The 378964-nt window shown below is 72.1% G+C and carries 367 protein-coding genes, 7 tRNA genes, 1 other RNA gene and 2 pseudogenes (1 of these 377 cut by a window edge); 183 read left to right on the forward strand and 194 right to left on the reverse strand.

Annotated features, from left to right (window positions below):
* The 41 genes from alaS to pyk form a co-directional block, all read left to right on the forward strand.
* Positions 1-1476, forward strand: the 3' portion of a protein-coding gene (gene alaS, locus QMG39_RS15240) for an alanine--tRNA ligase (protein ID WP_281886461.1). Its footprint begins 1179 nt before the window's first position; the window shows 1476 of its 2655 coding nt (coding positions 1180-2655); its start codon lies off the left edge, out of view; it ends in the stop codon at positions 1474-1476.
* Positions 1473-1949, forward strand: coding sequence for a Holliday junction resolvase RuvX (gene ruvX / locus QMG39_RS15245; protein ID WP_281886463.1), 477 nt, complete (start codon positions 1473-1475; stop codon positions 1947-1949). Before alaS ends, ruvX begins: the two co-directional genes overlap by 4 nt.
* A 4-nt stretch (positions 1950-1953) precedes the next feature.
* The gene (gene mltG, locus QMG39_RS15250) at positions 1954-3354 is read left to right on the forward strand and encodes an endolytic transglycosylase MltG (RefSeq protein WP_281886465.1); all 1401 of its coding nucleotides are present in this window, start codon (positions 1954-1956) and stop codon (positions 3352-3354) included.
* Entirely contained in the window at positions 3347-4201 is an 855-nt protein-coding gene (locus tag QMG39_RS15255; protein WP_281886467.1) for a shikimate dehydrogenase, read from the forward strand. Before mltG ends, QMG39_RS15255 begins: the two co-directional genes overlap by 8 nt.
* A gap of 5 nt (positions 4202-4206) precedes the next feature.
* On the forward strand, positions 4207-5427 hold the full coding sequence (gene aroC / locus QMG39_RS15260; protein ID WP_281886469.1) for a chorismate synthase: 1221 nt from the start codon (positions 4207-4209) through the stop codon (positions 5425-5427).
* Entirely contained in the window at positions 5420-5935 is a 516-nt protein-coding gene (locus QMG39_RS15265; RefSeq protein ID WP_281886471.1) for a shikimate kinase, read from the forward strand. The genes aroC and QMG39_RS15265 overlap by 8 nt, the downstream gene beginning before the upstream one ends.
* On the forward strand, positions 5932-7017 hold the full coding sequence (aroB, locus tag QMG39_RS15270) for a 3-dehydroquinate synthase (protein ID WP_281886473.1): 1086 nt from the start codon (positions 5932-5934) through the stop codon (positions 7015-7017). Before QMG39_RS15265 ends, aroB begins: the two co-directional genes overlap by 4 nt.
* Positions 7014-8387 carry a DUF5684 domain-containing protein gene (locus tag QMG39_RS15275; protein WP_281886475.1) on the forward strand — a complete coding sequence of 458 codons (1374 nt, stop codon included), beginning with the start codon at positions 7014-7016 and terminating at the stop codon, positions 8385-8387. The genes aroB and QMG39_RS15275 overlap by 4 nt, the downstream gene beginning before the upstream one ends.
* 5 nt (positions 8388-8392) lie before the next feature.
* Positions 8393-8833, forward strand: a complete 441-nt coding sequence (locus QMG39_RS15280; RefSeq protein WP_281886476.1) for a type II 3-dehydroquinate dehydratase — start codon at positions 8393-8395, stop codon at positions 8831-8833.
* A 99-nt stretch (positions 8834-8932) separates the two neighbouring features.
* Entirely contained in the window at positions 8933-9496 is a 564-nt protein-coding gene (gene efp / locus QMG39_RS15285) for an elongation factor P (RefSeq protein ID WP_281886478.1), read from the forward strand.
* Complete coding sequence (nusB, locus tag QMG39_RS15290; protein ID WP_281886480.1) at positions 9496-9909, forward strand: transcription antitermination factor NusB; 414 nt, start codon at positions 9496-9498, stop codon at positions 9907-9909. The genes efp and nusB overlap by 1 nt, the downstream gene beginning before the upstream one ends.
* Entirely contained in the window at positions 9906-10577 is a 672-nt protein-coding gene (locus tag QMG39_RS15295) for a DsbA family protein (protein WP_281886482.1), read from the forward strand. The genes nusB and QMG39_RS15295 overlap by 4 nt, the downstream gene beginning before the upstream one ends.
* A 123-nt stretch (positions 10578-10700) precedes the next feature.
* Positions 10701-11243, forward strand: a complete 543-nt coding sequence (gene pyrR, locus QMG39_RS15300; protein ID WP_281886484.1) for a bifunctional pyr operon transcriptional regulator/uracil phosphoribosyltransferase PyrR — start codon at positions 10701-10703, stop codon at positions 11241-11243.
* Positions 11240-12193 (forward strand): aspartate carbamoyltransferase catalytic subunit, encoded by a 954-nt coding sequence (locus QMG39_RS15305; RefSeq protein ID WP_281886486.1) that lies wholly within the window; start codon positions 11240-11242, stop codon positions 12191-12193. The genes pyrR and QMG39_RS15305 overlap by 4 nt, the downstream gene beginning before the upstream one ends.
* On the forward strand, positions 12190-13509 hold the full coding sequence (locus QMG39_RS15310) for a dihydroorotase (RefSeq protein ID WP_281886488.1): 1320 nt from the start codon (positions 12190-12192) through the stop codon (positions 13507-13509). Before QMG39_RS15305 ends, QMG39_RS15310 begins: the two co-directional genes overlap by 4 nt.
* A complete protein-coding gene (locus QMG39_RS15315) occupies positions 13502-14059 on the forward strand; it encodes a PH-like domain-containing protein (protein WP_281886490.1) in 558 nt (185 codons plus the stop codon). Before QMG39_RS15310 ends, QMG39_RS15315 begins: the two co-directional genes overlap by 8 nt.
* A gap of 1 nt (position 14060) precedes the next feature.
* Positions 14061-15215 carry a glutamine-hydrolyzing carbamoyl-phosphate synthase small subunit gene (carA, locus tag QMG39_RS15320; protein ID WP_281886491.1) on the forward strand — a complete coding sequence of 385 codons (1155 nt, stop codon included), beginning with the start codon at positions 14061-14063 and terminating at the stop codon, positions 15213-15215.
* Complete coding sequence (gene carB, locus QMG39_RS15325) at positions 15215-18499, forward strand: carbamoyl-phosphate synthase large subunit (RefSeq protein ID WP_281886493.1); 3285 nt, start codon at positions 15215-15217, stop codon at positions 18497-18499. Before carA ends, carB begins: the two co-directional genes overlap by 1 nt.
* Before the next feature lies 1 nt (position 18500).
* On the forward strand, positions 18501-19367 hold the full coding sequence (gene pyrF, locus QMG39_RS15330; RefSeq protein WP_281886495.1) for an orotidine-5'-phosphate decarboxylase: 867 nt from the start codon (positions 18501-18503) through the stop codon (positions 19365-19367).
* Entirely contained in the window at positions 19360-20283 is a 924-nt protein-coding gene (gene gmk, locus QMG39_RS15335) for a guanylate kinase (protein WP_281886496.1), read from the forward strand. Before pyrF ends, gmk begins: the two co-directional genes overlap by 8 nt.
* Positions 20284-20349: 66 nt before the next feature.
* On the forward strand, positions 20350-20607 hold the full coding sequence (gene rpoZ / locus QMG39_RS15340) for a DNA-directed RNA polymerase subunit omega (protein ID WP_281886498.1): 258 nt from the start codon (positions 20350-20352) through the stop codon (positions 20605-20607).
* A gap of 25 nt (positions 20608-20632) precedes the next feature.
* Positions 20633-21817, forward strand: coding sequence for a bifunctional phosphopantothenoylcysteine decarboxylase/phosphopantothenate--cysteine ligase CoaBC (gene coaBC, locus QMG39_RS15345; protein WP_281886500.1), 1185 nt, complete (start codon positions 20633-20635; stop codon positions 21815-21817).
* A gap of 59 nt (positions 21818-21876) precedes the next feature.
* Positions 21877-23070 (forward strand): methionine adenosyltransferase, encoded by a 1194-nt coding sequence (metK, locus tag QMG39_RS15350; RefSeq protein ID WP_281886502.1) that lies wholly within the window; start codon positions 21877-21879, stop codon positions 23068-23070.
* The gene (locus QMG39_RS15355; protein ID WP_281886503.1) at positions 23070-25028 is read left to right on the forward strand and encodes a primosomal protein N' family DNA-binding protein; all 1959 of its coding nucleotides are present in this window, start codon (positions 23070-23072) and stop codon (positions 25026-25028) included. Before metK ends, QMG39_RS15355 begins: the two co-directional genes overlap by 1 nt.
* Complete coding sequence (fmt, locus tag QMG39_RS15360) at positions 25029-25946, forward strand: methionyl-tRNA formyltransferase (protein WP_281886505.1); 918 nt, start codon at positions 25029-25031, stop codon at positions 25944-25946.
* Entirely contained in the window at positions 25943-27376 is a 1434-nt protein-coding gene (locus QMG39_RS15365; protein ID WP_281886507.1) for an RsmB/NOP family class I SAM-dependent RNA methyltransferase, read from the forward strand. Before fmt ends, QMG39_RS15365 begins: the two co-directional genes overlap by 4 nt.
* Complete coding sequence (rpe, locus tag QMG39_RS15370; protein ID WP_281886509.1) at positions 27373-28041, forward strand: ribulose-phosphate 3-epimerase; 669 nt, start codon at positions 27373-27375, stop codon at positions 28039-28041. Before QMG39_RS15365 ends, rpe begins: the two co-directional genes overlap by 4 nt.
* Before the next feature lie 10 nt (positions 28042-28051).
* Positions 28052-28315, forward strand: a complete 264-nt coding sequence (locus tag QMG39_RS15375; protein WP_281886511.1) for a phosphoribosyl-ATP diphosphatase — start codon at positions 28052-28054, stop codon at positions 28313-28315.
* Positions 28316-28364: 49 nt separating this feature from the next.
* Positions 28365-29204: an ATP phosphoribosyltransferase gene (hisG, locus tag QMG39_RS15380; protein ID WP_281886512.1), complete on the forward strand. Its 840-nt coding sequence runs from the start codon at positions 28365-28367 to the stop codon at positions 29202-29204.
* Positions 29204-29968 (forward strand): imidazole glycerol phosphate synthase subunit HisF, encoded by a 765-nt coding sequence (gene hisF, locus QMG39_RS15385; protein ID WP_281886514.1) that lies wholly within the window; start codon positions 29204-29206, stop codon positions 29966-29968. Before hisG ends, hisF begins: the two co-directional genes overlap by 1 nt.
* A gap of 62 nt (positions 29969-30030) precedes the next feature.
* Positions 30031-30369 carry a phosphoribosyl-AMP cyclohydrolase gene (gene hisI / locus QMG39_RS15390; protein WP_281887313.1) on the forward strand — a complete coding sequence of 113 codons (339 nt, stop codon included), beginning with the start codon at positions 30031-30033 and terminating at the stop codon, positions 30367-30369.
* A 35-nt stretch (positions 30370-30404) separates the two neighbouring features.
* Positions 30405-31943 (forward strand): anthranilate synthase component I, encoded by a 1539-nt coding sequence (locus QMG39_RS15395; RefSeq protein WP_281886516.1) that lies wholly within the window; start codon positions 30405-30407, stop codon positions 31941-31943.
* 1 nt (position 31944) lies between these two features.
* Complete coding sequence (locus QMG39_RS15400; RefSeq protein WP_281886518.1) at positions 31945-32529, forward strand: Trp biosynthesis-associated membrane protein; 585 nt, start codon at positions 31945-31947, stop codon at positions 32527-32529.
* A 49-nt stretch (positions 32530-32578) separates the two neighbouring features.
* Complete coding sequence (locus QMG39_RS15405; protein WP_281886519.1) at positions 32579-32809, forward strand: DUF6704 family protein; 231 nt, start codon at positions 32579-32581, stop codon at positions 32807-32809.
* 5 nt (positions 32810-32814) lie between these two features.
* The gene (gene trpC, locus QMG39_RS15410; RefSeq protein ID WP_281886521.1) at positions 32815-33585 is read left to right on the forward strand and encodes an indole-3-glycerol phosphate synthase TrpC; all 771 of its coding nucleotides are present in this window, start codon (positions 32815-32817) and stop codon (positions 33583-33585) included.
* Entirely contained in the window at positions 33586-34794 is a 1209-nt protein-coding gene (gene trpB / locus QMG39_RS15415; RefSeq protein WP_281886523.1) for a tryptophan synthase subunit beta, read from the forward strand.
* Positions 34791-35576, forward strand: coding sequence for a tryptophan synthase subunit alpha (gene trpA, locus QMG39_RS15420; protein ID WP_281886525.1), 786 nt, complete (start codon positions 34791-34793; stop codon positions 35574-35576). The genes trpB and trpA overlap by 4 nt, the downstream gene beginning before the upstream one ends.
* A 63-nt stretch (positions 35577-35639) precedes the next feature.
* Complete coding sequence (gene lgt, locus QMG39_RS15425) at positions 35640-36623, forward strand: prolipoprotein diacylglyceryl transferase (protein WP_281886527.1); 984 nt, start codon at positions 35640-35642, stop codon at positions 36621-36623.
* Between the two features lie 124 nt (positions 36624-36747).
* Positions 36748-41316, forward strand: coding sequence for a glutamate synthase large subunit (gene gltB / locus QMG39_RS15430; RefSeq protein WP_507762689.1), 4569 nt, complete (start codon positions 36748-36750; stop codon positions 41314-41316).
* The gene (locus QMG39_RS15435) at positions 41309-42766 is read left to right on the forward strand and encodes a glutamate synthase subunit beta (protein WP_281886531.1); all 1458 of its coding nucleotides are present in this window, start codon (positions 41309-41311) and stop codon (positions 42764-42766) included. Before gltB ends, QMG39_RS15435 begins: the two co-directional genes overlap by 8 nt.
* Positions 42767-42836: 70 nt before the next feature.
* Positions 42837-44252: a pyruvate kinase gene (gene pyk / locus QMG39_RS15440; protein ID WP_281886533.1), complete on the forward strand. Its 1416-nt coding sequence runs from the start codon at positions 42837-42839 to the stop codon at positions 44250-44252.
* A gap of 63 nt (positions 44253-44315) precedes the next feature.
* On the opposite strand, the gene QMG39_RS15445 is transcribed toward pyk, so the two are convergent.
* A tRNA-Leu gene (locus QMG39_RS15445) sits at positions 44316-44398 on the reverse strand.
* 38 nt (positions 44399-44436) lie between these two features.
* Between QMG39_RS15445 and QMG39_RS15450 the strand changes: the two genes are divergently transcribed.
* Entirely contained in the window at positions 44437-45045 is a 609-nt protein-coding gene (locus QMG39_RS15450) for an ANTAR domain-containing response regulator (RefSeq protein WP_281886535.1), read from the forward strand.
* Between the two features lie 22 nt (positions 45046-45067).
* On the opposite strand, the gene QMG39_RS15455 is transcribed toward QMG39_RS15450, so the two are convergent.
* A complete protein-coding gene (locus QMG39_RS15455) occupies positions 45068-45493 on the reverse strand; it encodes a hotdog fold thioesterase (RefSeq protein ID WP_281886536.1) in 426 nt (141 codons plus the stop codon).
* Between the two features lie 57 nt (positions 45494-45550).
* On the opposite strand from QMG39_RS15455, the gene polA reads away from it, so the two are divergent.
* The 15 genes from polA to QMG39_RS15530 all read left to right on the forward strand — a co-directional run bounded on the left by polA (position 45551) and on the right by QMG39_RS15530 (position 65867).
* Positions 45551-48229 (forward strand): DNA polymerase I, encoded by a 2679-nt coding sequence (polA, locus tag QMG39_RS15460; protein ID WP_281886538.1) that lies wholly within the window; start codon positions 45551-45553, stop codon positions 48227-48229.
* A gap of 90 nt (positions 48230-48319) precedes the next feature.
* Positions 48320-49999 carry a DUF885 domain-containing protein gene (locus QMG39_RS15465; RefSeq protein ID WP_281886540.1) on the forward strand — a complete coding sequence of 560 codons (1680 nt, stop codon included), beginning with the start codon at positions 48320-48322 and terminating at the stop codon, positions 49997-49999.
* Between the two features lie 156 nt (positions 50000-50155).
* Positions 50156-51601, forward strand: coding sequence for a 30S ribosomal protein S1 (gene rpsA, locus QMG39_RS15470; RefSeq protein WP_281886542.1), 1446 nt, complete (start codon positions 50156-50158; stop codon positions 51599-51601).
* Between the two features lie 97 nt (positions 51602-51698).
* The gene (gene coaE / locus QMG39_RS15475) at positions 51699-52310 is read left to right on the forward strand and encodes a dephospho-CoA kinase (RefSeq protein ID WP_281886544.1); all 612 of its coding nucleotides are present in this window, start codon (positions 51699-51701) and stop codon (positions 52308-52310) included.
* Positions 52311-52355: 45 nt separating this feature from the next.
* Positions 52356-54422: an excinuclease ABC subunit UvrB gene (gene uvrB / locus QMG39_RS15480; protein WP_281886545.1), complete on the forward strand. Its 2067-nt coding sequence runs from the start codon at positions 52356-52358 to the stop codon at positions 54420-54422.
* Positions 54423-54547: 125 nt separating this feature from the next.
* On the forward strand, positions 54548-57442 hold the full coding sequence (uvrA, locus tag QMG39_RS15485; RefSeq protein WP_281886547.1) for an excinuclease ABC subunit UvrA: 2895 nt from the start codon (positions 54548-54550) through the stop codon (positions 57440-57442).
* 5 nt (positions 57443-57447) lie between these two features.
* Positions 57448-59388: an excinuclease ABC subunit UvrC gene (uvrC, locus tag QMG39_RS15490; RefSeq protein WP_281886549.1), complete on the forward strand. Its 1941-nt coding sequence runs from the start codon at positions 57448-57450 to the stop codon at positions 59386-59388.
* Between the two features lie 38 nt (positions 59389-59426).
* Positions 59427-60302, forward strand: coding sequence for an RNase adapter RapZ (gene rapZ, locus QMG39_RS15495; protein ID WP_281886551.1), 876 nt, complete (start codon positions 59427-59429; stop codon positions 60300-60302).
* A 42-nt stretch (positions 60303-60344) separates the two neighbouring features.
* Positions 60345-61322 (forward strand): DNA-binding protein WhiA, encoded by a 978-nt coding sequence (gene whiA, locus QMG39_RS15500; RefSeq protein ID WP_281887315.1) that lies wholly within the window; start codon positions 60345-60347, stop codon positions 61320-61322.
* 103 nt (positions 61323-61425) lie between these two features.
* Positions 61426-62052 carry a superoxide dismutase gene (locus QMG39_RS15505; protein ID WP_281886553.1) on the forward strand — a complete coding sequence of 209 codons (627 nt, stop codon included), beginning with the start codon at positions 61426-61428 and terminating at the stop codon, positions 62050-62052.
* A gap of 99 nt (positions 62053-62151) precedes the next feature.
* A complete protein-coding gene (gap, locus tag QMG39_RS15510; protein WP_281886555.1) occupies positions 62152-63156 on the forward strand; it encodes a type I glyceraldehyde-3-phosphate dehydrogenase in 1005 nt (334 codons plus the stop codon).
* Positions 63157-63166: 10 nt separating this feature from the next.
* The gene (locus QMG39_RS15515; RefSeq protein ID WP_281886557.1) at positions 63167-64381 is read left to right on the forward strand and encodes a phosphoglycerate kinase; all 1215 of its coding nucleotides are present in this window, start codon (positions 63167-63169) and stop codon (positions 64379-64381) included.
* Positions 64372-65160: a triose-phosphate isomerase gene (gene tpiA, locus QMG39_RS15520; protein WP_281886558.1), complete on the forward strand. Its 789-nt coding sequence runs from the start codon at positions 64372-64374 to the stop codon at positions 65158-65160. Before QMG39_RS15515 ends, tpiA begins: the two co-directional genes overlap by 10 nt.
* Before the next feature lie 84 nt (positions 65161-65244).
* A complete protein-coding gene (secG, locus tag QMG39_RS15525; RefSeq protein WP_281886560.1) occupies positions 65245-65496 on the forward strand; it encodes a preprotein translocase subunit SecG in 252 nt (83 codons plus the stop codon).
* 11 nt (positions 65497-65507) lie between these two features.
* Positions 65508-65867: an RNA polymerase-binding protein RbpA gene (locus QMG39_RS15530; RefSeq protein ID WP_281886562.1), complete on the forward strand. Its 360-nt coding sequence runs from the start codon at positions 65508-65510 to the stop codon at positions 65865-65867.
* Positions 65868-65952: 85 nt separating this feature from the next.
* Here QMG39_RS15530 and pgl read toward each other — a convergent pair whose 3' ends face one another.
* Genes pgl through tkt form a run of 6 tightly spaced genes read right to left on the reverse strand, consistent with a single transcriptional unit; the run spans position 65953 to position 74029 of the window.
* Positions 65953-66723, reverse strand: a complete 771-nt coding sequence (gene pgl / locus QMG39_RS15535; protein WP_281886564.1) for a 6-phosphogluconolactonase — start codon at positions 66721-66723, stop codon at positions 65953-65955.
* Complete coding sequence (locus QMG39_RS15540) at positions 66720-67661, reverse strand: glucose-6-phosphate dehydrogenase assembly protein OpcA (protein WP_281886566.1); 942 nt, start codon at positions 67659-67661, stop codon at positions 66720-66722. The genes pgl and QMG39_RS15540 overlap by 4 nt, the downstream gene beginning before the upstream one ends.
* The gene (gene zwf / locus QMG39_RS15545) at positions 67658-69199 is read right to left on the reverse strand and encodes a glucose-6-phosphate dehydrogenase (protein WP_281886567.1); all 1542 of its coding nucleotides are present in this window, start codon (positions 69197-69199) and stop codon (positions 67658-67660) included. Before zwf ends, QMG39_RS15540 begins: the two co-directional genes overlap by 4 nt.
* Positions 69200-69212: 13 nt before the next feature.
* Positions 69213-70808, reverse strand: coding sequence for a glucose-6-phosphate isomerase (locus tag QMG39_RS15550; RefSeq protein WP_281886569.1), 1596 nt, complete (start codon positions 70806-70808; stop codon positions 69213-69215).
* Positions 70805-71914: a transaldolase gene (gene tal / locus QMG39_RS15555; protein ID WP_281886571.1), complete on the reverse strand. Its 1110-nt coding sequence runs from the start codon at positions 71912-71914 to the stop codon at positions 70805-70807. Before tal ends, QMG39_RS15550 begins: the two co-directional genes overlap by 4 nt.
* Positions 71915-71938: 24 nt before the next feature.
* Positions 71939-74029: a transketolase gene (gene tkt, locus QMG39_RS15560; protein WP_281886573.1), complete on the reverse strand. Its 2091-nt coding sequence runs from the start codon at positions 74027-74029 to the stop codon at positions 71939-71941.
* 321 nt (positions 74030-74350) lie between these two features.
* Here tkt and QMG39_RS15565 point away from each other — a divergent pair, with 321 nt between their 5' ends.
* On the forward strand, positions 74351-75271 hold the full coding sequence (locus tag QMG39_RS15565) for a heme o synthase (RefSeq protein ID WP_281886575.1): 921 nt from the start codon (positions 74351-74353) through the stop codon (positions 75269-75271).
* A gap of 379 nt (positions 75272-75650) precedes the next feature.
* On the opposite strand, the gene QMG39_RS15570 is transcribed toward QMG39_RS15565, so the two are convergent.
* Positions 75651-76586 carry a COX15/CtaA family protein gene (locus tag QMG39_RS15570; RefSeq protein WP_281886577.1) on the reverse strand — a complete coding sequence of 312 codons (936 nt, stop codon included), beginning with the start codon at positions 76584-76586 and terminating at the stop codon, positions 75651-75653.
* 251 nt (positions 76587-76837) lie between these two features.
* Between QMG39_RS15570 and sufB the strand changes: the two genes are divergently transcribed.
* The 5 genes from sufB to QMG39_RS15595 are packed head-to-tail and all read left to right on the forward strand — an operon-like array spanning position 76838 to position 80941.
* The gene (sufB, locus tag QMG39_RS15575; protein ID WP_281886579.1) at positions 76838-78256 is read left to right on the forward strand and encodes a Fe-S cluster assembly protein SufB; all 1419 of its coding nucleotides are present in this window, start codon (positions 76838-76840) and stop codon (positions 78254-78256) included.
* Positions 78257-79468, forward strand: a complete 1212-nt coding sequence (sufD, locus tag QMG39_RS15580; protein WP_281886581.1) for a Fe-S cluster assembly protein SufD — start codon at positions 78257-78259, stop codon at positions 79466-79468.
* Positions 79465-79791, forward strand: coding sequence for a non-heme iron oxygenase ferredoxin subunit (locus QMG39_RS15585; protein ID WP_281886583.1), 327 nt, complete (start codon positions 79465-79467; stop codon positions 79789-79791). Before sufD ends, QMG39_RS15585 begins: the two co-directional genes overlap by 4 nt.
* A gap of 50 nt (positions 79792-79841) precedes the next feature.
* Positions 79842-80606 (forward strand): Fe-S cluster assembly ATPase SufC, encoded by a 765-nt coding sequence (gene sufC, locus QMG39_RS15590; protein ID WP_281886585.1) that lies wholly within the window; start codon positions 79842-79844, stop codon positions 80604-80606.
* Between the two features lie 5 nt (positions 80607-80611).
* Positions 80612-80941, forward strand: coding sequence for a metal-sulfur cluster assembly factor (locus QMG39_RS15595; RefSeq protein WP_281886587.1), 330 nt, complete (start codon positions 80612-80614; stop codon positions 80939-80941).
* Positions 80942-81019: 78 nt separating this feature from the next.
* Here the strand turns inward: QMG39_RS15595 and QMG39_RS15600 are convergent, their stop codons facing one another.
* On the reverse strand, positions 81020-83065 hold the full coding sequence (locus tag QMG39_RS15600; protein ID WP_281886589.1) for a M3 family metallopeptidase: 2046 nt from the start codon (positions 83063-83065) through the stop codon (positions 81020-81022).
* Positions 83066-83116: 51 nt separating this feature from the next.
* Between QMG39_RS15600 and QMG39_RS15605 the strand changes: the two genes are divergently transcribed.
* From QMG39_RS15605 to QMG39_RS15615, 3 genes are all read left to right on the forward strand, one after another.
* Positions 83117-83950 carry a methyltransferase domain-containing protein gene (locus tag QMG39_RS15605; RefSeq protein WP_281886591.1) on the forward strand — a complete coding sequence of 278 codons (834 nt, stop codon included), beginning with the start codon at positions 83117-83119 and terminating at the stop codon, positions 83948-83950.
* A 72-nt stretch (positions 83951-84022) separates the two neighbouring features.
* Positions 84023-84643, forward strand: a complete 621-nt coding sequence (locus QMG39_RS15610; protein WP_281886593.1) for a winged helix-turn-helix domain-containing protein — start codon at positions 84023-84025, stop codon at positions 84641-84643.
* Positions 84640-84846: a hypothetical protein gene (locus tag QMG39_RS15615; protein WP_281886595.1), complete on the forward strand. Its 207-nt coding sequence runs from the start codon at positions 84640-84642 to the stop codon at positions 84844-84846. Before QMG39_RS15610 ends, QMG39_RS15615 begins: the two co-directional genes overlap by 4 nt.
* 34 nt (positions 84847-84880) lie before the next feature.
* Here QMG39_RS15615 and QMG39_RS15620 read toward each other — a convergent pair whose 3' ends face one another.
* The 4 genes from QMG39_RS15620 to QMG39_RS15635 form a co-directional block, all read right to left on the reverse strand.
* Positions 84881-85132, reverse strand: coding sequence for a hypothetical protein (locus QMG39_RS15620; RefSeq protein WP_281886597.1), 252 nt, complete (start codon positions 85130-85132; stop codon positions 84881-84883).
* Complete coding sequence (gene valS / locus QMG39_RS15625) at positions 85132-87711, reverse strand: valine--tRNA ligase (RefSeq protein ID WP_281886599.1); 2580 nt, start codon at positions 87709-87711, stop codon at positions 85132-85134. The genes QMG39_RS15620 and valS overlap by 1 nt, the downstream gene beginning before the upstream one ends.
* A 113-nt stretch (positions 87712-87824) precedes the next feature.
* Positions 87825-89150, reverse strand: a complete 1326-nt coding sequence (locus QMG39_RS15630; protein ID WP_281886601.1) for an MFS transporter — start codon at positions 89148-89150, stop codon at positions 87825-87827.
* A 36-nt stretch (positions 89151-89186) separates the two neighbouring features.
* Positions 89187-89855, reverse strand: coding sequence for a hypothetical protein (locus QMG39_RS15635; RefSeq protein ID WP_281886602.1), 669 nt, complete (start codon positions 89853-89855; stop codon positions 89187-89189).
* A gap of 356 nt (positions 89856-90211) precedes the next feature.
* Here QMG39_RS15635 and ileS point away from each other — a divergent pair, with 356 nt between their 5' ends.
* The 4 genes from ileS to ndk are packed head-to-tail and all read left to right on the forward strand — an operon-like array spanning position 90212 to position 95668.
* Positions 90212-93502 carry an isoleucine--tRNA ligase gene (ileS, locus tag QMG39_RS15640; RefSeq protein WP_281886604.1) on the forward strand — a complete coding sequence of 1097 codons (3291 nt, stop codon included), beginning with the start codon at positions 90212-90214 and terminating at the stop codon, positions 93500-93502.
* Positions 93499-94851 (forward strand): bifunctional folylpolyglutamate synthase/dihydrofolate synthase, encoded by a 1353-nt coding sequence (locus QMG39_RS15645; RefSeq protein ID WP_281886606.1) that lies wholly within the window; start codon positions 93499-93501, stop codon positions 94849-94851. The genes ileS and QMG39_RS15645 overlap by 4 nt, the downstream gene beginning before the upstream one ends.
* Positions 94848-95249 carry a DUF4233 domain-containing protein gene (locus tag QMG39_RS15650; RefSeq protein WP_281886608.1) on the forward strand — a complete coding sequence of 134 codons (402 nt, stop codon included), beginning with the start codon at positions 94848-94850 and terminating at the stop codon, positions 95247-95249. Before QMG39_RS15645 ends, QMG39_RS15650 begins: the two co-directional genes overlap by 4 nt.
* The gene (gene ndk, locus QMG39_RS15655) at positions 95246-95668 is read left to right on the forward strand and encodes a nucleoside-diphosphate kinase (protein WP_281886610.1); all 423 of its coding nucleotides are present in this window, start codon (positions 95246-95248) and stop codon (positions 95666-95668) included. Before QMG39_RS15650 ends, ndk begins: the two co-directional genes overlap by 4 nt.
* Before the next feature lie 67 nt (positions 95669-95735).
* Here ndk and QMG39_RS15660 read toward each other — a convergent pair whose 3' ends face one another.
* Complete coding sequence (locus QMG39_RS15660; protein ID WP_281886612.1) at positions 95736-96377, reverse strand: vitamin K epoxide reductase family protein; 642 nt, start codon at positions 96375-96377, stop codon at positions 95736-95738.
* A 270-nt stretch (positions 96378-96647) separates the two neighbouring features.
* Here QMG39_RS15660 and QMG39_RS15665 point away from each other — a divergent pair, with 270 nt between their 5' ends.
* Complete coding sequence (locus tag QMG39_RS15665; protein ID WP_281886614.1) at positions 96648-99167, forward strand: Rne/Rng family ribonuclease; 2520 nt, start codon at positions 96648-96650, stop codon at positions 99165-99167.
* Positions 99168-99176: 9 nt separating this feature from the next.
* Here the strand turns inward: QMG39_RS15665 and QMG39_RS15670 are convergent, their stop codons facing one another.
* Entirely contained in the window at positions 99177-99452 is a 276-nt protein-coding gene (locus QMG39_RS15670; RefSeq protein ID WP_281886616.1) for a DUF4031 domain-containing protein, read from the reverse strand.
* A gap of 213 nt (positions 99453-99665) precedes the next feature.
* On the opposite strand from QMG39_RS15670, the gene rplU reads away from it, so the two are divergent.
* The 11 genes from rplU (at position 99666) to QMG39_RS15725 (ending at position 107122) form a co-directional block, all read left to right on the forward strand.
* Positions 99666-99974 (forward strand): 50S ribosomal protein L21, encoded by a 309-nt coding sequence (gene rplU, locus QMG39_RS15675; protein WP_281886618.1) that lies wholly within the window; start codon positions 99666-99668, stop codon positions 99972-99974.
* Between the two features lie 18 nt (positions 99975-99992).
* Positions 99993-100250 carry a 50S ribosomal protein L27 gene (gene rpmA, locus QMG39_RS15680; RefSeq protein ID WP_281886619.1) on the forward strand — a complete coding sequence of 86 codons (258 nt, stop codon included), beginning with the start codon at positions 99993-99995 and terminating at the stop codon, positions 100248-100250.
* A 70-nt stretch (positions 100251-100320) separates the two neighbouring features.
* Positions 100321-101829 carry a GTPase ObgE gene (gene obgE, locus QMG39_RS15685; protein ID WP_281886621.1) on the forward strand — a complete coding sequence of 503 codons (1509 nt, stop codon included), beginning with the start codon at positions 100321-100323 and terminating at the stop codon, positions 101827-101829.
* Complete coding sequence (gene proB / locus QMG39_RS15690) at positions 101826-102632, forward strand: glutamate 5-kinase (protein ID WP_281886623.1); 807 nt, start codon at positions 101826-101828, stop codon at positions 102630-102632. Before obgE ends, proB begins: the two co-directional genes overlap by 4 nt.
* A gap of 9 nt (positions 102633-102641) precedes the next feature.
* Positions 102642-103910, forward strand: coding sequence for a glutamate-5-semialdehyde dehydrogenase (locus tag QMG39_RS15695; RefSeq protein ID WP_281886625.1), 1269 nt, complete (start codon positions 102642-102644; stop codon positions 103908-103910).
* A gap of 63 nt (positions 103911-103973) precedes the next feature.
* Complete coding sequence (locus QMG39_RS15700) at positions 103974-104186, forward strand: hypothetical protein (RefSeq protein ID WP_281886627.1); 213 nt, start codon at positions 103974-103976, stop codon at positions 104184-104186.
* A 13-nt stretch (positions 104187-104199) separates the two neighbouring features.
* Entirely contained in the window at positions 104200-104799 is a 600-nt protein-coding gene (gene nadD / locus QMG39_RS15705) for a nicotinate-nucleotide adenylyltransferase (protein WP_281886629.1), read from the forward strand.
* Positions 104796-105908, forward strand: coding sequence for a hypothetical protein (locus QMG39_RS15710; RefSeq protein WP_281886631.1), 1113 nt, complete (start codon positions 104796-104798; stop codon positions 105906-105908). Before nadD ends, QMG39_RS15710 begins: the two co-directional genes overlap by 4 nt.
* A 17-nt stretch (positions 105909-105925) precedes the next feature.
* On the forward strand, positions 105926-106300 hold the full coding sequence (gene rsfS / locus QMG39_RS15715) for a ribosome silencing factor (protein WP_281886633.1): 375 nt from the start codon (positions 105926-105928) through the stop codon (positions 106298-106300).
* Between the two features lie 69 nt (positions 106301-106369).
* Positions 106370-106442 (forward strand) — tRNA-Ala (locus tag QMG39_RS15720).
* A gap of 158 nt (positions 106443-106600) precedes the next feature.
* Positions 106601-107122 (forward strand): hypothetical protein, encoded by a 522-nt coding sequence (locus tag QMG39_RS15725; RefSeq protein WP_281886634.1) that lies wholly within the window; start codon positions 106601-106603, stop codon positions 107120-107122.
* Positions 107123-107152: 30 nt separating this feature from the next.
* Here the strand turns inward: QMG39_RS15725 and QMG39_RS15730 are convergent, their stop codons facing one another.
* Positions 107153-107668 (reverse strand): Lrp/AsnC family transcriptional regulator, encoded by a 516-nt coding sequence (locus QMG39_RS15730; protein ID WP_281886636.1) that lies wholly within the window; start codon positions 107666-107668, stop codon positions 107153-107155.
* An 83-nt stretch (positions 107669-107751) separates the two neighbouring features.
* Here QMG39_RS15730 and QMG39_RS15735 point away from each other — a divergent pair, with 83 nt between their 5' ends.
* The gene (locus tag QMG39_RS15735; RefSeq protein ID WP_281886638.1) at positions 107752-108933 is read left to right on the forward strand and encodes a glycoside hydrolase family 3 N-terminal domain-containing protein; all 1182 of its coding nucleotides are present in this window, start codon (positions 107752-107754) and stop codon (positions 108931-108933) included.
* Here the strand turns inward: QMG39_RS15735 and QMG39_RS15740 are convergent.
* Positions 108916-110016 (reverse strand): winged helix DNA-binding domain-containing protein, encoded by a 1101-nt coding sequence (locus QMG39_RS15740; protein ID WP_281886640.1) that lies wholly within the window; start codon positions 110014-110016, stop codon positions 108916-108918. The two genes, QMG39_RS15735 and QMG39_RS15740, sit on opposite strands and share 18 nt — an antisense overlap.
* Before the next feature lie 119 nt (positions 110017-110135).
* Here QMG39_RS15740 and QMG39_RS15745 point away from each other — a divergent pair, with 119 nt between their 5' ends.
* On the forward strand, positions 110136-111734 hold the full coding sequence (locus tag QMG39_RS15745) for an ABC-F family ATP-binding cassette domain-containing protein (protein ID WP_281886642.1): 1599 nt from the start codon (positions 110136-110138) through the stop codon (positions 111732-111734).
* Between the two features lie 67 nt (positions 111735-111801).
* Here QMG39_RS15745 and QMG39_RS15750 read toward each other — a convergent pair whose 3' ends face one another.
* Genes QMG39_RS15750 through QMG39_RS15760 form a run of 3 tightly spaced genes read right to left on the reverse strand, consistent with a single transcriptional unit; the run spans position 111802 to position 113179 of the window.
* Positions 111802-112638 (reverse strand): SURF1 family cytochrome oxidase biogenesis protein, encoded by an 837-nt coding sequence (locus QMG39_RS15750; protein ID WP_281886644.1) that lies wholly within the window; start codon positions 112636-112638, stop codon positions 111802-111804.
* Positions 112635-112868, reverse strand: a complete 234-nt coding sequence (locus QMG39_RS15755) for a hypothetical protein (protein ID WP_281886646.1) — start codon at positions 112866-112868, stop codon at positions 112635-112637. Before QMG39_RS15755 ends, QMG39_RS15750 begins: the two co-directional genes overlap by 4 nt.
* Positions 112865-113179, reverse strand: a complete 315-nt coding sequence (locus QMG39_RS15760; protein WP_281886647.1) for a DUF3099 domain-containing protein — start codon at positions 113177-113179, stop codon at positions 112865-112867. Before QMG39_RS15760 ends, QMG39_RS15755 begins: the two co-directional genes overlap by 4 nt.
* 72 nt (positions 113180-113251) lie before the next feature.
* Here QMG39_RS15760 and QMG39_RS15765 point away from each other — a divergent pair, with 72 nt between their 5' ends.
* Positions 113252-113962, forward strand: a complete 711-nt coding sequence (locus QMG39_RS15765; RefSeq protein ID WP_281886649.1) for a beta-ketoacyl-ACP reductase — start codon at positions 113252-113254, stop codon at positions 113960-113962.
* Between the two features lie 71 nt (positions 113963-114033).
* Here QMG39_RS15765 and serB read toward each other — a convergent pair whose 3' ends face one another.
* Both serB and glgC read right to left on the reverse strand, forming a co-directional pair.
* Positions 114034-114699, reverse strand: a complete 666-nt coding sequence (serB, locus tag QMG39_RS15770) for a phosphoserine phosphatase SerB (protein ID WP_281886651.1) — start codon at positions 114697-114699, stop codon at positions 114034-114036.
* 1 nt (position 114700) lies between these two features.
* Complete coding sequence (gene glgC, locus QMG39_RS15775) at positions 114701-115948, reverse strand: glucose-1-phosphate adenylyltransferase (protein ID WP_281886653.1); 1248 nt, start codon at positions 115946-115948, stop codon at positions 114701-114703.
* Between the two features lie 81 nt (positions 115949-116029).
* On the opposite strand from glgC, the gene glgA reads away from it, so the two are divergent.
* From glgA to QMG39_RS15790, 3 genes are all read left to right on the forward strand, one after another.
* A complete protein-coding gene (gene glgA, locus QMG39_RS15780; RefSeq protein ID WP_281886654.1) occupies positions 116030-117223 on the forward strand; it encodes a glycogen synthase in 1194 nt (397 codons plus the stop codon).
* Positions 117224-117288: 65 nt separating this feature from the next.
* Positions 117289-118074 (forward strand): ABC transporter ATP-binding protein, encoded by a 786-nt coding sequence (locus QMG39_RS15785; protein WP_281886656.1) that lies wholly within the window; start codon positions 117289-117291, stop codon positions 118072-118074.
* 110 nt (positions 118075-118184) lie between these two features.
* Positions 118185-118436: a type B 50S ribosomal protein L31 gene (locus QMG39_RS15790; protein WP_281886658.1), complete on the forward strand. Its 252-nt coding sequence runs from the start codon at positions 118185-118187 to the stop codon at positions 118434-118436.
* Positions 118437-118520: 84 nt separating this feature from the next.
* Here the strand turns inward: QMG39_RS15790 and QMG39_RS15795 are convergent, their stop codons facing one another.
* Positions 118521-119219 (reverse strand): 3'-5' exonuclease, encoded by a 699-nt coding sequence (locus QMG39_RS15795; protein WP_373878334.1) that lies wholly within the window; start codon positions 119217-119219, stop codon positions 118521-118523.
* 97 nt (positions 119220-119316) lie between these two features.
* On the opposite strand from QMG39_RS15795, the gene QMG39_RS15800 reads away from it, so the two are divergent.
* A complete protein-coding gene (locus QMG39_RS15800; RefSeq protein WP_281886660.1) occupies positions 119317-120234 on the forward strand; it encodes an alpha/beta fold hydrolase in 918 nt (305 codons plus the stop codon).
* Positions 120231-121304: pseudogene (locus QMG39_RS15805) on the forward strand (glycosyltransferase family 4 protein); the annotation flags it as partial. The gene QMG39_RS15800 and the pseudogene QMG39_RS15805, both read left to right, overlap by 4 nt.
* 202 nt (positions 121305-121506) lie before the next feature.
* Here QMG39_RS15805 and QMG39_RS15810 read toward each other — a convergent pair.
* Positions 121507-122355, reverse strand: coding sequence for a Sir2 family NAD-dependent protein deacetylase (locus tag QMG39_RS15810; protein ID WP_281886662.1), 849 nt, complete (start codon positions 122353-122355; stop codon positions 121507-121509).
* Positions 122356-122449: 94 nt separating this feature from the next.
* Between QMG39_RS15810 and QMG39_RS15815 the strand changes: the two genes are divergently transcribed.
* Complete coding sequence (locus QMG39_RS15815) at positions 122450-123283, forward strand: TrmH family RNA methyltransferase (RefSeq protein ID WP_281886664.1); 834 nt, start codon at positions 122450-122452, stop codon at positions 123281-123283.
* 5 nt (positions 123284-123288) lie between these two features.
* Positions 123289-124566, forward strand: a complete 1278-nt coding sequence (locus QMG39_RS15820) for a D-alanyl-D-alanine carboxypeptidase family protein (protein WP_281886666.1) — start codon at positions 123289-123291, stop codon at positions 124564-124566.
* Here QMG39_RS15820 and QMG39_RS15825 read toward each other — a convergent pair.
* A complete protein-coding gene (locus tag QMG39_RS15825; protein ID WP_281886668.1) occupies positions 124536-125333 on the reverse strand; it encodes an SGNH/GDSL hydrolase family protein in 798 nt (265 codons plus the stop codon). The two genes, QMG39_RS15820 and QMG39_RS15825, sit on opposite strands and share 31 nt — an antisense overlap.
* Before the next feature lie 80 nt (positions 125334-125413).
* On the opposite strand from QMG39_RS15825, the gene QMG39_RS15830 reads away from it, so the two are divergent.
* The 4 genes from QMG39_RS15830 (at position 125414) to QMG39_RS15845 (ending at position 130432) form a co-directional block, all read left to right on the forward strand.
* Positions 125414-127249 carry a DEAD/DEAH box helicase gene (locus tag QMG39_RS15830; RefSeq protein ID WP_373878335.1) on the forward strand — a complete coding sequence of 612 codons (1836 nt, stop codon included), beginning with the start codon at positions 125414-125416 and terminating at the stop codon, positions 127247-127249.
* 23 nt (positions 127250-127272) lie between these two features.
* Positions 127273-128733, forward strand: coding sequence for an MFS transporter (locus QMG39_RS15835; protein ID WP_281886672.1), 1461 nt, complete (start codon positions 127273-127275; stop codon positions 128731-128733).
* Entirely contained in the window at positions 128730-129209 is a 480-nt protein-coding gene (locus tag QMG39_RS15840; RefSeq protein WP_281886674.1) for an Lrp/AsnC family transcriptional regulator, read from the forward strand. The genes QMG39_RS15835 and QMG39_RS15840 overlap by 4 nt, the downstream gene beginning before the upstream one ends.
* Positions 129210-129346: 137 nt before the next feature.
* On the forward strand, positions 129347-130432 hold the full coding sequence (locus tag QMG39_RS15845) for a VIT1/CCC1 transporter family protein (protein ID WP_281886676.1): 1086 nt from the start codon (positions 129347-129349) through the stop codon (positions 130430-130432).
* Between the two features lie 24 nt (positions 130433-130456).
* Here the strand turns inward: QMG39_RS15845 and QMG39_RS15850 are convergent, their stop codons facing one another.
* Entirely contained in the window at positions 130457-131320 is an 864-nt protein-coding gene (locus tag QMG39_RS15850) for a DUF3097 domain-containing protein (protein ID WP_281886678.1), read from the reverse strand.
* A 53-nt stretch (positions 131321-131373) separates the two neighbouring features.
* On the reverse strand, positions 131374-132540 hold the full coding sequence (locus QMG39_RS15855; RefSeq protein WP_281886680.1) for an MFS transporter: 1167 nt from the start codon (positions 132538-132540) through the stop codon (positions 131374-131376).
* A gap of 194 nt (positions 132541-132734) precedes the next feature.
* Between QMG39_RS15855 and QMG39_RS15860 the strand changes: the two genes are divergently transcribed.
* Positions 132735-134285, forward strand: a complete 1551-nt coding sequence (locus QMG39_RS15860; protein ID WP_281886682.1) for an SPFH domain-containing protein — start codon at positions 132735-132737, stop codon at positions 134283-134285.
* A 179-nt stretch (positions 134286-134464) separates the two neighbouring features.
* Here QMG39_RS15860 and QMG39_RS15865 read toward each other — a convergent pair whose 3' ends face one another.
* The 4 genes from QMG39_RS15865 to QMG39_RS15880 form a co-directional block, all read right to left on the reverse strand.
* Positions 134465-137893, reverse strand: a complete 3429-nt coding sequence (locus tag QMG39_RS15865) for an error-prone DNA polymerase (protein ID WP_281886684.1) — start codon at positions 137891-137893, stop codon at positions 134465-134467.
* Positions 137893-139461 carry a DNA polymerase Y family protein gene (locus QMG39_RS15870; RefSeq protein ID WP_281886686.1) on the reverse strand — a complete coding sequence of 523 codons (1569 nt, stop codon included), beginning with the start codon at positions 139459-139461 and terminating at the stop codon, positions 137893-137895. The genes QMG39_RS15865 and QMG39_RS15870 overlap by 1 nt, the downstream gene beginning before the upstream one ends.
* Complete coding sequence (gene imuA' / locus QMG39_RS15875) at positions 139458-140204, reverse strand: DnaE2-dependent mutagenesis accessory factor ImuA' (RefSeq protein WP_281886687.1); 747 nt, start codon at positions 140202-140204, stop codon at positions 139458-139460. Before imuA' ends, QMG39_RS15870 begins: the two co-directional genes overlap by 4 nt.
* A gap of 115 nt (positions 140205-140319) precedes the next feature.
* A tRNA-Leu gene (locus QMG39_RS15880) sits at positions 140320-140405 on the reverse strand.
* A gap of 130 nt (positions 140406-140535) precedes the next feature.
* On the opposite strand from QMG39_RS15880, the gene QMG39_RS15885 reads away from it, so the two are divergent.
* Together QMG39_RS15885 and QMG39_RS15890 are read left to right on the forward strand one after the other, a co-directional pair.
* On the forward strand, positions 140536-141864 hold the full coding sequence (locus tag QMG39_RS15885) for a M20/M25/M40 family metallo-hydrolase (protein ID WP_281886689.1): 1329 nt from the start codon (positions 140536-140538) through the stop codon (positions 141862-141864).
* Between the two features lie 58 nt (positions 141865-141922).
* Positions 141923-142741 carry an undecaprenyl-diphosphate phosphatase gene (locus QMG39_RS15890; RefSeq protein WP_281886690.1) on the forward strand — a complete coding sequence of 273 codons (819 nt, stop codon included), beginning with the start codon at positions 141923-141925 and terminating at the stop codon, positions 142739-142741.
* A 78-nt stretch (positions 142742-142819) separates the two neighbouring features.
* Here QMG39_RS15890 and QMG39_RS15895 read toward each other — a convergent pair whose 3' ends face one another.
* The gene (locus tag QMG39_RS15895) at positions 142820-143731 is read right to left on the reverse strand and encodes a PAC2 family protein (protein ID WP_281886692.1); all 912 of its coding nucleotides are present in this window, start codon (positions 143729-143731) and stop codon (positions 142820-142822) included.
* Positions 143732-143809: 78 nt separating this feature from the next.
* On the opposite strand from QMG39_RS15895, the gene QMG39_RS15900 reads away from it, so the two are divergent.
* The 9 genes from QMG39_RS15900 (at position 143810) to lnt (ending at position 153669) form a co-directional block, all read left to right on the forward strand.
* On the forward strand, positions 143810-144490 hold the full coding sequence (locus QMG39_RS15900) for an HAD family hydrolase (RefSeq protein ID WP_281886694.1): 681 nt from the start codon (positions 143810-143812) through the stop codon (positions 144488-144490).
* Complete coding sequence (locus QMG39_RS15905) at positions 144487-145488, forward strand: tRNA (adenine-N1)-methyltransferase (RefSeq protein WP_281886696.1); 1002 nt, start codon at positions 144487-144489, stop codon at positions 145486-145488. The genes QMG39_RS15900 and QMG39_RS15905 overlap by 4 nt, the downstream gene beginning before the upstream one ends.
* A 58-nt stretch (positions 145489-145546) precedes the next feature.
* On the forward strand, positions 145547-146488 hold the full coding sequence (locus tag QMG39_RS15910) for an FKBP-type peptidyl-prolyl cis-trans isomerase (RefSeq protein WP_281886698.1): 942 nt from the start codon (positions 145547-145549) through the stop codon (positions 146486-146488).
* Between the two features lie 31 nt (positions 146489-146519).
* The gene (locus QMG39_RS15915) at positions 146520-147533 is read left to right on the forward strand and encodes a helix-turn-helix transcriptional regulator (RefSeq protein WP_281886699.1); all 1014 of its coding nucleotides are present in this window, start codon (positions 146520-146522) and stop codon (positions 147531-147533) included.
* A complete protein-coding gene (locus QMG39_RS15920; RefSeq protein WP_281886702.1) occupies positions 147533-148528 on the forward strand; it encodes a helix-turn-helix transcriptional regulator in 996 nt (331 codons plus the stop codon). Before QMG39_RS15915 ends, QMG39_RS15920 begins: the two co-directional genes overlap by 1 nt.
* A gap of 83 nt (positions 148529-148611) precedes the next feature.
* Positions 148612-148866 (forward strand): Sec-independent protein translocase subunit TatA, encoded by a 255-nt coding sequence (gene tatA, locus QMG39_RS15925; protein WP_281886703.1) that lies wholly within the window; start codon positions 148612-148614, stop codon positions 148864-148866.
* A 46-nt stretch (positions 148867-148912) separates the two neighbouring features.
* Positions 148913-149665 (forward strand): twin-arginine translocase subunit TatC, encoded by a 753-nt coding sequence (tatC, locus tag QMG39_RS15930; protein ID WP_281886705.1) that lies wholly within the window; start codon positions 148913-148915, stop codon positions 149663-149665.
* A gap of 12 nt (positions 149666-149677) precedes the next feature.
* The gene (locus QMG39_RS15935) at positions 149678-152107 is read left to right on the forward strand and encodes a DEAD/DEAH box helicase (protein ID WP_281887318.1); all 2430 of its coding nucleotides are present in this window, start codon (positions 149678-149680) and stop codon (positions 152105-152107) included.
* Complete coding sequence (gene lnt / locus QMG39_RS15940; RefSeq protein WP_281886707.1) at positions 152104-153669, forward strand: apolipoprotein N-acyltransferase; 1566 nt, start codon at positions 152104-152106, stop codon at positions 153667-153669. Before QMG39_RS15935 ends, lnt begins: the two co-directional genes overlap by 4 nt.
* A 33-nt stretch (positions 153670-153702) precedes the next feature.
* On the opposite strand, the gene QMG39_RS15945 is transcribed toward lnt, so the two are convergent.
* The 4 genes from QMG39_RS15945 to QMG39_RS15960 form a co-directional block, all read right to left on the reverse strand.
* Entirely contained in the window at positions 153703-154080 is a 378-nt protein-coding gene (locus tag QMG39_RS15945) for an RNA polymerase-binding protein RbpA (protein ID WP_281886709.1), read from the reverse strand.
* A 92-nt stretch (positions 154081-154172) separates the two neighbouring features.
* Positions 154173-154925: a glycerophosphodiester phosphodiesterase family protein gene (locus QMG39_RS15950; RefSeq protein ID WP_281886711.1), complete on the reverse strand. Its 753-nt coding sequence runs from the start codon at positions 154923-154925 to the stop codon at positions 154173-154175.
* Positions 154926-154933: 8 nt separating this feature from the next.
* A complete protein-coding gene (locus QMG39_RS15955) occupies positions 154934-155875 on the reverse strand; it encodes an SPFH domain-containing protein (protein ID WP_281886713.1) in 942 nt (313 codons plus the stop codon).
* A gap of 30 nt (positions 155876-155905) precedes the next feature.
* Positions 155906-156376 carry an NfeD family protein gene (locus QMG39_RS15960; RefSeq protein ID WP_281886714.1) on the reverse strand — a complete coding sequence of 157 codons (471 nt, stop codon included), beginning with the start codon at positions 156374-156376 and terminating at the stop codon, positions 155906-155908.
* Between the two features lie 78 nt (positions 156377-156454).
* Between QMG39_RS15960 and QMG39_RS15965 the strand changes: the two genes are divergently transcribed.
* Together QMG39_RS15965 and QMG39_RS15970 are read left to right on the forward strand one after the other, a co-directional pair.
* Positions 156455-157222, forward strand: a complete 768-nt coding sequence (locus QMG39_RS15965) for an SDR family oxidoreductase (protein ID WP_281886716.1) — start codon at positions 156455-156457, stop codon at positions 157220-157222.
* Positions 157223-157262: 40 nt separating this feature from the next.
* The gene (locus tag QMG39_RS15970) at positions 157263-157934 is read left to right on the forward strand and encodes a GAP family protein (protein ID WP_281886718.1); all 672 of its coding nucleotides are present in this window, start codon (positions 157263-157265) and stop codon (positions 157932-157934) included.
* 42 nt (positions 157935-157976) lie between these two features.
* On the opposite strand, the gene QMG39_RS15975 is transcribed toward QMG39_RS15970, so the two are convergent.
* Positions 157977-158576 (reverse strand): HdeD family acid-resistance protein, encoded by a 600-nt coding sequence (locus QMG39_RS15975; protein ID WP_281886720.1) that lies wholly within the window; start codon positions 158574-158576, stop codon positions 157977-157979.
* 140 nt (positions 158577-158716) lie between these two features.
* Here QMG39_RS15975 and QMG39_RS15980 point away from each other — a divergent pair, with 140 nt between their 5' ends.
* Positions 158717-158944 (forward strand): 2TM domain-containing protein, encoded by a 228-nt coding sequence (locus QMG39_RS15980; protein ID WP_281886722.1) that lies wholly within the window; start codon positions 158717-158719, stop codon positions 158942-158944.
* 47 nt (positions 158945-158991) lie between these two features.
* Complete coding sequence (locus QMG39_RS15985; RefSeq protein WP_281886724.1) at positions 158992-159495, forward strand: nitroreductase/quinone reductase family protein; 504 nt, start codon at positions 158992-158994, stop codon at positions 159493-159495.
* A gap of 13 nt (positions 159496-159508) precedes the next feature.
* Here QMG39_RS15985 and QMG39_RS15990 read toward each other — a convergent pair whose 3' ends face one another.
* Positions 159509-160537 carry a 1-acyl-sn-glycerol-3-phosphate acyltransferase gene (locus tag QMG39_RS15990; RefSeq protein ID WP_281886725.1) on the reverse strand — a complete coding sequence of 343 codons (1029 nt, stop codon included), beginning with the start codon at positions 160535-160537 and terminating at the stop codon, positions 159509-159511.
* Positions 160534-161373: a patatin-like phospholipase family protein gene (locus QMG39_RS15995; RefSeq protein ID WP_281886727.1), complete on the reverse strand. Its 840-nt coding sequence runs from the start codon at positions 161371-161373 to the stop codon at positions 160534-160536. The genes QMG39_RS15990 and QMG39_RS15995 overlap by 4 nt, the downstream gene beginning before the upstream one ends.
* A gap of 74 nt (positions 161374-161447) precedes the next feature.
* Here QMG39_RS15995 and QMG39_RS16000 point away from each other — a divergent pair, with 74 nt between their 5' ends.
* The 3 genes from QMG39_RS16000 to QMG39_RS16010 all read left to right on the forward strand — a co-directional run bounded on the left by QMG39_RS16000 (position 161448) and on the right by QMG39_RS16010 (position 162516).
* Positions 161448-161594 carry a hypothetical protein gene (locus tag QMG39_RS16000; RefSeq protein WP_281886729.1) on the forward strand — a complete coding sequence of 49 codons (147 nt, stop codon included), beginning with the start codon at positions 161448-161450 and terminating at the stop codon, positions 161592-161594.
* A 268-nt stretch (positions 161595-161862) separates the two neighbouring features.
* Entirely contained in the window at positions 161863-162009 is a 147-nt protein-coding gene (locus QMG39_RS16005) for a hypothetical protein (protein WP_281886730.1), read from the forward strand.
* A gap of 90 nt (positions 162010-162099) precedes the next feature.
* Entirely contained in the window at positions 162100-162516 is a 417-nt protein-coding gene (locus QMG39_RS16010; protein ID WP_281886732.1) for a nuclear transport factor 2 family protein, read from the forward strand.
* 30 nt (positions 162517-162546) lie between these two features.
* Here the strand turns inward: QMG39_RS16010 and QMG39_RS16015 are convergent, their stop codons facing one another.
* The 6 genes from QMG39_RS16015 to QMG39_RS16040 form a co-directional block, all read right to left on the reverse strand.
* The gene (locus QMG39_RS16015) at positions 162547-162993 is read right to left on the reverse strand and encodes a DUF2871 domain-containing protein (RefSeq protein ID WP_281886734.1); all 447 of its coding nucleotides are present in this window, start codon (positions 162991-162993) and stop codon (positions 162547-162549) included.
* Between the two features lie 73 nt (positions 162994-163066).
* Positions 163067-163462 (reverse strand): hypothetical protein, encoded by a 396-nt coding sequence (locus QMG39_RS16020; RefSeq protein WP_281886736.1) that lies wholly within the window; start codon positions 163460-163462, stop codon positions 163067-163069.
* Between the two features lie 49 nt (positions 163463-163511).
* Positions 163512-164135 (reverse strand): response regulator, encoded by a 624-nt coding sequence (locus QMG39_RS16025; protein ID WP_281886738.1) that lies wholly within the window; start codon positions 164133-164135, stop codon positions 163512-163514.
* Positions 164132-165394 (reverse strand): sensor histidine kinase, encoded by a 1263-nt coding sequence (locus QMG39_RS16030; protein ID WP_281886740.1) that lies wholly within the window; start codon positions 165392-165394, stop codon positions 164132-164134. The genes QMG39_RS16025 and QMG39_RS16030 overlap by 4 nt, the downstream gene beginning before the upstream one ends.
* Before the next feature lie 51 nt (positions 165395-165445).
* A complete protein-coding gene (locus QMG39_RS16035; protein WP_281886742.1) occupies positions 165446-166177 on the reverse strand; it encodes a YidC/Oxa1 family membrane protein insertase in 732 nt (243 codons plus the stop codon).
* A 98-nt stretch (positions 166178-166275) separates the two neighbouring features.
* Positions 166276-166578, reverse strand: a complete 303-nt coding sequence (locus tag QMG39_RS16040; RefSeq protein ID WP_281886744.1) for a DUF6412 domain-containing protein — start codon at positions 166576-166578, stop codon at positions 166276-166278.
* Between the two features lie 59 nt (positions 166579-166637).
* Here QMG39_RS16040 and QMG39_RS16045 point away from each other — a divergent pair, with 59 nt between their 5' ends.
* Both QMG39_RS16045 and QMG39_RS16050 read left to right on the forward strand, forming a co-directional pair.
* Positions 166638-167576, forward strand: a complete 939-nt coding sequence (locus tag QMG39_RS16045) for a DMT family transporter (protein ID WP_281886746.1) — start codon at positions 166638-166640, stop codon at positions 167574-167576.
* A gap of 48 nt (positions 167577-167624) precedes the next feature.
* On the forward strand, positions 167625-168395 hold the full coding sequence (locus QMG39_RS16050) for an SDR family NAD(P)-dependent oxidoreductase (protein ID WP_281886748.1): 771 nt from the start codon (positions 167625-167627) through the stop codon (positions 168393-168395).
* A 6-nt stretch (positions 168396-168401) separates the two neighbouring features.
* Here the strand turns inward: QMG39_RS16050 and dhaM are convergent, their stop codons facing one another.
* From dhaM to dhaK, 3 genes are read right to left on the reverse strand one after another with little or no spacing between them, the layout of a single operon-like run.
* Positions 168402-169112, reverse strand: coding sequence for a dihydroxyacetone kinase phosphoryl donor subunit DhaM (gene dhaM / locus QMG39_RS16055; protein ID WP_281886750.1), 711 nt, complete (start codon positions 169110-169112; stop codon positions 168402-168404).
* Positions 169102-169758 carry a dihydroxyacetone kinase subunit DhaL gene (gene dhaL, locus QMG39_RS16060; RefSeq protein ID WP_281886751.1) on the reverse strand — a complete coding sequence of 219 codons (657 nt, stop codon included), beginning with the start codon at positions 169756-169758 and terminating at the stop codon, positions 169102-169104. Before dhaL ends, dhaM begins: the two co-directional genes overlap by 11 nt.
* 27 nt (positions 169759-169785) lie before the next feature.
* Positions 169786-170787: a dihydroxyacetone kinase subunit DhaK gene (dhaK, locus tag QMG39_RS16065; RefSeq protein WP_281886753.1), complete on the reverse strand. Its 1002-nt coding sequence runs from the start codon at positions 170785-170787 to the stop codon at positions 169786-169788.
* Between the two features lie 166 nt (positions 170788-170953).
* Between dhaK and glpK the strand changes: the two genes are divergently transcribed.
* The gene (glpK, locus tag QMG39_RS16070; RefSeq protein ID WP_281887320.1) at positions 170954-172468 is read left to right on the forward strand and encodes a glycerol kinase GlpK; all 1515 of its coding nucleotides are present in this window, start codon (positions 170954-170956) and stop codon (positions 172466-172468) included.
* Here glpK and trpD read toward each other — a convergent pair.
* The gene (gene trpD, locus QMG39_RS16075) at positions 172461-173513 is read right to left on the reverse strand and encodes an anthranilate phosphoribosyltransferase (RefSeq protein ID WP_281886755.1); all 1053 of its coding nucleotides are present in this window, start codon (positions 173511-173513) and stop codon (positions 172461-172463) included. The two genes, glpK and trpD, sit on opposite strands and share 8 nt — an antisense overlap.
* A gap of 132 nt (positions 173514-173645) precedes the next feature.
* Between trpD and ctaE the strand changes: the two genes are divergently transcribed.
* Genes ctaE through QMG39_RS16105 form a run of 6 tightly spaced genes read left to right on the forward strand, consistent with a single transcriptional unit; the run spans position 173646 to position 179423 of the window.
* Positions 173646-174290 (forward strand): aa3-type cytochrome oxidase subunit III, encoded by a 645-nt coding sequence (gene ctaE, locus QMG39_RS16080; RefSeq protein WP_281886757.1) that lies wholly within the window; start codon positions 173646-173648, stop codon positions 174288-174290.
* Between the two features lie 50 nt (positions 174291-174340).
* On the forward strand, positions 174341-175132 hold the full coding sequence (gene qcrC, locus QMG39_RS16085) for a cytochrome bc1 complex diheme cytochrome c subunit (protein ID WP_281886759.1): 792 nt from the start codon (positions 174341-174343) through the stop codon (positions 175130-175132).
* A 36-nt stretch (positions 175133-175168) separates the two neighbouring features.
* The gene (qcrA, locus tag QMG39_RS16090) at positions 175169-176245 is read left to right on the forward strand and encodes a cytochrome bc1 complex Rieske iron-sulfur subunit (RefSeq protein WP_281886761.1); all 1077 of its coding nucleotides are present in this window, start codon (positions 175169-175171) and stop codon (positions 176243-176245) included.
* Positions 176242-177858 (forward strand): cytochrome bc1 complex cytochrome b subunit, encoded by a 1617-nt coding sequence (qcrB, locus tag QMG39_RS16095; protein ID WP_281886763.1) that lies wholly within the window; start codon positions 176242-176244, stop codon positions 177856-177858. The genes qcrA and qcrB overlap by 4 nt, the downstream gene beginning before the upstream one ends.
* 26 nt (positions 177859-177884) lie before the next feature.
* Positions 177885-178739 carry a methyltransferase domain-containing protein gene (locus QMG39_RS16100; protein ID WP_281886764.1) on the forward strand — a complete coding sequence of 285 codons (855 nt, stop codon included), beginning with the start codon at positions 177885-177887 and terminating at the stop codon, positions 178737-178739.
* A gap of 24 nt (positions 178740-178763) precedes the next feature.
* On the forward strand, positions 178764-179423 hold the full coding sequence (locus QMG39_RS16105) for a class I SAM-dependent methyltransferase (RefSeq protein ID WP_281886766.1): 660 nt from the start codon (positions 178764-178766) through the stop codon (positions 179421-179423).
* Between the two features lie 18 nt (positions 179424-179441).
* Here QMG39_RS16105 and ctaF read toward each other — a convergent pair whose 3' ends face one another.
* The 5 genes from ctaF to QMG39_RS16130 all read right to left on the reverse strand — a co-directional run bounded on the left by ctaF (position 179442) and on the right by QMG39_RS16130 (position 184533).
* A complete protein-coding gene (gene ctaF / locus QMG39_RS16110; RefSeq protein ID WP_281886768.1) occupies positions 179442-179858 on the reverse strand; it encodes an aa3-type cytochrome oxidase subunit IV in 417 nt (138 codons plus the stop codon).
* Positions 179859-181595: an aa3-type cytochrome oxidase subunit I gene (gene ctaD, locus QMG39_RS16115; RefSeq protein ID WP_281886770.1), complete on the reverse strand. Its 1737-nt coding sequence runs from the start codon at positions 181593-181595 to the stop codon at positions 179859-179861.
* A 5-nt stretch (positions 181596-181600) separates the two neighbouring features.
* Positions 181601-182494: an aa3-type cytochrome oxidase subunit II gene (gene ctaC / locus QMG39_RS16120; RefSeq protein WP_281886772.1), complete on the reverse strand. Its 894-nt coding sequence runs from the start codon at positions 182492-182494 to the stop codon at positions 181601-181603.
* 182 nt (positions 182495-182676) lie between these two features.
* A complete protein-coding gene (gene erpA, locus QMG39_RS16125) occupies positions 182677-183030 on the reverse strand; it encodes an iron-sulfur cluster insertion protein ErpA (protein ID WP_281886773.1) in 354 nt (117 codons plus the stop codon).
* An 81-nt stretch (positions 183031-183111) separates the two neighbouring features.
* Positions 183112-184533, reverse strand: a complete 1422-nt coding sequence (locus QMG39_RS16130; protein WP_281886775.1) for a dipeptidase — start codon at positions 184531-184533, stop codon at positions 183112-183114.
* On the opposite strand from QMG39_RS16130, the gene QMG39_RS16135 reads away from it, so the two are divergent.
* Positions 184532-185161, forward strand: a complete 630-nt coding sequence (locus QMG39_RS16135) for a DUF3043 domain-containing protein (protein WP_373878336.1) — start codon at positions 184532-184534, stop codon at positions 185159-185161. The two genes, QMG39_RS16130 and QMG39_RS16135, sit on opposite strands and share 2 nt — an antisense overlap.
* A gap of 9 nt (positions 185162-185170) precedes the next feature.
* Here QMG39_RS16135 and QMG39_RS16140 read toward each other — a convergent pair whose 3' ends face one another.
* Complete coding sequence (locus QMG39_RS16140) at positions 185171-186310, reverse strand: alkaline phosphatase family protein (RefSeq protein WP_281887322.1); 1140 nt, start codon at positions 186308-186310, stop codon at positions 185171-185173.
* A gap of 86 nt (positions 186311-186396) precedes the next feature.
* On the opposite strand from QMG39_RS16140, the gene QMG39_RS16145 reads away from it, so the two are divergent.
* A complete protein-coding gene (locus tag QMG39_RS16145; RefSeq protein WP_281886779.1) occupies positions 186397-188874 on the forward strand; it encodes a DNA gyrase/topoisomerase IV subunit A in 2478 nt (825 codons plus the stop codon).
* A gap of 84 nt (positions 188875-188958) precedes the next feature.
* Here QMG39_RS16145 and QMG39_RS16150 read toward each other — a convergent pair whose 3' ends face one another.
* Positions 188959-191067, reverse strand: a complete 2109-nt coding sequence (locus QMG39_RS16150; protein ID WP_281886780.1) for a DNA gyrase/topoisomerase IV subunit B — start codon at positions 191065-191067, stop codon at positions 188959-188961.
* Positions 191068-191215: 148 nt separating this feature from the next.
* On the opposite strand from QMG39_RS16150, the gene QMG39_RS16155 reads away from it, so the two are divergent.
* Positions 191216-191452, forward strand: coding sequence for a DUF7455 domain-containing protein (locus QMG39_RS16155; protein WP_281886783.1), 237 nt, complete (start codon positions 191216-191218; stop codon positions 191450-191452).
* 84 nt (positions 191453-191536) lie between these two features.
* Here QMG39_RS16155 and QMG39_RS16160 read toward each other — a convergent pair whose 3' ends face one another.
* The 4 genes from QMG39_RS16160 to QMG39_RS16175 all read right to left on the reverse strand — a co-directional run bounded on the left by QMG39_RS16160 (position 191537) and on the right by QMG39_RS16175 (position 196040).
* Positions 191537-192268, reverse strand: a complete 732-nt coding sequence (locus QMG39_RS16160) for a type 1 glutamine amidotransferase (protein ID WP_281886785.1) — start codon at positions 192266-192268, stop codon at positions 191537-191539.
* Positions 192265-193530: a Mur ligase family protein gene (locus QMG39_RS16165; protein WP_281886786.1), complete on the reverse strand. Its 1266-nt coding sequence runs from the start codon at positions 193528-193530 to the stop codon at positions 192265-192267. The genes QMG39_RS16160 and QMG39_RS16165 overlap by 4 nt, the downstream gene beginning before the upstream one ends.
* Positions 193531-193537: 7 nt before the next feature.
* A complete protein-coding gene (locus tag QMG39_RS16170) occupies positions 193538-194917 on the reverse strand; it encodes an RNA polymerase sigma factor (protein ID WP_281886788.1) in 1380 nt (459 codons plus the stop codon).
* Between the two features lie 199 nt (positions 194918-195116).
* A complete protein-coding gene (locus QMG39_RS16175) occupies positions 195117-196040 on the reverse strand; it encodes a proteasome assembly chaperone family protein (RefSeq protein WP_281886790.1) in 924 nt (307 codons plus the stop codon).
* A 225-nt stretch (positions 196041-196265) separates the two neighbouring features.
* Here QMG39_RS16175 and lpdA point away from each other — a divergent pair, with 225 nt between their 5' ends.
* Complete coding sequence (gene lpdA / locus QMG39_RS16180; RefSeq protein WP_281887324.1) at positions 196266-197639, forward strand: dihydrolipoyl dehydrogenase; 1374 nt, start codon at positions 196266-196268, stop codon at positions 197637-197639.
* Between the two features lie 64 nt (positions 197640-197703).
* Positions 197704-199110: a 2-oxoglutarate dehydrogenase, E2 component, dihydrolipoamide succinyltransferase gene (gene sucB / locus QMG39_RS16185; RefSeq protein WP_281886791.1), complete on the forward strand. Its 1407-nt coding sequence runs from the start codon at positions 197704-197706 to the stop codon at positions 199108-199110.
* Here the strand turns inward: sucB and QMG39_RS16190 are convergent.
* Entirely contained in the window at positions 199107-200513 is a 1407-nt protein-coding gene (locus tag QMG39_RS16190; protein WP_281886793.1) for a serine/threonine-protein kinase, read from the reverse strand. The two genes, sucB and QMG39_RS16190, sit on opposite strands and share 4 nt — an antisense overlap.
* 108 nt (positions 200514-200621) lie before the next feature.
* Here QMG39_RS16190 and lipB point away from each other — a divergent pair, with 108 nt between their 5' ends.
* The 3 genes from lipB to QMG39_RS16205 all read left to right on the forward strand — a co-directional run bounded on the left by lipB (position 200622) and on the right by QMG39_RS16205 (position 203045).
* Positions 200622-201272, forward strand: coding sequence for a lipoyl(octanoyl) transferase LipB (gene lipB / locus QMG39_RS16195; RefSeq protein ID WP_281886795.1), 651 nt, complete (start codon positions 200622-200624; stop codon positions 201270-201272).
* Positions 201269-202258: a lipoyl synthase gene (gene lipA, locus QMG39_RS16200; protein WP_281886797.1), complete on the forward strand. Its 990-nt coding sequence runs from the start codon at positions 201269-201271 to the stop codon at positions 202256-202258. Before lipB ends, lipA begins: the two co-directional genes overlap by 4 nt.
* Positions 202259-202334: 76 nt before the next feature.
* Positions 202335-203045, forward strand: coding sequence for a DUF4191 domain-containing protein (locus QMG39_RS16205; protein ID WP_281886799.1), 711 nt, complete (start codon positions 202335-202337; stop codon positions 203043-203045).
* 70 nt (positions 203046-203115) lie between these two features.
* Here the strand turns inward: QMG39_RS16205 and QMG39_RS16210 are convergent, their stop codons facing one another.
* Positions 203116-203547 carry an RDD family protein gene (locus tag QMG39_RS16210; RefSeq protein ID WP_281886800.1) on the reverse strand — a complete coding sequence of 144 codons (432 nt, stop codon included), beginning with the start codon at positions 203545-203547 and terminating at the stop codon, positions 203116-203118.
* 141 nt (positions 203548-203688) lie between these two features.
* Here QMG39_RS16210 and glnA point away from each other — a divergent pair, with 141 nt between their 5' ends.
* On the forward strand, positions 203689-205113 hold the full coding sequence (gene glnA, locus QMG39_RS16215; RefSeq protein WP_281886802.1) for a type I glutamate--ammonia ligase: 1425 nt from the start codon (positions 203689-203691) through the stop codon (positions 205111-205113).
* 111 nt (positions 205114-205224) lie between these two features.
* Here the strand turns inward: glnA and QMG39_RS16220 are convergent, their stop codons facing one another.
* Positions 205225-208251: a bifunctional [glutamine synthetase] adenylyltransferase/[glutamine synthetase]-adenylyl-L-tyrosine phosphorylase gene (locus QMG39_RS16220; protein ID WP_281887326.1), complete on the reverse strand. Its 3027-nt coding sequence runs from the start codon at positions 208249-208251 to the stop codon at positions 205225-205227.
* Positions 208252-208271: 20 nt separating this feature from the next.
* Entirely contained in the window at positions 208272-209609 is a 1338-nt protein-coding gene (locus tag QMG39_RS16225) for a glutamine synthetase family protein (RefSeq protein ID WP_281886804.1), read from the reverse strand.
* 134 nt (positions 209610-209743) lie between these two features.
* Here QMG39_RS16225 and panB point away from each other — a divergent pair, with 134 nt between their 5' ends.
* Complete coding sequence (panB, locus tag QMG39_RS16230) at positions 209744-210631, forward strand: 3-methyl-2-oxobutanoate hydroxymethyltransferase (protein ID WP_281886805.1); 888 nt, start codon at positions 209744-209746, stop codon at positions 210629-210631.
* Between the two features lie 23 nt (positions 210632-210654).
* Here panB and QMG39_RS16235 read toward each other — a convergent pair whose 3' ends face one another.
* Positions 210655-210843, reverse strand: coding sequence for an SPOR domain-containing protein (locus QMG39_RS16235; RefSeq protein ID WP_281886807.1), 189 nt, complete (start codon positions 210841-210843; stop codon positions 210655-210657).
* A 66-nt stretch (positions 210844-210909) separates the two neighbouring features.
* Between QMG39_RS16235 and ppgK the strand changes: the two genes are divergently transcribed.
* The gene (ppgK, locus tag QMG39_RS16240) at positions 210910-211698 is read left to right on the forward strand and encodes a polyphosphate--glucose phosphotransferase (protein ID WP_281886808.1); all 789 of its coding nucleotides are present in this window, start codon (positions 210910-210912) and stop codon (positions 211696-211698) included.
* 7 nt (positions 211699-211705) lie between these two features.
* On the opposite strand, the gene rnpB is transcribed toward ppgK, so the two are convergent.
* The 6 genes from rnpB to QMG39_RS16270 form a co-directional block, all read right to left on the reverse strand.
* Positions 211706-212081, reverse strand: an RNA gene (rnpB, locus tag QMG39_RS16245) — RNase P RNA component class A.
* 40 nt (positions 212082-212121) lie between these two features.
* The gene (locus QMG39_RS16250) at positions 212122-212859 is read right to left on the reverse strand and encodes a zinc ribbon domain-containing protein (protein WP_281886810.1); all 738 of its coding nucleotides are present in this window, start codon (positions 212857-212859) and stop codon (positions 212122-212124) included.
* Between the two features lie 42 nt (positions 212860-212901).
* Positions 212902-213723, reverse strand: a complete 822-nt coding sequence (locus QMG39_RS16255) for a Nif3-like dinuclear metal center hexameric protein (protein ID WP_281886812.1) — start codon at positions 213721-213723, stop codon at positions 212902-212904.
* A 44-nt stretch (positions 213724-213767) separates the two neighbouring features.
* Positions 213768-214322 carry a gamma carbonic anhydrase family protein gene (locus QMG39_RS16260; protein WP_281886814.1) on the reverse strand — a complete coding sequence of 185 codons (555 nt, stop codon included), beginning with the start codon at positions 214320-214322 and terminating at the stop codon, positions 213768-213770.
* 34 nt (positions 214323-214356) lie between these two features.
* Positions 214357-214725 carry a VOC family protein gene (locus QMG39_RS16265; protein ID WP_281886816.1) on the reverse strand — a complete coding sequence of 123 codons (369 nt, stop codon included), beginning with the start codon at positions 214723-214725 and terminating at the stop codon, positions 214357-214359.
* A gap of 40 nt (positions 214726-214765) precedes the next feature.
* A tRNA-Val gene (locus QMG39_RS16270) sits at positions 214766-214838 on the reverse strand.
* 211 nt (positions 214839-215049) lie between these two features.
* Here QMG39_RS16270 and aceE point away from each other — a divergent pair.
* The 8 genes from aceE (at position 215050) to QMG39_RS16310 (ending at position 224083) form a co-directional block, all read left to right on the forward strand.
* Positions 215050-217776: a pyruvate dehydrogenase (acetyl-transferring), homodimeric type gene (aceE, locus tag QMG39_RS16275; RefSeq protein ID WP_281886817.1), complete on the forward strand. Its 2727-nt coding sequence runs from the start codon at positions 215050-215052 to the stop codon at positions 217774-217776.
* A 4-nt stretch (positions 217777-217780) separates the two neighbouring features.
* Positions 217781-218983: a PucR family transcriptional regulator gene (locus tag QMG39_RS16280; RefSeq protein WP_281886820.1), complete on the forward strand. Its 1203-nt coding sequence runs from the start codon at positions 217781-217783 to the stop codon at positions 218981-218983.
* A 99-nt stretch (positions 218984-219082) separates the two neighbouring features.
* Positions 219083-220003 carry an ACP S-malonyltransferase gene (locus tag QMG39_RS16285; protein ID WP_281886821.1) on the forward strand — a complete coding sequence of 307 codons (921 nt, stop codon included), beginning with the start codon at positions 219083-219085 and terminating at the stop codon, positions 220001-220003.
* A gap of 30 nt (positions 220004-220033) precedes the next feature.
* Entirely contained in the window at positions 220034-221038 is a 1005-nt protein-coding gene (locus QMG39_RS16290) for a beta-ketoacyl-ACP synthase III (RefSeq protein WP_281886823.1), read from the forward strand.
* Between the two features lie 68 nt (positions 221039-221106).
* Entirely contained in the window at positions 221107-221355 is a 249-nt protein-coding gene (locus tag QMG39_RS16295) for an acyl carrier protein (protein WP_281886825.1), read from the forward strand.
* An 81-nt stretch (positions 221356-221436) separates the two neighbouring features.
* A complete protein-coding gene (locus tag QMG39_RS16300; RefSeq protein ID WP_281886827.1) occupies positions 221437-222672 on the forward strand; it encodes a beta-ketoacyl-[acyl-carrier-protein] synthase family protein in 1236 nt (411 codons plus the stop codon).
* Positions 222673-222778: 106 nt separating this feature from the next.
* Positions 222779-223324, forward strand: a complete 546-nt coding sequence (locus tag QMG39_RS16305; protein WP_281886828.1) for a thioredoxin family protein — start codon at positions 222779-222781, stop codon at positions 223322-223324.
* Between the two features lie 9 nt (positions 223325-223333).
* Positions 223334-224083: a cytochrome c biogenesis CcdA family protein gene (locus QMG39_RS16310; RefSeq protein WP_281886830.1), complete on the forward strand. Its 750-nt coding sequence runs from the start codon at positions 223334-223336 to the stop codon at positions 224081-224083.
* 154 nt (positions 224084-224237) lie between these two features.
* On the opposite strand, the gene QMG39_RS16315 is transcribed toward QMG39_RS16310, so the two are convergent.
* Entirely contained in the window at positions 224238-224756 is a 519-nt protein-coding gene (locus QMG39_RS16315) for a DUF3145 domain-containing protein (protein WP_281886832.1), read from the reverse strand.
* A 223-nt stretch (positions 224757-224979) separates the two neighbouring features.
* On the opposite strand from QMG39_RS16315, the gene QMG39_RS16320 reads away from it, so the two are divergent.
* The gene (locus QMG39_RS16320; protein WP_281886833.1) at positions 224980-225588 is read left to right on the forward strand and encodes a PadR family transcriptional regulator; all 609 of its coding nucleotides are present in this window, start codon (positions 224980-224982) and stop codon (positions 225586-225588) included.
* On the opposite strand, the gene QMG39_RS16325 is transcribed toward QMG39_RS16320, so the two are convergent.
* Positions 225573-227297 (reverse strand): bifunctional 3'-5' exonuclease/DNA polymerase, encoded by a 1725-nt coding sequence (locus tag QMG39_RS16325; protein ID WP_281886836.1) that lies wholly within the window; start codon positions 227295-227297, stop codon positions 225573-225575. The two genes, QMG39_RS16320 and QMG39_RS16325, sit on opposite strands and share 16 nt — an antisense overlap.
* Positions 227298-227431: 134 nt before the next feature.
* Between QMG39_RS16325 and QMG39_RS16330 the strand changes: the two genes are divergently transcribed.
* On the forward strand, positions 227432-228193 hold the full coding sequence (locus tag QMG39_RS16330; protein ID WP_281886837.1) for a putative endonuclease domain-containing protein: 762 nt from the start codon (positions 227432-227434) through the stop codon (positions 228191-228193).
* On the opposite strand, the gene QMG39_RS16335 is transcribed toward QMG39_RS16330, so the two are convergent.
* The 5 genes from QMG39_RS16335 to QMG39_RS16355 all read right to left on the reverse strand — a co-directional run bounded on the left by QMG39_RS16335 (position 228194) and on the right by QMG39_RS16355 (position 230677).
* The gene (locus tag QMG39_RS16335; protein ID WP_281886839.1) at positions 228194-228325 is read right to left on the reverse strand and encodes a hypothetical protein; all 132 of its coding nucleotides are present in this window, start codon (positions 228323-228325) and stop codon (positions 228194-228196) included.
* A gap of 21 nt (positions 228326-228346) precedes the next feature.
* Complete coding sequence (locus QMG39_RS16340; protein ID WP_281886841.1) at positions 228347-228538, reverse strand: hypothetical protein; 192 nt, start codon at positions 228536-228538, stop codon at positions 228347-228349.
* 88 nt (positions 228539-228626) lie between these two features.
* On the reverse strand, positions 228627-229037 hold the full coding sequence (locus QMG39_RS16345) for a GNAT family N-acetyltransferase (RefSeq protein WP_281886842.1): 411 nt from the start codon (positions 229035-229037) through the stop codon (positions 228627-228629).
* 5 nt (positions 229038-229042) lie between these two features.
* Complete coding sequence (locus QMG39_RS16350) at positions 229043-229525, reverse strand: NUDIX domain-containing protein (RefSeq protein WP_281886844.1); 483 nt, start codon at positions 229523-229525, stop codon at positions 229043-229045.
* 9 nt (positions 229526-229534) lie between these two features.
* Entirely contained in the window at positions 229535-230677 is a 1143-nt protein-coding gene (locus tag QMG39_RS16355) for an enoyl-CoA hydratase/isomerase family protein (protein ID WP_281886846.1), read from the reverse strand.
* Positions 230678-230890: 213 nt separating this feature from the next.
* Between QMG39_RS16355 and QMG39_RS16360 the strand changes: the two genes are divergently transcribed.
* On the forward strand, positions 230891-231760 hold the full coding sequence (locus QMG39_RS16360) for a carbohydrate kinase family protein (RefSeq protein WP_281886848.1): 870 nt from the start codon (positions 230891-230893) through the stop codon (positions 231758-231760).
* A 23-nt stretch (positions 231761-231783) separates the two neighbouring features.
* Here the strand turns inward: QMG39_RS16360 and QMG39_RS16365 are convergent.
* From QMG39_RS16365 to QMG39_RS16375, 3 genes are all read right to left on the reverse strand, one after another.
* Positions 231784-231857: transfer RNA gene (locus QMG39_RS16365), tRNA-Ile, on the reverse strand.
* Between the two features lie 9 nt (positions 231858-231866).
* Positions 231867-233120 carry a glycosyltransferase gene (locus QMG39_RS16370; protein WP_281886850.1) on the reverse strand — a complete coding sequence of 418 codons (1254 nt, stop codon included), beginning with the start codon at positions 233118-233120 and terminating at the stop codon, positions 231867-231869.
* A gap of 147 nt (positions 233121-233267) precedes the next feature.
* Entirely contained in the window at positions 233268-234185 is a 918-nt protein-coding gene (locus QMG39_RS16375; protein ID WP_281886852.1) for a DMT family transporter, read from the reverse strand.
* Positions 234186-234226: 41 nt separating this feature from the next.
* On the opposite strand from QMG39_RS16375, the gene def (QMG39_RS16380) reads away from it, so the two are divergent.
* Positions 234227-234793: a peptide deformylase gene (gene def / locus QMG39_RS16380; RefSeq protein WP_281886854.1), complete on the forward strand. Its 567-nt coding sequence runs from the start codon at positions 234227-234229 to the stop codon at positions 234791-234793.
* A 15-nt stretch (positions 234794-234808) separates the two neighbouring features.
* Here def (QMG39_RS16380) and QMG39_RS16385 read toward each other — a convergent pair whose 3' ends face one another.
* The 8 genes from QMG39_RS16385 to dusB all read right to left on the reverse strand — a co-directional run bounded on the left by QMG39_RS16385 (position 234809) and on the right by dusB (position 243160).
* On the reverse strand, positions 234809-235114 hold the full coding sequence (locus QMG39_RS16385) for an AzlD domain-containing protein (protein WP_281886855.1): 306 nt from the start codon (positions 235112-235114) through the stop codon (positions 234809-234811).
* Positions 235111-235866: an AzlC family ABC transporter permease gene (locus tag QMG39_RS16390; RefSeq protein ID WP_281886856.1), complete on the reverse strand. Its 756-nt coding sequence runs from the start codon at positions 235864-235866 to the stop codon at positions 235111-235113. The genes QMG39_RS16385 and QMG39_RS16390 overlap by 4 nt, the downstream gene beginning before the upstream one ends.
* 56 nt (positions 235867-235922) lie before the next feature.
* A tRNA-Asn gene (locus tag QMG39_RS16395) sits at positions 235923-235998 on the reverse strand.
* Positions 235999-236067: 69 nt separating this feature from the next.
* Complete coding sequence (locus tag QMG39_RS16400) at positions 236068-236919, reverse strand: ATP-binding cassette domain-containing protein (RefSeq protein ID WP_281886858.1); 852 nt, start codon at positions 236917-236919, stop codon at positions 236068-236070.
* A gap of 79 nt (positions 236920-236998) precedes the next feature.
* Positions 236999-238627, reverse strand: a complete 1629-nt coding sequence (locus QMG39_RS16405; RefSeq protein WP_281886859.1) for an ABC transporter substrate-binding protein — start codon at positions 238625-238627, stop codon at positions 236999-237001.
* 163 nt (positions 238628-238790) lie between these two features.
* Positions 238791-240665, reverse strand: a complete 1875-nt coding sequence (gene dnaG, locus QMG39_RS16410; protein ID WP_281886861.1) for a DNA primase — start codon at positions 240663-240665, stop codon at positions 238791-238793.
* Between the two features lie 60 nt (positions 240666-240725).
* Positions 240726-242003, reverse strand: a complete 1278-nt coding sequence (locus QMG39_RS16415; RefSeq protein ID WP_281886862.1) for a deoxyguanosinetriphosphate triphosphohydrolase — start codon at positions 242001-242003, stop codon at positions 240726-240728.
* 2 nt (positions 242004-242005) lie between these two features.
* Positions 242006-243160 (reverse strand): tRNA dihydrouridine synthase DusB, encoded by a 1155-nt coding sequence (gene dusB, locus QMG39_RS16420; RefSeq protein ID WP_281886864.1) that lies wholly within the window; start codon positions 243158-243160, stop codon positions 242006-242008.
* Between the two features lie 95 nt (positions 243161-243255).
* Here dusB and QMG39_RS16425 point away from each other — a divergent pair, with 95 nt between their 5' ends.
* Entirely contained in the window at positions 243256-243741 is a 486-nt protein-coding gene (locus QMG39_RS16425; RefSeq protein ID WP_281886865.1) for an aminoacyl-tRNA deacylase, read from the forward strand.
* Here QMG39_RS16425 and QMG39_RS16430 read toward each other — a convergent pair.
* The 15 genes from QMG39_RS16430 to hrcA form a co-directional block, all read right to left on the reverse strand.
* Complete coding sequence (locus QMG39_RS16430; RefSeq protein WP_281886867.1) at positions 243725-244558, reverse strand: SDR family NAD(P)-dependent oxidoreductase; 834 nt, start codon at positions 244556-244558, stop codon at positions 243725-243727. The two genes, QMG39_RS16425 and QMG39_RS16430, sit on opposite strands and share 17 nt — an antisense overlap.
* A gap of 165 nt (positions 244559-244723) precedes the next feature.
* Positions 244724-244888 carry a hypothetical protein gene (locus QMG39_RS16435; protein ID WP_281886868.1) on the reverse strand — a complete coding sequence of 55 codons (165 nt, stop codon included), beginning with the start codon at positions 244886-244888 and terminating at the stop codon, positions 244724-244726.
* A complete protein-coding gene (locus QMG39_RS16440; RefSeq protein ID WP_281886869.1) occupies positions 244885-245547 on the reverse strand; it encodes a DsbA family oxidoreductase in 663 nt (220 codons plus the stop codon). Before QMG39_RS16440 ends, QMG39_RS16435 begins: the two co-directional genes overlap by 4 nt.
* 88 nt (positions 245548-245635) lie before the next feature.
* Positions 245636-246268, reverse strand: a complete 633-nt coding sequence (locus QMG39_RS16445; protein ID WP_281886871.1) for a DUF4304 domain-containing protein — start codon at positions 246266-246268, stop codon at positions 245636-245638.
* Between the two features lie 36 nt (positions 246269-246304).
* A complete protein-coding gene (locus QMG39_RS16450) occupies positions 246305-247114 on the reverse strand; it encodes an isoprenyl transferase (RefSeq protein WP_281886872.1) in 810 nt (269 codons plus the stop codon).
* On the reverse strand, positions 247111-247848 hold the full coding sequence (gene recO, locus QMG39_RS16455) for a DNA repair protein RecO (protein WP_281886874.1): 738 nt from the start codon (positions 247846-247848) through the stop codon (positions 247111-247113). Before recO ends, QMG39_RS16450 begins: the two co-directional genes overlap by 4 nt.
* A gap of 121 nt (positions 247849-247969) precedes the next feature.
* Positions 247970-249745, reverse strand: coding sequence for a 2-isopropylmalate synthase (gene leuA, locus QMG39_RS16460; RefSeq protein WP_281886875.1), 1776 nt, complete (start codon positions 249743-249745; stop codon positions 247970-247972).
* A 214-nt stretch (positions 249746-249959) separates the two neighbouring features.
* Positions 249960-250868 carry a GTPase Era gene (gene era / locus QMG39_RS16465; RefSeq protein ID WP_281886876.1) on the reverse strand — a complete coding sequence of 303 codons (909 nt, stop codon included), beginning with the start codon at positions 250866-250868 and terminating at the stop codon, positions 249960-249962.
* Positions 250861-252177 carry a hemolysin family protein gene (locus QMG39_RS16470; protein WP_281886878.1) on the reverse strand — a complete coding sequence of 439 codons (1317 nt, stop codon included), beginning with the start codon at positions 252175-252177 and terminating at the stop codon, positions 250861-250863. The genes era and QMG39_RS16470 overlap by 8 nt, the downstream gene beginning before the upstream one ends.
* Positions 252178-252179: 2 nt before the next feature.
* Positions 252180-252641, reverse strand: coding sequence for an rRNA maturation RNase YbeY (gene ybeY, locus QMG39_RS16475; protein ID WP_281886879.1), 462 nt, complete (start codon positions 252639-252641; stop codon positions 252180-252182).
* Positions 252638-253663, reverse strand: coding sequence for a PhoH family protein (locus tag QMG39_RS16480; protein WP_281887327.1), 1026 nt, complete (start codon positions 253661-253663; stop codon positions 252638-252640). The genes ybeY and QMG39_RS16480 overlap by 4 nt, the downstream gene beginning before the upstream one ends.
* A gap of 73 nt (positions 253664-253736) precedes the next feature.
* Positions 253737-254093: an HIT domain-containing protein gene (locus tag QMG39_RS16485; RefSeq protein WP_281886881.1), complete on the reverse strand. Its 357-nt coding sequence runs from the start codon at positions 254091-254093 to the stop codon at positions 253737-253739.
* Positions 254094-254117: 24 nt separating this feature from the next.
* Positions 254118-254852: a 16S rRNA (uracil(1498)-N(3))-methyltransferase gene (locus tag QMG39_RS16490; protein ID WP_281886883.1), complete on the reverse strand. Its 735-nt coding sequence runs from the start codon at positions 254850-254852 to the stop codon at positions 254118-254120.
* Between the two features lies 1 nt (position 254853).
* The gene (gene dnaJ, locus QMG39_RS16495; RefSeq protein WP_281886885.1) at positions 254854-255954 is read right to left on the reverse strand and encodes a molecular chaperone DnaJ; all 1101 of its coding nucleotides are present in this window, start codon (positions 255952-255954) and stop codon (positions 254854-254856) included.
* 50 nt (positions 255955-256004) lie between these two features.
* Positions 256005-257027 carry a heat-inducible transcriptional repressor HrcA gene (gene hrcA, locus QMG39_RS16500; RefSeq protein ID WP_281886887.1) on the reverse strand — a complete coding sequence of 341 codons (1023 nt, stop codon included), beginning with the start codon at positions 257025-257027 and terminating at the stop codon, positions 256005-256007.
* A gap of 197 nt (positions 257028-257224) precedes the next feature.
* On the opposite strand from hrcA, the gene QMG39_RS16505 reads away from it, so the two are divergent.
* Together QMG39_RS16505 and QMG39_RS16510 are read left to right on the forward strand one after the other, a co-directional pair.
* Positions 257225-257629 (forward strand): DUF4870 domain-containing protein, encoded by a 405-nt coding sequence (locus QMG39_RS16505; RefSeq protein ID WP_281886889.1) that lies wholly within the window; start codon positions 257225-257227, stop codon positions 257627-257629.
* Between the two features lie 99 nt (positions 257630-257728).
* The gene (locus QMG39_RS16510) at positions 257729-258112 is read left to right on the forward strand and encodes a DUF4870 domain-containing protein (RefSeq protein ID WP_281886891.1); all 384 of its coding nucleotides are present in this window, start codon (positions 257729-257731) and stop codon (positions 258110-258112) included.
* 15 nt (positions 258113-258127) lie between these two features.
* Here QMG39_RS16510 and hemW read toward each other — a convergent pair whose 3' ends face one another.
* The 3 genes from hemW to lepA are packed head-to-tail and all read right to left on the reverse strand — an operon-like array spanning position 258128 to position 261859.
* A complete protein-coding gene (hemW, locus tag QMG39_RS16515; protein WP_281886892.1) occupies positions 258128-259354 on the reverse strand; it encodes a radical SAM family heme chaperone HemW in 1227 nt (408 codons plus the stop codon).
* Positions 259355-259359: 5 nt separating this feature from the next.
* Complete coding sequence (locus QMG39_RS16520; RefSeq protein ID WP_281886894.1) at positions 259360-260007, reverse strand: DUF1990 domain-containing protein; 648 nt, start codon at positions 260005-260007, stop codon at positions 259360-259362.
* 4 nt (positions 260008-260011) lie between these two features.
* Positions 260012-261859, reverse strand: a complete 1848-nt coding sequence (gene lepA, locus QMG39_RS16525) for a translation elongation factor 4 (RefSeq protein WP_281886896.1) — start codon at positions 261857-261859, stop codon at positions 260012-260014.
* Between the two features lie 181 nt (positions 261860-262040).
* Here lepA and rpsT point away from each other — a divergent pair, with 181 nt between their 5' ends.
* Positions 262041-262301: a 30S ribosomal protein S20 gene (rpsT, locus tag QMG39_RS16530; RefSeq protein WP_281886898.1), complete on the forward strand. Its 261-nt coding sequence runs from the start codon at positions 262041-262043 to the stop codon at positions 262299-262301.
* A 145-nt stretch (positions 262302-262446) separates the two neighbouring features.
* Here the strand turns inward: rpsT and holA are convergent, their stop codons facing one another.
* The 3 genes from holA to QMG39_RS16545 all read right to left on the reverse strand — a co-directional run bounded on the left by holA (position 262447) and on the right by QMG39_RS16545 (position 266851).
* Positions 262447-263472, reverse strand: coding sequence for a DNA polymerase III subunit delta (gene holA / locus QMG39_RS16535; protein ID WP_373878337.1), 1026 nt, complete (start codon positions 263470-263472; stop codon positions 262447-262449).
* A 215-nt stretch (positions 263473-263687) separates the two neighbouring features.
* Complete coding sequence (locus QMG39_RS16540) at positions 263688-266222, reverse strand: ComEC/Rec2 family competence protein (RefSeq protein ID WP_281886900.1); 2535 nt, start codon at positions 266220-266222, stop codon at positions 263688-263690.
* Positions 266219-266851, reverse strand: coding sequence for a helix-hairpin-helix domain-containing protein (locus QMG39_RS16545; protein ID WP_281886902.1), 633 nt, complete (start codon positions 266849-266851; stop codon positions 266219-266221). The genes QMG39_RS16540 and QMG39_RS16545 overlap by 4 nt, the downstream gene beginning before the upstream one ends.
* Positions 266852-266970: 119 nt before the next feature.
* Here QMG39_RS16545 and QMG39_RS16550 point away from each other — a divergent pair, with 119 nt between their 5' ends.
* Positions 266971-267648, forward strand: coding sequence for a hypothetical protein (locus tag QMG39_RS16550; protein WP_281886904.1), 678 nt, complete (start codon positions 266971-266973; stop codon positions 267646-267648).
* Between the two features lie 24 nt (positions 267649-267672).
* On the opposite strand, the gene leuS is transcribed toward QMG39_RS16550, so the two are convergent.
* The 6 genes from leuS to QMG39_RS16580 all read right to left on the reverse strand — a co-directional run bounded on the left by leuS (position 267673) and on the right by QMG39_RS16580 (position 277563).
* Complete coding sequence (gene leuS, locus QMG39_RS16555) at positions 267673-270255, reverse strand: leucine--tRNA ligase (RefSeq protein WP_373878338.1); 2583 nt, start codon at positions 270253-270255, stop codon at positions 267673-267675.
* 103 nt (positions 270256-270358) lie between these two features.
* The gene (gene pabB, locus QMG39_RS16560; RefSeq protein ID WP_281886907.1) at positions 270359-271783 is read right to left on the reverse strand and encodes an aminodeoxychorismate synthase component I; all 1425 of its coding nucleotides are present in this window, start codon (positions 271781-271783) and stop codon (positions 270359-270361) included.
* A 41-nt stretch (positions 271784-271824) separates the two neighbouring features.
* A complete protein-coding gene (cydC, locus tag QMG39_RS16565; RefSeq protein WP_281886909.1) occupies positions 271825-273516 on the reverse strand; it encodes a thiol reductant ABC exporter subunit CydC in 1692 nt (563 codons plus the stop codon).
* Positions 273506-275134 carry a thiol reductant ABC exporter subunit CydD gene (gene cydD, locus QMG39_RS16570; protein ID WP_281886911.1) on the reverse strand — a complete coding sequence of 543 codons (1629 nt, stop codon included), beginning with the start codon at positions 275132-275134 and terminating at the stop codon, positions 273506-273508. Before cydD ends, cydC begins: the two co-directional genes overlap by 11 nt.
* 2 nt (positions 275135-275136) lie before the next feature.
* On the reverse strand, positions 275137-276141 hold the full coding sequence (gene cydB / locus QMG39_RS16575; RefSeq protein ID WP_281886913.1) for a cytochrome d ubiquinol oxidase subunit II: 1005 nt from the start codon (positions 276139-276141) through the stop codon (positions 275137-275139).
* A gap of 9 nt (positions 276142-276150) precedes the next feature.
* Positions 276151-277563 carry a cytochrome ubiquinol oxidase subunit I gene (locus QMG39_RS16580; protein ID WP_281886915.1) on the reverse strand — a complete coding sequence of 471 codons (1413 nt, stop codon included), beginning with the start codon at positions 277561-277563 and terminating at the stop codon, positions 276151-276153.
* Between the two features lie 87 nt (positions 277564-277650).
* Between QMG39_RS16580 and QMG39_RS16585 the strand changes: the two genes are divergently transcribed.
* The 3 genes and pseudogenes from QMG39_RS16585 to QMG39_RS16595 form a co-directional block, all read left to right on the forward strand.
* On the forward strand, positions 277651-278034 hold the full coding sequence (locus QMG39_RS16585; protein WP_281886917.1) for a BlaI/MecI/CopY family transcriptional regulator: 384 nt from the start codon (positions 277651-277653) through the stop codon (positions 278032-278034).
* Between the two features lie 7 nt (positions 278035-278041).
* Positions 278042-278980: a M56 family metallopeptidase gene (locus QMG39_RS16590; RefSeq protein ID WP_281886919.1), complete on the forward strand. Its 939-nt coding sequence runs from the start codon at positions 278042-278044 to the stop codon at positions 278978-278980.
* 10 nt (positions 278981-278990) lie between these two features.
* Positions 278991-279638 (forward strand): annotated as a pseudogene (locus QMG39_RS16595) (DedA family protein); the annotation flags it as partial.
* Positions 279639-279787: 149 nt separating this feature from the next.
* Here the strand turns inward: QMG39_RS16595 and QMG39_RS16600 are convergent.
* From QMG39_RS16600 to QMG39_RS16620, 5 genes are all read right to left on the reverse strand, one after another.
* Positions 279788-280708, reverse strand: a complete 921-nt coding sequence (locus QMG39_RS16600; RefSeq protein WP_281886921.1) for an ABC transporter substrate-binding protein — start codon at positions 280706-280708, stop codon at positions 279788-279790.
* Entirely contained in the window at positions 280708-281448 is a 741-nt protein-coding gene (locus QMG39_RS16605; protein ID WP_281886922.1) for an ABC transporter permease, read from the reverse strand. The genes QMG39_RS16600 and QMG39_RS16605 overlap by 1 nt, the downstream gene beginning before the upstream one ends.
* Complete coding sequence (locus QMG39_RS16610; RefSeq protein ID WP_281886924.1) at positions 281445-282140, reverse strand: ABC transporter permease; 696 nt, start codon at positions 282138-282140, stop codon at positions 281445-281447. The genes QMG39_RS16605 and QMG39_RS16610 overlap by 4 nt, the downstream gene beginning before the upstream one ends.
* A complete protein-coding gene (locus QMG39_RS16615; protein ID WP_281886926.1) occupies positions 282137-282949 on the reverse strand; it encodes an ABC transporter ATP-binding protein in 813 nt (270 codons plus the stop codon). Before QMG39_RS16615 ends, QMG39_RS16610 begins: the two co-directional genes overlap by 4 nt.
* A 171-nt stretch (positions 282950-283120) precedes the next feature.
* On the reverse strand, positions 283121-283741 hold the full coding sequence (locus tag QMG39_RS16620; RefSeq protein ID WP_281886928.1) for a TetR/AcrR family transcriptional regulator: 621 nt from the start codon (positions 283739-283741) through the stop codon (positions 283121-283123).
* Positions 283742-283901: 160 nt separating this feature from the next.
* Between QMG39_RS16620 and QMG39_RS16625 the strand changes: the two genes are divergently transcribed.
* Positions 283902-284948 carry an App1 family protein phosphatidate phosphatase gene (locus tag QMG39_RS16625; RefSeq protein ID WP_281886930.1) on the forward strand — a complete coding sequence of 349 codons (1047 nt, stop codon included), beginning with the start codon at positions 283902-283904 and terminating at the stop codon, positions 284946-284948.
* Between the two features lie 94 nt (positions 284949-285042).
* Here the strand turns inward: QMG39_RS16625 and QMG39_RS16630 are convergent, their stop codons facing one another.
* Genes QMG39_RS16630 through hisD form a run of 3 tightly spaced genes read right to left on the reverse strand, consistent with a single transcriptional unit; the run spans position 285043 to position 287914 of the window.
* Positions 285043-286080, reverse strand: coding sequence for a quinone-dependent dihydroorotate dehydrogenase (locus tag QMG39_RS16630; RefSeq protein WP_281886932.1), 1038 nt, complete (start codon positions 286078-286080; stop codon positions 285043-285045).
* A 29-nt stretch (positions 286081-286109) separates the two neighbouring features.
* The gene (gene nrdR, locus QMG39_RS16635; RefSeq protein WP_281886934.1) at positions 286110-286583 is read right to left on the reverse strand and encodes a transcriptional regulator NrdR; all 474 of its coding nucleotides are present in this window, start codon (positions 286581-286583) and stop codon (positions 286110-286112) included.
* A 23-nt stretch (positions 286584-286606) separates the two neighbouring features.
* On the reverse strand, positions 286607-287914 hold the full coding sequence (gene hisD, locus QMG39_RS16640; protein ID WP_281886935.1) for a histidinol dehydrogenase: 1308 nt from the start codon (positions 287912-287914) through the stop codon (positions 286607-286609).
* Positions 287915-287957: 43 nt separating this feature from the next.
* Between hisD and QMG39_RS16645 the strand changes: the two genes are divergently transcribed.
* Positions 287958-288452, forward strand: a complete 495-nt coding sequence (locus QMG39_RS16645; protein ID WP_281886937.1) for a flavin reductase family protein — start codon at positions 287958-287960, stop codon at positions 288450-288452.
* Positions 288453-288482: 30 nt separating this feature from the next.
* Here QMG39_RS16645 and dnaE read toward each other — a convergent pair whose 3' ends face one another.
* From dnaE to QMG39_RS16745, 20 genes are all read right to left on the reverse strand, one after another.
* Positions 288483-291950 (reverse strand): DNA polymerase III subunit alpha, encoded by a 3468-nt coding sequence (dnaE, locus tag QMG39_RS16650; protein WP_373878357.1) that lies wholly within the window; start codon positions 291948-291950, stop codon positions 288483-288485.
* A gap of 91 nt (positions 291951-292041) precedes the next feature.
* Positions 292042-292962, reverse strand: coding sequence for an RluA family pseudouridine synthase (locus QMG39_RS16655; protein ID WP_281886940.1), 921 nt, complete (start codon positions 292960-292962; stop codon positions 292042-292044).
* Position 292963: 1 nt separating this feature from the next.
* Positions 292964-293689: a signal peptidase II gene (lspA, locus tag QMG39_RS16660; protein ID WP_309298784.1), complete on the reverse strand. Its 726-nt coding sequence runs from the start codon at positions 293687-293689 to the stop codon at positions 292964-292966.
* Positions 293679-294377 (reverse strand): DivIVA domain-containing protein, encoded by a 699-nt coding sequence (locus QMG39_RS16665; RefSeq protein WP_281886941.1) that lies wholly within the window; start codon positions 294375-294377, stop codon positions 293679-293681. The genes lspA and QMG39_RS16665 overlap by 11 nt, the downstream gene beginning before the upstream one ends.
* A gap of 116 nt (positions 294378-294493) precedes the next feature.
* Positions 294494-294799: a YggT family protein gene (locus QMG39_RS16670; protein WP_281886943.1), complete on the reverse strand. Its 306-nt coding sequence runs from the start codon at positions 294797-294799 to the stop codon at positions 294494-294496.
* A gap of 6 nt (positions 294800-294805) precedes the next feature.
* Complete coding sequence (locus QMG39_RS16675) at positions 294806-295285, reverse strand: cell division protein SepF (protein ID WP_281886945.1); 480 nt, start codon at positions 295283-295285, stop codon at positions 294806-294808.
* 32 nt (positions 295286-295317) lie between these two features.
* Positions 295318-295998, reverse strand: a complete 681-nt coding sequence (locus QMG39_RS16680; RefSeq protein WP_281886947.1) for a YggS family pyridoxal phosphate-dependent enzyme — start codon at positions 295996-295998, stop codon at positions 295318-295320.
* Positions 295999-296017: 19 nt separating this feature from the next.
* Positions 296018-297187 carry a cell division protein FtsZ gene (gene ftsZ / locus QMG39_RS16685; protein WP_281886949.1) on the reverse strand — a complete coding sequence of 390 codons (1170 nt, stop codon included), beginning with the start codon at positions 297185-297187 and terminating at the stop codon, positions 296018-296020.
* Between the two features lie 142 nt (positions 297188-297329).
* The gene (locus tag QMG39_RS16690) at positions 297330-298289 is read right to left on the reverse strand and encodes a cell division protein FtsQ/DivIB (RefSeq protein WP_281886951.1); all 960 of its coding nucleotides are present in this window, start codon (positions 298287-298289) and stop codon (positions 297330-297332) included.
* Between the two features lie 199 nt (positions 298290-298488).
* The gene (gene murC / locus QMG39_RS16695) at positions 298489-299859 is read right to left on the reverse strand and encodes a UDP-N-acetylmuramate--L-alanine ligase (protein ID WP_281887333.1); all 1371 of its coding nucleotides are present in this window, start codon (positions 299857-299859) and stop codon (positions 298489-298491) included.
* Positions 299860-299962: 103 nt separating this feature from the next.
* Positions 299963-301045 (reverse strand): UDP-N-acetylglucosamine--N-acetylmuramyl-(pentapeptide) pyrophosphoryl-undecaprenol N-acetylglucosamine transferase, encoded by a 1083-nt coding sequence (locus QMG39_RS16700; protein WP_281886952.1) that lies wholly within the window; start codon positions 301043-301045, stop codon positions 299963-299965.
* Positions 301042-302268: a putative lipid II flippase FtsW gene (gene ftsW / locus QMG39_RS16705; protein ID WP_281886954.1), complete on the reverse strand. Its 1227-nt coding sequence runs from the start codon at positions 302266-302268 to the stop codon at positions 301042-301044. The genes QMG39_RS16700 and ftsW overlap by 4 nt, the downstream gene beginning before the upstream one ends.
* Positions 302228-303772, reverse strand: a complete 1545-nt coding sequence (murD, locus tag QMG39_RS16710) for a UDP-N-acetylmuramoyl-L-alanine--D-glutamate ligase (RefSeq protein ID WP_281886956.1) — start codon at positions 303770-303772, stop codon at positions 302228-302230. Before murD ends, ftsW begins: the two co-directional genes overlap by 41 nt.
* Positions 303757-304851, reverse strand: a complete 1095-nt coding sequence (gene mraY / locus QMG39_RS16715; protein WP_281886958.1) for a phospho-N-acetylmuramoyl-pentapeptide-transferase — start codon at positions 304849-304851, stop codon at positions 303757-303759. The genes murD and mraY overlap by 16 nt, the downstream gene beginning before the upstream one ends.
* A complete protein-coding gene (locus QMG39_RS16720) occupies positions 304848-306251 on the reverse strand; it encodes a UDP-N-acetylmuramoyl-tripeptide--D-alanyl-D-alanine ligase (RefSeq protein WP_281886960.1) in 1404 nt (467 codons plus the stop codon). Before QMG39_RS16720 ends, mraY begins: the two co-directional genes overlap by 4 nt.
* 12 nt (positions 306252-306263) lie before the next feature.
* Complete coding sequence (locus QMG39_RS16725) at positions 306264-308039, reverse strand: peptidoglycan D,D-transpeptidase FtsI family protein (protein WP_281886962.1); 1776 nt, start codon at positions 308037-308039, stop codon at positions 306264-306266.
* 27 nt (positions 308040-308066) lie between these two features.
* Positions 308067-308681, reverse strand: a complete 615-nt coding sequence (ftsL, locus tag QMG39_RS16730) for a cell division protein FtsL (protein WP_281886964.1) — start codon at positions 308679-308681, stop codon at positions 308067-308069.
* The gene (rsmH, locus tag QMG39_RS16735; RefSeq protein ID WP_281886966.1) at positions 308678-309646 is read right to left on the reverse strand and encodes a 16S rRNA (cytosine(1402)-N(4))-methyltransferase RsmH; all 969 of its coding nucleotides are present in this window, start codon (positions 309644-309646) and stop codon (positions 308678-308680) included. The genes ftsL and rsmH overlap by 4 nt, the downstream gene beginning before the upstream one ends.
* 98 nt (positions 309647-309744) lie before the next feature.
* On the reverse strand, positions 309745-310176 hold the full coding sequence (mraZ, locus tag QMG39_RS16740; protein ID WP_281886968.1) for a division/cell wall cluster transcriptional repressor MraZ: 432 nt from the start codon (positions 310174-310176) through the stop codon (positions 309745-309747).
* A gap of 289 nt (positions 310177-310465) precedes the next feature.
* Positions 310466-310849: an SCO2097 family morphological protein gene (locus QMG39_RS16745; RefSeq protein WP_281886970.1), complete on the reverse strand. Its 384-nt coding sequence runs from the start codon at positions 310847-310849 to the stop codon at positions 310466-310468.
* A 75-nt stretch (positions 310850-310924) separates the two neighbouring features.
* Between QMG39_RS16745 and QMG39_RS16750 the strand changes: the two genes are divergently transcribed.
* Positions 310925-312049: a polyprenyl synthetase family protein gene (locus tag QMG39_RS16750; protein ID WP_281886972.1), complete on the forward strand. Its 1125-nt coding sequence runs from the start codon at positions 310925-310927 to the stop codon at positions 312047-312049.
* A 6-nt stretch (positions 312050-312055) separates the two neighbouring features.
* Here the strand turns inward: QMG39_RS16750 and QMG39_RS16755 are convergent, their stop codons facing one another.
* Positions 312056-312400 carry an Rv2175c family DNA-binding protein gene (locus QMG39_RS16755; RefSeq protein WP_373878339.1) on the reverse strand — a complete coding sequence of 115 codons (345 nt, stop codon included), beginning with the start codon at positions 312398-312400 and terminating at the stop codon, positions 312056-312058.
* Positions 312401-312530: 130 nt separating this feature from the next.
* On the opposite strand from QMG39_RS16755, the gene QMG39_RS16760 reads away from it, so the two are divergent.
* Together QMG39_RS16760 and pknB are read left to right on the forward strand one after the other, a co-directional pair.
* Positions 312531-313160, forward strand: a complete 630-nt coding sequence (locus QMG39_RS16760) for a LysM peptidoglycan-binding domain-containing protein (RefSeq protein ID WP_281886974.1) — start codon at positions 312531-312533, stop codon at positions 313158-313160.
* A 90-nt stretch (positions 313161-313250) separates the two neighbouring features.
* Entirely contained in the window at positions 313251-315158 is a 1908-nt protein-coding gene (gene pknB / locus QMG39_RS16765) for a Stk1 family PASTA domain-containing Ser/Thr kinase (RefSeq protein WP_281887337.1), read from the forward strand.
* Positions 315159-315252: 94 nt separating this feature from the next.
* Here the strand turns inward: pknB and QMG39_RS16770 are convergent, their stop codons facing one another.
* From QMG39_RS16770 to QMG39_RS16780, 3 genes are all read right to left on the reverse strand, one after another.
* Positions 315253-316620: a class II 3-deoxy-7-phosphoheptulonate synthase gene (locus QMG39_RS16770; RefSeq protein ID WP_281886976.1), complete on the reverse strand. Its 1368-nt coding sequence runs from the start codon at positions 316618-316620 to the stop codon at positions 315253-315255.
* A gap of 77 nt (positions 316621-316697) precedes the next feature.
* The gene (locus QMG39_RS16775) at positions 316698-317387 is read right to left on the reverse strand and encodes a lysophospholipid acyltransferase family protein (protein ID WP_281886978.1); all 690 of its coding nucleotides are present in this window, start codon (positions 317385-317387) and stop codon (positions 316698-316700) included.
* A gap of 37 nt (positions 317388-317424) precedes the next feature.
* The gene (locus QMG39_RS16780; RefSeq protein WP_281886980.1) at positions 317425-318375 is read right to left on the reverse strand and encodes an ROK family glucokinase; all 951 of its coding nucleotides are present in this window, start codon (positions 318373-318375) and stop codon (positions 317425-317427) included.
* Between the two features lie 147 nt (positions 318376-318522).
* Here QMG39_RS16780 and QMG39_RS16785 point away from each other — a divergent pair, with 147 nt between their 5' ends.
* The gene (locus QMG39_RS16785; RefSeq protein WP_281886982.1) at positions 318523-320355 is read left to right on the forward strand and encodes an AMP-dependent synthetase/ligase; all 1833 of its coding nucleotides are present in this window, start codon (positions 318523-318525) and stop codon (positions 320353-320355) included.
* 94 nt (positions 320356-320449) lie between these two features.
* Here the strand turns inward: QMG39_RS16785 and def (QMG39_RS16790) are convergent, their stop codons facing one another.
* From def (QMG39_RS16790) to QMG39_RS16800, 3 genes are read right to left on the reverse strand one after another with little or no spacing between them, the layout of a single operon-like run.
* Entirely contained in the window at positions 320450-320941 is a 492-nt protein-coding gene (def, locus tag QMG39_RS16790) for a peptide deformylase (RefSeq protein ID WP_281886984.1), read from the reverse strand.
* A 4-nt stretch (positions 320942-320945) separates the two neighbouring features.
* Entirely contained in the window at positions 320946-322307 is a 1362-nt protein-coding gene (locus QMG39_RS16795; RefSeq protein WP_281886985.1) for a MinD/ParA family ATP-binding protein, read from the reverse strand.
* Between the two features lie 36 nt (positions 322308-322343).
* On the reverse strand, positions 322344-325748 hold the full coding sequence (locus QMG39_RS16800) for a pyruvate carboxylase (protein ID WP_281886987.1): 3405 nt from the start codon (positions 325746-325748) through the stop codon (positions 322344-322346).
* 76 nt (positions 325749-325824) lie between these two features.
* Here QMG39_RS16800 and QMG39_RS16805 point away from each other — a divergent pair, with 76 nt between their 5' ends.
* Complete coding sequence (locus QMG39_RS16805) at positions 325825-326640, forward strand: ParA family protein (RefSeq protein ID WP_281886989.1); 816 nt, start codon at positions 325825-325827, stop codon at positions 326638-326640.
* 70 nt (positions 326641-326710) lie between these two features.
* Here the strand turns inward: QMG39_RS16805 and QMG39_RS16810 are convergent, their stop codons facing one another.
* From QMG39_RS16810 to QMG39_RS16835, 6 genes are all read right to left on the reverse strand, one after another.
* Complete coding sequence (locus tag QMG39_RS16810) at positions 326711-327265, reverse strand: MerR family transcriptional regulator (RefSeq protein ID WP_281886991.1); 555 nt, start codon at positions 327263-327265, stop codon at positions 326711-326713.
* Between the two features lie 113 nt (positions 327266-327378).
* Positions 327379-328071, reverse strand: coding sequence for a transcriptional regulator FtsR (gene ftsR, locus QMG39_RS16815; RefSeq protein WP_281886993.1), 693 nt, complete (start codon positions 328069-328071; stop codon positions 327379-327381).
* Positions 328071-328532, reverse strand: a complete 462-nt coding sequence (locus tag QMG39_RS16820) for an FHA domain-containing protein (RefSeq protein WP_281887338.1) — start codon at positions 328530-328532, stop codon at positions 328071-328073. The genes ftsR and QMG39_RS16820 overlap by 1 nt, the downstream gene beginning before the upstream one ends.
* Before the next feature lie 38 nt (positions 328533-328570).
* Positions 328571-329197 carry a CDP-alcohol phosphatidyltransferase family protein gene (locus QMG39_RS16825; RefSeq protein WP_281886995.1) on the reverse strand — a complete coding sequence of 209 codons (627 nt, stop codon included), beginning with the start codon at positions 329195-329197 and terminating at the stop codon, positions 328571-328573.
* 81 nt (positions 329198-329278) lie between these two features.
* Positions 329279-329749 carry an NUDIX hydrolase gene (locus QMG39_RS16830; protein WP_281886997.1) on the reverse strand — a complete coding sequence of 157 codons (471 nt, stop codon included), beginning with the start codon at positions 329747-329749 and terminating at the stop codon, positions 329279-329281.
* An 18-nt stretch (positions 329750-329767) separates the two neighbouring features.
* Entirely contained in the window at positions 329768-330316 is a 549-nt protein-coding gene (locus QMG39_RS16835; protein WP_281886999.1) for a MarR family winged helix-turn-helix transcriptional regulator, read from the reverse strand.
* 73 nt (positions 330317-330389) lie between these two features.
* On the opposite strand from QMG39_RS16835, the gene idi reads away from it, so the two are divergent.
* The 10 genes from idi (at position 330390) to QMG39_RS16885 (ending at position 337735) form a co-directional block, all read left to right on the forward strand.
* Complete coding sequence (idi, locus tag QMG39_RS16840) at positions 330390-330923, forward strand: isopentenyl-diphosphate Delta-isomerase (RefSeq protein ID WP_281887340.1); 534 nt, start codon at positions 330390-330392, stop codon at positions 330921-330923.
* Complete coding sequence (locus QMG39_RS16845) at positions 330916-331965, forward strand: polyprenyl synthetase family protein (protein ID WP_281887001.1); 1050 nt, start codon at positions 330916-330918, stop codon at positions 331963-331965. The genes idi and QMG39_RS16845 overlap by 8 nt, the downstream gene beginning before the upstream one ends.
* The gene (locus QMG39_RS16850) at positions 331962-332849 is read left to right on the forward strand and encodes a phytoene/squalene synthase family protein (RefSeq protein WP_281887003.1); all 888 of its coding nucleotides are present in this window, start codon (positions 331962-331964) and stop codon (positions 332847-332849) included. The genes QMG39_RS16845 and QMG39_RS16850 overlap by 4 nt, the downstream gene beginning before the upstream one ends.
* Positions 332846-334414 carry a phytoene desaturase family protein gene (crtI, locus tag QMG39_RS16855; protein ID WP_281887005.1) on the forward strand — a complete coding sequence of 523 codons (1569 nt, stop codon included), beginning with the start codon at positions 332846-332848 and terminating at the stop codon, positions 334412-334414. Before QMG39_RS16850 ends, crtI begins: the two co-directional genes overlap by 4 nt.
* The gene (locus QMG39_RS16860) at positions 334414-334740 is read left to right on the forward strand and encodes a lycopene cyclase domain-containing protein (protein WP_281887342.1); all 327 of its coding nucleotides are present in this window, start codon (positions 334414-334416) and stop codon (positions 334738-334740) included. Before crtI ends, QMG39_RS16860 begins: the two co-directional genes overlap by 1 nt.
* Complete coding sequence (locus QMG39_RS16865; protein WP_281887007.1) at positions 334737-335078, forward strand: lycopene cyclase domain-containing protein; 342 nt, start codon at positions 334737-334739, stop codon at positions 335076-335078. Before QMG39_RS16860 ends, QMG39_RS16865 begins: the two co-directional genes overlap by 4 nt.
* The gene (locus QMG39_RS16870; protein WP_281887009.1) at positions 335075-335971 is read left to right on the forward strand and encodes a prenyltransferase; all 897 of its coding nucleotides are present in this window, start codon (positions 335075-335077) and stop codon (positions 335969-335971) included. Before QMG39_RS16865 ends, QMG39_RS16870 begins: the two co-directional genes overlap by 4 nt.
* A 5-nt stretch (positions 335972-335976) precedes the next feature.
* Entirely contained in the window at positions 335977-336348 is a 372-nt protein-coding gene (locus QMG39_RS16875) for an RNA-binding S4 domain-containing protein (protein WP_281887011.1), read from the forward strand.
* A 62-nt stretch (positions 336349-336410) separates the two neighbouring features.
* Positions 336411-337412 carry an SDR family oxidoreductase gene (locus tag QMG39_RS16880; protein ID WP_281887013.1) on the forward strand — a complete coding sequence of 334 codons (1002 nt, stop codon included), beginning with the start codon at positions 336411-336413 and terminating at the stop codon, positions 337410-337412.
* 29 nt (positions 337413-337441) lie between these two features.
* Positions 337442-337735 carry a GNAT family N-acetyltransferase gene (locus QMG39_RS16885; RefSeq protein WP_281887015.1) on the forward strand — a complete coding sequence of 98 codons (294 nt, stop codon included), beginning with the start codon at positions 337442-337444 and terminating at the stop codon, positions 337733-337735.
* On the opposite strand, the gene QMG39_RS16890 is transcribed toward QMG39_RS16885, so the two are convergent.
* Complete coding sequence (locus QMG39_RS16890) at positions 337712-338800, reverse strand: zinc-binding metallopeptidase family protein (protein ID WP_281887017.1); 1089 nt, start codon at positions 338798-338800, stop codon at positions 337712-337714. The two genes, QMG39_RS16885 and QMG39_RS16890, sit on opposite strands and share 24 nt — an antisense overlap.
* A 73-nt stretch (positions 338801-338873) precedes the next feature.
* On the opposite strand from QMG39_RS16890, the gene QMG39_RS16895 reads away from it, so the two are divergent.
* Positions 338874-339563: an NAD(P)H-hydrate epimerase gene (locus QMG39_RS16895; protein ID WP_281887019.1), complete on the forward strand. Its 690-nt coding sequence runs from the start codon at positions 338874-338876 to the stop codon at positions 339561-339563.
* Positions 339564-339582: 19 nt separating this feature from the next.
* Here QMG39_RS16895 and QMG39_RS16900 read toward each other — a convergent pair whose 3' ends face one another.
* Together QMG39_RS16900 and ligD are read right to left on the reverse strand one after the other, a co-directional pair.
* Positions 339583-340401: an aggregation-promoting factor C-terminal-like domain-containing protein gene (locus tag QMG39_RS16900; protein WP_281887021.1), complete on the reverse strand. Its 819-nt coding sequence runs from the start codon at positions 340399-340401 to the stop codon at positions 339583-339585.
* A 125-nt stretch (positions 340402-340526) separates the two neighbouring features.
* A complete protein-coding gene (ligD, locus tag QMG39_RS16905) occupies positions 340527-341531 on the reverse strand; it encodes a non-homologous end-joining DNA ligase (protein ID WP_281887023.1) in 1005 nt (334 codons plus the stop codon).
* 125 nt (positions 341532-341656) lie between these two features.
* Here ligD and QMG39_RS16910 point away from each other — a divergent pair, with 125 nt between their 5' ends.
* Entirely contained in the window at positions 341657-342346 is a 690-nt protein-coding gene (locus tag QMG39_RS16910) for an endonuclease/exonuclease/phosphatase family protein (RefSeq protein WP_309298785.1), read from the forward strand.
* Positions 342347-342364: 18 nt separating this feature from the next.
* On the opposite strand, the gene QMG39_RS16915 is transcribed toward QMG39_RS16910, so the two are convergent.
* Complete coding sequence (locus QMG39_RS16915; RefSeq protein WP_281887024.1) at positions 342365-343069, reverse strand: SOS response-associated peptidase; 705 nt, start codon at positions 343067-343069, stop codon at positions 342365-342367.
* Positions 343070-343196: 127 nt separating this feature from the next.
* Here QMG39_RS16915 and QMG39_RS16920 point away from each other — a divergent pair, with 127 nt between their 5' ends.
* A complete protein-coding gene (locus QMG39_RS16920; protein WP_281887026.1) occupies positions 343197-344720 on the forward strand; it encodes a glycosyltransferase family protein in 1524 nt (507 codons plus the stop codon).
* Positions 344721-344802: 82 nt separating this feature from the next.
* Here the strand turns inward: QMG39_RS16920 and QMG39_RS16925 are convergent, their stop codons facing one another.
* Positions 344803-345735, reverse strand: a complete 933-nt coding sequence (locus QMG39_RS16925; RefSeq protein ID WP_281887028.1) for an aggregation-promoting factor C-terminal-like domain-containing protein — start codon at positions 345733-345735, stop codon at positions 344803-344805.
* 236 nt (positions 345736-345971) lie between these two features.
* Here QMG39_RS16925 and QMG39_RS16930 point away from each other — a divergent pair, with 236 nt between their 5' ends.
* Positions 345972-347024 (forward strand): ATP-dependent DNA ligase, encoded by a 1053-nt coding sequence (locus QMG39_RS16930; protein WP_281887030.1) that lies wholly within the window; start codon positions 345972-345974, stop codon positions 347022-347024.
* 26 nt (positions 347025-347050) lie between these two features.
* Here QMG39_RS16930 and QMG39_RS16935 read toward each other — a convergent pair whose 3' ends face one another.
* From QMG39_RS16935 to trxA, 3 genes are read right to left on the reverse strand one after another with little or no spacing between them, the layout of a single operon-like run.
* On the reverse strand, positions 347051-347329 hold the full coding sequence (locus QMG39_RS16935) for a DUF2277 domain-containing protein (RefSeq protein WP_281887031.1): 279 nt from the start codon (positions 347327-347329) through the stop codon (positions 347051-347053).
* 45 nt (positions 347330-347374) lie between these two features.
* Positions 347375-347839, reverse strand: coding sequence for a nitroreductase/quinone reductase family protein (locus tag QMG39_RS16940; RefSeq protein WP_281887033.1), 465 nt, complete (start codon positions 347837-347839; stop codon positions 347375-347377).
* A 7-nt stretch (positions 347840-347846) separates the two neighbouring features.
* On the reverse strand, positions 347847-348281 hold the full coding sequence (gene trxA, locus QMG39_RS16945; RefSeq protein WP_281887035.1) for a thioredoxin: 435 nt from the start codon (positions 348279-348281) through the stop codon (positions 347847-347849).
* 104 nt (positions 348282-348385) lie between these two features.
* On the opposite strand from trxA, the gene QMG39_RS16950 reads away from it, so the two are divergent.
* Entirely contained in the window at positions 348386-348784 is a 399-nt protein-coding gene (locus QMG39_RS16950; RefSeq protein ID WP_281887037.1) for a type II toxin-antitoxin system VapC family toxin, read from the forward strand.
* A gap of 33 nt (positions 348785-348817) precedes the next feature.
* On the opposite strand, the gene QMG39_RS16955 is transcribed toward QMG39_RS16950, so the two are convergent.
* The 4 genes from QMG39_RS16955 to QMG39_RS16970 all read right to left on the reverse strand — a co-directional run bounded on the left by QMG39_RS16955 (position 348818) and on the right by QMG39_RS16970 (position 351412).
* Positions 348818-349321, reverse strand: a complete 504-nt coding sequence (locus QMG39_RS16955) for a cupin domain-containing protein (protein WP_281887039.1) — start codon at positions 349319-349321, stop codon at positions 348818-348820.
* 68 nt (positions 349322-349389) lie between these two features.
* The gene (locus tag QMG39_RS16960; RefSeq protein WP_281887041.1) at positions 349390-350583 is read right to left on the reverse strand and encodes a Fic family protein; all 1194 of its coding nucleotides are present in this window, start codon (positions 350581-350583) and stop codon (positions 349390-349392) included.
* A 9-nt stretch (positions 350584-350592) separates the two neighbouring features.
* Positions 350593-350991, reverse strand: coding sequence for an ArsR/SmtB family transcription factor (locus QMG39_RS16965; RefSeq protein WP_281887043.1), 399 nt, complete (start codon positions 350989-350991; stop codon positions 350593-350595).
* On the reverse strand, positions 350984-351412 hold the full coding sequence (locus QMG39_RS16970; RefSeq protein WP_281887045.1) for an SRPBCC family protein: 429 nt from the start codon (positions 351410-351412) through the stop codon (positions 350984-350986). Before QMG39_RS16970 ends, QMG39_RS16965 begins: the two co-directional genes overlap by 8 nt.
* A gap of 124 nt (positions 351413-351536) precedes the next feature.
* On the opposite strand from QMG39_RS16970, the gene QMG39_RS16975 reads away from it, so the two are divergent.
* Genes QMG39_RS16975 through QMG39_RS16985 form a run of 3 tightly spaced genes read left to right on the forward strand, consistent with a single transcriptional unit; the run spans position 351537 to position 354565 of the window.
* Entirely contained in the window at positions 351537-352865 is a 1329-nt protein-coding gene (locus QMG39_RS16975; protein ID WP_281887047.1) for a flavin monoamine oxidase family protein, read from the forward strand.
* A 56-nt stretch (positions 352866-352921) separates the two neighbouring features.
* Positions 352922-353884, forward strand: coding sequence for a macro domain-containing protein (locus QMG39_RS16980; protein WP_281887049.1), 963 nt, complete (start codon positions 352922-352924; stop codon positions 353882-353884).
* Between the two features lie 33 nt (positions 353885-353917).
* Entirely contained in the window at positions 353918-354565 is a 648-nt protein-coding gene (locus QMG39_RS16985) for a DUF998 domain-containing protein (protein ID WP_281887051.1), read from the forward strand.
* Here QMG39_RS16985 and QMG39_RS16990 read toward each other — a convergent pair.
* Both QMG39_RS16990 and QMG39_RS16995 read right to left on the reverse strand, forming a co-directional pair.
* Complete coding sequence (locus QMG39_RS16990; protein ID WP_281887052.1) at positions 354520-355029, reverse strand: GNAT family N-acetyltransferase; 510 nt, start codon at positions 355027-355029, stop codon at positions 354520-354522. The two genes, QMG39_RS16985 and QMG39_RS16990, sit on opposite strands and share 46 nt — an antisense overlap.
* A 30-nt stretch (positions 355030-355059) precedes the next feature.
* Complete coding sequence (locus QMG39_RS16995) at positions 355060-355632, reverse strand: MarR family winged helix-turn-helix transcriptional regulator (protein ID WP_281887054.1); 573 nt, start codon at positions 355630-355632, stop codon at positions 355060-355062.
* Here QMG39_RS16995 and QMG39_RS17000 point away from each other — a divergent pair.
* Entirely contained in the window at positions 355595-356065 is a 471-nt protein-coding gene (locus tag QMG39_RS17000) for a redoxin family protein (protein WP_281887056.1), read from the forward strand. The two genes, QMG39_RS16995 and QMG39_RS17000, sit on opposite strands and share 38 nt — an antisense overlap.
* A 66-nt stretch (positions 356066-356131) precedes the next feature.
* Here QMG39_RS17000 and QMG39_RS17005 read toward each other — a convergent pair whose 3' ends face one another.
* Both QMG39_RS17005 and QMG39_RS17010 read right to left on the reverse strand, forming a co-directional pair.
* The gene (locus QMG39_RS17005) at positions 356132-356449 is read right to left on the reverse strand and encodes a hypothetical protein (protein ID WP_281887058.1); all 318 of its coding nucleotides are present in this window, start codon (positions 356447-356449) and stop codon (positions 356132-356134) included.
* Between the two features lie 189 nt (positions 356450-356638).
* Positions 356639-356821: a hypothetical protein gene (locus QMG39_RS17010; RefSeq protein WP_281887059.1), complete on the reverse strand. Its 183-nt coding sequence runs from the start codon at positions 356819-356821 to the stop codon at positions 356639-356641.
* A gap of 348 nt (positions 356822-357169) precedes the next feature.
* Here QMG39_RS17010 and QMG39_RS17015 point away from each other — a divergent pair, with 348 nt between their 5' ends.
* Together QMG39_RS17015 and QMG39_RS17020 are read left to right on the forward strand one after the other, a co-directional pair.
* On the forward strand, positions 357170-357352 hold the full coding sequence (locus QMG39_RS17015; protein WP_281887061.1) for a hypothetical protein: 183 nt from the start codon (positions 357170-357172) through the stop codon (positions 357350-357352).
* 280 nt (positions 357353-357632) lie between these two features.
* Entirely contained in the window at positions 357633-358790 is a 1158-nt protein-coding gene (locus QMG39_RS17020) for an IS481 family transposase (RefSeq protein ID WP_373878340.1), read from the forward strand.
* Between the two features lie 141 nt (positions 358791-358931).
* On the opposite strand, the gene QMG39_RS17025 is transcribed toward QMG39_RS17020, so the two are convergent.
* The 20 genes from QMG39_RS17025 to QMG39_RS17120 all read right to left on the reverse strand — a co-directional run bounded on the left by QMG39_RS17025 (position 358932) and on the right by QMG39_RS17120 (position 378202).
* A tRNA-Pro gene (locus QMG39_RS17025) sits at positions 358932-359005 on the reverse strand.
* Between the two features lie 63 nt (positions 359006-359068).
* A complete protein-coding gene (locus QMG39_RS17030; protein WP_281887063.1) occupies positions 359069-361177 on the reverse strand; it encodes an alpha/beta fold hydrolase in 2109 nt (702 codons plus the stop codon).
* Positions 361174-361788 (reverse strand): TetR/AcrR family transcriptional regulator, encoded by a 615-nt coding sequence (locus QMG39_RS17035; protein ID WP_281887065.1) that lies wholly within the window; start codon positions 361786-361788, stop codon positions 361174-361176. The genes QMG39_RS17030 and QMG39_RS17035 overlap by 4 nt, the downstream gene beginning before the upstream one ends.
* Before the next feature lie 133 nt (positions 361789-361921).
* Complete coding sequence (locus QMG39_RS17040; protein ID WP_281887067.1) at positions 361922-362815, reverse strand: CHAD domain-containing protein; 894 nt, start codon at positions 362813-362815, stop codon at positions 361922-361924.
* 73 nt (positions 362816-362888) lie between these two features.
* Positions 362889-364400: a ribosome biogenesis GTPase Der gene (gene der / locus QMG39_RS17045; protein WP_281887068.1), complete on the reverse strand. Its 1512-nt coding sequence runs from the start codon at positions 364398-364400 to the stop codon at positions 362889-362891.
* Positions 364397-365140, reverse strand: coding sequence for a (d)CMP kinase (gene cmk / locus QMG39_RS17050; RefSeq protein ID WP_373878358.1), 744 nt, complete (start codon positions 365138-365140; stop codon positions 364397-364399). The genes der and cmk overlap by 4 nt, the downstream gene beginning before the upstream one ends.
* A complete protein-coding gene (locus QMG39_RS17055) occupies positions 365140-366222 on the reverse strand; it encodes a prephenate dehydrogenase (RefSeq protein ID WP_281887072.1) in 1083 nt (360 codons plus the stop codon). Before QMG39_RS17055 ends, cmk begins: the two co-directional genes overlap by 1 nt.
* 14 nt (positions 366223-366236) lie before the next feature.
* On the reverse strand, positions 366237-367019 hold the full coding sequence (locus QMG39_RS17060) for a pseudouridine synthase (RefSeq protein WP_281887074.1): 783 nt from the start codon (positions 367017-367019) through the stop codon (positions 366237-366239).
* Positions 367006-367674, reverse strand: coding sequence for an SMC-Scp complex subunit ScpB (gene scpB / locus QMG39_RS17065; protein WP_281887076.1), 669 nt, complete (start codon positions 367672-367674; stop codon positions 367006-367008). The genes QMG39_RS17060 and scpB overlap by 14 nt, the downstream gene beginning before the upstream one ends.
* On the reverse strand, positions 367664-368509 hold the full coding sequence (locus QMG39_RS17070; RefSeq protein WP_373878341.1) for a segregation and condensation protein A: 846 nt from the start codon (positions 368507-368509) through the stop codon (positions 367664-367666). Before QMG39_RS17070 ends, scpB begins: the two co-directional genes overlap by 11 nt.
* Positions 368493-369386 carry a ParA family protein gene (locus QMG39_RS17075; RefSeq protein WP_281887349.1) on the reverse strand — a complete coding sequence of 298 codons (894 nt, stop codon included), beginning with the start codon at positions 369384-369386 and terminating at the stop codon, positions 368493-368495. The genes QMG39_RS17070 and QMG39_RS17075 overlap by 17 nt, the downstream gene beginning before the upstream one ends.
* 37 nt (positions 369387-369423) lie before the next feature.
* Positions 369424-370326 (reverse strand): site-specific tyrosine recombinase XerD, encoded by a 903-nt coding sequence (xerD, locus tag QMG39_RS17080; RefSeq protein ID WP_281887077.1) that lies wholly within the window; start codon positions 370324-370326, stop codon positions 369424-369426.
* A complete protein-coding gene (locus QMG39_RS17085) occupies positions 370323-370994 on the reverse strand; it encodes an NUDIX domain-containing protein (protein WP_281887079.1) in 672 nt (223 codons plus the stop codon). The genes xerD and QMG39_RS17085 overlap by 4 nt, the downstream gene beginning before the upstream one ends.
* On the reverse strand, positions 370987-372675 hold the full coding sequence (gene pyrG / locus QMG39_RS17090) for a CTP synthase (protein WP_281887081.1): 1689 nt from the start codon (positions 372673-372675) through the stop codon (positions 370987-370989). Before pyrG ends, QMG39_RS17085 begins: the two co-directional genes overlap by 8 nt.
* A complete protein-coding gene (gene recN, locus QMG39_RS17095; protein WP_281887083.1) occupies positions 372662-374380 on the reverse strand; it encodes a DNA repair protein RecN in 1719 nt (572 codons plus the stop codon). Before recN ends, pyrG begins: the two co-directional genes overlap by 14 nt.
* Positions 374373-375332, reverse strand: a complete 960-nt coding sequence (locus QMG39_RS17100; protein ID WP_373878342.1) for an NAD kinase — start codon at positions 375330-375332, stop codon at positions 374373-374375. Before QMG39_RS17100 ends, recN begins: the two co-directional genes overlap by 8 nt.
* A complete protein-coding gene (locus tag QMG39_RS17105; protein WP_281887351.1) occupies positions 375287-376102 on the reverse strand; it encodes a TlyA family RNA methyltransferase in 816 nt (271 codons plus the stop codon). Before QMG39_RS17105 ends, QMG39_RS17100 begins: the two co-directional genes overlap by 46 nt.
* Entirely contained in the window at positions 376099-376320 is a 222-nt protein-coding gene (locus tag QMG39_RS17110) for a hypothetical protein (RefSeq protein WP_281887087.1), read from the reverse strand. The genes QMG39_RS17105 and QMG39_RS17110 overlap by 4 nt, the downstream gene beginning before the upstream one ends.
* A 36-nt stretch (positions 376321-376356) precedes the next feature.
* Positions 376357-377382 (reverse strand): HAD-IIA family hydrolase, encoded by a 1026-nt coding sequence (locus tag QMG39_RS17115; RefSeq protein ID WP_281887089.1) that lies wholly within the window; start codon positions 377380-377382, stop codon positions 376357-376359.
* Positions 377354-378202 carry a tetratricopeptide repeat protein gene (locus QMG39_RS17120; RefSeq protein WP_281887091.1) on the reverse strand — a complete coding sequence of 283 codons (849 nt, stop codon included), beginning with the start codon at positions 378200-378202 and terminating at the stop codon, positions 377354-377356. Before QMG39_RS17120 ends, QMG39_RS17115 begins: the two co-directional genes overlap by 29 nt.
* Between the last annotated feature and the right edge of the window lie 762 nt (positions 378203-378964).

Here is a 378964-nt window from a genome sequence, read left to right on the forward strand (position 1 = left end):
ACGGCGTTCCTGCTGCACGACACGTACGGCTTCCCGATCGAGCTCACGCTCGAGATGGCCGACGAGGCGGGCCTGTCCGTCGACCGGGCCGCCTTCGACACCCTGATGGCCGAGCAGCGCTCGCGCGCCAAGGCCGACGCGAAGTCGAAGAAGAAGGCGCTGGCCGACCTCTCCGTGTACGCCGACCTGCGCGCCAAGGGTGAGACCGTCTTCACGGGCTACACCGACCTCACGACCGAGTCGACCGTGCTCGGGCTGCTCGTCGGCGGCCGGCCGGTCGCGGTCGCGAGCGCGGGGCAGACCGCCGAGGTCGTGCTCGCCGAGACGTCGCTCTACGCCGAGGCGGGCGGCCAGGCGGCCGACCAGGGCCTGATCGTCGGCGACGGTTACGAGCTGAAGGTGCTCGACGTGCAGAAGCCCGTGAAGGGCCTGATCAGCCACACGGTCGAGGTCGTGAGCGGCGAGGTCGCCGCGGGCGATCGCGCCACCACGCTGGTCGACGAGTCGTACCGCCGCGGCGCCACGCAGGCGCACTCGGGCACGCACGTCATCCACGCCGCCCTGCGCCAGGTGCTGGGCCCGAACGCGCACCAGTCGGGTTCGTTCAACAAGGCCGGGTACCTGCGCCTCGACTTCGGCTGGAACAGCGCGCTGTCGGCCGAGACCCGCAGCGAGATCGAGGAGATCTCGAACAACGCCGTGCGCGACAACCTCGAGGTCGTCACCCGAGAGATGCCGCTCGCCGAGGCCAAGGAGCTCGGCGCGATGGCGCTGTTCGGCGAGAAGTACGGCGACACCGTGCGCGTCGTCGACATCGGCGGCCCGTGGTCGCGCGAGCTCTGCGCGGGCACGCACGTGCGCACGAGCGCCGAGATCGGCATGATCAACCTGATCGGCGAGTCGTCGGTGGGCTCGACCAACCGGCGCGTCGAGTCGCTGGTCGGCCTCGACGCGTTCCGCCGGTTCGCCGCGGAGCGCGCGCTCGTGTCCGAGCTCACGACCAACCTCAAGACCCCGCAGGACCAGCTGGTCGACCGGGTCAACGAGCTCGTGCAGTCGCTGAAGACGGCCGAGAAGCGCATCGCACAGTACGAGGCGCGGGCGCTCGGCGACCGCATCCCGTCGATCGCCGAGAAGGCCGCCCGGGTGGGGCAGACACGCCTGGTCGCGGAGGACCTCGGCGAACTCGGCTCGGGCGACGACCTGCGCATGCTCGCCACGGGCGTGCGCGAGAAGCTCGGCACGGATGCCGCCGTGGTCGCGCTCACCGCGGTCGTGAAGTCCCGCCCGGTGGCGATCGTCGCGACCAACCCCGCCGCGCGCGAGCAGGGTCTGAAGGCGGGCGCGCTCGCCAAGCAGATGGCCGGCGTGCTCGGCGGCGGCGGTGGCGGCAAGGACGACCTCGCCCAGGGCGGCGGCCAGGACGTCCAGGCGATCCCCGCCGCGCTCGAGGCCGTGCGCCGGGCGGTCGCGTGACCCTCCGCCCGGGGGTCAGGCTCGGCGTGGACGTCGGCCGGGCGCGCGTGGGCGTGGCCCGCTGCGACCCGCACGCGATGCTCGCGACCCCGGTGGAGACCGTGCCGCGCGACGACGAGTCGGGCGCCGACCTGCGCCGCATCGTCGAGCTCGCGAACGAGCTCGAGGCGATCGAGATCGTCGTCGGCCACCCGCTGTCGATGTCGGGTCAGGCGACGGCCTCGACCGAGGACGCGGTGGCGTTCGCCGGCCGGCTGGCCGCCGCATCCGCCGCCCCGGTCCGGCTCGTCGACGAGCGGCTCTCGACCGTCTCGGCGCACTCGGCCCTGCGCAGCGCGGGCAAGCGCACCAAGCAGCACCGGCCGGTGGTCGATCAGGTCGCGGCCGTTATCATTCTCCAGCACGCCCTCGACGCGGAGCGGGCCGCCCCGAACCCGCCCGGAACCGTCGTCGCCCCGAACGAAGGACGCTGAGCCCGTGTCATATCCCCCGCCGAGCGACGGTCGTCGCGGCCGGTCGCACCACGACGACGGGCTCGACTGGGACCAGATGCTCTCCGGCCAGCCGGGTGGCGGTGCGGGTCGCGCCGAGCGCCCCGAGCAGCCCGCGGCGCAGGCGCCGCAGGGCCGGCCCATGACGCGCCGGGAGATGCGCGAGGCGGAGGCGGCCGCCGCGGCGCGCGGGCGCAAGGCGCCGGCCTCGAGGCGCGAGGCGCGCCAGGCCGAGGCGCCCGAGCCGCAGCAGGCGCCGGCGCGGCGCACGACCGCCGCCGAGCCGGGGCCGCTCGAGTTCGGCGACGACCACGAGCCGACCGAGCGCCGGCGCGGCGGCTGGGGCTGCCTCGTGGTGCTGCTGGTGATCGTCGGCGTGCTGGTCGGCGGCTACTTCGCCGTGCAGGCACCGCTCGCCGCGTTCATGGAACGTTTCGAACCGGCCCCCGACTACACCGGTACCGGCACCGGCGAGCTCGTCTTCATGATCGAGGACGGCGACACCGGCGAGGACATCGCGCGCAACCTGCACGACCAGGGCGTCACCGCGTCGTTCGACGCCTTCTACGAGCTGATCCTCGAGCAGAACCCCACCTTCTTCCCGGGCGCGTACCAGATCGCGACCGAGATGAGCGCCCAGTCCGCGCTCGACGCGCTGCTCGACGACGCGAACCGACTCGAGAACACGTTCGTGATCACCGAGGGGATGTGGGCGGAGAACGCACTGTCGGCTGCGTCGCAGGGCACCGGCATCCCGGTCGACGAGCTGCAGGCGGCCGCGGCCGACCCGGCCGCGCTCGGCCTGCCCGCCGAGGCAGAGACCGTCGAGGGCTTCCTGTTCCCCGCGACCTACACGTTCGGCCCCGATGCGACGGCCGACGAGGTGATCCAGACGCTCGTCGACCGCCAGTTCCAGGCCCTCGACGAGGCCGGGGTCGCGCCCGAGGACCGCTGGGAGACGATCATCATCGCCTCCATGCTCGAGCGCGAAGCCGGCCTGCGCGAGGACTACTACAAGGTCTCGCGGGTCATCCAGAACCGCCTCTCCGACGCGTCGCCCACGAACGGGCTGCTCCAGTTCGACTCGACGGTGCACTACGGCATCGGTGAGGACGGCGTGATCACCACCACCGACGCCGAGCGCGCCGACGCCTCGAACCCGTACAACTCGTACGTGCACCCGGGCCTGCCGCCCGGGCCGATCGGCAACCCCGGCGACCTCGGCATCGACGCGGCGCTGAACCCGGCCGACGGCACCTGGGTGTACTTCGTGACGGTGAACCTCGACACGGGCGAGACGGTGTTCAGCACCACGCTCGGCGAGCACGAGGCGGCCGTGCAGCAGTACCTCGCGTGGCTCGCCGACCACCCCGAGTACGGTGGCTGAGCTTCCCCGCGGCAGGCGACTCGCGGTGCTCGGCTCGCCGATCGTGCACTCGCGGAGCCCGGTGCTGCACCGTGCCGCGTACGGCGAGCTCGGCCTCGACTGGACTTACGAGGTCATCGAGATGACCGGCGAGGGCATCGCCCCGTTCGTGCGCGCGCTGCGCGAACCGTGGCGCGGGCTCTCGCTCACGATGCCGCTGAAGCGGGACGTGATCCCGGCGCTCGACGGCATCGACCGGGTCGCCCGGCTCACGAACGCCGTGAACACGGTGCTCTGCGCGGACGACGGCCGCCGGCTCGGGTTCAACACGGATGTCGCGGGCATCGTGCGCGCCCTGCGCGAGCGGGGCGTCGGCGACGTCGGCCGGGCCGTGCTGGTGGGCGCCGGGGCGACGGCGACGTCGGCCCTCGTCGCGCTCGCGGAGCTCGGTGCCGAGTGGGTCGAGGTCTACGCGCGCACGCCGGAGAAGGCGGCCGGCCTGGTCGCGCTGGGCGGGGAACTGGGCGTGGCGGTGCATCCGCTGCACCTCTCGGGCCTGGCCGCGGCCGACGGCGCGTCCCTCGCGGTGAGCTGCCTCCCCGGAGGAACCGCGCCGGGCGTGCCGGTGTCCGACGCGCTCGTGGCGGGTTCGACCCTCTTCGACGTGGCGTACGCGCCATGGCCGACGGCGACCGCGACGGTCTGGGCGGATGCCGGCAGGCCCGTGATCTCCGGTCTGCCGATGCTGCTCCACCAGGCGCTCGTGCAGGTGCGCATCTTCGCGCTCGGCGACCCGGAGGCCGAGCTGCCCGACGAGACGTCCGTGTTGCGCGCGATGCGTCATGCGCTCGGCGACATGGGAGGATAGTCCCCATGCTCCGATGGCTCACCGCGGGGGAATCGCACGGCCCCGAACTCGTCGCGATCCTCGAAGGACTCCCGGCAGGGGTGCCCGTGCTCCTCGACGACATCCGCTCCGACCTCGCCCGCCGCAAGCTCGGGTACGGCCGCGGCGCGCGCATGAAGTTCGAGCAGGACGAGCTCGCGATCTCGGGCGGCGTGCGCCACGGGCTGAGCCTCGGCAGCCCGGTCGCCGTGCGCATCGGCAACACCGAGTGGCCGAAGTGGACCGAGGTCATGAGCCCCGAACCGGTCGACCCCGAGAAGCTCTCGCGCGGACGCGGCGCACCGCTCACCCGACCGCGCCCGGGCCACGCCGACCTCGTCGGCATGCAGAAGTACGGCTTCGACGAGGCCCGCCCGGTGCTCGAGCGCGCGAGCGCCCGCGAGACCGCCGCCCGCGTCGCGCTCGGCGCGGTGGCCCGCTCGTTCCTGTCGGAGCTCGGCATCGAGCTGGTCGCGCACACCATCGCGATCGGCCCGGTGCGCGTGCCCGAGGGTCGCCCGCTGCCCGCACCCGACGACGTCGACGCGCTCGACGCCGACCCGCTGCGCTGCTTCGACGCCGAGACCTCCGAGCGCATGGTCGCCGAGGTCGACCTCGCGCACAAGGAGGGCGACACGCTCGGCGGCGTCGTCGAGGTGCTCGCCTACGGCGTGCCCCCGGGGCTCGGCTCGCACGTGCACTGGGACCGCAGGCTGGACTCGCAGCTCGCGGCCGCGCTCATGGGCATCCAGGCCATCAAGGGCGTCGAGGTCGGCGACGGCTTCCTGACCACGACCCGCCGCGGGTCGGAGGCGCACGACGAGCTCGACCTCGACGACGGCCTCATCTCGCGCGTGAGCGATCGTGCCGGCGGCACCGAGGGAGGCATGTCGACGGGCACCGTGCTGCGCGTGCGCGCCGGCATGAAGCCGATCGCGACGGTGCCGCGCGCGCTGCGCACGGTCGACGTCGCCTCGGGGGAGGCCGCCACCGCGCACCACCAGCGCTCCGACGTGTGCGCCGTGCCCGCCGCGGGCGTCGTCGCCGAGGCGATGGTCGCGCTGACGCTCGCGAACGCGGTGCTGGAGAAGTTCGGCGGCGACTCGGTCGCCGAGACGGCCCGCAACCTGCGCGGCTACCTCGAGGCCATCCCCGAGCGGCTCGCCACCCGCGTGGCATCCGCCGCGACCGTCGACGCGGATGCCTGAGCGGCCGCTCCCGCTCGTGCTCATCGGCCCGATGGGATCGGGCAAGACCAAGCTGGGGCGGCGCGTCTCGGCGCGCCTCGAGCTGCCGTTCATCGACACCGACGCCGACGTCGTGGCGAAGCACGGGCCGATCCACGAGCTGTTCGCGCGCGAGGGCGAGGCGTCGTTCCGGGCCAAGGAGCGCGAGGCGGTGGCCGCGGCGCTGCGCGAGCGCGCGGTGGTCTCGCTCGGCGGCGGCGCGGTGCTCGATCGCGACACGCAGCACGACCTCGCCGGGGCATCCGTCGTGCGGCTGCTGGTCGACGAGGCCACGGTCGCGGCGCGGCTCGGTGCCGGCGGCGCGCGCAGGCCGCTGCTCGACGGCGGCGGCATCGACGCGTGGGCCCGCATCGCCGCCGAGCGCCGGCCCGTCTACGACGCCCTGGCCGACCTGGTCGTCGACACGAACCGGGGCACGGCCGCACAGCTGACCGACCTGATCTGCGACTGGTGGAGGAACGACGCGTGACCGACGAGACGACGACGATCCGGGTCGGCGGGCCCGACGACGGCTACGACGTGCGGGTGGGCCGCGGCATCACGGCCGACGGCGTGGCCGAGGCGCTCGGCGGCGGGGTGTCGAAGGTGCTCATGGTGCATCCGCCCACCCTCGGCGCGAAGGCCGCGGCGCTCCGCGAGGCGCTGCTCGGGCGGTACGACGTGCTGCTCGCCGAGGTGCCCGATGCCGAGGCGGGCAAGCGCGTGGAGGTCGCCGCGTTCTGCTGGCAGGTGATGGGGCAGGCCGACTTCACCCGCAGCGACGCGGTGATCGGGTTCGGCGGGGGAGCGGTGACCGACCTCGCCGGGTTCGTCGCCGCGACCTGGCTGCGCGGCGTGAAGCTCGTGCAGGTGCCGACCACGGTGCTCGGCATGGTGGACGCGGCCGTCGGCGGCAAGACGGGCATCAACACCGCAGAGGGCAAGAACCTCGTCGGCGCCTTCTACGCGCCGTCCGCGGTGCTCTGCGACCTCGACCACCTCGACACGCTCTCGACGAACGAGATCCTGGCCGGCTTCGCCGAGATCGTGAAGGCGGGGTTCATCCGGTACCCGGAGATCCTCGACATCATCGAGGCGGATGCCGCCGCAGCGACCGATCCCGCGACGCCGGAGTTCCGCCGCGTCGTCGAGCTCGCGATCACCATGAAGGCCGAGGTCGTCAGCGAGGACTTCACCGAGCAGGGCCTGCGCGAGATCCTCAACTACGGCCACACCCTCGGGCACGCCATCGAGCACGCCGAGCGCTACCAGTGGCGCCACGGCGCCGCGGTCGCGGTGGGCATGATGTTCGCCGCCGAGCTGTCTCGCCTCGCCGGGCGGCTCTCCGACGAGGTCGTCGACCGGCACCGCCGGGTGCTCGACCTGCTGAGCCTCCCGACCACCTACCCCGTCGGCCGCTGGAACACGCTGCTCGCCACGATGCAGCGCGACAAGAAGGCGCGCGGTGCGATGCTGCGCTTCATCGTGCTCGACGATCTCGCCAAGCCCACGGTGCTGCAGGCGCCCGAGGCATCGCTGCTGTTCGCGGCGTACCAGGAGATCGGTTCGTGAGGGCCGGCAGGGTCGCGGCGATCGCGGCCCTGGCGGTGGGCATGCTGCTGCCGGTCGCACCGGTGGCCGCTGCGGAGTCCGAGCCGCAGCTCGCCGCGCCGGGCGAGCTGGAGTTCGGCACGTGCGTCGACCTGGTCGAGTACGACGGCTCCGGCGTGGTCACCGACGTGACGCTCGCGTCCTGCGACGTGCCCCACGACGCCGAGGTCTACACGCGGTCTGCGGTGCACGGCGAGTACCCGGGCGCGGATGCGCTCGTCGAGCGCGCCGCGACCGTGTGCGACCGGGCGATGCACGGGACCGACGTGTACCTCGAGGAGACCGGCCTGGAGGCCGTGTACCGCATCCCCGACGCGGAGGACTTCGCTGCGAACGGGTTCATCGAGTGCCTCGCGGTCGACCGCCTCGGGGCTCCGCTGGCCACGACCCTCGCCGCCGCCGACGAGGCCGGCACGCTCATCGACCCGAGCCTCGTCGAGGTCACGGAGGTCGCCGTCGGGGAGTGCTTCACCCTCGCCATCGCCGGATCGGGCGAGCAGGTCGCCGTCGCGCGGGTCGTCGACTGCGCGCAGCCGCACGACGCGCAGCTCTACCACCGCGAGGTGATCCCCGAGCCCTATCCGGGTCAGGACGAGACGCTGGCGATCACGAACGACGTCTGCGATTCGTGGTTCGACCCGGAGTGGGGCGTCGGCGGCGGCGTGGCGCTGTCGTGGACGGCGTGGTACGCGACGCGCGCGTCGTTCCGGGACTCGCCGACGATCGAGTGCGCGGCGGTGCACTTCGGCGGCGCGCCGCTCGTGGGCGACGTCGCCGGGGACGTGGCCCTCGCGGACCCGGACGACGCCGAGGTGCTGGACTACGCCTACAGCGAGGACGCCTACGGGTGGGCGGCGCTCTGGCTGACCACCGTCGTCGGCATCACGCTGGTGATCGTCGTCGTCTCGCTCATGCTCGGCTGGCTGCTCGTGGGCGCGGGCCTCACCGTGCTGTTCGGTCGCGTCGGGATCCCGCCGTGGCGGGCCTGGGTGCCGTTCCTCCGCACGTTCTCCTGGTTGCGCCTCGGTGGGCAGCCGGGCCACCTGACCTGGCTGCAGCTCGTACCGGGTGGATCCTGGGTCACGTCGATCTTCCTCTGGATGGGCATGCACCGGACCGGCATCGCATTCGGGCGCGACGGCGGCTACGTCGCGCTCGGCGTGCTGGTGCCGTTCGCCTGGGCGCTCGCGGTCGGCAACGACCGGCCGTATCGACCGGAGCTGATCGTGGCGCAGGGGTACCCGCCGCCGACCGAGGGCACGCAGCCGCAGGAGCCCGAGCCGTGGTCGCCCGGGCCCGCACCGAGGCCGCCCGCCTCGCCGGTAGGCTGACGACCATGACGACGGTGCTGGTGCTGAACGGACCCAACCTCGGCCGGCTCGGCACGCGCGAGCCCGAGGTCTACGGGTCGGCGACGCTCGACGACATCCGCGCGGACCTCGAGGCATCCGCCCCCGCCGGCATCGAACTCGAGCTGCGCCAGACCGACCACGAGGGCGAGCTGATCGGCTGGCTGCATGAGGCGGTCGACCGCGGTTGCCCCGTGGTGCTGAACCCCGCCGCGTTCACGCACTACAGCTACGGCATGCGCGACGCGGCCGCGATGGTCTCGAAGTCCGGCCTGCCGCTCATCGAGGTGCACCTGTCGAACCCGCACTCTCGGGAGGCGTTCCGCGGCTACAGCGTCGTGTCCGAGATCGCGACCGGCGTCATCGCCGGGTTCGGGCCCGACTCCTACCGCCTCGCGATCGACCAGATCGGCCGTCTGATCGGGTGATGCATTGGGCCGTAGGCCCGCCCGGCGTCTAGACTGCTCTGCGGGCCGCAGCCGATTCGGCGCGCCCGCGGACTTTCTCTATCGAAACGGAAACACAACATGGCGAGCACTGCGGACATCAAGAACGGCGTCGTCCTGAGCATCGACGGACAGCTCTGGACGGTGATCGAGTTCCAGCACGTCAAGCCCGGCAAGGGCGGCGCGTTCGTGCGCACCAAGCTGAAGAACGTCGTCTCGGGCAAGGTCGTCGACCGCACCTACAACGCCGGCGCCAAGGTCGACATCCAGAACGTCGACCGTCGCGACTACACCTACCTGTACAACGACGGCGAGAGCTTCGTGTTCATGGACGCCACCGACTACGACCAGGTCAGCGTGACCGACACGGTCGTCGGCGACGCCAAGAACTACATGCTCGAGAACCAGCCGGTGACCATCGCCATGCACGACGGCAACCCGCTGTACCTCGACCTGCCGGCATCCGTCGTGCTCGAGATCACCTACACCGAGCCGGGCCTCCAGGGCGACCGCTCGACCGGCGGCACCAAGCCCGCGACCCTCGAGACCGGCTACGAGATCCAGGTGCCGCTGTTCCTCGAGACCGGCACCAAGGTGAAGGTCGACACCCGCAGCGGCGACTACCTCGGACGCGTGAACGACTAGTGAGCGCCCGCACGAAGGCGCGCAAGCGCGCGCTGGACATGCTCTACGCGGCGGACCTCCGCGAGGTCCCGGTCGAGCGCGTGCTCGCCGACGAGGCGGAGCGCGCAGCCGGCGAGCCCGAGCGGCAGGCGTCGTGGCTCTACGCCCGCGAGATTGTCGACGGCGTGATCGACCACCGCGCCGAGATCGACGAGCTCATCACGTCGCATTCACGCGGCTGGACGCTCGAGCGCATGCCCGCGATCGACCGCGCCGTGCTGCGCATCGCCGTGTGGGAGATCGTCCACAACGACGAGGTGCCCGACGGCGTCGCGATCTCGGAGGCGGTCGAGGCCGTGACCGTGCTCTCGACCGACGACTCGGCCGGCTTCGTGAACGGCCTGCTCTCGGCGGTGGCGGGGGACCGCTCGTGATCCGCCGCGCCGGAGTGCTCCTCGGCGCTGCGGCGCTCGCGCTCGTGCTCGCCGGCTGCGCCGCCGACGAGGGTACAGATGCCACACCCACGGACCTCCCCGCGGGCACGGTCGGCGCGGCGCACCTCGACGACCTCGCGTTGGTTGTCGGCACGGGCGACATCGCCGTATCCGCGTACGTCGACCCGTTCTGCCCGCACTGCGCGCTGTTCGAGGACGCCGCGGGCGACGTGCTCGCCGAGCTCGTCGCGGACGGCACGATCACCTACTCGATCCACCCGATGAACTTCCTCGACCGGTCCTCCGACACGGCGTACTCGTCGCGCGCCGGTTCGGCGATGACCTGCGTCGCCGCCGAGCAGCCGGACGCGCTGCTGCCGATGGTCGCCGCGGTGTTCGAGAACCAGCCGACGGATGCCGCGGGGCTCGACGACGACGCGCTCGCATCGCTCGCCTCGGGAGTCGGCGCGCCGGGCGCTGCGGACTGCATCGCCGCGAACACGTACGTCGACTGGGTGCAGGCGTCGAACGACGCCGCGCTGACCGGGCCCATCGAGGGCGCCGAGATCGAGCGCATCGAGGGCACGCCGACCCTGCTGGTCGACGGCGCCGCCTACACCGGCGAGTTCGACGGCGAGGCCGTGCGCGCCTTCATCACCGGCGAGTGAACCCGCCGCGCCCGCCGTCGGGCGCACCCCCCGGCCTGCGCGGAACGCACAGGAACCGCTGGTAGGATCGACGAAACCGACATCCTTTGAAGTCCGTCCCGTGAGGCGGAGAAGGGAGTCCGCATGGCTGTGCGCCCCGTGCTGCAGCAGGCCGACATCGAACGCGCGCTCACGCGCATCGCCCACGAGATCCTCGAGTCGAATCGCGGCGCCGACGACCTCGTCATCCTCGGCATCCCGACGCGCGGCGTGATCCTCGCCGCCCGCATCGCCGAGATCATCCGACGCATCGAGCCGAACGCCCCCGCCGCGCTCGCGGGCTCGCTCGACGTGACCATGTACCGCGACGACCTGTCGCACACCCGCACGCGCACGCCCGCGCCGACCGACGTGCCGGTCGGCATCGACGACCGCACGGTCGTGCTCGTCGACGACGTGCTCTACTCGGGGCGCACCATCCGCGCGGCACTCGACGCGCTGGCCGACATCGGACGGCCCCGCGCGGTGCGACTGGCGGTGCTGGTCGACCGCGGGCACCGCGAGTTCCCGATCCGCGCCGACTTCGTGGGCAAGAACCTGCCGAGCGCCGCGAGCGAGCGCATCAACGTGCACCTGCGCGAGGTCGACGGCGAGGACGGCGTCTCGATCGAGGGGGGCGTGCGATGAGGCACCTGCTCTCGACCCGCGACCTCGGCCGCGAGCAGGCGATCGAACTGCTCGACATCGCCGAGGACATGGCCGCCGTGCAGCAGCGCGAGGTGCGCAAGCTCCCGACGCTGCGCGGCCGCACGGTCGTGAACCTCTTCTTCGAGGACTCCACGCGCACCAGGGTCTCGTTCGAAGCGGCGGCGAAGCGGCTCTCGGCCGACGTGATCACCTTCAGCGCGAAGGGCTCGAGCGTCTCGAAGGGCGAGAGCCTCAAGGACACCGCGCAGACGCTGCAGGCGATCGGTGCCGACGCGGTGGTCGTGCGCCACCAGGCATCCGGCGCCCCCCAGACCCTCGCGACGAGCGGCTGGATCGACGCGGGCGTCGTGAACGCCGGCGACGGCACCCACGAGCATCCGACCCAGGCCCTGCTCGACGCGTTCACGATGCGCCGGCGCCTGCACGGCGACGCGTCGCGCGGGCGCGGCCTCGACGGCGCGCGCGTGGTGATCGTCGGCGACGTGCTGCACTCGCGCGTGGCCCGCTCGAACGTCTGGCTGCTCGACGCGCTGGGCGCCGAGGTCACGCTCGTCGCCCCGCCCACGCTGCTGCCGGTCGACGTCTCGGCGTGGCCCGCGCAGGTCGGCTACGACCTCGACGCGGCGATCGACGCCGGCCCCGACGCGGTGATGATGCTGCGCGTGCAGGCCGAGCGCATGCACGCCGCCTTCTTCCCCAACAGTCGCGAGTACTCCCGCACCTGGGGGCTCGACGACGCCAGGTTCGCGCGACTGCCGCGGACTACCATGGTCATGCATCCGGGGCCGATGAACCGGGGTTTCGAGATCGCGGCGTCGGCCGCCGACTCGGCCCAGTCCACGGTGCTCGAACAGGTTGCGAACGGAGTTTCGGTGAGAATGGCTGCCCTGTACCTGCTGCTGTCCGGTGAGCGGGAGGAGGCGGCGTGAGCCGCACGCTCATCCGCGGCGCGACCCTGGTCGACGGCACGCGGGGCGACGTCCTGCTCGATGGCGGCCTGATCGCCGAGATCGGCTCGGTGGCGGATGCCGCGGGCGCGACGATCATCGACGCCGACGGCCTCCTGGCCCTGCCGGGTCTCGTGGACCTGCACACGCACCTGCGCGAGCCGGGGTTCGAGCAGAGCGAGACCGTGCTCACCGGCAGCCGCGCGGCCGCGGCGGGCGGCTACACGGCCGTCTTCCCGATGGCGAACACCTCGCCCGTCGCCGACACGGCCGGCGTGGTCGAGCAGGAGCTGCGCCTCGGCGAGGACGCGGGCTACGTCACCGTCCAGCCGATCGGCGCGGTCACGGTCGGCCTCGCGGGGGAGCGGCTCGCCGAGCTCGGCGCGATGGCCGCCTCGCGGGCGAAGGTGCGCGTGTTCTCCGACGACGGCCTCTGCGTCGCCGACCCGCTGCTCATGCGCCGGGCGCTGGAGTACGTGAAGGCCTTCGACGGCGTGATCGCGCAGCACGCGCAGGAGCCGCGCCTCACCGGGGGCGCGCAGATGAACGAGGGCGCCCTGTCGGGCGAGCTCGGCCTGCGCGGCTGGCCCGCGGTCGCCGAGGAGGCGATCATCGCGCGCGACGCGCTGCTCGCCGAGCACGTCGGCAGCCGGCTGCACGTCTGCCACCTCTCCACGGCGGGCTCGGTCGAGGTGGTCCGGTGGGCGAAGGCCCGCGGCATCCGCATCACCGCCGAGGTCACCCCGCACCACCTGCTGCTCACCGACGACCTGGTCGCGAGCTACGACGCCCGGTACAAGGTCAACCCGCCGCTGCGCACGGCCGCCGACGTCGAGGCGCTGCGCGACGCGCTGGCCGACGGCACGATCGACATCGTCGCGACCGACCACGCGCCGCACCCCGCCGAGTCGAAGGAGTGCGAGTGGGATGCCGCGGCCAACGGCATGGTCGGGCTCGAGTCCGCCCTGTCGGTCGTGCACGAGGCCATGGTCGAGACCGGCCGCTTCGGCTGGGAGGACGTGGCCCGGGTCATGTCGTCCGCGCCCGCGCGGATCGGCAGCCTGGCCGGCCACGGGCACGCGCTCGAGGCGGGCGCGCCCGCCGAGCTCACGCTCTACGACCCGACCGTGCGCGCCGAGTTCGGCGTCGGCTCGCTCGCGGGCCGCAGCCGCAACTCGCCGTACCTCGGCCGAACGCTGCCGGGACGCGTGGTCGCGACGTTCCACCGCGGAGTGCCGACCGTGCTCGACGGCGAGGTGCGTCCGGCGGACGAGGTCGCGGGAGGCGCCCGTGGATAACTACGCGATCGGCGGCATCGTCGTCGCCGTCATCGTCGCGATCGTGGTCGCGCTCATGCTCGTCTCCTGGCGCGCGCGCCGCCGGCGCGACGCCGGCATCGTCGACCACCCGCAGCCGGGCGAGCCCGGGGCGGTCGTGCTCGAGGCGCCCGTCATGCACGTGGCGACCACGCCGCACCGGCGCCCGGTCGAGCGGCTCGCGCCGCGCGGGCTCGGCTTCCGCGCGGCGGGCCGCATCGACGTGCGCGAGGACGGCGTGCTGCTCGACCTGGTCGGTGAGGCGCCGGTCTACCTGCCGGCCGACGCGCTCGTCGAGGTGACGACCGCGAGCTGGGCGATCGACCGCGGCGTGGAGCCCGAGGGGCTCATCGCCGTCGCGTGGCGCGCCGGGACGGCCGCCGACCACGACGCCGACACTCCCGACGACCTGGTCGTCGACACATATCTCAGGGCCCAGCGGGTCGGCGACGCCACCCGCATCGTGGAGGCCCTCAGCACACTCGCCGGGGCCGATGCGGCCGCCGGCGGCGACAACGGAAGCGAGGCCTGACATGGCGATCCCCGGGAAGGACGCGGGACCTGCGGTCCTCGTGCTCGAGGACGGCACCCGATACGCCGGACGCGCCTACGGCGCGACCGGCCGCACGCTGGGCGAGGCGGTGTTCGCCACCGGCATGACCGGCTACCAGGAGACGCTGACCGACCCGTCGTACGCGGGTCAGATCGTGCTCATGACCGCGCCGCACATCGGCAACACCGGTGCGAACGACGAGGACATGGAGTCCTCGCGCATCTGGGTGTCCGGGTACGTCGTGCGCGACCCCTCCCGGGTCGTGTCGAACTTCCGCGCCCAGCGCAGCCTCGACGACGACCTCGTCGCGGGCGGCGTCGTCGGCATCAGCGGCATCGACACGCGCGCGGTCACTCGCCACATCCGCGCCGACGGCGCGATGCGCGCGGGCATCTTCTCGGGTGCCGACGCGGCGCTCTCCGACGACGAGCAGCTCGCGCTCGTGCGCGGCGGCGAGGAGATGACCGGGCGCAACCTGTCCGGCGCCGTCTCCACGACCGAGGGCTACTCGCTCGACGCCGAGGGCGAGCGGGTCGGCTCGGTCGCCGTGCTCGACCTGGGCGTCAAGACCTCCACGCTCCGCTACCTCGCCGAGCGCGGCTTCGACGTGCACGTGCTGCCGCAGACCGTCACGGTCGAGGAGCTCCTGGCGCTCGCCCCCGATGCGCTGTTCTTCTCGAACGGGCCCGGCGACCCCGGGGCATCCGACCACCATGTCGAGCTGCTGCGCGCCGCCCTGCGCACCGGGCTGCCGTACTTCGGCATCTGCTTCGGCAACCAGCTGCTCGGCCGCGCGCTCGGCTTCGGCACGTACAAGCTGCCGTTCGGCCACCGCGGCATCAACCAGCCGGTGCTCGACCGCGCCACGGGCCGGGTCGAGATCACCGCGCACAACCACGGGTTCGCGGTCGACGCGCCCCGTGAGGGCGTGACCGAGTCGAGCCAGGGCTTCGGCCGCGTCGAGGTCAGCCACATCGACCTGAACGACGACGTGGTCGAGGGCCTCAACTGCCTCGACATCCCCGCGTTCTCGGTGCAGTACCACCCCGAGTCGGCGGCCGGCCCGCACGACGCGAACTACCTCTTCGACCGGTTCCGCGACATGGTCATCGCGAGCAAGGAGAACGGCAACTGATGCCCAAGCGCGACGACATCAACTCGGTCCTCGTCATCGGGTCCGGCCCGATCGTCATCGGCCAGGCGGCCGAGTTCGACTACTCCGGCACCCAGGCCTGCCGCGTGCTCCGCTCGGAGGGCGTGCGGGTGATCCTGGTCAACCCGAACCCGGCGACGATCATGACCGACCCGGGCTTCGCCGACGCCACCTACGTCGAGCCGATCAACCCCGAGATCCTCGAGTCGATCATCATCAAGGAGAAGCCCGACGCGGTGCTCCCGACGCTGGGCGGCCAGACCGCGCTGAACGCGGCGATCGCGCTCGAGGAGGCGGGCATCCTCGCCAAGCACGGCGTGGAGCTCATCGGCGCGAAGGTCGACGCGATCCGCAAGGGCGAGGACCGCCAGCTCTTCAAGGAGCTCGTGGTCGAGTGCGGCGCCGACGTCGCGCGCTCGCACATCGCCCACACGATGGACGAGGTGCTCGCCGCCGCGGACGACCTCGGCTACCCGCTCGTCGTGCGCCCGTCGTTCACGATGGGCGGCCTCGGCTCGGGCTTCGCCTACGACGAGGCCGACCTCCGCCGCATCGCCGGCGCGGGCCTGCACGACTCGCCCACGACCGAGGTGCTCCTCGAGGAGTCCATCCTCGGCTGGAAGGAGTACGAGCTCGAGCTCATGCGCGACACGGCCGACAACACGGTCGTGGTCTGCTCGATCGAGAACGTCGACCCGGTCGGCGTGCACACGGGCGACTCGATCACGGTCGCCCCGGCGCTCACGCTCACCGACCGCGAGTACCAGCGGCTGCGCGACATCGGCATCGACATCATCCGCGCCGTGGGCGTCGACACCGGCGGCTGCAACATCCAGTTCGCCGTCGACCCGTCGAACGGCCGCATCATCGTCATCGAGATGAACCCGCGCGTCTCGCGGTCCTCGGCGCTCGCGTCGAAGGCCACCGGCTTCCCGATCGCGAAGATCGCCGCGAAGCTCGCGATCGGCTACCGGCTCGACGAGATCCCGAACGACATCACCCGGGTGACCCCGGCGAGCTTCGAGCCGACCCTCGACTACATCGTCGTGAAGGTGCCGCGGTTCGCGTTCGAGAAGTTCCCGGCCGCCGACCCGACGCTCACGACCACCATGAAGTCGGTCGGCGAGGCCATGGCGATCGGCCGCAACTACGCGTCGGCACTGCAGAAGGCGCTGCGCTCGCTCGAGAAGCGCGGGTCGAGCTTCCACTGGGGCGACGAGCCCCGCAGCGTCGAGGAGCTGCTGGAGGTCGTGCAGACGCCGACCGACGGCCGCATCGTCGCCGTGCAGCAGGCCCTCCGCAAGGGCGCCACGGCCGAGCAGCTCTTCGACGCCACGAAGATCGACCCCTGGTTCCTCGACCAGATCGTGCTGATCAACGAGGTCGCCGACACCGTGGCATCCGCTTCGGAGCTCGACGAGTCGCTGATCCGGTTCGCGAAGGAGCACGGCTTCTCCGACGCGCAGATCGGCCAGCTGCGGGGCATCGACGAGGCGGATGCCCGTGCGGCGCGCCACGACCTCGGCATCCGCCCGGTCTTCAAGACCGTCGACACGTGCGCCGGCGAGTTCCCCGCCCTCACGCCGTACCACTACTCGAGCTACGACCTCGAGACCGAGGTCGCGCCGAGCGACCGCCGCAAGGTCGTCATCCTCGGCTCGGGCCCGAACCGCATCGGGCAGGGCGTCGAGTTCGACTACTCGTGCGTGCACGCGTCGTTCGCGCTGTCGGACGCCGGGTTCGAGACGATCATGATCAACTGCAACCCCGAGACGGTCTCGACCGACTACGACACGAGCGACCGGCTGTACTTCGAGCCGCTCACGCTCGAGGACGTGCTCGAGGTCATCCACGCCGAGTCGCAGTCGGGCGAGCTCGTCGGCGTCGTGGTGCAACTCGGCGGCCAGACCGCGCTGGGCCTCGCCGCCGGCCTCGAGGCCGCGGGCGTGCCGATCCTCGGCACCAGCCCGTCGGCGATCGACCTCGCCGAGGAGCGCGGCCAGTTCTCGCGCATCCTCGACGACGCAGGGCTCCTCGCGCCGCGCAACGGCACGGCCACCGAGCTCGACGGGGCCATCGCGGTCGCGGAGGGCATCGGCTACCCGGTGCTCGTGCGCCCGAGCTTCGTGCTCGGCGGCCGCGGCATGGAGATCGTCTACGACACGCCCTCGCTGGTGGACTACTTCGAGCGCATCGCCGACCAGGGCATCGTCGGCCCGACGCATCCGCTGCTCGTCGACCGCTTCCTCGACGACGCGATCGAGATCGACGTCGACGCGCTCTACGACGGCGAGCAGCTCTACGTCGGCGGCATCATGGAGCACATCGAGGAGGCCGGCATCCACTCCGGCGACTCGAGCTGCACCCTGCCGCCGGTCACGCTCGGCAAGGCGCAGATCGACCGCGTGCGCGAGGCGACCCTCGCGATCGCGCAGGGCGTCGGCGTGCGCGGGCTGCTCAACGTGCAGTTCGCGATCGGCGCCGGCGTGCTCTACGTGCTCGAGGCCAACCCGCGCGCGAGCCGCACCGTGCCGTTCGTCTCGAAGGCGCTGGGCATCCCGCTCGCGAAGGCCGCGTCGCGCGTGATGGTCGGCGCGACCGTCGCCGAGCTCGTCGCGGAGGGGCTGCTGCCTGAGACCGACGGCTCGACCGTGCCGTTCGACGCGCCCGTCGCCGTCAAGGAGGCCGTGCTGCCGTTCCACCGGTTCCGCACCCGCGAGGGCGACATCGTCGACTCGGTGCTCGGCCCGGAGATGCGCTCGACCGGCGAGGTCATGGGCATCGACCGCGACTTCCCGCGCGCGTTCGCGAAGTCGCAGCTCGCCGCGTACGGCGGCATGCCGCTGCAGGGCACGGTGTTCGTCTCGGTGTCCGACCGCGACAAGCGCGCCGTGATCCTGCCCGTGCTGCGCCTGCGCGAGCTCGGCTACTCGGTCGTCGCGACCGAGGGCACGGCCGAGATTCTGCGCCGCAACGGCATCGAGGCGGGCGTCGTGCTGAAGTTCAACGAGAAGACCGACGCGGCGCCGACCTCGGTCGTCGAGCTCATCCACCAGGGCATGGTCGACGTCGTCATCAACACGCCGAGCGGGCGCTCGTCGCGCGCCGACGGGTACGAGATCCGCGCGGCGGCGGTCGCGGCCGACATCCCGCTGTTCACGACCATCGCCGAGCTGTCGGCGGCGGTCGCGTCGGTCGACTCGGTGCGCCGCGGGTTCGAGGTCACGAGCCTGCAGGACTACGAGCTGGCACGGAAGGCGGTCTGACGTGGCATCGTTCGGCACGCGGCTGGGGGAGTCGTTCGACCGGTTCGGCCGGCTGTGCGTGGGCATCGACCCGCACGCGGGCCTGCTCGACGCCTGGGGACTCCCCGCATCGGGCGCGGGCGTGCGCGAGTTCGGCCTGCGCGTCGTCGACGCGATGGCCGGGCGGGTCGGCATCTGCAAGCCCCAGGTGGCGTTCTTCGAGCGGTTCGGCTCGGCGGGCATCGCCGCGCTCGAGCGCGTGCTCGCCGAGGCGCGGGGTGCGGGCATCCTCGTCATCGCCGACGCCAAGCGCGGTGACATCGACTCGACCATGGACGCCTACGCGCGCGCCTGGCTCGAGCCCGGGTCCCCGCTCGAGGCCGACGCGCTCACGGTGAACCCGTACCAGGGCCTCGGCAACCTCGCCCCGACGCACCGGCTCGCCGAGCAGCACGAGAAGGGGCTGTTCGTGCTCGCCGCGACCTCGAACCCCGAGGCGGCCGCGATCCAGCGGTCGGTGCTCCAGCAGGGCAGCCGCGAGGGCTCGACCGTGGCCGCGGCGATCTGCTCGGGCGTCGCCGCGTGGAACGCCGAGGAGGCGGATGCGGGCGAGCAGCCGTTCGGCTCGACCGGCGTGGTGATCGGGGCGACCGTCGACCTGCGGGCCGCGGGCATCGATCCCGACGCGGCATCGACCCCGCGCACCCCGGTGCTCGCGCCCGGGTTCGGGCACCAGGGCGCCGAGCTGGCCGACCTGCAGGACACCTTCGGTGCGTGGACGGCGGGCGTGATCGCGAACGAGTCGCGCTCGATCCTGGCGGCGGGCCCCGACGGCATCCGCGACGCGATCGCGCGCCGCGTCGAGGCGACGGCGGTGTCCCGTGGCTGAGCCCGTGCGCAGCGGTCCGCCCGCGCCGCCCGAGGTCGACCGCGTCGCCGCGTCGCGTGCGGCCGTCGCCGCCCGCCGGGCGCGTGCGGCGGTGAAGGCGTCGATCGCCGACGGCGGCCGCAGCCCGCTCGACGTGATCCGCGTCGCCTTCGAGGACGCGTCGACGCCCGAGGCCACGCTGCGCGTCACGGAGTTCCTCACCTCGGTGCCCGCGATCGGCGAGACCAAGCGGGTCCGCATCATGCGCGACCTCGGCATCGCCGACGCGAAGCGCCTCGGTGGCCTCGGCCGCCGCCAGCGACTCGCGCTGCGGGCATTCCTCGCCGAGTGGATCGCCGCGCACGGCGGCATCGGCAACCGGCTCGTCGTGCTCGCCGGGCCGACGGCGGTCGGCAAGGGCACGGTGGCGTCCTACATCCGCCGCAACCACCCCGACGTCATGCTGTCGGTGTCCGCCACCACGCGTGCGCCACGGCCCGGCGAGGTCGAGGGGCAGAGCTACTACTTCGTCGACGACGCCGAGTTCGACCGGCTGGTGGCCGAGGACGAACTGCTCGAGTGGGCCGTGGTGCACAACGCGCACCGGTACGGCACGCCGAAGGCGCCGGTGGAGCGCGCGATCGCCGATGGCAACAGCGTGCTGCTCGAGATCGACATCCAGGGAGCGCGGTCGGTGCGCAGGGCCATGCCCGAGGCGACGCTCATCTTCCTGCTGCCGCCGACGTGGGACGAACTCGTGCGGCGGCTGGTCGGGCGCGGCACGGAGTCGCCCGCCGAACAGCAGCGCCGACTGGAGACCGCGCGGGTGGAACTGGCCGCGGTCGACGAGTTCGACCACACGGTCGTGAACCACGACGTCGCCGAGGCCGCGCAGAACGTCGTAGACTTGATGCGGCCTCGGGCCCGCGGGCGGTAGCCTGCCCGCTTCCACGATCTTCCGCGCAACCGTCCGCGCGACCCACGCACCCAGAAGGAGCACGCCATGGCAGACAAGCTGACCGGCATCATCGACCCGCCCATCGACGACCTGCTGTCGAAGGTCGAGTCGAAGTACGCACTCGTCATCTTCGCCTCCAAGCGCGCGCGCCAGATCAACGACTACTACGCCGACCTGCACGAGGGCAGCCTGTTCGACAACGTCGGGCCGCTGGTGGACTCGACGATCGACGACAAGCCGCTCTCGGTGGCGCTGCACGAGATCAACGAGGACAAGCTCAAGATCACCCCGGCCGGCGAGTAGCCGTCCCGACGTCGAGGTGGCGCCGTTGAACGTCGTCGTCGGCATCACCGGCGGCATCGCCGCGTACAAGGCGGTCGGCGTCGTGCGCGAGCTGGTGCTCGCCGGGCACGACGTGCACGTGGTGCCGACCGAGTCGGCGCTGCGGTTCGTCGGCCGCCCGACCCTCGAGGCGATCAGCCGCAACCCGGTCCACGACGAGCTCTACGAGGGCGTCGCCGAGGTGCGGCACGTGGCCATCGGCCAGGCCGCCGACCTCATCGTGATCGCCCCGGCGACCGCGAACACCATCGCGCGCCTCGCGGCCGGCCTCGCCGACGACCTGCTCGGCAACACCGTGCTCGCCTCGGAGGCGCCGCTGGTCATCGCGCCCGCGATGCACACCGAGATGTGGGGCAACCCCGCCACGCAGGCCAACGTCGCCACGCTGCGCGCCCGCGGCGTCACCGTCGTCGGGCCCGCCGTCGGCCAGCTCACCGGCGCCGACAGCGGCCCGGGCCGCATGGAGGAGCCGGCGACCATCGTCGCCGCAGCCCTCGCCCGCGCGACGGCACCCGCTGGCGACCTGGCCGGACGCCGCATCGTCGTGACCGCGGGCGGTACCCGCGAGCCGCTCGACCCCGTGCGCTTCCTCGGCAACCGCTCGAGCGGTCGCCAGGGCGTCGCGATCGCCGACGCCGCTCGTGCGCGCGGCGCCGAGGTGACGCTCATCGCCGCCAACCTCGAGGTCGACGAGCCGGCCGGATGCGACGTGCGGCACGTCTCGAGCGCCGAGGAGCTGCGGGCGGCCGTGCGCGCCGCCGCACCGGGCGCCGACGTCGTCGTGATGGCCGCCGCGGTCGCCGACTACCGGCCGGCCGCCGTCAGCGAGCAGAAGCTCAAGAAGGACGACTCGGGCGACGGGCTCACGCTCGAGCTCGTGCGCAACCCCGACATCCTCGCCGAGCTCGGCCACGAGCCGCACGAGGGCACCGTGCTGGTGGGCTTCGCCGCCGAGACCGAGCCCGACGACGAGCGCCTGCTCGAGGTCGCGCGCGCCAAGCGCGAGGCGAAGGGCTGCGACCTCCTGGTCGTCAACCGCGTCGGCTGGAGCGAGGGCTTCGGCACGCCCGACAACGCCGTCATGATGATCGGGGCGAGCGGCGAGGTCGTCACACGCGTAAACGGGGACAAGCTGTCGGTGGCGCACGGCATCCTCGACATGGTTGTCTGAGACCGACGGATGCCGCGCCAGCGCGTCCGTGCGCCACGAAGGGACATCGAACCAGCCGCATGAGCGAACTCCGCCTGTTCACCTCCGAATCGGTCACCGAGGGGCATCCCGACAAGATCTGCGACCAGGTCTCGGACAGCATCCTCGATGCGCTCCTCACCGTCGACCCGCACAGCCGGGTCGCCGTGGAGACGCTCGTGACCACGGGCCTCGTGCACGTCGCGGGTGAGGTGCGCACGACCGGGTACGTCGAGATCCCGGCGATCGTGCGCGAGCGCATCACCTCGATCGGGTACGACTCCTCCGACGTCTGGTTCGACGGCCGCTCCTGCGGCGTCTCGATCTCGATCGGCGGCCAGTCGCCCGACATCGCCGTGGGCGTCGACCAGGCGTTCGAGTCGCGCGAGGGCTCCAGCATCGACGAGCTCGACCGCCAGGGCGCGGGCGACCAGGGCATCATGTTCGGCTACGCGGTCAACGAGACGCCCGAGCTCATGCCCATCCCGATCTGGACCGCCCACCGCCTCGCCGAGCAGCTCGCCGCGGTGCGCCGCTCGGGCGAGCTCGACTACCTGCGCCCCGACGGCAAGACGCAGGTCACGGTCGGCTACGAGGGCGACGTCGCGCGCACGATCGACACGGTCGTGCTGTCGACGCAGCACTCGCCGCGGGTCGACACCGCCACCCTGCGCGCCGAGGTCGAGGAGACGGTCATCCGTCCCGTGCTCGAGCGCACCGGCCTCGACGCGACCGGCGTGCAGGTGCTCATCAACCCGACCGGCCGCTTCGAGATCGGCGGGCCGCAGGGCGACGCGGGGCTCACCGGGCGCAAGGTCATCATCGACACCTACGGCGGCGCGAGCCGTCACGGCGGCGGGGCGTTCAGCGGCAAGGACCCGTCGAAGGTCGATCGCTCGGCCGCCTACGCCATGCGCTGGGTCGCGAAGAACGCGGTCGCCGCGGGCCTTGCCGACCGGCTCGAGCTGCAGGTCGCGTACGCGATCGGCAAGGCCGCCCCCGTCGGCCTCTACGTCGAGACGTTCGGCACCGCGCACGTGCCCGAGGAGCGCATCATCGGCGCGATCCGCGAGGTGTTCGACCTGCGTCCGGCGGCGATCATCCGCGACCTCGACCTGCTGCGGCCGATCTACGCGAAGACCTCGACCTACGGGCACTTCGGTCGCGAGCTGCCCGAGTTCACCTGGGAGCGCACGGACCGCGTCGACGACCTGCGCAGCGCCGCACGGCTCTGATGCCGGGCGGGCGCGTCGCCAGGGTCGCGATCGACTCGCCCCTGCCGCAGCTCGACCAGCTGTTCGACTACGCCGTCCCCGAGGCACTCGCCGACCAGGCGGTGGCGGGCGCCGCCGTGCGCGTGCCGCTCCGCAGCGGCGGGCGGCTCGCCCGCGGCTGGATCGTCGAGCTCGCCGACCAGAGCGCGTACGAGGGCCGGCTCAGCGAGGTCGAGGAGGTCACCACGCTCGTGCCGGTGCTCGCGCCGGAGGTGTGGGCGCTCGCGCGCCGCGTCGCCGACCGGGCCGCCGGGTCGGCGAGCGACGTGCTGCGCCTCGCGATCCCGCCGCGGTACGTGCGCGTGGAGAAGTCGTGGGCGAAGGAGCATCCGGCGGGTGCGGAGCGCCCGGCTGCGCCGGAGGCGACGGATGCCCCGGGCGAGCCCGACGCGCTCGACCGGGCCGTGGCCGACCGCGCGCGCATCGCACTGCAGGCGCTGCCCGGCGTCACCACCCTCGACGGCGGCGCGACCGTCGGCCGCTGGGCGACCACGCTCGCGTCGGCCGCCGCCCGCGTGCTCGCGCGCGGCGAGTCGACCATCATCGCGGTGCCCGACCACCGCGACCTCGCGCAACTCGAGCAGGCGCTGCACGCGGTCGCGCCCGCGGATCGCATCACCCGCGTCGACGCGGGCCAGACCGGCGGCGCCCGGTACCGCGGGTTCCTCGACTGCCTCGACGGCACGCCCCGCGTCGTCATCGGCAACCGCTCCGCGGTCTACGCGCCCGCCGCGCGCCTCGGCCTGATCGCGCTCTGGGACGACGGCGACCCGCTGCACGCCGAGCCGCTCAGCCCCGGCGTGCACGCGCGCGACGCCGCGCTCGTGCGCCAGGAGCAGTCGGGGGCCGCGCTCGTGTTCTCCGCGCACGCGCGCAGCACCGAGGTGCAGCGGCTCGTCGGAATCGGGTGGTGCCGGCAGGTCGAGCCCGAGCGGATCGCCCGCCCGAGGATCGTGGTCGACGAGGCGGGCTCCGATCCGGGCACGGCGCGCATCCCGTCCGCCGCATGGCGCGCCGCGCGCGACGCCGCCCGTGAGGGCCCCGTGCTGCTGCAGGTCGCCCGCCCCGGCTACGCGGCCGCGCTCGCGTGCGCGCGCTGCGGCGCGCCCGCGACGTGCGCGGCCTGCGGCGGCGGCCTCGAGCAGCGCGGGCCGCGCACGCCCCCGGCCTGCCGGGTCTGCGGCACGCACGCGAACCCGTTCCGCTGTGCCGAGTGCGAGGGGGAGCGGCTGCGCATGGTCACCGTGGGCACGGAGCGCACCGCCGAGGAGCTCGGGCGCGCCTTCCCGGGCACCCGCGTGATCGTCTCCGACGGTGCGAGGCCCCTCACCGAGGTCGGCCCGGAGCCCGCGCTCGTGATCGCGACGCGCGGCGCGGAGCCGGTCGCCGCGGGCGGCTATCGCGCGGTGCTGCTGCTCGACGGCGAGCGGATGCTGCTGCGCGAGGCGCTCCGCGTGTCGGAGGACTGCGTGCGCTGGTGGGCCGACGCCGCCGCGCTCGCGGCCGACGACGCGCCCGTGCACCTGGTCGGGGTGCGGGGCCGTATCGCGACCGCGCTCGCGACCTGGACGCTCGCCGCGTGGGCGGAGGAGGAGCTCACGGCCCGGAGGGAGCTGCGCTTCCCGCCAGCGGTGCGCGTGGCGACGGTCACGGCGCGCGGGCCGGTGCTCGAGCGCCCGATCGCCGAGCTGCGCGCGCTCGGCGAGGGCGTCGACGTGCTCGGCCCGGTGCCCGTCGACGACGGGCTCGAGCGCGTGGTCGTGCGCATGGACTACGGCCGGGCCCAGGCCGTCGCGGCGTCGCTGCGGGCATCCATGATCCGCGTGGCCACCGAGCGCCGACGCCCGGTGCAGGGCCAGCCCGTGCGCCGCCCGCCTACACTCAGGGTGAGGTTCGACGATCTGGAGGCATTCGGCTAGATGCGCATCGTGTACGCGGGCACCCCGGAGGTCGCCGTCCCGTCGCTGGAGGCCCTCGCGGCATCCGACCACGAGGTGGTGGGGGTCGTCACACGGCACGACGCGCCGCTCGGCCGGAAGCGCGTGCTCACCCCGTCTCCCGTCGCATCCGCGGCCGATCGGCTCGGCATCCCGGTCGTGAAGGCGAACCGGCTCGACGCCGACGCGACGGAGCGGATCACGGCGTTCGACGCCGACCTCGGCGTCATCGTCGCCTACGGCGGCCTCGTGCGCGAGCCGCTGCTGTCGGCGCCCCGCCACGGCTGGGTCAACCTGCACTTCTCGCTGCTCCCGCGCTGGCGCGGTGCCGCGCCCGTCCAGCGCGCGCTCATGGCGGGCGATCGCGAGGTCGGTGCGTGCGTGTTCCGGCTCGTGCCCGAGCTCGACGCCGGCGACGTGCTGGTCGAGCGCCGCACGACCGTGGCCGACGGCGAGACCGCCGGCGAACTGCTCGAGCGGCTCGCGCGCGACGACGCGGGCCTCGTGGTCGCGGCGGCCGACGCCATCGCCGACGGCACCGCGGTGGCACGCGTCCAGGAGGGCGAGCCGACCCTCGCGCCGAAGCTCGTGCTCGCCGACGGCCGGCTCGACTGGACGGAGCCGGCGGACCGGGTGCTCGACCGCTATCGAGGCGTCACTCCCGAGCCCGGCGCGCACACCGAGATCGACGGCGCCCGCCTGAAGGTGCTCGAGCTCGCGCCGGCGCCGGGAGCCGCCGCCCTGGAGCCGGGCCGCATGGCGCTCGTCGGCAGGCGGGCGCTGGTGGGCACGGCGTCCGAACCGCTGCAGCTCGTGCGGGCACAGCCCGCGGGCGGGAAGGCGATGTCGGCCGCGGACTGGCTGCGTGGCCGCGGCGGCGCCGAGGTCGTGGCGCGATGAGCGGCGGCCGGAGGCGCAGCGGCGGCGGCGGCCGCGCGCCGCGCGTCTCACCGGCGCGCCTGGTCGCGGCGGAGGTGCTGCTCGCGGTCCGCGAGTCCGACGCCTACGCGAACCTCCTGCTGCCCACCCGCATCGCCCGCGCGGGCCTCTCCGAGGCCGACGCGGGTCTCGCGACCGAGCTCACCTACGGCACCCTGCGCATGTCGGGCTACTACGACCGCATCATCGCCATCGCCGCGGACCGGCCGGTCGACCGCATCGACCCTGCCGTGCTCGACGTGCTGCGCCTCGGCACGCACCAACTGCTCGCGACCCGCGTGCCCACGCACGCCGCGGTCAACGAGTCGGTCGACCTCGTGCGCGCCATGGGTGCGCCGGCGGCGAGCGGCTTCGTCAACGGCGTCCTGCGCGGCATCTCGCGGGTCTCGGCCGACGCGTGGGCGGCGCGGGTGCGCGAGGCGGCGGACGGCCCCGACGACGCCCTCGCCGCGCTGTCGTCGCACCCGGCGTGGGTCGTGCGCGCGCTCCGGAAGGCGCTCGCGCACGAGCACCGCGCCGACGAGCTCGACGACCTGCTCGCCGCCGACAATGCCGCCCCCGCGGTGAACTACGCGGTGCTGGGCGGTGCGGATGCCCCCGGGCCCGCGACACTCGGCGAGCGCGACCGCTTCTCGCCCATCGGGTTCACCGCGACCGGCGGCGACCCGACCCGCGCGCTCGAGGGCCACGACGGTCGCGTGCGCGTGCAGGACGAGGGCTCGCAGCTCGCTGCGCTCGCGCTCACGCGGGCACGGCCCGTGCGGGCGGGCGAGCGCTGGCTCGACCTCTGCGCCGGCCCCGGCGGCAAGACCGCGGTGCTCGCGGCCGAGGCCCGCGGCGGCGGCGCGACGCTCGAGGCGAACGAGGTGGTCCCGGCCAGGGCGCAGCTCGTCCGCCGCGCGCTCGAGGGCGTCGACGAGGGCGTCGAGGTGCACGAGCGGGACGGCCGTGCGTTCGGCGAGGACCGTGCCGGCGCGTTCGACCGCATCCTGCTCGACGCCCCGTGCACCGGCCTCGGCGCGCTGCGTCGCCGGCCCGAGGCGCGGTGGCGCAAGTCGCCCGAGGACGTGTCGGCGCTCACGACGCTCCAGACCGAGCTGCTCGATTCCGCGATCGGCGCGCTCGCGCCGGGCGGGCTGCTCGCATACGTGACGTGCTCGCCGCACACGGCCGAGACCCGGTCGATCGTGCGGCAGGCGCTGCGCCGGCACGACGACGTCGAGCGCGCCGACGTGCACGCGGTGCTCGGCGACGTGGCGCTGCATCCGCTCGATCTCACCGGCGAGCCGGGGGAGGCGCAGCTCTGGCCGCACCGGCACGGCTGCGACGCGATGTTCATCGCGCTGCTGGCCAAGCGCGAGCCCGCGGCGTCGGTAGGCTCGCAGGCATGACCACGCGGATCAATCCGAGCATCCTCGCGGCCGACTTCGCGAACCTCGAGCGCGAGCTCGGGCGAATCGCCACGGCGGACCTCGTGCACGTCGACATCATGGACAACCACTTCGTGCCGAACCTCACCTTCGGGCTGCCGATGGTCGAGCGCCTGGCGCAGGTGACGCCGATCCCGCTCGACGTCCACCTCATGATCGACGACCCCGACCGCTGGGCGCCCGGCTACGCGGAGGCGGGCGCGGCCTCCGTGACCTTCCACGCGGAGGCGGCCGCCGACCCGGTCGGCCTCGCACGCCGCCTCCGGCAGATCGGTGCGCGCGCGGGCATCGCCCTGAAGCCCGGCACCGGGCCGGAGGACGTGCTCGAGGTGCTGCACGAGTTCGACCAGGTGCTCGTCATGACGGTCGAGCCCGGGTTCGGCGGGCAGTCGTTCATGCCCGAGACCATGCCGAAGCTGCGGCGCGTCGCCGACGCCGTCGCGGCGGCGGGCCTCGACGTGTGGCTGCAGGTCGACGGCGGCATCGCGGCCGACACCATCGGCATCGCCGCCGAGGCGGGTGCGGACACGTTCGTCGCCGGCTCCGCGGTCTACGGCGGCGACCCGACCGCCCGCATCGCGGAGTTGCGCGCCGAGGCGGCGAAGCACAGCCATGCGCACCGGTAGCCTGTAGGACGTGAAGACGTTCGATGCGCTGTTCGCCGAGCTGAGCGAGAAGGCGCGCACCCGACCCGAGGGCTCGGGCACGGTCGCCGCCCTGGACGCCGGCGTGCACCAGATCGGCAAGAAGGTCGTCGAGGAGGCGGCCGAGGTCTGGATGGCCGCGGAGTACCAGAGCGACGAGGAGACCGCCGAGGAGATCTCGCAGCTGCTGTACCACCTGCAGGTGCTCATGCTCGCGCGCGGCCTCCAGCCGGAGGACGTGTACCGACATCTGTGAGCGATCGCTCCCGACTCCCTCCGATCGTCCCCACACGAAAGCCGCTCCCATGCTGAGAATCGCAGTGCCCAACAAGGGCTCCCTCTCCGAGACCGCCGCGCAGATGCTGCACGAGGCCGGGTACACCGGTCGTCGCGACTCGCGCGAGCTCGTCGTCGCCGACCCGCGCAACGACGTCGAGTTCTTCTACCTCCGCCCGCGCGACATCGCCACCTACGTCGGCTCCGGCGCGCTCGACGTCGGCATCACCGGCCGCGACCTGCTGCTGGACTCGGGGTCGGATGCCACGGAGATCGCCGAGCTCGGCTTCGGCGGCTCGACCTTCCGCTTCGCCGGCACGCCCGGCGCCTTCTCGGAGCTCGCCGACCTCGACGGCGTGCGCGTGGCGACGAGCTACCCGGGCCTGGTCGGCGCGTTCCTGGAGCGCCACGGCGTGTCCTCCGACCTCGTGCGCCTCGACGGCGCCGTCGAGTCGGCCGTGCGCCTGGGCGTGGCCGACGCCGTCGCCGACGTGGTCTCGACCGGCGGCACCCTGCGCAAGGCGGGCCTGGAGATCTTCGGCCCGGTCATCCTCGACTCGACCGCCGTGCTGATCGGCTCGGGCACCGAGGCGCCCGGCACGAAGACGCTCGTGCGCCGGCTGAACGGCGTGATCGTCGCGCGCGAGTACGTGATGCTCGACTACGACGTGCCGATGAGCCTGCTCGACCAGGCGACCGCCGTCGCCCCCGGGTTCGAGTCGCCGACGGTCTCGCCGCTGCACGACCGCGAGTGGGCGGCCGTGCGGGTCATGATCAAGCGAACCGAGACCAACCACGTCATGGACGCGCTGTACGAGCTCGGCGCGCGCGCCATCCTGGTGAGCGCCATCCACGCGGCGAGGCTCTGATGTCCGTCGCGGTCCGCGTCATCCCGTGCCTCGACGTGGCCGCGGGCCGCGTGGTCAAGGGCGTGAACTTCCGCGACCTGCGCGACGCCGGCGACCCGGTCGAGCTCGCCCGGCTGTACGGCGAGCAGGGCGCCGACGAGCTGTGCTTCCTCGACGTCACGGCGACCGTCGACGACCGGTCGACCACGTACGAGGTCGTGCAGGCCACCGCGGAGCAGGTGTTCATCCCGCTCACGGTCGGCGGCGGCATCCGCTCGGTCGACGACGTCGCGCGCCTGCAGGGCCACGGTGCCGACAAGGTCGGCGTCAACAGCGCGGCGATCGCGCGTCCGGCGCTCATCGGCGAGATCGCCGACCGGTTCGGCTCGCAGGTGCTGGTGCTGTCGCTCGACGTGAAGCGGTCGGATGCCACCGAGTCCGGGTTCGTCGTCACGACCCACGGCGGCCGCACGGAGACGACGCTCGACGCGCTCGCCTGGGCGCGGCAGGCCATCGAGCTCGGCGTGGGGGAGCTGCTCGTCAACTCGATCGACGCCGACGGCACCAAGCAGGGCTTCGACACCGAGCTCGTCGCCCTCATGCACGAGCTGTCGTCGGTGCCCGTGATCGCCTCCGGCGGGGCGGGCGCGGTGGACGACTTCGCCCCCGCGGTCGCCGCCGGGGCCGACGCGGTGCTCGCGGCATCCGTGTTCCACAACCGCGAGCTCACGATCGGCGAGGTCAAGGACGCCCTCGCCGCGGACGGGAGGACGGTACGACGATGACCGACCACGACGACGAGGAACTCGAGCGCGACGCGGAGCCCTGGGCCCCCGGCGCATCGCCCATGGACCGTGCGGCGTTCAACGCCGACGGGCTGCTGCCCGCGGTGATCCAGCAGTGGGACACCGGCGAGGTGCTCATGCTCGGCTGGATGGACCGCGAGGCGATGCGGCGCACGCTCACCGAGGGGCGCGTGACCTTCTGGTCGCGCTCGCGGCAGGAGTACTGGCGCAAGGGCGACACCTCCGGCCATGCCCAGCACGTGATGGCGGCCGCGCTGGACTGCGACGGCGATACCCTGTTGGTGCGCGTGGAACAGGTCGGGGTGGCCTGTCACACGGGCACCCGCACCTGCTTCGACGGCGACCCGCTCGAGGTCGTCGTCGGCCGCGCACCCGCCTGACCATCAACCGACCGACCCGCGCCACGAGGAGCACGATGCCGACCACCGCCGAGCAGACCGGCACGACCGGTCGCGCCGACTTCGACGCGCTGCTGCCCGGCCGCAGGGTCGTGCCCGTCACGCGCGAGCTGTTCGCCGACGGCGAGACGCCGGTGGGCATCTACCGCAAGCTCGCCGACGGCCGCCCGGGCACGTTCCTGCTCGAGTCGGCCGAGCAGGGCGGCATCTGGTCGCGGTACTCGTTCGTCGGCTCGGCGTCGTACGGCGTGCTCACGCAGCGCGGCGACGTGGCCGAGTGGCTCGACTACGGCCTCGATGCCGGGCGGGCGCTGGGGGCGGATGCCCCGGAGGGACCGCTCGCGGCCGTCTCGGCGCTCTACGCCCGCTGGCAGACCGAGCCGGTGCCCGGCATGCCGCCGCTCACGGGCGGGCTCGTCGGCTTCATCGGCTGGGAGGCGATCCGCCAGATCGAGCGGCTGCCGAACCGGCCGCCGGCCGAGGGCGCGGTCGTCGGCCAGGCGCTGAGCTTCGTCTCGGAGCTCGTCGTGCTCGACCACCGCCGCGGCACCGTGCAGCTCATCGTGAGCGCGCTGAACGACGGCGTCGACGACGCCGACGCGCTCTGGGCCGACGCGCAGGCGCGGCTCGACCGCATGCAGGCCGCGATGGCCGTGCCCGCCGAGGCGCACCTCGCGGTGGTCGACCTCGCGACCCCGGCGTCGCCGACCTCGCGCACCGAGCGGCAGGACTTCCTCGACGCGGTCGTCACGAGCAAGGAGTACATCCGCGAGGGCGACATCTTCCAGGTCGTCATCTCGCAGCGCTTCGAGCAGGAGTGCACGGCCGCGCCGATCGACGTCTACCGGGTGCTCCGGAGCCTCAACCCGAGCCCGTACATGTACCTGCTGAGCCTCGAGGACCCGGACGGCGAGCCGTACTGGATCGTCGGCTCGTCGCCCGAGGCGCTCGTGAAGGTGCAGGACGGCCGCGTCTACACGCATCCGATCGCGGGCTCGAAGCCGCGCGGCGACACCCCCGAGGCCGACGCCGACCTCGAGGCCGAGCTGTCGGGCGACCCGAAGGAGCGCGCCGAGCACCTGATGCTCGTCGACCTCGCGCGCAACGACCTCGCGAAGGTGTGCGCGGCGGGCTCGGTCGAGGTGACCGAGTTCATGCGCGTCGAGCGGTTCAGCCACATCATGCACCTCGTCTCCTCGGTCGAGGGTGACCTGCTGCCGACCGCCGACGCGATCGACGTGTTCCGCGCCACCTTCCCGGCCGGCACGCTGTCGGGCGCGCCGAAGCCGCGCGCGCTCGAGATCATCGACGAGCTCGAGCCCGTGCAGCGCGGCGTGTACGGCGGCGTCGTGGGCTACTTCGGCTTCGGCGGCGACGCCGACCTGGCCATCGCGATCCGCACGGCCACGATCCGCGGGGGCATCGCGCGCGTGCAGGCCGGCGGCGGGCTCGTCGCCGACTCGAACCCGCAGTCGGAGTTCGAGGAGTCGCAGAACAAGGCCGCGGCGCCGCTGCGCGCGGTCGCGGTCGCGAACGCGATGCGGACCCTGGGCTGACGTGACCGGTCGACGCCTGAAGCTGGTCCTCGTGCTCGGCGCCCTCGGGGCGGCCGGGCTCGGGCTGCTCGCGTGGACCCAGACGTGGTTCACCGTGACGCTCGACGCGGGCGCTGCGCACGAGGTGCCGGGGCAGGTGGCGGATGCCGCCCTGGCGGCGCTCGCCCTCGCCGGCCTCGCCCTCGGTGCGGCGCTCGCGATCGCCGGCCGCGTGGCGCGGCTCGTGCTGGGCCTGCTCGCCGTCGTGCTCGGCGCGTGCATCGTGCTGTCCGCGTGGCTCGCGATCGGCGACCCGGCCGGGGCCGCGGCGCCCGTGGTGACGGAGTCCACGGGGATCGCGGGCGAGTCGGCGGTCGCCCTCGTGGCATCCGTCGCCTGGACCGCCTGGCCCTGGGTCGGAGCGGCATCGGGAGTGCTCCTGGCCGCGGCCGGAATCGCGGTGCTCGCGACCTCCTCCCGGTGGCCGGAGTCGTCCCGCCGGTACCGGGCGGTGCGGGTCGAGCGCGCCGACGGGGCCGCCGGCACGGTCGACGAGTGGGACGAGCTCTCGCGCGGCGAGGACCCCACCGAGCCCGGTCGGGACTGACCGCGGCCAGCCGATAGACTTCCACCGTCCCCGAACCAGAAGGAGCATCATGAGCACTGACATCAGCGACCCGGGCCACGGACACTCGCCCGCAGCCTGGATTGCCGTGGTGATCATGCTCGTCGCGTTCTCGATCGGCACCGTCGCGTTCTTCTTCGCGGTCGAGTGGCTCGTCTGGGCCTCCGCGGTGCTCCTCGTGCTCGGCGCGATCGCCGGCTGGGCGCTCGCGAAGGCGGGCTACGGCGTGGGCGGCTCCCGCGTCACCGCATCGGAGCACTGACCGACGTGCTGTCCGAGCTCACGGCGAACGCGGTCGCGGACGCCGAGGCCCGGCGCGCCGACCGTCCCCTCGCGGAGGTCGAGCGCGCGGCGCAGGAGCGGCCGGCGGCGATCGACGCACTGGCCGCGCTCGCGCCGGCCGACCGCGTGAAGATCATCGCCGAGGTCAAGCGCGCGAGCCCGTCCCGCGGGCCGCTCGCCGACATCCCCGACCCCGCCGCGCTCGCGCGCGAGTACGAGGCGGGCGGGGCGAGCGCGATCAGCGTGCTCACCGAGGGGCGCCGGTTCCTCGGCTCGCTGGCCGACCTCGAGGCCGTGCGCGCGGCCGTGTCGTTGCCGGTGCTGCGCAAGGACTTCATCGCCACCCCGTACCAGGTGCTCGAGGCGCGTGCCTCCGGCGCCGACCTCGTGCTGCTCATCGTCGGCGCGCTCGAACAGCGCGACCTCGCCGAGCTGCACGCGCTCATCGAGCAGCTCGGCATGACCGCGCTCGTCGAGACGCACGACGCCGATGAGCTCGCCCGCGCCGCCGACATCGGCGCGCGCCTGATCGGCGTGAACGCACGCAACCTGTCCACCTTCGAGCTCGACCGCGACCTGTTCGGCCGGCTCGCACCGAGCTTCCCCGACGGCGCCGTCAAGGTGGCCGAGTCGGCCGTGTCGACGGCCGACGACGTCGCCGCCTACCGCGCGGCGGGCGCCGACGTGGTGCTCGTGGGGGAGGCGCTCGTGACGAGCGAGCCCCGCGAGACGCTCGCGAGATTCCTGGGGGAGTAGATGTCCCTGCGCACCGAGACCGGTCCGTACTTCGGCGACTTCGGCGGGCGGTTCGTGCCCGAGTCGCTCATCGCCGCGCTCGACGAGCTCGACGAGGCCTGGCAGCTCGCCAAGCTCGACCCGGCGTTCCACGACGAGCTCGACGGGCTCCTGCGCGACTACGTGGGGCGTCCGTCGCCGCTCACCGAGGTGCGCCGCTTCGCCGAGCACGCCGGCGGCGCCAGGGTGTTCCTCAAGCGCGAGGACCTGAACCACACGGGCTCGCACAAGATCAACAACGTGCTCGGCCAGGCGCTGCTCACCAAGCGGGTCGGCAAGACGCGCGTGATCGCCGAGACGGGCGCGGGCCAGCACGGCGTCGCGACCGCCACGGCCGCAGCCCTGTTCGGCCTCGAGTGCGTGATCTACATGGGCGAGGTCGACACCGAGCGCCAGGCGCTGAACGTGGCTCGCATGCGGCTGCTCGGCGCGGAGGTGATCCCGGTCACGCACGGCTCGCGCACCCTGAAGGACGCGATCAACGAGGCGATGCGCGACTGGGTGACCAACGTCGGCCACACCAACTACATCTTCGGCACCGTCGCGGGCCCGCACCCGTTCCCGGCGATGGTGCGCGACCTGCAGAAGATCATCGGCGAGGAGGCCCGCGCGCAGATGCTCGAGCGCACCGGCGCGCTGCCGACGGCCGTCGCGGCATGCGTCGGCGGCGGGTCGAACGCGATCGGCATCTTCCACGCGTTCCTCGATGACCCCGGGGTGGCGCTCTACGGCTTCGAGGCCGGCGGCGAGGGCGTCGACACCGAGCGCCATGCCGCGACGATCGGCAAGGGCCGACCCGGCGTGCTGCACGGCGCCCGCAGCTACCTGTTGCAGGACGAGGACGGCCAGACCATCGAGTCGCACTCGATCTCCGCGGGACTCGACTACCCCGGCGTCGGTCCCGAGCACTCCTGGCTCTCCGACATCGGCCGGGCCGAGTACCGGGCGTCGACGGATGCGGGCGCCATGGACGCGCTCCGCCTGCTCTCGCGCACCGAGGGCATCATCCCCGCGATCGAGTCGGCGCACGCGCTCGCGGGCGCCCTCGAGCTCGGCCGCGAGCTGGGACCGGAGGCGAGCATCCTCGTGAACCTGTCCGGGCGCGGCGACAAGGACATGGAGACCGCGGCGAAGTGGTTCGAGCTCATCGACGGCGAGGAGGGCGCATGAGCGTCGGCGAGACCATCGACGCACGGGTGGCGGCCGGCACCGGCGCGCTCGTCGGCTACCTGCCGGTCGGCTTCCCCTCGCTCGGCGCGAGCGTCGACGCGGCGGTCGCGCTGGTCGAGAACGGCGTCGACGCGCTCGAGCTCGGCATCCCGTACTCCGACCCGGTGATGGACGGCCCCGTGATCCAGGACGCGACCCAGGCGGCGCTCGCGAACGGGTTCAAGCTCGCCCACGGCTTCCAGGCCGTCCGGGCGATCCGCGAGCAGGTCGACGCGCCGATCCTGATGATGACCTACTGGAACCCCGTCGTGCAGTACGGCGTCGATCGCTTCGCGGACGACCTCGCCGCGGCGGGCGGGGCGGGCCTCATCACGCCCGACCTCATCCCCGACGAGGCCGACGCCTGGCTCGCGGCATCCGACCGCACCGGACTCGACCGCGTGTTCCTGGCGGCGCCGAGCTCATCGGATGCCCGGCTGGCGCGCACCGTCGAGGCGAGCCGCGGGTTCGTCTACGCGGTGTCGACCATGGGCATCACGGGCGCGCGCGCCGACGTGGACCGCGCGGCGCGCACCCTCGTCGAGCGGCTGCGCGCGGCGGGCAGCACGCGTTCGTGCGTGGGCGTCGGCATCTCCACCGCCGAGCAGGTGCGCGAGGTCGTCTCCTACGCCGACGGCGCGATCGTGGGCTCCGCGCTCGTGAAGGCCCTCGCGGACGGCGGCGTGGAGGCCGTCGGCGCGCTGGCCGCCGAGCTCGCGCGCGGCACCCGCCCGGCGGGGTAGTACGCTGGCCGAGGCCGCCTGCGGGCCCGAACCCGCAACCTGGACGAAAGGCACCGAACGAACGTGATCGCACCGCTCAGCATCCCCAGCCCGGAGTGGAGCTCCTTCCAGATCCCGCTCCCGTGGGGCGGCGCACTCACCATCCACGCGTACGCGCTGTGCATCCTCGCCGGCATCGTGCTCGCGGTGATCATCACGTCCCGCCGGCTCACCAAGCGCGGCGCCGAGCCGGGCGTGGTGCTCGACATCGCGCTCTGGGCCGTGCCGCTGGGCATCGTCTTCGCCCGCTTCTACCACGTGTTCACGCACCCGGCCGACTACTTCTACGAGGGCGCCGACCTCCTGCGCGTGCTCTACATCTGGGAGGGCGGCAACGCCATCTACGGCGCGCTGATCGGCGGCGCGCTGGGCGTCTGGATCGGCTGCCGCATGACGGGCATCCGCTTCTGGTCGTTCGCCGACGCGCTCGCGCCCGGCATGCTCATCGCGCAGGCCGCCGGCCGGCTCGGCAACTGGTTCAACCACGAGCTCTTCGGCCTGCCGACCGACCTGCCGTGGGGGCTCGAGATCGAGTCGACCAACCCCGCGTTCCCGACCGGCCTCGAGCCGGGCACCCTGTTCCACCCGACGTTCCTCTACGAGATCATCTGGAACCTGCTCGGCGTGGCGGTGCTGCTCTGGCTCGAGCGGAAGTTCCGCCTGCGCTGGGGCAAGGCGTTCGCCGTCTACCTCATCTGGTACGGCGTCGGCCGCAGCTTCCTCGAGACGATCCGGGTCGACCCGAGCGAGATCTTCCTCGGCATCCGGTCGAACGTCTGGGCGTCCTTCGCGGCCATCGTGATCGGCGTGATCATCATCCTCGTGCAGAACCGCCGTCACACCGGCATCGAGTCCAGCCCGTACGTGCCCGGCAGGGAGTGGCGCGCACCCGACGCTGTAGACTCGGACGACACCGAGTCCGACCGAGACACGATCGGCGACGAAGCCGAGGACGAGGGCGACCAGGAGGCGACCGCAGCCACAAGCACACGCGAGACGACCTCCTAGTCCGGGCGATCCGGCCCGTGCCCCGAATGCGCTCCCGCACCATCGGGGCGCACATCCGACATTCCGATGGGCCGAAGGCGTCCCGCGCTGGTTCACTGATTTCACGAGGACGGTCACTGTGGCGATGACTCCGACCCACGCACGATTCGGTGCGGTCCCCCCGGCACAGGGGATGTACGACCCCGCCCACGAGAAGGACGCCTGCGGCCTCGCCATGGTCGCCACGCTCCGCGGCACCGCCGGGCACGACATCATCCAGGCCGCGCTCGACGCGCTGCGCAACCTCGAGCACCGCGGCGCGGTCGGCTCCGACGCGGGCACCGGCGACGGTGCGGGCATCATCACGCAGGTGCCCGACGCGTTCCTGCGCGAGGTCGTCTCCTTCGAGCTGCCCGCACCGGGCCGCTACGCCGTCGGCAACGCCTTCCTTCCCACCGACCCGACCCAGCGCAGCGCGGTGAAGCGCCGCTTCCGCGAGATCGCCGCGGAGGAGGGACTCGAGATCCTCGGCTGGCGCGAGGTGCCGGTGCGGCCCGACGAGCTGGGCACGCTCGCGCGCGCGGCCATGCCCGACGTGCAGCAGGTCTACGTGCGCAGCGTCGCCGAGACCGAGGCCGGCGCACCGCTGTCGGACATCGCGCTCGACCGGCTCACCTTCCGGCTGCGCAAGCGCGCCGAGCGCGAGATCGAGCTCTACTTCGCATCGCTGTCGTGCCGCACCCTCGTCTACAAGGGCATGGTCACGACCCTGCAGCTCGAGCCGTTCTACCCCGACCTCTCCGACGAGCGGTTCACCTCGAAGCTCGCGCTCGTGCACTCGCGCTACTCGACCAACACGTTCCCGTCGTGGCCGCTCGCGCAGCCGTTCCGCATGATCGCGCACAACGGCGAGATCAACACGGTGCAGGGCAACCGCAACTGGATGCGCGCGCGCCAGTCGCAGCTCGAGTCCGAGCTGCTCGGCGACCTCGCCCCGGTCATGCCGATCGTCACCCCCGGCTCGAGCGACTCCGCCTCGTTCGACGAGGTCGTCGAGCTGCTGAGCCTGTCGGGCCGCAGCCTCCCGCACGCGGTCATGATGATGGTGCCCGAGGCCTGGGAGAACGCGACCGAGATCGACCCCGCCCGTCGCGCCTTCTACGAGTACCACTCGATGCTCATGGAGCCGTGGGACGGCCCGGCCGCGATCGTCTTCACCGACGGATCCCTCGTCGGCGCGACGCTCGACCGCAACGGCCTGCGACCGGGCCGGTACGTCGTCACCGACGACGGCCTGGTCGTGCTCGCGAGCGAGATCGGCGTGCTCGACATCGACCAGTCGAAGGTGGTCCGCAAGGGACGCCTGCAGCCCGGACGCATGTTCCTGGTCGACACGGTCGCCGGCCGCCTGATCGAGGACGACGAGATCAAGTCCGAGCTCGCCGCGTCCGAGCCGTGGGGGGAGTGGCTGGAGTCCGGCCGCATCCGCCTCGCCGACCTTCCCGAGCGAGAGCACATCGTGCACCCGCCGGCATCCGTCCGCCGCCGCCAGCGCACCTTCGGCTACACCGAGGAGGAGGTGCGCGTCCTGCTCACGCCGATGGCCCGCACCGGCATGGAGCCCCTCGGCGCCATGGGTTCCGACACCCCGATCGCGGTGCTGAGCGAGCGCCCGCGCCTGCTCTTCGACTACTTCACGCAGCAGTTCGCCCAGGTCACCAACCCGCCGCTCGACTCGATCCGCGAGGAGGTCGTGACCTCGCTCGGCACCGCGCTCGGGCCGGAGTTCAACCTGCTCACCTCGGGTCCCGAGCACGCGCGCCAGGTCACGCTGTCGTTCCCGGTGATCGACAACGACGAGCTCGCGAAGATCCAGCACATCGACCCGCGGCCCGACAGCGCCACCACCACGACGCTGCGCGGCCTGTACCGGGTCGAGGAGGGCACCGACGGCCTGCGCGCGCGCCTCACCGCGCTGTGCGAGGAGGCCGACCGCGCGATCGCGGCCGGCGCCCGGTTCCTCGTGCTGAGCGACCGCGACACCACGTCGGAGCTCGCGCCGATCCCATCGCTGCTCATGCTGGCCGCCGTGCACCACCACCTGATCCGGTCCGAGACGCGGATGCGGGTGGGCATCGTGGTCGAGACCGGCGACGTGCGCGAGGTGCACCACGTCGCGCTCCTCATCGGCTACGGCGCGTCGGCCGTCAACCCGTACCTCGCGATGGAGACCTGCGAGGAGCTCGTGCGGTCGGGCGTCATCACCGGCGTCTCGCCCGAGCAGGCCGTGAAGAACGTGATCAAGGCGCTCGGCAAGGGCGTGCTGAAGATCATGTCGAAGATGGGCATCTCGACGATGTCCTCGTACGCGGGCGCCCAGGCGTTCGAGGCCGTGGGCCTCAGCCAGGAGTTCGTGGACGAGTTCTTCACCGGCACGACCTCGAAGCTCGGCGGCGTGGGCCTCGACGTCATCGCGACCGAGAACGCCCGGCGCTACAAGGGCGCCTACCCCGACGACGTCGCCGTGACCGTGCACGAGCGGCTCGCGACCGGCGGGGAGTACCAGTGGCGCCGCGACGGCGCCCCGCACCTCTTCAACCCGGAGACGGTGTTCCGGCTGCAGCACGCGACGCGCAGCGGCCGGTACGACGTCTTCCGCGAGTACACGTCGATGGTCGACGGCCAGGCCGAGAACCTCATGACGCTCCGCGGCATGTTCGCGCTGCGCACGGGAGCCCGTCCGCCAGTGCCGATCGACGAGGTCGAGCCGGTCTCCGAGATCGTCAAGCGCTTCTCCACGGGTGCCATGAGCTACGGCTCGATCTCCAAGGAGGCGCACGAGACCCTCGCGATCGCGATGAACCGCCTCGGCGCGCGCTCGAACACGGGCGAGGGCGGCGAGGACCTCGATCGCCTGCTCGACCCCGAGCGCCGCAGCGCGATCAAGCAGGTGGCATCCGGTCGCTTCGGCGTCACGAGCATGTACCTGACGCACGCCGACGACATCCAGATCAAGCTCGCCCAGGGCGCGAAGCCCGGCGAGGGCGGCCAGCTGCCGCCGACGAAGGTGTACCCGTGGGTCGCGCGCACCCGGCACGCGACGGCCGGTGTCGGCCTCATCTCGCCGCCGCCGCACCACGACATCTACTCGATCGAGGACCTGAAGCAGCTCATCTTCGACCTGAAGCGGGCCAACCCGGGCGCGCGCGTGCACGTCAAGCTCGTGAGCCAGTCGGGCATCGGCGCGGTCGCCGCCGGCACGGCCAAGGCGCTGGCCGACGTCATCCTCGTCTCGGGCCACGACGGCGGCACCGGTGCGAGCCCGATGAACTCGCTCAAGCACGCGGGCACCCCGTGGGAGCTCGGGCTCGCCGAGACGCAGCAGACGCTCATGCTCAACGGCATGCGCGACCGCGTCGTCGTGCAGGTCGACGGCCAGATGAAGACCGGCCGCGACGTCGTGGTCGGCGCGCTGCTCGGTGCCGAGGAGTTCGGCTTCGCGACCGCGCCACTGGTCGTCGAGGGCTGCGTGCTGATGCGCGTCTGCCACCTCGACACCTGCCCGGTCGGCGTCGCGACCCAGAACCCCGAGCTGCGCAAGCGCTTCAGCGGCAAGCCCGAGTTCGTCGTGAACTTCTTCGAGTTCATCGCCCAGGAGGTGCGCGAGTACCTCGCCGAGCTCGGCTTCCGCAGCCTCGACGAGGCGATCGGCCGGCGCGAGATGCTCGACGTCGACCGCGCCGTGGACCACTGGAAGGCGAGCGGCCTCGACCTCACCCCGGTGCTGGTCGGCCCCGACTTCTCCGACTCGGAGCCGCGCCGCAACGGCCGCCCGCAGGACCACGAGCTCGGCGAGCACTTCGACAACCAGCTCATCGAGGCCTCGGCGGACGTGATGGAGCACGGCGGGCGGGTCGAGATCGCGCTGCCGATCCGGAACACCGAGCGCGCCGTCGGCACCATGCTCGGCCACGAGGTGACCGCGCGCCACGGCGTGAACGGCCTGCCCGCCGGGTCGATCGACGTCACGCTGACCGGATCGGCCGGCCAGTCGTTCGGCGCGTTCCTGCCCGCGGGCATCACGCTGCGCCTCGAGGGCGACTCGAACGACTACGTCGGCAAGGGCCTCTCCGGCGGTCAGGTGATCGTGCGGCCCGACCGGTCGAGCACCTTCCCCGCCGAGCGTAACGTCATCGCCGGCAACGTGATCGGCTACGGCGCCACCCAGGGCAGCATGTTCATCAGCGGCATCGTCGGCGAGCGCTTCCTGGTGCGCAACTCCGGCGCGACCGCGGTGGTCGAGGGCGTGGGCGACCACGCGCTCGAGTACATGACCGGCGGGCTCGCGCTCATCCTCGGCCCGACGGGCCGCAACCTCGGCGCCGGCATGTCCGGCGGCACGGCGTACGTGTTCGACCTGCCCAAGGAGCGCATCAACCGCGACGCGCTCGCGTCGGGTGAGCTGCAGCTCCACGAGCTCGGCAGCGCCGACCACGAGATCGTGCTCGACCTCCTCCGCCAGCACCTGGAGCACACGGGTTCCGCGCTCGCCGCGCGCCTGCTCGAGGCGCCCGACACCATGGAGCGATTCGTGAAGGTTCTCCCGCGCGACTACGCGGCCGTCCTGAAGACCCGGCAGAACGCCGTGGACGAGGGGCTGGACCCCGACGGCGACGTCGTCTGGGGCCGCATCCTGGAGGTGACCAATGGCTGACCCGAAGGGCTTCCTCAAGACGACCGAGCGCGAGCTGCCGAAGCGGCGGCCGGTGCCCGTGCGCATCATGGACTTCAAGGAGGTCTACGAGCAGGGCGACCCCGCGCAGCTGCGCCGGCAGGCCGGGCGCTGCATGGACTGCGGCATCCCGTTCTGCCACCAGGGGTGCCCGCTGGGCAACCTGATCCCGGAGTGGAACGACCTGATGTGGCGCGGCGAGGGCCGCGCGGCGATCGAGCGCCTGCACGCGACCAACAACTTCCCCGAGTTCACCGGCCGCCTCTGCCCGGCGCCGTGCGAGTCCTCGTGCGTGCTCGGCATCAACCAGCCCGCGGTCACGATCAAGCAGGTCGAGGTGTCGATCGTCGACCAGGCGTTCTCGAACGGCTGGGTGCAGCCGCATCCGCCCGGGCGCCTCACCGGCAAGACCGTCGCGGTCGTCGGCTCGGGCCCGGCCGGACTCGCCGCGGCGCAGCAGCTCACCCGCGCGGGCCACACGGTCGCCGTGTACGAGCGCGACGACCGCATCGGCGGCCTGCTGCGCTACGGCATCCCCGACTTCAAGATGGAGAAGCGCCACCTCGACCAGCGCATCGCGCAGATGACGGCCGAGGGCACGCGATTCCGCGCGGGCGTCGACATCGGCACCGACATCTCGTGGGACGCGCTGCGCGAGCGCTACGACGCCGTGATCATCGCGACCGGCGCGATGGTGCCCCGCGACCTGCCGATCCCGGGCCGTGACCTGCCCGGCGTGCACTTCGCGATGGAATACCTCGTGCAGTCGAACCACGCGGTCGCGGGGGACACGGTTCCCGAGCAGATCGACGCCTCGGGCAAGCACGTGGTGGTGCTCGGCGGCGGCGACACCGGCGCGGACTGCATCGGCACGGCGCACCGCCAGGGCGCCCTGTCGGTCACGAACCTCGCGATCGGCAAGAAGCCCGGCATCGCGCGTCCCGACAGCCAGCCCTGGCCGATGCACCCGAACCTGTTCGAGGTGCAGACGGCGCACGAGGAGGGCGGCACCCGCCAGTACCTCGCCTCGACCGTCGAGTTCGTGTCGAACGACGTCGGCGAGGTCCGCGCGATCCGCGTCGCGGAGACCGAGTACCTCGACGGCCGCCGCGTGCCGAAGGCGGGCACCGAGCGTGAGATCCCCGCCGACCTGGTGCTGCTCGCGCTGGGGTTCACCGGTCCCGAGTCGCAGGACCTCTCCGGCCAGCTCGGCACGTCGTTCACGCAGCGCGGCAACGTCGAGCGCGACGACGCGTACGCCACCAACGTCCCCGGCGTCTTCGTCGCCGGCGACGCCGGTCGCGGGCAGTCGCTCATCGTGTGGGCCATCGCCGAGGGACGTGCTGCGGCGTCGTCCGTGGACCGCTACCTTGAAGGTGAGACCCACCTCCCGAGCCCCATCCCGGCGTCCGCCCAGGCGATCTCGATCTGACCACCGGCCCTTTCATCCCCACCACCACGATCACCGCGCCCCGGCGCGAGGAACACGGAGCACAGAGAACATGAGACGCGCGAAGATCGTCGCCACGCTCGGACCCGCGACCGGGAGCTACGAGGGGGTCCGCGCGCTCATCGACGCCGGCCTCGACGTGGCCCGCATGAACCTCAGCCACGGCACGTACGACGTGCACGAGGGCGTCTACCAGAACATCCGGAAGGCCGCGAACGACTCGGGTCGCGCCGTCGCCGTGCTGGTCGACCTGCAGGGCCCGAAGATCCGGCTCGGCAAGTTCGCGGACGGCCCGCACGAGCTGGCCGAGGGCGATGTCTTCACCATCACCACCGAGGACATCCTCGGCACCAAGGAGCTCTGCTCCACCACGTTCAAGGGCCTGCCGCAGGACGTCGCCCCCGGCGACTTCCTGCTGATCGACGACGGCAAGGTGCGGGTCCGCGTGCTCGACACCGACGGCACGCGCGTGCGCACCGAGGTGGTCGTGGCCGGCCCGGTCTCCGACAACAAGGGCATCAACCTCCCCGGCGTGGCGGTCAACGTGCCGGCGCTCTCCGAGAAGGACGAGGCCGACCTGCGCTGGGGCCTCGAGCTCGGCGCCGACCTCATCGCGCTGTCCTTCGTGCGCAACGCCGAGGACGTCTCGCGCGTGCGCGAGATCATGGACGAGGTCGGCCGTCGCGTGCCCGTCGTCGCCAAGATCGAGAAGCCCCAGGCCGTCGAGGCCCTCGAGGAGATCATCGACGCGTTCGACGCGCTCATGGTCGCCCGCGGCGACCTCGGCGTGGAGCTGCCGCTCGAGGCCGTGCCGATCGTGCAGAAGCGCGCGATCGAGGCGGCCCGCCGCATGGCCAAGCCGGTCATCGTGGCCACGCAGATGCTCGAGTCGATGATCCACAGCCCGGTGCCGACGCGCGCCGAGACGTCCGACGTGGCGAACGCGGTGCTCGACGGCGCCGACGCCGTCATGCTCTCCGGCGAGACGAGCGTGGGCGAGTACCCGACCGTCACGCTCGAGACCATGGCGCGCATCGTCGCGTCGACCGAGCTGCACGGCCTCGACCGGGTCGCGCCGCTCGGCACCCGCCCCCGCACGCAGTCGGGCGCGATCACCGTGGCCGCGGTCGACGTCGCGAACTTCGTCGAGGCGAAGTTCCTCTGCGTGTTCACCGAGTCGGGCGAGTCGGTGCGCCGCATGTCGCGCATCCGCAGCGGCATCCCGATCCTGGCGTTCACGCCCGACCCCGCGATCCGCCGTCGCATGGCCCTCTACTGGGGCGTGCAGTCGTTCGTGGTCGAGCGCGTCACGCACACCGACCAGATGGTCGCGCAGGTCGACGAGGTGCTGAGCCGCGAGGGCCTGGCCGTCGAGGGCGAGAAGGTCGTCATCATCTCCGGATCCCCTCCCGGCATCCCCGGCACCACCAACGACATCCGCGTGCACAACGTGGGCGAGGTCCTCTAGGGGGCTCCGCAACGACGAACGGCCGGCTCCCGAGGGGGCCGGCCGTTCGTCGTCTCCGGGTCGTGCCGGTGGTGGGGGTCGAACCCACACGCCCTCTCGGGCAAAGCATTTTGAGTGCTCCGCGTCTGCCATTCCGCCACACCGGCGCACGAGACCGCGATCAGAATACCGTAGGCTTTCAGGCGTGACAGACACCGAGAACACCCAGGCCGCGCCGCGTCGCGTCGTGGTCGCCGAGGACGAATCGCTCATCAGGCTCGACGTGGTGGAGACGCTCCGCGACAACGGGTTCGAGGTGGTCGGCGAGGCCGGTGACGGCGAGACCGCCGTCGCGCTCGCGACCGAGCTGCGTCCCGACCTGGTCGTCATGGACGTGCGGATGCCCCAGCTCGACGGCATCGAGGCCGCGAAGCGGCTGAGCGAGGGTCACATCGCACCGGTCGTCCTCCTCACGGCGTTCAGCCAGAAGGAACTGGTCGAGCGGGCGACCGAGGCCGGTGCGCTGGCCTACGTGGTGAAGCCCTTCACTCCGAACGACCTGCTGCCGGCGATCGAGATCGCGCTGGCCCGCCACGCCCAGATCCTCACCCTCGAGGCCGAGGTCGGCGACCTGGTCGAGCGGTTCGAGACCCGCAAGCTCGTCGACCGCGCCAAGGGTCTGCTGAACGAGAAGATGGGGCTGTCCGAGCCCGAGGCGTTCCGCTGGATCCAGAAGGCGTCGATGGACCGTCGCCTCACCATGAAGGACGTCGCGCAGGCGATCATCGAGCAGCTGGCTCCCAAGAAGGGCTGAGCGCTCCGGGCCGCCGGCGCCGTCAGGGCGTCGGCAGGTCCTTGATGAAGTTCGTGATCCGCACGGTGGAGCAGCGCCTGCCCTGCTCGTCGGTCACGACGATCTCGTGCACCGTCATCGTGCGGCCGAGGTGCAGCGGCGTGCACGTGCCGGTGACCGTGCCCGACGTCGCCGAGCGCGTGTGCGTGGCGTTGATGTCGACCCCCACGGCGAGCCGTCCGGGGCCCGCCCAGAGGTTCGCCGACATCGAGCCGAGCGACTCGCCCAGCACCACGTACGCGCCGCCATGCAGGAGGTTGGCCGGCTGCGTGTTGCCCTCGACCGGCATGGTCGCGATCGCGCGCTCCACGGAGAACTCCACGAACTCGATGCCCATGCGCTCGGCGAGCGTGCCGATGCCGCGACGCCGGATGTAGTCGAGCGCGTCGACGGCCTGCTCCTGGGTCATTCGGGCTCCGCTTCGGGTCGTGACGGCCGTGTCGTGGGCCGCTTATAGGCTTGGGGGGTGCCGGATCCAGCAAAGCCTACCCTCATGGTCATCGATGGCCATTCCCTCGCATTCCGGGCGTTCTTCGCGCTCCCGGTCGACAGTTTCCGCACCCGTGACGGGCAGCACACGAACGCCATCCACGGCTTCCTGTCGATGCTCCTGCTGCTGCTGAAGAACGAGAAGCCGACGCACCTCGCGGTCGCCTTCGACATCTCACGGCACTCGTTCCGCACGCGCGACTACGAGGAGTACAAGGGCAACCGCGCCGAGACCCCGCAGGAGTTCAAGGGGCAGGTGCCGCTGCTCCAGGAGGCGCTCGCGGCCATGGGCGTGCGCACCCTCGAGAAGGAGGACTACGAGGCCGACGACATCCTCGCGACGCTCGCCGCGCAGGGTCGCCGCGACGGCTACGAGGTACTGCTGGTGTCAGGCGACCGCGACACCATCCAGCTCGTGAACGACGACGTCACGCTGCTGTACCCGTCGAGCCAGGGCGTGTCGCAGCTGAAGCGCTACGACCCGGCCGCGGTCGAGGAGAAGTACGGCCTGCCGCCCGCGCAGTACCCCGAGATCGCCGCCCTGGTGGGCGAGACGAGCGACAACCTGCCCGGCATCACCAAGGTCGGCGAGAAGACGGCCGTGAAGTGGCTGAAGCAGTTCGGCGACCTCGACGGCGTCTTCGCGCACGCCGACGAGATCAAGGGCGTCGCGGGCAACAACCTGCGCGCCGAGATGGACAACGCCGTGCGCAACCGCCGGCTGAACCGCCTGGTCGACGACCTCGAGCTCGACGTCGCGGTCGACGACCTCGCCGCGAAGCCGATCGACACCGACGCGGTGACGGCGGTGTTCTCCCGCCTCGAGTTCCGCACGCTGCTCGAGCGCGTCATGAAGCTCGCGGGGGAGGAGCAGGTGGCGGATGCCGGAGGCGGCACGTCCGCCCCCGAGGCATCCGCCAGCCCCACGGCGCCCGCGCCGCGAACGCTCCTCGACGAGGAGCTCGGCGCCTGGCTCGACCGCCAGGCGGCGGCGCACCCCGACGGCCTCGGCCTCACGATCGAGATGCTCGACGGCAAGGTCATCGGCGCGGGCGTCTCGGGCGCCGACGAGTCGGTCTTCCTGCCGTGGCAGCCCGGCCGCCGGGACTACGCCCCGTTCGAGGAGTGGCTCGCGAGCGACGCGCCGAAGCTCATGACCGACGCCAAGCCGCAGGTGAAGGCCATGCGCCGGTCGGGGCTCGAATTCGGCGGGCTCGCGCTCGACACCCTCGTCGCGACCTGGCTGGTGAACCCGCTCGCGCAGGAGAAGGGGCTGGCCGACGTCGTCTTCCGCTACCTCGGCGAGACGCTGCCCACGGCCGACCCCGCGCAGCTCGTGCCCGACGAGACCCGGGCCGCCGGCCCGGCCGAGCTCGCCTGGTACACCCTCCGCGCGGCACCCGTGGTGCTCGCCGAGCTGCCCGCCCCCACGCTGCCCGTCTGCACCGACATCGAGATGCCGATCCTCGGCGTCCTCGCCGACATGGAGCTCCGCGGCGTCACGGTCGACCACGAGGAGCTCTCGGCGCTGTCGACCCAGCTCGGCGACCGCGCGGCCGACATCGCCACGCGCGCGTTCGCCGAGATCGGCCGCGAGGTGAACCTCGGCTCGCCCAAGCAGCTGCAGGAGGTGCTCTTCGACCAGCTCGGCATGCCGAAGACCCGGGCGACGAAGACGGGCTACTCGACGGATGCCGGTGCGCTGGCGGACCTCCAGGAGAAGAGCCCGCACCCGTTCCTCGGCCTGCTGCTCGAGCATCGCGACGCGACCAAGCTCCGCCAGATCGTCGAGTCGCTCGACAAGTCGATCGGCGCGGACGGCCGCATCCACACGACCTACGTGCAGGTCGGCACGAGCACGGGTCGCATCGCCTCGACCGATCCGAACCTGCAGAACATCCCGGTGCGCACGGGGGAGGGCCGGCGCATCCGCGAGGCCTTCCGGCACGGCCCGGAGTTCGAGACGCTGCTCACGGCCGACTACTCGCAGATCGAGATGCGCATCATGGCGCATCTCTCGGGCGACCCGGGCCTGATCGAGGCGTTCCACGCGGGCGAGGACCTGCACCGGTTCGTCGGCGCGCGCATCTTCGGCGTCGAGCCGGCCGACGTCACGCCGCTCATGCGCACCAAGGTGAAGGCGATGTCCTACGGCCTGGCCTACGGGCTCAGCGCGTTCGGGCTGTCGAAGCAGCTGCGCATCGAGCAGTCCGAGGCCAAGCAGCTCATGGTCGACTACTTCGCGCGGTTCGGCGCGGTGCGCGACTACCTGCGCGACGTCGTCGCGAAGGCCAAGGTCGACGGCTACACCGAGACGATCTTCGGCCGGCGCCGCCCGTTCCCCGACCTCTCCAGCCCGAATCGCGTGCTGCGCGAGAACGCCGAGCGGGCCGCGCTCAACGCACCGATCCAGGGCTCGGCGGCCGACATCATGAAGATCGCGATGCTCGGCATCGAGCGCGACGTCGCCGAGGCGGGTCTCTCGTCGCGCATGCTCCTGCAGGTGCACGACGAGCTCATCTTCGAGGTCGCGGCGGGCGAGGGACCCGAGCTCGAGGAGATCGTGCAGCGCCGCATGGCGACCGCCGCGGACCTCCGAGTACCGCTCGACGTGCAGCTCGGGCACGGCGCGAACTGGGACGCCGCGGCGCACTGATCCTGAGCGATTTTCGGCTCCGGCGCACTGTGCACAGACGGCGCCGCCGGGTGCACGGACCGCGCCCCCGCAGCGGATAGGCTCGCTCTCATGACTTCGGAGCCCGCACGCACCCCCACCGAGATCGATCGCGTCGCCGAGGGCTGGGTCGACGTCCTGGTCGAGCTGCGACCGGTGCTCGGCACCTACATCGGCCGCGCGTCCACCGACGGGGGCTACGGGGACTACTCGCCCGACGGCGATGCGCAGATGGTCGAGGCGGCGAGGGCGACGCTCGCGAACCTCGAGGCCGCCGAGGAGGTCGACGACGTCGACCGGATCACCCGCGCCGACCTCCGCAGCCAGCTCGAGCTCGCGATCCAGAGCTACGACGCCGGCCTCCACCTGCGCGACCTGAACGTCATCGCGAGCCCCTCGCAGGAGCTGCGCGAGGTGTTCGACCTCATGTCCACCGACTCCGTCGAGGGCTGGGAGGCCGTCTCGACGCGCCTCGCGGCGCTGCCGGAGGCGATGAGCGGGTACATTGCGACGCTGCGCGAGGGCATCTCGCGCGGCATCACGCCCGCGCGCCGCCAGGTGCGCGAGGTCGCGGCGCAGGCGCGCAAGAACGCGCGTCCGGAGGGCTTCTTCGGCGAGTTCGTCGCGTCGGCGGGCGTGGACGGCGACGAGTTCCCCGAGGCGCTCCGTGCCGAGCTCGAGCAGGGCGCCGTGGCATCCGCCATCGCCTACCAGGAGTTCGCGGAGTTCCTCGAGTCCGAGCTCGACGCGGTGGCGGCCGAGAAGGACGCGGTCGGCCGCGAGATCTACGAGCTGCGCTCGCGCGAGTTCCTCGGCGCCACGATCGACCTCGACGAGACCTACGAGTGGGGCCTCGACGAGCTGGCCCGCATGGTGGCCGAGCAGCAGTCGATCGCGAAGGAGATCAAGCGCGGGGCGTCCGTCATCGAGGCGATCTCGTTCCTCGACAACGACCCGAGCCGCAAGCTGCACGGCACCGACGCGCTGCAGGCCTGGATGCAGGAGACGAGCGACCGCGCGGTCGAGGAGCTCGGCGCCACGCACTTCGACATCCCGGAGGAGATCCGCACGCTCGAGTGCATGATCGCGCCCACGCAGGAGGGCGGCATCTACTACACCGGCCCGACCGAGGACTTCTCGCGCCCCGGGCGCATGTGGTGGTCGGTGCCGGAGGGCGTCACCGAGTTCGACACCTGGCGCGAGCTCACGACCGTGTACCACGAGGGCGTGCCCGGTCACCACCTGCAGATCGGCCAGGCCGTGGTGCAGTCCGACACGCTGAACTCGTGGCGCCGGCTGCTCGCGGGCACGTCCGGTCACGCGGAGGGCTGGGCGCTGTACGCCGAGCGGCTGATGCAGGAGCTGGGCTACCTCGACGACCCGGCCGACCGGCTCGGCATGCTCGACGGGCAGCGGATGCGGGCGGCCCGCGTGGTGCTCGACATCGGCGTGCACCTCGAGAAGACCCTGCCCGACGGCTCGGGCCCGTGGACGGCCGAGTACGCGTACGAGTTCATGTCGCGCAACGTGAACATGAACGAGGGCTTCGTGCGCTTCGAGGTGAACCGCTACCTCGGCTGGCCGGGCCAGGCGCCGTCGTACAAGGTCGGCCAGCGCATCTGGGAGAACCTGCGCGACGAGGTGCAGCGGCGCGAGGGCGACGACTTCTCGATCAAGGACTTCCACGGGAAGGCGCTCGCGATGGGCGGGGTCGGGCTCGACACCCTCAAGACGGCGATCCTGGGCGGCTGAGCGGCGGTGCTCCGGGCCGTTTGACCGACGGGCGCGCGCGCCGCTAGGATGGAATGTCACGTTTGTGACGTCCTGTCCGCACGCCCTTCGCGGAACACAATAAACGAAAGCATCGCGCGAGGGGCCCGACCCTGTCCATTACGGAGCACCTACTACATGACAACCGCAACGACCAAGGCAACCAAGCAGGTCGCAATCAACGACATCGGTTCTGCTGAAGACTTCCTTGCCGCGGTCGAGAAGACGCTCAAGTTCTTCAACGACGGCGACCTCATCGAGGGCCAGGTCGTGAAGATCGACCGCGACGAGGTCCTCCTCGACGTCGGCTACAAGACCGAGGGTGTCATCCCCTCCCGCGAACTCTCCATCAAGCACGACGTCGACCCGAGCGAGGTCGTCGGCGTCGGCGACACCGTCGAGGCCCTCGTCCTCCAGAAGGAGGACAAGGAAGGCCGCCTCATCCTGTCGAAGAAGCGCGCCCAGTACGAGCGCGCCTGGGGCGACGTCGAGAAGATCAAGGAGACCGACGGTGTCGTCACCGGTACGGTCATCGAGGTCGTCAAGGGCGGCCTCATCGTCGACATCGGCCTCCGCGGCTTCCTCCCCGCCTCGCTCATCGAGCTGCGCCGCGTGCGCGACCTGACGCCGTACCTCGGCCAGGAGCTCGAGGCGAAGATCCTGGAGCTCGACAAGAACCGCAACAACGTGGTGCTCTCGCGCCGTGCGCTGCTCGAGCAGACCCAGTCGGAGACCCGTTCGACGTTCCTCGCGAACCTCCACCCGGGCCAGGTCCGCAAGGGCGTCATCTCCTCGATCGTCAACTTCGGCGCGTTCGTCGACCTCGGCGGCGTGGACGGCCTCGTGCACGTCTCCGAGCTGTCGTGGAAGCACATCGAGCACGCCAGCGAGGTCGTCGAGGTCGGCCAGGAGGTCACCGTCGAGGTGCTCTCCGTCGAGCTCGACCGCGAGCGCGTCTCGCTCTCGCTCAAGGCGACGCAGGAGGACCCCTGGCAGGTCTTCGCCCGCACCCACGCCATCGGCCAGGTCGCACCGGGCAAGGTCACCAAGCTCGTCCCGTTCGGCGCGTTCGTTCGCGTCGCGGACGGCATCGAGGGCCTCGTGCACATCTCGGAGCTGTCGAGCAAGCACGTCGAGCTGGCCGAGCAGGTCGTCTCGGTGGGCGAGGAGGTGTTCGTCAAGGTCATCGACATCGACCTCGAGCGTCGCCGCATCTCGCTGTCGCTCAAGCAGGCCAACGAGGGCGTCGACCCCGAGGGCACCGAGTTCGACCCGGCGCTCTACGGCATGCTCACCGAGTACGACGAGCAGGGCAACTACAAGTACCCCGAGGGCTTCGACCCGGAGACCAACGAGTGGCGCGAGGGCTTCGACGCCCAGCGCGAGAAGTGGGAGCAGGAGTACGCTGCGGCCCAGGCTCGCTGGGAGGCGCACAAGAAGCAGGTCGCGGCTGCCAACGCGAAGGACCAGGCCGAGGCCGACTTCGGCGGCAGCTCGTTCACGAGCGAGGCGGCCGGCGCCGGCACGCTCGCCGACGACGCGTCGCTCGCGGCGCTGCGCGAGAAGCTCTCGAGCAACTCCTAGTCCCTCTCGGACCGTCAGACGGCCGGGCACCCGATCGGGTGCCCGGCCGTCGCCGTTTCCGCACGGAGCCGGCGAGGCGGATCGCTAGGCTGGAGCCGTGTACCTCATCGGGCTGACGGGCGGCATCGCCTCGGGCAAGTCCACGGTCGCCCGGCGGCTCGTGGAGCACGGAGCGATCCACATCGACGCCGACGCGCTCGCGCGCGAGGCCGTCGAGCCGGGCAGCAGCGCGCTGGGGGAGATCGCCGAGGCGTTCGGACCGGAGATGCTGCGCGCCGACGGCACGCTCGACCGGGTCAGGCTCGGCGATCGCGTGTTCGGCGACGACGACGCGCTCGCGCGGCTCAACGCGATCGTGCACCCGCACGTGCGCGAGCTGTTCGCGAAGCACGCGGCGGAGGCAGAGCGCATCGACCCCGACGCGGTCGTGGTCTACGACGTGCCGCTGCTCGTCGAGGCATCCGTCGACCACCCGTTCGACCTGGTCGTGGTGACCGAGGCGCCCGCATCGACGCGCGTCGGGCGCCTGGTCGACGAGCGCGGGCTCGAGCGCGGGCACGCGCAGGCACGAGTGGACGCGCAGGCGAGCGACGCCGAGCGCAGGGAGGTCGCCGACGTCGTCATCGACACGGGCGGCACGCTCGCGCACACGATGGGGCAGGTCGACGCGCTCTGGGCCGGGCTCCGCGAGCGCCGCTCGAGCGCCTGACGGCGCGCGGACCCGGTGTCGGCGGCCGAACCTAGACTTGAGGGCATGCAGTCGACCCGTTCCGTGCGCCCGTTCGAGGTGGTCAGCGAGTACCGCCCGAGCGGCGACCAGCCGACCGCGATCGCCGAGCTCGCGGGGCGGGTGAACGCCGGCGAGACCGACGTCGTGCTGCTCGGCGCCACCGGCACCGGCAAGTCCGCGACCACCGCGTGGCTCATCGAGGCGGTGCAGCGGCCGACGCTCGTGCTCGCCCACAACAAGACCCTCGCCGCGCAGCTCGCGAACGAGTTCCGCGAGCTGCTGCCGAACAACGCGGTCGAGTACTTCGTCTCGTACTACGACTACTACCAGCCCGAGGCCTACGTGCCGCAGACGGACACCTTCATCGAGAAGGACTCGTCGATCAACGCCGAGGTCGAGCGGTTGCGGCACTCGACGACGAACTCGCTGCTGAGCCGGCGCGACGTGGTCGTCGTCTCGACGGTCTCCTGCATCTACGGCCTGGGCACGCCCGAGGAGTACCTCGCGGCCATGATGCCCCTGCAGGTCGGCCAGCGGCTCGACCGCGACTGGCTGATCCGCAAGTTCGTCTCGATGCAGTACCAGCGCAACGACGTCGAGTTCTCGCGCGGCACGTTCCGCGTGCGCGGCGACACCATCGAGATCATCCCGGTGTACGAGGAGCTCGCGATCCGCATCGAGATGTTCGGCGACGAGATCGAGGCGCTCTACCACCTGCATCCGCTCACCGGCGAGGTGGTGGCCCAGCTCGACGCCGTGCCCGTGTTCCCGGGCTCGCACTACGTGGCGAGCACCGAGGTCATGGACCGCGCGGTGGGCACGATCCGCACCGAGCTCGAGGAGCGGCTCGCCGAACTCGAGCGCCAGGGCAAGCTGCTCGAGGCGCAGCGGCTGCGCATGCGCACCACCTTCGACCTCGAGATGATGGAGCAGATCGGCTTCTGCTCGGGCATCGAGAACTACTCGCGCCACATCGACGGCCGCGACGCGGGGGAGCCGCCGCACTGCCTGCTCGACTACTTCCCCGACGACTTCCTCGTCGTCATCGATGAGTCGCACGTGACCGTGCCGCAGATCGGCGCGATGTACGAGGGCGACTCGTCGCGCAAGCGCACGCTCGTCGAGCACGGGTTCCGCCTGCCGAGCGCGCTCGACAACCGGCCGCTGACCTGGGACGAGTTCTCCGAGCGCGTCGGCCAGACGGTCTACCTGTCGGCGACGCCGGGCCGGTACGAGATGGGCGTGGCCGACGGCGTGGTCGAGCAGATCATCCGCCCGACGGGCCTCATCGACCCCGAGATCGTGGTGAAGCCGAGCAAGGGCCAGATCGACGACCTGCTCGAGGAGATCCGCGCGCGGGCGGAGCGCGACGAGCGCGTGCTCGTGACCACGCTCACCAAGCGCATGGCGGAGGACCTGACCGACTTCCTCACCGAGGCGGGCGTGCGGGTGCGCTACCTGCACTCCGACGTCGACACGCTGCGCCGCGTGGAACTGCTGACGGAGCTGCGCGCGGGCGTGTACGACGTGCTCGTGGGCATCAACCTGCTGCGCGAGGGCCTCGACCTGCCCGAGGTGTCGCTCGTGTCGATCCTCGACGCCGACAAGGAGGGGTTCCTGCGCTCCTCCACCTCGCTCATCCAGACCATCGGCCGCGCCGCCCGCAACGTGTCGGGCCAGGTGCACATGTACGCCGACGTGCTGACCGACTCGATGCGGCTGGCGATCGACGAGACGAACCGCCGGCGCGAGAAGCAGGTCGAGTACAACCGCGCGAACGGCGTCGACCCGCAGCCGCTGCGCAAGCGCATCGCCGACATCACGGCCGTGCTCGCGCGGGAGGAGGCCGACACGGCAGCGCTGCTGGCGGGCCGCGAGGGCGGCAAGAAGTCGCCCGTGCCGAACCTGAAGCGCGAGGGCATCGCGGCAGCGGGCGGCAACGACCTCGAGGAGCTCATCGCCGACCTGAACGGTCAGATGCTCGAGGCTGCGGCGGAACTGAAGTTCGAGCTGGCGGCGCGCCTGCGCGACGAGGTCGCCGAGCTCAAGCGCGAGCTGCGGCAGATGGAGAAGGCGGGGCACCTGACCTGAGCGGATGCCGCGGGGCGTCGTCGTGCGCGCGCGACCCGCGTACCGGGTGGTCGCGTGCGCCCGCGTTCGCTGGAGGCATCCGTCTCGCGTGCCTCGGTGTCGGCGGGCGTGCCTAGACTCGAGTGGTGGCAATCTCCCATCTCGATACCCGCGCGCGCCTGAGCGTGCGCGGCGCCCGCGTGCACAACCTCCGGAACGTCGACGTCGAGCTCCCGCGCGATTCGCTGGTCGTGTTCACGGGGCTCTCGGGGTCCGGCAAGTCCTCGCTCGCGTTCGACACGATCTTCGCCGAGGGGCAGCGCCGCTACGTCGAGTCGCTCTCGGCGTACGCGCGCCAGTTCCTCGGCCAGGTCGACCGTCCCGACGTCGACTTCATCGAGGGGCTGAGCCCCGCGGTGTCGATCGACCAGAAGTCGACGAACCGCAACCCGCGCTCGACGGTCGGCACGATCACCGAGATCTACGACTACATGCGCCTGCTCTGGGCGCGCATCGGCGTGCCGCACTGCCCGGTGTGCGGCGAGCGCATCCAGCGGCAGACCGTGCAGCAGATCGCCGACCGGCTCATGGAGCTCGAGGAGCGCACGCGCTACCAGGTGCTCAGCCCGGTGGTGAGCCAGAAGAAGGGCGAGTTCGTCGACCTGTTCGCCGACCTCGCCGCGCAGGGGTACTCGCGCGCGCTGGTCGACGGCGAGATGGTGCAGCTCACCGACCCGCCGAAGCTGAAGAAGCAGGTCAAGCACGACATCTCGGTGGTCGTCGACCGCCTCGTCGCCGGCCCCGACATCCTCGGGCGGCTCACCGACTCGCTCGAGACCGCGCTGCGCCTCACCGACGGCCTCGTGCGCATCAACTTCGTCGACCGCGAGGGCGACGACGCATGGCAGACCTTCTCCGAGAAGCTGTCGTGCCCCAACCAGCATCCGATCCAGCTGACCGAGATCGAGCCGCGCACGTTCTCGTTCAATGCCCCGTTCGGCGCCTGCCCCGAGTGCACGGGCCTCGGCACGCGGATGTCGGTCGACGACCAGCTGCTGCTCGGCGACCCCGAGCTGAGCATCGCGGGCGGCGTCATCCTGCCGTGGACCAGCCAGGGCAAGAGCCTCTACAACTACTACGAGAAGCTGCTCGACGGCCTCGCCCGCGACCTCGACTTCTCGCTCGACACGCCCTGGAACGAGCTGCCCGACGAAGTGCAGGACGCGGTGCTGCACGGCGACAACTTCGAGGTGAAGGTGCGCTGGCGCAACCGCTACGGGCGCGAGCTGTCCTACACCTCGGGCTTCGAGGGCGTGGTGCCCTATATCGAGCGGCAGTACCTGCAGGCCGAGACCGACGTGCAGCGCGCCCGCTGGGCCGAGTACCTGCGCGAGGTGCCGTGCCCGGTCTGCGACGGCAAGCGGCTGAAGCCCGAGGTGCTCTCGGTGCTCATCCACGACCACTCCATCGCCGACGTGGGCCTGCTGAGCCTCGACGACGCGCGCGAGTTCATGGACCGGCTCGAGCTGACCGAGCGCGAGCAGGCCATCGCGGCGCAGGTGCTCCGCGAGATCAAGCTGCGGCTCGACTTCCTCATCCGGGTCGGGCTCAGCTACCTCGACCTCGCCCGGGCCGCGGGCACCCTGTCGGGCGGCGAGGCGCAGCGCATCCGCCTGGCCACCCAGATCGGCTCGGGCCTCACGGGCGTGCTCTACGTGCTCGACGAGCCCAGCATCGGCCTGCACCAGCGCGACAACCGGCGCCTGATCGAGACGCTCGTCGCACTGCGCGACCTCGGCAACACCCTCATCGTGGTGGAGCACGACGAGGACACGATCCGCACCGCCGACTGGATCGTCGACATCGGGCCCGGTGCCGGCGTCGGCGGTGGGCAGGTCGTGCACTCGGGCAGCTACCGCGACCTCGTCCAGAACCGGCGCTCGGTGACGGGCGACTACCTCGCGGGCCGCCGCAGCATCGCGCTGCCCGAGGCGCGCCGACCGGTCGACCACGACCGCGAGATCACGGTGCGCGGCGCGGCCGCGAACAACCTGCGCGGCGTCGACGTCACGTTCCCGCTCGGCGTGTTCACGGCGGTCACGGGCGTGAGCGGCTCGGGCAAGTCGTCGCTCGTGAACGACATCCTCTACCGCGTGCTCGCGAACCGGCTGAACGGGGCCCGCAAGGTGCCCGGCCGGCACCTGCGCGTCGAGGGGCTCGACAACCTCGACAAGGTCGTGCACGTCGACCAGGCGCCCATCGGGCGCACGCCCCGGTCGAACCCCGCGACCTACACGGGCGTCTTCGACCGCATCCGCACCCTCTTCGCCGAGACCACGGAGGCCAAGGCGCGCGGCTACCTGCCGGGACGGTTCAGCTTCAACGTCAAGGGCGGGCGCTGCGAGGCGTGCTCGGGCGACGGCACGATCAAGATCGAGATGAACTTCCTGCCCGACGTGTACGTCGCGTGCGAGGTCTGCGGGGGAGCGCGGTACAACCGCGAGACACTGCAGGTGCACTACAAGGGCAAGCACATCGCCGAGGTGCTCGAGATGCCCATCAGCGAGGCGGCCGAGTTCTTCGAGCCGATCTCGGCGATCCACCGCTACCTCAAGACGCTCGTCGACGTCGGCCTCGGCTACGTGCAGCTCGGCCAGAGCGCGACGACCCTCTCGGGCGGCGAGGCGCAGCGCGTCAAGCTCGCGACCGAGCTCCAGCGCCGCTCGAACGGCCGCACCGTGTACGTGCTCGACGAGCCCACGACCGGGCTGCACTTCGAGGACGTGCAGAAGCTGCTGCGCGTGCTCGGCAAGCTCGTCGACAAGGGCAACACGGTCATCGTCATCGAGCACAACCTCGACGTCATCAAGTCGGCCGACTGGGTGATCGACCTGGGCCCCGAGGGCGGCTCCGGCGGCGGCACGATCGTCGCCACGGGCACGCCCGAGGAGGTCGCGGCGGTGAAGGAGAGCCACACCGGGCGGTTCCTCGCCGAGATCCTCGAGGTCGGCCCGTCCGCGCGCGTCGAGGCGGCAAGCTGAGCGGGATGCGCGACACCGTCCCGTACCGGCCGAAGGCGGGGGAGATCCCGACCCGGCCGGGCGTGTACCGGTTCCGCGACGAGAGCGGGCGGGTGCTCTACGTCGGCAAGGCGAAGAACCTCCGGTCGCGGCTGTCGAACTACTTCGTGCCGCTGCGCAGCCTGCACGAGCGCACGCGGCGCATGGTGCTCACCGCGGCGTCCGTCGAGTGGACCGTCGTCGGCGGCGACGTCGACGCGCTCCAGCTCGAGTACACCTGGATCAAGGAGTTCGACCCGCCGTTCAACGTCAAGTACCGCGACGACAAGTCCTACCCGTACATCGCGGTCACCCTCGCCGACGAGGCGCCGCGGGCCATCGTCACGCGCCGGGCGAACATCCCGGGCGCGAAGTACTTCGGCCCGTACCCGAAGGTCTGGGCGGCGCAGGAGACCCTCGACCTGCTGCGCACGATCTTCCCGACGCGCGCCTGCAAGGACTCCGACTACAAGCGCGCCATGGCCACGGGCAAGCCGTGCTTCCTCGGCCAGATCGGGCGCTGCTTCGGCCCGTGCTCGGGCACCGTGGGCATCGCCGAGCACCGGCACCACGTCGACGAGTTCGTCGCGTTCATGCAGAACCAGGACAGCCGCATCATCGACGAGCTCGAGCGGCAGATGCGCGAGGCGGCGGCCGCGCAGGACTACGAGCAGGCGGCTCGCCGGCGCGACCAGCTGGCGGCCGCGCGGTCGTTCTTCGAGAAGACCGCGGTGGTGCTGCGCGACTCCGTCGACGTCGACCTGTTCGGCATCGAGCACGACGAGCTGTCGGCGGCGGTGCAGCTGTTCCGCGTGCGCAAGGGTCGCATCCGGGCGGTGCGCGCATGGACGGTCGACAAGGAGCTCGACGTCGGGCTCGGCGATCTCGTCGACTCCGTGCTCCAGAATGTCTACGGCGGGGTCGAGTCGCCGCCGGCCGAGGTCGTCGTGCCCGAGCTGCCCGACGACGCCGAGGCGCTGCAGTCCTGGCTGGAGTCGATCGCCGGGCGCCGCGTGCGGCTGAAGGTGGCGCAGCGCGGCGACAAGGCGGCCCTGCTCGAGACCGCCCGCCAGAACGCCGCGCACGCGCTCATGCTGGCGAAGACCCGCCGCAGCGCCGACTTCACCGCCCGGTCGCAGGCCCTGGAGGACATCCAGGAGGCACTCGACATGGCGGATGCCCCGCTGCGCATGGAGTGCTTCGACGTCTCGCACCTGTCGGGCACGAACATCGTCGCCTCGATGGTCGTGTTCGAGGACGGCCTGCCGCGCAAGGACGAGTACCGGCGCTTCACGATCCCCGAGTACGCCGACGACACCGAGGCGCTGCACCAGGTGCTGACCCGGCGCCTCGCGTACCTGCGCGGCGACGGGCCGGGGGAGGACGGGGCGAACGGCACGGATGCCCCCGAGGGCGAGGTGCCCGCAGGCGACGGCGTCCCTGCCGACGACCCCGCCACGACCGGCCGGAGGAAGAAGTTCGCCTACCGGCCGAACCTGCTCATCGTCGACGGGGGCGAGCCGCAGGTCGCGGCAGCCGCCCGCGCGCTCGAGGAGAGCGGTGTTCGTGGCATCCGGGTCTGCGGCATCGCCAAGCGTCTCGAGGAGATCTGGACGCCCGAGTCGCCGTTCCCGGTGGTGCTCCCGCGCAACAGCGAGGCGCTGTTCATGTTGCAGCGCATCCGCGACGAGGCGCACCGGTTCGCGATCACCCACCAGCGCCAGCGCCGGAAGCGCGACATCGGCTCCGTGCTCGCCGAGGTGCCCGGCCTCGGCCCCGCGCGCGTGAAGGAGCTGCTCCGGCACTTCGGGTCGGTGACCCGCCTGCGTTCGGCGAGCGTGGACGAGATCGCCGAGGTGAAGGGCGTCGGCCCGGCGACCGCGGAGGCCGTCCATCGTCACCTGCACCCCGAGCCCGCCGGTCGGTAGGCTGGGACGCGGGTGGACGAGAGGGGGACCGGGACCGCATGAGCGACGAACGGGTGCGCCAGGAGATGCTCATCGTCACCGGCATGTCCGGAGCCGGCCGTTCCACCGTCGCGAACTCGCTGGAGGACCTCGGCTGGTACGTCGTCGACAACCTGCCCCCGCAGATGCTCCGCCCGCTCGTCGAGCTCGTCGAGCGCGCGGGCGCGACGCTGCCGCGCATCGCCGCGGTCGTCGACATCCGCGGCGGCGACTTCTTCTCGGAGCTGCAGGAGATCGTCATGGCCCTGCGCACGGGCCTCAACCTGCGCGTGATCTTCCTCGACGCGACGGATGCCGCGCTGGTGCGGCGATTCGAGTCGGTGCGCCGCCCGCATCCGCTGCAGGGCGACGGCACGATCCTCGACGGCATCACGGCCGAGCGGTCGCGCGTGGCCGAGCTCAAGGCGTCGAGCGACGTCATCATCGACACCAGCGAGCTGAACGTGCACCAGCTCGCGTCGACGATCCGCGACGCGTTCGCGGCCGCCGACGCGGCCGAGCTGAGCGTGACGGTCATGAGCTTCGGGTTCAAGTACGGCCTGCCGCCCGACGCCGACCTGGTGGCCGACGCGCGGTTCCTGCCGAACCCGTTCTGGAACCCCGACCTGCGCGCGCTGACGGGCGAGTCCGACGCCGTGGCACGCTACGTGCTCGAGCAGGAGGGTGCCGGCGAGTTCCTCGACGGGTACGCTCGTGTCCTCGGCACCGTGTTCGACGGGTACCAGCGCGAGAACAAGCGTCACGCGACCGTGGCGATCGGATGCACCGGCGGGAAGCACCGCTCGGTGGCGATCGCCGAGGCGATGGCGACGCGGCTGCGGGGGGTGCCCGGGCTCGCGGTGAGCATCAGGCACCGCGACCTCGGCCGCGAATAGGAACACGCCCGAAGCGAGGCGAACGACAGGATGGACACACGATTGGCGCTGACAGCCGACGTCAAGGACGAGCTTGCCCGGTTCGAGGTGAGTCGCACGAGCGTGCGGGCCGCCGAGCTGGCCTCGCTGCTGCGATTCGCGGGCGGACTGCACGTGATCTCGAACCGCATCGCGGTGGAGGCCGAGGTCGACTCGGTCGCGATCGCCCGGCGGGCGGCGCGTGACCTCGCGGAGCTCTACGGCGTGCGGGCCGACGTCTCGGTGACCTCATCGGGTGCGACCCGGCGCGGCGACCAGTACCTCGTGCGGGTGCTCGAGGGCGGCGAGACGCTGGCGCGCCAGACGGGACTGCTCGACGCGCGGCGCCGGCCGGTGCGAGGCCTGCCGAACCGGCTGACGACGGGCTCGCGCGAGGAGGTCGCCGGCGTCTGGCGCGGCGCGTTCCTCGCGCGGGGCAGCCTGACCGACCCCGGGCGATCGGCGGCACTCGAGATCACGTGCCCGGGCAACGAGTCGGCCATGGCGCTGGTCGGTGCCGCGGGCCGGCTCTCGATCCCGGCGAAGGCGCGCGAGGTGCGCGGCGTGCACCGGGTGGTCATCCGCGACGGGGAGGCCATCGGCGCGATGCTCTCCGAGATGGGCGCGGCCGGCACGGTGCGCAACTGGGAGGAGCTGCGGCAGCGCCGCGAGGTGCGCGCGACGGCGAACCGCCTGGTGAACTTCGACGACGCGAACCTCCGTCGGTCGGCGCAGGCGGCGGTGGCCGCGTGCGCGCGCGTCGAGCGGGCGCTCGAACTGCTCGGCGACGACGTGCCAGAGCACCTCGGCTACGCCGGCAGGCTGCGCCTGGCCCACCGCGACGCCAGCCTCGACGAGCTCGGGCACCACGCGGACCCGCCGATGACCAAGGACGCGGTCGCCGGCCGCATCCGCCGCCTGCTGGCCATGGCCGACAAGAAGGCTGCGGATCTCGGGGTGCCCGACACCGAGGCGAGCCTCCCGCCCGACCTCGACGTGTGAGATCGCGTCACGGTCCGCGGTGCACCGCGGAACGTGAATAGACTCGAAAGGGTCGCTCGACGCCGGCCGCGGAGCGTGCGCCGGCAGCTGACAAGGAGAAGCAATGGCTGAATACACACTGCCCGATCTCGCCTACGACTACTCGGCGCTCGCGCCCAGTATCAGCGGCACCATCATGGAGCTGCACCACTCCAAGCACCACCAGGCGTACGTGACGGGCGCCAACACGGCGCTGGCGCAGCTCGCCGAGGCGCGCGAGACCGGCAACCTGGCCAACGTGAACAAGCTCGAGAAGGACCTCGCGTTCAACCTCGGGGGTCACGTGAACCACTCGATCTTCTGGACGAACATGTCGCCCGACGGCGGCGACAAGCCGACCGGCGAGCTGGCCGCGGCGATCGACGACCACTTCGGCTCGTTCGACGCGTTCCAGGCGCACTTCGCGGCGACCGCCATGGGCGTGCAGGGCTCGGGCTGGGCCGTGCTCGCGTGGGACTCGATCGGCGAGCGCATCGTCGTGCTGCAGTTCTTCGACCAGCAGGCGAACCTCCCGGCGGGCATCGTTCCGCTGCTCATGCTCGACGTCTGGGAGCACGCCTACTACCTCGACTACAGGAACGTGCGCGCGGACTACGTGACCGCGTTCTGGAACATCGTCGACTGGGCGAACGTCCAGCAGCGCTTCGAGACGGCCCGCGAGAAGACCTCGGGGCTGCTGCTACTGTCATAGCGAACGCAGGGTCCCCGGGCCCTGCCCGGGGACCGTGACGTTTCCGTACTCCTCACCCACCACGCGCCGCACAGGCCAGAAGCAACAGGAGAAACCTTCGTGTCCGTCAAGATCGGGATCAACGGCTTCGGCCGCATCGGCCGCAACTACTTCCGCGCAGCCCTCGCCCAGGGCGCCGACCTCGAGATCGTCGCGGTGAACGACCTCACCGACAACAAGACCCTCGCCCACCTGCTGAAGTACGACTCGATCACCGGCCGCCTCGACGCGACCGTGGAGTTCGACGACGAGAACCTCATCGTCAACGGCAACGCGATCAAGGTCTTCTCCGAGCGCGACCCCGCGAACCTCCCCTGGGGCGACCTGGGCGTCGACATCGTCATCGAGTCCACCGGCTTCTTCACCAAGGCCGCCGACGCCAAGAAGCACATCGACGCGGGCGCCAGGAAGGTGCTCATCTCCGCCCCCGCCACGGGCGAGGACGCGACCTTCGTGCTCGGCGTGAACGAGGACGAGTACGACCCGGCCGCCCACAACATCATCTCGAACGCCTCGTGCACCACGAACTGCCTCGCGCCGCTGGCGAAGGTCTTCAACGACGCGTTCGGCATCGAGCACGGCCTGATGACGACGGTCCACGCCTACACGGCCGACCAGAACCTGCAGGACGGCCCGCACAAGGACCTGCGCCGTGCGCGCGCCGCCGCCGTGAACATCGTCCCGACGTCGACCGGCGCGGCCAAGGCCATCGGCCTCGTGCTGCCCGAGCTCGTCGGCAAGCTCGACGGCTTCGCGCTGCGCGTTCCGGTGCCCACCGGCTCGATCACCGACCTCACCGTCACCGCCTCGCGCGAGGTGACCGTCGACGAGGTCAAGGCCGCGTACAAGGCCGCCGCCGAGGGTCCGCTCAAGGGCATCCTGAAGTACACCGAGGACCCGATCGTCTCGAGCGACATCGTGACCGACCCGCACTCCTCGATCTTCGACGCGGGCCTCCTGCGCGTGATCGGCAACCAGGTCAAGCTGTCGAGCTGGTACGACAACGAGTGGGGCTACTCGAACCGCCTCGTCGACCTCACCGAGTTCGTCGCCGAGCGCCTCTAGCGAGGTTCGCATGACGCTGCGCACCATCGATTCGCTGGGTCCGCTCGGCGGCACGCGTGTCGTCGTCCGGTGCGACCTGAACGTCCCGCTCGCGGACGGCAGGATCACGGACGACGGCCGCGTGCGCGCCTCGGTGCCCACCATCACCGCGCTGCTCGAGCAGGGCGCGCGGGTGATCGTGATCTCGCACCTGGGCCGCCCGGGCGGCGCGCCCGACCCGAAGTACTCGCTGGCCCCCGCGGCCGCGCGGCTGGGGGAGCTCCTCGGCCGTCCGGTCGCGTTCGCCACCGACACGGTCGGCGAGTCCGCGACCGCCGCGGTCGACGCCCTGGGCGACGGCGAGGTGCTCGTGCTGGAGAACCTCAGGTTCAACCCGGAGGAGACCAGCAAGGACGCCGCCGAGCGCGCCGTCTTCGCCGGGAAGCTGGCGGAGTTCGCCGACGCGGTGGTCTCCGACGGCTTCGGCGTCGTGCACCGCAAGCAGGCGAGCGTCTACGAGCTCGTCGAGGCGCGTCCGAGCGCCGCGGGCCTGCTCATCGCCGCCGAGCTCGACGTGCTGGACCGCCTCACCGAGAACCCCGAGCGGCCCTACGCGGTCGTGCTGGGCGGCTCGAAGGTGTCCGACAAGCTCGGCGTGATCGAGCACCTCCTGCCGCGGGTCGACAGCCTGCTCATCGGCGGGGGCATGCTCTTCACGTTCCTCGCGGCGCAGGGCCACAAGGTCGGCTCGAGCCTGCTCGAGAGCGACCAGATCGAGACGGTGCAGGGCTACCTCGCCGAGGCCGAGCGCCTGGGCGTGCAGATCGTGCTGCCGACCGACGTGGTCGTCGCCGCGTCGTTCAGCGCCGACGCCGACCACGTCGTGCGGCCCGCCGACGCGATCGAGGACACCCCGTTCGGGGCGTCGGGCCTCGGGCTCGACATCGGTCCCGACACCGCCGCGGCGTTCGCCGACGTCATCCGCTCGTCGAAGACGGTGTTCTGGAACGGCCCGATGGGCGTGTTCGAGCTCGCGCCGTTCGCGGCCGGCACCAAGGCGATCGCCGGAGCCCTGACCGAGGTCGACGGCCTCAGCGTGGTCGGCGGCGGCGATTCCGCGGCAGCGGTGCGCGTACTCGGGTTCGACGACGACGCCTTCGGGCACATCTCGACGGGCGGGGGCGCGAGCCTCGAGTTCCTCGAGGGCAAGAAGCTCCCCGGACTGGAGGTCCTCGGATGGCAGTGAGCCGCGTCCCGCTCATCGCGGGCAACTGGAAGATGAACCTCGATCACCTGCAGGCGATCGCGTTCGTGCAGAAGCTGGCGTGGAGCCTCGCCGACGCGAAGCACGACTTCGCTGCGGTCGAGGTGGCGGTCTTCCCGCCGTTCACCGATCTCCGCTCGGTGCAGACGCTGGTCGCGGCCGACAAGCTGCCGCTCGCGTACGGCGGGCAGGACCTCTCCGCGCAGGACTCCGGTGCGTACACCGGCGAGATCCCGGGCGGCTTCCTGAAGCAGCTCGACTGCGGCTACGTGATCATCGGGCACTCCGAGCGACGCACGATGCACGCGGAGACCGACGAGGTCGTCGCGGCCAAGGTGCAGGCGGCGCTCCGCCACGACCTCGTGCCGATCATCTGCGTCGGCGAGACGGCGGAGGACCTCGAGGAGCACGGCCCGAGCGCCGTGCCCGTGGCGCAGCTGAAGGCCGCGCTCGCGGGCGTGTCCTCGGCGGCCGACATCGTGGTCGCGTACGAGCCGGTCTGGGCGATCGGCTCCGGCCAGGCGGCGACGCCCGAGCAGGCGGAGCAGGTCGCGGCCGCGCTGCGCGCGACGCTCGCGGAGACGCTCGGCGAGGACGTGGCGGCGAAGACGCGCATCCTCTACGGCGGTTCGGTGAAGGCCGCGAACATCGCGGGCTTCATGCGCGAGCCGAACGTGGACGGCGCGCTGGTCGGCGGTGCGAGCCTCGACATCGACGAGTTCTCGAGCATCGCGCGGTTCCAGAAGCACGTCGGCGTCTGAGGGTGTCGGCGGGCGCACAGCCGGCGCCTTGCTATGATCGACTGATGTCTGCGCGGCACCGCCGCGCCTCGGAAAGGGTTCTACGTGGATATTCTCCAGGTCGTGCTGCAGGTCCTGCTGGGCCTGACCAGCCTCCTGCTGACGCTGCTCATCCTGCTGCACAAGGGTCGCGGTGGCGGCCTGTCCGACATGTTCGGCGGCGGAATGACGTCCAGCCTCGGCGCCTCCGGCGTCGCGGAGCGGAACCTCAATCGCATCACCGTGGTGCTCGGACTCGTCTGGGTCTCGTGCATCGTGGTCCTGGGACTCATCACCAAGTTCGACACCGGCATCTGACGGAGGCCTCAGTGGTATCGGGTAACAGCGCAATCCGCGGCTCGCGCGTCGGCGCGGGCCCCATGGGCGAGCAGGATCACGGGTACCACGCCGAGCGCGTGGCGGTCAGCTACTGGGACTCGCTCGGCAACGAGACCGTGCGGTACTTCTCGGCGACCCTGCCCGAGGAGGAGATCCCGGACGTCATCGACAGCCCCTCGACGGGTCTGCCCGCCGGTCGCGACAAGGACAACCCGCCGTCCGAGCAGAAGGCAGAGCCCTACAAGACGCACCTCGCCTACGTGAAGGAGCGTCGGTCGGAGGACGAGGCCGAGCAGCTGCTCGACGAGGCGCTGCAGCAGCTGCGCGCGCGTCGCGGGCAGAGCTCCTGACGCTCCGCCGAACGTACCGATCACGCGAAACGGCCCGACCGGGATTCCGGTCGGGCCGTTCGTGCGTTCGGGCGCTGCCCGTGCGTCAGTAGTCGGGCGCGATGAGCTGCGGGGGCACCTCGGCCGCCGCCTCGCCGTCGACGAAGAACACCGTGCGCCGGCGGCCCTTGATGCCCGCGACGGGAACCTCGTCGCGGCTCGCGCCGGCGAGGGCCAGGCCGAGGGCCGAGGCCTTGTCGCCGCCCGCGAGCACCATCCAGACGCGCTCGGAGGCGTTCAGCACCGGGCGCGTCAGGCTCAGCCGCTCGGGCGGGGGCTTCGGCGACTGCCGCACGGCGATCACCGTGCGGTCGGTCACGCCGATGCCGGACCGGTGCGGGAACAACGAGGCGATGTGGCCGTCGGGTCCGACGCCGAGGAACGTGATGTCGAACACCGGGTGGTCGTCGTCGCCGGCTGCGAACTCGCGGAGCGTCGCGGCGTAGGCGTCCGCGGCCTCGTCCAGGTCGAGCCCGGAGTCGGAGGCCGGCATCGCGTGCACCTTGCCGGAGTCCACCGGTACGTGGTCGAGCAGCGCCTCCCACGCCTGGGCGTCGTTGCGCTCGCGGTCGCCGCCGGGCACCCAGCGGTCGTCGCCCCACCAGAAGTGCAGGCGGTCCCAGGCGATGGTGTCGGATGCGGGCGAGTGGCGGATCGCGTCGAGCACCGCGATGCCCATGGAACCGCCCGTCAGCGCGATGTGCAGCTCCGGCTTCTCGTCCAGCAGGTCGAGCACCTTCGTGATGAACCGGGCGGCGACCGCGCTGGCGAGCGCCGGCTTGCCCGAGTGCACGAGGACGCGTCGGTCGTTGGTCATGCAGCGGTTCCTTCCGGGTGGCAGAGCGGCAGTCCGTCGACGAGCACCTCGCCGTAGAGCTCGTCGGGGTCGAGCCGGCGCAGCTCGTCGGCGAGGCAGTCGCGCAGGTTGCGGCGGGGGAGCGCGACGTCGTGCTCGGGCTGGCCGGGCTGGCGCAGCCGGGCGACCGACGGCACGTCCCGCAGCAGCTCGATCGGGCCGGTCGAGCGGTGCAGCACGACGCCGCGGATGCCGTGCGAGCCCTCCTCGACGGGTGTCAGGACGAGTTCGACCTCTGCCCCGAGCCGCATGCCGAGCCAGGCGGCGAGCAGCGTGGTGGACGGCGAGTCGATCGCACCGACCACCTCCACCCTGGTGACGGGCTCGTACGGCGGCTGGTCGAGCACCGCGGCGAGCTGGGCGCGCCACAGGGTCAGGCGGGTCCAGGCGAAGTCGGTGTCGCCGGGCGTGTAGCGGCCCTCGAGCGCGTGCACCGCGACCTGCGGGTCCGGCTGCGTCGAGGCATCCGTGATCCTGCGCTGCGCGATGCGGCCGAGCGGCGATCGGCCCGGCACCTCGGGGGCTGCGCCCGGCCACCACACGGCGACCGGCGCGTCCGGGAGCAGCAGGCCCATGACGAGCCCCTGCGGATCGGTCGCGGTGCCGCCCTTGGCGTGCAGCACGATGACCTCGCTCGCACCGGCGTCGCCGCCGACGCGGATCTGCGCGTCCAGGCGCGCCTCGGGCGCGTCGGCGTCGAGCGAGATCACGATGACGCGCATCGGATGCTCGCGCGACGCGTCGTTCGCGGCCTCGATCGCGTCCTCCTCGAAGCCGTCCTGGGTCGCGATGATGAGCGTCAGCACGCGGCCGAGGGCCACCGCGCCGCCCTCCTCGCGGATCTTGACGAGTGCCTTCTGGACCTTCGCGGTCGTCGTCTCGGGCAGGTCGACGATCATGGGCGCCTCCAGGTTCGTCCGTCGCGGGCGAGCAGCTCGTCGGCGGAGTCGGGGCCCCAGGAACCGGGGCGGTACTGCTCCGGCTGGCCCTGCGTCGCCCAGAACTCCTCGATCGGGTCGAGGATCTTCCAGGAGAGCTCGACCTCCTCCTGCCGGGGGAAGAGCGGCGGGTCGCCGAGCAGCACGTCCAGGATGAGGCGCTCGTACGCCTCCGGGCTGGCCTCGGTGAAGGCGTGGCCGTAGCCGAAGTCCATCGTCACGTCGCGCACCTGCATCCCGGCGCCGGGCACCTTCGAGCCGAAGCGGATCGTGACGCCCTCGTCGGGCTGGACCCGGATCACCAGCGCGTTCTGGCCGAGCTGCGCGGTCTGGCTGTCCTCGAACAGCTGCTGGGGCGCGCGCTTGAAGACCACCGCGATCTCGGTCACGCGGCGGCCGAGGCGCTTGCCGGCGCGCAGGTAGAACGGCACGCCCGCCCACCGGCGGGTGCCGATCTCGAGCTTCATCGCCGCGTAGGTCTCGGTCAGGGACTCGGGGTCCATGCCGTCCTCCTCGAGGAAGCCCCGGACCTTCTCGCCGCCCTGCCATCCGCCCGCGTACTGCCCGCGGGCGGTGCCGGTCGCGAGGTCGGCGGGCAGCCGCACCGCCGAGAGCACCTTCTCCTTCTCGGTGCGGAGGTCGGCGGCGTCGAAGGTCACCGGCTCCTCCATCGCCGTCAGCGCGAGCAGCTGCAGGAGGTGGTTCTGGATGACGTCGCGCGCCGCGCCGATGCCGTCGTAGTAGCCCGCGCGACCGCCGACGCCGATGTCCTCGGCCATCGTGATCTGCACGTGGTCGACGTGGTTCGCGTTCCAGATCGGCTCGTAGAGCTGGTTGGCGAAGCGCAGGGCCAGGATGTTCTGGACCGTCTCCTTGCCGAGGTAGTGGTCGATGCGGAACACCGCGTCGGGCGGGAACACCGACGCCACGACGTCGTTCAGCTCGCGCGCCGACTGCAGGTCGCTGCCGAACGGCTTCTCGATGACGACCCTGCGCCACTGGCCGTCGTGCTGCTCGGTCAGGCCCGAGCGGCGCAGCTGCTCCGTGACGACGGGGAACGACTTCGGCGGGATCGACAGGTAGAACGCGTGGTTTCCCATGGTGCCGCGCTCGCGGTCGAGCGACTCCACGGTCTTCCGCAGGCGCTCGAAGGCCTCGTCGTCCTGGAACGTGCCGGGGACGAAGCGGATGCCCTGCGAGAGCTGCTGCCAGACCTCCTCGCGGAACTCCGTGCGCGCGTACTGCTTGACGGCGTCGTGGACGACCTTGCCGAAGTCCTGGTCCTCCCAGTCGCGGCGGGCGAATCCGACCAGGGCGAAGCCCGGGGGCAGCAGCCCCCGGTTCGCCAGGTCGTAGACCGCAGGCATGAGCTTCTTGCGCGACAGGTCGCCCGTCACGCCGAAGATGATCAGTCCGCTCGGCCCGGCGATGCGATTGAGTCGGTAGTCCTTCGGCGATCGGAGCGGGTTCTGTCCCTTGGCGATGGGGGCCGGCTGCATCCGCTGTCCCCGGTCAGCCCGCGGCGCCGAGCAGCGTGCCCGGCTGCGCGTCGGCCGTGAGCGTGAGCGTCAGCACGGGCCGGCCGTGGTCGGCGAGTACGCTCGCGTCGCCCGAGGCCTGCGCGGCGATGAGCTCGCCGAACGTGAACGGCCGGTCGGGGATCGCGAGGTCCTCGGCCGGCTCGGCCGTGACCTGCAGGAACACGCCGACGGCGGGTCCGCCCTTGTGGAACTGGCCGGTCGAGTGCAGGAAGCGCGGGCCCCAGCCGAAGGTGACGGGGCGGCCGGCACGCGCTGCGAGCACGTCGCGGAGTTCCGCCAGCTCGGGCAGGGCGAGCCGGTCGACGTATGCCTGCACGGAGATGTAGCCGTCCTCCGGCACCTCCTCGAGGAGCACCTCGATCGCGGAGGCGAGGTCGCTGGCCGCACCGATGACGTCGGGCGTGCCGCGCACCTCGATGCCCTCCGAGACGAACGCCGCGGGGGCGGGCTCGGGGCGGGCGTCGAGGAGGCCGCGTGCGGCGATCTTCGCCGACTCCACGTCGGGCTGGTCGAACGGGTTGATGCCGAGCAGGCGACCGGCGACCGCCGTCGCGACCTCCCAGGTGACCAGCTGCGCGCCGAGCGAGCCCGAGACCAGGATCTCGTCGCCGTCGTGGAACGGCTGCTCACCCGCATCCGCCACCAGGCGCACGAGCTGCACGTCGGGCAGGCCGGCGGTCACCTCGGGCGAGTCGGTGTCGAGCACGACGGGCAGGATGCCGGTGCCCTCCTTGCCGGTGGACTCGGCGATGAGCTGCTCGGCCCAGTCGGCGAACCCGATGATGTGCGTGCCGTCGGCGATGATGCCGAGCTTGTCGCGCAGGGGAGCGGTCGCCGAGATCGCCGCGCCCAGCACGAGGCCGGGGTTGTCGTCCGAGTCCACGCCCAGGGCCGCCTCGACCGCCTCCGCCTCGTCGAGGAGGCCGGCGATGTCGACGCCCGCGAGCCCCGAGGGCACGAGCCCGAACGCGGTGAGCGCCGAGTAGCGGCCGCCCACGGTCGGGTCGGCGTTGAAGACGCGGTATCCGGCCTCGCGCGCCGAGGCGTCGAGCGGGGAGCCCGGGTCGGTGACGATCACGATGCGCCCGGTCGGGTCGATGCCCGCCTCGCGGAACGCCTGCTCGTAGATGCGGCGCTGCGAGTCGGTCTCGACGGTGGAGCCCGACTTCGACGACACGACGATGGCGGATGCCGCCAGGCGGTCCGCGAGCGCGGCGCGCACCTGTCCCGGGTCGGTCGAGTCGAGCACCGTGAGCTCGACGCCCGCGGTGCGCGTGATGACCTCCGGGGCGAGCGACGAGCCGCCCATGCCGCCAAGGACGACGTGCTCGACGCCGGCCGCGCGGAGCTCGTCGCGCAGTGCGAGGATCTCCGGAACCAGCGGACGCGAGACCTCGACGGCGTGGGTCCAGCCGAGGCGCTTGCTCGCCTCGTCGACCGCGGCCTCGCCCCACAGGGTGGCGTCGTGCGCGGCGATCTTCGAGGCGACGCCGTCGGCGACCAGCGTCGGGACGGCGGCGCGGACGGCGTCGGCGGCCGCGCCGCCGACGGAGATGCGGACGCTCATCGTGCCCCCTCCAGTGCGCCCGAGACGGTCTCGAGCAGCTCGTTCCACGAGACGATGAACTTCTCGACGCCCTCCGACTCGAGGGTCGCGGTGACATCGTCGTAGTCGACGCCGACGGCGGCGAGCGCATCGAGCACGCCCTGCGCCTCGGCGTACGCGCCGGTCACGGTGTCGCCGGTGACGACGCCGTGGTCGAACGTCGCCTCGAGCGTCTTCTCGGGCATGGTGTTGACGACGCCCTGCGCGACCAGCTCGGTCACGTAGAGGGTGTCGGGCAGGTTCGGGTCCTTGACGCCCGTCGACGCCCACAGCGGACGCTGCGGGTTCGCCCCCGCTGCGACGAGCGCCTGCGCGCGGTCGCTCGCGAACGCCTGCTCGTACACCTGGTACGCGAGCCGGGCGTTCGCGACGCCGGCCTTGCTGCGCAGCGCGGTCGCCTCGTCGCCGCCGATCGCGTCCAGCCGCTTGTCGATCTCGGTGTCCACGCGGGAGACGAAGAACGACGCCACCGAGTGGATGGTCGACAGGTCGATGCCTGCCGCCTTCGCCTGCTCGAGGCCGGCGAGGTAGGCGTCGATGACCTCGGCGTGCCGCTGGAGCGAGAAGATCAGCGTCACGTTGACGCTGATGCCCGACCCGATCGCCTCGGTGATCGCCGGGAGCCCGGCCTTCGTGCCCGGGATCTTGATCATCGTGTTCGGCCGGTCGACCTTCGCCCAGAGGCGCTTGGCCTCGGCGATGGTGCCGTCGGTGTCGTTCGCCAGGTTCGGGGCGACCTCGATCGAGACGCGGCCGTCGAAGCCCGCGGTGGCGTCGTACACGGGGCGGAAGACGTCGGACGCGGCGCGCACGTCGTCGGTCGTGATCTCGAAGACCGCGCGGTCGACGTCGGCGCCGTCCGCGGCGAGGGCCGCGACCTGCTCCGCATACGCGTCGCCCTTCGCGAGCGCGCCCGCGAAGATGGTCGGGTTGGTGGTCACGCCGACGACGTTCCGGTCGGCGATGAGCGACTCGAGGCCGCCCGAGGTGATCCGCTCGCGCGAGAGGTCGTCGAGCCAGATGCTGACGCCGGCCTCCGAGAGCGCTGCGGTGGGAGTGCTTGCCATGGTGGTTCTCTCCTTCTGCCCGCGTCAGGACGCGAGCGAATCCTTCGCTGCTGCGACCACGGCCTCGGCGGTGATGCCGAACTCGCGGAACAGGGTCTGGTAGTCGGCAGACGCGCCGAAGTGCTCGATCGAGACGCTGCGGCCGCGGTCGCCGACGTAGCGGCCCCAGGTGAGCGCGAGGCCGGCCTCGACGGACACCCGGGCGGTGACCGATGCGGGCAGCACGTGCTCGCGGTACGCGGCGTCCTGCTCCTCGAACCACTCGAGGCTCGGCGCCGACACGACGCGCGCCTGCACGCCCTCGGCGGCGAGGGTCTCGCGCGCCGCGAGGGCGAGCTGCAGCTCGGAACCGGTCGCGATGAGGATCACGTCGGGGCTGCCGTTCGGCGCCTCGGCGATGACGTACGCGCCCTTGGCCACGCCGGCCGCCGACGCGAGGGTGTCGCCGGACGCCTCGCCGTCGCCGCGCTCGAACACCGGGATGTTCTGGCGGGTGAGCGCGATGCCCGCGGGCCCGCCGCGGCGCTTCAGCATCTCGAGCCACGCGTACGCGGTCTCGTTCGCGTCGCCGGGGCGCACCACCGTCATGTTCGGGATGGCCCGGAGCGACGCGAGCTGCTCGATCGGCTGGTGGGTCGGGCCGTCCTCGCCGAGCGCGACCGAGTCGTGCGTCCAGACGTAGATCGACGGGATGTCCATCAGGGCGGCCAGGCGCACCGACGGGCGCATGTAGTCGCTGAAGATGAGGAAGGTGCCGCCGAACGCGCGGGTCGGGCCGTGCAGCACGATGCCGTTGACGATCGCCGCCATGGCGTGCTCGCGGATGCCGAAGTGCAGAACCCGCCCGTAGGGCGTGCCGTGGAACTCGTGCGTCGAGTGCTCGGTCGGGATGAACGACTCGGCGCCGTTGATCGTGGTCAGGTTCGACTCGGCGAGGTCCGCGGAGCCGCCCCACAGCTCGGGGAGCTGTGCGGCGAGCGCGTTGATGACCTTGCCCGACGCGGCTCGCGTCGAGACGTCCTTGCCGGCCTCGAACACGGGCAGCGCGTCGGCGATGTCCTCGGGCAGCTCGCCCGCGAGCACGCGGTCGAGCAGCGCCTTGCGCTCGGGGTTCGCGGTCGCCCAGGTGTTGAACGAGAGCTCCCACTCCGAGCGCTCGACGGCGCCGCGGTCGACGGCGAGCCGCGTGTGCGCGAGCACCTCCGGGTCGACCGCGAAGTGCTGCTCGGGGTCGAAGCCGAGCACCTCCTTGGTCGCGGCCAGCTCCTCGGCGCCCAGCTTGGAGCCGTGGATCTTGCCGGTGTTCTGCTTGTTCGGGGCGGGCCAGCCGATGATCGTCTTCAGCACGATGATCGACGGCTTGCCGGTCTCGGCCTTGGCGGCCTCGATGGCGGCGTGCAGCTCCTGCACGTCCTCCACGTACTCGCCGGTCTTCTTCCAGTCGACGGTCTGCACGTGCCAGCCGTAGGCCTCGTAGCGCGCCGCGACGTCCTCGGTGAAGGCGATGTCGGTGTCGTCCTCGATCGAGATCTGGTTCGAGTCGTAGATGACGACGAGGTTGCCGAGCTCCTGGTGGCCGGCGAGCGAGGACGCCTCGCTGGTCACGCCCTCCTGCAGGTCGCCGTCCGACGCGATCACGTACACGTGGTGGTCGAACGGGCTCTCGCCGGGCAGGGCGTCGGGGTCGAAGAGGCCGCGCTCGTAGCGGGCGGCGTAGGCGAAGCCCACGGCCGAGGCCAGGCCCTGGCCGAGCGGGCCGGTCGTGATCTCGACGCCGTCGGTGTGCCCGAACTCGGGGTGCCCGGGGGTCTTGGATCCCCAGGTGCGGAGGGACTCGAGGTCCTCCAGCTCGAGTCCGTAGCCGCCGAGGTACAGCTGCACGTACTGCGTGAGCGAACTGTGTCCGGCGGAGAGGATGAAGCGGTCACGTCCGAGCCAGTGCTGGTCGGACGGATCCCGACGCATCACCTTCTGGAAGAGGAGGTACGCCGCCGGCGCGAGGCTCATGGCGGTGCCGGGGTGGCCGTTGCCGACCTTCTCCACCGCATCCGCTGCGAGGACACGGGCGGTGTCCACGGCCTTGTCGTCGATCGGCTGCCATTGCAGTGCTGCCACCTTGTTCTGATCCCTTCGATCATTCGCGTGAGGCCGGGGCACTCCGCCTGCACCCCTCGTGAAGTGCCACGACGGCGGGCAGCACGCGATCCGTCGTGACGGAAGGGGGTGGATGCCGCGCCGAGGCGAGCACCCTCAGCATAGCGAGCAGCGTGTTCCGCTGAGATTGCGTGACGCTCACGGCGTAACCGAGCCGTTGAGAGGCGTCGACCCGCGCGCCACGGACGCGGCGGTCGGCGGCGCGTCCACCCGATCGGATCGCCTAGACTTGACCGGAGACGATCGCGCGGCCGAGTCTCGGCGCGCCAACGAGAAGGAACGATGGACGCAGCCCTCCGCACCCGTGAGCCGGGCACTGCCATCGGCTTCCGTCGCAAGGCTCGCGCCTACCTGGCGCTCACCAAGCCCCGGGTCATCGAGCTCCTGCTCGTCGTGACCGCGCCGACCATGATCCTCGCGCAGGGCGGGCTGCCCGACCTGTGGCTGCTGCTCGCCACGCTCATCGGCGGCGCGATGAGCGCGGGCTCCGCGGGCGCGTTCAACTGCTACATCGACCGCGACATCGATCGCCTGATGCGGCGCACGCGCAACCGGCCGCTGGTCACGGGCGAGCTCACCGACCGCGAGGCGCTCGTGTTCGCCTACGCGCTCGGCGCGGCATCCATCGTCTGGCTCGGCGTCTTCACCAACTGGCTGGCCGCCGGGCTCTCGCTCGCGGCGATCCTGCTCTACGTCGTCTTCTACAGCCTGATCCTCAAGCGCCGCACCTCGCAGAACATCGTCTGGGGCGGCGTCGCGGGCTGCATGCCCGTGCTGATCGGCTGGGCGGCCGTGACCGGCGACCTCAGCTGGGCGCCGTTCATCCTGTTCCTGATCATCTTCCTCTGGACGCCGCCGCACTACTGGCCGCTGTCGATGAAGTACCGCGACGATTACGCGGCCGCCGGAGTGCCGATGCTCGCCGTCGTCCGCGGCCGCGCGCAGGTCGGCCTGCAGGTCATCCTCTACGCGTGGGCGACGCTCGCGTGCTCGCTGCTGCTCATCCCGGTCGCCGACATGGGCCTGCTCTACACCGCCGTCGCGCTCGTCACAGGCGGCTGGTTCGTCGCCGAGACGCACCGCCTCTACGGCCTGGCGATCCGCAACCAGCAGGTCTCGGGCATGCGCGTCTTCCACTCGTCGATCGCGTACCTGTCGCTGCTCTTCCTCGCGGTCGGCATCGACCCGCTGCTGCCCTTCTAGGCATCGGGCGGGCGGCCCGGCGCCGGCTCGGCGAATCCGGCCGTCGGACCCGGTCACTCGGACCTGGCGTCGCCTGTCGCTGCGGGCTTCCAGACGAGCCACTTCCGCGCGACCTCTGCCTCGAGGTCGACGTCGAACCGCTCGGCGATCAGCAGGACGTGCGCCAGGACGTCGGCGAGTTCGGCCCGGAAGCCGGCATCCAGTTCCGCGTCGCTGCGGCCGAATCCTCTCGGACCGGCCGGGCGTCTTCAACCGGCCCGTGACGAAATGTCGGATGCCTCGGGCGACACGCCGCGTGCGGCGGGCGACACGCCGCGCTCTGCGGCGCCGATCCGAGCTTCCTTCACGCGAGGTGCGCGCCGGGTGGTGTCGGGCCGGGTCAGCGGGTGAGGGCCTCGGCGGGATCGGGGGAGTCGGCGGCGACCGGGGCAGGCGCCTTCAGGTTGAGCACCACCGTGGTCATCGCTGCGGCCGAGAGGGCCGCGAGCACCATGTGCACGCCGACCGCGAGCGGGGGCAGGCCGTTGCGGGCCTGGAAGACGCCCACGGCGATCTGGACGAGCACGACGCCGGTCAGCACGAGGAGCCACTTCAACGGCCGCAGGCGCGCCACCGCGGCCCACACGACGAGCACCAGGAGGAGCGCGCCGAGCACGTAGCCCGGCCAGGAGTGCACGTGCGCGAGGAGGCTCGCGTCGACGCCCGTGCGCACGACGTCGTCGTCGCCCGAGTGCGGGCCGGAGGCCGTCGTCATCACGCCGACGACGACGGTGACGGCCAGCGCGAGGGTGGTGACGTGGGTGAGGATCGCGAACGGCCTGGGAACCGCGAGCTCGCGGCGGCCGGCCGGAGCGTGCATGCGCACGAGGAACGCTGCGGCGATGCACACGATGACGACCGACACCGTGTAGTGGAAGCCGACGAGCGCCGCGGCCAGTTCCTGCCAGACGACGAACGCGCCCACGAGCGCCTGCACGACGACGAGCACGAGCACGAGCAGCGCGAGCCGGAAGAGGTCCTTCCGCTCCCGGCGCAGGCGCCACACGAACAGCACCACGAGGAGTGCGGCGAGCAGGAGCGGCCCGCTGATCGTGCGGTTGCCGAACTCGATCACGCCGTGGATGCCCATCTCGGGCGTCGGCGTGAGCGACCCCGGCACGCAGACCGGCCAGTCGCTGCATCCGAGCCCGGAGGCGGTCAGGCGGACCGCGCCGCCGGTGGCGATGATGAGCACGTTGAGCACGAACGACACCCATGCGGTGATGCGGATGCGGCGATCGACGTGGTCGGGGAGCCAGGCGACGAAGCGGTTCACGGTACTCGATCCGGACGCGACGGTCTGGGACGGCGCTGGGAGTCTGCCCCGGACGGTTCGCGACCCTATAGACTTGGGTGGTTGACGAGCATGCGCAGGCGCGCAGGACGCAGGAATGCGGCCGATGCTCGGATTCCATCTTAGGTACGCAATGCAGCCACCCGCACATCACTCCCGAACCGCGCTGCGCCTCGAACGCGGAGAGGGGAGCGAGCCGGACTGATATCCGGGGGGTGGAGAAGAGGAGAACGATGACCGACGTCCTCATCGACCGTCCGGAGCTCGAGGGCCTGGGCCAATACGAGTTCGGCTGGGCCGACTCCGACGTGGCCGGAGCATCGGCGCGCCGTGGGCTCTCGCCCGAGGTCGTGGCCGACATCTCGCAACTGAAGGACGAGCCGGAGTGGATGCGCAAGCGTCGCCTCCGCGCCCTGCAGCTGTTCGACCGCAAGCCCATGCCGAGCTGGGGCGCGGACCTGTCGGACATCGACTTCGACAACATCAAGTACTTCGTCCGCTCGACGGAGAAGCAGGCCCAGACCTGGGAGGACCTGCCCGAGGACATCAAGAACACGTACGAGCGGCTGGGCATCCCCGAGGCGGAGCGCAAGCGCCTCGTCGCGGGCGTCGCCGCGCAGTACGAGTCCGAGGTCGTCTACCACCAGATCAACGAGCAGCTCGAGGCGCAGGGTGTCATCTTCATGGACACCGACACGGCGCTGCGCGAGCACCCCGAGTTCTTCGAGGAGTACTTCGGAACGGTGATCCCGGCGGGCGACAACAAGTTCGCCGCGCTGAACACCGCCGTCTGGTCGGGCGGGTCGTTCGTCTACGTGCCGCCGGGCGTGCACGTCGAGATCCCGCTGCAGGCCTACTTCCGCATCAACACCGAGAACATGGGCCAGTTCGAGCGCACGCTCATCATCGCCGACGAGGGCTCGTACGTGCACTACATCGAGGGCTGCACGGCGCCGATCTACAAGAGCGACTCGCTGCACTCGGCCGTCGTCGAGATCATCGTCAAGAAGAACGCCCGCGTGCGCTACACGACGATCCAGAACTGGTCGAACAACGTCTACAACCTCGTGACCAAGCGGGCCACCGCGGCCGAGGGCGCCACCATGGAGTGGATCGACGGCAACATCGGCTCGAAGGTCACGATGAAGTACCCGTCGATCTTCCTCATGGGCGAGCACGCCAAGGGCGAGACCCTGTCCGTCGCGTTCGCGGGCCCCGGCCAGCACCAGGACGCCGGCGCGAAGATGATCCACATGGCGCCGCACACGCAGTCGTCGATCGTCTCGAAGTCGATCGCGCGCGGCGGCGGCCGCGCCGGATACCGCGGCGAGGTCCGGGTGGACGCGAACGCGCACCACTCGGCGAACACCGTGCGCTGCGACGCGCTGCTCGTCGACACGGTCTCGCGCTCCGACACGTACCCCGCGATCGACATCCGCGTCGACGACGTGCACCTCGGCCACGAGGCGACCGTGTCGCGCGTGAGCGAGGAGCAGCTGTTCTACCTCATGTCGCGCGGCCTGCCGGAAGACGAGGCGATGGCCATGATCGTGCGCGGCTTCATCGAGCCGATCGCCCGCGAGCTCCCCATGGAGTACGCGATGGAACTCAACAAACTGATCGAGATGAGCATGGAAGGATCCGTCGGCTGAATGACGTCCGCAATCCAGACGCCACCCGTCGCCCCCGGTAGCAGGGCGCACAGCGACGGAGCCGGTGCATTCGTGCCGGTGCAGACCCGAACCGAGCGCACCCGCTCGTACGACCCCGCCGACTTCGGCGTGCCCGCGGGCACCGAGGTCGACTGGAAGCACACCCCGATCGCCCGCATCGCGGGCGTCCTCGCGGATGTCGCGACCGACGACCGCCCCGGCGATCCCGCCGTCGACTGGCAGCTGTCGGGCGACGACGCGGTGCGCGTGGGCACGCTGGCCGTCGGCCAGTCGCCCCGTGGCGAGGCCTTCACCCCCGAGGACCTGCCGAGCGCGCTCGCGTGGAAGCACACCGACGAGGCGCTCCACGTGGTCGTGCCGAAGGACGCCGAGCTCGCCGAGCCCGTCGTGATCCGCCTGACCGGCAACGGCGCCGAGCGCCGTGCCAACGGCCACGTCGTGATCGAGGCCGAGCCGAACGCGCGCGGCACGATCGTGCTCCGCCACGCCGGCAGCACCCAGTTCGCGCAGAACGTCGAGGTGCTCGTCCGCGAGGGTGCGAACCTCACCGTCGTGAGCGTGCAGGAGTGGGCCGACGACGCGGTGCACGCCGCCGCGCACCAGGCCCGCGTCGAGCGCGACGCCTACCTCCGCCACGTCGTCGTCTCGTTCGGCGGCGGGGTCGTGCGCCTCAACCCGAGCGTGGAGCTGGCGGGCGAGGGCTCGGAGGCCGAGCTGTACGGCCTGAGCTTCTCCGACGCCGGCCAGCACTTCGAGAGCCAGGTCTTCCTGCACCACAAGGGCCCGCACACGCGCGGCGACGTGCTCTACAAGGGCGCACTGCAGGGCGAGACGGCCCGCAGCGTGTGGATCGGCGACGTGCTGATCGGCCGCGACGCCGTCGGCACCGACTCGTACGAGGCGAACCGCAACCTGGTGCTCACGCCCGGCGCGCGCGCCGACTCGATCCCGAACCTCGAGATCGAGACCGGCGACATCCAGGGCGCCGGCCACGCGAGCGCGACCGGCCGCTTCGACGACGAGCAGCTCTTCTACCTGCAGGCGCGCGGCATCCGCGAGGACGAGGCGCGTCGCCTCGTCGTCATCGGCTTCCTCGCCGAGATCGTGCAGAAGGTCGGCGTGCCGGAGCTCGAGGAGCACCTGGCCGAGGCGATCGAGGCCGAGCTCGCCGGAGGGGTGCTCCCCTCGTGAGCGCGGTCCGCGTGTGCGACGTCGATGCGCTCGAGGCCGACGAGGCCCAGCGTTTCGTCGTCGAGGGCACGCCGATCGCGGTCGTGAAGGACGCCGCCGGAGACGTGCACGCCATCGGCGACACCTGCACCCACGGAGACATCTCGCTCGCCGAGGGCTTCGTGGAGGACGACACGCTCGAGTGCTGGGCGCACGGGTCGAAGTTCTCCCTGAAGACCGGCAAGCCGCTCACCCTCCCCGCCTACGAGCCCGTTCCCGTGTACCGGGTCGAGCTCGCGGACGGCGGCGTCTACATCGACCCGACCGTCACCCTCAACGTCTGAACCCCCGACCACGGCGCGTTGCGCGCCGGGAAGTGAAAGCAACCAGAACCATGTCTGTCCTCGAGATCAAGGACCTCCACGTCAACGTCGAGACCGAGCAGGGCACCCGCGAGATCCTGCGCGGCGTCGACCTGACCATCCGCAAGGGCGAGATCCACGCGATCATGGGCCCGAACGGCTCGGGCAAGTCCACCCTGGCGTACACGATCGCCGGCCACCCCAAGTACACGGTCGTCTCCGGCTCCATCACCCTCGACGGTGAGGACGTCCTCGAGATGAGCGTCGACGAGCGCGCTCGCGCGGGCCTCTTCCTCGCCATGCAGTACCCGGTCGAGATCCCCGGCGTCACCGTCACCAACTTCCTCCGCACCGCCAAGACCGCGATCGACGGCCAGGCCCCCGCCGTGCGCGGCTGGGTCAAGGACGTGCGCGAGTCGATGGCGAACCTGCGCATGGACCCCGCGTTCGCCGAGCGCAACGTCAACGAGGGCTTCTCGGGCGGCGAGAAGAAGCGCAACGAGATCCTCCAGCTCGAGCTGCTGAAGCCCGACTTCGCGGTGCTCGACGAGACCGACTCCGGCCTCGACGTCGACGCGCTGAAGATCGTCTCCGAGGGCGTCAACCGTGCGAAGGAGCAGACCGGCCTCGGCGTGCTGCTGATCACGCACTACACGCGCATCCTCCGCTACATCACGCCCGACTACGTGCACGTGTTCGTCGCCGGACGCGTGGCCGAGGAGGGCGGCCCCGAGCTGGCCGAGCGTCTCGAGGAGGAGGGTTACGATCGCTATCTGGACGGCGCGGTCGTAAGCTGAGTCCCATGGTTTCGACGCTGGCACCGGAGAAGTTCGATCAGGTCGAAGAGGCGCTCAAGGACGTCATGGACCCCGAGCTCGGGGTCAACGTCGTCGACCTGGGCCTGATCTACGACCTCGGCTGGGACGACGAGCACGACGCGCTGATCATCCACATGACGCTCACGAGCGCCGGATGCCCGCTGACGGACGTGCTCGAGGAGCAGACCGCGCAGGCGCTCGACGGCGTCGTCGACGCGTTCCGCATCAACTGGGTGTGGATGCCGCCGTGGGGTCCCGAGCGGATCACCGACGACGGGCGCGACCAGATGCGGGCCCTCGGCTTCGCCATCTGAGGCCGCGCCACCCGGCACCACGCGACAGACGAACGCGCCGGCGCCCTCGGGCGACGGCGCGTTCGCGCATCCCGGCGACTACGAGTCGAGCCCGCGGCGCCGCAGCAGCGGCTCGAGCTCGGCGTCGCGGCCGCGGAAGTCGCGGTACGCCTCGAGCGGGTCGCCGCCGCCGCCCACGCCGAGCAGCCGCCTGCGGAACCGCTCGCCGTTCTCGCGCGTGAGCCCGCCGTGCTCGCGGAACCACTCCACGGTGTCGGCGTCGAGCACCTCGCTCCAGATGTACGAGTAGTACCCCGCGCTGTAGCCGCCGGCGAACGTGTGGGCGAAGTAGGTGCTCGAGTAGCGCGGCGGCACGAGCGGGTCGTCGAGACCGGCATCGGCCAGCGCACGGGCCTCGAACGCGGCGACGTCGTCGACCACGTCGTCGGCGGCCAGACGGTGCCACGCCTGGTCGAGCATCGCCGCGGCGAGGTACTCGACGGTGCCGTGGCCCTCGCCCCACTGCTCGGCGGCCAGCAGGCGGTCGACGAGCTCCTGCGGCATCCGCTCGCCCGTCTCGTGGTGCACCGCGTAGTTCGCGAGCACCTCGGGCCAGAGCATCCACATCTCGTTGACCTGGCTCGGGAACTCGACGAAGTCGCGGTACACGCTGGTGCCCGAGAGCTTCGGGTACGCGGTCTGGCCGAACAGGCCGTGCAGCGCGTGCCCGAACTCGTGGAAGAGCGTGCGGGTCTCGTCGTAGGTGAGCAGCGTCGGCTCGCCGGCGGGCGGCTTCGGCACGTTGAGGTTGTTCACCACGACGGGCAGCGTGCCGAGCAGCGTCGACTGCGTGACGATCGGGTTCATCCACGCCCCGCCGCGCTTGGAGTCGCGGGTGTACACGTCGGCGACGAACAGGCCGACGGGGGAGCCGTCCTCCTCGTGCACCTCGAAGACCCGCGCGTCGGGGTGGTAGGCGACGAGGTCGTCGCGCTCGGTGAAGCGGATGCCGAACAGCTCCGTCGCGGCGAAGAACACGCCGTCGTGCAGCACGCGCTCGAGCTCGAAGTACGGGCGCATCGCCGCGGTGTCGACCGCGTAGTCGCGGGCGCGCACCTGCTCGGAGTAGAAGGCCCAGTCGGATGCCTCGATCGGCCGCGCTCCGGGGATCGCGGCCGCGACCGCGGCGAGGCGCTCGCGTTCCGCGCGGGCGTTGCGCGCGGCCGCCGGCGCGAGCGAGCCGAGCATCTCCGCGACCGCCTCGGGCGTGCCGGCGGTCTGGTCGGCCGTGATGTATGCGGCGTGGTCGGCGAACCCGAGGAGCCGGGCGCGCTCGGCGCGCAGCCGCACCAGCTCGAGCAGCACCTCGCGGGTGTCGTGCTCGTTGCCGCGGGAGCCGCGCGAGCGCGAGGCCTCCATGACGCGGTCGCGCATCGACTCGTTCGTGAGCGAGGAGAGCCAGGGCTGACCGGTCGGCAGCACGAGCGTGACCAGGTAGCCGTCCAGCCCGCGCTCGGCGGCCGCGGCCGCGGCGGCGGACCGCTCGCCGTCACTCAGCCCGGCGAGGTCGGCGGGGTCCTCGGTGTGCACGGCGAGCTCGTTCGTGTCGGCGTGCAGTCGCTTCTCGAACCGGGTCGACAGCGTCGAGAGGCGCTGGTTGAGCTCCTTCAGCCGCTCGGTCTCGGCGGGGCCGAGGCCGGCGCCGGCGAGCGTGAACTCGCGGTGCGTGCGCTCGAGCAGGTACCGCGACTCGGGGTCCAGGTCGAGGTCGTCGATCGCGGCGTGCAGCGCGTCTATGCGGCGGTGGAGCGCCGGGTCGAGGCGGATCGCGTCCTCGTGGGCCGCGATGCGGGGGGCGAACTCCTCCTCGAGCGCGTCGAGCGTCGGCGTCGAGTCCGCCGAGCTCTGGTTCGAGAACACCTCGAGTACGCGTCGGAGGGTCTGGCCGCTCAGCTCGAGCGGCAGCATGGTGTTGGCGAAGGTCGGCGCCTCGACCTGCTCGGTGATCGCGCGCACCTCGGCGAGCTGCTCGGCCATGCCCTGCTCGAGGGCAGGCTCGTAGTGCTCCTCGCGGATCTCGGCGAACGGCGGGAGCTGGTACGGGAGCGTGCTCGGCGTGAGCAGCGGGTTGAGCGACTGGGCCATCCGTCCAGCCTAGGCGGGCCGGACCGGCGGCGACGCCCCTAGGCTCGTGTCATGGGCACGGACATCGACCGGTCTGAGGTCGCGCCGCGGGACGAGTACACGCACGGCCACCACGAGAGCGTCGTGCGCACGCACGCGTGGCGCACGGTGGCGAATTCGGCCGAGTACCTCATTCCCCACCTGCAGCCGGGTGCCAAGGTGCTCGACGTGGGCAGCGGGCCGGGCAGCATCACCATCGACATCGCCCGGCGCGTCGACCCGGCCGTGGTGCGCGGGGTCGATGCGTCGGCGGAGATCGTGGCTCAGGCGGCCGGCCTCGCCGCCGACAACGCCGTGCACAACGTCGAGTTCGCCGTCGACGACGCGTACGGACTCGACGCGGAGGACGACTCGTACGACGTGGTGCACGCCCACCAGGTGCTGCAGCACCTCGGTCGCCCGGTGGACGCGCTGCGCGAGTTCCGGCGCGTGCTGAGGCCCGGCGGGGTCGCCGGCGTGCGCGACGTCGACTACGGCGGGGTGATCTGGTACCCGCTCATCCCCGCGCTCGATCGCTGGCTGGACGTGTACCGGCGCGTGCACGTCTGGAACGGCGGTGAGCCGCTGGCCGGCCGCACGCTCAAGCACTGGGCCGTGGCCGCCGGGTTCGCACGGGTCGACGTCAGCGCGTCGGTCTGGCTGTTCTCGAGCCCGGCGGAGCGCGAGTGGTGGGGCACCTCGTGGGCGGAGCGCGCGGTCGAATCGACCTTCGCCGCACACGCCATCGAGTCCGGCCACGCCGACTGGAGCGACCTGAAGGAGATCGCAGCGGGCTGGCGCGAGTGGGCGGCGCACGAGGACGGCTGGCTGCTCATGCCGCACGGGGAGGTCATCGCGCACGCCTGACCTCGGAAGATGCAAAGAAGCATTTGCAAAGAAATGCTTGCAAAGAATTCTTTGCAGGCGTAGCCTGTGGGCATGGACACTCCCGAGCAGGACCGCCCCGACGCCGCGACGTCGCACCCGCGCGTCGCCGACCTCGGCACCCTGAAGGCGCTCGGGCACCCGCTGCGCATCGAGATCTTCGACGCGCTGTCGCTCTACGGACCCGCGACCGCGAGCATGCTCGCGGAACGGCTGGGGGAGTCGAGCGGCGCGATGAGCTACCACCTCCGCCAGCTGGCGGACCACGACCTCGTGCGCGAGGTCGTCGGCAAGGGCACGGCACGCGAGCGCTGGTGGGAACGGACGCCCGGGGGACTGTCGGTCGCGCCGCCCGACCACGTGGACGATCCCGCCTCGAAGGCGGCGGCCCAGGTGGTGGTTGACCACGTGCAGCATCAGCGGGAGCGTCTGCTGCGCGAGTTCATCGACCGCGGCATGCACGAGCTCCCCGAGCGCTGGCTGCACGCGAGCGTGATGTCCACCGCCAACCTGCACCTCACGCCCGAGCAGCTCGACGAGGCCTCGAACGAGATCATGTCCGCGATCGAGGCGGTCGTCGCCCGGTACCGCGGACTCGACCTGCCGGGCTCGCGCCCGGTTCAGGTGCAGCTCAACGCATTCCCGCTGGTCGATGGAGAGGAAGTCCCCGAATGACCGCCACCGCACTCCCGATCCACGCCCACCGCGTCCCCGCAGACCGTATCGAGCGGCTCGCCACGCGCGCCGGGGTCGAGCTCACCCGTTGGGCCAGCCGTCGCCGCGCGCGACGCGCGGCGATGGTCCCGAGCACCGCGCGTCGCGTGAGCGAGGCGGAGGTCGCCGAGTTCCGCCTCCGCATCGGCGTCGGCATGCGCTGACCCCGGCAGCCCGCCGATCGGCGGGCGCCGCCGCTCACCAGTCGTCGTCGGCGTCGTCCTCGGGCTCGGCGGGCTCGACGACGGGCGCGAGCGCACCCGGTCGCTGCCGGACCCGCGTGCCGTCGTCGAGGGTCGCGATCGCCAGGCCCTCGAGCCAGGTGAGCGTCCAGTACTGGCCCTCGAGCGCGGCGGCCCGCGACTCGGCATCCGCGATCGCGGCACGCACCGGCTCGGGCACCGCCGCGGGTGCGGTGGTGCCGGCGGGCCAGCGCGTGCCGAGTCGCATCAGACCTCCGCGGGCGCGAGCACGACCTCGCTGACGCCGAGCTCGTCCGCCTCGTCGAAGTCGAGGGCCTCGATGCGGCCGACCGCGCGCAGGTCGCCGGCGGCCTGGGCGAGCAGGGCGATGTCGGCCGCGGGTCCGCCGATGCGGGCCTGCGAGACCGGGGTCCGCTGCGAGGCCTTGGCGTCGGTCTTCGCGCGGCGGATGCCCGTGAGTGCCGCGCTCGCGAGGCGGAGCAGCTCGGGGTCGCCGGCCTCGTCGAGCGCCAGCTCGTCGGTGGTCGGCCAGGCCGCGCGGTGCACCGAGCCCTCGTGCGACCACGACCACGCCTCCTCGGTGGCGAACGGGATCACCGGGGCGAACAGGCGCAGCAGCGTCGACAGGGCTCGGTTGAGCGCCGCCACCGCCGAGGCCTGCTCCGGGCCGGCCTCGCCGTACGCGCGCTCCTTCACGAGCTCGAGGTAGTCGTCGCAGAACGTCCAGAAGAACGTCTCGGTCAGCTCGAGCGCACGCGCGTGGTCGTACGCGTCGAGGGCAGCGGTCGCCTGCTCCACGACGGCGCGCAGCGTGGCCAGCATGCTGCGGTCGAGCGGCTCGGTCACGGGGGCATCCGCCGTGCCCTCGAACCCGAGGATGAACTTCGACGCGTTGAGCACCTTGATGGCGAGTCGGCGCCCGATCTTCACCTGGGTCGGGTTCTGCGGGTCGAAGGCGGCGTCGGTGCCGAGACGCGACGACGACGCCCAGTACCGCACCGCGTCGGAGCCGTGCTGCTCGAGCAGGCCCGCCGGGGTCACCACGTTGCCCTTCGACTTCGACATCTTCTTGCGGTCGGGGTCGACGATGAAGCCCGAGATCGCGGCGTTGCCCCACGGGGCCACCCCGTGCTCGAGCTCGGCGCGCAGCGTCGACGAGAACAGCCAGGTGCGGATGATGTCCTGGCCCTGCGGGCGCAGGTCGTACGGGAACACCAGGTCGAACAGGTCGGGATCGCGCTCCCAGCCGCCCGCGAGCTGCGGGGTCAGCGACGAGGTCGCCCAGGTGTCCATGATGTCGTGCTCGCCGACGAAGCCGCCGGCCTCGCCCCGCTGCGACTCCTCGAAGCCCGGTGCGGGCTGCGACGACGGGTCGACGGGCAGCATGTCCTCGGTCGCCACGATGGGCTCGTCGAAGCGCGGCTCGCCGTCGGCGCCGAGCGGGTACCAGACCGGGATCGGCACGCCGAAGAAGCGCTGGCGCGAGATCAGCCAGTCGCCCGAGAGGCCGCCGACCCAGTTCTCGTAGCGCACGCGCATGAAGTCGGGGTGCCAGTCGATGTCGCGGCCGCGCTCGACCAGGCGGTCGCGCAGCGCCTCGTCGCGCGCGCCGTTGGCGATGTACCACTGGCGCGTCGAGACGATCTCGAGGGGGCGGTCGCCCTTCTCGTAGAACTTCACCGGGTGCGTGATCGCCTTCGGCTCGCCGAGCAGGTCGCCCGACTCGCGCAGCAGGTCGACCATGGCCTTCTTCGCGCTGAACACGGTCTTGCCGGCCAGCTCGCCGAACGCGGCGAGGCCCGCCTCGGAGTCGATCGCCTCGGGGGCATCCGCCACGATGCGGCCGTCGAAGCCGATGATCGCGCGGTTCGGCAGGTTCAGCTCGCGCCACCAGGTCACGTCGGTCACGTCGCCGAAGGTGCAGATCATGGCGATGCCGGTGCCCTTGTCCTTCTGCGCGAGGTGGTGCGCCACGACGGGCACCTCCACGCCGAACACCGGGGTGGTCACGGTCTGGCCGAACAGCGGCTGGTACCGCTCGTCGTCGGGGTGCGCCACGAGCGCCACGCAGGCGGGGATGAGCTCGGGCCGGCTGGTCTCGATCTCGATCGTGCCGCCGTCGGGGCGGTGGAACGTCACCCGGTGGTAGTGGCCGGGCTGCTCGCGGTCCTCGAGCTCGGCCTGCGCCACGGCGCTGCGGAACGTCACGTCCCACATGGTGGGCGCGAGCGCCTGGTAGGCCTCGCCCCGGGCCACGTTGCGCACGAACGCGCGCTGCGAGGTCGTGATGGCCTCGTCGGCGATGGTGCGGTAGGTCTGGGTCCAGTCGACCGACAGGCCGAGCGTGCGCCAGAGCGCCTCGAACTGCAGTTCGTCCTCGGCGGTCAGCCGCTCGCAGAGCTCGATGAAGTTGCGGCGCGAGATCGGCACCTGGTCGGCGGGCTTGATCGTCTTGCCCTCGGTGCCCTCGTGCGGCGGCGTGAAGCCGGCCTCGTAGGGCAGCGACGGGTCGCAGCGCACGCCGTAGTAGTTCTGCACGCGGCGCTCGGTCGGCAGGCCGTTGTCGTCCCACCCCATCGGGTAGAACACGGAGCGACCGCGCATGCGCTGGAAGCGTGCGACGACGTCGGTGTGCGTGTACGAGAACACGTGGCCGATGTGCAGCGAGCCCGACGCGGTCGGCGGGGGCGTGTCGATGGAGTAGATGTTCTCCTTCGTCGCCTGATCGCGATCGAACCGGTAGGTGCCCTGGTCCTCCCAGACGGTGCCCCAGTTCTGCTCGAGTCCTTCGAGTGCGGGCTTGTCGGGAATGCGCGACGACGTCATGTGGGAACTCCGGTTCGATATGTGCGGCACCGAGTCAATGTGGAGGTGCCTGAGTGTGCGATTGAGGGCATTCTAGCCGGATGCGCCCGTGAGCAGGCCGTGCGCCGCGGGCGTCAGGCGGACGCGGGCTCCTGGGCGCGGCGGCGTGCGATCGCGGCCGCAGCAAGTGCGGAGCCGAGCGTCAGCGCCGACATGACGGCGAGCACGACGCCGGGGTGCCACCACGCGAACGCCGAGGCCTCGCCGAGCGTCAGCGTGAGTGCCGGCACGAACCCCGAGACGACGGCGGCGATGCTGTACGCGAACGACAGCGCGGAATAGCGGAAGTGGTCGTCGAAGAGGTCGCCCATGAGCCCGCCGAGGCTGGCCCAGGCCATGGTCGGCAGGATGCCGCCGATGATCATCGTGCCGACGAGGATCGGGAACGTGGCGAACTGGAGCAGCCAGTACATCGGGAACGCGATGAGCAGGGTGCCGAGGGCGCCCCACGCGACCACCCGGGCCGATCCGATGCGCGTCGCGAGCCAGCCGAAGGTCGGGATGGTGACGAGCTGCAGCAGCCCGCCGATGGTCGTCGCGACGAGCAGGTCCTGGAAGCTGAAGCCGAGCGTGGTGACGCCGTAGTTCACGGTGTAGGTGTTCATCAGCGAGTAGGAGCCGATGCCCAGGAGCGCCGCGCCGACGGCGACGGCGATCGCCACGGGCTGGCGCGCGAACATCGCGAGGAACGGCACGCGATCGCGGCGGTGCTCGGCCACGAGCTCGCGGAACACGGGGGTCTCGTCGATCGACCAGCGCAGGTAGAGCGAGACCAGCAGCAGCGGGATCGCCGTGAGGAACGGGATGCGCCAGCCCCACTCGACCATGGCCTCGGTCGAGAGCAGGGTGGTCATGACGATGAACAGGGTCGCGCTGAGGATCGAGCCGACGGGGGAGCCGAGCTGCGGGATCGCGGCGAAGAACGGCCGGCGACGGGCATCCGCGTGCTCCGTCGCGAGCAGCACCGCTCCGCCCCACTCGCCGCCGAGGGAGAGGCCCTGCAGCACGCGCAGCACGACGATGCCGATCGCGCCGAGCCATCCCGCCGTCGCGTAGTCGGGCAGCACGCCGATGAGCCCGGTGGCGACGCCCATGAGGGTGATCGTCACGATGAGCGTGCGGCGCCGGCCGATGCGGTCGCCGAGGTGGCCGAAGACGATGGCGCCGATCGGGCGCACCACGAACGCCAGCGCGATCGCGAGGAACGCCGACAGCGTGCCGCCGAACGCGCCGAGCGGTTCGAAGAACAGCGGGCCGACGAAGAACGCGGCGAAGTACGCGAAGACGTAGAAGTCGTACGACTCGAGTGCGGTGCCGACGAACGAGGCGGTCGCGATGCGCCGGATCGGTCGCGAGGGTCGGTCGGGCGTGGATGCGGGCGCGGTCGCTGCGTTCGTCACGCCCGGCATCCTACGCGGCTCCCGCGCACCGTGACGTCAGCCGCGGACGACCTCGAAGGTGTGGCTCGTGATGCCGCCCGGGCCCTCGAGCGTGACCGTGTAGATCTCGCTCTCCTCGGAGCACTGGAAGCTCACGCCCTCGTAGACCTCCTCGTTCGGGAAGACCTCCTCGTACGGCGCGGCCTTCGCGTCGGTCGTGCCGATTCCGAACCACGCCTGCTCGGCCCCGTCCGACATCCACTGGAACCGCAGCGGCACCGACGAGACGCCGTCGCAGTTCGCGATCTCCGGCTCGTAGGCGGTGGTCGTGAAGACGGGCGCCGGGGTCGTGTCCCCGCCGCCGCCGTCGGTCGAGCCGCCCCCGCCCGAGGCGTCGTCGCCGCCCTCGTCGGTGTCGTCCTCGGGCTCCTCGGATTCGGTCGGCTCGGGCTCCGTGGTCTCGGTCGCCGTCGGCGACGGCGCCGCCACCGGCTCCGCCTCGTCGGACCCGCCCGTGAGCAGCAGCACCACGAGCACGATCACCGCGATCAGCAGCACCCCGGCGAGGATCGAGATGAGGATCAGCGCGGTGCGGCGCCCATCGGTCTCGGGCGACTCCTCCGGTGCGGGATCCGCCTGCACCGGGGTCATCGGCACCGTCTCCGCGTGGTCGATCGGCCGCGTGGCGTCCGCGTCCTCGGGCCGGTTCGTTCCGTCGTCGCTCATCGCGTCCTCCGTGTCGTGCCGCGTGATCCGCTCGTCGGAGACGAGGGTAGGGGACCGGCGGGCCGAGTGGGGGGCCTGTGCACAGGCATCCGACCCCCAGTGCGGGTGACGGATGCCCCACCGCGGGCGATACACTGAAGCCAACGACGTCGATCCGGCCATCACCGGGGAGTCTCCGGAAGAACGCGGGCGGGTGCGCAGCATCCGCTCGTCACTAGAACCGGACGGGGCTGGCCCGTCACAGCCAATGAACGAGCGGTTCCGGGTCTCCCCGGGGCAATCGAGGTGGTACCGCGACGGCGTCCGAGGGGCGACCGACGTCCTCGTGACGAACGCACGTCCTCCCAGGAGACCCGTTGTATCCCCGCACTCCGAACGACCGCGGCGAGGTCGCAGCCTCCCCGAACTTCCCGGAACTCGAGCAGCAGGTGCTCGCGTTCTGGCAGGACGACGACACCTTCCAGGCCTCGATCGACCAGCGCGAGGGCGCCGAGGAGTGGGTCTTCTACGACGGCCCGCCCTTCGCGAACGGCCTGCCGCACTACGGCCACCTCCTGACCGGGTACGCGAAGGACGTCTTCCCGCGCTTCCAGACGATGCGCGGCCGTCAGGTGCACCGCCGGTTCGGCTGGGACACGCACGGCCTGCCCGCCGAGCTCGAGGCGGAGCGGCAGCTCGGCATCACCGACAAGAGCCAGATCGAGGAGATGGGCATCGCGGCGTTCAACGCCGCCGCCCGCGAGTCGGTGCTGCGCTACACGCGCGAGTGGCAGGAGTACGTCACGCGCCAGGCGCGCTGGGTCGACTTCGAGCACGACTACAAGACGCTCGACGTGACCTTCATGGAGTCGGTCATCTGGGCGTTCGCGCAGCTGCACGAGAAGGGCCTCGCGTACGAGGGCTACCGCGTGCTGCCGTACTGCTGGCGCGACGAGACGCCGCTGTCGAACCACGAGCTGCGCATGGACGACGACGTCTACAAGATGCGCCAGGACCAGACCGTCACCGTCACCTTCCCGCTCACGGGCGCGAAGGCCGAGGCGCTCGGGCTCACCGCGGTGCGCGCACTCGCGTGGACGACCACGCCGTGGACGCTGCCGACGAACCTCGCGCTGGCCGTCGGCCCCGAGATCGAGTACGCCGTCGTGCCCGCGGGCCCCGCCGGCACGCCCGACGCGACCGTGCTGCGCGAGCGCGCGGGGGAGAGCGACACCGAGGTGCTGGGCGGCGAGTACCTGCTCGCGCGCGACCTCGTCGGCAACTACGCGAAGGACCTCGGCTACGAGTCCGCCGACGACGCGGTCGCGGCGATCTCGCGCACCGTGCGCGGCGCCGACCTCGACGGCGTCACCTACGACCGCCTGTTCGACTACTACGCCGACGTCGAGGCGTACGGCCTCCAGAACGCCTGGCGCATCCTCGTCGCCGACTACGTCACGACCTCCGACGGCACGGGCATCGTGCACCAGGCGCCCGCCTACGGCGAGGACGACCAGCAGGTGTGCGAGGCGGCCGGCATCCCCGTGGTCATCTCGCTCGACGAGGGCGGCCGGTTCCTGCCCGCGGTGACGGATGTCGCCGGGCAGCTGTGGTCCGACGCCAACAAGCCGCTCACCCAGCTGCTGAAGGCCGAGGGGCGCCTGCTCCGCCAGGCGAGCTACGAGCACTCGTACCCGCACTGCTGGCGCTGCCGCAATCCGCTCATCTACCGCGCCGTGTCGAGCTGGTTCGTGCGCGTGCCCGAGTTCCGCGACCGCATGGTCGAGCTGAACCAGGGGATCGGCTGGGTTCCCGAGAACGTCAAGGACGGCCAGTTCGGCAAGTGGCTGCAGGGCTCGCGCGACTGGTCGATCAGCCGCAACCGGTACTGGGGCTCGCCGATCCCGGTGTGGAAGAGCGACGACCCCGCGTACCCGCGCGTCGACGTGTACGGCTCGCTCGAGGAGCTCGAGCGCGACTTCGGCCGGCTGCCGGTGAACGCCGACGGCGAGCCCGACCTGCACCGGCCCTACATCGACGAGCTGACCCGCCCGAACCCCGACGACCCGACCGGGACGTCGACCATGCGCCGCATCCCCGACGTGTTCGACGTGTGGTTCGACTCGGGGTCCATGCCGTTCGCGCAGGTGCACTACCCCTTCGAGAACCGCGAGTGGTTCGACACGCACCACCCGGCCGACTTCATCGTCGAGTACATCGGGCAGACCCGCGGCTGGTTCTACGTCATGCACGTGCTGTCGACCGCCCTGTTCGATCGCTCCGCGTACCGCAACGTGGTCAGCCACGGCATCGTGCTCGGCAGCGACGGCCAGAAGATGTCGAAGTCGCTGCGCAACTACCCGGACGTCAACGAGGTGTTCCACCGCGACGGCTCCGACGCGATGCGCTGGTTCCTCATGGCGAGCCCGGTGCTGCGCGGCGGCAACCTCATCGTGACCGAGGAGGGCATCCGCGAGGGCGTGCGCCAGTTCATGCTGCCGCTGTGGAGCACCTGGTACTTCTTCTCGCTCTACGCCAACGCGACCGGGTACGAGGCCCGGCGTTCGACCTCCTCCGAGGACGTGCTCGACCGGTACCTGCTCGCCAAGCTGCACGACCTCTTCGCGGGCGTGACCGACGACCTGGAGCGCTTCGACGCGACGATGGCCGCGGCCAAGCTCCGCGACTTCGCCGACGTGCTGACCAACTGGTACGTTCGGCGCTCGCGCGACCGGTTCTGGGACGGCGTCGGCGACGACGGCACGGGCCGCGAGGCGTTCGACACGCTCTGGACCGTGCTCGAGGCGCTCTGCCGCCTGGCCGCCCCGCTCGTGCCGCTCGTCGGCGAGACCGTCTGGCGCGGGCTCACCGGCGGGCGCAGCGTGCACCTGGCCGACTGGCCCACGGCCGACGAGTTCCCCGCCGACCCGGACCTGGTCGCGACGATGGACGCCGTGCGCCAGGTCAGCTCGACCGCGCTCGCACTGCGCAAGCAGGCGGGACGACGGGTGCGACTGCCGCTCGCGGCGCTCACGGTCGTGGCAGCGGATGCCGCAGGGCTCGAGCCGTACGCCGCGATCCTGCGCGACGAGCTCAACGTCAAGTCCGTCGAGTTCGTGACCCTCGACGAGGGCAGTGCCGACGCCTACGGCATCTCGCGCCGCCTGTCGGTCAACGCGCGTGCCGCGGGCCCGCGCCTCGGCAAGCAGGTGCAGGCCGCGATCCGCGCGGCGCGCGAGGGCGACTGGGCGGAGCAGGACGGCGTGGTCGTCGCGGGCGGCATCGAGCTCGCAGAGGGCGAGTACGAGCTCGCGCTGGTCTCCGGCGACGCCGACGCCGACTCCCGCGCGATCGGCCTGCTGCCCGGCGACGGGTTCGTGCTGCTCGAGACCGCGACGACGCCGGAGCTCGAGGCCGAGGGCCTCGCGCGCGACGCCGTGCGCGCTGTTCAGGACGCGCGCAAGGCTGCCGGCCTCGAGGTCTCGGACCGCATCCGGCTGCGCCTCGTCACCGAGTCGCACGCCGCGCCGGCGTTCGAGGCGCACCGTGCGCTCATCGCCGACGAGACGCTCGCCGTCGCGCTCGACGTGGCCGTCGACGGCCTCGGCGACGACGCGACGAAGCTCGCCGGCGGCGCGAAGCTCGCCGTGGAGGTGACGCGGGCATGACCGACGAGTTCCGCGACGCGGCCGACGCCGTGTTCTCCGCGCTGCTCGCGCGCATCGGCGAGCAGGCGCCGCAACCCAGGCTCGGCCCCTCGCGCCGCCTGATGGACCTGCTCGGCGACCCGCAGCGCGCCTACCCGGTCATCCACGTCACCGGCACGAACGGCAAGACCAGCACCAGCCGCCTGATCGAGGGCCTCCTGCGCGCCCACGGGCTGCGCACCGGGCTGCTCACGAGCCCGCACATCGAGCGGTTCACCGAGCGCATCCTGGTCGACGGCGAGCCCATCACCGACGAGGCGGTCGCCCGCAACTGGGACGACATCACGCCCTACGTCGAGATGGTCGACGCCGAGCTCGAGCAGGCGGGCGACGTGCCGCTGACGTACTTCGAGGCGCTCTCGGGCCTCGCGTTCGCGGCCTTCGCCGACGCACCGGTCGACGTCGCCGTGATCGAGGTCGGCATGGGCGGCGAGTGGGACTCGACCAACGTCGCCGACGGGCAGGTCGCGGTGTTCACGCCGATCGACCTCGACCACACCTCGCGGCTCGGCTCGACGGTCACCCAGATCGCACGCACGAAGTCGGGCATCATCAAGCCCGCGGCATCCGTCGTCTCGGCCCGGCAGTCGCCCGAGGCGGCCGACGTGCTCGCCACGGCGAGCCGGCTCAGCGAGGCGACGCTCTCGGTCGAGGGCGACGCCTTCGAGACCACGGCGGCCGCGGTGGCCGTCGGCGGGCAGCTGCTCTCCATCCGCGGCATCGCCGGGGAGTACGCCGAGGTCTTCCTGCCGCTGCTGGGCGCGCACCAGGCCCAGAACGCCGCGGTCGCGATCGCGGCGGTCGAGTCGTTCCTCGGCTCGGGCGAGCACGCGCTGTCGCGCGACGTCGTCGAGGAGGCGTTCGCGGTCACCACCTCGCCCGGGCGGATGCAGCTGGTCGGCGTCGAGCCGACCGTGCTCGTCGACGCGGCGCACAACCCGCACGGCGCGCACGCCCTCGTCGAGGCGGTGCGCCAGGTGTTCGACTTCGACGAGATCGCCGTGGTCGTGGGCGTGCTGGGCGACAAGGACGCCGCGGGCATCCTGCGGGAGCTCGACGCCATCGCCGACCTGATGCTCGTGACGCAGTCCGAGTCCGATCGCGCGATCCCCGCCGAGGCGCTCGCGCAGCAGGCGGTCGCCGTCGTCGGGCCCGAGCGCATCGCCTCGTACGACCGCGCCGAGGACGCGTTCGAGGCCGCGCACGACTGGGCGTCCGAGGCGCCCCGCCGCGCCGTCGTCGTGACCGGCTCGATCACCCTGGTCGCCGAGGCCATGGCCTTCGCCGACGACCGGGAGTGGAAGCCGTGACCGCCGCCGACCCGCAGCAGCCCGATCCCCGGCCCGTGCCCGCGCGCTCCGTGCGCCGCAGCCTCGCGAGCATCGTGCTCGGGTTCGAGCTGTTCATCGTGCTCCTGGCCGCGCTCACGATCTTCGGGCTGTCGCCCGCGCCCTTCGGCGACGACGGCATCCCGCGCTGGTGGGCGCTCGTCGGCGGCGGCGTGCTGCTCGTGGCCCTGCTCGCGATCATGGCGCTGCTGCGCTTCGAGGGCGCCTACGTCGCCGGATGGGTCCTGCAGGGGATCCTCCTCGCGACCGGCTTCCTCAACCCCGCGATGTTCTTCGTGGGCGCACTCTTCGGCGGCATGTGGTGGTACGCCATGGTCGCCGGTGCACGTATCGACCGCACACGGAAGGAAACCGCATGACCACCCCGATCGAAGAGACCCTCGTCCTCGTCAAGCCCGACGGCGTCGCCCGCAACCTCACCGGCGAGATCCTCCGCCGCATCGAGGCGAAGGGCTACGCGCTGGTCGACGTGCGACTGCTGCAGGCCGACCGCGAGCTGCTCGCCACCCACTACGCGGAGCACGAGGGCAAGCCCTTCTACGAGCCGCTCATGGACTTCATGCAGTCCGGCCCGATCGTCGCGATGCGCGTCGCGGGCAACCGCGTGATCGAGGGCTTCCGGGTGCTCGCCGGGCAGACCGACCCCACCACCGCCGCCCCCGGCACGATCCGCGGCGACCTGGCCCGCGACTGGGGCCTCCCGGTGCAGCAGAACCTCGTGCACGGCTCGGACTCGCCCGAGTCGGCCGAGCGCGAGCTCGCACTCTGGTTCGACTGATCCCGTTCGGCCGGGCCCGGGTACTGCCGGGTCCGGCCGCCGCGATCAGGTCCGCCGGCCGCCGGCGTCAGCCGAACAGGTCGAACCAGATGCGCGGGATCGCGTCCATGCGCAACTGCGCCTGCACGACGACGATCAGGTAGCAGACGACGGTGATCAGCGGGATCCAGCCCGAGAGCACCGCGCCGATGCGGCGAACGGATGCCCCGCCGCCGAACACGCCCTCGGCGACGTTCCGCAGGGTCACCGCCCAGAACGTGGGGATCGTCACGGCCCAAGTGAGCATGCACCACGGGCAGAGCACGTCGAGCACGTAGATGCTCTGGAAGATCAGCCAGCACACGAACCCGAGCGCGGCGGTGACGCCGACGTTGAAGCCGATCCAGAACCAGCGGGAGAACCGGGCGCCCGAGAGCAGCGCCATGCCGATCGTGATGACGACGGGCCAGCAGACCAGGCCGATGATCGGGTTCGGGAAGCCGAGCACCGCGCCCTGCTCCGACGCGAGGTTCGTCGAGCAGCCCACCAGCACGCTGAAGTCGCACGACACCGAGTGGCTCGGGTCCTCGAGCACGGCGATCTTCTCGACCATCAGCTCGAACGCCGCGATGAGGCCGGTGACGCCGGCGATCACGAGGAACACGGCGAGGGCGATCGGGCGCGGCGGCGCCTCGGAATCCGTCCGGGAGAGGTCTTCGGTCGCGGTCACCGGGCGATTATGTCACGCGCGGGTCAGCGCGGGTGCCCGCGTCCATGCGATAATCGAGCCAGCCGTCCGGACCGCGTCCGGCAGGCGCTGACGAAGGTTTGCGGATGCAGGGGCATCCGGATGACGGTCGGACGACCGGAAGATGTGGCAGCCAGGACACCGGTCCGGCTGCGAAGCGAAGGATTCGCGGAGACCCACGAGGGGTCGCCGCTCGAGAGAGTACCGGAGTGGTGACGCGGTCACCCCGTCCGGTGTAGGAGTGCACCAGCGATGGTGGAAGGTACGAACGAGCAGACCAACGAGACGAACCAGCCGCAGGAGCGACGGGCCCGACTGTTCGGCGGTCGCCGGCGCGCGGACGAGCAGTCGGTCGAGCAGGCGCCCGAGACGGTGACGGATGCCGCTGCCGAGGCGGACGACGCCACGACGACGTCGCAGGACGCGGACGTCGAGGCGGACCCGCAGGCGGCCGAGCCCGCCGAGGCCGGCGTGACGGAGTCGGCCGACGCCGACGACGCGCCCGCGGGTGCGGACACCGATGCGGAGGGCGGTGCGGACGCGGAGGCGCCCGCCGACGAGACGCCCGCGGCCGTCGAGGACGCCGGCTCCGAGGCATCCGCCGACGACTCGGACGCGCCCGCCGAGGAGGAGGCCGCGCCCGAGCCGAGCCCGATCCCCGACGCGCTCACGACGACGTCGCTCATCTTCCACGCGCCCGACGTGACGCCGCTTCCCGCCCGCCCCGGCAGCCGGGCCGAGCAGGAGGACGACGAGCCGCGACAGGGCTCGTCGAAGCGCCGCCGTGCCCGCCGCCGCAGCGGCGAGGACCGCGCGCCCGGATCGGACGACCCCGAGAACACCGTCGTCAAGGTGCGCAAGCCCCGCGAGCAGGAGCCGATCACCGAGCCGCAGAAGGTCAAGGGCTCGACCCGCCTCGAGGCCAAGAAGCAGCGCCGCCGCGACGGCCGCGACGCCGGCCGCCGGCGCGCGGTCGTGACCGAGGCGGAGTTCCTCGCCCGGCGCGAGGCCGTCGACCGCTCGATGGTCGTGCGCGCGAAGTCGGGTCGCATCCAGATCGGCGTGCTGGAGGACGGCGTGCTCGTGGAGCACTACGTCGCCCGCAACCAGGACGCCTCGCTCATCGGCAACGTCTACCTCGGTCGCGTGCAGAACGTGCTGCCCAGCATGGAGGCCGCCTTCGTCGACATCGGCCGCGGTCGCAACGCCGTGCTCTACTCGGGCGAGGTCGACTGGGACGCCGCCGCCGAGAACGGCGAGAAGAACCAGCCGCGCCGCATCGAGCTCGCGCTGAAGCCGGGCGACCGCGTGCTCGTGCAGGTCACCAAGGACCCGGTCGGCCACAAGGGCGCGCGCCTGACCAGCCAGGTCTCGCTGCCCGGCCGCTACCTCGTCTACGTGCCGAACGGCTCGATGAACGGCATCAGCCGGAAGCTCCCCGACACCGAGCGTGCGCGCCTGAAGAAGATCCTCAAGGAGGTGCTGCCCGAGAACGTGGGCGTGATCGTGCGCACCGCCGCCGAGGGCGCGACCGAGGAGCAGCTCACGCGCGACGTGAACCGGCTCACCGCCCAGTGGGCCGACATCAGCTCGCAGCTCGAGAAGGTGCAGGCTCCCGCGCTGCTGCACTCCGAGCCCGACCTGCTGATCAAGATCGTCCGCGACGTCTTCAACGAGGACTTCCAGAAGATGATCATCTCGGGCGAGGACGCGCGCCAGACCATCGAGCGCTACCTGCGCCAGGTCGCGCCCGACCTGCTCGAGCGCGTCGAGAAGTACGAGGGCGAGCGCGACGCGTTCGACGAGTACCGCATCACCGAGCAGATCGAGAAGGCGCTCGACCGCAAGGTCTGGCTGCCCTCGGGCGGGTCGCTCATCGTCGACCGCACCGAGGCCATGACCGTGATCGACGTCAACACCGGCAAGTTCGTCGGCTCGGGCGGCAACCTCGAGGAGACCGTCACCAAGAACAACCTCGAGGCGGCCGAGGAGATCGTCCGCCAGCTCCGCCTGCGCGACATCGGCGGCATCATCGTCGTCGACTTCATCGACATGGTGCTCGAGTCGAACCGCGACCTCGTGCTGCGCCGGCTCGTCGAGTGCCTCTCGCGCGACCGCACGAAGCACCAGGTGGCCGAGGTCACCTCGCTCGGCCTCGTGCAGATGACCCGAAAGAAGCTCGGCCTGGGCCTCCTCGAGTCGTTCAGCGAGGCCTGCGAGACCTGCGCCGGCCGCGGCATCATCGTGCACCACGAGCCCATCGCGAAGCACCGCTCGGCGCAGCAGCCCGAGCGTCGCCGCGGTCGTGGCGGCGGCGGTGGCGGTGGCAACGGCGGCAACGGTGGCGGCCAGTCGCAGCAGGGCGGCGGCAAGTCCGAGCAGAAGTCGAACGGCCACGCCGGCACGCACGGCATCACCGAGGACGCGAAGCACGCCCTCGCGCAGATCGCCGCCTCCACCCTCGCGCACGAGCGGCAGGAGGAGGAGGCCGCGGCTGCGGCAGCCGCCGCCGAGACGAGCACGCCGGACGCCCCCGCCGAGTCGGCTCAGGAGCCCGTGCAGATCCTCGACATCCCGCTCGAGGGCCAGTCGCGTCCGAAGCGCCGGATGCCCGACGCGGACGCCGAGTCGCTGCTCGGCTCGGTGCTCGACTCGCTGCCCGCGCCCAAGCAGCCCGGCGAGGGCCGCACGAAGTCGCGCCGGGTCACGACCGCGGCGCTCCAGGGCAACGCTGCGCAGCCGATCGTCACCCGCCGCGACGCGGGGGAGTGACGAGCGACCTCAGCCGCCGTGGCGGCGGGTGCGGGCGGTGATCCGCAACCCGCTGTCGCGGAGGCGGACGACGAGGTCGCGGTTGCTGACCGGTTCGGCACCCGCGGCGACGAGCTGGTCGTAGCGCTCCGCCGGAACGTCGTAGTGGTCCAGGTCGAAGGCGCGTTCGGGGATTCCCGCGGCGCGGGCGAAGGCGTGGAGCTCGTCGAGCGAGCGGTCGCTGACGAGGTGCGACCAGAGCGTTCCGTGGGCCGGCCACATCGGGCGATCGATCAGCACGGCCATGCGATCGAGTCTACGTGCGACGCGCCGACGGAGGCCGTTTGACCGCCCGCCTCGCGTCACGTAGAATCGTCTGTTGGTGCGTCTCCGCTTATCCCGGGTCCGCCCAAGGTTTTCTGGCAGCTACGACCCTCCTTCCCGCTGGGGTCTTCCGCGCAGTGACATCCTCAACAACACGATGGAGCCGATGAGGCTCCCTGGAGATTGGTACGAGTAGTGGTTTACGCAGTAGTGCGCGCCGGCGGCCGGCAGGAGAAGGTCGAGGTCGGCACCATCGTGACGATGGACCGCGTGACGGCAGACGAGAACGGCAACGTCGAGTTGCCCGCAGTCCTGCTGGTCGACGGCAAGACGATCACCTCCGACGCCGAGAAGCTCGCGAAGGTGAAGGTCACGGCAGAGGTCCTCGGCGACCTCCGCGGCCCCAAGATCGTCATTCAGAAGTTCAAGAACAAGACCGGCTACAAGAAGCGCCAGGGCCACCGTCAGGAGCTCACGCGCGTCAAGGTCACCGGCATCAAGTAGAGCCAAGAGGAGACAGCGATGGCACACAAGAAGGGTGCGAGTTCCACTCGCAACGGTCGTGACTCGAACGCGCAGCGCCTCGGCGTGAAGCGCTTCGGCGGCGAGGTCGTGGGCGCGGGCGAGATCATCGTCCGCCAGCGCGGCACGCACTTCCACCCCGGCGCCGGCGTCGGCCGCGGCGGGGACGACACGCTGTTCGCCCTCCAGGCGGGCGCGGTGGAGTTCGGCACGAAGGGCGGCCGCAAGGTCGTCAACATCGTGGCGGCAGCCGAGTAGTCGGACAGATCACACGTGAGGGCGGGCTTCGGCTCGCCCTCACGCATTTCCACACGGGGGAGGATCCGGCATGGTCAGCTTCGTCGATGAGGTGACGCTGCACCTGCGCGCAGGTCACGGCGGTAACGGCTGCGTCTCGGTGCGCCGCGAGAAGTTCAAGCCGCTCGCCGGCCCCGACGGTGGCAACGGCGGCAACGGCGGCGACATCGTGCTCGTCGCAGACACCCAGGTCACGACGCTGCTCGGCTACCACCACCGCCCGCACCGTTCGTCGGAGAACGGCTCCCCGGGCATGGGCGACAACCGAGCCGGAGCGACCGGCGAGCCGCTCGAGCTCCCCGTGCCGGTCGGCACCGTCGTGAAGGACGAGCAGGGCGTCGAGCTCGCCGACCTCGATACGCCGGGCATGCGGTTCGTCGCTGCGTCCGGCGGTCTCGGCGGCCTCGGCAACGCCGCGCTGGCCTCGGTCAAGCGCAAGGCCCCGGGCTTCGCGCTGCTCGGCACGCCGGGGTGGGAGGGCGAGGTCGTCCTCGAGCTCAAGACGATCGCCGACGTCGCGTTCGTCGGCTACCCGTCGGCGGGCAAGTCGAGCCTGATCGCAGCGATGTCGGCCGCCCGGCCGAAGATCGCCGACTACCCGTTCACGACGCTGCACCCGAACCTCGGCGTCGTGCAGGCCGGCGACACGCGCTTCACGGTCGCGGACGTGCCCGGCCTCATCGAAGGCGCGAGCGAGGGCAAGGGACTCGGCCTCGAGTTCCTGCGCCACGTCGAGCGCTGCTCGGCCCTGCTGCACGTGCTCGACTGCGCCACGCTCGAGCCGGGGCGTGATCCGATCAGCGACCTCGACGTGATCCTCGGCGAACTGGGCGCCTACCCGGTGCCCGAGGGCCAGACCCCGCTGCTCGAGCGTCCGCAGCTCGTCGCGCTGAACAAGGTCGACGTGCCCGAGGCGAAGGAGCTCGCCGAGTTCGTGCGTCCCGAGCTCGAGGCGCGCGGGTTCCGGGTGTTCGAGATCTCCACCGTGAGCCACGAGGGCCTGCGCGTGCTCGGCTACGCACTCGCCGAACTCGTCGCCGCGGCCCGGGAGGCTGCCGCCGCGGAGCCCGAGCCGGAGCGCATCGTGCTGCGGCCCAAGGCGGTCGACCGCATCGAGTTCGTCGTGAAGCCCGAGGGCGGCACCTACGGCACGATGTACCGCGTGCTCGGGGCGAAGCCCGAGCGCTGGGTCGCCCAGACCGACTTCGCCAACGACGAGGCCGTCGGGTACCTGGCCGACCGCCTCGCCAAGCTCGGCGTCGAGGACGAGCTCGTACGTGCGGGAGCGGTCGCCGGATCCACGGTCGTCATCGGCCCGGGCGCCGGCGTCGTCTTCGACTGGGAGCCGACGCTGACCTCGGCCGCCGAGGTGATGGTCGCACCGCGCGGCGCCGACCCGCGGCTCGACGAGAGCCGACGCGCGACCCGAGCCGAGCGCAAGAGCGACTACCACGAGCGCATGGACGCGAAGGCCGAGGCCCGCGCCGAGCTCGAGCGCGAGCGCGAGTCCGGCATGTGGGACGAGGACGAGGCCGAATGACGCCCCTGCAACGGAGCGACATCGGCGTCGCGCGCCGTGTCGTGGTCAAGGTCGGCTCGTCGTCGATCAGCGGCGACCAGGCGGGCCAGATCGCACCGCTCGTCGACGCCCTCGCGGCAGCACACGAGCGCGGCGTCGAGATCGTGCTGGTCTCCTCGGGCGCGATCGCCACGGGCATGCCGTACCTGCGCCTCGACGAGCGGCCGACCGATCTCGCGACACAGCAGGCGGCGGCATCCGTCGGCCAGAACCTGCTCGTCGTGCGCTACCAGGATGCGCTCGACCGCTTCGGCATCATCGCCGGCCAGGTGCTGCTCACCGCCGGCGACCTCGAGCACCCGACGCCGCGCAGCAACGCACAGCGCGCCATGGAGCGCCTGCTCGGCCTGCGCATCCTGCCGATCGTCAACGAGAACGACACCGTCGCGACCCACGAGATCCGATTCGGCGACAACGACCGCCTCGCCGCGCTCGTCGCCGAGCTGATCGGCGCCGACCTGCTCGTGCTGCTCTCCGACGTCGACGCGCTCTACACGATGCCGCCGCACCTGCCCGGTGCACGTCGTATCGACGAGGTGCCGTTCGGCGACGCGCTCGACGGGGTGCAGATCGGCTCGTCCGGCCGGTCGGGTGTCGGCACCGGGGGAGCGGAGACGAAGGTCAGCGCCGCGCGCATCGCCGCCGAGGCGGGCACCGCGGTGCTGATCACCGCGACGGCGCTCGTGGGCGAAGCGCTGACCGACGCCTCGGTCGGCACATGGTTCGCGCCCGGCCCCGCCCCGGAGGGCTCGCGGCTCGCATAGGCTGGCGGCATGCAGTCCACGGCCACCATCGATCCCGTTCTCGCGTCGCGATTCGACGAGGCGCGCGCCGCGTCCCGGGTGCTGGGCACCCGCCCGACGGCGGTGAAGGATGCTGCGCTCGGCGCGATCGCCGACGCCCTGCTGGCGCACGAGCCCGCCATCCTCGCCGCGAACGAGCAGGACATCGCCGCGGGCCGCGCGAACGGCCTCGGGGACGGCCTGCTCGACCGCCTCACGCTGACCTCGCAGCGCGTCGCCGCACTGGCCGACGCCGTCCGCGACGTCGTCCGGCTGGAGGACCCGGTCGGCGAGTCCGTCCGCGGGCGGCGCCTGCCCAACGGCATCCGCATCGAGCAGGTGCGGGTGCCGCTCGGCGTCGTCGGGGCGATCTACGAGGCGCGACCGAACGTCACCGTCGACATCGCGGCGCTCGCGATCAAGAGCGGCAACGCCGTGGTGCTGCGCGGCGGTTCGGCCGCCGAGCACACGAACCACGTGCTCGTCGGCGTGCTGCGCGAGGGGCTCGGCGCGGCGGGCCTGCCGGAGGGCGCGGTGCAGATCGTCGACGACTTCGGCCGCGACGGCGCGCGCGCCATGATGCACGCGCGCGGCCGCATCGACGTGCTGATCCCGCGCGGCAGCGCCGGACTCATCGAGACCGTCGTCTCCGAGTCCACCGTACCGGTGATCGAGACCGGTGCGGGCGTGGTGCACATGTTCCTCGACGAGAGCGCGCCGCTCGAGCGCGCGGTCGAGCTCGTGCACAACGCGAAGGTGCAGCGCCCGAGCGTGTGCAACGCCCTCGAGACCGTGCTCGTGCACCGGAGCGCCGCCGATCGGCTGCTGCCCGCGGTGCTCGACCGCCTGCTCGCCGCCGGCGTCACCGTGCGCGGCGACGAGGCCGTGCAGGCGGTGCGCCCGGAGGTGCTCCCCGCGACCGACGACGACTACGCGACCGAGCACATGGCACTCGAGATCTCGGCGCGCGTCGTCGACGACCTCGACCAGGCGCTCGAGCACATCGACCGATTCTCGACCCGGCACACCGAGGCGATCGTGACCGAGGACCTCGCTTCGGCGGAGCGGTTCCTCGCCGAGGTCGACGCCGCCGCGGTCATGGTGAACACCTCGACCCGGTTCACCGACGGCGGCGAGTTCGGCTTCGGCGCGGAGGTCGGCATCTCGACGCAGAAGCTGCACGCCCGCGGCCCGATGGGCCTGCCCGAGCTGACGAGCACCAAGTGGCTCGTGCGCGGTGACGGGCAGGTGCGCGGCTGACGCCGGCGGCCTCGCTAGACTGGTGGGACGCGCGATCCCGACGCGCAAGATGGAGGAACGCTGATGCAGGTCTTGACCACGGTGCTCGCTGAGACGGAGTTCGCCCGCGAGCTCCCGATGGACCCGATCTGGTACGGCGTGATCGCCCTGGTGGTCTTCGCCGCGCTGGGCTTCGTCACCTGGTCGTACCGCGACGTCGCGAACCGTCACCGCGAGAAGGCCGAGGCGTACGCCGCACGCGTCGCGGCCGGCGAGGAACCGGACCACCAGCACTAGCATCGGCGCCAGCGTGGCCGACGAGGCGAGGCGCCCGCGCATCGGGGTGATGGGCGGGACGTTCGACCCGGTCCACCACGGCCACCTCGTCGCCGCGAGCGAGGTGGCGCACTCGTATGACCTCGACGAGGTCGTCTTCGTGCCGACCGGCCGCCCGTCGCACAAGGGCGCGGTGACCGAGGCCGAGCACCGCTACCTCATGACGGTCATCGCGACCGCCTCGAATCCGCGCTTCACCGTGAGCCGCGTCGACGTCGACCGCGCGGGCCCCACGTACACGACCGACACGCTGCGCGACATCCGCGACCAGCGGCCCGACGCGGAGCTCTTCTTCATCACCGGCGCGGACGCCGTCGCGCAGATCCTCTCCTGGAAGGACGTGGGCGCCCTCTGGGAGCAGGCGCACTTCGTTGCTGTGAGTCGTCCGGGACATGTGCTCTCCGTTTCGGGTTTGCCCGAGGCGGACGTAAGCTTGCTGGAGGTTCCGGCACTTGCGATCTCGTCCACCGACTGCCGGAACAGGGTGCGCCGGGGTGACCCGGTGTGGTACTTGGTGCCCGACGGGGTCGTCCAGTACATCTCCAAGCACCGTCTGTATCGGAGTCTCGAATGACGTCGTGGCAGGATCCGCCACTGACGCGCCGCGAAGCTCGTGAGCGCGAGCGCCTGCTGGCACAGCAGGCCGCGTCGTCGACCCCGGATGCCCCTGCCGCAGCGCCCGCCCCGGCGCCGCAGCCGCCCGCTCCCGCGCCGCAGCCGCCCGCGCCTGCACCCCAGCCGACGCAGTCGCCGGCTGCCTGGCAGTCGCCGCCCGCGCAGGCCCCCCAGCCGCAGCCCGCCCCTCAGGCGGCGCCCCCGTCGATGCAGCCTCCGCAGTCGTGGCAGTCGCCACCCGCGGCACCGCCGCAGTACTCACCGCCGCCGGCCGCCGCTCCTGCAGCGCCCCCGGCCCCGCCGGTCCGCCCGACGCCCGAGCCCGCGCCACAGCCTCCCCGCGAGTCCGCTCCCGAGCGCACGCTGACCCGTCGTGAGCTGCGCGCGCTGCTCGAGAGCCAGGGCCAGAGTACGCAGGACGAGCTCGACGCGCCCTCGCTGCCGCCGGCCCCGCCCGCGCGGCAGGCACCGGCACCAGAGCGCTCGGCATCGCCGGTCGCGATGACCTCGCACCGCGGCGTCGACCCGGCGCCCGCTCCGTCGTTCGAGTCCGCTGCCCCGGAGACTCCGGCGCCGGCACCGGCGTCGTCCACGCCGACGGGCCACTGGAGCCTGCAGATGGCCGAGGACGAGCCGGAGTCGCCCACACCCTTCGACCAGCTGCTCGCGCGCGGCGGTGCCGGCAGCGGCGGCAGCACGACCACGAACGCGCTGATCCTGCCGAGCCTGCCGAACCCGGGCGCCATGATGCACCCGGCGACCGGCGAGGTCATGGTGACCGGCTCGATCGACCTCCCGCGCAGCTACGGGTCGACCGGCGCCCACCCGAGCCACATCGACTCGCCCGACCTCGACAGCATGTTCGACCAGATGGAGGACACCGGCGGCGGTGTCGCTCCGATCTCGGCCGCCCGCGCGATCAGCACGCAGACCTCGCAGCGCGGCGTCATCTCCCCTCCGAAGAAGGAGGGCATGAACGTGCCGCTCGTGCTCGCCGTGACCGCCGGCGTGCTCGCACTCGGCGTCGTCGGCACGCTCGTGGCCGGCTACGCACTGAACCTGTTCTGAGAGGGGCATCCCGCACGATGACCGCAACCGACGACGCCCGCAACCTGCTGGGCATCGCCGCGGCCGCCGCAGACGAGAAGGGCGGCAGCGACCTGGTCGCCCTCGACGTCACGGAGCCGCTGCCGCTGACCGATGTCTTCCTGCTCGTCTCCGGGCGCTCCGAGCGCAATGTCGTCGCGATCGCCGACGGCGTCGAGGACGCCCTGCGCGACCACGGCGTGCACGCGGTGCGCCGCGAGGGCCGCGCCGAGGGCCGCTGGGTGCTGCTCGACTTCGGCGACCTCGTGGTGCACGTCTTCCACGAGGAGGAGCGCATGTACTACGGCCTCGAGCGCCTCTGGCGCGACTGCCCGGTGATCGACGTCGCCTCGCTGCTGCCGAACGGCGCCTGAGCGGGCTCGATTTCTCAGCACTCGGGGTGATGTTGTAAGCTTGTCGAGTTGCCTCCGATGAGGCAGAACGGGTCTGTGGCGCAGCTGGTAGCGCACCTGCATGGCATGCAGGGGGTCAGGGGTTCGAGTCCCCTCAGATCCACCCACATCGCAGAGAACGCCCCGCCGGAACGGCGGGGCGTTTCGCATTCCCCGCGCGGAACGCGTCCTGACGCATTCGCGCGCGGCGCCTTGACCCCCGGACGGGGGAGCCCCAGACTTGTCGAGTACGTCCGCCGCGACGAACGAGGGGATCAGGACATGTCAGCAGAGTTTTCCCGTCCGACCATTGCCGGCCGCACCGCGCCGGCCTCCGAGGTGCGGGAGGACGATGCGGCGCCCTCCGTCGACGAGTACGACGAGCAGGACGAGGTCACGACGACCCCGAAGCGCAGCATGCCCGAGTGGCCGACGAACCTGCGGTTCATGGTCATCGTGCTCGCCGGCGTGGTGGCGCTGTTCCTCGCGTTCGCGCTGCTCATCGCGTTCAATGTCAGCGGCGAGGCGATCAGCGCGCTCGCGGTGATCTCGGTGCCGATCGCGACGATGGTGGCGGCGTACTACGCCGTGTCGCTGTCGATGCAGCAGGTGGATGCCGCGCGCGAGGCCGCGGCCGTCGCGGAGGAGCGCGCACGCGCCGCCGAGGCGACCGCGCGCGAGTCCGACGCGTGGTCGGCGCAGATGGAGTCCGGCCTGCGGGTGGCGGTTGCGAAGCTGCGCGGCGCGGGCGCCAGCACCAAGGACGTCGAGCGGGCCGCCGGCACGCCGGACGAGTTCTTCTAGGCCGGGCGCCGGCCCAGGGGCATCCGCCCCCTACTGCCAGATGTCGAGCGACTGCGCGGGCGGCCGCCCGTCGGTCTCGTAGAGCACGAGGTGCGACCGGGTCGACACGACCCCGGGCATGTCGTGGATGTCGCGCAGGATCGCCTGGCTGAGCTGCTCGTGGTCGGGCGCGCTCACGGTCAGCATGATGTCGATGTCGCCCGAGACGGCCTGCACCTTCTCGACGAAGGGCAGTTTCGCGAGCTCCTCGGCGATGCGCTCCCACGGGGCGTCCTGGATGCGCACGACGACCAGCGCGGTGACGTTCAGCCCGATCGCCTTGCGGTCGACCTGCGCGCCGAACCCGGTGATGACGCCGCGCCGCACGAGCGACTGCACGCGGTTGTGGGCCGAGGTGCGGGAGATGTGCACGCGCTCCGCGAGGGTGCGCACCGACAGGCGGCCGTCCCGGCTCAACTCCGCGACGATGCGCCGGTCGATTGCATCGATCGGTGTGCGGTCCGAGCCGTTCGACTGCTGCGCCATCGCCCCCTCCCGAGACGGCATGCTCACAGCGTAGCGTCGCGCGGCCGGGAGCGATCGGTTGGCGAGCGCCTCGCGTTCGGAATCGGCGGCTAGACTCGGCGGCCATGAGCCCGCTCCGCACCGTCGCGCCGGCGATCCTCGCGATCGCCCTGCTGAGCGGATGCTCCGCGGCCCAGTCCACGCCCGAGGCGTCGTCCACGCCGACGCCCGAGCCGCGTCCGGTGCCCGCGACGGCGGGCACGCCCGAGCCGTTCGACCCGGTCGCCGTGTACGTGCAGGCCGCGATGGCGGGAATGTCCGTCGAGGAGAAGGCGGCGTCGCTGCTGATGCTGCATCGGCCGGGCCTGGACCCGGCGCCGATCCGCGCCGACATCGAGGGCTACGGTCTGGCCGGCGTGATCCTCATGGGCGACAACGTGCCCGGCGACCCCGCCTCGCTCCGCGCCCTGACCGACGCGCTGGTGGTCGACCCCGACCTGCCGCCGCTCGTCGCGATCGACCAGGAGGGCGGCATCGTGCGGCGACTGCCGTGGGACGCCGCCGCGGGCCCCGACACGCTGAAGTCGCAGCCGGTCGAGGCCACGACCCAGGCGTTCGATGCGCGCGCCGCGCTGCTCTCCGACGTGGGCGCGAGCGTGAACTTCGGCATCGTCGCCGACGTGACCGCCGATCCCGGCTCGTTCATCTACTCGCGCGTGCTCGGCATCGACCCCGCGTCGGCCGCCGACCGCGTCGCCGCCGCCGTGGGCTCCGAGCAGGGCGAGGTCTTCAGCACGCTGAAGCACTTCCCGGGGCACGGGGCTGCCCCGGGCGACTCCCACACCTCCATCCCGCAGACCGACCTCGCGTACGCCGACTGGGAGGCGCGCGACGCCGTGCCGTTCCAGGCCGGCATCGACGCGGGCGCGGAGCTCGTGATGTTCGGCCATCTGCGTTTCACGGCCGTGGACGACGCGCCCGCGACCGTGTCGGCGGCGTGGATGGACGTGCTGCGCGACGACCTCGGCTTCGACGGCGTCGCGATCACCGACGACATGCTCATGCTCCAGCGCTCCGGCGTCCCCGAGTTCGCCGACCCGGTCGAGAACGCGGTGCGCGCCCTCGTCGCCGGGCAGGACCTGCTGCTCTACGTGCTGCCGGCCGACCCGTCCTCCGTCGGAGTCGACGTCGACGCGCTGATCGGCGGCATCGCGTCGGCCGTCGAGTCGGGACGCATCGACCAGGACTCGCTGGACGAGTCGGTGGCGCGGGTGCTGACCCTCAGGCGATCACTCGCCGTCGGCTGACCCGTCGGGCGCGAGCTCGGCGTCGATGCCGGTGAAGCGCCCCCAGAGGCGAGCGGATGCCTCGAGCCCGGCGCGCTCCCGCCCCGAGAGCGCCCGGAAGGCGTCGAGTTCCACGACCGCGCGGCCGCGCGTGCGTCGCGCCCGCCACGTGCCCGCGACCCGCCCCGACGCGACGATCACCGGGCGGAACACCCCGTTGCCGCCGGGCACGATGCGCGTGAAGGTGTCGGGCGCGGCGATCGCGTCGCGCTCGGCGTAGCCGAGGTAGTACTCGTCGAACGCGGGCAGCAGCAGTGTCGGCAGGCCTGCGGGCGCGGTCGGTGGCGTCTCCGCGAGGTCGAGGCGATCCTCGGCCAGGTGCTCGACCGTGTCGCCCGCGGCGGCGATGCCACGGCGCACCATGCCGACGGGCAGCCCCGCCCACCAGGCCAGGTCGCGCTCGGTCGCCGGCGCATGACCGCGCAGGTACCTGCGCACGAGCTCCGCGAGCGCCTCGTCGCCGTCGAGCTCGCGCTGTGCCGGCGCCCACTCGTCGAGCAGCACGAAGCCCTGCGCGCGCCCGTCGACCGGCCCCTGCACCAGCAGCCCGTCGATCGCGAGGAGCGAGATGAGGTGGTAGCCGCGCTGGCCCGTCGTGTCGATGCCGGCGCGGTTCCATGCGGCGAGGAGGCCGGCCCGATCGAGCGAGCGGCCGCCGGAGAGCGCCGCTACGCTCGCGTCCGCAGCGAGCGCGGTGTCCCGCGCAGTGAGGCCGAGCTGCTCGCGCCGTCGCGCGGAGGCACGCCGCATCCGCTCGGCGGTGAGCCCCAGCAGCCAGCGCACGTCCTCGGCGCAGACCAGGTGCAGCGTGCCGCGCATGGTCCAGGTGCGCACCACCGAGCCGTCGTCGAGCGCGCGGTCGACGTCGGCCTCGAGGCATCCGCCCGCCCTCGCCCCGAGTGCCCACTTCGCCGCGGGCAGGTCCTGCGACTGCAAGCAGCACAGCCGTTCGACGACCTCGCGCGGCGAGCCGAGCGGTTCGGCGAGCGCCTGCGCGCTCGCGCGCGCAGCCACGAGGGCGCGGTCGCCATGGGCTGCAGCCATGCCCCGATTCTCGCGCGAACCACCGACGCGGGCGGCGAGCGCCCCGCGACCGCGTAGACTGGGCCGCTGCGCCGTCGCTGCTCGCAATCCACCTCCCACCTGCACCGAAGGGTTCCACCGTGCTCGCCGTCCACGACCTCGAGATTCGCGTCGGAGCGCGCGTGCTCATGGAGCACGTGAACTTCCGCGTGGCCGACGGCGACAAGATCGGCCTCGTCGGGCGCAACGGCGCCGGCAAGACGACGCTGACCAAGGTGCTCGCGGGGGAGACCCTTCCGACCGACGGACGCGTCGACCGCTCCGGCGAGATCGGCTACCTGCCCCAGGACCCGCGCTCGGGCGACCCCGAGCAGCTCGCGCGCACCCGCATCCTCGACGCGCGCGGGCTCGGCTCGCTCGTGATCGACCTCCACCGGGCGTCCGAGGCCATGGGCAGCGACGACCAGGCCGTCGCCGAGAAGGCCATGCGCCGGTACGCCAACCTCACCGACCGGTTCACCGCGCTCGGCGGCTACGCGGCTGAGGCCGAGGCGGCGTCCATCGCGTCGAACCTCAACCTGCCCGACCGCATCCTCGACCAGCCGCTGAAGACGCTCTCGGGCGGCCAGCGCCGCCGCATCGAGCTCGCGCGCATCCTGTTCTCCGATGCCGAGACGATGATCCTCGACGAGCCGACCAACCACCTCGACGCCGACTCGGTGATCTGGCTGCGCGAGTTCCTGAAGTCGTACCGCGGCGGCGTGATCGTGATCAGCCACGACGTCGAGCTCGTCGGGGAGACGGTCAACCGCGTCTTCTACCTCGACGCCAACCGCTCGGTCATCGACATCTACAACATGGGCTGGAAGCACTACCAGCGCCAGCGCGTGGCCGACGAGGAGCGCCGCAAGAAGGAGCGCGTCAACGCCGAGAAGAAGGCAGACGCCCTGCGACAGCAGGCCGCGAAGTTCGGCGCGAAGGCCACGAAGGCCGCCGCCGCCCACCAGATGGTCGCGCGCGCCGAGAAGCTGCTCTCGGGGCTGGAGGAGGTGCGCCAGGCCGATCGCGTCGCCAAGCTGCGCTTTCCGACCCCGGCCGCGTGCGGGCGCACGCCGCTGGCCGCGAGCGACCTGTCGAAGAGCTACGGCTCGCTCGAGATCTTCACGGCCGTCGACCTCGCGATCGACCGCGGCTCGAAGGTCGTCGTGATCGGCCTGAACGGCGCGGGCAAGACGACGCTGCTGCGCATCCTCGGTGGCGTGGATCAGCCCGACACGGGCGGCATCGACCCCGGCCACGGCCTGCGCATCGGCTACTACGCGCAGGAGCACGAGACGATCGACGTCGCGCGAACCGTGCTGCAGAACATGGTGTCGTCATCGCCGAACCTCACCGAGACCGAGGCGCGCAAGGTGCTCGGCTCGTTCCTGTTCACCGGAGACGACGTGCACAAGCCCGCCGGCGTGCTCTCGGGCGGGGAGAAGACCCGCCTCGCGCTGGCGATGATCGTCGTGTCGGGGGCGAACGTGCTGCTGCTCGACGAGCCGACGAACAACCTCGACCCGGCCAGCCGCGCCGAGATCCTCGACGCGCTCGCGCACTACGAGGGGGCGGTGGTGCTCGTGAGCCACGACCCGGGCGCGGTGGAGGCGCTGAACCCCGAGCGCGTGCTGGTCATGCCCGACGGCGTCGAGGACCACTGGAGCGCCGAGTACCAGGAGCTCATCGAGCTGGCGTAGACGGCTCGAGCGGATGCTCCGGGGCCGGGTTCCGGGACGGCGGCTCCGATGCCTTCGGGCGCGCCCGTCAGTGCGTGCCGTCGAGGATGCCGTCCTCCACCTCGGCGTCGCTCGGCCCACGGCGGCGGGGGCGCGGCTGCGGCTCGGGCGCCTCGGCCGCGTCGTCGTCATCGAAGGCGAGCGACTTCCGCTCCTGCCGAGCCGCCCAGCCGAGCCCGACGAACGCCATGAGCGCGAACACGAACCACTGGAACGCGTACGAGAGGTGCGGCCCCTCGTCGCGCACCGGGCGGGTCGCGGGCAACGGCGGCTCGTTCGCCTCGGCGCCCGACTGCACGAGCAGGCCGTAGGCGCCGGTGTAGGAGGGCGCGTCGACCCGGTCGGCGAGCTCGTCGAGGTCGATGGTCGCGAGCAGGTCGCCGCTCGAGCTGCGGCCGGCGATCACGTCCTCGCCGGCCTTGAGGCGGGCCGCGACCTCGACCCGGCCGTCGGGCACGCCGGGAACGTCGACCTCGCCGCCGCCGACCGGTGCCGAGATCCAGCCGCGGTCGATCATGAACACCGTGCCGTCGTCGAGCCGGAACGGGGTGATCACCTCGTACCCGGTCGCCCCGGAGTACGGCCGGTTGCGCACGAGCACCTCGGCCTCCGGCATCCACTCGCCGCTCACGGCGACCGGCAGCCACTTGAGGTCCTCGTCGAACCCGTCGATCGCCGGCAGCGCCTCCGTGATCGGCACGGGGTCGGCGTCGTAGTTCGCGTCGATGCGCGAGACCTCCGTCAGTGCCTCCGCCCGTCGGTTGAGCTGCCAGGTGCCGAGCAGCGCGCACACGATCGCGAAGACCACCGTGAGCGCGAGGTAGCCGGCCCAGCGCCGGCTGAGCAGGAAGCGCCAGTCGCTCACGTGGCGTCCGCCGTCGGGTCGTCGGCGATCGGGCCCACCTCGAGCGGGAAGTCGCGCGCGGCGAGGAAGTCGCGCAGGTACCCCACGTGCTCGTCGCAGGCGAGCCAGGTCTTGCGGCGGTCGGCGGCGTGGATGCGCGGGTTGCGCCAGTCGATGCGGTGGGTCGCGCGCTCCGTGCACCCCGCGCGCGAGCAGGTCAGCGCCTCGGGCGGCGCGTCGAGTCCGATCACCGCTGCTCGTCCGTCCGCTCGGGGTGCGCCGTCGGCAGGATCGCGCCGGGCCGCTCCACGGCGCCCGGGCGCGACATGTTCACGTTGGCGAGCACGACCGCGACGTAGGGAAGGAAGATCGCCCCCGCGGCGCAGACGGCGAGCCACCACCCCTCCGCGAAGATCATGCACAGCACGCACACCACGCGGATCGACATCGCGATCGTGTACTTGCGCATGCGCGATCGCCGCTCGTCGTCCGGCGACTGGGGGAGCGAGGTGACCGATTGCGCGTGCTTCATCATGATGTGCGGGGCGAACCCCTCCCTCAAGGGTACGTCCGTCGGGGCGCATGCGTGACGCCCTATGCTGAGACGCGGCCCGCACCCGATGAACGGAGAACCATGACCGACAGCCGCACCGTGCTCGTGACCGGAGGCAACCGGGGCATCGGCTACGCGATCGCCCAGCGCTTCGTCGAGCTGGGGCACCGCGTCGCCGTGACCGCGCGATCGGGCGAGGGCCCCGAGGGCACCCTGACCGTGCGTGCCGACGTCACCGACCAGGCATCCGTCGACGCCGCCTTCACCGAGGTCGAGCAGCAGCTCGGTCCGGTCGAGGTGCTCGTCGCCAACGCCGGCGTCACCCGCGACATGCTCCTCATGCGCATGAGCGAGGAGGACTTCACGAGTGTCGTCGACACCAACCTCACGGGCACCTTCCGCGTCGTGAAGCGCGCCTCGAAGGGCATGCTCAAGGGCCGCTACGGCCGCATCGTGCTCATCTCGAGCGTCGTCGGCCTCTATGGCTCGGCCGGCCAGGTCAACTACTCGTCGTCGAAGTCGGCGCTCGTCGGCTTCGCCCGTTCGGTCACCCGCGAGCTCGGCGGCCGCGGCATCACGGCGAACGTCGTCGCGCCGGGCTTCATCGAGACCGACATGACCGCCGCGCTCCCCGAGGAGCAGCAGGCGCAGTACAAGGCGAACATCCCCGCCGGCCGGTTCGCGACGCCCGACGAGGTCGCGCGCGTGGTCTCCTGGGTCGCGAGCGACGACGCCGCCTACGTGTCGGGTGCGGTCATCCCGGTCGACGGCGGCCTCGGCATGGGGCACTGACCGCGGGTGCGATGAGCGGATGCCGCTGAGGCGGCGCCCGCGCGCACCGCGAGGGGCGCACCGTGCCGGCGTCAGCCGCGCAGCCCGATGAGGGCGAGCACCGTCGACAGGTCGGGCGCGTCGATCGCGAGGTCCGCCTCGCGGCGCACCACGGGCTTCGCCCGGAACGCGACGCCCAGCGCCGCCGCGCGCATCATCTCGAGGTCGTTGGCGCCGTCGCCGACGGCGATCGCACGGTCGGCGCCGAGCCCGGCGGCATCCGCCCACTCGTGCAGGGCACGCGCCTTCGCGTGCGCGTCGACGATGTCGCCGAGCACCCGGCCGGTCAGCGCGCCGTCGACCACCTCGAGGCGGTTCGCCCGGCAGTGATCGAGTCCGAGGCCCGTCGCGATCGGGTCGAGCAGCTCGTGGAAGCCGCCGGAGACGACGCCGACCCGGCCGCCGGCCTCGTGCACGCCGTCGACCAGCTCGCGGGCGCCCGGCGTCACGCGCACCTGCTCCCGCACGGCGTCGAGGGCCGAGACCGGAAGCCCGGCGAGGGTCGCGACGCGCTCGCGGAGACTCGCCGCGAAGTCGAGCTCGCCGCGCATCGCCCGCTCGGTCACGTCGGCGACGTGCGCACGCGTGCCCGCGGCATCCGCGATCAGCTCGATCGCCTCGTCCTCGAGCAGCGTCGAGTCGGCGTCGAGCACGACGACGAACGCGGCGCCGGCGCGCCGCCCGGAACCGACGGTCACGTCAGCTCGCCCGCCTGACCCGCGAGCCCTTGCCGACCACGGTGATGCCGCTCGGCGTCACGATGAAGCCGCGCGAGCGGTCGAGTTCGGGCTCGACGCCGACCTGGGCGCCCGCCTCGACGACCACGTCCTTGTCGAGGATGGCGCGGCGCACGGTCGCGCCCGACTCGATGCTGGCGCGGTCGAACACGATCGAGTCGGCCACGTGCGCGCCCGACCCCACGGTGGCCCACGGGCCGAGCACGCTGCGTTCGACGTGCGCGCCCGAGATGACGGAGCCCAGCGAGACGATCGAGTCGATCATCGTGCCGAGGGTTCCGCGCGCGTCGCGCGTGAACTTCGCCGGCGGCGAGTTGAGCTGCTGGCTGAAGATCGGCCACTCGCGGTTGTACAGGTTGAACACCGGAAGCACCGAGATGAGGTCCTGGTGGGCCTCGAAGAACGAGTCGATCGTCCCGACGTCGCGCCAGTAGTAGCGGTCGCGGTCGGTGGAGCCGGGCACCGAGTTGCGGCGCAGGTCGTAGACGCCCGCGCGGCCCTGGGAGACGAAGGCGGGCACGATGTCGCCGCCCATGTCGTGGTTGGAGTCGGTGAGCTCGCCGTCGCGCAGCACCGCGTCGATCAGCGCGTCGGCGTTGAAGACGTAGTTGCCCATGGAGGCGAGCACCTCGTGCGGCGCATCGGGCAGGCCCTGCGGGTCCTTCGGCTTCTCGAGGAACCGGTTGATGCGCGCCGGGTTGGCGTCGTCGACCTCGATCACGCCGAACTGGTCGGCGAGCGAGATGGGCTGGCGGATCGCGGCGACCGTGGCGTCGAGGCCCGACTCGATGTGCGCGTCGATCATCTGCCGGAAGTCCATCCGGTACACGTGGTCGGCGCCGACCACGACGATGATGTCGGGGTTCTCGTCGTGGATGAGGTTGAGGCTCTGCAGGATCGCGTCGGCCGACCCCGAGAACCATCGCTTGCCGAGCCGCTGCTGCGCGGGCACGGAGGCCACGTACGAGTTCAGCAGCCCGCTGAGACGCCAGGTCTGCGAGACGTGGCGGTCGAGGCTGTGCGACTTGTACTGGGTGAGGACGACGATCTGGGTGAGGCCCGAGTTGATGAGGTTCGACAGCGCGAAGTCGATCAGCCGGTACTGGCCGCCGAACGGCACGGCCGGCTTGGCCCGGTCCTCGGTGAGCGGCATGAGCCGCTTCCCCTCGCCGCCCGCGAGAACGATGCCGAAGATCTTCCGAGGGGTCATGGCCCCAGCGTAGTCAGGTCGCCGCCGGATCCGTAGGGGTTGACCGGGGATGTCGCCGGTCGTCTGCGCTAGCGTTGCGGCATGCGCGTGGACCTGATGACTCGTGAATATCCGCCCGAGGTCTACGGGGGTGCGGGTGTGCACGTCGCGGAGCTCGTGAGGGCGCTGCGACGCGACATCGACGTGACGGTGCGATGCTTCGGCGCGCCCCGTGACGAGCCCGACACCGTGGCCTACGCCGTGCCCGGTGGGCTCGAGGGCGCGAACCCCGCGATCAGCACGCTCGGCGTCGACCTCGCCATGGCGCAGGACGCCGGCGACGCGGACGTCGTGCACTCGCACACCTGGTACGCCAACTCCGCGGGCCACCTCGCGAAGCTGCTCCACGGCGCCCCGCACGTGGTCACCGCGCACAGCCTCGAGCCGTTGCGGCCGTGGAAGGCCGAGCAGCTGGGCGGCGGCTATCGCGTGTCGAGCTGGGCCGAGCGCACCGCGTTCGAGTCCGCCGACGCGGTCATCGCCGTGAGCGAGGGAATGCGGCGCGACATCCTGCGCAGCTACCCGGCGCTCGACCCGGACGAGGTGCGGGTCGTCTACAACGGCATCGACCTCCAGCGCTGGACCCCGCGCGACGACCCGGACGCCGTGCGCGCGCTGGGCATCGACCCCGACCGGCGCTCGGTCGTCTTCGTCGGCCGCATCACGCGCCAGAAGGGCCTGCCGTACCTGCTGCGGGCCGCCCGCTCCCTGCCCGCGGACGTGCAGCTCGTGCTCTGCGCGGGCGCGCCCGACACGCCCGAGATCATGGCCGAGGTGACCGGACTCGTCGAGGAGCTCCGCGCCGAGCGCGACGGCGTCGTCTGGATCGAGCGGCTGCTGCCGCAGCCCGAGCTCTCCGCGGTGCTGAGCGCCGGCACGACGTTCGTGTGCCCGTCGGTGTACGAGCCGCTCGGCATCGTGAACCTCGAGGCCATGGCCTGCGGCATCGCGGTGGTCGGCACGGCAACCGGCGGCATCCCCGAGGTCGTCGACGACGGGGTCACGGGCAGGCTCGTGCCGATCGAGCAGGTCGAGGACGGCACCGGCACCCCGGTGGACCCGGATCGCTTCGTCGCCGACCTCGCGGCGACGCTCACCGAGGTCGTCGACGACCCTGTGCGGGCGGGCGACTACGGCCGCGCCGGGCGCGAGCGCGCCGAGCGCCACTTCGACTGGACGGCGATCGCGGATCGCACGCGGGAGATCTACGCCGAGGTGCTCGCCGGATCGCGCTGACACCGGCATCCACCGACCCCGCGGAGCGGCACGGAGCACCCGCGGGGGATGGATAGCATTGAGGCATGGCGACCACCGTGCTCCAGTTCTCCGACGTCTCGGTCGTCCGAGACGGCAACACCATCCTCGACGGCGTGGACTGGACGGTGGACTCGGACCAGCGGTGGGTCGTGCTCGGCCCGAACGGCGCGGGCAAGACGACGCTCCTGCAGATCGCGGCCGCCGCGATGCATCCGTCGTCCGGCACCGCGGAGATCCTCCAGGAGACCATGGGCAAGGTCGACGTCTTCGAGCTGCGGCCCATGATCGGGTTCGCCTCGACGGCGATGGCCCGCAAGGTGCCGAAGAACGAGACCGTGCTCGACGTCGTGCTCACGGCCGCGTACTCGGTCACCGGCCGCTGGAACGAGGAGTACGAGGACATCGACACGCGCCGCGCGCAGCGCGTCCTCTCGGAGTGGAAGCTCGACGACCTCGCGGACCGCCGGTTCGGCAGCCTCAGCGACGGCGAGCAGAAGCGCGTGCAGATCGCCCGCGCGGTGATGACCGACCCCGAGTTGCTGCTGCTCGACGAGCCGGCCGCGAGCCTCGACCTGGGCGCCCGCGAGGAGTTGGTGCAGCTGCTCGGCGGCTACGCCAGCTCGCCCGCCGCGCCGGCGATCGTCATGGTGACGCACCACGTCGAGGAGATCCCGGGCGGGTTCACCCACGCGATGCTGCTCGCCGACGGCAAGGTCGTGCAGGCGGGCCCGCTCGACGAGACGCTCACCGGTGAGCACCTCTCGCGCGCGTTCGGCATGGGCATCACGCTCGAGGAGCGCGACGGGCGCTTCTTCGCGCGCGCCGAGTGACGCCGTTTCCAGCCCCGATCTGCTAAGATCGATAGCTGGCCCGATGGGCCTCCATGCTTCTGCGCCGGTTCCGGCGGCAGATCCACGCAATCCACCAGCAAGGAACACTGATGAAGACTGACATCCACCCCGACTACGCTCCGGTGGTCTTCCGCGACCTCGCCTCGGGTGCGACGTTCCTCACCCGTTCGACCGTCTCGAGCGACAAGACGATCGAGTGGGAGGACGGCAACAGCTACCCGGTGATCGACGTCGAGATCTCCTCGGCCTCGCACCCGTTCTACACGGGCAAGCAGCGCATCCTCGACTCGGCCGGCCGCGTCGAGAAGTTCAACCAGCGCTTCAAGAACTTCGGCAAGTAGTCACGCCGCGAAGGGCCGGGCGGTCTCGACCGCCCGGCCCTTCGGCATGCCCGCACACGGCCCGAATGGGCCGCCGGAGCGGGTTCAGCGCAGCGGCCAGGCGCCGGAGGTCGTGAACTCGGGGCTGCCGTTCGCGCGACGCCAGGCCTGGTAGTTCTCCGCCTGGTCGCGCGCCCAGCCCACCTGGCGCGCGTGGAGCTCCGCAGGCTCGGCGTCGAGCAGTTCGGGGAACGCGCCGGCCAGCGCGAGGGCGACCCGGCCCGCGGCGATGGCGTCGGCGGATGCCTCGTGGGCGGCGTCGAGGCCGACGCCGTAGTGCGCCGCCGTGACCGACAGCGTGCGCTTGCCGCGCCGGTAGCGGTCGAGCGCCTTGTCGATGACGTAGGGGTCGATGACGGGCGCGGGGGAGTGCAGCGGTGGCACCGCGTAGCGCCTGGCCTCGCGGTCGAGCACGGTGAGGTCGTAGGCGGCGTTGTACGCCACCAGCGGCACGCCGGTCGAGAGCAGGTGGGCGACGGCGTCGACGAGCTGCGCCACGCCCTCGTGCGCGCGCATGCCCTCGGCTCGTGCGCGCGCGGTCGTGATGCCGTGGATCGCGGCGGCCTCGGCGGGGATCTCCACGCCCGGGTCGAGCAGCCAGTCGTGCGCGCCGATCACCGTGCCGTCGCCGTCGAGCACCCCCAGGTGCGCGGTGACGATGCGACAGGTCTCCGGATCGACCCCGGTCGTCTCGAGGTCGAAGACGGCGAGTCGGTCGGTCCAGGTGCGTCGCAGCGTGTCCACGTTCGTCACCCTACGAGCGGGCACCCACATCGATCGGTACCCACAGCGGAGTGGCGTCCGTCCGGACGCCCGCTCGAGCGCCCCTACACTGGGTGCGATGATCGTCGACTCCCCGTATGCCGCCGGGCTCCGGCGTACCCCGGTCCGGCGCCGCACCGCAACCATCGGGGGAGCGAAGACCCGCTGGTGGGACTACGGCGACCCCGACGCGCTGCGCACCATGGTGCTCGTCCACGGCTTCCGCGGCGACCACCACGGGCTGGAGCCGGTCGTGGCGCAACTCGACGGCGTGCGGATCCTCGCGCCCGACCTGCCCGGCTTCGGCGCCTCGGGCCCGCTGCCGGGCACGCACGACATCGACGGCTACGCGGCCTGGCTGCGGGAGTTCGTCGCGCATCAGCAGCTCACGGAGCCTCCCGTCGTGCTCGGCCACTCGTTCGGCTCGATCGTGGTCGCGGCCGCCGTGGCCGGCGGGCTCGAGGCATCCGCCGTCGTGCTCGTCAACCCGATCGCCGCGCCGGCGCTCGAGGGCCCGCGCGCGGTGCTGACCAAGGCGGCCATCGCCTACTACCGCCTCGCGGCCCTGCTGCCGGAGCGGATGGGCTTCGCCCTGCTGCGCAACCGCGCGATCGTGCGCGTGATGAGCATGAGCATGGCGAAGACGGGCGACCGCGGGCTCCGCCGGTTCATCCACGGCCAGCACGACCGGTACTTCTCGGTGTTCCACGACCGCAGGATGCTCCTCGAGGCGTTCCGGGCGAGCGTGGGCAGCAACGTCTCCGACTACGCCGCCGAGGTGCGCGTCCCCGTGCTGCTCGTCGCCGCCGAGCGCGACGACATCACGCCCCTCGAGGCCCAGCACCGGCTCGCGGAACTGCTGCCGGACTCGCGGCTGCGCGTCATCGACGGCGTCGGCCACCTGATCCACTACGAGACGCCCGGCGCGGCGGCCGGGTACATCCGGGCGTTCCTCTCCGGGCTCGAGGCGCGCGTCGCCCGGGGGGATGCCGCGTGAGGGTCGTGGTCGACTGCCGGTACACCCGGATCGGTCGGCACGACGGCATCAGCCGCTTCACCGCCGGGATCGTCGCCGAGCTCGCGAAGCTCCACCCGGTGACGATGCTGATCAGCGATCGTCGCCAGCTCGAGCTGCTGCCCGACCTGCCCTGGGTGGTCGTCGGGTCGCCGACCGGCGTCATGGAGCCGTTCATCGCGCGCACGATCAACCGGATGCAGCCCGACATCGTGTTCTCGCCCATGCAGACGATGGGCTCGTGGGGACGCCGCTACCGGCTGCTGCTCACGCTGCACGACCTGATCTACTACGAGCACCCCACGCCGCCGCGTGACCTGCCCGCCTTCGTGCGCGTGCTCTGGCGGCTCTACCACCTCGCCTGGTGGCCGCAGCGGATGCTGCTGAACCGCGCCGATGCGGTCGTCACCGTCTCCGACACCACCGCCTCGCTGATCGCCGAGCACGGCCTCACCGAGCGGCCCGTCTCCGTGGTGCCGAACGCCGCGGACGCGCTCGTCGAGGTGCGGCGGCCGCGGCGGGTCCCGACGCGCGGACGTCTGCTCTACATGGGCTCGTTCATGCCGTACAAGGGCGTGGAGACCCTCGTGCTCGCCGCCGCGCGCCTGCCCGGCCACGAGCTGCACCTGCTGAGCCGCATCTCCGAGTCCGACCGCCGTCGCCTCACTGCCCTCGCGCCGCAGGCCCGGCTCGTGTTCCACGACGGCGTGACCGACGCCGAGTACGGCGAGCTGCTCGCGGGCGCGACCGCCCTCGTGCACGCCTCCTCGGCCGAGGGATTCGGCATCCCGCTCGTCGAGGCGATGCGGGCCGGCACGCCGGTCGTCGTCAGCGACATCCCGATCTTCCGCGAGATCGGCGGGGACGCCGCGCGGTACTTCGCCACCGGCGACCCGGACGGCCTCGCCGCGCAGGTGCGCGCGCTCGAGGAACCGGGGGAGTGGGAGCGGCGCTCGGCCGCGTCGTTCGAGCGGGCGGGGGCCTTCGCCTGGGACCGCTCGGCGGCACGGCTGCTGGAGCTCATGCGCGAGGTCGTGGGCGAGGGCCGGCGTGCCCGGCCGAGGCCGGCCGCACGCGGCCGGCGCTCCGCGAGCACGGGAGGGAGCGCTCGCGTGCTCGACGGCCTGACGGGCGCGCTCTCGGGCCTCGGCGGGACGCTCGCCGGGGTGACGGCGGCACTCGGCCGGTCGAGCCGATCGGGCGGGCGCTCGAGCGGGCGGCGCGTCGCTGGTCGCTGATCCCGCGCGGGACGGCTCAGCGGCCGAGCAGGTGGTCGGCGATGCCCGTGAGGGTCTCCGAGGTTCCGGAGTCGAGCTTCACGGTCGCACGGCTGTCGCCCTTGGTGATGCCGCGGTTGATGACGACGATCGGCATGCGCGCGCGGCGCGCCTGCTCGAGCAGGCGCATGCCGGAGTTCACCACGAGCGACGAACCCGCCACCAGGAGCACGTCCGAGCTGCGCACGATGGAGGACGCCGCCTGGAACACGTCGCTCGGCACGAACTCGCCGAAGAAGACGACGTCGGGCTTCAGCGTGCCCTCGCAGACCTCGCACGCGGGCACCACGATCGCGTCGACGTCCTCGACCTCCACATCGCCGTCGGGCGCGAGGCGCACCGCTCCGGGGCGCGCGAAGGCCGGGTTGAGCTCATCGAGCCGGTCGGCGATCGCGAACCGCGAGTACTGCTGCCCGCAGTCGAGGCAGACCACGCGGTCCATGCTGCCGTGCAGGTCCACGACGTGCCGGCTGCCGGCGCGGTGGTGGAGCCCGTCGACGTTCTGCGTGACCACGCCGGTCACGTGGCCCGCGAGCTCGAGCTCGACGAGCGCGGCGTGTCCGGCGTTCGGCGTCGCCGTGCCGAAGCTGCGCCAGCCGAGGTGGCTGCCGGCCCAGTAGCGCTTGCGCGCGGTCTCCGACGACTGGAACGCGCTGAAGGTCATCGGGTTCCGCACCGGCGCGCCCTCGCCGCGGTAGTCGGGGATGCCCGAGTCGGTGCTGACTCCCGCACCCGTGAGCACCCCGATGCGGGCGCCGCTCATCAGCGCGAGGGCCTCGTCGAGGCCCGCGTCGCGCACGCCCTGCGCCCCCACCGCGGCGGTCATGCTCGCTCGCACTCCATGTCGGAAGTCTAGACAGACGAAGTTTTCGGGAATGTTTCCATCACTGGCAGGCTGGTGCCGACGAAGGAGGTGCGGCATGCGCGTGCAGGAGGTCGCCGACCCGGGGCATCCGCTCCTCGGCGACTACACCGACCTCACCGACGTCGCGCTGCGGTCGGCGCGTGAGCCCGCCGAGGGCCTGTACATCGCCGAGTCCGCCAAGGTGATCCGGCGGGCCCTCGCCGCGGGCCACCGGCCGCGGTCCGTGCTCCTCGAGCCGAAGTGGCTGCCCGACCTGCAGCCGGAGCTCGAGCCGCTCGACGTCGACGTGCTGGTCGCGGCACCGGCGCTCGTCGAGCAGGTCACGGGCTACCGGGTGCACCGCGGCGCGCTGGCGGCGATGCACCGCCCCGTGCTCGCCGACCCCGCTGTGCTGCTGGCGGATGCCCGGACCGTCGTCGTGCTCGAGGACATCGTCGACCACACCAACGTGGGCGCCGTGTTCCGCAGCGTCGCCGGGCTCGGCGCCGACGCGGTGCTCGTGACGCCCCGCTGCGCCGACCCGCTGTACCGCCGCAGCGTGCGGGTGAGCATGGGCACCGTCTTCCAGGTGCCCTGGACGCGCGTCGGCGACTGGGACGAGACGCGCGAGGTGCTCCACGGCGCCGGGTTCGAACTCGCCGCCCTCGCCCTCGCCGACGACGCGGTGGGCCTGCGCGAGTACGCGCGCGCCCGCCCCGAGCGGGTCGCGATCCTCCTCGGCGCGGAGGGCGACGGACTCAGCCGACGAGCGGTGCGCGCGGCCGACGCCGTCGTCACGATCCCCATGGCGCACGGCGTCGACTCGCTCAACGTCGCCGCCGCCGGCGCGGTGGCGCTCTACGCGCTCTCCACGGATGGGAACGAGCCGCCCCCGGCACGGTTAGCATGACGGGCGTGCCGCCTTCGCATCGCGCCTCGCCGCGCGTCTACCGTCGTCGGCGCATCGTCGTCTTCGGTGCGCTCGCGCTGTTCGTCGCGGCCGTCACCACCGGCGGCGTGTACACGGCGAACGCGCTGAACGCGGAGGTGCCCGAGGTCGCCGCGACCGTCGAGGTGCCCGACGTCGCCGCGGCACCCGCCGCCGAGCTCGACGCGCCCGACGTCGGCGCCTACGCGATCGGCGAACTGGACGACGACGGGCTGCTCGCGGCATCCGATGCCGACGAGTCGGTGCCGATCGCCAGCATCACCAAGGTCGTGACCGCGCTCGTGGTGCTCGACGCGAAGCCGCTCGGCGCCGACGAGCAGGGCCCCGACATCGCGTACACGGCCGCCGACGTGCAGATCTACTGGCAGACCATCGCCGAGAACGGGTCGAACGCGCCCGTGTTCCAGGGCTCGACGCTGAGCGAACGCCAGAGCCTCGAGGCCGTCATGCTGCCGTCGGCCAACAACTACGCCAAGTCGCTCGCCATCTGGGCGTACGGGTCGGAGCAGGCGTACCTCGATGCCGCCCGCGCCTGGCTCGACGCCAACGGGCTCCACGACACCGTCGTGGTCGACACGAGCGGGCTCTCGCCCGAGAGCCGCAGCACGCCGAGCGACCTCGTGCAGCTCGGCAGGCTCGCGCTCCGGCACCCGGCGCTCGCGTCGATCGTGGCCCAGGAGTCGGCCGTGCTCCCGTCCGTGGGGGTCGTCGAGAACACGAACGAGCTGCTCGGCACCCACGGCGTCGACGGCATCAAGACCGGTACGACCGTCGAGGCGGGCGCCTGCCTGCTGTTCTCGGGCGACTACGAGGTCGGCTCGCGCACTGTCACGCTCGTGGGCGTGGCCCTCGGCGCCGACACGCACCCCGAGTTGAACGCCGAGATCGCCGGTCTGCTCGACACGACCGCGGCGGGCTTCCACGAGATCGACGTGATCGACGCGGGCGACGAGTTCGCGGGCTACGCCACCGCCTGGGGCGACACCGCCGTGGCGCGGGCCGCCGGCGAGGCATCCGTGCTGGTCTGGAGCGACACCCCGATCACGATCGAGGTCGACGCCCGGCCGCTCGCGCTCGCGGTGGACGGCACCGACGCAGGCAGCATCACCGTGCGGGCCGGCGACGAGGTCGTCGAGGTGCCGCTCGCGCTCGACGGCACCCTCGAGGACCCGGGCACCTGGTGGCGGCTGTCGAACCCGGGCGGGCTCGACCCTCAGTCGTCGGCGAGCGGACCGGCCGAGTAGGGCCCCGCCTCCGGGCGCTTCGCCGTCACGAGGTCGCCCGACGACTGGTGGCGGATGCGGCGGATGACCCACGGCACGAGGTACTCGCGCGCCCACTGGAGGTCCTCGACGCGCGCGTGCCGCCAGCGCCGCAGCTCGAGGGGCTCGGGCTGCATCGGCTCGAGGTCGTTGTCGACGTTCAGCGCCTGGAGCACCATGCGCGCGACCGTGTGGTGGCCGAGCTCGTTCAGGTGCAGCCGGTCGGGAGCCCACATGCGCTGGTCCTGGATCTCGTGCAGCGCCCACTGGTCGGCGACGATGCAGTCGTGCGCCGCGGCGATCGAGCGCAGGTTCTCGTTGTAGATCGCGACCTTGCCCCGGATGCCGCGGAAGACCGGCGAGAAGCCCACGTCGACGCCGGTGAAGATGACGATCGTCGCGCGGTCGCGGCTGAGCCGCTGGATGGCGTACTCGAAGCGGCTCGAGATCTCGTCGGGGTCGGTGCCGGGGCGGATCACGTCGTTGCCGCCCGCCGAGATCGTGATCAGGTCGGGCCGGAGCGCGAGGGCCGGCTCGACCTGGTCGTCGATGATCTGCTGGATCAGGCGGCCGCGGATGGCGAGGTTCGCGTAGGCGAAGTCGTCGCTGCCGCGCGCGAGCACCTCGGCCACGCGATCGGCCCATCCCCGGTGCCCGCCGGGCACGCCCGGCTCGGGATCGCCGATGCCCTCGGTGAAGGAGTCGCCGATCGCCACGTACCGCGACCAGGGGTGCTGCTGGGTGACCATGGGTCCCATTCTGCCGTCCACAGGAGCATCCGGGCCCCGCGTGCTCGGATGCGCGGACGCGATTCGGAGGGTGTCGGTCGATGCCGGTAGATTCTCGTCGAGTGAGCACAGCGACCCCTCCCGGACACCTGCCCGGCACCTCGGCCGCCGAGCACCTCTCACCGTCGTTCCCCGAGCGCGCCGCGTGGGGCACCGCGAGCAAGCTGCGCGCCTGGCAGGCGGAGGCCCTGGATCGCTACCTCGAGGCGATGCCGCGCGACTTCCTCGCCGCCGCGACGCCCGGCGCCGGCAAGACGACGTTCGCGCTGCGCCTGGCGGCGGAGCTGCGCGCGCGGCACGAGATCGACCGCATCACCGTCGTGGCGCCGACGGACCACCTCAAGCGCCAGTGGGCGGACGCGGCCGCTCGCGCGGGCATCCGCCTCGACCCCGGCTTCCGCAACGCCCACGGCAGCCAGGCGCGGCACTTCCACGGGGTCGCGGTCACGTACGCGCAGGTCGCCATGCGCCCCGCGCTGCACCGCGAGCTCACGCTGTCGGGCCGCACGCTCGTGATCCTCGACGAGGTGCACCACGGCGGCGACACGCTCAGCTGGGGCGACGCGATCCGCGAGGCCTTCCAGCCCGCCACGAAGCGCCTCTCACTCACCGGCACGCCGTTCCGCTCCGACACCGCGCCCATCCCGTTCGTCGACTACGCGCCCGACGAGCAGGGCGTGCGCGTCTCGCGCACGGACTACGACTACGGGTACGGGCGGGCCCTGGCCGACGGCGTCGTGCGCCCGGTGATCTTCATGGTCTACGCCGGCCACATGCGCTGGCGCACCAGCGCGGGCGACGAGATGGAGGCCAGGCTCGGCGAGGACAACACGAAGGACATCACGTCGGCCGCGTGGCGGACCGCGCTCGAGCCGAAGGGCGACTGGATCCCCGCGGTGCTGCAGGCCGCCGACCGGCGCCTCATCGAGGTGCGGCACGCGATCCCGGATGCCGGCGGGCTGGTGATCGCCACGGACCAGTCGACCGCCCGTGCCTACGCGGAGATCCTCGAGCGGATCACGGGGGAGCGGGCGACCGTCGTGCTCTCCGACGAGAGCGAGGCGAGCGCGCGCATCGAGCAGTTCTCGGCCGGCACCCAGCGATGGATGGTCGCGGTGCGCATGGTGTCGGAGGGCGTCGACGTGCCGCGCCTCGCGGTCGGCGTGTACGCGACGTCGGCCTCGACGCCGCTGTTCTTCGCGCAGGCGATCGGCCGCTTCGTGCGCGCCCGGCGCCGCGGTGAGACCGCGTCGGTGTTCCTGCCCAACGTGCCCGGGCTGATGGGACTCGCGAGCGAGCTCGAGCGCCAGCGCGACCACGCGCTGGACCGCCGGTCGGGCGATGACGAGGACCCGGGGCTCGACGACGGCCTGCTCGCCGAGGCGAACCGCGAGGAGCAGGCCTCCGAGGAGCTCGCATCGGAGTGGACCTACGAGGCCCTCGGCTCGAGCGCCACGTTCGACCGTGCGCTCTACGACGGCACCGAGTTCGGCACGCTCGCCGAGCCGGGCAGCGACGAGGAGCACGACTTCATCGGCATCCCCGGCCTGCTCGAACCGGAGCAGGTGTCCGAGCTGCTGCGCCACCGGCAGGCCCGGCAGGAGAAGCGGCAGCGGCAGCGACGGCGCTCGGGCGAGGCATCCGCCCCCGCCGCCGACGAGCCCGAGCAGCCGGTCGCGCTCTACCGCACGCTGAAGGAGCAGCGCACGCTGCTCAACAGCCTCGTCGGCATGTGGTCGCGCCTGTCGGGGGAACCGCACGGCCTCGTCCACGCCGAGTTGCGCCGCCGCTGCGGCGGGCCCGAGGTCTCGAAGGCCAGCGTGACGCAGCTCCAGTCCCGGATCGACCTGCTGCGCTCCCGGCTCTCGTCCCACTGAGGGCGCGCCGCTAGGGTGAGCACGTGAGCCGATCCTCGCGTGTGCTCGTCGTCGCGGTGATCGTGTCGTTCTGCGCGTTCCTCGACGGTGCGATCACCAATGTGGCGCTCCCCGCGATCTCGGAGCAGATGGGCGGGGGGCTCGTGCTGCAGCAATGGGTCGTCGACGCGTACCTGCTGACCCTCGGCTCGCTCATCCTGATCGCGGGTTCGCTGTCGGACTCGTTCGGCCGGCTCCGCATCATCCGCATCGGGCTGTACGGCTTCGGCGTGACCTCGCTGCTCTGCGCGCTCGCACCGACCGGTGAGGTGCTGGTGGTCGCTCGCGCGCTGCAGGGCGCCGCGGGCGCGCTCCTGGTGCCGAGTTCGCTCGCGCTCATCGTCTCGACGTTCTCGGGCCCCGAGCAGGGGCGCGCCATCGGCCGCTGGACCGCCTGGACCACCTCGGCGTTCCTGGTCGGCCCGCTGCTCGGGGGCATCCTCGTGGATGCCGTGTCCTGGCGGCTGATCTTCGCCGTCAACATCGTGCCGATCGTCGCCGTGCTGGTGCTCATGCGCCCGCTCGGACGCGACGAGCCGTTGCTCGACCGACCGCGGGTCGACTGGCTCGGCGCGGTGCTCGGCGTCGTCGGGCTGGGCGGCACGGTGTTCGCCCTGATCGAGCAGGGCCGGTTCGGCTGGGGGTCGCCCGTGATCCTCGTGCCGTTCGTCGTCGGCGTCGCGGCCCTGGCGCTCTTCGTCTGGTGGGAGGCACGGGTCGCCGCGCCCATGCTGCCCCTCGCGTTGTTCCGGGCGCGCAACTTCGCGATCGGCAACCTGTCGACGTGGTTCGTGTACGCGGGCTTCGCCTTCGGCCCGTTCGCGATCACGATCTTCGTGCAGGAGGTCGGCGGTTACACGGCGTTCCAGGCCGGCCTCGCGACCCTGCCGCCCACGGTCATGCTCGTGCTGCTCGGCTCGTGGTTCGGCGGGCTCGCCGGCCGGTACGGCCCGCGCCTGTTCATGGCGGTCGGCCCGCTGGTCGCCGCCGTCGGCTTCCTGCTCACGCTCGCCGTCGACGCGGACGCGTTCTACTGGACCCAGTTCCTCCCCGGCGTCCTGCTGCTCGGGCTCGGCATGGCGATCACCGTGGCGCCGCTGACGTCCGCGATCCTCGGCGCGGTCGACCCGACCCACGCGGGCATCGGGTCGGCGGTCAACAACGCGGTCGCCCGCATCGCGGGACTCGTCGCGGTCGCGTTCTCGGGCGTGATCGTGGGCGCCTCCCTCGACGTCGTCGGGTACCACCGGGCCGCGATCGCCACGGCGGTCATGCTCGCGATCGGCGGCGTGATCTCCGCGCTCGGCATCACGAACCGGGCCGAGCCGATCCGGGTCGCGGCGCTGGTCGACGAGGTTGCATCGCCGCAGGCATCCGCCCCCGCACCGAACACCGCGACGACCCGCGCGGCAGAACCCGCCCCCGACGATCCGGAGCGCGCATGACCACCACGCCGAACGAACTCGACCGCATCGACCGCGCGCTCCTCCGCGCGCTCTCACGCAACGCCCGGGCCTCCGGGTCGGTGCTCGCCGCCGAGGTGGGCGTCGCGGAGTCGACGGTGTCGTTGCGCATCCGCAAGCTGCAGGCAGGCGGGTTCATCCGCGGCTACCACGTCGACATCGACCTCGAGGCCCTCGGCGCGTCGCTGCAGGCGCTCATCGCCGTGCGCCTGGTCAAGCACGCGCGCAGTGAGATCGACGAGTTCCGGGCCGCGGCCACGCACTTCCCGGGCGTGCTCGGGCTGTTCCACATGGCCGGCGCGGAGGACTACCTGCTGCACGTCGCGGCGCGCGACGCGAGCGAGCTGCGGGAGTTCGTGCTGAGCTACCTCACCGGCCATCCGGCGGTCGCCCACACCGAGACGAACCTCATCTTCGAGTACGCCGACGGCGACGGGTGGCAGGAGCTCGTGCAGTGACGCGCGCCAGACGGCGCCGGCGGCGGGGCGCGGTTCGGTGCTCCGAAATGCTGCCAATCGGGCGGGCCGGCATGGGGTCGACGGCGGCGCGCGACTAGCGTGGTCGCCGGCCGCACGGGCCGTCAGGAGGAGGCTCCATGCCGCAGGACGCACGATCGGACGCCGCCGCGCGAGCGAGGTGGCGCCGGTACCTGGCCGACGAGCGCGCCGAGGCCGCCGTGTACCGCGAGCTCGCCGGGCGCCGCACGGGAGAGGAACGCGAGATCCTGCTCGCCCTCGCCGAGGCCGAGCGGCGCCACGAGGCGCACTGGATGCGCCTGCTCGGCGACGACGACGGGCGGATGCCCCGGGCCGACCTGCGCACCCGCATGCTCGCCGGGCTCGCCCGGCGGTTCGGCTCGATCTTCGTGCTCGCGCTCGCGCAGCAGGCCGAGGCGCGCTCGCCCTACGCCGACGACCCGGACGCCACCAGGGCGATGGCCGCCGACGAGAAGATCCACGGCGAGGTCGTGCGCGGGCTCGCCGCCCGGGGGCGCCGGCGGCTCTCGGGCACGTTCCGCGCGGCGGTGTTCGGCGCGAACGACGGGCTCGTGTCGAACCTCGCGCTCGTGCTCGGCATGGCGGCGACCGGGGTCGACCGCAGCGTGGTGCTCTTCACCGGCATCGCCGGGCTTCTGGCCGGTGCGCTCTCGATGGGCGCGGGGGAGTACGTGTCGGTGCGTTCGCAGCGCGAGCTGCTCGAGGCATCCGCCCCCGACCCCGCGGCGCGGGCCGCACTGCCCGACCTCGACGTCGACGCGAACGAGCTCGCACTCGTCTACCGGGCCCGCGGGATGGACCCGCAGGAGGCGACCGCGCACGCCGGGCGCGTGATCGCGGGCGTGCGCGCGCAGGGCGACGTGGCCTCCGGGTCGATGCCGGCGGCCCACGACGACGCCGAGGCCGTGGGCACGGGCATGTCGGCCGCGATCTCGAGCTTCTGCTTCTTCGCCTCGGGGGCGCTCATCCCCGTGCTGCCGTACCTGTTCGGCGCCGATGGGACGGTGGCGCTGGTGGTCGCGCTCGTGCTCGTGAGCGTGGCGCTGCTCGCCACCGGGGCGGTGGTCGGCATCCTGTCGGGGGCGTCGCCCGCGAAGCGCGCGCTGCGCCAGCTCGCGATCGGGCTCGGCGCGGCAGCGGTCACCTACGTGCTGGGGCTCGCGTTCGGCACCACGCTGGCCTGAGCGGATGCTCCGGGGCGGCCGCCCTCAGCGGTCGTCGCCCGCGGTGACGAAGTCGATGAGCTCCTCGACGCGACCGAGGAGGGCCGGCTCGAGGTCGTTCCAGTCGCGCACCGCGCCGAGGATCCGCTGCCAGGCGCGCGCGATGTCGGCCTGGTCGTCGTGCGGCCAGCCGAACGCGGCGCACACCCCGTGCTTCCACGAGGTGCCCTTCGGGATCACGGGCCAGGCGTCGACACCGAGGCGTGCGGGCTTCACCGCCTGCCAGACGTCGACGTAGGGGTGCCCCACCACGAGCACGTGCGCGCCGTGCGGGCCGCGCGCGACCCGGTCGGCGATCGCCTGCTCCTTGGAACCGGGCACGAGGTGGTCGACCAGCACGCCGATGCGCTTGCCCGCCGACGGCGCGGTCTCGCGCACGATCGCGTCGAGGTCGTCGACGCCCTCGAGGTACTCGACCACCACGCCCTCGGCCCGGAGATCGGTGCCCCAGACCTTCTCGACGAGCTCGGCGTCGTGCCGTCCCTCGACGAAGATGCGACTCGCCCGGGCGGTGCGGGCGCGGCGCTGCTCGGGTGCGAACGAGCCCGACGCGGTGCGGGCGCGGGTGGCCGGTGCCTGCATCGTGGGCGCGGTCAGCTTCACCGGCTGGCCCTCGACCAGGAACCCGGTGCCGAGCGGGAAGAGCCGTCGTGCGCCGTGCCGGTCCTCGAGCACGACGTTCCGGCTCTCGAACCCGACGACCGCGCCGCACCAGCCGGTGTCGGCGCGCTCGACCACGAGGTCGCGCTCGGCGGGCACCTCGGGGATCGTGCGGCGCCCGCGTGCGCGCCAGTCGCCCGCGAGCACATCGCTGCCGTACCGGTCGTGGGTATCGCTGTCGAATGGCACCGCACGAGGCTAGCCGAGCGCCGTTTCCGCGCCGCCCCGACACCCCGCGTCGATCACGCAGGAGGCGTCGACTGCGCGCGGCGGGCCAGGCCGAGCGTCCAGGCGGCGCCTGCGAGCGCGACGAGCGCGCCGACCGCGAACGCCCAGGGGATACCCGACGACGCGGCGACGAAGCCCAGCAGGATCGGGCCGATGCCGAGCCCCAGGTCGATCGCCGCGCTCGCGGTGCCCGACGCGAGCCCGCGCTCGGCGGGTGACGCCGTCGCGAACACGGCCGAGAAGAACGCGGGCGTGCTGAACGCGACGCCGACGCCGAGCACGATGGCGCCGACGACGAGTCCGCCCACGTCGCGCCACAGCGCGGCGATGACCAGGCCGGTCGCGATCGCGCCGAGCGCCGCCGCGCCCAGCGGCAGCGACGGCAGCCGGTCGGGCACGCGCGCGAACGCGATCCGGCACACGACGACCACGACCCCGAAGGTGAGGAGCGCGACGCTGGCGTTGCCGATGCCGACGTCCAGGGCGTGCAGCGAGGCGAACGCGAGGTAGCCGCCCATGGCGATGAGCGCGGTGAGGAAGCCGAGCGAGATCGGCAGTGCGGGCCGGTGGAGGATGCGCAGCGGGGCGCCCGGGGGCGTGCGCTCGCTGCTCGTCTCGCCGACGACCAGTCCGAGCGCGGCGGCGACCAGCGCGAGCCCGGTCGCCCCGATCCAGACGGCGGCGTAGCCGCCTGCGCCGATGAGCGCCTCTGCGAGCGGCGGGCCGAACGCGAGCCCGAGGTAGAGTCTGAGCGAGTTGATGGACAGCGCCTCGCCCATGCGCTCGGGCGGGGCGATGTCCGCCAGGGCGGCGAAGATCGACACGAAGAACGCCGCCTCGGCCACGCCCGCGAGGAGCCGGAGCAGCACGACGACGACCAGGTCGTCGGCGACCAGGAGCAGTCCCAGCGAGGCCGCGGCGATGAGCGCACCGCCCAGGATGAGCGGTCGGCGCCCGATCCGGTCGCTCAGCCGGCCCGCGAACGGCCGCAGCACGAGCGCCGAGACCGCGAAGGCCCCGACCGCGATGCCCGCCCCGGCCTCGTCGCCCGCGACGGGCCCGGTCACGAACAGGGGCAGCGCGAAGAGCGCCATGCCGACTGCCGTGAAGTACAGCAGCTCGGTTGCGGTGAGCGCGATGAACGCCCGAGTGTAGAGCGGTGCCGGTGGTACCGAGGCCATTGCCACACCTCCCGGGCCGACGCGCCCTCGGGTCGGGCACGACCAGTGCCCACGCTACTCCCGACTTCCTCGGCGACGGCGCGGGCGTGATATCCACAGAATCGGAGCCCGTCGGCCTCGGTCGTCGCGGGTCTGAGAGGGTCGATTCCGGCGTCCGCGCACCCGCCGGATGCCGCACCACGAAGGAGTCGTTCATGGAGATCGCCGGATTCTTCGGCATCCTGGTCATCGTCGGCATCGCGGTCGTCGCCGCGGTGGTCATCGGCCTGATCGTCCTGCTGTTCGCGCGCAGCTGGATCAAGGTCGCGAGGGCCGACGAGGCCCTCGTCATCTCGGGCCGCAAGCAGAAGGTGCAGCGCAGCGTCATCGGCGCGGACGGATCGACCCGTTCGGAGCTGTCGGAGTCGCCGGTCACCGTCATCGTCAACGGCAAGTCGCTGGTGAACCCGATCACGCAGCGACACGAGATCATCTCGCTCCGCTCCCGCCAGGTCTCGCTGAACGCCGAGGCGCAGTCGCTCGACAACGTCACGCTGAACGTCGACGGCGTTGCGATCGTGAAGATCGGCTCCGACCCGCTGTTCGTCCGCCGCGCGGCGGAGCGCTTCGCGTCGCAGGACAAGGCGATCGAGCAGTTCACGACCGAGCAGCTCGAGGGTGCGCTCCGCGGCATCGTCGCGACGCTGTCCGTGGTCGAGCTGATGCGCGAGCGCAAGAAGTTCTCCGACCAGATCGCCGCCGACGTGTCGCACGAACTCGCCGAGCAGGGGCTCATCCTCGACTCGTTCCAGATCAAGGGCATCACCGACGAGGTCGGCTACATCCAGTCGCTCGGCGCCCCCGAGATCCAGGCGAAGCGCCAGGCCGCCGAGATCGCGCAGACGAACGCCGACCGCGCGATCAACCAGAAGATCATCGCCAACCAGGAGGCGAACCTCATCGAGCAGACGGCGCTCGACACGAACACCGCCAACGCGGACGCCGGCGTCGGCCGTGCCCGCGCCGAGGCGGAGCAGGCCGAGCACCTGGCTCGTGCCCGCGCGGAGCAGGCCGTGCTGCAGCAGCAGGCTGAGAACACGCAGGCCCGGCTCGACGCCGAGGTGAAGCGCGTCGCGGACGCCTCCCGGTACGAGGCGGAGACCCGCGCGCAGGCCGACCTCTACACGCGCGAGCGCTCGGCCGAGGCCGCCGCGATCGAGCAGGTCAAGCAGGCGGAGGCCCGCACGCGCATCGCCGAGCAGCAGGCGGAGGCCGACAAGGCCCGCGCCACCGGTGAGGCCGCAGCGGCCGAGGCGAAGTCGGCCGGTGAGGCGAGCGCACTGCGCGAGCTCGCGGACGCCGAGGCGTCGGCCCGCCGTCTGAAGGCCCAGGCCGAGGCGGACGCGATCCGCGCCGAGGGCGAGGCCCGTGCCGCGGCCGTCGAGGCCGAGGCGCAGGCGATCGCGTCGAACCAGGAGGCGTTCCTGTCGCAGCGGGTGCTCGAGGTGCTGCCGTCGATCATGGCGGAGTTCGCGAAGGGCTACTCGGCGATCGGCAGCGTCTCGATCGTCGGCGGCAGCGAGGACGGCGCGAGCGGCGTCGTGGGCGGCGACAGCGCGAAGGCGATGCGCTCGGTGTTCGACAGCGTCGAGGCGGCCACCGGCCTCGACATCGCCGCGATCATCCAGGGCCAGGCGGTCGGTCGAGGCATCGGCGCTGGCGTCTCGGAGGCCGCGCTCTCGAAGAACGGCTCGCACGACTCCTAGCCCCTCTCGAGACCCGTCGAAAGACTGCGCTCTGGCACGCCAGAGCGCAGCTTTCTGACGGGTCTCGGAAGTGATCTGGGTCGAGACCCGTCAAGAACCTGCACTCTGGCCCGCCAGAGCGCAGCTTTCTGACGGGTCTCGGTCGCGTGGGGGCGGATGCCGCGGGGTGACGCCCCGCGTCAGCGGAAGTCGCGCGAGCGGTTCGCCGCCGACACGGCGAGCGACTCGAACCGGTCGGCGACGAGGTTCGTCACGCCCTCGGGGGAGCGCTCGAGCACTCCGCGCACGACCATGGCGGGCGCCTCGCGGGCGACCCGTCGGAACCGGGTCCAGACCCCGACCCCGGCGATGACGTTCAGCGTGCCCGACTCGTCCTCGAGGTTCAGGAACGTGATGCCGCTCGCGGTCGCCGGCCGCTGCCGGTGCGTGACGACCCCGCCCACCTCGATGCGCCGACCGTTCTCGGCCGCCCCGAGCCGGTCGATGCGGAGCGCCCCGCGCGCGTCGAGGTACTCGCGCACGTGCCGAATGGGGTGGTCGTCGGTCGACACGCCCGTCGCCCAGAGGTCGTAGACGACCTGCTCGGCGTCGGTGAGCATCGGCAGCAGCGGCGGCTGCACCACGACCACGGAGCCGGCGAGCGTGTCGGGGCGGTCCTGCGCGGCCTCACCCGCGAGCCAGAGCGCCTGCCGCCGGTCGAGGTCGAAGCCCGCGAACGCCCCGGCGGCCGCGAGCGCCTCGAGCTGCTCGGTGTCGAGCCCGACCCGGCGGGCCACGTCGGCCATGTCGCGGTACGGACCGCGCGCCTCGCGCTCGGCCACGATCCGCTCCGCCACCGCATTCCCGATCGAGTGGATCTCGGCGAGCCCCAGCCGCACGGCGAACGCCCCGTCGCGCCGGTGCGCCGCGCCCTCGTCGGGCGCCGACCGGTCGAACGGCCCGACCGGCGGCTGCACGTCGTCGAGGCATCCGTCGCGCCCGGTCGCGGGTCGCCTCGCGGCATCCGACCCGCCCAGCCCCTCACCCGCGAGCGGCTCGAGCACCGCCTCGGCGCCCGACCGCTGCACGTCGGGCCGCAGCACCTCGACGCCGTGCCGGCGCGCGTCGGCCGTGAGCGTCTGCGGCGAGTAGAACCCCATCGGCTGGGCGCGCAGCAGCGCGGCGAGGAACGCGGCGGGGTAGTGCAGCTTGAACCACGAGCTGGCGTAGACGAGCAGGCCGAAGCTGATCGCGTGGCTCTCGGCGAAGCCGAAGTTCGCGAACGCCTGGATCTTGCCGTAGATCGCGTCGGCCGTCTCCTGGTCGATGCCGTTGCGCGCCATGCCCGCGTAGAGCTTCTCGCGCAGCGAGTCGATGCGCTCGATGCCGCGCTTGGAGCCCATCGCGCGGCGCAGCAGGTCGGCGTCTTCCGCGGTGCAGTCGCCGACCGCGACGGCCATCTGCATGAGCTGCTCCTGGAACAGCGGCACGCCCTTGGTGCGCGAGAGCACGGGTTCGAGCTTCGGATGCAGGTAGGTGACCTCCTCCTGCCCGGTCGCGCGGCGGATGTACGGGTGCACCGCGCCGCCCTGCACGGGCCCCGGGCGGATGAGCGCGATCTCGACGACGAGGTCGTAGAACCGGCGGGGCTTCAGCCGGGGGAGCGTGCCCATCTGCGCGCGGGACTCGACCTGGAACACGCCGATCGAGTCGGCGCGGCAGAGCATGTCGTAGACCGCCTGCTCCTCCTTCGGCAGGGTCGCCAGCGACCACTCCTCGCCCGTCGCGGCGTGCACGAGGTCGATCGCGTACTGCAGCGCGGCGAGCATGCCGAGCCCGAGCAGGTCGAACTTCACGAGGCCCATCCAGGCGCAGTCGTCCTTGTCCCACTGCAGCACGGTGCGCTTCTCCATGCGGGCGTGCTCGATGGGGCAGACCTCGCCCACTGGCCGGTCGGTGAGCACCATGCCGCCGGAGTGGATGCCGAGGTGCCGCGGGAACCCCAGCACCTGCTCGGCGAGCTCGACGACCGGCTGCGGGATGTCGTGGTCGTCCGTCGAGACCACCGACCCCCAGCGCTCGACCTGACGCGACCAGGCGTCCTGCTGGCCGGTGGAGTAGCCGAGCGCCTTGGCCATGTCGCGCACCGCGACCTTCGGCCGGTAGCTGATCACGTTCGCGACCTGCGCGGCGTTCTGCCGGCCGTACTTCTCGTAGACGTACTGGATCACCTCCTCGCGCCGGTCGGAGTCGAAGTCGACGTCGATGTCGGGCTCCTCGTCGCGCATGCTCGAGAGGAACCGCTCGAACGGCAGCTCGTAGAAGATCGAGTCGACCGCGGTGATGCCGAGCACGTAGCAGACGGCCGAGTTCGCGGCAGAGCCCCGGCCCTGGCAGAGGATGCCCCGGGAGCGCGCCTCCCGCACGATGTCGTGCACGATCAGGAAGTAGCCGGGGAAGTCCTTCTGCTCGATGACGTCGAGCTCCTGCGCGATGCGGTCCCGCACATGCGCCGGGTCGCCCGGGTAACGCTCGGCGGCGCCCCGCCAGGCGAGCTCGCGCAGCCAGCTCATGGGCGTGTGCCCCGCGGGCACCTCCTGCCGGGGCAGCCGCGGCCGGGCGCTCCGCAGCCGGAACGACAGCTCACCCGCCAGGTCGACCGTGCGCGACACGGCGCCGGGGTAGCGCGCGAACCGCTCGGCCATCTCCGTGCCGGAGCGCAGGTGCGCGGTGCCGGTCGCGGGCAGCCAGCCGTCGAGTTCGTCGAGGCTGCGTCGGGCCCGCACGGCGGCGACGGCGGAGGCGAGCCGGTGCTCGGGCGGCGTGGCGAAGTGCACCGCGTTGGTCGCGAGCACGGGCATGCCGTGGCGGCCCGCGAGCCCGGCGAGCAGGTCGTTGGCGTCCTGGTCGCCCGGATGCCCGTGGTCGAACAGCTCCACGAAGACGTTCTCACGGCCGAAGCGCTCGGCCAGTCGCTCGAGCTCGCGGCCCGCGGCATCCGCCCCGCCCGTCTCGAGCGCGCGGCGCACGGTGCCCTTGCGGCATCCGCTCAGCACCGCCCAGTCACCGCCCGCCCGCTCGCCGAGCTCGTCGAGGTCGTAGGTCGGCCGGCCCTTCTCGCCGCCCGCGAGCTGTCCGGCCGTGATGGCCGACGCGAGCCGGTGGTAACCGGCCTCGCCGCGCGCGAGCACGAGCAGGTGGTCGCCCTCGGGATCGGCCATGCCCATCTGCGGGGTGGTGAGGCCGAGCGAGAGTTCCGCGCCGTACGCGGTCGCGAGCTCGGGGAACGCCTCGGCGGCCTCGGCGAAGCGCACGATGCCGTAGAACCCGTCGTGGTCGGTCAGGGCGAGGCCGGCGAGCCCGAGCCGGTGCGCCTCCTCGACGAGCCGCTCGGGCTGGCTGGCACCGTCGAGGAAGCTGAACGCGGAGTGCACGTGCAGTTCGGCGTACGGCACGGTCGCCTCGGGTGCCGCCTCCTCGTCGGCGGGCGGGCGGTACGGATGCCGCTTGCGGGAGAACGCCGGACCGTCGCCGCCGTCCGCGATCGGCCGGGGCGGCCCGGGGCGGCTCGCGTCCGACAGGGTGCGCTCGAGCTCCGACCACGGGATCGGCGGGTTGTTCCAGCCCATCAGTCGTACCTCGCCTCGGCGCGCCACTCGTCGGCGTCGCGCACGAGCAGCCAGGCCGCGCCGTCGTCGTCGACCACCTGGAACCGGTGCGCGCGCCGGGCGGTCGCCTCGTCCCACCACCGTTCGACGACGGGCCACGGACCGGCCCACGCGCGCACCCGTCGCTGCCCGCCCGGCGCGAGCCCCGCGACCGTGAAGGCAGCGGGCGGCGCGCTGATCGACCCGCGTTCGTCGACGGTGACCACGGCCCCGTCGGCGTCGACGAGCCCGGCCGGCACCCGCTCGCGGAACACGGTGGCGGGCAGCGGCGACGGCAGCGACCCGGGCCAGGGGCGGTCGGATGCTCCCTCCGGCGGCCGGTCGCCCCACGGCACGTGCACCTCGCGGTCGGCCAGCATGCGCCCGCCCCCGATGGTCGCGGTGACGACGCCCTCGTGCCCGAGCATGCCCTGCACGCGGGTGAGACCGTGGTGCACGCGCTCGTCGGGGCCCGTGCCCCAGAGCCCCTCCTCGTGGTTGCCCGTGGAGTCGAGCCGCTCCGGGTGCACGCGCACGCGTGCGATCGGCGAGCGCAGCCCCGCGCCGGCGCTGCCCGAGCCCTGCAGCTGCCAGCGGATGCGGTCGACCACGTCGCCCGGCGTGAACCAGCGCGGGTGCAGCCAGTCGCGCGCCGAGACGCCGCCCTCGTCGTCGACGATCTCCACGTGCACGGCCGTGCAGACCAGCTTCGCGGCGGTGAGGCGCTCGATGAACGACTCCGCACGCGTGCGGAACGCGAACGCGAGCTGGTCGATGCGGTCGAGCGGCGGCTCGAACTCCACCTGCTCGTCCCACTCGGGCGGTGGCGTTCGCGCGAGCACGCGGGCGCCGTCGCGACCCGCCGCCCGGTCGTGCGCGAGCGAGCCCGTCGGCCCGAACCGGCGCAGCACGTCGTCGGCGGGCAGCGCGGCGAACTCGCCGAGCCGGCGCACGCCGAGCCGGTGCAGCAGGGTCGCGGTGCGCGGGTCGACGAGCACGCCCACGGGCAGCGGTGCGATGAACGCGGCCGATCCGCCGGGCTCGACCCGCCGCACCGGTGCCGAATCCGAGGTCGCGCGCGCCGCCTGCTCGGCCGCGAACGGCCCGTCGGCGACGCCGACCCGCACCGGCAGGCCGAACCCGCCCACCGCGGCCCGCAGCGCCTCGGCCGCCTCGGCCTCGCCGCCGTAGTACCGCACCGGCCCGCGCGCCCGCACCGCGAGCGCGCCCGGGCGCAGCAGCTGCACGCCGGGCGTGGTCTCCTCGACCCGCCGCACGACCGGCTCGAACGCGCGCGCGTCGAGCGCGGCGTCGTAGTCGAGCAGCTCGAGTGCGGGGGAGCGATACTGCGCCTCGCGCAGCTTCAGCCCCCGTGCGACCCCGTCGCGCCGGGCCGCCGCCGAGCACGCGAAGACGAGCCCCTTCTCGACCAGCGCGAGCGGCGACTCGAGCGACAGGCCGGCCTCGCGCGCGGCCGCGATGACCGGCCAGTCGGGGCACCACACCACGATGGTGCGCCGCGGGTCGGATGCCTCGGGCACGACGCTCATCCGGCGACCCGCCGCAGCGGCGCGGCCGGCGCCTCCGCCCCGGGCAGCGCATCTGTCGCACCGCCCTCGTCGACCCGCTCAGCCGCCGCGGCCACCCCCGGCAGCAGCAGCCGCGCGGTGCTCGCACGGCCGAACCCGCCCCGGCCCGACGCGGTGACGACCGCCTCGCGCGCGGCGAGCCGCCCGTGCCCGTCGCCGAGTCCGGTCCAGCGGCTCTCCGCGACCCGCAGCTGCACCTCGCTCTGCGGCCAGGTGCCGTCGACCACGAGCGCCGCACGGCGCTGGCGAAGCCGGGCTCCGAGCCGCGAGGCATCCGTCGCCCCCACCGCCTCGGGCGGGCGCACCGCCACGACCGGGATCACGTCGACGAGCGCGGCGACCACCGCGAGCCAGTGCCGCCCCGGCGCGGGCACGAGCACGAGCCGATCGAGGTCGAGCCCCGCGAGCCTGGCGGCCTCGGCGCCGAACCCCGGCACGCCGACCACCGCGACCCACGAGCCGGCGCCCGACGCGCCGGCGAGCATCGCCATGACGAGGCTGGTCGAGCCCTCGACGCCGTACGCGCCACCCTCGCGCAGCACCCCGCCCGGCAGCAGGTCGTGCAGCGCCGGCAGCGTCGGGATCGCCCGCCCCTCGAGCCGCGTGGACTGCATGTCGGCGATGCGCGCGCGCAGGGCGTCGGCGCGTTCGCGGGCCTCGCCCGCGGAGACGCGGGACGGCCGGAGGGGAGCGGTGAGTGCCACACCCCATGTTCGAACGTATGTTCGAATGAGTCAAGCGGCGGATGCCACTCGTCCCGCCGGAATTCCCCGGAAACGACGAACGGCCGGATCATCCGATCCGGCCGTTCTCACACCGTGCGCGAGGGGGGACTTGAACCCCCACGCCCTAATACGGGCACTAGCACCTCAAGCTAGCGCGTCTGCCAATTCCGCCACCCGCGCGTGTGTTGCGAACCCGCGATCTCCCGCAGGCCCGAGAGAAGACACTACCACGAATCGGATGCTCCGCCGAACCGGGCAGCCGTCCACCGGCGCCCGGGCGCGCCGACGCATCCGGGGTAGCGTGAGTGGCATGTCCGACGCATCCGCCCACCCGAGCCCGACCGGCATCGACGAGCTCGAGCCGACGGCCCGGATCGCCCGCGACCTGATCCGGTTCGACACCACGAACCACGGGGAGGGGCGCTCCGAGGGCGAGACCGAGGCGGCCGAGTACGTCGAGGCGCACCTGGCCGGCATGGGCCTCGCTCCGCAGCTGTTCGACGCGGCGCCCGGGCGCACGAGCGTCGTGGCCCGCGTGCCGGGGGCGAACCCCGACAAGCCCGCGCTGGTCGTGCACGGGCACCTCGACGTCGTGCCCGCCGACCCGCGCAACTGGAGCGTCGACCCGTTCGCGGGCGAGGTGCGCGACGGCCTGCTCTGGGGCAGGGGAGCGGTCGACATGAAGGACATGGACGCCATGATCCTGACCGCCGTCGGCGACATCCTCGCCTCGGGCCGGCAGCCCGAGCGCGAACTCGTGCTGGCGTTCTTCGCCGACGAGGAGGCGGGCGGCATCTACGGCTCGCACTGGATGACCGACAACCACCCGGAGGTGTTCGCGGGCGCGACCGAGGCGATCAGCGAGGTCGGCGGCTACTCGGTGCACCTGGGCGGGCAGCGCGCCTACCTGCTGCAGACGGGGGAGAAGGCGCTGGTCTGGATCCGCCTCGTCGCACGCGGCCCCGCCGCGCACGGCTCGCGGCTCGTCCGCGAGAACGCGGTCGTGCGGCTCGCCGAGGCGGTCGCCGCGCTCGGGCGCGAGGAGTGGCCGCTGCACCTGGTCGACACCACGCGCGCGCTGGTCGCCGAGATCGCCCGCGTCACCGGCGCGGACCCGCAGCAGGTCTCGCCCGACGAGCTCGTGCTCCGCACCTCGGCAGCGGGCTTCCTCAGCGCGACCCTGCGCACCACGACCAACCCGACGCTGCTGAGCGCCGGCTACAAGCACAACGTCATCCCCGACCGCGCCGAGGCGCTGATCGACATCCGCACGCTCCCGGGCGAGGAGGACGCGGTGCTCGCGCGCGTGCGCGAGATCGTCGGCGACGACATCGAGATCGAGACGGTCGTGCGCGACGTCGGCCTCGAGACGCCGTTCAGCGGCCCGCTCGTCGACACGGTCAAGGCGACCCTCGAACGCCACGACCCGGGCGTGCCGGTCTTCCCGTACCTGCTCTCGGGCGGCACCGACAACAAGGCGCTCAGCCGCCTCGGCATCGCCGGCTACGGCTTCGCCCCGCTCCGGCTGCCCGCCGACCTCGACTTCCCGGCCATGTTCCACGGGGTGGACGAGCGGGTGCCGCTGGACGCACTAGTCTTCGGGAGCAGGGTCCTCCACGACCTGCTGCTCGAGTACTGAGCGACCTCCACCGCAACGAACGCGGCCCCGCCGCGCGGGGCGGAAGGCGAGCCCCGGCATGATCGAAGCGCTGATCCTCGGACTCGTGCAGGGACTCACCGAGTTCCTGCCGATCTCCTCCAGCGCGCACCTGCGCATCCTCGGCGAGTTCCTCCCGAACGCCGCCGACCCGGGCGCGGCGTTCACGGCGATCGTGCAGATCGGCACCGAGGCGGCCGTGGTCGTCTTCTTCTGGCGCGACATCGTGCGCATCGTCTCGCGCTGGTGGCTCGCGCTCTGGGGCCGCGTGCCCCGCAACGACCCCGACGCGCGCATGGGCTGGCTGATCATCCTCGGCTCGATCCCGATCGTCGTGCTCGGCCTCATCTTCCAGGAGCAGATCGAGACGACGCTCCGCTCGCTCTGGATCGTCGCCACGACGCTCATCGTCTTCGGCATCCTGCTCGGCATCGCCGACTGGATCGGCGCGAAGCGCCGGAAGCTCGAGGACCTCACCTACGGCCACGGCATCATCTACGGGTTCGCGCAGGCGCTCGCACTCATCCCGGGCGTCTCGCGCTCGGGCGGCACGATCACCGCGGGCCTCCTCATGGGCTACGAGCGTGCCGCGGCCGCCCGCTACGCGTTCCTGCTGGCGATCCCGGCGGTCTTCGGCTCCGGCTTCTACCAGCTGTTCAAGAGCTGGGGCGAGCCCGGCGTCTACGGCCCGGTCGAGACGGCCGCCGCCACGCTCGTCGCGTTCGTGGTCGCGCTGCTCGTGATCGCGTTCTTCATGAGCTACATCTCGAAGCGGAGCTTCCTGCCGTTCGTGATCTACCGGGTGCTGCTCGGCGGCACCATCATGGTGCTGCTCGCGACGGGCACGATCGACGCCTGACGGCGGTCCTTGCGAGGGGCGAGCGGATGCCCCTGGGCCGACGCCGCGAGTCGACGAGCGGATGCCGCCTGACGGCGCTCAGTCGCGGGGCCGCCAGGGCTCCTCGCCGCGGGGGTCGCCGCGACCGTCGCCGCGACGCCTGAGGTACTTCTCGAACTCCTGCGCGATCGCCTCGCCGCTCGCCTCGGGGGAGTCGACCGTGTCGCGCGCCTGCTCGAGCTGCTCGATGTAGGCCGCCATGTCCTCGTCGTCCGCGGCGAGCGCGTCGACCCCGGCCTCCCAGGCCGCGGCGTCCGACTCCAGCGAGCCGCGCGGCACGCTGAGCCCGGTGATGTCCTCGAGCTTCGACAGCAGCGCGAGCACCGCCTTCGGCGAGGGCGAGTTGTGCACGTAGTGCGGCACCGAGGCCCACAGCGACAGGGTCGGGATGCCCGCGCGCTCGGAGGCGTCCGACAGCACGCTCAGGATGCCGACCGGGCCCTCGTAGCTCGACCGGTCGATGCCGAGCTCGTCGCGCACCTCGGCGTTGTCGCTCGAGACGAACACCGACAGCGGGCGCGTGTGCGGGGCATCCGCCAGCATCGCGCCGAGGAAGATCACGACCTCGATGCCGGCCGACAGCGCGCCGTCGACGATCTCCGACGCGAAGCCCTTCCAGGTGCGTGCGGGCTCTGCGCCGATCAGCACGTGCACCTGCTCGGCGCCCGGCCCGGTGACACGGTCGTCGCCCGCGAACTGCTGCGGCGCGGGACCGAGCAGTCGCGCGCCCGGCCAGGTGAGCCGGCGCACGCCGTCGTCGCCCATCGCGACCGTCGGCCGGGTGAACTGGTAGTCGTAGTAGAGCTCGGGGTCCACCGCGCCGATCTCGACCAGGTCGAGGTGGTCGATCAGGGCCTGCGCCGCCCCCGACGCGGCCTCGCCGGCGTCGTTCCAGCCCTCGAAGGCCACGACGAGGATCCTGCCGCCGTTGATCCCGTGTTCGTCTGCCACTACGTCCGCGTATTCCCCTCCGAGCGGCTCGCGCCGTCCTCAGGTCCACAATAGGCGCTGCACGTAGACTTGACGGCCGTGAACCAAGCCCTTCCCGCCGCGGTCCTCTGGGACATGGACGGCACCCTCGTCGACACGGAGCCGTACTGGATCCGTGCCGAGACCGCGCTCGTCGAGTCGTACGGCGGCACCTGGACCCACGAGGACGGGCTCCAGCTCGTCGGCAGCGGGCTGTGGGACTCCGCACGCATCCTGCAGCGCTACGGGGTGGACCTGCCCGCCGACCGGATCGTGCACGGGCTGACCGACGAGGTCCGCGCCCTGCTCGCGACCGAGGGCGTGCCCTGGCAGCCGGGTGCGCGCGAGCTGCTCCAGGCCGTGCGCGAGCGGGGCATCCGCACCGCCCTCGTCACGATGTCGATCCGCTCCATGGCCGACGACGTCGTCGCGGCCATGGGATTCGAGGCGTTCGACGCGGTGGTCTCCGGTGACGAGGTCGAGCACCCGAAGCCGCATCCCGATCCGTACCTCCGCGGCGCAGAGCTGCTCGAGGTGCCGATCGGCCGATGCCTCGCGATCGAGGACTCGCCGACCGGGCTCGCCTCGGCCATGGGCGCGGGCGCGGTGACGCTCGGCGTGCCGCACATCCTGCCGCTCGACGACGCGCCCGCCGACGCGCGCTGGGCGAGCCTCGACGGCCGCACGGTCGACGACCTCGCCGCGGTGTTCGCCGCGGCGCGCACGGGGGAGCACGCATGACCGTCGCATCCGCCCCGCAGCCCAGCGGGCCCTTCACCGTGGGCGACCGGGTGCAACTGACCGGCCCCAAGGGCCGCCTGCACACGATCACGCTCGAGCCCGGCAAGGTGTTCCACTCGCACAAGGGCGGCATCGCCCACGACGACCTGATCGGGCTGCCCGACGGCTCGGTCGTCGTCAACCAGGCCGGCATCGAGTACCTGGCGCTGCGCCCGCTGCTCGCCGACTTCGTCATGTCGATGCCGCGCGGCGCCGCGATCGTCTACCCGAAGGACGCCGCGCAGATCCTCGCGCAGGCCGACATCTTCCCCGGGGCGAGCGTGGTCGAGGCCGGCGTCGGCTCGGGCGCGCTGTCGCTCTGGCTGCTGCGCGCCATCGGCGCGGGCGGGCGACTCATGTCGTTCGAGCGCCGCGAGGAGTTCGCCGACGTCGCGCGCGGCAACGTGCAGACCTACTTCGGGCACGTGCCCGAGAACTGGAGCATCACCGCGGGAGACCTCGCGCACACGCTGCCCGAGGTCGCGCCCGAGGCATCCGTCGACCGCGTCGTGCTCGACATGCTCGCGCCGTGGGAGACCCTCGACGCCGTCTCGACCGCGCTGAAGCCCGGCGGCGTGCTGCTCTGCTACGTCGCGACCGCAACCCAGCTCTCGCGCGTCGCCGAGGCGATCCGCGCGACCGGCGGCTACACGAACCCCGCCTCGAGCGAGACCATGGTGCGCGGCTGGCACGTCGAGGGGCTCGCGGTGCGGCCGGACCACCGGATGGTCGCGCACACGGGCTTCCTGATCACCGCCCGCCGGCTCGCGCCGGGTGTGCTGCTGCCCGACCTGAAGCGCCGCGCCTCGAAGTCCGACTTCAGCGACGAGGACGTCGAGGCGTGGACCCCCGGCGCGCTCGGCGAGCGGGTCGTCAGCGACAAGGCGCTGCGCAAGCGCGTGCGCGAGGCGGGCACGGCGGCCGAACTGGCGCAGAGGCGCGGCTCCGACGACGGGTAGGATGCTTCCGGCCGCACCCGGCGACCGCCACCCGAACGAGAACACGAATCGAGGACCCGTGCGAAGGACTCTCGCCCTCATCGCGACCGGAGGCGCCCTGACGCTCGCCCTGACCGGATGCGCCGGGCTGATCCCCGACGAGGACGCCACGGGCCCCGGCCCGGCGACCGACCTGGTCGAGGTCACGGGATCGTTCGGCACGACGCCGCGCGTGAGCTTCCCGACCCCGGTGATCGCGACCGAGACCGAGTGCGACGTGCTCATCGAGGGCTCCGGCGACACGCTCGAGCCCGGCCAGAAGGCGCTCGTGAAGCTGTCGGTGTACAACGCGGCGACCGGCGTGACCATCCAGCAGGCGGACCGCAGCGCGGACCCGATCCCCGCGGTGCTCGACGAGGGCACGCTCCTGCCCGGCCTCTTCGCCGGACTGCAGTGCGCCACCGAGGGGTCGCGCGTGCTGATCGCGGTGCCCCCGGCCGACGGGTTCGGCGAGCAGGGCAGCGTGCAGCTCGGCATCGCCCCCGACGACACGCTGTTCTTCGTGGTCGACGTCGAACGCACCTACCTGCCGCGTGCGAACGGCGTCGAGCGCGCCGGCGTCGCCGGCTTCCCGGCCGTCGTGCTCGCACCCGACGGGCGTCCCGGCATCACCGTGCCGAGCGATGACGCCCCGGACGAGACGCAGGTCGCGGTGCTCAAGCAGGGCCACGGCGAGACCGTCGAGTCGGGCGACTCGGTGACGGTGCACTACACGGGCGTGCTCTGGGACACGAACGAGGTCTTCGACTCCAGCTGGCAGTCGGGCAGCCCGGCGTCGTTCACCGTCGGCGACGGCGGCGACGTGATCCCCGGCTTCTCCGAGGCCATCGTCGGCCAGCAGGTCGGCAGCCAGGTGATCGCGACGATCACCCCCGAGGACGGATACGGCGAGCAGGGCAGCGGCGCGGTGCCGCCGAACGCCACGCTGGTCTTCGTGGTCGACATCCTGGGGATCGACTGACCCGAGCCCGCGCGTCGGTATGATCGCTGCTGTGCCGTCGTCAGCCCCGTCGAACAAGGACCGCGTGTCCGTCGAGGAACGGCTGTTCAGCCTCGTGCTGGCGCTGCTCGCGACCGAGTCCGGACTGACGAAGTCGGAGATCCTGTCGACGGTGCAGGGCTACCGCCAGCGCTACGACCGGGTCGGTGCGAACCAGGCCCTCGAGCGGCAGTTCGAGCGCGACAAGGACGACGTCCGCGACCTCGGCATCCCGATCGAGACCCTCGAGTCGCCCGATCGCCCGGGCGACAACCAGGCGCTGCGGTACCGCATCCCGAAGGGCCTCTACGACCTGCCCGACGACGTCACGTTCACGCCCGAGGAGTCGGCGCTGCTCGCGCTCGCGGCGACCGTCTGGCGCGAGGGCAGCCTGTCGGGCGAGTCCCGCCGGGCGCTCACGAAGCTCCGCTCGCTCGGCGTCGAGCCGCGCGAGCCGGTCATCGGGTACGCCCCGCGCCTGCGCGTGCGCGACTCGGCCTTCGAACCGCTCAGCCAGGCGCTCGACCGACGTCAGGTCGTGCGGTTCGACTACCTCCGGCCCGGCGGCTCGGCCCCGCGTCGCCGCACGGTCGCCCCGTGGGCCGTCGTGCTGCACGAGGGTCGCTGGCACCTGTACGCCTGGGACCGCGAGCTCGGCGCGCGTCGCACCTTCCTGCTCTCGCGCATCGTGGGCGACGTCTCGGTGGTGCCCGGCAGCACGTTCGACGCGCCCGAGCCCGGCATGGCCGAGCAGGCCCTCGCGGAGCTCGACGCGCTGTGGCGCGACCAGGTCGCCTCCGTCGAGGTCGAGCCGGGCAGCGACGCGGCCGTGCGGCTCGCCCGCCGGCGCGGCGCGACCGCCGACGGCACGGGCTACCGCCTGCACTACACCGACGCCGAGATCGTCGCGGACGAGATCGCCGCGTTCGGGCCCGAGGTTCGGGTCACGGCGCCCGACACGCTCGCCGACGGGGTGCGGGCGCGCCTCGCACGGGTGGCAGCCGCCCACGCCGAGGAGGACGCCTGATGGCCAAGCCACCGCCGCTCAAGGCGCAGGACAAGCTGGCGTTCCTGCTCTCGCTCGTGCCCTACCTGCTCGACCACGGCCGCGTGAGCGTCGCCGAGGCGGCCGAGCACTTCGCCGTCGACGAGGAGGCGATCCGCCAGGCGGTGCGCCTCATCGCGGTGTCCGGCGTGCCCGGCGACACCCACGCCTACCAGCACGGCGACCTCTTCGACATCTCCTGGGACGAGTTCCTCGACCACGACCGCATCGTGATCGTGCAGCAGGTCGCGATCGACGACTCGCCGCGCTTCTCGGCCCGCGAGGCGGCGGCGCTCATCGCGGGCCTGCAGTACCTCTCGGCTGTGCCGGAGAACCTCGATCGGGAGCGCATCGGCTCGCTCATGGCGAAGCTCGCGCGCGGCGCCTCGGCGACGCCGAGCTCGGTCCAGGTGGCGGGGGGCGATGCGGATGCCGCGCTCACGCTGGTGCGCGACGCCGTCGGGTCGGAACGGCAGATCGAGTTCGACTACCTGAACGCGCAGGGCGGCCGCGAACGGCGGCGCGTCGATCCGCTGCGCATCGAGTCGTCGGACGTCGACTGGTACGTGCGCGGCTGGTGCCACCTGCGCGAGGCCGTCCGCACCTTCCGCATCGACCGCATGAGCGAACTCGTCGTCACCGACGAGCCCATCGCCTTCCGGGCCAGCGACGTGGCGCTGCCGGACCAGCTCTTCCAGGGCAGCGACGACGACCTCGTGATCACGGTCGACGTGGCCGTCAGCGCACTGCCGCTGCTCGGCGACTACCTGGTCGACGTCGGCCGGGTCGAGGCGGGCGCCGATCGCGTGCGCGCGTCGATCCGCGTCGCGCACTTCCACGGGCTCAAGCGGCTCGTCGCGGGCCTGCCCGGACTGATCACCGTGCTGGCGCCCGAGGATGCGAGGCGCGCGGTGCGCGACTGGGCTGCCGCCGGCCTCGCCCGGTACGACGACGGGAACGATTCGGATACGGTCTGAGTCCGGTGACCACACCGGGCTCCTCGCCCGTGCACCGCACGGTAGACTTGCCGCACACTCCCCGCCGAAAGACGAGAGCCCCTATGTTTGCGAACCTCACCGGATGGCACTTCCTGATCATCCTGGTCGTCATCCTCCTCCTGTTCGGCGCGCCGCGCCTGCCTGCGCTGGCTCGCAGCCTCGGGCAGTCGATGAAGATCCTCAAGAGCGAGGTCCGCCAGGACGGCGACGACGCCGACGGCACCGAGGCGAAGGCGAAGAGCGACCAGTCCGGCACCGCCGAGCAGGCCGCCGACGAGTCCGCCACCAAGCGCACCGACTCCGGCACGAGTTCCTGACCCGGTGGCCGCGAGAGCACCTCGCGGAGCCAACCGCGAGAAGCGCATGTCGCTCGGTGAGCACCTCATCGAGCTTCGCAACCGGCTGTTCAAGTCGGCGATCGCCATCGTGGTCGGCGCCGTCCTCGGCTGGATCCTGTCCGAATGGGTCTGGGACGCGCTGCGCGAGCCGGTCAACCAGATCGTCGAGTCGCAGTCCCGCGACGCCGAGATCACCTATCCCACGATCACCGGCGCGTTCGACCTGCGCCTGCAGATCGCGTTCACGCTCGGCATCGTGATCGCGAGCCCGGTGTGGCTGTACCAGGTGTTCGCGTTCCTGGTGCCCGGGCTGAACAAGAAGGAGCGGCGCTACACGTTCGCCTTCTTCTTCACGGCGATCCCGCTCTTCTTCGCCGGGTGCGCGGCCGGCTGGTACGTGCTCCCGAACGTGGTCGCCCTCATGACGAGCTTCGTGCCGAGCGACGACGTGAGCTACCTCGATGCGAAGATCTACTTCGACTTCGTGCTGAAGCTCGTGCTGGCGATCGGCATCGGCTTCGTCGTGCCCGTGTTCCTCGTGCTGCTGAACTTCGTCGGCATCCTGAGCGCGGCGACCCTCATCAAGTCGTGGCGCATCGCGATCCTCGTGATCGTGCTGTTCACCGCACTGGCGACGCCGGCCGCCGACGTCATCTCGATGTTCATGCTCGCGATCCCGATGATCCTGCTCTACTTCGTCGCGTGGTTCATCGCATACCTGCATGACAAACGCGCCGCGAAGCGCCTGCGTGAGCTCGAGGAGGGCCTGGCTGCCTAGGCTGGAGGCGTGATGACCCTGAGCCCCGCCGAGCGGTACGAGCGGTCCCGGCAGCAACGGGCGGGCTCGCGCGTCGCCGAGTTCGCCGGTCGGCTCGGTTTCGACCTCGACCCGTTCCAGCGCGCCGCGTGCGCCACCCTCGACGAGGGGCGCAGCGTGCTCGTCGCCGCCCCGACCGGCGCCGGCAAGACGATCGTCGCCGAGTTCGCCGTGCACCTGGCCATGCTGGACACCCGCGCCAAGGTCTTCTACACGGCGCCGATGAAGGCGCTCAGCAACCAGAAGTTCCAGGAGCTGCAGGCCGTCTACGGGGCGTCCGAGGTGGGCCTGCTCACGGGCGACACCAACGTCAACTCGAGCGCCCGCATCGTCGTGATGACGACCGAGGTGCTGCGCAACATGCTCTACGCCGGCTCCCCGCTGCTCGAGGACCTCGCGTTCGTGGTCATGGACGAGGTGCACTACCTGGCCGACCGGTTCCGCGGGGCGGTCTGGGAGGAGGTCATCATCCACCTCCCCGAGGAGGTGCGGCTCGTCTCGCTCAGCGCCACGGTCTCGAACGCGGAGGAGTTCGGCGACTGGCTGCAGGCCGTGCGCGGCGACACCGACGTGATCGTCTCCGAGGAGCGACCCGTGCCGCTCGAACAGCACGTGCTGGTGCGCAGCAAGATGCTCGACCTGTTCGACTCGTCGGGCCGCGCGGCGACGCACCGCGTGAATCCCGAGCTCGTGCGGCTGGCGCAGGCGGGCGGACGGTCGCTGCAGGGGCGCTCCTCGCGCGGCCGCCGCGGCAGCGACCGGGGCAGGTGGCACGCGCAGCGCGGCGCGACCGGGCGCCTCGACCGGTCCGAGGTCATCCAGCAGCTGCACGACACCCACCTGCTACCGGCGATCGTCTTCATCTTCTCGCGCGCGGGATGCGACCAGGCGGTCCGGCAGGTGCTGCGCTCGGGTCTCCGCCTCACGAACGCGTCGGAGCGCGAGGAGATCCGCGAGGTCGTGGAGGAGCGCTGCCGCACGCTCCGCGACGAGGACCTCGCCGTGCTCGGCTACTACGAGTGGCTCGAGGGGCTGCAGCGGGGCGTCGCCTCGCACCACGCGGGCATGCTGCCCGCGTTCAAGGAGGTCGTCGAGGACCTCTTCCAGCAGAAGCTGCTGAAGGTCGTCTTCGCGACCGAGACCCTGGCGCTCGGCATCAACATGCCCGCCCGCACGGTCGTGCTCGAGAAGCTGGAGAAGTTCAACGGCGAGGCGCGCGTGCCGATCACCCCGGGGGAGTACACGCAGCTGACCGGGCGCGCCGGCCGCCGCGGCATCGACGTCGAGGGGCACAGCGTCATCCAGTGGGCCGACGGGCTCGACCCGCAGGCGGTCGCCTCCCTGGCGTCCCGCCGCAGCTACCCGCTGAACTCGAGCTTCCGGCCCACCTACAACATGGCCGTGAACCTCATCGACCGGTTCGGCCGTGAGCGCACGCGCGAGATCCTCGAGTCGTCGTTCGCCCAGTTCCAGGCCGATCGCGCGGTCGTCGACCTCGCGCGCACGGTGCGCAAGCAGGAGGAATCGCTCGCCGGCTACGCCGAGGCGATGGAGTGCCACCTGGGCGACTTCGCCGAGTACGCGCGCATCCGGCGCGACATCAGCGACCTCGAGCGGAAGAACTCGCGCGGCGGCTCCTCGCACGCGCAGCGCGAGCAGATCCAGCGCGAGCTCGGCGACCTGCGCAAGCAGATGCGCCGGCATCCGTGCCACGGCTGCGCCGACCGCGAGGCGCACTCGCGCTGGGCCGAGCGCTGGTGGCGCCTGCACCGCGAGAACCAGAAGCTCACGGGCCAGATCCGCACCCGAACCGGCGCGATCGGCAAGGTGTTCGACCGTGTCACCGACGTGCTGCTCGAGCTCGACTACGTGCGGGAGACCGCCGCCGGCGTCGCCCTGACCGCCGCGGGCCGCTCCCTCCGCCGCATCTACGGCGAGCGCGACCTGCTGGTCGCCGAGTCCCTGCGCCGGGGGCTCTGGCGGCAGCTGGACGCCCCGTCCCTGGCCGCCATCGCCGCGGCGATCGTCTACGAGCCGCGTCGCGACCTCATCGACGCAGACGAGCGGATGCTCCCGCGCGGCGCCTTCCGCCTCGCGCTCGACCGCACGCGCGACGCGTGGAGCGAGCTCGACGACATCGAGCGCGAGCACCGGCTCTCCGGCAGCGAGCCGCTCGCGACCGCGCTCTGCACGGCGATGCACGCGTGGACGCGGGGCGACTCGCTCGGCCAGGTGCTCGAGATCGCGGACATGGCCGCGGGCGACTTCGTGCGCTGGGCCAAGCAGGTGATCGACCTGCTCGACCAGCTCGGCACGGCCGCCGACCCGGAGATCGGCGGCACCGCCCGGCGTGCGATCGACGCCATCCGCCGGGGCGTCGTCGCCGACGGGACCTTCGCATGACCGCCGCGCTGCACGAGCGCGAGACGCCGGGCACCGTCCGGGCCACCCGGCCGATCCTGCCGCTCTGGGCCGCCTTCGCGGTCGCGGTCGCCGGCGGCGTCGTGTACGACCTCGGCTTCCCCGACCTCGGCATCTGGCCGCTCGCGTTCCTCGGCATCGGCATGGTCCTCGTCGCCCTCATCGGGCGCGGCGCGTGGAGCGCGCTCGGCGTCGGCTACGCGTTCGGGGCCGCGTTCTGGCTGACCCACGTCGGCTGGACCTCGCTCTACCTCGGGCCGGTGCCCTGGCTCGCCCTGTCGCTGTTCGAGTCGGTCTTCGTCGCCGTCGGCGCCGTCGCGATCACGCTCGCATACCGATGGGTCCCCGCGATCGGCACCTCGCGCTGGGTGCGCCTCGTGCTGCTCCCGCTCGTGGTGGCGGCGCTCTGGATCGCGCGCGAGTTCGCGTCCGGCACCGTGCCGTACGGCGGATTCCCGTGGGCGCGCGCCGCGGCGAGCCAGTCGGAGAGCCCGTTCGCCCCGCTCGTCTCGTGGATCGGCTTCACCGGGCTGTCGTTCGTCATGGTCTGGGTGGTCGCCGCGGTGATCGAGCTGCTCCGGCTCCGCGGCTGGCGACGCCCGCGCCGCGCGCTGCCCGTCGCCGTCGTGGTCCTGGTCGCCGCGCTCCTGCCCGCCTGGCCGACGTCGGCCGCCGGGTCGTTCCGGGTCGCGAGCGTGCAGGGAAACGGGCCGTCGGGCTACTTCGACCAGCGCGAGCGAGGCGACGTGCTGCGCGCGCAGCTCGACGCGACGGAGCCGATCCTCGACGAGTCGGGCCTCGACCTGGTGCTCTGGCCCGAGGGAGGTTCCGACCTCGATCCCACCAGGGATGCCTCGGCCGCGGCGATCTTCGACGACCTCGCCACCCGTGCCGACGCCCCGGTGCTCCTCAACACCGTCACCACCACGGGCGACGAGTTCTTCAACTCGTCGCTCCTCTGGGTCGCGGGGGAGGGGTCCGTCGCGCAGTTCGACAAGCGCAACCCGGTGCCGTTCGGCGAGTACATCCCCGATCGCGACTTCTACTACGCGCTCGCCCCCGACCTCGTGGGCCTCGTGCAGCGCGGGTACAGCCCCGGCACCAACTCGCCGGTGTTCGACATCGACGGCGTGCTCGCGGGCCTCGCCATCTGCTTCGACGTGATCTACGACGGGCTCATCTGGGAGGGCGCGCGCGACGGCGCACAGGTCTACCTGCTGCAGACGAACAACGCCGACTTCCGCGGCACCGACGAGAACCTCCAGCAGCTCGCGTTCGCGAGGCTCCGCGCCATCGAGACCGGTCGTCCGGTCGTCAACCTCTCGACGACGGGCACCAGCCAGGTCATCGCCGCCGACGGCCGCACCGTCGACGCGCTCCCGGCGTACGAGGCGGGCGCGATGGTGACCGACGTGCAGCTGCGCGACGGGCTCACCCCCGCCGTGGTGCTCGGCGCCTGGGTGCCGTGGACGCTCACGCTGCTCGGCCTCGGCGGCCTGGCGCTCGGATGGGTCCGGACGCGACGAACCGGCCGCAACCCGTAGGGGTTCGGCCGGTTCGATGTGCGGATCAGCGGCTCAGGCGCCGATCTTGTGCTCGTCGCGGGCCTCGCCGCGACGTGCACGCAGGTAGGCGAGGCGCTCCTCGAGGAGCTCCTCGAGCTCGGCGCGCGTGCGGCGCTCGAGCAGCATGTCCCAGTGGGTGCGGCCGGTCTTCTCGGCCGAGCGGTCCACCTCGACGGGCTTCGAGTCGACGAGCAGCGTGGCCTCGCGCGCGCAGTTGCGGCACTCCCACGTCTCGGGGATCTCGGCCTCGGTCGAGAAGACCATCACGGTCTCGCGGCTGCAGTGCTCGCAGCGGTAGGTGTACTCCGCTCGGTCGGCGAACACGACGCCCTCTTCACTCTGCAGGCTCTGTGCTCCGAGGCGCATTCCTCGCAGACTCCGGTCGGCCATGACGCCCTCCTTCCCTCGATCGTCTCCGAACCGTTATAGACGACCAAGCTGGGCGTTCCCTTCCCGCCGGCTGCATGATTGCCAGTGGATTCTCAGCCGGGCGAGCGCTCCCGCAGCACGGCGACGGCGAGGTCGGCGCGATCGGTGACGATGCCGTCGACCCCGAGGTCGAGCAGCCGGTGCATGTCGGCGGGCTCGTTGACGGTCCAGACGTGCACCTCGGCACCCGCCTCGTGCACGCGACGCACGAACCGGGGCGTGACGATGCGCAGGCCGCGCACCGACTCGGGCACCTGCAGGGCCACGGCGCCCCGCAGCATCCGTCGCACCGACCGCCCGCTCCGCACCCATGTGGCGACCAGGACGCGCAGCACCCCCAGCGAGCCGGGAGAGGTGGCGACGCACGGCAGCGCCTGGGCGGCGCGCACCCGGCGCCCCTCGTCGAACGACGTCAGCAGCACGCGATCGGATGCCCCGGCGGTGCGGATCGCGGCCACGGCCGGCGCCAGCACGTCCTCGGCCTTCAGGTCGATGTTGAAGCGCGCGTCGGGGAACTCGGCGAGGGCCTCCGCCAGCATGGGCATGCCGTGGCCGCCACCGAGGTCGAGCCCGGCGAGCTCGGCGGCGGTGAGGTCCGACACCTTCCGGTCGAGGCCGGCCACGCGACGCAGGTCGGGGTCGTGCGCGACCATCGCGATGCCGTCGGCCGAGAGGTGCACGTCGGTCTCGACGATGCGGATGCCCGTCGCGAGCGCCGCCCGGAACGCCGCGAGCGTGTTCTCGGGCGCATCGAGCGCCAGCCCCCGGTGCGCGAGCACCCTCGGGGGCGGTCCCTCCAGCAGCATCCGCCCGGTCAGTCGCGCGGAGCGGCGGGTCCGCCCGACGGGGGAGCGGTCCGGCCGGCCCCGAACGCCGAGCTGACGCCCTTCAACGCCTCGGTGAGCTCGCTCGGCACGATCCAGAGCTTGTTCGCGTCGCCCTGGGCGATCTCCGGCAGGGTCTGGAGGTACTGGTACGCGAGCAGCTTGGGGTCGGGGTCGCCGCGGTGGATCGCGTCGAAGACCGTCGTGATCGCCTGGGCCTCGCCCTCGGCGCGGAGCACGGCCGCCTTCGCATCACCCTCCGCCTTGAGGATGGATGCCTGCCGTCGGCCCTCGGCCTCGAGGATGGCGGACTGCTTGGTGCCCTCGGCGGTGAGGATCGCGGCGCGGCGGTCGCGTTCGGCGCGCATCTGCTTCTCCATCGAGTCCTGGATGGAGAGGGGCGGGTCGATCGCCTTGAGCTCGACGCGGGAGACGCGGATGCCCCACTTGCCGGTGGCCTCGTCGAGCACGATGCGCAGCTTCGAGTTGACCTCCTCGCGGCTGGTCAGCGCCTCCTCGAGGTTCATGCCGCCGACCACGTTGCGGAGGGTGGTCGTGGTGAGCTGCTCGACCGCGCCGAGGTAGCTCGCGATCTCGTACGTCGCCGCGCGCGCATCCGTCACCTGGAAGTAGACGACCGTGTCGATCGAGACGACGAGGTTGTCCTCGGTGATGACCGGCTGCGGCGGGAACGAGACGACCTGCTCGCGCATGTCGACGAGCGGGCGCACCCGGTCGATGAACGGCACGAGGATGTTGAGGCCCGGCGTGAGCGTCTTGTGGTAGCGGCCGAGCCGTTCGACGACGCCGGCGTACGCCTGCGGGATGATCCGGATGGCGCGGATCAGCACGACGATCACGAAGACGCCGACCGCGACCAGCAGGACGATGAGGAAGAGCTGACCGACCACGTCGGTCACTGCACTGGGCATTGTGGGGCTCCTGTCGGGTGCGCCGGCCGGTCAGGGCGTGGCGCGTTCGGTGGGGATGATGACGACGGTGGCGCCGTCGACGAGGGTCACGAGCACGGTCTCGCCCGGGGTGACCGTGCGCTGCTCGGTCGTGGGGGAGAGGCGGGCCGTCCAGGTCTCGCCGTTGGCGAGCTTCACGAGCCCGGAGTTCGCCTCGACGGGGCTCAGCACGCGCCCGGTCATGCCGAGCAGCGCGGCGATGTTGCTCGGCGTGGGGTCCTCGCCCTTGCGCATGTATCGCAGCAGCACCGGGCGGATGGTGAGGATGAGCAGCACCGACACCCCGGCGGCGATGAGGAACTGCAGCCACCACGGCAATCCGAGCAGGTCTGCACCGAGCCCGGCGATCGACCCGAAGGCGATCATGAGGAACGTGAACTCGAGCGTGAGGAGCTCGATGATGATGCAGACGACGATGAAGATCAACCAGACGAGCCACACGTACTGGGTGAGATCGATCATGTACACACGCCCCTTCGACGCCTGTCTCGAAGCTATCACCGGCGGGGTCCGGAATGGGCGCGTTGGTAGGGTCTTCCTGTGAACAATCCTCTGGCTCCCGGCTCCCTCACCGGCACGACCGCACTCGTCACCGGATCCTCCCGCGGCATCGGCGCCGACACCGTCCGCTACCTCTCCGGGGCGGGCGCGAACGTCGTCGTGAACTACCGCAACAAGGAGGCGCGTGCGCGCAAGCTGGTCGACGAGCTGACGGCCGCCGGCGGGCGCGCGATCGCGGTCGGCGCGGACCTCACCGACCCCGACTCGGTCGCCCGCATGATGCAGGAGGCCAAGGATGCGTTCGGCGGCATCGACATCCTGGTGCTCAATGCCTCCGGCGGCATGGAGTCGGGCATGGCGGAGGACTACGCCATGGTCCTGAACCGCGACGCGCAGGTCAACGTGGTCGAGCGCGCGCTGCCGGTGCTGAACCCGGGTGCGCGCATCGTCTTCGTCACGAGCCACCAGGCGCACTTCATCCACACCACGCCGACCATGCCCGAGTACGAGCCCGTCGCGCGCTCGAAGCGGGCCGGCGAGGATGCGCTCCGCGAGCGGATCCCGGCGCTCACCGAGGCCGGGTTCGGCTTCGTCGTCGTCTCCGGCGACATGATCGAGGGCACGATCACGGCGACGCTGCTCGAGCGGGCGAACCCCGGCGCGATCGACGCGCGCAAGGAGCAGGCCGGGCGCCTCTACAACGTCTCGGAGTTCGCCGCGGAGGTGGCATCCGCCGCCGTCGACCCGGTGCCGGACTCGCACACCCGGTACGTCGGTGACGTCTCGGGCTTCAGCACCACCGAATAGTCGGTTCGCCGGCGGGAGCCGGTAGCAGGGGAGGGGCACCGTGCTGGAGGCGATCGCGCACGTCCTGCCCGTGTCGCTGGCCATGGCGATCAGCACGGTGCCGATCATGGCGACGATCCTGATCCTGCTGTCGCCGAACCGGAAGCGGTCGGCGGTGCCGTTCCTCATCGGCACGGTCGTCGGGCTCGCCCTCGTGGTGACGCTCACGACGCTCGGTGCGCGGGCGATCCCGACGCCGCGATTCGACCGGCAGCCCGACGTCGCCCTCGGCATCGCCGAGATCCTGGTCGGGCTCGCCCTGATCGCGTTCGGCGTCTTCCGCTTCCGTCGCTCGCTGCGCAACCCGGAGTACACGATGCCCCGGTGGCTGTCGGCGGTCTCGTCGTTCGGTCCCTGGTCGTCGCTCGGCGTCGCACTGGCCCTCAACGTGCGCCCGAAGGCGATTCTGCTGGCCACCGCGGCGGGGCTCAACATCCGCGGAGCGGAACTCTCAGCGGGGGAGTCCGCCGCGGTCATCGCGGTCTACACGATCATCTCGGCGTCGAGCGTCGCGGTGCCGATCGTGCTCACGCTGATCGCCCCCGACCGCATGACGCCCCGCATCGTGCGCATGCGCGAGTGGATGGTGCGCAACAACGGGGCGGTCACGGCCGTGATCGTGCTGTTGATCGGCGTGGTCGTGTTCGGCTACGGCCTCGAGTCGGTCAGCTGACCCCGAAGGTCGGGCCGAGCCGGCTCGAGGCACGTCTTCCGGTCAGGCCGTGACGTCCCGCCCGAAGGTGAACGCGCGCACGACCTGGACGATGCCGAGGATGATCAGCCCGATGCCCAGGACGATGAAGATCACCTCGATCAGCATCGGCGAGAACAGCAGCACGATGCCGGCGACGATGCTCAGGATGCCGAAGAAGATCGTCCATCCCTTCGAGGTCGAGTCACCCGCCTGCGCCAGCGCGACGACGCCCTCGATGATCCACACGATCCCGATGAGCACGCCCATGAAGATCGCGAGGAACTCGGCGGTGGCGGCGAGGTTGGCGAATGCGAGCACCGCGGCGACGACGAAGAGGAGCCCGAGGATGATGTCGAGGGCCCTCGCCCCGCCCTTCAGCCCGCGGGAGAAGACCCCCACGCCCAGGTAGACGAGGCCGGCGATGAGCAGGTAGACCGCGAGCATCACGGTGATGGCGACGACTGCGCCCTTCGGCCAGAAGGTGATGAGGACGCCGAGGATCAGGGCGATGACGCCGCTGATGCCCAGTGCGGCTCGGACGCCGTTCACGGCCGTCTTCGTCAGGGTGTCGGCGTCGAGCGTGAACGACGCGAACATCGGCGTCGGCTGGGGACTGGACATGCGGATGACCTCCTGTGTGGGCGGATTCGTCGCGTTCAGGCTATTCCCAGAGAATCGGGACCCGCGGGACCTTCGGCCTCGTGTCGAGCCATCCTCTCCGGCACGCTGGCAGCGTCCGCTGCAGTGAGGAGCACACCCACATGGACGCCATGACCGAACGGTCGGCACGGGCCGACCAGCGACGGAAGAACACCGACGCGATCCTCTGGCACGTCGGCGTCTTCGTGATCATCAACGGGTTCTTCTGGTTCCTCGACTGGTTCACCGGCGGTGGCTTCACCTGGGCCTACTGGATCACGCTGTTCTGGGGGCTCGGCCTCGCATTCCACACGCTCGCCTGGGCGATCGGGCTGCGCACGCCGCGCTGAGTCCGGGAGCGTTGCGCGGATACGCGCCCGTGCTGCATCCTGTCGCCATGACCGATCGGGGCGGCGACACCTTCCGAAGCGTGTACTGGGTCAAGCGCGCTGTGTATCGCGGCGACCGGCCCGGTCCGATCGCGCGTTGGCTGAACGCGTTCTGGGCGAAGCAGTACGCCTCCGGCGGAAGCCTCTCGCGCGATCGCGACGTCACCCTCGAGGTGCGCGGCCGCACGAGCGGCAAGACGATCGCGTCGCCCGTCGTCATGGCGGATCTCGACGACTCCTGGTACCTGGTCTCGATGCTGGGGGAGCACGCGAACTGGGTCCGCAACGTGCGCGCCGCCGAGGGGCGGGCCACGATCCGGCGCGGCGAGCCGACCTCGGTCACGCTCGACGAGGTGCCGGTCGCCGAACGGGCGCCGATCCTCAAGCGCTACCTCGATGTCGCCCCGGGCGCTCGCCCGCACGTGCCGGTCGAGCGCCGCGCGCCCGAGGAGGAGTTCGCCGCGATCGCCGCGGACTTCCCGGTGTTCCGCATCGACGGGCTCGGCGCCTGAGCGCGGCGACGGCTCACTCGGCCGGCGCGTGCCGGTCGATCCAGCCGTCGATCGCCTCCCACTCGTCCATCAGCCACTCCGCGCGTTCGTCGTGGTCGACCGGGATGCTCGGGCGGTGCACGGTCCAGAACCGCATCAGGATCGTCTTGTCGGTCGGCAGCTCGCGCCAGACGTCGCCGGCCGAGCGGATGCGTTCCAGGCCGGTGTGCGCGACGAAGTAGACATCCGCGTCGGGGGAGCCGTCGAGCGCGGCGAACAGGCCGCCCGGCCGGGGCGCCATCACGTGCATCATGCCCGCGGCCCGTTCCGCCGCACGGTGCAGCCCCGCAGCGTGCAACCGCGCGATCGCGCGTTCGCGCCGCTCGGGCGTGAAGTTGCCGCCCTCGGGGAAGATCACGAACGCGTCGCCCGCGCCCATGTCGCTGGCCAGCTCGCGGATGCGGTCGTGCACGCTCGTGTCCCGTTCCCGCCGCTGGCCCGTGAACGGCGGCGGCGCGATGAACCGGTTCGGCAGTCGATTGAGCACGACGTCGACGGCCGGGTCCCACTGCATGGTGTCCTTCAGCACGATCCGCGGCGACCGGTCGAACCAGTTGAGCACCGCGTGGATCAGCACGAACGAGTCGGCGGGGCCCGCGTGCCGGCTCGCGATCACGCACGGGTTCGCGTCGTCGTGGAACCCCGGGGGGACGCGCACGTCGATGTCGAGCCGCAGCACCCAGTGCGCGTTCCAGAACAGCGCCCGCAGCATCCACGCGACGAAGCGGTAGTGCAGGTGCTGCATGCGCGGCCGATGCAGCCGCCAGCCGAAGCCCGACGCGATCCACAGCCCCAGCATGCCGAACAGCGCCGCAGCCTCCCAGAGCAGGTAGACGTTGATCATCCACGCGAGCCGGGGGATGCGGAACTTCCAGCCCATGATCAGCGACGCGATCGCGCCGACGGCGAACCACACCGGTACGGCGAGGGTCACGACGAGCGCGAGCAGCACCACCAGCGGGGCGATCACGACCCGCCGTACCCACACCGGTGGGAGCCTCATCGCCGGCGGCCGCCCGGGAGCGTGCCGAGCGATGCCTGCTCGGCGAGATAGGCGACGGATGCCTCGTAGCCGATGTCGATCCGCCGCTGCAGCGCCGCGATGGAGAGGTGCTTCACGACGCGGTTGTCGCGCGACGAGGTCGTACCCGTCGGCAGCACGTGCATGCGGACGCCCTTCGGGAGCGCGGCCGAGTCGCGTGCGAACCGGTGCCGGCGCGAGATCTCGAACGCGATGCGCGCCGTGCCGAGGTGCGACTGCGGGGCGCTGAGCGGGTGCTCGATGCGCCCGACCTGCAGCACCATGATGTCGGTCGCGCCCGCGGTCACGGCCTCGCCCACCGGGATCGAGTTCACGAGCCCGCCGTCGACGAAGTGCTCGTCGCCGATGCGTACCGGACGAAACACTCCGGGCAGCGACGCCGACGCGAGCACCGCGGGCACCAGGGGACCGCTGGTGAACCAGTGCTCGGCGGCGCGCTCGATGCTCGCGGCGCAGCACCGGAACTCCACCTGGAGGTCGCGGAAGCTGCGTGCGCCGCCCAGACCGCCCTCGAGCAGCCGTCGCACGGGCGCCATCGTCATCACGTGCGACCTGCCGAGACGGATGCCCGTGCCGCTCGTCAGCCCACGGGCATCCTTCGACGACCAGGCGTGCTCGAGCCGCTCGAGGCTGTCATCGACATCAGCCGCGATGATCGCGCCGTTGACCGCGCCGATCGAGGTGCCGACGATGAGGCTCGGCCGGATGTCGCGCTCCAGCAGCGCCCGGAGCATCCCGACCTGGCCGGCACCGAGCACGCCGCCACCGCCGAGGACGTACGCGACCTTGGTGCGCATGCCGCCATTCTGCCGCAGGCCGCGGCGCGAGCGCGCGCTTTCCGTCGGCACGTACGGAGGGGGAGAATCGCCCCATGGCCGAAGCGGACGAGATCGCGGAACGAAAGCGCCTCGCAAAGGTGATGGACGAGATCATCGAGCGTGGCAGGACTCGTGCAGCGACCGTCGACCACGCGGATACCGACGAGATCGACTATGACGAGCATGGTCTGCCGAGGTAGCTAGTGGACGCCTTCGACACCGACATTCCCTCAGAACTTCTGAGCACTCGGAATCTGCGCGGAATCACTCGTGGGAGGACGCGTGGATCCGCTCGAACCAAGTTGTCCCGTATAGTCCGATAATGCACATTATGTCAGTTTGTGCTGGGCGGATGCTTCCCTCTGCAGACTTCTGCACAGCATCCACCACCCCACTGACCTGAAGGGCGCGTCCACAGGTTGCGCTGTGCCGACCAAACGCTCCACGCGCCTGCGAGAGGATTCGGGCGTGCGCCCTGGCCGCGAACCTCCCCGCCCCCTCCGGGCTCTCGCGCGCGTGCTGGGCTGGCTCTCCCGGGTCGAGGTCATCGTGGGCCTGGCTCTCGCGCTGCTCATCACCTTCGCCGTCGCCTTCTCGCTCGGCACCGATCGGTGATCCCCTCAGTCGTGCAGCACAGCGCCCCTTCCCGCCAGCCGAACGCGGTGCCAAACTGAGGATTATTCACCCTGTGACGAGGAGGTCACGATGAGCAGTACAGCTGTGAACGAGATCGAGGGGGTACTCCAGGAGTGGTCCACGTCGTACAAGGCCAAGGACATCGACGCGCTGATGGACATGGCGGTCGGCGAGGACGCCCAGCTCGTCGGTACCGGCGCCGACGAGGTGCGGTTCGGCCTCGCCGAGTACCGCACCCAGGCGGAGCGCGACTTCGCGCAGGCCGACGCGGACATGCGGTTCAGCAACGTGCACGCGACGATCATCGGCGATGCCGCGTTCGCCTACTGCGACGTCACCGTCGCGGGCTCCATCGGCGATCAGACGTTCGAGATGCCCGGCCTGCGCCTGACCGTCGGCCTGGTGCGCACCGACGACGGTTGGCGCTTCGTGCAGACCCACCTGTCGGCGCCCGCCGGCGGGCAGGCCGAGGGGCAGTCGTTCTAGCCGCACTGACCTGGCACGACCGCGGAGGCGTCAGGCGGCGAGCTCGGCCGGCTCGGGGGCATCCGCTCGCTCTCGACCGATGGCGCGCCCGAGCGCCGTCATGAGCAGCACCAGCCCGGCGGTCAGCAGCATGTGCCCGAGCCCGGCGATGCCCGCGATCATCGGCCCGGCCTGCTCCCCCAGCACGGTCAGCGACCCGTGCCAGACGAGCATTGCCGCGGTCAGCACGACGCCGGCGTTGTAGGTCCAGAGGAACCAGCCGAACAGACGGCTGCGCGAGAGCCCGAACATCCGCTCGAGCACGAGCACGACCAGCAGCACGAGGAACCCGAGCGTCAGCAGGTGCGTGTGCGCGAGCCCGAGCTGCGTCGACTCCCCCGCCGGGAAGCCGTTGAGCTTGGTGAACTCCCGGTAGAAGAGGCCCGAGAGCAGGCCGGCGACGAGGTAGACGAACGAGGCGGTGAAGAGACGGCGCACGGTGGATCCTTTCGAGGTTGCCGTGACAGCCTCCCCCTCGGCGCGGGCGTGCGGATCAACCGAACGGTTGAGATCAGGCCGCGAGAGCGAGCTCGCCGTAGCCCAGCGCGATGAGCAGCGAGAGCCCGGTGAGCACGATCGACACCGGCACCATGACCGCGCGCTCCGGCACGCTTCGCGACACGGCGTTCATGAGGATGCCCAGCGCGAAGTAGCCGACGACCACCCACATCGCGACCTCCGAGAACGCACCGCCGAAGATGTCGATGAGGCCCACACGATCCCACGCGATCGCGGCGATGAACGCGTAGACCACGATCGAGACTGCGCTGCCGACCCGGAGACGCGGGGGCAGCAGCCGGTGCTGGCCGCCCCAGGCGAATCGGCCGAGGGGTGCGCCGAGCACGAGCGCGAGCTGGAAGACGGCGAGCAGGACGAGCACCGCGGTGAGCGCGAGGGCGAAGGGCACGACACTCACGGTAGCGGTGGTGAGGCGACGGGCGGCACCCTCCACCGGCTCAGAGCAGCCCGACCTCCCGGGCCACCGCGCTCGCGCGCGTGCGCGAGTCGACGCCGAGCTTGTCGTAGACGTGCACGAGGTGCGTCTTCACGGTCGCCTCGCTCACGAACAGGCGCTTCGCGATCTCGCGGTTCGACGCACCGGTATCGAGCGCGCGCAGCACGTCGAGCTCGCGTTCGGTGAGGTTCACGCGCGGCGCGCGCTTCGCCGCGTTCACCCGCGCGCTGAGCGCGGGCGACAGCACGGTGCCGCCCGCGGCAGCGCGCCGCACTCCGGCGACGATCTGCTCGGGTGACGCGTCCTTCAGCAGGTAGCCGGAAGCCCCCGCCTCGATCGCCGCCAGCACCTCGGCGTCGCGGTCGAACGTCGTCAGGATCACCACGACGAGCGACGGATCCGCCTTGCGCAGCGCCGCGGTCGTGCGGATGCCGTCCATCCCCTCCCCCAGCCGGAGGTCGCAGAGCACCACCTGCGGGTGCCGGAGCCGGGCGAGCGTGACCGCCTCCTCCCCCGTCGCCGCGACGCCCACGACGTCGACGCTGCCGCTGGTCCCCAGCACCGCGCGCAGGCCCGTGCGCACGACCGGGTGGTCGTCGACCAGCAGCACGCGGATCCCGCTCACCGCGACCCCTCGCTCGCCAGGCGCGGCACCGACGCCGACAGGGCCGTCCCGTCCCCCGGCGCGCTCTCGATCTCGAGGTCGCCGCCGAGCTCGCGCATGCGCGCGCGCATCGACACGAGCCCGTATCCCCCTTCGTCGCCGACGGTCCCCCGCGTCTTCCACGCGGTCGCGTCGAAGCCCGCCCCGTCGTCGACGACGTCGAGTCGCACGCTGTCACCGGCATCCGACAGGCTCACCACGACCCGCGTGGCGCGCGAGTGAGTCCGCACGTTGGCGAGTGCGGACTGCGTGGTCCGCAACAGGGCGATCTCCGCGGCGGTCGAGAGTGCGGCGCCGTGCACGTCGATACGCAGGTCGGTGCGGATGCCGGCCTCGGTCTCCACCCTCCCGAGCATCCGTCGCAGCGCGTCTCCCAATCCCGAGCCCTGCAGCTCGCTCGGTGCGAGCGCGTGAACGATGCGGCGCGTGTCGGCGAGTCCCTCGCGCGCGAGGAGCTCGATCTGCGCGAGCTGCGCGTCGTGCTGCGAGCCCGAGCCCTGGGCGGCGCGGGCGAGCATGGCGATCGAGGTCAGGCTCTGCGCGACGGTGTCGTGGATGTCACGCGAGAGACGCGTGCGCTCCATCCCCGCGCCCGTCTCGCGCTGGGTGCGTGCGAGCTCGTCCTGCAGCTCGGAGGTCTCCCGCTGCGCCGCCCGGAGCGACTCGATCAGGCGACGGCGATCGCGCGCGTCGCGCAGCAGCTCGAGGTAGCCGCGCGCGATGCCGACCGCGAACGCCCCGCCGACGAGCGGGCCGATCACCTCGGCGTACGTGGTCTCGCCGCCGTGGAGCACGGGTGCGATGACGACGGTCGCGAGGATCAGGGTGCTCAGCACGAGTGCACCGGGGAACCAGAGGATGAACCCCGCGAGCAGCCAGAGCGGGAACGCGAGCCAGACGTACTCGGGCGACACCACGACGCAGACGACCCAGGCGATCACGAGCACGCCCAGCCATCGCGCCGCGACGCTCGAGTCCTTCAGTCCGTCGCCGAGCAGCGGGCCCGCGCCGGCGCAGCCGAGGAACAGCAACGTGGCCGTGATGACGCCGAAGGCGGGCGTGCCGTCCGCGAGCGCGCGCACCGCGGCGACCGCGAGCAGCACGAGCGTGATGACCGCCAGCCCCACGCGGATCGCCCGGCTCGTGGCCGCTCCGGCCACCCGTCCGACGAATGCGCGCTCTCCAGGGGGACGGGGCGGCTTCGCCGCGGCGTTCGACATACCCGCTATCCTGCCGCGCCGGGCGCGGTCCGGACGCATCCGTCCCCAGCTTCACGCGCGCAGGGCGAACGCGCGCTGCAGCACCAGCCGCTGCCCCAGCGTCCACGTGACCGTCGTGGCGAGGTAGACGCCCGCGGCCAGCGGCACGAACGGCACGATCGCGGCGGTGAGGAACTGCAGCGCGCCCGTCGAGCGCCGCGCCCAGGCGGGCACGCCGGCCGTGTCGCCGGGCGCGAACGCGCGGCGCGACAGCTCGCCGGCGACGATCGCGATGGCGACCAGCACGAGCGTGACCACGACGAGCGTCGGCGACAGGGCGGATGCCACGGCTGACGCCGCGAACGACTCGCCGAGCGGCACGCCGAACGCCGTCGCGGCGAGGATCACGTTCTGGTGCCCCGCGATCGTCGGCAGCACCAGCGTCGCGTAGGCGAACGACAGCACGGGCGCCTGCGCGAGCATCGGCAGGCACCCGGCGGCCGGAGACACGCGCTCCGCGGCGTAGAGGTCGCGGAGCTCCTCCTGCAGCCGTTCGGGGCGGTCGCGGTACTGCTCGCGCAGGCGTGAGACGCGCGGAGCGAGTCGGCGGCGGTCGCGTTCCGCGCGGGCCTGCGCGACGGCGAGCGGCAGCAGGCAGGCGCGCACGAGCGCGGTCGCGAGCACGATGGCGAGGGCGGCGCTCGCCGGGCCGGCGAACGGGTCGATCGCGTCGGCGAGGTGCAGCAGCGCGGTGGCGACGTGGTCGACGAGGGCGGCGAGCAGGGGCAGGTCGAACGGGTTCATGGGATGGTCCTCGGGGTCGATGACGGGTGTCGGTCCGTATCGGCCGCGGGAGCGCGGTCAGCGGGCGGGCGTTCCGTGCCCGGTCGAGCAGCCTTCGCTCAGGCGGCCGTCGAGCCGCCGCCGGGTGCCCGGGGGCGCACGCTGCCCGCCGCATCCGGATCGCACTGCGCGAGGAGGAACGAGACGTCGACGGTCTGGCCCCGGTACACCACGGCACTCGCGTCGGCGACGGCGCGGATGGGGGCACGCAGCACCGCCACCAGCGCCGCGACTGCGACGAGCGAGACCACGACCAGCAGCAGGCCCTGCGAGCCGGCGACGGCGAGGCCGTCCGCCGCGGCCGCCACGACATCGGCCGCGAGCGCGACGAACCGCGCCAGGATCGCCACCGCTACCGCCATGTGCGACACCATACCCTTGGCATGTCGGGCGCGCCGCGCTCGCCGCCGGAGGGAGCCGGATGCCCCGTCAGGTCCTGGTCGCGACCGCGCAGGCGTTCCTCGTGACCCTCCTCTGGTCGTCGTCGTGGGTGCTCATCCGCATCGGGCTCGACGACGCGCTGCCCCCGCTGGTCTTCGCCGGGCTGCGGTACGGGCTCGCAGCCCTCCTCCTGCTCGCGATCGCCGTCGCCCGTCCGCGCACGCGAGCCGACCTCCGCTCACTGACGCGGCGCCAGTGGGGCGAGCTCGTCGCGCTCGGACTCATGATGTACGCGATCACGCAGGGCGCCCAGTTCGTGGGGCTCGCCCTGCTCCCGGCCGCCACCCTCAGCCTCTTCTACTCGCTCACCCCGGTCGCGGTGGCGATCGGGGCGCTGCTCGCGCTCGGGGAGCGCGTCGGGCGGGGCGGCGTGCTCGGCCTCGCGCTCACGGTCGTTGGCGGAGTGACCTACTTCCTCGCGGGCGGCGGCGCGGGTGCGACGCTGGCAGGGGTCGCCGTCGCGCTCGTCGGGCTGCTCGCGAACGCGGCCGCGTCCGTGCTCGGCCGCGGTGTCAACGCCCGTGCGCACGTGTCCGCGCTCGCCGTCACGGCCCCGTCGATGGCGATCGGCGCCGCGGCGCTGCTCGGCACCGGGCTCGCCGTCGAGGGGCTCCCGCAGGTCTCCGCCCGGGGCTGGGGCATCATCGTCGTGCTCGCGGTCGTGAACACGGCACTCGCGTGGACCCTCTGGAACCACACCCTGCGCACGCTCCGCGCCGCGCCGTCGGCCGCGATCAACAACACGATGCTCATCCAGATCGCGGTGCTGGCCGCGATCTTCCTCGGCGAGCCGCTCGCGGCGCTGCAGTGGATCGCGCTCGCCGTCGTGGCGCTCGGCACGTTCCTGGTGCAGTTCTCCGGGTCGGGCACGCGGCCCGTCGGCCGCAGGTCCGCGCGCCCGTCGCCGGACGACCGCTGACGGGCCGCGCCGGCTGCCCCTGGCACGCGACTGGCATATCGTGGGCGCATGACCGACCCCGCAGCATCCGACCGACGCCCGGTCACGCTGATCACCGGAGGCGGCCGCGGCATCGGCGCCGCGATCGCCCGCAGGCTCGCCGCCGACGGCCACGACCTCGCGCTCACCTACCGGGTGCGCGCCGACGAGGTGCGGCAGGTGGCCGAGGAGTGCTGCGCGGCCGGCAGCGAGGTCGCGGTCATGCGGGCCGACCTCGCCGACCTCGCCCAGGTGCGCGCGCTCGTGCCGTCGGTGCTCGACCACTTCGGACGCATCACCGGGCTCGTGAACAACGCCGGCATCACCGGCACCATCGGCGAGTTCCTCGACGTCGACGACGACGAGGCCGAGCTCGTGCTCGACGTGAACGTGCTCGCGCCGATGCTGCTCGCGAAGGACGCCATCGCGCACATGGCGACGGACCGGGGCGGCGAGGGCGGCTGCATCGTCAACATCTCCTCCGGTGCCGCGGTGAGCGGCGCCCCGCACACGTACGTGCCGTACGCGATGAGCAAGGCGGCGCTCAACGCCATGACGACCGGGCTCGCCAAGGAGTTCGCCGCCGTGGGAGTGCGGGTCAACACCGTCTCCCCCGGCACGACGCACACCGAGATCCATGCGGATGCCGGTCGGCCGAACGCTCCCGAGGAGCGCGCGCCGAACATCCCGATGCGCCGGGCCGGCGAGCCGCATGAGATCGCCGGCGCCGTCGCCTACCTCTTCAGTGCGGATGCCTCGTACACGACGGGTGCCGACATCCGCGTCGCGGGCGGCAACTGAGCCTGTTCAGGCCTCGCCGAAGCCCGACTCGACGAGCTCCGCGAGCGCGTCCACCGCGGGCCGTGCCCGGTCGTCGTCGGAGGAGATGGTCACCGCGTCGCCGCGCACCGCGCCGAGCGACATGATCGCGAGCAGGCTCTTCGCGTCCTTCCCGTCGACCCGGACGTGCGCGTCGAACGTGCTCGCGAGGCGCACGAACTCCGCCGCCGGGCGCGCGTGCAGGCCCGCCTCGTTGCGCAGCGTGACCGTGCGCTCGTAGCGCACCGGGTCGGTCGCCCGTCCCGGGTCCCACTCCGCGTCGCCCGAGGTGGCCTCCTGCCCCCCGGCGGCCGTCGCCGCCGCGACCACCTCGTCGAGCGAACCACCGGTCTGTGCGACCACCGCGGCCGCCACGCCGCCCTCGACGAGCGGGGCGTCGACCACCCGCACCCTGGCGCGCTGCTCGTCGTCGACGAAGTCGAGCGCGGTCTCGGCGGTCAGTACCGCGCTGCCGAGGTCGAAGAGCACGGCGGCTCCCCTGCCGGCGTCCGCGGCGGCGATCCCCTCCGAGACCTTCGCGAAGCTCGTGCCGATCCCGCCGTCGTCGGTGCCGCCCGCCGGCACCATCACGACGTCCTCGGCCATCTGGCGCGCGAGCTGCACGAGACCGTCGGCGATGGCCGCCGAGTGCGAGACGAAGACGAGCCCGACCCTGGACTCGTGCGGGTCAGGTGTCACGGCGCTCCGCCGCATCCGCCGCCGCCTCGGCCGCCGCGCGCAGCACAAGCGCGCTCGACTCCGCGCCCGGGTCGCGGTGGCCCGCCGAGCGCTCGCCGAGGTAGCTCGCCCGGCCTTTGCGCGCCACGAGCGGCTCGGTGTCGGCCGCGCCCTGCTCGGCCGCACTCGCGGCGGCCTCGAGCACGTCGCGCACATCGGACCCGGACTCCGCGGCGGCCGCCGCCGCGTCCACCGCGGGCGTCCACGCGTCGACCATGGTCTTCTCCCCGTGCTGCGCCTTGCCGCGCAGCACGATGCCGTCGCGCGCCGCGGTCAGGATCGCGACGACGTCGGCCGGCCCGAGCTCGTCGAGGCCCTGCGCCGCGCCGGAGGCCTTCAGGAACGCGGTGCCGTACAGCGGGCCGGCCGCGCCGCCGACGTTGGAGATGAGCGTGGTGGCGACGAGCATGAGCGCGTCGGCCGGGGTCGAGTCGTCGGGCAGGCCGTCGAGCGCCGCGAGCGCCGCCTGGTACCCGCGGTGCAGGTTCTCGCCGTGGTCGCCGTCGCCGATCGCGCGGTCGAGCGCCGTGAGGTCGGCCCGGTGCGCGGCGACGGCGTCGGCGCTCCTTCGGACCCAGTCCGTCGCCCAGTTGCTGTCAACGTCCATGCCGCTCCTCGCTCTCGGTGCCCCGCATCAGCGCCCCCACCGCAACGATGCGGTCTGCACGGGAGCATCCCACAACTCGATGCGCTCGTCGTCGAGGCGCAGCAGCGTCAGTGCACAACCCTGCATCTCGAGTGCCGTGATCTGATCGCCCACGAGCGATCGAGCGACCTCGATGCCCTCCTCGGCGAGGCGCTCCGCCGCGCGCCGGTAGACGATGTACAGCTCCGACAGGGGCGTGCCGCCCATGCCGTTGGCCATGAGCAGCACGCGATCGCCCCGCTCGTACGGCAGGTCGGGCAGGATCGCGTCGAGGAGCCGGTCGACGACGCGGTCGGCGGGCTCGAGCGGAAGGGTCTCGCGGCCCGGCTCGCCGTGGATGCCGATGCCGAACTCCATCTCGTCCTCGGCCAGCGTGAAGCTCGGCTCGCCCGAGTGGGGCACGATGCACGGCGTGAGCGCGACCCCCATCGACCGCGCGTCGGCGTTGACGCCCTCGGCGATCGCCGCCACCTGCGCCAGGTCGTCGCCGCGCTCGGCCGCGGCGCCGGCGATGCGCTCGACGAGCACCGTTCCGCCCGTGCCGCGACGTCCTGCGGTGTACAGCGAGTCCTTCACCGCGACGTCGTCGTCGGTGACGACGCTGCGGACCTCGATCCCGTTCGCCGCCGCGAGGTCGGCCGCCGTCTCGAAGTTCAGCACGTCGCCCGTGTAGTTCTTCACGATGTGCAGCACCCCCGCCCCGCCGTCGACCGCCTGCGTCGCGGCGAGGATGCGGTCGGGTGTCGGCGAGGTGAACACGGCGCCGGGCACCGCGGCGTCGAGCATGCCGAACCCGACGTACCCCGCGTGCAGCGGCTCGTGCCCGCTGCCGCCGCCGCTGACGAGGCCGACCTTGCCGGCCACCGGGGCGTCCCGTCGCACGACGTACAGCGGCTCGGGCACGACGCGCACGAGGTCGGCGTGGGCGGCGGCGAACCCCGCCATCGACTCCGCGACCACGTCCTCCGGCGCGTTGATGAGCTTCTTCATGCCCCTCCCCTCGCACGCGGGCGCCCCGTCGGCCACGATGCGGCGCCCGTGCCCAACCTACGCCGCGTGCGGGCCAAGCGGCAGCCCCGGACGGGCGCTGTCGGGCTGGTGCCCGCGTCGGTATCGTGGATGCCGCGCGTCGATGCGCGACCCGGGAGGCACGCTGATGGGCGAGTACGTGATCGCGATCGACCAGGGCACCACGAGCACGCGCGCGATGGTGTTCGATCACGGCGGCGGCATCGTCTCGACCGGGCAGCTCGAGCACCGGCAGATCCTCCCGCGCGCCGGCTGGGTCGAGCACGACCCGATCGAGATCTGGCGCAACACGGGCGAGGTGATCGGCCAGGCGCTCGGGAAGGCGAGCATCACGCGCCACGACATCGCGGCGATCGGCATCACCAACCAGCGCGAGACCGCTGTCGTCTGGGATCGCTCCACGGGCCTGCCCGTCTACAACGCCATCGTCTGGCAGGACACCCGCACGCAGCCCATCGTCGACCGCCTGTCGGCCGACGGAGGCCCCGGCAGGTTCGCCGAGACGACCGGCCTGCCGCTCAACACCTACTTCTCGGGGACGAAGCTCGCGTGGATCCTCGAGCACGTCGAGGGCGCCCGTGCCCGCGCCGAGGCCGGCGAGTTGCTCTTCGGCACCATCGACACCTGGCTCCTCTGGAACCTGACCGGCGGAGTGTCGGGCGGGGTGCATGCGACGGATGTCACGAACGCCAGCCGCACCCTGTTCATGGACCTCGAGACCCTGCAGTGGGACGACGAGATCCTCGCCGCGTTCGACGTGCCGCGCGCGATGCTGCCCGACATCCGCTCCTCCTCCGAGGTCTACGGCACCGCGGCACCCTCCAGCCTGCTGCGCGAGACGCCGATCGCCGGCATCCTCGGCGACCAGCAGGCGGCCACCTTCGGGCAGGCCGCATTCGACGCCGGCGAGTCGAAGAACACCTACGGCACGGGCAACTTCCTGATCGTGAACACCGGCGAGGAGATCGTCCGCTCCGACAACGGGCTCCTCACCACCGTGGGCTACCGCCTGGGCGACGGACCGGCCCACTACGCCCTGGAGGGGTCCATCGCGGTCACCGGCTCTCTCGTGCAGTGGGTGCGCGACAACCTCGGGCTCATCTCGACCGCCGCGGAGATCGAGGAGATCGCCAAGACGGCCGACGACAACGGCGGCGCCTACTTCGTGCCGGCCTTCTCCGGGCTCTACGCGCCCTACTGGCGGCCGGACGCCCGCGGCGCGCTCGTCGGCCTCACCCGCTTCGTGCACAAGGGGCACCTCGCCCGCGCGGTGCTCGAGTCCACCGCGTTCCAGACCCGCGAGGTGCTCGACGCCGTGATCGCCGACACCGGCACCCCGCCGACCGAGCTGAAGGTCGACGGCGGCATGACGGCCAACGACACGCTGCTGCAGTTCCAGGCGGACATCCTGGGCATCCCCGTGGTGCGCCCGGTCGTCGCGGAGACGACCGCGCTCGGCGCCGCCTACGCGGCCGGCCTCGCGACCGGCGTGTGGAGCGACCTCGACGAGCTCCGCGCCAACTGGAAGGAGGACCGGCGCTGGGAGCCCGACATCGACCAGGCCGAACGGGACCGCCTCATGCGCCAGTGGCGCAAGGCCGTCACGAAGACCTTCGACTGGGTCGACGAGGACGTCAGCTGACGGTCGCCGCGACCCACGCCTCGAGCTTCGCCGCCGCGGCGCCCGAGTCGATCGCCTCGGCCGCGACGGCGAGCTGCTCGCGGAACCGGTCGAGGATGGGGCGCTGCAGCTGGGAGGGATCGCGCGCGAGCTCGTACGAGACGAGCCCTGCCGCCGCGTTGAGCAGCACGATGTCACGCACCGGGCCCGCCGCGCCGGCGAAGACCTCGCGCACGACCTGCGCGTTGTGCGCCGCGTCCCCGCCGAGCAGGTCGGCGATCTGCGCGCGTGCGATGCCCAGGTCGCGCGGGTCGAGGTCGTGCTCGCGCACCGTACCGCCCGACACCTCCCAGATGTGGCTGTGACCGGTGGTCGTGAGCTCGTCGAGCCCGTCGTCGCCGCGGAACACGAGCGCCGTCGCCCCGCGCGTCTGGAAGACGCCGACGATCAACGGCACGCGGTCGAGCTGCGCGACGCCCACGGCGGAGGCCTCGGCGCGCGCCGGGTTGCAGAGCGGGCCGAGGATGTTGAACACGGTCGGGATGCCGAGGTCGGCACGGGTCGGACCCGCGTGACGGAACCCCGGGTGGAAGGCCGCCGCGTAGACGAAGGTGATGCCGACCTCGTCGAGCACGGCCGAGACGCGCGCGGGCTCGATGCCGAGGTCGACGCCGAGCGCGGCCAGCACGTCGGAGGAGCCCGAGGCCGAGCTCGCGGCGCGGTTGCCGTGCTTGACGACGGGTACGCCGGATGCCGCCGCGACGATCGAGGCCATGGTCGACACGTTCACCGTGCCGACGCGGTCGCCGCCCGTGCCCACGATGTCGAGCGCCATCGGGTCGACGTCGAGCGCGACGGCGTGCTCGAGGATCGCGTCGCGGAACCCGACCACCTCGTCGACCGTCTCGCCCTTGGCGCGCAGCGCGACCAGGAAGGCCGCCAGCTGCGCGGGGCTCGCGGAGCCGGTCATCACCTGCTCCATGCACCATGCCGCCTCGGCGACGCTCAGGTCCTCGCGGTCGAGGAGGGCGGTCAGGACCGACGGCCAGGTGGGGGTCTCGGGCATGCCACGATCCTAGCCAGACCCGATTCCCTGCGGATTCACGGGCCGTTCACGGGTGATAACGAGGGTCGCTCCCATCCGTTTCCGAGACACGTACGGCACCCTGCTCAAAACCGGCCTGAGAAATCGGCCATAATGGGGAGCGTGACGAGCTCCTCAATCGCCCCTGCGGCCACATCGCCCGTGATCAACAGGCCCAACACCGTCGCGGTGGGCACGATCGTCTGGCTGGGCAGCGAGGTGATGTTCTTCGCCGGCCTGTTCGCGATCTACTTCACCCTGCGCTCGACCTCGCCGGAACTGTGGAACTTCGAGGCCGGACGCCTGAACGTCCCGTACGCGGCCATCAACACCGCGATCCTGGTCGCCTCGTCCTTCACCGCGCAGTTCGGCGTGTTCGCTGCGGAGAAGTTCCAGCCGCGACGCACCGGCGGGCCCTTCAACCTCATGAAGTGGGGTCTCGTCGAGTGGTTCCTGCTGAGCTACGTGCTCGGCGCGATCTTCGTCGCCGGCCAGGTGCTCGAGTACGCCACGCTCGTGTCCGAGGGCATCGCGCTCGACTCGAACGCCTACGGCTCGGCCTTCTACCTGACCACCGGCTTCCACGCGCTCCACGTGACCGGCGGCCTCATCGCCATGCTCCTCGTGGTCGGCCGTGCCTACGCGGTCTCGCACTTCGGCCACAAGGAGGCGACCAGCGCGATCGTCGTGTCGTACTACTGGCACTTCGTCGACGTCGTCTGGATCGGCCTGTTCTTCGTCATCTACGTCCTCAAATGACGCACCGGGAGCCCACGAACATCCGCATGCACCGCAACAGGAAGAGAACGATGACCAGCTCGAAGCGTCGGACGGGACGACGTTCCCCGCTCGCCACCGTGGCGCTCCTCGCCCTCGGGCTCGTGTTCACCGGCGGCGCGTACGCCGCCTTCAGCACGGGCACCGCGCAGGCCGAGGTCGACGCGACCTCGCAGCAGACGATCGAGGAGGGCAAGAAGCTCTTCCAGGCCAACTGCGCCACCTGCCACGGCCTGGATGGCGAGGGCGCCGAGGCCGGTCCGAGCCTCATCGGCGTCGGCGCGGCAGCGGTCGACTTCCAGGTCGGCACGGGCCGAATGCCCATGCAGATGCAGGGCCCGCAGGCCGAGCAGAAGCCGGTGCAGTTCACCGATGAGCAGACCAAGCAGCTCGCCTACTACGTGGCGTCACTCGGACCGGGCCCGGACATCCCGGCGGACCACCTCGTCAACGGCGGCGGCGACGCGGCGAACGGTGCCGAGCTCTTCCGCATCAACTGCGCGATGTGCCACAACGTGGCCGGTGCCGGCGGCGCGCTCACCGAGGGCAAGTACGCTCCCGCGCTGAACGACGTCTCGGGCGTCCACATCTACGAGGCGATGGTCACGGGCCCGCAGAACATGCCGGTGTTCAACGACCTGAACATCACCCCCGAGGACAAGCGCGACATCATCACCTACCTGCAGTACATCCAGGACAACCGCTCCCCCGGCGGATTCGAGCTCGGCTCGCTCGGCCCGGTGTCCGAGGGCCTCTTCATCTGGATCTTCGGTCTCGGCGCGATCGTCGCGATCACGGTGTGGATCACGGCGAAGTCGAACTAGGCGCACGGGCTACGAGGAAGCGTAAGAAGGAGAACCATGGCACAGGACGACAACGACGGTACTGAAATCGTCGCTGCCGGCTCGTCATCGCACGGGCAGGAGGTCGCCGCCTCCCCCGGGACCGCAGTGATCCCTGCGGACGGATTCGAGAACCCCGGATTCCCCGAGCACCGCAAGCGCGTCACCGACCTCGACCCGAAGAAGGCGAAGTCGGCGGAGCGCGGCGTCTACACGCTGTTCTACCTCTCGATCGTCGGCAGCGTCTGGGCGATCGCGGCGTACATGCTGTTCCCGATGGAGTCGGGAGACGTGTTCGACGTCCGGCTCAACAACCTGTTCTTCGGGCTCGGCGTGGCGCTCGCACTGCTCGCCATCGGCTTCGGCGCGGTGCACTGGGCCAAGGCGCTCATGCACGACGTCGAGCTGGCCGACGAGCGTCACCCCGTCCGCGGCAGCGAGGAGACCCGTGCCGCCGCGGTCAAGGTGTTCCAGGACGCCGACCAGGAGTCCGGCTTCACGCGCCGTTCGGCGATCCGCAACAGCCTCATCGGTGCGCTGGTCGTGTTCCCGCTTCCCGCCGTCGTGCTGTTCCGCGGGTTCGCCCCGCAGGACCAGAACCCGGTCGAGCTGCTCAGCCACACCATGTGGGCCGAGGGCACGCGCCTCACGCTCGACCCCTCCGGCGTGCCCATCAAGGCGTCGGACGTCACGATCGGCAGCGCCTTCCACGTGATCCCCGAGGGCCTCAACGAGCTCGAGCACCACAAGCTCGAGGAGAAGGCCAAGGCCGCCGTGCTCCTCATGCGCCTGAACCCGGAGGAGCTCAACGAGACGGCCGACCGTGCCGACTGGTCGTACCAGGGCATCGTCGCGTACTCCAAGATCTGCACGCACGTCGGATGCCCCGTGGCTCTGTACGAGCAGCACACGCACCACCTGCTCTGCCCCTGCCACCAGTCGCAGTTCGACGTCGCGAACCACTGCGAGGTCATCTTCGGCCCGGCGAAGCGGCCGCTCCCCCAGCTGCCGATCGCAGTCGATGACGAGGGCTACCTCGTCGCGCAGAGCGACTTCACCGAACCCGTCGGCCCGAGCTTCTGGGAGCGTCATTGAGCACCGCAGTCCCGACCACCAGCGCCCCCGCCAAGCGGAAGGGCGGCTTCACGGCCGCCGCTTCGAACTACATCGATGAGCGCACGAGCATCTCGACCGTCGTCAAGGAGCTCGGCCGCAAGGCCTTCCCCGACCACTGGTCGTTCCTGCTCGGCGAGATCGCGCTGTTCAGCTTCGTCGTCGTGCTCATCACGGGCACGTTCCTGACGTTCTTCTTCCAGGCCTCGATGGCCGAGGTGCACTACGAGGGCTCGTACGTGCCCCTCAAGGGCATCGAGATGTCGGTCGCGATGGCGTCGACCCTCGACATCTCATTCGACCTGCGCGGCGGCCTGTTCGTGCGCCAGATGCACCACTGGGCGGCCCTGCTGTTCGTGGCGGCCATCGGCCTGCACATGCTGCGCATCTTCTTCACCGGTGCGTTCCGCAAGCCGCGCGAGCTCAACTGGGTCATCGGCTTCGTGCTCTTCGTGCTCGCGATGGGCGAGGGCTTCACCGGCTACTCACTCCCCGACGACCTCCTCTCGGGCAACGGCCTCCGCATCATCGACGGCATGATCAAGGGCATGCCGGTGATCGGCACCTGGACCTCGTTCCTGCTGTTCGGCGGCGAGTTCCCGGGTACCGCGATCGTCGGGCGCCTCTACACGCTCCACATCCTGCTGCTGCCCGCAATCATCGTCGCGCTGATCGCGGTGCACCTGCTGTTCGTGGTCGTGCACAAGCACACGCAGTACGCCGCGCCGGGCAAGACGCCGCTCAACGCGGTCGGTCCGCCCGTCATGCCCGTGTACGCGGCCAAGGCCGGTGGCTTCTTCTTCATCGTCTTCGGCGTGCTCGCACTCATCTCGTCGCTGTTCACGATCAACCCGATCTGGAACTACGGCCCGTACGACCCGTCGCCGGTGTCGGCCGGTACGCAGCCCGACTGGTACATCGGCTTCGCCGACGGCGCGCTGCGCCTCATCCCGCCGGGGTGGGAGTTCGTCTGGCTCGAGCGCACGTGGTCGTTCAACATCCTCGTGCCGCTCGTGGGGCTGCTGGTCTTCCTGGGCCTCGTGTTCATCTACCCGTTCATCGAGGCGTGGGTCACGGGCGACAAGCGCGAGCACCACATCGCCGACCGTCCGCGCAACGCGCCGACGCGCACCGCGATCGGTGCCGCGGGTGTCACGTTCTACGCCGGCCTCTGGGCCGCGGCGAGCTCGGACCTCATCGCGACGCACTTCAAGCTCACGATGGAGGGGGTCATCCATTCGCTCCAGGCGGTGGTCATCCTCGGGCCGTTCCTCGCGTACTTCATCACGAAGCGCGTCTGCATCGCCCTGCAGAAGAAGGACCGCGAGGTCGTGCTGCACGGCTACGAGTCGGGCCGCATCGTGAAGCTGCCCGGCGGCGAGTTCATCGAGGTGCACCAGCCCCTCGACGAGTACGACCGCTGGCGCCTCGTGAGCTACGAGAGCTATGCACCGCTCATGATCCGTCCCGACGCGCAGGGCAAGATCTCGGTGTGGCAGAAGATGCGCGCAGGCGTCTCGCGGTGGTTCTTCGAGGACCGCATCGCGCCCGTCACCCGCGGCGAGCTCGAGGCATCGCACTCGGACCACCACTGACGCAACCGCCTCGGATCGGGCACCGCATGACCGATCGACGACCCGTCGATCTGCTGCGGTGCCCGTTCTGCGTCTCCGCCCTCGACGGCGATGCCGCGGCGACCGTGCGCTGCGAGCGCGGGCACGCGTTCGACGCGAACCGTCGCGGATACCTCACGCTCTTCCCCCGCAAGCGCCCGAACGTCCGGGGCGACACGACGGCGATGCTCGCCGCACGCGAGCGGGTGCTCGACAGCGCAGCGTACCTCGCACTGCGCGAGGCCGTGGCCGAAGCGGTCGCGACGGATGCCCCCGAGCACGTCGTCGTCGCCGATCTGGGATGCGGCACCGGGCAGTACGCCGTCTCCGCACTCGCGCGCCTCGACGACCCGGCCGGCGCCGTCGTGGCGGACCTCTCCTCCGACGCCGTCAGGCTGGCCGTACGGCGTCTGCGCGGGGCATCCGTGCCGGTCGCCGTCGGCGTCGTGCTCGACCTCTGGTCGCCGCTGCCGCTCGCGTCAGGCGCGTTCGACCGGGTGCTCAACGTGTTCGCGCCGCGCAACCTGCCCGAGTTCGCGCGCATCCTCGCTCCCGGCGGACGGCTGGTCACGGTCATTCCGGCCGATGACCACCTCGCCGAGCTCCGCGCGGGCGGCGCCATGATCGACGTGCGGGCCGGCAAGCGGGAGCAGGTGCTGTCGGATGCCGCGGCGGCAGGCCTCCGCCTCGTCGACTCCGTGCACGTCGCCGGCGAGCTCGCGCCGACGGCGCAGCTGGTCGACGACCTCGTGGCGATGGGCCCGTCCGCCCACCACCCACGGGGCGACCGACCGACGACCGGCGAGCTGCCGCCGCGCATCAGCACCGCCGTCGACGTGCTGGTCCTCGCCCGCGCGGTCTGACGGCCACGGGAGCATACTGGGTCCGTGGACCCATGCTGCGAGCCGGGCGACTCGAGCCGATACGAGGCGATCTTCGACACGGAGTTCGCAGAGTCCGTCGCGCGGGACTATCGGCGACGCGGACTCCCCCGGCTCGAGCGGCGCATCCTGGCGTTCGCCGACCACGTCGGCGTGCAGGACGCCTCCGTGCTGGAGATCGGCGGCGGCGTCGGTGAGCTCCAACTCGAGCTGCTCGAGCGCGGCGCCGCGCATTCGGTGAACCTGGAGCTGTCGGGCGAGTACGAGCGCATCGCGCAACGGCTGCTGTCCGAGCACGGGCTCGAGCGCCGAGCGACACGACATGTCGGCCTCGATCTCGCGGAGCATCCCGACGTGGTCGCTCCCGCCGACCTGGTGGTGCTGAACCGCGTGGTGTGCTGCTATCCGCACGCCGTGCGGCTGCTCACCGCCGCCGCCGATCGTGCCACGCGCGCGCTCGTGTTCACGCACCCGCCGCGCACGCCGTTCACGCGAGTGAGGACGGGCGTCAAGAACGCGCTGCGCCGCCGCAGCGGCCAGTCCTTCCGCGGATACGTGCACCGCCCCGACCTGATGGTCGAGGCGGTGCGCGCGTGCGGATTCGAGGTGCCGCTCCGGAGCCGGGGGTTCCGCTGGTGGCTCGTCGGTGCGATCAGGCCCGCATGAGCCCGACGCGCCCCGCCACTATCGTGCGAAGTTGCCGCGGTAGTACTCGTAGGTCCAGCCGACGAGGCTGATCACGACGACGGGCAGCGAGATGAACGTGATCCAGAAGCCGACCGCGAGTCCGAGGAAGCCGAGCGCGGCGGCGGCGGCGAGCATGATCGGCCACCAGCTCCACGGGCTGAAGAAGCCGAGCTCCGCGTCGCCGTCGTCGATGTTCGCGTCGAGACGGTCCTCCGGGAGCTCACCGCCCTGTGCGTGATGCACCCTGCCGAGGTAGAAGGCGATGAACGCCGCGAGCACGGCGCTGAGGCCGATCGCGACCAGGCCGACCCACTCCGGCTCGCCGTACTCGAGGATCGCCCAGACGATGTACGCGACGTCGGCGAGTGCGAAGAACGCGCCGATGATCCAGAAAATGGCGACATTCGCGCGCATCTACTTGACCTTCCCTTCCGTGACCTCGTAGGTCGGAGCATCCGGGGCGTCCTTGGCCGGCCCGATGCCGATCGGAAGTGCGGCCTCGGGGTGGTTGAGGTCGAACGCCGGCGACTCCGACCGGATGCGCGGGATCGACGTGAAGTTGTGGCGCGGCGGCGGGCAGCTGGTCGCCCACTCGAGCGAGCGGCCGTAGCCCCACGGGTCGTTCACCGTCACCTTGGGCGCACGGCGGGCCGTGATGAAGACGTTCAGGAAGAACGGGATCAGCGAGACCGCGAGGATCATCGCGCCGATCGTCGAGAGCTGGTTCATCCAGGTGATGTTGTCCTCGGGCAGGTACGAGTAGTACCGGCGCGGCATGCCGACCACGCCCAGCCAGTGCTGGATGAGGAAGGTGGTGTGGAAGCCGATGAACAGCAGCCAGAAGTGCCACTGGCCGAGGCGCTCGCTCAGCATCTTGCCGGTCCACTTCGGCCACCAGAAGTAGAAGCCGGCGAACATCGCGAACACGACGGTGCCGAAGACGACGTAGTGGAAGTGCGCCACGACGAAGTAGCTGTCGGAGACGTGGAAGTCGAGCGGCGGCGACGCCAGGATGACGCCGGTCAGCCCGCCGAACACGAACGTGATGAGGAAGCCGAGCGACCACACGAGCGGCATCTCGAACGTGATCGAGCCTCGCCACATCGTGCCGATCCAGTTGAAGATCTTCACGCCCGTCGGTACCGCGATGAGCATGGTCAGCAGCGCGAAGAACGGCAGCAGCACCGAGCCGGTGACGTACATGTGGTGCGCCCACACGGTCACCGACAGCGCGGCGATCGCGATCGTGGCGTACACGAGGGTCTTGTACCCGAAGATCGGCTTCCGGCTGAAGACGGGGAAGATCTCGGAGACGATGCCGAAGAACGGCAGCGCGATGATGTAGACCTCCGGATGGCCGAAGAACCAGAACAGGTGCTGCCAGAGGATGACGCCGCCGTTCGCGGGATCGTAGATATGGGCCCCGAAGATGCGGTCGGCCGATGCGGCGAGGATGGCCGCGGCGAGCACCGGGAAGGCCAGCAGCACGAGGATCGACGTCACGAGGGTGTTCCACGTGAAGATCGGCATGCGGAACATGGTCATGCCGGGAGCGCGCATCGTGATGATCGTGGTGATGAAGTTCACCGCGCCCATGATCGTGCCGAAGCCCGACATGCCGAGGCCGAGCATCCAGAGGTTGCCGCCGATACCCGGTGAGAACGTCGTGGACGCGAGTGGCTGGTAGGCGAACCAGCCGAACGACGCGGCGCCCTGCGGGGTGAGGAAGCCGGCGACGGCCATCAGCGAGCCGAAGTTGAACAGCCAGTAGGCCAGCGCGTTCAGTCGCGGGAACGCGACGTCGGGCGCGCCGATCTGCAGCGGCATGAGCACGTTCGCGAAGCCCGCGAACAGCGGGGTCGCGAACATGAGCAGCATGATCGTGCCGTGCATCGTGAACAGCTGGTTGTACTGCTCGCGCGTCTGGAGGATCTCCAGGCCCGGCTCGAACAGCTGCGCACGGATGATCAGCGCCATGACGCCGCCGATGCAGAAGTAGATGAACGAGGTGATCAGGTAGAGGTACCCGATGACCTTGTGGTCGGTGGAGGTGAGCCACTTGACCAGGATGTTGCCCTTGCGCTCCACGGAGGGAGGGCCGAAGGGCGACGGGCTGGCGCTCGGCCGAGCCGGTGCGGCGGTGGTGCTCATGTCGCTCAGTTCTCCTCTTCGTGCTCGACGACCTCGGGCGCGCCCGTGCCCGGCAGGTTCTGGTTGCGGTCGTACTCGCTCGACAGCTGGCCCGTCTGGCCGGCCGCGCGGAGCGAGTCGATGTAGGCGTCGTACTCGGCCTGCGAGACGACCTCGACGTTGAAGAGCATGAGCGAGTGGTACTCGCCGCACAGCTCGGCGCACTTGCCGGCGTAGGTGCCCTCGCGCATGGGCTCGATCGACATGTAGTTGGTCTTGCCCGGGTACATGTCCTTCTTGTAGAGGAAGTCGACGACCCAGAAGGAGTGGATCACGTCGCGCGACTCGAGCTCGATCTCGATCTTCTGGTTGACCGGGAGCACCAGCGTCGGCACCTCCGACTCGACCAGCGAGCCGTTCGAACCCTCCTCGACCTGGCCCTGGATGCCGGGCGAGTAGACGTTCTCGTCGACGTAGTTGAAGTCCCAGGCCCACTGCTTGGCGATGACCTCGATGGTGACGTCGGGGTTCTCGAACCGCGCCTCGATCTCGTTCTGGTCGCGCACGGTGAAGGCGAAGAAGCCGAGCACCAGGATCAGCGGGACGACCGTGTAGAAGACCTCGATCGGCATGTTGTAGCGCAGCTGCACCGGCAGGCCGGTCTGGCCGCGACGGCGGCGGTAGACGACGACGGCCCAGATCGTCAGGCCCCACGTGACGACGCCGACGACGAGCAGCACGATCCACGAGGTGACCCACAGGCCCGAGATCCGCTCGGTCTGGTTCGTCGTGGGCGCCTCACCCTCGACGAACCCCGGGAGGAAACCGTTCAACTGCGCCTGCGTGCATCCGGCGAGGACGATTGTGAGTGTCGCTGCGATCGGAAGAGCAGCCCATCGGAGACGGCGGTTCTGGCGCACCGGTGACCTTTCGGGAGATTCGTAGGCACTTCTCAGTGAAGTGGTGATCGTCCCCTAGCCTACTCTGACCCGCCGCCCACCGTGTGCACGATAGGGTGTCGCGTCGCATGCGGCGGGAACGCATCCGGGTACGACGAAGCGGGGGCGCCCCTGAGGGCGGCCCCCGCTTCCGTGGGTTCGTCTCAGTGGAACGAGTCGCCGCAGGCGCAGCTGCCCTGCGCGTTCGGGTTGTCGATCGTGAAGCCCTGCTTCTGGATGGTGTCCTCGAAGTCGATCGCGGCGCCGTCGAGGTACGGCACCGACATGCGGTCGACGATGACCTCGACGCCCTCGAAGTCGACGGTCGCGTCGCCGTCGAGGAGGCGCTCGTCGAAGTAGAGCTGGTAGATCAGCCCCGAGCATCCGCCCGGCTGCACGGCGACCCGCAGGCGGAGGTCGTCGCGGCCCTCCTGCTCGAGCAGGCTCTTCACCTTGGCGGCGGCCGTGTCGCTCAGCGTGACGCCGTGTGCGGCCGTCTCGGTGGTGGTCTGCGTCATGGTGCTCCTCGATCGATCGCGTCTGACGGGGTGTCCGGTGCGATTCTACCCCGGGCGGATGCCCCTGGGCCCGGTTCGCACTCAGGCGCCGCGCAGGTCCAGGCGCGCCAGGAACAGTGCCTCGGTGAGCACCGAGCGCTTGAACGCACCGAGGTGGAGCGACTCGTTCGGGCTGTGCGCGCGCGAGTCGGGGTCCTCCACCCCGGTCACGAGGATCTGCGCCTCGGGGAAGACCCGGGTGAGGTCGGCGATGAACGGGATCGAGCCGCCGATGCCGGTCTGGATCGGGGCGTTCGGCCAGGCGTCGCGCATCGCGTCCAGCACGGCGTCGACCGCCCAGCCGTCGGTGTCGACGAGGAACGGGTCGCCCGTCACCACGTCGTCGATGTCGACGTGCGCGCCGAACGGGGCATTGGCCCGGAGGTGCCGCTCGATCGCGGCGGCGGCGTCCGCGGCTGTCTGGCCGGGTGCGACGCGCACGCTGAGCTTCATCGTCACCGACGGCGAGAGCGTGTTCGAGGCATCGACGAGGCGGGGGGCCGACGTGCCCGTGACGGTGATGGCCGGCTGCGCCCACAGGCGCTGCAGGATCGTGCCGCGGCCCACCGGCGCCACCCCGTCGAGCAGCCCGGCCTCGGCGCGCAGCTGCGCCTCGTCGTACGGCGGCGTCTCCATGTCGATCGAGCGGAGTCCATCGACCGCGACGGCGCCCTCGTCGTCGTGGAGGCTCGCGAGCAGGCGCACCATCGCCATCATCGCGTCGGGCACCGCACCGCCGTACATGCCCGAGTGGGAGGCGTGCGCGAGCGTCGAGACCGTCACCCGGCAGGTGACGTTGCCGCGGAGCGCGACCGTGAGGGCCGGCGTCTCCGCGTCCCAGTTGGTCGAGTCGGCGACCACGATGGCGTCCGCCGCCAGGGCCTCGCGGTGCAGCTCGAGGAAGTTCGCGAACGAGCGCGAGCCGTCCTCCTCCTCGCCCTCGATGAAGAGCGCGACGCCGAGGTCGAATTCCGGGTTCGCCGCCACGAGCGCCCGGATCGCGGCGACGTGGGCCATGACGCCCGCTTTGTCGTCGGCCGCACCGCGGCCGTACAGGCGGTCGCCGCGCGCGGTGGGCTCGAACGGCGGCGAATCCCACTCCGAGTCCTCCCCCGGCGGCTGCACGTCGTGGTGGGCGTACAGCAGCACCGTCGGGCGTCCGTTGCGCGCGGCGCGGCGCGCGAGCACCGCGGGCTGGCCGAGCTCGGACGAGCCCTCGACCGGCGCACGCGCGATCTCGACGGTGTCGAACACGTCGAGGCCGCGCAGCAGCTCGGCGACGGCGTCGGCGCTCGCGGCGACGTGCGCGTGGTCGAATCCGGCCCACGCGACCGACGGGATGCGCACGAGTCGCGAGAGCTCGGCGACGGTCGTCGGGAACCCTGCGTCCACCGCCTCGCGGATGCGCTCCTCGCGTGCGTCGGCGGACGGCTGGTCGCTCCCGGTCGGGGCAGGCTGGTTCATGCGGGTAATCTTAAAGGCACCAGCAATCCGAGGATCAGACGTGGCGAAGACCCCCAGCAACGAGACCGAGCAGGCATCCGGCGGCGACGACGCCGCCCAGGCGCCGACGACCAAGGGCAAGGGCGTCCCGACGCCCTCCCGACGCGAGCAGGAGGCGGCGCGCAAGCGGCCCCTCGTGCCGAACGATCGCAAGGAGGCCGCCCGCATCCAGAAGGCGAAGTCCGCCGAGGCGCGCGAGCGCGCCCGCGTGGGCATGGCCGCGGGTGACGAGCGCTACCTCCCCCAACGCGACCGCGGACCGCAGAAGAAGTACATCCGCGATTACGTCGATGCGCGCTTCAGCCTCGGCGAGATCCTCATCCCGGTGATGTTCCTCGTGATCATCCTCACGTTCATCCCGAGCTACGAGACCCAGGTCATCGGCACCATGGGGCTCTGGGTGTTCTTCATCGCTGCGGTGATCGACGTGCTCTGGCTCGGCCGCACCCTGCGCAAGAAGCTCGCCGCGAAGTTCGGCGAGACCCGTGTCGAGGGCGGCATCCGCTGGTACGCGGCCATGCGCGCGCTCCAGCTGCGCCCGATGCGCCTGCCCAAGCCGCAGGTGAAGCGCGGCGACTACCCGAGCTGACGGTCGCGGTCAGCGGGCGTACGCGCCCGCCCGGATGAGCGGCACGCGAGCCTCCTCGTCGGTCGCCGAGCCGTGCTGGCCGACCATCGCGCGCGGCGCCGGATTCGGGTCGCGCCCGTCGTAGTACGCCACGAGCGACCGCGCGGCGACGACGAGGTCGCCGATCCGGGACTCCACGTCGGATGCCACGGGGCCGAACGCGCCCGCCGCGACGGCCTCCTCGCGGGTGAGCACCCATGCGCGGTGCTCCTCGGCGGCACGCCAGCGTGCGACGAGCGCCTCCCGCTGATCGGTGCCGAGGCCCGCATCGAACGTCAGGTACAGGCAGCGCGGGTCGCCCGCGACGTGCCGGATGCCCTCGACGAGCGCCGGATCCCGGTCGATCAGGACGTGCTTGTGCGCCGGCACGTCGACCACGCCGTGGTCCGCGGTCACGAGCAGCCCCGTGCCATGGGGCATCCGCCGCTCGAGCTCGCCGAACGCGGCGTCGACCCGCTCGAGCCCGGCCAGCCAGCGGTCCGACTCCCAGCCCACGGCGTGCGCCGCCATGTCGAGCTCGGGCACGTACAGGTAGACGACCGCGGGCCCGCCCTCCTCGGCGACCTCCCGCGCGGCCGCGAACCGGTCCTCGATCGACTCCGCCGCCCGGTACTCGGCGCCGCGGAGCGCCGCGCGCGTGAACCCCGACGCGCGGTACCGGCCCGGCCCGACCGCGACGGCGCGCACGCCCTGCGCGGCCGCCGCGTCGAAGAGCGTGGGGTGCGGCTGCCAGGCCAGCGGGTCGGTGCGTTCGGACTCCCACCCGCTCAGCAGGTTCACCGTGCGATCGCCGGCCGCGTCGAACACGCGGTAGCCGAGGATGCCGTGCTCCCCCGGCTCGAGCCCGGTCGTGAAGGTCGTGATGCCCGCGGCCGTGGTGGACGGGAACACCGTGCGCACGACGTCGCGCCTGCCGAATCGCGCCGAGAGGCGCCGCGCGTGGCCGGCACGTGCCCGCAGGTTCGACGCGCCGAGGCCGTCGACGAGCGCCACGATCGCCACGTCGGCCCGGCCCAGCCCGAGCCGGTTCGGCTCGCCGCGCACACTCGCGATCGCACTCGCCAGCACGTCGGTGAGCCGCGGGGCGTCGGGGGCGGCGACGGGTAGCATGGCTGGCACCGCGCCAGTCTCGCACAGCCCCGGCGCGGCCCCCGAGAACGACCGTGCCGCACCGGCACGCCCGACCGAGAGCACGGATGTCCCGAACGCCTGAGCTGCCCGCAGACGACCAGATCGCCGAACGCATCGAGGACGTCGATGTCGCCTCCGAGATGCAGGGCTCGTTCCTCGAGTACGCCTACTCCGTCATCTACTCCCGGGCCCTGCCCGACGCGCGCGACGGCCTGAAGCCCGTGCAGCGCCGCATCCTGTTCCAGATGAGCGAGATGGGCCTGCGGCCCGACCGCGGCCACGTGAAGTCGGCGCGCGTCGTCGGCGAGGTCATGGGGCGCCTGCACCCGCACGGTGACGCCGCCATCTACGACGCGCTCGTGCGCATGGCGCAGTCGTTCAGCCTGCGCGTGCCGTTCGTCGACGGGCACGGCAACTTCGGCTCGCTCGACGACGGCCCCGCCGCGCCCCGCTACACCGAGGCGCGGCTGGCCCCGCCGGCGCTGGCCATGGTCGAGAGCCTCGACGAGGACGTCGTCGACTTCGTGCCGAACTACGACAACTCGTTCATGCAGCCCGAGGTGCTCCCCGCCGCCATCCCGGGGCTCCTCGTCAACGGCGCGAGCGGCATCGCCGTCGGCATGGCGACGAACATGGCCCCGCACAACCTCAACGAGGTCGCGGCTGCCGCCCAGCACCTCATCGCGAACCCGGAGGCCACGCTCGACGAGCTCATGGAGTTCGTGCCCGGCCCCGACTTCCCCTCCGGGGGCACGATCGTCGGCCTCGGGGGCATCCGCGACGCCTATTCGACCGGCCGCGGCTCGTTCAAGACGCGCGCGAAGGTCAGCATCGAGCAGCTCACGGCCCGCAAGTCGGGCCTCGTCGTCACGGAGCTCCCCTACCTCGTCGGCCCCGAGCGCGTGATCGAGAAGATCAAGGACGGCGTCAACGCCAAGAAGATCACGGGCATCTCGGATGTCACCGACCTCACCGATCGCAAGCGCGGCATGCGCCTCGTGATCGGCGTGAAGACCGGGTTCAACCCGCAGGCCGTGCTCGAGCAGCTGTACCGGCTCACCCCCCTCGAGGACTCGTTCAACATCAACAACGTGACCCTGGTCGAGGGCCAGCCGCAGACGCTCGGACTGCGCGAGCTGCTCCAGGTGTACATCGGGCACCGCGTCAGCGTCGTCACGCGCCGCTCGCAGTTCCGCCTCACCAAGCGCAGGGACCGCCTGCACCTGGTCGAGGGCCTGCTCATCGCGATCCTCGACATCGACGAGGTCATCCAGGTGATCCGCACGTCGGATGACACGGAGCAGGCGCGCACCCGACTCATCGACGTGTTCGACCTGAGCACCCTCCAGGCCGAGTACATCCTCGAGCTGCGCCTGCGCCGGCTCACGAAGTTCTCGCGCATCGAGCTCGAGACCGAGCGCGACACGCTGCTCGCCGAGATCGCCGAGCTCGAGGAGCTGCTCGCGAGCGACCTGGCGATCCGCACCCTCGTGGCAGACGAGCTCGGCGACGTCGCCGAGAAGTATGGGTCGCCGCGGCGTACGCTGCTCACCGAGGCGAAGCAGCAGCCGGCGGGGGCGAAGCGGCGCAAGCAGGCCCCCGAGGATCTCGAGCACGCCGACGTGCCGTGCCGGGTGTTCCTCGGCGTGACCGGGCGCATTGCGCGCGTGGACCTGCCCATTCGCGAGGAGGGCCCCACCACGATCACGGTGCCCAAGCGCCGCAGCAAGCACGATGCCGTGCGGTCGGCGCTCGACACCACCAGTCGCACCGAGATCGGCGCGATCACCTCGCGCGGTCGACTCGTGCGCTTCTCCCCGCTCGAACTTCCCACCCCTGCGGCGAACTCGGTGCAGCTCGGCGCCGGCGTGCGGGTGCACGACTACCTGGCGCTCCCCGACCGCTCGGAACGCGTACTGGCCGTGGTGCCGCTCACGGGCGACGTTCCGATCGCGCTGGGCACCGCACAGGGCGTCGTCAAGCGCGTGGTTCCCTCGGCGTTCCCGAACAAGCCCGACTTCGAGGTGATCGCCCTGAAGCCCGGCGACGAGCTGATCGCCGCCGCGCCCGCACCCGACGACGCGGAACTGGTCTTCGTGGCCTCCGACGCGCAACTGCTGCACTTCCCCGCATCGGCCGTGCGGCCGCAGGGCGCCGCCGCGGGCGGCATGGCGGGCATCAAGCTGGGCGCCGACGCGCGCGTGGTGCACTTCACGGCGCTCTCCGCCGACGAGGTCGAGCAGGCGGTCGTGGCCACGGTCGCCGCCGGCGGCGAGACGCTCATGGGCACCGACCCCGGTTCGGCGAAGGTCAGCGCGTTCGCCGAGTTCCCCGGCAAGGGCCGTGCGACCGGCGGCGTGCGCGCGCAGCGCTTCCTCAAGGGCGAGGGCGAGCTCTCCGTCGCATGGGTCGGGCCCGAGCCGGCGCTCGCGGTCGGCTCCGACGGCTCGACCCGCACGCTGCCCGAGCCGGGCGCGAAGCGCGACGCATCGGGCACGCCGCTCGAGAAGGTCGTGGGCGCGATCGGCCGCCGCGTCGGCTGAGCCCACGGCGTCGCGCACGAGCGATCCGAAGGGCGACGGCGGATGCCTCGAGGCATCCGCCGCCCTTCCTCGACCGGAGCCGGGTCAGGCGTCGATGCGCTCCTTGTCGAGCGCGGCGGCGCTGTCGACGATGAACTCCTTGCGCGGCGCGACCTCGTTGCCCATGAGCAGCTCGAACACGCGCCCGGCCTGCTCCGCGTCGCTGATGCCGACGCGTCGGAGGGTGCGGTGGCGCGGGTCCATGGTGGTGACCGCGAGCTGGTCGGCGTCCATCTCGCCGAGGCCCTTGTAGCGCTGGATCGGGTCCTGGTACCTGCGGTTCTTGCGCTTGAGGGCCTTCAGCACGCCGTCCAGTTCCGGCTCGGAGTACGTGTAGATGGTCTCGTTGGGCTTGGATCCCGGGTGCATGACGACGACCCGGTGCAGCGGCGGCACGGCCGCGAACACGCGCCCCTCCTCGATCATCGGGCGCATGTAGCGGAAGAAGAGCGTCAGCAGCAGCGTGCGGATGTGCGCGCCGTCGACGTCGGCGTCGCTCATGATGATGACCTTGCCGTAGCGGGCCATCGAGATGTCGAAGGTGCGGCCGGAACCGGCGCCGATCACCTGGATGATCGAGGCGCACTCGGCGTTGCCGAGCATGTCGGCGATCGACGCCTTCTGCACGTTGAGGATCTTGCCGCGGATCGGCAGCAGCGCCTGGTGCTCGCTGTCGCGCGCGAGCTTCGCGGTGCCGAGCGCCGAGTCGCCCTCGACGATGAACAGCTCGCTGTGCGCCACGTCGTTCGAGCGGCAGTCGACGAGCTTCGCCGGCAGCGTCGAGTTCTCGAGCGCGTTCTTGCGTCGCTGAGTCTCCTTGTGCGTGCGCGCGGAGATGCGCGCCTTCATCTCGGCGACGACCTTCTCGAGCAGGGCCGACGACTGCGCCTTGTCGGCGCGCGCCGTCGACGCGAACCGCTCGCGCAGCGCGGTCGCGACCACGTTCGTCACGATGGCGCGCACGGCCGGGGTGCCGAGCACCTCCTTCGTCTGGCCCTCGAACTGCGGCTCGGCCAGGCGCACGGTCACCACGGCGGTGAGGCCGGCGAGCACGTCGTCCTTGTCGAGCTTGTCGTTGCCGACCTTGAGGCGCCGCGCGTTCTGCTCGACCTGGGCGCGGATGACCCGCATGAGCCCCTGGTCGAAGCCCGCGAGGTGCGTGCCGCCCTTCGGCGTGGCGATGATGTTCACGAAGCTGCGAACGGTCGTGTCGTACCCGTTGCCCCAGCGCAGCGCCACGTCGACCACGCACTCGCGCTCGACCTCGGTCGAGACCATCGTCCCCGCGTCGGTGAGCACCGGCACGGTCTCGGTGAAGGTGCCCGAGCCCTCGAGCCGCCACACGTCGGTCACGCCCGGGTCGGTCGCGAGGTACTCGGCGAACTCGGAGATGCCGCCGTCGAACTTGAAGTGCGTGGTCTCGGGCTCCTCGCCGCGCTCGTCGATGATCGAGATGCCGAGGCCCGGCACGAGGAACGCCGTCTGGCGCGCGCGACCGATGAGCTCGTCGGCGAGGAACGCGGCGTCGCGCGTGAAGATCTGCCGGTCGGCCCAGTACCGCACCCGCGTGCCGGTCGTCTTCTTCGCGACCTTGCCGACCACTCGCAGCTCGCTCGAGAGCTCGAACGGCGTGAACGGTGCGTCCGGCGTCTTCGTCCCGTTGTCGTCGAACACCCCCGGCTCGCCGCGATGGAACGACATGGCCCAGGTGCGGCCGTCACGGTCGACCTCGACGTCGAGGCGCTCCGAGAGGGCATTGACGACGGATGCACCGACGCCGTGCAGTCCGCCCGAGGCCGCGTACGAGCCCGAGCCGAACTTGCCGCCGGCGTGCAGCTTGGTGAACACGACCTCGACGCCCGAGAGGCCGGTGCGCGGCTCCGCGTCCACGGGGATGCCGCGCGCCTGGTCGCGCACCTCGACGCTGCCGTCGCGGTGCAGCACGATCTCGATCTCGGAGCCGTGGCCGGCAAGGGCCTCGTCGACGGAGTTGTCGATGATCTCCCACAGGCAGTGCATGAGCCCGCGCGAGTCGGTCGAGCCGATGTACATGCCCGGGCGCTTGCGCACCGCCTCGAGACCCTCGAGTACGGAGAGGTGCCTGGCGGAATAGTCTGCGCTCACGACCGTCCAGACTACCCGCGCGGCGCACATCGACCCGACGCCGACACCCCGCCCGGTGGCATCCGCCGCGCTGCTGTACGCGTTCAGCGAAATACCGTCCCCACGGGACGAACGCACAGGCGGGCCGTGCTTTCATGGATGCACCCTAGGAATTGGTGCACGTACGGAGGAGGAAGCCATGACCCGTTACCCGGAGACCGATGGTGCGGTCGACGAGCTCGAGCCCCCGCACGAGCTGACCGCACTGGACCGCTGCGACAGCTGCGGCGCGCAGGCCTACATCCGCGTCGTCGTGAGCAGCGGCGAGCTGCTGTTCTGCGCGCACCACGGCCGCAAGCACCAGGAGAAGCTGTCGGAGATCGCGCACTCATGGCACGACGAGTCGTCGCGGCTCGTCGCCGAGTCGCGCCCGTAGCGCTCGACGAACTCACCGGCCCGTCCGTGATCCCCGTGATCCGGGCGGGCCGTCGTCATGCTCGGAGGCGTTCGGCCCGCGGCCTCAGCGGTCGGCGATGCCGAGGCGCTCGAGGATGACGGCGCGCGCCCGGTCGGCGTAGCCGTCCGCCGCGGCCGCCTGCGCGCCCGTGGCGTAGGCGACGCCCCGCCGCTCGGCGGCCGCCGCGAGCATCGCGTCGGCCAGAGCCGGGTGCTTCGCCAGCACCGGGCCGTGCAGGTGCGTGCCGATCACCGAACCCATGACCACGCCCTCCTGGCCCGAGTCGCGACCGTTGCCGCTGCCGCGCACGACGCGACCGAGCGGCGAGCCCTCGGCGCCGACGTAGTCGCGCGCGTGGTTCTCGTAGCCGACGAGCAGGCCGTGCTTCGAGCGCACGACGAGGTCGTCGCTCACCCGCGCCGCGCGCGGCACCGCGCGACCCGGCACGATGCCGAGCCCCTCGAGCGTGCGTCCGCCGCCGAACTCGATGCCCCAGCCGAGCAGTTCCATGCCGGTGCCGACGCCGAGGACGGGCACGCCCTCGGTGGCCCAGCGGCGCAGCTCGTCCTGCAGCGGGGCGATGCGCTCGCGCGCGACCTCCGCCGAGGCGTCCGTGCCCGAGCCGATCACGATCACGTCGGGTTCCACGGGGAGGCCGCCGACCTCCTCGATGCGCAGGTGCATCGCGTCGATGCCGGCCCACCGCGCACGCGCGGCGAGCACGTCGCCGTTCTCGGCGTCGCCGTTGACGTTCAGCAGGCTCGGGAACAGGCTCACGATCGACAGCGTCGTCATGCGTCCTCCTTCGCCTCGGCGAGGCCGAGGTGGGCGCGGGTGCGGCGCATCGAGTCGGCCGTGAAGACGATCGTCTTCACGCCCGTCGACGGCTCGGGCAGGGCGAGGAAGTCGTCGAGCGCGGTCGGCAGGTCGGGCTCGACCCGGTCGATCCCGACGCCGTCGTAGGCAAGCTGGAGCGCGGCCTCGTGCGCCTTCGAGCCGGAGACGATGCGCACCGACCCGAGGCCGGACGCGTCGACCGGCCAGAAGTAGGAGGGGTCGCGCACGTCGGAACCCATCGCGAAGAGGATCTGCTCGGTGCCCGGGGCGATGCCGTCGACGTTGAGCTGGAAGCTCGACGGGTTCTGCACGAGCACGAACTCGACGTCGGTGCCGCGCACGTTCACCCGCTCGCCGCGGCCGAACACCGCGGGCATCTCGCTGATCGAGCGCGCGGCGGCGTCGAGGTCGAAGTCGCGCCCGAGGATCGCCCGCGCGCCGGCGATCGCGGCGGCGGCGTCCACGGCGTAGTGGATGCCGCGGGAAGGCAGCCGCACGTCGACCGTGCGCCCGTCCGCCTCGAGCGTGGTCACGTCGCCGTCGAGCGCGACGATGCGCACGCCCTCCCCCGCCTCGAGCCGCTCGCCCGAGGTGCGCGCGTTGCCGAGCCCGCGCGGCGCGGCCTCCAGCACCTCGCCGGTCACGCCGAACCGCTCGACCGCCACGCCGCGCCCGGCGGCGCTCGCCACCTGCACGAGGTAGGCGTCGTCCGCGTTCAGCACGATCGACTTCGTCGCGCGCGACGCGATGCGCCCGAGCATCCCCGCGACCGCCTCGGAGTCGTGGAACCGGTCGATCTGGTCGACCATCACGTTCGTCAGCACGACCACGTCGGGGTGCAGGCCCGCGGTGACGCGGGCGCCGTGGCCCTCGTCCATCTCGAGCACCGCGAGGTCGCCGGGCACGCGCCCGCGCACGTCGGCGCGCTCGAGCAGTGCCGAGGTCAGCCCCTGGGCGATGTTCGCCGTGGACGGGTTCGTGAAGACCGAGCGGTCGTGCGCGCGCAGCACGCCGACCAGCATCTTCGTCGTCGTGGACTTGCCGCTCGAGCCCGAGACGACCACGAGGCCGTCGGGGAAGGAGCCGAGCGCGTGCGGGAGGTAGCCGGGGGCGAGGCGGTTGACGACGAGTCCGGGCACGGCCGATCCCCCGCCGGGCTTGCGCAGCCGGGCGAGGAAGCGGACGAACCGGCCGACGAGGATCGCCGGCGCGTAGCGCACCCGCGGCCTACTCGAGGTAGTCGCGGAGCGACTGGGAACGCGACGGGTGGCGGAGCTTCGCCATCGTCTTCGACTCGATCTGGCGGATCCGCTCACGGGTCACGCCGAAGGTGTCGCCGATCTGGTCGAGGGTCTTGGGCTGGCCGTCGCCGAGGCCGAAGCGCATGCGGATCACGCCGGCCTCGCGCTCCGAGAGCGAGTCGAGCAGGCTCTCGAGCTGCTTCTGCAGCATCGTGAAGCCCACCGCATCGGCCGGCACGACCGCCTCGGTGTCCTCGATGAGGTCGCCGAACTCGCTGTCGCCGTCCTCGCCGAGCGGGGTGTGCAGCGAGATCGGCTCGCGACCGTACTTCTGCACCTCGACGACCTTCTCGGGCGTCATGTCGAGTTCCTTCGACAGTTCCTCGGGCGTGGGCTCGCGGCCCAGGTCCTGCAGCATCTGGCGCTGCACGCGGGCGAGCTTGTTGATGACCTCGACCATGTGCACGGGGATGCGGATCGTGCGGGCCTGGTCGGCCATGGCGCGCGTGATCGCCTGGCGGATCCACCACGTCGCGTAGGTCGAGAACTTGAAGCCCTTCGTGTAGTCGAACTTCTCGACCGCACGGATCAGGCCCAGGTTGCCCTCCTGGATGAGGTCGAGGAACTGCATGCCGCGACCGGTGTAGCGCTTGGCGAGCGAGACGACGAGGCGGAGGTTCGCGCCGAGCAGGTGGGACTTCGCGCGCTGGCCGTCCTTCGCGACCCAGGCGAGCTCGCGGCCGAGCTGGCTGCGGTGCTCCTCCTTGGACATCTGCGACAGCTTCTCCTCGGCGAAGAGGCCCGCCTCGATGCGCATCGCGAGCTCGACCTCCTCGGCCGCGTTCAGGAGCGCGACCTTGCCGATCTGCTTCAGGTAGTCCTTGACCGGGTCGGCCGTCGCACCCGTGATCTGCGTCGAGTAGACGGGCACGTCGTCGTCCTCGTCGACCGCGCGCAGCACGATCGCGCCGGTCGGGTGCGCCTCGACCTTGGGGGCCTTCGCATCCGACTCGTCGGTGTCGTTGTCGCCCTCGTGCGCGTCGTCGACGTCGGCGGCGTCGACCTCGTCCTCGTCGACGTCCTTCGGCGCGGCCTTCTTGCGGGTGCCGGTCGCCGCGCGCTTCGCGGGTGCCTTCTTCTCTGTCGCCGGGGTCTCCGCGGCGGCCTTGGCAGTCGAGCGCTTCGTCGTGGTCGACTTCGCAGCGGTCGTCTTCGTCGCGGTCGTCTTGGTCGTGGTGCGCTTCGCGGGCGCCTTCTTCGCGGTCGTGCCCGCGGTCGCCTTGGTGGTGCGCGACTTGGTCGCGGTGGTGGACTTCGCGGTCGTGGTGGCAGGCGCGTCCTGCTTGGGTTCGGTCTGCTGTGCCATACGGAAACCTCTCGGGTCCGATCGATGCGACGGGCGCGCCGCGGGGCCCGACTCTCGGGCCGCACGATCGTTTCGGACATTACAAAGGCCCATGTCAAGTCGTGGGCGAGGCCGGGGGCAACGCGAAAGAGCCGACTTGAACGGGTCCTTGCCTACAATTATAACCCGCTGTCGGGGTCTGCGATTCCCCTGTTCCGCGTTATCCGCGCGGCGTGTCGTCGTCGCGGGTGCGCCGGAAGGCGAGGAACTTCTCCAGCTCGGCCGCGATGTCGTCGGCGCTGGGCACCTCGCCGGCCTCGTCGGTCAGCGGGGATCGCAGCGTCGTCCCCTCCATGTACGCGTCATGCCGCTCCTCGAGCGAGCCGACGAGCTTCGCGAGCTCGCCGTTCTCGCCGACCTGCTCGTCGATGCGCCCGACGAACTCCCGGCCCTGCTCGCGCAGCGCGTCGGTCGGGAAGATGAGCCCGGTCGCGGCGCTGATGCACTCGAGCGCGGAGACCGCGGCGAGCGGGTACTCGGTGTCGGCGAGGTAGTGCGGTACGAGCAGCACGAAGCCGGCGATCGGCATGCCCCGCTCGCGCAGCCGGTACTCGAGCAGGTGCAGCGCGTTGCCGGGGGCCTGCGTGTGCGGACGCCAGACCGACATCGACTCGACCAGGTCCTCCCGGTTGCCGCTCACGGTGACGCCCATCGGGCGGGTGTGCGGCACCGGCATCGGGATCGCGTGCACCCACGTGGCCGTCTCCACCCCGAAGCGGTCGACCAGGTCGAGCACCGCGCGCACGAACCGCTCCCACTGGAAGTCCGGCTCGAAGCCGGTGAGCAGCAGGAACCGCCGACCCAGCTCGTCGCTCGCGAGGTGCAGCCGCAGCCTGGGCGGCTCGTAGTCGGAGATGTGGTCCTGGTCGAAGGTGATGACCGGCCGCCTGGCCCGGTAGTCGAGCAGTACGTCCGCGTCGAACTCGGCGACCAGCTCGGTGTCGAGCGTGTCGACGAGGTAGCTCGTGAACTGCGAGACCGCCGCTCCGGAGTCGGCGAACCCGGTGAGGCCGGCGACCAGCGGAAGCCCCCGGGGGACCTCGACTCCGGCCACCAGCTCGTACAGTTCGCGGGGGTCTCGCATGGCTTCAATGCTAGTGAGGCGGATGCCGCGGGCGGCCGCCCGCGCGCACCGGCCGACCATGCCGAGAGCGAACACTTCGCGTGCATCGTGCACCGCGCGCTGCCCGCTCCGACGGGTAGTAAGGTCGTGTGGGGCGAGAACGACTCGTCCGTGCAGCCTGTCGGCGGGCCATCGATCCGCAGGGCAGACCGTGTCGCAGATCTGGTGCGCAAGGGAGATATCCGGGTGTCCGAGCAGAATTTTGACATCGTCGTTCTCGGCGGAGGCAGCGGAGGGTACGCGGCCGCGTTGCGCGCCGTGCAACTCGGATTCAGCGTCGCGCTCATCGAGAAGGACAAGCTCGGCGGGACGTGCCTGCACCGGGGCTGCATCCCCACCAAGGCACTGCTGCACGCCGCCGAGATCGCCGACGGGGCCAAGGAGTCCGACAAGTTCGGCGTCCGCGCGACCTTCGAGGGAATCGACATGCCCGCGGTCAACGCGTACCGCGACGGCGTGGTCTCGAGCAAGTGGAAGGGCCTCCAGGGCCTCGTGAAGGCGCGCGGCATCACCGTCGTCGACGGCGAGGGCCGCCTCACCTCCCCGACCACCGTGCAGGTCGGCGACCAGACCATAACGGGCAAGCACGTGATCCTCGCGACCGGCTCGTACTCGCGCACCCTGCCCGGCCTCGACATCGGCGGTCGCGTCATCACCAGCGAGACCGCGCTGCAGCTCGAGTGGGTGCCGCGTCGCGTGGCCGTGCTCGGCGGCGGCGTCATCGGCGTCGAGTTCGCGAGCGTGTGGCGCTCCTTCGGCGCCGACGTGACCATCATCGAGGCGCTCCCCCACCTCGTCCCCAACGAGGAGGAGTCGGTCTCGAAGCAGCTCGAGCGCGCCTTCCGCAAGCGCGGCATCGAGTACAAGCTCGGCACCCGCTTCCAGGGTGTCACCCAGGACGACTCCGGCGTGGTCGTCACCCTCGAGGACGGCTCGACCGTCGAGGCCGACCTGCTGCTCGTCGCGGTCGGCCGCGGCCCGGCGACCCACAACCTCGGCTACGAGGAGGTCGGCGTCGAGATGGACCGCGGGTTCGTGCTCACGAACGACCGCCTCCAGACCAGCGTCCCCGGCGTCTACGCGGTCGGCGACATCGTCCCCGGCCTCCAGCTCGCGCACCGCGGCTTCCAGCAGGGCATCTTCGTCGCCGAGGAGATCGCCGGTCTGAACCCCATCGTGGTCGACGACGTCAACATCCCCAAGGTCACCTACTGCGACCCCGAGGTCGCGTCGGTCGGCTACACCGAGGCGAAGGCCAAGGAGCAGTTCGGCGACGACAAGGTCTCGAGCTACGAGTACAACCTCGGCGGCAACGGCAAGAGCCACATCCTCGGCACGAGCGGCTCGATCAAGGTCGTGCGGGTCGAGGACGGCCCCGTGGTCGGCGTCCACATGATCGGCGCCCGCGTGGGCGAACTGATCGGCGAGGCCCAGCTGGCCGTGAACTGGGAGGCGTACCCCGAGGACGTCGCCCCGCTCCTGCACGCGCACCCGACGCAGAACGAGGCGCTCGGCGAGGCCTTCCTGAAGCTCGCCGGCAAGCCGCTGCACGCGATGTGACGCCACGCGGTCCGAGACACACCAATAAGCTAAGAAGCGCACACGCTGTGAAGGAGTCAATCGCATGAGCGAATCCGTCAGCCTCCCGGCACTCGGTGAGAGTGTCACCGAGGGCACGGTCACCCGATGGCTGAAGAACGTCGGAGACCAGGTGGAGGTCGATGAGCCGCTGCTCGAGGTCTCGACCGACAAGGTCGACACCGAGATCCCCTCCCCCGTCGCCGGGGTCGTCGAGGAGATCCTCGTCCAGGAGGACGAGACCGTCGAGGTCGGCACGCCGCTCGTGACGATCGGCGACGGCTCCGGCGCCGCCGCACCGGCCGCCGAGCCCGAGCCTGCCGCCGAGGAGCCCGCTCCCGAGCCGGAGCCGGAGCCCGCCCCGGAGCCCGAGCCCGCCCCGGAGCCCGAGCCCGAGCCCACCCCTGAGCCCGAGCCCGAGCCCGAGCCGCAGGCTGCACCCGCCGCCCCGGCCGCGCCCGCCGCACCGGCCGCTCCGCCCGCACCCCCCGCGCCGCCGGCCGCACCGGCCGCCCCCGCGGCCGCGGAGTCGTCCGCCCCGTCGCACGGCGGTGGCGGCTACGTCACCCCGATCGTCCGCAAGCTCGCGAACGAGCAGGGCGTCGACCTGTCGGCCGTCACCGGCACGGGCGTCGGCGGCCGCATCCGCAAGCAGGACGTGCTCGACGCCCGCTCGACCGCCGCAGCCGCCGCGCCGGCGGCCGCAGCCGAGCCCAAGCCGCGTCCCGAGCCGTCGCCGCTGCGCGGCACGACGCAGTCGATGACCCGCCTGCGCAAGGTGGTCGCCGAGCGCGCCGTCGTCTCGATGCAGTCGACCGCGCAGCTCACGAGCGTGGTCGAGGTCGACGTCACCAAGGTCGCGCGCCTGCGCGACAAGGCGAAGGCGGCCTTCCTCGAGGAGACCGGCAACAAGCTGTCGTTCATGCCGTTCTTCGCCCTCGCGGCGATCGAGGCGCTCCGTGCGTTCCCGATCATCAACTCGACCGTCGACGGCGACTCGATCGTCTACCCCGACACCGAGAACCTGAGCATCGCGGTCGACACCGAGCGCGGCCTGCTCACCCCGGTGATCAAGAACGCGGGCGAGCACGACATCGCGGGCCTCTCGGCGCAGATCGCCGACCTCGCCGAGCGCACGCGCAACAACCAGCTGAAGCCCGACGAGCTCGCCGGCGGCACCTTCACGCTGACGAACACCGGCTCGCGCGGCGCGCTGTTCGACACGCCGGTCGTCTTCCTCCCGCAGACGGCCATCCTCGGCACCGGCGTCGTGGTCAAGCGCCCCGTCGTCGTCAGCCAGGACGGCACCGACGCGATCGCGGTCCGTTCGATGGTGTACCTCGCCCTCTCGTACGACCACCGGATCATCGACGGCGCCGACGCGGCCCGCTTCCTCACCACGGTCAAGAACCGCCTGGAGGAGGGCGACTTCGAGGGCGACCTCGGAATCTAGCCCCAGACCGAGCGCAACGACCACCCGGCCTCGCCCCTCACCACGAGGGCCGAGGCCGGTGGCGTCTCCGGGTCGGTCGACGCCACCCGCACCAGCACGGCATCGCCGAGCCGGTCCAGGACCGTCACCTCGCCGAGCGGGCCGAGCGGCGAGACGGTCGCCCCACGACCGGAGCGCAGCAGCGCGAGGTCGTCGCTCAGCTGTGCCGACCCCGGTTGCAGCACCCGCTCGAGGCACGACTCGGACGCCGACGCGAGGCATCGTGCGCGCTGCTCGAGCAGCAGCCGTGCCGCCTCCGCGGCGTCGGCCTCGGGACCGGGTCGTGCCCAGTCGGCGTCGGCGGGTCCGTCGCCGCCGGCGGCGGCACCGGTCGCCGAGGGTGCCGTTCCATCCTCGGCCGCCCCATCGGCGTGCACCGACGGCGGCAGCAACGTCAGGGCGAGCACGAGGCCCGACGCCGCGACGGCGGCGCCGACGGCGATCGGTCTCCGTCGCACCCGGATCGCCGCGCGGATGCGGCCCGCGATCCCGCCGTCCAGCGCACGCTCCCACGCCTCGGCGGACTCCTCGGGCACCTGCAGGATCCCGGCCCAGGCCGCCGTGCGCCCGCTGCCCGCAGCCGCGCCGGATTCCTCCGCACGCACGTCGATGGCGGCGTCGAGCGGCGCCGTCTCGGTCGCATCCGTCGATCCCTCCGCCGCGGGCGCGAGCACCACCGGGCGAGGCACGGCGACGGCGAACACGGCGCGCTCCCACGCGGCATCGTCGCGGGCGAACGGCCTCGATCGCGCGGATCGCTCGCACCAGTCGGCGAGCCCCGCGAACGCCCGGGAGTCGGGCACGCGGGCGCCCACGGCGCGCACGAGCGCCGCGTACGCCTGAAGGGCCGCTCGACGGGCTTCGACCGCGGCGGCGCCGCCCGCACCGTCGATGCGGGAGAGCGCGCCCAGTCCGATGAGCCGGGGCCGCCCGGTGCGATCGAGCATCACGTCGCCGGGCGCGAGCCCGGCCGGGGCGAAGCCGGAACGCTCGAGCGCCAGCACCGCCTCGCGCACGCCCGCCAGCAGGGTGACGGCCTCACCGGGCGCCCATGCGCGCCGCTCGAGCAGTTCGGGCAGGCCGACCGCGAGCGGCTCGACGACCAGCCGGGGCGCGGTGCCGTCGCTCACCGCGTCGTGCAGCGCCGGGAGCACACCCGCTCCGACCCGCGACATCGCCTCGGTCTCCATCGCCAGCCGGTCGACATCGCACCCGTGCGGGTACGCCCGCACCACGACCGGCTCCGCCGGCTCCCCGCCCACGCCGTCGCGGCTTCCGAGCCACACGACGCACCGGTCACCGGTCGCGAGCCGGCGCACCAGCCGGTAGCCGCCGAGGCGTGCCGGGTCCGTCCGCATCTCCACGGGACGAGCCTCTCCGCACCTCCGCACGACCGGGACGACGACCCGTGTCCCCCGCGCACATCGCCCGGCACCGGACCGTGTGGAGGACGCCGCCCCTAGACTGGGGACATGCTCGACGTCATCGTCGCGGGGCTAAGCGCCAACTCCGTGCCGTACATCGAGGGTCTCGACCTTCAGCGCGCCGTCCATCGAGCGGTGGTCGCGGGCGAACGCCCCGACACCGCGCTCCTGCTGGAGCACCCGTCCGTCTACACCGCGGGGAAGCGCACCTCCCCCGACGAGCGACCGGTCGACGGCACTCCCGTCGTCGACGTGGATCGCGGCGGCAAGATCACCTGGCACGGTCCGGGCCAGCTCGTCGGCTACCCCATCATCCGGCTGGCCGAGCCGATCGACGTGGTCGGCTACGTCCGCAGACTGGAGCAGGTCCTCATCGACGTGCTCGGCACCCTGGGCGTCGACGGCCGTCGTGTCGAGGGCAGGTCCGGCGTCTGGGTCGGCCCGCCCGGCGCGGAGGACAAGATCGCCGCGATCGGCGTGCGCGTGGCCGAGGGGGTCACGATGCACGGCTTCGCGCTCAACTGCAGCAACTCGCTCGAGCCGTACGGCCGCATCGTCGCGTGCGGCATCCGCGACGCCGGCGTGACGACGATCTCGCGCGTGGTCGGCCACCCGACGCATCCGTCCGACCTCGTCGACGCGGTGCGCGACCGGCTCGTCGCCGAGTTCGCGCACGAGCACGAGGAGGTGGTCGCGTGAGCACCGCTCCCGAGGGCAGGCGGATGCTCCGCCTGGAGGTCCGCAACGCGCAGACGCCGATCGAGCGCAAGCCCGAGTGGATCAAGACGCGCGCGAAGATGGGACCGGAGTTCCGGTCGCTGCAGTCGCTCGTGAAGACGGAGGACCTGCACACCGTGTGCCAGGAGGCGGGCTGCCCGAACATCTACGAGTGCTGGGAGGACCGGGAGGCCACGTTCCTCATCGGCGGCTCGCAGTGCACGCGTCGATGCGACTTCTGCCAGATCGACACCGGCAAGCCCGCGGACTACGACACCGACGAGCCGCGGCGCGTCGCCGAGTCTGTCGCGACGATGGGCCTGCGGTACGCCACCGTGACCGGCGTCGCACGCGACGACCTGCCGGACGAGGGCGCCTGGCTCTACGCCGAGACGATCCGCGAGATCCACCGCCAGAGCACCGGCACCGGCGTCGAGATCCTCGTCCCCGACTTCTCGGGCCGCCCCGAGCACCTCGGCGAGGTGTTCTCCGCGCGGCCGGAGGTGTTCGCGCACAACGTCGAGACGGTGCCCCGGATCTTCAAGCGCATCCGCCCCGCGTTCCGCTACGAGCGGTCGCTCGACGTGCTCACCCAGGGCCGCGACGCGGGCCTCATCACGAAGTCGAACCTCATCCTCGGCATGGGCGAGACGCGCGACGAGGTCTCCGAGGCGCTGCGCGACCTGCACGCCGCGGGCACCGACATCATCACCATCACGCAGTACCTCCGCCCGAGCCCGCGGCACCTGCCGGTCGATCGCTGGGTTCGGCCGGAGGAGTTCGTCGAGATCCGCGACGAGGCCGAGGAGATCGGATTCCTCGGGGTGCTCGCGGGCCCGCTGGTGCGCTCCTCGTACCGGGCGGGCCGCCTCTGGGCGCAGTCGATGCGCCGCAGCGGGCGCGAGATCCCGCCCGAGCTCGAGCACCTCGCCGACGCCGCGCTCGGCTTCGAGCAGGCGGTCGTCTGACGACGCACGGGGGCGACGAGCACCGTCGTCCCCGTGCCGGTCGGCGGCACCCTCCGCCGCCGGTATCCTAGAGACCATGGCACGCACCAAGAAGACCCCGTCGACGAAGGAGCCGGGCCGGCTCAAGCAGATGTGGCAGGTCTTCCAGATGACCCGCCGTCACGACTCGACGGCCACGTGGCTGATCCTGCTGGGGTTCCTGCTGCCCATCCTGGTCGCGGTCGTCCTGTCGCTCTTCCTCGGCAACGGCAACTGGTTCACGATCTCGATGTTCATCCTGGCCGGCGTGCTGGGCGGCATCCTCCTCGCGCTGGTCATCCTCGGCCGCCGGGCGGAACGCGCCGCCTACTCGCAGATCGAGGGGCAGCCGGGCGCGGTCGGCGCCGTGCTCAAGTCGGGCCTGCGCCGCGGCTGGATGGGCAACGAGATGCCCGTCGCCGTGAACGGCAAGACCCAGGACGCGATCTACCGCGCCGTCGGCAAGGGCGGCGTCGCGCTCATCTCGGAGGGCTCGCCCTCCCGCACGAAGCGCATGCTCGACGACGAGCAGCGCAAGGTCGCCCGCATCCTGCCGAACGTGCCGATCACGCAGCTCAGCGTCGGCGCCGAGGACGGCGCGATCCCGCTGCACCGCCTCCCGCGCAGCCTCAAGTCCATCAAGAAGTCGCTCACCAAGGCGGAGGTGCACGCGGTGAACAACCGCCTCACCTCGCTGCAGACGCAGCTGCCGATCCCGAAGGGCATCGACCCGATGAAGGCGCGGCCGCAGCGCGGCAAGGTGCGCTGACCCCGCGACGCGGGTCGCGGCGGCACACGTCGCCGGAGGGGCATCCGCCCCTGCTCCATCGCGCCCGCCGTCAGGAGCGGACCAGCACCGTCCCCGCGACCTTGTCGTGGAACCCGCGCTGGTCGGAGTCCCAGACGAGCGCGGGGATGACGATCACCAGGAGCAGCGTGCGCACGAGCGGACGGCGCAGGCCGACCCAGCCGCCCTCGAGCGCGATCACGCGCATGCCCGTGACCCGGTGACCGATGCTCCCGCCGATGGTCGGGATGAACACGACCTGCATGATCGCGAACAGCGCCAGCGTCGTCCACGAGTGCAGGTTCGACGCGTACGGCGCCCAGAGCAGCGGGATCAGGTTCGCGATCGCCCAGTCGATGCACAGGGCGAGGATGCGGCGGCCGACGCGGCCGACGGAGCCCGTTCCGGACTCCGGGAGCCCGAGTCGCTCACCGGGCCACTCGCTGGGCGGGATCTGGCCGGACGCGGGGGTATTCTCGGGCACCGGAAGAGTCTAGACGCTTGCCCTCCACGTAACACGCCGGAAACATTAGTGTCATGGCCGGGAAACCGCCGGTCGATAGCGTCGGATCGGCTGCACCGAGGTAGTCGTCCGGTCCCCTCCCCCAACTTGGAGAAACGCCACATGTTCAGTGATTCATCCGAAGTGCTCTCGTTCATCAAGGAGACGGACGTCAAGTTCCTTGACATCCGCTTCACCGACCTCCCGGGTGTGCAGCAGCACTTCAACATCCCGGCGTCGACCGTCGACGAGGACTTCTTCACCGTCGGCCAGCTCTTCGACGGCTCGTCGATCCGCGGCTTCGCGAACATCCACGAGTCCGACATGCAGCTCATCCCCGACGTGACCACCGCGTACGTCGACCCCTTCCGGGCCGAGCGCACGCTCGTCATGGTCTTCGACATCTACAACCCGCGCAACGGCGAGATCTACGCGAAGGACCCGCGTCAGGTCGCCAAGAAGGCGGAGAAGTACCTCGCGTCGACCGGCATCGCCGACACCGCGTACTTCGCCCCCGAGGCCGAGTTCTACATCTTCGACGACGTCCGCTACGAGGTGAAGCAGAACTCCAGCTTCTACTCGGTGGACTCCGAAGAGGGCGCGTGGAACACCGGCCGCGAGGAGCCGGGCGGCAACCTGGCCAACAAGACCCCCTACAAGGGCGGCTACTTCCCGGTCTCGCCGGTCGACAAGCAGGCCGACCTGCGCGACGACATCTCGCTGAAGCTGATCGAGTCGGGCCTCGAGCTCGAGCGCGCCCACCACGAGGTGGGCACCGGTGGCCAGGCCGAGATCAACTACAAGTTCGACACGATGGTCCACGCCGCGGACGACATCCTGAAGTTCAAGTACATCGTCAAGAACACGGCGAACCAGTGGGGCAAGGTCGCGACCTTCATGCCGAAGCCGCTCTTCGGCGACAACGGCTCGGGCATGCACACCCACCAGTCGCTCTGGAACGAGGGCAGCCCGCTGTTCTACGACGAGGCCGGCTACGGCGGGCTCTCCGACACCGCTCGCTGGTACATCGGCGGCATCCTCGCCCACGCCCCCTCGGTGCTCGCGTTCACGAACCCCACGCTGAACAGCTACCACCGTCTGGTCAAGGGCTTCGAGGCGCCGGTGAACCTGGTCTACTCGGCCGGTAACCGCTCCGCCGCGGTCCGCATCCCGATCACGGGCACCAACCCCAAGGCCAAGCGCATCGAGTTCCGCGCGCCGGACGCCTCGGGCAACCCGTACCTCGCGTTCGCGGCCCAGCTGATGGCCGGCATCGACGGCATCAAGAACCGCATCGAGCCGCACGAGCCGGTCGACAAGGACCTCTACGAGCTCCCGCCGGAGGAGGCCAAGAACATCCCCCAGGTCCCGAACTCGCTGCAGGACTCGCTCGATGCCCTCGCGGCCGACCACGAGTTCCTCCTCGCGGGCGGCGTCTTCACGCCGGAGCTCATCGAGACCTGGATCGACTACAAGATGGAGAACGAGATCAAGCCGCTCGCGCAGCGGCCGCACCCGTTCGAGTACGAGCTGTACTTCGGCGTCTGATCCGGACCCTACGCACGACGGGCCGTACCACCTCGGTGGTGCGGCCCGTCGCCGTTTCCGGCAGCTGACGGCCGCGCACGGCCGCTCCGGCGATTCCGGGCCGCGCCCGGGTCAGCCGGTGCTCGCGTGGCCGCGCTCGGGCTCGCCGTAGAACCCCCGCTCGAACACGCGTCGCGCGCGCCGGGTCGCGGAGAGGTAGTCCTCCTCGAGCCGGGTCGCCGAGCCGGGCGGGTACTCCAGCAGGCGTGCCACGCCCTCGAGCTGCGCGCGAGCGACCGGCAGCACGTCGGTCGTCTTGTTGAGCCACAGCGTGAGCGCCGAGCGCGCGCGCGAGGCGATGATCCACGCGTCCCGCAGCACCTCGGCGTCGCGCCGTCCCACCAGCTCCGCATCGGCGGCGGCAGCGAGCGCCTGCAGCGTCGAGGTCGTCCGCAGAGCGGGCACGTCGGTCGCCTTGCGCAGCTGCAGCAGCTGCACGAACCACTCGACGTCGCTGAGCGACCCCCGTCCGAGCTTCAGGTGCCGCGTCGGATCGGCGCCCTGGGGCAGGCGCTCGTTCTCGACCCTGGCCTTGAGGCGCTTGACCTCCCGCACCTCCTGCTGGCCGATGACGGCCGGATAGCGGATGGCGTCCGCGAGCTCCTCGAACTCGGCGAGCAGCGCCGCGTCACCTGCCGCCGGCCGCGCCCGCAGCAGCGCCTGCGCCTCCCAGGTCAGCGACCACCGCGCGTAGTACGCCCGGTAGGCGTCGAGCGACCTGGCGATCACGCCGTTGCGCCCCTCGGGTCGCAGGTCCGCGTCGAGGTCCAGCGGAAGCCGGGCATCCGCCGTCAGCCGCTGGAGCTCGGACACGAGGTGCAGCGCACGACGCTGGGCGTCCTGCGGCTCGGCCCCGGCCGGGCGGAACACGTACATGACGTCGGCATCCGACCCGAAGCCCAGCTCCCGGCCGCCGAAGCGGCCCATCGCGATGACGCCGAACTCGATGCCGTCACCCTCCTCGCCCGCCGGGCGACGGATCGCCTCGAGCACCGACTCGATGTGCTGCCGGGTGACGTCGCTGAGTCCGTGGCCGAGCTCCTCGACCGTGCACGTGCCGACGATCGCGGAGAACGCGAGCCGCAGCACCTCGCGGCGGCGCATGGTGCGCAGCACCCGCGCCGCCGCGTCGGGCTCGGCATGGCGGGCGAGCACGGCGCGCGCCTCCTCGCGCAGCTCGTCGATCGAGCGCGGGCGCAGCTCGGCGTCGTCGTCCAGCCAGACGACCGACTCCGGGGCGAGGTCGAGCAGCTCGCCGACGAACCGCGATCCCGAGAGCACGCGGGTCAGGCGCAGCGCCGCGGCGGTCGAGTCGCGCAGGAAGCGCAGGTACCAATGGGCGGTTCCGAGGCGGTCGCTGAGCCGCCGGAACGCGAGCAGGCCGTAGTCGGGGTCGGCGCCGTCGGCGAACCACTCCAGCAGCACGGGCAGCAGGTGGCGCTGGATCGCCGCGCGCCTGGACACCCCGCTCGTGAGCGCCGCGATGTGCGCGAGCGCGCCGGCGGGGTCGCGGAACCCGATCGCCTGCAGGCGGGCCGCCGCCTGCTCGCTCGTGAGTTCGAGGCCCTCCTCCGGGAGCGCGGCCACCGCCGACAGCAGCGGACGGTAGAAGAGCCGCTCGTGCAGGCCGCGCACGCGCGAGCGCGTCGACTGCCAGAGCCGGCGCAGCTCCTCGGCGGTCGATGCGAGCCCGGTCGCGCGCGCGAGCAGGCGCATGTCCTCGTCCGAGCGCGGCATGAGGTGCGTGCGGCGCAGGCGCGCGAGCTGGAGGCGATGCTCCATCACGCGCAGCACCCGGTAGTCGCGGGTGAACTCGGCGGCCTCGACACGGCCCACGTAGCCGGCGAGGGCGAGCGCGTCGAGCGCCGCGACCGTGCCGCGCTGGTGCACCGTGTCGTCGGCCTGGCCGTGCACGAGCTGCAGCAGCTGCACCGTGAACTCGATGTCGCGCAGGCCGCCGGGGCCGAGCTTCAGCTGCACGTCGACTTCCTCGTCGGGGATGTGCTCGGTCACCCGCTCGCGCATCTTCTGCACCGACTCGACGAAGTTCTCGCGCGACGCGATCGCCCACACCTTCGGGGCGACGCCGGCGACGTACCGGGCCCCGAGCTCGGCGTCCCCGGCGATCGGCCGGGCCTTGAGCAGCGCCTGGAACTCCCACGTCTTCGCCCAGCGGTCGTAGTAGGTCAGGTGCGACTCGAGCGAACGCACGAGCGCGCCGTCCTTGCCCTCGGGGCGGAGGTTCGGGTCGACCTCCCAGAGCGGGGGCTCCACGGACAACCCGTTGAGCACCCGCATCATGGTCATCGCGAGGCGCGTGGCGATGTCGATCGCCACGGGGCCCGTGACGTGCTCCTCGTCGGCGGACTCGGCCACGAAGATCACGTCCACGTCGCTGACGTAGTTCAGCTCGCGAGCGCCGGCCTTGCCCATGCCGATCACCGCGAGCCGGGTCGCCGCGACGGATGCCGCGGGGAACCGGGCCGGCGCCGCAGGGTCGCCGTCGCGACGCGAGTGCGCACGCCGGGCGAGCTCGAGCGCCGCGTCCATCGTGGCGCCCGCGAGGTCGGCGAGCCCTGCTGCCACACGGTCGAGCACGTCGACCGCGTCGGCCGCGCTCAGGTCGTAGAGCGCGATCCGGGCGAGCAGCCGGCGGTATCGCACGCGCAGCGCCGGCCACGCCGACTCTGCGTCGTCGAGGCCGCCGTGGCCGCGGCCCTCGATGGCCTCCAGCATCCGCTCGCGATACTCGGCCGCGGTGGCCGGTGGCGCCGGGGCGGCGCGAAGCAGCTCGAGCTCCTCCGGATGACGCTCGAAGAACTGCCCGAGCCCGCGGGACGCGCCGAGCAGCCGACCCAGCCCCGCCGCGATCGCCGGGTCGCCGACCAGCTCCGCCACCCGGTCGCGGTCGCGTGCCGCGATGTCGTGCAGCAGCGCGAGCGCCTGGTCGGGGTCGGCCGCGTGCCGCGCGACCTCGATGCAGGGCTCCTCGCCGACACCGAGCAGCTCGCCGACCGCCGCGAGCCGTTCCGCGCCCGCGCTCAGGTCATCGAAGCCCAGGCGGGCGAGTGCGGTGAGACTCTGGCTCCGGCCGCGCATCGACGTCACCCGGCCCGGCGCTAGAGGATCTCCAGGTTGCGCTGCAGCTCGTAGGGGGTCACCTGGCTGCGGTAGTCGCGCCACTCCTGGCGCTTGTTCGCGAGCACGTAGTTGAAGACCTGCTCGCCGAGCGTCTCCGCCACCAGCTCCGACCCCTCCATGTACTCGATCGCGTGGTCGAGGCTCGCCGGCAGCGACCGGTAGCCGAGGGCGCGGCGCTCCGCGTCGGTCAGCGACCAGACGTTGTCCTCGGCCTCCTCGGGCAGCTCGTACCCCTCCTCGATGCCCTTGAGGCCCGCGGCCAGCAGGAGCGAGAACGCGAGGTACGGGTTCGCCGCGGAGTCGATCGCGCGGTACTCGACGCGGGCGCTCTGGCCCTTGTTGGGCTTGTAGAGCGGCACGCGCACGAGCGCGGAGCGGTTGTTGTGGCCCCAGGTGATGAAGCTCGGTGCCTCGTCGGCGCCCCAGAGCCGCTTGTACGAGTTGACGAACTGGTTCGTGACGGCGCTGATCTCGCTCGCGTGGCGCAGCAGGCCGGCGACGAACTGGCGTCCGATCGTCGAGAGCTGGTACTCCGCACCCTGCTGGTAGAAGGCGTTGGTGTCGCCCTCGAACAGTGACATGTGCGTGTGCATGCCCGAGCCCGGCTGGTCGGAGAACGGCTTCGGCATGAACGTGGCGTAGACGCCCTGCTCGATCGCGACCTCCTTGATGACCGTGCGGAACGTCATGATGTTGTCGGCCATGGCGAGCGCGTCCGCGTAGCGGAGGTCGATCTCGTTCTGGCCGGGGCCCGCCTCGTGGTGGCTGAACTCCACCGAGATGCCGAGGTCCTCGAGCATGCGCACCGAGCGGCGGCGGAAGTCGTGCGCGGTGCCGCCCGGCACGTTGTCGAAGTACCCGGCCGAGTCGACCGGCTGCGGACCCTCGGTGCCGAACTTCGACGACTTGAGCAGGTAGAACTCGATCTCGGGGTGCGTGTAGAAGGTGAACCCGGCGTCGGCGGCCTTCTCGAGCGTGCGCTTGAGCACGTTGCGCGGGTCGGCGACCGCCGGCTCGCCGTCGGGCGTCGTGATGTCGCAGAACATGCGCGCCGTGGGGTCGATGTCGCCGCGCCACGGGAGCGTCTGGAACGTCGTGGGGTCGGGGTGCGCGAGCAGGTCGGACTCGTAGCTGCGCGTGAGCCCCTCGATCGCGGAGCCGTCGAAGCCGAGCCCCTCGGTGAACGCCCCCTCCACCTCGGCCGGCGCGATCGCGACCGACTTCAGCGTGCCCACCACGTCGGTGAACCAGAGCCGGACGAACTTGACGCCCCGCTCCTCGATGGTCCGGAGCACGAAGTCCCGCTGCTTGTCCATCAACACCCTCTCTCGCTCCACCTAGGCTAGTGGCTCCGCGGCCCGGCCACGACCCGGGCCGGGCGCGCGTCGGGCGCACCGGAGGGGCGTCGGATGCGGCCGGGCGACCGACGCCGGATGGCTAGACTTGCCCCATGCCAGAGCTGCCTGATCCCTCCGCCGACGCGTCCTCCGCCGGCGGCGAGCAGAACCCCTACGGCGGCGGGGCGGCACGCGCCGCAGGTCCGCGCCGCGTGCGCACCCGGCACTTCCAGAATGCCAAGGAGCAGGGCATCCCGATCACGGGCCTCACGAGCTACGACCAGCTCACGGCGAAGATCTTCGACGAGGCCGGCATCGACTTCCTCCTCGTCGGCGACTCCGCGGGCAACAACGTGCTCGGCTACGACACGACGCTCCCGGTCACCGTCGACGAGCTCATGCCGCTCACGCGCGCCGTGGCCAAGGCCGTGACGCGTGCCTTCGTGGTCGCGGACATGCCGTTCGGCTCGTACGAGTCGGGGCCGCAGGAAGCGCTGCACACGGCCGTGCGCTTCATGAAGGAGTCCGGCGCGCACGCCGTGAAGCTCGAGGGCGGCGAGCGCAGCGCACCGCAGATCGAGCGCATCGTGCAGTCGGGCATCCCGGTCATGGGCCACGTGGGGTACACGCCGCAGTCCGAGCACGGCCTCGGCGGGCACATCATCCAGGGCCGGGGCGACGCGGTCGACCAGCTCGTCGCCGACGCGCTCGCCGTTCAGGAGGCGGGAGCCTTCGCGGTGGTGCTCGAGATGGTGCCGGCGGATGCGGCGAAGCGCGTCACCGAGTCGTTGGCGATCCCCACGATCAGCGTCGGCGCCGGACCGCACACCGACGGACAGCTGCTGGTCTGGACCGACTGGGCCGGCCTCACGACCGGGCGCATCCCCAGGTTCGTGCGCCAGTACGCGAACCTCGCCCAGACGCTCGGCGACGCGGCACGCGCCTGGCGCGCCGACGTCGAGGCGGGCGAGTACCCGGGACCCGAGCACAGCTACGAGTAGTCGCGCGGCCCCGGGCATCCGTCTCAGGCGTCGTCGACCGCGTCCTCCTCGGCCCACTTCGCGCTGTTCGCGCGCAGGATCTCGAGGGCCATCGCGGCCTCACCCGCGGTCGGGAACGGCCCCACCCGATCGACCGACGGCGACACGAACCCGTGCTCGACCTCGCCGGTCTTCATGTTGTACCAGTACTGATCTTCCCCCTGGGACGTCATGCAACGATCCTACGCCCGCCCGCCGCGGCCCTCCCCGGGGCGACGGGCGCGCGCTATGGTGACCACATGGGCGACGTACGGGCCATCGGCATCGACATCGGCGGAACCGGCATCAAGGGGGCGATCGTCGACGTCGACGCCGGCGAACTCGTCTCCGACCGCGTCAAGGTGCCGACGCCGCCGGGCGGCGAACCGGCCGACATCCTCGAGGCGACCAAGGAGCTGCTCGGAACGCTCGGGCACGACGGGACCCTGCCGATCGGCGTCTGCTTCCCCGCCATCGTGCACCACGGGCGCACCATGTCGGCCGCCAACATCTCCGACGAGTGGATCGGGCTGCCCGCCGAGGCGATGTTCGAGAAGGAGCTCGGGGTGCCGATCCACTTCATCAACGACGCGGATGCCGCCGGCTACGCCGAGACGCGCTTCGGCGCGGGAATGGGCGAGCGCGGCCTCGTCATCATGACCACCCTCGGCACGGGCATCGGGTCCGCGCTCATCCACGACGGCGTGCTCATCCCGAACTCGGAGCTCGGCCACCTCGAGATCGACGGCAAGGACGCCGAGCACCGCGCTGCGTACTCCGCGATGGAGCGCAAGGAGCTGTCGTGGGAGCAGTGGGCGAAGCGCCTGCAGCGCTACTACGAGACCGTCGAGTTCCTCTTCTCCCCCGACCTGTTCATCGTCGGCGGCGGCGTGTCGAAGAAGCACGAGCACTTCCTGCCCCTGCTGAAGCTCAACACGCCGATCGTTCCGGCGGTGCACCGCAACAACGCCGGGATCCTGGGCGCGGCGGCGATGGCCGTGACGTACGGCACCGAGTGGGCCGCCGGGGCGGCGCCCTCCGGCGGCTGAGCGGGAGCGAGCGGGCCGGCTGATACGCCGGGTTCTGTTGACCGGGCGCTTGCGCGACACCGGCTGGACGGCCATCTCTCTCGGGGACGCGTTGCCGCGGCCCTCCAGCGGCCCACCCGGGAACGGGACGGGCAGCCCCATGGTTCCCTGTCTGGCCTTGCTCCGGACGAGGTTTGCCGAGCCGACCGCGTCACCGCGGCCGCTGGTGGGCTCTTACCCCACCGTTTCACCCTTACCGCGGGCCGGAGCCCGTGGCGGTCTGCTTTCTGTGGCACTGTCTCGCGGGTTGCCCCGGGTGGGTGTTACCCACCGTCCTGCCCTGCGGAGCCCGGACGTTCCTCGGCGCCCGATCGCTCGGGCGACGCGACCGTCTTGCCGACCCGCTCGCACCCTCCAGCGTACCGCCCGCGGATGCGTGACGCCTCAGAGGCCGGACTCGTCGGTGCGCACGAGGATCCGGTCGCAGTCCGGGCACTGCAGCACCTCGTCGTCCGCCGCGCGCCGCACGTCCTCGAGGTCGGAGCCCGTGAGCGTGATCGTGCACCCCCCGCAGGTGCGCTGGCGCAGCAGCGCGGCGCCGATGCCGCCGCCCGCGACCCGTCGCCGCTCGTAGAACGCCTCGAGGTCGTCGGGAAGTCCCTCGGCGATGGCCGCGCGGTCGCGCGCGGCCTGGTCGCGCTCGGTCGTCAGCGCCCCGGCGGCCTCGTCGCGCTCGTCCGAGACCCGGGAGACCTCGCTCGCGATGTCCTCGCGCTCGTCGTCGATGCCCTGCACGTCGCGCTCGAGCTCCTCGACCCGCTCCATCACGGCGAGCTCGATGTCCTCGAGGTCGCTGAGGCGCTTCCGCAGCGAGGTGAGCTCCGACTCGAGGCCGGCGACGTCCTTCACGGAGGTGCTCGCCGCGAGACGCGCGTCGTCGCGCACGATCCGCGCCTCGACCACGTCGACGTCGGACTCGACCCGCTTGAGCTCGGCGCGCGCGTCGTCGAGCACGCCCGACGACTCCGTGCGCCTGCGCCGAGCCGCGTCGTCGCGTCGCCCGAGCTCGGCGAGCTGCTCCGCCTGCGGCAGGCTGCCGAGCCGGTGGGCGATCTGGGCGAGTCGGGTGTCGAGCGCCTGGAGGCGCAGGAGCTCCTGCTGCGCTGCGGGAGTGGCCTTCACGTGATCTCCTCGGTCGGGGGTCGGGCGGATGCCCCGGAGTCGTCAGTGTACGACGGCGAAGTCCCACGGGTCGGTGCGCGACTCGCTCACGTCGACGACGACACCCGGCAGGGACGCGCGGAGCTGGGCCGCGGCGGCGTCGAGCCAGAGCCACTCGCTCGCCCAGTGCGACACGTCGAGGAGGGCGGGGCCGGAGCCCGCGGCGAGCGTCTCCTCACGGGACTCCGAGGCGGGGTGGTGGCGCAGGTCGGCGGTGACGTAGGCGTCGGCGGAGCGCACCTCCGGGTGCGCGAGCAGCGAGTCGCCCGCTCCCCCGCAGACCGCGACGCACCGCACCGGCTGGTCGTACTCGCCGGCCACGCGCACGCCGCCCGCGGTCGGGGGCAGCAGGTCGAGCACGTGCCGGGCGAACCGTCCGAGCGCGACGGGCTCGGCGAGTTCTCCGACCCTGCCGAGTCCGCGGGCGGGGTCCGCCCCGGGCACGATCGGACGTGCGTCGACGATGCCGAGCCCGGCGGCGAGCACCGCGGAGGTGCCCTCCTCGACCACGTCGGCATTCGTGTGGGCGCCGAGCAGCGCGCATCCGCCCCGGATCAGTCGCGCGAGCAGCGCCCCCTTGTAGCGGTCCTCGGCGACCGAGGTGACCCCGCGCAGCAGCAGCGGGTGGTGCGTGAGCAGCAGGTCGTACCCGCCGTCCACGGCCTCGGCGACGGTCGCGTCGACCGCGTCGACCGCGAGCAGCACGCGTGACACCTCGGCGCGCGGGTCCCCGCTGACGAGGCCCGGCGCGTCCCACGCCTCGGCGCCGTCGAGCGGCCAGAGTTCGTGCGCGGCGGAGACGACATCGGCGAGCGAGACAGGCACGTGCGCCAGCCTAGCGCGGGCACGATCGGCGGCGGCGGGACCGCCTAGGAGGGGTCGGGCCCGTACCGGGCCGACTGGAGACGCATCATCTCGCGCATCGAGGTGCCCCGGTCGACGCCGTAGACGGTTCCGGGGAAGTCGAGTTCCCGCTGGACCGCCCAGAGCTCCTCGTGCTGGCCGGGGGCGAACAGCGCCGCCGGGTCGCCCGCCGCGATCCATCCGATCGGCACCACCGTGCCCGGCGCGAGGCGGGAGTTCACCTGCAGGACGCTGTGGATGCGCAGCTCGGAGCCTGCGCCCGCACGCGAGCCCGGGAACAACGCGGCACCGGTCGCGATGAACACCTCGTCCTCGACGCGCGCCCCGTTCACGTGCGTGTGGGGCCCGACCAGCACCGCATCGCCGATCACGACGGGGTGATCATCGCGCGCGCGCACGAGGGCGTGCTCCATCACCACGACGTCGCTGCCGATGCGCACCGGTCCCCGGCTGCCGTCGAGCACCGCGAAGTCGAGGACTCGTGCCCCGGCGCCGAGAGTGATGTCGCCGCGCAGCACGGCGTGCGGTGAGACCCAGGCGTTCGGATGCACGTCGACCATGACCCGAGTCTAGGTACGGGTCCGCGCGGCCGCCCTACCGGTGCTGGTCGAGCAGCACCGGGTTGCCGTCGGGGTCGATCAGCATGAGGTGCGCCGGGCCATCGGTACCCGGCTCGGTGCGCTGGACGATCTCGACCCCGGCGTCGTCGAGCCGGCGCTCGATCTCGCGGATGTCGGTGTAGGTCTCGGTCGGCTCGCCCCGGGCGTCCCACCCGGGGTTGAACGTGAGTGTGTTGCGGTCGAACATGCCCTGGAACAGGCCGAGGGTCGTCGTGCCGTTCCGCAGGATCTGCCACTGCTCGCCGTCGCCGCCGACGGCCTCGAACCCGAGGCGCTCGTAGAACGCCCGGCTCGCGCCGAGGTCCTCGACGGTCAGGCTCACCGAGAACGCTCCGAGATCCATGAGTCGAGTCCTTCCCCCAGGCGTGGCGACCATGTTCGAGTGGGCCCTACCGGGCTCGAACCGATGACATCCACGGTGTAAACGTGGCGCTCTACCAACTGAGCTAAAGGCCCTCGTCGCGCATGCGACGGAGGCGATTCTACCGTCGCGGCGCGCGTGCGGGCGCAGTGCGGACCCGGCCGACCGGCGGCGCCCGGCTCGCGCCCGCCTCGATTCGCGCCGGGAGCGCCGCAAGACTCTAGGATGACTAGGTGTGCCGCACGCCGTGACCCGGCCGATCGCGCGCGCATTCCGGCAGCATCTGCCACGAGAGAGAGGTCGAGTGTGACTGTCAACGACCAGGATCCGTACTCCGCCACCGAGATGGACTCCGACCCGGAGGAGACGGCCGAGTGGTCCGAGTCCCTGGATGCGCTCGTCGCGTCGCAGGGCCACCAGCGCGGGCGCGAGATCATGCTCAGCCTGCTCAAGCGCTCCAAGGAGCTGCACCTCGGCGTGCCGATGGTGCCCACCACCGACTACCTGAACACCATCGCGCCCGAGAACGAGCCCGAGTTCCCCGGCGACGAGAGCCTCGAGCGCCGCTACCGCGCCTGGATCCGCTGGAACGCGGCGATGCTCGTGCACCGCGCGCAGCGGCCCGGCATCGCCGTCGGCGGCCACATCTCGACGTACGCGTCGTCCGCCGCGCTCTACGAGGTCGGCTTCAACCACTTCTTCCGCGGCCAGGACCACCCCGGCGGCGGCGACCAGATCTACATCCAGGGCCACGCCTCCCCCGGCACCTACGCACGTGCGTTCCTCGAGGGTCGCCTCACCACCGACCAGCTCGACGGCTTCCGCCAGGAGAAGTCGCACGCGCCGAACGGGCTGCCCTCCTACCCGCATCCGCGCCTGCTGCCCGAGTTCTGGCAGTTCCCGACCGTGTCGATGGGCCTCGGGCCGATCAACGCGATCTACCAGGCGCAGCTCAACAAGTACCTCACCAACCGCGGCATCAAGGACGCCAGCGACCAGCAGGTCTGGGCGTTCCTCGGCGACGGCGAGATGGACGAGGTCGAGAGCCGCGGCCAGCTGCAGGTCGCGGCGAACGAGGGCCTCGACAACCTCAACTTCGTGATCAACTGCAACCTGCAGCGCCTCGACGGCCCGGTGCGCGGCAACGGCAAGATCATCCAGGAGCTCGAGAGCTTCTTCCGCGGTGCGGGCTGGAACGTGATCAAGGTCGTCTGGGGACGCGAGTGGGACGACCTGCTCGCCCACGACGACGAGGGCGCCCTGCGCAACCTCATGAACGTCACGCCCGACGGCGACTTCCAGACCTACAAGGCCGAGTCGGGCGCCTACGTGCGCGAGAACTTCTTCGGTCGCGACCCGCGCGCGCTCGACCTCGTCAAGGACCTCTCCGACGACGACATCTGGAACCTCAAGCGCGGCGGGCACGACTACCGCAAGGTCTACGCGGCGTTCAAGGCCGCCACCGAGCACAAGGGCCAGCCCACCGTCATCCTCGCCAAGACCATCAAGGGCTACGGTCTCGGACCGTCGTTCGAGGGCCGCAACGCGACCCACCAGATGAAGAAGATGACGCTGGACAACCTCAAGACGTTCCGCGACACCATGCGCATCCCGATCTCGGACGCGCAGCTCGAGGAGAACCCGTACCTGCCGCCGTACTACCACCCGGGCGAGGACGACGAGGCGATCCAGTACCTGCACGAACGCCGGCGCGAGCTCGGCGGCTACCTGCCCGAGCGGCGCACGAAGCACACCGCGATCTCGCTGCCCGACGACTCGGCGTACGCGATCGCGAAGAAGGGTTCCGGGCACCAGGAGATCGCCACGACGATGGCCTTCGTCCGCCTGCTCAAGGACCTCATGCGGGCGAAGGACTTCGGCAACCGCATCGTGCCGATCATCCCCGACGAGGCGCGCACGTTCGGCATCGACGCGTTCTTCCCGAGCGCGAAGATCTACAACCCGAACGGCCAGCACTACACGTCGGTCGACCGCGAGCTGCTGTTGGCGTACAAGGAGAGCCCGCAGGGCCAGATCGTGCACGTCGGCATCAACGAGGCCGGCGCGATGGCGGCGTTCACCGCCATCGGCACGTCGTACTCGGTCGAGGGCGAGCCGCTCATCCCGATCTACGTCTTCTACTCGATGTTCGGCTTCCAGCGCACGGGCGACGCCATGTGGGCCGCGGGCGACCAGATGGCGCGCGGCTTCATCATCGGCGCGACCGCCGGCCGCACCACGCTGACCGGCGAGGGCCTGCAGCACGCCGACGGGCACTCGCCGCTGCTCGCGTCGACCAACCCGGCCGTGGTCACGTACGACCCCGCGTACGGCTACGAGATCGGCCACATCATGCGCGCCGGCCTGGAGCGCATGTACGGCGGTTCGCACCCCGACCCGAACGTCATGTACTACCTGACGGTCTACAACGAGCCGATCGTGCAGCCCGCCGAGCCCGAGGGCGTCGACGTCGAGGGCATCCAGCGCGGCATCCACCGCATCTCCGGCTCGCCGGTGCAGGGCCCGAAGGCGCAGCTCATGGCCTCGGGCGTGGCGGTGCCGTGGGCGCTCGAGGCGCAGCAGCTGCTGGCCGACGACTGGGGCGTGTCGGCCGACGTCTGGTCGGTGACCTCCTGGTCGGAGCTCCGCCGCGACGGCCTCGCCGCCGACGAGCACAACTTCCTGAACCCGGATGCCACGCCGCAGGTGCCGTACCTCACGCGCAAGCTCGCGAGCACCGAGGGCCCGTTCGTCGCGGTGACCGACTACATGCACGCGGTGCCCGACCAGATCCGCGCCTACGTGCCCGGCCACTACGCCACGCTCGGCGCAGACGGCTTCGGCTTCAGCGACACGCGTCCCGCCGCCCGCCGGTTCTTCACCATCGACGGCCCGTCGGTCGTGGTGCGCACGCTCGAGATGCTCGCCCAGCGCGGCGAGATCGACCGCGGCATCCCCGCCCAGGCGATCGAGAAGTACCGGCTGCACGACGTGAACGCCGGCACGACCGGCACCGCGGGGGGCGAGAGCTAACCGAGTGGCCCCCAACCGGACGAAGGCGGAGACGCTCGCGTGGCTGCGGACGATCTCCGGTGAGTTGTCGACCGCGACGCTCAAGCGCCTCGAGGACACGCTGCCGTGGTACGGCGACATGCCCCCGAGCCGTCGTTCGGCCGTGGGACTCGTCGCGCAGGCCGGCATCACCTCGTTCATCGCCTGGTTCGACGACCCACGGTCGACGCCGTGGATCGCCGCCGACGTGTTCGGCGCCGCCCCGCGGGAGCTGCTGCGTTCGGTGAGCCTGCAGCAGACGCTGCAGCTCATCCGCGTGACCGTCGAGGTCGTCGAGGAGCGCGTGAAGGACGGCGGCGAGACGCTGCGCGAGGCGATCCTGCTGTACTCGCGGGAGATCGCCTTCGCGGCGGCCGACGTCTACGCGCGGGCGGCCGAGGCGCGCGGGCTGTGGGACGCGCGCCTGGAGGCGCTCGTCGTCGACTCGATCCTGTCGGGCGAGTACGACGAGGAACTGCCGAGCCGCATCGCGGCCCTCGGCTGGCACGGCCACGGCGAGGTCGCGGTGCTCGTGGGCACCACGCCCAAGACGCTCGACGTCGACCAGGTGCGCCGCGCCGCACGCCACATGGCCGCCGACGTGCTGATCGGCGTGCAGGGCAGCCGGCTCGTGCTCGTGGTCGGCCGCGCCGACCCGCGCAGCCGCGACGCCGACGAGCAGATCGGCACCTCCGCGGCGCTCAGCTTCATGGAGATCGCGGTCGCGCTCGAACCGCACTTCGGCCCCGGCCACCTCGTGCTCGGCCACGAGGTGCCCAACCTCGTCGACGCCTCGAAGAGCGCCCGCGCCGCGCTTGCGGGCTTCGCAGTGGCGCGGTCGTGGCGGCACGCGCCCCGTCCGGTGCACGCCGACGACCTGCTGCCGGAGCGCGCGCTCGCCGGCGACCCGCTCGCGCGCGCGACGCTCGTGCACCGCATCTACCGGCCGCTCCAGGCGCACTCGACCGAGCTGCTCACGACGCTGTGGTGCTACCTCGACAACGGCCGTTCGCTCGAGGCGACGGCCCGCGAGCTGTTCGTGCACCCGAACACGGTGCGCTACCGGCTGAAGCGCGTCTCCGAGGTCATCGGGTGGGATGCGACCGGCGCGCGCGAGGCCCTCATCCTCCAGGCCGCCCTCATCATCGGCTCCATGAGCGACCACGAGACGCCCGTCCGACGTTCCTGAGCACTCCTCGGGCACCATGTGGCATCCGGACAATGGTCTGAGCCGAGCCTTGTGGAGAGTGCACACTCGCGCCGCGCGCCGCGTTGGCAGACTGGAACCGTGATCGTCGTCGTGTGCCCGGGTCAGGGTTCCCAGACCCCCGGCTTCCTCTCGCCCTGGCTCGAAGAGCCGTCGTACGCCGCGCATCTGGCCGAGCTGTCGGATGCCTCCGGCGTCGACCTCGTGCGCCACGGCACCGAGAGCGACGCCGACACGATCCGCGACACCGCGGTCGCGCAGCCGCTCATCGTCGCGGCCGGTCTCATGACCCTTCGCGCGCTCACCGCCGACGGCGGTCGCGACCGGATCGGCGGCATCGCCGGCCACTCGGTCGGCGAGCTCACCGCGGCAGCCGGTGCGGGCGTGCTCTCCGAGCACGACGCGATGCGCCTCGTCGCCGTGCGCGGCAGCGCGATGGCCGAGGCTGCAGCGCTCGAGGAGACCGGCATGAGCGCGGTGCTCGGCGGCACCGCCGACGCCCTCGACGCGAAGCTCGCAGAGCTCGGCCTCTCCCCCGCGAACGTCAACGGCGGCGGCCAGGTCGTCGTGGCGGGAGCGCTCGATGCGCTCGCGAAGCTCGCCGAGGACGCCCCGCGCGGCGCGCGCGTCGTGCCGCTGCAGGTCGCCGGTGCATTCCACACCGCGTACATGTCCCCCGCGGTCGACCGCCTGGCCGAGGCGGCGGGCGCCCTCGAGACCCACGACCCGGTGCTCCCGCTCTGGACCAACAACGACGGGTCGATCGTCGAGTCCGGCGCCCGCTACCTCGAGCTCATCGTGGGGCAGGTCTCCTCGCCCGTGCGCTGGGACCTCTGCATGGACTCGTTCGCCGAGCGCGGCGTCACCGGCATCATCGAGCTGGCCCCTGCCGGCGCCCTGGTCGGCCTCGCCAAGCGCGGCCTGCGCGGCGTGCCGAGCGTGGCCGTCAAGACCCCCGACGACCTGGCCGCCGCGCGCGACCTCCTCGACGCCGTCGCGTAAGCGGCATCCGCCCCCGACAGAGAGCACCGCATGACGACCCCCACCCTCAAGCAGGCGACCGGCCCCGCGTACACGCGCATCCTCGCGATGGGCGCGGCCCGAGGCGACCGCATCGTGCCGAACGACGACCTGATCGGCCCGATCGACTCCTCCGACGAGTGGATCCGCCAGCGCACGGGAATCGTCACCCGCACGCGCGCGAGCGCCGAGATCGGCGCCGTCGACCTCGCCACGGAGGCCGCGCGCGAGGCCATCGAGCGCTCGGGTGTGGACCCCGCCGAGATCGACCTCGTCATCGTCGCCACGATCAGCAACACGCTCCAGACGCCGTCGATCTCCGCGATCGTCGCCGACCGCGTCGGCGCGAACCCCGCCGCCGCCTACGACTCGAACGCGGCCTGCGCCGGCTACGCCTACGCGGTCGCCCAGGCCGATGCACTGATCCGCACCGGCGCCGCGCACTACGCGCTCGTCATCGGCGCGGAGAAGCTCTCCGACGTCGTCGACCCGACCGACCGCTCGATCTCGTTCCTGCTCGGCGACGGTGCCGGCGCCGCCGTGATCGGCCCGAGCGAGACGCCCGGCATCTCGCGCACGGTCTGGGGCTCCGACGGCTCGAAGGCCGACGTGGTCTCCATGAACGCGAAGCTGGTCGACTTCCGCGACGGCACCGCCGAGTGGCCGACGCTGCGCCAGGAGGGCCCCGCGGTGTTCCGCTGGGCGGTCTGGGAGATGGCCAAGGTCGCCAAGCAGGCCCTGGAGGCCGCCGGCGTCGAGGCATCCGACCTCGCCGCCTTCATCCCGCACCAGGCGAACATGCGCATCATCGACGAGTTCGCCAAGCAGCTCGGCCTGCCCGACACGGTCGTCGTCGGCCGTGACATCGAGACCACCGGCAACACCTCCGCCGCATCCATCCCGCTCGCGACGCACCGCCTGCTGACCGAGCACCCCGAGCTGTCGGGCGGCCTCGCCCTGCAGATCGGATTCGGCGCCGGCCTCGTGTTCGGCGCACAAGTCGTGGTTCTTCCCTGAGCCGCATCCCACCCCGCCTCTAGACTGAACCCCGGTCATACGAGCGACATCACAAGGAGAAACGCACCATGGCACTGTCCACCGAAGAAGTCCTGGCCGGCCTGGCCGAGCTCATCAACGACGAGACCGGCATCGCGACCGACACGGTCGAGCTGGACAAGTCGTTCACCGACGACCTCGACATCGACTCCATCTCGATGATGACCATCGTGGTCAACGCCGAGGAGAAGTTCGACGTCAAGATCCCCGACGAGGAGGTCAAGAACCTCAAGACCGTCGGCGACGCCGTCGGCTACATCGTCAAGGCCCAGGCCTAGTCGCATCGAGTGGGGCCGGCCGCTCGACGGCCGGCCCCACGACATGCCCCCGCCACCCCCTCCCCGAGAGAGTCCATCGTCATGACCAAGAAGATCGTCGTCACGGGAATCGGCGCCACCACCCCCCTCGGAGGCACCGCCGCCGAGAGCTGGAAGGCGCTGCTCGCCGGCACCTCCGGCGCGCGCGCCATCGAGGCCGACTGGGTCTCCGAGCACGAGCTCCCCGTCACCTTCGCCGCACAGGCCACCGTGCCGCCCGCCGAGGTGCTGGCGCGCCACGAGACCAAGCGGCTCGACCCCTCGAGCCAGTTCGCCCTCATCGCGGGCCGCGAGGCCTGGGCCGACGCGGGCGCACCCGAGATCGCGCCCGAGCGCCTGGCCGTCGACTGGTCGACCGGCATCGGCGGCGTCTGGACGCTGCTCGACGCGTGGGACACGCTGCGCGAGCGCGGCCCGCGCCGCGTGCTGCCGATGACGGTGCCGATGCTCATGCCGAACGGCCCGGGCGCGGCGATCGGCATGGACCTGCATGCCCGCGCCGGCATCCGCACGGTCGTCTCCGCGTGTGCGTCGAGCACCGAGGCCATCGTCAACGCGTACGACCACCTGCAGGACGGCCTGGCCGACATGGTGATCGCCGGCGGCTCGGAGGCGGCGATCCACCCGCTGCCGATCGCGGCGTTCGCGTCGATGCAGGCGCTCTCGCGCCGCAATGACGAGCCGGCGGTCGCGTCGCGCCCGTACGACGTCTCCCGCGACGGCTTCGTGCTCGGCGAGGGTGCTGCGGCACTCGTGCTCGAGACCGAGGAGCACGCGAAGGCCCGCGGTGCCCGCATCTACGCCGAGGTGCTCGGCGGCGCCATCACGAGCGACGCGTACCACATCACCGCACCCGACCCCGAGGGCTCCGCCGCCGCGCGCGCGATGATCGCGGCGGTGCGGAACGCCGGCGCCGACCTGTCGGACGTGCGCCACATCAATGCGCACGCCACGAGCACGCCGGTCGGCGACATCGCCGAGTACAACGCACTGCGCCGCGTCTTCGGCGACGGGCTCGACGACATCGCCGTGACCGCCACCAAGTCGTCCACCGGGCACCTGCTCGGCGGCGCCGGCGCGATCGAGTCGATGTTCACCGTGCTGGCCCTGCACGAGCGCCTCATGCCGCCGACGATCAACCTCGTCGAGCAGGACCCGGAGATCCCGCTCGACGTGGTCACCGAGCCGCGTCCGCTGGGCGACGGCGACGCGCTGGCGATCAGCAACTCGTTCGGCTTCGGCGGCCACAACGCCGTCGCCGCGTTCCGCACCGCGTAGCGCGCCGCAGCAACGCGCCCGAGGGGCCGTCGCCAATCCTTACGGGGTGGTGACGGCCCCTCGGCCGTTGCGTGGGCGAGCGGCGACGGATGCCAGAATGGGCGGCGTGAACCCCCGGAACATCGCCCTCATCGTCGTCGGCGTGCTCGTCGCCGGCGGGGTCGCGATCGCCGTCGTCTTCGCCTCCACCGGCGGCGACGCGACCGACACCGCATCCACCCCGACCGCCAGTGCGAGCGCCGAGGCGGCCGAGCCGTCCGCCACGGAAGCGACCGAATCCGCGCAGCCGTCGGAGGAGCCCGCCGAGGCCGCTGAGCAGGAGGCCGCGGTGTCCCCCGGCGCCTACGTCGAGTACTCCCCCGCGGCGCTCGAGGCGGCCGAGGGCGAGAAGGTGCTGTTCTTCCACGCCACCTGGTGCCCGCAGTGCCGTGCGCTCGAGGCCGACATCCAGGGCTCGGGCGTGCCCGACGGCGTGACGGTGCTCAAGGTCGACTACGACTCGAACCAGGACCTCCGCGCGAAGTACGGGGTCACGCTGCAGACCACGCTCGTGCACGTCGACGAGTCCGGTGAGCTGATCGATCGCTACGTCGCGTACGAGCAGCCGGTGCTGGCGCCGTCGCTCGCCGCGCTCGGCATCGCCGGGAGCTGAACCCTCACCGTGCTCGCACTCACCCTCGCCTCGTTCGCCGCGGGCGTGCTGACCGTGCTGGCCCCGTGCGTGCTGCCGCTACTGCCCGTGATCGTGGGCGGATCGGTCGTGCGCACGTCCTCGGACGCGGCCGTCGCCGAACGCGCCTGGTACCGGCCGTTCGTCATCGCGGCGAGCCTCGCGGTCTCGGTGGTCGCCTTCACCATGCTGCTCAAGGCGACCACCGCACTGCTGGGCGTGCCCGTGCTGGTCTGGCAGCTCATCTCCGGTGTCATCGTCGCCGTGTTCGGGCTCACGCTCGCGATGCCGCGCACGTGGGAGCGCATCCAGCTCGCGACCGGGCTGCAGGCGGGCGGCGGTCGCCTGCTCGACGCCGGCTACCGGCGCGGCGGTCTCGGCGGTGACGTGATGCTCGGCGCGGCCCTCGGCCCCGCGTTCTCGAGCTGCAGCCCGACCTACGCGCTCATCGTCGCGACCGTGCTGCCGGCATCGCTCGCGGAGGGCACGCTCTACGTCTCGATGTACGCGGTGGGCCTCGCCCTGGCGCTGCTCCTGATCGGCCTCGCAGGCCAGGGGCTCGCCCGCAGGCTCGGCTGGCTGGCCGACCCGAACGGCTGGCTGCGGCGCACCGTCGGCGTGCTGCTCGTGATCGTCGGCGTCGGCGTGGTGCTGGGCCTGGACAAGCAGCTGCAGACCTTCGTGCTCGACCAGGGCTGGTACGCCCCGATCGAGGAGCTCGAGCGTTCGCTCCTGCCCTGAGCCGCCCTCGCCCACATGGGGGCGGGCGACGGATGCACCGTGTGCATCGCGCCGCCCGCGGGGCGAACCGGGTGGTTTCGCTCGGACGCGCCGCCGGGGAATCCCTCATCCGACGACGCGGAGCGCCACGCTGCCCGGCTCGCGGGCCCGACCGCTACCCCACCTTGTGCAGCCAGACCACGGGTGCGAAGTCGCTCGCGTGCCGGAACGGCTCGAGTTCGTCGTCCCACTCCTGCCCGAGCGCGAGCCGCAGCTCGCGGTGCAGCTCGACGGCGTCCGTCCCCGCGAGTTCCATCGCGTAGCGGATGCGGTCCTCGGGCACGACCATGTTGCCGGCCGTGTCGAGCTGCGCGTGGAAGACGCCGAGGTCGGGCGTGTGCATCCAGCGTGCGCCATCGACGCCGGGCGACGGATCCTCGGTCACCTCGAAGCGCAGGTGCTCCCATCCGCGCAGTGCCGACGCGATGGCCGCGCCCGTGCCCTGCACGGCCTCCCAGTAGAGCTCGCCGCGCTGCGCGCCGCGCAGCACGGGCTGCTCGCTCCAGTCGAGACTGACGGCGGTGCCGAGTGCGCGACCGATCGCCCACTCCACGTGCGGGCAGAGGGCGCGAGGCGCTGAGTGCACGTAGATCACGCCCCGCGCAGGTCGTGCCTGCCGAGTTGCATCCATCATCTCCTGCTCCGTTTCTCGAGGTGCGTCTTCCCCTACGACCTCAGGCAACGGATGGAGCTTCGTGTTCAGCTGTCGACGCGATCGCTCGCGTCGACCCCATCTTCCCCCAGGCCGGATCGAATGACAAGGGTGTGATCCGCGGGTCGTGAACGCGCGAACCGCATCGTGATGCGGCAGGAATCGGTATGCTCGGTGAGCAGATTCGATCCGACCCGGAGGAGACATGGCCGTCCGCGATGCGCTCCTCGCCCTGCTCACCGCGGGCCCGGCGTACGGGTTCCAGCTGCACAACGAGCTCTCCCGGCGCACCGGGGGCCGGCGCCGCATCAACGTCGGACAGACCTACGCGACGCTCGAGCGACTGACGAAGCAGTCGCTCGTCGAGTCGGCCGGTGCGACGCACGACGGGCTGCCGCTGCATCGACTCACCGCCTCGGGTCGCGAGGCCGCGCGGGCCTGGCTCGACGCCGAGGGCGAGCGCGACGCCGACGCCTGGGCCGAGACCGTGGACCGGGTGCTCATCGCGCTCTCGCTGCCCGACGTCGACGCGTCCCGCACGATCGCGCGCGAGGCGGTCTGGTGGGGCGCCCCGCCGGGTGATGACGGCGAGACGGATGCCTCGAGCCGGCCGGATGCCGCGGGGGCCGCCCTCCGCGCCCTGGCGGACGACGCAGACGCCGACCGCGCGCGGGCGATGGTGGCGTGGCTCGACCGCGCCGCCGGCGCCGCCTCCTCCGCCGACGTGGCGTTCCCCTTCTCCGCCGAGCGACCACGCCGCGGCAGGCGCCCGGTGGCCGCCGGCGAGGCACCCGCCGCTCAGGCGTCGGCGTAGCGCTCGACGACCGCGAGGTCGAGCGGGAAGTCGACCGGGGCGTCGCCGAACAGCAGTTCGGCCGCGCGCTCGGCCGCGGCGCGCACGACGTCGGCCGCCGCTTCCGCCTGCTCCGCCGGGGCGTGCACGATCACCTCGTCGTGGAGGAAGTAGACCAGGTGCGCGCGGCCCGCGAAGACCGGCCCCGATGCGGTGCCGCTCGAGGCGGAGTCGGTCGGCCCGAGTGCGTGCAGGCCGATGCGGATCTCGGCGAGCCAGCACAGCGCCCACTCGGCCGCGGTGCCCTGCACGACGAAGTTGCGCGTGAACCGGCCCCACTCCCGCGCCGCCGTGCGCGCGCGACGCTCGTCGGCCGGGGTCGCGTCGGGCTGCGACGCCGCCGACTGCAGCGCACGCCAGTCGGCGGACGGCAGCGGCGAGCTGCGCCCGAGCAGCGTCGACACCACGCCGCCGCGCTCGCCCACCTGCGCGGCCTCGTCGACGAGCCCCATCGCGCGCGGGTACGCCCGCCCGAGTCGCGGGGCCAGCCGGCCGCCGTCGCCGCTCGACGCGCCGTACATCGCGCCGAGCATCGCGACCTTCGCCTCGTCGCGGGTCGCGACCACGCCGCGCTGCACGATGCCGTCGTAGAGGTCCCTGCCCCGCGCCGCCTCGGCCATCGCGTCATCGCCGGCCATGGCCGCGAGCACGCGCGGCTCGAGCTGTGCGACGTCCGCGACGACCAGCCTCCAGCCCGGGTCGGCGACGACCGCGCCGCGCACGGCCTTCGGCAACTGCAGCGCGCCGCCGCCACGGGTCGCCCAGCGGCCGGTGACCACGCCGCCCGGCAGGTAGTCGGGGCGGAACCGGCCATCGCGCACCCACTCGTCGAGCCAGTGCCATCCGTTCGCCGAGAGCAGGCGGGCGAGCTTCTTGTACTCCAGCAGCGGCGCGATCGCCGGGTGGTCGAGCTCCTGCAGCTCCCACGCGCGGGTGCTGCGCACGGTCAGGCCGGCGCGCCGCAGGGCGCGCAGCAGGTCGGCCTGCGAGTCGGGCTGTACGGGACCGTCGAGCGCCGCGCCGATCTCGGCCTGCAGCTCCTCGAGCCGACGCGGCTTGCGGCCTACCGGAGGGCGGTCGCCCAGCGCAGCGACGAGCACGGACTCGTGGGCGTCACGTCGCCAGGGAATGCCGCCGGCGTGGATCTCGGCGGCGACGAGTGCCCCGGCCGACTCCGCGGCGAGCAGGAGGCGCAGCCTGGAGGCATCCGCCCCCGCAGCCTCGAGCGCCGCCTCCTGCCGCTCGTGCTCGGCCATGGACTCGGCGGCGGAATGCAGGTCGGCCGGCGGCTTCAGGCCAGCGGATGCCTCGAACTCGCCGAGCTCGAAGAGCGGCGTCGCGGCGTGCCGGGCGGTCGGCACGTGCTCCTCGGGCGGCGCCTCCCATCCGGCGTCCGCGCCCGCCTCGGGGTCGTAGGCGTCGACGGCGGCCGACGCGCGCAGGATCGCCCGGGCGAGCCGAAGGTCGTGGCAGCGCTCGACGCGCACACCCGCGGCGAGCAGGGGGCGGTACCAGTGCCGGGTGTCGCTCCACACCCAGCGCGGCTCGTCGGCCTCGAGCTCGGCCACACGAGCGGCGAGGCGGTCCTCGGCGACCCGTTCGACCACGCCCGCGTCGAGGTGCACGATCGACGGCGCGCCGGACGCGGCGCGGGCGAGGAGGAGCTGCACCGTTCCATTCTGGCGTGCGCGCGGGCGTGGGTCCGTCGGGTGTCAGCGGATGGTGGCAGCATCCGGGGCATGACGAGGATGCAGCCCCACCTGCCCGAGCCCGACCGTGCCGTGACCGACCTCGGGACGGCCCGATGACCGCCGTGCGCTTCGGCTGCGGCCACGGCTCCCCGCGTGGCGACGGCGTCGTGTCGCTCTCACGCCAGTGCCCGCTGTGCATGCTGCTCGATGAGACGCACCGCTCGCGCCGGGAACTCATCGCGAAGGCCGCTCCCCCGGACCGGCGCGCGGTCGCCATCGAGACGCGCGTGGGCGCCGAGTACGAGTGGCGCTGCGCCCGTGGGCACGATCGGTACCGGGCGACCGTGCGCGCGGTGCTCACGGGCCCGAGCTGCGCCAAGTGCATCCGCAACGCCGCCTCCCCCGGCGCCGGCCGAGAGGCGGGCCTGGCGTTCATGAAGCCCGGCCTGCGCACGCGTACCTCCGCGACCGAGCAGCGACTGCGGATCATGCTCGCCCGCCGCATCCGCCTGCACCACAAAGTGAACGCGGTGCGAACGGCGCGCATGTTCTACGGCAAGCAGGAGGTGTGGCCCGACATCCTCGTGCCGCAGCTGCGCATCGCCGTCGAGTACGACGATCCGGGCCGCGGCGGGCGCGCGCACCGCGGGCTGAAGGAGGGCTCCGACCAGGAGAAGGATGAGGCGCTGAACGAGGTGGGCTGGGAGGTCATCCGCATCCGCGCTCGCGGACTCGAGCCCCTCGGCCCCTACTCGGTCGTGTGCGCGGGCCTCACCGAGGACGCCGTCGACGAGGTCGTGCGGCTCATGCGCGAGATCCGCGGCGATGCGGCGGTCGATGCACTGCGCGTGCCGGAGGACGCGGTCTCGACCTGATCACTCGTCGTCGTCATCGTCCTCGTGCCGCATCCGCACGAGGCGCACGACCGCGAGCACGAGGGTCGTGACGAGCGACGCGACCACGAGCAGCGCGAACGCGATCCCGGTCGGGGTGGAGATGTCGAGCATGCAGCGAGACTACCCCGCCGGCTACACGTCGCCGGCGATACGGCCGTGGCGCCCGACGTCGGTCTGCGCCTCCGCGAGGTTCATGTTCTGGTCGGTCTCGCGCGACCCGTACGTGTGCACCTTCGGGTCGTCCCTGCGGATGAAGAAGTACCACGACGCGCCGCCCACCACCACGACGAACACCACGATCCCGATGAGCAGCTGGAGGTCCATGACGCCACGGTACCGGGTTGCGGTCCGCAGGCTCCGGAACTCCACAGCGCCGGATGGTCGGCCCGATGGGCGGATGCGCCGGGCCCGGTCAGAACCGCCGGGCCATGCCCACCGAGGCGGGCGCGGTCTCCGCGAAGCCGAACTGGGCGTACAGGTGCTTCGCGTCGCCGTCGGCGATCAGCGAGACGTAGCCGCCCTCGGGCACCCGTGCCTCGAGGTCGGCGACGAGCGCGGCCATGATGCGCTTGCCGAGCCCCCGGCCCTGGTGCTCGGGCCGCACGCAGATGTCGACGACCTGGAAGTGGCAGCCGCCGTCGCCGATCACGCGCCCCATGCCCACCGACTCACCATCGTGCCGCACCACGACCGACGACCACGAGTTCGGCAGCGCGATGCGCGCGGCCGCCTCGGACTTCGGGCTGAGGCCCGCGACGACGCGCAGTTCGCGGTACGTCTCCACGCTCGGCGTCTCGGCGACGACCTCGTAGGCGGCATCCATGGCGTTCATCGTAGGGGCGGCCGGGCGAAGCGCGTCGCGCGATCGGGGGCGAGGGCCGCGTCGATGCGCTCGCGGTGGTCGGCGCCGAGGTCGGGCGGCAGCCCGTCGAGCGGGAACCAGCGGGCGGTGGCCGGCTCAGGGGCATCCGTCGCCTGCTCCACCCGCAGGCGGAACACGAGGTTGAGGTACTGCGCGCGATCGCCGTTCGCGTACCGGAGCGGGCGGGTGACGTGCACCCACGCGAGTTGCTCGACGGTGGCATGAGTTCCCGCTTCGGCGTGGACCGCACGCTCGATCGCCGGCGCCGGCTCCTCCCCCGGGCCGAGCACCGCGGCGACGGGCGCCCAGAGTCCGGTCTCGGGGCGTCGGACGAGCAGCGTGCGCGAGGCATCCGCGTCGATCACCACGCCGGTGACACTCAGCAGCCAGAGCGGGGCGTGCCCGACCGCGGCCCGCAACCGGGCCACGTGGTCATCGGCGGCGCCCACGCGCGCCCGCTACGACTCGGTCTCGGGAATCGCGAGGCCGCGGTCGAAGACGCTGTGGCGCAGCGCGGTGTCCATCGCGGCGACGATGTCGGTGAGGTCGACGTGCGAGAGGTCGGCGGGCTGCCAGTCGGGCACGACGTCCTGGTGGAGCGACTCGGTGTTCTGGGCGACGAGGGCCTGCACGCCGGTGAAGAGGTCGGGCTGGGTCGTGAACCAGCGGGCCAGGCGGAGCTCGCGCTCGAGGGCCTCGCGCAGCGTCTCGCCGTCGCGGGCGGCGCGCACCGAGCGCAGGGTCGCGACGAGCGCGGTCGGCGACAGCTTCAGCAGCGTCTCGGCGGCCTCGCCCGCGGCCTTCGCCGCGTCGGGATCGTTCGACGTCTCCGCGCTCACGCCCTCGACCGTGCGGCCGTTCGAGAACGCCCAGAGGCGCTCGAGGATCTGCTCGACGGTGTCGGCCGAATAGCAGGCGTCGACCCAGTCCTGCCGGCCCAGCACCGGAGACGGGCCGGCGTCGACCGCGAATCCGGCGACGACGGACTCGGGCGCTCCGCCCGAGGCATCCGACAACGCCTCGACCAGCTCACCCACGCGCTCGGCCGGCACGACATGGTCGGCGAAGCCCAGCGCGACGGCGTCGGCAGCGGTCAGGTCGACCGAGTTCAGTGCCAGGTAGGTGCCGATCTCGCCCGGGGTGCGCGCGAGCCGCCAGGTCGCCCCGCCGTCGGGCACGAAGCCGTAGCCGGTCTCGGGCTGCCCCAGGTTCACCCGATCGGTGACCACGCGCGTCGAGACGTGGCCGCCCAGCGAGATGCCGCCGCCCATCGTCATGCCGTGCATGATCGACACGACGGGCTTGGGGTACTCGGCGAGCTTCGCGATCACCCGGTACTCGTTGCGGAAGAACACCGTGCCGATGGTCATGCCCTCGGCGGCCCGCGCCAGGATCTCGCGGAAGTCGCCGCCCGCGCAGAAGCCGAAGTCGCCGGCGCCGTCGAGCAGCACGGCCGAGACGGCGTCGTCCGTCTCCCAGGCCTCGAGCGTCTCCATGAGCGCGGCCATCATCTCGAGGTCGATCGCGTTGATCACCTCCGGCCGGCTGAGGCTCAGGTGACCGAGGGAACCGTGGACGGAGGCGGCGACAGGCGTGGGCACCTGCCCTACGCTACTGGGCTTCGGGGCGTCGAATGAACCGGCGCGACGCAGAGGCACATGATCCGTTCGCGGGCACGCCGGTACCTGAGCGGTCCTCGCCCGACGGAACCGCGCACCCCCCGATGAGCAGACGAATCCTCAGCGTTGCGAGGGTGACGGCCCGCCCTGCGAGGATTGAGCGGATGCCGCGTCCAGCGGCCGAACGGAGCGCACGTGAGCAGCAGGGTCGTGGTGTCGGGGCCGACGTCGTGGAACCGGATCGTGCAGGTCGACCACCTGCCCGAACCGGTGCCGCACATGCAGTTCGCCCTCGGCGACCACGAGACCGTCGGCGGCACGTCGGCCGGCAAGGCCCTGGGTCTCGCAGCGCTCGGGCGCCCGGTCGAGCTGTTCACCGTGATCGGTTCCGACCCCGATGGCGACCGCCTCCGCGCCATCCTCGCCGGAGTCGCCGGCCTCGAACTCGACCTCGTCGACGGCGTGCGCACCGAACGCCACCTCAACCTGATGACCGAGGCGGGCGAGCGGGTCTCGATCTACCTCTCGACGCCCGACGACCGCCCCTCGCCCGCCGACCGCCGTCTCGAGGCGGCGATGACGGATGCCGCGGTCATCGTGCTCGACCTTTCCGAGCGCTCGCGGCGGCTCATCCCCACTGCCCGGGCGGCCGGTCGCCCGATCTGGACCGACCTGCACGACTACGACGGCACGAGCGAGTACCACCAGCCCTTCCTGGACGCCGCCGACGTGGTGTTCATGAACGCCGATCGTATCGGCGAGCCGATGCCGTTCCTTCGGCGTGTGGTCGGCAACGGTGCCCGCCTCGCGGTCTGCACGCTCGGCGCGGACGGCGCGATCGCGGTCTCGTCGGACGGCGCGACGGTCGTCGAGCATCGAGTCGACGCGGTGCCGGTCGACGTGATCGACGCGAACGGTGCGGGCGATGCATTCATGTCGGGCGTGCTGCACGCGATGCTCGACGGTGCCGACGTCGACGCGGCGCTCGAGGCCGGCGCACGCCACGCGGCATCCGTGCTCGTCACCCGGCACCTGCACCCGTCGCTCGACGCGATCCTCGGCTGAGCCGGCGGCGCGCCGACAGGCGGTAGGGCGGACGGGACTTGAACCCGTGACCGATGGATTATGAGTCCACTGCTCTAACCAGCTGAGCTACCGCCCCGCGCGACGGTCACTCGGAACGAAGGGCCGACGCACCATCGGTGATCGGGTCGACCACCGGCTCACCACGATACAGGCTCTCGAACGTCGTCAGCGTGCGCTGGATGTCGTGCGCCGCGATCAGTCGGAGCGACTCGTTCTTGAACTCGGCGTAGCGCTGCGGGTCGGCCTCGAGCACCATGCGCAGCTTCGCCGCGAGGTCCTCCGGGCTGCCCGGCTCGAAGAGGTAGCCGTTCTCGCCGTCGTGCACGAGGTGCGGCAGCGCCATGGCGTTCGCGGCCACGACCGGCAGCGCAGAGGCCATCGCCTCCATGGTCACGATCGACTGCAGCTCCGCGATCGACGGCATGGCGAGCACGGATGCCCGGTGGTAGATCTCGCGGAGCTGCTCATCGGTCACGTAGCCGGTGAAGGTCACGCGGTCCGCGATGCCGAGCTCCGCCGCGAGGTGCTCGAGGTTGCGCTTCTGGTCGCCGCCGCCGACGATCTCGATCTTCGCGTCGAGCTCGGCCGGCAGCAGGGTCGCGGCGCGCAGCAGCACGTCGATCTGCTTCTCGCCGGTGACGCGGCCCACGAACACGATGCGGTTCTCGGTGCGCGGCTCCCAGTTCGGCGAGTAGCGTGCGGCATCGACGCCGCACGAGATGGCGTGCACGCCCGTGAGGCCGGTGTACTTCTCGAGGAACTCCGCAGCACGGCGGGTGGGGGTCGTCACGGCCTCGGCGCGGCCGAACGTGCGGCGCGCGGCCTTCCAGGCGAGCCCGACCGCCCACTCCTGCCAGCCCTTGGGGATCATGGTGAACTCGAGCATGTTCTCGGGCATGAAGTGATTGGTGCCGATGATGCGGATGCCGCGGGCCTGCGCCTCGATCGACAGGCCGCGGCCCACGACGATGTGCGACTGGAAGTGCACGACGTCGGGCTTGACCTCGTCGAGGATGCGCGCGCTGTTCGCGCGGATGCGCCACGGCAGCGCGAACCGCAGCCAGTCGTGCGGGTACCAGCGCCAGCTGTGCAGGCGGTGCGCGATGATCTCCCGGCCCTCGTGCACCTCGGTCCACGTGCCGCTCCGGCGACTCGGCGACGGCGCGACGACGTGCACCTCGTGACCGCGCTCGACGAGGCCTGCGGCGAGCCGCTCGGCGAACCGCGCGGCGCCGTTCACGTCGGGTGCGAAGGTGTCGGCCCCGATCAGGACGCGCAGCGGCCGCTCGGATTCCGCCGCTTCGGGCAGGTCGGCATGCGCATCGGGGGTGGCAGACACGTGGTGGTGGTCCTGTTCGGTCAACGGTGAGGGGGAAAGCGAAACGCCCGGTTCACCGCCGATTCGGGTGGTCAGCGGCGTGAACAGCACCCTAGCCTAACCCGGCCGGCGCCCTTCGGAGTTGCGCGCATTTCGCCCGGTACACGCTCAGGGGCGCGTCTGCGGGTGATGGCGCGCGAGCTCGAACACGCCCCAGACCGCGATGATCCCGGTCACGACGAAGATGACGCTGGCCCACGGCGGCGCCTGCGAGGCCTCTCCGAGCACGACGATGCCGATGCCGACCGCGACCATCGGGTCGACCACGGTGAGGCCCGCGATCACGAGGTCGGGCGGGCCGGTCGCGTACGCGTTCTGCACGAAGTACGCGCCGAGCGCGGTGGCGGCGAGCAGGGCGATCACGCAGAGCAGGGTGAGCCAGTCGAACTCGCCCTGCTCGATGCGCCCGAGGATCACCTTCGCGAGGGTGGCGACGAACCCGTAGAGGAACCCGGCGCCGAGCACGTAGAAGATCGCCCGCATGCGGTGCCTGAGGAAGGCGAACGCGGTGCCGAGCAGCGCCAGCGTGACCGCGAGGATGCCCAGGATCGTGTAGAGGTCGGCGTTGGTCACCGGCGTGTCGACGGCGGTGAACGCGGCGACGCCGACGAACAGGAAGACGCCGCCGACGCACATCGAGATCGCGATGATCGACCGGCGGTTGAGCTTCACCTTCGCGACCCTGGAGTTCAGGATCGCCGTGATCACGAGCGCGATCGCACCGAGCGGCTGCACCACGATCAGCGGCGCGAAGTACAGGCTCGAGAGCTGGAACGCGATCGCCAGGCCGAGCATGACCGTACCGAGCACCCACGACGGCCGCGCCAGCAGCAGCGCGAGCTGCCGGCCGTTCAGGCCCTTGCCGACCGACGTGACGGTGTTCGATTCGACCTTGGTCACGCCGCGGTGCTGGAACTGCGCGCCGAGCGACAGGAAGACGGCGCCGATGAGCGCGAGCGGGATGCCGATGAACTGCGTCGGATCGAGCGCGATCTGCTCGGTCAAGTCGGCCAGGTCCGGATCCACGCTCCGACACTACCCTTCGGCGGCACGGATATCCTTGTGCCATGGCCGTCCTCCCGATCCGCATCACGGGCGACCCCGTGCTCCACGCCCCTGCCGATCCGGTCGAGCAGATCGACGACGAGCTGCGCACGCTCGTGCGCGACATGTTCGAGACGATGGATGCCGCGCCCGGCGTGGGTCTTGCCGGCCCGCAGGTCGGCGTGCCGCTGCGCCTGTTCACGTTCGGCTGGGTCGACGACGACGACCTCGAATGGCGCGGCGTCGCGATCAACCCCGAGCTCTGGCTGAGCCCCACGATCCCGGGCGACCCCGACGAGGCGACCGAGTCCGAGGGCTGCCTCTCGTTCCCGGGTGAGCGGTTCCCGCTCCGCCGCGCCGAGCGCGCGCTGCTGCGTGCGACCGACCTCGACGGCGAGCAGTTCGAGATCGAGGCCGAGGGCTGGCTCGCACGCATCTTCCAGCACGAGTACGACCACCTCGACGGCGTGCTCTACGTCGACCGCCTCGGCGAGGGCGACCGCAAGACCGTCGCGAAGGTCACGCGAAAGGCCGGCTGGGGCGTGCCGGGCGTGAGCTGGATGCCCGGGGTCGACGACCTCGAGGGGTGAGCGCCACCGCTGCGGTCAGGTGACGGCACGGATGCCCGCTGCCACCGCCGCAGCGGCCGCGACGACGAGCACGAACGGCACGCGTACCGCGTAGAGCGCGGCGGCGACGATGAGCGCCGGGATGCGGGCGTCGACCACGAGGGCCTGTCCTGCGCCGAGCGCCTGCACCGCGATGAGCGCCGCGAGGAGCGCGATCGTGAGCAGGTCGGCGATGCGCGCGGGCCGCTCGCGCTCGAGGAACCCGGCGGGCACGAGGTAGCCGAGGAACTTGAGCGCGGCAGTCGCGACCGAGGCGACCAGCACGATGTGCCAGAGCGTCATGCACCCACCCCCTGCTCCGCGCGGCGGCCGAACAGGTTCCACCAGCCGACGATGACCGCGACCACCGCGGCGACGAGCACGGGCAGCCCGGGCGCCAGCACCGGGGTCGTCAGCGCGGCGACGACCGCGGCCGCCGCGGCGACGGCTCCCGCCTGCACCGACTTCAGGCGCGGCCAGAGCAGCCCGAGGAACGCGGCCGCGGCGGCGGCGTCCAGCCCCCAGGCCGAGGTGTCCCCCAGCGCATCGCCGATCAGGGCGCCGGCCAAGGTGGTGAGGTTCCAGCCGACGTAGATGGCCGCGCCGGTCGCCCAGAACCCGACCCGCTGCAGCGACGGCACCCGCTGCGCGAGCGCCACGGCGACCGACTCGTCGATGGTCCACCACGGGGCGACGATGCGCTTCCACCCGGTCGGCCGGACGATGGGCGCCATGCCCATGCCGTACACGACGTTGCGGAGCCCGAGCATGACCGAGCTCGCGATCGCCGCCGGCCCGGCCGCCGCGCCGCCCGCGGCGATCACGCCGACGAGCGCGAACTGCGACCCGCCCGTGAACATGACGAGGCTGAGCACGCACGCCTGCCAGACGTCGAGGCCGGCGGCCACCGCGAGCGCGCCGAACGAGATGCCGTACGCGGCCGTCGCGAGCCCCACGGCGAGGCCGTCGCGCACCACGCTCGCGCGAGCACGAGGGTCGAGCCCAGGGGCATCCGTCGCCGGGTCTTCCGGGGCCCGATCGCGGTCGTCGGCCATCGCTCCCCGTCCCCTGAATGCCGAAGCCCCGCATCCGTGAGGAGTGCGGGGCTGGATGGCTCCTCCACTTGGACTCGAACCAAGAACCTATCGGTTAACAGCCGATTGCTCTGCCAATTGAGCTATGGAGGATCGCGCGAGGGCCTCAGCTACTTTAGCAAACGCGAGCCCGCGTTCCCAATCGAGGCCACCTCTGCCGAGTCAGGCGGTCGCGTCGTCGAGCAACTCCTCCGGAAGGTCGCGGAAGTACGCCTCCGAGAGACGCTTGACGTAGGGGTGGATCGGGTCGTCGAGCACCTCCTCGAGCGTGCCGAGCGCGACCATCTCGCCGTGGTCGAGCACGGCGATGCGGTCGGCGATGCGGTCGAGCACGGCGAGGTCGTGGCTCACGATCAGCGCCGAGAACGCGCGCTCGCGCTGGATCTCGCCGATGAGGTCGACCACCGCGTCGCGCACGGTCACGTCGATGCCGGCGGTCGGGTCGTCGGCGATCAGCAGCGTCGGCTCGAGGATGAGCGCGCGCGCCAGCGCCACGCGCTGGCGCTGCCCGCCCGACAGCTCGTAGGGGAACTTCGGCATCATGTGCAGCGGCAGGCGCACGGCGTCGACCATCGCCGCCACCTTCGCGGTCAGCGAGCGCCGGGAGTACCGGTGGTCGCGCAGCAGCACGGGCTCGCCCACGATCTCGGCGACCGTGCGGTCGGGCGAGAGCGTCATCGCGCCGTCCTGCGCCAGGTGGCCGACGTCGAACGCGAGCTCGACCGCCTTGCGACGGCTGAGCCCGCGCATGCGGTAGCCGAGCACGGTCGCCTCTCCCCCGGTGATCACGGGCGCCGCGCGGTGCGTGTCGTGGAGGTGGTCGCCCGCGAGCACGTTGGCCACGGTGCTCTTGCCCGATCCGGCCGCGCCGAGCAGGCCCACGACCTCGCCCGGCGCCACGTCGAGCGTGAACCCGCGCACCGCGACGTACGCCGGGCTCGCGCCGTGCGGCGGGTACTCGATCGTGAGGTCGCTGGCGCTGATGGGGTATCCGTGTGCTGCTCCGTGGGTCACGTCACCCACCTTCTCCCACTTCGCGGGGATTCGCCATGTCGCAACACGCACGAAGCGGACGATTCGGTCACGTTTCTCCTCACTGCGTCGCCAGAGCCCCGTACCGGAAGAGGAGCGAGGCGTCGAGGGTCTCCTCGAGGCCGGTGACGTCGGTGCCGGCGACCACCGTCTGCGCGCCCTGCAGCACCGGCAGCGACGGCAGGTCGTCGGCGACGAGCTCCTGGATCTCCTCGATCAGCGCCACCCGGTCGTCGGCGTCCGGCTCGGTCGCCTGGTCGATGATGAGGTCGGTCACCTCGTCGTTCTCGTAGTGGTTCGCGAGGTACCCGTCGGGCAGGAAGAACGGGGTCAGGTAGTTGTCGGCGTCCGCGTAGTCGGGGAACCAGCCGAGCTGGTACGCCGGGTAGGCGTCGGCGACGCGCTGCTCGCTGAACTCCTCCCACCCGGTGCCCTCGAGCGCGACGGTGAACAGGCCGTCGGCCTCCAGCTGCTCGGCGATCGCCGCGAACTCGGCCTCCGAGTCGGGTCCGTACCGATCGGTCACGTACTGGAGTTCGAGGGCGACCGGGGTCTCGACGCCGGCGTCGTCGAGGCGTGCCGCAGCCGCATCCGCATCGGGCCCGCCATCGCCGTCGCCGTAGCGCTCGAGCAGCGACTCCGTCGCGCCGGGCAGCCCCGTCGGCACGTACCCCTGCAGGGGCGTGAACGTACCCAGGTAGACCTCGTCGGAGAGCGCCGTGCGGTCGATGAGGTCGGCGACCGCACCACGCACCGCCAGCGCCTGCTCCTCGTCGGCCTCGGCGGTCTCGGCGCCGTAGGGCATGGTGGCGAGGTTGAGCACGATGAATCGGATCTCACCGCCCGGCCCCTCGACGACCTGCACCGCGTCGCTCTCGCGCAACTCGGCGATGTCCGCCGGCGCGAGCGTGCGATGGGCGACGTCGATGTCGCCCTCCTCCACGTGCAGCCGCAGCTCCGAGGCGTCGTCGTAGTAGGTCACCTCGACCGTCTCGGTCGCGGCGGGGCCGAGCAGGCCCGCGTAGCCGGCGTTCGCGCGGTACGTGATCTGCTCCTCCGGCAGGAACTCCTCGATCACGTACTGGCCCGCGAACGGCTGCCCGTCGACGATGTCCTCGTCGGGCGTCACTGCGTCGGCGGCGAACACCTCCTCGTCGACGATCGGCCCGACCGGGCTCGACAGGATGAACGGGAAGATCTGGTCGTCCTCGGTGAGCAGCGAGAAGACGACAGTGAGGTCGTCGGTCGCCTCGACCCCGGCGAGGTTGTACAGCAGCGAGGACGGGCCGTCGGCATCGGCGATCGCCAGCTGCCGGTCGAACGTGAACTTCACGTCGGACGCCGTCAGGTCGTTGCCGTTCGCGAAGGTCAACCCCTCCTTCAGGGTCACCGTGTACTCGGTGGGCGAAGTGAACTCGGCCGACTCCGCGATGTCGGGCTCGACCACCGAGCTGCCGTACGGCGCGCTCATCAGGAACGGGTAGACCTGGCTCATCACCTGGAACGAGCCGCTGTCGTACGACCCCGCCGGGTCGATGCTCGTGACCCGCTCGGTCGTGCCGATCGTGATCGGCGCCTCGCCCTCGGCGTCGTCGACCTCGCCCGCGGTGCAGCCCGCGAGCACGAGCACGGCGACGGATCCCGCCGCGACGACGACGCCACGGCGTGTGTGTGCGGCTGCACCGGACATGTGCGCTCGCCTCCCCCTGCGTGCGGAGGGCTCGGCCCTTCGGCCTGCACGTCGAAATCCCCCCCAGCGCTACCCTAACCACACGCCGGGGGCGAGCCGCCCAGCAGGTTCTCAGGGGCGGGTGGGCGGATGCCCCGGGCCGCCGTGCGACCCCGGGGCGCGATCAGTCCTCGCGGAGCGCCCGACGGTCGGCCTCGACGGCCACGAGCGCGCGCTGCACCGCCGTGTACGCGTCGCGGTCCGCGGCATCCGTGCGCTGCAGGCGGCCCAGCAGCTCGGCCTTCTGGCGGAGCAGCTCGCGGTCGACGAGCGAGGTGACGACCCCGCGCACGTACGCGGCGAGCTCGCGCTCGCTGCGCTCGGGGATGGGGGCGACGGCGAGCTGGTGCACGAGTCCGGCGAAGCTGGGCGGCACCTCGGCGACGACCCGGGTGACGAGCTCGCGGGCGCCGCCCGCCGCGAACGCCGAGGAGACGCCGTCGCGCACGACCGCGAGGGCCTGGTTGCCGAAGCGGCAGTCGACCGCCTGGCGCAGCAGCTGCTCGCCCACCTCGTCGGGGTGCTGCAGCACGGCCTGCAGCGCATCGCGCTCGAGCCGGGTGGCGGGGTCGGGCGGCAGGTCCGCGATCGAGAACGGTCGCTCGACGGGGGCGGCGGATTCCAAGGGCTCGCCGGGTCGCTCGCCTCGCGCCTCCCGGGCGGGCGCCTGGCGCGTGCCTCCGCCGCGGCCCCCCGCCTGCACGGCGCGCTGCACCTCGCCGAGCTCCGTGCCGAGCATCCGCGCGAGCTCGCGCGCGTAGCCGGGGCGGAGCGACGGGTCGCGGATCTCGGCGACAACGGGCGCCGCGGCCCGGAGCGCGGCGACGCGCCCCTCGACCGTCTCGAGATCGTACTGCTCGAGCGTGTGGCGGATCACGAACTCGAACATCGGCGTCTTGCGGTCGATGAGCCCGCGCACGGCGGCGTCGCCGCGCTCGAGGCGCAGGTCGCACGGGTCGAGGCCCTCCGGGGCGACCGCGACGAAGGTCTGCGCGGCGAAGCGCTTCTCCTCGCCGAAGGCGCGCATCGCGGCCTTCTGCCCCGCGGCATCCGGATCGAAGGTGAAGATCACCTCGCCGAGCCCGCTGTCGTCGCCGAGCACGCGCCGCAGCACGGTGATGTGCTCGGGCCCGAACGCCGTGCCGCAGGTCGCGACCGCGGTCGTGACGCCCGCGAGGTGGCACGCCATGACGTCGGTGTAGCCCTCGACGACGACCACGCGCCGGCCGCGCGAGATGTCGCGCTTGGCGAGGTCGAGCCCGTAGAGCACCTGGGCCTTGTGGTACACCGGCGTCTCGGGGGTGTTGAGGTACTTGGGGCCCTTGTCGTCGTCGAGCAGGCGCCGGGCGCCGAACCCGACCGTCTGGCCCGTGATGTCGCGGATCGGCCAGACCAGCCGCCCGCGGAAGCGGTCGTAGTGGCCGCGGTCGCCGCTCGAGACGAGGCCGGCAGCCGCGATCTCGTCGTCGCGGAAGCCCTTGCCGCGCAGGTGCTTCAACAGCGCGTCCCAGCTCTTCGGCGCGTACCCGACGCCGAAGCGGCGCGCCGCCTCGGCGTCGAACCCGCGCTGGCCGAGGAACTTCCGCCCCGGCTCCGCGTCGGGGGCGCCCAGCCGCTCGACGAAGAACTCGGCCGCCGCCTGGTTCGCGGCGAGCAGGCGTGCGCGGTTGCCGTGCTCCTCGGCCCGCCCGCCGTCCTCGTAGTGCAGCTCGAACGCGATGCGGCCCGCGAGGCGCTCGACCGCCTCGGTGAAGGTGACGTGGTCCATCTTCTGGAGGAAGGTGTACACGTCACCCGACTCGCCGCAGCCGAAGCAGTGGTAATAGCCGAGCTGGGGCCTGACGTGGAAGCTCGGGCTGCGCTCGTCGTGGAACGGGCAGAGTCCCTTCATCGAGCCCACGCCCGCGGACTTCAGGCTCACGTGCTCGCCCACGATGTCGGCGATGTTCGTGCGGGCCTTCACTTCCTCGACATCACCCTGTCGAATACGGCCCGCCATGGAGTCGATCCTAGCCAGCGCAGCGAGCGCGGAGGCCCGCCCCGCGGCATCCGCCCGCCGTCATGCCTGTGGAGGGGTCGAACCGCGCTGCACGAGCCGCTCGTACCAGGCGAGCGCCGATTGGTCGGTGAGGCTCGCGACCTGGTCGACGACGACCCGCTTGCGCGCCGCGTCGTCGGCCGCTGCGCGCCAGTCGGCTGCGAACCCGACGTCGAGGTGCTGCTCCCCCGTGGCCAGCAGGTGATCGGCGAGGTCGGCGAGGATGCGGCGCTGCTGCGCGTAGACCGGCTGCCGGGCGTTGGTCGCCATGACGAAGGTCGCGACGATGCCCTTCATGACCGCGATCTCGGCGCGGATCTCGCTCGGCACGACGACGTCGGCGTCGAACCGGATGAGGCTCGCCATCGGGAACGCGGCACGGGTCTCGTGGGTCGCGGTGACGGCGAACCGGCCGATCAGCTGGCTCGTGAAGTTCTTCAGACGCCCCTGCTCGATGCGCTGGCCGCTCCACTCGTGCGGCCACAGCTCCATCGCGGCGAGCCGGTCGAAGGCCTCCGCCAGCTCGTCGGCCGGCACCGAGCCCCCGACCCAGTCGCCCATCGACTCGAGCAGCGCGTCGTGGTCGGCTCGCGCATTCAGGGCCGCGACGTCGATGTAGCCGTTCACGATGGCGTCCTCGAAGTCGTGCACCGAGTACGCGATGTCGTCGGAGAGGTCCATCACCTGGGCCTCGATGCAGAGCCTGCGCTCGGGCGCGCCGCGCCGCATCCACTCGAAGACGTCGGCGTCGTCGGCGTAGTAGCCGAACTTCTGCCGGCCGCTCGGGTCGGCGACCGAGCTCGACGCGGCCCACGGGTACTTGCAGCTCGCGTCGAGGCTCGCCCGGGTCAGGTTCAGCCCGAACGGCTGGCCGTCGTCGCCGAACACCTTCGGCTCGAGCCGGGTCAGGATGCGCAGGGTCTGCGCGTTGCCCTCGAACCCGCCGACGTCGGCCGCCCACTCGTTCAGCCCGTGCTCGCCGTTGTGACCGAACGGCGGGTGCCCCAGGTCGTGCGCGAGGCACGCGGTGTCGACGACGTCGGGCGAGAGGCCGAGGCTCGCGCCGATCTCCCGGCCGACCTGCGCCACCTCGAGCGAGTGGGTGAGGCGGTTGCGGGCGAAGTCGAGGCCGAGCGTGGGGCTCAGGACCTGCGTCTTCGCCGCCAGGCGCCGCAGCGAGCTCGAGTGCAGCAGGCGGGCGCGATCGCGCTCGAAGTCGCCGCGCCGGCTGTACTGCTGCTCCGGATGGCGCCGCTCGGTGTCGGCGTCGTCGTATCCGCCGAAGAGTCGATCGCGCACGCCTACCCGCCGCTCGTGTCGAGTTCGGCGTCGACGAGGCGCGCCCGGTCGTCGCCCACGAGCTCACGCGAGTCGAGCCATCCGTCGGGCAGTGCCGGGCGCTTGGGCGTGCCGGCGCGGCCCCGCGGGCCCTCGGCGCCCTCGCCCGGGTAGGGCGTGTCGGCGTCCAGCGTGCCGAGCAGCTCGTCGAGCTGGGCGAGCGACTCGACCGTCGCGAGCTTGGCCCGCAGCTCGCCGCCCACGGGGTACCCCTTGAAGTACCAGGCCACGTGCTTGCGGATGTCGCGGCAACCGCGCTCCTCCGACTCGAAGAACTCCGCGAGCAGTTCGGCGTGCCGGCGGAACGCCGTCGCGACCTCGCCCAGCGTGGGCTCGGCCTTGCGGTGCCCGCCGCGGAACGCCGAGGCCAGGTCGCCGAAGAGCCACGGCCGCCCGAGGCATCCGCGCCCCACCACGACCCCGTCGCAGCCGGTCTCGTCGACCATGCGCAGCGCGTCGTCGGCCGACCAGATGTCGCCGTTGCCGAGCACGGGCACGCTCGTGACGGTCTCCTTGAGCTTCGTGATCGCCGACCAGTCGGCCTGCCCCGAGTAGAACTCGCTCGCCGTGCGGGCGTGCAGGGCGACGGATGCCACACCGGCACCCTCCGCGATGCGCCCGGCCTCCAGGTAGGTGAGGTGGTCGCCGTCGATGCCCTTGCGCATCTTGATCGTGAGCGGCACGTCGCCCGCGGCGCGCGTCGCACCCTCGACGATCGCGCGGAACAGGTCGGTCTTCCACGGCAGGGCCGCGCCGCCGCCCTTGCGGGTGACCTTGGGCACGGGGCATCCGAAGTTCAGGTCGATGTGGTCGGCACGGTCCTCGGCGACCAGCATCGTGACGGCCTCGGCGACCGTCTTCGGGTCGACGCCGTAGAGCTGGATCGAGCGCGGGGTCTCCGACTCGTGGTGGCGGATGAGGCGCATCGACTCGGGGGTGCGCTCGACGAGCGCGCGGCTCGTGATCATCTCGCTGACGTACAGGCCCGCGCCGTACTCGCGGCACAGCCGCCGGAACGCGGTGTTCGTGATGCCCGCCATCGGCGCGAGCACGACGGGCACCTCGAGCTCGATCGGGCCGATCGAGAGCGGGCGTACGGGGGTGGTGATCGTTGGCATCGCTCTCGATTCTCCCAGACGAGGCGGCCGTTCCGGGACGTCGGCGGTTCGGCGGCACGTAGGATTCGGGCAGATCGAGTGCGGGGAGGACGCGGATGCCACGGTTCGAGGGGCTCACCGGAGTCGAGCGCGTGCGCGCCGACGCCGCCGAGCGCGGGCTCGAGATCGACGTGATCGAGCGGCCCGCGGCGCGCAGCCTCGAGGAGGCGGCCGAGCTGCTCGGCATCACGCCCGGCGACATCGTGAAGTCGCTCGTCGTGAAGCGCAGCGACGACACCTACGTCTTCGCCCTCGTGCCCGGTGGCCGGAAGATCTCGTGGCCCAAGCTGCGCGCGCTGCTCGGGGTGAACAAGCTGCGACTGCCCGAGGCGTCGCTCGCGCTCGCCGCGACCGGCTACGAGCGCGGCACGATCACGCCGCTCGGGTCGCACACGGAGTGGCCGGTCGTCGTCGACGAGGCCGTCGTCGGGCGCCGGGTGTCGATGGGCGCGGGCGAGCACGGCCGCAGCCTCTTCGTCGACGCCGATGCGCTCATCGCGGCGCTCGACGCGACCGTCGCCGACATCAGCGAGCCCGAGTAGATCCGCCGCGCGACCGGCGCACGACGGCGTCGACCTGCCGGTGCACCAGGCCGGGGGCGAGGCGCGCCGCCAGGTGCGACAGCCGCGCCGATCGGCCGGGAACGATCAGGAACCGGTTCCGGCGGATGCCCGCAAGCAGCTCGCGCGCGACGACGTCCGCCGTGAGCAGCGAGGCGTTCGCGCTCACCGCGTGCGTCTCCGGCGGCTTGGTGCGCGCTTCGGCGGCGAGCCCCGGGGTGTCGGTGTCGGGCGGGCAGAGCACCGAGACGCCGATGCGCTCGGCGGCCAGCTCGCTGCGCAGCGCCTCGGAGAACCCGACGACCCCGAACTTCGAGGCGGCGTAGTCGGTGAAGCCCGCGATGCCGATCAGCCCGCCCAGCGAGCCGACGGTCGCGATGTGGCCGGTACCGCGCTCCCGCATCGCGGGCAGCACGGCGTGCACCGAGAGCCAGGTGCCGGCGAGGTTGATGCGGAGCGTCTCGTCGAGCTGCGCGGCGGTGACGTCCTCGAAGCGCCGCGGGATGGCGCGTCCCGCCGCCGTGACGAGCAGGTCGGGCACGCCGTGCGCGTCCATCGCCGCGGTCAGCGCGGGTGCGATGGCGTCGACGTCACCGACGTCGAGTCGCACGGTGGCGACGCGCTGGTCCTCGCGACGGCGCCGGGCCGCGACCGCTTCGCGCGCGTCGGCGAGCTGCTCCGCACCCCGGGCGACGAGCACCACGTCGGCGCCCTCCGCGGCGAGCCGCTGCGCGGCGGCGAGTCCGATGCCGCTGGAACCCCCGGTGATGAAGACCAGTCGTCCGTGGTAGCCGTCCATGCCCCCACGTCTACCAGACCGGAGCCCTCGGCGGGCCGGACCGGCGCGTGGGTGGCCGCCTGACCGGCCGGCGTTGCACGCGGATGCGGAGATCTCGGCCGACACGCCGGTGAGCGGATGCCGCCGTCGGCGTGTCGCGGAGAGTCTCCGCAACCGCGAACACGACTACGAGTCGGCGGGCCCGAATCCGGGGATGACGCAGGCGTCACCCTCGCAGACGGCGGCGGACGGGTCACCGGTCAGCATCGCGAAGGGCGTCGGCGCAGGGGCATCCATCGACTCAGTGGCATCCGCCTGCTCAGGGGCATCCGTCGCCTGCTCCCCGCTCACGCGGCCGCCTCGCGCTCGCCGGCGACCTGGGTCAGCGCCTGGCTGAAGAGCTCCGCCGGCTGCGCGCCCGACACGCCGTACCTGCCGTCGATCACGAAGAACGGCACGCCCTGGATGCCGTAGGCCGCGGCCTGCGCGATGTCGGCCTGCACGGCGGCGGCGTACCGGTCCGAGTCGAGCGCCTCGCGCGCGGCATCCGCATCGAGCCCGACCTCGGCGCCCAGCGCGACGAGCTCGTCAACGCGGCCGACGTGGCGGCCGTCGACGAAGTACGCCTTGAGCAGGCGCTCCTTCAGCTCGAGCTGCAGGCCCTGATCCTTCGCGAAGTGCAACAGCTCGTGCGCCTTCAGCGTCTTCGTGTGCTGCAGCGCCTCGTAGTCGTACTCGAGCCCGGCGTTCGCGGCGATGCCCACGACGCGGTCGATCATGCCCTGCACCTGCTCGACCGGCAGGCGCTTGTGCCCGGCGAGGAAGTCGGCGGCGCTGCCCTCGAAGTCGACCGGCGTGTCGGGCGAGAGCTCGAACGAGTGGTACTCGATCTCCACCTCGGGAGCGTCGTCGCCGAGCGCGGCGATGCCGGCCTCGAGGTGGCGCTTGCCGATGTAGCACCACGGGCACGCGATGTCGGACCAGATGTCGATCTTGATGGGGGAACTCACGGTGAGGGCCAACGGATGCGGCGGGCGATCCATTCCCGCGCATCGATCGGCTCGCGCTCTGGGTGCCTGCGCTGTCCTCCTCGGCCGTCTACCGGGTCCGGATCGAGGGCACGAGGTCGGCGTGACCTCGCTCGGTGAGGTACGCGGCCAGGTACGGCGCGTGGGGTCGGCTCACGGGCTCGACGACGTACGCCTCGAGCAGTCGTCGCTCGCGCTCGGTCTCGCCGCGGGCCCGGCAGAGGTCCGCGATGTCGAGCGCCGCCGCCGGACTCATGCCCAGCGGCGGCCCGTCCGGGCTGCCGAACGCGTCGAGCACGGCGGTCGCGTCGGGCAGCGCATCGAACCACGGCAATCCGATCGTCCACAGCGCCGATCCCGCCGCGGCGGACGAGCGGGGGTCGTCGAGCGACCACCACGGCCGCGTCTCCGGATCTGCGATCCCACGTCGCAGCTGACAGTTGTACTCGTTGATCCAGCTCCCCCGCGGCCCGCCGCTCCGATTCATCTGCGGTACGTAGATGCCGAACTCCACGCAGAAGTGGCCGTACAGGCGCTCACGCAGCCCGGGCACCTCGGTCCAGGCCGGGGGCTCCTTCGGCGCCATCCAGAACTTCACGACGTGCACCAGCCCATCGCCCGCAGTGCGGTTGAAGCCGTACCGCCGCTTGCGGAACCCGAGCCGCTTCAGCTCGGGTGCGTGCTCCGCGACGATCTCCGCCATCCGGCGAGATTCCGGCGTCGCGTCGGCCGCCACTCGTCAGGCGCCCGTGTCGGGCGTGTCGACCGCCCCGCCGAAGCGGCGGTTGCGGGTCGCGTAGAGCTCGATCGCCTTCCACAGCTCGACCCGCGAGAAGTCGGGCCAGAGCGTGTCGAGGAACACCATCTCGGCGTACGCCGACTGCCAGAGCAGGAAGTTCGACGTGCGCTGCTCCCCCGACGAGCGCACGAACAGGTCGACGTCGGGCATGTCGGGCACGTAGAGGCGCTTGGCGATGAGCTTCTCGCTCACGGCAGACGGGCGGATGCGGCCTGCCGCCACGTCGTCCGCGATCGAGCGCACCGCGTCGACGAGCTCGTTGCGCCCGCCGTAGTTCACGCACATCGTGAACTGCAGCCCCGTGTTGCCGGCCGTCAGCCGCTCGGCGTACTGCAGCTCGTCTATGACCGACTTCCAGAGGCGGGGCTTTCGGCCCGCCCAGCGGATGCGCACGTTCCACTCGTTCAGCTGGTCGCGCCGGCGGTGCAGCACGTCGCGGTTGTAGCCCATGAGGAAGCGCACCTCGTCGGGCGAGCGCTTCCAGTTCTCGGTCGAGAACGCGTAGACCGAGAGATGCTTCACGCCCGCCTGGATCGCGCCGGCGACCACGTCGAGCAGCACCTCCTCCCCCGCCTTGTGCCCCTCGATGCGGGTGAGGCCCTGGCGGTTCGCCCAGCGGCCGTTGCCGTCCATGACGATCGCCACGTGCTCGGGCACGGCGCCCTTCGGGAACGCCGGCGGCTCGAGCCCCGTCCAGTCGATCGTGCGGTAGGGCACCGCGTCCTTGTGGGTGTAGGGCTTGGGACTCACGTGTGCTCCGGTTCGCGGCTGACGTGCGGCAGCGAGCGCAGGCCGCGCTCGAGGTGCCACTGGGTGTAGGCGGCGACGATGCCGCTGGCCTGTGATCTGAGGCGCTCGCCCGCCGCGTCGGCGTGCGCCCAGTCGCCCTCGAGCAGGGCGCCGAGCAGCGCGATCGTCTCGGGGCTCAGCCTGGGTGCGCCGGGCGGCGCGTCGTCGTCGCAGACCACGCCGCCGACCTGCACCACGACCGCGGTGTGCGGGCCGGGGCGCCCGCAGCGGGCGCAGTCGGCGAAGCTCGGCGCCCAGCCCGCGATCGACAGCGCGCGCAGCAGGTACGAGTCCAGGGTGGCGGATGCCCCGTGCTCGCGCCTGGACAGCGAGCGCAGCGCGCCGACCAGCAGGAGGTACTGCGGTGTCGACGCCTCGGCCTCGCTCAGGCGGTCGGCCGTCTCGACCATGGCGTTCGCGGCGGTGTAGCTGGCGTAGTCGGCCGCGATCGGGGCGCCGTAGGCGCCGAGCGACTCGGCCTGCGTGATGACGTCGAGCGTGCGCCCCTCGTAGAACTGCAGGTCGGCGACCATGAACGGCTCGAGCCGCGACCCGAACTTCGAGGCGGTGCGGCGCACGCCGCGGGCGACCGCGCGCACCTTGCCGTGGCGCCGGGTCAGCAGCGTCACGATGCGGTCGGCCTCGCCCAGCTTGTGGGTGCGGAGGACGACCCCCTCATCTCGGTAGACGGGCACCACTCCAGTATCGCCGGTGCCGGCGTCATCGGGGCGCCGCGGGACGGCCCGTCGGGCGCGCGCTGCCGCGACCCGGGGGCATCCGTTCGGCTGGTTCGGCCGGGCCGAGCCCGGGAACCGCTCAGACCAGCGCGGGCTCCTCGACCGCCGCCTCCGCGACGCTCGTGCGCAGCGCGCGGTTGACCGCCGAGACGACCGCCTTCAGCGACGCCGTCGAGATGTCGCCGTCGATGCCCACGCCCCACAGGGTGCGGCCGTCGACCTGCGCCTCCACGTACGCCGCCGCGAGCGCGTCGCCCCCTGCCGACAGCGCGTGCTCCGCGTAGTCGAGCACCTTCACGTCGACGCCCTCGGCGCCGAGCACCGAGAGGAACGCGGCGACCGGCCCGTTGCCCGAGCCGTCGGCGTCGACCCGCTCGTCACCGTCGCGCAGGCCCACGCGCACGCGCACCTCGCCCGACAGGTCGGACTCGCTGCGCATCGACAGCAGCTCGTAGCGGCCCCACTTGTCGTCGGGGCGCTCCTGCGGCGCGGGCAGGTACTCGTCGGTGAAGATCGACCAGATCTCCTCGCTCGTGACCTCGCCGCCCTCGGCGTCGGTCTTGGCCTGCACGACGCCCGAGAACTCGATCTGCAGCCGGCGCGGCAGCTCGAGCGCGTGGTCGGTCTTCAGCAGGTAGGCGACGCCGCCCTTGCCCGACTGCGAGTTGACGCGGATCACGGCCTCGTAGTTGCGACCGATGTCCTTCGGGTCGACCGGCAGGTACGGCACCGCCCAGTGCAGGTCGCCGACACCGACGCCCACCTCGGCGGCGTGCGCCTCCATGGCCTCGAAGCCCTTCTTGATCGCGTCCTGGTGCGAGCCCGAGAACGCGGTGTAGACGAGGTCGCCGGCCCACGGGCTGCGCTCGTGCACGGCCAGCTGGTTGCAGTACTCGGCCGTGCGCTTGATCGCATCCATGTCGGAGAAGTCGATCTGCGGGTCGATGCCCTGCGTGAACAGGTTCATGCCCAGCGCCACCAGGTCGACGTTGCCGGTGCGCTCGCCGTTGCCGAAGAGGCATCCCTCAATGCGGTCCGCCCCGGCCATGTAGCCGAGCTCGGCCGCCGCGACGGCCGTGCCGCGGTCGTTGTGGGGGTGCAGCGACAGGATCACGTGCTCGCGGAACGCCAGGTTGCGGCTCATCCACTCGATCGAGTCGGCGTAGACGTTCGGCGTGGCCATCTCGACGGTCGCCGGCAGGTTGATGATGACGTTGCGCTCGGCCGTCGGCTCGAACACCTCGAGCACCCGGTTGCACACGTCCACCGCGAACTCGAGCTCGGTGCCCGTGTAACTCTCGGGCGAGTACTCGTAGTAGACCGTGGTGCCGGGCACCGTGGCCTCCATCTCGCGGCACTTGCGCGCGCCGGCGAGGGCGATGTCGATGATGCCCTGCTTGTCGGTACGGAACACCACCTCGCGCTGCAACACGCTGGTCGAGTTGTACAGGTGCACGATGGCCTGCTTCGCGCCCTGGATCGACTCGTAGGTGCGCTCGATCAGGTGGTCGCGCGCCTGCGTCAGCACCTGGATGGTGACGTCGCCTGGGATCGCATCCTCCTCGATGAGGCTGCGCACGAAGTCGAAGTCGGTCTGGCTCGCGCTCGGGAACCCGACCTCGATCTCCTTGTAGCCCATGCGCACGAGCAGGTCGAACATGATGCGCTTGCGCTCGGGGCTCATCGGGTCGATGAGGGCCTGGTTGCCGTCGCGCAGGTCCACCGCGCACCAGCGCGGCGCCTTCTCGATGCGCTTGGTCGGCCAGGTGCGGTCGGGCAGGTCGACGCGGATCTGCTCGTGGAACGGACGGTACCGGTGCACGGGCATCGCGGTGGGCTTCTGGTTGTGCTGCATTGCTGGACTCTCGCTTCTCGCTGGTGGGGTGTCAGCCGACGACGAACTCCGCGACGAGGGAGGCCTGAGAACTAGGACTCGTCGCGGCAGCTAAGAAGAAGCAGGCCAGAGAACACGTCTCAAGGCTACCACCCGCCGTGCGGGCGGTGTCCAGAGCGAGCGGATGCCCCGAGCCGGCCGCTCCCCCGCCGAACCTTCCGTCCTGCCCGGCGCCTCAGAACCCGAGCCGGCCGAGCTGCTTCGGGTCGCGCTGCCAGTCCTTCGCGACCTTCACGTGCAGGGCGAGGTACACCCTCCGCCCGAGCAGCGGCTCGATCTGCGCGCGGGCCGTCGCCCCGACCGCCTTCAGCCGGGCGCCGCCCTTGCCGATGATGATGCCCTTCTGGCTCTCGCGCTCGACGTAGAGGTTCGCGTAGACCTCGATCAGCGAGCCGTCCTCGCGCTCGATCATGTCGTCGATCGTCACGGCGATCGAGTGCGGCAGCTCGTCGGAGACGCCCTCGAGCGCGGCCTCGCGCACGTACTCGGCGATCCGCTCGACCGTCTCCTCGTCGGTGAGCGCGTCGGCCGGGTAGAGCGGCTGCGGCGACTCGGGCAGCATCGCGATGAGCTCGTCGACCAGCACGTCGAGCTGCTCGCCCTTCGGAGCGGAGACGGGCACGATGAGCTCCCACTCGCGCAGCTCCGAGACGGCGAGCAGCTGCTCGGCGACCTTCGCCTTCGACGTGGCATCCGTCTTCGTCACGATCGCGACCTTGCGGGCCCGCGGGTAGTCGTCGAGCTGCTCGTTGATGAACCGGTCGCCGGGGCCGATGGCCTCGTTCGCCGGGAAGCACATGGCGATGACGTCGACGTCGCCGAGCGTCTCCTGCACGAGCGAGTTCAGGCGCTCGCCGAGCAGGGTGCGCGGACGGTGCACGCCCGGGGTGTCGACCAGGATGAGCTGGCCGTGGTCGCGGTGCACGATGCCGCGGATCGCCCGTCGGGTGGTCTGCGGCTTTGAGCTCGTGATGGCGACCTTCTCGCCGACGAGCGCGTTGGTGAGCGTGGACTTGCCCACGTTCGGCCGGCCAACGATCGAGACGAATCCCGCGCGGTAGCCGGGCTCCTGGGTGTCAGCCACGTCCGTTCCTCCGTTCGTCGTCGGCGCCCTCGAACGCGCTCTGCGCGTCGATGAGCGCCTGGTCGCGCCAGGCGATCACGGTGCTGAGGCGCTTGCGCCGCCCCTCGGTGCGGTCGGCCACCATGATCAGGCCGCTGAGCGACGCCTGCTCGCCGAGCACCGGCAGACGGCCGAGCACCTTGGCGAACAGGCCGCCGACCGAGTCGACGTCCTCGTCGTCGAGCTCGATGCCGAACAGGTCGCCGAACTCGTCGACCGGCAGGCGCGCGCTCACGCGGAAGCGGCCGTCGCCGAGCTCCTCGACCTCGACCACCTCGCGGTCGTACTCGTCGGAGATGTCGCCCACGAGCTCCTCGATGAGGTCCTCCATCGTGACGAGGCCCGCGATGCCGCCGTACTCGTCGACGATCATGGCGAGGTGGTTCGACTCGACCTGCATCTGGCGCAGCAGGGCATCCGCCTTCATCGACTCGGGCACGAAGGCGGCGGGGCGTGCAATCTCCGCGATCTCGAGCTCGTCGGCGTCGAGCGGGCGCTCGAACCCGAGGCGCGAGAGGTCGCGCAGGTAGAGCACGCCCACCACGTCGTCGACGTCGTCGCGGATCACCGGGATTCGCGAGACGCCCGTCGAGTGGAACAGCCCCATCGCCTGGGTGAGGTGCGCGTCGGCCTCGATGGTGATCATGTCGGTGCGCGGGATCATGATGGCGCGCACCACGGTCTCGTTGAACTCGAATATCGAGTGGATGAGCTCGCGGTCGTCCTCCTCGAGCACGGCGTGCTCGGCGGCCTCGTCGACCATGCTGAGCAGCTGCTCCTCGGAGTCGACGCCGCCGAGGCGCGTGCGACCCGGGGTCACGACGTTGCCGAGCCAGACCAGGCCGTCGGCCAGCGGGCCGAGCAGCACGCGCGACGAGCGCACGAGCGGCGCCGTGAGCTTCAGGATCGCGCCCGCGTGCGCACGGCCCACGCTGCGCGGGCTGACCCCGACGAGCACGAACGACACGGCCGACATGAGCAGCGCGGCGAAGAGCAGCACGAGCCAGACGTTGTCGAGCACGCTCGCGAACGCGAGCGTCACGAGCACCGCGGCGGCCATCTCGGCCGTGATGCGCAGGAAGTTGAGGGCGTTGAGGTGCGGACCGGTGTCGTGCGCGATCGCGAGCAGGGCGCGCCGGGCGCGCGCATGCTCCGCGAGGTCGACGATGTCGCCGCGCGAGGTCGAGGTGATCGCGGAGTCGACCGCGGCCAGCAGGCCGCCGAAGGCGACGAGCACGAGTGCGGCGCCGCCGAGAAGCCAGGGTTCCATGCTCAGCGACGCCGTTCCTGCATCATGAAGCCGACGAGGATGTCGCGCTGGACGCCGAACATCTCCTTCTCCTCCGCGGGCTCGGCGTGGTCGAAGCCGAGCAGGTGCAGCAGGCCGTGCGCGGTGAGCAGCTGCAGCTCGTCGAGCAGGCCGTGGCCGGCCGACTGGGCCTGGGCGGCGGCGACCTGCGGGCAGAGCACGATGTCGCCGAGCAGGCCGGGGGGCGACATGGCGTCCTCGGTGCCGGGGCGGAGCTCGTCCATCGGGAAGCTCAGCACGTCGGTCGGGCCCGGCTCGTCCATCCACTGCACGTGCAGCTGCTCCATGGCGCCCTCGTCGACCAGCACGATCGCGAGCTCGGCGTCGGCGTGCACGTGCAGCGCGTCGAGCGCGTAGACCGCGAGGCGCTGCAGTCCCTCCTCGTCGACCTCGACGCCCGACTCGTTGTTGATCTCGATGCTCACGAGGTGCTCCTCCGCGGGGGCAGGTGGTCGCGCGGACCGGACTGGCTGCGGCGACGATCGGCGCGGTTGGCGAACTCGCGCGCCTGCTCGCGCTCGAACCGCTGCGCCTGCTTCGTCTGGTCGTACTCGGTGTACGCGTCGACGATGCGCCCGACGAGCGTGTGGCGCACCACGTCGTCGCTCGTGAGGGTCGCGAAGTGGATGTCGTCGATGTTCCCGAGGATGCGCGTGACCAGCCGCAGTCCGCTCGCGCCGCCCGGCAGGTCGATCTGGGTGACGTCGCCCGTGACGACCATGCGCGAGCCGAACCCGAGGCGGGTGAGGAACATCTTCATCTGCTCGGGCGTGGTGTTCTGCGCCTCATCGAGCACGACGAACGAGTCGTTCAGGGTGCGGCCGCGCATGTAGGCGAGCGGCGCGACCTCGACCGTGCCCGAGGCGAGCAGCTTCGGCACGAGCTCGGGGTCCATCATCTCGTTGAGCGCGTCGTAGAGCGGGCGCAGGTACGGGTCGATCTTGTCGGTGAGCGTGCCCGGCAGGAACCCGAGCCGCTCCCCCGCCTCGACGGCGGGGCGGGTCAGGATGATGCGGTTGACCTCCTTGCGCTGCAGCGCCTGCACGGCCTTGGCCATGGCGAGGTAGGTCTTGCCGGTGCCCGCGGGGCCGATGCCGAACACGATCGTGTGGTCGTCGATCGCGTCGACGTACGCACGCTGGCCCTCGGTCTTCGGGCGGATCGTCTTGCCTCGGCTCGACACGATCACCTGGCCGAGCAGCTCGGCCGGGCTGGAGCCGGGGTCGGCGTCGAGCATGCGCGCCGACGTGCGCACCTCGGTCGGCGTGAGGTCCTGCCCGCTGCGCACCAGCTCGAGCAGCTCGAGCACGAGTCGCCGCACGGCCTCGACGCCCTCCGCCGGGCCGCGCAGGGCGATCTCGTTGCCGCGCACGTGCACCTCGACGTCGGGGTACTGGTGCTCGATCGTCGTCAGCAGGCGGTCCTGGGGGCCGAGCAGCCGCACCATGGCGACCCCGTCGACGGCCAGGCGCGCCTCCGCGGGGCCCGAGGCGTCGAGCGCGGGCGCGCGCTCCTCGTCGTCAGCCGGCAAGGCTGCCCTCCTCGAGGCCGCCGGCGAGCACGTGCGCGTGCACGTGGAACACGGTCTGGCCCGCGTTGGCCCCGTTGTTGAACACGAGTCGGAAGTCGCCGTCGGCCAGCTCCGCCGCCACGCCGCGCGCGACCTCGACCAGCTCCGCGAGCAGGGCGGGGTCGGATGCCGCGAGCTCGACGACGTCGCGGTACTCCGGCGTCTTCGTGGTGACCACGACGTGCACGGGCGCCTTGGGCGCGATGTCGCGGAACGCGATGATCCGCTCGGTCTCGGCGACCACGTCGGCCGGGATCTCGCGTGCGACGATGCGAGTGAAGACGGTCGGTTCGGCGTCGTTCGGCATGGGCTCCATCCTACGCGCGGCGGCTCACCAGCGGCCGAGCCGCGCGCTCAGCAGCGCGATCGCGGCGGGGCCGGCGGTGGAGGTGCGCAGCACGTTGCCGCCCATGCGCACGAGCACGGCTCCGGATGCCTCGAGGCGGTCGAGCTCGTCGGGTGCGATGCCGCCCTCGGGGCCGACCACGACGGCGACGTCGCCGGCGTCGCCGAGGTCGACGTCGACGAGCCGCTCGTCGGCAGTGGGCTCGAGCACGAGGGTGCGGCGCGTCGCCGCGAGTCCAGCGAGGTCCGAGGTGGTGACGAGCTCGCGCACGTCGGGCAGCCACGCGCGGATCGACTGCTTCGCCGCCTCGCGGGCGATGCTCGCCCAGCGCTCGCGCCCCTTGCGCGCCTTCTGCGCGTCCCACCGGGAGACCGAACGCGCGGCGGCCCACGGCTCGACCGCGTCGACGCCGAGCTCGGTCGTGGCCTGCACGGCCCGCTCGTCGCGATCGCCCTTCGCGAGCGCCTGCACGAGCACGATGCCGCGCGCGGGCGCCTCGACGTGCGCGACGTGGGAGACGTCGATCGCGAGCTCGCGCGGCCCGGTGCGCACGACCTCGCCGGTCGCGACCGTGCCCCGGCCGTCGCCGATCGAGATCACCTCGCCGACGCGCACCCGGTTGACGGTCGCGGCGTGGCGTGCCTCGTCGCCGGTGAGTTCCAGTTCCGCCCCCGGCCGGGCATCCGCCCCGAGGTCCTCGCGCAGGAACAGGCTGGCCATGTCAGCTGAGGAAGCGGTCCCGGAGCTTGGCGAACAGCCCCTGCTGGAAGTGGGTGAGCGACGGCTCCGCCTGCTTGCGCGACGAGGCGAGCTGCTCGACGAGCTGACGCTCCTTGTGGCTGAGCTTCGTCGGGGTGACCACCTGCACGCCGATGCGCAGGTCGCCGCGGCCCGAGCCGCGCAGGCGCGTGATGCCGCGGTCCTTGACCGTGACGACCTCGCCGCTCTGCAGGCCGGGCTTCAGCTCGATCTCGACGTCGCCGTCGAGCGCCCGGATGGTGGCGTCGGTGCCGAGGATCGCATCGGTCATCGCCACCTCGAGCGTGCAGAGCAGGTCGTCGCCGTTGCGGCTGAAGACCTCGTGGTTGCGCACCTTGACCTCGAGGTAGAGGTCGCCGTTCGGCCCGCCGGCCGGGCCGGCCTCGCCGCTGCCCGGCATCTGCAGGCGCAGCCCGGTCTCGACACCGGCGGGGATGTCGACGGCCACCGTGCGGCGGGCGCGCACGCGGCCCTGGCCCTGGCAGGTGGTGCACGGCGTCGCGATCACGGTGCCGTAGCCGCGGCACGTGCCGCACGGGCTCGAGGTCATGACGTTGCCGAGCAGCGAACGCACCGAGCGCTGCACGCTGCCCGTGCCGTGGCAGATGTCGCAGGTCACGGGGGCGGTGCCGGGCTGGCAGCAACTGCCCCTGCACGTGTCGCACACCACGGCCGTGTCGACCTCGATGTCGCGGTGGGTGCCGAACACGACCTCGTCGAGGTCGACCTCCACGCGCAGCAGCGCGTCCTGTCCGCGCTCGCGGCGTGACCGCGGCCCGCGGGTCTGCCCGCCGCCGCCGAAGAACGTCTCGAAGATGTCGCCGAAGCCGCCGAAGCCCTGCTGTCCGCCGAAGCCCTGCTGTCCGCCCATGTCGTACTGCTGGCGCTGCTTGGGGTCGCTCAGCACGTCGTAGGCGTGCGTGACCTCCTTGAACCGCTCCGACGCGTCGGCACCGGGGTTCACGTCCGGGTGCAGCTCGCGGGCGAGTCGCCGGTAGGCCTTCTTGATCTCCTCGCGGCTCGCGTCGCGCGAGACGCCCAGGACTTCGTAGTGATCTGCCACCGAGGGTGGCTCCTTTCGTCGGTCGCGGCAGCCGGGCTGGCCGGTGCCGTTCAGTCGTTCCCGAGCATGCGCGTCACGTACCGCGCGACGGCGCGGACCGCCGCCATGTTGCTCGAGTAGTCCATGCGGGTGGGGCCGAGCACGCCGAGCCGGGAGATCTCGCGGCCCGGCGCGGTGAAGTCGCTCGCGACCACGGAGGTCTCGCCGAGCCCGAACGGGGCGTTCTCGCGCCCGATCGACACCGCGACCCCGTGCGGGTCGCCGGCCATCTCGCCGAAGAGCTTCAGCAGCACGACCTGCTCCTCGATCGCCTCGATGACGTCGAGGATGCTGCCCGCGAAGTCCTGCTCGGTGCGCACGAGGTTCGCCGCGCCCGCCACCACGAGCCGGTCGTGGCGCTGCGCCCGCGCCTGCTCGGCGAAGGTGCCGGCGACCGTGCGCACGAGGCGTGCGAGCGCGGGATCGCCCGGGTCGTCGATGCCGGCCAGACGGTCGGCCGCCTCGCCCAGCGGCATGCCGCCGACGGCGACGTTGAGCCGGGCGCGCGCATCGGCGAGGTCCGTCTCCTCGATCTCCTGCTCGGCGTCGACCACGCGCTGCTCCACGTGGCCGGCGTCGGTGATGAGCACGCAGAGCACCCGGGTGCCGCCCAACGGCACGAGCTCCACGTGCCGCACCTTCGCGCCGCCGAACGACGGGTACTGCACGACGGCGAGCTGGTTGGTGAGCTGCGCGAGCAGGCGCACCGTGCGCGCGAGCAGCTCGTCGAGGTCGCCCGCCTCGCCGAGGAACGTCTCGATGGCGTGGCGCTGGGCCTGGTTCAGCGGTCGGAACTCGCCGAGCCGGTCGACGAACAGGCGGTACCCCTTGTCGGTGGGGATGCGGCCCGAGGAGGTGTGCGGGGCCGCGATCAGCTCCTCCTCCTCGAGCAGCGCCATGTCGTTGCGGATCGTCGCGGCCGACACGCCGAACGAGTGCCGCTCGACGATGGACTTGGAACCGACCGGCTCACGACTGGACACGTAGTCCTGCACGATCGCCCGCAGCACGGCGAGGCTGCGATCCGAGACCATCCGCGCGTCCTCCCGATCCACTCGCCTTAGCACTCCGTCAAGTCGAGTGCCAATACTACCCCGGGACGCCCTGTGGAGGGCATTGCCGCGCGGTACCGGGCGCCGCTAGCGTGATCTGAGGCATCCCCCACCGGCCCGAGGCCGTGCTGCCGACGTATCCCTGCTCGAGCCACTCCCGAACCGAAAGGCACCTCCGCATGACCGACCAGCAGCAGCCCGCCGACCCGAGCGCCGAGCCGTCGCAGCCCGCGCCCCTCTCCCAGTCCGAGGACACCCAGTGGGCGTCGTTCGCACACCTCGGCGGCATCCTCGGCTTCCTGCCCTCGCTGATCATCTGGCTGATCTTCAAGGACCGCGGCGCGTTCACGAACACCGAGGCCAAGGAGGCGCTGAACTTCCAGATCACGATGGTCGGCGCATCCATCGCCCTCTGGATCCTCACCACGATCCTCATCACCGTCTCGTGGGGCCTGCTCTCCCCGCTCGCGATCTTCAACTACGCGCCGTGGGTCGTCAGCGTGATCTTCTCGATCATCGCGTTCCTCCAGGTCAAGGACGGCAACCACTACCGCTACCCCTTCGCCATCCGCCTCATCAAGTGAGCTGAACCGCGCCGCGCCGCGCCGACGCGACACCCTGTCGCCCGGCGCGGCGCTGTGCCAGCATTGAGCCACCCGTCCGAGTACCGCAGAGGAGCATGCATGTCCGAGTCCACCCCTCCGCCTCCGCCCGAGGAGCCCGCAGCCGGCACCGGCGCGGCCCTGAGCCCCGCTGACCAGCGGCTCTGGGCGACGCTGATCCACATCGGCGGCATCTTCTTCGGCTTCATCCCCGCCCTGGTCGGCTACCTCGTGCTGCGCGACAAGGGCCAGTTCGTGCGCGACCACACCGCGACCGCGCTGAACTTCCAGATCACCATGACGATCGCGGCGATCATCGGCTCCATCCTGATCATCGTGGTCGTCGGAATCCTGATCGTCATCGCCGTGTACGTGCTGATCCTCGTCTTCAGCATCATCGCGGCCGTCGCGGCGAACAAGGGCCAGCCCTACACCTACCCGCTGTCGATCAAGTTCGTCAGCTGAGCGGGCCTCGCGGCCTCAGGCGTCGGTGATCCGGCGCACGACGGCATCCGCAAGAAGCCGCCCTCGCACGGTGAGCACCAGCTCGCCCGCGAGGGCGGCTTTCGCGTCCACGAGGCCGTCGGCGATGAGGCCGGCGACCTCGCGACGGCCGTCCACGGTGAGGGTCGCGACCGGGATGCCCTCGGCGATCCGCGATCGCAGCAGCACCCGCTCGGTCTCGCGCGCGCCGGCGTCGAGCACCTCGCGCCCCGCGGCCGGCGAGACCCCGCTCGCGATGCGCTGGGCGTAGGCGGCCGGGTGCTTCACGTTCCACCAGCGCACGCCGCCGACGTGGCTGTGCGCACCGGGGCCCACGCCCCACCAGTCGTCGCCGCGCCAGTAGCCGAGGTTGTGGCGCGAGCGGTGCGCGGCATCGTCAGCCCAGTTGCTCACCTCGTACCAGGAGTACCCCGCGGCCGACAGTCGCTCCTCGGCCAGCTCGTACATGTCGGCCTGCAGGTCGTCCGAGACGGTGCCCACCTCGCCGCGGCGGATCTGCCGGGCGAGCTTCGTGCCCTCCTCGACGATGAGCGCGTAGGCGCTCACGTGGTCGGGCGCCTCGGCGATCACCGTCTCGAGGCTGCGCTCCCAGTCGCCGAGCGACTCCCCCGGCGTGCCGTAGATGAGGTCGAGGCTGACGTCGAGCCGGGCCTCGCGCGCCCAGCGCACCACGCGCGGCACGTTCGCCGGGTCGTGCGTGCGCTCGAGGGTCGCGAGCACGTGCGGCACGGCCGACTGCATGCCGAAGGACACGCGCGTGAATCCGCCCTCGCGCAGCTTGGCGAGGTAGGCGGCGTCGACCGAGTCGGGGTTCGCCTCGGTCGTGATCTCGGCGCCTGGGGCGAGCCCGTGCGTGCGGCGCACGGCGTCGAGCATCGCCACGAGGTCGTCGGCAGGGAGCATGGTCGGCGTGCCGCCGCCGAAGAACACGGTCGCGGTCTCGCGTGACGGCACCCCCGACACCTCGAGCACACGAGCGGATGCCTCGATCTCCTCGATCGCCTGGCCGGCGTAGTCCGTGCGACGCACGCCCCGGAGCTCCTCCGCGGTGTACGTGTTGAAGTCGCAGTAGCCGCAGCGCACGCGGCAGAACGGCACGTGCACGTACACGCCGAACGCGCGATCGGCCGCGCCCTCGGCCGCGGAGCCGGGGAGCAGCCCGTCGTCGGGTGCCGGTTCGCCGACCGGCAGCGGGCCGGCCACGCCGGCTAGACCGCCCCGACGGGGTGCAGCGCCACGAGTTCCTCGCGCACGATCTGCTTGCGCTGGCTCTTGACCACGCCGGCGAAGATGCGGCTCCAGGTGCCGGCAGGCCGGTGGAACGCGCGGATCGTGAGCCACACGGTGTCGTCCTCGCGGTGCTCGATCACGAACGACTCCTCGCCGCTCATCGGGGCACCCGAGACCGTGCCGTACGCGAACCCGACGCGATCGGGCTCGTCGACGACGTAGACGACGAGCATCTGCGCGCGGAACCTGGGCAGGCCGCGACGCCGGGCGATGGTGGCGGTCATGCCCGCGGCGACATACGGGGTGCCGTCGGCGGCGAAGTGCCGCTCACCCCGGTCGCCGGGCTGCTGCTCGAGCGGAACGCCCTCGTCGTCGTAGACGATGCCGAGGTACTGCTCGCCCGTGCCCTCCTGCACGTCGCTCACCTGCAGGTGCGCACCTCGCTGGATTCCCCACGTCATGAGCGCCTCGACCGACCGGTCGAAGCGGTCCTGGCCGCTGCCGAGCTTGATCGTGTGCTGGGCGGGCTTGAACCCCTCGGGCGGGTAGCGCATGAGGTCGGGGTCGGTCGTGGCCCCGATCGCCCCGTAGTCGACCGACTGCTCGGTGAAGCTCTGCCGTCGCATCCGCCTACTTCTTCTGCTCGGTCTCGCCCGAGAGCGCGGCGATGAACGCCTCCTGGGGCACCTCCACGCGGCCGACCATCTTCATGCGCTTCTTGCCCTCCTTCTGCTTCTCGAGGAGCTTGCGCTTGCGGGTGATGTCGCCGCCGTAGCACTTGGCGAGCACGTCCTTGCGGATCGCGCGGATGTTCTCGCGGGCGATGATGCGCGCGCCGATGGCCGCCTGGATCGGCACCTCGAACTGCTGCCGCGGGATGAGCTCACGCAGACGCCCGGTCATCAGGGTGCCGTACGCGTACGCCTTGTCGCGGTGCACGATGGCGCTGAACGCGTCAACCTGGTCGCCCTGCAGCAGGATGTCGACCTTCACGAGGTCGGCCGCCTGGTCGCCCATGGGCTCGTAGTCGAGGCTCGCGTAGCCGGCGGTCTTCGACTTCAGCTGGTCGAAGAAGTCGAACACGATCTCGCCGAGCGGCATGCTGTAGCGCAGTTCGACGCGGTCCTCGCCGAGGTATTCCATGCCGAGCAGGTTGCCGCGGCGGCTCTGGCAGAGCTCCATGATCGTGCCGACGTAGTCCTTCGGCGCGAGGATCGCGGCGCGCACGACGGGCTCGCGCACCTCGGCGACCTTCACGCCGGTCGGGAACTCGCTCGGGTTCGTGACCTCCATGTTGCGGCCGTCCTCGGTGGTGACCTCGTAGACCACCGACGGGGCGGTCGCGATGAGGTCGAGGCCGAACTCGCGGCGCAGGCGCTCGGAGATGATCTCGAGGTGGAGGAGCCCGAGGAACCCGCAGCGGAACCCGAAGCCCAGTGCGACTGAGGTCTCGGGCTCGTACACCAGCGCGGCATCCGAGAGCTTCAGCTTGTCGAGGGCCTCGCGCAGCTCGGGGTAGTCGCTGCCGTCGAGGGGGTACAGCCCCGAGAACACCATGGGCTTCGGGTCGGTGTAGCCGGGCAGGGGCTCGGATGCCGGCTTGACGGACGTGGTCACGGTGTCGCCGACGCGCGACTGGCGCACGTCCTTCACGCCCGTGATGAGGTAGCCGACCTCGCCGACGCCGAGGCCCTTGGACGGCTTCGGCTCGGGGGCGCTCACGCCGATCTCGAGCAGTTCGTGGGTCGCCTTGGTCGACATCATCTGGATGCGCTCTCGCGGCGAGAGCCGCCCGTCGATCATGCGGATGTAGGTGACGACGCCGCGGTAGGCGTCGTAGACCGAGTCGAAGATCATCGCGCGGGCGGGCGCGTCGGCGTCGCCCACCGGGGCCGGCATGAGCTCGACGACGCGGTCGAGCAACTCCTCGACGCCCTCGCCGGTCTTTCCCGAGACGCGCAGCACGTCGTCGGGCGAGCCGCCGATGAGGTCGGCGAGCTCGCGCGCGTACTTGTCGGGCTCGGCCGCGGGCAGGTCGATCTTGTTCAGCACCGGGATGATCGTGAGGTCGTTCTCGAGCGCGAGGTAGAGGTTCGCGAGCGTCTGCGCCTCGATGCCCTGCGCGGCGTCGACCAGCAGGATCGCGCCCTCGCACGCGGCGAGCGAGCGGGAGACCTCGTAGGTGAAGTCGACGTGCCCCGGGGTGTCGATCATGTTCAGCGCGTACGCGTCGCCGTCGACCTCCCACGGCATGCGCACGGCCTGGCTCTTGATGGTGATGCCGCGCTCGCGCTCGATGTCCATGCGGTCGAGGTACTGCGCGCGCATGTCGCGGTCGCTGACGACGCCGGTGATCTGCAGCATGCGGTCGGCGAGGGTCGACTTGCCGTGGTCGATGTGCGCGATGATGCAGAAGTTGCGGATGCGCGCCGGATCGGTGGCAGCAGGCGTCGGAGGGTGTACGGCTCGAGGGGACATCGTGCTCGATTCTCCCATGCTGGAGCGGCACGCCGACACGCGTCCGGCATTGGCGTCTCGCAGGCGGTACTGGTATCGTTGCCTGTTGGCTTGCGTGTGGGTCCCACCCCGCACGAATCGCCGCGAGGTGCCCTCCCACCGAACGGCTCCATCCGATCGAATCAACGAAAGCGAACCCTCCGTGGCAAACATCAAGTCGCAGATCAAGCGCAACAAGACCAACCAGAAGGCGCACGAGCGCAACAAGGCCGTCAAGAGCTCGGTGAAGACCGCCGTCCGCCAGGCCCGCGAGGCCATCGCCTCGGGCGACAAGGACAAGGCCGTCGAGGCCGTGCGCGTCGCCAACCGCAAGCTCGACAAGGCTGCCGGCAAGGGCGTCATCCACAAGAACCAGGCCGCGAACCGCAAGTCGGCCATCGCGAAGCAGGCCGCCGCGCTGTAAGTCGCGCCGCAACGCTCTCGAGACGGGGCTCCACCGCACGGTGGGGCCCCGTTTCGCGTCTGTCGGGGACCTGCCTGCGGGGTTCTTCCCTGCCGTCGGCGGCAGGGGCGAGCGGATGCCCCGGCGAGCCTGAGCGGATGCCCCGTCAGCGACCTCGCCGCGCGATGACGCCGACGAGCTGCTCGAGCGCGAACACCGGGTCGCGGCCGGCGCCCTTCACGTTCGCGTCGGCCGTCGCCAGCGCCTGGATCGCGACGCCGAGGCCCGCGTCGTCCCAGCCGGACAGGTCGCGCCTGGCGCGGTCGACCTGCCACGGCGCGAGGCCGAGCTCCTTGGCGAGCTGGCCGGAGCTGCCGCGCGTGCCCGAGACCTTCGCCATGGTGCGGAGCTTCACTGCGACGGCCGCGACCATGGGCACCGGGTCGGCGCCCGACTGCAACGCCTGGCGCAGCGCGCGCAGCGCCTCGCCGTGGCGCCCGGCGATCGCCTGGTCGGCCACGACGAACGCCGTCGTCTCGACGCGCCCGCCGTAATAGCGCGCGACGGTCTGCTCGGTGATCTCCCCGGTCTCGTCGGCCATGAGCTGGCGGCAGGCGGCCGCGAGCTCGGCGAGGTCGTCGGCGAACGCGGAGACGATCGCGCGCACCGCGCCGGGGGTCGCGTGCCGCTTCTCGGCGCGGAACTCCAGCGCGGCGAACTCGTAGCGGTCGGAGTCGCGCTTGATCTCGGCGCAGACGATCTCGATGCCGCCGCCTGTGCCGCCGCGGATCGCCTCGAGCAGCTTCCGCGCCCTGGCGCCGCCGCCGTGCCGCAGCACGAGGGTCGTGTCGTCGGCGGGCGCCTCGAGGTACTCGAGCGCGTCGGCGAGGAAGTCGTCGCTGCACTTCTCGACCGCCTCGACCCGGATGAGCCGCGGCTCGCCGAACAGCGACGGGCTCGCGAGCGTGAGCAGTTCGCCTCGACTGGCGGATGCGGCGTCGACGTCGGTCACCTCGAGCGACGCGTCGGCGGCCCGGAGGTCGTCGCGGAGCCGGCGCATGGCCCGGTCGGCGAGGAAGCTCTCGGGCCCGGTCACGAGCACGACGGGCGCGGGGCGCATCTCGTGCCAGTCGAGCTGCGGAATCGCGACCTTCGCCTTGGCGGTTCGTGCCGGTCGGGCGGTGCGGGCCACGCGATTCCTCCTCGTCGCGACCCGCCGTTCGGGTCGGCGCCGAGTCTACCGGCGACCGCCCACGCACGAGCCGGCCCGACGCGTCCGACCGTGTGCGTCCCGGTCGGTCCGCGCCCGGCCCGCTCAGGGCTCGCGTCGCGGCATGCGCTCCATGCGGAACCGGATGCCGCCGACCACCATGAGCAGGCCCCCGAGGGCGATCGCGATCACGCCGATCACGAAGTTCGACCCGACGAGGAAGGCGGCCGCGACGAACGCGAACGCCGAGCCGACGAAGTACCAGACCGACATCCCGGCGGGCGGACGGGGCGTCGGGGTTGTCTCGGCCATCGGCGGCTCCAGTCCTGTCGAAACGCACTGCCCACTCGCGGCCCGCCGTGCGGGTCAGGGCCGAGTCTATCCGCGACCCTGCCGGGCGGCCCAGCACGCGCGGCAGCGTCGTCTCGCGCGCCGCGCTCGACCCAGACCCGCGGCCCGTCGTCGTGCTGCGCCACGAGCACCAGGCCCGACTCGTCGGTGCGCACGGGCAGGCCACCCCCGGCGCGCACGACGTCGAGGGCGCGGTCGGTCGGATGCCCGTAGCCGTTGTCCGCACCCACGCAGACGAGTCCCACGCGAGCGCCGAGTCGCTCGTACACGCCGTCGAACTGGTCGGCCGAACCGTGGTGCGCGACCTTCACGACGTCGACCCGCGGCAGCCCGCCCGACGCCATCGCGCGCTGGGCGTGCTCGCCGAGGTCGCCGAGGAACGCCGTGCGCAGGCCACCGGCGTCGACCAGCAGCGCGACGCTCGCGTCGTTGCCGCCGGCCGCGCCCGCGCGCGGCCACCGCACGCTCCAGCGGATGCCACCGACGGAACCTGCGTCGCCGACCGAGACGCGCTCGACCTCGGTGCCGCCCAGCGGCGCGAGTGCGGCCGCCTCGCGCGGGTCGTCGGCTTCGGCGACGACGACGAGCCCGACCCGCCCGGCCAGAGCCTCGGTCGCGCCGACGTGGTCGGCGTCGAAGTGCGAGAGCACGAGCACGTCGACGTGGTCGATGCGCAGCGCCCCGAGGCATCCGCTCAGTGCCTGTCGGTCGGGCCCGGTGTCGACCAGCATGATCGCGCCGCCCGCGCGCACGAGCACGGCGTCGCCCTGACCGACGTCGCACGCGGCCAGCACCCAGTCGGCAGGTCGGTTCGCGGTGCGCAAGCCATCGGCGGCCCAGCCCCAGCCCGCCCACGCGCCGACGAGCACCACGAGCATCGCGGCAGCCGCCGTGCGCACCCGTCGACGGGCGACGAGCCACGCGAGCACGATCGCCAGCACGCCGACGGTGACGAGCACCACCCCGAGCGCTCCGGGCGGCACGGCGGCGGTCGCACCGGGCAGCACGGCGGTCGCGCGCGCGAGCGCCGCGATCCAGGCGGCGGGCAGCCACGCGACCCACAGCAGCGCGTGCGCGACCCCGGGCAGCACCGGCAGCACGAGGCACGCGAGCAGGCCCACGACCGTCGCGACGGGGGCCGCGGGCGCGGCGAGGAGGTTCGCCGCGACGCCGAACACGGGCACGGCGGGCTCGAGCAGCGTGAGCACCGGCTGGCACGCGAGCTGGGCGGCGACCGAGAGTGCGAGCGCCTCCGCGAGCGGCACGGGCATCACGCGCCGGAGCCGCTGCGCGATCGGCGGCGCGAGCAGCAGCAGCCCGGCGGTGGCGAGCACCGAGAGCGCGAAGCCCGCATCGCGCGCGTACCAGGGGTCGATCGTGAGCAGCCCGACCACTGCCGAGGCGAGCGCGGGCACGCCGCCTCCCCCGCGACCGAGCGCGAGGGCGACCAGCACGACGGCGGCCATGGTGGCAGCGCGCACGACGCTCGCCTCCGGGGTGACGAGCGCGACGAACGCCAGCAGTGCCGTGCCCGCGACGACCAGCCGAGTGCGCCGGCCGAGTCCCGCGAGCGAGGCCGCCGCGAGGCCCGCGGCCGTCACGATCGCGCAGTTCGCCCCGGACACGGCCGTGAGGTGGCTCAGCGAGCTCGCCTTCATGGCCGCGTCGAGGTCGTCGCCGACCGCCGTGGTGTCGCCGACGGCGAGTCCGGGCACGAGCGCACCCCCGTCGCCCGGAAGCGTCGCGGCGGCGGCAGCGGCGAAGTTCGCGCCGAGCTCCCCCGCCCATGCGGACCACGCCGGGAGGTGCACGACCTCCGGCGCGCTCGCGGCGCGCACGAGCAGCACGGCACGATCGCCCGCCTCCGCGGGTCGGGCCGAGGCGACCGCGATCCGCACGTGCGCGCCGAACACGGGCTTCGGCTCCGCCGCGGGCGCGGTCACGCGCACGGGAACGGCGAGGCCGGTGATCGGGGCGCCGTCGGCCGGATGCACCGCCACGACCGTTGCCGAGAACCGCACCTGCGCCTCTCCGTCGAAGGTCGGGAATGCGGAGCCGGCCCGACCATCGACGCGCACCTGCCAGGTCGAACCGGGCGCGGCGTCGAGCGGCGCCGAGCGGCGAGCGTCGGCGATCGCGATCGATGCCGCGACGAGCCCGACCACGGCGGCTCCGACCGCGGTCGCCGCGATCGCACCACTCGCTCGGCCCGAGCGACCGCGGAGCACGGCTGCGAGCAGCAATGCTCCCGCAAGCACCCAGCCGATGGCCGCTGCCCACCACGCGGCACCCGGCACGCCCGCGAGCACGACTGCGGCGATCCATCCCGCGACCGCCGGCAGCGCGAGCCGCAGGTCGACACGCGTGCGGTGCTCGGTCACGGGACGACCAGTTCGCGCAGGCGCCCCAGGGTGACCTCCCCGATGCCCGCGACCTCGCGCAACTGCTCGACGTCGCTGAACCCGCCGTTCGCGGCGCGCCAGTCGATGATGCGCTGCGCGAGCGCCGGGCCGATTCCGGGCAGCGTCTCGAGCGTCGCCTGGTCAGCCGTACTGAGCCGCACCCGCCCGTCGCCCGAGACGCCCGGTGGCGCTGCATCGGCGGCCTCCCCCACGACCGGCACGACGAGCTGCTCGCCATCGGCGACCGGCCGCGCGAGGTTCACCGCATCGGCCGCCGCGTCCTCCGCCAGCCCGCCGGCAGCGGCGATCGCGTCGACCACGCGCGCCCCCTGCGCGAGTTGCACGAGCCCAGGCCGACGCACGGCACCCGCCACGTGCACGAGCAGCACCGGCTCCTCGAGCACGACGCTGGACTCGGTCGCGGGCGCGGGCCCATCCGCGGGCGCCTCGACCGTCCCCCCGCCGCCCGACCAGGCCGACAGCAGCGCCGCCCCCGCGAGCGACCCCAGGAACAGCACCACGGCCGCCCCCACGCCGATGCGCAGGCGCGGCCGGCGCGCGCTCGGCGCGAGGTCCGCGCCGGGGTCGTCGGAGTCGGACTCGGGCACGCTCGCACGCTAGGCGCGCACGAGCGCGCACCCAGGAGCATCCGTCGCCTCAACCATTCCTCGCCCAACGAGCGTCGATGTGGAGGAGTCGGCACTTCCCTTCGTACGACATCATCCGCATGCTGGATACCGTGCCCATGACGCCGACGCTCGCGATGCTTCCAAGTACCCCAGGCACCCGATTGCTGATCGAACTTGCCTCCTACGCCGAAGACCTGTCAGAGGCGGGCGAGGCGCTCGAGTTGGCGTTCGAGGCCGGTCCCGGCTCATCCTGCTGGCTCCCGCTCACCAACGCTGCGGTCGTCGCGTACATGCGCGCCTTCGGTCGGTCCGATGCACGGGGAGATCTCGCCGCGCACATCGAGCTGCCTGAGGATCTCCACGAGACCCACGCCATGATCCGCGACTACCGCAACAGGTCCGTGGCGCACTCGCAGTCGGGGCTCTCCATGTCACTCGCGCTGGCACATCTGGGGACGGACGGACGGGTGGCGACCGTCCGGGCCATGACCGTACGGCACGCCCTGCCCGCGCACACAGCGACGCGAGTCGCTGACGCCGTCGAACGGATCGAGGCGATGCTTGCCGAACGCATCCAGACGCTGAGTGACGCGCTCGCAGCCGAGTTCCGGGAAGTGAGTGCGCACACGGTCGCCGCGTGGACGTCCCCCATCATCGAGCACCGACTTGCGGAGCAGTTCTCAGGACGCTCACGCCGAGGAAGCCGACCTCAGTTCACGATGTACTGGGAAACCGAGGACATTTCACCGGCGGATGCGGAAACTCCACACGAATAGCGTGCTCCGGCGCCCCTCCCCGCGCTAGCGCTTCGTGGCGATGTTCACGAGCTTCGGCGCGCGCACGATCACGTTCGCGATCTCGCGGTCGCCGACCGAGCGCTGCACCGCCGCCGAGGCGCGGGCGAGCTTCTCGAGCTCGTCGGTGGCGATCTTCGGCGAGACCTCGAGGCGGTCGCGCACCTTGCCGTCGACCTGCACGACCGCCGTCACCGACTCCTCGACCAGCAGCGACGGGTCGGCCTTGCGCCAGTGCACCAGGGCGACCGTCGGCTCGTAGCCGAGGCGCTCCCACATGTCCTCCGCCGTGTACGGGGCGAACAGGTTCAGCGCCATCGCGGTGACCTCGGCGGCCTCGCGGACCGCCGCGTCGCCCGCGCCGGGACCCGAGTCGATGGTCTTGCGGGTCGCGTTCACCAGCTCCATGAGGCGGGCCACGACGACGTTGAACTTGAAGGCCTCGACCAGCCCCGGGGCATCCGCCAGGAACCGGTGCGTGACACGGCGCAGGGCACGGTCGCCGCTCTTCCACTCGACGTCCGTCGGCGAGGTGACCTCGCCCGAGATGCGCCAGGCGCGGGCGAGGAACTTCGCCGAGCCCACGGGCGACACGTCGGCCCAGTCGATGTCGTCCTCGGGCGGGCCGGCGAACGCGAGCGTGACGCGCAGCGCGTCGGTGCCGTGGTCGCGCAGCTCGCCGGCGAACTCGACCAGGTTGCCCTTCGACTTCGACATCTTCGAGCCGTCCATGATCACCATGCCCTGGTTGAGCAGTGAGGTGAACGGCTCGGTGAAGCTCAGGTACCCGAGGTCGAACAGCACCTTCGTGAGGAAGCGCGAGTACAGCAGGTGCAGGATGGCGTGCTCGACGCCGCCGACGTACTGGTCGACCGGCGCCCACTTCTCCGCCTCGGCGGGGTCGAACGCGCGGTCGTCGTCGTTCGCGTTGAGGAACCGCAGGAAGTACCACGAGCTGTCGACGAACGTGTCCATCGTGTCGGTGTCGCGACGCGCGTCGCCGCCGCAGTTCGGGCAGGCCACGTTCGCCCAGTCGTCGGCCGCGCCCAGCGGGCTCGTGCCCTTGGGGCGCAGGTCCAGGCCCTCGGCGTCGGGCAGGCGCACCGGCAGCTGGTCCTCGGGCACCGGCACCTCGCCGCACTGGGCGCAGTGGATGATCGGGAACGGGGTGCCCCAGTAGCGCTGGCGCGAGATGAGCCAGTCGCGCACGCGGTAGTTCTTCGACGCACGGCCGACGCCCCGCTGCTCGAGCAGGTCGATCACCTTGCGGATCGCGTTGCGCTTGCTCAGCCCGTCGAGCGGACCCGAGTTGATCATGCGGCCGTCGCCCGCCAGCGCCTCGCCGGTGTCGGCGGGGTTCTCCGACGGCGCCTCGTCGGGCAGCATCGGCACGCCGTGTTCGTCGAGCGGGATGACGGGGATCGCCCCGGTGATCGGCGCGTTCGTGTCGACGACCACGCGCACCGGCAGGTCGAAGGCGCGGGCGAAGTCGAGGTCGCGCTGGTCGTGCGCGGGCACGGCCATGATCGCGCCGTGGCCGTAGTCGGCCAGCACGTAGTCGGCGGCCCAGATCGGGAGGCGCTCGCCGTTGACCGGGTTGATCGCGTAGCGACCGAGGAACACGCCGGTCTTCGGGCGCTCGGCGCTCAGGCGGTCGATCTCGGTCTCCGACTGCACCTCGTGCAGGTACGTCTCGAAGCGCTCCTGCACCTCGGGCGAGGCGCCAGCGGCGAGCTCGGCGGCCAGCGCCGAGTCGGGCGCGACGACCATGAAGGTGGCACCGAACAGCGTGTCGGGCCGGGTCGTGAAGACGCTGATGCGCTCTTCACGGCCCTCGATCTCGAACTCGACGTCGGCGCCGGTCGAGCGACCGATCCAGTTGCGCTGCATCGCCAGCACCTTCGACGGCCAGCGGCCCTCGAGCTGGTTCAGGTCGTCGAGCAGGCGGTCGGCGTAGTCGGTGACGCGGAAGTACCACTGCGTCAGCGACTTCTTGGTGACCTCGAAGCCGCAGCGCTCGCAGTGCCCGTCGATGACCTGCTCGTTCGCGAGCACGGTCTGGTCGTTGGGGCACCAGTTGACCTGGCCGTCCTTGCGGTAGGCGATGCCCTGCTCGTAGAGCTTGAGGAACAGCCACTGGTTCCACTTGTAGTACTCGGGGTCGCTCGTGTGCAGCTCGCGCGACCAGTCGAACGACGGCGCGTAGAGGCGGAAGCTGGCCTTCTGCTGCGCGATGTTGTCGTAGGTCCACGGCTTCGGGTCGATGCCGCGCTTGATCGCCGCGTTCTCGGCGGGCAGGCCGAACGAGTCCCAGCCGATGGGGTGCAGCACGTCGAAGCCCTGCTGACGCCAGTAGCGCGCCACCGTGTCGCCGTAGCCGAACGCCTCGGCGTGCCCCATGTGCAGGTCGCCCGACGGGTACGGGAACATGTCGAGCACGTACTTGCGGGGGCGCGTGTCGCCGGGCCGGCCGGCGCGGAACGGGTCGAGCTCGTCCCAGCGCGGCAGCCACTTCTCCTGGATCGCGGCGAAGTCGTACTGGTCGGCGTCGCCGGACTGCTGGTGCGTGGTGTCGTGCTCGTGTGCCACGTGACTCTCATTCATGGGGGGTTCGCTGTGGGGATCGCGGGCGCGCGTGCGCGCGCGGACCCGAGCCCCAAGCCTACCGAAACCTCGCGCCTCGCCCGGTCGCTCACAGCCCGTCGGCGCGCCCGCCCAGCACCGCGAGCAGCGCGCGGGCCTTCAGCCGGGTCTCCTCGACCTCCTCGGCCGGGTGCGAGAGCGTCGTGATGCCGCCGCCCGTGCCGATCGACACGGCGCCCGGCGCGACCACGATCGTGCGGATCACCATCGCGAGATCCGCGCTGCCGTCGACGCCGATGCGCCCGAACGCGCCGGAGTACACGCCACGCGGTCCGCCCTCGAGCGCGTGCAGGATCCGCATCGCGCTCTCCTTCGGCGCCCCGGTCATCGACCCCGCCGGGAAGGCCGCGCGCACGGCGTCGAGGGCGGTGAGCGGATGCCGCAGGCGAGCCGTCACCGTCGACACCAGCTGGTGCACGTGCGGGTACTCCTCCACCGCGAGCAGGCTCGGCACGGCGACCCCGCCGACCTCGGCGACCCGCGCGAGGTCGTTGCGCATGAGGTCGACGATCATGAGGTTCTCGGCGCGCTCCTTCTCGCTCGCGAGCAGCTCCGCGCGCAGCGCCTCGTCGCGCTCCGGATCGGCCGAGCGCGGCCTCGTGCCCTTCATGGGCCTGGTCGACACCGTGCCGTCGGTGCCGACCTCGAGGAACTGCTCGGGCGAGGCGCTGAGCAGCGCGACGCCGGCCAGGCGCAGGAACGCGCCGTGGTGCGTCGGGCTCGAGCGGCGGAGGCGGCGGTACGCCTGGACGGGGTCGACCTCGACGTCGACGTCGACGCGGTTCGTGAGGCACAGCTGGTACGCGTCGCCGCGCGCGATCGCCTCCCGGCAGTCGGCGATCATCCGCTCGTACTCGGCCGCATCGTGGCGCCAGCGCACGGCAGGGGGCACGGATGCCTCCGGCGGAAGCTCGTCCTCGAGCACCGCGTCATGCGTGCCCGGCGCCGTCGCGGGCAGGTGTGCGATCGCCTCCGCGGTCTCGCGCGCCCACGTCTCGCCGGGGGTCGCGTCGCCGGCGGCGCGCTCGCCCGCGGCATCCGCCCCCTCCAGCCACTCGAGCCGCACCCGGCCCAGGGCGTGGTCGAACACCACCACGCGCTCGGCGAACAGGAACGCGGCCTCCGGCGTGGTGGTGGGTGCCGCAGGGAGCCCGAGCGTGCGCGCGCCGAACTCGTAGGCGAACCAGCCGATCCAGCCGACGGGGCTGGGGGCGTCGCGGTGCTCGCGGGCGTCCACCGCACCGTCGGCGAGCGGCTCGCGCAGGCTCGCGTACACGTCGTCGGGCGCGTCGTCGCGGTTCGCGGTGACCGTGCGGTCGTCGCCGGCGCCGATCGCGAGGATGCTCCGGCCCTCCGTGGCATCCGGGCCCGCATCGAGCCACGCGACCCGCTCGGCTGCCGCGCCGAGCGCCAGGAACACGCGCTCGGGGTCGCGCCATCCGGGCAGCGTGAGGCTCCGGATACGGGGTGGCATCCCCTCAGCGTACGACCCGCGGGGCGCGGATGCCGCAGCCGTCAGCCGGCGTTCGCGGGGATGCGCCCGTCGGCGCACACGACCGTGCGGTCGACCAGCGCCGGGTCGACGCGATCGTGCGAGATGAGCACGACCGTGCGCCCGTCGGCGCCCGCAGCGAGGAGGTCGGCGAGCAGCGCGTCGGCGCGCTCCTGGTCGACGTTCGCGGTCGGCTCGTCGAGCACCAGCACCGGGAAGTCGGCGAGCATGGCGCGCGCCAGCGCGATGCGCTGCGCCTGCCCGCCCGAGACGAGCGCGCCGCGCTCCCCCACCGATGCGTCGAGCCCGCCGCGCTCACGCACCCAGTCGCCGAGTCCGACCCGGTCGAGCACGGCGAGCAGCTCGTCGTCGTCGGCGTCGTCGCGCGCGAACAGCAGGTTCTGGCGGATGTCGGTGTCGAACAGCCACGGGCGCTGCTCGCACAACCCGATGCGCTCGCGCAGGCGGTCGGCGTCGAGCACCGACGCCTCGACGCCGTCGACGCGGAACGAGCCCTCGTACGCGAGGAAGCCGACCAGCACGTGGGCGAGCGTGGTCTTTCCGGCGCCGCTCGGCCCGCGGACGAGGACGCGCTCGCCCGGGCGCACCGTCAGGTCGACGCCCGCGAGGGCGTGGCTGGCGCCGACCCCCGCGAGGTCGGGCCACGAGGCGCGCAGGTCGCGGAGTTCGAGCAGCGGCGGGCCGTCGACGGCCGGCATCGGCGCGGGGTCGGCGACCGGTCGCGGCAGCCCGGCGGGAAGCTCGGACGGCACGGCGCCGTCGACGCGCTCGGCGCTCTGCCGCACCGTGCGCCAGGTCGCCCAAGCGACCGGCACGACACCCGCGACCTCGAGGATCGCGAGCGGCACGAGCGCGACGATGGCGAACTCCGGGCCGCCGAGCGTGCCGTCGGCCAACGGGCCCGCCGCGGCGACGACCGCACCGAGCACCGCCGCGCCCGCGGTGATCGCCACCGCGGCGGCCGCGAGCCCCGAGCCGACGGCAGCGCGCACGCGCGCGCGGCGGAGCCGGCGGTCTGCGTCGGCGACGCGGTCGAGCGACGGCCCCTCGGCGTCGTACGCGACGAGGGTCGGCAACGCCTGCACGTGTGCGAGCACAGCGTCGGCGAGCTCCCCGCGCAGGGGCGCGATGCGCCGCTCCGCCCTGGCCGAGAGCGCACCCTGGCCGAGGGTCGCGACGATGAGGCCGAGCACGAGCGCGACCGTGACCGCGAGCGCCGCACCGGGCGCGAGCCAGGCGATGCCGGCCAGCGCGAGCACGATCGCGACCGCCGCGCCCGCGACCGGCTGCACCACGCGCAGCGGCAGGTCCTGCAGGGCGTCTACGTCGCCGGTGAACCGTGCGAGCAGGTCGCCGCGCCGGGTCGCGGCCAGTCCGTCGGGCGCGAGCGGGATGACGCGCCGCACGATGCCCACGCGCAGGTCGGCGAGCTGCCGGAACGCCGCCTCGTGCCCGGTGAGGCGCTCGAGGTAGCGGAAGACGCCGCGGCCGATGGCGAAGGCGCGCACGCCCACGACGCCGAGCGAGAGGTAGAGGATCGGCGGTTGCTCGGCCGCACGGGCGATGAGCCAGGCGGATGCCGCGAGCAGCGCGATCGTCGACCCGGCCGACAGCGCGCCGAGCAGCACCGGCAGCGCGAACCGCCGCGCAGGCGGCATCGCCAGGCGGAGCGACGGATGCACGTCAGCCGACATGGGTCACCGCCTCGATGCGCACCACGCGGTCGGCCGCCTCGAGCACCGCCGGCCGGTGGCTCACGACGAGCACCGCGCGGCCCTCGCGGGCGAGGGCGCGCAGGGTCTGCACGAGCCGTGCCTCACGGCCCGGGTCGGTCGCGGCGGTCGGCTCGTCCAGCAGCAGCAGCGGCAGGTCGCGCGCGTGCAGCCGGTGCAGCGCGCGTGCGATGGCGACCCGGTCGGACTGCCCGCCCGAGAGCCCGTCACCGCGCGCGCCGATCGCCTGCTCGGGTGCCACGTCGTCGCTCGCGGCGTCGCGGAGCGCCCGGCGCACGGCGTCCGGGTCCGCACGCTGCTCCCCCAGCGCCACGTTCTCGGCGACCGTGCCGGGCAGCAGCACCGCCTCCTGGCTTGCCCACGCGAGCCGTCCGCGCCGATCGGCCGCGTCGGCGCGACCGTCGACGAGGATCTCGCCCTCGTGCGGCACGAACCCCAGCACGGCGCCCAGCACCGACGACTTGCCCGCGCCGCTCGGCCCGCCGAGGGCGACGAGCTCGCCCCGGTGCACGACCAGGTCGAGCCCCTCGACGGCGGCTCGCCCGTCGTACTCCACCGAGACGCCCCGAAGGTCGAGCACCGCATCGTCGGCCGCGACGGTCTCGCCCGCGGGGGCATCCGACCGCTCCTCGTCGGGCGCGTCGATCAGCGCGAGCACGTTGCGCGCCGCCGTGATGCCCTCGGCGGACGCGTGGAACTGGGCGCCGACGTTGCGCACGGGCAGGAACACCTCGGGCGCGAGCAACAGCACGAACAGTCCCGCCGAGAAGGCCATCGCGCCGTCGACCAGGCGCAGGCCGATCGAGACCGCGACGAGCGCGACCGACAGGCTCGCCGCGAGCTCCAGCACGAACGAGCTCAGGAACGTCACGCGCAGCACCCGCATCGTTCGAACCCGGTAGTCGTCGGTGTCGGCGCGGATGCGGTGCTCCTGGCGGTGCTGCCGGCCGTGCACGATGAGCGTCGAGAGCCCGCCGACGAGCTCGAGGAACTGCCGCGACAGGTGGGTGAGCGCCTCCCACTGACGCTCCTGCACCGCGCGGGTCACGAGCCCGATGAGCACCATGAACACCGGCACGAGCGGCAGCACGATCACGAGGATCAGCCCCGAGAGCGGGTCGGCGATCCACACGGCGACGACGAGCGTCGGCACGACCACCACGGTCGCGACCAACTGCGGCAGGAACCGCCCGAAGTACGGCTGGAGCGCGTCGAGCCCGCCGCCGACCGCGACCGCGGTGTCGACCGTGGAGCCGGCGCGGCGGCCCGGCGCCCGGCCGAGCGCGCGCAGGGCCGCCAGGCGCAGCTCGGACGCCACCGCTGCGGCGCCGATCGTGCCCGCGGCATCCCACCCCCAGGCCACCAGCGCGCGCACCACGACCGCGGCGGCGAACCATGCCGTCCAGGTCGAGAGCGACTCCAGCGACGCCCCGCCGATCAGGCCGACGACGAGCGACTGCAGGCTCCACGCGAATGCGAGGATCGCCAGTGCCTGCACCGCCGCGAGCAGGGCGCCGACCGCGAGGTACCCCCGCGCCGACCGCGCGTGACGCAGGAGCGCGGGATCGAGCGGTCGCACCGTCAGTGCGCGGCGGCGGGGATGTGCTCCCGGGTGAGCCGCTTGCGGAAGATCCAGTACGTCCAGCCCTGGTAGGCGAGCACGAGCGGCAGGAAGATCAGCGCCGTCCAGCTCATGATCGTGAGCGTGTAGTCACTGCTCGACGCGTTGGCGATCGTCAGGCTGTTCGCCGGGTCGTTGCTCGCCGGCATGACGTCGGGGAACAGCGCGCTGAACAGCGCCAGCACCGCGGTGCCGATCGTCACGGCCATGAGGCCGAACGACCAGCCCTCCGCACCGCGCGCGTTCATGAGCCACGAGCCGATCAGGCACAGTGCCGCGACCGCCGCGAAGCCCCAGAACCAGGCCGTGCCGAACGCGAAGCCCGTCCACACCAGGAAGCTCGCCGCGACGACGATCGTGATCAGGCCTGACCGCACGGCGAGCTTGCGCGCCCGCTCGCGGATCTCGCCGTCGGTCTTGAGCGAGACGAACACCACGCCGTGCGTGAAGAACAGCAGCAGCGTCGTGAGTCCGCCGAGCAGCGCGTACGGGTTCAGCAGGTCGAGCAGCGTGCCGGTGTAGTTGTGCCCCTCGTCGAGCGGCACGCCCTGCACGATGTTCGCGAAGGCGACGCCCCAGAGCAGCGCCGGCACGGCCGAGCCGATGATGATCATCCAGTCGAAGCGCGCCTTCCACTCGACCTCCGGCCGCTGGTGCCGGTACTCGAACGAGACGCCGCGCACGATCAGCGCGAGCAGGATGAGCAGCAGCGCGAGGTAGAACCCGCTGAACAGCGTCGCGTACCACTCGGGGAACGCAGCGAACAGCGCGGCGCCCGCCACGATCACCCAGGTCTCGTTGAGGTCCCAGACCGGGCCGATGGTGTTGATGAGCACGCGACGATCGGTGTCGTCCTTGCTGAGGAACGGCAGCGACATGCCGACGCCGAAGTCGAAGCCGTCGAGCACGAAGTAGCCGACGAACAGCGCGGCGACGATCCAGAACCAGAGCGTTGCGAGATCCATGATCGCCTCCTAGTAGACCGTGGTGGTCGGTTTCACGACACCGGACTCGGGATCGGGTTCGCCGATCTCGGGTGGGCCCTTGCGGATCGCGCGGATGATCAGGCCCACCTCGACCACCGCGAGCACGCCGTAGACCACCGTGAAGGCGATCAGCGAGATGAGCACCTCGAGGCCCGTCACGTTCGGCGACACCGCCGATTCGGTGGGCAGCAGGCTGAACACGATCCAGGGCTGCCGGCCCATCTCGGTGAAGACCCAGCCGACGCTCATCGCGAGCAGCGACAGCGGGAACGACCAGATCGCGACGTTCCACACCCACTTCTGCTTCGGCAGGCGGTCGCCGCGGGTGAGCCACAGCCCGACGATCGCGACGAGGGTGTGGGCGATGCCGAGCCCGATCATCCAGCGGAACGACCAGTAGGTGATCCAGATGATGGGCGTGTAGTCGCCGGGGCCCCAGAGCTCGACGTATTCGGCGTTCAGGTCGTTGATGCCCTCGACGCAGCCGTCGAGCGTGTGGGTCGACAGCAGCGCGAGCAGGTAGGGCACGCGCAGCGACCAGATCTCCTCCGACCCGTCGGGCGTGCCGATGGAGAACAGCGAGAACGAGGCATCCGCACCGCAGGCCGTGTCGTAGAGCGCCTCGGCAGCGGCCATCTTCATGGGCTGGGTCGCGGTCATCGCGAGGCTGAGCTGGTCGCCGAAGAAGAACGTCGCGGCCATCGAGCCGACCATCAGCCAGAGGCCGAACTTCAGCGCCGGGCGCATCGCGTCGGCGAACTGGCGGCGCTTCAGGTGCCAGGCGGCGGCCGCGATGATGAGGCCGGCGGTCACCATGAAGCTGCCCGCGATCGTATGCGGGAACGCCGCGAGCGCCACCGGGTTCGACAGCACCTCGCCGATGGAGACGAGCTCGGCGCGGCCGGCCTCGTCGTTCAGCTCGAAGCCGACCGGGTTCTGCATGAAGGCGTTGGCGGCGATGATGAAGTACGCCGAGAGCACGGTGCCGACCGCGGTCGCCCAGATGGTGGCGAGATGGAGCCCCCGTGGCAGCTTGTCCCAGCCGAAGATCCAGAGGCCGATGAAGGTGGCTTCGAGGAAGAAGGCGAGCAGGCCCTCGAGCGCGAGCGGGGCGCCGAAGACGTCGCCGACGAAGCGGGAGTACTCCGACCAGTTCATGCCGAACTGGAACTCCTGCACGATGCCGGTGACGACGCCCATCGCGAAGTTGATGAGGAACAGCGTGCCGAAGAACTTCGTCAGCTGCAGGTAGACGACCTTGTCGGTGCGCACCCACGCGGTCTGGAAGATCGCCACCGTGGTCGCCATGCCGATGGTGATCGGCACGAACAGGAAGTGGTAGACGGTCGTCAATCCGAACTGCCAGCGGGCGAGCAGCAGCGGATCCAGCAGTTCGTTCACGAGCCCTCCCGGCCAATCGTCGGATCGCGTCCTCGCGTTACTCTACGCAGCGTAGAGCAAAACTCGGAAAGCCGGTAGCCTTGAGCCATGGCGAGTCTGGGTGAGCTGGAGGCGGCGGTCATGCGCGCCCTCTGGGCGTCCGACGAGCCCATGCCCGCCCGCGAGCTCATCGCGCAGCTGGCCCGCCCCGCGGAGCTGGCGACGGATGCCGGTGGACGGGCGTCCGCGCGCACCCCCGCACTGACCACGGTGCTCACCGTGCTCTCGCGCCTCGAGTCGAAGGGCATGGTCGACTCCGACCGCTCGGTGCGTCCGCGCCGCTACCGCCCGACGGGCACGCCGGCCGACCACACGGCCGAGCTGATGCGCGAGCTGCTCGACGAGGCATCCGACCGCGAAGCCGCCCTCGCGAGGTTCGTCGGCACCGTCGACGCGCGCGAGGCCGACACCCTGCGACGACTGCTCGGCTGACCCGCGGATGCTCCTCGTCGCACTCGTCGGCGCGCTCGCGCTCGCCCTGGCCTGGCCCGTGCCGCTCATGCTCGAACGGGCGCGGTGGACGATGCTGGCGCCCGCGCTGGCGCTGCTGCTCTGGCAGGCGATCGCGCTCGGCGGCGGGCTCGCCATGATCGGCTCGCTGCTCGGCCTCGCACTGCTGCCGTTCCCCGGCGGGCTCGCCGAGGCGGCCCTCGCGCTCGCCGCGCACGCGTGGACGGGCCCCCTGCCGGAGGCCGTCGGCGCGATCCACGTGGCTGCGCTGGCGGCAGCGGGCATCCTCTCGGCGCTGCTCCTGCTGACCCTCGTCGCGACCGCGCTGCAGGTTGAACGCGACCGCCGCCGGCACGTGTCGCTCGTCGGCCTGCTCGGGCGCGCCGATCCCGACCGGCCGGGCACCGTCGTGCTCGACCACCCGGTTCCGGTCGCCTACTGCCTGCCCGGCATGACCACCGTGACCGTGCTCTCGGAGGGGCTGCTCGACGCGTTGCCGCCCCGCGAGCTCGACGCCGTGCTCGCGCACGAGACCACGCACCTGCGCCAGCACCACCACCTCGTGCTGCTCGCGTTCCGCGCCTGGAACCGCGCGCTCCCCTGGTTCCCGATCGCCAACCGCGCCGAACGCTCGGTCTCGCGGCTCGTGGAGCTGCTCGCCGACGACCAGGCGGTGCGCGAGGTCGACCGCGAGGTGCTCGCCTCGGCGGTCGAGCGCATCGGATCGGCCTGGGGCGCGGCCGAGGCGTCGGGGCACGCGTCGGGCCGCGCGGTCGTCGACCGCACGATGCTGGAGATCCGCCGCACCCGCCTGACGGCGGCCTCGTCGGTGCTGCCGCCGACGGCGACCCTCGGCGTGCTCCTCACGGCGACGGCCATCGTCGCCTTCCCTGCGATCTCTGTGCTGACGTTCATCTCCGGGACGTAGCCTTCGACACGTGAACGAGCTGCTGGACGCCGTGCTCGACGCGGTGGCGTCGGTGGATCCGGTGCTGCGCACCCTGCTCGCCGGCATCGCGATCATGCTCGAGACGTCGGTGCTGATCGGTCTCGTCGTGCCGGGCGACACGATCGTGATCGTCGCGAGCACGGGCGTCGAGGATGCGGTGCAGTTCGTGGCGCTCGCGCTCGCCGTCATCGCCGGTGCGCTCGCAGGCGAGAGCCTCGGCTTCGCGATCGGCCGCTGGTTCGGCCCGCACCTTCGCGCGAGTCGCGTCGGCAGGTGGATCGGCGAGGCGCACTGGGACCGCGCGCAGAACTACCTCGGCAGCCGCGGCGGCATCGCGGTGTTCCTCTCGCGCTTCCTGCCGGTGCTGCACTCGCTCATCCCGCTCACGGTCGGCATGAGCACCATGACGTACCGGCGCTTCATGGCGTGGACCACGCCGGCCTGCGTGATCTGGGCGTTCGCCTACGTCGGCGTGGGCTCGGCGGCCGCCGAGGGATACCGCGCCCTCTCGGCCGAGCTGCACTGGGCGGGCTACCTCTTCGTCGCCGCGATCGTCGTGTTCCTGCTGCTCATCGTCGGGGTCAAGCACCTGCTGCACCGCCGCGAGGCCCGGCACATGGCCGCGCGCGAACTCGAGGAGCACGACGCGGAGGAACCGGGCGCCGGGGAGTCCGCGGCGGTCGGGCCCGGAGCCGGTGACCGGGCCGCGCCGCGGACGCCGACGGGGCCGGGCCCCGCGGACGACGCGTCCCCTGCACCCGGCCCCGTCAGGCCGCGCCACCTGGCCTAGGCGAGGCCCTGCTCGGTCAGCCAGTCGGCCGCGATGTCGCTCGCGGAGCGCTGCTCGTCGACGCTCTCGGAGTTGAGCGCGACGAGGTCCTCGGCCGTCAGCGCCGCGCTCACGGCGTTGATCACCTCGGCCACCTCGGCGTCGACCCGCTCGCTCACGACCGGCACCACGTTCGACGCGAGGAACAGACCCTCGGGGTCCTCGAGCGTGACCAGCTCGCTCGTGGCGATCGCGGGGTTCGCGCTGAAGATGTTCACGAGCTGCACGGCGTCGTCCTGCAGCGCCTTGATCGTGAGCGGCCCGCCGCTGTCCTCGATGGCCGTGAAGCCCACCTCGACGCCGTAGACCGCCGCGAGCCCCTCGGGGCCGTACGGGCGGGTCTCGAGCTCGGAGTTGCCGCCGAGCGTGAGCTCCTCGGGCACGTCGGCGAGGTCGGCGAGGCTGGTGACGCCGTACTCGTCCGCGAACGCCTGCGTGACGTTGTACGAGTCCTGGTCGGTCGCGGGAGCCTGGTCGAGCACGCTGAGCCCGTCGGGCAGCGCGCCCGTGAGCTCGGCGTAGACGTCGTCGCTCGTGGTCGCGGTCGTGTCGGGCACGTAGTACTGCAGGAGGTTGCCCGTGTACTCGGGGAACACGTCGATCGCGCCCGACTCGATCTCCGGGATGTAGACCTCGCGCTGCCCGATGCGGAACTCCCGCTCCACCTCGAAGCCGTTCGCCTCGAGCGCCTGGGCGTAGATCTCGGCGATGATCTCGTTCGAGTAGTAGTCCTGCGAGCCGACGACGAGCGGACCGGATGCCTCCCCGGCATCGCTTCCGCCGTCGACCGAGTCGCTCGTGCCGCAGCCTGCGAGCGCGACGACCGCGCCGACGGCGACGGCTGCGAGCGAGAGGCGGCCGATTCGGTTGACCTGCATCAGTTGTTCCCTTCGATTGCGGGTTGCCCCATGGACGCGGACCGCCGGGTCGTACGGTCGCGAAGCGTGCCGGAACGCGTCGCCCGCACGCCTGCGGGGACGACGATCCGCTGGAGGAGCGCGAACGCGCCGTCGAGGACGAGCGCGAGCGCGATCACGAGGATGGAGGCGGCGAGCATGAGCGTGTAGTCGCCCGTCTTGAGCCCCAGGAAGAGGATGCCGCCGAGGCCGCCCGCACCGACGTAGGCGGCGAGCGTGGCCGTCGCGACCACCTGCAGCACGGCGGAGCGCACGCCGCCGATGAGCGTCGGCAGCCCGATCGGCGTCTCCACGCCGAGGATGATCTGCCGCTCGGTCATGCCCATGCCGCGCGCGGCATCGACCGTGCGCCGGTCGACCGACTCGATCGCGGAGTACGTGCCGGCCAGCACCGACGGCACGGCCAGGACGATGAGCGCCACCGCGGGCCCGGCCACGCCGATGCCGACCCACAGCGCCACGAGCGTGAGCACGCCGAGCGACGGCAGGGCGCGCAGGCCGCCGGAGAGCGCCACCGCCACCTCGCGGCCGCGACCGGTGTGGCCGACGAGCATGCCGAGCGGGATGCCGATGCCGCAGGCGATCGCGACCGCGCCGAACGTGATCAGCAGGTGCTGGAGGAGCAGCACCCCGATGCCGCCCGGCCCCTCCCAGTTGGCGGGGTCGAGCAGCCACGCGAATGCGTCGGCGAACAGGCTCATACGGCGGCCGCCTCCCGCTCGCGGGCGCGACCCGCCCGGCGCCCACCGGAGTCGCGCGCGCTCGCGCGCGTCCAGGGCATGACGAGCCGGCCCGCCACGACGAGCAGGCCGTCGATGGCGAACGCGAGCAGCATGGTCGCGATCAGGCCCGCCCAGATCTCCGCCTGGATGCCGCGCTGGAACCCGTCGGTGAAGAGGCTGCCGAGGCTCTGCACGCCGATCACCGCGCCCACCGTGACGAGGCTGACGGAGCTCACCGCCACCACACGCAGGCCCGCGAGCAGCACGGGGCCGGCCAGGGGCAGGTCGACCTGCCAGAACCGGCGCCAGCCCGAGAACCCGACGCCCGTTGCGGCCTGGCGGACGTCGCGATCGACGCCGCCGAACCCGTCGGCGGCCGACCGCACCATGAGCGCGATGCCGTAGAGCGCGAGCGCGACGATGACGTTCAGCTCGCTGCGCCGGGACGTGCCGAGGATCGCCGGAAGTGCGACGAACAGCGGCAGCGACGGGATGGCGTAGATCAGGCCGATCACGCTGAGCAGCACGCCGCGCGACCACGCGTAGCGCCAGGCGAACCAGCCGATCGGCACGCTGAGCACGAACGCGAGCACGATCGGCGGCACCGCGAGGCGCAGGTGCACGAGTGCGAGCTCCCCGATCAGGTCGAGGTTGTCGACGATCCAGGTCACGGGGCGAGTACCCCTGCCGGCCGGCCGTCGGCGTCGACCACGACGCGGGCGCCGTCGACCTCGGTGATGTGGAGCGCGCGCTTGCCGCGGTCGGCGCCCACGAACCCGGCGACGAAGTCGTCCGCCGGCTCGGCGAGGATCTCTGCCGGGGTGCCGGACTGCACGATCTCGCCCCCGGTCTTGAGGATGATCACCTGGTCGCCCAGCAGGAAGGCCTCGTCGATGTCGTGGGTCACGAAGACCACCGTCTTGCCGAGGTCGCGCTGCAGGCGCAGCAGCTCCTGCTGCAGCTCGGCGCGCACGATCGGGTCGACGGCGCCGAACGGCTCGTCCATGAGCAGGATGTTCGGGTCGACGGCGAGCCCGCGCGCGACGCCCACGCGCTGCTGCTGCCCGCCGGAGAGCTGGCCCGGGTACCGGTCGGCGAGGCTCCGGTCGAGGCCGACCGTGTCGAGCAGCTCGAGCGCGTGCGCGCGCGCCTCGCGCTTCGGCGTGCCGCGCAGCAGCGGCACCGTGGCGACGTTGTCGATGACCCTGCGGTGCGGCAGCAGGCCGGAGTTCTGCATGACGTAGCCGATGCCGCGCCGGAGCTTCACCGGGTCGACCCCAGCGACGTCCTCGCCGTCGATCAGCACCGCGCCCGAGGTCGGGTCGACCATGCGGTTGATCATGCGCAGCAGCGTGGTCTTGCCCGAGCCCGATGAGCCGACGAAGACCGTGGTGCGGTGCGGGGGGATGACGATGTCGACGTCGGCGACGGCCACCGTGCCGTCGTCGAACCGCTTGGACACACCTCGGAACTCGATCACGATCTCGGCCCTCCCCCGGACGCGCGTCGCACGCCAGTCGTTCCACCTGAGCATCATTCGGATCGGCGCGCAAGAACGGATGCACCCGACGCCCGCCCTGCAGTCACCCTACGGAGCCGCAGCCGACGCCGAGTGCGCAGGCCGATTACGAACCGGTGACGATCGAACCGATCAGGCGACCGAGGTCGCGCGCGCCTGCTCCTCGTTCAAGCCGAACGAGTCGCCGAGATATTCCCGCAGGATCGACAGGCATTCGTCGATGTACCACTCGTCGCCGGCCGGGTCCGCAGCGAACGCCCGCGCCATCAGGGAGTCCGCGACCTCGATCGCGACGTCGAAGCGCCGGCGCAGGGTGCTGTCGGCGGGCAGCCCGAAGTGCTCCTGCACGAAGGCCGCGAGGTCGTCGGCGAACACGGCGGCGAGCAGCCCGTCATCGCCGACCGAGCGGTCGCGCTCGACGACCCGCACGACCCGGAACCCGGGCTCGTGCCGGTAGCAGTCGACCGCCGCGACCACGCTGCGCTCCACGACGTGCCATGGATCGTCGAGCGCCTCCTCGCCGATCGCGGCCGCGAGGCGGTCGCGGAACCGCTGCACGCAGCGCTCGCGCAGCGCGCGGAGCACGGCGAGGCGATCGGGGAAGTAGCGGTAGACCGTGCCGATCGAGGCGCCGGAGCGCTCCGCCACCTGCGCGGTCGTGATGAGCTCCGCCCCGACATCGTCGACGATCTCCGCCGCGGTGTCGAGCAGCGCGTCGAGGCGTCGCTCGGCACGCTGCTGAGCGGGGGTCACGCGAATCGCAGTCGACGCTCCAGCCGAGCCACGGAGCAGGTCACCTGTCGGCACGATACCTCCCTGAATGAAAGGCCCACTCTACCCCCCGTTTGCGGGTAATGGCGGCGACTCACCACAGGTCGGCGGGCGACGCGTCGCGGCGTGCGAGACTGTACGAATGCGCCCGCCCCACGAACCCGCGCCCGGCGCGGTGCGCGTGCATCGGGCCGCGCGGATCGAGGACTGGGTGCACGGCATCCGCGAGCGGTCCGCGCGTCGCCGGGGGCACGTGCCGACCATCGTGCCGTACGCCGGCTACGGCTCGGTCGACTGGGTCCGCATCCTCTGCCGCGTCCTGCTGAGCAAGCCGCCGGGGTCCCGCGGCAGCGCCCGTACCCGGGCACGCCGGGAGCAGGGCATCCGCGGCTGGCGCAGCTTCACGAGCGTGCCCGTCGGCGACGTGGCGGTGCGCATCAGCATCGGCGGCCAGGAGATCGAGGTCGTCGCCGACCGCGGCGGCGTGGTGGACGCCACGGTGCCGGTCTCGCTCCCGCCGGGGCGTCACGAGGCGGTGCTCTCGACCGAGGGCGGCGCCGACCAGCGCGCCCCGATCGACGTGATCGCCCCGGGCACGACGCTCGGCATCATCTCCGACGTCGACGACACCGTCATGGTCACCGCGCTCCCCCGCCCGCTCCTCGCCGCATGGAACACGTTCGTGCTCGACGAGCATGCGCGCATGCCCACGCCCGGCATGGCGGTGCTCCTCGAGCGACTCTCGCGCGCCCACCCCGACGCGCCGGTCGTCTACCTCAGCACGGGGGCGTGGAACGTCGCACCCACCCTCACCCGCTTCCTGTCGCGGAACCTCTACCCCGCGGGCACCCTCCTGCTGACCGACTGGGGCCCCACCCACGACCGGCTCTTCCGCAGCGGCCGCATCCACAAGGAGGACAACCTCCGGCGCCTCGCCGAGGAGTTCCCCGACATGCACTGGATCCTCATCGGCGACGACGGCCAGCACGACGAGGCGATCTACGGCGAGTTCGCGGCCGAGCATCCCGACCGCGTGGCCGCCATCGTCATCCGCCAGCTGTCCGCGGGCGAGGCGGTGCTCGCCGGCGGCCGGTCGCGCGCCGAGCTCCACGGGGTCACGGCACCCTGGATCTCCGCGAACGACGGCGCCACGATCGTGAAGCGCATGGAGGAGCTCGGACTGCTCTGAGCCCGGCCTGCTCTGAGCCCGGCCTGCTCCGGGGTCGTGCGCCGCCGACGGGGCGGGGCGGGGCGGATGCCGCGGGCCGCGCGCCGCGCACCGGTCAGCGCTCGCGCCGCAGGCGCTCCAGGCCTCGGTTCACCGACGCCGCCCAGAGCGGTCCGCGGTAGATGAAGGCCGTGTAGCCCTGCACGAGGTCGGCACCGGCGTCCAGCCGCTCCTGCACGTCCTCGGCGGTCTCGACGCCGCCGACGGAGATCACGCACAGCTCCGGCGGCACCACCCGGCGGATCTGGCGGAGCACCTCGAGCGAACGCGCCGCAAGCGGTGCGCCCGACAGGCCGCCCGCACCGGCCGCCTCGACGACGGAACGGCTGGTGCGCAGCCCCTCGCGGGAGATGGTCGTGTTCGTCGCGATGATGCCGGCGAGACCGGCGTCGACCGCGAGCCGGGCGATGCGCTCGACCTGCTCGTCGGTGAGGTCGGGCGCGATCTTCACGAGCAGCGGCGTGTCGCCCGCCTCGTCGCGGACCGCGGCGAGGAGCGGCTCGAGCGCCTCGAGCTCCTGCAGGCCGCGCAGCCCCGGCGTGTTCGGCGAGCTGACGTTGACGACCAGGTAGTCGGCCAGCGGCGCGAGCACCCGCGCGCTCCGGCGGTAGTCGCCGATCGCGTCCTCGACCGCCGTCACGCGGCTCTTGCCGATGTTGACCCCGAGCACGGGGCCGCGGCCGGGCCGGCGACGCATGCGGGCGATGCGCAGCGCGGCGGCATCCGCCCCGCCGTTGTTGAACCCCATGCGATTGATCACGGCACGGTCGGGGATCAGCCGGAACAGCCGCGGCTTCGGGTTGCCGGGCTGCGCTATGGCCGTGAGCGTGCCGACCTCGACGTGGCCGAATCCGAGCTGGCCCAGGCCGGTGACCGCGAGGCCTTCCTTGTCGAAGCCCGCGGCGACGCCGAACGGCGACGGGAACGTGAGGCCGAGCGCCTGCACGCGCAGCTCGGGGCCGGGCCCCGTCAGGCGCGCGACCATGCGGCCGATGCCGAGCCACGGCAGCCGACGGATGACCGCGAACGCGAGGTGGTGCGCCCGCTCGGGGTCGATGCGGCGGAGGACCAGGGAGAAGAGGATGCGATACATGCCTCGGAAAGGCTACCGGAGCGCGGGCGTCACTCCGCGGAGCGGGCCGGGAGGCGACCGTGCTCGGCGCGCAGCTGCTCGATGGCCTCCTCGAAGTCCTCGAGCGACTCGAACGCCTGGTAGACACTCGCGAAGCGCAGGTACGCCACCTCGTCGAGGTCGCGCAGCGGCGCGAGGATCGCCAGCCCGATGTCGTTCGCCTCGATCTGGGACGCGCCGGTCGAGCGGATGGTCTCCTCGACCTTCTGCGCGAGCACGGCAAGGTCGGACTCGGTCACCGGCCGGCCCTGGCACGCCTTCTTCACGCCCGTGACGACCTTGTCGCGACTGAACGGCTCGACCACGCCCGAGCGCTTGATGACCACGAGGCTCGCGGTCTCGGTGGTGCTGAAGCGGCGGCCGCAGTTCGGGCACTGGCGGCGGCGGCGGATGGAGAGCCCGTCGTCGGTGGTGCGGGAGTCGATCACGCGCGAATCGGGGTGACGGCAGAACGGGCAGAACATGGTTGCTCCAGTCTACGGGCGCGTCAGCCGCCGAAGCGGGCGCGGACGGCCTCCGCGTGCGCGGGGAGCTGCTCGGCGAGGGCGAGCGCGTCGATGCCGCTCGCGACGCCCGCGAGGCCCTGCTCGTCGTAGCGGACGACCTGCTGGGGGCGCAGGAAGGTCGCTGCCGACAGTCCCGAGCTGAAGCGCGCGTGGCCGCCCGTGGGCAGCACGTGGTTCGAGCCCGCCGAGTAGTCCCCCAGGCTCACCGGGGAGAACGGCCCGATGAAGATGGCGCCCGCGTTCTCGATCAGGGCGAGCACCGCGTCGGGGTCGTCGACCTGGATCTCGAGGTGCTCGGGACCGAACGCGTTCGCGAACGCGGCCGCCTGCGCGAGGTCGTCGACGAGCACGGTCGCGGACTGCTCGCCCGTCAGCGATGCACGCACGCGCTCGGCGTGCCGGGTCGCCGCCTGGCGTGCCGTCAGCCGTTCGGACACGCGCGCCGCGAGGGCCTCGTCGTCGGTCACCAGCACGGCCGCGGCGAGCTCGTCATGCTCGGCCTGGCTCACGAGGTCGGCGGCGACGAGGTCGGGGTCGGCCGCGCCGTCGGCGATCACGAGGATGTCGGTGGGCCCCGCCTCCGCGTCGATGCCGACGACGCCGCGCACGACGCGCTTGCCCGCGGCGACGAACCGGTTGCCCGGGCCGGTGACCACCTGCACGGGGTCCATTCCCTCGTCGGGCAGCCCGTACGCGAACGCGCCGATCGCGCCGGCACCGCCCATGGCGTAGACCTCGTCGACGCCGAGCAGCGCCGCGATGCCGAGGATGGTCGGGTGCACGCGCCCGCCGTGGTCGGGCTGCGGCGGCGACGCGATCGCGATCGAGCCGACGCCCGCGACCTGGGCCGGCACCACGTTCATGATGACGCTGGACGGGTAGACGGCCTTGCCGCCGGGCACGTACAGCCCGACCCGGCCGACCGGCTGCCAGCGCTGCTCGACGACGGCGCCCTCCCCGAGCACGGTGCGACCGGGCGGAGGCACCTGCGCGGCGCACGCCTCGCGCACGCGCCGGATCGACTCGCGCGCGGCGTCGGCCACGGCGGGGTCGAGCCCCGCGGCGGCCTCGTCGAGGTGCGCCCGCGGCACGCGAAGCGACTCCGGCCGCACGCCGTCGAAGCGCTCGGACTGGTCGAGCAGGGCCTCGGCTCCGCGGGCGCGCACGTCGGCGATCAGCTCGGCCGCGACCGGCTCCGCAGCTGCCACATCGCTGCGCGAACGCGGCACGAGGGCGAGCAGTTCGGCGGCGGTAGGCTGGGCTCCGCGGAGGTCGATCGTGTGCATCATGGCCCGCCAAGCCTACCGCCAGCCCAGAACGATCGGACGTTCCGTGACCGCCTCCCCCGTCGACCTCGACGCCTTCCGCCGCGCCTTCCGCAGGCATGCAGCAGGGGTCGCGATCGTGACGGTCCTTGAGCCCGACGGCGCACCCGCCGCGTTCACGGCCACCTCCGTCGCGTCGCTCGCCGCGGTGCCGCCGATGGCGACGTTCAACATGGCGCGATCGGCGTCGGCCTGGCCCGCCGTGGCATCCGCGACCCACCTCGTGCTGCACATGCTCGGCGCGCGCAACCGCGCCCTCGCCGAGCGCATGGCCGGACCGCGCGGGTCCCGGTTCGACGGCGTCGGGTGGCGCCCCGGCCCCGGTGGCGCGCCCGTGCTCGACGGGGTCACCGCGTGGATGGGCGGGCGGATCCTGGAGCGGTTCGAGGTGCACGAGAGCGCGATCGTCGCGCTGCGCGTCGACGAGGGCGCGCTCGGCGAGGCGGATGCCCCGCTGCTCTACCACGAGCGCAGCTACCGCACGCCGGGCGACGTGGTCTGACGGCGGGCGGCCACGGGCCGCCGGGCGCGCTCAGACCAGGCAGTTCGGACCGAGCAGGCTCTTCAGCTCGCCGTACAGGTCGGGCGTGACGCGCACCGGGAACGGCAGCTCGAACACGCGTGCCGTGCCGCCCTTCACGAGCTTCAGGTGCACCTCGGTCGCGCCGGAGTGACGGCCGAGCACCTCCCCGAGCGCCGTGACGGTGTCGGTCGTCGCGCGCTGGTCGGGCAGGGTGATCACCACGGGCCCCGACTCGTCGTCCTGCCCGAGCTCGGGCAGCACGATGCTGTACGCGTGCAGGTTCATGCCGTCGTCGCGCATGCTCACCCGGCCGCGCACGACCGCGATGCGGTCGGCCTGCAGGTCGGGCGAGAACTCCTGGTACGCCTTGCCCATGAACATGACCGTGAGCTCGCCCGAGAAGTCCTCGACCTGGATCATGCCGTACTGGTTGCCGCTCGAGCGGGCGACGCGGTGCTGCACGCTCGTCACGAGCCCCGCGATCGTCGCGGTGTCGCCGTCCTGCGTGGCATCCGATGAGACCAGGTCGGTGATCGTCGTGGAGGCGTGCTTGGCGAGCGGCACCTCGAGACCCGCGAGCGGGTGGTCGGAGACGTAGAGCCCGAGCATCTCGCGCTCGAACGCGAGCTTGTCGCGCTTGGTCCACTCCGGCCGTTCCGGCACCTGCGCCACGGGCGCGCGCTCGTCCTCCTCGAACAGGCTGTCGAAGTCGAACCCGACATCGCCGTTCGCCTCGGCGCGCTTGTCCTTCACCGCCGACTCGACCGCGGACTCGTGGATCTCCACCAGCGCGCGCCGAGTGTGTCCGAGCGAGTCGAACGCGCCCGCCTTCGCGAGCGACTCGACCGTGCGCTTGTTCGCGACCGGGATCGGCACCTTCTTCAGGAAGTCGTGGAACGACTCGAACCGGCCCTGCTCCTCCCGCGCGCCCCGGATCGCCTCGACGACGTTGAAGCCCACGTTGCGCACCGCGCCGAGCCCGAAGCGGATGTCCTCGCCGACCGCCGCGAAGAAGCCGATCGACTCGTTCACGTCGGGCGGCAGCACCTTGATGCCCATGCGGCGGCACTCGTTGAGGTACATCGCGAGCTTGTCGCGCGCGTCGCCGACGCTGGTCAGCAGCGCGGCCATGTACTCGGCCGGGTAGTGCGCCTTGAGGTACGCGGTCCAGTAGCTCAGCACGCCGTACGCGGCGGAGTGCGCCTTGTTGAAGGCGTAGTCGGAGAACGGCAGCAGGATGTCCCACAGCGTCTTCACCGCGGCATCCGAGTAGCCGTTGTCGTGCATGCCCTGCTGGAAGCCCGCGTACTGCTTGTCGAGCTCGGACTTCTTCTTCTTGCCCATCGCTCGCCGCAGGATGTCGGCCTGGCCGAGGCTGAAGCCGGCCACCTTCTGCGCGATGGCCATCACCTGCTCCTGGTAGATGATGAGGCCGTAGCTGGTGTCGAGGATGTCCTTCAGCGGCTCCGCGAGCTCCGGGTGGATCGGCGTGATCTCCTGCTGCCCGTTCTTGCGCAGCGCGTAGTTGGTGTGCGAGTTCGCGCCCATCGGGCCCGGACGGTAGAGGGCGATGACCGCCGAGATGTCCTCGAAGTTGTCGGGCTTCATGAGTCGCAGCAGCGAGCGCATCGGCCCGCCGTCGAGCTGGAAGACGCCGAGCGTGTCGCCGCGGCCGAGGAGCTCGTAGGCCGCGCGGTCGTCGAGCGCCAGGTCCTCCAGCACCGGGCGGAACCCGCGGTTGGCCTCGATGTTGTCGAGCGCGTCGTCGATGATCGTGAGGTTGCGCAGCCCCAGGAAGTCCATCTTGATGAGGCCGAGCGACTCGCACGCGGGGTAGTCGAACTGCGTGACGATCTGGCCGTCCTGCTCGCGCTTCATGATCGGGATGATGTCGATCAGCGGCTCGCTCGACATGATCACGCCCGCGGCGTGCACGCCCCACTGGCGCTTCAGGTTCTCGAGCCCGACCGCGGTGTCGAAGACGGTCTTCGCCTCCGGGTCGGTCTCGATGAGGGCGCGGATGTCGCCCGCCTCCTTGTACCGCGGGTGGTCGCGGTCGAAGATCCCCGAGAGCGGGATGTCCTTGCCCATCACGGCCGGCGGCATCGCCTTGGTGAGCTTCTCCCCCATGCCGAACGGGAAGCCGAGCACGCGCGAGGAGTCCTTCAGCGCCTGCTTCGCCTTGATCGTGCCGTAGGTGACGATCTGCGCGACGCGCTCGTCGCCGTACTTGTCGGTGACGTACTTGATGACCTCGCCGCGACGACGCTCGTCGAAGTCCACGTCGAAGTCGGGCATCGAGACGCGGTCGGGGTTCAGGAACCGCTCGAAGATGAGCCCGTGCTGCAGCGGGTCGAGGTCGGTGATCTTCATCGCGTACGCGGCCATCGAGCCGGCACCCGACCCGCGGCCCGGGCCGACGCGGATGCCGTGGTCCTTCGACCAGTTGATGAAGTCGGCGACGACGAGGAAGTAGCCGGGGAAGCCCATCTGCACGATGACGCCGACCTCGTAGTCGGCCTGCTTCCGCACGGCATCGGGGATGCCGCCCGGGTAGCGCTCGTGCAGGCCCTTCTCGACCTCCTTGACGAACCAGCTCTCCTCGTTCTCCCCCGCGGGCACCGGGAAGCGCGGCATGTAGTTCGCGCTCGTGTTGAACTCCACCTCGCAGCGCTCGGCGATCAGCAGCGTGTTGTCGCACGCCTCGGGGTACTCACTCCAGGTGCGCCGCATCTCGGCGGCGGTGCGCAGGTAGAAGTCGTCCGCGTCGAACTTGAACCGGTTGGGGTCGTCGAGCGTCGACCCGGACTGCACGCACAGCAGCGCCGCGTGGCTCTTCGCGTCGTGCGCGTGCGTGTAGTGCAGGTCGTTCGTGGCGACGAGCGGCAGGTCGAGCTCCCTCGCGAGCCGGATCAGGTCGCCCTGGATGCGGCGCTCGATGCCGAGGCCGTGGTCCATGACCTCGCAGAAGAAGTTCTCCTTGCCGAAGATGTCGCGGAAGTCGGCGGCGGCCCGCACCGCCTCGTCGTACTGGCCGAGGCGCAGGCGCGTCTGCACCTCGCCCGACGGGCATCCCGTGGTCGCGATGAGCCCCGACCCGTAGGTCTCGAGCAGCTCACGGTCCATGCGCGGCTTGAAGTAGTAGCCCTCGATCGACGCCAGCGAGTTGAGGCGGAAGAGGTTGTGCATGCCCGCGGTGTTCTCGGCGAGCAGGGTCATGTGCGTGTACGCGCCGGCGCCCGAGACGTCGTCGCCGCCGCCGTTCCCCCAGCGCACGCGGGTCTTGTCGCCGCGTGCCGTGCCCGGCGTGAGGTACGCCTCGGTGCCGATGATCGGCTTGATGCCGACATCCGTCGCCTGCTTCCAGAAGTCGTAGGCGCCGAACACGTTGCCGTGGTCGGTCATCGCGATGGCCGGCTGGCCCTGCTCCTTCGCCGCGGCCACGAGCTCGCCCACCCGGGCCGCCCCGTCGAGCATCGAGTACTCGGTGTGGACGTGGAGGTGGACGAAGCCATCGTCGGTCACGGCGCTCCCGGTGGGGTCTGAGGTGCGAGTGGGTGTTCGAAGACTAATCGTGCCGCACGACATCGAGCGCGTGCGCGAGGTCGGCCGGGTAGTCGGATCGGAACGTGACCCACTCGCCGTTCGCCGGGTGCGCGAACGACAGTTCGACCGCGTGCAGCCACTGCCTCGTGAGGCCGAGGCGGGCGCTCAGGGTGGGGTCGGCCCCGTACATGGCGTCGCCGGTGCACGGATGCCGCTGGGCGGCCATGTGCACGCGGATCTGGTGCGTGCGACCCGTCTCCAGGTGCACCTCGACGAGCGACGCGTACGGGAACGCCTCGATCGTCTCGTAGTGGGTCACGGCGTGCTTGCCCGCCGCGGTGACCGCGAACTTCCAGTCGGACCTCGGGTGCCGGCCGATCGGCGCATCGATCGTGCCGCGGAGCGGATCGGGCAGGCCCTGCACGAGCGCGTGGTACACCTTGTCGACCTCGCGGTCGTGGAACGCGCGCTTCAGCGCGGTGTACGCGGACTCGGACTTCGCGACCACCATCAGGCCCGAGGTGCCCGCGTCGAGCCGGTGCACCACGCCCTGACGCTCGGGGGCGCCGGAGGTGGAGATGCGGAAGCCCGCCGCGGCGAGGGCGCCGACCACGGTCGGGCCCTCCCAGCCGAGCGAGGGGTGCGCCGCGACCCCCGCCGGTTTGTCGATCACCACGATGTCGTCGTCGTCGTGCACGATGCCGAGGTCGGGCACGACGATCGGCTCGACCGTCGGCGCCCGCGGCGGCTCCCACGACACCTCGAGCATCGCCCCGCCGCGCAGGCGGTCGGACTTGCCGGCCTCGACGCCGTCGAGGCGCACGCCGCCGCCCCCGGCGATCTCGGCCGCGAGCGTGCGCGAGAACCCGAGCAGCTTCGCCAGGCCCGCATCGACGCGCACGCCGTCGAGCCCGTCGGGCACCGGCAGCATCCGATGCTCCATGTCAGTCCTCGCGGGAGTCCGGCGCGCTCGCCGGCGTCTCGGGCTCCTCCGGCTCGCCGAAGAGCTCCTCGATGGCGTCGTCGGACCGCTCGGAGTCGGCGGACTGCTCGGAGCCCTCCGACGCCTCGGCGCCCTCGGCCGCCTCGGCGCCCTCGGCCGGCTCGGCTGCGCCCTCCGCCTCGTCGTCGGCTGCGCCGCGCGCCGGCCGCACCTCGCGCTCGCCGTCGAGGCCGATGCCGCGGATGGTGAGGAACAGGAACAGCACCATGCTCGACACGACGCCGATGTCGGCGACGTTGTAGATCGCCGGCAGCATCCACGGGGTCGAGATGAAGTCGATCACGTGGCCGAGGCCGAAGCCCGGCTCACGCGTGAGCCGGTCGGTCAGGTTGCCGAGCACGCCACCGAGCAGCAGTCCGAAGACCACTGCCCAGAGGAGCGAGCGGATGCGGCGGGCGAACCAGATGATGAAGGTGAGCACGCCGGCGGCGAGGATCGTGAAGATCCACGTCATTCCGCTCGCGATCGAGAACGCGGCACCCGGGTTGCGGACGAACTGCCACTGGAGCACCGGCCCCAGCACGGGGACGATCTCCCCCTCGGTGAGGTTCGTGACGACGAGTTGCTTCGTGAGGTAGTCGAGCCCGTAGATCGTCGCGGCGATCGCGACGAGCAGGACCAGTGCGCTGATTCGGACCTGCGCGGAGCGCCGGGCCTCAGCCTCCAAAGGCCTGGTACGTCGGTGCCTGCGGCGGTGCGTCGACCGCACCGGCGCTCATCGGCGCGTAGCCGCCCTGCGCGGGCACGCCCGAGCTGACCGGCGCGGCCTGGTCGAGGTCGCGCAGCTGGCCCTCGATGTACGACTTGAGCTTCTGGCGGTAGTCGCGCTCGAACGAGCGGAGCTCGTCGACGCGCTTCTCGATCGCGGCGCGCTCCTGGTCGAGCTGGCCGATCTGCGCACGCTGCTTGGCCTCTGCCTCGGCGACAACGCGCGCGGCCGTGGCGTGGCCCTCGGCGATCAGTGCGTCGCGCTTCTCGATGCCCTCGCGCACATGCTCCTCGTGGAGGCGACGCGCGAGCTGCAGCAGGTTGGTGGTGCTGGTCTGCTCGTCGACCTCGGAGACCGGGGCGGGCGGCGCGGGAACCGCGACCGTGGGCGGCTGGGGCGCGGGCTCGGCGTAGGCCGGAGCGGGAGCCGGTGCCGGGGCGGGCGCGGGAGCCGGTGCGGGCTGCTGGGCGGCCTTCGCCTCGGCCTGCGCGAGCCGCTGGCGCAGCTCGTCGTTCTCCTGGTTGAGCCGGCGCAGCTCGACGACCACCTCATCGAGGAAGTCGTCGACCTCATCCTGATCGTAGCCCTCGCGGAACTTCGTCGCCTGGAACCGCTTGTTGACCACGTCTTCGGGAGTTAGCGCCATGGCGTTCCAACCTCACAATGCTCGATCTGTCTGATCACGTTCAGCTAACGGTAGCAAACGGTGCGCGGACCGCGCGGCCCGGATCGTGGTACTGCGTCACGGTTCGCAGGGGATGGTCAGGCGAGGCGCGAGATGCCGCCGACGATCCACAGCAGCACGATGACGACGAGCATCGCGATGCTCCAGCCGAAGTCGAATGCGACCTGCCCGACGCGCAACGGCGGCACGACGCGACGGAAGAACTTCACCGGCGGATCGGTCACCGTGTACACCAGCTCGACCACGACGAGCCAGGCCCCCTGCGGGCGCCACGAACGGTTGAACGTGCGCACGAGGTCGAGCACGAACCGCGCCCACATCGTGAAGAAGTAGATGAGCAGGACGTAGTACAGGAGGGTCGCGATGAACGCGATGGCACCCACGGCGGGTCAGGCGTGGGAGAAGAACGACGCCTCGACGTCGCTCTCGACCTCGCTGGACTCACCCGACACCACGACGTGGGCGGGCGAGAGCAGGAACACCTTGTTCGTCACGCGCTCGATCTTGCCATGGAGGCCCTGCGAAAGGCCACTCGCGAAGTCGATCAGCCGCCGGGCGTCGCCGTCCGACATCTGGGAGAGGTTGATGATGACCGGCACGCCGTCGCGGAACGACTCGGCGATGACCTGGGCGTCGCGGTACTGACGGGGGTGCACGGTGAGGATCTCGTTCATGTCCGCCTGCTGTGGGCTCGGGGTGGGTGCCGCGGTCGGCTTCCGCAGCGGGGTCACGGGGGCGCCGCCCCCCTTGGGTGCCGGAGCGGCGTGCGCCGCCTGCGTCGGCTGCGGCGCAGCCTCGGGGGTCTCCTGCTCGAACTCCTCGTCGGCGAGGCCGAGGTAGACCATCGTCTTCCGAAGCGGGTTGGACATCGCGACCTCCGTGTATCGTCGTCTCTTCGAGGTTAAGCGGGCGCGGGTCGATTTCCCGTGATTGCGGTGCCGATGCGAAGGTGTGTCGCGCCCGCGTGCACGGCCTCGCGGAAATCGCCGGACATGCCGATCGACAGGTCGCTCGCGCCGGGCGCGACGTCGGCGACGACGCGCTCGGACATCTCCCGCACACGGTCGAACGCGGCACCCGGCTCCTCCCCCAGCGGTGCGACCGCCATGAGCCCGCGCAGTCGCAGCCCGGGGGCCGCCTGCGCGGCCTCGGCGACGCGCAGCACGTCGTCGCCCGTCGCCCCGCCCCGCCCCGGATCGTCGGTGAGGTTCACCTGCACGAAGCAGTCGACGGATGCCTCGTCGGAGGCGAGCACGTCGACGAGCTCGACCCGGTCGACCGAGTGGATCCCGGACGCGTACGCGCGCACCTGCCGCGCCTTCTTGCGCTGCAGCTGGCCGACGAAGTGCCAGCGGAGCCCGAGGGACTCGAGCTCGCGCGCCTTCGCCTGGGCCTCCTGGTGCCGGTTCTCGCCGACGTCGCGCACGCCCAGCTCCGCGAGCTCGCGGATGAGAGACACCGGCTGGAACTTGGTGACCACGATGGTGGTGATCCCGTCGGGGTCGCGACCCGCCTCGCGCGCGGCATCCGCCACCTGGTTCCGGACCGCCGCGAGTCGTGCGGCGAGGGGGCTGCCGCTCATCGCGCGCCGACCCGGCCGCTCACTTGAGGAAGTCGGGGATGTCGAGGTCGTCGGGCTGCTCGTCGAAGGCCGGGTCGCCGACGATCGCGTCGGCCGTCGCCGTCGGCTGCTCGGCCGTGGACCAGGACGCGCTCTCGACGAGCTCCTCGATCGAGATCTCGGCCTCCGCCTGCGTCGCCGCCGCACCCGCGCCCGCGGCGCCGAAGGCACCGGCCTCCAGCTCCTCGCGGATCGGCGACGGCTCGCCGCCGTCGAACCCGGCGGCGATGACGGTCACGCGGACCTCGTCGCCGAGCGTGTCGTCGATCACCGCGCCGAAGATGATGTTCGCCTCCGGGTGCACGGCCTCCTGCACGAGCCGGGCCGCGTCGTTGATCTCGAAGATGCCGAGGTTCGACCCGCCCTGGATCGACAGCAGCACGCCGTGCGCGCCGTCGATCGAGGCCTCCAGCAGTGGCGACGCCACCGCGAGCTCGGCCGCCTTGATCGCCCGGTCGGCCCCGCGGGACGAGCCGATGCCCATGAGCGCGGAACCCGCGCCCTGCATGACCGACTTCACGTCGGCGAAGTCCAGGTTGATGAGGCCCGGCGTGGTGATCAGGTCGGTGATGCCCTGCACACCGGCGAGGAGCACCTGGTCGGCCGTGGCGAACGCCTCGAGCATCGAGATGCCCCGGTCGCTGATCTCGAGGAGCCGGTCGTTCGGCACCACGATGAGGGTGTCGACCTCGTTCTTCAGGGTCGCGACGCCCTGCTCGGCCTGGGTCTGCCGGCGCTTGCCCTCGAAGCTGAACGGCTTCGTGACCACACCGATGGTCAGCGCGCCGATCGACTTCGCGATGCGCGCGACGACCGGAGCGCCGCCGGTGCCGGTGCCGCCGCCCTCGCCGGCGGTCACGAAGACCATGTCGGCGCCCGCCAGCGCCTCCTCGATCTCCTCCGCGTGGTCCTCGGCCGCACGCCGGCCCACCTCGGGGTCGGCGCCCGCGCCGAGCCCGCGGGTCAGGTCGCGCCCGACGTCGAGCTTGACGTCGGCGTCGCTCATGAGCAGCGCCTGGGCGTCGGTGTTGATCGCGATGAACTCGACGCCGCGAAGGCCGAGCTCGATCATGCGATTGACCGCGTTCACGCCACCGCCGCCGATGCCGACGACCTTGATGACAGCGAGGTAGTTCTGGTTTGTCGACATGTCCGGCCCTCCGTGCGTCACTCTCAAGTCTCAACCTCAGGTGTAAGGTTAAAGTTTTGCCGAGTATGCAATTTCCCTGACCTCGACGGTAGGCGCGGCCGTGCCCGATCGGCGCACGACGCGCCGCGTGTCGCGATCCGGGTCAGCTCGTGACGGGGCTGCGCGGAGACGACACGTCGTAGCGCGAGACGGTCGACGGCGGCGCGGCCTCGACGAGCGCCTCGAGCACTGCGGCCTTCAGCACCGACTCCTCGGCGCTGCCCCAGACCACGCTCGCGCCGCCGGCGAGCTCGAGCCGCACGTCGTCCGCGGTCGAGGCGGACGCCGACAGCACGCTCGCCCGCAGGTCGTCGGGCAGCGAGCGGAGCACCGCGCTCGCCGCGCGGAAGCCGTCGCCCGCGAGCCCGCCCTGCGCGTCCACGAGCGGCAGGCCCTCGGGCCTCGCGGGCTGCTCCTCGAGAACGATGCCCGCGCCGTCGACGACGCGGAAGCCGCCACCGCCCGCGACCACCGCGATCGGCGTGCGCTCCACCAGGCGCACCACGAGGGTGCCCGGCGGGCGCCGCTCGATCGCCCAGGTCTGGATCGCGGAGAACTCCGCGAGTGCCTCGCCGACCGCCCGATCGTCCACGAGCGGCAGCGGCGTGCCGCGCTGCCCGTCGAGCGCCGCGACGACCTCCTCGGCCGTGACCCGCTCGCCGGCGCCCGAGACCTGGATCTCCTGCACCGCCATGAGCGGCGAGTACGCGGCGGCCGTCAGCCCGCCGACGACGAGCAGCACGCTGCCGATGCCCGCGGCCCATGCGATGCGCCGGTTGCGCTGGCGCTTCGTGAAGCGGCGCATCTCCTGGCGCTCATAGCGCTTCCGCCGCCGCGTCGCACGCCGGAGCTCGCGGCGCGCCCGCCAGCCGGTGGGCCGGTCGTCGCCCGACGCGTGGCCGTCGTCGTCGGGGAGGTCGACCGGATCATCGATCTGCCGGGCCGGCGCGTCCGCGAGTGTGCCGGGTCGCACCAGCGGGATCGGTTCGGTGAGCTGCGCATCGGCTGCGGCGGGCGACGGCTCCGGCGCGGGCGGCACGGGCCGCACGCGGGTGGACGGCACGCGAGTGGGCGCCTGCGCGCGGGGCGGAGCGGGCGCCCGGTCGGGAGCGGACGGGGGCGCCGTGTCGCCGGCCCCGTCCGCGCCGGCCTCCGGGGCGTCCGCACCGCGAGCCCCGCCCGGCCGTGCGCCGGCGCCGGGGACGGCACCCCCGCGCGGCCGACCGTCGAAGCCCTGCGGACGCCTCACGCCGGAAGCATCCTCAGCCCCGCTCGCGCTCGAGCGAACCCAGCAGCTGCGGGACGATGCGGTACACGTCGCCGCAGCCGAGCGTGATCACGAAGTCGCCCTCGCGCGCGATGCGCGCGGTGTGGTCGGCGGCCTCCTGCCAGTCGGCGACGAACGCCACCTTGGACGGGTCGTTGAACCGGTCGGCCACCAGCTGGCCGGTGACGCCGGGCTCAGGGTCCTCCCGGGCGCCGTACACGTCGAGCACCACGGTCTCGTCGGCGAGCGTCTCGAGCACCTCGGCGAACTCGCCCGCGAACAGGCGGGTGCGGCTGTAGAGGTGCGGCTGGTGCACCGCGATGATGCGCCCCTCGCCCACCACCGTGCGCGCGCCCGACAGCGCGGCGGCGACCTCGGTCGGGTGGTGCGCGTAGTCGTCGTAGACGCTCACGCCCCCCACCGTGCCGTGCAGCTCGAACCGACGGCCGGTGCCGCCGAACGCCGCGATCGCCGCGAGCGTCTCCGCGGGCGGGAAGCCCACCCCCACCAGCACCGCGAACGCCCCGGCCGCGTTGATGGCGTTGTGCACGCCGGGCACCGCCAGTCGGGTGCGGTAGGTCGCGCCCCCGTGGTCGATGGCGAACTCCACCGGGCCCTCGGCGACGATCGAGTGCACGCGCACGTCGGCCGAGTCGGCCTCGCCGAAGGTGAGTACCCGCCGGTGCGAGAGGCGCTCCTTGACGCGCAGTGCGCCGGGGTCGTCGGCGGAGATCACGACGAGCTCGCGCGCCCGGTCGGCGAAGGTGACGAATGCGTCCTCGAACGCCTCGAACGAGCCGTAGTGGTCGAGGTGGTCGGGGTCGACGTTGGTCACGAGCGCGACGGAGGTGTCGTAGAGCAGGAACGAGCCGTCGGACTCGTCGGCCTCGACGACGAACCACTCCCCCGAGCCGCGCGCCGAGCTCGTGCCGAGCGCCTGGATGACACCGCCGTTGACGAAGCTCGGGTCCTGCCCGAGGCCGATGAGCCCGGTGATGATCATGCCGGTCGACGTCGTCTTGCCGTGCGCACCGGCCACCGAGATGAGCCGCTGCGAGCGGATGAGCCAGGCCAGCGCCTGCGAGCGGTGCAGCACCGGGATGCCGTGCTCGAGCGCGTACCGGTACTCCGGGTTGTCCTGCCAGAGCGCGCCCGTCACGACGACCGTGTCGGCGTCGCCGACGTGCGCGGCATCGTGCCCGATCGAGACCTCGGCCCCGAGCTCGCGCAGCACGCGCACCGCGTCGGAGTCCCGCACGTCGCTTCCCGTCACCCGGTGCCCCGCGCCGAGGAAGAGCCGCGCGATGCCGCTCATGCCCGCGCCGCCGATGCCGACGAAGTGGACGGCGCCGATGGTCTCGGGCATCTCGATGGAGGTGTCGGGCTTGATCGTCACGTGCGATGTGCTCTCTCTGGTCGGCGGGTCGACGCGTGCGCGTCCGAGGTCAAGGCTACGCGCGTCGGGCGGGTCAGGGCGCTCCCGCGCCGAGCGCCTCGTCGACGAGCGCGACCATGCGGTCGGTGCCGTCGATGACGCCGGCCGATGCCGCGGCCGACGCCATCGCGGCCACCCGGCTGCCCTCGGCGAGCAGGGGGACGACGTGCGCATCGACCCAGCTCGGCACGAAGTCGGCGTCGTCGACGAGGATTCCGCCGCCCGCCTCGACCACGCCGGCGGCGTTGAACCGCTGCTCGCCGTTGCCGACCGGGTACGGCACGTACACGGCCGGGATGCCGAGGGCCGCGAGCTCGCTCACCGTCGCGGCGCCCGCACGCGAGAGCGCGAAGTCCGCGATCGCGAGCGCGAGGTCCATGCGGTCGCAGTAGTCGATCATGCGGTAGCCCTCGAGTCCCGGGTCGGAGACCTCCGAGGCGCGGCCGGTGATGTGCAGCACCTGCCAGCCGGTGCTGCGCAGCGCCAGGGCCGATCCCGCCACGGTCGCGTTGACCCGCCGCGCGCCGAGCGAGCCGCCGGTCGCCAGCAGCACGGGTCGGCCGGCGTCGAGTCCGAAGTACTCTGCGGCCTCGGCCCGCGCGACCGCGCGGTCGAGCTGCTCGATCTCGCGCCGGAGCGGCATGCCGACGAATCTCGCCTCGTGCAGCGGCGTGCCCTCGAAGGCGACGCCCACCGTCGCGGCGAAGCGGCTGCCCAGCCGGTTGGCGAGCCCCGGCTTCGCGTTCGCCTCGTGCAGCGCGACCGGCACCTTCTCGGCGCGCGCCGCGAGGTACGCGGGGGTCGCGACGTACCCGCCGAACCCGACCACGACGTCGACGCCGTGCTCGCGGATGAGTTCGCGAACGGTGCGGATGCTGCGCCGGAACGTCGACGGGAACGCGACCGCGGCCCGGTTCGGCCGACGCGGGAAGGGCACCTTCGGAATCGTGAGCAGCTCGTAGCCGCGCGCGGGCACCAGGCGGGACTCGAGTCCCTCGGCGGTGCCGAGCACGAGCACCTGCGCGTCGGGGTCGCGCTCGCGCAGCCGGTCGGCGACCGCGAGCAGCGGGTTCACGTGGCCGGCGGTGCCTCCGCCGGCGAGGAGGTAGGTCGTCATCGCGCGGTCGCCCGCTTCCGCTGCCGCGCGGGGGCCGGTGCGGCCTCGCGCGCGACCGAAAGCACCACGCCGATGCCGACGAGGGTCGTCAGCAGGGCCGTGCCGCCGGAGGACACGAGCGGAAGGGGGACGCCGAGGACGGGGAAGACTCCGAGCACGACACCGATATTGACACACGCCTGCCCGATCACCCACACGAGCATCGCGGCGGTCACGGTGCGGCCGAACATCGTGGGCGCGTGTCGCATGATGCGGGCGAACGCGATCGCGAGCACCACGAGCAGGCCGAGCACCACGACCGCGCCGATGAGGCCCAGTTCCTCGCCGATGATCGCGAAGATGAAGTCGTTGTCGGCGGCCGGCAGCCACGACCACTTCGCGGTCGAGTTGCCGAGGCCCACTCCGAAGACGCCGCCGTTGGCGAGCGCGAACGTGCCGTGCTCGGTCTGCCAGCACGAGTTGATGTAGTCGTCGCAGGTGTGGCTGAGGAACGCGCCGATGCGCTGCATGCGGTTCTCGCTCGTGACCGCCGCGATCGCGAAGGCCCCGGCGCCGAGCAGCACCGGTACGACCAGCAGCCGGAGGCGCACGCCGATGAGGAACAGGGTGCCCAGCAGCATCCCGCCCATGATCATGACCGTGCCGAGGTCGCCGCCGAGCAGCACCAGCCCGATCGCGCCGCCGCCGATGAGCAGGATGGGCAGCACGCCGCGGGTCCACTCGCCGAGCACCTGCTCCTTGCGCGTCGTCATCAGCCCGAGCCAGAGCACGAGCGCGAGCTTGATCGCCTCCGACGGCTGGAACTGGAACCCGAACAGGTTCAGCCAGTTCGTGTTGCCACCGACCGTGACGCCGAGGTCGGTGGCGACCACCAGCACCTGGAGCCCGCACGAGACCGCCAGCGCCGGCCAGGCCACGAGCATCCAGAACCGCTGGGGCAGCCGGCTGACCAGCAGCATGAGCGGGATGCCGACCAGCACGAACACGCCCTGGCGCATGAACTCGCCGAAGAAGCCCTCGTCGGCGATGTACGAGTCGACCGTCGACGACGAGAGCACCATGATCAGTCCGAAGACCACCAGGAAGACGGTCGTGCCGAGCAGGGTGAAGTAGTTGGCCGACTCGGCCCGGAACATGCGTCCGAGCCGGATGCGGGCCGCCGAGATGCCGCCGGGGCGATCCTCAGCCGGCGTGTCCGGGCGCGCGTGGGGCGGAGCCGTCATCCGCCTCACCTCCCAGGTACTCGTGCACCGCGCCGGCGAAGCGCCGGCCCCGGTCCGCGTAGTCGGTGAACTGGTCCATCGACGCCGCGGCCGGTGCGAGGAGCACGGTGTCCCCCGCCTGTGCGAGGCCCGCGGCCGAGGCGACCGCGTGACGCATCACGTCACCAGTGTCGGCGCTGTCGACCTCGACCACCTCGAGCCCGGGGGCGTGTCGCGCGAACGCCGCCACCAGCGGTGCACGGTCCACGCCGATCACGACGACGGCGCGCAGCCGGTCGACGTGGCCTGCGACGAGCGCGTCGATGTCGACGCCCTTGAGCAGGCCGCCCACGATCCAGACCACCGACGGGTAGGCCGCGAGCGACGCCTGCGCCGCGTGCGGGTTGGTCGCCTTCGAGTCGTCGACCCAGCTGACGCCGTCGGCCGCCGCGACCTGCTCGATGCGGTGCGCGTCGAGCCGGAACGACGCGAGGGCGTCGTGCACGGTCGCCGGCGGCACGCCGACCGACCGGGCGAGCGCCGCCGCGGCGAGGATGTTCGCCACGACGTGCGGCGCCGCGAGGCCCGCCTGCGCGAGCTCGTCGAGCGTCGTCAGCTCGAGCGCGGTGTTGCGCCGGTCGTCCAGGAACGCGCGGTCGCAGAGCACGCCCTCGGCGATGCCGAAGTCGCTCGGCCCCGGGACGCCCAGGTCAAACCCGATGGCGCGTGCGCCCTCCTCGACGTCGGCCTCGCGGACCATCCGCTCCGTCGCGGCATCCGACTTGTTGTACACGCACGCGACGCGCACATGCTCGTACACCTTCGCCTTGGCGGCCCGGTAGGCCTCGGCCGAGCCGTGCCAGTCGAGGTGGTCGTCGGCGATGTTCAGGCAGACGGATGACACGGGGTGCAGCGCCCCCGGACCCGTGAGCGGCAGTGCGTGCAACTGGTAGCTCGAGAGCTCGACCACGAGCACGTCGAACCCGCCCGGGTCGCGCACCGCGTCGAGCACGGGCACGCCGATGTTGCCGCAGGGCGCGGCGCGCAGCCCGTGGGCGGCGAGCATCGTGGCGGTGAGCTGGGTCGTGGTGGTCTTGCCGTTGGTGCCCGTGACGAGGATCCACTCTGCCGCCGGCTCCACCTTGTCGCGCACGCGCCAGGCGAGCTCGATGTCGCCCCAGACGGCGACCTGCTCGGACGCCGCCCACTCGAGCAGCGGGTGATCGGGGTGGAACCCGGGCGAGGTGATCACGAGCTCGGGGTCGAACGCGGCGACCTCGTCGGGCACGGCATCGAGCGGATGCTGCAGCAGGCGCGCGCCGATCACCTGGAGCACGCGCACGCGATCGTCGTCGACCTTCGGCGCGACCACGAGCACCTCGGCACCGAGCTCGGCGAGCGTGTCGGCGGCGGCGAAGCCGGTGACCCCGGCGCCCAGGACGAGGACCCTCAGGCCCGACCAGTCGGAGCGCCAGCTCGTGAGACCGTCGAGCCGGGAGGCATCCGTCATCAGTTGGCGAGCCATTCGAGGTAGAAGGTGCCGACTCCGGCCGCGACCAGCAGGCCGGCGATGATCCAGAAGCGCACCACGATCGTGACCTCGGCCCATCCCTTGAGCTCGAAGTGGTGGTGGATCGGGCTCATCAGGAAGATGCGCTTGCCCCGCGTGAGCTTGAAGTACGCCCGCTGCACGATGACCGAGCCGGTCTCGATCACGAAGAGGCCGCCGATGAGGATGAGCAGCAGCTCGGTGCGGCTCACGACCGCGAGGGCCGCCAGCGCCCCGCCGAGTGCGAGCGAGCCCGTGTCGCCCATGATGATCTTCGCCGGGTTCGTGTTCCACCACAGGAAGCCGAGCACCGCGCCGACGATGGCGGTCGCGACGATCGCGATGTCGAGCGGGTCGCGCACGTCGTAGCAGCGGTACCCGTCGCTCGGGTTGAGGTTCTCCGAGAAGCACGACTGGTTGAACTGCCAGAAGCCGATGATGACGAAGGAGCCGATCGCGAGGATCGAGGCGCCCGAGGCCAGGCCGTCGAGCCCGTCGGTGACGTTCACCGCGTTCGAGGCGGCGGCCGTCAGCAGCGTGATCCAGAGCACGTAGAGGATGACGCCGACGATCGTGCCGAAGACCATGAAGTCGAGCGGCAGGTCGCGGATGAACGAGATGCTCGTCGACGCGGGAGTGACGCCCTGCGAGTTCGGGAAGCCGATCGCGAGCAGGGCGAACAGCGCCGCGACGATCACCTGGCCGGCGATCTTGGCCCAGCCGCCGAGGCCGAGGCTCTGCTTCTTGCGCGTCTTCAGGAAGTCGTCGACGAATCCGACGATGCCGAGCCCGACCATCATCAGCAGCACGAGCAGGCCCGACGCGGTCGGCGGCTCGTCGAACAGCAGGGTCGCCGTGAAGTACCCGAACAGCGTGCCCAGGATGAAGATGATGCCGCCCATCGTGGGCGTGCCGCGCTTGACGTGGTGGCTCTTCGGACCGTCGTCGCGGATGAACTGGCCCCAGTTCAGCTTCGTGAACAGCCGGATGAACAGCGGCGTGAGGAACAGCGTGAAGGAGAGCGACAACGCTCCGGCGGTCAACAGAGTTCTCACGCGAACCATTCTCCCAATCGGTCGCCGAGATGCCGCAGACCCGCCGCGTTCGACGATTTCACGAGCACGGTGTCACCGGGCCCGGCCATCGATGATACGAGGTCGAAGGCCTCCTCGGGGGTCTCGACGAACGTGCTCTCGCCGTCCCACGACCCCTCGTTGATCGCGGTGATGTGGAGGCGCCGCGCGCCCGCGCCCACCACCACGAGCTGCGAGATGCCGAGCCGCACCGCCTGCAGGCCGATGCGGTCGTGCTCCTCCCCCGAGAACTCGCCGAGCTCGCTCATCTCCCCGAGCACCGCGATCGTGCGTCCGCCGGCCCGTCCGAGCTGCGCGAGCGTCTTCAGCGCCGCGGCCATCGAGTCGGGGCTCGCGTTGTAGGCGTCGTTGATGACCGTGATGCCGTCTCGGCCGCCCATGAGCTGCATGCGCCAGCGCTCGGCGAGCGTCACCGACTCGAGCCGCTGCACGATGTCGTCGAGCGCGAGGCCGAGCTCGGTCGCGACCGCGATCGCCGCGAGCGCGTTCATGACGTGGTGCTCGCCGAGCACCCGGAAGCGCACGTCGGCGCCGCCGACACCGGCGACCTCGACGTGGAAGTCGGTGCCGCCCGCGTGCGCGACCACGTCGCTCGCACGCACGTCCGCGTTCGGGCCGAAGCCGAAGCGCACGATGCGGGCGCGGGTGCGGGCGGCCATGCCGTCGACGCGCGGGTCGTCGGCGTTCAGCACGGCGACGCCGTCGTCGGCGAGCGCCTCGACCATCTCGCCCTTCGCGAGCACGGTCTGCTCGATGCCGCCGAACTCGCCGGCGTGCGCGAGGCCGACCTTCAGCACGACCCCGATGTCGGGACGCGCCATGCGCGTGAGGCGCGCGATGTGCCCCACCCCCGATGCGCCCATCTCGGCGACGAGGTACTTCGTCGACCCGGTGAGCTCGAGCATGGTGACCGGCGCGCCGACCTCGTTGTTGTACGAGCCCCGCGGGGCGACGGTCTCGCCCTCGGGCGACAGGATCGCGCGCAGGAGGTTCTTCGTCGTCGTCTTCCCGTTCGACCCCGTGATGCCGATCACGCGCAGGTCGCCCGAGGCGCGCACCCTGCTCACGACCTCGGTCGCCAGCGCGCCGAGCGCGACGACCGCGTCCCCGACCACGACCTGCGGCACGTCGAGCTCGAGCGGGTGCTCGACGATGAGGAGCTCGGCGCCGGCCGCGACCGCGTCGGGTGCGAATCGGTGCCCGTCCGTCACCTCGCCGGGCTTGCAGACGAACACGTCGCCGGGGCCGACCTCGCGGGAGTCGGTGTGCACCGCTCCCGCCACGACTCGGGTGCCGTGCGCGGCATCGACGAGTCGCCCGTCGACGGCGCGCGCGACCTCATCGATCGTCAGGGCGAGCATCGTCCTGCTTTCTCACCAGTGCGCTGGCAGTTCGGGCGCTTCAGCGCCGGAGGGAGTCGTCCGATTCGACTTCAGCACCTGGCTCATGACCTCCTGGAAGACGGGAGCCGAGGCGGCGGACGAGTTCATCTTAACGGGATCCATGATGCTCACCGAAACGACGAACTCCGGGTCGTCGGCGGGCGCGAAGCCCGACACGGAGACGAGGTAGCCGCTCTGGTAGCCGCCGTTCCCGTCGGGCACCTGGGCGGTTCCGGTCTTCGCCGCGACCCGGTACCCGGGGACGTTCCAGCGGTCGGCGAGCCAGCCGTCGCGGTACACCTGCTCGAGCATGAGCGAGGTCTTCGCGGCCGCCTTCTCCGAGATCACGCGCGTGCCCTCGGCGGGCGCCTCGTCGGTGAGCTCGCCGTCCTCGCCCACGCAGCCCTCGACCAGGGTCACGGGCATGCGCACGCCGCCGTTGGCGATCGTCTGGTAGACGCTCGCGATCTGCACCGCCGTGGTCGTGAGGCCCTGGCCGAACATGGTCGTGTACTTGGTCTGGTTGTCCCAGTCCCGCCAGTCGTGCAGGATCCCCGGATCCTCGGCCAGGAACCCGACCTCCGTCGACTGACCGATGCCGAACGCCTCCAGGTACCCGAATCGCTCGGAGTCCGACAGGCGCTCGCCGAACAGCGACATGCCGGTGTTCGACGAGTCGACCAGCACGCCCGTCAGGGTCATGCGCTCGTCCTCGTGGAAGTGGCTGTCGTTGATGTTCGCGCCGTTCGACGGCAGGTAGCGGTACGGCGCGACGACGCCCGGCTCGTCCTCCCCCGCGTCGACGACGGCCGCGGCCGTGAGGGTCTTGAACGTCGAGCCGGGCTCGAACGACGCCGTGAACGCCCGCGAGCCGCGGTCGGACGAGTCCGACGCGGCGGGGTCGTTGGGGTCGACCGTCGGCACGTCGGCGACGGCGAGCAGCCGTCCCGTCTCCACCTCCATGACGGTCACCGTCGCCCAGGCCGCACCGGTCGCCGCGACCTGGGCCGCAGCGACCCGCTGCACGTACCACTGCAGGTCGGAGTCGATCGTGAGCTTCAGGTCGCCGCCGTCCCTCGCCTCCTCGAGCACCACCGTGCTGTCGGGGATCGGCGTGTAGTCGCCCGCGCCGTACAGGTACTGCTCGAGCCCGTCCTGCCCGGCGAGGCACGCGTCCTCGCTCAGCTCGAGGCCGGCGAGGGCGTCGCCGTCGTCTCCCGTGAAGCCGATGAGGTTCCCCGCGACCGACCCGTTCGGGTAGGTGCGGCTCGGATGCCTCCAGGGGACGACCCAGGGGATGTCGAGCGCCTGCACGGCCTCGTAGGTCGTCACGTCGACCAGCTTCGACACGTACGCGAAGTCGGAGTCCGGGTCCTCCGCGAGCGCGGCCTCGATGATGCCGAGCACCTGGTCGCCCGTCAGGCCGACGACCGCCCCGAGCGCCTCCGCGGTCTCCTCGAGCGGCACGTCGACGGTCTCGCCGTCGACCTCGCGCTCGATCGGGCCCGCCTTCGCCTTGGACGGCGACAGGGCGATGTCCCAGCGCATGACGCTGTCGGCGAGCACGACGCCGTCGGCGTCGAGGATGTCGCCGCGGGCGCCGTACACGGTCTTCGGCGCGGAGCGCAGCTCGGTCGCCTGCTCGCTGAGCGAGGCCGCGCGCACCACCTGGATGTCGACGAGACGCGTGACGAACACCGAGATCAGCCCGAGCAGCACGGCGGCGAACACGACGGCGCGCCGGGAGCGCGATCGGCTCGTGGTCACGGGTGCGCTCCCTTCCGCGGGCCCGGGTCAGCGTGTGCTGGGCGTGGGCAGCCCGTCCTCGAACGACGGTACGTCGGGCTCGGCCTCGGCCGCGGCCGCCGCGCCGGACGCCTCGCGGTCGGTCACGGGCGCGGGCGCCGCCCCGGAGGGGGCGTCCGCGCTCGCGGTGCGCTCCTCGGTGACGAGCGGGACGCCCGAGATGAGCGAGTTCGGCACGAGCGACGCCGACGACCCCGCCGTGGACGCCGCGGCGGGCACGGGCTCGCCGAGCACCTTGCCGTCGGACAGCCGCAGGTAGACCGGGTCGGCGTCCTGCACCATGCCGAGCGACTCCGCGTTCGCCGCGAGGAACTGGGGCGACTCGACGCGGTCGAGCTCCTCGGCCACCTGCTGGTGGGTGCGCGCGAGCTCGGTCTGCTCCGCCTGGAGCGCGTCGATCTCGTACGCGCCCTGGGTGACCGCGACGCTCAGCAGCAGCTGCGCGGCGATGATGAGCGCGGCGCCGGCGACCGCCACGATGGCGTAGGCGAGCCGGGGCCGGGCGCGACGCGGCGCCGGCTCCGGAGCCGGCCGGAGTCGGGGATGCGGGCGCGGTGCGGGCCGTTCGGCCGGCCTCGCGCGCCCCAGGACCTGTGCGCTCATGCGTTCCCCCTCGTGCGTTCCACCGCGCGCAGCCGGACGGGCTTCGCGCGCGGGTTCTCCTCCTGCTCGGCCGGGCTCGCGAGCTCGGCTCCCCTCGTGAGCAGTCGGAACCTCGGCTGGTGCTCGGGCAGCTCCATGGGCAGCCCGGGCGGTGCGGTCGACGTCGTGGCCGCCTGGAGCGTGCGCTTCACGATGCGGTCCTCGAGCGACTGGTAGGCGAGCACGACCATGCGCCCGCCCACCGCCAGCGCATCGAGCGCGGCGGGTATCGCGTGCTCGAGCACGGACAGCTCGGCGTTGACCTCGATGCGCAGCGCCTGGAAGACGCGCTTGGCGGGGTGGCCCGCCCGTTGCAGCGCCGCCGGCGTGGCATCCGACAGGATCTCCACCAGGCGGCCCGAGCGCGTGATCGGCGCCTCGGCGCGCGCCCGGACGATCGCCCTGGCGTACCGTGCGGCGAGCTTCTCCTCGCCGTACTCCTGGAAGATGCGGCGCAGGTCGCCCTCGCCGTACTCCGCCAGGACGTCGGCGGCGGTGATGCCGGCCGACGCGTCCATGCGCATGTCGAGCGGCGCGTCCTTGGCGTACGCGAAGCCGCGTTCGGCGCGGTCCAGCTGCAGCGACGAGACGCCGAGGTCGAAGAGGATGCCGTCGACCGCGCTGAAGCCCTCGCCCGCGACGGCGTCGAGGATGCCGTCGTACACCGTGTGCACCGGGCGGAGCCGGTCGCCGAACCGCGCGAGGCGCTCGGCGGCGATCCCGAGCGCGTCGGTGTCGCGGTCGAGGCCGATCACGGTGAGGCCGTCGAAGCGCTCGAGCAGCGCCTCGGTGTGGCCGCCCATGCCGAGCGTGGCGTCCACGAGCACGGCCCCGGCGCGCGCGACGGCGGGCTCGAGCAGTTCGATGGTCCGCTCGAGCATGACCGGGGTGTGGATGCGTGACAGGTCGTCCATCTCTTCGTCCATCTGCGTTCCGGGCCGATCCCGGCCCCCGATTCCCATCCGGGTCGTCCTGCTGCGGGGAAGTGCACCAGGCTGATCCGGCTGGGGATCGCGGGCCGGGCTCAGAAGAGCCCCGGGATCACCTCCTCCGCCGTGTTCGCGAAGACCGCTTCCTGCTCTGCGAGGTACGTCTGCCATGCCTCGGCGTCCCAGATCTCGACGCGGCTGCCCGCGCCGATCACGGCGAGGTCGCGGTCGAGACCCGCGTACTGGCGCAGGGACGACGGGATGGTGACGCGGTGCTGCTTGTCGGGGGTCTCCGCGGTGGCGCCGGACAGGAACACGCGCATGTAGTCGCGGGCCTGCTTGCTGGTGACCGGTGCCTGGCGGATCGTGTCGTGGATGGTCTCGAACTCGCGCGCGCTGAAGACGTACACGCAGTGCTCCTGACCACGTGTCATCACGAGGCCGTTGGCGAGTTCATCCCGGAACTTGGCCGGAAGAATGATGCGCCCCTTCTCGTCGAGCTTCGGCTCGTGCGTACCGAGGAACACTGCATCACCCCCATTCCTCCGGCCAGAACCAGGTAGCTCCACTTTACTCCACTTTCCACCACTTTCAATGGAACCTGAGTCGAATTCAGGGCCTGCACATACAGGAACCCCCGTGATCATGCGGATCACGGGGGTGGAGGGAAATGGAGTGAATCAGGGCTGCGGATGCCTCGAAGGCGCGCGAATCGCGCGATTCACCCGCCCGGGCCGGGCGTCGCATCTCCGGCGAACGCGAACGAGGGCCGATCCTCGATCGGATCGACCCTCGGTGGAGCGAAGTGGAGGCGGGCTAGTCGCGCTCCTCCTGGCGGCGGTCCCAGCGCTGGTTCATGCGGTCCATGAAGCCGGCCGAGCCCGAGCCGCGCCCGGAGCGCTGCCCGTCCGCGAGGTCGGAGAGCTCCTCGACGGAGACCTTCCGCGACGGCGAGATCGCGAGGAGCACGCCGAGGAACATCAGCGCGAACCCGATGATGCCGATGAACAGCAACTGAGTCGCGACTCCGGCGATGAGCGCACCCACGCCGGCGACGCCCAGCAGCACGCCGAGCACCACGGAGCGGTAGTTCGGTCGGCCACGTCGCCCACCCACCGTCGCCACGAAGTCGGCATCGTTGCGATAGAGGCTGCGCTCCATCTCCTCCAGGAGGCGCTGCTCCTGCTCTGAAAGCGGCATCTCATTCCCTTCAGCCTCGGGATCGACGCATCGTATCCCGATTCTAGCGCCGCCACGCGCCAGTAGGCTAGGCGCGTGCCGGAAAGCTCCCATCTCGTCGACCTGGTGCACGCCCGGATCGACGAGTTCCTCACCGAACGCCACTCCATTCTCGTCTCGATCAGCCCGGACCTCGATCCGATCGCGACGTTCTCCCGGCGGTTTCTCAGCGGCGGCAAGCGTTTCCGGGCGCTCTTCTGCTACTGGGGCTGGCAGGCGGTGCACGGGCACTCCGGCGGGTTCGACCCGTTCGCGGAGGACGGCGACCCGGAGACCGACCCGGTCGGCGTCGTCTCGGTCGCCGCTGCCCTCGAGTGCTTCCACGCCGCCGCGCTCGTGCACGACGACATCATCGACCACTCCGACACGCGCCGCGGGGCCCCGGCCGCGCACCGCGAGTTCGAGTCGCTGCACCGCGAGGCCGGGTGGGACGGCGACGCCGCAGCGTTCGGCGAGGCCACGGCGATCCTCGTCGGCGACCTGCTGCTCGGCTGGGCCGACGACCTGATCCAGGCGGGCACGAGCGTCCTCGACGACCCCGCCCGCGCGATCGCCGCGCGCCGGGAGTTCCAGCGCATGCGCGCGGAGGTCACCGCCGGGCAGTACCTCGACATCCTCGAGGAGCAGGCGTGGCGGAGCCAGCCCGAGGCGCAGCTGCGGCCGCGTGCCGAGCGCGTGATCGTGTACAAGTCCGCGCGCTACAGCATCGAGGCGCCGCTCCGCATCGGCGCCGCCCTCGCCGGCGCCGACCCCGCGCAGCTCGCCGCACTCAGCGACTTCGGCCTGCCGCTCGGCATCGCCTACCAGCTCCGCGACGATCTCCTGGGCGTGTTCGGCGACCCGGCGACCACCGGCAAGCCGTCGGGCGACGACCTCCGCGAGGGCAAGCGCACGGTGCTGATCGCGGTGGCGAGGGAACTGCTGGCGCCCGGCCAGCGGCGACTGCTCGACGAGCTGCTCGGTGATCCCGGCCTCGACGCCGCCCAGGTCGAGATGCTCCAGGAGACGCTGCGCGCCTGCGGCGCCGTCGACGAGATCGAGCGGATCATCTCGGCGCGCGTCGCCGAGGCGACCGCCGCGCTCGAGGACGCGCCGCTCAGCCGAGCCGCGCGCGCCGAGCTGACCGCGCTGGCCGAGACGGTCGCCCGCCGCGAACGCTGACCGCCGTCAGGCGAGCGCCTGGGCCACCCGCCGGACCTCGGTCTTGCGACCGCTGCGCAGCGCCTCGATCGGCGTCGTCTCGAGGCTCTCGTCGACCGAGACCAGCCACTCGACCGCCTCGTCGTCCGTGAAGCCGGCATCGCCCAGCACGATCACGGTGCCGCGGAGCTCGTGCACGGGCTCGCCGTCGCGCAGGAACGACTCCGGCACCTTAAGCACCCCGTCCACGCGCCGGGCGACGAGCTGGCGGTCGTCGATGAGCCTGCGAACGCGGCTGGGCGTGGTGCCGAGCATCTCCACGAGATCCGGAACGGTCAGCCAGGTGGTCGCCTCGAGGGCCTCCTCAGTCACGCCTCCAGCGTGCCACGGACCTGCGCGTCGCGCACCCCACCCCATCGATCCGGCGACGCGCCATCGCGTGGATTGCCAGTTCGACCGGCATCTGCGAGCGTGGGAGACGTCAGCCGATCGGGGGGTTGGGATGACGAGGATCGACACCGCGGGGGACGTGGGCGGCACGGAGCGAGCAGGCGACGGGCCCGAACGTGCGGCGCCCGAGCACGGCCGGCACGGCGCTCCGGACGCCAGGCCCGTGCTGCACGACCTCGCGACGCTGCCGACGACGGTGATCGGCACCGTCGTCGGCGCCTTCGGCCGGTTCCACGCGGCCGCCCCGGCGCACGGCCGACGGGCGCGGCGCGAGGCCCCGGCACTCCGGCCGACCGCACGCACGCGGAGGGGTCGCCGGCCGCAGGGACTGCGCTACACCGTCGCCGAGGGCGACACCGCGAGCGCGATCGCCGCGCGATTCGGCATCCCGACCGCATCCGTGCTGGCGACGAACGGGCTCGGCTGGTCGAGCCCGCTCGAGCCCGGGCAGGAGCTCGTCCTCGACGTCGCACCCGATGCGGTCCCGCGCGCCGCCGAGGCGGTCGACCCCGGCATCCGCCACTGCGCCGTCGTCGACGGCGACACGCTCGCCGACGTGGCCGAGCGGCACCGGGTCGACCTCGCGGACCTCCTCCGGGTCAACGGGCTCCACCGCGGCAGCCCCGTCGCCGCGGGCCAATCGCTGGTGCTCCCGGGCACGGACGACGCACCCGCCGCCTGAGCGGTCACGATGGCGTCTCGATGACGCACGCGGGCGGTGTTTCGGTCCGCCGGGCGCCGCGCGGATTCGTACACTCGTACGGTGACCACCATGCCCGCGGACCCCATGGTCGGCCGTCTCGTCGACGGCCGGTACCAGGTGCGCTCGCGCATCGCGCGCGGCGGCATGGCCACCGTCTACCTCGCGACCGACCTGCGCCTCGAGCGCCGGGTGGCGATCAAGATCATGCACGGCCACCTGGCCGACGACAACACCTTCAAGACGCGCTTCGTGCAGGAGGCCCGCTCGGCCGCCCGCCTGTCGCATCCCAACGTCGTGAACGTCTACGACCAGGGCCAGGACTCCGACATGGCGTACCTCGTCATGGAGTACCTGCCGGGGATCACGCTGCGCGACCTGCTCAAGGACTACACGAAGCTCACCCCGGAGCAGTCGGTCGACATCATGGACGCCGTGCTCTCGGGGCTCGCCTCGGCGCACAAGGCCGGCATCGTGCACCGCGACCTCAAGCCCGAGAACGTGCTGCTCGCCGACGACGGCCGCATCAAGCTCGGCGACTTCGGGCTGGCCCGCGCCGCGAGTGCGAACACGTCGACCGGGCAGGCGCTGCTCGGCACCATCGCGTACCTCTCCCCCGAGCTCGTGACGCGCGGCGTGGCCGATGCCCGCAGCGACATCTACGCGATCGGCATCATGCTCTACGAGATGCTCACCGGCGAGCAGCCCTACGTGGGCGAGGCGCCCATGCAGATCGCCTACCAGCACGCCAACGACACGGTGCCGACCCCGAGCTCGAAGCAGCCCTCGGTGCCGGCCGAGCTCGACGAGCTCGTGCTCTGGGCGACCGCGCGCGACCCCGAGGACCGCCCCGCCGACGCGCGCGCGATGCTCGAGCAGCTGCGCGCGATCGAGCCGGTCGTGCGCGGCACCGGCCCGGCCACCGGCCAGACCACCGCCGTGCTCCCCGACGGCGCGGCGCAGGACCAGCCGGACGCCGCGGCAGCGACCGCCGTCATCGGCGAGCGGCGTGCCGCGGTCGCGGCGCCGAAGAAGAAGCCGACCGCGTCCGGCGTCGCCGCCCTCGAGGACCACACCCGCCGGCGCAAGCGGCGCGGGTACTGGCTCTTCGCCCTCGTGCTGCTGCTCGCGGGCCTCGCCGGCGGCACCGGCTGGTACTTCGGCAGCGGACCGGGCGCGCTCACGACCGTGCCCGCGGTGGAGGGGCTCTCCCCCGAGGCCGCCGCGGCCGCCCTCGAGGAGGCCGGGTTCGAGAGCGCCCTCGGGGAGCAGCACGACCCCGAGGTCGAGGAGGGGCTCGTCTCGGGCACCGACCCCGAGGGCGGCACCCAGGCCCGGCGCGGCGGAACGGTGCAGATCCTCGTCTCGCTCGGCCCGCGCATCCTGGCCGTGCCCTCGGTCGAGGGGGTTCCCGAGGCGGACGCGCGCGAGGAGCTCAGCGCGTTCGAGGTGGCCGACGAGACCGACGTCCGCTACTCGTCCTCCATCGAGCGCGGCGCCGTCATCGCGGTGCTCGACGCCGACGGCGAGCGCGTCGGCGACGAGTACCCCGAGCAGGGCGCGCTCTCGCTGATCGTCTCCGCGGGCAGCATCCCCTCGGTCGTCGGCACGCCGTCGGCGGAAGCGGAGCAGCGCCTGACGGACGCGGGGCTCGATGTCTCGTTCGCCGATCCGGCCTTCAGCAACGACGTCGCCGCCGACCTCGTGATCTCCGCCTCGACGAGCACCGACCCGGTGCGCCCGGGCGACCCGATCGTGCTGACGGTCTCGAAGGGACCCGACCTCGTTCCGCTGCCCGACGTCGTGGGCGAGAGCCTCGCCGACGCGATCGACACGCTCGAGGCGGCCGGATTCGACGTCCAGTACAGCTTCCCCGAGGCGTTCATCGGCCTCGCCACCGTGAAGTCGATGAACCCGGGCGGCGACACCGAGCAGATCCGCGGCTCGACCGTCACCCTCGTCGCGACGCTCGAGCTCTGACGGCGGGGCGGATGCCCCGAGCAGGCGCGCCGGCGGTGCGGGCGCGCGCCCGTGGCATCCGGCCCGACGCCGTTCTCCGCCTCCGGCGGGCGGGTCAGCGCGCGAGCTCCTCCGCGACCAGGAACGCGAGCTCGAGCGACTGCATGTGGTTCAGGCGCGGGTCGCAGAGCGACTCGTAGCGCGTGGCCAGGGTGTCCTCGTCGATGTGCTCCGAGCCGCCGAGGCACTCGGTGACGTCGTCGCCCGTGAGCTCGACGTGGATGCCGCCGGGGAACGTGCCCGCGTCGCGGTGCGCCTCGAAGAAGCCCTTCACCTCGTCGACCACGTCGTCGAAGCGGCGCGTCTTGTAGCCGGTCGGGGTGGTGAGCCCGTTGCCGTGCATCGGGTCGGTCACCCAGAGCGGGTTCGCATCGGCGCCCTTGATCGCCTCGAGCAGCGGCGGCAGCGCCTCGCGGATGCGGCTCGACCCCATGCGCGTGATGAACGTGAGACGGCCCGGCTCGCGCTCGGGGTCGAGCTTGTCGATCAGCGCGAGCATGTCGTCGGGCGACGTGGTCGGCCCGAGCTTCACGCCGATCGGGTTGCGCACGCGCGAGAGGAAGTCGACGTGCGCGCCGTCGAGGTCGCGGGTGCGCTCGCCGATCCAGAGGAAGTGCGCCGACGTGTCGTACGGGAGGCCCGTCCGCGAGTCGATGCGGGTCATCGGGCGCTCGTAGTCCATGAGCAGGCCCTCGTGGCCGGTGAAGAACTCGGTGCGCTTGAGCTCGTCGAAGTCGGCGCCGCAGGCGTCCATGAACCGGACGGCGCGGTCGATCTCCTTGGCGAGGCTCTCGTAGCGCGAGTTCGCGGGGTTCGCGGCGAAGCCCTTGTTCCACGCGTGCACCTGGCGGAGGTCGGCGAACCCGCCCTGCGTGAAGGCGCGGATGAGGTTCAGCGTCGAGGCCGCCGTGTGGTACCCGCGCAGCAGGCGGGACGGGTCGGCGGCGCGCGACTCCGGGGTGAAGTCGTAGCCGTTGACGATGTCGCCGCGGTAGGCCGGCAGCGTCACGTCGCCGCGCGTCTCGGTGTCCTTCGAGCGGGGCTTGGCGAACTGCCCCGCCATGCGACCCATCTTCACGACCGGCATCGATGCACCGTAGGTGAGCACGACCGCCATCTGCAGCACGGTCTTCACGCGGTTGCGGATCTGGTCGGCGGTGGCGCCGGCGAACGTCTCGGCGCAGTCGCCGCCCTGCAGCAGGAACGCCTCGCCGCGGGCCGCGGCGGCGAGCTTGTCGCGCAGGCGGTCGACCTCGCCCGCGAACACGAGCGGCGGCATGGTGGCGAGCTCCGCGGACGCGGCCGCGACCGCGTCGGCGTCCGGCCACACCGGCTGCTGCTTGATCGGGAGCGCCCGCCAGGCGTCGAGTCCGGCGATGACGTTGTCAGCAGGCTGCACGACGGGTTCGACGAGCTGGGTCACGGAACTTCCCTGGTGGTGCGGGCGCGGATGGCGCGGGTGGACGGTGGTGCGTCGCCCCTCCGGACGACTGGACGAGCCTATCGCGTCGGCGCGGCGCGCTTCTCCTTCACGGAGCTCGCGTAGACGTCGACGTACTCCTGGCCGCTGAGCTCGCGCAACCGGTACACGAGCTCATCGGTCACGGAGCGCAGCACGAAGCGATCCGACTCGAGTCCCTCGAAGCGGCTGAAGTCGAGCGGCTCGCCGATCACGACGCCGATGCGGCGCACCTTGGGGATCCTGGTGCCGATGGGCATGACCTCGTCGGTGCCGATCATCGCGACCGGCACGACGGGCACGCCCGACTCGAGCACCATGCGGGCCACGCCCGTGCGACCGCGGTACAGCCGTGCGTCGGGGCTCCGGGTGCCCTCGGGGTAGATGCCGAGCAGCTCGCCCCGGCCGAGCACCCGCAGGCCGGTGTTGAGCGAGGCCTCCGACGCCTTGCCGCCCGACCGGTCGATCGGGAGCTGCCCGGTCGCCTGGAAGAACAGCCGCGTGAGCCAGCCCTTGATGCCCTTGCCCGTGAAGTACTCGCTCTTCGCCAGGAAGACCACGTTCCGGTCGACGACGAGCGGCAGGAAGATCGAGTCGATGAAGGACAGGTGGTTGCTCGCGAGGATCGCCCCGCCTTCCTTCGGCACGTGCTCGAGGCCGACCACCCACGGCCGGAAGATCCCGAGCACGATGGGGCCGACGACGATGTGCTTCATGATCCAGTAGAACATCGTCCCCCCTTCCGAACGGCCCGTGACAGCATACCGATCAGCCGCGGCGCTGGACCCACACGCGGGCGAGGTCGGCCGCGCCGACGACCCCGGCGTCGTTGACCAGCTCCGCGATCGCGAACTCCGGCTCCGGGTGGTAGCCCTGTGCGGGCAGGTGCTCGACGAATGCGCGCCGCACGGGCTCGAGCAGCCGCTCGCCCGCCGCGGCGACGCCGCCGCCGAACACGAACAGCTGGGGGTCGAGCACCGCGGCGAGGCTCGCGCAGCCCTGGCCGATCCACCCGCCGAGCTGCTTCAGCGCGGCGAGCGCACCGGGATCGTCGGCGGCGATGAGGTCGCCGACGCCGCGACCGTCGAGCTTCCCGCGCTCCTCGCGGACGCGCGCGAGGCCCAGCCCGATCCCGCCGCCGTCGGCGATCTCGCCGGCCATGCGCATGAGTGCCCGGCCCGAGCCGTACTGCTCGAGGCATCCGCGCTGCCCGCACCCGCACGGCAGCCCGCCGGGCACCAGCCGGACGTGGCCGAGCTCCGCACCGGCCCCGAACCCGCCGCGGAAGAGCGTGTCGCTCGCCACGATCGCGCCGCCGACGCCGGTGCCGATGGTGAGCATGCACATGTCGCTGACCAGGCGCCCCGCGCCGAAGCGGAACTCCGCCCACCCGGCGGCGTTGGCGTCGTTCTCGATGATGACCGGCATCGAGACGCGCGCCTCGAGCTTCTCCCGGAACGGCTCGTTGCGCCAGTCGATGTTGGGCGCGTAGTACACGACCGACTGGGAGGCGTCGATGAAGCCGGCCGCCGCGACGCCGACCGCGACGGACTCGGTGCCGTCGGCGAGTTCCGTGATCATGGCGACGACCGCATCCTCGAGCGCCGTGACGTCGCCGGCGGGGGTGGGCACGCGCGACTGGCGCACGATCGTGCCGAACGTGTCGACCACCGCGCCCGCGATCTTGGTGCCCCCGATGTCGATGCCGATCGCGTGCACGCTCGTCGCCTCTCTCCGGGGTGTGGATGGGTGAGGATCCAGGCCGAACGGGCCGGGTCGCTGAACTAGAGTGTAGTTAATGATTTCTGCCGAGCGACGTCCGCACTCCGCGGGCGCCACGCTCCCACCGGTGCCGAAGGAGCTACCGTGATCCAATTCGATTCGCCCGCCCTCGTGCCCGCGGACCCCGAGGCAAACGCCACCGACCTGCTGGTCGACCGGGTCGCGGCGAGCCCCGAGGCGGTGCTGTTCTCGCTGCCGGACGGCGACTCGTGGTCTCCCGTCACGACACGGGAGTTCTACGACCAGGTCATCGCGCTCGCGAAGGGCTTCGTGGCCGCGGGCATCGAGCCCGGCGACAAGGTCGGGCTCATGTGCAAGACCCGCTACGAGTGGACCCTCATCGACTTCGCGATGTGGTTCGCCGGCGGCGTGCTCGTGCCCGTCTACGAGACGAGTTCCCCGAGCCAGGTCAAGTGGAACCTGGGCGACTCGGGAGCGGTCGCGGTGATCGTGGAGACGCCCGACCACTTCGCGCGCTTCGACGAGGTGCACCCGGAGCTCCCCGACATCCGCTCGGTCTGGCAGATCGACCTGGGCGACCTCGACAAGCTCGTCGCGGGCGGCTCCGACGTCGCCGACGAGGAGATCGAGCGTCGTCGCAAGATCGCGAACGGCGACGACATCGCCACGCTGATCTACACCTCCGGCTCGACCGGCAAGCCCAAGGGCTGCGTGCTCACCCACTCGAACTTCGTCGAGCTCTCCCGCAACGCCGCGGTCGCGCTCAAGGAGGTCGTGCTCGACCCGAACGGCGCGTCGACCGTGCTGTTCATCACGACGGCCCACGTGTTCGCACGCTTCATCGCGGTGCTCTGCGTGCACGCCGGCGTGCGCGTCGGCCACCAGCCCGACACCAAGCAGCTGCTGCCCGCCCTCGGTTCGTTCAAGCCGACCTTCCTCCTCGCGGTGCCGCGCGTGTTCGAGAAGGTCTACAACGTCTCCGAGCAGAAGGCGGAGTCGGGCGGCAAGGGCAAGATCTTCCGCGCCGCCGCCGACGCCGCGGTCGCCTACTCGAAGGCGTCCGAGGCCGGCTCGGTGCCGCTCGGGCTGCGCCTGAAGTTCGCCGTGCTCGACCGCCTCGTGCTGAGCAAGCTCCGCGCCGCGATGGGCGGCAACGTACGCTACGCCGTGTCGGGCTCGGCTCCGCTCGGCTCGCGCCTCGGCCACTTCTACCACGCGCTCGGCATCACCATCCTCGAGGGCTACGGCCTCACCGAGACCACGGCTCCGGCCACGGTGAACCTCGCCGAGAAGTCCAAGATCGGCACGGTCGGACCGGCGCTCCCCGGCGTCTCGGTGCGCCTCGCCGACGACGGCGAGATCCAGGTGAAGGGCGTCAACGTCTTCAAGGAGTACTGGAAGAACCCGACGGCCACGGCCGACACGTTCGACGGCGACTGGTTCAAGACGGGCGACATCGGCGTGCTCGACGACGACGGCTTCCTCACGATCACCGGCCGCAAGAAGGAGATCATCGTGACGGCGGGCGGAAAGAACGTCGCCCCGGCCGCGCTCGAGGACCCGATCCGCGCGAACCCGCTGATCGGCCAGGTCGTCGTGGTCGGCGACCAGAAGCCGTTCATCTCCGCGCTCGTCACGCTCGACCCCGAGATGCTCCCCGTGTGGCTCAACAACCACGGCGAGGACGCGGGCATGAGCATCGAGGAGGCCAGCGCCAACCCGGCCGTCCTCGCCGAGGTGCAGCGCTCGATCGACCAGGCGAACGAGAGCGTCTCGCGCGCCGAGTCGATCCGCAAGTTCGTGATCCTCCCGACGGAGTTCACCGAGGAGAGCGGTCACCTCACGCCGAAGCTGAGCATCAAGCGCAACGTGATCGTCTCCGACTTCGCCGACGAGATCGAGTCGCTCTACCTCACCACCGCGCCGGTGACCGAGGGGCACTCGATCGCGGGCTGACCAGAGCAGGCACGACGGATGCCCGGGGCCGATCGGCCCCGGGCATCCGTCGTCTCACCCGGCGATCGTGGCGGCGCGGCGCGGGCCGGCGGGCTCAGAACCAGTCGGACTCGCGCACCTCGCGCATCGCGACGCGCCGCTCGGGCTTCTCGAGGCGGTCGAGGTAGAGGATGCCGTCGAGGTGGTCGGTCTCGTGCTGGAGCGCCTGGGCGAGCAACCCCTCGCCCTCGATCTCGATCGGCGCACCGTCGAGGTCGATGCCGCGGACGCGGGCGAACGGATGCCGCGGGGTCGGGTGCCACAGGCCCGGAACCGAGAGGCAGCCCTCGCCGACCGGCTCGGTCTCGCCGCGCACCTCCACGAGCTCGGGGTTCAGCACGTATCCGACCTCGCCGTCGACGTTGTAGCTGAAGGCGCGCAGGTTCACCCCGATCTGCGGCGCGGCGACGCCCGCGCGCCCGGGCAGGCGGACGCTGTCGAGCAGGTCGGCGACGAGCGCGCGCACGCCGTCGTCGATCGTCTCGATCGGGGCTGAGGCGGACTTCAGGACGGGATCGCCGAAGAGGCGGATGGGTCGTTCCGGCACCGGGTCAGCGTACCCGCTCTTCGGGGATGCCCTCGACCACGAGCGCGGCCAGCTCCCGGGCCGCCTCGCGCGTGATCGGGCGCAGCTGGTCCCAGTGCACGACCGAGCCCGCGGCGAGCTGCGGGTCGTACGGGATGCGCACGATCTCGCGCACGCGCGACTGGAAGTGCGCCTCGATCTCGTCGACCTTGACGAGGTGGGTGCCCTGGGTCGCGAGGTTGATGGCGACGACCGCGTTCTTCACGAGGTCGGCGAAGCCGTTGGACTCGAGCCAGGTCAGCGTCTCCGACGCGAGGCGCGCCTCGTCGACGCTGCCGCCCGAGACGATGACGATCGCGTCGGCGCGCTGCAGCGTCGCGCGCATGACCGAGTGGACGATGCCGGTGCCGCAGTCGGTCAGCACCATCGAGTAGTACCTCGCGGCGAGGTTCGCGACCACGTTGTAGTCGTTGTCGTCGAACGCCTCGGAGAGGTGCGGGTCCGTGTCGGACGCGAGGATGTCGAGCCGGGTGCCGTCGCGCGAGACGAACCGCGAGAAGTCGGTGTAGCCGCCGATCGTGGAGGCCTTGCCCACCACGTCGCGCACGGTCTCGCGCGTCTGCCGGTCGACGCGCTCGGCGAGCGTGCCGCGGTCGGGGTTCGCGTCGATGGCGATCACGCGGTCCTCGCGCGCGTTCGCCAGGGCCATGCCGAGGAGCGTGGTGACGGTGGTCTTGCCGACGCCGCCCTTTCGCGTCAGGACCGGCACGAACCTGGCGCCGCCCGCGAACCGGCGCTGGATGCGCGCGTTCATCGCCTTGTGCGCACGCACCTTCGCCGAGTCGCCGAGGTTGATCGTGTGGAACGACGCCTCGTAGAGGAAGCGGTTGAGCCCGCCCTTGGGAGCCGGCCGGCCCGCACGGTGGGTGTCGATGAGCCGGTCGGGCGTGAGCGACTCCGAGGTCTCCGGGAGGCTGGGCGCGTCGGCGGGCTCCAGCTCGCCCGGCTCGTCCACCGAGAGCTCGGCCACGACCGCGCGGTCGCGCTCGCGCTCGCGGCGCTCGTCGGCGGCCAGCAGGGCCCGGTACGGCGACGAGTCGCGCACGCTGCCGAGGCGCCGCGACGCGTCGGACGAGGCCAGCGGGATGGACTGCGTGGGAACCGTGCGGCCCTCGAGCTCACCGGGGTTGACGGCGACGTCGTCGATGGCGACGGCGGCCTCGTCCTCCGGCACCTCGCGCACGGGCGACGGCGGCAGGTCGACCTGGATGGTCAGCCGCTCGGGCAGGCGCGACGAGTGCGCGCCGGTGCGCGAAGAGGCGCCTCCTCGGTAGTCCGTGCCGGACTCCCCGCGGTCCGTGTCGGTGTCGCTCCCGTCGTCAGCCACCGCTCCCCCTCTCGTCACCGTGGTCTTCGGCTCAGCTTAGCGCGGCCGGACGACGACGATGAGGTCGCCGGCCTCGACCTGCTGCGTGCGCGGGATCGCCAGGCGCTCGACGACGCCGGCGATCGGCGAGGTGATCGCCGCCTCCATCTTCATCGCCTCGATGGACGCCACGGCCTGCCCGGGAGCGATCTCCGCGCCCTCCTCGACCTGCAGCGTCACGACGCCCGAGAACGGTGCCGCGACGTGGCCGGGCTGGGAGGCATCCGCCTTCTCGGCCGCCCGCGACTCGACGGTGATGCTGCGGTCGCGCACGAACACCGGACGCAGCTGGCCGTTGAGCGTGGTCATGACGGTGCGCATGCCCTTCTCGTCCGCCTCGCCGATCGCCTCGAGCCCCGCGTACAGCCGCACGCCGCGCTCCATCTCGATCACGTGCTCGCTGCCGGGCTGGAGCCCGTAGAGGTAGTCCATCGTGTCGACCACCGAGAGGTCGCCGAACAGCTCGCGGATCTGCTCGAACTGGCGCGTCGGCGCCGGGAACAGCAGCTGGTTGAGCATCGCCCGGCGCTCGTCGCCGCCGGCGTCGAGCGCCGCCGACTCCTCGCCCGTGAGCTCCGCGACGCCCACCCGCACGTCGCGGCCGGCGAGCACCTTCGAACGGAACGGCTCGGGCCATCCGCCCGGAAGGTCGCCCAGTTCGCCCGCCATGAAGCCGACCACCGAGTCGGGGATGTCGTAGCGCTCCGGATTGGCCTCGAAGTCGGCCGGGTCGGCCTTCACCGCGGCCAGGTGCAGGGCGAGGTCGCCCACGACCTTCGACGAGGGCGTCACCTTCGGCACGCGGCCGAGGATCGCGTTCGCCGCGGCGTACATGTCCTCGATCAGCTCGAAGTCGTCGGCCAGCCCCAGGGCGATCGCCTGCTGGCGCAGGTTCGAGAGCTGCCCGCCGGGGATCTCGTGGCGGTAGACGCGGCCCGTCGGGCCGGGCAGGCCCGACTCGAACGGCGAGTAGACGCGCCGCACGGCCTCCCAGTACGGCTCGAGGTCGGAGATGGCCTGCAGCGAGATGCCCGTGTCGCGCTCGGTGTGCGCGAGCGCGGCGACCAGTGCCGACGCCGAGGGCTGGCTCGTCGTGCCGGCCATCGGCGCGCTCGCGACGTCGACCGCGTCCGCGCCGGCGCGGCTCGCCGCGAGCAGGGTCGCGAGCTGGCCGCCGGCGGTGTCGTGGGTGTGCACGTGCACCGGCAGGTCGAACCGCTCGCGCAGCGCCGAGACGAGGCGCTCGGCGGCGGCGGGGCGGAGCAGCCCCGCCATGTCCTTGATCGCGAGCACGTGCGCGCCCGCCTCGACGATCTCGTCGGCGAGGCGCAGGTAGTAGTCGAGCGTGTAGAGGTCCTCGGCCGGATCGAGCAGGTCGGCCGTGTAGCAGAGCGCCACCTCGGCGACCGCGGTGTTCGTCGCGAGGACCGCGTCGATCGCCGGGCGCATCTGCGAGATGTCGTTCAGCGCGTCGAAGATGCGGAAGATGTCGACGCCGGTCTCGGCGGCCTCGTGCACGAACGCGTCGGTCACCGCCGTCGGGTACGGCGTGTAGCCGACCGTGTTGCGGCCGCGCAGCAGCATCTGGATCGCGACGTTCGGCAGCGCCTCGCGCAGCGCAGCCAGGCGCTCCCACGGGTCCTCGCCGAGGAACCGGAGCGCGACATCGTAGGTCGCCCCGCCCCACGCCTCGACCGAGAGCAGCTCGGGGGTCATGCGCGCCACGTAGGGGGCGACCGCGACGAGGTCCTTGGTGCGCACGCGCGTGGCGAGCAGCGACTGGTGCGCGTCGCGGAACGTGGTCTCGGTGACCGCGAGCGCGGTCTGCGCACGGAGCGCCGACGCGAACCCGGCCGGGCCGAGCTCGAGCAGGCGCTGGCGGGAGCCCGCGACGGGCTCGGCCTGCAGGTCGATCTCGGGGAGCTTGTCGGCCGGGGCGACCGCCGTCGGCGCCGGGCCGTTCGGCTGGTTCACCGTCACGTCGGCGAGCCAGTTCATGATCTTCGTGCCGCGGTCCTTCGACTGCCGGCCGCGCAGCAGCTGCGGACGGTCGTCGATGAACGAGGTGCTGAGGTCGCCCGCGACGAACGAGGGGTCGTCGAGCACGGCCTGGAGGAACGGGATGTTCGTGGAGACGCCGCGGATGCGGAACTCGGCCAGTGCGCGCTTCGCGCGGGCGACCGCCGCCGGGTAGTCGCGCCCGCGGCAGCTCAGCTTCGCGAGCATCGAGTCGAAGTGCGGGCTGATCTGCGCGCCCGGGTTGATCGTGCCGCCGTCGAGGCGGATGCCCGCGCCGCCGGGCGAGCGGTAGGTCGTGATCTTGCCGGTGTCCGGCCGGAAGCCCGCGGTCGGGTCCTCGGTCGTGATGCGGCACTGCAGCGCGGCGCCGCGCAGGCGGATCGAGTCCTGCATGAGCCCGAGCTGGGCGAGCCGTTCCCCCGACGCGATCCGCATCTGCGAGACGACGAGGTCGACGTCGGTGACCTCCTCGGTCACCGTGTGCTCGACCTGGATGCGCGGGTTCATCTCGATGAACACGTGCTCCCCCGCGCGCTCGCCCGCGGTGTCGAGCAGGAACTCGACCGTGCCGGCGTTGACGTAGCCGATCGACTTGGCGAACGCGATCGCGTCGGCGTAGAGCCGCTGGCGGATCTCGTCGGAGAGGTTCGGCGCGGGCGCGATCTCGATGACCTTCTGGTGGCGGCGCTGCACCGAGCAGTCGCGCTCGAAGAGGTGCACGGTCTCGCCGTCGGCATCCGCCAGCACCTGCACCTCGATGTGGCGCGGCCGCAGCACGGCCTGCTCGATGAACATCGTCGGGTCGCCGAACGCGCTGTCGGCCTCGCGCATGGCCTCCTCGAGGGCGGGCCGCAGCTCGTCGGGCGAGTCGACGCGACGCATGCCGCGCCCGCCGCCGCCCGCGACGGCCTTCGCGAAGACGGGAAAGCCGATCTGCTCGGCACCGGCGACGAGCTCGTCCACGTCGGTCGACGGCGCCGTCGACGCGAGCACGGGGACGCCCGCGGCGATCGCGTGCTCCTTCGCCGTGACCTTGTTGCCGGCCATCTCGAGCACCGACCGGCCGGGGCCGATGAACGTGATGCCCGCGTCCTCGGCGGCCTGTGCGAGCTCGGGGTTCTCGGAGAGGAATCCGTAGCCCGGGTAGATCGCGTCGGCGCCCGACTCGACGGCCACGCGGATGATCTCCGACACGTCGAGATAGGCCCGCACGGGGTGCCCCTGCTCGCCGATCTGGTAGGCCTCGTCCGCCTTCAGGCGGTGCAGGGAGTTGCGGTCCTCATAGGGGAAGACGGCGACGGTCTTCGCTCCGAGTTCATAGGCCGCCCGGAACGCGCGAATGGCGATCTCTCCGCGATTGGCCACCAAGATCTTCCTGAACATGCACGCCTTTCGACCGGGGTCCGCGACACAGCGAACGTTTAGGTTCTGGAACCGTCCTAACGGTAACGTATCCGTCGTGCACGTACTCAGCGTCAGCTCCCTCAAGGGGGGCGTGGGAAAGACCACTGTCACGCTGGGTCTCGCCTCCGCGGCGTTCGCGCGCGGCGTGAGCACCCTGGTCGTGGACCTCGACCCGCAGTCGGATGTCTCGACCGGCATGGACATCCAGGTCAGCGGCCACCTGAACGTCGCCGACGTGCTCGCCTCCCCCAAGGAGAAGATCGTCCGCTCGGCCATCGCGCCGAGCGGCTGGGCGAAGTCGAACCCGGCGTCGACGATCGACGTCATGATCGGCAGCCCGTCGGCCATCAACTTCGACGGCCCGCACCCCTCGATCCGCGACATCTGGAAGCTCGAGGAGGCGCTCGCCAACGTCGAGCGCGACTACGACCTCGTGCTGATCGACTGCGCGCCGTCGCTCAACGCGCTCACGCGCACCGCGTGGGCGGCGAGCGACCGCGTCGGCGTCGTCACCGAGCCCGGCCTGTTCTCGGTCGCGGCGGCCGACCGCGCGCTCCGCGCGGTCGAGGAGATCCGTCGCGGGCTCTCGCCCAGGCTGCAGCCGCTCGGCATCATCGTGAACCGCACGCGCGTGCAGTCGCTCGAGCACCAGTTCCGCATCAAGGAGCTGCGCGACATGTTCGGCCCGCTGGTGCTCTCGCCGCAGCTGCCCGAGCGCACGTCACTGCAGCAGGCGCAGGGTGCGGCCAAGCCGCTGCACATGTGGCCCGGCGAGAGCGCCGAGGAGATGGCCGCGCACTTCGACCAGCTGCTCGACCGCGTGCTGCGCACGGCGCGCATCGGCGACTACGCGGAACTCCCCCGCGGCTAGCGGCGGTCGATGTCCTCACCCGGCCCAGCCGGGGCGGGAGGGCGAGCGGATGCCGCGAGCCCGCGCCCGCTCAGGAGATGCGGCGCTCGCGCGTGGCGCGGCGTACGGCCAGCTCGTCCATCGGGTCGGAGGGACTCGTGTCGAGGTCGACCAGCGTGGTCTCGACCTCGCGCAGCACCTTGCCGACCGCGATGCCGAACACGCCCTGGCCGCGGCTGACGAGGTCGATCACCTCGTCGTCGGAGGTGCAGAGGTAGACGCTCGCGCCGTCGCTCATGAGGGTGGTCTGGGCGAGGTCGTGCACGCCGGACTCGCGGAGCTGCTGCACCGCCGTGCGGATCTGCTGCAGCGAGATGCCCGTGTCGAGCAGTCGCTTCACGAGCTTCAGCACGAGGATGTCGCGGAAGCCGTACAGGCGCTGCGTGCCGGAACCGGACGCCCCGCGCACGGTCGGCTGCACCAGTTCGGTGCGCGCCCAGTAGTCGAGCTGGCGGTAGCTGATGCCGGCGGCACGCGCCGCCACCGCGCCGCGGTAGCCGCCCTCGTCCTCGAGCTCGGGCATCCCGTCGGTGAAGAGCAGTCCGAGATCGTAGCGCGCCTCGTCGCCCCGGCTGAGTTCGCTCATACGACCGCCCCTCGTTCCTCTGCCGCGCGCCGCTCGGGCGCACGTTCCACGCTACCCATCGCCCGTTGGCCGATCAATCACATCGGGCCGAACGTCTCGGCGTGTCGCGCCGATCAGCGGTACTGCCGCACGATGGCCGAGCGGATCAGGCTCGATCGCACGGACTCGAGGTGCCCGGCGATCTCGAGCGCGCGCTCGGCGGCGCCCGCCCGGCTCGACGCCGCGCCCCGTCGGTGGATCGGCTCGACGGCGTTCTGGATCAGCACCGTCTCGCGCTCGGCCGCCGAGCGGAGTCCGCGCAGGTGGCGCGGCTCGATGCCGACCGAGCGGAGTTCCGCGAGCGAGCGGAGCACGACGAGTGCGTCCTCGCCGTACGTCGTGGCCGCCGGCAGCAGCGACGCGGCGACGGCCTCGTCGAGCAGCGCGTGGGTGGCCTCGGCCTCGCGGACGAGTTCGTCCCGGCCGAGCCTGCGAGACCGGTCGAGCATGGTCGGCAGCGACTCGGGAACCGGGAGCTGCGGCTCCCGGCCGGCGTCCTGGTCCTCGAGGTAGGTGCGGATCACCTTGAGCGGCAGGTAGTGGTCGCGCTGCATCGAGAGGATGAGCGTGATCCGATCGACGTCCTCCTCGCAGAACTTCCGGTACCCCGACTCCGAGCGCGCGGGCGTGATCAGCCCCTGCTCCTCGAGGAAGCGCAGCTTCGAGGGAGTGAGCTCCGGGAACTCCGGCGTCAGGCGCGAGAGCACCTGGCCGATGCCCAGAAGGGCGTCGCCGTCCGTGCGGGTGGATGCGGCGGACCGCGGCACTACCGACTCGCCACGGGCGCCAGGTCGAGCCGCGACGCGTAGAAGGTGAGGCGGTACTTGCCCACCTGCACCTCCGCACCGTCGCTGAGGAGGGCCGTCTCGATGCGCACGCCGTCGAAGTACGTGCCGTTGAGCGACCCGAGGTCCTTGACCTCGAACGCGGTGCGGTGGCGGAGGAACTCCGCGTGCTTGCGCGACACCGTCACGTCGTCGAGGAAGATGTCGGCGTCCGGGTGACGGCCGACGGTCGTGACGTCGGCGTCGAGGAGGAAGCGCGCTCCGGAGTTCGGCCCGCGGCGCACGATGAGCAGCGCGGAGCCGGACGGCAGCGCCGCGATCGCCTCCTGCTCCTCCGCCGAGACGGCGGCGTCGAGCTGCGACAGCTGCGCGGCCGCCTCCCGGCTGAAACCGATGGTCGAGTCGACCCCCTCGCGAGTGCTCGCTCCGGCGTCGTCCGGCATCGGCGCACCGGGTTCGGTCATGTCACTGTCGGCCACGTCTAACCTCCCTGGTCTTCCAGCGTATCCGATCCGCGGGGGTCGGACACCCGCGGAATGTGGATGACACGCGAGGTCTCGATCGCGTAGATCACCCCTGCCCACCAGTACAGGAAGGCGCCCCACACCGTGATGGCCCAGCCCACCGGCGCGGCGACCGCATTCACCGCCGGGAATGCGACGCCCAGCAGGATGACCGGCAGCCCGAAGAACAGGGCGAACGTGGCCACCTTGCCCAGCATGTGCACGGGGAGCGGACCGTACCCGTGGTTGGCGAGCACGATGCCCAGCACCACGATCCCGACGTCACGCGCGATGATGACCGCCACGATCCACCACGGCACGAGGTCGCGGAAGGCGAGGCCCAGCAGCGCGGCGAAGATGTAGAGCCGGTCCGCCGCCGGATCCAGCAGCTGGCCCAGGCGCGTGACCTGGCCGAGCCGGCGGGCGAGGTACCCGTCGAGCAGGTCGCTGAGGCTCGCGACGACGAGCACCACGAGCGCGGCGATGTCCATCCCGGCGATGATCAGCGCCAGGAAGACGGGCACGAGGGCCAGCCGGAGCATGCTCAGCACGTTCGGGATCGTCCAGACGCGAGACGCGTCCACAGGGTCGCCCTCCCCAGCCACGGCCCGAGTCTATCGATCCTAGAATCCCTGCATGGACCCCCTGTTCGCGTGTCTTCGCCGGGGAACCCGCGAACCGGGCGATCAGGGCGCGCGGTGATCGACCCGCAGGCGCACCCGCAGCCCCGGCCACGCGGTCGCGAACGCCGGATGCAGCGGCAGCGCGTCGACGCGATCCAGCGGCACCCACGACAGCTCCAGGCTCTCCCCGTCGCTGACGACGGGCTCCACCGGCGCGGCCACCTCGGCGACGACGGTCGTGTACGACCAGAACCCCAGGTCGACGACCGACGTGAAGCGCACGAGCACGGATGCCGCGGGCACGCCGGCCTCCTCCCCCGCCTCGCGCATGGCCGCGTCGACCGGGCCCTCGCCCTCGTGGCGCGCACCGCCCGGGATGCCCCAGGTGCCGCCGAAGTGGCTCCACTCGGCGCGATGCTGCAGCAGCACGCCGCGTCCCGGGTCGTGCAGCAGGAGGCCGGCGGCGCCGTAGCGTCCCCAGAAGCGGGCACCGTCGGGCCCGTACACCCAGGCGTCCCCGCTGCGTCCGTTCACGCTCCCAGCCTGCCGCATTCAGGCGGTGCCGGTCGCGTCCGCGGTTCGTCCGCCCGCTCCGGCCGCCTGGGCGGCGTCGTACAGGTCGCTCATGCGGTCGAGGAATCCGACGATCGCGCGCTGCTCGCCCGGCCCGAGGTCGCTCGCGACGTCGAGCATCTCGCGGTGCATCCGCCCCAGCGTCTCCCGGATCCGCGTGTGGGCACCGGGCTGCGTGCCGATGAGCTGCACGCGGCGGTCGACCGGGTGGGGCGCGCGCGAGAGGTAGCCGGTGCGCACGAGCCGCGCGACGAGCTTCGTGGTCGCGGCGGTGCTGATGTCGAGCGCTCGAGCCAGTTCCGCGCTCGAGAGTTCGCGGTGCTCCTGCTCGGCGCGGATCACGAGCCGCAGCGCCCGCAGGTCGGTCTCGTTCATGTCCATGTCGTCGCGGGTGCGGCGCTGCATGCCGCTCTCGGCATCGCGATAGCGTCGGAGCGCACGGAGCACCTCGAGGCCCGCGGCCTCGCCGTCGTCGGCCGGCTCGTACCAGTACGAGTCCGCGTCCGCTCCCGGTGTTCCCTGCGTCACGAGCGACATGCTAGCGTGAATATCGCTAACTCGGTTAGCGATAGGTCGGAGAGGGAGGCCCCAGCCCATGACGATGCATGACACGGTCGACGACGAGGTCGTCCTGCTCGACGAGGCGGGCGAGCCGATCGGCACCGCCCCCAAGTCGGCCGCGCACGGGCCGGACACGGCACTGCACCTCGCCTTCTCCTGCCACGTGCGCAACCCGATCGGCGAGGTGCTCGTCACCCGCCGCGCGCTGAGCAAGGCGACCTGGCCCGGCGTCTGGACGAACTCGTTCTGCGGCCACCCGAAGCCCTCCGAGCCGCTGCTGGCGGCCGTGCGACGGCGGGCGGAGTTCGAGCTCGGCCTCGAGCTCACCTCGATCGAGCTGGCGCTCCCGCTGTTCCGGTACCGGGCGGTCGACGCCTCGGGCACGGTCGAGAACGAGGTCTGCCCCGTCTACATCGCGACCACCGACGGCGAGCCCGACCCGAATCCGCGGGAGGTCGCGGAGTACCGTTGGGTCGAGCCCGCTGCCCTGGCCGCCGGCGTCGCCGCGACGCCGTGGGCGTTCAGCCCGTGGCTCGTGATGCAGGCCCGAGAACTGGAACTCTACGGTGACTGACCCGACGCTCCCGACCGACCCGCTCGAGGCCGACCTGCGCGGCTTCTTCGCCGAGTCCCGGTCGCGTTCCGAGCGCCACGGCACGCACTACCGCGCCCTCTGGGACGCGCTCGAGCGCGCCGCATCGGGTGGCAAGCGCATCCGGCCGCGGCTCGTGCAGCTCGCGCACGACGGGCTGGGCGGCACCGATCCGATCTCCGCGCGACGCGTGGGGCTCGCGTTCGAGCTCCTGCACACCGCCTTCGTCATCCACGACGACGTGATCGACGGCGACACGACGCGGCGCGGGCAGCCGAACGTCGCCGGCACGTTCCGCGAGCGGGGGCTCGCCCACGGCGCCGACGACGCGCGCGCCGCGCTGTGGGGCGAGACGGCCGCGCTGCTGGCCGGTGACCTCGCACTCGCCGCCGCGCACCGGCTCATCGCCGAGCTCGACATCCCCGCGACGCGACGCACGAGCGTGCTCGACCTGCTCGACCACGCGGTCTTCGTCTCCGCGGCCGGCGAGCTCGCCGACGTGACGAACACCGAGGCCGAGCACCTCGGCATCGACGACGTGATCGCGACGCTCGAGCAGAAGACCGCGGTCTACACCTTCCAGGCCCCGTTGCAGGCGGGGGCGATCCTCGCCGGCGCGGACGACCACACCGTGGCCGTGCTCGGGCGCTTCGGCCGCCTGGCCGGCATCGCCTTCCAGTTGGCCGACGACGTGCTCGGCGTCTTCGGCGACGAGCGCACGACGGGCAAGAGCACCCTCAGCGACCTGCGCGAGGGCAAGCAGACCACCCTCATCGCGCACGCCACGGGCACCGGCGAGTGGCCGGTGATCTCGCCGCTGCTCGGCAAGGCCGACCTCGACGAGGCCGAGGCGGCGTCCGTCCGGCGCGCGCTGGTGCAGGCCGGCTCGCTCGACCAGACCAACCGCATCGCGCGCGAGCACGTCACGCTCGCACTGCACGAACTCGACACGGCGTCGATCCCCGGCCCGCTGCGCGACGAGCTCGCCGGGCTCGCGCGATCGGCCGTGGAGCGCATGCGATGAGCCGCGACGACTCCCCCGGCACGTCGCTCGACCGCTACGACGAGACGGCGGAGGCCGCTGCATCGGTCGTCATCGGGCGTTACTCGACGTCGTTCGGCGCCGCGGCGCGCCTGCTCGAGCCCACGTGCCGACGCCGCATCCGCATCATCTACGCCCTCGTCCGCATCGCCGACGAGGTCGTCGACGGATCCGCCGCGGAGGCGGGCCTCTCGGTCGACGAGCAGCGCGCCGCGCTCGACGCGCTCGAGGCCGAGACCGAGCGCGCGATGCGCACCGGCTACAGCACGAACGTCGTCGTGCACGCGTTCGCGCGCACGGCCCGCGCGACGGGCATCGACGCCTCGCTCACGGCGCCGTTCTTCGCGTCCATGCGCCGCGACCTCGACCCGTCGCCGTTCACGGCCGAGGAGGTCGTGACCTACATCTACGGCTCGGCCGAGGTCGTCGGCCTGATGTGCCTGCGCGCGTTCCTCGCCGACGAGGAGGTCGACCCCGAGCGTCTCGCTCGCCTGGACGACGGCGCCCGCCACCTCGGCGCGGCGTTCCAGAAGGTGAACTTCCTCCGCGACCTCGCGGTGGACTGGCGCGACCTGGGTCGCAACTACTTCCCCGGCGTCGACCCCGAGGCGCTGACCGAGGCGGAGAAGCACGCCATCCTCGACGACATCGACGCCGACCTGGAGATCTCCGGGCGCGCGGTCGCCGAGCTGCCGGCCCGGGCGCGGGCCGCCGTCGCCGCCGCGCAGGAGCTGTTCGCCCGCCTGGCCGCGAAGCTCCGGGCCACGCCCGCCGACGAGCTGCTGCGCGCACGCGTGCGCGTGCCCGACGCCGAGAAGTTCGCCATCGCGGTACGTGCCGCGGTCACCCGAGGGGGGTCACGTTGACCGATCGGCGCACCATCGTCGTGGGCGGCGGCATCGCGGGGCTCGCGACCGCCGCGCTGCTCGCACGCGACGGCCACGAGGTGACCCTGCTCGAGGCGCGCGACGAGCTCGGCGGCCGCGCCGGCTCCTGGAAGCAGGACGGGTTCCGGTTCGACACCGGGCCGTCGTGGTACCTGATGCCCGAGGTCTTCGAGCACTTCTTCCGGCTCTTCGGCGAGTCGATCGAGGACCACCTCGACCTCGTGCGCCTCGACCCGGGCTACCGGGTGTTCGCCGACGGCTACGACGCCCCGCTCGACATCGCGGCCGACCGCGCCGCGAACGTGGCGCTGTTCGAGTCGGTCGAGGCGGGCGCGGGCCGCGCGCTCGAACGCTACCTCGACTCGGCGCGCGAGACCTACGAGCTCGCGCTCGAGCGCTTCCTCTACACGAACTTCGACTCGCTCGCGCCGTTCGCCGACCGCACGGTGCTCGCCCGGACGCCCACGCTGGCGACGCTGCTCACCCGGTCGCTCGACGCGCACGCCTCCCGCACCGTCGCCGATCGCCGCCTGCGGCAGGTGCTCGGCTACCCCGCCGTGTTCCTCGGCGGTTCGCCGTACGAGGTGCCGGCGATGTACCACCTCATGAGCCACCTCGACCTGGAGCAGGGCGTGCAGTACCCGATGGGCGGCTTCCACGCACTGATCGACGCGGTCGAGGGCGTCGCCCGCCGAGCCGGCGTGCGGATCCGCACGGGCGCACCGGTCACGGGCATCCGGGTCGCCGACGACGGCTCGGCCCGGGGCGTGACGGTGACGGATGCCACGGGCGCGACCGAGCAGCTGGACGCCGACGTCGTGGTGTCGGCCGCCGACCTGCACCACACCGAGACCGAGCTGGTGCCCGAGCGCCACCGCTCGCTGCCCGAACCGGCCTGGGAGCGGCGCGATCCGGGACCGGGTGCGATCCTCGCGCTGCTCGGCGTGCGCGGCGAGCTGCCCGGGCTCACGCATCACAACCTCGTCTTCACCGACGACTGGCCGGCGAACTTCGACGCCGTGTTCGGCGACTCGCCGCGCGTGCCCGACCCCGCCTCGTTCTACGCGTGCATGCCGAGCGCGACCGACCGCCAAGTGGCGCCGTCGGGCGACAGCAACGTGTTCGTGCTCATCCCGGTGCCCGCCGACACCGGCCTCGGCCACGGCGGCGTGGACGGCGCGGGATCGTCCGCCGTCGAGGCGGCCGCCGACCGCGCGATCGCCCGGCTCGCCGAGGCCGCCGGCGCGCCAGACCTCGCCGAGCGCATCGTGGTGCGCCGCACGATCGCGCCCGCCGACTTCGCGCGCGACCTCAACGCCTGGCGCGGCGGCGCACTCGGCCCCGGCCACGTGCTGCGGCAGAGCGCGCTGTTCCGCGGCTCGACGCGCTCGCGCAAGGTGCGCGGGCTGTTCTACGCGGGCGGCACCACCGTGCCCGGCGTGGGGCTGCCCATGTGCCTCATCAGCGCCGAACTGGTGGCGAAGCGCCTCCGCGGCGATCGCAGCGCAGCGCCGCTGCCCGAGCCGGCGGCGGAGCGGGTGTGATCGGGCTCGCGTACCTCGCCGCGCTCGTGCTGTCGCTCGCCGCGATGTGCGCGATCGACGCCCGCTTCCGCCTGGTGTTCTGGGACTCCCCGGGACGCGCAGCAGCCGTGATCGGCATCGGCGTCGCCGCGTTCCTCGTGTGGGACCTCGCCGGCATCGCGCTCGGCGTCTTCTTCCGCGGCGAGACGGAGTTCATGACCGGCATCCTGCTCGCGCCCGAGCTGCCGCTCGAGGAGGTGCTGTTCCTCACCTTCCTCTGCTACCTCACGCTGGTGCTGGTGCTCGGCACCCGGCGCGTCCTCGACCGCGAGCGGAGCGCGTCGTGACCTACCTGCTCCTGTGCATCCCGTTCCTGGCGGTGGCCGCGGGGCTCGCCGCCTGGGCGTTCGCCCGGCTGCCGCGCCCGCGCGGTCGCGCGGTCGCCGCCGTCGGCATCGCCGCCGCCCTCCTCCTGGCGCTGACCGCGATCTTCGACTCGATCATGATCGGGGTCGGGCTGGTCGCGTACGACCCCGAGCTGCGCTCGGGCATCACGATCGGGCTCGCCCCGCTCGAGGACTTCGCGTACACGGTCGCCGCGGTGCTCGCGCTCCCCGCGCTCTGGGTGCTGCTGCCGGGGCGCCGCACCGATTCCCGACGCACGACCCGCCCGGAGGCGACATGACCACGGCACCGTCGACGCCGCTCGCGATGCGGCTGCTCATGGCATCCCGCCCCGTCAGCTGGGTCAACACCGCCTTCCCGTTCGGCGCCGCGTACCTGCTCGCCACGGGCGCCGTCGACGCGCTGTTCGTCGTGGGCAGCCTGTTCTTCCTCGTGCCGTACAACCTGCTCATGTACGGCGTGAACGACGTGTTCGACTACGAGTCCGACCTGCGCAACCCGCGCAAGGGCGGCGCCGAGGGGGCCCTGCTGCCACCCGAGACGCACCGGGCGGTGCTGGTCTGGTGCGCGGCCCTGACGGTGCCGTTCGTGGTGGCGATGCTGGTGCTGGGCGGCACGGATGCCCCGTGGTCGTGGCTCGTGCTCGCGGTGAGCCTGTTCGCGGTGCTCGCCTACTCGATGCCCCCGCTGCGCTTCAAGGAGCGGCCGGTGCTCGACTCGATCACGTCGAGCACGCACTTCGTGAGCCCCGCCGTGTACGGCCTCGCGGTCGCCGGCGCGGCGTTCACCCCGCAGCTGCTCGCCCTGCTCGCCGCGTTCTTCCTCTGGGGCATGGCCAGCCACGCGTTCGGCGCGGTGCAGGACGTGGTGCCCGACCGCGAGGGGGGCATCGCGTCGATCGCGACCGTGTTCGGCGCGAAGGCGACCGTGCGCATCGCGATCGGCATGTGGCTCGCCGCCGGGCTCCTGATGCTGCTCACGGCGTGGCCCGGACAGCTCGCCGCGATCCTCGCACTGCCCTACGTGCTCGCGGCGTGGCCGTACCGGTCGGTCTCCGACGCCGACTCGGGGCGCTCGAACCGGGGGTGGCGGATGTTCCTCTGGCTGAACTACGCGAGCGGGTTCGCGGTGACGATGCTGCTGATCGCGTGGTCGTTCGTGCGCGTAGGCTGAACCGCATGCCCGATCCCGCGAGCGTGCGCGTCGACGCCTGGCTGTGGGCGGTGCGCCAGTACAAGACGCGTTCCGAGGCCACGGCCGCCTGCCGCGCCGGCCACGTGCGCGTGAACGGCGAGCGCGCGAAGGCCGCCCAGCCGGTGCGGCCCGGCGACGAGCTGCGGGTGCGCGTGCGCGGATTCGAGCGGCACCTCGTCGTGCGACGCACGATCGCGAAGCGCGTGGGCGCGGCCGTCGCGGCCGAGGCGGTCGACGATCGCACTCCCCCGCCCCCGCCGCGCGACGCCGTGCCGCAGGTGCCGGTCCGCGATCGCGGCGCGGGTCGCCCGACCAAGCGCGAGCGGCGCGACCTCGATCGCCTGCGCGGGCGCTGACCGCGCCCACGGCTCGACGAGGCGCGGGCCGGGACGCCTCGCCGTCGTGGCAGACTGCGGGAATGGCGACGACGCGCACCCTCTTCATCGGCGGCACCGGAGTGATCTCGAGGGCGGTGGTGGAACGCTCGCTCGCGCTCGGACACGAGGTCACGGTGGTCAACCGCGGCACGACGAGCCTCCGGCCCGTGCCCGACCACGTGGAGGCGCTGACCGCCGACGTGCGCGACCCGGATGCGGTCGCCGCCGCGCTCGGGACGCGCGAGTTCGACGTCGTCGCCGACTTCCTCTCCTTCACGCCCGACCACGTCGCCGGCTGGGTCGACCGGTTCGATGGCCGCACGGGTCAGTACCTCTTCATCAGCTCGGCGTCGGCGTACCAGACGCCGCCGGCACGGCTGCCCGTCACCGAGTCGACCCCGCTGCGGAACCCGTTCTGGCAGTACTCGCGCGACAAGATCGCGTGCGAGGACCTGCTGGTGCACGCCTACCGCGATCGCGGCTTCCCCGCGACGATCGTGCGCCCCTCGCACACCTACGACCGCACCATGCTGCCGACCATCGGCCACTGGACCGACATCGCGCGCATGCGGGCGGGCAGACCCGTCATCGTGCACGGCGACGGCACGAGCCTCTGGACCATCACCCACTCCCGCGACGTGGCGGTCGGCATCGCCGGGCTGCTCGGCCACCACGCGGCGATCGGCGAGGCGTTCCACGCCACCGGCGACGAGGCGCCCACCTGGAACCAGATCTACGGCTGGCTCGCCGACGCGGCGGGCGTCGAGCCGCACCTCGTGCATGTCGCGTCGGAGACGATCGCGGCGGAGCATCCGCCCACCGGCCCGGGCCTGCTCGGCGACAAGGCGCACTCGATGGTCTTCGACAACGCGAAGCTGCGCGGGCTCGTGCCCGGCTTCGGCAACACGATCCGCTACCAGGAGGGCGCCCGCGAGGCGGTCGAGTTCCACGACGCGCACCCCGAGCTGCAGCGCGTCGACCACGAGCTGGACGCGGTGTTCGACCGGCTCGCGGCGCGCGCGGGTTCCCCGGGGCCGGCCTGACGCCCGTCTGGTCGACGTAGGGTGGACGGGTGGAACGCGAATTCGCCTGGGAGCCCGACGCCGAGCGCTACACCATGCACCTCGACGGGCGGCTGGCGAGCGTGATCGACACGCACCGCCTCGGCGACGCCATCTCGTTCTCGCGGGTGTTCACCGCTCCGCCGTTCCGCGGCCACGGCTACGCGTCGGACATCGTCGCCTGGGCCGTCGACCACGTCGAGCGGACCACCGACCTCCGCATCGTGCCCACCTGCTGGTACGCGGCGGCCTGGTTCGACCGCAACCCCGAACGCAGCGGCCTACTGGCCCGACGCGCCGGCTGAGTTCGCCGACCGTGCGTCGGCGTGCGCGGCCGAGCCGACCAGCCGGTGCACGAACCCGAGCTTGCCGACGACCCGCTCGGGAATGACGAACGGGTACAGGTCGCGCTTGCCGAGCGAGCGGTTGACCTGGTTCAGCGCGAGCGCGAGCGGCTGCCAGTCGGCGAGGATGCCCCGCATCGTGGCATCCGCCGGTGCGAGCGACGGATGCGACACGAGGTCGCTCGCCTCCGGGAACCGTGTTCCGGGCCCGCTCATCGACAGGCCGAACGCCGCGGCCGACTGCAGCGTGTCGGTGATGTGCAGGTAGTGCGCGAAGGTCTCCGCGAAGTCCTCCCACGGGTGCGTGGTGGCGTACCGCGAGATGAACTGGGCGCCCCAGTCCTCCGTGCCGCCCGTGCCGTAGTGGGTATCGAGGGCCTGCGCGTAGTCGACGCGCTCGTCGCCGAACTCCCGGCGGAACGCCTCGAGCTCGGTGTCGGAGGCCGCGACGAGCACCTGCCAGTAGTAGTGCCCGATCTCGTGGCGGAAGTGGCCGAGCATCGTGCGGTACGCCTCGCCGAGCGACACGCGCAGCGCCTCGCGGTGGGAGTCCTCCGACTCGGAGAGGTCGATCGTGATCACGCCGTTCAGGTGGCCGATCATCACCTGCCGGTCGTCGGTCGAGGCGTCGAGGTCGAACGCGAGCCCGCCCTCGGGCTGCTCGCGGTGGCTGGTGATCGGCAGGCCGAGCTCGTCGAGCTGGAACAGCAGCCAGCGCTTGGCGTGCGTGGTGTCGACGAGCCAGCCGAACCGCTCCGTGTCGTCCTCGCCGGGCTGGTGCCGCGTGAGCCGGCAGGAGTAGCACTCGGCGCGTTCGAGGGCGTCGACCGCGAGCCAGTTGCAGCCCCAGCGCTCGTTGCGGCACCGCCGCCAGAGTCCCTCGTCGTCGCGGTACCCGCCGTCGTCGTCGAGCATGACCATCTCGCGCAGGTGGCGCGCGTATGCGAGGTCGGCCCCGCACTCGAGGCAGCTCGGGCTGTCGAAGTAGACGATGTGACCGCAGTGCGGGCACGCGAAGATGCGCACGACCTCACGCTACCGCGCGGCCCGTCCCACGGCACCAGGTGCGCACCGATCGCTCCGGCGGCAGACTGGGGGCATGATCGCCGGGTACACGGCCGAGCAGGTGCGCGCCGCGGAACGGCCGCACCTGGATGCGGGCGAACCGCTCATGCAGCGGGCCGCGGCCGCGCTCGCGAGGGTGGTGGCGGATGCCGCGGGGCGCGGCCGCTCGGGCGACGAGCCGTCGATCGTGATGCTCGTCGGCTCGGGCGACAACGGCGGCGACGCGCTGTTCGCCGGCGCGGAACTGGCTGCCGGCGGGGCATCCGTCGTGCTCGTGCCGGTCGGCTCCCGGGTGCACGAGGCGGGCCTGGCCGCCGCGCTCGCGGCGGGGGCGGTGCGGATGCGTCCGGACGACCCCGACCTGGGTGCGCTGCTCGGCGCCGCGGACGTGATCGTCGACGGCATCCTCGGCACCGGCAGCGGCGCGTCGCCCGCGCTGCGGGAGCCCGCACGGGGCGTCGTGGAGCTCGCGCGCGAGCGCCTGGCCGAGCCGGAGCCGCCGCGCGTGGTGGCGACCGACCTGCCGAGCGGCATCCACCCGGACACGGGCGAAGTGCCCGACCCCGTCGTGCTGCCGGCAGACGTGACGGTCACCTTCGGCGCGTGCAAGGCCGGGCTGCTCCGTGCGCCCGCCTCGGGCTACGCGGGCGACGTGCTCGTCGTCGACATCGGCATCGGCGACGCGCTCGCGGGCGTGGAGCCCGCGGTCGTGCTGCCCGGCTGAGCGCCGGGTCGCGGACGGATCAGTACCAGCCGCGCGCCTCGGAGCTCGCCCACGCGGCGCAGGGGGTGCCGTAGACGCTCTTGATGTAGCCCAGGCCCCAGCGGATCTGCGTGGTCGCGTTGGTCTGCCAGTCGGAGCCGGCCGACGCCATCTTGCTGCCCGGCAGCGCCTGCGGGATGCCCGTCGCACCGCTCGAGGTGTTGACGGCCCGGTAGTTCCACTCCGACTCGCGGGTCCACAGCGAGTCGAGGCACTGGAACTGCGACGCGCCCCAGCCGTACTGCGACGCGGCGAGCTCGCGTGCGGTGGCCCTCGCACCGGCGGGCGTGTTCGCGGCGGCGAGGGCGGCGGCCTTCGCGGCGGCGGCACGCTCGGCGGCGACCTTGCGCGCGTGCGCCTCGACCGCCTCCTCGGTGGAGGCGACGTGGGCCTGCGTCTCGCGGGTGAGCTCGGCCACCTCGCCGACCTCGAGCACCTCGTAGTCGCCGAGCGACGCGACCGAGGCCTCGAGCTCGTCGGCGTCGACCTTGCCCTCGGCGTCGGCGAGCAGCTCCTTCGCGACCGTGATGGTGGCGCGGGCGTCGGAGTGCACGCGCGCCTCGGCGATCGCGTCGTAGGCGTCGAGCTGGGTCGAGTCGAGCCCGCGCGAGTCGGTGAGCGCGCGGGTGTCGGCCTGCGCCTGCTCGCGCGCCGCGGCGTCGATGCTCACCGCGAGGCCGCTGCCGAGGACGGCGGCGACGAGCGCGCCCGCGAGGATGCGGGTGCGGAGCGCGCGTGCGCGGGTGGGTCGGTTCGAGTCGGGCTGGCGGTGGCGGGGGGAAGTGGAGATCTGCTGCATACGTGACGAACGCCCGGGGGTATCGACGTCCCGGGCGAAGTCGCCAGTATGCCGGGCGAGTCTGGGCGGTTCCTCCGCCCCGCCTGAACGCGAGGTGTGCGCGGGCCGCGGCCCGCGGCGTGCGGCTACTCGGTCGCGCGGGCGCGGCTCGGCTGCACGCGCGTCGGCTCGCCCGGCATCTTCGGGAACTCGGGCGGGAACGGCAGCTCGCCGAGCCCGTCCTCGAGGTCGCGCGCCCACCACTCGAGCAGGGTGTCGATGCCGGCCGCGTGCTCGTGCATGTCGGCCCACGGATCGCCGACCTCGCGGAGCCGGTCGGGCACGGTGCGCACGGTGAAGGCGCCCGGGTCGACGCCCTCGAGCTCGTCCCAGGTCACCGGGCACGAGACGGTGGCGGTGGGCAGCGCCCGGGGGCTGTACGCCCCGGCCATGGTGCGGTCGCGGTTGGCCTGGTTGAAGTCGAGGAAGACGCGTTCGCCGCGCTCCTCCTTCCACCACGCGGTCGTGACCTCCTCGGGCATCCGCCGCTCGAGTTCGCGCGAGACCGCGATGACCGCGTGCCGCACGTCGAGGAACTCGTGCTCCGGCCGGATCGGCGCGAACACGTGGATGCCGCGGTTGCCCGACGTCTTGGCGAACGCGGTGAGCCCCGCCTCGGCGAGCACCTCGCGCAGCGCGAGCGCCACCGGCACCGCGTCGTCGAAGTCGGTGCCGGGCTGCGGATCGAGGTCCACGCGCAGCTGGTCGGGCTCGTCGCTGTGCTCGGCCCGCGAGGCCCACGGGTGGAACACGACCGTGTTCATCTGCGCGGCCCAGACCGCGGCGGCCGGTTCATCGATCACGAGCTGCGGATGCGACCTGCCGCTCGGATACGTGACCGGCACCGCCCGCACGTAGTCGGGCGCCCCGCGCGGCGGGTTCTTCGAGAAGAACTGCTCGCCGTCGATGCCGCCCGGGAAGCGCTGGAGCGAGACCGGCCGGTCGCCGTTCGCGGCGACGAACGGGGTGCCCACCTCGACGAGGTAATTCGCGAGGTCGAGCTTCGTGATGCCCGCCTCGGGCCAGATCACGCGATCGGGACTGGAGACCCGCACCTCGCGGTCACCCGACGGCCCGGGGACCGTCACCATCACCGCATCCTTGCCCACGCGCGCCAGCATAGCCGCGCCCGCCCTCGTCGATCGGCCCGCGCCCAGCAGACACCCAGCGGAGCCACACCCCGTCCACGGCGCACGCGGATACGCTGGGCTGGGAGGTGGTCGACCTGAGGATCATCAGCTACAACCTGCGCAAGCACGCGGCCATCGGCGAGCTCACCGAGCTCGCCGAATCGAACGACGTCGACGTCATGTGCCTGCAGGAGTGCGACACCGACGACCTGGCCGACGAGGTCGCCCACCTGAAGCTCGTCGACGCGACCACTACCAACCGGCTCGGCCTCGCCCTCTACGCGCGCGACGACCGCTACACGGTGCGAGACACGAAGATGTTCAGCATGCACCGGTCGCTCCACGACCGCGTCCTCTCCCCCGCGCACGAGCGGCTCCTCGCCGCGCGCCTCCACGACGAGGCGGTCGGCCACGACGTGCTCGTGGGCTCCTTCCACGCCGCGCCGCTCACGGCGTCGAACCGGGTGCGCCGCAAGCAGATCACCGCCGCGCACGAGGGGATGCGCTCGCTCGGCCACGACGTGCCCGCCGTCATGGTCGGCGACTTCAACTACCCGTGGTTCGTCAACGGGCTCGAGCGCCACGTCAACTCGACCGGCTACGACCTGCTCCGCAGCACGGAGCCGACCTACTTCCGGTACCGCTTCTTCTCGGGCTACTTCGACTTCGTCACCTCGACGGGCGTGCAGATCGACCGCGTCGACGTGCTGCCCGCCGGGGCATCCGATCACCGCCCCATCCGCCTCGCGGCGCACGCGCACCAGCACGCGACCTGATCCGCGCGCGGGACGTGCTCAGGCCTCGAGCGGCTCGATCAGCGTCGCATCCGACGGGTCGACCGTGCGCGAGTTGTTGACCCTTCGGTCGACCTCGTACGACCTGATGGTCGTGGCGACCTGGTCGGACACGGCGCCGAGCTGCTCGACCAGCTCCAGCCGGCCCGCCTCGTCGAGCTTCGCCGAGCTGAGCCACGGCGCGTCCCAGTCGGGCAGGAGGAACGCCGGCATGCGGTCGTGCACCTCGCCCGAGGCGTCCTTCGCCGCCCGCGTGATGATCGCGGCCGACACCTGCCACTCGTCGTCGACCTTGCGCGCGGTCGCGATGCCGGCCGCGGCGAGCAGGCCGTCGCCGTGCAGGAAGTGCGGCTGCTTGTCGCCGGGCTTCCCCGTCCATTCGTAGTAGCCGCGCATCGGCACGATGCAGCGCGACGACGCGAACGCGCCCTTCCAGAGCCCGTTCGTCGCGATCGTCTCGATGCGGGCGTTGAACTGCGGGCGCTTGGAGTCGCGGAGGAACGACGGATGGAAGTCCCACCTGGCGGGCTCGACCGTGCGGCGCACCTCGCCGGTCGCGCGATCGTGCCGCTCGCGGATGATCGGGATCACGTCGGTCGGCGCGATCGAGTACGAGGGCGTCCAGTCTCGGAAGTCGTTGCCGTCGAGCACGAAGGCCTCGATGAGGTCGTTGGTCTCGTCGTCCATGGCGAATCGTCCGCACATGGCTCCAGTCTGCACCCGGGCACCGACACCGAGGCGACGTCACGCGCGTGCAACGGCCGTGCGATAGCCTCCCGGCAGCGATGCGCCCACGCGCATCCGATTCGCCACCCCTGGAGGACCTGCCCGGATGCGACGAGCCAGCCTGCAGGTACTCGGCGTGATCGCCGCGACGGCGGTGCTCGCCGGGGCGCTCCTCGCCTGGGCGCTGGCGACGCCGGGCTATCGCGGACCCGACGAGCCGCAGCACGTGTCGACGGCGCTGCGCCTCGCGACCGGCGGCGGGTACCCCGACCCGGTGTCGACCCGGATCGACGACGGGGTCCGCGGCTCGTACGAGTGGCTCGGGTTCCCCAGCGCGTCGACGATCTTCGACAACGGCGAACCCGTCGGCCCGAACGAGGCGGAGTCGCTGCCGTCGACCGGCGAGCTGCGCGCGGCGGGCGGGCCGTACCCGGACGAGGGGCTGCTCGACCAGATGACGCAGCATCCGCCCGGCTACTCGGCGTACCTCGCCACCTGGGTGCAGGTCTTCGGCCTCGACGACGCCCCGGTGAACACGCTGCTGCTGGTGCTGCGCCTCGCGTCGGCGCTGCTGCTCCTGCCGATCCCCTGGCTGATCGCGGCCACCGTGCGCACGCTCGGGATGTCGCCGACCGCGCAGGTCGTCGGCGCGTTCCTGCCTGCGGCATGGATCCAGTTCGTGCACATCGGCGGCGTGGTGAACAACGGCACGCTGCTGGCGCTCGCGGCGAGCGTGTACGTCTGGCTGCTCGTGCGCGTGCTGGGCGGCGATCTCAGGGTCGTCACCGCGCTCGGCGTCGGCGCCGCACTGGCCGTGGCCCTGCTCACCAAGGGCTTCGCGCTGGCGCTGGTTCCGCTCGGGCCGTTCGCGTACGTCGTGGCCGCCCGGCGTCACGGCCGGGGCGCGTGGATCGGCATGGCGGTCGCCGCCGTCACCGCGACGGTGGGCCTCGCGTGGTGGATCCGGAACCTCGTGGTCTTCGGGACACTGCAGCCGACCGGATCGAGCGGCAGCCCGGCCCCCGCCGTGGAGGCGGATGCCCTGCTGGAGTGGGCGCCGCGGTTCCTCCGGGCGCTCTCCGGCTCGATGTGGATGAATCTCGGCTGGCTCGAGACGCCGATCGTGCCCGGTGCGCTGCACCTCGCGGCGAGCCTGCTGGTGCTCGCCGGCCTGGTGCTCGGGTCGTGGCGCCTGCGGCGGGGAGTCGCGGAACTCGTCGTGCTCCACTGCGCCTGGCTCCTGCCGGTCTGCGTGTTCGCGCTCGGCAGCGCGCGGAGCTACCTCGTGAGCGGCAGCGTCGTCGCCGCGCAGGGCCGTTACCTGCACATGGCCGTGCTCGCACTGGCGGTGCTGCTGGCGGCCGCGCTCGCGCGTCCCCGCTGGTTCGCACTCGCCGCCCCCGCCGTCGCCGTGGTGAGCGTGGTCGCCGGGCTCGCGTACGGTCTCCGCCACTTCTGGGACCCGGCGACGCCCGCGACCGTCGCGAGCTGGTGGCCGGGCGGCGCGGCGATGCTCGTGGCATCCGCCGCCCTGCTCCTCACCGGACTCGCACTCGGCCTGCTCGCGGGCGCCCGCATCGTGCGCGCGCCGCAGCTCGAGCTGGTCGCACCGGCACCCGCGCGCCACTGACCCGGCACGGCCCGGCGCACGACCGCAGACCCCGAACGGCCCGGCGGAAGCTCCGCCGGGCCGTTCGTTCACGTGGTGCGGGTCAGTACCAGCCGACCGACACCGAGTGGTTCCATGCGCCGCACGGGGTGCCGTAGCGGCCGGCGATGTAGCCGAGGCCCCAGCGGATCTGCGTGGCCGCGTTGGTCGCCCAGTCGGCGCCGGCGGTGGACATCTTGCTGCCGGGCAGCGCCTGCGGGATGCCGTACGCGCCGCTGTAGGGGTTCTGGGCGTAGACGTTCCAGCCCGACTCCTTGTTCCAGAGGCTCACGAGGCAGCCGAACTGGTCGTCGCCCCAGCCGTAGGACGACGCCATCATGTCGCGCGCGATCGCCTGTGCGCCGCTCGGGTTCGCCGGCGCCGTCGGCGTCGACGGAGCGGGTGCCGGGGCGGCGGCCGCGGCCTCGGCGGCGGCGGCCTCCTCGGCGGCCTTGCGCGCGGCCTCGGCCTCGGCGGCCTTGCGCGCGGCCTCCTCGGCCTTGCGCTTCTTCTCGGCCTCGATCGCCTTCTTGGTCTCGGCGGTCACGTCGTCGGCGTGCTCGGTGGTCTGGTCGACCAGCAGGAACACGCGCTCGGGCGCGAGCAGCTCGTAGTACTCGAGCGAGGCGACGGATGCCTCGAGGTCGGACGAGTCCGCGTAGCCGTCGGCCTTCTCGATGGCCTTCTTGGCGACCGTGATGGTCGCCTCGGCGTCGAGGTTGGCGCGCGACGCCATCACGGCGTCGTAGGCCGGGTGCTGGTCGGCGTCCAGGCCGACGGCGTTGGACATCCAGGTCGTCGCGGCGATGCGCGCCTGCTGCTCGGCGACCACGGACTGCGCCATGAAGCCGGTGCCGGTCATCGCACCCGCGGCGACGAGCGCGGTCGCGCCGATCAGGAGCCGGCGGTTGCGCGGCGAGGTCGCGCGGCGGGCGCCGCGGCCTGCGGTCGCCTCGTCGGGGGTTTCGGGGGAACTGAGCTGAGTCTGATTCTGCATACGGTCTTCGCTTCGGGAAACCTCATGAATGCACAGTGCATTCGGTTTCGGTTTGGTAACGATTGAGGTATTCAGGCGTACAAGTCGGGGACTCTGCCAGCCGAATCTGGGAGAAACCTCAATTTTGAGACGATTCAGTCGGCGTGTCGCCGCTTCGGGGCATCCGCCGCGCGCCGCGATCGGCATGGTCGTGCGGATCGCTGGGGATGTCGGCCGGTCGCTGGAAGAATGCCGACATGGCCGATTCCGCCCGCTCGATCGCCCCCATGCTCGCGAAATCGGTCGAGCAGGTGCCGGACGCCGACGCCATCGCGGGCGGGTACTCGTACGAGCCGAAGTGGGACGGCTTCCGCGGCATCGTGCGCGTCTCGGGCGGCGAGGTCGAGATCGGCAGCCGCGGGTCGAAGCCGCTGACCCGGTACTTCCCCGAGCTCGTCGAGGCGTTCGCGCGCGAGCTGCCCGAGGGGTGCGTGGTCGACGGCGAGATCGTGGTGCGCTCGGGTTCCGCGGGCGACGAGCGGCTCGACTGGGAGGCGCTCGGCCAGCGCATCCACCCCGCCGACAGCCGGGTGCGCAGGCTCGCCGCCGAGACGCCCGCCTCGTTCGTCGCGTTCGACCTGCTGGAGCTGGGCGACGAGTCGCTCGTCGACCTGCCGTTCCGCGAGCGGCGGGCGCGGCTCGAGGAGGCCCTCGGCGATGCTCCCCCGCCCGTGCACGTCACGCGCGTCACGACCGACGCCGACCTCGCGCGCACCTGGCTCGAGCGCTTCGAGGGCGCCGGGCTCGACGGCGTGATCGCCAAGCCGCTCGAGGGCGCGTACCTGCCGAACAAGCGCGCCATGCTGAAGATCAAGCACAAGCGCACGGCCGACGTGGTGCTCGTCGGCTACCGCGTGCACAAGTCGGGTACGGGCGTCGGCTCCCTGCTGCTCGGGCTCTACGACGACACGGGCGAGCTGCGCATGGTCGGCGGGTCGTCGGCGTTCACCGACGCCAGGCGCCGGGAGCTCATCGACGAGCTCGAGCCGCTCGTCGTGCGCGAGGACTCGGGCGAGGTGGCCGGCGCCGAGACCGAGCGCAGCCGGTTCTCCTCGGGCAAGGACACCTCGTTCGTGCCGCTGCGCCCCGAGCGCGTGCTCGAGGTCGGCTACGACCAGATGGAGGGGTGGCGCTTCCGCCACACCGTGCGGTTCCTGCGCTGGCGGCCCGACCGCGACGCCGAGTCGTGCCGCTTCGAGCAGCTCGAGGTGCCCGCCGCCTACGACCTCAGCGCCGTGCTCGAGCGCTGAGTCGAGCGTCGCCGCGAGGCATCCGCTCAGGCCGACAGCGACGCGTAGCGCTTCTCGGCGCGGGCGCGGGCCTTCGCGGCCTCGACCTCGCGGTCCTTGGGCGGTGCGTTCGTGACCAGGTCGTCGAGCAGGTGGCGCGTCGCGTGGGCGACCTCGGCGACGGCGCGGTCGAACGCCTCCTGGTTGGCCTTCGAGGGCTTCGTCGAGCCGCTCACCTTGCGCACGTACTGGAGCGCGGCGGCGGTCACCTCGTCATCGGTGGCGGCGGGCTCGAAGTTGTGGAGCTGGTGGATGTTCCGGCACATGCTGCGAGGGTACGCCGGGCGACGGCGGGCGGGAAGCGGCCCCGGTCAGGCGTCCGGCCGCACGGCCGGGGCGACCGGTTCGCAGATCACGAGCGGGATGTCACGGGTCGTGCGCTTCCGATAGTGCTCGTAGCCGGGGTAGGCGGCCGCGACCGTCGGCCAGAGGGCGGCCTTCTCGTCGGGGCTCGCGGTGCGGGCCCGATAGCGGCGCGTGCCCGCCCGGGTCGTGAGTTCGACGTCGGGATGCGCGACGAGGTTGAGGTACCAGGCCGGATGCCGGTCGGACCCGCCGCGCGAGGCGACGAGCACCACGCGGTCGTCCTCGTGCACGGGCGCCGTGAGCAGGCACGCGCGAGGCCGGCCGGTGCGGCGCCCGACGGTGTGCAGCTCCACGGTCGGCATGCGGCCGATGCGCCAGCCGAGGCGTCCGCCGCTGAGCCGGATCGCGGCCCGGTGCAGCCCGTTCATGGCGCGGAGCAGTCCGTCGCCGTACATCCCGTCCCGGGCCATGACGCGCCTACGCGGGCAGCGCGGCGTCCACCCAGCCGCGCAACTGGGCGGCGGGAAGTGCGCCGACCTGGCGCGAGACCTCGCGCCCGCCCTCGTAGAGGAGGAGCGTCGGAATGCTCTGGATGCCGTGCGCCCGTGAGACGCGGGGCGAGGTGTCGGAGTTCACCTTCACCACCTTCAGGCGCCCCGCGAAGTCGCGCGAGAACTGCTCGACCACGGGCGAGACCATGCGGCACGGCCCGCACCACGGCGCCCACACGTCGACCAGCACCGGGAGCGTGCTCTCGACCACGGCGGCGTGGAAGGTGGCGTCGTCGGCCTCGACGAACCACGGCAGGTCGGCGTGGCACGAGGCGCAGCGCACCCGTCCGCGCTTCGCCTGCGGCACCCGGTTGCGCGTGCCGCAGCTCGGGCAGGTGACGATCGATGCGGCGGCCGCCATCTCGACTCCCCTCGTCGTGTGCTGTGTTCGATTCTCGCGCACCCGCGGGCGTCGGCGGGCGGGCGTAGCGTGCGTGGCATCCGCTCGACCCTCACGGAGGATGCATGACCCGATACGTCATCGACGCCGGCGCGGCGATTCGCCTCGCTGGCGAGGACCTCGCGTCCGCGCCCGCGCACGAGTTGCTCGCACCGACGCTGCTGCGCTCGCAGACGCTGTCGATGCTGCACGAGGCGGTGCACCGCGGCGAGCTCCGCTCCGGTGCCGCGCTCGACCGACTCGGCCGCATCAAGCGCATGCCGATCCGGCTGCTCGGCGACGCGGTGCTGCGCAAGCGCGCCTGGGAACTCGCGGACGCCCTGGGCTGGGCCTCCACCTACGACGCCGAGTACCTCGCGCTGACGCAGCTGCAGGCCGATGCGTTCATCACGACCGACCGGCGCCTCGCCGAGCGGGCGCGCGGCACGGTCGAGGTGGCGGGGTTCGAGACGCTGCTCGGGTAGCCGGCGGGCGGGCGCCCGGCCCGTGGCATCCGCTCAGCCCTGGTCGCAGTTGGCGAGGTCGGTCTCGGCGAGGGGCTCGCCCTCGGGAATGAGGTAGGCGACCCAGAGCACGACGTCGTCGCCGCGCTCGTTGCGACCCTCGTGCACGTAGTCCGGCCCCTCGACGATGAGGTCCCCCTCGACGTAGGTGGCCACGCCGTCCGGGTGCGTCGGAGCGTAGTGGGTGAGCTCGCCCGCCTCGACCACCGCGATGAGGTACCCGTGATGGCAGTGCTCGCCCGTGGTCGCGCCCGCGGCGATGCGCACCCTCGTGAAGGTGGCGCCGACGCCGGGGTCGCCGTTGACCTCGATCTGCACCGGGCCGTCCTGCACGCCCTCGGCGACCGGCGTCGCCTCGATCGGCGCGTCGCTCGCGACCGGCGACGCCATCGGGGACGGCGCGAGGACGGTGTCGGCCGCGCATCCGGCGACGCCGAGCAGCATCGCGCAGCCCGCGACGGCGACGACGATGCGGTGGAGGCTCCCCCCGGTGCCCATGGCGGCACCGTAGCGCGAGTGCGACCGCGCGCGCCACCGTGTCACCACTCAGGCGTCGCGCACGCGAGTCAGCGGAAGCCGCGGCGGGCACGCTGGCCGAACGCGTCGAGCGCCGTCAGCACGTCGGGCGCGGCCCAGCGCCGGTAGCGCGCTCCCCCGCCGGCCTGCACGAGCACGCCGGCCTCGACGAGCCGGTCGATCGAGGTCTGCGCGGCGACCTCGCTCACCTCGAGCTCGGCGGCGACCAGCTTGGTGTGCACCACGGGCTGGCGCAGCAGCAGGTCCTTGAGGCGGTGGGCGGACGAGTCGGCGCGGGCGCGCACCGCGTCGTCCCAGTGCGCGCGAGCCGCGCGCAGGTCGCCGATGAGGCGCCGGCCGTTCGCGACGGCCAGGAACGAGGCGTCCGACATCAGGTCGACGATCGGCTCGAGCCGGCCCTCGCGGTAGGCGCCGAGCGCGTCGTAGTAGCCCTGCAGGTCGCCGAGCAGGCCCGCCGAGACCGGCACGGTGACGTGCCGGGTCACGCGGCCCGCGCGCAGCATGCCCTGCACCAGCGCGCGACCGGTGCGCCCGTTGCCATCGGGGAACGGGTGGATCGTCTCGAATTGGGCGTGCGCGACCGCGGTCTGCACGAGCACCGGCAGATCGGTGCGGCGGGCGAACGCCATGACGTCCTCCATGAGGGCGGGCACGTGCTCGGCGTGCGGCGGCACGAACTCGGCCGTGTGCGGGGCGATCGATCCGCCGCCGATCCAGACCTGTCGTTCGCGCCAGCCGCCCGTGATGCCCTCCTGGCTGTCGCCGAGCAGCGCGCGGTGCATCTCGATCACGGCGTCGGTGTCGAGGCGGTCGGAGAGGTAGACCGCCGCGCGCATCGCCTGCGCGTTCGCGACGACCAGCCGGGCGTTGGGCGAGTCGGATGCCCCGAGCTCGGCGAGTGCGACCTGACGCGCGCTCGCGGTGATGTGCTCGACCTCGGAGCTCGACGCGCTCTCCGACCGCAGCAGGATCGCCGAGAACGGCGCCGCGACCGCCCCGAACTCGGCGTCGAACCGGGTCAGCTCGTTGCTGGCGTCATCGGCCGCCGCGAGGCTGCGGCCGGGCAGGTCGGGCGTGAGATCCGCGATGCGGGGCACGACGGCTGCGCGGTACGGGCCGCGGGAGCGGGCCAGTTCGCGGCGCGAGGCGATCTCGCCGCCGTCGCGCTGCCACGGCCGCTCCTCGTGCCCGATCGCGGGCCAGGCCCGCGTTTCCGTTGCCATGCCGTGATCTTACCAAAGGATAAGCCGGTATCCTTTGCTTTCAGGACTCGAGCCCTCGCCTCCGTGCAGATCGCCACCCGAAGTCCCCGCACCCTCGGCGAGCCCGCGCAGACGTTCGAGCGAACCGCTCCAGAACTCGTCGTACCGTGCGACCCATGGCCCGAACGCGTGCCGGAGCCCCTCGCCGTCGATGCGATAGAGCTGGCGGCGACCGTCGCGGGTGGCGGTCACGAGCCCGGCGGCACGCAGCGCCATGAGGTGCTTCGAGATGCCCGACGGCACGAGGTCGGGGAACTCCTGCACGAGCTCGCCGACCGCGCGCACCCCGTGCTCGGCGAGCAGGTCGAGGATGCGCCGCCTCGTCGGGTCGGCGAGCAGCACGAAGACGTCGTCGGGCTGGTCAGCCACCGGATGCCACCACCGCGGCGAGCTGCTCGAGCACGCGATGCCGGTCGGCCCCGCGCTCGTAGGCGGCCATGGTGCCCCGCCAGCCCTCCGTGCCGATGCCGGCGAACCCGTCGTGCACGAGCGTGACGCGCGTGCCCGTGGCGATCGGCTCGAGCGAGACGATGAGCCTGGCCGGGTGCGTCCAGCCGGCGTCCTCCTCCAGCCAGGAGAGCACGAGCCGCCCCTCCGGGACGAGTTCGAGCACGGTGCCGCTGATCGAGGTCTCGCCGTCGGCACCGAGCATCCGGAACGCCCCGCCGACTCGCAGGTCGATCTCGAGGTCGGGCCGGAACCACGCCCGCATGGCCTCCTGCGTGGTGAACCAGCGCCAGACGGCACTGGGCGGTGCGGCGATGTCGAGCGCGCGGACGACGTCGGGCATGGTGGCGACCTCCCAATATCTTACTGTTCGGTAATGCGTTAACGTACGGCGATTGGTCGATGCCGTCAATACCCCGGTACCGTCGGAGCAGCGTGCGCGGATGCGCGCAGGAAAGGCTCGAAGAATGGAACGCGTCGACACGATCGTCGTCGGTGCGGGCGTGGCGGGCCTGACCGCCGCCCGCCTGCTCGCCCGGGCGGGGCGCAGCGTCGTGGTGCTCGAGGCCCGCGACCGCGTCGGCGGCCGCGTCTGGACGGACCGCACCGGCGACCACCCGACCGACCTCGGCGCCTCCTGGATCCACGGCGTCACAGACGAGCCCGTCGCTGACGCGGTCACCGCGTTCGGCATGCGCACCGCGGAGTTCACGGTCGGCAGCTACCAGCCCGACAGCCGCCCGATCGCGTACTACGGCCCGGACGGCGGGCGGTTGACGGCTGCGGCGGCGCGGGCGTTCGCCGACGACATCCGCTCGGTCGACACCGCGCTGCTCGAGACCATCGCCGCCTCGGCGCCGAACGACTCGTACCGCGACGTGACCGAGGCCGCGATCGCCCGCCAGGGCTGGGACGCCGACCGCGCCCAGCGCGTGCGCGAGTTCATGGAGCATCGCAGCGAGGAGCAGTACGGCGCGTGGATCGAGGACCTCGCCGCGCACGGCCTCGACGACGACGTCATCGAGGGCGACGAGGTCGTCTTCCCCGACGGGTACGACGAACTGCCCGCCCGCCTCGCCGAGGGCCTCGACGTGCGGCTCGGCCATCTCGTACGCCGGGTGCACTGGTCGCCCGACGGCGTCGAGGTCGAGACGACGAATGCCACCCTGGCGGCCGCCACCGCGGTCGTGACCGTGCCGGTGGGCGTGCTGCAGTCGACGGAGTTCGTGATCGAACCCGCGCTGCCCGAGCCGGTCGCGGGCGCGCTCCGCCGGTTCGCGATGAACGCGTTCGAGAAGGTCTTCCTCGAGTTCCCGGAGCGGTTCTGGGACGACGGCGTCTACGCGATCCGCCAGCAGGGCCCCGAGAGCCGCTGGTGGCACTCCTGGTACGACCTCTCCGCGGTGCACGGCGTGCCCTCCCTGCTCACGTTCGCGGCCGGCCCCGCCGCCCGCGAGATCCGCGACTGGAGCGAGGCGCAGGTCGTGGCATCCGTGCTCGCCCAATTGCGCCGCCTCTACGGCGAGCGCGTGCCCGAGCCGACCGCGGTGCGCATCACGGACTGGCAGGACGACCCGTTCGCCCACGGCTCCTACGCCTACATGACCCTCGGCTCCACCACCGCCGACCACGACGACCTCGCCACCCCGATCGGCGGCGTGCTCCACCTCGCCGGCGAGGCCACTTGGACCGACGATCCCGCGACCGTGCCCGCCGCGATGCGCTCGGGGCATCGCGCGGCAGAGCGCGTCCTCGGCCGCGAACTCCCGATCGCGGAGGCCTGGGCTCGCGGCTGAGCCCCGGCTGTGCGCAGCCTCGGCGCGCGTGCCCGGGTTTCGGCCACACTCGGGGTGTGCCCACGATCACGAGCGTCCACGGTGACCTGACCGAGCAGCGGGTCGACGCGATCGTCAACACCGCGAGCAGGCGGATGCGGGGTGGCGGAGGCCTCGACGGGGCGATCCATCGCGCGGGTGGGCCGGCCGTGCTGCGTGACTGCAGGGAGCGATTCCCCCGCGGCCTCGCCGTGGGCGACGCCGGATGGACCACTGCCGGCGAGCTGCCCGCGACCTGGGTCATCCACACGGTCGCGCCGAAGCACCGCGGGCGCCCGGAGGATCGCGAACTGCTCGCGTCCTGCTACCGACGCGCACTCGAGGTCGCCGATGAGCTCGGCGCGAGGAGCGTCGCGTTCCCGATCATCGGCACCGGTGTGCGCAGGTGGCCGACGCGCGAGGCGGTCGGGGCAGCGATCGAGGCGATCTCCACCTCGGGGAGCAGCGTCCGAGACGTCCGACTCGTGACCTTCACGGATGATGCCGCCCACGCCGAGGTGCAGCGCCGGCTCGGCGCGGCGACCCCGCTCCGAATCCTGCAGGGCGTGCGAGCGCTGCACGAGCGCGGCGTCCACGCCGCCCGCATCCTGCCCGGGGTGAGCCCGTCGGGCCTGCACTGGCGCGTCGCCGTGACGCACGCCGACAACTTCGTGACCGAGCCCTACGGGTTGCGGGTGCGCGACCACGACCGCGCGATCCACTACACGAGCGCCGACGGCACCGGCTTCGCGGAGGGCGAGGTGAATCTCACGAGCACGCCGGACGATGCCGCGGACCTGATGCTGCGCGCACTCCCCGACCTGGACGCGGGCGTCGACGACCCCACGTACGTGCGCTGGTACGCCGACCTGCTCGCCGAGGTGGAGCGCCACGACGCACTCCCGATCGCGTTCGCCGACGGGTTCGACGACTCGGACGGGTGGGAGATCGGCTGGGGGTCGGGGCGCCGGTACCCGCATCCGCCCGGGCCCGCACGCTGAGCGGGTCGCCGGCGACGACCTACACTGACGCCCATGGGCGTCGACCCGCGGCCGGTCGCGATCCTCGCGATCGCGGGGTTCATCGCGGCCGCGCTCGCGATGCTCACCGCACCGCTGCTGCTCGGCGAGGGGTACGACTGGGTCGAGCGATCGGTCAGCGAGTCGGCGGCGCAGCAGACGACGGATGCCTGGCTCGGACGCCTCGGGCTGCTGCTCTCGGGTCTCGCGGTACTGCTCGTCTGCATCGTGCGCGCCCGCGTATGGGGCGTGGTCGCAACCATCGCATTCGCGCTGTTCGGGCTGTTCTGGATGCTCACCGCCGTCTACTCCACCGAGTCGTGGATCGCGTCGGTTCCCCGGGAACCCCTCGAGAACACCCTGCACTCGGTGTTCGCCACGGCCATGGCCGTCATCTGCGTGGGCGCGCTCGTCCTCGTGATCCGCGGCGGCTACGCCTCGACCCGCTGGCGCATCGCGACCGCCGGCCTCATCGCGGCGGCGAGCCTGCTCCCGCTGGCGGCCGTGGTGCTGCCGGCGTTCGGCGGACTTCTCCAGCGCACGATGTTCGTCGTCGCGTATGCCTGGTTCGTCCGCGAGGCGTGCTTCGCCGTGGGCACACGGCCGGAGGCATCCGCTCACTCCTCGGGCCGGTCGACCTCGACGAAGCCGAGCCGCTCGTAGAGGCCGAGCGCAGGGTTGCCGCGCGTCACGATGAGCGACAGCTCCGGCTCGCCGCGGGCCAGGCAGCGCGCAGCCACCTCCGCGATGAGCGCGCTGGCGAGCCCCCGGCGCTGCGCATCGAGCCGGGTGACGACGAGCGCGATGAACGGGGTGCCGCGCCAGTTCGTGGTGAGCACGGCGGCCAGGATGCCCTGCTCGTCCTCGGCGACGAGCCAGCGGTCGCGCAGCGGCACGCCCCAGTCGCCGGCCGCGCCGCCGCGATAGTCCTCGACGAGCCCCTCGAGGGTGTCGCCCTCGTCGTCCACGGTGCCTCGGAGGGCAGGGAGGTGCACCTCGGCGAGCGCCTCGAAGTCGTCGTCGCGCAGCGCGCGGAGCCCTGGGATCGGCACCGCACCCTCGGCGAGATGACGGTTCGCGGCCCGATAGTACGGCCGGCGTTCGACGCGTCGCGGTGAAGGCTCCATCGCCGCCGAGACTAGCGCGCGCCCCCGTGCTCAGGCGTCGCCGATGATGCGCTGGAGGCCCGCACGCAGCGCGTCGAGCGCCTCCTCGCCGCCGATCCGATCGACCACCTCGGAGTGCAGCGCCTGTGCGGCCTCCGCGCCCTCCGTGCAGAACGACATCCCACGCTCGGTGAGCCGCACGATCTGGGCCCGACGATCGCTCGGGTCCGGAGTGAGCGTCAGGTAGCCGAGCGCCTCCAGTTCGTGGATGAGCTGGCCGACGGCCTGCCTCGAGATGTCCGTCCGGCTCGCGACGACGGTGATGCGCGTGCCGTCGCGATCCACTGCGCCGAACACCGGCAGATGCCGCATCGCGACCCGCTCGTGGCCGCGCGCAGACATGAGTTCCAGGAACCGCTCGTTCCCGACGTGCAGGGCCTCGCGCAGCAGGTGTCCCACGTCCTCCGCCGCCGCGCGGCGGAATTCCTCGACCTCAGCGGAATACACGACGCCCTCCCGTCGGTTGCGCAATATAGTTGCGAAAGCAGGTTTCGCAAGTTGGCTCGCAGAACTGAGGAGAAAGTCTATGCCCCACACCAACGCCGCGCTCACCGTCGGCAACACGCTTCCCGCGACTGTGATGTCGACGGCGGACGGCGGTTCGACCACGATCGCCGAACTCCTCGACGGTCGTCCCGGCGTCATCCACTTCATGCGCACGCCGACGTGCCCGGCGTGCCTGTCGGCCGGCAAGGTGCTCGCGAGCCTGCACCGCACCGGCGACCTCGGCGACGCGCGCGTGATCTTCCTCACGCCGGGCACCGATGCGGATGCCGCCCAGGCGGCCTCTCGCCTCGACGACACCGTGCGGGTGGCAGCAGTGGGCGCGAACCACGCCGTGTTCGGCCTCCGGCGCTCCGGCCAGTTCCAGGAGAGCGCGACCGCGGTCATTGACGCGGACGCACGGGTGATCCAGGTCACGACCGCCGCGATGCCTGCCAAGAGCTTCGACCGCGCGGCCACCGTGGACGCGATCGCACAGCTCGCAGCGCGCTGAGGCCACGAGCCCGGTACGACGACACCCCGGCGAGAAGGTGACACTCGCCGGGGCTTCTGCCTCGGACTAGACCGGCTTCACGAAGTCGATCTGCAGTGCCGCGACTCCGGTCTTCTCGAACGGCACCCAGCTGGCTCCCGGCATCGTGGCGATCTGCAGGAGCCCCTTCTTCCCCTTGCCCAGCGGGTTCCCGGGGGGAATCACCGCGATCACCCGAAGTACGTCGTCGCCGTCGTCCGTCTCGGCGGGGCTGATCGAGAGCCCGATCATCTCGAGCGGTGACATGAAGCCGGGCTTCCAGTAGGTAGCCAGGTTCCAGCCGTTCGATGTCGCCATTCCGGCGATACCGACCAATTCGCCGCCGTCGTCCTCCCACGCGCCCACGTCACCTCCGAGCGCACCTGCAACACTTGCGAGAAGAGACTCAACGTCGGATCCCGGCCAGACAAACTGAACCACCGACGATCGTATTGCACCCACAGACTACCTCCACATATTCGCGAGGCTCCGAACGGCTCACCCAGTTCTATGAGAGGTGAACCGCGGAGCGGCCCTGCAATTTTGAGCCGGCGATCAAGCCTGCTTTTTGATATCGTCCTGGATCTTCGAACGAATCTGATTCACCGTGACGCCGGAGTAGTTCTTCACAATGCCTTCAGCCTGCTTCTGCACGTCGGCACTCGAAATCGCCGAGACCGCGCCAGCAACAGCTAGCAATGTCTTCGCGGCATTCCAAGCATCCTGTGACCAACTCATGTACTTCCGCCCTTCGGATCGATTGCCTCACGCTCTGCCAGGTCGAATGTCAGCCCGCTGGGCGCGTGCTGAGCGTTCGAAGTTCCAAGTGGCAATCCGAGCAGTAAGTTATCCCGGCTCCGCCGTCACGGAAACGTCCCCGTTCAGGGGACTCGACCATACCCGCCGGCAACGATATTGCGCACCAAACCACTGCAAGCTCCTGTTGATTTGCAGAACATTATGTCGGCCGCGCAGCAACAGGTGCGACCGAAGGGTGCGCTCCCGCATTGGGGTCTTGATATCCGATGACCACACTGCTTTTGTCGAACGGCAGATCTATCAATATGGTTCGGGAAAGGAACTTAAATGACAGCGCGCGTCGAATTGATCGCTCAACTGACACAACGCCGTGACACCTTGCGGAAGGTGCTGGCCGAGGCGCGAAAGCTCAGCGACTCCGATCCGATGAGACAGCGGTCGATGCGGTCGACAATCGAGAGCATGGAGGCGGAACTGAGGAAGATCGAACTGGATCTCAGCACTACCTGACGCCAACGAGACCTCCCGGGGCGCTGATCGGATGAGCGACCCGGACCCGGACCCGGACCCGGAACGACGAAGCCCCGGCGAGAAATCACTTCTCACCGGGGCTTCTGCCACGGTCGGGCTGACAGTGTCTGGTGTCAGGACATCGTTGACGTGTGAGGGTGCCGATCGCGGTGCTGATCGTTGACGGATGTGTCGGGACATCGTTGACATCCGCGTCAGCGTGATCGTTGACCGCTGTGTCGGGACATCGTTGACACCCTCGAAACCTGACGATGCCGGAGTGAAGCCGAAGAATCTCGTCATCGTCCGGGCCGTGCGCGAGCAGGGCCTCAACCACGCCGAAGCAGCAGCGAAGTTCGGCGTCACCCGCCAGTGGGTCCACACCCTCGTCACCCGCTACGACGCCGAAGGACCCGACGGGGTCGCCACCCGCTCCCGCGCCCCGCACACCCGACCCGGAACCACCCCCGCCCTGATCCGCGACCGTGTCGTCCAACAGCGCATCGACCTGACCGCCCAGGGCGCGGACGCCGGACCCGCGACGATCGCCTGGCACCTCGCACACGAGGGACACCAGGCCCCATCGACCGCGACCATCCGACGCATCCTGCACGCCGCGGGCCTGATCACCCCGACCCCGGGCAAACGCCCCCGCAGCTCCTACATCCGCTTCCAAGCCGAACTGCCCAACGAGTGCTGGCAAGCCGACATCACCCACTGGTACCTCGCGAACGGCACCCGTGCAGAGATCCTCGACATCCTCGACGACCACTCCCGATTCCTCCTCGATATCCGCCCCGCGACCGCGTTCACCGGACCGATGGTCGTGACCGTGATGACCGAACTGATCAGCGCATACGGGCCACCGGCATCGACACTGACCGACAACGGGCTGGTGTTCACCACCCGACTCGCCCGCTACAAAGGCGCCCGCGGCGGATTCGAGAAACTCCTCGCCGCACACGACATCACCCAGAAGAACGGCCGCCCCGGCCACCCGCAGACCCAAGGCAAGATCGAACGCTTCCACCAGACCCTGAAGCGCTGGCTCCACGCACGACCACGACCCGACACGATCCAGGACCTGCACACCCTGCTGACCGAGTTCCGCACCTGGTACAACACCCAACGCCCCCACCGATCCACCGGCCGCAGAACCCCGGAACAGGCCTACACCGCCCTCCCGAAAGCCACCCCCACCGGCACCCGCACCACCGAATGGCGCTCCCGCACCGACCGCGTCGACGCGGTCGGAACACTCACCCTCCGCTACGCCGGAAGACTCCGCCACCTCGGCATCGGCAGAGCCCACGCCGGCACCCCAGTGCTCATGCTCATCCACGACCGAGACGTGTCCGTCAGCAACGCCGACACCGGAGAGATCATCGCCGAACACACCATCGACCCCAGCCGCGACTACCAACCACGGAAACGATGACCCCGCGTCAACGATGACCCGACACACCACGTCAACGACAACACGACCCACCAGGCCGCGCCACCGACACCCCCGCCGAACCCACAAAAAGTCCTGAGCCGCGACACGTTCGTAAACGATGTCGCGACTCAGGACAAACGGTCGGGCTGACAGGATTTGAACCTGCGACCCCTTGACCCCCAGTCAAGTGCGCTACCAAGCTGCGCCACAGCCCGTGGACAACCTGACCATCATAACGGAGCACCGGCCCCGCGAACGAATCGGCACCGCGGCGAATCTCAGAGCAGCTTGCCGATCATCGCGGCGGCCCGCGCGGCGCCGTCCGTCTCGACCGGCCGGTAGTCGACGGGCGCCCCGACGAGCGACGCCATGGCGCTCGCGAGCGCGTCGGGCGAGAGCTCCGAGTACTGCATGCAGCGGCCCGCGCGATACCGATCCAGCCGTGCCCGCACGTGGAAGTTCTGCTCGAAGTGGTCGCGCAGCGGCACGTAGATGAACGGCACCCGGCAGGCGGCGAGCTCCATGGTGGTCGTGAGGCCGCCCTGCACGATCGCCAGGTCGCACGCGGCGAGGTGGCGGTAGAGCCGGTCGACGTAGGCGCGGTACTCGACGCCGTCGATCTGCGGCAACGTGGCCGGGTCGATCCGCGGGCCGGTCACCACGATCATCCGCAGCTCCGGGATCGCCCGCTTCGCCTCCGGGTAGGAGGCCACGACCCGGCGGATCAGGTCGGTGCCGACGCCCGACCCGCCGACCGAGACGATGCACACCCGCTCGTCGTCGCGGTACCCGAGCTCGGCCCGCAACGCCTCGCGCGAACCGAGCGCCGCCGGGTCGAAGCCGGTCACGTACCCGGCGAAGTCGAAGTGCTCCTCGGTCCAGTCGCGAATCAGCGGCATCCCCTCGCCGAACCGGTCGGGCACGATGTCGTCGGGCGAGCCGACGAACACCGCGGCGTCGCGCACCCGCCCGTAGCGCTCGACGTGGGTGATCATCTCCTGGTTGTAGTCGGCCACGACCGCCGCCTCGCGGGCCCCGCGCTCGGGGATCGGCAGGTACCCGACGAAGTCGGTCATCCACGCGAGCGCCCCGCGCTTCAGGTTCGGGTTCTCGTGCAGGTAGTGGTCGACCTCCCACGACTCGTCGGCGATGATCAGGTCGTACTCGCCGCGCTGGGCGACCTCGTCGAACACCATGAAGTTGTGCACGAGGATCTCGTCCATCGTGCGCAGCGACTGGAACACCGCGAGCGAGTGGTCGCTGCACTCCGACTCGATGTGCGCAGATTCGCCGGCGAGAGCAGCGGATGCCTCGTGGATGCGCTCCCCCGCGGCATCCAGCACCCGGGTCACCGGGTCCTGTGCGAGCCAGTCGATCTGCAGGTCCGGATGCAGCGTGCGCAGCTCCCCCGCGATCGCGATGTCCCGACGGGCGTGCCCGAGCCCGATCGGCGACGACAGGTAGAGCGCCGTCTTGGGCCTCGCGATGCCGACGTGCCAGGTGGCCGCCTCGTCGCGCAGGCCGTAGACGCGGTCGGCGAACCCCTTGATCAGGTGGTTGACCTTCACCGGGAACCGCGTGTGCGGCGAGTGCCCCGAACCCTCGATCAGCACCAGGTCGGAGCCCGGGATCCACGCGTGCATGAGCTCCGAGCTGCCCGGGTGGACGATCTGGTCATCGGTGCCGTGCAGCAACAGCACCGGCACGTCGATGGAGCGGATGCGGCGCTCCATGTCCTCCAGGTCGAGGTCGGCGTAGTCCTCCTCGAGCGCCGCGAGCACGTCGCCGGTCGTCTCCATGGCCCAGCCGACCCCGTCGTCCCACGCCTTCGTGGAGTGCGGGTCGGAGACGACCTGGGCGACGAACCACTCGGCGAAGTCGCGGTAGTCGGTGCGCCAGTAGTCGGGGTCGTACTTCGCCCAGCCCTCCGGCTTCTCCCCCGGTGCGGGCGCAACGGGGGCAGCCCGGTCGACCATCGGCACGACCCACTCGTGCGCCGCCCCGATGGTCACGACCCCGTCGACCCGCTCCGGATGCAGCGCGGCGAGCGTGAGCGCGAGCTCACCGCCCATCGAGTAGCCCACGACGACGCACCGCTCGGTGCCCGTCGCGTCGAGCACCGCGATCGCGTCGGCGTCGCGGTTCCCCCACGAATAGCGTCCCGCGTCGGCCGGCCGCGACGACTTCCCGTTGCCCACCGCGTCGAACAGCACCACGCGGTAGTGCCGGGCGAGGAACGACACCTGCATCTTCCAGTTGCGCGAGTGCACGAGCTCCCACGTCGGCGCGAGCAGGATCGTCGGTCCGTCCTCGCCGTACACCTCCCAGTGGACGCTCGCCCCGTCGCGCTCGACCGTGCCCTCGGTCGTCGGCATCGTCGCCCTCATGACCGCACCTCCTGCTCGAGCGCCGCCAGGCGCGCCTCCTCGGCGGCGATCAGCCGCCCGATCGCCCGCAGTGCATCGCGGAACGGCCTGGTCGGCCCCTCGGTGCCGCTCAGGATCATCGCCTCCGCACCGATGAACGCCGCACTCACGAGCGCGACCATCTCCTCGACGGTCAGGGCACCGAATCGGATGCCTCGGGCCGACGCGCGCCGCGCGGCATCCGTCAGCACCGCGGTCCACCCGTCGTAGACCCGGCGGACCCGCGCGCCCACGACCTCGGTCGACCAGCCGGCCGCCATCATCTCGTGCAGGATGCGCACGTAGCCGGATTCGAGGTCGTCGTCGAGGTAGTCGCACGCGCGCTTCCACTGACTCGACAGGGGCTCGTCGCCCGCGTAGAGCGCGGACTGCCGGGCGACGAGGCTCGCGTCCTCCGCCTCGAGCACGCTCAGCACGAGCTGCTCGCGCGTGCCGAAGTGGTAGTGGATCTGCGACTGCGGCACGCCGGCCTCGTCGGCGACCTTGCGCGTCGAGAGCGCGGCGAACCCGTCGCGCAGCACCAGCTCCCGCGCCGCGCCGAGGATCGCCGCCTGGGTCTCGCTGCTCGACATCGTGCCCCCTTGCCCTGTTCGATCGCTTTTCGGTCGATCGCCCGAACGAATTGCAACGAAGGTACCGCGACGCTCGACGCCTGTCAACGACTCGGGCGCGCCATCCGCAGATCGATCGCCGCCGCCCGCGCACTCAGCCGATCGATTTGGCGAATCGATCGCGGGCGCGCCGCAGCTCCTGCGCCGCGTCAGGGAACTCCGCCAGATGCCGCGCAGCAGTCGACTCGGCCGCCGAAGCGAGCCGGTCGTATCCCTCCGCCGTCTCGCCGTGGTGCGCCGCGTGCGCGCCCGCACGCCGTGCGTGCCGGGCGAAGACGAGCGCGTCGCGCTGGTCGCCGAGCAGGTCGTGGATCCGCTCCCCCGCCGCGCCGAGCTCGCGCGCGGCGTCGCCGAGCACCTCTGCCGGCGGCGCCGACACCGCCTCGGCGGCGTAGCGCAGCCGGCGGGCGGCCTTGCGGGCGCGATGCAGCCGTTCGAGCGAGTCGTCGGCGGCCCTCGCCCGTCGTACCGCCCGCTTCGCCTCGCTCGCGAGCAGCCCGTTGAGCGCCGGCACCGCAGCCGCGTCGGCACCGGGCGCGAACGGCGGGTCGGCGCAGAAGGCCTCCAACTCCGCCGCCCGCGCAACGGCACGCGCGCCGTCCATCAGTTCGACGAGCCGCGCGTGCGCGACGCCGTACTCGACCCGCGGGCCGTCGACGAGCCGATCGCGCATCGCCGCGGTCTCCCCCGCGAACCCGTCGAGCGCCTCCTCGGCGAAGCCCACGCGCACCTCGAGGTCGCGCACGACGCCGAGGTCTGCGCCGAACTCGCGGTACGCACGCCGCAGGTGCTCGACGCGTGCCTCGTCGAACAGCGGACGGTACGCGGCCAGCACGCTGCGCAGCCGGCGCACGTGGGTGCGGAGCTGGTGCACGGCGTCGGGCTCATCGGCCCGCGCCTCAGGCTCCAACTCGCGGATGCGCGCGGCGATCGCCCCGACGGCCGCCATCACGGCGTCGCCGGCACGCTCCGGTGCATCCGCCCCCATCACCTCAGGCTAGCGAGCGGTGCGACCGGTCGAGCGGGCGCCGCCACGCGGCATCCGCCCGCCCCTGTATGAGCTACGTGCGCGGCCGCTTCTCGCGCACGCGCATGTTCGTGACGATCGGCGTGCCCTCGAAGCCGTACACCTCGCGCAGGCGCCGCTGGATGAACCGGCGGTAGCCCGGGTCGAGGAACCCGGTCGTGAACAGCACGAACGTCGGCGGGCGGGTCGCCGCCTGGGTGCCGAACAGGATGCGCGGCTGCTTGCCGCCGCGGAGCGGGTGCGGGTGCTCCTGCACGAGCTCGGTGAGGAAGGCGTTGAACTTGCCCGTGGGGATGCGCGTGTCCCACGACTCGAGCGCGGTCTCGAGGGCGGGCACGAGCTTCTCGAGGTGCCGGCCGGTGCGCGCCGAGATGTTGACGCGCGGCGCCCAGGCCACGTGGTGCAGGTCCTGCTCGATCTCGCGCTCGAGGTAGCGGCGGCGGTCGTCGTCGAGCAGGTCCCACTTGTTGAACGCGAGCACGAGGGCTCGGCCCGACTCGAGCACGAGGTCGATGATGCGCACGTCCTGCTCGCTGAGCGCCTCGGTCACGTCGAGCAGCACGACCGCGACCTCGGCCTTCTCGAGCGCGGCCTGGGTGCGCAGCGAGGCGTAGAAGTCGGCGCCCTGCTGCAGGTGCACGCGGCGGCGGATGCCGGCGGTGTCGACGAAGCGCCAGACCTTGCCGCCGAGCTCGATCTGCTCGTCGACCGGGTCGCGGGTGGTGCCGGCGAGGTCGTTCACGACCACGCGCTCCTCGCGGGCGGCCTTGTTCAGCAGGCTCGACTTGCCGACGTTCGGGCGGCCGAGGATCGCCACGCGGCGAGGCCCGCCGACCTCCTGCTTCGCGACCGCCGACTCCTGCGGCAGCACCTTGAAGACGGCTTCGAGCAGGTCGGCCACGCCCCGGCCGTGCAGCGCCGAGACGGGGTGCGGCTCGTCGAGGCCGAGGTTCCAGAGCACCGCGGCCTCGGGCTCCTGGCGGGCGTCGTCGACCTTGTTCGCCACGAGGAAGACGGGCTTCTTCGCCTGGCGCAGCAGGCGCACGACGTGCTCGTCGGTCGCGGTGGCGCCCACGGTCGCGTCGACCACGAACAGCACGACGTCGCACAGCTCGATCGCGACCTCGGCCTGGGCGGCGACGGAGGCGTCGATGCCGCGCGCGTCGGGCTCCCACCCGCCCGTGTCGACGAGCGTGAACCGGCGGTCGAGCCACTCGCCCTTGTACGACACGCGGTCGCGGGTCACGCCCGGGGTGTCCTCCACGACGGCCTCGCGGCGCCCGAGGATGCGGTTCACGAGCGCCGACTTGCCGACGTTCGGCCGGCCGACGATCGCGATGACCGGCAGCGCGGGCAGGTAGCGCACGCCCTCCTCGTCGAGGTCGCCGCCCTCCAGCACCTCGAGGTCGTCGTCGTCGAGGTCGTACTCGTCGAGGCCGCTGCGCAGCACCGCCGCGCGCTGGTCGGCGAGGTCGTCGTCGACTTCCGCGAGGCGCTCGACGAGGTCGTCCTCGACGCCCTCGTAGTCGTCGTCGGGGTTGCTCATCGTGCTGCTCCCTGTTCGGTGGGTGCCTCGGCAGCATTCTGGTCGGATGCCCCGCCTGCGCGGAACCCCCGCCCGCCGAGCGCATCGATCACGTCGATGACGGCGTCCACGGTCTGTTCGAAGTCGAGGTGGGTCGAGTCGACCGTCGTCACGCCCTCGGCGGCGGTCATGAAGTCGACGACCTGCGCGTCGGCGCGGTCGCGGCGACGCAGCTGCTCGCCGGCACCGTCGGCCGAGGAGCCCACGAGTTCGGCGGTGCGGCGCGCGATGCGCACCTCCTCGTCGGCGGTCAGCAGGATGCGCACGGGCGCGTCAGGCGCCACCACGGTCGTGATGTCGCGGCCCTCGATGACGATGCCCGCCTGGGGGGCATCCGCTGCGATGACCCGGAAGCGTGCGATGAGCTCGCGCCGCACCTCGGGCACGCGCGCGATCGCGCTCACGACCGCGGAGATGCGGGGCTCGCGGATCGCGGCCGTCACGTCGACCCGGCCGACGTGCACGATCGCACCGGTGTTGTCGGTGCCGAGGTCGAGCGCGAAGGCCGGCAGGTGCGCGATCACCGCGCCCGCGTCCTCGGGGTCGAGTCCGGCGTCGAGCACGCTCCACGCGAGCGCGCGGTAGGCGGCGCCCGTGTCGAGGATGCCGAAGCCGAGCCGGCGGGCGACCGCCTTGCTCACGCTCGACTTGCCGCTGCCCGCGGGCCCGTCGATCGCCACGACCATGGTCTGCTGCTGCATCATCCCGCAATCCGCCAGCCGCGCTGGCTCAGTTCCTCGATGAGCGACTCGACCGCCTCGGGCACGATCGCCAGCTCGGCGAGGCCCACGGGCGCGCCGGGCGAGTGCTCCATGCGGAAGTCCTCGATGTTCACGCCGATGTCGCCGACGTCCTGGAAGAGCTGTGCGAGCTGCCCCGGACGGTCGTCGACCATGACGACCACGGGGGTGAAGCGCCGGTCGACGCCGTGCTTGCCGGGCAGGCGGCCGACACCGGAGTTGCCGCCGGCCAGCTCCTCGGCGATGCGACGACGCGCGCCCGGCGCGTCGACGTCGCCGAGCGCGTCGATGAACCGGTCGAGGTCGTCGCGGTAGGCGGTGAGGATGTCGCGGACCGGCGCCGCGTTCGCGCCGAGGATCTGCACCCAGAGCTGCGGGTCGCTCGCCGCGACGCGGGTGACGTCGCGCACACCCTGACCGGCGAGGTTCAGCGCCGAGGGCGCGCCGTCGACCAAGCGCCGGGCCATGAGGCTCGACACGACCTGCGGCACGTGCGAGATGAGCGCGACGGCGGCGTCGTGCTGCTCGGGGGTCATCTCGACGAGCGTCGCGCCGAGGTCGAGGATGAGGTCGTCGACGACCCCGCCCCGCCGGTAGGAGATGCCGTCGTGCGCGGCGACCACCCACGGGCGGCCGGCGAACAGGTCGGCGCGGCCCGACATGGGGCCGCCGCGCTCGCGGCCGGCGAGCGGGTGCGAGCCGATGTAGCGCGACACGTCGGCGCCGCGCGCCGTGAGCTCGTCGAGCACGCGCAGCTTCACGCTCGCGACGTCGGTCACGATCGCCTCGGGGTACGCCTCGAGCTCGGCCGCGATGACGTCTGCCGTGACATCCGGCGGCACGCAGACGACGACGAGCTGCGGCTCATCGCCCTCGGCAGGCGCGCGCCCGGCGCCGTAGTCGACGGCGATGCCGAGGTGCGTCGGCGACGCGTCGGCGAGGATCACGTCGATGCCGCGCGCGCGCAGGCCGAGACCCACGCTCGACCCGAGCAGTCCGACCCCGACGACGCGCACCGGTCCGGTGAGGCGACTGTCGGCCACTGGTGATTCCCCTCTCAACCGCGCTCGTCGCTCCGTGCGATCGTGAGCAGGCGGCCGAGTTCAACCTTAGTCAACGCGCGCACCTCGCCCGACCGCAGGGTGCCGAGGTGCAGCGGCCCGAACTGCCGCCTGACCAGCTCGACGACCGGGTGCCCCACCGCCTCGAGCATGCGCCGCACGATACGGTTGCGCCCTGAATGCAGGGTGACCTCGACCATCGAGAACCCGCCGCCGCTGCCGGCCTGCAGCAGCTTCGCCGCGTCGACCGCGATCGGGCCGTCGTCGAGTTCGATGCCGCGCTTGAGCTTCGTGAGCACCTGCGGTTGCACGGTGCCCTGCACCTTCGCGATGTAGGTCTTCTCGACGCCGAACGACGGGTGGGCGAGCACGTGCGCCAGCTCCCCGTCGTTGGTGAGCACGAGCAGCCCGCTCGTGTCGCCGTCGAGGCGCCCCACGTTGTAGACGCGCCCCGGGAGGTCCTTCGTGAAGCGTCGCAGGTCGGGCCGGCCCTGCTCGTCCTTCATCGACGAGACCACGCCGCGCGGCTTGTTGAGCATGAAGTAGAGCTTGTCGGCGTCGAGCTGCACGGCGACGCCGTCGACGGACACCTTCGCGACGGCCGGGTCGATGCGCGTGCCGAGCTCGGTCACGACCGTCCCGTCGACCGTGATGCGCCCCTCGACGATGTACTGCTCGACCACGCGACGCGACGCGACGCCCGCGGCCGCGAGCACCTTCTGCAGGCGCACGCCCTCGGGCGCGTCGCCGCCGCCTCCTCGGCGGTCAGCGGGCGTCATCGAACCCGTCCTGTCCGTCGTCGAGCAGCGGCGCGACCTTCGGCAGCTCCTCGATCGAGTTCACGCCGAGGTGGGCGAGCAGCTGGTCGGTCGTGCCGTAGAGGATCGCCCCGGTCTCCGAGTCGGTCGAGACCTCGGTGATGAGCCCGCGGCCGAGCAGGGTGCGCACGACCGAGTCGACGTTCACGGCGCGGATCGACGCGACCTGCCCGCGCGAGATCGGCTGCTTGTAGGCGATCACCGCGAGCGTCTCGAGCGCCGCCTGCGAGAGGCGGGTCGGCGTCTGGGTCAGCACGAAGTCGGTCACCAGGTCGTCGTAGTCGCCGCGCACGTAGAAGCGCCAGCCGCCGCCCACCTCGCGCAGCTCGAAACCGCGACGGATGCCTCCGGCCTCGCCGTCGTAGTCGGCGACGAGCCGCGCGATCGACGCGCGCACCTCACGCACGGGCCGCGCGACCGCGGTCGCGAGCTGCACGACCGGTTGCGGCTCGTCGGCCACGAACAGGATCGCCTCCAGTGCACGGTCGAGGTCGAGCGCGCGCCCGGCGAGGTCGATGCCGTGCTCGTCGGCGCCGTCGGCGGGCGATGCGCCGGCGGCATCCGCGTCGATGCCCGTGGCATCCGTCTCAGTGCTCGTGTCCGTTTCAGTGCTCATAATCTGCTCCCAGACTGCCCAGCTGCTCCTCTGACCACTCCTCGGCGGTCCAGCGCAGGGTGAGTTCGCCGAGCGGCTCGAGCTGCTCGAATCCGATGGCGGCGTGGCGGTACAGCTCCAGCACCGCGAGGAATCGGGCGACGACCACGCCCTTGCGATCGACGCCGGCGACCAGCTCGCGGAACGACACCGGCTCGCCCCGCCGGAGGATCGACACGACCTGCGCGGCCTGCTCGCGGATGCTCACGAGCGGCGCGTGCAAGTGGTCGAGCCCCACGACGGGGATGACGCGCGGCGTCAGCGCGACGACCGCGAGTGCGGCGAAGTCCTCGGCTGAGAGCGTCCAGCGCAGCTCGGGCGGCGCCTGGCGGAACTTCTCCTCCAGGCGCACCGAACGCGGGTGGCGACTCGACTCCGCCGCGATGCGCTCCCCGAACCAGCTCGCCACCTGCTTGAACGCGCGGTACTGCAGCAGGCGGGCGAACAGCAGGTCGCGCGCCTCGAGCAGCGCGACGTCCTCCGCGTCGACCAGCTCGCCCTGCGGCAGGAGGCCGGCGATCTTCAGGTCGAGCAGGGTCGCCGCGACGACCAGGAACTCGCTGGCGCGGTCGAGCTCGTCCTCGGCCTCGAGCCGCGACAGGTACGCGATGAACTCGTCGGTCACCGCGCCGAGCGACACCTCGGTGATGTCGAGTTCGCGCTTGGAGATGAGCGACAGCAGCAGGTCGAACGGGCCCTCGAAGTTGCTCAGCGCGACGTGGAAGCCGTCGTCACCGGCCTCCGGCTCGGGTGCCGCCTCGATCGCTCCCCCGCCGGCGTCAGGCGACGGCGCCACGGAAGATCAGCTCCCTCGCGAGCTGGCGGTAGGCCTTCGCCGCCTGGTGCTCGGGTGCGAACTGCGTGATGGGGGCGGATGCCACCGAGGCATCCGGGAACTTCACCGTGCGCGTGATCACGGTCTCGAGCACCTGGTCGCCGAACGCCTCGACGACCCGCTCGAGCACCTCGCGCGAGTGCAGCGTGCGCGCGTCGTACATGGTGCCCAGGATGCCGTCGAGCGTGATCGCGGGGTTCAGGCGGTCGCGCACCTTCTCGATGGTCTCGATGAGCAGGGCCACGCCGCGCAGCGCGAAGTACTCGCACTCGAGCGGGATGACCACGCCGTGGCTCGCGGTCAGCGCGTTCACGGTGAGCAGGCCGAGCGACGGCTGGCAGTCGATGAGGATCACGTCGTAGTCGGGCGCGACGCGGCGCAGCACGCCCGCGAGGATCTGCTCGCGCGCGACCTCGTTGACGAGGTGCACCTCGGCGGCCGACAGGTCGATGTTCGCCGGGATCACGTCGAGGCCTTCGACGGTCGTGTGCTGGATCGCGTCCTTCGGCTCGTGCTGGCGCGTGAGCAGCAGGTCGTAGATCGTGGTGACGTCGTGCGTGCGCACGCCGAGTCCGGCGGACAGCGCGCCCTGCGGGTCGAAGTCGACCGCGAGCACCCTGCGGCCCTCGGCTGCGAGCGTGGCGCCCAGGTTGATGGTCGTGGTCGTCTTGCCGACCCCGCCCTTCTGGTTGCACAGCGAGATGATGCGCGCCGGGCCGTGACCGTCGAGCGGTTCGGGCTCGGGGAACTCCCTGGCCGGCCGACCGGTCGGGCCGAGTGCCGGGTCGAGCGTGGCGGTCCCGTCCAGTGGGTCGTGCTGGGATCCCGTCACGTGCATTCCTTCGAGTCGGATGTTCCGCATGTTCTGCCCGATTCTAGCGAGCGCGGGGGTGTGCGGCCGTGTACATATCGCGGAGTGTGTCGACCGTGACGAGTGTGTAGATCTGGGTCGTCGCCACGGACGAGTGGCCGAGCAGCTCCTGCACGACCCGAACGTCGGCCCCGCCGGCGAGCAGGTGGGTGGCGAACGAGTGCCGCAGCGTGTGCGGCGAGATCTCGGCGCGGATGCCCGCGCGCTCGGCTGCGGCGCGGATCGCGAGCCACGCGCTCTGGCGCGACATGCGCGCGCCGCGCGGGCCGAGGAACAGCGCCGGCGTCGACCGGCCGCGCGCCGCGAACTCCGGGCGCACGCGCACCAGGTACGCGCCGATCGCCTCGCGCGCGTAGCTGCCGACCGGCACGATGCGCTGCTTGCCGCCCTTGCCGAGCAGGCGCACGACCTCGGCGTCCTGCACGTCGTCGACGTTCAGCGCGACGGCCTCCGACACGCGCGCGCCCGTGGCGTAGAGCAGCTCGAGCAGCGCGCGGTCGCGCAGTGCGACCGGGTCGTCGCCGCCCGTGGCGTCGAGCAGCGCCTGCACCTCCTCGACCGAGATCGCCTTCGGCAGGCGCGACGCGAGCTTCGGCGGCCGAACGTCTCGCGTCGGATCGGCGGCGGCGCGCCCCTCGGTGACGAGGAAGCGGTGCAGGCCGCGCACCGACGACAGGATGCGGGCGACCGACGAGGCGGCCATCGGGTGCTGCGGGTCGCCGCGCAGCGACGCGACGAAGTCCACGACGTCCTGTTCGGTGACGGATGCCGCGTCGTCGATGCCGCGCGCGGCGAGCCACTCGCCGTAGCGGTCGAGGTCGCGCCGGTACGCCGCGACGGTGTTGCCCGACAGCCCCCGCTCGATGGTGAGGTGGCGCAGGTACGGCTCGACCGCGCTCGGGGTCATCCGGTCGGGCGCCCCAGCTTCGGGTGCGCGGGCCAAGGGGCATCCGCCGGCGCCAGGGTCGACCAGCCGACGGCGCGGGAGGCGCTCGCGGCGAGCGCGGCGATCACGACCGCGGCGTTCTGCACGCGCCGCGCGAGCACGGCCTCGACGAGCTCGTCGAGCGGCACCCAGCGCGCCTCCATGTCGGCCTCCTCGGCCTCGCGGGGGAACGGCTCTGCCGTGGCGCGGAGGCCGCGCGCGAGGTAGACGCGGATGGCCTCGTTGCTGCCGCCCGGCGTATTCCAGAACTCGGTGAGCACCGACCAGTCGTCGGCCTCGAGGTCGGCCTCCTCGGCGAGCTCCCGCTTGGCGGCCTCGAGCGGCGGCTCGCCGTCGACGTCGAGCAGCCCCGCCGGGATCTCCCAGTCGCGCGTGCGCACGGGATGGCGGTACTGCTTGATCAGGAACGCGCGGTCGTCGTCGTCGAGCGCGAGCACCGCAACGGCGCCCGTGTGGTCGACGTAGTCGCGCACGATGCGGCCGTCGCCGTACTCGAGGCTGTCGCGACGGAGGTCCCAGACGCGGCCCTCGAACACCCGCGTGCTCTCGACCGGCTCGATCGGGGCGTACTCGTCGGCGAGCGGTCCGGGAGTCGGCTCGGTGCCGGAGCCGGTCACCTGATCAGGCATCCGGGTTGTCGAACAGCAGGCTCGCGCGGTGGCGCTCGAGGGCGGCGGCCACGAGCCCGCGGAACAGCGGGTGGGCGTCGTTCGGGCGGCTGCGGAGCTCGGGGTGCGCCTGCGTGCCGATGTAGAACGGGTGCACGTCGCGCGGCAGCTCGACGAACTCGACCAGGTGGCGGTCGGGGCTCGTGCCCGAGAACACCAGGCCGGCGTCGGCGATCTGCTCCCGGTAGCCGTTGTTCACCTCGTAGCGGTGGCGGTGGCGCTCGGAGACGAGCTCGGAGTCGTAGAGCTCCGCCGCGAGCGACCCCTCGGCGAGGGCCGCCGGGTAGAGTCCGAGCCGCATGGTGCCGCCCATGTCGCCCTCGGCGATGATCTCGACCTGCTCCTCCATGGTCGCGATGACCGGGAACTTCGTGTCGGGGTCGAACTCCGACGACGATGCGCCCTCGAGGCCGGCCTCGTTGCGCGCGTACTCGATGACCATGCACTGCAGGCCGAGGCAGAGGCCGAGCGCGGGCAGCTTGTTGTCGCGCGCGAAGCGAAGCGCGCCGAGCTTGCCCTCGATTCCGCGCACGCCGAAGCCGCCGGGCACGCAGATGCCGTCGAGCTCGCCGAGGTGGCGCGCGGCGCCCTCCTGCGTCTCGCATTCGTCGGAGGGGATCCAGCGCAGGTTGACCTTGGTCTTGCCGGCGAATCCGCCGGCGCGCAGCGCCTCGGTCACCGACAGGTACGCGTCGGGCAGGTCGATGTACTTGCCGACCAGGCCGATCGTGACCTCGTGCTTGGGCTCGTGCACGGCCTCGAGCAGGCCGGCCCAGCCGCTCCAGTCGACGTCGCGCGTCTGGAGGTCGAGCGAGTCGATGATGTACTGGTCGAGGCCCTGGTCGTGCAGCATCGACGGGATGTCGTAGATGCTCGCCACGTCGACCGCGTTCACGACGGCCTGCTCGTCGACGTCGCACATGAGCGCGATCTTGCGCTTGTTCGACTCGGTGACGGGGCGGTCGCTGCGCAGCACGAGCGCGTCGGGCTGGATGCCGATGGAGCGCAGCGCTGCGACGGAGTGCTGGGTCGGCTTGGTCTTCTGCTCGCCCGAGGCGCCCATGTAGGGCACGAGCGAGACGTGCACGAAGAACGCGTTGCCGCGGCCGAGCTCGTGGCGCACCTGGCGGGCCGACTCGATGAACGGCTGCGACTCGATGTCGCCGACCGTGCCGCCGATCTCGGTGATGATCACGTCGGGCTTGGGGGTCTCGGATGCCTGCAGGCGCATCCGTCGCTTGATCTCGTCGGTGATGTGCGGGATGACCTGCACGGTGTCGCCGAGGTACTCGCCGCGGCGCTCCTTGGCGATGACGGTGGAGTAGATCTGGCCGGTGGTGACGTTCGCGGCCTGGCTCAGGTTGATGTCGAGGAAGCGCTCGTAGTGACCGATGTCGAGGTCGGTCTCGGCGCCGTCGTCGGTCACGAACACCTCGCCGTGCTGGAACGGGTTCATCGTTCCCGGGTCGACGTTGAGGTAGGGGTCGAGCTTCTGCATGACGACGCGGAGCCCGCGCGCGGTCAGGAGGTTGCCGAGGCTGGCGGCCGTGAGGCCCTTGCCCAATGAAGAAACGACACCACCGGTCACGAAGATGTGCTTGGTCGTGTCGTTCGAAGATTCCGCGCTGTCAATATCCACCACGGGCTTCCATCCTATCAGCAGTGTGGGCGAGGGCGAGCAGCTCGCGGGCGTGCGCGAGTCCGGAGTCGGAGTCGGCGAGGCCCGACAGCAGCCTCGCCATCTCGGCGGCGCGCTCCTCGTCGTGGAGCTGCTGCACGCTCGACGCGGTGACGCGGCCGTCGGAGCCCTTGGCGACGCGCAGGTGGTTCGTGGCGAACGCCGCGACCTGCGCCAGGTGGGTCACGACGATCACCTGTGAGTTCTCCGCGAGTCTCGCGAGCCGCCGTCCGATCTCGATCGCCGCGGCGCCGCCGACGCCCGCGTCGACCTCGTCGAAGACGAACGTCGGCACCGGGTCGGTCGCGGCGATGACGACCTCGATCGCGAGCATGACGCGCGAGAGCTCGCCGCCGGATGCCCCCTTCGACACCGGCCTCGCGGGCGCGCCCTGGTGCGGGGCGAGGAGGATCGCCACGCTGTCGCGCCCGTGCGCGGCGAGCTCGCCGGAGTCGTCGACCTGCACCTCGAGGCGCGCGTCGGGCATGGCCAGTGCGGCGAGCTCGGCGGTCACGCGCTCGGCGAGCTCGGCGCCGGCCTCGCGACGGATGCCCGAGATGCGCGCCGCGAGCTCGTCGACCCGCGCCGCGTCGGCGTCGACCTGCTCCGCGAGCTGCTCGATGCGCTCGTCGTCGCCGTCGAGCTCGAGCAGGCGGAGTCCCCCGCGGTCGGCGTACGCGATGACGTCGTCGAGCGTGGGCCCGAAGCGGCGCTCGAGGTCGGTGAGCAGCGCGCGGCGCTCCTGGATGAGCTCGAGTTCGCGGCTGCCGTCGGCGTCGAGCCCGGCGAGGTAGCCCGAGAGGTCGGCGACCGCGTCGGAGAGGATGAAGCCGGCGGATGCGAGTGCCTCGGCGATCGGCGCGAGCTGCGCGTCGTGCTCGGCGACGCGCTCGAGTGCGCGGCGGGCGCCGTCGACGAGCACGACCGCGTCGGGCACGTCGTCGACCGCGTCGGAGGAGAGCATCTCGCGGGCCTGCTCGCCCGCGAGCCGGAGCTCCTCGAGGTTCGTCAGGCGGTCTGCGCGCTCGGCGAGCTCGCGACTCTCCCCCGCGACCGGCTCGGCGGCGGCGATCTCGTCCATCGCGGCGCGGAGCTCCTCGGCCTCGCGGGCGCGCTCCTCGTGCGCTGCGACCAGCGCCGCGTGCTCGGCCGCCGCCTCGCGCCAGCGGTGGAAGGCCTCGCGGTACTCGGCGAGCACGGGCTGCAGCGTCTCGCCCGCGAACCGGTCGAGCGCGTCGCGCTGCGCGACCGCCGACCGCAGGCGCACCTGGTCGGACTGCCCGTGCACCACGACCAGCGACTCGCCCAGGTCGGCGAGCACGCCCACCGGTGCGCTGCGCCCGCCCACGACCGCGCGGCTGCGCCCCTCGGCCGAGACAGATCGCCCGAGCAGCAGCTCGCCGTCGTCGACGTCGCCGCCCGCGTCGCGCGCCCGCGCGGCGACGGAGCCGTCGTCGGCGACGAGCCAGCGTCCCTCGACCCACGCGCGCTCGGCGCCCTGGCGCACCGTGCCCGCGTCGGCGCGCGAGCCGAGCAGCAGCCCGAGGGCGGACACGACCATCGTCTTGCCTGCGCCGGTCTCGCCGGTCACGGCCGTGAACCCGGGGCCGACGGGCAGCGTCGCCTCCGCGATCACCCCGAGGTCGCGGATGGACAGTTCCTCAATCACGCGTACCGGGCCCTCTCCACCCCGCGACGGGGAGTCGGAACTTGTTCACGAGCCGGTCGGTGAACGGCGCCTCGTGCAGGCGCGCGAGCCGCACCGGCGTCTCCGACCGCCGCACGATGACGCGCGCGCCCGGCGGCAGGTCGTGCATGCGCCGCCCGTCGCACCAGAGCACGCCCGAGGCGTTCGTGCGATCGAGCACCTCGATCGCGAGCGAGGAGTCGGGCCCGACCACGAGCGGGCGTGCGAACAGGGCGTGCGCGCTGAGCGGCACGAGCAGCATCGCCTCGACCGCGGGCCAGACCACGGGGCCCCCGGCGGAGAACGCGTACGCGGTCGAGCCCGTCGGCGTGGATACGACCACCCCGTCGCATCCGAACGACGACAGCGGCCGGCGGTCGACCTCGATCACGACCTCGAGCAGCCGCTCGCGCTCGGCCTTCTCGACGGTGACCTCGTTGAGCGCCCAGCTCTCCCAGACCACGTCCATGCCCTGCTTGACGCGCACCGCGAGCGCCATGCGCTCCTCGACCTCGTAGTCGCGCGCGAGCGCGCGCGTCACGGTGTAGCCGAGGTCGTCGCGCTCCGACTCGGCGAGGAACCCGACGTGCCCGAGGTTCACCCCGAGCAGCGGCGCGGTGTGCCCGCGCACCATCTCGGCGGCGCGGAGGATCGTGCCGTCGCCGCCGAGCACGATGACGAGCTCGATCTCGGCGATCGACACCTCGGCCTCGAGGCGCCTGGCGTTGCCGTTCATGTGGGGGTCGAACTCGTGCAGGTCGTCCCACTGCTCGTCGGCGATGACTGGGATCGCACCGGCGGCGGACAGCTGACGGCACACCTCCGAGGTGGCCTCCAGCGAGTCGCGGCGTCCGGTGTGCGAGACGACCAGGAAGTGCCGCGCTTCGCTCACGCCCGACCGCCCTTCGTCTCCGCCGTCACGAGTTCCCTCCATTGTGACGGATCGCCCCCGCCGTCGGCGCGCAACCACGCGAGCAGCTCGATGTTGCCGTGCGTGCCCTGCACTGGGGAGGACACCACCCCGGCGGTGCCGAGCCCGAGAGCAGCGGCCGCCTCGAGCACGTCCATCACCGCGTCGGCGCGCAGCGCGTCGTCGCGCACCACGCCGGCCTTCACGCCCGCGCGCCCCACCTCGAACTGGGGCTTCACGAGCAGCACGAAGTCGGCGTCCTCGGCCGCCGTGGCGCGGAGCGCCGGCAGCACGGTGCGCAGCGAGATGAACGACAGGTCTGCGGTCACGAGCGAGGGCCGCTCGGTGACGCCGGACAGGTCGGCGAGCACTTCGGGCGTGAGGTCGCGCACGTTGCATCCCTCGACCAGCACCAGTCCCGGTGCGTCGCGCAGGTCGGGCGCGAGCTGGTCGTGCCCGACGTCGACGGCGATCACGGTGGCCGCCCCGCGCTCGAGCAGCACCTGGCTGAAGCCGCCGGTCGACGCGCCCGCGTCGAGCACCGTGCGGCCGGCAGGGTCGACGCCGAACGCGTCGAGCGCGGTGACGAGCTTCCACGCCGCGCGGCTGACGTAGTGGTCGGATGCCTCCACGACGATCTCCGCGCCCGGCCCGACGCGCATCGACGCCTTGCGCACGACCCGCCCGTCCACGGCGACCTCGCCCGCGGCGATGAGCTGCGCCGCGTGCGTGCGCGAGCGCGCGAGCCCGCGGGCGGCGAGGGTCGCGTCGAGACGGCCGGCGTCGGGGGTCAGTCGGCCGTCTCCGGGTCGGCGCCCTCGAGACGGGCGCGCAGCTCGCCGTGCAGCTGCTCGAACGCGGCCGCGCGCTGCTCGAGCGGCAGGTCGTCGATGTCGCGCAGGCGGTCGGCGAGATCGGAGGCCTCGTCGACGACGTCTGCGGATGCCCCGGGGCCCACGTCCTCGGTGCTCACGTCCTCCGGGCCCGCGTACTCGGTCGGTGCATCACTCACCCCTCCACGCTATCGCGTGCGGCCCGCACCGGCCGGTCAGGCGTAGAGCCGCTCGGGCACCTCGAGCCCGTGGATCGGCGTGGCGCTCGCCCAGATCGCCCGGCTCGCCGCGCGCAGCAGGTCGAGCGGGTCGTCGCCGTCGCGCACGACCGCGACGCGGCGCCCGTCGATGCGCACGGCCGCGCGCCCGACGGTCACGGTGCCGTCGCGGCGCGTCGTCGTCTCGGGATATGGCTCGTGCAGCCCGCGCAGGTCGGCGAGCACGTAATCGGGCCGCATGTCGGGGGTCGCCGCGAGCACCTGCTTCGCCCGGTCGACGCCGGTCAGCACGAGCACGGAGCGGATGCCGGCGCGATTCGCGCCGAGGATGTCGGTGTCGAGCCTGTCGCCGATCATGAGCGGAGCGGATGCCCCGAACCGATCGGCGGCCTCGGTGAAGATCGGCGTCTCGGGCTTTCCCGCCACCTGCGGGAGGATGCCGACCGCCGTGTGCACCGCGGAGACGAGCGTGCCGTTGCCCGGCGCGATGCCGCGCGCCACCGGGATCGTCCAGTCGGTGTTCGTGGCGATCCACGGGATGCCGCCGCGATCGGCCGCTGCCTGGATCGCGAACGCCGCCTCGGCGAGCTGCGTCCAGCCGACGTCGGGCGCGAAGCCCTGCACCACCGCGGCGGGCGCGTCGTCGGCGGAGCGCGTCGGCACGTAGCCCGCACGCTCGAGCTCGATCACGATGCCCTCGCCGCCGACGACCAGCACGCTCGCGCCCGGCGCGACGGCCTCCTTCAGCAGGCGCATCGCGGCCTGCGGTGACGTGACCACGTGCTCGGGCGCGACGTCGAGGCCGAGCTCCGAGAGGTGCCGAGCGACGGTCGCGTCACTGCGCGAGGCGTTGTTCGTGATGTACCCGACGGGTACGGATGCCGCGGCCAGGCGCAGGCTCTCCACGGCGTGCGGGAGCGCGTCCGGGCCGGCGTACACCACGCCGTCGAGGTCGGCGAGCACCGCGTCGGCCCCGTCGAGCGGGGTCGCGGGCTCAGTCCTCGGGCGTCGCAGCGGCGTCATCGTCGCCCTCGGCGGCGTCGGGCGCAGCCCCTTCGGCAGCGTCGTCGGCAGCGGCGTCCGCATCCGAAGGCGCGGCGGACGCGGCCTCCGCGTCGGCGACGGGCTGTGCCTCCGCCTCCGGCTTCGCCTCGGGCAGGTCGACCGGCTCCTCGTCCGCCATCTCGAAGACCGTCACGGTCTCGTTGCCCGCCGACGCGGCGTCGAGGGCCGCCTCGGCACGCGCCGACCGCTCGCGCCACTCGGCCGCGGCGGCGTCGCGCCCGAGTTCCTCGAGCACCTCCGCGTACGCGTCGAACAGCGCGGGGCTCCAGCTGAAGGCCCGATCGGGGTCGAGCTGCGGGATCTCGAGCTCCGAGAGCGCGTCCTCGGGCTGGCCGAGGTCGAGCCGCGCACCGGACATCGCGATCGCGAGGCCGACCTGCACCACGGTGTCGAGGGACGCACGGTCGACCGAACGGCCGAGCTCGAGCGCCTTCTCGGGGCGCCCGACCCCGCGCTCGCTGTCGACCATGAGCGGAAGCTGGTCGTCGCGCCCGGAGATGCGGCGGTAGGTGCGCAGCTCGCGGAGCGCGAGTGCGAAGTCGCCGGTCGCGTACGCGGTGATCGCGAGCGACTCGCGCACGACCGCGACGCGGCCGGCACGGTGAGCCGCCTCGAGGGCGTGCTCGTGCGCGCGTGCGGGGTCGTCGTCGAGGAGCCGGGATGCCGCGACCAGGTGCTTCGCCACCTGCTCGGCGTTCTCCTTGCTCAGCGTCTTGAGCTCCGCGCGCGCGGCGCGGTCGAGCTCGCGTGGGTCGATCGACGGGTCGAGCTCCGGCACGTAGCGCCGGGGCTTCGACTCGCGCTCCTCACGCGGACCGCGCTGCGGGCCACGGCCGGCGACGCGCCCCTGGCCCTGACGGCCACCGCGCTGACCGCCATCTCGGTCGGAGCGGCCGGCGTGCGAGCCGCGACCGGAGCGATCTGCACGATCCGGACGTCCTGAGCGGTCCGGACGACCGCCGCGATCCGGACGGCCGGCGCGATCCGGACGGCCGGCGCGGTCGGCACGATCGGGCCGGCCGGCGCGGTCGGACCGGTATGGACGCTCGTCCGACGAGCGACGTGCACCGTCGTACTCGCGGGGCTGGCGCGGTCGATCGCCCTCGCGTCGCGGCTTCGCGCCCTGGTAACCGCCTCCGGAACCGCCGTCGCGTCGCTGGCCCCCGCCGCTGTACGGCTTGCGGTCGCCGCCGTACGACTTCCGGTCTCCGCCAGACGACTTCCGGTCTCCGCCAGACGACTTCCGGTCTCCGCCGTACGACTTCCGGTCCGAACTGCGACCGGAGCCGCCCTTCGCCGCACCGCCGCTCGTGCGGGCGGGCTTGCGACCGCCGTTGCGCGCGTCGCCGCCCGACGAGCCCCGTCGCTCGCCGCTGCCGGACGCGCCGGCTCGGTCCGGAGCCTGCTCCGGACGGTCCTTGCGCTCGTCGTCCACGATGTTCCTGTCGTCTGTGCTGTTGTCGTCTCCACCGTACTGCGGGCGCTGCCTCGCGGGTGGGTGCTTAAATGCGAGATGGCCACCCGTCATCGGGTGGCCATC

The organism is Agromyces rhizosphaerae (genome assembly GCF_027925245.1).
GTDB classification, from domain to species: domain Bacteria; phylum Actinomycetota; class Actinomycetes; order Actinomycetales; family Microbacteriaceae; genus Agromyces; species Agromyces rhizosphaerae.

Excerpts from the sequence above, each read along its gene's own strand:
- aroC (WP_281886469.1), top strand. The coding sequence starts at position 4,207 with ATGCTCCGATGGCTCACCGCGGGGGAATCGCACGGCCCCGAACTCGTC.
- QMG39_RS15265 (WP_281886471.1), top strand. The coding sequence starts at position 5,420 with ATGCCTGAGCGGCCGCTCCCGCTCGTGCTCATCGGCCCGATGGGATCG.
- QMG39_RS15280 (WP_281886476.1), top strand. The coding sequence starts at position 8,393 with ATGACGACGGTGCTGGTGCTGAACGGACCCAACCTCGGCCGGCTCGGC.
- efp (WP_281886478.1), top strand. The coding sequence starts at position 8,933 with ATGGCGAGCACTGCGGACATCAAGAACGGCGTCGTCCTGAGCATCGAC.
- pyrR (WP_281886484.1), top strand. The coding sequence starts at position 10,701 with ATGGCTGTGCGCCCCGTGCTGCAGCAGGCCGACATCGAACGCGCGCTC.
- QMG39_RS15305 (WP_281886486.1), top strand. The coding sequence starts at position 11,240 with ATGAGGCACCTGCTCTCGACCCGCGACCTCGGCCGCGAGCAGGCGATC.
- carA (WP_281886491.1), top strand. The coding sequence starts at position 14,061 with ATGGCGATCCCCGGGAAGGACGCGGGACCTGCGGTCCTCGTGCTCGAG.
- carB (WP_281886493.1), top strand. The coding sequence starts at position 15,215 with ATGCCCAAGCGCGACGACATCAACTCGGTCCTCGTCATCGGGTCCGGC.
- rpoZ (WP_281886498.1), top strand. The coding sequence starts at position 20,350 with ATGGCAGACAAGCTGACCGGCATCATCGACCCGCCCATCGACGACCTG.
- metK (WP_281886502.1), top strand. The coding sequence starts at position 21,877 with ATGAGCGAACTCCGCCTGTTCACCTCCGAATCGGTCACCGAGGGGCAT.
- QMG39_RS15355 (WP_281886503.1), top strand. The coding sequence starts at position 23,070 with ATGCCGGGCGGGCGCGTCGCCAGGGTCGCGATCGACTCGCCCCTGCCG.
- fmt (WP_281886505.1), top strand. The coding sequence starts at position 25,029 with ATGCGCATCGTGTACGCGGGCACCCCGGAGGTCGCCGTCCCGTCGCTG.
- QMG39_RS15365 (WP_281886507.1), top strand. The coding sequence starts at position 25,943 with ATGAGCGGCGGCCGGAGGCGCAGCGGCGGCGGCGGCCGCGCGCCGCGC.
- rpe (WP_281886509.1), top strand. The coding sequence starts at position 27,373 with ATGACCACGCGGATCAATCCGAGCATCCTCGCGGCCGACTTCGCGAAC.
- hisG (WP_281886512.1), top strand. The coding sequence starts at position 28,365 with ATGCTGAGAATCGCAGTGCCCAACAAGGGCTCCCTCTCCGAGACCGCC.
- hisF (WP_281886514.1), top strand. The coding sequence starts at position 29,204 with ATGTCCGTCGCGGTCCGCGTCATCCCGTGCCTCGACGTGGCCGCGGGC.
- hisI (WP_281887313.1), top strand. The coding sequence starts at position 30,031 with ATGGACCGTGCGGCGTTCAACGCCGACGGGCTGCTGCCCGCGGTGATC.
- QMG39_RS15395 (WP_281886516.1), top strand. The coding sequence starts at position 30,405 with ATGCCGACCACCGCCGAGCAGACCGGCACGACCGGTCGCGCCGACTTC.
- QMG39_RS15405 (WP_281886519.1), top strand. The coding sequence starts at position 32,579 with ATGAGCACTGACATCAGCGACCCGGGCCACGGACACTCGCCCGCAGCC.
- trpB (WP_281886523.1), top strand. The coding sequence starts at position 33,586 with ATGTCCCTGCGCACCGAGACCGGTCCGTACTTCGGCGACTTCGGCGGG.
- trpA (WP_281886525.1), top strand. The coding sequence starts at position 34,791 with ATGAGCGTCGGCGAGACCATCGACGCACGGGTGGCGGCCGGCACCGGC.
- gltB (WP_507762689.1), top strand. The coding sequence starts at position 36,748 with ATGACTCCGACCCACGCACGATTCGGTGCGGTCCCCCCGGCACAGGGG.
- QMG39_RS15435 (WP_281886531.1), top strand. The coding sequence starts at position 41,309 with ATGGCTGACCCGAAGGGCTTCCTCAAGACGACCGAGCGCGAGCTGCCG.
- pyk (WP_281886533.1), top strand. The coding sequence starts at position 42,837 with ATGAGACGCGCGAAGATCGTCGCCACGCTCGGACCCGCGACCGGGAGC.
- QMG39_RS15455 (WP_281886536.1), bottom strand. The coding sequence starts at position 45,493 with ATGACCCAGGAGCAGGCCGTCGACGCGCTCGACTACATCCGGCGTCGC.
- QMG39_RS15465 (WP_281886540.1), top strand. The coding sequence starts at position 48,320 with ATGACTTCGGAGCCCGCACGCACCCCCACCGAGATCGATCGCGTCGCC.
- rpsA (WP_281886542.1), top strand. The coding sequence starts at position 50,156 with ATGACAACCGCAACGACCAAGGCAACCAAGCAGGTCGCAATCAACGAC.
- uvrB (WP_281886545.1), top strand. The coding sequence starts at position 52,356 with ATGCAGTCGACCCGTTCCGTGCGCCCGTTCGAGGTGGTCAGCGAGTAC.
- uvrC (WP_281886549.1), top strand. The coding sequence starts at position 57,448 with ATGCGCGACACCGTCCCGTACCGGCCGAAGGCGGGGGAGATCCCGACC.
- rapZ (WP_281886551.1), top strand. The coding sequence starts at position 59,427 with ATGAGCGACGAACGGGTGCGCCAGGAGATGCTCATCGTCACCGGCATG.
- QMG39_RS15505 (WP_281886553.1), top strand. The coding sequence starts at position 61,426 with ATGGCTGAATACACACTGCCCGATCTCGCCTACGACTACTCGGCGCTC.
- QMG39_RS15515 (WP_281886557.1), top strand. The coding sequence starts at position 63,167 with ATGACGCTGCGCACCATCGATTCGCTGGGTCCGCTCGGCGGCACGCGT.
- tpiA (WP_281886558.1), top strand. The coding sequence starts at position 64,372 with ATGGCAGTGAGCCGCGTCCCGCTCATCGCGGGCAACTGGAAGATGAAC.
- pgl (WP_281886564.1), bottom strand. The coding sequence starts at position 66,723 with ATGACCAACGACCGACGCGTCCTCGTGCACTCGGGCAAGCCGGCGCTC.
- QMG39_RS15540 (WP_281886566.1), bottom strand. The coding sequence starts at position 67,661 with ATGATCGTCGACCTGCCCGAGACGACGACCGCGAAGGTCCAGAAGGCA.
- zwf (WP_281886567.1), bottom strand. The coding sequence starts at position 69,199 with ATGCAGCCGGCCCCCATCGCCAAGGGACAGAACCCGCTCCGATCGCCG.
- QMG39_RS15550 (WP_281886569.1), bottom strand. The coding sequence starts at position 70,808 with ATGAGCGTCCGCATCTCCGTCGGCGGCGCGGCCGCCGACGCCGTCCGC.
- tal (WP_281886571.1), bottom strand. The coding sequence starts at position 71,914 with ATGGCAAGCACTCCCACCGCAGCGCTCTCGGAGGCCGGCGTCAGCATC.
- QMG39_RS15565 (WP_281886575.1), top strand. The coding sequence starts at position 74,351 with ATGGACGCAGCCCTCCGCACCCGTGAGCCGGGCACTGCCATCGGCTTC.
- sufB (WP_281886579.1), top strand. The coding sequence starts at position 76,838 with ATGACCGACGTCCTCATCGACCGTCCGGAGCTCGAGGGCCTGGGCCAA.
- sufD (WP_281886581.1), top strand. The coding sequence starts at position 78,257 with ATGACGTCCGCAATCCAGACGCCACCCGTCGCCCCCGGTAGCAGGGCG.
- sufC (WP_281886585.1), top strand. The coding sequence starts at position 79,842 with ATGTCTGTCCTCGAGATCAAGGACCTCCACGTCAACGTCGAGACCGAG.
- QMG39_RS15595 (WP_281886587.1), top strand. The coding sequence starts at position 80,612 with ATGGTTTCGACGCTGGCACCGGAGAAGTTCGATCAGGTCGAAGAGGCG.
- QMG39_RS15600 (WP_281886589.1), bottom strand. The coding sequence starts at position 83,065 with ATGGCCCAGTCGCTCAACCCGCTGCTCACGCCGAGCACGCTCCCGTAC.
- QMG39_RS15605 (WP_281886591.1), top strand. The coding sequence starts at position 83,117 with ATGGGCACGGACATCGACCGGTCTGAGGTCGCGCCGCGGGACGAGTAC.
- QMG39_RS15610 (WP_281886593.1), top strand. The coding sequence starts at position 84,023 with ATGGACACTCCCGAGCAGGACCGCCCCGACGCCGCGACGTCGCACCCG.
- QMG39_RS15615 (WP_281886595.1), top strand. The coding sequence starts at position 84,640 with ATGACCGCCACCGCACTCCCGATCCACGCCCACCGCGTCCCCGCAGAC.
- QMG39_RS15620 (WP_281886597.1), bottom strand. The coding sequence starts at position 85,132 with ATGCGACTCGGCACGCGCTGGCCCGCCGGCACCACCGCACCCGCGGCG.
- valS (WP_281886599.1), bottom strand. The coding sequence starts at position 87,711 with ATGACGTCGTCGCGCATTCCCGACAAGCCCGCACTCGAAGGACTCGAG.
- QMG39_RS15635 (WP_281886602.1), bottom strand. The coding sequence starts at position 89,855 with ATGAGCGACGACGGAACGAACCGGCCCGAGGACGCGGACGCCACGCGG.
- QMG39_RS15645 (WP_281886606.1), top strand. The coding sequence starts at position 93,499 with ATGACCGACGAGTTCCGCGACGCGGCCGACGCCGTGTTCTCCGCGCTG.
- ndk (WP_281886610.1), top strand. The coding sequence starts at position 95,246 with ATGACCACCCCGATCGAAGAGACCCTCGTCCTCGTCAAGCCCGACGGC.
- QMG39_RS15665 (WP_281886614.1), top strand. The coding sequence starts at position 96,648 with ATGGTGGAAGGTACGAACGAGCAGACCAACGAGACGAACCAGCCGCAG.
- QMG39_RS15670 (WP_281886616.1), bottom strand. The coding sequence starts at position 99,452 with ATGGCCGTGCTGATCGATCGCCCGATGTGGCCGGCCCACGGAACGCTC.
- rpmA (WP_281886619.1), top strand. The coding sequence starts at position 99,993 with ATGGCACACAAGAAGGGTGCGAGTTCCACTCGCAACGGTCGTGACTCG.
- obgE (WP_281886621.1), top strand. The coding sequence starts at position 100,321 with ATGGTCAGCTTCGTCGATGAGGTGACGCTGCACCTGCGCGCAGGTCAC.
- proB (WP_281886623.1), top strand. The coding sequence starts at position 101,826 with ATGACGCCCCTGCAACGGAGCGACATCGGCGTCGCGCGCCGTGTCGTG.
- QMG39_RS15695 (WP_281886625.1), top strand. The coding sequence starts at position 102,642 with ATGCAGTCCACGGCCACCATCGATCCCGTTCTCGCGTCGCGATTCGAC.
- QMG39_RS15700 (WP_281886627.1), top strand. The coding sequence starts at position 103,974 with ATGCAGGTCTTGACCACGGTGCTCGCTGAGACGGAGTTCGCCCGCGAG.
- QMG39_RS15710 (WP_281886631.1), top strand. The coding sequence starts at position 104,796 with ATGACGTCGTGGCAGGATCCGCCACTGACGCGCCGCGAAGCTCGTGAG.
- rsfS (WP_281886633.1), top strand. The coding sequence starts at position 105,926 with ATGACCGCAACCGACGACGCCCGCAACCTGCTGGGCATCGCCGCGGCC.
- QMG39_RS15725 (WP_281886634.1), top strand. The coding sequence starts at position 106,601 with ATGTCAGCAGAGTTTTCCCGTCCGACCATTGCCGGCCGCACCGCGCCG.
- QMG39_RS15730 (WP_281886636.1), bottom strand. The coding sequence starts at position 107,668 with ATGCCGTCTCGGGAGGGGGCGATGGCGCAGCAGTCGAACGGCTCGGAC.
- QMG39_RS15735 (WP_281886638.1), top strand. The coding sequence starts at position 107,752 with ATGAGCCCGCTCCGCACCGTCGCGCCGGCGATCCTCGCGATCGCCCTG.
- QMG39_RS15740 (WP_281886640.1), bottom strand. The coding sequence starts at position 110,016 with ATGGCTGCAGCCCATGGCGACCGCGCCCTCGTGGCTGCGCGCGCGAGC.
- QMG39_RS15765 (WP_281886649.1), top strand. The coding sequence starts at position 113,252 with ATGACCGACAGCCGCACCGTGCTCGTGACCGGAGGCAACCGGGGCATC.
- glgC (WP_281886653.1), bottom strand. The coding sequence starts at position 115,948 with ATGACCCCTCGGAAGATCTTCGGCATCGTTCTCGCGGGCGGCGAGGGG.
- glgA (WP_281886654.1), top strand. The coding sequence starts at position 116,030 with ATGCGCGTGGACCTGATGACTCGTGAATATCCGCCCGAGGTCTACGGG.
- QMG39_RS15785 (WP_281886656.1), top strand. The coding sequence starts at position 117,289 with ATGGCGACCACCGTGCTCCAGTTCTCCGACGTCTCGGTCGTCCGAGAC.
- QMG39_RS15790 (WP_281886658.1), top strand. The coding sequence starts at position 118,185 with ATGAAGACTGACATCCACCCCGACTACGCTCCGGTGGTCTTCCGCGAC.
- QMG39_RS15800 (WP_281886660.1), top strand. The coding sequence starts at position 119,317 with ATGATCGTCGACTCCCCGTATGCCGCCGGGCTCCGGCGTACCCCGGTC.
- QMG39_RS15810 (WP_281886662.1), bottom strand. The coding sequence starts at position 122,355 with ATGACCGCCGCGGTGGGGGCGCAGGGCGTGCGCGACGCGGGCCTCGAC.
- QMG39_RS15815 (WP_281886664.1), top strand. The coding sequence starts at position 122,450 with ATGCGCGTGCAGGAGGTCGCCGACCCGGGGCATCCGCTCCTCGGCGAC.
- QMG39_RS15825 (WP_281886668.1), bottom strand. The coding sequence starts at position 125,333 with ATGGTCACCCAGCAGCACCCCTGGTCGCGGTACGTGGCGATCGGCGAC.
- QMG39_RS15830 (WP_373878335.1), top strand. The coding sequence starts at position 125,414 with ATGCCGGTAGATTCTCGTCGAGTGAGCACAGCGACCCCTCCCGGACAC.
- QMG39_RS15840 (WP_281886674.1), top strand. The coding sequence starts at position 128,730 with ATGACCACCACGCCGAACGAACTCGACCGCATCGACCGCGCGCTCCTC.
- QMG39_RS15845 (WP_281886676.1), top strand. The coding sequence starts at position 129,347 with ATGCCGCAGGACGCACGATCGGACGCCGCCGCGCGAGCGAGGTGGCGC.
- QMG39_RS15855 (WP_281886680.1), bottom strand. The coding sequence starts at position 132,540 with ATGGCCTCGGTACCACCGGCACCGCTCTACACTCGGGCGTTCATCGCG.
- QMG39_RS15860 (WP_281886682.1), top strand. The coding sequence starts at position 132,735 with ATGGAGATCGCCGGATTCTTCGGCATCCTGGTCATCGTCGGCATCGCG.
- QMG39_RS15865 (WP_281886684.1), bottom strand. The coding sequence starts at position 137,893 with ATGGGCTGGAACAACCCGCCGATCCCGTGGTCGGAGCTCGAGCGCACC.
- QMG39_RS15870 (WP_281886686.1), bottom strand. The coding sequence starts at position 139,461 with ATGAGCGTCGTGCCCGAGGCATCCGACCCGCGGCGCACCATCGTGGTG.
- QMG39_RS15885 (WP_281886689.1), top strand. The coding sequence starts at position 140,536 with ATGTCCGACGCATCCGCCCACCCGAGCCCGACCGGCATCGACGAGCTC.
- QMG39_RS15890 (WP_281886690.1), top strand. The coding sequence starts at position 141,923 with ATGATCGAAGCGCTGATCCTCGGACTCGTGCAGGGACTCACCGAGTTC.
- QMG39_RS15905 (WP_281886696.1), top strand. The coding sequence starts at position 144,487 with ATGACCGTCGCATCCGCCCCGCAGCCCAGCGGGCCCTTCACCGTGGGC.
- QMG39_RS15920 (WP_281886702.1), top strand. The coding sequence starts at position 147,533 with ATGGCCAAGCCACCGCCGCTCAAGGCGCAGGACAAGCTGGCGTTCCTG.
- tatA (WP_281886703.1), top strand. The coding sequence starts at position 148,612 with ATGTTTGCGAACCTCACCGGATGGCACTTCCTGATCATCCTGGTCGTC.
- tatC (WP_281886705.1), top strand. The coding sequence starts at position 148,913 with ATGTCGCTCGGTGAGCACCTCATCGAGCTTCGCAACCGGCTGTTCAAG.
- QMG39_RS15935 (WP_281887318.1), top strand. The coding sequence starts at position 149,678 with ATGACCCTGAGCCCCGCCGAGCGGTACGAGCGGTCCCGGCAGCAACGG.
- lnt (WP_281886707.1), top strand. The coding sequence starts at position 152,104 with ATGACCGCCGCGCTGCACGAGCGCGAGACGCCGGGCACCGTCCGGGCC.
- QMG39_RS15945 (WP_281886709.1), bottom strand. The coding sequence starts at position 154,080 with ATGGCCGACCGGAGTCTGCGAGGAATGCGCCTCGGAGCACAGAGCCTG.
- QMG39_RS15950 (WP_281886711.1), bottom strand. The coding sequence starts at position 154,925 with ATGCTGCTGGAGGGACCGCCCCCGAGGGTGCTCGCGCACCGGGGGCTG.
- QMG39_RS15955 (WP_281886713.1), bottom strand. The coding sequence starts at position 155,875 with ATGCCCAGTGCAGTGACCGACGTGGTCGGTCAGCTCTTCCTCATCGTC.
- QMG39_RS15960 (WP_281886714.1), bottom strand. The coding sequence starts at position 156,376 with ATGATCGATCTCACCCAGTACGTGTGGCTCGTCTGGTTGATCTTCATC.
- QMG39_RS15975 (WP_281886720.1), bottom strand. The coding sequence starts at position 158,576 with ATGTCCAGTCCCCAGCCGACGCCGATGTTCGCGTCGTTCACGCTCGAC.
- QMG39_RS15980 (WP_281886722.1), top strand. The coding sequence starts at position 158,717 with ATGGACGCCATGACCGAACGGTCGGCACGGGCCGACCAGCGACGGAAG.
- QMG39_RS15985 (WP_281886724.1), top strand. The coding sequence starts at position 158,992 with ATGACCGATCGGGGCGGCGACACCTTCCGAAGCGTGTACTGGGTCAAG.
- QMG39_RS15990 (WP_281886725.1), bottom strand. The coding sequence starts at position 160,537 with ATGAGGCTCCCACCGGTGTGGGTACGGCGGGTCGTGATCGCCCCGCTG.
- QMG39_RS15995 (WP_281886727.1), bottom strand. The coding sequence starts at position 161,373 with ATGCGCACCAAGGTCGCGTACGTCCTCGGCGGTGGCGGCGTGCTCGGT.
- QMG39_RS16000 (WP_281886729.1), top strand. The coding sequence starts at position 161,448 with ATGGCCGAAGCGGACGAGATCGCGGAACGAAAGCGCCTCGCAAAGGTG.
- QMG39_RS16010 (WP_281886732.1), top strand. The coding sequence starts at position 162,100 with ATGAGCAGTACAGCTGTGAACGAGATCGAGGGGGTACTCCAGGAGTGG.
- QMG39_RS16030 (WP_281886740.1), bottom strand. The coding sequence starts at position 165,394 with ATGTCGAACGCCGCGGCGAAGCCGCCCCGTCCCCCTGGAGAGCGCGCA.
- QMG39_RS16035 (WP_281886742.1), bottom strand. The coding sequence starts at position 166,177 with ATGAACCCGTTCGACCTGCCCCTGCTCGCCGCCCTCGTCGACCACGTC.
- QMG39_RS16040 (WP_281886744.1), bottom strand. The coding sequence starts at position 166,578 with ATGGCGGTAGCGGTGGCGATCCTGGCGCGGTTCGTCGCGCTCGCGGCC.
- QMG39_RS16045 (WP_281886746.1), top strand. The coding sequence starts at position 166,638 with ATGCCCCGTCAGGTCCTGGTCGCGACCGCGCAGGCGTTCCTCGTGACC.
- QMG39_RS16050 (WP_281886748.1), top strand. The coding sequence starts at position 167,625 with ATGACCGACCCCGCAGCATCCGACCGACGCCCGGTCACGCTGATCACC.
- dhaL (WP_281886751.1), bottom strand. The coding sequence starts at position 169,758 with ATGGACGTTGACAGCAACTGGGCGACGGACTGGGTCCGAAGGAGCGCC.
- dhaK (WP_281886753.1), bottom strand. The coding sequence starts at position 170,787 with ATGAAGAAGCTCATCAACGCGCCGGAGGACGTGGTCGCGGAGTCGATG.
- glpK (WP_281887320.1), top strand. The coding sequence starts at position 170,954 with ATGGGCGAGTACGTGATCGCGATCGACCAGGGCACCACGAGCACGCGC.
- trpD (WP_281886755.1), bottom strand. The coding sequence starts at position 173,513 with ATGCCCGAGACCCCCACCTGGCCGTCGGTCCTGACCGCCCTCCTCGAC.
- ctaE (WP_281886757.1), top strand. The coding sequence starts at position 173,646 with ATGGGGAGCGTGACGAGCTCCTCAATCGCCCCTGCGGCCACATCGCCC.
- qcrC (WP_281886759.1), top strand. The coding sequence starts at position 174,341 with ATGACCAGCTCGAAGCGTCGGACGGGACGACGTTCCCCGCTCGCCACC.
- qcrA (WP_281886761.1), top strand. The coding sequence starts at position 175,169 with ATGGCACAGGACGACAACGACGGTACTGAAATCGTCGCTGCCGGCTCG.
- QMG39_RS16100 (WP_281886764.1), top strand. The coding sequence starts at position 177,885 with ATGACCGATCGACGACCCGTCGATCTGCTGCGGTGCCCGTTCTGCGTC.
- ctaF (WP_281886768.1), bottom strand. The coding sequence starts at position 179,858 with ATGCGCGCGAATGTCGCCATTTTCTGGATCATCGGCGCGTTCTTCGCA.
- ctaD (WP_281886770.1), bottom strand. The coding sequence starts at position 181,595 with ATGAGCACCACCGCCGCACCGGCTCGGCCGAGCGCCAGCCCGTCGCCC.
- erpA (WP_281886773.1), bottom strand. The coding sequence starts at position 183,030 with ATGACGCAGACCACCACCGAGACGGCCGCACACGGCGTCACGCTGAGC.
- QMG39_RS16135 (WP_373878336.1), top strand. The coding sequence starts at position 184,532 with ATGCGGGTAATCTTAAAGGCACCAGCAATCCGAGGATCAGACGTGGCG.
- QMG39_RS16130 (WP_281886775.1), bottom strand. The coding sequence starts at position 184,533 with ATGAACCAGCCTGCCCCGACCGGGAGCGACCAGCCGTCCGCCGACGCA.
- QMG39_RS16140 (WP_281887322.1), bottom strand. The coding sequence starts at position 186,310 with ATGCTACCCGTCGCCGCCCCCGACGCCCCGCGGCTCACCGACGTGCTG.
- QMG39_RS16145 (WP_281886779.1), top strand. The coding sequence starts at position 186,397 with ATGTCCCGAACGCCTGAGCTGCCCGCAGACGACCAGATCGCCGAACGC.
- QMG39_RS16150 (WP_281886780.1), bottom strand. The coding sequence starts at position 191,067 with ATGTGCGCCGCGCGGGTAGTCTGGACGGTCGTGAGCGCAGACTATTCC.
- QMG39_RS16155 (WP_281886783.1), top strand. The coding sequence starts at position 191,216 with ATGACCCGTTACCCGGAGACCGATGGTGCGGTCGACGAGCTCGAGCCC.
- QMG39_RS16160 (WP_281886785.1), bottom strand. The coding sequence starts at position 192,268 with ATGACGACGCTGTCGATCGTGAGCCTGTTCCCGAGCCTGCTGAACGTC.
- QMG39_RS16170 (WP_281886788.1), bottom strand. The coding sequence starts at position 194,917 with ATGGCACAGCAGACCGAACCCAAGCAGGACGCGCCTGCCACCACGACC.
- QMG39_RS16175 (WP_281886790.1), bottom strand. The coding sequence starts at position 196,040 with ATGCGAGACCCCCGCGAACTGTACGAGCTGGTGGCCGGAGTCGAGGTC.
- sucB (WP_281886791.1), top strand. The coding sequence starts at position 197,704 with ATGAGCGAATCCGTCAGCCTCCCGGCACTCGGTGAGAGTGTCACCGAG.
- lipB (WP_281886795.1), top strand. The coding sequence starts at position 200,622 with ATGCTCGACGTCATCGTCGCGGGGCTAAGCGCCAACTCCGTGCCGTAC.
- QMG39_RS16205 (WP_281886799.1), top strand. The coding sequence starts at position 202,335 with ATGGCACGCACCAAGAAGACCCCGTCGACGAAGGAGCCGGGCCGGCTC.
- glnA (WP_281886802.1), top strand. The coding sequence starts at position 203,689 with ATGTTCAGTGATTCATCCGAAGTGCTCTCGTTCATCAAGGAGACGGAC.
- QMG39_RS16220 (WP_281887326.1), bottom strand. The coding sequence starts at position 208,251 with ATGCGCGGCCGGAGCCAGAGTCTCACCGCACTCGCCCGCCTGGGCTTC.
- QMG39_RS16225 (WP_281886804.1), bottom strand. The coding sequence starts at position 209,609 with ATGGACAAGCAGCGGGACTTCGTGCTCCGGACCATCGAGGAGCGGGGC.
- panB (WP_281886805.1), top strand. The coding sequence starts at position 209,744 with ATGCCAGAGCTGCCTGATCCCTCCGCCGACGCGTCCTCCGCCGGCGGC.
- QMG39_RS16235 (WP_281886807.1), bottom strand. The coding sequence starts at position 210,843 with ATGACGTCCCAGGGGGAAGATCAGTACTGGTACAACATGAAGACCGGC.
- ppgK (WP_281886808.1), top strand. The coding sequence starts at position 210,910 with ATGGGCGACGTACGGGCCATCGGCATCGACATCGGCGGAACCGGCATC.
- QMG39_RS16260 (WP_281886814.1), bottom strand. The coding sequence starts at position 214,322 with ATGGTCGACGTGCATCCGAACGCCTGGGTCTCACCGCACGCCGTGCTG.
- QMG39_RS16265 (WP_281886816.1), bottom strand. The coding sequence starts at position 214,725 with ATGGATCTCGGAGCGTTCTCGGTGAGCCTGACCGTCGAGGACCTCGGC.
- QMG39_RS16290 (WP_281886823.1), top strand. The coding sequence starts at position 220,034 with ATGACGACCCCCACCCTCAAGCAGGCGACCGGCCCCGCGTACACGCGC.
- QMG39_RS16295 (WP_281886825.1), top strand. The coding sequence starts at position 221,107 with ATGGCACTGTCCACCGAAGAAGTCCTGGCCGGCCTGGCCGAGCTCATC.
- QMG39_RS16300 (WP_281886827.1), top strand. The coding sequence starts at position 221,437 with ATGACCAAGAAGATCGTCGTCACGGGAATCGGCGCCACCACCCCCCTC.
- QMG39_RS16315 (WP_281886832.1), bottom strand. The coding sequence starts at position 224,756 with ATGATGGATGCAACTCGGCAGGCACGACCTGCGCGGGGCGTGATCTAC.
- QMG39_RS16320 (WP_281886833.1), top strand. The coding sequence starts at position 224,980 with ATGGCCGTCCGCGATGCGCTCCTCGCCCTGCTCACCGCGGGCCCGGCG.
- QMG39_RS16330 (WP_281886837.1), top strand. The coding sequence starts at position 227,432 with ATGACCGCCGTGCGCTTCGGCTGCGGCCACGGCTCCCCGCGTGGCGAC.
- QMG39_RS16335 (WP_281886839.1), bottom strand. The coding sequence starts at position 228,325 with ATGCTCGACATCTCCACCCCGACCGGGATCGCGTTCGCGCTGCTCGTG.
- QMG39_RS16340 (WP_281886841.1), bottom strand. The coding sequence starts at position 228,538 with ATGGACCTCCAGCTGCTCATCGGGATCGTGGTGTTCGTCGTGGTGGTG.
- QMG39_RS16345 (WP_281886842.1), bottom strand. The coding sequence starts at position 229,037 with ATGGATGCCGCCTACGAGGTCGTCGCCGAGACGCCGAGCGTGGAGACG.
- def (WP_281886854.1), top strand. The coding sequence starts at position 234,227 with ATGGCCGTCCTCCCGATCCGCATCACGGGCGACCCCGTGCTCCACGCC.
- QMG39_RS16385 (WP_281886855.1), bottom strand. The coding sequence starts at position 235,114 with ATGACGCTCTGGCACATCGTGCTGGTCGCCTCGGTCGCGACTGCCGCG.
- QMG39_RS16390 (WP_281886856.1), bottom strand. The coding sequence starts at position 235,866 with ATGGCCGACGACCGCGATCGGGCCCCGGAAGACCCGGCGACGGATGCC.
- QMG39_RS16405 (WP_281886859.1), bottom strand. The coding sequence starts at position 238,627 with ATGTCCGGTGCAGCCGCACACACACGCCGTGGCGTCGTCGTCGCGGCG.
- dnaG (WP_281886861.1), bottom strand. The coding sequence starts at position 240,665 with ATGGCGGGCCGTATTCGACAGGGTGATGTCGAGGAAGTGAAGGCCCGC.
- dusB (WP_281886864.1), bottom strand. The coding sequence starts at position 243,160 with ATGCCAACGATCACCACCCCCGTACGCCCGCTCTCGATCGGCCCGATC.
- QMG39_RS16425 (WP_281886865.1), top strand. The coding sequence starts at position 243,256 with ATGCCACGGTTCGAGGGGCTCACCGGAGTCGAGCGCGTGCGCGCCGAC.
- QMG39_RS16430 (WP_281886867.1), bottom strand. The coding sequence starts at position 244,558 with ATGGACGGCTACCACGGACGACTGGTCTTCATCACCGGGGGTTCCAGC.
- QMG39_RS16445 (WP_281886871.1), bottom strand. The coding sequence starts at position 246,268 with ATGGCGGAGATCGTCGCGGAGCACGCACCCGAGCTGAAGCGGCTCGGG.
- leuA (WP_281886875.1), bottom strand. The coding sequence starts at position 249,745 with ATGCAGCACAACCAGAAGCCCACCGCGATGCCCGTGCACCGGTACCGT.
- QMG39_RS16470 (WP_281886878.1), bottom strand. The coding sequence starts at position 252,177 with ATGGAACCCTGGCTTCTCGGCGGCGCCGCACTCGTGCTCGTCGCCTTC.
- QMG39_RS16480 (WP_281887327.1), bottom strand. The coding sequence starts at position 253,663 with ATGGTGCGGCTGCTCGGCCCCCAGGACCGCCTGCTGACGACGATCGAG.
- QMG39_RS16485 (WP_281886881.1), bottom strand. The coding sequence starts at position 254,093 with ATGCCGAACGACGCCGAACCGACCGTCTTCACTCGCATCGTCGCACGC.
- QMG39_RS16490 (WP_281886883.1), bottom strand. The coding sequence starts at position 254,852 with ATGGCCAGCCTGTTCCTGCGCGAGGACCTCGGGGCGGATGCCCGGCCG.
- hrcA (WP_281886887.1), bottom strand. The coding sequence starts at position 257,027 with ATGGTCTCGGATCGCAGCCTCGCCGTGCTGCGGGCGATCGTGCAGGAC.
- QMG39_RS16505 (WP_281886889.1), top strand. The coding sequence starts at position 257,225 with ATGACCGACCAGCAGCAGCCCGCCGACCCGAGCGCCGAGCCGTCGCAG.
- QMG39_RS16510 (WP_281886891.1), top strand. The coding sequence starts at position 257,729 with ATGTCCGAGTCCACCCCTCCGCCTCCGCCCGAGGAGCCCGCAGCCGGC.
- QMG39_RS16520 (WP_281886894.1), bottom strand. The coding sequence starts at position 260,007 with ATGCGACGGCAGAGCTTCACCGAGCAGTCGGTCGACTACGGGGCGATC.
- lepA (WP_281886896.1), bottom strand. The coding sequence starts at position 261,859 with ATGTCCCCTCGAGCCGTACACCCTCCGACGCCTGCTGCCACCGATCCG.
- QMG39_RS16550 (WP_281886904.1), top strand. The coding sequence starts at position 266,971 with ATGCTGGATACCGTGCCCATGACGCCGACGCTCGCGATGCTTCCAAGT.
- pabB (WP_281886907.1), bottom strand. The coding sequence starts at position 271,783 with ATGCCACCCCGTATCCGGAGCCTCACGCTGCCCGGATGGCGCGACCCC.
- cydC (WP_281886909.1), bottom strand. The coding sequence starts at position 273,516 with ATGTCGGCTGACGTGCATCCGTCGCTCCGCCTGGCGATGCCGCCTGCG.
- cydB (WP_281886913.1), bottom strand. The coding sequence starts at position 276,141 with ATGGATCTCGCAACGCTCTGGTTCTGGATCGTCGCCGCGCTGTTCGTC.
- QMG39_RS16585 (WP_281886917.1), top strand. The coding sequence starts at position 277,651 with ATGGCGAGTCTGGGTGAGCTGGAGGCGGCGGTCATGCGCGCCCTCTGG.
- QMG39_RS16590 (WP_281886919.1), top strand. The coding sequence starts at position 278,042 with ATGCTCCTCGTCGCACTCGTCGGCGCGCTCGCGCTCGCCCTGGCCTGG.
- QMG39_RS16600 (WP_281886921.1), bottom strand. The coding sequence starts at position 280,708 with ATGCAGGTCAACCGAATCGGCCGCCTCTCGCTCGCAGCCGTCGCCGTC.
- QMG39_RS16605 (WP_281886922.1), bottom strand. The coding sequence starts at position 281,448 with ATGAGCCTGTTCGCCGACGCATTCGCGTGGCTGCTCGACCCCGCCAAC.
- QMG39_RS16625 (WP_281886930.1), top strand. The coding sequence starts at position 283,902 with ATGCGCCCGCCCCACGAACCCGCGCCCGGCGCGGTGCGCGTGCATCGG.
- QMG39_RS16630 (WP_281886932.1), bottom strand. The coding sequence starts at position 286,080 with ATGTATCGCATCCTCTTCTCCCTGGTCCTCCGCCGCATCGACCCCGAG.
- nrdR (WP_281886934.1), bottom strand. The coding sequence starts at position 286,583 with ATGTTCTGCCCGTTCTGCCGTCACCCCGATTCGCGCGTGATCGACTCC.
- hisD (WP_281886935.1), bottom strand. The coding sequence starts at position 287,914 with ATGATGCACACGATCGACCTCCGCGGAGCCCAGCCTACCGCCGCCGAA.
- dnaE (WP_373878357.1), bottom strand. The coding sequence starts at position 291,950 with ATGCTCGACGGGGCGGCCCGGGTGGGCGAGCTCGTGGCCGCGGCGAAG.
- QMG39_RS16655 (WP_281886940.1), bottom strand. The coding sequence starts at position 292,962 with ATGGAGCATCGGATGCTGCCGGTGCCCGACGGGCTCGACGGCGTGCGC.
- QMG39_RS16665 (WP_281886941.1), bottom strand. The coding sequence starts at position 294,377 with ATGGCGCTAACTCCCGAAGACGTGGTCAACAAGCGGTTCCAGGCGACG.
- QMG39_RS16675 (WP_281886945.1), bottom strand. The coding sequence starts at position 295,285 with ATGTCCAACCCGCTTCGGAAGACGATGGTCTACCTCGGCCTCGCCGAC.
- QMG39_RS16680 (WP_281886947.1), bottom strand. The coding sequence starts at position 295,998 with ATGAGCGGCAGCCCCCTCGCCGCACGACTCGCGGCGGTCCGGAACCAG.
- ftsZ (WP_281886949.1), bottom strand. The coding sequence starts at position 297,187 with ATGTCGACAAACCAGAACTACCTCGCTGTCATCAAGGTCGTCGGCATC.
- murC (WP_281887333.1), bottom strand. The coding sequence starts at position 299,859 with ATGCCCGAGACCATCGGCGCCGTCCACTTCGTCGGCATCGGCGGCGCG.
- QMG39_RS16700 (WP_281886952.1), bottom strand. The coding sequence starts at position 301,045 with ATGACGACCTACCTCCTCGCCGGCGGAGGCACCGCCGGCCACGTGAAC.
- ftsW (WP_281886954.1), bottom strand. The coding sequence starts at position 302,268 with ATGACGGCTCCGCCCCACGCGCGCCCGGACACGCCGGCTGAGGATCGC.
- murD (WP_281886956.1), bottom strand. The coding sequence starts at position 303,772 with ATGGCTCGCCAACTGATGACGGATGCCTCCCGGCTCGACGGTCTCACG.
- QMG39_RS16720 (WP_281886960.1), bottom strand. The coding sequence starts at position 306,251 with ATGCTCGCCCTGACGATCGATGAGGTCGCGCGCGCCGTCGACGGGCGA.
- ftsL (WP_281886964.1), bottom strand. The coding sequence starts at position 308,681 with ATGAGCGCACAGGTCCTGGGGCGCGCGAGGCCGGCCGAACGGCCCGCA.
- rsmH (WP_281886966.1), bottom strand. The coding sequence starts at position 309,646 with ATGGACGAAGAGATGGACGACCTGTCACGCATCCACACCCCGGTCATG.
- QMG39_RS16745 (WP_281886970.1), bottom strand. The coding sequence starts at position 310,849 with ATGCCGCTTTCAGAGCAGGAGCAGCGCCTCCTGGAGGAGATGGAGCGC.
- QMG39_RS16760 (WP_281886974.1), top strand. The coding sequence starts at position 312,531 with ATGACGAGGATCGACACCGCGGGGGACGTGGGCGGCACGGAGCGAGCA.
- pknB (WP_281887337.1), top strand. The coding sequence starts at position 313,251 with ATGCCCGCGGACCCCATGGTCGGCCGTCTCGTCGACGGCCGGTACCAG.
- QMG39_RS16775 (WP_281886978.1), bottom strand. The coding sequence starts at position 317,387 with ATGTTCTACTGGATCATGAAGCACATCGTCGTCGGCCCCATCGTGCTC.
- QMG39_RS16800 (WP_281886987.1), bottom strand. The coding sequence starts at position 325,748 with ATGTTCAGGAAGATCTTGGTGGCCAATCGCGGAGAGATCGCCATTCGC.
- QMG39_RS16810 (WP_281886991.1), bottom strand. The coding sequence starts at position 327,265 with ATGAGCGAACTCAGCCGGGGCGACGAGGCGCGCTACGATCTCGGACTG.
- QMG39_RS16820 (WP_281887338.1), bottom strand. The coding sequence starts at position 328,532 with ATGCCGGACGACGCCGGAGCGAGCACTCGCGAGGGGGTCGACTCGACC.
- idi (WP_281887340.1), top strand. The coding sequence starts at position 330,390 with ATGCATGACACGGTCGACGACGAGGTCGTCCTGCTCGACGAGGCGGGC.
- QMG39_RS16850 (WP_281887003.1), top strand. The coding sequence starts at position 331,962 with ATGAGCCGCGACGACTCCCCCGGCACGTCGCTCGACCGCTACGACGAG.
- QMG39_RS16870 (WP_281887009.1), top strand. The coding sequence starts at position 335,075 with ATGACCACGGCACCGTCGACGCCGCTCGCGATGCGGCTGCTCATGGCA.
- QMG39_RS16875 (WP_281887011.1), top strand. The coding sequence starts at position 335,977 with ATGCCCGATCCCGCGAGCGTGCGCGTCGACGCCTGGCTGTGGGCGGTG.
- QMG39_RS16880 (WP_281887013.1), top strand. The coding sequence starts at position 336,411 with ATGGCGACGACGCGCACCCTCTTCATCGGCGGCACCGGAGTGATCTCG.
- QMG39_RS16895 (WP_281887019.1), top strand. The coding sequence starts at position 338,874 with ATGATCGCCGGGTACACGGCCGAGCAGGTGCGCGCCGCGGAACGGCCG.
- QMG39_RS16900 (WP_281887021.1), bottom strand. The coding sequence starts at position 340,401 with ATGCAGCAGATCTCCACTTCCCCCCGCCACCGCCAGCCCGACTCGAAC.
- ligD (WP_281887023.1), bottom strand. The coding sequence starts at position 341,531 with ATGGTGACGGTCCCCGGGCCGTCGGGTGACCGCGAGGTGCGGGTCTCC.
- QMG39_RS16915 (WP_281887024.1), bottom strand. The coding sequence starts at position 343,069 with ATGTGCGGACGATTCGCCATGGACGACGAGACCAACGACCTCATCGAG.
- QMG39_RS16920 (WP_281887026.1), top strand. The coding sequence starts at position 343,197 with ATGCGACGAGCCAGCCTGCAGGTACTCGGCGTGATCGCCGCGACGGCG.
- QMG39_RS16925 (WP_281887028.1), bottom strand. The coding sequence starts at position 345,735 with ATGCAGAATCAGACTCAGCTCAGTTCCCCCGAAACCCCCGACGAGGCG.
- QMG39_RS16930 (WP_281887030.1), top strand. The coding sequence starts at position 345,972 with ATGGCCGATTCCGCCCGCTCGATCGCCCCCATGCTCGCGAAATCGGTC.
- QMG39_RS16935 (WP_281887031.1), bottom strand. The coding sequence starts at position 347,329 with ATGTGCCGGAACATCCACCAGCTCCACAACTTCGAGCCCGCCGCCACC.
- QMG39_RS16940 (WP_281887033.1), bottom strand. The coding sequence starts at position 347,839 with ATGGCCCGGGACGGGATGTACGGCGACGGACTGCTCCGCGCCATGAAC.
- trxA (WP_281887035.1), bottom strand. The coding sequence starts at position 348,281 with ATGGCGGCCGCCGCATCGATCGTCACCTGCCCGAGCTGCGGCACGCGC.
- QMG39_RS16950 (WP_281887037.1), top strand. The coding sequence starts at position 348,386 with ATGACCCGATACGTCATCGACGCCGGCGCGGCGATTCGCCTCGCTGGC.
- QMG39_RS16955 (WP_281887039.1), bottom strand. The coding sequence starts at position 349,321 with ATGGGCACCGGGGGGAGCCTCCACCGCATCGTCGTCGCCGTCGCGGGC.
- QMG39_RS16960 (WP_281887041.1), bottom strand. The coding sequence starts at position 350,583 with ATGGCAACGGAAACGCGGGCCTGGCCCGCGATCGGGCACGAGGAGCGG.
- QMG39_RS16970 (WP_281887045.1), bottom strand. The coding sequence starts at position 351,412 with ATGCCCGACGTCGTCCGCGCGCTCGACATCGCCGCACCGCCCAGTGCC.
- QMG39_RS16975 (WP_281887047.1), top strand. The coding sequence starts at position 351,537 with ATGGAACGCGTCGACACGATCGTCGTCGGTGCGGGCGTGGCGGGCCTG.
- QMG39_RS16985 (WP_281887051.1), top strand. The coding sequence starts at position 353,918 with ATGGGCGTCGACCCGCGGCCGGTCGCGATCCTCGCGATCGCGGGGTTC.
- QMG39_RS16990 (WP_281887052.1), bottom strand. The coding sequence starts at position 355,029 with ATGGAGCCTTCACCGCGACGCGTCGAACGCCGGCCGTACTATCGGGCC.
- QMG39_RS17000 (WP_281887056.1), top strand. The coding sequence starts at position 355,595 with ATGCCCCACACCAACGCCGCGCTCACCGTCGGCAACACGCTTCCCGCG.
- QMG39_RS17010 (WP_281887059.1), bottom strand. The coding sequence starts at position 356,821 with ATGAGTTGGTCACAGGATGCTTGGAATGCCGCGAAGACATTGCTAGCT.
- QMG39_RS17015 (WP_281887061.1), top strand. The coding sequence starts at position 357,170 with ATGACAGCGCGCGTCGAATTGATCGCTCAACTGACACAACGCCGTGAC.
- QMG39_RS17030 (WP_281887063.1), bottom strand. The coding sequence starts at position 361,177 with ATGAGGGCGACGATGCCGACGACCGAGGGCACGGTCGAGCGCGACGGG.
- QMG39_RS17035 (WP_281887065.1), bottom strand. The coding sequence starts at position 361,788 with ATGTCGAGCAGCGAGACCCAGGCGGCGATCCTCGGCGCGGCGCGGGAG.
- QMG39_RS17040 (WP_281887067.1), bottom strand. The coding sequence starts at position 362,815 with ATGGGGGCGGATGCACCGGAGCGTGCCGGCGACGCCGTGATGGCGGCC.
- der (WP_281887068.1), bottom strand. The coding sequence starts at position 364,400 with ATGAGCAACCCCGACGACGACTACGAGGGCGTCGAGGACGACCTCGTC.
- cmk (WP_373878358.1), bottom strand. The coding sequence starts at position 365,140 with ATGCAGCAGCAGACCATGGTCGTGGCGATCGACGGGCCCGCGGGCAGC.
- QMG39_RS17060 (WP_281887074.1), bottom strand. The coding sequence starts at position 367,019 with ATGACGCCCGCTGACCGCCGAGGAGGCGGCGGCGACGCGCCCGAGGGC.
- scpB (WP_281887076.1), bottom strand. The coding sequence starts at position 367,674 with ATGAGCACTGAAACGGACACGAGCACTGAGACGGATGCCACGGGCATC.
- QMG39_RS17075 (WP_281887349.1), bottom strand. The coding sequence starts at position 369,386 with ATGCACGTGACGGGATCCCAGCACGACCCACTGGACGGGACCGCCACG.
- xerD (WP_281887077.1), bottom strand. The coding sequence starts at position 370,326 with ATGACCCCGAGCGCGGTCGAGCCGTACCTGCGCCACCTCACCATCGAG.
- QMG39_RS17085 (WP_281887079.1), bottom strand. The coding sequence starts at position 370,994 with ATGCCTGATCAGGTGACCGGCTCCGGCACCGAGCCGACTCCCGGACCG.
- QMG39_RS17100 (WP_373878342.1), bottom strand. The coding sequence starts at position 375,332 with ATGGAGGGAACTCGTGACGGCGGAGACGAAGGGCGGTCGGGCGTGAGC.
- QMG39_RS17115 (WP_281887089.1), bottom strand. The coding sequence starts at position 377,382 with ATGACGCCGCTGCGACGCCCGAGGACTGAGCCCGCGACCCCGCTCGAC.